Annotated in this window: 417 protein-coding genes, 5 tRNA genes, 1 other RNA gene and 10 pseudogenes (2 of these 433 running past the window's edge); 237 read left to right on the top strand and 196 right to left on the bottom strand. The window is 69.0% G+C overall.

Going from position 1 to position 445,704, the window contains the following annotated elements; translation table 11 throughout:
• From rlmN to AB8P05_RS08090, 7 genes are all read left to right on the top strand, one after another.
• Positions 1–244 carry the end of a dual-specificity RNA methyltransferase RlmN gene (gene rlmN, locus AB8P05_RS08120; protein ID WP_472757576.1) on the top strand. 926 nt of this gene lie to the left of the window's left edge, so 244 of the gene's 1,170 nt are visible here — the last part of the coding sequence; the start codon falls outside the window, past its left edge; it ends in the stop codon at positions 242–244.
• A gap of 76 nt (positions 245–320) precedes the next feature.
• Positions 321–1,187 carry a class I SAM-dependent methyltransferase gene (locus tag AB8P05_RS08115; RefSeq protein WP_472757575.1) on the top strand — a complete coding sequence of 289 codons (867 nt, stop codon included), beginning with the start codon at positions 321–323 and terminating at the stop codon, positions 1,185–1,187.
• Positions 1,188–1,303: 116 nt separating this feature from the next.
• The gene (locus AB8P05_RS08110) at positions 1,304–1,567 is read left to right on the top strand and encodes a hypothetical protein (protein ID WP_111067319.1); all 264 of its coding nucleotides are present in this window, start codon (positions 1,304–1,306) and stop codon (positions 1,565–1,567) included.
• A 276-nt stretch (positions 1,568–1,843) separates the two neighbouring features.
• A complete protein-coding gene (sdhC, locus tag AB8P05_RS08105) occupies positions 1,844–2,233 on the top strand; it encodes a succinate dehydrogenase, cytochrome b556 subunit (protein WP_455172739.1) in 390 nt (129 codons plus the stop codon).
• 11 nt (positions 2,234–2,244) lie between these two features.
• Positions 2,245–2,640 (top strand): succinate dehydrogenase, hydrophobic membrane anchor protein, encoded by a 396-nt coding sequence (gene sdhD, locus AB8P05_RS08100; protein WP_472757574.1) that lies wholly within the window; start codon positions 2,245–2,247, stop codon positions 2,638–2,640.
• A 5-nt stretch (positions 2,641–2,645) separates the two neighbouring features.
• Positions 2,646–4,430 carry a succinate dehydrogenase flavoprotein subunit gene (gene sdhA / locus AB8P05_RS08095; protein ID WP_455172737.1) on the top strand — a complete coding sequence of 595 codons (1,785 nt, stop codon included), beginning with the start codon at positions 2,646–2,648 and terminating at the stop codon, positions 4,428–4,430.
• Between the two features lie 26 nt (positions 4,431–4,456).
• The gene (locus AB8P05_RS08090; protein WP_109443469.1) at positions 4,457–5,233 is read left to right on the top strand and encodes a succinate dehydrogenase iron-sulfur subunit; all 777 of its coding nucleotides are present in this window, start codon (positions 4,457–4,459) and stop codon (positions 5,231–5,233) included.
• A gap of 62 nt (positions 5,234–5,295) precedes the next feature.
• On the opposite strand, the gene AB8P05_RS08085 is transcribed toward AB8P05_RS08090, so the two are convergent.
• Entirely contained in the window at positions 5,296–5,493 is a 198-nt protein-coding gene (locus AB8P05_RS08085; RefSeq protein WP_472757573.1) for a hypothetical protein, read from the bottom strand.
• A gap of 222 nt (positions 5,494–5,715) precedes the next feature.
• Here AB8P05_RS08085 and AB8P05_RS08080 point away from each other — a divergent pair, with 222 nt between their 5' ends.
• Entirely contained in the window at positions 5,716–6,564 is an 849-nt protein-coding gene (locus AB8P05_RS08080) for a branched-chain amino acid aminotransferase (RefSeq protein WP_455172735.1), read from the top strand.
• On the opposite strand, the gene AB8P05_RS08075 is transcribed toward AB8P05_RS08080, so the two are convergent.
• Together AB8P05_RS08075 and AB8P05_RS08070 are read right to left on the bottom strand one after the other, a co-directional pair.
• Entirely contained in the window at positions 6,540–6,845 is a 306-nt protein-coding gene (locus AB8P05_RS08075; protein ID WP_472757572.1) for a hypothetical protein, read from the bottom strand. The genes AB8P05_RS08080 and AB8P05_RS08075 overlap by 25 nt on opposite strands.
• Before the next feature lie 227 nt (positions 6,846–7,072).
• On the bottom strand, positions 7,073–7,705 hold the full coding sequence (locus tag AB8P05_RS08070) for a S24 family peptidase (RefSeq protein WP_455172733.1): 633 nt from the start codon (positions 7,703–7,705) through the stop codon (positions 7,073–7,075).
• 161 nt (positions 7,706–7,866) lie between these two features.
• Between AB8P05_RS08070 and AB8P05_RS08065 the strand changes: the two genes are divergently transcribed.
• The 6 genes and pseudogenes from AB8P05_RS08065 to AB8P05_RS08040 all read left to right on the top strand — a co-directional run bounded on the left by AB8P05_RS08065 (position 7,867) and on the right by AB8P05_RS08040 (position 14,008).
• The gene (locus tag AB8P05_RS08065) at positions 7,867–8,271 is read left to right on the top strand and encodes a hypothetical protein (RefSeq protein WP_472757571.1); all 405 of its coding nucleotides are present in this window, start codon (positions 7,867–7,869) and stop codon (positions 8,269–8,271) included.
• Entirely contained in the window at positions 8,268–8,660 is a 393-nt protein-coding gene (locus AB8P05_RS08060; protein ID WP_455172731.1) for a hypothetical protein, read from the top strand. The genes AB8P05_RS08065 and AB8P05_RS08060 overlap by 4 nt, the downstream gene beginning before the upstream one ends.
• A pseudogene (locus AB8P05_RS08055) lies at positions 8,639–10,212 on the top strand (portal protein). The gene AB8P05_RS08060 and the pseudogene AB8P05_RS08055 overlap by 22 nt, the downstream one beginning before the upstream one ends.
• Positions 10,205–10,486, top strand: coding sequence for a Bbp19 family protein (locus tag AB8P05_RS08050; RefSeq protein ID WP_472757570.1), 282 nt, complete (start codon positions 10,205–10,207; stop codon positions 10,484–10,486). The pseudogene AB8P05_RS08055 and the gene AB8P05_RS08050 overlap by 8 nt, the downstream one beginning before the upstream one ends.
• Before the next feature lie 47 nt (positions 10,487–10,533).
• Entirely contained in the window at positions 10,534–11,304 is a 771-nt protein-coding gene (locus AB8P05_RS08045; protein WP_472757569.1) for a capsid assembly protein, read from the top strand.
• Between the two features lie 310 nt (positions 11,305–11,614).
• The gene (locus tag AB8P05_RS08040) at positions 11,615–14,008 is read left to right on the top strand and encodes a putative bifunctional diguanylate cyclase/phosphodiesterase (protein ID WP_472757568.1); all 2,394 of its coding nucleotides are present in this window, start codon (positions 11,615–11,617) and stop codon (positions 14,006–14,008) included.
• Here the strand turns inward: AB8P05_RS08040 and AB8P05_RS08035 are convergent, their stop codons facing one another.
• Both AB8P05_RS08035 and AB8P05_RS08030 read right to left on the bottom strand, forming a co-directional pair.
• The gene (locus AB8P05_RS08035; protein WP_472757567.1) at positions 14,009–14,542 is read right to left on the bottom strand and encodes a metallophosphoesterase family protein; all 534 of its coding nucleotides are present in this window, start codon (positions 14,540–14,542) and stop codon (positions 14,009–14,011) included.
• Between the two features lie 76 nt (positions 14,543–14,618).
• The gene (locus AB8P05_RS08030) at positions 14,619–14,855 is read right to left on the bottom strand and encodes a DUF4170 domain-containing protein (RefSeq protein ID WP_014248961.1); all 237 of its coding nucleotides are present in this window, start codon (positions 14,853–14,855) and stop codon (positions 14,619–14,621) included.
• A gap of 196 nt (positions 14,856–15,051) precedes the next feature.
• Between AB8P05_RS08030 and AB8P05_RS08025 the strand changes: the two genes are divergently transcribed.
• Complete coding sequence (locus tag AB8P05_RS08025; RefSeq protein ID WP_472759321.1) at positions 15,052–15,795, top strand: cytochrome b/b6 domain-containing protein; 744 nt, start codon at positions 15,052–15,054, stop codon at positions 15,793–15,795.
• A 233-nt stretch (positions 15,796–16,028) separates the two neighbouring features.
• A complete protein-coding gene (locus AB8P05_RS08020; protein WP_472757566.1) occupies positions 16,029–17,132 on the top strand; it encodes a cytochrome-c peroxidase in 1,104 nt (367 codons plus the stop codon).
• Between the two features lie 79 nt (positions 17,133–17,211).
• On the opposite strand, the gene AB8P05_RS08015 is transcribed toward AB8P05_RS08020, so the two are convergent.
• Entirely contained in the window at positions 17,212–17,649 is a 438-nt protein-coding gene (locus AB8P05_RS08015; protein ID WP_472757565.1) for a c-type cytochrome, read from the bottom strand.
• A gap of 395 nt (positions 17,650–18,044) precedes the next feature.
• Here AB8P05_RS08015 and AB8P05_RS08010 point away from each other — a divergent pair, with 395 nt between their 5' ends.
• From AB8P05_RS08010 to AB8P05_RS08000, 3 genes and pseudogenes are all read left to right on the top strand, one after another.
• Complete coding sequence (locus tag AB8P05_RS08010; protein WP_455172723.1) at positions 18,045–19,250, top strand: aspartate transaminase; 1,206 nt, start codon at positions 18,045–18,047, stop codon at positions 19,248–19,250.
• Positions 19,251–19,416: 166 nt separating this feature from the next.
• Positions 19,417–19,536 (top strand): annotated as a pseudogene (locus tag AB8P05_RS08005) (zinc ribbon domain-containing protein); the annotation flags it as partial.
• 39 nt (positions 19,537–19,575) lie between these two features.
• Complete coding sequence (locus AB8P05_RS08000; protein WP_472759357.1) at positions 19,576–19,704, top strand: hypothetical protein; 129 nt, start codon at positions 19,576–19,578, stop codon at positions 19,702–19,704.
• A gap of 114 nt (positions 19,705–19,818) precedes the next feature.
• Here AB8P05_RS08000 and AB8P05_RS07995 read toward each other — a convergent pair whose 3' ends face one another.
• A complete protein-coding gene (locus AB8P05_RS07995) occupies positions 19,819–21,858 on the bottom strand; it encodes an elongation factor G (RefSeq protein WP_472757564.1) in 2,040 nt (679 codons plus the stop codon).
• Between the two features lie 765 nt (positions 21,859–22,623).
• On the opposite strand from AB8P05_RS07995, the gene AB8P05_RS07990 reads away from it, so the two are divergent.
• The 3 genes from AB8P05_RS07990 to AB8P05_RS07980 all read left to right on the top strand — a co-directional run bounded on the left by AB8P05_RS07990 (position 22,624) and on the right by AB8P05_RS07980 (position 25,523).
• Positions 22,624–23,106, top strand: a complete 483-nt coding sequence (locus tag AB8P05_RS07990; RefSeq protein WP_472757563.1) for a cache domain-containing protein — start codon at positions 22,624–22,626, stop codon at positions 23,104–23,106.
• Positions 23,107–23,159: 53 nt separating this feature from the next.
• Positions 23,160–24,872 carry a methyl-accepting chemotaxis protein gene (locus tag AB8P05_RS07985; RefSeq protein WP_472757562.1) on the top strand — a complete coding sequence of 571 codons (1,713 nt, stop codon included), beginning with the start codon at positions 23,160–23,162 and terminating at the stop codon, positions 24,870–24,872.
• Between the two features lie 183 nt (positions 24,873–25,055).
• A complete protein-coding gene (locus AB8P05_RS07980; RefSeq protein ID WP_045581209.1) occupies positions 25,056–25,523 on the top strand; it encodes a Dps family protein in 468 nt (155 codons plus the stop codon).
• A 100-nt stretch (positions 25,524–25,623) separates the two neighbouring features.
• On the opposite strand, the gene AB8P05_RS07975 is transcribed toward AB8P05_RS07980, so the two are convergent.
• The gene (locus AB8P05_RS07975) at positions 25,624–27,270 is read right to left on the bottom strand and encodes a sensor histidine kinase (protein ID WP_472757561.1); all 1,647 of its coding nucleotides are present in this window, start codon (positions 27,268–27,270) and stop codon (positions 25,624–25,626) included.
• Between the two features lie 172 nt (positions 27,271–27,442).
• On the opposite strand from AB8P05_RS07975, the gene mtnA reads away from it, so the two are divergent.
• Positions 27,443–28,534 (top strand): S-methyl-5-thioribose-1-phosphate isomerase, encoded by a 1,092-nt coding sequence (gene mtnA / locus AB8P05_RS07970; RefSeq protein ID WP_472757560.1) that lies wholly within the window; start codon positions 27,443–27,445, stop codon positions 28,532–28,534.
• Between the two features lie 12 nt (positions 28,535–28,546).
• On the opposite strand, the gene AB8P05_RS07965 is transcribed toward mtnA, so the two are convergent.
• Both AB8P05_RS07965 and AB8P05_RS07960 read right to left on the bottom strand, forming a co-directional pair.
• Complete coding sequence (locus AB8P05_RS07965) at positions 28,547–28,753, bottom strand: hypothetical protein (RefSeq protein ID WP_455172717.1); 207 nt, start codon at positions 28,751–28,753, stop codon at positions 28,547–28,549.
• 138 nt (positions 28,754–28,891) lie between these two features.
• A complete protein-coding gene (locus AB8P05_RS07960) occupies positions 28,892–29,062 on the bottom strand; it encodes a hypothetical protein (protein WP_472757559.1) in 171 nt (56 codons plus the stop codon).
• Positions 29,063–29,637: 575 nt separating this feature from the next.
• Between AB8P05_RS07960 and AB8P05_RS07955 the strand changes: the two genes are divergently transcribed.
• Positions 29,638–29,892 carry a hypothetical protein gene (locus tag AB8P05_RS07955; protein ID WP_472757558.1) on the top strand — a complete coding sequence of 85 codons (255 nt, stop codon included), beginning with the start codon at positions 29,638–29,640 and terminating at the stop codon, positions 29,890–29,892.
• Positions 29,893–29,931: 39 nt separating this feature from the next.
• On the opposite strand, the gene AB8P05_RS07950 is transcribed toward AB8P05_RS07955, so the two are convergent.
• Both AB8P05_RS07950 and AB8P05_RS07945 read right to left on the bottom strand, forming a co-directional pair.
• Positions 29,932–30,702 (bottom strand): hypothetical protein, encoded by a 771-nt coding sequence (locus tag AB8P05_RS07950; protein WP_472757557.1) that lies wholly within the window; start codon positions 30,700–30,702, stop codon positions 29,932–29,934.
• A gap of 59 nt (positions 30,703–30,761) precedes the next feature.
• Complete coding sequence (locus tag AB8P05_RS07945; RefSeq protein WP_472757556.1) at positions 30,762–31,904, bottom strand: Do family serine endopeptidase; 1,143 nt, start codon at positions 31,902–31,904, stop codon at positions 30,762–30,764.
• A gap of 272 nt (positions 31,905–32,176) precedes the next feature.
• On the opposite strand from AB8P05_RS07945, the gene AB8P05_RS07940 reads away from it, so the two are divergent.
• The 7 genes from AB8P05_RS07940 (at position 32,177) to AB8P05_RS07910 (ending at position 39,640) form a co-directional block, all read left to right on the top strand.
• Positions 32,177–33,142: a hypothetical protein gene (locus AB8P05_RS07940; protein ID WP_472757555.1), complete on the top strand. Its 966-nt coding sequence runs from the start codon at positions 32,177–32,179 to the stop codon at positions 33,140–33,142.
• A 6-nt stretch (positions 33,143–33,148) separates the two neighbouring features.
• On the top strand, positions 33,149–34,423 hold the full coding sequence (locus AB8P05_RS07935; RefSeq protein ID WP_472757554.1) for a pentapeptide repeat-containing protein: 1,275 nt from the start codon (positions 33,149–33,151) through the stop codon (positions 34,421–34,423).
• Between the two features lie 306 nt (positions 34,424–34,729).
• Positions 34,730–35,011 carry an integration host factor subunit beta gene (ihfB, locus tag AB8P05_RS07930; RefSeq protein ID WP_085090428.1) on the top strand — a complete coding sequence of 94 codons (282 nt, stop codon included), beginning with the start codon at positions 34,730–34,732 and terminating at the stop codon, positions 35,009–35,011.
• Positions 35,012–35,060: 49 nt separating this feature from the next.
• A complete protein-coding gene (locus tag AB8P05_RS07925) occupies positions 35,061–35,456 on the top strand; it encodes a lipopolysaccharide assembly protein LapA domain-containing protein (protein ID WP_455172710.1) in 396 nt (131 codons plus the stop codon).
• A gap of 100 nt (positions 35,457–35,556) precedes the next feature.
• Positions 35,557–36,516 carry a bifunctional Delta(1)-pyrroline-2-carboxylate/Delta(1)-piperideine-2-carboxylate reductase gene (lhpI, locus tag AB8P05_RS07920; RefSeq protein ID WP_472757553.1) on the top strand — a complete coding sequence of 320 codons (960 nt, stop codon included), beginning with the start codon at positions 35,557–35,559 and terminating at the stop codon, positions 36,514–36,516.
• Between the two features lie 147 nt (positions 36,517–36,663).
• Entirely contained in the window at positions 36,664–38,463 is a 1,800-nt protein-coding gene (locus AB8P05_RS07915) for a sensor histidine kinase (RefSeq protein WP_472757552.1), read from the top strand.
• Positions 38,464–38,683: 220 nt separating this feature from the next.
• Positions 38,684–39,640, top strand: a complete 957-nt coding sequence (locus tag AB8P05_RS07910; RefSeq protein WP_472757551.1) for a DMT family transporter — start codon at positions 38,684–38,686, stop codon at positions 39,638–39,640.
• A 98-nt stretch (positions 39,641–39,738) separates the two neighbouring features.
• Here AB8P05_RS07910 and AB8P05_RS07905 read toward each other — a convergent pair whose 3' ends face one another.
• Positions 39,739–40,149: a YkvA family protein gene (locus AB8P05_RS07905; RefSeq protein ID WP_472757550.1), complete on the bottom strand. Its 411-nt coding sequence runs from the start codon at positions 40,147–40,149 to the stop codon at positions 39,739–39,741.
• Between the two features lie 200 nt (positions 40,150–40,349).
• Here AB8P05_RS07905 and AB8P05_RS07900 point away from each other — a divergent pair, with 200 nt between their 5' ends.
• Positions 40,350–41,111, top strand: coding sequence for an SDR family NAD(P)-dependent oxidoreductase (locus tag AB8P05_RS07900; protein WP_149197763.1), 762 nt, complete (start codon positions 40,350–40,352; stop codon positions 41,109–41,111).
• A gap of 60 nt (positions 41,112–41,171) precedes the next feature.
• On the opposite strand, the gene AB8P05_RS07895 is transcribed toward AB8P05_RS07900, so the two are convergent.
• On the bottom strand, positions 41,172–41,369 hold the full coding sequence (locus AB8P05_RS07895; RefSeq protein ID WP_455172705.1) for a hypothetical protein: 198 nt from the start codon (positions 41,367–41,369) through the stop codon (positions 41,172–41,174).
• Positions 41,370–41,639: 270 nt separating this feature from the next.
• On the opposite strand from AB8P05_RS07895, the gene AB8P05_RS07890 reads away from it, so the two are divergent.
• Positions 41,640–42,194, top strand: coding sequence for an NADPH-dependent FMN reductase (locus tag AB8P05_RS07890; protein WP_472757549.1), 555 nt, complete (start codon positions 41,640–41,642; stop codon positions 42,192–42,194).
• A 66-nt stretch (positions 42,195–42,260) separates the two neighbouring features.
• Here AB8P05_RS07890 and AB8P05_RS07885 read toward each other — a convergent pair whose 3' ends face one another.
• The gene (locus AB8P05_RS07885) at positions 42,261–43,496 is read right to left on the bottom strand and encodes an argininosuccinate synthase (RefSeq protein ID WP_472757548.1); all 1,236 of its coding nucleotides are present in this window, start codon (positions 43,494–43,496) and stop codon (positions 42,261–42,263) included.
• A 108-nt stretch (positions 43,497–43,604) separates the two neighbouring features.
• Positions 43,605–44,156: an SH3 domain-containing protein gene (locus AB8P05_RS07880; protein ID WP_472757547.1), complete on the bottom strand. Its 552-nt coding sequence runs from the start codon at positions 44,154–44,156 to the stop codon at positions 43,605–43,607.
• 251 nt (positions 44,157–44,407) lie between these two features.
• Here AB8P05_RS07880 and AB8P05_RS07875 point away from each other — a divergent pair, with 251 nt between their 5' ends.
• Complete coding sequence (locus AB8P05_RS07875) at positions 44,408–45,397, top strand: 2-hydroxyacid dehydrogenase (protein WP_455172700.1); 990 nt, start codon at positions 44,408–44,410, stop codon at positions 45,395–45,397.
• 59 nt (positions 45,398–45,456) lie between these two features.
• Here the strand turns inward: AB8P05_RS07875 and AB8P05_RS07870 are convergent, their stop codons facing one another.
• From AB8P05_RS07870 to AB8P05_RS07855, 4 genes are all read right to left on the bottom strand, one after another.
• Positions 45,457–45,900 carry a MarR family transcriptional regulator gene (locus AB8P05_RS07870; protein ID WP_472757546.1) on the bottom strand — a complete coding sequence of 148 codons (444 nt, stop codon included), beginning with the start codon at positions 45,898–45,900 and terminating at the stop codon, positions 45,457–45,459.
• Positions 45,901–46,034: 134 nt separating this feature from the next.
• Positions 46,035–47,597 carry a lysozyme inhibitor LprI family protein gene (locus AB8P05_RS07865; protein ID WP_472757545.1) on the bottom strand — a complete coding sequence of 521 codons (1,563 nt, stop codon included), beginning with the start codon at positions 47,595–47,597 and terminating at the stop codon, positions 46,035–46,037.
• 73 nt (positions 47,598–47,670) lie between these two features.
• Entirely contained in the window at positions 47,671–48,318 is a 648-nt protein-coding gene (trhA, locus tag AB8P05_RS07860) for a PAQR family membrane homeostasis protein TrhA (protein WP_472757544.1), read from the bottom strand.
• Between the two features lie 177 nt (positions 48,319–48,495).
• On the bottom strand, positions 48,496–48,765 hold the full coding sequence (locus AB8P05_RS07855) for a ribbon-helix-helix domain-containing protein (RefSeq protein WP_455172696.1): 270 nt from the start codon (positions 48,763–48,765) through the stop codon (positions 48,496–48,498).
• Between the two features lie 163 nt (positions 48,766–48,928).
• Between AB8P05_RS07855 and AB8P05_RS07850 the strand changes: the two genes are divergently transcribed.
• Positions 48,929–49,117: a hypothetical protein gene (locus tag AB8P05_RS07850; protein WP_472757543.1), complete on the top strand. Its 189-nt coding sequence runs from the start codon at positions 48,929–48,931 to the stop codon at positions 49,115–49,117.
• Between the two features lie 334 nt (positions 49,118–49,451).
• Here the strand turns inward: AB8P05_RS07850 and AB8P05_RS07845 are convergent, their stop codons facing one another.
• The 3 genes from AB8P05_RS07845 to AB8P05_RS07835 all read right to left on the bottom strand — a co-directional run bounded on the left by AB8P05_RS07845 (position 49,452) and on the right by AB8P05_RS07835 (position 53,184).
• A complete protein-coding gene (locus AB8P05_RS07845; RefSeq protein ID WP_455173064.1) occupies positions 49,452–50,342 on the bottom strand; it encodes a LysR family transcriptional regulator in 891 nt (296 codons plus the stop codon).
• Between the two features lie 283 nt (positions 50,343–50,625).
• Complete coding sequence (locus AB8P05_RS07840; RefSeq protein WP_472757542.1) at positions 50,626–52,083, bottom strand: DHA2 family efflux MFS transporter permease subunit; 1,458 nt, start codon at positions 52,081–52,083, stop codon at positions 50,626–50,628.
• A gap of 309 nt (positions 52,084–52,392) precedes the next feature.
• A complete protein-coding gene (locus tag AB8P05_RS07835; RefSeq protein WP_472757541.1) occupies positions 52,393–53,184 on the bottom strand; it encodes an enoyl-CoA hydratase/isomerase family protein in 792 nt (263 codons plus the stop codon).
• A 188-nt stretch (positions 53,185–53,372) separates the two neighbouring features.
• Here AB8P05_RS07835 and AB8P05_RS07830 point away from each other — a divergent pair.
• The 4 genes from AB8P05_RS07830 (at position 53,373) to purH (ending at position 58,663) form a co-directional block, all read left to right on the top strand.
• Positions 53,373–53,447, top strand: a tRNA-Gly gene (locus tag AB8P05_RS07830).
• A 163-nt stretch (positions 53,448–53,610) separates the two neighbouring features.
• Positions 53,611–54,906, top strand: a complete 1,296-nt coding sequence (gene rsmB, locus AB8P05_RS07825; RefSeq protein ID WP_472757540.1) for a 16S rRNA (cytosine(967)-C(5))-methyltransferase RsmB — start codon at positions 53,611–53,613, stop codon at positions 54,904–54,906.
• 211 nt (positions 54,907–55,117) lie between these two features.
• Positions 55,118–56,785 (top strand): heparinase II/III family protein, encoded by a 1,668-nt coding sequence (locus AB8P05_RS07820; protein WP_472757539.1) that lies wholly within the window; start codon positions 55,118–55,120, stop codon positions 56,783–56,785.
• Positions 56,786–57,058: 273 nt separating this feature from the next.
• On the top strand, positions 57,059–58,663 hold the full coding sequence (purH, locus tag AB8P05_RS07815; RefSeq protein ID WP_472757538.1) for a bifunctional phosphoribosylaminoimidazolecarboxamide formyltransferase/IMP cyclohydrolase: 1,605 nt from the start codon (positions 57,059–57,061) through the stop codon (positions 58,661–58,663).
• Between the two features lie 146 nt (positions 58,664–58,809).
• Here purH and AB8P05_RS07810 read toward each other — a convergent pair whose 3' ends face one another.
• The 5 genes from AB8P05_RS07810 to AB8P05_RS07790 all read right to left on the bottom strand — a co-directional run bounded on the left by AB8P05_RS07810 (position 58,810) and on the right by AB8P05_RS07790 (position 63,426).
• Positions 58,810–59,706: an RNA polymerase factor sigma-32 gene (locus AB8P05_RS07810; protein ID WP_455172656.1), complete on the bottom strand. Its 897-nt coding sequence runs from the start codon at positions 59,704–59,706 to the stop codon at positions 58,810–58,812.
• Positions 59,707–59,989: 283 nt separating this feature from the next.
• Positions 59,990–60,928, bottom strand: a complete 939-nt coding sequence (locus AB8P05_RS07805) for a hypothetical protein (protein ID WP_472757537.1) — start codon at positions 60,926–60,928, stop codon at positions 59,990–59,992.
• Between the two features lie 222 nt (positions 60,929–61,150).
• Positions 61,151–61,651, bottom strand: coding sequence for a CarD family transcriptional regulator (locus AB8P05_RS07800; protein ID WP_014248912.1), 501 nt, complete (start codon positions 61,649–61,651; stop codon positions 61,151–61,153).
• Positions 61,652–62,026: 375 nt separating this feature from the next.
• Positions 62,027–62,356, bottom strand: coding sequence for a ferredoxin FdxA (fdxA, locus tag AB8P05_RS07795; protein ID WP_014248910.1), 330 nt, complete (start codon positions 62,354–62,356; stop codon positions 62,027–62,029).
• Positions 62,357–62,493: 137 nt separating this feature from the next.
• On the bottom strand, positions 62,494–63,426 hold the full coding sequence (locus tag AB8P05_RS07790; protein WP_472757536.1) for a LysR substrate-binding domain-containing protein: 933 nt from the start codon (positions 63,424–63,426) through the stop codon (positions 62,494–62,496).
• 180 nt (positions 63,427–63,606) lie between these two features.
• On the opposite strand from AB8P05_RS07790, the gene AB8P05_RS07785 reads away from it, so the two are divergent.
• On the top strand, positions 63,607–64,824 hold the full coding sequence (locus tag AB8P05_RS07785; protein ID WP_472757535.1) for a YbfB/YjiJ family MFS transporter: 1,218 nt from the start codon (positions 63,607–63,609) through the stop codon (positions 64,822–64,824).
• A 118-nt stretch (positions 64,825–64,942) separates the two neighbouring features.
• Positions 64,943–65,353 carry a CBS domain-containing protein gene (locus AB8P05_RS07780; RefSeq protein ID WP_472757534.1) on the top strand — a complete coding sequence of 137 codons (411 nt, stop codon included), beginning with the start codon at positions 64,943–64,945 and terminating at the stop codon, positions 65,351–65,353.
• A gap of 41 nt (positions 65,354–65,394) precedes the next feature.
• Here AB8P05_RS07780 and AB8P05_RS07775 read toward each other — a convergent pair whose 3' ends face one another.
• Together AB8P05_RS07775 and AB8P05_RS07770 are read right to left on the bottom strand one after the other, a co-directional pair.
• Entirely contained in the window at positions 65,395–66,114 is a 720-nt protein-coding gene (locus AB8P05_RS07775; RefSeq protein ID WP_455172651.1) for a TerC family protein, read from the bottom strand.
• Positions 66,115–66,284: 170 nt separating this feature from the next.
• The gene (locus AB8P05_RS07770) at positions 66,285–66,518 is read right to left on the bottom strand and encodes a hypothetical protein (protein ID WP_472757533.1); all 234 of its coding nucleotides are present in this window, start codon (positions 66,516–66,518) and stop codon (positions 66,285–66,287) included.
• A 777-nt stretch (positions 66,519–67,295) separates the two neighbouring features.
• Here AB8P05_RS07770 and AB8P05_RS07765 point away from each other — a divergent pair.
• The 4 genes from AB8P05_RS07765 to AB8P05_RS07750 all read left to right on the top strand — a co-directional run bounded on the left by AB8P05_RS07765 (position 67,296) and on the right by AB8P05_RS07750 (position 70,907).
• Positions 67,296–67,610 (top strand): DUF4112 domain-containing protein, encoded by a 315-nt coding sequence (locus AB8P05_RS07765; RefSeq protein ID WP_472757532.1) that lies wholly within the window; start codon positions 67,296–67,298, stop codon positions 67,608–67,610.
• 69 nt (positions 67,611–67,679) lie between these two features.
• Positions 67,680–69,095 carry an oxygen-independent coproporphyrinogen III oxidase gene (gene hemN / locus AB8P05_RS07760; protein ID WP_472757531.1) on the top strand — a complete coding sequence of 472 codons (1,416 nt, stop codon included), beginning with the start codon at positions 67,680–67,682 and terminating at the stop codon, positions 69,093–69,095.
• 360 nt (positions 69,096–69,455) lie between these two features.
• Positions 69,456–69,896, top strand: a complete 441-nt coding sequence (locus AB8P05_RS07755) for an SH3 domain-containing protein (RefSeq protein ID WP_472757530.1) — start codon at positions 69,456–69,458, stop codon at positions 69,894–69,896.
• Positions 69,897–70,007: 111 nt separating this feature from the next.
• A complete protein-coding gene (locus AB8P05_RS07750) occupies positions 70,008–70,907 on the top strand; it encodes an ImuA family protein (RefSeq protein ID WP_472757529.1) in 900 nt (299 codons plus the stop codon).
• 7 nt (positions 70,908–70,914) lie between these two features.
• Here AB8P05_RS07750 and AB8P05_RS07745 read toward each other — a convergent pair whose 3' ends face one another.
• The gene (locus AB8P05_RS07745) at positions 70,915–71,097 is read right to left on the bottom strand and encodes a hypothetical protein (protein ID WP_472757528.1); all 183 of its coding nucleotides are present in this window, start codon (positions 71,095–71,097) and stop codon (positions 70,915–70,917) included.
• 431 nt (positions 71,098–71,528) lie between these two features.
• Here AB8P05_RS07745 and AB8P05_RS07740 point away from each other — a divergent pair, with 431 nt between their 5' ends.
• Both AB8P05_RS07740 and AB8P05_RS07735 read left to right on the top strand, forming a co-directional pair.
• Positions 71,529–72,179 carry a DTW domain-containing protein gene (locus tag AB8P05_RS07740; RefSeq protein ID WP_472757527.1) on the top strand — a complete coding sequence of 217 codons (651 nt, stop codon included), beginning with the start codon at positions 71,529–71,531 and terminating at the stop codon, positions 72,177–72,179.
• Positions 72,180–72,515: 336 nt separating this feature from the next.
• The gene (locus AB8P05_RS07735) at positions 72,516–73,094 is read left to right on the top strand and encodes a tyrosine phosphatase family protein (protein WP_472757526.1); all 579 of its coding nucleotides are present in this window, start codon (positions 72,516–72,518) and stop codon (positions 73,092–73,094) included.
• A gap of 37 nt (positions 73,095–73,131) precedes the next feature.
• On the opposite strand, the gene AB8P05_RS07730 is transcribed toward AB8P05_RS07735, so the two are convergent.
• Both AB8P05_RS07730 and AB8P05_RS07725 read right to left on the bottom strand, forming a co-directional pair.
• The gene (locus AB8P05_RS07730; protein WP_472757525.1) at positions 73,132–73,323 is read right to left on the bottom strand and encodes a hypothetical protein; all 192 of its coding nucleotides are present in this window, start codon (positions 73,321–73,323) and stop codon (positions 73,132–73,134) included.
• 112 nt (positions 73,324–73,435) lie between these two features.
• Positions 73,436–75,940 carry a methyl-accepting chemotaxis protein gene (locus tag AB8P05_RS07725; RefSeq protein ID WP_472757524.1) on the bottom strand — a complete coding sequence of 835 codons (2,505 nt, stop codon included), beginning with the start codon at positions 75,938–75,940 and terminating at the stop codon, positions 73,436–73,438.
• A 275-nt stretch (positions 75,941–76,215) separates the two neighbouring features.
• Between AB8P05_RS07725 and AB8P05_RS07720 the strand changes: the two genes are divergently transcribed.
• The 6 genes from AB8P05_RS07720 to upp all read left to right on the top strand — a co-directional run bounded on the left by AB8P05_RS07720 (position 76,216) and on the right by upp (position 81,872).
• Positions 76,216–78,096: an ABCB family ABC transporter ATP-binding protein/permease gene (locus AB8P05_RS07720; protein ID WP_472757523.1), complete on the top strand. Its 1,881-nt coding sequence runs from the start codon at positions 76,216–76,218 to the stop codon at positions 78,094–78,096.
• Positions 78,097–78,117: 21 nt separating this feature from the next.
• Complete coding sequence (locus AB8P05_RS07715; protein ID WP_472757522.1) at positions 78,118–78,681, top strand: biliverdin-producing heme oxygenase; 564 nt, start codon at positions 78,118–78,120, stop codon at positions 78,679–78,681.
• A 73-nt stretch (positions 78,682–78,754) separates the two neighbouring features.
• On the top strand, positions 78,755–79,480 hold the full coding sequence (pyrF, locus tag AB8P05_RS07710) for an orotidine-5'-phosphate decarboxylase (protein WP_472757521.1): 726 nt from the start codon (positions 78,755–78,757) through the stop codon (positions 79,478–79,480).
• On the top strand, positions 79,477–80,121 hold the full coding sequence (locus AB8P05_RS07705) for a phosphoribosylanthranilate isomerase (RefSeq protein ID WP_455172635.1): 645 nt from the start codon (positions 79,477–79,479) through the stop codon (positions 80,119–80,121). The genes pyrF and AB8P05_RS07705 overlap by 4 nt, the downstream gene beginning before the upstream one ends.
• Positions 80,122–80,216: 95 nt before the next feature.
• On the top strand, positions 80,217–81,125 hold the full coding sequence (locus tag AB8P05_RS07700) for a diguanylate cyclase (protein WP_472757520.1): 909 nt from the start codon (positions 80,217–80,219) through the stop codon (positions 81,123–81,125).
• Positions 81,126–81,221: 96 nt separating this feature from the next.
• On the top strand, positions 81,222–81,872 hold the full coding sequence (upp, locus tag AB8P05_RS07695) for a uracil phosphoribosyltransferase (protein WP_455172633.1): 651 nt from the start codon (positions 81,222–81,224) through the stop codon (positions 81,870–81,872).
• 88 nt (positions 81,873–81,960) lie between these two features.
• Here the strand turns inward: upp and AB8P05_RS07690 are convergent, their stop codons facing one another.
• Entirely contained in the window at positions 81,961–83,007 is a 1,047-nt protein-coding gene (locus AB8P05_RS07690; RefSeq protein WP_472757519.1) for a phytanoyl-CoA dioxygenase family protein, read from the bottom strand.
• A gap of 472 nt (positions 83,008–83,479) precedes the next feature.
• On the opposite strand from AB8P05_RS07690, the gene hemA reads away from it, so the two are divergent.
• From hemA to AB8P05_RS07665, 5 genes are all read left to right on the top strand, one after another.
• Entirely contained in the window at positions 83,480–84,694 is a 1,215-nt protein-coding gene (hemA, locus tag AB8P05_RS07685; protein WP_455172631.1) for a 5-aminolevulinate synthase, read from the top strand.
• Positions 84,695–84,873: 179 nt separating this feature from the next.
• Positions 84,874–85,419, top strand: coding sequence for a hypothetical protein (locus AB8P05_RS07680; RefSeq protein WP_472757518.1), 546 nt, complete (start codon positions 84,874–84,876; stop codon positions 85,417–85,419).
• Positions 85,420–85,544: 125 nt separating this feature from the next.
• Complete coding sequence (locus AB8P05_RS07675) at positions 85,545–86,321, top strand: response regulator (RefSeq protein ID WP_455172629.1); 777 nt, start codon at positions 85,545–85,547, stop codon at positions 86,319–86,321.
• A gap of 118 nt (positions 86,322–86,439) precedes the next feature.
• Positions 86,440–87,324, top strand: a complete 885-nt coding sequence (locus AB8P05_RS07670; protein WP_455172628.1) for an ABC transporter permease — start codon at positions 86,440–86,442, stop codon at positions 87,322–87,324.
• A 25-nt stretch (positions 87,325–87,349) separates the two neighbouring features.
• Complete coding sequence (locus AB8P05_RS07665) at positions 87,350–88,165, top strand: ABC transporter permease (protein ID WP_472757517.1); 816 nt, start codon at positions 87,350–87,352, stop codon at positions 88,163–88,165.
• 3 nt (positions 88,166–88,168) lie between these two features.
• Here the strand turns inward: AB8P05_RS07665 and AB8P05_RS07660 are convergent, their stop codons facing one another.
• Complete coding sequence (locus AB8P05_RS07660; RefSeq protein WP_455172626.1) at positions 88,169–88,414, bottom strand: hypothetical protein; 246 nt, start codon at positions 88,412–88,414, stop codon at positions 88,169–88,171.
• A 178-nt stretch (positions 88,415–88,592) separates the two neighbouring features.
• On the opposite strand from AB8P05_RS07660, the gene AB8P05_RS07655 reads away from it, so the two are divergent.
• The gene (locus tag AB8P05_RS07655) at positions 88,593–89,015 is read left to right on the top strand and encodes an acyl-CoA thioesterase (RefSeq protein WP_455172625.1); all 423 of its coding nucleotides are present in this window, start codon (positions 88,593–88,595) and stop codon (positions 89,013–89,015) included.
• Between the two features lie 36 nt (positions 89,016–89,051).
• The gene (locus tag AB8P05_RS07650) at positions 89,052–90,383 is read left to right on the top strand and encodes a class I SAM-dependent RNA methyltransferase (RefSeq protein ID WP_472757516.1); all 1,332 of its coding nucleotides are present in this window, start codon (positions 89,052–89,054) and stop codon (positions 90,381–90,383) included.
• Positions 90,384–90,514: 131 nt separating this feature from the next.
• Here AB8P05_RS07650 and AB8P05_RS07645 read toward each other — a convergent pair whose 3' ends face one another.
• Together AB8P05_RS07645 and AB8P05_RS07640 are read right to left on the bottom strand one after the other, a co-directional pair.
• The gene (locus AB8P05_RS07645; RefSeq protein WP_472757515.1) at positions 90,515–91,726 is read right to left on the bottom strand and encodes a class I SAM-dependent rRNA methyltransferase; all 1,212 of its coding nucleotides are present in this window, start codon (positions 91,724–91,726) and stop codon (positions 90,515–90,517) included.
• Between the two features lie 67 nt (positions 91,727–91,793).
• Positions 91,794–92,345: a hypothetical protein gene (locus tag AB8P05_RS07640; RefSeq protein WP_472757514.1), complete on the bottom strand. Its 552-nt coding sequence runs from the start codon at positions 92,343–92,345 to the stop codon at positions 91,794–91,796.
• 246 nt (positions 92,346–92,591) lie between these two features.
• Between AB8P05_RS07640 and ccoN the strand changes: the two genes are divergently transcribed.
• From ccoN to AB8P05_RS07600, 8 genes are all read left to right on the top strand, one after another.
• Positions 92,592–94,088 carry a cytochrome-c oxidase, cbb3-type subunit I gene (ccoN, locus tag AB8P05_RS07635; RefSeq protein ID WP_455172621.1) on the top strand — a complete coding sequence of 499 codons (1,497 nt, stop codon included), beginning with the start codon at positions 92,592–92,594 and terminating at the stop codon, positions 94,086–94,088.
• A 21-nt stretch (positions 94,089–94,109) separates the two neighbouring features.
• The gene (gene ccoO, locus AB8P05_RS07630; protein ID WP_455172620.1) at positions 94,110–94,850 is read left to right on the top strand and encodes a cytochrome-c oxidase, cbb3-type subunit II; all 741 of its coding nucleotides are present in this window, start codon (positions 94,110–94,112) and stop codon (positions 94,848–94,850) included.
• A gap of 15 nt (positions 94,851–94,865) precedes the next feature.
• A complete protein-coding gene (locus tag AB8P05_RS07625; protein WP_012972963.1) occupies positions 94,866–95,027 on the top strand; it encodes a cbb3-type cytochrome c oxidase subunit 3 in 162 nt (53 codons plus the stop codon).
• Between the two features lie 3 nt (positions 95,028–95,030).
• A complete protein-coding gene (gene ccoP / locus AB8P05_RS07620; RefSeq protein ID WP_455172619.1) occupies positions 95,031–95,921 on the top strand; it encodes a cytochrome-c oxidase, cbb3-type subunit III in 891 nt (296 codons plus the stop codon).
• A gap of 231 nt (positions 95,922–96,152) precedes the next feature.
• Positions 96,153–96,683, top strand: coding sequence for a FixH family protein (locus tag AB8P05_RS07615; RefSeq protein ID WP_472757513.1), 531 nt, complete (start codon positions 96,153–96,155; stop codon positions 96,681–96,683).
• A gap of 56 nt (positions 96,684–96,739) precedes the next feature.
• Positions 96,740–99,286 carry a heavy metal translocating P-type ATPase gene (locus AB8P05_RS07610; protein WP_472757512.1) on the top strand — a complete coding sequence of 849 codons (2,547 nt, stop codon included), beginning with the start codon at positions 96,740–96,742 and terminating at the stop codon, positions 99,284–99,286.
• Positions 99,192–99,392 carry a cbb3-type cytochrome oxidase assembly protein CcoS gene (gene ccoS / locus AB8P05_RS07605; RefSeq protein ID WP_455172616.1) on the top strand — a complete coding sequence of 67 codons (201 nt, stop codon included), beginning with the start codon at positions 99,192–99,194 and terminating at the stop codon, positions 99,390–99,392. The genes AB8P05_RS07610 and ccoS overlap by 95 nt, the downstream gene beginning before the upstream one ends.
• A 158-nt stretch (positions 99,393–99,550) precedes the next feature.
• Positions 99,551–100,237: a Crp/Fnr family transcriptional regulator gene (locus tag AB8P05_RS07600; protein ID WP_149223987.1), complete on the top strand. Its 687-nt coding sequence runs from the start codon at positions 99,551–99,553 to the stop codon at positions 100,235–100,237.
• A 208-nt stretch (positions 100,238–100,445) separates the two neighbouring features.
• Here AB8P05_RS07600 and AB8P05_RS07595 read toward each other — a convergent pair whose 3' ends face one another.
• The 4 genes from AB8P05_RS07595 to AB8P05_RS07580 all read right to left on the bottom strand — a co-directional run bounded on the left by AB8P05_RS07595 (position 100,446) and on the right by AB8P05_RS07580 (position 102,898).
• The gene (locus AB8P05_RS07595; RefSeq protein WP_472757511.1) at positions 100,446–101,531 is read right to left on the bottom strand and encodes a COX15/CtaA family protein; all 1,086 of its coding nucleotides are present in this window, start codon (positions 101,529–101,531) and stop codon (positions 100,446–100,448) included.
• A gap of 101 nt (positions 101,532–101,632) precedes the next feature.
• Positions 101,633–102,127: a lysozyme gene (locus AB8P05_RS07590; RefSeq protein WP_472757510.1), complete on the bottom strand. Its 495-nt coding sequence runs from the start codon at positions 102,125–102,127 to the stop codon at positions 101,633–101,635.
• Positions 102,128–102,263: 136 nt separating this feature from the next.
• Positions 102,264–102,524, bottom strand: a complete 261-nt coding sequence (locus AB8P05_RS07585) for a hypothetical protein (protein ID WP_472757509.1) — start codon at positions 102,522–102,524, stop codon at positions 102,264–102,266.
• A gap of 110 nt (positions 102,525–102,634) precedes the next feature.
• The gene (locus AB8P05_RS07580) at positions 102,635–102,898 is read right to left on the bottom strand and encodes an usg protein (RefSeq protein ID WP_472757508.1); all 264 of its coding nucleotides are present in this window, start codon (positions 102,896–102,898) and stop codon (positions 102,635–102,637) included.
• Positions 102,899–103,256: 358 nt separating this feature from the next.
• Between AB8P05_RS07580 and groES the strand changes: the two genes are divergently transcribed.
• The 6 genes from groES to AB8P05_RS07550 all read left to right on the top strand — a co-directional run bounded on the left by groES (position 103,257) and on the right by AB8P05_RS07550 (position 109,211).
• Positions 103,257–103,547: a co-chaperone GroES gene (gene groES, locus AB8P05_RS07575; RefSeq protein ID WP_042702035.1), complete on the top strand. Its 291-nt coding sequence runs from the start codon at positions 103,257–103,259 to the stop codon at positions 103,545–103,547.
• A 48-nt stretch (positions 103,548–103,595) separates the two neighbouring features.
• Positions 103,596–105,239: a chaperonin GroEL gene (gene groL, locus AB8P05_RS07570; protein ID WP_472757507.1), complete on the top strand. Its 1,644-nt coding sequence runs from the start codon at positions 103,596–103,598 to the stop codon at positions 105,237–105,239.
• Positions 105,240–105,521: 282 nt separating this feature from the next.
• On the top strand, positions 105,522–105,872 hold the full coding sequence (locus tag AB8P05_RS07565; RefSeq protein ID WP_472757506.1) for a hypothetical protein: 351 nt from the start codon (positions 105,522–105,524) through the stop codon (positions 105,870–105,872).
• A gap of 15 nt (positions 105,873–105,887) precedes the next feature.
• Positions 105,888–106,805, top strand: a complete 918-nt coding sequence (locus tag AB8P05_RS07560; RefSeq protein ID WP_472757505.1) for a DMT family transporter — start codon at positions 105,888–105,890, stop codon at positions 106,803–106,805.
• 396 nt (positions 106,806–107,201) lie between these two features.
• Entirely contained in the window at positions 107,202–107,906 is a 705-nt protein-coding gene (locus tag AB8P05_RS07555; protein WP_455172608.1) for a response regulator transcription factor, read from the top strand.
• A gap of 156 nt (positions 107,907–108,062) precedes the next feature.
• The gene (locus tag AB8P05_RS07550) at positions 108,063–109,211 is read left to right on the top strand and encodes a hypothetical protein (RefSeq protein WP_472757504.1); all 1,149 of its coding nucleotides are present in this window, start codon (positions 108,063–108,065) and stop codon (positions 109,209–109,211) included.
• Between the two features lie 7 nt (positions 109,212–109,218).
• Here the strand turns inward: AB8P05_RS07550 and AB8P05_RS07545 are convergent, their stop codons facing one another.
• Complete coding sequence (locus AB8P05_RS07545; protein ID WP_472757503.1) at positions 109,219–109,602, bottom strand: hypothetical protein; 384 nt, start codon at positions 109,600–109,602, stop codon at positions 109,219–109,221.
• Positions 109,603–109,835: 233 nt separating this feature from the next.
• Here AB8P05_RS07545 and AB8P05_RS07540 point away from each other — a divergent pair, with 233 nt between their 5' ends.
• Entirely contained in the window at positions 109,836–110,846 is a 1,011-nt protein-coding gene (locus AB8P05_RS07540; RefSeq protein ID WP_472757502.1) for a zinc-binding alcohol dehydrogenase family protein, read from the top strand.
• A gap of 28 nt (positions 110,847–110,874) precedes the next feature.
• Here AB8P05_RS07540 and AB8P05_RS07535 read toward each other — a convergent pair whose 3' ends face one another.
• Positions 110,875–111,768, bottom strand: a complete 894-nt coding sequence (locus AB8P05_RS07535) for a LysR substrate-binding domain-containing protein (protein ID WP_455172605.1) — start codon at positions 111,766–111,768, stop codon at positions 110,875–110,877.
• Positions 111,769–111,925: 157 nt separating this feature from the next.
• Here AB8P05_RS07535 and AB8P05_RS07530 point away from each other — a divergent pair, with 157 nt between their 5' ends.
• Positions 111,926–112,468 (top strand): substrate-binding domain-containing protein, encoded by a 543-nt coding sequence (locus AB8P05_RS07530; protein WP_472757501.1) that lies wholly within the window; start codon positions 111,926–111,928, stop codon positions 112,466–112,468.
• A 21-nt stretch (positions 112,469–112,489) separates the two neighbouring features.
• Here AB8P05_RS07530 and AB8P05_RS07525 read toward each other — a convergent pair whose 3' ends face one another.
• Positions 112,490–114,064 (bottom strand): helicase HerA domain-containing protein, encoded by a 1,575-nt coding sequence (locus AB8P05_RS07525; protein WP_472757500.1) that lies wholly within the window; start codon positions 114,062–114,064, stop codon positions 112,490–112,492.
• A 610-nt stretch (positions 114,065–114,674) separates the two neighbouring features.
• Between AB8P05_RS07525 and AB8P05_RS07520 the strand changes: the two genes are divergently transcribed.
• Complete coding sequence (locus tag AB8P05_RS07520) at positions 114,675–116,531, top strand: EAL domain-containing protein (RefSeq protein ID WP_472757499.1); 1,857 nt, start codon at positions 114,675–114,677, stop codon at positions 116,529–116,531.
• A gap of 29 nt (positions 116,532–116,560) precedes the next feature.
• On the opposite strand, the gene AB8P05_RS07515 is transcribed toward AB8P05_RS07520, so the two are convergent.
• From AB8P05_RS07515 to AB8P05_RS07490, 6 genes are all read right to left on the bottom strand, one after another.
• On the bottom strand, positions 116,561–117,340 hold the full coding sequence (locus AB8P05_RS07515) for an ABC transporter ATP-binding protein (protein WP_472757498.1): 780 nt from the start codon (positions 117,338–117,340) through the stop codon (positions 116,561–116,563).
• Between the two features lie 2 nt (positions 117,341–117,342).
• Positions 117,343–118,227 carry an ABC transporter ATP-binding protein gene (locus AB8P05_RS07510; RefSeq protein WP_472757497.1) on the bottom strand — a complete coding sequence of 295 codons (885 nt, stop codon included), beginning with the start codon at positions 118,225–118,227 and terminating at the stop codon, positions 117,343–117,345.
• Between the two features lie 3 nt (positions 118,228–118,230).
• On the bottom strand, positions 118,231–119,151 hold the full coding sequence (gene nikC, locus AB8P05_RS07505; RefSeq protein WP_472757496.1) for a nickel transporter permease: 921 nt from the start codon (positions 119,149–119,151) through the stop codon (positions 118,231–118,233).
• Positions 119,148–120,158, bottom strand: coding sequence for an ABC transporter permease (locus tag AB8P05_RS07500; RefSeq protein WP_472757495.1), 1,011 nt, complete (start codon positions 120,156–120,158; stop codon positions 119,148–119,150). The genes nikC and AB8P05_RS07500 overlap by 4 nt, the downstream gene beginning before the upstream one ends.
• A gap of 258 nt (positions 120,159–120,416) precedes the next feature.
• On the bottom strand, positions 120,417–121,421 hold the full coding sequence (gene trxB, locus AB8P05_RS07495; protein ID WP_472757494.1) for a thioredoxin-disulfide reductase: 1,005 nt from the start codon (positions 121,419–121,421) through the stop codon (positions 120,417–120,419).
• Between the two features lie 50 nt (positions 121,422–121,471).
• Complete coding sequence (locus AB8P05_RS07490) at positions 121,472–123,400, bottom strand: hypothetical protein (RefSeq protein WP_472757493.1); 1,929 nt, start codon at positions 123,398–123,400, stop codon at positions 121,472–121,474.
• Between the two features lie 195 nt (positions 123,401–123,595).
• Here AB8P05_RS07490 and AB8P05_RS07485 point away from each other — a divergent pair, with 195 nt between their 5' ends.
• The 10 genes from AB8P05_RS07485 to sigJ all read left to right on the top strand — a co-directional run bounded on the left by AB8P05_RS07485 (position 123,596) and on the right by sigJ (position 130,406).
• Complete coding sequence (locus AB8P05_RS07485) at positions 123,596–124,210, top strand: PadR family transcriptional regulator (RefSeq protein ID WP_455172595.1); 615 nt, start codon at positions 123,596–123,598, stop codon at positions 124,208–124,210.
• A gap of 21 nt (positions 124,211–124,231) precedes the next feature.
• Entirely contained in the window at positions 124,232–124,525 is a 294-nt protein-coding gene (locus AB8P05_RS07480; RefSeq protein WP_472757492.1) for a DUF2218 domain-containing protein, read from the top strand.
• A gap of 259 nt (positions 124,526–124,784) precedes the next feature.
• Positions 124,785–125,240 (top strand): RrF2 family transcriptional regulator, encoded by a 456-nt coding sequence (locus tag AB8P05_RS07475; protein WP_111067213.1) that lies wholly within the window; start codon positions 124,785–124,787, stop codon positions 125,238–125,240.
• Positions 125,241–125,383: 143 nt separating this feature from the next.
• Positions 125,384–126,343: a cysteine synthase A gene (gene cysK, locus AB8P05_RS07470; RefSeq protein ID WP_455172593.1), complete on the top strand. Its 960-nt coding sequence runs from the start codon at positions 125,384–125,386 to the stop codon at positions 126,341–126,343.
• Between the two features lie 152 nt (positions 126,344–126,495).
• Positions 126,496–127,287 carry a hypothetical protein gene (locus tag AB8P05_RS07465; protein WP_472757491.1) on the top strand — a complete coding sequence of 264 codons (792 nt, stop codon included), beginning with the start codon at positions 126,496–126,498 and terminating at the stop codon, positions 127,285–127,287.
• 94 nt (positions 127,288–127,381) lie between these two features.
• Positions 127,382–128,170, top strand: a complete 789-nt coding sequence (locus tag AB8P05_RS07460; RefSeq protein WP_455172591.1) for a HesA/MoeB/ThiF family protein — start codon at positions 127,382–127,384, stop codon at positions 128,168–128,170.
• A gap of 34 nt (positions 128,171–128,204) precedes the next feature.
• Positions 128,205–128,666, top strand: a complete 462-nt coding sequence (locus AB8P05_RS07455) for a DsrE family protein (protein WP_472757490.1) — start codon at positions 128,205–128,207, stop codon at positions 128,664–128,666.
• A 28-nt stretch (positions 128,667–128,694) separates the two neighbouring features.
• Positions 128,695–128,952, top strand: coding sequence for a hypothetical protein (locus AB8P05_RS07450; protein ID WP_472757489.1), 258 nt, complete (start codon positions 128,695–128,697; stop codon positions 128,950–128,952).
• A gap of 105 nt (positions 128,953–129,057) precedes the next feature.
• Positions 129,058–129,510, top strand: coding sequence for a carboxymuconolactone decarboxylase family protein (locus tag AB8P05_RS07445; protein WP_472757488.1), 453 nt, complete (start codon positions 129,058–129,060; stop codon positions 129,508–129,510).
• On the top strand, positions 129,507–130,406 hold the full coding sequence (gene sigJ, locus AB8P05_RS07440) for an RNA polymerase sigma factor SigJ (protein WP_472757487.1): 900 nt from the start codon (positions 129,507–129,509) through the stop codon (positions 130,404–130,406). Before AB8P05_RS07445 ends, sigJ begins: the two co-directional genes overlap by 4 nt.
• Before the next feature lie 16 nt (positions 130,407–130,422).
• On the opposite strand, the gene AB8P05_RS07435 is transcribed toward sigJ, so the two are convergent.
• The 4 genes from AB8P05_RS07435 to AB8P05_RS07420 all read right to left on the bottom strand — a co-directional run bounded on the left by AB8P05_RS07435 (position 130,423) and on the right by AB8P05_RS07420 (position 132,724).
• Positions 130,423–130,797 carry a response regulator gene (locus AB8P05_RS07435; RefSeq protein WP_472757486.1) on the bottom strand — a complete coding sequence of 125 codons (375 nt, stop codon included), beginning with the start codon at positions 130,795–130,797 and terminating at the stop codon, positions 130,423–130,425.
• A gap of 77 nt (positions 130,798–130,874) precedes the next feature.
• The gene (locus AB8P05_RS07430; protein WP_472757485.1) at positions 130,875–131,435 is read right to left on the bottom strand and encodes an HAD family hydrolase; all 561 of its coding nucleotides are present in this window, start codon (positions 131,433–131,435) and stop codon (positions 130,875–130,877) included.
• Positions 131,436–131,712: 277 nt separating this feature from the next.
• Positions 131,713–132,096, bottom strand: coding sequence for a hypothetical protein (locus AB8P05_RS07425; protein ID WP_472757484.1), 384 nt, complete (start codon positions 132,094–132,096; stop codon positions 131,713–131,715).
• A gap of 196 nt (positions 132,097–132,292) precedes the next feature.
• Positions 132,293–132,724: a Fur family transcriptional regulator gene (locus AB8P05_RS07420; protein WP_044550826.1), complete on the bottom strand. Its 432-nt coding sequence runs from the start codon at positions 132,722–132,724 to the stop codon at positions 132,293–132,295.
• A gap of 434 nt (positions 132,725–133,158) precedes the next feature.
• Between AB8P05_RS07420 and AB8P05_RS07415 the strand changes: the two genes are divergently transcribed.
• Positions 133,159–134,343, top strand: a complete 1,185-nt coding sequence (locus tag AB8P05_RS07415; protein ID WP_472757483.1) for a sensor histidine kinase — start codon at positions 133,159–133,161, stop codon at positions 134,341–134,343.
• Between the two features lie 65 nt (positions 134,344–134,408).
• Here AB8P05_RS07415 and htpG read toward each other — a convergent pair whose 3' ends face one another.
• From htpG to AB8P05_RS07380, 7 genes are all read right to left on the bottom strand, one after another.
• On the bottom strand, positions 134,409–136,289 hold the full coding sequence (gene htpG, locus AB8P05_RS07410) for a molecular chaperone HtpG (protein WP_472757482.1): 1,881 nt from the start codon (positions 136,287–136,289) through the stop codon (positions 134,409–134,411).
• A gap of 262 nt (positions 136,290–136,551) precedes the next feature.
• On the bottom strand, positions 136,552–138,183 hold the full coding sequence (locus AB8P05_RS07405) for a hypothetical protein (RefSeq protein ID WP_472757481.1): 1,632 nt from the start codon (positions 138,181–138,183) through the stop codon (positions 136,552–136,554).
• A 95-nt stretch (positions 138,184–138,278) separates the two neighbouring features.
• Complete coding sequence (locus AB8P05_RS07400; RefSeq protein WP_472757480.1) at positions 138,279–138,947, bottom strand: glutathione S-transferase family protein; 669 nt, start codon at positions 138,945–138,947, stop codon at positions 138,279–138,281.
• 133 nt (positions 138,948–139,080) lie between these two features.
• Positions 139,081–139,542 (bottom strand): GNAT family N-acetyltransferase, encoded by a 462-nt coding sequence (locus tag AB8P05_RS07395; protein WP_472757479.1) that lies wholly within the window; start codon positions 139,540–139,542, stop codon positions 139,081–139,083.
• Positions 139,543–139,659: 117 nt separating this feature from the next.
• Positions 139,660–140,823, bottom strand: a complete 1,164-nt coding sequence (locus tag AB8P05_RS07390; protein WP_472757478.1) for a TAXI family TRAP transporter solute-binding subunit — start codon at positions 140,821–140,823, stop codon at positions 139,660–139,662.
• A gap of 190 nt (positions 140,824–141,013) precedes the next feature.
• Complete coding sequence (locus AB8P05_RS07385; protein WP_472757477.1) at positions 141,014–141,508, bottom strand: HupE/UreJ family protein; 495 nt, start codon at positions 141,506–141,508, stop codon at positions 141,014–141,016.
• A gap of 96 nt (positions 141,509–141,604) precedes the next feature.
• Positions 141,605–142,159: a hypothetical protein gene (locus AB8P05_RS07380; RefSeq protein ID WP_472757476.1), complete on the bottom strand. Its 555-nt coding sequence runs from the start codon at positions 142,157–142,159 to the stop codon at positions 141,605–141,607.
• Positions 142,160–142,497: 338 nt separating this feature from the next.
• Here AB8P05_RS07380 and AB8P05_RS07375 point away from each other — a divergent pair, with 338 nt between their 5' ends.
• Positions 142,498–143,943, top strand: a complete 1,446-nt coding sequence (locus AB8P05_RS07375; RefSeq protein ID WP_472757475.1) for a Y-family DNA polymerase — start codon at positions 142,498–142,500, stop codon at positions 143,941–143,943.
• A 133-nt stretch (positions 143,944–144,076) separates the two neighbouring features.
• On the opposite strand, the gene AB8P05_RS07370 is transcribed toward AB8P05_RS07375, so the two are convergent.
• Complete coding sequence (locus AB8P05_RS07370; RefSeq protein ID WP_472757474.1) at positions 144,077–145,033, bottom strand: acetyl-CoA carboxylase carboxyltransferase subunit alpha; 957 nt, start codon at positions 145,031–145,033, stop codon at positions 144,077–144,079.
• Between the two features lie 184 nt (positions 145,034–145,217).
• Here AB8P05_RS07370 and AB8P05_RS07365 point away from each other — a divergent pair, with 184 nt between their 5' ends.
• Positions 145,218–145,970 (top strand): class I SAM-dependent methyltransferase, encoded by a 753-nt coding sequence (locus AB8P05_RS07365; RefSeq protein WP_472757473.1) that lies wholly within the window; start codon positions 145,218–145,220, stop codon positions 145,968–145,970.
• 44 nt (positions 145,971–146,014) lie between these two features.
• Here the strand turns inward: AB8P05_RS07365 and AB8P05_RS07360 are convergent, their stop codons facing one another.
• The gene (locus tag AB8P05_RS07360) at positions 146,015–146,578 is read right to left on the bottom strand and encodes an HNH endonuclease (protein WP_044550074.1); all 564 of its coding nucleotides are present in this window, start codon (positions 146,576–146,578) and stop codon (positions 146,015–146,017) included.
• A gap of 418 nt (positions 146,579–146,996) precedes the next feature.
• Between AB8P05_RS07360 and AB8P05_RS07355 the strand changes: the two genes are divergently transcribed.
• Both AB8P05_RS07355 and gluQRS read left to right on the top strand, forming a co-directional pair.
• Positions 146,997–147,164 carry a hypothetical protein gene (locus tag AB8P05_RS07355; protein WP_014248815.1) on the top strand — a complete coding sequence of 56 codons (168 nt, stop codon included), beginning with the start codon at positions 146,997–146,999 and terminating at the stop codon, positions 147,162–147,164.
• A gap of 58 nt (positions 147,165–147,222) precedes the next feature.
• Entirely contained in the window at positions 147,223–148,083 is an 861-nt protein-coding gene (gene gluQRS / locus AB8P05_RS07350) for a tRNA glutamyl-Q(34) synthetase GluQRS (protein ID WP_472757472.1), read from the top strand.
• 3 nt (positions 148,084–148,086) lie between these two features.
• Here gluQRS and AB8P05_RS07345 read toward each other — a convergent pair whose 3' ends face one another.
• The 5 genes from AB8P05_RS07345 to ffs form a co-directional block, all read right to left on the bottom strand.
• Positions 148,087–150,252: a phytoene desaturase family protein gene (locus AB8P05_RS07345; protein WP_472757471.1), complete on the bottom strand. Its 2,166-nt coding sequence runs from the start codon at positions 150,250–150,252 to the stop codon at positions 148,087–148,089.
• A gap of 241 nt (positions 150,253–150,493) precedes the next feature.
• Positions 150,494–151,087: a recombination mediator RecR gene (recR, locus tag AB8P05_RS07340; RefSeq protein WP_063635356.1), complete on the bottom strand. Its 594-nt coding sequence runs from the start codon at positions 151,085–151,087 to the stop codon at positions 150,494–150,496.
• A gap of 182 nt (positions 151,088–151,269) precedes the next feature.
• Positions 151,270–151,593 (bottom strand): YbaB/EbfC family nucleoid-associated protein, encoded by a 324-nt coding sequence (locus AB8P05_RS07335; RefSeq protein ID WP_455172568.1) that lies wholly within the window; start codon positions 151,591–151,593, stop codon positions 151,270–151,272.
• Positions 151,594–151,596: 3 nt separating this feature from the next.
• Positions 151,597–153,492: a DNA polymerase III subunit gamma/tau gene (locus AB8P05_RS07330; protein WP_472757470.1), complete on the bottom strand. Its 1,896-nt coding sequence runs from the start codon at positions 153,490–153,492 to the stop codon at positions 151,597–151,599.
• Positions 153,493–153,595: 103 nt separating this feature from the next.
• Positions 153,596–153,693: signal recognition particle sRNA small type (ffs, locus tag AB8P05_RS07325), an RNA gene on the bottom strand.
• A gap of 150 nt (positions 153,694–153,843) precedes the next feature.
• Between ffs and AB8P05_RS07320 the strand changes: the two genes are divergently transcribed.
• On the top strand, positions 153,844–155,022 hold the full coding sequence (locus AB8P05_RS07320) for an AAA family ATPase (protein WP_455172566.1): 1,179 nt from the start codon (positions 153,844–153,846) through the stop codon (positions 155,020–155,022).
• A 62-nt stretch (positions 155,023–155,084) separates the two neighbouring features.
• Here AB8P05_RS07320 and AB8P05_RS07315 read toward each other — a convergent pair whose 3' ends face one another.
• Positions 155,085–156,278: a phosphoglycerate kinase gene (locus AB8P05_RS07315; protein WP_455172565.1), complete on the bottom strand. Its 1,194-nt coding sequence runs from the start codon at positions 156,276–156,278 to the stop codon at positions 155,085–155,087.
• A 293-nt stretch (positions 156,279–156,571) separates the two neighbouring features.
• On the opposite strand from AB8P05_RS07315, the gene AB8P05_RS07310 reads away from it, so the two are divergent.
• Entirely contained in the window at positions 156,572–158,176 is a 1,605-nt protein-coding gene (locus AB8P05_RS07310) for a CYTH and CHAD domain-containing protein (RefSeq protein ID WP_472757469.1), read from the top strand.
• Positions 158,177–158,188: 12 nt separating this feature from the next.
• Positions 158,189–158,812 (top strand): nucleotide-binding protein, encoded by a 624-nt coding sequence (locus AB8P05_RS07305; protein ID WP_472757468.1) that lies wholly within the window; start codon positions 158,189–158,191, stop codon positions 158,810–158,812.
• A 42-nt stretch (positions 158,813–158,854) separates the two neighbouring features.
• Here the strand turns inward: AB8P05_RS07305 and AB8P05_RS07300 are convergent, their stop codons facing one another.
• From AB8P05_RS07300 to AB8P05_RS07290, 3 genes are all read right to left on the bottom strand, one after another.
• Positions 158,855–159,637, bottom strand: coding sequence for a methyltransferase domain-containing protein (locus AB8P05_RS07300; protein WP_472757467.1), 783 nt, complete (start codon positions 159,635–159,637; stop codon positions 158,855–158,857).
• A gap of 92 nt (positions 159,638–159,729) precedes the next feature.
• Complete coding sequence (locus AB8P05_RS07295; protein ID WP_455172561.1) at positions 159,730–159,918, bottom strand: hypothetical protein; 189 nt, start codon at positions 159,916–159,918, stop codon at positions 159,730–159,732.
• A gap of 119 nt (positions 159,919–160,037) precedes the next feature.
• Positions 160,038–161,507: a sensor histidine kinase gene (locus AB8P05_RS07290; RefSeq protein WP_472757466.1), complete on the bottom strand. Its 1,470-nt coding sequence runs from the start codon at positions 161,505–161,507 to the stop codon at positions 160,038–160,040.
• 122 nt (positions 161,508–161,629) lie between these two features.
• Between AB8P05_RS07290 and rfaE1 the strand changes: the two genes are divergently transcribed.
• Entirely contained in the window at positions 161,630–163,075 is a 1,446-nt protein-coding gene (gene rfaE1, locus AB8P05_RS07285; protein ID WP_472757465.1) for a D-glycero-beta-D-manno-heptose-7-phosphate kinase, read from the top strand.
• Positions 163,076–163,125: 50 nt separating this feature from the next.
• Here the strand turns inward: rfaE1 and AB8P05_RS07280 are convergent, their stop codons facing one another.
• Positions 163,126–163,284, bottom strand: coding sequence for an entericidin A/B family lipoprotein (locus AB8P05_RS07280; protein WP_042443141.1), 159 nt, complete (start codon positions 163,282–163,284; stop codon positions 163,126–163,128).
• A gap of 264 nt (positions 163,285–163,548) precedes the next feature.
• Between AB8P05_RS07280 and lpdA the strand changes: the two genes are divergently transcribed.
• Complete coding sequence (gene lpdA / locus AB8P05_RS07275) at positions 163,549–164,946, top strand: dihydrolipoyl dehydrogenase (RefSeq protein ID WP_472757464.1); 1,398 nt, start codon at positions 163,549–163,551, stop codon at positions 164,944–164,946.
• An 82-nt stretch (positions 164,947–165,028) separates the two neighbouring features.
• Here lpdA and AB8P05_RS07270 read toward each other — a convergent pair whose 3' ends face one another.
• The 4 genes from AB8P05_RS07270 to fsa all read right to left on the bottom strand — a co-directional run bounded on the left by AB8P05_RS07270 (position 165,029) and on the right by fsa (position 169,878).
• Positions 165,029–167,176 (bottom strand): methyl-accepting chemotaxis protein, encoded by a 2,148-nt coding sequence (locus AB8P05_RS07270; protein WP_472757463.1) that lies wholly within the window; start codon positions 167,174–167,176, stop codon positions 165,029–165,031.
• A 343-nt stretch (positions 167,177–167,519) separates the two neighbouring features.
• Entirely contained in the window at positions 167,520–168,485 is a 966-nt protein-coding gene (locus AB8P05_RS07265) for a tyrosine recombinase XerC (protein WP_472757462.1), read from the bottom strand.
• On the bottom strand, positions 168,482–169,204 hold the full coding sequence (locus AB8P05_RS07260; RefSeq protein WP_472757461.1) for a DUF484 family protein: 723 nt from the start codon (positions 169,202–169,204) through the stop codon (positions 168,482–168,484). Before AB8P05_RS07260 ends, AB8P05_RS07265 begins: the two co-directional genes overlap by 4 nt.
• 17 nt (positions 169,205–169,221) lie before the next feature.
• Positions 169,222–169,878, bottom strand: coding sequence for a fructose-6-phosphate aldolase (gene fsa, locus AB8P05_RS07255; protein WP_063635338.1), 657 nt, complete (start codon positions 169,876–169,878; stop codon positions 169,222–169,224).
• 171 nt (positions 169,879–170,049) lie between these two features.
• Between fsa and AB8P05_RS07250 the strand changes: the two genes are divergently transcribed.
• Both AB8P05_RS07250 and AB8P05_RS07245 read left to right on the top strand, forming a co-directional pair.
• On the top strand, positions 170,050–172,290 hold the full coding sequence (locus AB8P05_RS07250) for a primosomal protein N' (RefSeq protein WP_472757460.1): 2,241 nt from the start codon (positions 170,050–170,052) through the stop codon (positions 172,288–172,290).
• Positions 172,291–172,477: 187 nt separating this feature from the next.
• Positions 172,478–172,993: a cache domain-containing protein gene (locus tag AB8P05_RS07245; protein WP_455172553.1), complete on the top strand. Its 516-nt coding sequence runs from the start codon at positions 172,478–172,480 to the stop codon at positions 172,991–172,993.
• A gap of 126 nt (positions 172,994–173,119) precedes the next feature.
• Here the strand turns inward: AB8P05_RS07245 and AB8P05_RS07240 are convergent, their stop codons facing one another.
• On the bottom strand, positions 173,120–173,515 hold the full coding sequence (locus tag AB8P05_RS07240) for a hypothetical protein (RefSeq protein ID WP_472757459.1): 396 nt from the start codon (positions 173,513–173,515) through the stop codon (positions 173,120–173,122).
• Positions 173,516–173,898: 383 nt separating this feature from the next.
• Between AB8P05_RS07240 and AB8P05_RS07235 the strand changes: the two genes are divergently transcribed.
• The 9 genes from AB8P05_RS07235 (at position 173,899) to gstA (ending at position 182,996) form a co-directional block, all read left to right on the top strand.
• Positions 173,899–174,468, top strand: a complete 570-nt coding sequence (locus tag AB8P05_RS07235) for a F0F1 ATP synthase subunit delta (protein WP_455172551.1) — start codon at positions 173,899–173,901, stop codon at positions 174,466–174,468.
• Positions 174,468–175,997 carry a F0F1 ATP synthase subunit alpha gene (gene atpA / locus AB8P05_RS07230; protein ID WP_014248784.1) on the top strand — a complete coding sequence of 510 codons (1,530 nt, stop codon included), beginning with the start codon at positions 174,468–174,470 and terminating at the stop codon, positions 175,995–175,997. Before AB8P05_RS07235 ends, atpA begins: the two co-directional genes overlap by 1 nt.
• A gap of 87 nt (positions 175,998–176,084) precedes the next feature.
• On the top strand, positions 176,085–176,972 hold the full coding sequence (locus tag AB8P05_RS07225) for a F0F1 ATP synthase subunit gamma (RefSeq protein WP_455172550.1): 888 nt from the start codon (positions 176,085–176,087) through the stop codon (positions 176,970–176,972).
• Positions 176,973–177,058: 86 nt separating this feature from the next.
• The gene (gene atpD / locus AB8P05_RS07220; RefSeq protein WP_324869421.1) at positions 177,059–178,480 is read left to right on the top strand and encodes a F0F1 ATP synthase subunit beta; all 1,422 of its coding nucleotides are present in this window, start codon (positions 177,059–177,061) and stop codon (positions 178,478–178,480) included.
• A gap of 132 nt (positions 178,481–178,612) precedes the next feature.
• Positions 178,613–179,029 carry a F0F1 ATP synthase subunit epsilon gene (locus AB8P05_RS07215; RefSeq protein WP_324869420.1) on the top strand — a complete coding sequence of 139 codons (417 nt, stop codon included), beginning with the start codon at positions 178,613–178,615 and terminating at the stop codon, positions 179,027–179,029.
• Positions 179,030–179,286: 257 nt separating this feature from the next.
• Positions 179,287–180,111 carry an acyl-ACP desaturase gene (locus tag AB8P05_RS07210; RefSeq protein ID WP_455172549.1) on the top strand — a complete coding sequence of 275 codons (825 nt, stop codon included), beginning with the start codon at positions 179,287–179,289 and terminating at the stop codon, positions 180,109–180,111.
• Between the two features lie 405 nt (positions 180,112–180,516).
• A complete protein-coding gene (locus AB8P05_RS07205) occupies positions 180,517–180,831 on the top strand; it encodes a hypothetical protein (protein ID WP_472757458.1) in 315 nt (104 codons plus the stop codon).
• A 14-nt stretch (positions 180,832–180,845) separates the two neighbouring features.
• The gene (locus AB8P05_RS07200; RefSeq protein WP_472757457.1) at positions 180,846–182,297 is read left to right on the top strand and encodes a methyl-accepting chemotaxis protein; all 1,452 of its coding nucleotides are present in this window, start codon (positions 180,846–180,848) and stop codon (positions 182,295–182,297) included.
• 84 nt (positions 182,298–182,381) lie between these two features.
• The gene (gene gstA, locus AB8P05_RS07195) at positions 182,382–182,996 is read left to right on the top strand and encodes a glutathione transferase GstA (RefSeq protein WP_472757456.1); all 615 of its coding nucleotides are present in this window, start codon (positions 182,382–182,384) and stop codon (positions 182,994–182,996) included.
• Positions 182,997–183,082: 86 nt separating this feature from the next.
• On the opposite strand, the gene AB8P05_RS07190 is transcribed toward gstA, so the two are convergent.
• Positions 183,083–184,582 (bottom strand): DEAD/DEAH box helicase, encoded by a 1,500-nt coding sequence (locus AB8P05_RS07190; RefSeq protein WP_472757455.1) that lies wholly within the window; start codon positions 184,580–184,582, stop codon positions 183,083–183,085.
• Between the two features lie 297 nt (positions 184,583–184,879).
• Positions 184,880–185,434, bottom strand: a complete 555-nt coding sequence (locus AB8P05_RS07185; RefSeq protein WP_472757454.1) for a superoxide dismutase family protein — start codon at positions 185,432–185,434, stop codon at positions 184,880–184,882.
• Between the two features lie 141 nt (positions 185,435–185,575).
• Here AB8P05_RS07185 and AB8P05_RS07180 point away from each other — a divergent pair, with 141 nt between their 5' ends.
• The 10 genes from AB8P05_RS07180 (at position 185,576) to AB8P05_RS07135 (ending at position 195,181) form a co-directional block, all read left to right on the top strand.
• Complete coding sequence (locus AB8P05_RS07180; protein ID WP_455172543.1) at positions 185,576–185,998, top strand: Fur family transcriptional regulator; 423 nt, start codon at positions 185,576–185,578, stop codon at positions 185,996–185,998.
• Complete coding sequence (locus AB8P05_RS07175; protein ID WP_149222390.1) at positions 185,995–186,219, top strand: hypothetical protein; 225 nt, start codon at positions 185,995–185,997, stop codon at positions 186,217–186,219. Before AB8P05_RS07180 ends, AB8P05_RS07175 begins: the two co-directional genes overlap by 4 nt.
• A gap of 498 nt (positions 186,220–186,717) precedes the next feature.
• Positions 186,718–187,536, top strand: a complete 819-nt coding sequence (locus AB8P05_RS07170) for a phage capsid protein (RefSeq protein ID WP_472757453.1) — start codon at positions 186,718–186,720, stop codon at positions 187,534–187,536.
• A gap of 72 nt (positions 187,537–187,608) precedes the next feature.
• Positions 187,609–187,881, top strand: coding sequence for a hypothetical protein (locus tag AB8P05_RS07165; RefSeq protein WP_472757452.1), 273 nt, complete (start codon positions 187,609–187,611; stop codon positions 187,879–187,881).
• Positions 187,882–187,946: 65 nt separating this feature from the next.
• The gene (locus tag AB8P05_RS07160) at positions 187,947–188,516 is read left to right on the top strand and encodes a phage connector family protein (protein ID WP_472757451.1); all 570 of its coding nucleotides are present in this window, start codon (positions 187,947–187,949) and stop codon (positions 188,514–188,516) included.
• A gap of 30 nt (positions 188,517–188,546) precedes the next feature.
• Positions 188,547–190,442 carry a phage tail protein gene (locus AB8P05_RS07155; RefSeq protein WP_472757450.1) on the top strand — a complete coding sequence of 632 codons (1,896 nt, stop codon included), beginning with the start codon at positions 188,547–188,549 and terminating at the stop codon, positions 190,440–190,442.
• A gap of 838 nt (positions 190,443–191,280) precedes the next feature.
• Positions 191,281–193,311, top strand: coding sequence for a glycosyl hydrolase family 28-related protein (locus AB8P05_RS07150; protein ID WP_472757449.1), 2,031 nt, complete (start codon positions 191,281–191,283; stop codon positions 193,309–193,311).
• A complete protein-coding gene (locus AB8P05_RS07145; RefSeq protein WP_472757448.1) occupies positions 193,308–193,760 on the top strand; it encodes a hypothetical protein in 453 nt (150 codons plus the stop codon). The genes AB8P05_RS07150 and AB8P05_RS07145 overlap by 4 nt, the downstream gene beginning before the upstream one ends.
• A complete protein-coding gene (gene terL / locus AB8P05_RS07140) occupies positions 193,673–194,827 on the top strand; it encodes a phage terminase large subunit (RefSeq protein WP_472757447.1) in 1,155 nt (384 codons plus the stop codon). Before AB8P05_RS07145 ends, terL begins: the two co-directional genes overlap by 88 nt.
• A gap of 33 nt (positions 194,828–194,860) precedes the next feature.
• Positions 194,861–195,181 carry a hypothetical protein gene (locus tag AB8P05_RS07135; RefSeq protein ID WP_455172535.1) on the top strand — a complete coding sequence of 107 codons (321 nt, stop codon included), beginning with the start codon at positions 194,861–194,863 and terminating at the stop codon, positions 195,179–195,181.
• A gap of 29 nt (positions 195,182–195,210) precedes the next feature.
• On the opposite strand, the gene AB8P05_RS07130 is transcribed toward AB8P05_RS07135, so the two are convergent.
• A complete protein-coding gene (locus AB8P05_RS07130; RefSeq protein WP_455172534.1) occupies positions 195,211–195,429 on the bottom strand; it encodes a hypothetical protein in 219 nt (72 codons plus the stop codon).
• A gap of 299 nt (positions 195,430–195,728) precedes the next feature.
• Here AB8P05_RS07130 and AB8P05_RS07125 point away from each other — a divergent pair, with 299 nt between their 5' ends.
• From AB8P05_RS07125 to infC, 5 genes are all read left to right on the top strand, one after another.
• Positions 195,729–196,103: a DUF952 domain-containing protein gene (locus AB8P05_RS07125; RefSeq protein WP_472757446.1), complete on the top strand. Its 375-nt coding sequence runs from the start codon at positions 195,729–195,731 to the stop codon at positions 196,101–196,103.
• Complete coding sequence (locus AB8P05_RS07120; RefSeq protein ID WP_472757445.1) at positions 196,100–197,173, top strand: quinone-dependent dihydroorotate dehydrogenase; 1,074 nt, start codon at positions 196,100–196,102, stop codon at positions 197,171–197,173. The genes AB8P05_RS07125 and AB8P05_RS07120 overlap by 4 nt, the downstream gene beginning before the upstream one ends.
• 118 nt (positions 197,174–197,291) lie before the next feature.
• Complete coding sequence (locus AB8P05_RS07115; RefSeq protein ID WP_472757444.1) at positions 197,292–198,542, top strand: EAL domain-containing protein; 1,251 nt, start codon at positions 197,292–197,294, stop codon at positions 198,540–198,542.
• Between the two features lie 241 nt (positions 198,543–198,783).
• Positions 198,784–200,748 (top strand): threonine--tRNA ligase, encoded by a 1,965-nt coding sequence (gene thrS, locus AB8P05_RS07110; protein WP_472757443.1) that lies wholly within the window; start codon positions 198,784–198,786, stop codon positions 200,746–200,748.
• A gap of 84 nt (positions 200,749–200,832) precedes the next feature.
• The gene (gene infC, locus AB8P05_RS07105; protein ID WP_455173062.1) at positions 200,833–201,360 is read left to right on the top strand and encodes a translation initiation factor IF-3; all 528 of its coding nucleotides are present in this window, start codon (positions 200,833–200,835) and stop codon (positions 201,358–201,360) included.
• Positions 201,361–201,512: 152 nt separating this feature from the next.
• On the opposite strand, the gene AB8P05_RS07100 is transcribed toward infC, so the two are convergent.
• The 3 genes from AB8P05_RS07100 to AB8P05_RS07090 form a co-directional block, all read right to left on the bottom strand.
• On the bottom strand, positions 201,513–202,889 hold the full coding sequence (locus tag AB8P05_RS07100) for a CocE/NonD family hydrolase (RefSeq protein WP_472757442.1): 1,377 nt from the start codon (positions 202,887–202,889) through the stop codon (positions 201,513–201,515).
• A 222-nt stretch (positions 202,890–203,111) separates the two neighbouring features.
• A complete protein-coding gene (locus AB8P05_RS07095) occupies positions 203,112–203,309 on the bottom strand; it encodes a DUF2783 domain-containing protein (RefSeq protein ID WP_014248756.1) in 198 nt (65 codons plus the stop codon).
• Positions 203,310–203,333: 24 nt separating this feature from the next.
• Positions 203,334–204,989 (bottom strand): FAD-dependent oxidoreductase, encoded by a 1,656-nt coding sequence (locus tag AB8P05_RS07090; protein ID WP_472757441.1) that lies wholly within the window; start codon positions 204,987–204,989, stop codon positions 203,334–203,336.
• Positions 204,990–205,229: 240 nt separating this feature from the next.
• On the opposite strand from AB8P05_RS07090, the pseudogene AB8P05_RS07085 reads away from it, so the two are divergent.
• Positions 205,230–205,619: pseudogene (locus tag AB8P05_RS07085) on the top strand (LbetaH domain-containing protein); the annotation flags it as partial.
• A gap of 256 nt (positions 205,620–205,875) precedes the next feature.
• Here AB8P05_RS07085 and AB8P05_RS07080 read toward each other — a convergent pair.
• Positions 205,876–206,421, bottom strand: a complete 546-nt coding sequence (locus AB8P05_RS07080) for a MarR family winged helix-turn-helix transcriptional regulator (RefSeq protein ID WP_472757440.1) — start codon at positions 206,419–206,421, stop codon at positions 205,876–205,878.
• Between the two features lie 158 nt (positions 206,422–206,579).
• Between AB8P05_RS07080 and AB8P05_RS07075 the strand changes: the two genes are divergently transcribed.
• The 3 genes from AB8P05_RS07075 to AB8P05_RS07065 all read left to right on the top strand — a co-directional run bounded on the left by AB8P05_RS07075 (position 206,580) and on the right by AB8P05_RS07065 (position 211,180).
• Positions 206,580–207,704, top strand: coding sequence for a homogentisate 1,2-dioxygenase (locus AB8P05_RS07075; protein ID WP_472757439.1), 1,125 nt, complete (start codon positions 206,580–206,582; stop codon positions 207,702–207,704).
• A 64-nt stretch (positions 207,705–207,768) separates the two neighbouring features.
• The gene (locus AB8P05_RS07070; RefSeq protein WP_472757438.1) at positions 207,769–208,785 is read left to right on the top strand and encodes a fumarylacetoacetate hydrolase family protein; all 1,017 of its coding nucleotides are present in this window, start codon (positions 207,769–207,771) and stop codon (positions 208,783–208,785) included.
• 310 nt (positions 208,786–209,095) lie between these two features.
• Positions 209,096–211,180: a methyl-accepting chemotaxis protein gene (locus tag AB8P05_RS07065; RefSeq protein WP_472757437.1), complete on the top strand. Its 2,085-nt coding sequence runs from the start codon at positions 209,096–209,098 to the stop codon at positions 211,178–211,180.
• Positions 211,181–211,196: 16 nt separating this feature from the next.
• Here AB8P05_RS07065 and AB8P05_RS07060 read toward each other — a convergent pair whose 3' ends face one another.
• The 4 genes from AB8P05_RS07060 to paaX all read right to left on the bottom strand — a co-directional run bounded on the left by AB8P05_RS07060 (position 211,197) and on the right by paaX (position 215,273).
• Entirely contained in the window at positions 211,197–212,249 is a 1,053-nt protein-coding gene (locus tag AB8P05_RS07060; RefSeq protein WP_472757436.1) for a 2Fe-2S iron-sulfur cluster-binding protein, read from the bottom strand.
• A 178-nt stretch (positions 212,250–212,427) separates the two neighbouring features.
• Positions 212,428–213,372, bottom strand: coding sequence for a hypothetical protein (locus AB8P05_RS07055; protein ID WP_472757435.1), 945 nt, complete (start codon positions 213,370–213,372; stop codon positions 212,428–212,430).
• 344 nt (positions 213,373–213,716) lie between these two features.
• Positions 213,717–214,202 carry a BLUF domain-containing protein gene (locus tag AB8P05_RS07050; RefSeq protein ID WP_455172519.1) on the bottom strand — a complete coding sequence of 162 codons (486 nt, stop codon included), beginning with the start codon at positions 214,200–214,202 and terminating at the stop codon, positions 213,717–213,719.
• Between the two features lie 126 nt (positions 214,203–214,328).
• Positions 214,329–215,273 carry a phenylacetic acid degradation operon negative regulatory protein PaaX gene (paaX, locus tag AB8P05_RS07045; RefSeq protein WP_455172518.1) on the bottom strand — a complete coding sequence of 315 codons (945 nt, stop codon included), beginning with the start codon at positions 215,271–215,273 and terminating at the stop codon, positions 214,329–214,331.
• Between the two features lie 459 nt (positions 215,274–215,732).
• Between paaX and AB8P05_RS07040 the strand changes: the two genes are divergently transcribed.
• The 7 genes from AB8P05_RS07040 (at position 215,733) to AB8P05_RS07010 (ending at position 224,030) form a co-directional block, all read left to right on the top strand.
• Positions 215,733–216,899, top strand: coding sequence for an ABC transporter substrate-binding protein (locus AB8P05_RS07040; protein WP_455172517.1), 1,167 nt, complete (start codon positions 215,733–215,735; stop codon positions 216,897–216,899).
• Between the two features lie 190 nt (positions 216,900–217,089).
• Positions 217,090–217,965, top strand: coding sequence for a branched-chain amino acid ABC transporter permease (locus AB8P05_RS07035; protein ID WP_455172516.1), 876 nt, complete (start codon positions 217,090–217,092; stop codon positions 217,963–217,965).
• Positions 217,966–217,979: 14 nt separating this feature from the next.
• Positions 217,980–218,927: a branched-chain amino acid ABC transporter permease gene (locus AB8P05_RS07030; protein ID WP_455172515.1), complete on the top strand. Its 948-nt coding sequence runs from the start codon at positions 217,980–217,982 to the stop codon at positions 218,925–218,927.
• Positions 218,924–219,748 carry an ABC transporter ATP-binding protein gene (locus AB8P05_RS07025; protein ID WP_472757434.1) on the top strand — a complete coding sequence of 275 codons (825 nt, stop codon included), beginning with the start codon at positions 218,924–218,926 and terminating at the stop codon, positions 219,746–219,748. Before AB8P05_RS07030 ends, AB8P05_RS07025 begins: the two co-directional genes overlap by 4 nt.
• Before the next feature lie 11 nt (positions 219,749–219,759).
• Positions 219,760–220,464: an ABC transporter ATP-binding protein gene (locus tag AB8P05_RS07020; protein WP_063635298.1), complete on the top strand. Its 705-nt coding sequence runs from the start codon at positions 219,760–219,762 to the stop codon at positions 220,462–220,464.
• A gap of 193 nt (positions 220,465–220,657) precedes the next feature.
• A complete protein-coding gene (maiA, locus tag AB8P05_RS07015; protein ID WP_472757433.1) occupies positions 220,658–221,308 on the top strand; it encodes a maleylacetoacetate isomerase in 651 nt (216 codons plus the stop codon).
• Positions 221,309–221,441: 133 nt separating this feature from the next.
• On the top strand, positions 221,442–224,030 hold the full coding sequence (locus tag AB8P05_RS07010; protein ID WP_472757432.1) for a hybrid sensor histidine kinase/response regulator: 2,589 nt from the start codon (positions 221,442–221,444) through the stop codon (positions 224,028–224,030).
• Between the two features lie 9 nt (positions 224,031–224,039).
• On the opposite strand, the gene AB8P05_RS07005 is transcribed toward AB8P05_RS07010, so the two are convergent.
• A complete protein-coding gene (locus AB8P05_RS07005; RefSeq protein ID WP_472757431.1) occupies positions 224,040–224,954 on the bottom strand; it encodes a solute carrier family 35 transporter in 915 nt (304 codons plus the stop codon).
• Positions 224,955–225,159: 205 nt separating this feature from the next.
• Between AB8P05_RS07005 and AB8P05_RS07000 the strand changes: the two genes are divergently transcribed.
• From AB8P05_RS07000 to AB8P05_RS06990, 3 genes are all read left to right on the top strand, one after another.
• Complete coding sequence (locus AB8P05_RS07000; RefSeq protein ID WP_472757430.1) at positions 225,160–225,765, top strand: hypothetical protein; 606 nt, start codon at positions 225,160–225,162, stop codon at positions 225,763–225,765.
• Positions 225,766–225,820: 55 nt separating this feature from the next.
• Positions 225,821–226,018 carry a hypothetical protein gene (locus AB8P05_RS06995; RefSeq protein ID WP_149222359.1) on the top strand — a complete coding sequence of 66 codons (198 nt, stop codon included), beginning with the start codon at positions 225,821–225,823 and terminating at the stop codon, positions 226,016–226,018.
• 158 nt (positions 226,019–226,176) lie between these two features.
• Positions 226,177–226,971 (top strand): cold-shock protein, encoded by a 795-nt coding sequence (locus AB8P05_RS06990; protein ID WP_472757429.1) that lies wholly within the window; start codon positions 226,177–226,179, stop codon positions 226,969–226,971.
• Positions 226,972–226,989: 18 nt separating this feature from the next.
• On the opposite strand, the gene AB8P05_RS06985 is transcribed toward AB8P05_RS06990, so the two are convergent.
• Both AB8P05_RS06985 and AB8P05_RS06980 read right to left on the bottom strand, forming a co-directional pair.
• The gene (locus tag AB8P05_RS06985) at positions 226,990–227,724 is read right to left on the bottom strand and encodes a CBS domain-containing protein (protein WP_472757428.1); all 735 of its coding nucleotides are present in this window, start codon (positions 227,722–227,724) and stop codon (positions 226,990–226,992) included.
• Positions 227,725–227,803: 79 nt separating this feature from the next.
• Entirely contained in the window at positions 227,804–228,475 is a 672-nt protein-coding gene (locus AB8P05_RS06980) for an NnrU family protein (protein ID WP_472757427.1), read from the bottom strand.
• 145 nt (positions 228,476–228,620) lie between these two features.
• On the opposite strand from AB8P05_RS06980, the gene AB8P05_RS06975 reads away from it, so the two are divergent.
• The 3 genes from AB8P05_RS06975 (at position 228,621) to AB8P05_RS06965 (ending at position 230,746) form a co-directional block, all read left to right on the top strand.
• Positions 228,621–229,259, top strand: a complete 639-nt coding sequence (locus AB8P05_RS06975) for a DedA family protein (RefSeq protein ID WP_472757426.1) — start codon at positions 228,621–228,623, stop codon at positions 229,257–229,259.
• A gap of 138 nt (positions 229,260–229,397) precedes the next feature.
• On the top strand, positions 229,398–229,979 hold the full coding sequence (locus tag AB8P05_RS06970; protein WP_472757425.1) for a DUF4398 domain-containing protein: 582 nt from the start codon (positions 229,398–229,400) through the stop codon (positions 229,977–229,979).
• The gene (locus tag AB8P05_RS06965; protein ID WP_472757424.1) at positions 229,976–230,746 is read left to right on the top strand and encodes an OmpA family protein; all 771 of its coding nucleotides are present in this window, start codon (positions 229,976–229,978) and stop codon (positions 230,744–230,746) included. Before AB8P05_RS06970 ends, AB8P05_RS06965 begins: the two co-directional genes overlap by 4 nt.
• A 98-nt stretch (positions 230,747–230,844) precedes the next feature.
• Here AB8P05_RS06965 and AB8P05_RS06960 read toward each other — a convergent pair whose 3' ends face one another.
• Positions 230,845–232,467 carry a phospholipase D-like domain-containing protein gene (locus AB8P05_RS06960; RefSeq protein WP_472757423.1) on the bottom strand — a complete coding sequence of 541 codons (1,623 nt, stop codon included), beginning with the start codon at positions 232,465–232,467 and terminating at the stop codon, positions 230,845–230,847.
• Between the two features lie 335 nt (positions 232,468–232,802).
• Here AB8P05_RS06960 and AB8P05_RS06955 point away from each other — a divergent pair, with 335 nt between their 5' ends.
• Positions 232,803–233,228, top strand: coding sequence for a hypothetical protein (locus AB8P05_RS06955; protein WP_455172502.1), 426 nt, complete (start codon positions 232,803–232,805; stop codon positions 233,226–233,228).
• 166 nt (positions 233,229–233,394) lie between these two features.
• Here AB8P05_RS06955 and AB8P05_RS06950 read toward each other — a convergent pair whose 3' ends face one another.
• Positions 233,395–234,171: a gamma-glutamyl-gamma-aminobutyrate hydrolase family protein gene (locus AB8P05_RS06950; RefSeq protein ID WP_472757422.1), complete on the bottom strand. Its 777-nt coding sequence runs from the start codon at positions 234,169–234,171 to the stop codon at positions 233,395–233,397.
• Between the two features lie 15 nt (positions 234,172–234,186).
• Positions 234,187–235,206, bottom strand: coding sequence for an amidoligase family protein (locus AB8P05_RS06945; protein WP_472757421.1), 1,020 nt, complete (start codon positions 235,204–235,206; stop codon positions 234,187–234,189).
• Positions 235,207–235,543: 337 nt separating this feature from the next.
• Here AB8P05_RS06945 and AB8P05_RS06940 point away from each other — a divergent pair, with 337 nt between their 5' ends.
• Positions 235,544–238,708, top strand: a complete 3,165-nt coding sequence (locus AB8P05_RS06940; RefSeq protein ID WP_472757420.1) for a PAS domain-containing protein — start codon at positions 235,544–235,546, stop codon at positions 238,706–238,708.
• 85 nt (positions 238,709–238,793) lie between these two features.
• On the opposite strand, the gene acnA is transcribed toward AB8P05_RS06940, so the two are convergent.
• Entirely contained in the window at positions 238,794–241,481 is a 2,688-nt protein-coding gene (gene acnA / locus AB8P05_RS06935) for an aconitate hydratase AcnA (RefSeq protein WP_472757419.1), read from the bottom strand.
• 358 nt (positions 241,482–241,839) lie between these two features.
• On the bottom strand, positions 241,840–242,913 hold the full coding sequence (locus AB8P05_RS06930; protein ID WP_472757418.1) for a class I SAM-dependent methyltransferase: 1,074 nt from the start codon (positions 242,911–242,913) through the stop codon (positions 241,840–241,842).
• Between the two features lie 259 nt (positions 242,914–243,172).
• Between AB8P05_RS06930 and AB8P05_RS06925 the strand changes: the two genes are divergently transcribed.
• The 4 genes from AB8P05_RS06925 (at position 243,173) to AB8P05_RS06910 (ending at position 245,223) form a co-directional block, all read left to right on the top strand.
• The gene (locus AB8P05_RS06925; RefSeq protein ID WP_455172496.1) at positions 243,173–243,775 is read left to right on the top strand and encodes an NUDIX domain-containing protein; all 603 of its coding nucleotides are present in this window, start codon (positions 243,173–243,175) and stop codon (positions 243,773–243,775) included.
• A gap of 22 nt (positions 243,776–243,797) precedes the next feature.
• A complete protein-coding gene (locus AB8P05_RS06920; RefSeq protein ID WP_455172495.1) occupies positions 243,798–244,427 on the top strand; it encodes a 3'-5' exonuclease in 630 nt (209 codons plus the stop codon).
• Positions 244,428–244,501: 74 nt separating this feature from the next.
• The gene (locus AB8P05_RS06915; RefSeq protein ID WP_455172494.1) at positions 244,502–244,786 is read left to right on the top strand and encodes a YciI family protein; all 285 of its coding nucleotides are present in this window, start codon (positions 244,502–244,504) and stop codon (positions 244,784–244,786) included.
• Between the two features lie 17 nt (positions 244,787–244,803).
• Positions 244,804–245,223 (top strand): EVE domain-containing protein, encoded by a 420-nt coding sequence (locus AB8P05_RS06910; RefSeq protein ID WP_472757417.1) that lies wholly within the window; start codon positions 244,804–244,806, stop codon positions 245,221–245,223.
• 89 nt (positions 245,224–245,312) lie between these two features.
• Here AB8P05_RS06910 and AB8P05_RS06905 read toward each other — a convergent pair whose 3' ends face one another.
• On the bottom strand, positions 245,313–245,537 hold the full coding sequence (locus AB8P05_RS06905; protein WP_472759297.1) for a hypothetical protein: 225 nt from the start codon (positions 245,535–245,537) through the stop codon (positions 245,313–245,315).
• 398 nt (positions 245,538–245,935) lie between these two features.
• Between AB8P05_RS06905 and acs the strand changes: the two genes are divergently transcribed.
• Positions 245,936–247,876 (top strand): acetate--CoA ligase, encoded by a 1,941-nt coding sequence (gene acs / locus AB8P05_RS06900; RefSeq protein ID WP_455172491.1) that lies wholly within the window; start codon positions 245,936–245,938, stop codon positions 247,874–247,876.
• Between the two features lie 143 nt (positions 247,877–248,019).
• Here the strand turns inward: acs and AB8P05_RS06895 are convergent, their stop codons facing one another.
• From AB8P05_RS06895 to AB8P05_RS06885, 3 genes are all read right to left on the bottom strand, one after another.
• Complete coding sequence (locus tag AB8P05_RS06895) at positions 248,020–248,514, bottom strand: hypothetical protein (RefSeq protein ID WP_472759296.1); 495 nt, start codon at positions 248,512–248,514, stop codon at positions 248,020–248,022.
• Positions 248,511–249,050 (bottom strand): hypothetical protein, encoded by a 540-nt coding sequence (locus AB8P05_RS06890; RefSeq protein WP_472759295.1) that lies wholly within the window; start codon positions 249,048–249,050, stop codon positions 248,511–248,513. The genes AB8P05_RS06895 and AB8P05_RS06890 overlap by 4 nt, the downstream gene beginning before the upstream one ends.
• Before the next feature lie 183 nt (positions 249,051–249,233).
• On the bottom strand, positions 249,234–250,271 hold the full coding sequence (locus AB8P05_RS06885) for a DctP family TRAP transporter solute-binding subunit (protein ID WP_472759294.1): 1,038 nt from the start codon (positions 250,269–250,271) through the stop codon (positions 249,234–249,236).
• 53 nt (positions 250,272–250,324) lie between these two features.
• Between AB8P05_RS06885 and AB8P05_RS06880 the strand changes: the two genes are divergently transcribed.
• The 7 genes from AB8P05_RS06880 (at position 250,325) to cowN (ending at position 254,919) form a co-directional block, all read left to right on the top strand.
• Positions 250,325–250,636: a hypothetical protein gene (locus AB8P05_RS06880; RefSeq protein WP_472759293.1), complete on the top strand. Its 312-nt coding sequence runs from the start codon at positions 250,325–250,327 to the stop codon at positions 250,634–250,636.
• Positions 250,633–251,016, top strand: a complete 384-nt coding sequence (locus AB8P05_RS06875; RefSeq protein ID WP_472759292.1) for an OmpA family protein — start codon at positions 250,633–250,635, stop codon at positions 251,014–251,016. Before AB8P05_RS06880 ends, AB8P05_RS06875 begins: the two co-directional genes overlap by 4 nt.
• 89 nt (positions 251,017–251,105) lie before the next feature.
• The gene (locus AB8P05_RS06870; protein WP_472759291.1) at positions 251,106–251,570 is read left to right on the top strand and encodes a cupin domain-containing protein; all 465 of its coding nucleotides are present in this window, start codon (positions 251,106–251,108) and stop codon (positions 251,568–251,570) included.
• A 90-nt stretch (positions 251,571–251,660) separates the two neighbouring features.
• Positions 251,661–252,806, top strand: coding sequence for a UDP-3-O-(3-hydroxymyristoyl)glucosamine N-acyltransferase (gene lpxD, locus AB8P05_RS06865; protein WP_455172485.1), 1,146 nt, complete (start codon positions 251,661–251,663; stop codon positions 252,804–252,806).
• A 144-nt stretch (positions 252,807–252,950) separates the two neighbouring features.
• Positions 252,951–253,733 (top strand): RNA methyltransferase, encoded by a 783-nt coding sequence (locus AB8P05_RS06860; RefSeq protein WP_472759290.1) that lies wholly within the window; start codon positions 252,951–252,953, stop codon positions 253,731–253,733.
• Positions 253,734–253,755: 22 nt separating this feature from the next.
• The gene (locus AB8P05_RS06855) at positions 253,756–254,478 is read left to right on the top strand and encodes a LytTR family DNA-binding domain-containing protein (RefSeq protein WP_472759289.1); all 723 of its coding nucleotides are present in this window, start codon (positions 253,756–253,758) and stop codon (positions 254,476–254,478) included.
• 144 nt (positions 254,479–254,622) lie between these two features.
• Complete coding sequence (cowN, locus tag AB8P05_RS06850; RefSeq protein WP_455172482.1) at positions 254,623–254,919, top strand: N(2)-fixation sustaining protein CowN; 297 nt, start codon at positions 254,623–254,625, stop codon at positions 254,917–254,919.
• A 16-nt stretch (positions 254,920–254,935) separates the two neighbouring features.
• Here cowN and AB8P05_RS06845 read toward each other — a convergent pair whose 3' ends face one another.
• Complete coding sequence (locus AB8P05_RS06845) at positions 254,936–256,294, bottom strand: PQQ-dependent sugar dehydrogenase (RefSeq protein ID WP_472759288.1); 1,359 nt, start codon at positions 256,292–256,294, stop codon at positions 254,936–254,938.
• 291 nt (positions 256,295–256,585) lie between these two features.
• Here AB8P05_RS06845 and AB8P05_RS06840 point away from each other — a divergent pair.
• The 8 genes and pseudogenes from AB8P05_RS06840 to AB8P05_RS06805 form a co-directional block, all read left to right on the top strand.
• Positions 256,586–259,093 (top strand): annotated as a pseudogene (locus AB8P05_RS06840) (ATP-binding protein); the annotation flags it as partial.
• Between the two features lie 146 nt (positions 259,094–259,239).
• A complete protein-coding gene (locus AB8P05_RS06835; RefSeq protein WP_472759320.1) occupies positions 259,240–260,460 on the top strand; it encodes a response regulator in 1,221 nt (406 codons plus the stop codon).
• 8 nt (positions 260,461–260,468) lie between these two features.
• Positions 260,469–261,386 (top strand): diguanylate cyclase domain-containing protein, encoded by a 918-nt coding sequence (locus AB8P05_RS06830; protein WP_472759287.1) that lies wholly within the window; start codon positions 260,469–260,471, stop codon positions 261,384–261,386.
• Entirely contained in the window at positions 261,383–262,555 is a 1,173-nt protein-coding gene (locus AB8P05_RS06825; protein ID WP_472759286.1) for a molybdopterin-binding protein, read from the top strand. Before AB8P05_RS06830 ends, AB8P05_RS06825 begins: the two co-directional genes overlap by 4 nt.
• A 142-nt stretch (positions 262,556–262,697) precedes the next feature.
• Positions 262,698–264,059, top strand: coding sequence for a molybdopterin biosynthesis protein (locus tag AB8P05_RS06820; protein WP_472759319.1), 1,362 nt, complete (start codon positions 262,698–262,700; stop codon positions 264,057–264,059).
• Positions 264,059–264,553, top strand: coding sequence for a substrate-binding domain-containing protein (locus AB8P05_RS06815; RefSeq protein WP_472759285.1), 495 nt, complete (start codon positions 264,059–264,061; stop codon positions 264,551–264,553). The genes AB8P05_RS06820 and AB8P05_RS06815 overlap by 1 nt, the downstream gene beginning before the upstream one ends.
• A gap of 238 nt (positions 264,554–264,791) precedes the next feature.
• Positions 264,792–265,367 carry a sigma-70 family RNA polymerase sigma factor gene (locus tag AB8P05_RS06810; protein ID WP_472759284.1) on the top strand — a complete coding sequence of 192 codons (576 nt, stop codon included), beginning with the start codon at positions 264,792–264,794 and terminating at the stop codon, positions 265,365–265,367.
• Positions 265,368–265,377: 10 nt separating this feature from the next.
• Entirely contained in the window at positions 265,378–266,064 is a 687-nt protein-coding gene (locus tag AB8P05_RS06805; protein WP_472759283.1) for a ChrR family anti-sigma-E factor, read from the top strand.
• A 21-nt stretch (positions 266,065–266,085) separates the two neighbouring features.
• Here the strand turns inward: AB8P05_RS06805 and mtgA are convergent, their stop codons facing one another.
• On the bottom strand, positions 266,086–266,760 hold the full coding sequence (gene mtgA / locus AB8P05_RS06800) for a monofunctional biosynthetic peptidoglycan transglycosylase (RefSeq protein WP_455172474.1): 675 nt from the start codon (positions 266,758–266,760) through the stop codon (positions 266,086–266,088).
• Between the two features lie 61 nt (positions 266,761–266,821).
• Complete coding sequence (locus tag AB8P05_RS06795; RefSeq protein WP_472759362.1) at positions 266,822–267,118, bottom strand: hypothetical protein; 297 nt, start codon at positions 267,116–267,118, stop codon at positions 266,822–266,824.
• Here AB8P05_RS06795 and AB8P05_RS06790 point away from each other — a divergent pair.
• Positions 267,011–269,637 (top strand): annotated as a pseudogene (locus AB8P05_RS06790) (ATP-dependent DNA helicase). The gene AB8P05_RS06795 and the pseudogene AB8P05_RS06790 sit on opposite strands and share 108 nt — an antisense overlap.
• A gap of 4 nt (positions 269,638–269,641) precedes the next feature.
• Here AB8P05_RS06790 and AB8P05_RS06785 read toward each other — a convergent pair.
• Both AB8P05_RS06785 and AB8P05_RS06780 read right to left on the bottom strand, forming a co-directional pair.
• Positions 269,642–271,840, bottom strand: a complete 2,199-nt coding sequence (locus AB8P05_RS06785) for a putative bifunctional diguanylate cyclase/phosphodiesterase (RefSeq protein WP_472759282.1) — start codon at positions 271,838–271,840, stop codon at positions 269,642–269,644.
• 392 nt (positions 271,841–272,232) lie between these two features.
• On the bottom strand, positions 272,233–273,210 hold the full coding sequence (locus tag AB8P05_RS06780; RefSeq protein ID WP_472759281.1) for an AEC family transporter: 978 nt from the start codon (positions 273,208–273,210) through the stop codon (positions 272,233–272,235).
• A 140-nt stretch (positions 273,211–273,350) separates the two neighbouring features.
• Between AB8P05_RS06780 and AB8P05_RS06775 the strand changes: the two genes are divergently transcribed.
• The 6 genes from AB8P05_RS06775 (at position 273,351) to AB8P05_RS06750 (ending at position 279,484) form a co-directional block, all read left to right on the top strand.
• Positions 273,351–273,776, top strand: coding sequence for a tellurite resistance TerB family protein (locus tag AB8P05_RS06775; RefSeq protein ID WP_455172470.1), 426 nt, complete (start codon positions 273,351–273,353; stop codon positions 273,774–273,776).
• Between the two features lie 48 nt (positions 273,777–273,824).
• Positions 273,825–274,712, top strand: a complete 888-nt coding sequence (locus AB8P05_RS06770) for an NAD(P)-dependent oxidoreductase (RefSeq protein ID WP_472759280.1) — start codon at positions 273,825–273,827, stop codon at positions 274,710–274,712.
• Positions 274,713–274,931: 219 nt separating this feature from the next.
• Entirely contained in the window at positions 274,932–276,536 is a 1,605-nt protein-coding gene (gene cimA / locus AB8P05_RS06765) for a citramalate synthase (RefSeq protein ID WP_472759279.1), read from the top strand.
• Between the two features lie 150 nt (positions 276,537–276,686).
• Positions 276,687–277,154 (top strand): preQ0 transporter, encoded by a 468-nt coding sequence (locus tag AB8P05_RS06760; RefSeq protein WP_472759278.1) that lies wholly within the window; start codon positions 276,687–276,689, stop codon positions 277,152–277,154.
• Positions 277,155–277,349: 195 nt separating this feature from the next.
• Complete coding sequence (locus tag AB8P05_RS06755) at positions 277,350–277,817, top strand: flagellar basal body-associated FliL family protein (RefSeq protein WP_472759277.1); 468 nt, start codon at positions 277,350–277,352, stop codon at positions 277,815–277,817.
• 293 nt (positions 277,818–278,110) lie between these two features.
• Positions 278,111–279,484, top strand: coding sequence for a DEAD/DEAH box helicase (locus tag AB8P05_RS06750; protein ID WP_455172465.1), 1,374 nt, complete (start codon positions 278,111–278,113; stop codon positions 279,482–279,484).
• 290 nt (positions 279,485–279,774) lie between these two features.
• Here the strand turns inward: AB8P05_RS06750 and AB8P05_RS06745 are convergent, their stop codons facing one another.
• The gene (locus AB8P05_RS06745; protein ID WP_472759276.1) at positions 279,775–279,930 is read right to left on the bottom strand and encodes a hypothetical protein; all 156 of its coding nucleotides are present in this window, start codon (positions 279,928–279,930) and stop codon (positions 279,775–279,777) included.
• On the opposite strand from AB8P05_RS06745, the pseudogene AB8P05_RS06740 reads away from it, so the two are divergent.
• Positions 279,893–280,798 (top strand): annotated as a pseudogene (locus AB8P05_RS06740) (branched-chain amino acid ABC transporter permease); the annotation flags it as partial. The gene AB8P05_RS06745 and the pseudogene AB8P05_RS06740 sit on opposite strands and share 38 nt — an antisense overlap.
• Positions 280,799–281,059: 261 nt before the next feature.
• On the opposite strand, the gene leuC reads toward AB8P05_RS06740, so the two are convergent.
• The 3 genes from leuC to AB8P05_RS06725 form a co-directional block, all read right to left on the bottom strand.
• On the bottom strand, positions 281,060–282,463 hold the full coding sequence (gene leuC, locus AB8P05_RS06735; RefSeq protein ID WP_085090145.1) for a 3-isopropylmalate dehydratase large subunit: 1,404 nt from the start codon (positions 282,461–282,463) through the stop codon (positions 281,060–281,062).
• Between the two features lie 141 nt (positions 282,464–282,604).
• The gene (locus tag AB8P05_RS06730; RefSeq protein WP_472759275.1) at positions 282,605–284,023 is read right to left on the bottom strand and encodes an FAD-binding oxidoreductase; all 1,419 of its coding nucleotides are present in this window, start codon (positions 284,021–284,023) and stop codon (positions 282,605–282,607) included.
• A 111-nt stretch (positions 284,024–284,134) separates the two neighbouring features.
• The gene (locus AB8P05_RS06725; RefSeq protein WP_472759274.1) at positions 284,135–285,130 is read right to left on the bottom strand and encodes an L-threonylcarbamoyladenylate synthase; all 996 of its coding nucleotides are present in this window, start codon (positions 285,128–285,130) and stop codon (positions 284,135–284,137) included.
• A gap of 114 nt (positions 285,131–285,244) precedes the next feature.
• Between AB8P05_RS06725 and parA the strand changes: the two genes are divergently transcribed.
• A complete protein-coding gene (gene parA, locus AB8P05_RS06720; protein ID WP_472759273.1) occupies positions 285,245–285,889 on the top strand; it encodes a ParA family partition ATPase in 645 nt (214 codons plus the stop codon).
• A 188-nt stretch (positions 285,890–286,077) separates the two neighbouring features.
• Here the strand turns inward: parA and bfr (AB8P05_RS06715) are convergent, their stop codons facing one another.
• Both bfr (AB8P05_RS06715) and bfr (AB8P05_RS06710) read right to left on the bottom strand, forming a co-directional pair.
• Positions 286,078–286,557, bottom strand: coding sequence for a bacterioferritin (gene bfr / locus AB8P05_RS06715; protein ID WP_472759272.1), 480 nt, complete (start codon positions 286,555–286,557; stop codon positions 286,078–286,080).
• Between the two features lie 14 nt (positions 286,558–286,571).
• Positions 286,572–287,054: a bacterioferritin gene (gene bfr, locus AB8P05_RS06710; protein ID WP_472759271.1), complete on the bottom strand. Its 483-nt coding sequence runs from the start codon at positions 287,052–287,054 to the stop codon at positions 286,572–286,574.
• A gap of 411 nt (positions 287,055–287,465) precedes the next feature.
• Here bfr (AB8P05_RS06710) and tyrS point away from each other — a divergent pair, with 411 nt between their 5' ends.
• A complete protein-coding gene (tyrS, locus tag AB8P05_RS06705; RefSeq protein WP_472759270.1) occupies positions 287,466–288,734 on the top strand; it encodes a tyrosine--tRNA ligase in 1,269 nt (422 codons plus the stop codon).
• Positions 288,735–288,889: 155 nt separating this feature from the next.
• Here tyrS and AB8P05_RS06700 read toward each other — a convergent pair whose 3' ends face one another.
• Positions 288,890–292,609 (bottom strand): YhdP family protein, encoded by a 3,720-nt coding sequence (locus AB8P05_RS06700; RefSeq protein WP_472759269.1) that lies wholly within the window; start codon positions 292,607–292,609, stop codon positions 288,890–288,892.
• Between the two features lie 104 nt (positions 292,610–292,713).
• On the opposite strand from AB8P05_RS06700, the gene AB8P05_RS06695 reads away from it, so the two are divergent.
• The 5 genes from AB8P05_RS06695 (at position 292,714) to AB8P05_RS06675 (ending at position 298,498) form a co-directional block, all read left to right on the top strand.
• Positions 292,714–295,734, top strand: a complete 3,021-nt coding sequence (locus tag AB8P05_RS06695; protein ID WP_472759268.1) for a bifunctional [glutamine synthetase] adenylyltransferase/[glutamine synthetase]-adenylyl-L-tyrosine phosphorylase — start codon at positions 292,714–292,716, stop codon at positions 295,732–295,734.
• Positions 295,735–295,778: 44 nt separating this feature from the next.
• Positions 295,779–296,243 carry a thioredoxin-dependent thiol peroxidase gene (gene bcp, locus AB8P05_RS06690; RefSeq protein ID WP_109150874.1) on the top strand — a complete coding sequence of 155 codons (465 nt, stop codon included), beginning with the start codon at positions 295,779–295,781 and terminating at the stop codon, positions 296,241–296,243.
• A 216-nt stretch (positions 296,244–296,459) separates the two neighbouring features.
• Positions 296,460–296,837 carry a hypothetical protein gene (locus tag AB8P05_RS06685; RefSeq protein ID WP_472759267.1) on the top strand — a complete coding sequence of 126 codons (378 nt, stop codon included), beginning with the start codon at positions 296,460–296,462 and terminating at the stop codon, positions 296,835–296,837.
• A complete protein-coding gene (locus AB8P05_RS06680) occupies positions 296,780–297,322 on the top strand; it encodes a phytanoyl-CoA dioxygenase family protein (protein WP_472759266.1) in 543 nt (180 codons plus the stop codon). The genes AB8P05_RS06685 and AB8P05_RS06680 overlap by 58 nt, the downstream gene beginning before the upstream one ends.
• A gap of 42 nt (positions 297,323–297,364) precedes the next feature.
• Complete coding sequence (locus AB8P05_RS06675; RefSeq protein WP_472759265.1) at positions 297,365–298,498, top strand: anhydro-N-acetylmuramic acid kinase; 1,134 nt, start codon at positions 297,365–297,367, stop codon at positions 298,496–298,498.
• Positions 298,499–298,596: 98 nt separating this feature from the next.
• Here the strand turns inward: AB8P05_RS06675 and aat are convergent, their stop codons facing one another.
• Positions 298,597–299,241, bottom strand: coding sequence for a leucyl/phenylalanyl-tRNA--protein transferase (gene aat / locus AB8P05_RS06670; protein WP_472759264.1), 645 nt, complete (start codon positions 299,239–299,241; stop codon positions 298,597–298,599).
• Positions 299,242–299,408: 167 nt separating this feature from the next.
• Here aat and AB8P05_RS06665 point away from each other — a divergent pair, with 167 nt between their 5' ends.
• A complete protein-coding gene (locus AB8P05_RS06665) occupies positions 299,409–300,143 on the top strand; it encodes a ribonuclease T2 family protein (RefSeq protein WP_472759263.1) in 735 nt (244 codons plus the stop codon).
• Between the two features lie 5 nt (positions 300,144–300,148).
• Here the strand turns inward: AB8P05_RS06665 and AB8P05_RS06660 are convergent, their stop codons facing one another.
• The 3 genes and pseudogenes from AB8P05_RS06660 to AB8P05_RS06650 form a co-directional block, all read right to left on the bottom strand.
• Positions 300,149–301,102, bottom strand: a complete 954-nt coding sequence (locus AB8P05_RS06660; RefSeq protein WP_472759262.1) for an NAD(P)H-hydrate dehydratase — start codon at positions 301,100–301,102, stop codon at positions 300,149–300,151.
• A gap of 5 nt (positions 301,103–301,107) precedes the next feature.
• Complete coding sequence (locus AB8P05_RS06655; protein WP_472759261.1) at positions 301,108–301,419, bottom strand: histidine phosphatase family protein; 312 nt, start codon at positions 301,417–301,419, stop codon at positions 301,108–301,110.
• A pseudogene (locus AB8P05_RS06650) lies at positions 301,416–301,870 on the bottom strand (histidine phosphatase family protein). Before AB8P05_RS06650 ends, AB8P05_RS06655 begins: the two are co-directional and overlap by 4 nt.
• Before the next feature lie 193 nt (positions 301,871–302,063).
• Here AB8P05_RS06650 and AB8P05_RS06645 point away from each other — a divergent pair.
• The 5 genes from AB8P05_RS06645 (at position 302,064) to AB8P05_RS06625 (ending at position 306,532) form a co-directional block, all read left to right on the top strand.
• Complete coding sequence (locus AB8P05_RS06645; protein ID WP_472759260.1) at positions 302,064–303,170, top strand: alkene reductase; 1,107 nt, start codon at positions 302,064–302,066, stop codon at positions 303,168–303,170.
• 255 nt (positions 303,171–303,425) lie between these two features.
• Entirely contained in the window at positions 303,426–303,983 is a 558-nt protein-coding gene (locus AB8P05_RS06640; RefSeq protein ID WP_455172446.1) for a cold-shock protein, read from the top strand.
• 385 nt (positions 303,984–304,368) lie between these two features.
• On the top strand, positions 304,369–305,043 hold the full coding sequence (locus tag AB8P05_RS06635; protein ID WP_472759259.1) for a YgjV family protein: 675 nt from the start codon (positions 304,369–304,371) through the stop codon (positions 305,041–305,043).
• Positions 305,040–305,747: a Crp/Fnr family transcriptional regulator gene (locus AB8P05_RS06630; protein ID WP_472759258.1), complete on the top strand. Its 708-nt coding sequence runs from the start codon at positions 305,040–305,042 to the stop codon at positions 305,745–305,747. Before AB8P05_RS06635 ends, AB8P05_RS06630 begins: the two co-directional genes overlap by 4 nt.
• Before the next feature lie 116 nt (positions 305,748–305,863).
• Entirely contained in the window at positions 305,864–306,532 is a 669-nt protein-coding gene (locus AB8P05_RS06625; RefSeq protein ID WP_455172443.1) for an MT-A70 family methyltransferase, read from the top strand.
• A gap of 155 nt (positions 306,533–306,687) precedes the next feature.
• Here the strand turns inward: AB8P05_RS06625 and AB8P05_RS06620 are convergent, their stop codons facing one another.
• From AB8P05_RS06620 to AB8P05_RS06605, 4 genes are all read right to left on the bottom strand, one after another.
• Entirely contained in the window at positions 306,688–307,317 is a 630-nt protein-coding gene (locus tag AB8P05_RS06620) for an HAD family hydrolase (protein WP_472759257.1), read from the bottom strand.
• Between the two features lie 13 nt (positions 307,318–307,330).
• Positions 307,331–308,098: a DsbA family protein gene (locus tag AB8P05_RS06615; RefSeq protein WP_455172441.1), complete on the bottom strand. Its 768-nt coding sequence runs from the start codon at positions 308,096–308,098 to the stop codon at positions 307,331–307,333.
• 124 nt (positions 308,099–308,222) lie between these two features.
• Entirely contained in the window at positions 308,223–309,641 is a 1,419-nt protein-coding gene (locus AB8P05_RS06610) for an esterase-like activity of phytase family protein (RefSeq protein WP_472759256.1), read from the bottom strand.
• A gap of 158 nt (positions 309,642–309,799) precedes the next feature.
• Positions 309,800–311,170 carry a M48 family metalloprotease gene (locus AB8P05_RS06605; RefSeq protein WP_472759255.1) on the bottom strand — a complete coding sequence of 457 codons (1,371 nt, stop codon included), beginning with the start codon at positions 311,168–311,170 and terminating at the stop codon, positions 309,800–309,802.
• A gap of 90 nt (positions 311,171–311,260) precedes the next feature.
• Between AB8P05_RS06605 and AB8P05_RS06600 the strand changes: the two genes are divergently transcribed.
• From AB8P05_RS06600 to AB8P05_RS06585, 4 genes are all read left to right on the top strand, one after another.
• Positions 311,261–312,562 (top strand): gamma-glutamyltransferase, encoded by a 1,302-nt coding sequence (locus tag AB8P05_RS06600; RefSeq protein ID WP_472759254.1) that lies wholly within the window; start codon positions 311,261–311,263, stop codon positions 312,560–312,562.
• 334 nt (positions 312,563–312,896) lie between these two features.
• The gene (locus tag AB8P05_RS06595; protein ID WP_472759253.1) at positions 312,897–314,390 is read left to right on the top strand and encodes an ATPase domain-containing protein; all 1,494 of its coding nucleotides are present in this window, start codon (positions 312,897–312,899) and stop codon (positions 314,388–314,390) included.
• Positions 314,391–314,399: 9 nt separating this feature from the next.
• Positions 314,400–316,028: an ATP-binding protein gene (locus AB8P05_RS06590; RefSeq protein ID WP_472759252.1), complete on the top strand. Its 1,629-nt coding sequence runs from the start codon at positions 314,400–314,402 to the stop codon at positions 316,026–316,028.
• 228 nt (positions 316,029–316,256) lie between these two features.
• Positions 316,257–317,366, top strand: coding sequence for a pyridoxal phosphate-dependent aminotransferase (locus tag AB8P05_RS06585; RefSeq protein WP_472759318.1), 1,110 nt, complete (start codon positions 316,257–316,259; stop codon positions 317,364–317,366).
• 173 nt (positions 317,367–317,539) lie between these two features.
• On the opposite strand, the gene AB8P05_RS06580 is transcribed toward AB8P05_RS06585, so the two are convergent.
• Entirely contained in the window at positions 317,540–318,277 is a 738-nt protein-coding gene (locus AB8P05_RS06580; RefSeq protein WP_472759317.1) for an SDR family NAD(P)-dependent oxidoreductase, read from the bottom strand.
• Between the two features lie 265 nt (positions 318,278–318,542).
• On the opposite strand from AB8P05_RS06580, the gene AB8P05_RS06575 reads away from it, so the two are divergent.
• Positions 318,543–319,736 (top strand): ChaN family lipoprotein, encoded by a 1,194-nt coding sequence (locus tag AB8P05_RS06575; RefSeq protein ID WP_472759251.1) that lies wholly within the window; start codon positions 318,543–318,545, stop codon positions 319,734–319,736.
• A gap of 9 nt (positions 319,737–319,745) precedes the next feature.
• On the opposite strand, the gene AB8P05_RS06570 is transcribed toward AB8P05_RS06575, so the two are convergent.
• On the bottom strand, positions 319,746–320,339 hold the full coding sequence (locus AB8P05_RS06570; protein ID WP_472759250.1) for an NUDIX hydrolase: 594 nt from the start codon (positions 320,337–320,339) through the stop codon (positions 319,746–319,748).
• Between the two features lie 159 nt (positions 320,340–320,498).
• Here AB8P05_RS06570 and AB8P05_RS06565 point away from each other — a divergent pair, with 159 nt between their 5' ends.
• The 4 genes from AB8P05_RS06565 (at position 320,499) to AB8P05_RS06550 (ending at position 324,825) form a co-directional block, all read left to right on the top strand.
• On the top strand, positions 320,499–321,965 hold the full coding sequence (locus AB8P05_RS06565) for a DNA recombination protein RmuC (protein WP_472759249.1): 1,467 nt from the start codon (positions 320,499–320,501) through the stop codon (positions 321,963–321,965).
• A 135-nt stretch (positions 321,966–322,100) separates the two neighbouring features.
• Positions 322,101–322,289, top strand: a complete 189-nt coding sequence (locus AB8P05_RS06560; protein WP_455172431.1) for a hypothetical protein — start codon at positions 322,101–322,103, stop codon at positions 322,287–322,289.
• A gap of 176 nt (positions 322,290–322,465) precedes the next feature.
• Positions 322,466–324,493 carry a methyl-accepting chemotaxis protein gene (locus AB8P05_RS06555; RefSeq protein ID WP_472759248.1) on the top strand — a complete coding sequence of 676 codons (2,028 nt, stop codon included), beginning with the start codon at positions 322,466–322,468 and terminating at the stop codon, positions 324,491–324,493.
• Between the two features lie 128 nt (positions 324,494–324,621).
• On the top strand, positions 324,622–324,825 hold the full coding sequence (locus AB8P05_RS06550; protein ID WP_455172429.1) for a hypothetical protein: 204 nt from the start codon (positions 324,622–324,624) through the stop codon (positions 324,823–324,825).
• 30 nt (positions 324,826–324,855) lie between these two features.
• Here the strand turns inward: AB8P05_RS06550 and AB8P05_RS06545 are convergent, their stop codons facing one another.
• The 4 genes from AB8P05_RS06545 to AB8P05_RS06530 form a co-directional block, all read right to left on the bottom strand.
• On the bottom strand, positions 324,856–325,932 hold the full coding sequence (locus AB8P05_RS06545) for a hypothetical protein (protein WP_455172428.1): 1,077 nt from the start codon (positions 325,930–325,932) through the stop codon (positions 324,856–324,858).
• A 142-nt stretch (positions 325,933–326,074) separates the two neighbouring features.
• Positions 326,075–326,302 (bottom strand): DUF1150 family protein, encoded by a 228-nt coding sequence (locus tag AB8P05_RS06540; RefSeq protein WP_472759247.1) that lies wholly within the window; start codon positions 326,300–326,302, stop codon positions 326,075–326,077.
• 87 nt (positions 326,303–326,389) lie between these two features.
• Positions 326,390–326,866, bottom strand: coding sequence for an Hsp20 family protein (locus AB8P05_RS06535; RefSeq protein WP_472759246.1), 477 nt, complete (start codon positions 326,864–326,866; stop codon positions 326,390–326,392).
• 143 nt (positions 326,867–327,009) lie between these two features.
• The gene (locus tag AB8P05_RS06530; protein ID WP_472759245.1) at positions 327,010–328,152 is read right to left on the bottom strand and encodes an NAD(P)/FAD-dependent oxidoreductase; all 1,143 of its coding nucleotides are present in this window, start codon (positions 328,150–328,152) and stop codon (positions 327,010–327,012) included.
• A 250-nt stretch (positions 328,153–328,402) separates the two neighbouring features.
• On the opposite strand from AB8P05_RS06530, the gene rpsD reads away from it, so the two are divergent.
• Positions 328,403–329,017 carry a 30S ribosomal protein S4 gene (rpsD, locus tag AB8P05_RS06525; protein ID WP_012974917.1) on the top strand — a complete coding sequence of 205 codons (615 nt, stop codon included), beginning with the start codon at positions 328,403–328,405 and terminating at the stop codon, positions 329,015–329,017.
• A 116-nt stretch (positions 329,018–329,133) separates the two neighbouring features.
• On the opposite strand, the gene AB8P05_RS06520 is transcribed toward rpsD, so the two are convergent.
• From AB8P05_RS06520 to AB8P05_RS06450, 15 genes and pseudogenes are all read right to left on the bottom strand, one after another.
• The gene (locus tag AB8P05_RS06520; protein WP_472759244.1) at positions 329,134–330,333 is read right to left on the bottom strand and encodes a PP2C family protein-serine/threonine phosphatase; all 1,200 of its coding nucleotides are present in this window, start codon (positions 330,331–330,333) and stop codon (positions 329,134–329,136) included.
• Positions 330,254–331,555 carry a response regulator gene (locus AB8P05_RS06515; protein ID WP_472759243.1) on the bottom strand — a complete coding sequence of 434 codons (1,302 nt, stop codon included), beginning with the start codon at positions 331,553–331,555 and terminating at the stop codon, positions 330,254–330,256. The genes AB8P05_RS06520 and AB8P05_RS06515 overlap by 80 nt, the downstream gene beginning before the upstream one ends.
• Positions 331,556–331,557: 2 nt before the next feature.
• Positions 331,558–332,424 carry an ATP-binding protein gene (locus tag AB8P05_RS06510; RefSeq protein WP_472759242.1) on the bottom strand — a complete coding sequence of 289 codons (867 nt, stop codon included), beginning with the start codon at positions 332,422–332,424 and terminating at the stop codon, positions 331,558–331,560.
• A gap of 5 nt (positions 332,425–332,429) precedes the next feature.
• Positions 332,430–332,735: an STAS domain-containing protein gene (locus AB8P05_RS06505; RefSeq protein ID WP_472759241.1), complete on the bottom strand. Its 306-nt coding sequence runs from the start codon at positions 332,733–332,735 to the stop codon at positions 332,430–332,432.
• Positions 332,736–332,788: 53 nt separating this feature from the next.
• Entirely contained in the window at positions 332,789–333,901 is a 1,113-nt protein-coding gene (locus tag AB8P05_RS06500; protein WP_472759240.1) for a methyl-accepting chemotaxis protein, read from the bottom strand.
• Between the two features lie 90 nt (positions 333,902–333,991).
• Complete coding sequence (locus AB8P05_RS06495; RefSeq protein ID WP_472759239.1) at positions 333,992–335,053, bottom strand: protein-glutamate methylesterase/protein-glutamine glutaminase; 1,062 nt, start codon at positions 335,051–335,053, stop codon at positions 333,992–333,994.
• Position 335,054: 1 nt separating this feature from the next.
• Positions 335,055–335,717, bottom strand: coding sequence for a chemotaxis protein (locus AB8P05_RS06490; RefSeq protein WP_472759238.1), 663 nt, complete (start codon positions 335,715–335,717; stop codon positions 335,055–335,057).
• Between the two features lie 3 nt (positions 335,718–335,720).
• A pseudogene (locus AB8P05_RS06485) lies at positions 335,721–336,630 on the bottom strand (CheR family methyltransferase).
• A gap of 19 nt (positions 336,631–336,649) precedes the next feature.
• Entirely contained in the window at positions 336,650–339,271 is a 2,622-nt protein-coding gene (locus AB8P05_RS06480; protein ID WP_472759237.1) for a methyl-accepting chemotaxis protein, read from the bottom strand.
• Positions 339,272–339,381: 110 nt separating this feature from the next.
• Positions 339,382–339,930 carry a chemotaxis protein CheW gene (locus AB8P05_RS06475; RefSeq protein ID WP_472759236.1) on the bottom strand — a complete coding sequence of 183 codons (549 nt, stop codon included), beginning with the start codon at positions 339,928–339,930 and terminating at the stop codon, positions 339,382–339,384.
• A gap of 9 nt (positions 339,931–339,939) precedes the next feature.
• Positions 339,940–342,255, bottom strand: a complete 2,316-nt coding sequence (locus AB8P05_RS06470) for a chemotaxis protein CheA (protein ID WP_472759235.1) — start codon at positions 342,253–342,255, stop codon at positions 339,940–339,942.
• A gap of 30 nt (positions 342,256–342,285) precedes the next feature.
• Positions 342,286–342,663: a response regulator gene (locus tag AB8P05_RS06465; RefSeq protein WP_324868449.1), complete on the bottom strand. Its 378-nt coding sequence runs from the start codon at positions 342,661–342,663 to the stop codon at positions 342,286–342,288.
• Positions 342,648–342,962 carry an STAS domain-containing protein gene (locus AB8P05_RS06460; RefSeq protein ID WP_472759234.1) on the bottom strand — a complete coding sequence of 105 codons (315 nt, stop codon included), beginning with the start codon at positions 342,960–342,962 and terminating at the stop codon, positions 342,648–342,650. Before AB8P05_RS06460 ends, AB8P05_RS06465 begins: the two co-directional genes overlap by 16 nt.
• A 184-nt stretch (positions 342,963–343,146) precedes the next feature.
• Entirely contained in the window at positions 343,147–343,638 is a 492-nt protein-coding gene (locus AB8P05_RS06455; protein ID WP_472759233.1) for an RNA pyrophosphohydrolase, read from the bottom strand.
• Positions 343,639–343,658: 20 nt separating this feature from the next.
• Positions 343,659–344,402 (bottom strand): sulfite exporter TauE/SafE family protein, encoded by a 744-nt coding sequence (locus AB8P05_RS06450; protein ID WP_472759232.1) that lies wholly within the window; start codon positions 344,400–344,402, stop codon positions 343,659–343,661.
• Between the two features lie 165 nt (positions 344,403–344,567).
• On the opposite strand from AB8P05_RS06450, the gene AB8P05_RS06445 reads away from it, so the two are divergent.
• From AB8P05_RS06445 to AB8P05_RS06410, 8 genes are all read left to right on the top strand, one after another.
• Positions 344,568–345,842, top strand: a complete 1,275-nt coding sequence (locus AB8P05_RS06445) for a glutamate-5-semialdehyde dehydrogenase (RefSeq protein WP_472759231.1) — start codon at positions 344,568–344,570, stop codon at positions 345,840–345,842.
• A gap of 169 nt (positions 345,843–346,011) precedes the next feature.
• Complete coding sequence (locus AB8P05_RS06440) at positions 346,012–346,629, top strand: nicotinate-nucleotide adenylyltransferase (RefSeq protein ID WP_472759316.1); 618 nt, start codon at positions 346,012–346,014, stop codon at positions 346,627–346,629.
• A complete protein-coding gene (rsfS, locus tag AB8P05_RS06435; RefSeq protein WP_455172408.1) occupies positions 346,626–347,072 on the top strand; it encodes a ribosome silencing factor in 447 nt (148 codons plus the stop codon). The genes AB8P05_RS06440 and rsfS overlap by 4 nt, the downstream gene beginning before the upstream one ends.
• A gap of 25 nt (positions 347,073–347,097) precedes the next feature.
• Positions 347,098–347,556 carry a 23S rRNA (pseudouridine(1915)-N(3))-methyltransferase RlmH gene (gene rlmH, locus AB8P05_RS06430; RefSeq protein WP_174470847.1) on the top strand — a complete coding sequence of 153 codons (459 nt, stop codon included), beginning with the start codon at positions 347,098–347,100 and terminating at the stop codon, positions 347,554–347,556.
• A gap of 90 nt (positions 347,557–347,646) precedes the next feature.
• The gene (gene gpmI, locus AB8P05_RS06425; RefSeq protein WP_472759230.1) at positions 347,647–349,209 is read left to right on the top strand and encodes a 2,3-bisphosphoglycerate-independent phosphoglycerate mutase; all 1,563 of its coding nucleotides are present in this window, start codon (positions 347,647–347,649) and stop codon (positions 349,207–349,209) included.
• A gap of 430 nt (positions 349,210–349,639) precedes the next feature.
• The gene (locus AB8P05_RS06420; RefSeq protein WP_472759229.1) at positions 349,640–350,785 is read left to right on the top strand and encodes a murein hydrolase activator EnvC family protein; all 1,146 of its coding nucleotides are present in this window, start codon (positions 349,640–349,642) and stop codon (positions 350,783–350,785) included.
• The gene (locus AB8P05_RS06415) at positions 350,786–352,216 is read left to right on the top strand and encodes a S41 family peptidase (RefSeq protein ID WP_472759228.1); all 1,431 of its coding nucleotides are present in this window, start codon (positions 350,786–350,788) and stop codon (positions 352,214–352,216) included. It begins immediately after the preceding gene.
• Between the two features lie 15 nt (positions 352,217–352,231).
• A complete protein-coding gene (locus AB8P05_RS06410; RefSeq protein WP_472759227.1) occupies positions 352,232–353,386 on the top strand; it encodes a divergent polysaccharide deacetylase family protein in 1,155 nt (384 codons plus the stop codon).
• 60 nt (positions 353,387–353,446) lie between these two features.
• Here AB8P05_RS06410 and AB8P05_RS06405 read toward each other — a convergent pair whose 3' ends face one another.
• The 5 genes from AB8P05_RS06405 to rplU form a co-directional block, all read right to left on the bottom strand.
• Positions 353,447–354,100: an HAD family hydrolase gene (locus AB8P05_RS06405; protein ID WP_472759226.1), complete on the bottom strand. Its 654-nt coding sequence runs from the start codon at positions 354,098–354,100 to the stop codon at positions 353,447–353,449.
• Entirely contained in the window at positions 354,097–355,236 is a 1,140-nt protein-coding gene (proB, locus tag AB8P05_RS06400; protein WP_472759225.1) for a glutamate 5-kinase, read from the bottom strand. The genes AB8P05_RS06405 and proB overlap by 4 nt, the downstream gene beginning before the upstream one ends.
• Positions 355,226–356,518, bottom strand: a complete 1,293-nt coding sequence (obgE, locus tag AB8P05_RS06395) for a GTPase ObgE (RefSeq protein WP_472759224.1) — start codon at positions 356,516–356,518, stop codon at positions 355,226–355,228. The genes proB and obgE overlap by 11 nt, the downstream gene beginning before the upstream one ends.
• Before the next feature lie 149 nt (positions 356,519–356,667).
• Complete coding sequence (gene rpmA, locus AB8P05_RS06390; RefSeq protein ID WP_111066985.1) at positions 356,668–356,952, bottom strand: 50S ribosomal protein L27; 285 nt, start codon at positions 356,950–356,952, stop codon at positions 356,668–356,670.
• Positions 356,953–357,007: 55 nt separating this feature from the next.
• On the bottom strand, positions 357,008–357,325 hold the full coding sequence (rplU, locus tag AB8P05_RS06385; protein WP_012974890.1) for a 50S ribosomal protein L21: 318 nt from the start codon (positions 357,323–357,325) through the stop codon (positions 357,008–357,010).
• Between the two features lie 208 nt (positions 357,326–357,533).
• On the opposite strand from rplU, the gene AB8P05_RS06380 reads away from it, so the two are divergent.
• Positions 357,534–357,623, top strand: a tRNA-Ser gene (locus tag AB8P05_RS06380).
• 178 nt (positions 357,624–357,801) lie between these two features.
• Positions 357,802–358,464: a hypothetical protein gene (locus AB8P05_RS06375; RefSeq protein ID WP_455172400.1), complete on the top strand. Its 663-nt coding sequence runs from the start codon at positions 357,802–357,804 to the stop codon at positions 358,462–358,464.
• A gap of 90 nt (positions 358,465–358,554) precedes the next feature.
• On the opposite strand, the gene AB8P05_RS06370 is transcribed toward AB8P05_RS06375, so the two are convergent.
• Positions 358,555–359,043, bottom strand: coding sequence for an Hsp20 family protein (locus AB8P05_RS06370; protein WP_472759223.1), 489 nt, complete (start codon positions 359,041–359,043; stop codon positions 358,555–358,557).
• Positions 359,044–359,308: 265 nt separating this feature from the next.
• Between AB8P05_RS06370 and AB8P05_RS06365 the strand changes: the two genes are divergently transcribed.
• Entirely contained in the window at positions 359,309–359,737 is a 429-nt protein-coding gene (locus AB8P05_RS06365) for a DUF1465 family protein (protein WP_455172398.1), read from the top strand.
• Positions 359,738–359,826: 89 nt separating this feature from the next.
• On the opposite strand, the gene rpmE is transcribed toward AB8P05_RS06365, so the two are convergent.
• Positions 359,827–360,051, bottom strand: coding sequence for a 50S ribosomal protein L31 (gene rpmE, locus AB8P05_RS06360; RefSeq protein WP_012974887.1), 225 nt, complete (start codon positions 360,049–360,051; stop codon positions 359,827–359,829).
• A gap of 232 nt (positions 360,052–360,283) precedes the next feature.
• Between rpmE and AB8P05_RS06355 the strand changes: the two genes are divergently transcribed.
• The 7 genes from AB8P05_RS06355 to AB8P05_RS06325 all read left to right on the top strand — a co-directional run bounded on the left by AB8P05_RS06355 (position 360,284) and on the right by AB8P05_RS06325 (position 366,830).
• A complete protein-coding gene (locus tag AB8P05_RS06355; RefSeq protein WP_472759315.1) occupies positions 360,284–362,077 on the top strand; it encodes an ABC transporter transmembrane domain-containing protein in 1,794 nt (597 codons plus the stop codon).
• A 174-nt stretch (positions 362,078–362,251) separates the two neighbouring features.
• Complete coding sequence (gene mepA, locus AB8P05_RS06350; RefSeq protein WP_472759222.1) at positions 362,252–363,220, top strand: penicillin-insensitive murein endopeptidase; 969 nt, start codon at positions 362,252–362,254, stop codon at positions 363,218–363,220.
• 129 nt (positions 363,221–363,349) lie between these two features.
• Positions 363,350–364,375 (top strand): methyltransferase domain-containing protein, encoded by a 1,026-nt coding sequence (locus tag AB8P05_RS06345; protein WP_472759221.1) that lies wholly within the window; start codon positions 363,350–363,352, stop codon positions 364,373–364,375.
• A gap of 135 nt (positions 364,376–364,510) precedes the next feature.
• Positions 364,511–364,597 (top strand) — tRNA-Leu (locus tag AB8P05_RS06340).
• A gap of 38 nt (positions 364,598–364,635) precedes the next feature.
• A tRNA-Ala gene (locus AB8P05_RS06335) sits at positions 364,636–364,711 on the top strand.
• 273 nt (positions 364,712–364,984) lie between these two features.
• Positions 364,985–365,293 (top strand): hypothetical protein, encoded by a 309-nt coding sequence (locus AB8P05_RS06330; RefSeq protein WP_472759220.1) that lies wholly within the window; start codon positions 364,985–364,987, stop codon positions 365,291–365,293.
• 346 nt (positions 365,294–365,639) lie between these two features.
• Entirely contained in the window at positions 365,640–366,830 is a 1,191-nt protein-coding gene (locus AB8P05_RS06325) for a glutathionylspermidine synthase family protein (protein ID WP_472759219.1), read from the top strand.
• Between the two features lie 20 nt (positions 366,831–366,850).
• Here AB8P05_RS06325 and AB8P05_RS06320 read toward each other — a convergent pair whose 3' ends face one another.
• Both AB8P05_RS06320 and phaR read right to left on the bottom strand, forming a co-directional pair.
• Positions 366,851–367,069, bottom strand: a complete 219-nt coding sequence (locus tag AB8P05_RS06320; protein WP_455172393.1) for a hypothetical protein — start codon at positions 367,067–367,069, stop codon at positions 366,851–366,853.
• A gap of 193 nt (positions 367,070–367,262) precedes the next feature.
• Entirely contained in the window at positions 367,263–367,907 is a 645-nt protein-coding gene (gene phaR, locus AB8P05_RS06315) for a polyhydroxyalkanoate synthesis repressor PhaR (RefSeq protein WP_472759218.1), read from the bottom strand.
• 636 nt (positions 367,908–368,543) lie between these two features.
• On the opposite strand from phaR, the gene AB8P05_RS06310 reads away from it, so the two are divergent.
• The 4 genes from AB8P05_RS06310 to AB8P05_RS06295 all read left to right on the top strand — a co-directional run bounded on the left by AB8P05_RS06310 (position 368,544) and on the right by AB8P05_RS06295 (position 373,640).
• Positions 368,544–369,770 carry an alpha/beta fold hydrolase gene (locus AB8P05_RS06310; protein WP_472759217.1) on the top strand — a complete coding sequence of 409 codons (1,227 nt, stop codon included), beginning with the start codon at positions 368,544–368,546 and terminating at the stop codon, positions 369,768–369,770.
• A gap of 113 nt (positions 369,771–369,883) precedes the next feature.
• Positions 369,884–371,059, top strand: a complete 1,176-nt coding sequence (locus tag AB8P05_RS06305) for an acetyl-CoA C-acetyltransferase (protein ID WP_455172390.1) — start codon at positions 369,884–369,886, stop codon at positions 371,057–371,059.
• A gap of 149 nt (positions 371,060–371,208) precedes the next feature.
• Positions 371,209–371,931, top strand: coding sequence for an acetoacetyl-CoA reductase (phbB, locus tag AB8P05_RS06300; protein ID WP_149222233.1), 723 nt, complete (start codon positions 371,209–371,211; stop codon positions 371,929–371,931).
• Positions 371,932–372,128: 197 nt separating this feature from the next.
• The gene (locus AB8P05_RS06295) at positions 372,129–373,640 is read left to right on the top strand and encodes a UbiD family decarboxylase (protein WP_472759216.1); all 1,512 of its coding nucleotides are present in this window, start codon (positions 372,129–372,131) and stop codon (positions 373,638–373,640) included.
• A 161-nt stretch (positions 373,641–373,801) separates the two neighbouring features.
• Here AB8P05_RS06295 and AB8P05_RS06290 read toward each other — a convergent pair whose 3' ends face one another.
• From AB8P05_RS06290 to AB8P05_RS06270, 5 genes are all read right to left on the bottom strand, one after another.
• Entirely contained in the window at positions 373,802–374,185 is a 384-nt protein-coding gene (locus AB8P05_RS06290) for a gamma-butyrobetaine hydroxylase family protein (RefSeq protein WP_455172388.1), read from the bottom strand.
• Positions 374,182–374,412 (bottom strand): Trm112 family protein, encoded by a 231-nt coding sequence (locus tag AB8P05_RS06285; protein WP_014248577.1) that lies wholly within the window; start codon positions 374,410–374,412, stop codon positions 374,182–374,184. Before AB8P05_RS06285 ends, AB8P05_RS06290 begins: the two co-directional genes overlap by 4 nt.
• Before the next feature lie 30 nt (positions 374,413–374,442).
• Positions 374,443–375,123, bottom strand: coding sequence for an LON peptidase substrate-binding domain-containing protein (locus AB8P05_RS06280; RefSeq protein WP_472759215.1), 681 nt, complete (start codon positions 375,121–375,123; stop codon positions 374,443–374,445).
• A gap of 57 nt (positions 375,124–375,180) precedes the next feature.
• Positions 375,181–376,134 carry a tetratricopeptide repeat protein gene (locus tag AB8P05_RS06275; protein ID WP_472759214.1) on the bottom strand — a complete coding sequence of 318 codons (954 nt, stop codon included), beginning with the start codon at positions 376,132–376,134 and terminating at the stop codon, positions 375,181–375,183.
• 166 nt (positions 376,135–376,300) lie between these two features.
• The gene (locus AB8P05_RS06270) at positions 376,301–376,846 is read right to left on the bottom strand and encodes a prolyl-tRNA synthetase associated domain-containing protein (protein ID WP_472759213.1); all 546 of its coding nucleotides are present in this window, start codon (positions 376,844–376,846) and stop codon (positions 376,301–376,303) included.
• A gap of 148 nt (positions 376,847–376,994) precedes the next feature.
• On the opposite strand from AB8P05_RS06270, the gene AB8P05_RS06265 reads away from it, so the two are divergent.
• The 4 genes from AB8P05_RS06265 to AB8P05_RS06250 all read left to right on the top strand — a co-directional run bounded on the left by AB8P05_RS06265 (position 376,995) and on the right by AB8P05_RS06250 (position 381,814).
• A tRNA-Gly gene (locus AB8P05_RS06265) sits at positions 376,995–377,069 on the top strand.
• Between the two features lie 703 nt (positions 377,070–377,772).
• Positions 377,773–378,441 carry an RraA family protein gene (locus AB8P05_RS06260; RefSeq protein WP_472759212.1) on the top strand — a complete coding sequence of 223 codons (669 nt, stop codon included), beginning with the start codon at positions 377,773–377,775 and terminating at the stop codon, positions 378,439–378,441.
• Between the two features lie 73 nt (positions 378,442–378,514).
• Entirely contained in the window at positions 378,515–379,459 is a 945-nt protein-coding gene (locus AB8P05_RS06255; RefSeq protein ID WP_472759211.1) for an AEC family transporter, read from the top strand.
• Between the two features lie 657 nt (positions 379,460–380,116).
• Positions 380,117–381,814, top strand: a complete 1,698-nt coding sequence (locus AB8P05_RS06250) for a methyl-accepting chemotaxis protein (protein WP_472759210.1) — start codon at positions 380,117–380,119, stop codon at positions 381,812–381,814.
• A 126-nt stretch (positions 381,815–381,940) separates the two neighbouring features.
• Here AB8P05_RS06250 and AB8P05_RS06245 read toward each other — a convergent pair whose 3' ends face one another.
• Positions 381,941–382,603: a hypothetical protein gene (locus AB8P05_RS06245; protein ID WP_472759209.1), complete on the bottom strand. Its 663-nt coding sequence runs from the start codon at positions 382,601–382,603 to the stop codon at positions 381,941–381,943.
• Positions 382,604–382,763: 160 nt separating this feature from the next.
• Positions 382,764–384,773, bottom strand: coding sequence for a methyl-accepting chemotaxis protein (locus tag AB8P05_RS06240; protein ID WP_472759208.1), 2,010 nt, complete (start codon positions 384,771–384,773; stop codon positions 382,764–382,766).
• Between the two features lie 409 nt (positions 384,774–385,182).
• Between AB8P05_RS06240 and AB8P05_RS06235 the strand changes: the two genes are divergently transcribed.
• From AB8P05_RS06235 to AB8P05_RS06225, 3 genes are all read left to right on the top strand, one after another.
• A complete protein-coding gene (locus AB8P05_RS06235) occupies positions 385,183–386,307 on the top strand; it encodes a glycosyltransferase family 2 protein (RefSeq protein WP_472759207.1) in 1,125 nt (374 codons plus the stop codon).
• Positions 386,304–388,049 carry a glycosyltransferase family 39 protein gene (locus tag AB8P05_RS06230; protein WP_472759206.1) on the top strand — a complete coding sequence of 582 codons (1,746 nt, stop codon included), beginning with the start codon at positions 386,304–386,306 and terminating at the stop codon, positions 388,047–388,049. Before AB8P05_RS06235 ends, AB8P05_RS06230 begins: the two co-directional genes overlap by 4 nt.
• Positions 388,050–388,233: 184 nt before the next feature.
• Complete coding sequence (locus AB8P05_RS06225; RefSeq protein WP_472759205.1) at positions 388,234–389,478, top strand: serine hydrolase domain-containing protein; 1,245 nt, start codon at positions 388,234–388,236, stop codon at positions 389,476–389,478.
• A 15-nt stretch (positions 389,479–389,493) separates the two neighbouring features.
• Here the strand turns inward: AB8P05_RS06225 and AB8P05_RS06220 are convergent, their stop codons facing one another.
• Positions 389,494–389,904, bottom strand: coding sequence for a nuclear transport factor 2 family protein (locus tag AB8P05_RS06220; RefSeq protein WP_472759204.1), 411 nt, complete (start codon positions 389,902–389,904; stop codon positions 389,494–389,496).
• A gap of 153 nt (positions 389,905–390,057) precedes the next feature.
• The gene (locus AB8P05_RS06215; RefSeq protein ID WP_472759203.1) at positions 390,058–390,996 is read right to left on the bottom strand and encodes a hypothetical protein; all 939 of its coding nucleotides are present in this window, start codon (positions 390,994–390,996) and stop codon (positions 390,058–390,060) included.
• A gap of 319 nt (positions 390,997–391,315) precedes the next feature.
• Here AB8P05_RS06215 and nadE point away from each other — a divergent pair, with 319 nt between their 5' ends.
• A complete protein-coding gene (nadE, locus tag AB8P05_RS06210; protein WP_472759202.1) occupies positions 391,316–392,971 on the top strand; it encodes an NAD(+) synthase in 1,656 nt (551 codons plus the stop codon).
• A gap of 62 nt (positions 392,972–393,033) precedes the next feature.
• Here nadE and AB8P05_RS06205 read toward each other — a convergent pair whose 3' ends face one another.
• The 3 genes from AB8P05_RS06205 to elbB form a co-directional block, all read right to left on the bottom strand.
• Entirely contained in the window at positions 393,034–393,258 is a 225-nt protein-coding gene (locus tag AB8P05_RS06205; protein WP_455172373.1) for a hypothetical protein, read from the bottom strand.
• A gap of 127 nt (positions 393,259–393,385) precedes the next feature.
• Positions 393,386–393,955: a hypothetical protein gene (locus tag AB8P05_RS06200; protein WP_455172372.1), complete on the bottom strand. Its 570-nt coding sequence runs from the start codon at positions 393,953–393,955 to the stop codon at positions 393,386–393,388.
• Positions 393,956–394,091: 136 nt separating this feature from the next.
• Positions 394,092–394,760: an isoprenoid biosynthesis glyoxalase ElbB gene (elbB, locus tag AB8P05_RS06195; RefSeq protein ID WP_455172371.1), complete on the bottom strand. Its 669-nt coding sequence runs from the start codon at positions 394,758–394,760 to the stop codon at positions 394,092–394,094.
• A 180-nt stretch (positions 394,761–394,940) separates the two neighbouring features.
• Between elbB and gltX the strand changes: the two genes are divergently transcribed.
• The 3 genes from gltX (at position 394,941) to AB8P05_RS06180 (ending at position 398,415) form a co-directional block, all read left to right on the top strand.
• Positions 394,941–396,284, top strand: coding sequence for a glutamate--tRNA ligase (gltX, locus tag AB8P05_RS06190; RefSeq protein ID WP_472759201.1), 1,344 nt, complete (start codon positions 394,941–394,943; stop codon positions 396,282–396,284).
• A gap of 46 nt (positions 396,285–396,330) precedes the next feature.
• Positions 396,331–397,707 carry a cysteine--tRNA ligase gene (gene cysS, locus AB8P05_RS06185; RefSeq protein WP_472759200.1) on the top strand — a complete coding sequence of 459 codons (1,377 nt, stop codon included), beginning with the start codon at positions 396,331–396,333 and terminating at the stop codon, positions 397,705–397,707.
• Positions 397,708–397,983: 276 nt separating this feature from the next.
• Entirely contained in the window at positions 397,984–398,415 is a 432-nt protein-coding gene (locus tag AB8P05_RS06180) for a DoxX family protein (RefSeq protein WP_455172368.1), read from the top strand.
• A 68-nt stretch (positions 398,416–398,483) separates the two neighbouring features.
• On the opposite strand, the gene AB8P05_RS06175 is transcribed toward AB8P05_RS06180, so the two are convergent.
• Together AB8P05_RS06175 and AB8P05_RS06170 are read right to left on the bottom strand one after the other, a co-directional pair.
• Positions 398,484–399,110: a chemotaxis protein gene (locus AB8P05_RS06175; RefSeq protein WP_472759199.1), complete on the bottom strand. Its 627-nt coding sequence runs from the start codon at positions 399,108–399,110 to the stop codon at positions 398,484–398,486.
• A 5-nt stretch (positions 399,111–399,115) separates the two neighbouring features.
• Positions 399,116–399,475, bottom strand: a complete 360-nt coding sequence (locus tag AB8P05_RS06170) for a response regulator (protein ID WP_310112366.1) — start codon at positions 399,473–399,475, stop codon at positions 399,116–399,118.
• Between the two features lie 129 nt (positions 399,476–399,604).
• On the opposite strand from AB8P05_RS06170, the gene AB8P05_RS06165 reads away from it, so the two are divergent.
• The 3 genes from AB8P05_RS06165 (at position 399,605) to AB8P05_RS06155 (ending at position 401,445) form a co-directional block, all read left to right on the top strand.
• Positions 399,605–400,084: a putative toxin-antitoxin system toxin component, PIN family gene (locus AB8P05_RS06165; RefSeq protein WP_472759198.1), complete on the top strand. Its 480-nt coding sequence runs from the start codon at positions 399,605–399,607 to the stop codon at positions 400,082–400,084.
• A 146-nt stretch (positions 400,085–400,230) separates the two neighbouring features.
• Entirely contained in the window at positions 400,231–400,680 is a 450-nt protein-coding gene (locus AB8P05_RS06160; protein ID WP_472759197.1) for a hypothetical protein, read from the top strand.
• A 177-nt stretch (positions 400,681–400,857) separates the two neighbouring features.
• On the top strand, positions 400,858–401,445 hold the full coding sequence (locus AB8P05_RS06155; RefSeq protein WP_472759196.1) for a DedA family protein: 588 nt from the start codon (positions 400,858–400,860) through the stop codon (positions 401,443–401,445).
• A 98-nt stretch (positions 401,446–401,543) separates the two neighbouring features.
• Here the strand turns inward: AB8P05_RS06155 and purL are convergent.
• From purL to AB8P05_RS06115, 8 genes and pseudogenes are all read right to left on the bottom strand, one after another.
• Positions 401,544–403,767, bottom strand: a pseudogene (purL, locus tag AB8P05_RS06150) (phosphoribosylformylglycinamidine synthase subunit PurL).
• Positions 403,764–404,453 carry a phosphoribosylformylglycinamidine synthase subunit PurQ gene (gene purQ / locus AB8P05_RS06145; RefSeq protein WP_014248546.1) on the bottom strand — a complete coding sequence of 230 codons (690 nt, stop codon included), beginning with the start codon at positions 404,451–404,453 and terminating at the stop codon, positions 403,764–403,766. Before purQ ends, purL begins: the two are co-directional and overlap by 4 nt.
• Before the next feature lie 112 nt (positions 404,454–404,565).
• Entirely contained in the window at positions 404,566–405,792 is a 1,227-nt protein-coding gene (locus AB8P05_RS06140; RefSeq protein WP_472759195.1) for an ammonium transporter, read from the bottom strand.
• 211 nt (positions 405,793–406,003) lie between these two features.
• On the bottom strand, positions 406,004–407,374 hold the full coding sequence (locus AB8P05_RS06135; RefSeq protein WP_472759194.1) for a TldD/PmbA family protein: 1,371 nt from the start codon (positions 407,372–407,374) through the stop codon (positions 406,004–406,006).
• Positions 407,375–407,533: 159 nt separating this feature from the next.
• Positions 407,534–409,621, bottom strand: coding sequence for a glycine--tRNA ligase subunit beta (gene glyS, locus AB8P05_RS06130; protein ID WP_472759193.1), 2,088 nt, complete (start codon positions 409,619–409,621; stop codon positions 407,534–407,536).
• Positions 409,622–409,625: 4 nt separating this feature from the next.
• A complete protein-coding gene (locus AB8P05_RS06125) occupies positions 409,626–410,522 on the bottom strand; it encodes a glycine--tRNA ligase subunit alpha (RefSeq protein ID WP_149222202.1) in 897 nt (298 codons plus the stop codon).
• Positions 410,523–410,652: 130 nt separating this feature from the next.
• Positions 410,653–410,931, bottom strand: a complete 279-nt coding sequence (locus tag AB8P05_RS06120) for a hypothetical protein (protein WP_472759314.1) — start codon at positions 410,929–410,931, stop codon at positions 410,653–410,655.
• 120 nt (positions 410,932–411,051) lie between these two features.
• On the bottom strand, positions 411,052–411,501 hold the full coding sequence (locus AB8P05_RS06115; RefSeq protein WP_472759192.1) for a hypothetical protein: 450 nt from the start codon (positions 411,499–411,501) through the stop codon (positions 411,052–411,054).
• A gap of 337 nt (positions 411,502–411,838) precedes the next feature.
• Here AB8P05_RS06115 and AB8P05_RS06110 point away from each other — a divergent pair, with 337 nt between their 5' ends.
• From AB8P05_RS06110 to moeB, 7 genes are all read left to right on the top strand, one after another.
• A complete protein-coding gene (locus tag AB8P05_RS06110; protein ID WP_472759191.1) occupies positions 411,839–412,423 on the top strand; it encodes a GNAT family N-acetyltransferase in 585 nt (194 codons plus the stop codon).
• Between the two features lie 128 nt (positions 412,424–412,551).
• Positions 412,552–413,616, top strand: coding sequence for a hypothetical protein (locus tag AB8P05_RS06105; protein WP_472759190.1), 1,065 nt, complete (start codon positions 412,552–412,554; stop codon positions 413,614–413,616).
• A 357-nt stretch (positions 413,617–413,973) separates the two neighbouring features.
• Positions 413,974–415,020 carry a hypothetical protein gene (locus tag AB8P05_RS06100; protein WP_472759189.1) on the top strand — a complete coding sequence of 349 codons (1,047 nt, stop codon included), beginning with the start codon at positions 413,974–413,976 and terminating at the stop codon, positions 415,018–415,020.
• Between the two features lie 215 nt (positions 415,021–415,235).
• Entirely contained in the window at positions 415,236–416,495 is a 1,260-nt protein-coding gene (locus tag AB8P05_RS06095) for a YcaO-like family protein (RefSeq protein WP_472759188.1), read from the top strand.
• A 29-nt stretch (positions 416,496–416,524) separates the two neighbouring features.
• On the top strand, positions 416,525–417,943 hold the full coding sequence (locus AB8P05_RS06090; RefSeq protein ID WP_472759187.1) for a TfuA-like protein: 1,419 nt from the start codon (positions 416,525–416,527) through the stop codon (positions 417,941–417,943).
• Complete coding sequence (locus AB8P05_RS06085) at positions 417,940–418,224, top strand: MoaD/ThiS family protein (protein WP_472759186.1); 285 nt, start codon at positions 417,940–417,942, stop codon at positions 418,222–418,224. Before AB8P05_RS06090 ends, AB8P05_RS06085 begins: the two co-directional genes overlap by 4 nt.
• Positions 418,225–418,237: 13 nt before the next feature.
• Positions 418,238–419,395, top strand: coding sequence for a molybdopterin-synthase adenylyltransferase MoeB (gene moeB, locus AB8P05_RS06080; protein ID WP_472759185.1), 1,158 nt, complete (start codon positions 418,238–418,240; stop codon positions 419,393–419,395).
• Positions 419,396–419,463: 68 nt separating this feature from the next.
• Here the strand turns inward: moeB and AB8P05_RS06075 are convergent, their stop codons facing one another.
• From AB8P05_RS06075 to AB8P05_RS05965, 23 genes and pseudogenes are all read right to left on the bottom strand, one after another.
• Positions 419,464–419,859 carry a response regulator gene (locus AB8P05_RS06075; RefSeq protein ID WP_455172351.1) on the bottom strand — a complete coding sequence of 132 codons (396 nt, stop codon included), beginning with the start codon at positions 419,857–419,859 and terminating at the stop codon, positions 419,464–419,466.
• Entirely contained in the window at positions 419,856–421,562 is a 1,707-nt protein-coding gene (locus tag AB8P05_RS06070) for a PAS-domain containing protein (protein WP_472759184.1), read from the bottom strand. The genes AB8P05_RS06075 and AB8P05_RS06070 overlap by 4 nt, the downstream gene beginning before the upstream one ends.
• 72 nt (positions 421,563–421,634) lie before the next feature.
• Positions 421,635–423,293, bottom strand: a complete 1,659-nt coding sequence (locus tag AB8P05_RS06065; protein ID WP_472759183.1) for a PAS domain-containing sensor histidine kinase — start codon at positions 423,291–423,293, stop codon at positions 421,635–421,637.
• A gap of 270 nt (positions 423,294–423,563) precedes the next feature.
• Positions 423,564–428,750 carry an exonuclease domain-containing protein gene (locus tag AB8P05_RS06060; RefSeq protein WP_472759182.1) on the bottom strand — a complete coding sequence of 1,729 codons (5,187 nt, stop codon included), beginning with the start codon at positions 428,748–428,750 and terminating at the stop codon, positions 423,564–423,566.
• Positions 428,747–429,145, bottom strand: a complete 399-nt coding sequence (locus tag AB8P05_RS06055) for a response regulator transcription factor (protein ID WP_455172345.1) — start codon at positions 429,143–429,145, stop codon at positions 428,747–428,749. Before AB8P05_RS06055 ends, AB8P05_RS06060 begins: the two co-directional genes overlap by 4 nt.
• Positions 429,146–429,411: 266 nt before the next feature.
• Positions 429,412–430,476 carry an SPOR domain-containing protein gene (locus AB8P05_RS06050; RefSeq protein WP_472759181.1) on the bottom strand — a complete coding sequence of 355 codons (1,065 nt, stop codon included), beginning with the start codon at positions 430,474–430,476 and terminating at the stop codon, positions 429,412–429,414.
• 311 nt (positions 430,477–430,787) lie between these two features.
• Positions 430,788–431,075 (bottom strand): annotated as a pseudogene (locus AB8P05_RS06045) (twin-arginine translocase TatA/TatE family subunit); the annotation flags it as partial.
• Between the two features lie 119 nt (positions 431,076–431,194).
• Complete coding sequence (locus tag AB8P05_RS06040) at positions 431,195–431,761, bottom strand: septation protein A (protein WP_472759180.1); 567 nt, start codon at positions 431,759–431,761, stop codon at positions 431,195–431,197.
• Between the two features lie 83 nt (positions 431,762–431,844).
• Complete coding sequence (locus tag AB8P05_RS06035; RefSeq protein WP_472759179.1) at positions 431,845–432,888, bottom strand: lipid A deacylase LpxR family protein; 1,044 nt, start codon at positions 432,886–432,888, stop codon at positions 431,845–431,847.
• A 305-nt stretch (positions 432,889–433,193) separates the two neighbouring features.
• Positions 433,194–434,081 (bottom strand): SIR2 family NAD-dependent protein deacylase, encoded by an 888-nt coding sequence (locus AB8P05_RS06030; protein ID WP_472759178.1) that lies wholly within the window; start codon positions 434,079–434,081, stop codon positions 433,194–433,196.
• 23 nt (positions 434,082–434,104) lie between these two features.
• A complete protein-coding gene (locus AB8P05_RS06025) occupies positions 434,105–435,316 on the bottom strand; it encodes a DegT/DnrJ/EryC1/StrS family aminotransferase (protein ID WP_472759177.1) in 1,212 nt (403 codons plus the stop codon).
• Positions 435,317–435,601 carry a hypothetical protein gene (locus AB8P05_RS06020; protein WP_472759176.1) on the bottom strand — a complete coding sequence of 95 codons (285 nt, stop codon included), beginning with the start codon at positions 435,599–435,601 and terminating at the stop codon, positions 435,317–435,319.
• Between the two features lie 5 nt (positions 435,602–435,606).
• The gene (gene nifT / locus AB8P05_RS06015) at positions 435,607–435,816 is read right to left on the bottom strand and encodes a putative nitrogen fixation protein NifT (protein WP_111066911.1); all 210 of its coding nucleotides are present in this window, start codon (positions 435,814–435,816) and stop codon (positions 435,607–435,609) included.
• A gap of 52 nt (positions 435,817–435,868) precedes the next feature.
• Positions 435,869–437,020, bottom strand: coding sequence for a cysteine desulfurase family protein (locus AB8P05_RS06010; RefSeq protein WP_472759175.1), 1,152 nt, complete (start codon positions 437,018–437,020; stop codon positions 435,869–435,871).
• A 12-nt stretch (positions 437,021–437,032) separates the two neighbouring features.
• Positions 437,033–437,338 carry a nitrogen fixation protein NifZ gene (locus AB8P05_RS06005; protein WP_014248516.1) on the bottom strand — a complete coding sequence of 102 codons (306 nt, stop codon included), beginning with the start codon at positions 437,336–437,338 and terminating at the stop codon, positions 437,033–437,035.
• A 32-nt stretch (positions 437,339–437,370) separates the two neighbouring features.
• Entirely contained in the window at positions 437,371–437,697 is a 327-nt protein-coding gene (locus AB8P05_RS06000) for a nitrogen fixation protein NifZ (RefSeq protein WP_455172335.1), read from the bottom strand.
• Between the two features lie 29 nt (positions 437,698–437,726).
• The gene (locus AB8P05_RS05995; protein WP_472759174.1) at positions 437,727–438,539 is read right to left on the bottom strand and encodes a 4Fe4S-binding leucine-rich repeat protein; all 813 of its coding nucleotides are present in this window, start codon (positions 438,537–438,539) and stop codon (positions 437,727–437,729) included.
• On the bottom strand, positions 438,536–439,063 hold the full coding sequence (locus AB8P05_RS05990) for a hypothetical protein (RefSeq protein WP_472759173.1): 528 nt from the start codon (positions 439,061–439,063) through the stop codon (positions 438,536–438,538). The genes AB8P05_RS05995 and AB8P05_RS05990 overlap by 4 nt, the downstream gene beginning before the upstream one ends.
• A gap of 53 nt (positions 439,064–439,116) precedes the next feature.
• Positions 439,117–439,308 (bottom strand): 4Fe-4S dicluster domain-containing protein, encoded by a 192-nt coding sequence (locus tag AB8P05_RS05985; protein ID WP_014248512.1) that lies wholly within the window; start codon positions 439,306–439,308, stop codon positions 439,117–439,119.
• Positions 439,309–439,362: 54 nt separating this feature from the next.
• Positions 439,363–440,928 (bottom strand): nitrogenase cofactor biosynthesis protein NifB, encoded by a 1,566-nt coding sequence (gene nifB, locus AB8P05_RS05980; RefSeq protein WP_472759172.1) that lies wholly within the window; start codon positions 440,926–440,928, stop codon positions 439,363–439,365.
• A gap of 184 nt (positions 440,929–441,112) precedes the next feature.
• Positions 441,113–441,979, bottom strand: coding sequence for an adenylate/guanylate cyclase domain-containing protein (locus AB8P05_RS05975; protein ID WP_472759171.1), 867 nt, complete (start codon positions 441,977–441,979; stop codon positions 441,113–441,115).
• Positions 441,980–442,330: 351 nt separating this feature from the next.
• Positions 442,331–444,211: a nif-specific transcriptional activator NifA gene (gene nifA, locus AB8P05_RS05970; RefSeq protein WP_472759170.1), complete on the bottom strand. Its 1,881-nt coding sequence runs from the start codon at positions 444,209–444,211 to the stop codon at positions 442,331–442,333.
• Between the two features lie 519 nt (positions 444,212–444,730).
• Positions 444,731–445,099 carry a hypothetical protein gene (locus tag AB8P05_RS05965; protein ID WP_472759169.1) on the bottom strand — a complete coding sequence of 123 codons (369 nt, stop codon included), beginning with the start codon at positions 445,097–445,099 and terminating at the stop codon, positions 444,731–444,733.
• A 426-nt stretch (positions 445,100–445,525) separates the two neighbouring features.
• Between AB8P05_RS05965 and AB8P05_RS05960 the strand changes: the two genes are divergently transcribed.
• Positions 445,526–445,704 carry the 5' portion of an SMc00767 family acetate metabolism repressor gene (locus AB8P05_RS05960; protein WP_455172327.1) on the top strand. Its footprint extends 46 nt past the window's final position, so only the first 179 of its 225 coding nucleotides appear in the window; its start codon is at positions 445,526–445,528; its stop codon lies beyond the right edge, outside the window.

The following is a 445,704-nucleotide window of genomic DNA, read 5'->3' as shown; positions in this document are numbered from 1 at the left end:
CAACCTGATCCCCTTCAACGAATGGCCGGGCGCTCCCTACGAGCGGTCGACTTCGCGGGCGATCCAGGTGTTCGGCGACATCGTCAACAATGCCGGCTATGCCAGCCCGGTCCGCACCCCGCGCGGCGAGGACATCATGGCCGCCTGCGGCCAGCTGAAGAGCGCCAGTCTGCGCATGACCGCCGCCGAGCGCGCCGCCATCGCCGCCGTCATCGCGGAGAAGGACGCGGCGCTGGCCTCCTAGGAAGCCGGGCGAACTACGGGGTGTCTTGCGGGGGTATCGCGCGGGGGCGCTGAACATGGTCGCGGAGGGCGGGTCAATGGGGATCGGGCAAGGCCTTCCGGCACCGGTGCCCTGCCGCCTGTGCGGCGCCGACAGCGTCCCCAGGTTCGAATTGCTGCTGATGGGGCGTCACCGGGCCGGGTTCTTCGAATGCACGGGCTGCGGATCGATGCAGACGGAAAAGCCGTACTGGCTGGCTGACGCCTATGCCGATCCCCGTCCTCTCACCGATGTCGGCATCGTCGCCCGCAGCTTCGATCTGTCGATGCGGGTGGACCTGATCCTGTCGATGCTCGGCGTCGGCGCGGACGCCGTCTGTCTCGACTGGGCCGGCGGCAACGGCCTGTTCGCAAGGATCATGCGGGACCGCGGCTGGAACGTCTTCCTGCACGAGCCCTACACGCCGAACTTCTATGTGCCCTTCCACTCCGCCGAACAGGCCGGGGTGGAGCGGGCGGACGTGGTCACCGCATTCGAGGTGCTGGAGCATCTGCCCGATCCAGCGCGCGACATCGAGGCGCTGTTCGGCTTCGATCCGGACATTCTGATCGTCACGACCGAGCTTTACGCCGGACAGGACCGCAGCTGGTACTATTTCGGCGAGAACAACGGTCAGCATGTCTTCTTCTACAGCCGCAAAGGGCTGGAGCTGATCGCTCGCCGGCATGGGCGCGGACTGATAACCGCCGGATCGATGCATTTCCTGCTGCGCCCCAAACCGCGGCGCTGCGCCTACGGGATGGCGGAAATCCAGGCGCTGGCCGCCCTGCTGGGGGATCCGGAACGACTGCATGCCAAGGCGATGGAGCGGATGTCGGACCATATGCGCTCGCCCTTCCGCCATGCCCTGCGCGACCACCAGGACATTCTCGCCCGGATGCAGGCGGGCGAGGTGCCCGCCTGATGCCGTGCCCGCCCGATCCGGGGACCGCCGGGGACGGTGCGACCGGATTGCGCCATCCCCGCCGTCTGTGACAGGGTGTCGGCACTTCCGCCAACAGCCCCGGCCCGCGCATCGGCATGCCCGCCCCCATCGAGGACATCATCGCCAAGGCGATCAAGGACGCCGACAAGTCCTTCTTCAACGAGGATTATGCCAAGCAGGCCCGCGCGGTGACCGCGGCGCTGAAGAAGGCGGGGTACGAGGTGGCGCCGGTGAAGCCGCCGCCGGGGCTGGTCGAATGGGCCAAGGACAACATTCCGTTCGGCCGTCTTCGTCCGGCGGAACTGATTACGCAGATGTACTCGATGATGGTCGAGAACGTGCGCCGCTTCGACAAGTAGCGGGGAGCCAAGCGCGACAGCCTCCGACTGGCTCCATTCGCTGGTATTACCACAGGACCGGAAGGCCGTTTCTTTTCAGCCACTTCCCGCGCTGCGCCAAAATCGTCACACCAGCACTTTCGGCCACCCCCCGCCGTTGACTCGGATGCTGCGTGAGCGTAATTCATTGCGCCAACCAATAGGACGGACAGCCGTCTTAATAAGGGCACGCACCACCAAGCCGCCGCGGCAATCGTCATGTTGCGCCGCGCCCGGCCGCGAACAGAGGACGACGCAATGGCAAACGGCAGCGGTCGGCCGCTCTCCCCGCACCTTCAAGTCTACAAACTCCCGTTGACCGCAGTCATGTCCATCACGCACCGCATCACGGGCGTCGGGCTGGCTGTGGGCACGCTTCTGCTGGTCTGGTGGCTGGTCGCCGCCGCCGCCGGTCCGGAGGCGTTCGCGCGCGCGCAGGGCTTCATCGGCTCCTTCTTCGGCCTGCTGCTGATGTTCGGCTGGACGGCGGCGCTGTACTACCACCTGTGCAACGGCATCCGCCATCTGGTCTGGGACGCCGGCAAGTCGTTCGAACTGACCGACGCCGACCGCAACAACAAGGTGGTCCTCGGCGCGACGGCGGTGCTGACCGTGCTGACCTGGATCGTCGGCCTGGCCGCGTGGTGAGGAGATAAGACATGGCGTCCAATAGCAAGACCCTCCGTTCGCCGCTGCAGATCGCGCGCGGTCTGGGTTCCGCCAAGCATGGCACCGAGCACTGGTGGTCGCAGCGCCTGACGGCGATCGCCCTGGTCCCGCTGACCGTGTGGTTCGTCTTCGGGGTCATCGGCCATCTGGGTGCCGACCATGCCGCGTTCATCGCGTGGATGAAGTCGCCCTTCTCGGCCGTCATGATGATCCTCACCGCCGTGGTCACCTTCCACCACGCCCAGTCCGGGCTGCAGGTGGTCATCGAGGACTACGTGCATGTCGAATGGCAGAAGATGGCGCTGATCATCGGCGTCAAGTTCCTGTCCTTCGCCCTGGCGGCCGCCTGCGTGCTGGCCGTCGTGAAGATCTTCATCGGAGCCTGACGACCATGGCGACCGCCTACAACATCATCGACCATACCTATGACGTCGTCGTCGTCGGCGCCGGCGGCGCCGGTCTGCGCGCCACCTTCGGCATGGCCGAAAAGGGCCTGAAGACCGCCTGCATCACCAAGGTGTTCCCGACCCGCAGCCACACCGTGGCGGCGCAGGGCGGCATCTCCGCCGCTCTCGGCAACATGGGCGAGGACGACTGGCGCTACCACATGTACGACACCGTGAAGGGGTCGGACTGGCTGGGTGACCAGGACGCCATCGAGTACATGTGCCGCGAGGCCATCCCGGCGATCATCGAGCTTGAGCATTACGGCGTGCCCTTCTCGCGCACGCCGGAAGGCAAGATCTACCAGCGCGCCTTCGGCGGCATGACCGCGCAGTACGGCAAGACCCAGGCCTACCGGACCTGCGCCGCCGCCGACCGCACCGGCCACGCCATCCTGCACACCCTCTACCAGCAGTCGCTGAAGCACGAGGCGGAGTTCTTCGTCGAATACTTCGCGCTCGACCTCATCATGGAGGACGGCGTCTGCAAGGGCGTGCTGGCCTGGAACCTGGACGACGGCACGCTGCACCGCTTCCGCGGCCAGCTGGTGGTGCTGGCGACCGGCGGCTACGGCCGCGCCTATTTCTCGGCGACTTCGGCCCACACCTGCACCGGCGACGGCGGCGGCATGATCCTGCGCGCCGGCCTGCCCCTGCAGGACATGGAGTTCGTGCAGTTCCACCCGACCGGCATCTACGGCTCCGGCTGCCTCATCACCGAGGGCGTGCGCGGCGAGGGCGGCTATCTGACCAACTCCAACGGCGAGCGCTTCATGGAGCGCTATGCCCCGTCGGCCAAGGATCTGGCGTCGCGCGACGTCGTGTCCCGCTCGATGACCATCGAGATCCGCGAAGGCCGCGGCGTGGGTGAGCACAAGGACCACATCCACCTGCACCTGGAGCACCTGCCGCCGGAGATCATCCACCAGCGCCTGCCCGGCATCGCCGAGACGGCCAAGATCTTCGCCGGCGTGGACGTGACCAAGGAGCCGATCCCGGTCCTGCCGACCGTCCACTACAACATGGGCGGCATCCCGACCAACGTTCACTGCGAGGTTCTGTCGCCCACGCCTGAGAACCCGGACCAGGTGGTCCCGGGCCTGATGGCGATCGGCGAGGCCGCCTGCGTGTCGGTGCACGGCGCCAACCGCCTGGGCTCCAACTCGCTGCTCGACCTCGTGGTGTTCGGCCGTGCCGCTGCCATCCGCGCCGCCGAGATCGTCAAGCCGGGCAAGGCTCCGTCGGTCAAGCCGGATGCTTGCGACAAGGCGCTGGAGCGGTTCGACCGCATCCGCAACGCCAAGGGCTCGATCAAGTCGGCCGACCTGCGGCTGGAGATGCAGCGGACGATGCAGAACAACTGCGCCGTCTTCCGCACCGGCGAGGTCCTGGACGAGGGCGTCAAGAAGATCGACGCGGTCTATGCCAAGAAGGGCGAGATCGCCATCTCCGACCGCTCGCTGGTCTGGAATTCCGATCTGGTCGAGGCGCTGGAGCTGGACAACCTGCTGGGCCAGGCGGTCGCCACCCTGCACTCCGCCCAGAACCGTCCGGAAAGCCGCGGCGCGCATGCCCGTGAAGACTACCCGAACCGCGACGACGAAGGCTGGATGAAGCACACCGTCATCTGGGTCGCGGACAATGGCGAGACGAAGATCGATTACCGCCCGGTCCACATGTACACCCTGACCGACGAGGTCGAGGTCTTCCCGCCCAAGGCCCGCGTGTACTAAGGCCCGCCGGATAAAGGAAATCAGCCATGGTTGAATTCAACCTGCCAGCCAACTCCAAGGTCGGTGTCGGCAAGACCGTCAACGTCGCGAACGGTGCCAAGCGGGCCAAGACCTTCAAGATCTACCGCTGGAACCCGGACGACGGCCAGAACCCGCGCGTCGACAGCTATGTTGTCGACCTCGACAAGTTCGGGCCGATGATCCTGGACGCGATCATCTACATCAAGAACCAGGTCGACAGCACGCTGACCTTCCGGCGCTCCTGCCGCGAGGGCATCTGCGGGTCGTGCGCGATGAACATCGACGGCACGAACACGCTGGCCTGCCTGAAGGCGATCGAGGACGTGCCGGGCGACGTCAAGATCTACCCGCTGCCGCACATGCCGGTGGTGAAGGATCTGGTCCCCGACCTGAAGCACATCTATGCCCAGCTCGCCTCGATCAAGCCGTGGCTGCAGTCGCAGTCCCCGGCCCCGAGCCGCGAGCGGCTGCAGTCGCCGGAGGATCGCGCCAAGCTGGACGGCCTCTACGAGTGCATCCTGTGCTTCTGCTGCTCGACCTCCTGCCCCAGCTACTGGTGGAACGGCGACCGCTATCTCGGCCCGTCGATCCTGCTCCAGGCCTATCGCTGGATCGCCGACAGCCGCGACGAGATGACGGGCGAGCGCCTCGACAACCTCGAGGATCCGTTCCGCCTCTATCGCTGCCACACCATCATGAACTGCACCAAGGCGTGCCCGAAGGGTCTGAACCCCGCAAAGGCCATCGCCGAGATCAAGAAGCTGATGGTCGCGCGCCGCTGACCAAAAGCGTTCACGACAAGGAAAAGGCGCCCCTCCGGGGGCGCCTTTTTCGTTTAGGGGCCTTAGACGAAGTCCGGGTCGGTCGGGCGCGACGGCGGCAGGTCGTTGCCCGGAACCGGGCTGTCGGTCGTGCCGGGGCCGCCGGGGTCGGGCAGGTCGGGGTTGTCGGTGCCCGGCAGGTCGACGACGGGCACATCCTCGTGCGGGCCGGGGAAGGGGTTCGGCGGAGCGGCGCTGAGGCCGGGATAGGTGATCGGCATTGGGTGACTCCCCTCTCTGTCGGTTGGCAGCTCTCCCCTATCAACGGCCGAACCCGCAATCCGCTCCCTCGCACGGGACGATTGCGTGCGGACCGGTTGACCGGCGGCGGCGAGGGGGTATGCTCTTCGGGAGATCACCAACGACGACCAACCACCAATGGACGGCGCGAACCGGCGCCGCCCAGCGGAAGAACACATTTCTATCCAAGGGAAGGACCAATCATGGGCGGCATGGCAGGCCAGGCGTGGAGCTGGATCCAGGGCGAATGGGTGGAGGGCAATCCTCCGATCGTCGGACCGCTGTCCCACACGCTGTGGCTCTCTTCGACGGTCTTCGACGGCGCGCGCGCCTTCCAGGGCGTGGCCCCCGACCTGGACCTGCATTGCGCCCGCGCCATCCGCTCGGCCCAAGTGCTGGGTCTGGAGCCGATGGTCACCGCCGGCGAGATCGAGGAGCTGTGCTGGGACGGCATCCGCCGCTTCCCCAAGGAGGCGGAGCTGTACATCCGCCCGATGTTCTACGCCGACGACGGCTTCGTCGCCCCGGCGCCGGAGAGCACGCGCTTCGTCCTGTCGATCTACGAGGACCCGCTGCCGCAGCCGACCGGCTTCGCCGCCTGCATCTCCACCCGCCGCCGCCCGATTCCGACCATGGCCCCGACCGAGGCCAAGGCCGCCTGCCTCTATCCCAACGCCGGGCTGGCGCTGACCGAGGCGCGCAAGCGCGGCTTCCAGAACGCCATCATGCTGGACGCCATCGGCAATGTGGCGGAGTTCGCCACCTCCAACATCTTCATCGCCAAGGACGGCGTGGTGCGCACGCCGGTGCCGAACGGCTGCTTCCTGAACGGCATCACCCGCCAGCGCATCATCGCCCTGCTGCGCAACGACGGCGTGACGGTGGAGGAATGCACGCTGACGCCTCGGGATGTGCTGGAGGCCGACGAGGTCTTCTCCACCGGCAACCACGCCAAGTGCGTGCCGGTCATCAAGGTGGAGGATCGCAGCCTTGCGGCGGGGCCAATCTTCCAGCGGGCGCGGGCGCTCTATTGGGAATACGCGTTCCGCTGATCGAGCAGGGCCACCGCCGCCCGGCGATGATGGGCCAGCGTGGCGGCCAGACGGGCCAGCCACGCGTCGGTCCGGCAGGCCGCGGCGGTCAGCGCGCTGCGGCGCCGGGCAGTGGCGAGGCGCGCCTCGGCCGCGAGGTCGCCGTGCAGGCGGAGCGTTGCGGCACGTTTGACGGCGTTGGCGCGGATATGGCCGCCGAGCAGGGCGGTGCGCAGCTCGGGCTTCGGCGGGCGGGCGTCATGGGTGCGGTGAAGGCTGTCCAGGCGGGCGGCGCGATCCATGGGATGGACGGTAGCGCCTGCGGGGGTGGACGGTAAAGGGAAATTTTCCTAGGAAGGGTTGGGCGTGCGCGAGGCATTTGCCCCCTCCCTAACCCTCCCCGCCCTCGGCCGGCCAAAGGCCGGTCCGATCGCGGGAGAGGGAACTCCGCCGACCGTCTACAAAGCTCCTGCCCCCTCTCCCTCGAAGAGGGGAGGGATGGGGAGGGGGCCCGACGCGAGACCTTACCTCACTGGCTCGCCCAGATGATCCGCGCCATCCAGGCGACGTCCGCCAGCGGGATGCTGCGGTCGGGGTGGGCGCGGTTGATCGACAGAAGTTCGATCTTGGTCGCCGTCTCGCGGATCAGTTGCTTGGCCATCACCTCGCCGCCCTTGGTGCGGACGACGACGCGGTCGTTGCGGCGGATTTGTGCCGCGGGCGACACGATGATGGTGTCGCCGTCGCGATAGACCGGCTCCATGCTGTCGCCGGAAATCTCAAGCGCATAGGCGTGCGGATCGCCCAGGCTGGGGAACAGAAGCTCGTCCCAGCCGCTGCCGGCGGGGAAGCCGGCGTCGTCGAAATAGCCGGCTGATCCGGCCTGGGCATAGCCGATCACCGGAACCCGCTGCAGCGGGGTGGTGCCGGCCCCGTCGCCGACCAGCGACACGAATTCCGACAGCGACGCGCCGGTGGCGTCCAGCACCTTGGAGATGCTTTCCGTCGACGGCCAGCGCAGCTTGCCGTCGCTGGTCGTGCGCTTGCTCTTGTTGAAGGTTGTCGGGTCCAGTCCGGCGCGCCGCGCCAGCCCGGAGGCGGAGAGCCCGTGCTGTGCCGCGAGGCGGTCGATGGCCCGCCAGATGTCCGTATGTTTCAGCATGGGACGATAATCTCATAAACCGGCGACAGCGTCCCTAGGAACTTTTTCATAAACATGTTGACCGCGCCTATCGGCCGGAACATAACGCAAACGGACGGCGCGGCCGCAACCCGGAACCGGCGCCTCCCTTTTCAAAAATCCGAAGCCGCAAGGAGACCAGCATGCTGAGTCCGGCCGCCCCCGCTTTGCCTGCCGCCCGCCTGTCCCGCGCCGTCCCACTGAGTGCGGAGCCTTACCGCGCCGATGGCGAGCCCTTCGCCGGGGCGGAGGAGGCGTGGTTCTGGGCGGTGCAGGCGCAGGACGCCAAGGCGGCCGGCGCGCGGGTCGTCGCCGGGCGCGGGCTGGTCGAGCGGCCCTGCGAGCCGCAGGACGTGCTGCGCGTGGTCGACCGGCTGTACCGGACCCGCAAGCTGCTGCGCGACCACCTGCATGTGCTGGTCCATTACGGTCGCCGCCAGAGCGCGCCGGAGCCCGACCGCTTCCGCGAACAGCGCGCCCATTCCCTGTGGCAGGAGGCCTTCGCCGTCATCGCCCCGGCCCTGCGCGAGAAGGGCATCGCGCGATGACGGCGGCCCCGACCGCCTGGGTGGTCTATCGCGGGGAGGCGCCGCTGTGGTGGCTGCGGCTGCTGAAGCCGGGATTCCGCCACTGCCTGGCCCTGCTGAACGACGGGCGGCGCTGGGTGGCGGTCGATCCGCTGGCCGGCTTCACCGACGTGGCGGTGCTGGACCTGCCGGCCGACTTCGACCTGCCGGGCTGGTACCGCGCCCAGGGGCTGACGGTGGACCCCGCCCCGCTGCGCCGTCCCGCCGGCCCCGCCCCCTGGGGACCCTTCACCTGCGTCGAGGCGGTCAAGCGCCTGATCGGCCTGCGCGCGCCGTGGGTGCTGACCCCCTGGCAACTGCACCGCCACCTGACCGGAGGAGACCGCGCATGCCCGCATCCGCAGCCGTGAAACCCGCCGCAGGCAGGACGGCAGGCAGGACGAAGGACCTGTCGGAGCCGGAAGCCCTGCTGGAGCGCTACCGCACCGCCCGCGAACGCCGGGCCGTGTGGGAAAGCCACTGGCAGGATTGCTACGACCATGCGCTGCCCAACGGCCGGCCCTTCCGCGGCGACGGCACGCCTGGCGAGCGCCGCGTCGACCGCCTGTTCGACGGCACCGCCCCCGATGCGGTGGAACAGTTGGCCGCCAGCCTGCTGTCGGAGCTGACGCCGCCCTGGTCGCGCTGGTTCGGCTTCCAGCCCGGTCCGGCGCTGACGGGGGCGGAGCGCGACCGCATCGCCCCGCTGCTCGACCGCGCCGCCGGGATCGTCCAGGCGCATTTCGACCGTTCCAACTTCGCGGTGGAGGTGCATCAGGCCTTCCTCGACCTCGTCACCGTCGGCACCGCCAGCCTCTTGATGGAGGAGGCGGCCCCCGGCGCCCCGTCCAGCCTGCGCTTCACTGCGGTGCCGCTGGCCGAAGCGGTGCTGGAGGAGGGGCCGGACGGCCGGCTGGACGCCACCTTCCGCCGCAGCGAGGCGACGCTGGCGCAGATCCTCCAGCGTTTTCCCGCTGCTGAGCTGCCCGAGGACCTGCGCCGCCGAGCGGCCGAGGAACCCGACAGCCGCTTCCCCCTGGTCGAGGCGGTGCTGCCCGACGGGGTCGCCTATCGCTGGGCGGTGGTGCTGGACAGCGGGCTGGCCGAGCCGTCCTGGCTGGCGCAGGGGCGCTTCGCCCAGTCTCCCTTCGTCAATTTCCGCTGGCTGAAGGCGCCGGGCGAGACCTATGGCCGGTCGCCGGTGATGAAGGCGCTGCCCGACATCAAGACCGCCAACAAGGTGGTGGAGCTGGTGCTGAAGAACGCCTCCATCGCCGTCACCGGCATCTGGCAGGCGGAGGATGACGGGGTGCTGAACCCCGCCACCATCCGGCTGGTGCCCGGCACCATCATCCCCAAGGCGGTGGGGTCGGCCGGGCTGACGCCGCTGGCCAATCCCGGCCGGTTCGACGTGTCGCAGCTGGTGCTGGACGATCTGCGCGGGCGCATCCGCCACGCATTGCTGGCCGACCGGCTGGGTCCGGTGGAGTCGGCGCGCATGACCGCCACCGAGGTGCTGGAACGCTCGGTCGAGATGGCGCGGCTGCTCGGCGCCACCTATGGCCGGCTGCAGGCGGAGCTGATGACCCGCTCCTGCTGCGGGCGGTGGCGATCCTGCGCCGGCGCGGCGAGATCCCCGACATCACCGTCGATGGCCGGCTGGTGGAGTTGCAGCACCGCTCCCCGCTGGCCCAGGCGCAGGCGCAGCGCGACGTCCAGGCGGCGCTGCGCTGGCTGGACAGCGTCAAGGCGCTGGGGCCGGAGGCGGAGGCCGCAGTGGACGCTGCGGCGACCGCCCGCTGGCTGGGCGAAGCCTTCGGCGTGCCGGCCAAGCTGATGCGGGCGGAGACCGGGCCTGCTCCCGATGCAACCCCCGCCCCCGTTCCCGCCTCCATCTCCGATGCTGGGGTGCCCAATGGCTGAGCGTCCGATGAAGGAACGGGCCGGCTGGGACTGGCTGGAGGCGCCGTCCCCCGCCGGTCCGGTCCCCGCCGCGGCCGAGACCGATCCGGCGCCCAGCTTCGCCCGCTGCTTCGCCGGGGGCGACGGCGCGCGGGTGCTGGCGGTGCTGCGGGCGATGACGCTCGACCGCGCGCTGGGGCCCGACGCGCCGGAGGCGGCGCTACGCCACCTCGAAGGACAGCGCCAGCTGGTCGCCACCATCCTCGCGCTGGTCGCGCGCGGGCGGGCGGGCTGACCGGCGGCCTGTCCGCTCCCTTTTCCCATTTCCTGCAGGAGTTGATGATGGCCGACACTCTGCTGACCGAGTCCGCCGCCCCCACCGCTGCGGTCCCGCCGCTGCCGATCCCCGAGAAGTTCAGGGATCCCAAGACCGGCGAGCTGCGCGTCGAGGCGCTGCTGAAATCCTACCTGGAGCTTGAGCGCCGCCTGTCCCAGCAGCCTCCGGCGCAGCCGGCCGAGGCGGCGGTACCTCCCGAGCCGGCTGCTTTCGACCCGGCCAGCCTCGACCCGGCGCAGATTCGCCGTCTGCTGGGCGCGCCCGAGTCGGCGGAGGGCTATTGCATCGCCTGCGACCATGGCCTGTTCCAGCCGGACCCGGAGATCAACGGCCGCCTGTTCGAGGCCGGCTACACCCCGGCGCAGGCACAGCTGCTGTATGATCTCGCCGCCGAGCGGATGGTCCCGCTGATCCAGAGCGTCGCCGCCGAATTCCAGGCCGAACGCGAGGTCGAACGGCTGGTCGCCCGCTTCGGCGGCGAGGAGCGCTGGCGCGAGGTGTCGCGGCAGCTGCTGGCCTGGGCCGGCAAGACCCTGCCGCCGGCCGCCGTCGAAGGGCTGGCGACCTCCTACGAAGGTGTCATGGCGCTCTATGCGATGATGACCGGCAGCGAGCCGTCCGCGCTGTCGATGGCGGGATCCCGCCCCGCCGGCGGCGACGGCGAGGCGGAACTGCGCACCCTGATGCGCGATCCCCGCTATTGGCGGGACCGCGATCCGGCGGTGATCGCCCGCGTCACCGAAGGCTTCCAGCGGCTCTATCCCAGCCAGGGGTGAGCCAAGGATCGGACGGCAAGGCTCTGACTGCCAATGTCGATCACCGTTGCCCGGCCGCCCTTGCCGTTTCGGCGGCCGGGCGCGGCCGGGTGCAACCGGGCGGATCCGCTTGAAACATCGCTGCCCGAATTCGGCAAGAATGCTGCCTGTGGGGCAAAGCGTCGCAGCGTGCAACCTTCGTATCGGTTGGACAGCCGTCTGTTGCGCATGCGAAGAAAAATTACATTGCACGATTGAAACGAAGCCGCCAATTTCCGCAAACGACCAACCGTCCGTCACCCCAACGGACAAGAGAGCGACGCCAGGCCCGATGACGCTGCGCCGCAAGATTCGCTGGCTGACCTGGATCGGCCTGATTGGCTGCCTGATGGCGGCGATCCCGGCGCTCTATCTGCTGCGCCAGGGCATGATCGCCGAACGGGGACAGGTCGCGGCCGCGCTGGTGGAATCGGCCGGCGGGCTTCTGCGCGACCTGGACCGGTCGGCGGCGGCGGGCGCCATCTCGGCCGAGGAGGCGCGCGACCGGGCGCGGACGGCCCTGCGGGCGCTGGCGGCCAAGCCTTTCCATCTCACGATCTTCACCGACGGCGTCGTCCCGTCCGGCTGGCCGCCGATGGACCGCTCGGTGACCGCCGAAGGCCGGTTCGAACCCTGGGGCTGGGCCATCGCCGCCGCCGGCGACGTCGGCGATCTCGACCGCGCCTTCCTGGTGGAGGCGTCGGGCTTCCTGCTGTTCCTGGCCGTGCTGCTGGTGCTGAGCTGGCCCGGATCGCTGTTCCTGTCGCAGCATGTCGTCGGCCCGCTGGAAATGCTGTCCGACCGCATGCGCCTGCTGACGGAGGGGCGGACCGACATCGACATTCCCGGCTGCGAGCGCCGCGACGAATTCGGCGCGATGGCCCGCGCCATGGAGTTCTTCCGCCGCGCCGCCATCGCCCTGATCGAACGGGACGAGCGGCTGGCCGGCATCATGAACAATGTCAGCGAGGCGATCCTGCTGGTCGATTCCCGCGGCCGGATCGAGGAGCACAACCCCGCCGCGGTCGCCCTGCTCGGCGTTCCCGCCGGGGAACTGCGCGGCCGTCCGCTGTCCAGCCTGTTCGCCGCCCCCGACCGTGCGCGGATCGAGTCGCTGCTGGCCGTCATGGCCGCCAAACCTATTGGCGACGCGGAGACGGCGGCGCCGATGCGGGAGCAGGCGCTGGGGATCGAGCATTCCGGAAGCGGCCGGCGCATCGACGCCTCGCTCAGCGTCTCGCCGCTGGTGGTGCGGGGGCGGCGCGGCTTCGTCTGCGCGCTGGCCGACGTGACCGACCGGCTGCGCCACGAACGCGAACTGATGCGGCTGGCCACCCGCGACCGGCTGACTGGCCTGCCCAACCGGGCGATGATCGAATCGCTGCTGGAAACGGCGGTGGAGCGCAGCCGAGGCGACCGCCGCCCCTTCGCCGTGCTGTGCCTGGACCTGTCGCGCTTCAAGCTCATCACCGACACGCTGGGCCATCAGGCCGGCGACGCCCTGCTGCAGGAGGTGGCGCGGCGGATCGCCGCCGCCGTCCGTCCGGGCGATCCGGTCGGCCGCATCGGCACCGACGACTTCGCCGTGATCCTGGAGGAGATCGGCGGGGCGGAGGAGGCGGCGGCCGTCGCCGGACGCATCCTCGATTCCTTCGACGCCCCGGTCACCCTGCCGGGCTGCGAGCATTATGTCCGCCCGGCGGTGGGCATCGCCGTCTACCCCGATGATCTGGCGGGGGTGGCGGGCTGGGACGCGGCCGGGGATGTAGTCGGGGACGTCATGGACCCGCAGGCGCTGCTGCGCGCCGCCGAGACGGCGCTCTATGCCGCCAAGCGGATGGGCGGGCGCCGCCATGCCTTCTTCCGTCCCGAGCTGGCCGAGCAGGCGCGGCGCCAGCTGGCGCTGGACGGCGACCTGCGCGCGGCGCTGGCGCTGAAGCAGTTCCGCCTGCATTACCAGCCCAAGGTGTCGCTGATCGACTTCTCCCTGGAAGGGTTCGAGGCGCTGCTGCGCTGGGAGAAGCCGGGGCAGGGGCAGGAGCCGGGGATGATGATCCCGCCCGGCGAGTTCATTCCCGTCGCGGAGGAGACCGGCTTCATCGTGCCGCTCGGCGACTGGGTGCTGGATGAGGCCTGCCGGCAGATGCGCGAATGGCTGGATCTGGGGATGGAGCCGGTGCCGGTCGCCGTCAACATCTCGCCCAAGCATCTGCGCAACCGCAGCGCCGAGGATTTCCGCCGCATCATCGACCGCCATCGCCTGCCCCCCGGCCTGATCGAACTGGAGATCACCGAGGGTGCGGTGATGCAGGATCTCGACCATGCGCTGGGCGTTCTGGCGGCGCTGAAGGCCATGGGCATCCGGGTGGCGGTGGACGATTTCGGCACCGGCCATTCCAGCTTGAGCTATCTGAAGCGGCTGCCGATCACCACGCTGAAGATCGACCGCTCCTTCATCAACGGCGTGCCGAACGAGCGCGAGGATGCCGGCATCGTGTCCACCATCATCGCCATGGCCGACATGTTGGGCCTGCATGTGGTCGCCGAAGGGGTGGAGAAGACCGAGCAGGCCAATTTCCTGCGCCACCACAACTGCACCCAGGTCCAGGGCTGGCTGACCGGCCGCCCGGTGCCGGCGGACGCCGCCTGCGGCCTGCTGACGGAGCGGCTGCGCCAGACCGCGTGATCAGAGCAGCGCTTCGCCTTCGGGCGCCTTCCTGCGCCGCTGGCGCGGGACGGTCAGTTCGGCCAGGGTGACGGGGCGGAAATTCCAGACATCGACGCCGACGTCGATCTGCCGGGGCTGCGGCTTCAGCTGGCCATGGCTGTGGCCGTGCAGGTTCAGCGCCTTGCGGTGCATGCCGTTCCAGGTGCGGAAGGCGTAATGGCACATCACCAGATCGACGCCGTCCAGCGTCAGCTCTGCATAATGCCGCACGCTGGCCCAGCCGGGCAGCGCCAGCGTGGCCGGGCCGTCATTGTTGCCGGCGATCAGATGCTTGGTGCCGTTCAGCCGGCCGAGCAGGTCCGCCATGGCGTCCGGCTTCATGTGCAGGGCGAAGTCGCCGAGGTGCCAGACCTCGTCGCCGGGGCCGACGGTGGCGTTCCAGTTCGCCTCCATCGCCGCGTCCATCTCGGCCGTGGAGTCGAAGGGACGGCGGAAGCGCCCGCGGGCGCCGCCATGGCCGAAATGGGTGTCGCTGGTGAAATAGACGGTCATCGACCGGTCAACGCCGCCGTGCGGCGGGCGGTTCCCCGAACCAGGGGCTCACCCGCCGCGCAGCGGTCCGAACGCCTCAGTGCTTGTGGTCGTCCGCCGCCGGATCGAGGAAGCGGTGCAGGTGGACGATGTAGTAGCGGGTGTGGGCGTCGTCGATGGTCTGGCCGGTGGCGCCGCGCCATGCCTTGTAGGCGTCCTCGTAGCTCGGGAAGATGCCGACGATGTGCAGCTTCGACGGATCGACGAACTGGTCCGAGTCCGGACGCACGAGTTCGCCGCCGAACACGAGGTGGAGGAGCTGTTTGTCGGGCATGGCCTTTGAGTCCTTGTAACCGGAAGTGAAGGGGAGTTACGGCTGTCTTTGCGCCGGCAGGCCGGCTGATGCGTCGCATTCTCATATCCGTCGGCCGGGCGGCGCTTCAAGCCTGTTGACAGCCCATCCGACCGATGCCACCACGGAACCGCGGCGTTTTCAGGATCAGGATAAAGAATCCGTCCCTTTGCCGCAGATGACGAGCGCCGGAAATACGGCCGAACACTGCGAGGATCGAGCGATGGCAAGTGGTCATACCGCGACTCGGGAGAAACATGGGCGCGAGGTTCGGGTCTGGGACCTGCCGACCCGGCTGTTTCATTGGGTGCTGGTCGCTGCGGTGGCTGTCGCGATTCTGTCGGCAGAGCTTGGTATGCTTTCCGTTCATATGTTGGCCGGGGAAACAGTCCTGATTCTCGTGCTGTTCCGGCTGGCCTGGGGCGTGGTGGGCAGCCAGACCGCGCGTTTCGCCCAATTCGTGAAGGGGCCGCGCGCCATCCTGGACTATCTGAAGCGGTCGCGGGCGGGCGGGGAAGCCGCCTTCACCCTGGGCCACAACCCGCTGGGCGCGCTGATGGTGGTGGCGCTGCTGCTGGTCCTGCTGGTCCAGGCGTCGAGCGGCCTGTTCACCAGCGACGACATCCTGGTCGACGGGCCGCTGGTATCGATGGCCTCCGGCGCCACGGTGGCGACGCTGAGTTCGGTGCACCGCCTGCTGGCCAATGGCATCTTCGTGCTGATCGGCCTGCATGTGGCGGCCGTGTTCTTCTATCTGCTGGTCAAGAAGGACAATCTGATCCGGCCGATGGTGACCGGCCGCAAGAGCCTGCCCGGCCGCGTCGCGACGGCGGAGCCGCGGCGGGCGCCTGCGGCGCTGGCGCTGGCGATCCTGGCCGCGTCGGCCGGGCTGGTCTTCCTGGTGCTGCGGGCCGCCGGCTGATTCCGCTTTCTCCCCCGGTGCGGACATATGCCATTGGTTGTGTGCGACAATGCGTCGTCTATGGCCGGTCCTCTGCTTGTCTAGAATGACTCCAGATTGATCCGAGCCAAGCCCAACCAAGCCAAACCTCAACGAACCAATGATGCCGGCCCGACTTCCGGGATCGATCGACCTTTGCCTGATTGAAGCCAGGGGTTGTGGAGGATGTCGGCCGTGCCGGGGGACAGCCAGCCATGCATGCACAATCCGGACATCGCCCGACCGCAGCGCTGAAGGGCCTGCTGATCGGTACCGCCGCCGCCCTGGGCATTCTTGCCGCGACCGCCGGCACGGCGCCCGCCGCCGATCCGCCCGCAGCGGGCGACGCCCTGATGGGCCGTGCGCGCGAACTGTTCAAGCCGCTGCCCGCCACCCTGCCGGCCATTCGCAACAACGCGGTCACGCGCGAGAAGATCGAACTGGGCAAGGCGCTGTTCTTCGATCCGCGCCTGTCGGCCAGCGGCATCTTCTCGTGCAACAGCTGCCACAATCTGGGCCTCGGCGGCGTCGACGGGCTTGAGACCTCGGTCGGCCATGGCTGGCAGAAGGGGCCGCGCAACGCCCCTACCGTGCTGAACGCCGTGCTGAACGTCGCCCAGTTCTGGGACGGCCGGGCGGAGGACCTGAAGGCCCAGGCGAAGGGGCCGATCCAGGCCGGCGTGGAGATGAACAGCACGCCCGACCGCGTGCTGGCCGTGCTGAACAGCATCCCCGCCTACAAGGCCAAGTTCGCCGACGCCTTCCCGAACGAGAAGGACCCGGTCACCTTCGACAATGTCGCCATGGCGATCGAGGCGTTCGAAGCGACGCTGACCACCCCCGCCGCCCCCTTCGACCAGTATCTGGAGGGCAAGGCCGACGCGCTGACCGACACGCAGAAGGCCGGGCTGGAGCTGTTCATCGACAAGGGCTGCGCCGGCTGCCACAACGGCGTCAATGTCGGCGGCCACGATTACTTCCCCTTCGGCGTCGTGACCAAGCCGGGGGCGGAGATCCTGCCGCCGGGCGACAAGGGCCGCTTCGCCGTCACCAAGACCGCCGACGACGAGTATGTGTTCCGCGCCCCCACCCTGCGCAACGTCACGCTGACCGCCCCTTATTTCCATTCCGGCAAGGTGTGGGACCTGCGCCAGGCGGTGGCGGTGATGGGGTCGAGCCAGCTCGGCGCCACCCTGTCGGATCAGGAGATCGACAAGATCACCGCCTTCCTGACGACGCTGACCGGCCAGCAGCCGCGCGTCGAATACCCGCTGCTGCCGGCCAGCACGCCGGCCACGCCGCAACCCGTGTTCAAGTAAGGATGCGTATGAGGTCCTGGTAAGAAAAAAGGCCCTTCCCCACGCCGGTGGGGAAGGGCCTTTTCTTCCGGTCCGCCGTTTATTCGGAGCGGTAGCGCTGGTGGCAGGCCTTGCAGCTGTCGGCCATGGCGCCGAACGCCTTGCCCGTGGCGGCCTTGTCGCCGGAGGCGGCGGCGACCTTCAGCGCCTTGGCGGAAGCCTGCAGGTCCTGCGCCTTGGCGGTGAAGTCCGGGAAGTTCGCCCAGATCACTTCCTTGGCCGCCGTCTTGCCCTTGTCGGAGCCGGGCGGGAACAGGCCAGGGATCTTGGCGGCGAAGGCGTCGACGCGGTCGGCCACCGGACCGACGGCGGCCAGATCGCCCTTGCCCACCGCGTCCTTGATCTCGCCCATCGCCTTCTTGTAGTCCTCGAACCCGGCCTTGCGGGTCTGGATCACGTCCTGAGCGAAGGCGGCGCCGCCGGTCAGCATCAGCGCGGCGGACGCCGCAAGCACGATACGGGAAAACACGATTCTCATCCCTTCCTTAGAATTAAGTCCCCCGGCCGAGACCTTACACACCGCAAATCCCAGGCTGTCAAGTGAAGCGGGCATGACGGATTTGCGCCGTCATGGCGTTCATTTGTGCTGTAAGAAATAATGCTGCGCCCGATGATCGCGGGATTTGGCGCTGCCGAGGCTTCCATCCAAAGGGCGCCGGGAATACCCGCGGACCGGCGCGCGGCCACCCGCCGGTACGGCGCGGCCACAGGGCGGAAAAACCTAGGAAGCGGGCGGTTCGCGCGGGCCGACCGGCCTTGCAACCGGGGTGGAGCGGAAGTAAGGTCCCGCCTCGCGCCTTCCACCCGGAGGGGCAGGCGTCTCAACGACGTCTCCGCCACACCGTCACCATAGCCCTGAGGGGGCCCGCCGCCATGTCGATTATCGCGTCCCGTCTCTCGCGCATCAAGCCGTCGCCGACCATCGCCGTGACCAACAAAGCCCGCGAGCTGAAAGCGGCCGGTCGCGACGTCATCGGCCTGGGCGCCGGCGAGCCGGACTTCGACACCCCCGACAACATCAAGGCCGCCGCCATCAAGGCGATCGAGTCCGGTGACACCAAATACACCGCGGTGGACGGCACGCCGGCCCTGAAGAAGGCGATCTGCGCCAAGTTCGAGCGCGAGAACGGCCTGAAATACACGCCGGAGCAGATCACGGTCGGCGTCGGCGGCAAGCAGGTGCTGTACAATGCCCTGATGGCGACGCTGAACCAGGGTGACGAGGTCATCATCCCGGCCCCCTACTGGGTCAGCTATCCCGACATGGTGGAGCTGGCGGAAGGCACGCCGGTCTTCGTTTCCTGCCCGGCCGAGCAGGGCTTCAAGCTGCAGCCCGCCGACCTGGAGAAGGCGATCACGCCGAAGACCAAGTGGCTGATCCTGAACTCGCCGTCGAACCCGTCGGGTGCGGCCTACACCCGCGCCGAGATGAAGGCGCTGACCGACGTGCTGGTCAAGCACCCGCATGTCTGGGTGATGACCGACGACATGTACGAACACCTGCTGTATGACGGCCTGGAGTTCGTCACCCCGGCCCAGGTCGAGCCGTCGCTGTACGACCGCACCCTGACCGTCAACGGCGTGTCGAAGTCCTACGCGATGACCGGCTGGCGCATCGGCTATGCCGGCGGCCCGAAGGACCTCATCAAGGCCATCGGCGTCATCCAGAGCCAGTCGACCTCCAACCCGACCTCCATCGCCCAGGCCGCCGCCGTCGAGGCGCTGAACGGCCCGCAGGACTTCATCAAGGAGCGCGGCGAGGTGTTCCGCGAGCGCCGTGACCTGGTGGTGTCGATGCTGAACCAGGCCACCGGCATCAGCTGCCCGAAGCCGGAAGGCGCCTTCTACGTCTATCCGTCCTGCGCCGGCACCATTGGCAAGAAGACCCCGGACGGCAAGGTGATCGAGACCGACGAGGATTTCGTCACCTACCTGCTGGAGTCGGAAGGCGTCGCCGTCGTCCAGGGGTCGGCCTTCGGCCTCGCCCCGCACTTCCGCATCTCCTACGCGACCTCGACGGAAGCGCTGGAAGAGGCGTGCAAGCGCATCCAGCGCGCCTGCGGCAACCTGCGCGACTGATATCGGCCGCAGCGTCGATCGAGCAAGGGAAGGGCCGGCGCCGCAAGGGTGCCGGCCCTTTTCGTTTTGGCGGGCGGAAACAGGGCCGCCTTCACCGTTATGCCGCCGGGTGCGGTTGCGGCGTCCTTAGCCTAAAGAGAAGCTGCAATGCTCCGTTCTTCGCTTTATGTGGGAAAGGGCAATCCTGCTGCGTCGAAGAATGGGAAGGAACGGAATGGCTCTGGTCCCCTGCGCTGCGTGCGGGCACAAGATTTCCGCGGAAGCGCCGACTTGCCCATCCTGCGGGCACCCCAGTGCAAATGCAGCTGGGCGTGGGCGTGACGGAATGGCGCGGATCGCCGGCACGGTGGCGGGCACCTACATCTCGGCGCAGATGCTCGCCAGCATCATCGTCGGTTCGGTCGCCATCCTCAGCTTTGCCGGCATCATGATCGCCTTGATCCTGAAGGGTTGAGGGTTCCGAAGGGCTGGGATCCGACCTTCCGGCGCACGGCGGTGTGGCCACCATCCGATGGGCGGTTCCGTCCCCGTCCCCGCGCGATGTTCCGGCGGTGACGGGGACGGCCTTTCACAGCGCCGCCAGCATGTCCTTGCGGATCTCCACCGCGCGGTCGGCGGCCTTGCCGACCACCTCCTGCAGCCGTTCGAACTCCGCGCTGTAGCTGCCGACGCCGAAGGTCAGCGACCGCAGCTCCACGATCAGGTCCTGCATGTCGGCCTGCGGCATGCACGCCTTGACCTCGTCCCAGCCGGGCCAGCCCGGCCGCGCGTCGAAGCCCAGCAGCTGGCCGCGCCGGCCGCTGACCAGACGCTGCACCTTCGGCGTGAAGGCGCTGGGCACCGCGATGGTGACGGTCAGGATCGGCTCCAGCAGCACCGGCTCGCAGGCCGGCAGGGCTTCGACCATCGCCTGTCGCGCCACCGTCTTGAAGGCCATGTCGGAACTGTCGACGGCATGGAACTGGCCGCCGGTCAGCCTCACCGCGAAATCCACCACCGGGAAGCCCAGCGGCCCGCGCACCGACGCCTCGCGCACGCCGGCCTCCACCGCCGGGATGTACTGGCGCGGCACAGCGCCGCCGACCACCGCATCCTCGAACTGGATGCCCGATCCGCGCGGCAGCGGCCGGATCTCCACATGGATGTCGGCGAACTGGCCGTGGCCGCCGGTCTGGCGCTTGAAGCGGGCGTGGTGGCTGGTGCTCTTGCGGATGGTCTCCTTGTAGGGAACCTGCGGCGGCTGGCCCTTCACCGCGACGTTGAAGCGGCTGCGCAGCCGGTCCATCGCCAGCTTCAGATGCACGTCGCCCTGGCCCCACAGAACCAGCTCCCCGGTTTCAGGCGACTGGTCGAGCGTCAGGGACGGGTCCTCCTCCCGCAGCTTCTGCAGGGCGGCGGACAGCTTGACCTCGTCGTTGCGGTTCTCGGCGCGCAACGCCAGCCCATGCACCGGCGGGGCGGCGGCCGGCCAGTCGGCGGGCGGGCCGAGGTTGGCCTTCTCGGTCAGCCGGTCGCCGGTCGCCGCCTTTTCCAGCCGGCCGAGCGCCACCAGGTCGCCCGCCACCGCCTGCGGCACCTTGGTCTGGTCGCGGCCGAACAGCTGGAAGATGCCGGACACCCGTTCGCCGCCCAGCGTCATGCCGTCGGTGACGGTGCCGCGCCAGATGCGGGCGAGGCTGAGCTTGCCGGCATGGGAGCCCACCATGGTCCGCACCACCTGGGCCGCCACCGCCGCGTCGGACGGGAGGTCGGTGCGGGCGGCGGCGACGCCGACCTCCGGCCCATCGTGGCGCAGGGCCTTCAACAGGCGGCGGATGCCGTTGTCGTTCTCCGCCGATCCGAAGAAGACCGGGACGATCAGGTCGTCCGCCAGCTCGTGCGCCAGCGTTTCGTACAGCTCCGCGCTGTCGGGAGCCATGTCCTCCAGCAGCTTTTCCAGCAGGGCGTCGTCGAAGTCGGCGGCCGATTCCAGCATCGCCTGCCGCGCCTCCGCCTCCCAATCGCGAACGCTGTCGGGCAAGGCCACCAGATCGGACGGCTTGTGCGGGTTGAAGCGCCAGGCGCGTTCGCTGACCAGATCGACCAGCCCGGTGATCTGGCCGTTCTCGCGCAGCGGCACCTCGCGCAGGACCAGCTTGCGGGCCGAGACCTCCTGATAGGCGGCGACGACGTCGCGCACCCGCAGGTCGCCCAGCGTGTCGATCTTGTTGATGAACAGCAGATGCGGGATGCGGTGGTCGTCCAGCACCTTGAACAGAGGGGCCAGCAGCACCGCCTTTTCCGGCGCCGCCTCCGCCACCACGACGGCGATGTCGGCGGCCATCAGCGCCGCCTGCGCCTCGCCCGCCAGCTCCACCGAGCCGGGGCAGTCCAGGACCGACCAGCGTTCGCCCAGATAATCGAAGGAGGCGACGTTCAGCTCGGTGCTCATCGACCGGGCCTTCGCCTCCGGCGAATTGTCGCCCACGGCGTTGCCGTCGCGCACGCTGCCCTTGCGGGTGACGGCCCCGGCGGCGAACAGCATGCTTTCCAGCAGCGTCGTCTTGCCGGCGAGATAGGGGCCGACCAGCGCCGCGCAGCGCGCCGTCCGGATTTGCGTATGCGGCATTCACACCTCCCGTGGAAGCTTCGGGCCATTCCGGCCGTTTTAGGAGGGGCCGGGCTGCCGGGCCGCGCCGGGGATGGGGCGCTGGTGCCGGCCGCCGTGGCGGCCCGTTCGCGTGTGGCTCTAAGCAGGTTTTGCCCAGATCGGGCCACAGATGGCCCGGCCTGGGCAAAACCTGCGGACTCTATGGTTTTGCAGGATTTCCGAGCCCGCCCATCTGTGGGCGGAGTTCGGAAATCCTGCTTAGACAGGCATGTCCGGGGCGGGCGACGGGCGGCGGCGGACGGGTGCGGCGATGGCGCATCGGGTCCGGGGCCGGCGGAGCGCCCGCATCGGACTTTCGATGCTCCACCCGAACGGCGCGGCTGTCGATGGAAAAAAGGGGCGGCAAACCGTCACGCGGGGCCGGTTGCCGGCGCCGATTCCGCGGAACGTGCGCTGCGGGGAGGAAACATCCAATGCGTCGATCGGCCGCATCGCCGCCCGGCGGCCGGGACGGCTTCGCGGGTGCCCGCCGGTCCGTTACGCTAAGGCGTTAAAATGAAACGATATACCTCCCATGGCTGCGTAATGGGACAGCTTCGGCGCGATATTGCTATGCTGCAATGCAATATGACCGTCGAGAAATAGGGCGGACAAATGCATGAAACCTTCTGTTAGTAGCTTGATCCGAAAAATGGCCGCACGCGGGAGCGGAGGCGGCCGGACAACAATCGACGGGCCTCCCGGCGTCCGCCGGCCGGCCCCCAGTCCTTGGGGAAGATGCATATGCGCCTGTGGTTTCGTTTGCTGGTGGCCGGCCTGATCGCCGCCGGGACCGCCGTTTCCGCCCCGCTGTCCACCCCCGCCGCCGCGCAGGCGGCCAAGCCTTCGCAGGAGGACGCGAAGTCCATCACCCTGAAGGCGGCCGACCTGATCGCCGCCCAGGGACTGGACGAAGCCGCGAAGGTCTTCAACGCCGACGGTCCGTTCAAATACGGCGAGATCTACGTCAACGTCATCGATTTCACCGGGGTGTGGAAGGTCTATCCGCCGCGTCCGGCCGGCGTCGGCCAGAGCGTCATCAACGTCAAGGACCCGGACGGCCGCTTCATCGTCCAGGACGTGCTGGCCGTCGCCAAGGAGAAGGGCGAGGGCTGGGTCGAGTACCGCTGGCTGAACCCCGCCAGCAACAGGATCGAGCCGAAGATCACCTACGTGAAGCGCGTGCCCGGCCAGGACCTGGTCGCCTATGTCGGCATCTACAAATGACGGCCGCCGCGTGACGCGGTGACCGTTCCGGCGACGCTGATGGGGGAGTGAGGATGAGCGGCGGTGTCTTTGCGCGTCTGTCGGGCCTGTCGGTGGCGGGCAGGGTGTTCGCGGCGCCCCTGATGGGGATCGTCCTGACTGTTGCGGCCCTGGTGCTGGCCGACCGCGAGTCGGAACAGGCGCTCGGCGCCGTGGACGGCATCCACAGCGAGGCGGCGGAACGGCTGGGCCGCATCGACCGGCTGGTCGCCATCGCCTACGTCATCCACAGCGACGTGTCGCGCCATCTGGCCCTGTCCGGGTCCGGCATCGAGGAGGCGAAGCTCCAGGCCATGCGCGACGCCATCGCCGCCAACCTGGGCAAGGCCCGCACCGCGATCGCCGAACTGCGCGCCCTGCCGCTGGCCGAGGCGGAGCGCGCGATGCTGGACGAGGTGTCGGCCCGGCTCGGCGCCTATGCCAAGGCGGTGGACGAGATGAACCAGATGGCGGCCATCGACCGCCTGATCGGCATCCCGATGATGGCCCACACCGACACCCAGTTCGCCGCCCTTACCGCCAAGGTGATGGAGACGCAGGCCGCCATCGGCCGCTCCACCGCCGCCGCCACCCAGGCCACCCGCGACGCCACCGCCGCGGCGCGGCGCCACTTCGCGCTGGTGATGGGCGGGCTGCTGCTGGCGATGATGGCGGCCGGGCTGCTGCTCGCCCGCTCCATCACCCGGCCGTTGCAGCAACTCTCGCGCACCACCACGGAACTCGCCGCCGGCCGGCTGGACGGCGTGGTCGAGGGCGGCTGGATGCGCAACGAGATCGGCGCCATGGCCCGCGCGCTGGAGGTGTTCCAGACCAATGCCCGCGAGGTGGAGCGGCTGACCGCCGACCAGCAGCGCCAGAAGGCGGAGGCGGAAGCCGAGAAGCACCGCGCCATCCGCGAACTGGCCGACCTGTTCGAGGCCCGCGTGGCCGAGGTGGTGCAGCAGGTGGGGGCCGGCGCCCATCAGGTGCGCAGCAACGCCGCCGGCATGCTGGAGCGCGCCGACAGCGCCACCCGGCAGGCCGCCACCGTCGCCGCCGCCAGCGCCCAGGCCGGCTCCAGCGTCCAGACCGCCGCCGCCGCGACGGAGGAGATGTCGGCCTCCATCGCCGAGATCGGCGCCCAGGTCCGCCGCTCCTTCGACATGGTGCGCGGTGCGGTGCGGGCGGTGGAGGAGACCAACGGCCATGTCGTCGGCCTGTCCGACGCCGCCCACCGCATCGGCGAGATCGTCGGCCTGATCAACTCCATCGCCGCGCAGACCAACCTGCTGGCGCTGAACGCGACCATCGAGGCGGCGCGGGCGGGGGAGGCCGGCAAGGGCTTCGCCGTGGTGGCCAGCGAGGTGAAGAACCTCGCCAACCAGACCGCCAAGGCCACCGAGGACATCGGCACCCAGATCGCCGCCATGCAGCAGGTGACCGGCGCCGCCGTAACCGCCATTCGGGGAGTGGGCGAGACGGTGGTCGGCATCGACGAGATCGTCGGCTCCATCGCCGGCGCCATGGAACAGCAGGCCGCCGCCACCGGGGAAATCACCCGCAACGTCCAGGAGGCGGCCGCCGGCACGTCCGAGGTGTCCCGCACCATCGCCACCGTCTCCGCCAGCGCCGGGGAGACCGGCACCGCCGCCGGCGAGGTCCTGCGCGCGGCGGAGCTGCTCGACGGGCAGGCGGTGACGCTGAGCCGGGAGGTGAAGCACTTCATCGGCCGGCTGCGGGCGGGGTGAGGCGCGCCGCGTCCGGCCGTTCCCCCTTCTGCCGGCAGCCCAGCCATCCGCGAAGTTTGGTCGCATCAGCCTTGAAACCATTCGCCCGCGCCCAAGCTGATGTCCCGGACGGCGGTTTGGGGGCCGGTGACGGCCGTGCCAATGCCGGGGTATGATGCAGGACCCAGCAAGAAGGATCGAAACATGAAGATCGACATCGGGATCTCGGACGCAGACCGCAAATCCATCGCCGAAGGGCTGAACAAGGTCCTGGCCGACACCTTCGCCCTCTACATCAAGACCCATTCGTTCCACTGGAACGTCACCGGGCCGATGTTCAACACGCTCCACACCATGTTCATGACCCAGTACACGGAGCTGTGGACCGCGCTGGACGAGATCGCGGAACGCATCCGCGCGCTGGGTTATCCGGCCCCGGGCAGCTTCTCGCAGTTCGCGGAACTGGCCTCGATCAAGGAAGAGGTCGGCGTTCCGAAGGCGAACGACATGATCCGCCAGCTGGTCGAAGGCCACGAGGCGGCCGCCCGCACCATCCGCAGCGTCTTCCCGCTGGCCGAGCAGGGTAGCGACGAGCCGACCGCCGACCTGCTGACCCAGCGCCTGCAGATCCACGACAAGACCGCCTGGATGCTGCGCAGCATGCTGGAATAGTCGCTGGAGCGGCTGTCCGACGCGTACTTGAACGGAAAGGGCCTCCCCGTTGATCGGACGGGGAGGCCCTTTCCGTTTGGGCGCCGTTGGTTTCCCGGCCTTAAGCCGCGTTCCTGGCCTGCTGGCGGACCGGCAGGTTGGGGATGGTCAGGGTGAAGATGGTGCCGGCGTCGCGCTCGATCTTCAGCGTGGCGCCGGCCTGATGCGACAGGGCCTGCACCAGGTTCAGGCCCAGCCCGCTGCTGGCGCCGCCCCGGCTGGGTCGCTTGTGCTGGCTGGGCATGCCGGCGGGCAGGCCGACGCCGTTGTCGCGCACGGTCAGCCGCATTCCGTTCTCTTCGCGCTCCAGCATCACGCGGACGGTGCCGGGATGGCCGTGCGGGAAGGCGTGCAGCAGGGCGTTGGAAACCAGTTCGCTGGTGGCGATGGCCAGCGGCGTGGCGCGGTCGGCGTCGACGATCCAGTCCTGCGCCTCCAGCTCCAGCCGGGCGGCGGTCGGGTTGTCGGACCGGACCAGCCCGTCGCACATCTGGCGCAGGGCGTCGGCGAAATTGATGTGGGCCGGCTCTTCGGAGCGGTGGAGCAGCTCGTGCAGCAGGCTCATGGTCTGGATGCGGCGCAGGCTCTCGTCGAAGCCGCGGCGGGCGTGCTCGTCGATGCGCGCCGCCTGCAGGCGCAGCAGGCTGCAGATGACCTGAAGGTTGTTCTTCACCCGGTGCTGGACCTCCTTCAGCAGCACCTCCTTGTCGGTCACCGCGGCTTCCAGCTGGGCGTTGGCGCGCTCAAGCTGGGCGGTGCGCTGGTGCACATGCTCCTCCAGCGTGTCGTAGGCGTGCTGCAGGGCGTCCTCCGCCTCGCGCTCACGCCGGGCGCGCTGGATGGCGAGCGCGCCGATCACCGCGACCGTAGCGCAGGCGGCCGCGGCGAAGGCGGCGTAGATCCACAGCCGCTCCGTCCAGCGTTGCAGGACGCTGCCGGTGGCGATGGTCACCACGGCCGACAGGCCGGTGTCGCCGATCGGGCGGGTCACGGTGATGTCGTCGGCATGGCCGGCCGTGTCGTCGTCGCCCCTGCGCCCGCCCATGGTGCCGCCGCCCTCCGGCTCGCGCAGAAGCGGCGTGCCGTCCGGCTTCAGGATGGAGATGCTGTGGCCATAGCCGACATCCAGCGAGCGGTAGACGTCGCGGAAGGCCCGTGCGTCCAGCCCGGCGACCGCCCAGCCGCGCGGCGCGGTGCCGGGAAGCGGCTGCGCCAGCGTGACCACCGCCCGGCCGCCCATCCGTCCGTCACCGATGGCCCGGCCGTCGGGCCGCAGCGCCGGCGGTTCGGCGGGAGGCGCGTCCGGCAGGCTCGACAGCCGCAGGGCACCGGTCGCGTCGCGGATCTCCAGTCCCACCATGTGGGGGGCGCTGGCCGCCAGCAGGGCCATGCGGTCGCGCGTCGCCTGATCGTCGGGCAGCGGGGTGCCGGCGGCCCCGGCCAGCGTCGCCGTCTGGGTCAGCAGCAGGTCGCCCGCCTCGATCAGCCGGGCGGCATGTTCCGCCGCCAGAAGCCCGATGTTGCCGGCGACGCCGGTCGCCTGCTGCACCGCCTCGTTGCGGTCGCGCCAGGCGAAGACGGCCGACAGCCCGACGGTCAGCAGGACGGCCGCCGTGCAGGCGATCAGGACCAGCGCCGAACCGGGCAGCCGGTAGAGCGGGGAGGATTGGGAACGCAGCGCGCGCAACGGCATCGTGTCGGAAACCATGTGGGGATGCGGCCATTCATGCTTAGCCGGAAACGGTAACACCGCCCGGCGGGTGACGGTTCCGCCGAACGCTACCCGTGTTGAAGCGAGGGCGGCCACCACCTATTGTGAGGTGCCGACAAAGGCATCCTGCTTTGTCGGGTGCAATGACGGCTATCCGGAGGATGGTTTTATGCGGATCGACGGGACGGCCTATCGCACCATCTGGCCGGAAGGCGAAGGAACCGTCGCCATCATCGACCAGACCCGGCTGCCGCACGACTTCGCGGTCGTCCGCCTGACCGGCCTGGAGGAGGCTGCCCACGCCATCCGCGCCATGCTGGTGCGCGGCGCCCCGCTGATCGGCGCCGCCGCCGCCTATGGCGTGGCGCTGGCCCTGCGCGGCGATGCGAGCGACCGAGGGCTGGAGCGTGCCTGCGCGACCCTGCTGGCGACCCGGCCGACGGCGGTCAACCTGCGCTGGGCGCTGGAGCGCATGCGCGGCCTGCTGGCTCCTCTTCCCGAGTCGCAGCGCGTCGAGGCGGCGGAAGCGGAAGCGGCGGCCATCGCCGACGAGGATGTGGAGATCAACCGCGCCATCGGCCTGCATGGCGCGGCATTGATCCGCGCCGCGGCGGAGCGCAAGCCGGCAGGCGAGCCGGTGAATGTGCTGACCCACTGCAACGCCGGCTGGCTCGCCACCGTCGATTGGGGCACGGCGCTGGCGCCGGTCTATGCTGCCTTCGAACAGGGCATCCCGCTGCATGTCTGGGTGGACGAGACTCGGCCGCGCAACCAGGGCGCCAGCCTGACCGCCTGGGAACTGAAGCACCACGGCGTTCCCCACACCGTCATCGCCGACAATGTCGGCGGCCATCTGATGCAGCACGGCAAGGTCGACCTGTGCATCGTCGGCACCGACCGCACCACGGCGACCGGCGACGTCTGCAACAAGATCGGCACCTACCTGAAGGCGCTGGCCGCCCACGACAACGGCGTGCCCTTCTATGTCGGGCTGCCCTCGCCGACCATCGACTGGACCATCGAGGACGGCGTGCGCGGGATCCCCATCGAGGAGCGTGACGGCCGCGAGGTGAGCGAGCTGACCGGCCGCACCGCCGACGGCCGGATCGAGACGGTGCGCGTCACCCCCGACGGCAGTCCGGTCGCCAATTACGCCTTCGACGTGACGCCGGCGCGGCTGGTGACCGGCCTCATCACCGAACGCGGCGTCTGCCCCGCCTCGCGCGACGGGCTGCGCGGGCTGTTTCCGGAACGGGCGTAGGACGGGAGAGCGTCAGCGGCGGCGGTCGGAGAGCAGCCGCCGCCACAGCGGCTGCACCATGTCTTCCGCATTCTTGGCATCGAGCCACTGGTCCGCCAACTCGCGGACCTGCCAGTCGCCGAGAAAACGCTCGCAGTCGATGGCTGTGTAAAGGCGCACGCGCTCTTTCCCCAGCCTTTCGAAGTAATCCAGCGTTCTTTGGCGGTCGATGTCTTCCATGGGCCCCAATGAAACGGAGATTGTGGACAGTCCATACCAGATGTTGGTCCGCACCCCGGATATTGGAAGAAGCCCCCTGCCTGTGCAACTGTCCCTTCGTCGCGGTTCCATCCCCCGGAAGGGGAGGCCGCCGTCCTCCTATCGGGAACCGACGGAAAGGCGTCCGGTATGGACCACGACGTCCGACAGCGGGATGCCGGCCTGGGCCGCAGCCCGTTCCAGCGACTGGCGGTCGGGCCAATAGAGCCGGCCGCCGACCTCCGCCAGCACACCCTGACGCTTGATGGTCCACAGACCGCTGAACGCCATCTCGATGATCCGGCCCATCGGCGGGGTGGAGGGCTGCCCCGATGGCACGGAGCGGGCGGGGGCCCGATTCAGATCCCGGTCCCGATCACGGTCGTGGGACGGGCCGTCGTCATACCGTCTTTCGCTGAACGTCATCTCTGCTCTTCCCGGTGCCGGCCTTTCTCCGCGAGGGTCCGATATGCCCGCGCAAGGAGCCGATCTCTATCTCCCCATGAGCAGGGTGCTTCACGGGCAAAGCAATGTCCTAACCAATTCACGGCAGGATTTCATTCGGAAAGTTGTAGTTGTTTGTTAACGACCGTACACAATTCAAATGGTCTTACCACACCATTTGGTAACCATATTTATAAAAGGGAAAATTGTCATGGCCGGCTTGGAGATGTCTTGTCGTCCGCTCACCATTGTCTTTGCAGCCATCATTGCGCGAAGGGGGTGGAGCCGTCCGAGCGGGTGATGTCGTTACCCCGAAATGGTCACAGCAGCGCACGCCGCGGCTCACCAAACATAAGCATGGCCGCAGCGGCAGCCCGAGAGAGGCGCCCGGCGGCCGTGCCTATGTTCGAAGGAAGAGAGCGATGAACACGACCATGCGGACACTGACCACCGGGGCCACTGCGTTGCTGATCGGCGCGACCCTGCTCGGCGGCTGTTCGAACCTGAACCACCGCGAGAACCGTGCGCTGACCGGCGGCGCGATCGGTGCAGCCGGCGGTGCGGCCATCGGTGCGGTCACCGGCGGCAGCGCCGTCTATGGTGGATTGCTGGGCGGTGCGGCCGGCGCCGCGGTCGGCGCCCTGACGGCGGACGAAGGCAAGAAGCACCGTCGCTGATGCAGCTGCGGTGAGCGGGCGAGGCTTTTCCTCGGCCGCTCACTCGTCCTCGTCGTCCTCGAACTGGTCGAGGCTCAGCGAGCGGACCTCGGTGCTGGGATTCGGGGCCGGAGGGGCGGCGGGCGGCATGCCGGCGGGCCGGGGCGCTGCCGGCCGGGCGACGCTGCGGCCGGGAGGCATATGGGCGTTGGGGCCCTTCAGCGGACTGTTCAGCGTGCCGCGCGGGCCGATGCTGGGCTCGTCGCCAAAGTCGGGCAGCGGCGGGATGCGGTCCATCACGCGGCGGATCAGGGCGGCGATCCGGTCGGTCTCGGCGCGCAGGGCCTGTCCGCGCTCCCCCTCATAGAGCGGGTCGTCCAGGAACTTGCGGATTTCCAGGACGCCGCGCAGTTCCACCCCGCACATCTCGTGGGTGCCGATGGGCAGGGCCTTCACCCGGGCGAAGCTGGAGAAGAAGGCGGCGCTGCCCTCCACGAACTGGACCACCATGCGGGCGTGCAGACGCTCCAGCGCGGTGGTCATGGGATCGATCAGATCCTCCATCTCCTCCGGCGCCGCGTCCAGCCGCTCCTGGGTCAGCGCCGCCAGCGCGAAGAAGTCGCGCACGCGCCGGCTGAAACGGCGGTAGCGGGCCAGCCCGCCGACCGACACCCGCTCGCGCGCCGTCTGGGCCAGCTCCGCCGACTGCTTCAGCATGGCGTCGAGCCGCATCAGCAGCGTCGCGATCTCGCGCTGGCGCTGGGCCGCGCTGCGGCCGGGCGAGGGGGCCGGCGGGGCGGCCGGACGGCGGGGTGGGTTGGAACGCATCATGCCGGTACGGGGTGGCTCCTCTGCTGTCCGCGACCCTGCACCGGGTCCTGGCAAGGACCTTAGCGCTGGGTGCGGACGGTCACCGACTTTTGCCCGCCGCCGCGCACCACCGTCAACTGCACCGGCGTGCCGACGCGCAGAAGACCAATGCGGTTGCGGAAATCGGTGGCGCTGCGGATGGGCCGGCCGTCCACCGCCACAACCACGTCGCCGCTGCGCAGACCGCCGCTGTCGGCGGGCGATCCGCGTTCGATCTTGGCGATCAGCGCGCCCTCGTCGCCCTTCAGGTTCAGGCTTTCCGCCAGATCGGGCGTCAGGTCCTGGATGGCGACCCCCAGCCGGCCGCGCCGCACCTCGCCATATTCGCGCAGCTGCTCCATCACCGAGCGGACGATGGTGACCGGAACGGCGAAGCCGATGCCGACCGACCCGCCGGCCGGGCCGATGATGGCGGTGTTGATGCCGATCAGCTCGCCCTGGAAATTGACCAGCGCGCCGCCGGAGTTGCCGGGGTTGATCGAGGCGTCGGTCTGGATGAAGTCCTCGTACCCCTCGATCTTCAGCCCGCTGCGGCCCAGCGCCGAGACGATGCCGGAGGTCACGGTCTGGCCCAGCCCGAAGGGATTGCCGATGGCGACGACGAAGTCGCCGACCTTGGCGCGGTCCGAGTCGCCGAGCGGCAGGGCGGTCAGGCTCTCCGCCTTGATCTGGAGAAGGGCGATGTCGGTGGCGGCGTCGCGGCCGATCAGCTTGGCGCGCAGGCGGCGGCGGTCCTTCAGGGTGACGGCGATCTCCTGCGCGTTCTCCACCACATGGCTGTTGGTGACGACATAGCCGTTGGCGGCGTCGACGATGACGCCGGACCCGGCGCTGACCTGCGGGCGGCCCTGCGGCATCTGGTCCGGCAGGTTGAAGAAGCGGCGGAAGAAGGGATCGCGCAGCAGCGGGTTCTCCGCCTGCGGCGCCTGGCTCAGCACCGAGATGTTCACCACCGCCGGGGTCACCTGCTCCAGCATCGGGGCGATGGTGCCGCCGCCGACGGCGCCCAGCGGCAGCGCCGCGGCGGCCGGCGATGCGCCCAGCCCGACCGCGGCCCCGGCCCGGCCCAGCGTCGAATCGGCCGGTGCGACCAGCGCGCCGCCGGCCAGCGCAGCCATCCCGACCGCAGCCGCAAACACCACCGGACGCACCACCGCTTTCATGGCTTCTTCCTTTCTTGGAGGGGAATTTCTTTCGGAGATCGGCTTCGACCGGGCTGATTTGGGACAAAATGAATCGGGGTTCAAGGCTGTCCGCCGCCTTGCGTTTTCCGCCTTGGTTTTCCGGTGTCCGGCGTCGCTGCCTTTCATCGGGAAGAATCATAGCGCGGCGGCGGCGGAAACTCCCGGTAAAGAAATTCGGTGGTATAGGATAAGGCTGGCGCATTCCCCGGCAAGGCGGGGAGGCGCGGTCGTTGGAAAACGGGTTGAGCGCGATGAGCGGCGGGTCACTGCTCGAACTGACCGAGCAAGAGTATCTGCAGATGGAGGAGGCCCTGTCGCAGACGGCGCGGGGCCGCGCCTTCCTGCGCATGCGCGACCGGCGCAGCCGCGTCGTCGCTTCCGACGAGTTCCACCGGCTGGTCGACAAGCTGGAAACCCAGGTGGACCGGCTGAGCGGCGCCTCTCCCAGCGCCTTCGCCGCCCTGGTGCCGGGCGAGGACCCGCGCATCCAGCAGGAGCTGACCGCCATCACCCAGGTGGTGCGCGAGGCACGCAGCGACATCGCCGCGCTGAAGGCCACCGACACCGGGTCCAACCGGATCGAGGCGGCGACCGGCGAGCTGGACGAGATCGTCGCCGCCACCGAACGCGCCACCACCGACATCCTGAACGCGACGGAGAAGATTCAGGAAATCACCATGTCGATGCCGCGCGACGACGAGGATCTGGCCGAGCGGATCGACGCGATCGAGGCGTGGTGCATCGAGATCATGACCGCCTGTTCCTTCCAGGACATCACCGGCCAGCGCACCACCAAGGTCGTCAACACCCTGCGCTACATCGAAGAGCGCGTGAACACGATGATCGAGATCTGGGGCGTGGAGCGGCTGGCGGTGGCCGAGCATCAGCTGGCCCCGGGCGAGGTCGCCTCCCACCGCAAGATGGGCGACACCCGTCCCGACGCGCATCTGCTGAACGGCCCGCAGCTGGGCGGGCCGGAGGTCAGCCAGGACGCCATCGACGCGCTGTTCGCCAGCGTGCCCGAGGTGGCGGAACGGGCGGAGCCGCTGCCGGCCGGCGTGGAGCCTTCTCCGCCGCCCCCTCCCCCGCCGCCTCCTCCACCCCCACCCCCTCCACCCGTCGCGAAGCCGGCCCCGCCGCCGCCCCCGCCGCCTGCCGATCCGGGTGGCGGAGGCGGTGGGATCTCCCAGGCCGACATCGACGCCCTGTTCGCGTGACCGGCCATGGCGCAAGACGGCAAATCCCGCATCCGCCTGACCCAGGACCAGCTCGACCGCGTGTGCGAGCGCCATGTCCGATTCGCCGAGGGGCGCCCGAACGGCGCCCGCGCCAACCTTCCCTTCTTCGACCTGTCGGGCCTGTCGCTGGCCGGCCGCAACCTGACCGGCGCCCATCTGGCCGGCGCCATCCTGCGCGACGCCGACCTGCGCGGCGCGGTGCTGGACCATGCCGACCTCTACGGCGCCGACCTGCGCGGGGCCGACCTGTCCGACGCGCGGCTGTTCCGCACCGACATGCGCGGCGCCAACGTGCGCGGCGCCCGGCTGGACGGCGCCACCATGGTCGAGGTCGACCTGCGCGACGGCAGCATGGTCAACCGCAACAGCGCCGGCGAGCTGAAGGTGGTGGGCTTCGATCCCGGCCCGGCCGACATGGCGTCCGCCCGGCTGACCAACGCCGACATGGCGCGGGCCAAGCTGTCGGGCAGCTTCGCGCGGGCGGCCGACTTCACCAACACCCGGCTGGCCGGCGCCCGGCTGGACCGCACCGACCTGCGCGACGCCAACTTCTCCGGCGCAGACCTGCGCGGGGCGGACCTCAACGGCTCCGACCTGCGCGGCGCGATCCTGGACGGGGCCAGCCTGGACGAAGCCGGGCTGGAACAGGCGATCCGCACCGACGAGCAGGCCAAGGCCGCCCGGCAGGTGCCGCCCCAGGCACCGGCGGCCGAACCGGAACCGGAGACCGCCACGGCCGCCGAACTCCCGGCCATGCCGGCCGAGCAGTTGGACGGCATGCTGCGCCAGCACATGATCTGGCTGGGGACCAGCGGCAAGCAGGGTTGCCAGCTCGACCTGACGGGGCTGAACCTGGAGGGGGCCGACCTGACGGGCAAGATCCTGACGCTGGCCAAGGGCACCGGCGCCCGGCTGCGCCATGCCCGTCTGAACGGCGCCCAGCTGCAGGCGGCCCAGTTCGACGGCGCCGACCTGCGCTCCGCCGACCTGCGCTCCGCCGACCTGCGCGGGGTGAAGCTGGACCGCGCCATCCTGATCGACAGCCGGCTGGACGGTGCCAACCTGGGCATGCTGCTGGTCAGCGCAGGCGCCAAGGTGATGCGGGCCTCGCTGGTGCGGGCGCGGCTGGCCGGTGCCTCGCTGGCCGAGACCAACCTGAAGGGAAGCGACCTGACGCTGGCCGACCTGACCGGCTGCGACCGCTCGTCGGCGGTGCTGGAGGGCGCCATCCTGGAGGGGACGCGGCTGGGCGGGGCCTGATCCCTTCGGCCAACCGTTCCAGCCGGCGGGATTTCTTTCGCGAAGCCGTTGATTGCTTTCAAATTTCCGTCACGATCCGTGCCGGAGATTGCCGCCGCCGCCGCGGACGGGACTGTCCGCAAGAGACGATTCCTGCCCTGCCCGGACAGGGGGAGACCTGAAAAAGGGTTGTGCCGTAACGGCTTAGCGCCACGGGTGGGGCTTGACGCCTCGGCGGGGCGGTGGCACGCTGATGCTCAAGCGCGGCGCACCGGAACAAGCACCGGAAACAAGGCGCCCGCACCGAATGGGGGAACGTCAACGGTCATGACCAAGTCGGAACTGATCCAACGGCTGGCGGAGCGCAATCCGCACCTGTACCAGCGCGACATCGAGAAGATCGTCGGCACCATCTTCGACGAGATCACCGAAGCGCTGGCGCGCGGCGACCGGGTGGAGCTGCGCGGCTTCGGCGCCTTCTCCATCAAGAAGCGGGACGCGCGCACGGGTCGCAACCCCCGGACCGGAGAATCGGTTGACGTCGGCGAGAAATGCATTCCTTTCTTCAAGACCGGCAAGCAGCTTCGGGAGCGCCTGAACACGGAGTGAGCGCCGGTCCGGCCATCTCTCCCCGCCGCATTTCTGAGGAACCTTCGCTTTGCGCCATATTTCCTGGATCGTCACCCTGCCGGTGGCCCTCGTCGCGATCCTGTTCGCGATCTCCAACCGCGGCATCGTGACCCTGTCGCTGTGGCCGCTGCCCTTCACGCTCGACACACCGGTGTATCTGGCCGCGCTGGTGGCGCTGCTGCTGGGCTTCCTGGCCGGCGGCTTCATCGTCTGGAACAGCCAGCGCCGCCACCGCCGCCGCGCCCGTCGCGAGGGCAACCGCGTGCTGTATCTGGAGCGCGAGCTGAAGGAGGCGCAGGCCCGCGCCGCCGCCGCCGAAAAGCGGCTGGCCGAGAGCACCCGCCCGGTCTCGGGCCCGCTGCCGGGCTCCAGCGGCGGGCTGCCGGTCCCGGCCGCCGAGAACACCGCGCCGACGGTGCATTGAGGCCGGCGTAGCCGGAGGTCGCTTTTCCCTCTCCCATTCCGCAGTTCCCCCAAAGCGGACCAGGAGCGCGAGAGGGTGCCGGTCGGCGGGAGGAGGTCCCATGCGTACGGTCAGCGCCGCCGAGCTTCGTTCCGTCCTGCACCACCGCATGCTGATCGAGCGGCTGCGGCAGAGCTTCCGCGCCGGGGTGGAGGCTCCGCCGGCCCATCGCCACCGGGTGGAGACCTACGGCGCCAGCGACGCCGCGCTGCTGCTGGCGCCGGCCTGGCAGGTGAACCAGTCGATCGGCTTGCGGATCGACACCGTCTTTCCCGACAATGCCGGCGGCGACCTGCCGCCGACCCAGGGCGTCTATCTGCTGGCCGACGGCAAGACCGGGGTGCCGCAGGCGCTGCTCGAGTCCTCCGCGGCGCTCGGCCGGCGCAGCGGTGCCGCGGCCGCGGCGCTGGCCGCCTCCTATCTGGCGCGGCCGGATGCGGAACGCCTGCTGGTGGTCGGCACCGGCCCATTGGCGCTGGAACTGGTGGAGGCCCACACTGCGGTGCGGACGATCCGCCATGTGCTGGTCTGGGGTCGCGACCTGCAGAAGGCCAAGCGCCTCGCCGCGCGTTTCCACCGGCCGAAATTCCGGATCGAGGCGACCGACGACCTGGAGGGCGCGGTGCGCGGCGCCGACATCATCGCCTGCGCCACCGCGGCGCACGACCCGCTGATCCATGGCGACTGGCTGCGGCCGGGCCAGCATCTGGAACTGCTGGGCGGGGTGACGCCGGAGATGCGCGAGGCCGACGATGGCTGCATCCGCCGCTCCCGCGTCTTCGTCGACGACCGCGACCGCACGCTGGCGGAGGCCGGCGACATCGCCCAGCCGGTGGCGGCCGGCCTGCTGAACCCGGACGACATCGCCGGCGACCTGTCCGACCTCGGCCGCGGCGAACGGGCGGGGCGCCGCTTCTACGACCAGATCACCCTGTTCAAGTCCGTGGGCACGGCGCTGGCCGATCTCTGCGCCGCCCAGATGGCGGTGGAAATGGTTCTGCACAACGATTCGATCCGCTAGCAGACCGCCTGCCCTGCGCCGGGGCAAGCGACCCCGAAAGACAGGGTTACCGGCGGGTCGTCCTGCGCTACTATTCCGCGACTCTCTCCGCTTGGGTGCGATCCGGCGCGGCCGGTACGCCGTTGCGGAAAAGGAACGGCCGCTTGCATGGTCCCGCCTGCCCTGTCACCTGACGAGCCCGCCGAAAGCCCGGCTCCGGCCGCGGACATCGTTCCCCCCTTCCGCAAGCCGCGGTTGGAGGCGGCCATCGGCTGGCTGGCGGCCTGCGGCTTCCTGTTCCTTGCGGTGGTCACCGCAGTGGTCGGGGTGCAGTCGCGCGAGCGGGCGCTGAACGGGGCGCAGGAGCGCGCCGAGGCCGGCGTCCGGGTGCTGGCGGAGCATGCGGCCCGCCTGTTCGACGCCGCCGACCTTCTGGTGGAGTATGCCGCCCAGGAGACGGCAGGGCGCCCATGGGACGAGATCGCCCGGTCGCGCGCCCTCTGGGACAAGCTGAACGGCCAGCGCGCCCGCCTGCCTTTCCTGGACGCCGTCTGGCTGAACGACGGGGCGGGGCTGCTGCGGCTGACGACGCTGGCCTTCCCGGCGCCCTTTTCCGACGCGTCGGACCGGGACGCCTTCCTGTTCCACCGCCGGCAGACCGGGGTGGGCGACGCGGTGGACCAGCCCCATATCGGTCCGCGCATCATCGGCCGGGTGACCAACAAGGCGACCTTCCTGCTCAGCCGCCGGCTGTCGGAGTCGGACGGCCGTTTCCGCGGCATGGCCTCGGTCACCATCGACCCGTCCTACCTGTCGGGCTTCTACAAGGAGCTGGACGTCCCCCATCAGCCGGTGACCATCCTGGTCCGGTCCGGCGAACTCGACGTCCTGGTGCGCGAGCCCGATCCCGCCCCCGCCCCGGCGCCGCTGCCGGACCTCGCCCGCCGTGCGATCCAGGCGCAGCCGGCGGGCGGGGCGGCGCGGGACGACGCGGTGATCGTCGCCCACCGCCGGGTCGACAGCTGGCCGGTGCATGTGGTGGTGCAGCTTGATCTGGCGCCGGTTCTGGCGTCGTGGCACCGGCTGATCGCCCCCTATGCCGGTCTGGGCGCGGCGGCGGCGCTGGCGCTGGCCGCCCTGTCGGTCTTCGGATTCCGTCAGGCCGGTGCCGCGCGGCAGGTGCAGCGCGAGCTGGAGCGCCGGGTGTTCGAGCGGACCGAGTCGCTCCAGCGGACGATCGGCGAGCGCGACGCGGCGCTGGCGCAGAAGGACCTGCTGATGCGCGAGGTCAACCACCGCATCAAGAACAGCCTGCAGGTGGTGTCCAGCCTGCTGGGCCTGCAGGGGCAGGCGGTGGGCGACCCGCGGCTGAGCGGCCATCTGCTGGAGGCGGGGCGGCGCGTCCAGGCCATCGCCGACATCCACCGGCTGCTCTACCGCGTCGACGACATCCATTTCATCCCCTTCCACGACTATCTGGCCGAACTGTGCCGGGAGCTGGAGCGTTCCGCCCGGTCCGAAGGCGGCGACTGGCGGCTGGACCTGGCGGTGGAACCGGTGGAGGTGCCGACCGACCAGGCCGTGCCGCTGGGACTGCTCGCCAACGAACTGGTGATGAACGCCATCAAGCATGCCTACCGGCCGCTCGCCGCCCCGGTTCCCGCATCGGCCGGGGCCGGGGCGGGGTCGGGGGCCGGCGTGCCGGACGGCAACGGCCGCGAGGGCGTCAACCTCATTTCGGTCGGCCTGCGGTCGGACGGCGATGCGCTGCGCCTGATCGTCGGCGACCGCGGCGTCGGCCTGCCGCCCGATTTCGACTGGCGCCGCAGCCGCAGCCTGGGCATGCGCCTGATCCATACCCTGTCCAAGCAGCTGGGCGCCACCCTGACGGTGGAGGATGCCGGCCCCGGCGCACGCTTCACCATCCGCCTGCCGCACCGGCCGGACCGGTCAGGCTCCACGGCGTGATGGGGGGCACACGCCATACGTGAGTATGATTATCAGAGTCGGTTGCATTTCGCTTGCGTCACCCCGGTTTTATCCGGAGGATCGTCGCCGCGGCGCCGGTGGTGGACGGGTGGTCTGAGCGGTTCGTGTTTGCGCTAACGCGACAGGCGGCGGATCTCTCCGGAACGTTCCGTCCCGAGGCCCGCCGAATGGCATTCCCGCTTTCCAGGGACGATTGACCGTGAGCGTCTCAGCCTCTTCCCCCATGGATGCGGGGCCCGGTCTGCGGGCACCGGCCAACCGGCTGTTGCTGGGCGCCGGCTTCATGCTGCTGTCGGCGCTGCTGTTCGGGATCGGCAATTCGGCCGTGCGCTGGGCCTCCACCGTCCTGGACCCGCTGGAGGTCGTGTTCTTCCGCAACCTGTTCAGCCTGCTGTGGATGCTGCCCTGGGCGCTGACGGCGGGGGCGCCGGCCTGCCGGTCGGTGCTGGTGGAACGGCGGCTGCGGCCCTATCTGACGCGGGCGGCGACCACCCTGACCGCGATGGTGGGCTGGTTCTATGCGCTTGCCCATATTCCGTTGCCGACCGCGACGGCGGTCAGCTTCGCCATTCCGCTGTTCGTCACGGCCGGCGCGGCGCTGGTCCTGGGCGAGCGGGTGCGGCTGCGGCGCTGGGCGGCGGTGTTCGCCGGTTTCGCCGGGGTCGTGATCGTCCTGCGGCCGGGCGCCACGCCGGTCGATCTGGCTTTCCTGGCGCTGTTCGTCCATTGCGTCGCCGCGGCGGCCGCCATTCTGCAGATGCGGGCGCTCAGCCGCAGGGACAGCGCGCCGGTCATCGTCACCTTCCTGGGCCTGCTGGTCACCCCGATGGCGTTGGTGCCGGCACTGTTCGTCTGGACCTGGCCGAGCTGGAGCGTGCTGGGCGCGCTGGCGATTCTGGGCGGGCTGCTGACCCTGGGCCAGCTGGCGATGACGAAGGCGCTGGCGCTGGCCGAATCCTCGGCGATGATGCCCTACGATTACGCCCGGCTGCCCTTCACCGCGCTGGTGGCATGGCTCGCCTTCGGCCAGACCATGGATCTGTGGGGCTGGGTCGGCGCGCTGGTGATCGCCGGCTCGGCGCTCTACACCATGCACCGCGACGCGGCGGACGGGCGCAAGGCCGCAGGCAAAGCCGCAAGAAAGCCGGCAGGTTAGAGTGCGATCGGTTCAGACGGAATCGTCTGAAGCGTGAATCGCACGGAAAATCAAAAGGCTAGAGTCTGTCAGATGCTTCAGTAAGCATCTGACAGACTCTAGCCGGACCGCCCGGCCTCTTCGGCCGTTTCGGCGCGCAGCGTCTCCTTCGCGCGGGTCCAGTGCGCCGGGGTCAGGTTGGCCCGCACCGTCTGGACGGCGGCGGCCAGGACCGCGGCGTCGTCGGTGAAGCCGGCGATCAGCAGCCAGTCGGGCAGGGCGTCGACCGGCAGGATGAAATAGGCCAGAGCCCCCAGCAGAATCGCCTTCGCCCGGTAGGGCGTGGCCGGATCGGTCGCGCAGAAATAGGCGGCCAGCAGCTCTTCCAGGAAGGGGACGCGGTGCAGGTTGGCGCGCAGCTTCTGCCAGAAGCGGCGGCGGACCAGCCGTTCGTCACGGTCTACCCGCTCGGGATCGGGGACCGTCAGGGCGGTGCCGGTGCCTGTTGCGGTGGGAAACGATGCTGTCATGGACGCTGGAACCCTCTGGATAAGGCGCCTGGGACCCGCGGCCGGCGGCGTGGCCGGCGCGGACCGTCACCCTGATGCGTCCCGACCATACGGTGTGGTATGGTGGGCCGGCCATCTGGTAAACAACAAGTGCGATCGCAGCCTGTTGGACACAAGGCCGGCGCCCCGTGCGGACCGGCCGCAATTAAGGAGGAGATGCCATGAACATCCAGGGTCTGTCCGCCATCGTCACCGGCGGCGCCTCGGGCATGGGGGCGGCGACGGCGCGTCATCTGGCCGGGCTCGGCGCCAAGGTGACCGTGCTGGACGTCAACGAGGACGCGGTGCTGAAGACCGCGCACGAGATCGGCGGGCTGGGCCTTGTCTGCGACGTGACCGACGGCGCGTCCGCCGAACGGGCGCTCGATCAGGCGCGCTCCGCCCATGGGCCGGCCCGCATCGCGGTGAACTGCGCCGGCATCGCCCCGGCCCAGCGCATCGTCGGCCGCGACGGCCCGATGCCGCTGGAGAACTTCCGCTCGGTGATCGAGGTGAACCTGATCGGCAGCTTCAACATCCTGCGGCTGGCCGCGGCCGACATGGCGAAGCTGGACCCGCTGGACAGCGGCGAGCGCGGGGTGATCGTCAACACCGCCTCGGTGGCCGCCTATGAGGGCCAGATCGGGCAGGCCGCCTATGCCGCGTCGAAGGGCGGCATCGTCGCCCTGACCATCTGTGCGGCGCGCGACCTCGCCCGCCACGGCATCCGCGTGATGACGGTCGCCCCCGGCCTGATCGGCACGCCGATGCTGCTGAACATGCCGCAGGAGGTGCAGGACAGCCTTGCCGCCACCGTCCCCTTCCCCAAGCGCTTCGGCAAGCCGGAGGAGTATGCCCGCCTCGTCCAGCACATCCTGGAGAACGAGATGCTGAACGGCGACGTCATCCGGCTGGACGGCGCCATCCGCATGGCGCCCCAGTAAGGATCGCGGGCACGGTCAGGGGGCGGTCCCGCAACGGGGCCGCTCCCGTTTTTGGGGGGCTCAGCTTTCGGCCGTGGCGGCTTCGTCCGCCCGTTCGGCCTCGCCCAGCAGGTCGATCAGCAGGGTCGTGCAATGCTGGAGCCGCTGGTCGGCGGTCGCGGTCGCCATGTCGCGGCCGGTCTGCTCCTGCCAATCCTGCAGCATCAGCGCCAGATGTTTCCGGACGTGGTCATCCCGATCCAGTCGCCGCGTCGCCATGTCGCCTCCCGTCTCCGCTCCGGTCGAACCTGCCGTAACTCCGTTCGGTGCCCGCCGGGCTCGGCGTGGCATCCTTTGTGTACCCTCAAATTAGGTAGCAGTCGCCTCAGTCAACAGTCAGAGCCCAAGATGGTCACAGGCGGGCGGCGCGGTCATGGGTGCCCTCTCGCCCGGCGATCACCGGGGCCATTGTCGTTGCCCGCAAACCGGTCCAGGTTGATGGCCGGCTGACGCCGCAACCCTGACCATAAGAGGAAAGGCAACCGCTTCATGACCGATGCAACGGTTCGTGCCAAACTGCTGGGCCTGCCCGGCAGCCTGCGCAGCAACTCCAATTCCCTGGCGGTCCTGCGCGGACTGCAGGACGCCCTGCCGGCCGGCGTCGGCATGGACATCCGCGACCTGCGCCTGCCGCTCTACGACCAGGACATCGACACCCCCGACGCCCCGGCGGAGGTCCATGCCTTCCGTCAGGCCATCGCCGAGGCCGACGGCGTGGTCATCGTCACGCCGGAATACAATTACGGCATGCCGGGCGTGCTGAAGAACGCGCTCGACTGGGCATCGCGGCCCTACGGCAAATCGGCGCTGATCGGCAAGCCGGTGCTGGTCATCAGCAATTCCCCCGCCTTCACCGGCGGCGTGCGCGCGCACCAGCAGGTGAACGACACGCTGCTGGCGCTTCCCGCCAAGCTGGTGGGCGGCGCCCAGGTGGTCATCGGCACCGTCGGCGAGAAGATCAAGGACGGCAAGCTGGCCGACGAGGCGGTGCTGAAGTTTGCGCTGGGCGCCATCGACAAGGTGATCGCGGCGGCCGGGAAGTGAAAAGAAAAGGGGCGCCACACTCGTGGCGCCCCTTCTCCATTGCTTCAGCCGCTTTGCGAAATGCGCTCAGCCGATCTTCTGCTTGGCCATCGAGCCCAGGCGCAGACGGAGCGCGTTCAGCTTGATGAAGCCTTCCGCGTCCTTCTGGTTGTAGACGCTGTCCTGCTCGAAGGTCACATAGTCCATGCGGTACAGCGAGTTCGGCGACTTGCGGCCGACGACCGTGACGTTGCCCTTGAACAGCTTCAGGCGGACGGTGCCGTTGACCAGCGACTGGGTCTGGTCGATCAGCGCCTGGATGGCCAGACGCTCCGGGCTCCACCAGTAGCCGCAATAGATCAGCTCGGCGTAGCGCGGCATCAGCTCGTCCTTCAGGTGCGCGGCACCGCGGTCGAGCGTGATGCTCTCCATCGCGCGGTGCGCCACCAGCAGGATGCTGCCGCCCGGGGTCTCGTAGACGCCGCGCGACTTCATGCCGACATAGCGGTTCTCGACCAGGTCGAGGCGGCCGATGCCGTTCTCGCCGCCGAGCCGGTTCAGCTCGGTCAGCAGGGCCGCCGGGGACAGCGCCTTGCCGTCGATGGCGACCGCGTCACCGTTCTTGAACTCGACCTCGATGTAGGTCGGGGTGTCCGGCGCCTTTTCCGGGGCGACGGAGCGGGTGTACATGTCCTCGTCCGGCTCGACCCACGGATCCTCCAGCGCCTTGCCCTCGTAGGAGATGTGCAGGAGGTTGGCGTCGGTGGAGTAGGGGGCCTCGCCGCGCTTGTCCTTCGCGATCGGAATCTGGTTCTTCTCGGCGTAGTCCAGCAGCGTGGTGCGGCTGTTCAGGTTCCACTCGCGCCACGGCGCGATCACCGTGATGTCGGGCTTCAGCGCGTAATAGCCCAGCTCGAAGCGGACCTGGTCGTTGCCCTTGCCGGTGGCGCCGTGGGCGACGGCGTCGGCGCCGACCATGTTGGCGATCTCGATCTGGCGCTTGGCGATCAGCGGCCGGGCGATCGAGGTGCCGAGCAGATAGGTGCCCTCATAGAGCGTGTTGGCGCGGAACATCGGGAAGACGAAATCCCGCACGAATTCCTCGCGCAGATCGTCGATGAAGATGTTTTCCGGCTTGATGCCCAGAAGCTCGGCCTTCTTGCGGGCGGGCTCCAGCTCCTCGCCCTGGCCGAGGTCGGCGGTGAAGGTCACCACCTCGCAGGAATAGGTTTCCTGCAGCCACTTCAGAATGACCGAGGTGTCGAGGCCGCCCGAATAGGCGAGCACCACTTTCTTGATCTGTTTGCCGGACGCGCCGCTCATGGGACTGCTCTTGCAGTAGAGAAAGGTAAGGCCGCGACCGTACGGCCTTTCCCGCCCGCCTTCAAGCCCCGCGGGCGCCGCTCGGGCGCCGACCTGTCTGGGGAAAGGCTACTCGATCTTCTCGCCGGGGTAGGTTCCCCAGAAATCGGCGCGCTTCATCCAGCCGCGATAGCCCTTCATGTCGACCTCGCACCAGTCGTCGCGGCATTTCTTCAGAGAACCGATCACGCCGGGCTCCGCGCGGGCCACCACGGCGCTGTCGCCGCGCGGCGCCTCGTGCATGTTGCGGGTCTGGCCGACGATCAGGATGCCGCGGCGGCCGGACAGCGCGCTCTGGTGCACCCAGCCTTCCGCCCCCTCCCAGTCACGGATGCGGCGCCAGGTGTCGAATTCCTGGATGATCTCCACCGGCATGTCCTTGCGGCGGAAGACCCATTCGATGGGATAGCTGCCGTTCGGGCCGGAGCGCAGGTTCACCTCGCCGACGCGCACGGTGACGAAGCGGGGAATCGGCAGGCCTGACGCCCGGGTGGGATCCTTGCGGTTCTCCGCGCCTTTCTCCGCCGCCTGGGCCGTGCCGCCTTGGGGCATGCTGCCGCAGGCCGCGCCCAGCCCCATCATCAGGGCCAGCATGGCGAGGACGGAGCGGCGGACGAGCATGGCGGCACCGGTGCTGACGGAAGGGAGCGGCGAAATCGGGCCGCACTATAGTGACCACCCGTTCGATAGGGCAAGCGCCACCACCCCCAATCGGAGGATGCGGCCCGACCGCCGGACCTCCTGTCGCAGGACGGGCATTCGCGACGGACTTCTGGACAGTCCAACGACCGCTTGGTATGGCAACCATGGACCGGAGCAGCCGCGCAGAACCTGGGATGCGGGCGTGCCGGGGCAAGGGAGGACCAGCACCGATGACCGACAAGAAGAAGCCGCTCGTTGTCGTCACCCGCAAGCTGCCGGACGTCATCGAGACGCGGATGATGGAGCTGTTCGACACCCGGCTCAATCCGGATGACGTTCCGCTGACCCCCGCCCAGATGCAGGAGGCGATGGCCGTCGCCGAGGTGCTGGTGCCCACCGTCACCGACCGCATCGACCGCGCCCTGATCGAATCCGCCGGCCCGCAGCTGCGGCTGATCGCCTCCTTCGGCACCGGCGTCGACCACATCGACCTGAAGGCGGCGCGCGAGCGCGGCATCATCGTCACCAACACCCCCGGCGTCCTGACCGAGGACACCGCCGACATGACCATGGCGCTGCTGCTGGCCACGGCGCGGCGCGTGGCGGAAGGCGAGCGGCTGGTCCGCTCCGGCCAGTGGACCGGCTGGGGCCCGACCACCATGCTGGGCCACCGCATCAGCGGCAAGCGGCTGGGCATCCTGGGCATGGGCCGCATCGGCTCGGCCCTGGCGCGCCGGGCGCGCGCCTTCGGTATGTCGATCCACTACCACAACCGCCGCCGCGTGCATCCGGAACTGGAGCAGGAGCTGGAGGCGACCTACTGGTCCAGCCTGGACCAGATGCTGGCGCGGATGGACGTGGTGTCGATCAACTGCCCGCACACGCCGGCCACCTACCATCTGCTGTCGGAACGCCGGCTGAAGCTGCTGCGGCCGCACTGCTACATCGTCAACACCTCGCGCGGCGAGGTGATCGACGAGGTGGCGCTGACCCGCATGCTGTCGAAGGGCGAAATCGCCGGCGCCGGGCTGGACGTGTTCGAGCATGAGCCGGCCGTCAACCCGAAGCTGCTGCGGCTGGACAATGTCGTCCTGCTGCCGCACATGGGCTCCGCCACCATCGAGGGCCGCATCGACATGGGCGAGAAGGTGGTGATCAACATCAAGACCTTCATCGACGGCCACACCCCGCCCGACCGCGTGCTGGAAGCGCTGCTGTAAAGGGGGGATGACGGTCTAGGCGCAGATGTGCGTGCCGCCGTCGGGTAGCCAAGGCTCCGTCAGGACGCGGAGGTCTCCAGCGCCGGCACGTCCTGCAGGGACGCCTCCAGCCTGGCCTTGGCGGCGGCGGCGAGTTCCTCGTCGGCCTGGATGCGGCTCATGTCCTCCGGGGTGACGGCGCCGGCGGCGATCACCAGCTCGGCGAAATCCGACAGATAGACGCTGCCCTTCACCGTGCGCTGGACCAGCACGTTGCGCTTGTCCTCCGCATCGCGCTTGCGCTTGACGAAGCCCAGCACCGACAGCCGGTCGAGCGCACGGGTCACCGCGGGCTTGGAGATGTTCAGCAGGGAGGCGAGGCCGCGCACGGTGTGCGGCGGGTCGGTCAGATAGACCTGCAGCAGGATCGCCAATTGGCGCGCCGACAGGTCAGGCCCATCCTGGCGGACGCTGGCGACCAGCGCGGTGCGCCACAACCCAAGCGCCTTCAGGTTCCGTGCCATGCCTCCCCGGAAAGCCGCGCCCGGCTCCGCAACCGGAGCACGCGCCGCGAAGTGTCGCCTACCCGAACGATGCAGGCAAGAGATTCGCGTTCACCGGGCAGGTGAAGCCGCGCGGCCGGCTGCCGGCAGCGCCTCTACTTCCCTTCGCGCTTCAACAGCAACGGCTTGGCCGTGCCGGTGACCAGCACGTTGCCGCCCGCCAGCGGGACCATGGTCAGGCTGAAGCCGGCCGACACGGGCGCGAGGCTGACCGCCTGCTTCGCCGCGTTGGCGGCGGCGGTCACACCGGCCGCCTTGACCTCCTTCGGGTCGAAGGGGGCGTCCTCGCCCTGGCCGGCGACGTCGTAGCCGCCGCACTCGCTGCCGATGCAGATGCCGGTGGCGTCGATGCGGGCCTTGCCGGTGGGGGTGTTGAAGGGCGTGTCTTCCGCAGCGCCGGTCCAGCTCCAGCTGCCGCGCAGCCAATCGGGGAGGCGGGTGTCCTTCTGGAGGTCCAGGTTATCGGCAATCAGCCCGATGGTGCCGCCCAAGCCCTGGGCGGCCACCGCCTCGGCGATGCGGCGGGCCTCGGCGCTGCCGATGGAATAGCGGCCGGCGATCTGCGGCGTCCAGGCAGTCACCGCCCCATCCACCGCGGCGCGGAGGCGGTCGCCCCAGCCCGGCGCGACCCAGCGCGGGTTGGTCCAGCCGGCGGCATCCTTGACCAGCGCCGCCAGTTCCGGCGCGTCGGCAAGGAACAGGCGCGGGTCGACCGCCGACTTGATGCGGTCGATGCCCATCTGGCGATAGGTGGCGAAGCGGATGGTGCCGGTGCGGTTGGACGCGGCCTCCAGCATCGGGGCGAGCAGGTCGTCCACCGCCTTCCAGGCGGGGGAGGCGAGCAGGGCGTTGTCGTCCGGGCAGGCGGGGTGGGCGCCGAAATTGTCGCGGTTGCTGCCGTAGAGCGGCTCCATCGCCTTCCAGGCCGCCGCCCCGCGCCGCTCCATCACCGAACAGGGCCACGCCATCTCGACATCGTCGCTGACCACGCGCAGGGCGGTCAGGAAACCGTCGTCGGTGGTGAGGTCGACGCCCGACGCGGTCTCGCGCGCATAGGGATCCTCGATGGCCTCGACGGCTTCGCGCAGCAGGGTCTCCGCCTTGGCGCGGTCGGGGGAGGGGCCGAAGCGCAGCAGATAGGCGGACCACCCCTTGCCCAGCCCGCCGCGGATCTCGGCCAGCCGCTTCGCGGCACCGGCCGGATCGGCGGCGATGCCGTCGACGATGGCGGACAGCGCGGCGACCGCCTTGGGCACCGACTCGGCCAACGCGCTACGCCGGGCGTCGAGGACCGGGCCCAGGCAGGCGGCGAGGCCGGAGCCTGCCGTGGCGCACTGGTTGCGCTGGGCCAGCCACGCCTTCTGCTCCGCCCGCAGCCGCTCGCGGTCGGCGGCGCCGGACAGGGACTGCAGGGTCTTGTAGGCGTCGGCGATCTCCTGGTCGGCATCGGCCAGCTTCGGATCGGCGCAGATCGCCTTTTCCACCGGCGTGGAGGCCGCCTTGCAGTCGAAGGACGGCTGTGCGTGGGCGGTTCCGCCCGCGACCATGCCCGTCGCGATCATGACCGAAAGGGCCAGCGCCGCACCGGCGAGCGCCATCCGTCCATGCGGCGGCGTCAGGCGGATCGACGGTCCCGTAAGGTCCAGCTGGCCCATCATGTCTCCCTGGGATTGTGGCCCGGGGAAGATACGGAATCCGCCGCGGTTTGTCCCGTCCCAGGGCAGGAAGATCTCAGGGCAGAAATGCGATGGAGACCGCGGCGAAATGGCAGCCGGCGGCGGCCAGCACCAGCACGTGCCAGACCGCGTTGTTGTAGGGCATCCGCTCCATCAGGTGGAAGACGACGCCGACGGTGTAGAGCAGCCCGCCGATCACCAGCAGCCACAGCGCCGGCGCCGACAGCACCGATCCCAGCGGCTCCAGTGCGGTGACGATGGCCCAGCCCAGCCCGAGATACAGCGCCAGCCCCAGCCGGTGGAACCGTCCGGGAAAGCGCAGCTTCAGCGCCGCCCCGAAGGCGGCCCCGCCCCAGACGGCGCCGCCCAGCACGACGCCCTGGCCCAGCCCCAGCGTGAAGGGGGTGTAGGTGCCGGCGATCATCACGAAGATCATGGCGTGGTCGACCCGCCGCAGCAGGGCCTTGCCGAAACCGGGCGGAGCGAGGTTGTAGGCGGCGGAGGCGGTGAGCATGCCGACCAGCCCCAGCCCGTAGATCGACAGGGCCAGAGCGGTCCGCAGCGGCAGGGTGCCGGAGAGGACGGCGGCATCCAGCAGCCAGACGAATCCGGCGATTCCCGCCGTGACGCCGACGGCATGAACGGCCGCATCCGCCCGCCGTTCGCCGACGCTGTAGATGGGAAACTGGTGGGCATCCGGCATCGGCACACCACCTCGATCGACGCGTGGAGGGAAGGCGGCGGCCGGGAAGGCGCCCTGCGTCGAAGATGGTGTGCCTGCCGCGTCCGCGCCACCGGCCCTGTCCGATTGTGGGATATGGCCGTGGGGCGGTTGAGCCAAACGCTTATGCGGGAAGAGGCGGCCGGCGCCCCGGTGCCGTTATTCGGCGGCGTAGGCGATGGTTTCCGGCGCGCGGTGGCGGGGCATCGGCTCCGACAGGCCGGCGGCCTTGCGGAAGTAGCAGAGCGCATAGACGCGGACGCAGCCGGTGAGGTTGTCGCAATCCTGGCGTTCGGCCTCGATCTTCGACACCAGCTCGCTCATCGTCATGTGCTCCCGGGCGCAGATTTCCTCCAGCGACTCCCACTCCACCGGCATCAGCTTCATGCTGGTCCGCTTGCCGTTCACCCTGATGTTGCGCATCTGCATGTGGGAGCCCTCCGTTGCTGGTGCATAAACAGGTATGCGAAACCGCTGCGACCTTGCTGTGAAGTTTTTCACAGGCGAGAAAATGATGGAGGGGTTGGACACGTTTTAGGAGCGGCGGCCGGCTGTACCGATCCCGGCTTGCTCCATCGGACCGGAGGTGGCGATGACCCGAAGCGATGCCTTGCGTTCCATCATCGAGGAAGCTGCCGCAGCGCGCTCGGCTCTGTGCGAGAACGAACTGGTCATCCGCCTGGACAACATCCTGTCCATCGCGCGGGCGGCCCTGGCGGAGGGAGAGAGGGACGAAATGCCGCAGCCTGCCAAGGAGGTCCGCGGGACACTCGGCCCATAAAAAAACCGCCGCTAACCCGATGGATTAGCGGCGAGTTGAACAGGGAGGCTTCACGTCTGGGAGACGCTGGGTCCGAGGACCCAACCCCGGAGGGGAGACCTCCGGGACGAAACATCGGGTGCTGCGTCGCAGCATCCAACGGTCAAAATTTGACCATTCCGCTGCCAACTTTCCAGGCACAAATGAATAAATCTACCATGCAAGCCACGCATGGCTAGAAAGGACCCTTAGAAGGCTAATAAAAATGCCGAAATCGACCGGACTGCCCCCAAAAGATGGTGCGGCGCGGTCGATTTCGGCAACTCTCTTGCAAACCGTCCGGAAAGGCCCAGGATCAGAACGGGGTTTCTGCCACTTTTTTAACCAGGAAGTCGCGGAAGACCGCGATGCGCTTGGAATGGCGCAATTCTTCGGCATAAACGAAGTAGGCGTCGACCTTCGGACCGTCGACGTCGGGCAGGACGCGGGTCACGTCCTTGGAGAAGCTGTCGACCAGGAAGTCGGGCAGCGCGCCGATGCCCAGCCCGCTCTCCACCGCGCGGTAGATGGCGTAGACGCTGTTGACCTGCAGGATCGGCTTCCGGCTGGGCGACGGGTCGCCCATCTCCATGATCCAGTTGACGTTGGGGATCGGCGCCCGCACGTCGGGCGGATAGGTGATCAGGTCGTGGCTGTCCAGCTCCGCCAGCGTCTTGGGCGCGCCCTTCTTCTTCAGGTAACTCTGGCTGGCATAGAGGTGGAAGCGGATCGACATCAGGTGCCGCTGGATCAGGTCCGGCTGGCGCGGCGTGTTCATGCGGATGGCGATGTCCGCCTCCCGCATCGCCAGGTCCAACTCGTCGTCGTCGATCAGCAGCGTCAGCTGGATGTCGGGGTAGATCGACATGAATTCGTTGATGCGCGGCGTCAGCCAAGTCGATCCGAAGGCGACCGTCGTCGTCACCCGCAGCGGACCCTTGGGATGCTCCCGGCTTTCGGTCAGCATCGCCTCGGTCATCGACAGCTTGGCGAAGACGTCGCGGGCGGTGCGGTGAAGCAGCTCGCCCTGTTCGGTCAGGATCAGCCCGCGGGCGTGGCGGTGAAACAGCGGAACGCCCAGGCTTTCCTCAAGCGCGCTGATCTGGCGGCTGACCGCCGACTGGCTGAGGTTCAACGTCTCGCCGGCATGCGTGAAGCTGCCGGCTTCGGCCACCGCGTGGAAAACCCGCAGCTTGTCCCAATCCATCATGCTGTCCCGCCCCGGTGCGCAGCCGCCCGGAGCCTCCCATTTATCTTGAGGACGGCGCATGGCCGCCATGCATGTTTATAGCGGGAACGCGCCCGGAACGCACGCGCTACCGAAAGCGACTCGCACGAAAATTAATCATGATCGCCGGAATTATTCTCATCCGAAGTCTCAGCGATCCGGGGATATCCGCAGAATGGATAGGGATGTTGCCGATGCTCGGAAACGGCCGGCCGGCGGTTCGGACCAGTTTTGCTAATCCGCCCCGCCCATCGGGGCGGCGTTAATCCGCCGCATCGGTCAGGGCGGCGGCCTTGACCGTCGCGCTGCGGGGGTCGCTTTCGGCCGCGGCGGTCTTGCGGCCGACGCTGATGTGCCCGCTGATCTCGTCGCCGGCATCGGCGGGCAGCCGCCAGAAGGGCAGGCTGGAGGCGCAGGACAGCAAGCCCACCGTCAGGAAGGCCGGAACGAAGGAGGCCGGGGTCAGGGCGCCGCCGCTCCACTGCACGGTCAGGTGCAGCGCCGTGGCGCCGACGGCGACGCCGAGGCTCAGCGACAGCTGCTGCATCACGCTGGCCAGCGTGTTGGCCCGGCTGGTCATCGCCTGCGGCACCTCGGCATAGCTCAGCGTGTTCATGCCGGTGAACTGCAGCGAGCGGAAGAAGCCGCCGAGCAGCAGGGCGCCCAGAATCAGCAGATGCGGCGTGTCGGGCCGGAAGGCGCCGTAGCCCATCAGGATTACGCCGCTGACGATGGAGTTCAGCCCCAGGACCAGACGGAAGCCGAAGCGGCGCAGGATGGGGCCGGCCAGCGCCTTCATGGTCAGCGCCCCCGCCGCCCCGGCGAAGGTCAGGGCACCCGACTCGAAGGCGGTCAGGCCGAAGCCGATCTGCAGCATCACCGGCATCAGGAAGGGCACCGCGCCGATGCCGATGCGGAACAGCGTGCCGCCCAAAACCGAGGCGCGGTAGGTCTGCAGCCGGAACAGCGACGGGTCCAGTACCGGCCGCGCCACCCGGCGGGCATGGCGCAGATAGGCCAGCGTCGCCAGCAGCGCCGCTCCCAGCAATCCCGCCACGGCATAGGCCGGCAGCAGGTCGCGCCCGACATTCTCGAAACCGAACATGAAGGCGGCCAGCGCGATGGAACTCCACAGGAAGCCGCGGGCGTCGAAGGGGTCGCGCTGCTCCTCCTTGAGGTTGGGGATCAGCGTCAGCACCAGGGCGATGCCGATCAGCCCGATCGGCACGTTGATGAAGAAGATCCAGCGCCAGGAGGCGTAGGTGGTGATGGCGCCGCCCACCAGCGGACCGAGCGCCGGACCGATCAGCGCCGGCAGGGTCATCCGCGCCATTGCCGTCACCAGCTGGTCCTTGGGCACGGTGCGCAGCAGGATCAGCCGGCCGACCGGCACCATCATCGCCCCGCCGATGCCCTGGACGATGCGGGCGGCGACCAGCTCGGCCAGACCGTTCGACAGTCCGCAGGCGACGGAGCCCAGCGTGAAGACGCCGATGGCGCTGGCGAAGACGGTGCGCGCGCCATACCGGTCCGCCGCCCAGCCGCTGACCGGCAGGAACACCGCCAGCGCCAGCATGTAGGAGGTCATCGCCAGACTGAGCCGCAGCGGATCCTCGCCCATCGACTGCGCGATCGACGGCAGGGCGGTGGCGATCACCGTCGCGTCGAGATTCTCCATGAACAGGGCGCAGGCGATGATAAGCGGGGTGACGCGCGACATGACGGACCGTCAGGCAGGAAGCGGAACCCTAGGAATGTGAGCCGTTCCGACGTCATGACCATCGCGCGTGCGAAAGCCCTGCCATGCGTAAGTGAGGTCGGGGGTGGGGCGTCGTTCGGGGAGTGCGGGATAGACGGGGCAGGATCGACACGGATTTCGCGGATTGGACTACGGATTTCACGGATGTGGCGCTGCCCGGGTCCTTGCCTGCCGGGAAGGGCCGGCGCGTCGCCACCTCCAAGAAAAATCCGTGTAATCCGTGAAATCCGTGTCGATCTCGTGAGCCGCGACCGCACTCTTCCCCCAGGATCAGCGCCCCGTGAACACCGGCTTGCGCTTCTCCAGGAAGGCGCGGTAGCCCTCTCGGAAGTCTTGCGTGCCGAAGCAGCGGTAGCATTCGGCGATCTCGGCCTCGGTCAGCGGCGCCGGGTCGGACAGGCGGCGGACATAGCGCTTGTGCAGGGTCGCGGCCAGCGGCGCGCCGGCGGCGATGCGCTGGACGGTGGCGGCGATCTCCGCCTCGAACCCTTCGTCGGTGACGACGCGGTGGACGAGGCTCTTGTCCTTGGCCTCGGCCGCGCCGAAGACGCGGCCCTCCAGCAGGATCTCCAGCGCCGCCGGGCCGCCGGCGACGTCTGCGACCAGCTTCAGCTCCGTCGGTCCCATGGAGATGCCGAGCCGGCTGACCGGCACGCCGAAGCGGCTGCTCTCCGAACAGACCCTGAGGTCGCAAGCCAGCGCCACCGCCAGCCCGATGCCGCAGCAGGGGCCGTCGATGGCGGCCAGCACCGGGTGGCGCAGGCGCTGCAGCCCCTCCAGCCCCTCGTCCATCAGGTCGCCGTAGCCGGCACCCTGCTCGGGGCTGTTGCGCTCGCTCTCGAACTCCGAGATGTCGGCGCCGGGGGAGAAGCTGCGGGACCCGTTGGAGCCGGGGCCGCCGCGCATCACCACGACGCGGGTTCCCTCGTCGGCCTCCAGGGTCGCCAGATGGCCGATCAGGGCGTGCCACATCGGCTTGTCGAAGGCGTTCAGCTTGTCCGGGTTGGACAGGGTCAGGGTCGCGACGACGCCATCGCGGGTCAGGGTGATGGTGCCGGCCATGCCGCAGTCTCCATCCGTTGCCGTATGGTGGCGTACCATAGCGCGCCGTTTCCCGGACGCAAGGCGCCCGGTGCCGCAGCGCAGCAGGGGCGGGCGAGGCGGTCGCGAAAAAAGTGAGGGGAGGGTGAATTTTCCTCTTGCGGCGGAGGCCGCGTTTCCGTAGAAAGCGGCTCCCGGACGACGGGAGCGCGGGCGTAGCTCAGGGGTAGAGCACAACCTTGCCAAGGTTGGGGTCGAGGGTTCGAATCCCTTCGCCCGCTCCAGTTCTCCGGTGGTAAAGCGAAGATCCAAGGGCCGGGCGGCGACGCACCGGCCCTTCGCTTTTTCCGGTCCGGCTTTTCCTTTCCTCAGCCCGGAAACGCGTTGTTTGGAAACACCGGGCATCCCGTATCGACAGTGGCCGTCCGGCGCGCTAGATCCTGATCCATGACCGACACTTCCCTCGCCGCCCGCGGCGTTGCGCTCGACCTGCTGCGCGACGTGCTGCGCAAGTCCGTTCCCTTCGACGATGCGTTCGATGCGCATCCCGAACTGGCGGCGCTGCAGCCGCGCGACCGCGGCTTCGTCCGCCTCCTGGTCGCCACCGTCCTGCGCCGCCTGGGCCAGATCGACGAGCTGATCCAGTCCAGCCTCGCCAAGCCGGGCCTGCCCAAGGCCGCCATCCACGACATGCTGCGGCTGGGCACGGCGCAGCTGGTGTTCCTGAACACCCCCGCCCATGCCGCGGTCGACACCGCGGTGGAGCTGGCCGCCGCCCGCAACGCGGCCCCCTACAAGGGGCTGATCAATGCCGTGCTGCGCCGCATCGGGCGCGAAGGGGCGGACATGGCGGCGCGGCAGGATGCCGGGCGGCTGAACACCCCGGACTGGTTGTGGCTGTCCTGGCGCTCCGCCTACGGCACCGCCCGCACCCGCGGCATCGTCGAGGCGCATCTGCACGAAGCACCCCTGGACATCACGGTGAAGTCCGACCCCGAGGGCTGGGCGGAGCGGCTGGGCGCCACCCTGCTGCCGACCGGGTCGCTGCGCCGCCCGACCGGCGGATCGGTGACCGAGCTTCCGGGCTTCGAGGAGGGGGAATGGTGGGTGCAGGACCTCGCCGCCTCGCTGCCGGCCAAGCTGTTCGGCGATCTGGCGGGTAAGCGCGTGTTCGACCTCTGCGCCGCCCCCGGCGGCAAGACCGCGCAGCTGGTGGTGCAGGGGGCGCAGGTCACCGCCATCGACCGCTCGGCCCGCCGGCTGGAGCGCGTCACCGAAAACCTGAAGCGCCTCAACCTGCAGGCCGAGGTGCTGGCCGCCGACGCCGCCACCTGGGAGCCGGAGGAGCCGGCCGACGCCGTGCTGCTCGACGCGCCCTGCTCGGCGACCGGGGCGATCCGGCGCCATCCCGACATCCTGCGGGTCAAGACGCCCGACGACATCGCCAAGCTGGCCCGCGCCCAGTCGCGGCTGCTCGCGCGTTCGGTCGAGCTGGTGAAGCCCGGCGGCACGCTGATCTACTGCACCTGCTCCATCCAGCCGGAGGAGGGGGAGGCGCAGGTCGCCCGTCTGCTGGAGCAGGACAGGCGGGTGGAGCGCTGGCCGGTCACCGCCGAGGAGCTGGGCGGCCTGTCGGAACCGATCAACGAGGCCGGCGAGGTCCGCAGCCTTCCGGGGATGCTGGCCGATCTCGGCGGGATCGACGGCTTCTTCGTCGCACGGCTGCGCCGCCGCCCGGAGTAACGGCACCCGGGCTGATGGCGCCCGGACCGACCGCGCTTCGGACCAAGGCGGTATCCGTTCCGTAGCGAGGGATAAATCCCAGGCCCGTCTTGCGATGCGGGCGGCGAATTGATACGACACGACCTATGCTTTCGTCCGTGTTCTCCCGCACCGCATCATCACCCTCCGCCGGCCGCCGACGCCGCTCGCGGTCCTGAAGGAGTCGGCGCTGATGGGCGACGGGAACGGACGGTTTCGCAGCGGCATGGCGCGCCTTGCCTATGGAAATCCCCTCTACGCCCTGATGCTGGGCGGCAAGGCGCCGGGGGCGCTGGCGGTGATCCCGCCCGATCCCTGGCCGGGCGACAGCGGCAACGGCAACGCCATGCTGGCCGGACGGATGGGATTCGCCGGGCAGGCGATCATGGTCGATCCCAACGGCGCCCCCAGCTGGCGGCCCCAGGGCGCCAGTCCGGGCTGGCTGCGCACTGCCCACGGCTTCGAATGGCTGCGCGACCTGCGTGCGGTCGGCGGCGACACGGCGCGGCGCCGGGCGCGGGTGCTGGTGTGGTCGTGGCTGGACCAGAATGGCGGCTGGCACGCGCAGAGCTGGGCGCCCGACGTGCTGGGCACGCGGCTGGCCAGCTGGATCGGCCTGCATGACTTCTACTGCGCCTCGGCCGACGACGAGTTCCGCGCCCGCGTGTTCGAGAGCATGGCCCGCCAGCTCCGCCACCTGCTGCGGGTGGCGCCGGCCCGGCTGGACGGCGAGCGGCTGATTGGTGCCATCAAGGGCCTGCTCTATGGCGGCTATTGCCTGCCCGACCAGGACAAGGCGGCGCGGGAGGCGCTGCGCCTGCTCGACAAGGAGCTGCCGCGCCAGATCCTGCCCGACGGCGGCCATGTGGAGCGCAACCCGTCGATCCAGATGCGGGTGCTGCGCGACCTGATCGACATGCGCGCCGTTCTGCGCGTCGCGAAGGAGGAGGTGCCGGAAAGCCTCCAGCATGCCATCGACCGGATGACGCCGGCCCTGCGCTTCTTCCGCCATGTCGACGGCGGGCTCGCCCTGTTCAACGGCGGGCGGGAGGAGGATCCGGCGCTGATCGACACGGTGCTGGCCCAGGCCGACGCGCGCGGCCGTCCGCTGAAGAGCGCACCGCACACCGGGTTCGAGCGGCTGCTGGCCGGGCGCACCCTGGTGCTGCTCGACACCGGCGCGCCGCCGCCGGCGGGGCTGGACCGCACCGCCCATGCCGGCACCCTGTCGATGGAGGTCTCCGTCAACAAGGAGCGGCTGATCGTCAATTGCGGCAGCCACCCGTGCCAGCGCGGCCCCTGGCGCGCGGCGCTGGCCGGGACATCCGCCCATTCGACCATGGTGGTCGCCGACACCAACTCCTCGGAAGTGCTGGAGAAGGGCGGGCTCGGCCGCCGGCCGACCAACGTCAATTGCGAGCGGCAGGAATCGGACGGCGCCATGCTGGTGGTCGCCAGCCACAACGGCTACAGCAAGGGCTTCGGCCTGCTGCACCGCCGCCGCGTCTATCTGGCCGACAATGGCGAGGATCTGCGCGGCGAGGACACACTGGAACCGGTGATCGGAGCCACGCCGCAGCCGCAGCCCTATACCATCCGCTTCCACCTGCACCCGAATGTCGAGGTGGTGCCGGTCCAGGCGCAGGGGAATGGAAGCAACGACCAGGTGCTGCTGCGCCTGCCCAGCGGCAATGCCTGGCGCATGCGGGTGACCGGCGCCGTGCTGGAGGTGGCGGAGAGCGTCTATCTCGGCAGCGGGGAGGAACCGCGCCGCACCCGGCAGATCATGATGCAGGGACAATGCGGCCCCGAGGGGCTGACGGTGAAATGGGCCTTGCGCCGCGAGCGCAAGGCGGCGTAAATCGCGCCCATCCGCGGTGGCCGGGCCTATTCCCTTCGGGAGAGGGCGTGGAAACACGGATGAACACGGGATTCGGGGCACGGACGACCACGGGACTCTTCACGCCGTGCTTATCCATGTCCGTCCGGGCCGGCATCGCCGGGGGCGGGCAGGGATAAGCATGGTTGAACGGCATTTCCGTGGCCGTCCGTGCTTTTCTTCTTCCGTGCTTGTCCGGGTCTCCCCGGTTGCCTGCGGCCTACACGCAACGCCCGCAGCGATCAGGATGACGCCATGAGCCCGCCCAAAGCCAACCACGCTCCCGCCCCCGACAAGGTCCGCATCACCCGCGCCCTGATTTCCGTGTCCGACAAGGCCGGTCTGGTGGAGCTGGGCAAGGCGCTCGCCGCCCGCGGCGTCGAGATCCTGTCGACCGGCGGTTCGGCCCAGCGTCTGGCCGAGGCCGGCGTGCCGGTGAAGGAGGTCTCCGACCACACCGGCTTCCCGGAGATCATGGACGGCCGCGTCAAGACGCTGCATCCGCGCGTCCATGGCGGCATCCTGGCCCGCCGCGACATCCATGCCGACGCGATGGCCCAGCACGACATCCCCGGCATCGATCTGGTGGTGGTCAACCTCTACCCGTTCGAGGCGACGGTCGCCAAGGGTGCGGCCTATGACGACTGCGTCGAGAACATCGACATCGGCGGGCCGGCGATGATCCGCGCCGCCGCCAAGAACCACGATTTCGTCGCCATCGTCACCGAGCCGTCCGACTACGAGGCGGTGATGGACGAGCTGGCGACCCATGACGGCTGCGTCACGCTGGCCCTGCGCCGCAAGCTGGCCCAGCGCGCCTATGCCCGCACCGCCGCCTACGACGCCGCCATCTCCACCTGGCTGGCCGGCCAGCTGGGTGAGACCTTCCCGCCGCGCACCACCCTGTCGGGCGCGCTGGCCCAGACCCTGCGCTATGGCGAGAACCCGCACCAGCAGGCGGCCTTCTACGTCACCGGCGAGAAGCGTCCGGGTGTCGCCACCGCCGTGCAGCTGCAGGGCAAGGAGCTGTCCTACAACAACCTGAACGACACCGACGCCGCTTTCGAGCTGGTGGCGGAGTTCGAGCAGCCGGCCGTCGCCATCATCAAGCACGCCAACCCCTGTGGCGTCGCCCAGGGTGCGAACCTGCTTGAGGCCTACAAGTCGGCCCTGCTGTGCGACCCGGTCAGCGCCTTCGGCGGCATCATCGCCGTCAACCGCAGCCTGGACGCCGAGACGGCCGAGGAGATCTCCAAGCTGTTCGCCGAGGTGGTGATCGCCCCGGACGCCGACGAGGCCGCCCGCGCGCTGCTGGCGACCAAGAAGAACCTGCGCGTGCTGCTGACCAAGGACGTGCCGAACCCGGCCGAACCCGGCATGATGATCAAGCATCTGTCCGGCGGCTTCCTGCTGCAGAACCGCGACAGCGGCCGCGTCAACCCGGCCGAGCTGAAGGTCGTGACCAGGCGCGCCCCGACCGAACAGGAGCTGGCCGATCTGCTGTTCGCCTTCCGCGTCGCCAAGCACGTCAAGTCGAACGCCATCGTCTATGCCAAGAACGGCGCCACGGTGGGCGTCGGCGCCGGCCAGATGAGCCGCGTTGACTCGGCCCGCATCGCCGCCATCAAGTCGGCCGAAGCCGCCAAGGCCGCCGGCCTGTCGGAGCCGCTGACCAAGGGTTCGGTGGTTGCGTCGGACGCCTTCTTCCCGTTCGCGGACGGCCTGCTGGCCGCGGCGGAAGCGGGTGTGACGGCGGTGATCCAGCCGGGCGGCTCGATCCGCGACGCCGACGTGATCGCCGCCGCGGACGAGAAGGGTCTGGCGATGGTGCTGACCGGAATGCGGCACTTCCGGCATTGAGGTGGTGGGGGAGGTTAGACCCCCACCCTAACCCTCCCCCGCTGGGCGGGGAGGGGACTGCCGCCGCTTTGCATTTTCGTTACGCTCACAAGCATCCTACCCCCTCTCCCGCGAAGCGGGGAGGGATGGGGAGGGGGCCGTAAGTTTCACGCCTCCGCCAGCAGGTCGTCGGAGTCCTCGACCCGCTTCAGCATCGACTGCCGCAGCTTCAGCAGCGCCCGGTGCTCCAGCTGGCGCACGCGCTCCTTGCTGACGCCCAGTTCGCGGCCCAACTCCTCCAGCGTGGCGCCTTCCTCGCGCAGGCGGCGTTCGCGGATGATGGTGCGTTCGCGCGGGCTCAGTTCGCCCAGCGCCTCCGCCAGCCATTGCGAGCGCGTGTTGGCGTCGCGCATGCCGATCACCACGTCCTCGGGCGAGGGGCGCTGGTCGGCCAGGAAATCCTGCCAGTCGTCGTCGGACCCGTCGGCCACCGGCGTGTTCAGCGACTGGTCGGAACCTGACAGCCGCATCTCCATCGCCTCGACCTCGGACACCTCGACCTGCAGTTCACCGGCGATCCACTCGCGGCCTTCCCTGGTCAGCGGCGCGCCGCTGCCGTTCTGGGTGGCGCTGTCGATCTTGGCGCGCAGGCGACGCAGGTTGAAGAACAGGGATTTCTGCGCGGCGGTGGTGCCGGTCCGCACGATCGACCAGTTGCGCAGGATGTAGTCCTGCATGGCCGAGCGGATCCACCAGGCGGCGTAGGTGGAGAAACGCACCTCGCGGTCGGGCTCGAAGCGGCTGGCCGCCTGCATCAGGCCGACATTGCCTTCCTGGACGAGATCGCCCATCGGCAGGCCGTAATTGCGGAAACGGGACGCGGTGGCCACCACCAGACGGGTATAAGCCCGGACCAGCTGATGCAGGGCGCGTTCGTCGTTGCCCTCGCGCCATTTTCGGGCGAGTTCGAATTCATGGTCGCGCGACAGCAACGGTTCGCGCATGGATGCCTTGATGAAGCTCAGATTAGCACGCTGAGTCTCCGGATCGTCGATGTATGCCATCCGTCCCTTCCTTCCCGTCTGGGCGGCATCGTGTTCCTTTGCATATCCCCGTACTTTCGGGTCTTCGCCGCTTTGCCGCCTGCCCCCGGTCGATGCCGTCGGGTTACACAACAAGCATGAGCGCGCCCTGTTGCGGAATCATACGCAGGTGTAGGGAGAGCGGATCACAAGGGATGGACGATTTTTACCGGCAGCCTATTCCATGGCATTCCGGAGGATGACGGGGGCGGTATGCGGGGACAGGGCGGACGGGCGGAAGGTGTGGGCTCGACCTAAGGATGGGTCACACCTGGAAAAGGTCCAGCATTTCGCCGAAAGAATCGAAGCAGGCGCAAACGAGGGTCCCGCCGCGGCCGCAGCCGCCGTCCAGCGTCACCGTCACCGGCCCGACATCCACGCTGGGCGATTCCGGCGACCAGAGGGGGTTGTGGCCGCGCACGAGGCGGCGGAACCCGCCATAGGGCTGGTCCAGCCGGGCGAAGGCGCCGCCGCCCCACCAGAAGGCGTCGCCCTGCCCGGTCAGCGGACGGCGCGGGTCGATGCCGGCGCTGACCAGAAGCAGGCTGCCGCCACCCCGGCTGCTGGCGCCGGGAGGGCCGTCATCCGGCCCGTCGCCGGTCGGCATTCCGACCGGGCCGCCGGTGTAGGCGGCGCGGCGCAGGGCGTTGAACAGTGCCTCGTGTCCAGGATGGGCGGCCATAGACTGGCGCAACTCGCGCGTCCAGCGGCCAAGCATCACGGCGCCGCCGCGCGCCGCCGCCATGCCCGCCTCCAGGTTGCCGCCATAGGCCGCCAGAGTCGGCGCCACGCCCTGGCGCAGCATCCAGTCCAGGACGGTGCGGGGATCGGGCGCGAAGTGGAGTTGCTGCAACTTCTGCCACATCTCCTCCTGCTGGCCGCGGAGGTAGACGATGTCCGAGGCGATCATGCCCGGCATCGCCAGCAGCCCGATGCGGAAGGCCAGCAGCCGGTCGATGGTCTCCACCACCCGGTCGCCGAAGCCGATCATGTTGCCGAGATAGACGAGCCGGTCGCCGGGGCGGAAGCGCTGGGCGATGGCATGGTGGATCACGTCCAGCCGGTCGGGCTGGGCATGGATGGCGCCGATGGCCCAGACGCGGCGCGGACGGCCGAGCGATGCGAAGCGGCTGTCGTCCTCGACGGCGGCGACGATGGTCCCGGCAAGGCGGGCAGGACGACCAAGGCGCGGCGGCAGACCCAAACTCGATCCCCTTCGACGTCGTTCGCTAAACCGGTGTCAAAGCCGGTGTCAGCGGCCCGTCCGGCGGTGCCGGCACATGCCGGGCCGGAAGGCGGCGGGGAGTTTAGGCGTGTCATGCCGCGGAAACAAAGGTGAAAAACGGTACGGGCGCGCGGCTTGACGTAGCAGCCGCGCGCCCGTTCGTGTCACGGATGGATTTTCGGGACGTATCCCGGTCCGGGGTTAGGCCGCCTTGGACAGCACCGACTCCAAACGCTCCGTCGCCTTGGTCTCGTCGATCTTCTCGACGGCGGCCAGCTCGCGGGCCAGACGCTCCAGGGCGGCCTGATAGATCTGGCGCTCGCTGTAGGACTGGTCGGACTGGTCGGCGCCGCGGTACAGGTCGCGCACCACCTCGGCGATGGACACCGGATCGCCGGAGTTGATCTTGGCCTCATACTCCTGGGCGCGGCGGCTCCACATGGTGCGGCGGACGCGCGAACGGCCCTGCAGCGTCTCCAGCGCGACCTTGATCCGGTCCTTGGAGGACAGGCGGCGCAGGCCGGCGTTGCGGGCCTTGGTGACCGGAACCTTGAGCGTCATGCGCTCTTTCTCGAACGTGATCGCGTAGAGTTGAACCTCGAGTCCGGCAATGCTGTGGGTCTCGATCCCTTCGACCCGACCGACGCCATGAGCCGGATAAACGACGAAGTCACCGGCTTCGAAGTCAAGCTTGTTCGACATGTGGATTGGCTCTCACTTCTCGCGATCACGCCATTTTGCCGCCCCGGTGGAAGGGACGAAAAAGGACCCCGGACAGTTATGGCGCCGTGGGGATGGGGCCCATCCACGACGATCACAAAAGCCACGAGTCCTTGAGCGAAGGGAAAACCGGCAATGGCGCGAAGGCCGGCTCCGGGCGCGCATTATAGCGATGTTACGCCCGAGTTACAAAGGGAACGCGCAACCAACCGGGCGGAAATCGTCATCGCCCGGCCATGGCCGACCCGTCGATTTTGCATGGCAACATCGGCGGGTGCAATCGGTTGATGCGGCCCGACTCGGAAGAGTCGCGGGCTTTCCCGCCCAGCGGGCCGGGCCGCATCCGCTGGTTCTGTCTCAGCCCGCCTTGGGGGAGAAGTACTTCTCGAACTTGCCGTCCACACCCTTGAACTCGTCGGCGTCGGCCGGCGCGTCCTTCTTGCGGGTGATGTTCGGCCACTGGCCGGAATAGTCGCGGTTCAGCTCCAGCCACTTGGTCGCCCGGTCGTCGGTGTCGGGGACGATCGCCTCGGCCGGGCATTCCGGCTCGCACACGCCGCAGTCGATGCACTCGTCGGGGTGGATGACCAGCATGTTCTCACCCTCGTAGAAGCAATCCACGGGGCAGACTTCGACGCAGTCGGTGTACTTGCACTTGATGCAGCCGTCGGTGACGACGTAGGGCATGATCTCTTCTCCGCTGTTCCGGCCTGCGGTGTCGGCCGCGCGTCGCTGTTCCGGTATCGCCCCGAAAGGAGCGGATCGAAGCCGTTTGCAAAAGGGCACGCGCGTGGCACCGGGCCGGATGGCCAACCCGCGCCTGCCTAGCACGCCGCCGACAAGCCGTTCAACCCTGCGCGTGATGTGGGCGACCCTGCCGCACCCCCGACGGCCCCGTTTGCGGGGGCGCCGTCCGACACCGCCGCCAGGAAGGCACGCAGGCTGCCCGTCTCAATGGCGTCGGCGCGGCGGACGAACCGGGTCGGCATGCGGGCCAGCGCGTCGGGCAGCAGCCGGGCCGCCAGCAGCTCGCGCCAGGGGTCGCGCTCCACCACCGACCGCGGCATCACCGTCACCCCCATGCCGGCGCCGACGCAGCCCAATATGGCGTCGAGCGCGCCGAACTCCATGACGCGGAAGGGCACGCGCCCGGCCTCGCGCATCGCCATTTCGGCCCGGCCGCGATAGGCGCAGGCGCGGCCGAAGACGATCAGGGTGCGCCGCGCGCTGTCGGTGGTCAGGCCGGCGGCGGGTTCGGCCAGCACCAGCTCCTCGTCGAAGATGCGCCGGGCGGTCAGGTCGGGATGCTCCACCTCGCCGCCGACGAAGGCGCCGTCCAGCCGTCCGGCCAGCACGTCGCCCAGCAGGGTCTCGGTCGGGCCGGGGACGATGGTCAGCTCCACGTCGGGATGGTCGCGGTGGAAGCGGGCCAGGATCGGCGGCAGCCGCACCGCGGCGGTCGATTCCATGCTGCCCACAGCCAGCCGTCCGCCGCGCCCGGCCGCCTCCGCCACCGCGTCGCGGGCCTGGGCGACCAGCCGCAGCACCCGGTCGGCATAGCCGGCCAGCACGCGCCCGGCCGGCGTCGGCTCCATCCCGCGGCTGAGGCGCAGGAACAGGTCGACGCCCAAATCCTCCTCCAGCCGCTTGATCCGTGCGGTGACGTTGGACTGCACGCAGTTCAGCGCCTCCGCCGCCCGGCTGACGCTGCCGGTATCGGCCACCGCCTTCACCACCCGCAAACCGGCGAGATCCATCGCGACGCCCTCCAGCCTTCCGCCAACGCATGGCACCCATCACTGGGAGTGGAGCTTACCATCGGAACAATTCATTGGAAATGAGGGTCGGGCCGCGGCCATGATGGACGATCAAATCAATCGGCCGGCCGAACAGTCCCTATTCAAACGAGCCTGCCGGAAGCCGAGGGGGCGTGGATCATGGTGCGGGTGCTGGTCGGCGGGCTGATCGGGCTTGCCATCGCGATGGGGGTCGCGCGCTTCGCCTTCACCCCGATCCTGCCGGCGATGCAGGACGCCACCGGGCTGAGGGCCGACGGGGCGGGGCTGCTCGCCTCGCTGAACTATCTCGGCTATTTCCTCGGCGCGCTGGGCGCCGGGCTGGTGCCGCACGGCGCGCCGCGCACCGCCGTGTTCCGCCTGTCGCTGCTGCTCAGCGTCGCCACCACCGCAGGCATGGGGCTCGACCTGGGCAACGCCGAACAGGCGATGCCGGTCTGGCTGGTCCTGCGCTTCCTGTCGGGGGTGTCGAGCGCCGGCATCTTCATCCTGGGCATCGCCATGGTGCTGGACACGCTGGCCCGCGGCGGCGGGGAGCGGCTGGCCGGCTGGCTCTACACCGGGATCGGGCTGGGCATCGCCTCGTCCGGACTGTTCGTCGCGCTGCTCGGCGGCCGGCTGGGCTGGGCCGGCGACTGGCTGGCGCTGGGGGCGATCTGCGCGGTGCTGGGGCTGCTGCCCGGCCTCTGGGTGCGGGATCCGGCGGCGCAGCCGCAAGCCGCCGCAGCCGGGACGGCGGGCACCGCCGCCGCGGCGCGGACCGGCTGGCTGTCGGCGCCGCTTCTGCTGCTGACGCTGGCCTATTTCCTGGAGGGCGGCGGCTACATCGTCTCGGCCACCTTCCTGGTGTCGATCCTGAAGACCGATCCCGGCACCGCCGCGGTGGGCGAGGCCGCCTGGATGGTGGTCGGGCTGGGGGCGGTCGGCGCGGGGGTGTTCTGGGCCGCGGTGGCCCGGCGGGCCGGCAGCTGGTGGGCGCTGATCCTGGCGCACCTGACGCAGGCGGTCGCCATCCTGCTGCCGATGACCGGTTCGCCGACGGTCGCCGTCATCTCCGCCCTGCTGTTCGGCGGCACCTTCGTCGGCATCGTGTCGCAGGCCTTCGCTTTGGGGCGGCAGCTGTCGGCCGGCGCCTCCGCCCGCGTGGTCGGGGCGCTGACCGCCGCCTATGGGCTGGGCCAGATCATCGGGCCGCTGCCGGCCGGGCTGGTGGTGACGCACACCGGCAGCTTCAACGCCGCGCTGCTGGGGGCCACCGCCGCGGTGCTGCTCGGCGCGCTGCTGCTGGCGTTCGGCATGGTGATCGCCGGCCGGCGGTCGGCGGGCGGGCCGGCGTTGGCGACGCCCAATGCTTCGTAAGTATTCGTAAGGTTTGCCTGCGACAATCGGCGCCGCACCCGCAGCAATGCCGTTGTTCTCCCGGATCGTCCGCTTTGACTACAGTCTGGTCCACAACAACCAGACCCCGGGGGAGTCGATGAAACGCAAGCTGGTTCCGGACGTCGTGAAGGCGCAGGAGCTGATCCTGGTGCCGGAGGATACCTCCGTCGCCACCGTGTCGAAGATGATGGCCGACAAGAACATCGGCGCGGTGCTGGTGGTGAACCACGGCGCGCTGATCGGCATCGTCACCGAGCGCGACCTGAACAACAAGGTGCTGTCGAAGGACCTCGACCCGTCGGCGGTGGAGGTGGGGGTGGTGATGACCCGCAACCCCGACAGCCTGCCGCCCGACGCCGACGCGGTCGATGCGCTGAAGCTGATGCACGACAAGCATTACCGCCACCTGCCCATCACCCAGGGCAAGCGCGCGGTCGGCATCGTGTCGATCCGCGACCTGTTCAAGGTCGCCTACGAGCACATGATGGCCGAACGCGCCGAGGCCTGACGGAGCAGGGAGGGGGCGCCGCGTCGGGCGCCCCCTCGCCCTCAATGCCCGGCCTTCGCCTTGCGCCGGGCCAGCAGGTTCAGCGCCTCCACCAGGGTGGAGAAGGCGATGGCGAAGTACAGGTAGCCCTTGGGGATGTGGAAGCCCAAGCCGTCCGCCACCAGCGCCACGCCGACCAGCAGCAGGAAGGACAGCGCCAGCATCTTCACCGTGACGTGACGGTTGACGAAGTCGCCGACCGGGCCGGAAGCGAACAGCATCACCGCCATGGCGATGACGACGGCGGCGACCATCACCGGCAGATGGTCGGACATGCCGACGGCGGTGATGACGCTGTCGAGCGAAAAGACGATGTCCAGGAACATGATCTGGATGACCACCGAGGTGAAGGTGGCATGCTTGACCGCCCCGCCCCCCTCCTCGTGGCCTTCGACGGTGTGGTGGATTTCCAGCGTGCCCTTGGCCAGCAGGAACAGGCCGCCCAGCACCAGGATCAGGTCGCGGCCCGACACCTCCCATCCGGCGACGGTGAACAGCGGCTGCGTCAGCTGCGCCACCCAGGCGATGGAGGCGAGCAGCGCCAGGCGCGACAGCAGCGCCAGCGCCAGACCGACGCGGCGGGCGGTGTGCTGCTGCTCGGGCGGCAGCTTCGACGCCATGATCGAGATGAAGATGATGTTGTCGATGCCCAGCACGATCTCCAACGCGGTCAACGTCAGAAGGCTGGCCCAGACATTCGGGTCTGCAAGCAGGTCGAGCATGAAGAAGCGGGGCTCCGGCGGTCGGTGGGCGCGGTCAGCGGATTATGCGCCGGCACCGGAAGGTGCAAGCGTGACCGCGCGCAGATGATGTCGCCCCGCGCCGGCTGCAAGAGGTGGAGCAGCAGATTTGCTGCAGGAATTCGGATGTAGCCGGTCCGGCGGAGGCCGGATCAGGAACCCAAGGCCCGATTCCTGCCGGCCGCCGCCTCCATCCGCCCAGTTTTCATCCGCCCAGCTTCCATCCGTCCGATTTCGGCCCTTCCGGCTTCCGTCCGGAGCGCCCAGGCGCGGCGGCGCACCGCCATCTGCAGGCGGCAGTCGTGCGAGCAATAGCGCGGCGCCGGGCCGCGCGCCGACGTGCGGACGAAGGGCCTGCCGCAGCAGGCGCAATAGAGGGTGGTCATGGTCGCTTCCTCCGAAACGGGCGGCCGTTTGCCGGCCTTGCCCCGCGCCGCGGGATTGGACCTTCCCGCGGCTTTGCCGATGCGTTGCCTGTATTGTGTTCGGAAGGTTGCAGGCGTCGCCACCGTTCAAAAGGCATAGGCAGTGGTGACCACAAGTATTCATGCCGAGAAACAGAAGCGGCTGCAGCAACTTAGTGGCCTTTGCGCGTCAATTCGCCGCGTGGCGTCTGTTGGCGGATGGGCTGGCATTTTTCTCTTGCCATGCCTTCCAGCGGAAGCCTGGCGGTCCTATCTGTTTCCATTCGACCAACAGCCCGGAAAGGGCGAGGCGCTATGATGCTGAGGCGCCTCGCCATTTTCCTGAAAACCGAAAGCGCCAGCGGCACCGCCCTGCGACACGATCCTGTGGATGACGGTGACGGCCGGCGGCGCCGGCATGGACAAGCCGGTGATCCTGTGGATCAACGACGGGCTGATGGCGATCTTCTTTCGGTCCATGCCGGTTGAGGATTGTCGGCAAGGATTTCCGGTCATGATATTTGTTGGGTGTGCGAACTTTGCGCGCCGGGGGCGGAACCCGCGGGGGAGGTGGCGGGTTCTTCCCTTGCGGGCATTCGCGCGTCAGACGCGTGACCGACAGATCGGGGGACTTGCGATGATCGACGCCATCCGCACACGCCGGCGCAACCTTGCCGAAGACCCCCGCCGGGCGGCTCCGGCAGCACGGTCCCCATCGATTTCCAGCGGCTGGAGCGGCTCCGCCGCCTGTCCCGGCTGATGGACACCCGCTGGCGCATTCCCTTCACCCGCATCCCCATCGGTCTGGACGGGATCGCCAGCATCGTGCCGGTGGCCGGCGATACGGCGACCGCGGTGGTTTCCGCCTACATCATCATGGAAGCGGCCCGTTTCGACCTGCCCAAGGCGCTGCTGGCCCGCATGGCCTTCAACGTCGCGCTGGACTGGGCGGCGGGGTCGATCCCGGTGGTGGGGACCGTGTTCGACATCGCCTTCAAGGCCAACCGGGCCAACCTGAACCTGCTGCACGAGCATCTGGAACAGCGCCTGGCCGCCGCCGCCGCGAAGCGCTGAAAAGGCCGGTTCCCGCGGTCTTGACGTGGATCAAGGCGGGGGTGGGGTGGCTGCGGCACTCTGTCGCTCATGAACGCCATCACCGCCCTGGCCGTGAAGCCGGCCCCCGCCAATCCGTCCCATTCCCATGGTGTAGATGCCGCGCTGCTCGCCAAGTATGACGGGCTGCGGGTGCCGCGCTACACCAGCTACCCGACCGCGCCGCACTTCACGCCCGAGGTGAACGGCGACGTATACGGTGGCTGGCTGGAGGCGATCGATCCCGCGCGCTCCGGATCGCTCTACCTGCATGTGCCCTTCTGCCAGAAGATGTGCTGGTACTGCGGCTGCCACACCAAGATCGTCGCGCGATATGAGCCGATCGCCGAGTATCTCGGCCATATGCGGCGCGAGATCGCCATGGTGGCCGACCGCATCCCCGGCCGGCTGGCGGTGCGCCACATCCATTTCGGCGGCGGCACCCCGACCATGATGGCGCCCGCCGATTTCGAGGCGATGATCGCGCTGCTGCGCACCCGCTTCGACATCGCCGCCGACGCCGAGCTGGCGGTGGAGATCGACCCCCGCACCCTGACGGCGGAGATGGCGGCGGCGCTGGGCCGTTCCGGCGTCAACCGCGCCTCGCTGGGCGTGCAGGATTTCGACGGGACGGTGCAGGAGGCGATCAACCGCGTCCAGCCGCGCGCCGTGACCGAGCAGGCGCTGGCCTGGCTGAAGCAGGCCGGCATCGCCAGCGTCAACCTCGACCTGATGTACGGCCTGCCGCACCAGTCGGTGGAGAGCGTCACCCGCTCCGCCCGGATCGCGCTGGAGATGGCGCCCGACCGGCTGTCGGTCTTCGGCTACGCCCATGTGCCGTGGATGAAGACCCACCAGAAGAAGATCGACGAATCGGTGCTGGCCGATTCGCTCGGCCGGTGGGAGCAGTTCGCCGCCATTGGCGACACGCTGGCCGCCGCCGGCTACAGCGCCATCGGTCTCGACCATTTCGCCCGCCCCGGCGACGAGCTGGCGGTGCAGCAGGAGGAGGGGCGGCTGGGCCGCAACTTCCAGGGCTACACCACCGACGACGCCGAGATTCTGCTGGGCTTCGGCTCCTCCTCCATCGGCGCGCTGCCGCAGGGTTATGTGCAGAACGCCGTGCCCTTCGACCATTACGCCACCGCCATCGAGGAAGGCCGCCTGCCCACCGGCAAGGGCATCGCGCTGACCACGGACGACAAGGTGCGGCGCGACCTGATCATGCGGCTGATGTGCGACCTGTCGGTCGACACCGCCGCCATCGCCCGTGCCCACGGGTTGGCCGAATCCGCCTTCGACGCCGAGCTGGAGGGCATGGCCGATCTGGTCGCCGACGGCGTCGCGGTGGTGGAGGGGCGTCGCGTCCATGTGCCGGAGAGCGCCCGTCCCCTGATGCGCATCGTCGCCGCCCGCTTCGACACCCACCTGTCCAAGGGGGCCGGGCGGCACAGCCGGGCGGTCTGACAAACGCGCTTCAGAAAGAAAAGGCGGCCGGCGCCACCCGCCGACCGCCTTTTCCCGTGCCGCGCATCCGAACCCACACGTCTACGCGGCAACCTCGTGGATGCCCTGTGTCCAAGTCCGCTCCACGACATGCCCGTCCGGCCGGTGTCGTTGCGGTGCCTGTTGTCGAGATACGTGGGCCGGGGGTGAACTCCTGCGCTCCGGCTACGGCTCCGTGTCCGGCCGCCCCAAAAAGCGCATAGCGTCCCCGGTTGCGCTGCGGTGGCGAAGGGGCCCCCGTCTCCTGTATGGTCGCGCCGAAGGCCGATTGCCTTCCTGCCTTCACTCTGCCCCCGTCCAAGGTGAGCGATGATCCGGCGCGTGCGTACCCTTCCGCTGATTGTGGCCCTGGTCACGCTGACGGTTCCCGGCTGCATGCCGTACCAGCGCATCCCCAACCCGCCGACCGTGCGCACCGCGCCCGACACCGGGGCCGGGCTGGAGCCGATGTATGGGGAGTGGCAGGTAGACAGATCGACCCCGGTCTATGCGCAGCCCGCCGCCGGGTCGGGCGTCGTCGCCACGCTGGGCGCCGGGCAGGCGGTCAGCACGCTGGGCCGGGTGCGCAACAGCGACTGGGTGGCGGTGAAGGCCGGCGGCTCCACCGCCTATGTCCGGCTGCACCTGCTGAGCCTGAAGGGCAACACCCCGCGCGGCAGCCGCGGCACCTCCACCACCCTGGAAAAGCCCGTCGACAATGCCGGCCCGACCATCAAGGCGGCACCGCGCGGCAAGATCGGCGCCACCCCCATCGCCAACTGACCCGTCCGGCACATCCGGTCACAGGACAAGACTGGAGTCGCAGACTCCCACTCGACAAGGCTCCGTGATAGAACATATCAGGAACATATGCCTGTCGAGCGGAGCCGAGTCATGTCCAGCCTGCCATCCCCTTCCATGCCCGCGGACCCTGCGCCGCGCGACCGTGCCGGCGTGCTGGCCGACCTGCGCGCGCGCATTCGGCGGATCGAAGGGGCGGGCGGGGAGGGAGGGCGGATGCTGCCCTTCGGGGTGGAGGCGATCGACGCGCATCTGCCCGACGGCGGCCTGCCGCTGGGCTGCCTGCATGCGGTGGCGGCGGAGGATCCGGGGGCGGGCACCGGCTTCGCCGCCACGCTGCTGGGCCGGCTGGCGACGCCGAAGGCGCCGGCATTGTGGATCCTGCGCGGGCGCGACCTCTATGCGCCGGGGCTGGCGGCCTATGGGCTGACGCCGGACCGGCTGGTGGCGGTGCGGGCGGTGCGGGCGGTCGATGCGCTGTGGGCGATGGAGGAGGCGCTGCGCTGCTCCGCCCTGTCGGCGGTGCTGGGGGAGCTGGAGGGGCTGGACCTCACCGCCAGCCGGCGGCTGCAGCTGGCCGCCGAATCGTCGGGGGTAACCGGCTTCCTGCTGGACCTGGGCGCAGGCGTGCCGGGCCGCAGGAATGCGCATCGGCCGGAGGGGCTCAGCGCCGCGGTGACCCGCTGGCGGCTGGATGCGGCACCCAGCCGGGATGAGGAGGAGGATGCGGCTCCACGCCCGGCCGGAGGGCTGCCGGGATTGGGGGCGCCGTGCTGGTCCGTCGCGCTGGAACGCTGCCGCGGCGGCCGTCCGGGCCGCTGGACCCTCGTCCGTGAGGAGGATGGCCTCCGCGAAGAGGAGGGTTGGCGCGCCGCTGGGAAACCCGACGCCGGAGATCTCAAGGCCGGCAGTCCGTGGCAGATGTCCGACACCCGACAGTCAGGCCGGGAAAGCCGCTTGTCGGATCACCGCCCGGCTGCGGCCGGCCGGTGAGTGCCGGTCAGTAGTTGGTCGCCCAGTCGGGTTCGCGGCGGGCGGCCTGCTCCGAGTCGTCCGGCTCGGTCATCCAGCGGGGATCGTCGGCGTCCAGCGGCGCGTAGAGCGGCAGCTGGCGGGCGAATTCCGCGCTGTCGGCATCGCGGCGCTGCTTCAGCAGGCGGTCGGCAAGGTGGGCGGGCAGCATGGCAGGTCTCCTTCTGAGCGCCGGATGGCACCGCGGATCAGCCTGACAAGGCCGGTCCTGGCCCACCCGTCGTCCTGTTTGCCTGGATGATAGCTACGCAAGTTCCAGGCCAGCTGTTAAGCGCGTCACACGAGTTCCATGACACACGACTAAGTCTCTACAAACGGTTTATACGAAGCCACTTTGAACCCACATGAACCGGTATGACACGGGATATGGTCGGGGGGATCTGTCGTACATGCCGTGGCGGCGCCCCCCGTTCGGCCGGCAGCCGCCGCTCAGCGAGTGAGATGTGTTCCCTTCCGCGCCGTTCCAACCCATATTCGCGGCCAATCCCCTTCAAGGAATGCGTACCTCCCATGCACAGCGCCCCCGCACCCGAGTCTTGCCCGACCTGCCTAAAACCTAATCACCTGTGCATTTGCGAGGCAGTGCAGCCGATCGACAACGGCGTGTTCCTGCTGATCCTGCAGCACCCGCAGGAGAAGCGGGAGAATCTCGGCACCGCCCAGATCGCCCATCTGCAGTTCGCCAATTCGATGGTGAAGGTCGGGCTGAGCTGGCCGGGGCTGAAGCGCATCCTGGGGCGGGAGGTCGATCCCAAGCGCTGGGGCGTCCTGTATCTCGGCCCGGTGAAGGAGGGCGGCGCCCCGCGGGCCGAGGTGGCGGTGGTCGACAAGAACGGCCAGCCGCTGCGCGACAGCGCCGAGATCCTGGAGGATCTGGAGGGCGTCATCGTCCTGGACGGCACCTGGAGCCAGGCCAAGACCCTGTGGTGGCGCAATGCCTGGCTGCTGAAATGCCGCCGCATCGTGCTGAACCCGCAGTTCCGCTCGCTCTATGGGCAGGCGCGCAAGGAGCCGCGGCGCGACAGCGTCTCCACCCTGGAGGCCGGCGCCTTCCTGCTGTCGCGGCTGGAGGGTGATCAGGCGATCCTGGACACCGCGCTGAAGCCCTTCTCGCTGCTGCTGAAGAAGCTGCGCCAGCCCCGCCCGCGCCCGGCGCAGCCCCCGCGCGACGATGCCGGCGGCACCGCGGATGGCGGCGAGGCGGATGGAAGCGACGGGGGCGGGGAGGGCTGATCTCCTTCGGCGCATCTCCTTCGATCGATTGCACCGGTGCAACGAACCGGCACCTGGGCTGTTGATGATGGATGAGAGGGCCGGGACCTGCCCGGCCGCGACATCCATCAGACCGAAGGAAGGAGACGCACCATGCGAGGCATCCTGCTGTGGCTGGTCGGCATTCCGATCCCGATCATCATCCTGCTGTACCTGTTCAACGTGCTCTGAGCGAAGCCGTCGGGGCCAAGGCCCGCATACGAACGGTTGCCGGGTTGACGGGGGCGCGGCGCGGGGTGCCAAATGCGGCCCCCGGCCCCGCGTTTCCCCCTTCATCCGCAATCGAACGAGAGAATGATGGCCAGCGATTTCGTTCCCTTCGGCCTGACCGTCTGCGGTCTCAGCGAGCTGTGCAATTTCGGCGGCGGCAAGGTCAGCCATGTGCTGTCCATCCTCGACCCCGAAATGACGGAGCCGAGCGACTTCGGCGATTACGGCGAGCATGAGCGGCTGGAGCTGCGCTTCCACGACATCATCGAGCCGACCCGCGGCCAGATCGCGCCCGAACGCTCCGACGTGGAGCGCATCCTGGCCTTCGGCCGCGACCTTCTGGCCGAACCGGTGGACTGCCGCCATCTGCTGGTCCACTGCCATGCCGGCGTGTCGCGTTCCACCGCCGCCCTGACCATGATCCTGGCCCAGGCCCAGCCCGACCGCCCGGCCGTCGATGCCGTCGCCGCCGTGGTCGCCATCCGCGCCCAGACCTGGCCCAACCTGCGCATGATCGAATTCGCCGACGACATCCTCGGCCGCCGGGGCGAACTGGTCGCCGCCGTCCGCCGGCGCCATTTCACACTGGGCAAGCAGCGCCCCGAACTGGTCCAGTTCATGATCGACAACGGCCGCATCCGCGAAGTCGAGGATTTGATCGACTGAGACGCGTAAGGCCGACCGCCTGCTACTCCACCTCCCCTCACCGCAACGGCGAGGTCACCACGTCCACCGAGGTTTCGGCCACCGTGCCGGCGATGTCCACGGCGGTGCCGGCGAGGCTCGCGGCACCGCTGGCCACGCCGGTGACGGCGCCGCAGCCGGCCAGCGGACCGCTGAGCAGCAACAGGGCGGCGAGGGGGAGAAGGCGGTGCCTGATGGGGCGGCGGGACATGGAGTCCTCCAGGGACGAGAGCGCAAAAGAAATCGGCGGGAATTGCAGCACGCAATTCCCACCGATTCGTTAATTCAGGCTTTTAGCGCAAAGGCCGGCGGACCCTCTCCGCTCAGAACTCCTTCCAGTCGTCGTCGTCGCTGACGCTGTGCTTCAGCACCGGGACCGCGGTCGCGGTGCCGCGCGCCGGGGCGTCGGTGCGGGCCGCTGGCCTGGATGCGGGCTGGCCGCCGCCGGTGCCGCGGGCGGCGGGCTTCGCCGCCGGCTTGGCGGCGCCCCGCGTCGGGGCCGGGGAGCGGCGGGTGGTCGTGGTGGCCGGGGCGGCGTAGGTGCCGGTCATGGCATGGGGGGCCACAGCATAGCCGGAACCGACGGCCTGATCGAACTTGAAGAAGCCGACCAGCGCCTTCAGGTCGCCGGCCTGACCGCTCATCGCCTGGGCGGCGGCGGTGGTCTCCTCCACCAGGGCGGCGTTCTTCTGGGTCATCTCGTCCATGTTGGCGACGGTCGAGTTGATCTCGTCCAGCGCCGTCGCCTGCTCGGCCGAGGCCGAGGCCATCTCGGCGATCAGGGTCGCCACCTGCTGCACGCCCGACACGATGCCCTGCAGCGCGTCGCCGGCCTTGCTGACCAGATCGACGCCGTCCTTCACCTGGGCATCGCTGTCCAGGATCAGGCCCTTGATCTCCTTCGACGCCTGGGCGGAACGCTGGGCCAGCTGCCGCACCTCCTGCGCCACCACGGCGAAGCCGCGGCCGGCGTCGCCGGCACGGGCCGCCTCCACCGCCGCGTTCAGCGCCAGCAGGTTGGTCTGGAAGGCGATCTCGTCGATCACGCCGATGATGTCGGTGATCTTGCGGCTGGATTCCTCGATCCGGCGCATCGCCTCGATGGCGGAGCCGGCGACGCCGCCGCCCGACTCGGCGGAGCTGCGGGCCTGGGTGGCCATCACGTTGGCGCGCTGGGCGTTGTCGGCGTTGGAGCGCACGGTCGCCCCCAGCTCCTCCATGCTGGCCGCGGTCTCCTCCAGCGAGGAGGCCTGCTGCTCGGTGCGGTCGGCGAGGTCGGAGGAGCCGAGCGACACCTCGGCGGCGGCGGCGGCGATGGTCTCGGCCGCCTGGGTGATCTGGCCGACGATCTCGGCAAGCCGGGTGGAGGTGGCGTTGACGTCGGTCTTCACCCGCTCGAAGGCACCCTGGTAGTCGCGGGTGACGCGGCGGTTCAGGTCGCCCTGGGCCAGCGCGCTCAGCACCTCGCCCAGGTCGGCGATGACCGCCTCCACCGTGTCGGTCAGGCGGTTGATGCCCTCCGACATGGTCTTGTAGAAGCCGTCCTTGCCGGCCAGATCGATGCGGCGTTCCAGGTCGCCCTTCGACACGGCGTCGATCAGGCCGGCGATCTCCTCGCCGATGGCCTGCTCGCGGGCGCGCTGGGCCTCGGCGGCGCGGCGCTCGGCCTCCAGCCGCTCGCGCTCGGCCTCGTCCATCCGCTTCTTCTCGACGGCGTTCTCCTTGAACACCAGGACCGCCTTGGCCATGCGGCCGATCTCGTCGCGGTTCTCCAGGGCAGGCACGTCGACGGCGAGGTTGCCGGCTGCCAGCTCGGTCATCGTGCCGGTCATCTGCACCACCGGGCGCACGATCGAGCGGGCGGTGACCAGGGCGATCAGGATGCCGAGGGCGAAGGCGCCCACCGCCATGCCGATCAGCAGGGTGGTGGTGCGCTCCATGTCGGTCTGCGCGCCGGTCAGCACCGCCTTGCGGGCGTCGGTCTGCGAGGCGATGGTCTTCTCCACCAGCTCGCCGAACTCATCCGCCTCCTTCACCATGGTGACGAAGGCCAGCGTCTGGGCGTCGCCGACGGCGGTGACGACGCGCTTGAAGCTGTCCAGATACCGGTTCGCGGTCTGCACCGCATCCTCCGCGGCGCGCTTTTGCGCCGGGTCGGTCAGGCGGGCGGCCAGAGCGGTGGCGGTCTTGATGAACACCTCCATGCGCGTGCGCACCTCCTCCTCGGCCTTCGCCGTCGGATCGGTCAGGAAGCGCTGGGCGCTGAGGCGGGCGAGGATCAGCGATTCCTGCGCCTGGCCGGCATAGGCGGACGACTCGAAGTCGCCGGAAGCGATTCCGGTGGCCATCACCTGGCTCAACCCCTCGCGCGCCTTGACGCCCAGCGGCACCAGCTCGTCCGACACCAGCCGGTCGCGCTGCTCGCGCAGCTTCACCAGCTGGGTGAAGTTGGCGCTGTAGCTGTCGACCTTCTGCGACATGCGGGCGATGAGGGCGCGGCGCCCCTCGTCCAGCGTGGCCTCGCGGGCGGTCCGCAGCATCTCCGACAGGGTCTTCTGCTGCGCCTGGATCGGCGCGACCAGGGCGTGGTTGCCGGAGAAGGAGTAGTTGACCGCGTTGCGTCGCATGTTCGCGACCAGGCTGTCGATGTCCGAAATCCTGATGGAGTTGTCGGAGATCGACGCATAGCGGGTGAAACCCTCCTCCACCGTCGACAGCGACCGGATGCCCAGTGCGGCCACCAGGGTGAGAAGGGCGAGAATCAGAAGGAAACCCACCTGGATGCGGGTTCCCACCTTGAATCGGCCGGCGAAGCTGGCGTTCTGCATGGTCAAATGCCTTGGTCTGCGGTGCGGATCGAACGCGATACGCCCGGCAGGGTAGTGGAAGATGGTTTCCAGTCCGTTGCCATGGCATCAGGAAATGCATCGAAAGCGCCCCAGGGCCGCGCCAAAAACGTGCCAAAGCGGTGACACGCCCCTTTGACGCCGCCGCCGGGATCCCTAGGTTAGGTCGCCTGACCCCAATCCTACGCGACGGCTCTTCGGAACGGCGCCATCTCCGGCACACTTTCCCGAACAGTCCCCGAGACCTGAACAGACCGATGCGCCGCAGCCTTCCGCCAAGCTCCCCGGCCGGTTCCGACACCGGCGCCTTCTCCCGTCCCTCCGGCGATCTGCGCGCGGCGATCCGTTCGCTGGCCCCCTATATCTGGCCGCGCGATTCCGTGGAAACCCGGGTGCGGGTGGTCTTGGCGATGCTCCTGCTGGTGGGGGCGAAGGTCGCCAACGTCTATGTGCCGATCTTCTACAAGCATGCGGTGGACGCGCTGACGCCGGCCGGAGGGGCGGCGCCGGGGGCGAATGCGATCGTCGCCATCCCCCTGGGACTGATCGTCGCATACGGTCTTGCCCGCGTGACCTCGCTGGTCTTCGCCGAGCTGCGCGACGCCGTTTTCGCCACGGTGGCGCAGCGCACCATCCGCAAGGTGGCGCTGTCGGTGTTCCGGCACCTGCACGCTCTGTCGCTGCGCTTCCACCTGGAACGCCAGACCGGCGGCCTGACCCGCTCGCTGGAGCGCGGCACCCGGGCCATCGAGTCGCTGCTGCGCTACACCCTGTTCTCCATCGTGCCGACGCTGGTGGAGATCGCCCTGGTCTGCGCCATCCTGTGGAAGCTGTTCAGCGTCTGGTTCGCGCTGGCCACCTTCGTCACGGTGATGGGCTACATCCTCTACACCTTCTTCGTGTCGGAATGGCGCATCAAGTTCCGCCGCCTGATGAACGACACCGACAGCAAGGCCAACACCAAGGCGATCGACAGCCTGCTGAACTACGAGACGGTCAAGTATTTCGGCAACGAGGAGCATGAGGCCCGCCGCTACGACGGCGCGCTGCAGAGCTACGAGAAGGCGGCGGTGCGCAGCCAGCAGAGCCTGTCGCTGCTGAATGTCGGCCAGTCGGCGATCATCTCGCTGGGGCTGGCGGTGGTGATGGGCATGGCCGCCAAGGGCATCGTCGACGGCAGCATGTCGCTGGGCGACTTCGTGCTGGTGAACACCTATCTGCTGCAGCTCTACCAGCCGCTGAACTTCTTCGGCGTCGTCTATCGCGAGATCAAGCAGTCGCTGATCGACATTGAATCGATGGTGACCCTGCTGGCGGTCGACCGCGAGGTGGCCGACGGGCCCCATGCCAAGCCGCTGGAGATCGGCGGGGCGGAGCTGCGCTTCGAGAATGTGGAGTTCGGATACGATCCGCGCCGGGCGATCCTGAAGGATGTCAGCTTCACCGTGCCGGCGGGCAAGACGGTCGCCATCGTCGGCCCGTCGGGGGCCGGCAAATCCACCATCAGCCGGCTGCTGTTCCGCTTCTACGATGTCAACGGCGGCCGGGTGATGATCGACGGGCAGGACCTCCGCGACGTCACCCAGGCATCGCTGCGGGCCTCCATCGGCATCGTCCCGCAGGACACCGTGCTCTTCAACGACACCGTCTTCTACAACATCGCCTATGGCCGTCCCGGCGCCAGCCCGGCGGAGGTGGAGCGGGCGGCCCGGCTGGCCCACATCCACGACTTCATCATGGCGCTGCCCGACGGCTACCAGACCACGGTGGGCGAACGCGGGCTGAAGCTGTCCGGCGGCGAGAAGCAGCGCGTCGCCATCGCCCGCACCATCCTGAAGGATCCGGCGATCCTGCTGTTCGACGAGGCGACCAGCGCGCTCGACACCCACACGGAACGGGAAATCCAGGCCAACCTGCGCGAGGTCAGCCGCGGCCGCACCACGCTGGTGATCGCCCACCGGCTGTCCACCGTCATCGACGCCGACGAGATCCTGGTGCTGGAGGCCGGCCGGGTGATCGAGCGCGGCCACCACACCGACCTGCTGGCTGCCCGCGGCGCCTATGCCGCCTTGTGGGCGCGGCAGCAGGAGGCCAGCCAGGGCCCGACGCCGCTGCCCGGCGTGCTGGCGCCGACCTGACCGGAACGGGGGACGATACCTATGGGACCGGCAAGGCAGGCGCTGCGCGCCGCGACGCGGGAAAGCCACGACCGGCTGGACAAGGCGGCGGTGCTGCAGCCTCTGGTCCGCCCGGACATCACGGCCGGCCAATATGCCCGCGCGCTGGCCGTGCTCTACGGCTTCAACGCGCCGGTGGAGCGGGCGCTGGGGGAGGACACGGCGCGGCTGGAGTTGCTGCGCGAGGACCTGCGGGTGCTCGGCGCCGATCCGGACGCGCTGCCGGAGATGATGGGGCTGCCGCCGCTGGACAGCGCACCGGCCCGGCTGGCGGCGCGCTACGTGCTGGACGGCTCCGCCCATGGCGGGCGGGCCATGCTGCCGGGAATCACCCGGGCGCTGGGGTATGACGCCCGGCGCGGTGCGCGCTTCCTGGCGTCGGACGGGCTGGACATGGCGGGGGCCTGGAAGGCTCTGATGCTGCGGCTGGAAGAGGAACTCGCCGATCCCGCGGCGCTGGCCGCCGCCTGCGACACCGCCGCCGGCCTGTTCGCGGCGCTGGAGCGGTGGACGGCGGAGCAGCGGATAGGGGAGCAGAGGGGTTGAAACTGGCGCGCTGCGGCATCCCTTGCTAGGGTGCCGGACCATTCGCATTCGGGTTTCTGGAGACCGCCTGCCCATGACCGCGCCAGCCTCGCGCATCTATTGCTCCGTCGACACCACCGAGATCGACGCCGCCCGCCGCATCGCCGGGCAGGTGGCCGGGGCCGTCGGCGGCATCAAGCTGGGGCTGGAGTTCTTCATCGCCCAGGGGCCGGCCGGCGTCCGTGCCGTGGTGGGAGAGGATGGCCCGCCCCTGTTCCTCGACCTGAAGCTGCACGACATCCCCAACACGGTGGCGGGCGGCGTGCGCGCGGCGCTGCCGCTGAAGCCGGCCTTCATGACCATCCACAGCTCCGGCGGGCTGGCGATGATGCGGGCGGCGGCGGAGACCGCGGCCAGCGCCGGGGCCGACCGGCCGAAGATCCTGGCCGTTACCGTGCTGACCAGCCTGGACGAGGGCGACCTCGGCGCCGTCGGGCAGTCGGTGCCGGTGGCGGAGCAGGTGGTGCGGCTGGCGAAGCTGGCCAAGGCGTCCGGGGTGGACGGCGTCGTCTGCTCCCCGGCCGAGGTGGCGCTGGTCCGCGCGGCCTGCGGACCCGACTTCATTCTGATGGTGCCCGGCATCCGCCCGGCCTGGGCCGCCACCAACGACCAGAAGCGCATCATGACCCCGGCGGAGGCGCTGGCCGCCGGCGCCGACCATCTGGTCATCGGCCGTCCGATCACCGCCGATCCCGACCCGGCCGCCGCCGCCCGCCGCATCGTGGCGGAGATCGAGGCCAACCCAGGAGGGGATGCATGACCGTCGCCGCCAAGATCTGTGGCCTGACCGAGCCCGAGAGCCTGCGCGCCGCCGTCGCCGGCGGGGCGCGCTATGTCGGCTTCGTCTTCTATCCGCGCAGCCCGCGCGCCATCGCCCCGCCGATGGCGGCGGAGCTGGCGCGGCTGCTGCCGACCGGGGTGCGCTCGGTCGGGCTGTTCGTCGATCCCGACGACGAGTTCCTGGAGCATGTGACTGGGCAGGTCCCGCTCGACCTGATCCAGCTGCACGGTTCCGAGACGCCGCGCCGCATCGCCGAGATCAAGGCCCGCTATGCCCTGCCGGTGATGAAGGCGATCAGGATCGGCGGGCCGGAAGATCTGGCCGCGGCGCTGGAGGCGGCGGAGGTGTCCGACCGGCTGCTGTTCGACGCCAAGCCGCCGGCCAAGGTGTCGGCGCTGCCCGGAGGCAACGGCATCGCCTTCGACTGGACCATCCTGGCCGGCCGCAGCTGGCCGCGCCCCTGGATGCTGTCGGGCGGCCTGACGGCGGAGAATGTGGCGGAGGCGGTGCGCGTCACCGGCGCCGCCGAGGTCGACGTGTCGTCGGGCGTGGAGGACCGCCCCGGCCACAAGGACCCGGCGCTGGTCCGCGCGTTCCTGTCGGCGGTCGCCGGGCTTTAGCGTCGATTTTGCCCGAAAGCGGCCTGTTTTAGACGAATGCTTCGGCTTATCTTGATCGCATGGCGGGACCCTGCGCCGTCGGGTAGGATGCGCCCATGAGCGATTCGACCACTCCGTCCACAACCGAGGCGCTCGGCGCCGTGCTCGACGAGCATCTGCGCTGGATCGGCCAGTGGCAGCGCGCCGTTTTCTACCGTGAGGGCCGTGGCGGGGAGCGGTCGTCGGCCCCGGCCTCCTTCCAGGCCTGGTGCCAGGCGGCGAGTCGCGACGACCTGCTGCAGCAGCCGGCGGTGCAGAAGCTGGCGAACCTGCACGAGCAGATGCACCGGCAGGCCCGGCTGATCCTGCTGAAGGCATCCGGCGGCGAGCTGCCGACCGAGGCCGAGTATGAAGGGGTGATCGGCCGCTTCGAGGAGTTCATGCTGCATCTGCGGCGGATGGAGCGCGCCTTCGCCGCCGCCGCCTCCGGCCTGGACCCGCTGACCGGCCTGCGCACACGCCGCGGCATGAGCGAGGCGCTGGAGCGCGAGCACAACCGCTACCGCCGCACCGGCCAGCCCTTCTGCGTCGCGCTGTGCGACATCGACAAGTTCAAGGGCATCAACGACAGCTATGGCCACGACATCGGCGACCGGGTGCTGGCCGCCACCGCCGCCGTCATCAGCCGCGGCGTCCGCAGCTTCGACGAGGCCTTCCGCATGGGCGGGGAGGAGTTCCTGGTCTGCCTGAAGGAAACCGGGCTGGACGAGGGCTATGCGGTGATCGAGCGGCTGCGCGTCGACCTGATGCGCTCGCCGGTCATGCTGCCCGACGGCCGGCTGATCCCCGTCACCGCGTCCTTCGGGCTGGTGGAGGCGGTGGCCGACCTGACCGTGGACGATCTGGTGGTCTGCGCCGACCGCGCGCTCTATCAGGCCAAGAATTCCGGCCGCAACCGGGTGATCCGCTACGGCATCGACCGGCCGGAGCAGAAGGCCGTTCCGGTGAAGGCCGGGCGGGGGTAGCTGGCCTGCGACACCTTGCCGGTCAGCCCCTTGGCCCCGGCACCCTTGGCGCGGTAGGATCAGGCCAACCTTATTGTCAGCCGCGATCCGGATTCCATGCGCACCCAGCCCGAATTTCCCAACCTGTTCGTTCTCGACCATCCGCTGATCCAGCACAAGCTGACCCATATGCGGAACAAGGAGCGGTCGACCGGCGGGTTCCGCACCCTGCTGCGCGAGATCTCGCTGCTGATGGGGTACGAACTGACGCGCGACATCCCGCTGACCACCGAGCGGATCGAGACGCCGCTGCAGCCGATGGACGCGCCGGTGATCCTGGGCAAGAAGCTGGCCGTGGTGCCGGTGCTGCGCGCCGGTCTCGGCATGTCGGCCGGCCTGCTGGAACTGGTGCCGTCGGCGCGCGAGGGGCATATCGGCCTCTACCGCGACCATGACACCAAGCAGCCGCACGAATATCTGGTGAAGCTGCCGCCGGCCGAAGGGCGGCTGTTCATTGTCGTCGATCCGATGCTGGCGACCGGCAACTCCGCCGCCCATGCCTGCGACGTGCTGAACCGCCACGGCGTGGACGACCACAACATCCGCTTCATGGCGCTGGTCGCCGCACCCGAAGGCGTGCGCCGCTTCCACCAGACGCACCCGGACGTGAAGGTCTTCACCGCCGCTCTCGACAGCCATCTGGACGAGAACGCCTACATCGTCCCCGGCCTGGGCGATGCCGGCGACCGCATGTTCGGCACCAAGTGACGCCGTAGAAAACTCGCGAACGCGGGGCCTGCGCCGGAAGGTCGTTGTACCCGGCCGGCGGCTCCGTCGATGCCGTTGCTAGCCCGTCCTACAGCCAAGCCGGCGTCCACGGGAAATCGGATGGGAACATCGTGAGGTAATGCACGAGCCGCGGCCGGTCGGCATGGTTCGGCGTCGGACCGTGCGCCAGGGCGTGGTGCCACAGGATGAGGTCGCCCGCCCGCCCGGGAATGGGCGTCAGCGTCAGGTGCCGTTCGGCATGCTTGCGCGGCGACGTGTCCGGCGGCAGCGAGTCCATCCAGGCGTCGAGCGTGCGGTGCATGCCCGGCACCACGCCGAACGCCCCCTGATCCGCGGCGGTGTCGGTCAGGTAGATCAGACCCTGGATGCCCAGCGGGATTGGGCGGACGAGGCTGACGTCCCAATGGATACCCGGGCCGGGAAAGCCGCAGCGGGGCGTGACCGGCGGGTTGAAGCCGACGCGGTCGGTGCTCACCCACAGGTCGGCACTTCCCCAGAGCTGGGCGAGCGCCTTGTGGATGCGCCGCGACCGCCGGTTGGCGTCGAGCGCCGGATGGCGGTACAATTGGATGAACACGCATTGCTGCAGGTCCGTCCACTCCTCCCACGAGGCGGGATCGTCCGGCGATTTGCCCAGTTCGTCCCAAACCGCCTGCGCGGTCGCCTGGCAGGCTTCCCGGCTGATCGAGTCGCGCAGGATGACCCAGCCGTGCTCCTCCCAATGGGCGAGGTCGTCGGCATCCAGGACCGGGGGCATGGCGTCGATTTCCTCGGTCAAGGCGCGTGCGCCGGCCGGAGGCGATTGACCGGTCAGCGCAGCGTTGATGCGTTCCACCACCGCGCGGTCGATGGACCCGCCGTTGCGTTGGAGGATCCAATCCTCGAAGGACGCGAAGCTGGGCCGGACGACGCCCAGATGGCGATACAACTCTTCCAGGCCGATCTGCAGGCCGCTGGTCAGCACATGGGTGGCCCGCCACTCGCGCGTCGCCTCGTCGCCGGTCGGCCTTGAGTCGTAGAACTGGCGCCACCAGATGCGCTTGAGGCCGACCACCCCGAGCGCCCCCACCTCGGTAAAGTCGGGGATGGTGGAGATGCTTTGAGTCTGCGCCATGTCCCAGGTCCCGTTGGGGGTGAGGTTTCGGATGGAAGCACCACCTTTTGCCGCAATGACACCATTTTCGCAACCTGGACATAAATCCGCGGGATGGTTTTCTCTTCGGGGGCGTGCCGCCATGCGCCCCGCCCGGCCCTGACCGGCGGGCGAAAGTGGACATCCGCACGTATTCCCGGAGGACATCCATGGTTATTCGGGAAGTCGAGCCGATATCTTCGCTGCGGAGTTCAAGTCGCGGCGGTCCGGATCGGCCGCCGACGGGAAGCCGACATGCGGCATCCGCAGGACATGGTAGCCCGCCACTTATGCGAAGGTCCCATGCGGTGGCGGCTTGATTTCGATCAATGCCGGGTGGAATGCCGGAAAGGATCATGCCATCCTCTTCGACGCGCCGGACGAATGGCTTAGCTCCTATGTCCAAGCCCGGTGCAGCCGATCCTTAGTGGATGAACGCGAACGGGAACGCGCGATGGATTACGAAACTTTCTTCCGCAACCAGATTGCGACGCTGAAGCAGGACGGCCGCTACCGCGTGTTCGCCAATCTGGAACGCCATGCGGGCAACTTCCCGACGGCCACCTTCCGCGATTCCAACGGGCGCGAGCGTCCGGTGACTGTCTGGTGCTCCAACGACTATCTCGGCATGGGCCAGCACCCCAGCGTGCTGAAGGCGATGCACGACGCGCTGGATCAGGTGGGCGCCGGCGCCGGCGGCACGCGCAACATCTCCGGCACCAACATCTACCATGTGCTGCTGGAGCGCGAACTGGCCGACCTGCACCACAAGGAAGCGGCGCTGCTCTTCACCTCTGGCTATGTGTCGAACGACGCGACGCTGACCACGCTGGGCAAGATCCTGCCCAACTGCGTGATCCTGTCGGACGCGCTGAACCACAACTCGATGATCACCGGCATCCGCAACTCGGGCGCCGAGAAGCACATCTTCCGCCACAACGACCCCAAGCACCTGGACGAGCTGCTGTCGGGCATCGCTCCCGGCCGGCCGAAGGTGGTGGCGTTCGAAAGCGTCTATTCGATGGACGGCGACATCGCCCCCATCCATGACCTGTGCGACGTGGCTGACAAGCACGGCGCCATGACCTACCTGGACGAGGTGCACGCCGTCGGCATGTACGGCGCCCGCGGCGCCGGCGTGGCCGAGCGCGACGGCGCCATGGACCGGCTGACGATCGTCGAGGGCACGCTGGGCAAGGCCTTCGGCGTGCAGGGCGGCTACATCACCGGCTCCAGCGCGCTGATCGACTGCATCCGCAGCTTCGCCGCCGGCTTCATCTTCTCCACCTCGCTGTCGCCGGTGCTGGCGGCGGGTGCGCTCGCCTCCATCCGCCACCTGAAGAACAGCGGGACTGAGCGGGCGAAGCACCAGGAACGCGCCGCCACCCTGAAGCGGATGTTCACCGATGCCGGCCTGCCGGTGATGCCGTCGGTCAGCCACATCGTTCCGCTGATGGTCGGCGACGCCCACCGCTGCAAGCGCGCCTCGGACGAGTTGCTTGAGCGGCACAACATCTACGTCCAGCCCATCAATTATCCGACCGTCCCGCGCGGGACGGAGCGGCTGCGCTTCACCCCGACCCCGCTGCACACCGACGCGCAGATGGGCATGCTGGTGGACGCGCTGCTGGACGTGTGGAGCCGGCTGGATCTGCGGCTCGCCGCCTGAGGCGAAGCCCTCCGGCAAAGACCCCTTTGGCGGTAAGGACGTTTTGTCCTCTGGACATATGGATCGGTCATCCCTAACTTGGGGATAGTGTTGCGACCGGTTCGCAGTTTCTTCGCTGCGGACCGGCTGCTGTCCTGTCGTCCATCCGTCTTTCCGGGGCATCGCCCAGGGGGTTCGCCATGTATCGTGACAACTCGCTGATGCCGAAGGAGGCCGTGCGCCTCGTCGTCCTGGGCACGCTGATCCAGGGCGGGCCGCTGCGCTATGCCGATCTGGCCGGCGCGGTTCGCCATTTCCTCGACCGCATCATGGGGCCGTCGCTGGACCTGATGGGCACCTCGCTGGAGATGCTGCGCTACGAGGGGCTGATCGAGGCGCTGGACGGCAGCGGCATGGAGGACAACGCCCTGCTGGGTCCGACCCCGGCCGGCCGGGCGGAGTTCGAGACGCTGATGCGCGCCAATGTCCGCGCGCCGTCGGCCGACGGGCTGAACAAGCTGGTCATCGCGCTGAAGCTGCGCTTCCTCCATCTGCTGGATGTCGAGTCGCAGCGCGACCAGATCGACAATCTCGTGGCGCTCTGCGAGACCGAACTGGCCCGGCTGGGCGACCTGAAGCGGGCGGATGTCGGCGGCGAGGGGCATTTCGCCTCCTGGCTGGACCTGGACATTGCCCAGGCCGAGGACCGGCTGGCCTGGTTCCAGGGGCTGCTGGCGCGGCTCTGAGCTTGCCATAGCAGAAATTCATTAATGGCGGCGCGCTCTTGGACATTGGGGCGCGCCGCGTCTGTTTCGGCGCGGGGATTTGGTGTACCTTCGGGTTACCCCTTTCTCCAGCTGGAAACCGCTCCATGGCCTCGTACCTGTCGACCGACGATCTCGAAGACCGCCTGCGCATGGAGTTCGTCGACGACGCGCGCGACCGTCTGGAGATGATGAACGCGACGCTGGCCGACCGTGTGAAGGGCCTGCGCACGGATGCCGAAACCATCGGCGTGCTGCGGCTGGCGGCCAACAATTTCCGGGGCATGGGCACCAGCTTCGGCTATCCCACCGTCAGCCTCGTCGCCCACCGTCTGGAGGATTACCTCAGCGGCCTGAAGCGGCTGGACGAGAAGCAGCTGGTCGACATCCAGATCTTCGTCGACCGCATCGCCGAACTGGTCGACCGCGCCGAGCAGCCGCTGCTGGCCGAGACCAACCAGATTATCCGCGCCCTGCCGGTGCGCTACGAGTTCCAGGTCACCGACGTCGAGGTCCGCAACGTCGAGATCATGCTGGTCACCCCGTCGAAGGTCGTCGCCAAGAAGCTGGGGTCTGAACTGGCGGCCTGCGGTTTCCGCACCATGACGGTGACCGACCCCATCGAGTCGATCAGCCTTGCCGTCCGCGTGCCCCCGGACATGGTCATCGCCTCGATGGTGATGGACGGGTTGTCCGGCCTCGACCTGATCCGCGGCCTGCGCGCCATGAGCGTGACCCACCATGTGCCGATGGCGCTGCTGACTTCGCTGAACCTCGACCACCCGTCGCTGAAGGAGATTCCGCACGGTGTCTCCGTCATCCGCGTCGGCGAGCATTTCGGCGACGACTTCGCCGCCGTGGTGGCCAAGCACAATCTCGGCTGAACGGACAACCGATCGGCCACCCCTCATCTGAACGTCATCGTCATATAGCCGCGCTTGCGCCGGCGGGAATCCCCATGATAGGCGTCGGACCGGTCCAACAGGCTGGAGCAGCGCCCGAATGACGGAGGTTCTTCGCCGGTACGGCCCGGTTCTGACCGGGGTGATCCTGCTGGCGGTGGCGCTGTGGCTGGCGCTGCTGGTGGTGTTGCCGCAGCTGATGATGATCGGCTTCTCCTTCCGGCCGTCGCTGCCCCCGTCCAAGCTCGGCGGGCCGGAGGACGTGTTCACGGTCAGGAACTACCTGACCCTGTGGACCAACCAGATCCATCTGGCGATCTTCCTGAAGACGATCTGGGCCAGCGCCCTGGTCACGCTGACCACGCTGGCCGTCTGCTATCCGGTCGCCTTTTATCTGGCGCAGGTGGCGCCGAAGCGGCGGCTGCCGCTGCTGATCCTGATGCTGGTCGTGCCCTTCTGGATCAACGAGCTGCTGCGCACCTTCTCCTGGTACATCATCCTGGCCTTCAACGGGCCGCTGAACGCGATCCTGCTGGGGCTCGGCATCATCGACGAGCCGCGGCGCTTCCTGGGCGGCGACGGCGGGGTGATCGTCGGCATGGTGTATGTCTACATCCTGTTCATGGTCTTCCCGCTCTACAACGCCATCGAATCTCTGGATCGCAACCAGATCGAGGCGGCGCGGGATTTGGGCGCCGGCTGGCTGCGCATCCACCGCCGCATCGTCCTGCCGCATGCCAAGCCGGGCATCGCCGTCGGCTGCATCATGACCTTCATGCTGGCGGCCGGCAGCTATGCCGTGCCGGCCCTGCTGGGCGGGCCGAACAGCCGCTGGTTCACCGAGATCATCTACAACTGGTTCTTCGAAGGCGGGAACTGGAACCAGGGGGCGGCCTATGCCTTCATCCTGCTGGTGCTGTGCATCGGCTTCATCCTCGGCGCGATGCGGCTGTTCCGCGTCGGGCTGGCCGATATAGCGAAGTGAGCCCGCAGCCCATGGGATCGCCGACATGACCGCCGCCCGCCTCCGCCGCCTGCTGACCGGCGCCTATCTGGTGCTGTTCTTCGCCTATCTGTTCCTGCCGCTGGGCATCATGGCGGCGGCGACCTTCAACAGCAGCCGCTTTCCCACCGTGACGCCCTGGATGGGCTTCACGCTGAACTGGTTCCAGGCGCTGTGGGACGACCAGCGCATGTGGGCGGCGCTGGGCACCAGCCTGATGGTGGGGGCGGGGGTGATCGCGCTGGCCATGCCGCTGGGACTGGCGGCGGCCTTGCTGCTCGACCGGCTGCACAGCCGGGCCAAGACCTTCCTCTACGCGCTGATGGTGTCGCCGCTGCTGACGCCGGGGGTGATCGTCGGCATCTCCACCCTGGTGTTCTGGCGGGAATGGTTCGGGGTCAGCGGCGGGCTGTTCCTGACCGTGGTGGCGCAATCCAGCTTCATCGCCGCCTATGCCATGCTGCTGTTCTCGGCAAGGCTGGAGCGGTTCGACCCGGCGCTGGAGGAGGCCGCACTCGACCTCGGCGCCACGCATGGGCAGGTGTTCCGGCGCATCACGCTGCCGTACCTGATGCCGGCGATCCTGTCGGCTTCCCTGCTGGCCTTCCTGCAGAGCTTCGAGAACTACAACACCACGCTGTTCGTGCGCGGGCTGGACACCACCCTGACCGTCTATATCGCGACCAAGGTGCGGACCGGCCTGACCCCGGCGGTCAACGCGCTGTCGCTGGTGCTGATCGCGCTGACCATCCTGGGGGCCGTCGTGTACGAGATCCTGCGCCGGCGCGAGGCGCGCCGGCAGGCAGGGTCCGTAACCGCCTGAGGCTCAGTCTTCGTCCGACTCGTCGGCGTCCGCCTCGATCTGGGCGGCGAGGTCGCGCAGCATGTCGATCACGTCTTCGTGGCTGGTCTCGTCCACGGCGGCGTTCACCGCGGCCTCGATCATGGCGACGGCGATGTAGGGGCCGAGCGGGCCACCTTCCTTGATCGCCTCATCCAGATGCTTTTCGGCGATCGACAGCGCCTTTTCGAACAGCGCCTCGGCCGTCTGGTTGGTGGTGTCCTTGCTCATCGTCCGGTCCGTTGCGGAGGGTTGGTCCGACTCCAATAACACGCCCAATCGGCGGTTGGCGCGGGAATTCGCGGGGTCCGCCGCAAATAGCGGCCGCAAACGGGCGGCCGGGCTTGCGCCACCCCCGACCATACGCCACAGTCCGGAAGCGGATTGACCTATACGGCAAGGGAACAGCATGACCGGCACGCCCGACCTGACCAGCCCCGACAGCTATCGCTTCTGGTGGGAGGAGCGCGTGCGCTTCAACGACCTGGACGCGCTGGGCCATGTCAACAACAACGCCATCGGCGTCTATTTCGAACAGGCGCGCATCGCCCTGCTGCACGGGGCCGGCGGCTTCCGCGAGGACGATCCCTGGACCGTCGTGCTGGCCCGCAGCCTGATCGAATACAAGGCGGAACTTCTGTATCCCAATACGGTGCGGATCGGCGCGCGGACCCTGCGGCTGGGCACCAGCTCCATCACGCTGGGCTGCGGCATCTTCCTGGGCGACCGCTGCATTGCGACTCAGGAGACGGTTGCGGTGATCGTCGACAAGGCGGCCCATCGCCCGACCCCCATTCCGGAACCGTTGCGCGCCAAGCTGCTGGAGGCGTAAAGGGGGCGCTGTAGCCCCGCAGCACCGGAACCCGACATGACGCGACCAGCCAAGCGCCCCTTCGCCAAGGGACGCCAGCCCGCCCGCCAGACCTTCCATGCTCCGGCCGAAACGCGGGAGCTGGAGGTGACCATCACCGATGTCGGCGCCCGCGGCGACGGGGTGGCCTTCGCCGACGGCTTGCGCCTGTTCGTACCCTACACGGTGGCCGGCGACCGTGCGCGCGTACGCATGGCCGACAGCGACGGCAAGGGGGAAGGCGTACGGGCGGAACTTCTTGAAGTCCTTGAAGCCGGCCCTGGTCGCCAGACGCCGCCCTGCCGCCATTTCGGCCGTTGCGGCGGCTGTACGCTTCAGCAGATGGACGATGCGACGTACGCCGCCTGGACCATCGGGATGGTGCGCGGGGCGCTGGAACGGGTCGGGTTGGGCGAGGTGCCGCTGGAGCCGTTGGCGCGTACGCCTGCTGGTGCCCGCCGCCGTGCCCGCTTCGCGGCGCTGAAGCGCGGCAAGCGCGTCTGGTTCGGCTTCAACGAGCGGCAGAGCCACCGGCTGGTCGATCTGGAGGAATGCCCGGTTCTGGCGCCCCGCCTGTTCGCCCTGGTGGAGCCCCTGCGCAGCCTGCTGGCGAATCTGCTGCCGGACGGCGGCGACGCCGACATGGTTCTGACCGATCTGGAGGGCGGGGCCGATCTGCTGCTGGTCGGGCCGCGCAGCCTCGACCGTGCCGCCCGTGAAGCCCTGGTCGCTTTCGAGCCGGAGCGCATCGCCCGCATCGCCTGGCAGCCCGCCGACCGCGCTGCCCCGGAGCCGGTGGCGAACCGCCGTCCGGCCTTCATTCGTTTCGCAGGCGTTCCGATCCAGCCGCCGCCCGGCGCCTTCCTGCAGGCCAGTGCCGAGGGCGAGGCCGCCCTGGTCGCGGCGGTGCGGGAGGGGGTGGGGCAGGCCGCCCGCATCGCCGACCTGTTCGCGGGCATCGGCACCTTTTCCATTCCGCTTGCGCAACAAGCCGCGGTTCATGCGGTGGAAGGCGACGAGCCGGCGGTGGCGGCGCTCGGCCGCTCGGTGCAGGGGCTGCGGCTGACGGTGGAGCGGCGCGACCTGTTCGAGAACCCGCTGAGCGCCAAGGAACTCAATCGTTACGATGCCGTGGTGTTCGACCCGCCGCGCGCCGGCGCCGCGGCCCAGGCGGCGGTGCTGGCGGGAAGCAAAGTTCCGCGGGTGGTGGGGGTATCCTGCAATCCGTCGAGCTTCGCCCGCGATGCGCGGCTGCTGGTGGATGGCGGCTATCGTCTGGTGAAGGTCTGGCCGGTCGACCAGTTCCTGTGGTCGGCGCATGTGGAGGTGGTGGGGGTGTTCGAGCGGTGAGGAAGTTGGACCCCCACCTATCCTCCCCGCTGGGCGGGGAGGGACTGCCGCCGCGCTCCCACCTAAGCACTTGTCCCCTCCCCGCCCAGCGGGGGAGGGTTAGGGTGGGGGCAATCGAAGCCTGAACGCTCTCAATCCAGCTGCAGCACGATGGCCTTGAGATAGGCCGACTCCGGCAGGTGCGGGTGGACCGGGTGGTCCGGACCGGCACCGGCGCTGCGCAGGATGCGGCCGGTGCGGCCGGCGTCGTGCAGGCCGCGGGCGACCTGCTCCGCGAAGGTCGGCGGGTCGACATTGTGGCTGCACGACCCGCAGAGCAGATAGCCGCCGGGCGCCGTGATCTTCGCGGCCAGACGCGCCATCTTGCGGTAGGCGCGGCAGCCGACCGCCAGATCCTTCTTCGACTTTACGAAGGCCGGCGGGTCCGCCACCACCACCTGGAAGGTCTCGCCGGCGGCGCTCAGCCGCTCCATCTCCTGGAAGGCGTCGGCCTTGCGCGCCTCGAACCGGTCGGCGACGCCGTTGGCCTCGGCGGCGCGGGTGGCGTTCTCCAGGGCCAGGGCGGAGCGGTCGACCGCGATGGCCTGGGTGGCGCCGGCCACCGCGCACTGGATGCCGAAGCCGCCATTGTAGCTGTAGAAGTCGATGGCGCGCCCGCCCTTGGCGAGCGAGGCGATGAAGGCGCGGTTGTCGCGCTGGTCGTAGAACCAGCCGGTCTTCTGGCCGTCCAGCGGATTGGCGAAGAAGGTGACGCCATTCTCCTCCAGCCGGATCGGGCCGTCGATCTCGCCCTTCGCCAGCCGGGTCTCCTCCACCAGACCTTCCAGCGCGCGCTGGCTGCCGTCGTTGCGCAGGATGACCGCGCGCGGCGCCATCACCTCGTCGATGGCCGCCAGGATCTCGTCGATCCGGCGGTCCATGAAGACGGAGTTGGCCTGGACCGTCACCACGTCGTCGAAACGGTCGACGATCAGGCCGGGCAGCCCGTCGGCCTCGGCATGGACCACGCGGTAGAAGGGGCGGGAGAACAGCCGGTCGCGCAGCTCGACCGCACGGCGCAGACGGCCGGCGATGAAGTCCTGGTCCACCACGGTCGCCGGATCGCTCGACAGCAGCCGCGCGGCGATCAGCGTGTGCGGATTGAAGGTGTAGATGCCCAGCGGCGTCCCGCCGGGGTCCAGAAGCCGCACCGGGCTGCCGGGCGGCACCGCCTTGGCGATGGTGTCCATCTGGACTTCGTTGGAATAGACCCAGGGATGCCCCTGCATGACGCGCCGCTGGCGGCCGGCCTGCAGATGGATCGGCGGGTACTTCTTGACGGGTTTGGTGCCGGTGTCGCTCATGGGGCCGCATCCTAACGGCAAATCGCCGCCGCGCAACGGATCCCTGGAGACGGACCCCTGAAGTCGCCTACTCCACCCCGCGCAGACCGTCCGCCATGGCGGGGGCGTTGTCGTTGACGACGGCCAGATCCTTGCAAAAGCGGATCGTCTCCTGCCGGTGGCCTTCGGTGCGGAAGCAGTCGGGGATCGGGCTGCGCCGGGAGTCCAGCGGGATGTAGCGGTCCGACAGGGTGGTGTGGATGGCGGCGCAGCCGAGCCGCCGGGCCAGCGCCTCCATCGCCCGCAGCAGGGTCTCGGCGATGCCGGCCACGTCGAACAGGTCCAGCACCACGAAGTTGTCGACGCTCAGCACCCGGCCATGGCGCAGATGCGGCTCCACCACGTAGGAAAACAGGCCGTGCATATAGCCCTGGGCGTTCTGCAGGGTGATGATGCCGGCCTCCGCGGGCAGGCCGGAGCCTCCCGCGCCACCACCACCCTTGGCTGCGCTTCCCAGCACCGCTGCGGCAAATGCGCGCCATTGATCGACCCCCAGACCCGGCGCGATTGCGCAGACCAGCGGGTAAGCCTGGTCGATCTGGCGCCGACCAAGGGGTTTTGCGATGAAACCTTCGTCCATTTCAGCCCGGCCGATTGCAAGGACACTGAACGATGGCAGGGCGGGGCCGCCAGGGTCGTTGACGTAGATCAATGTTGCTGAACCCCCCCATACACATAGTGGGGGCCATTGGAGACAGGCGCGCCCGGCGTCCCTCTTGGCATTCCCGAGTGCAACCTGTCCCGCTCCTTAACAGTACGTACCCAGTGGTGGTGCAACCCAGACGGCGCGGCCTCACGGCCGCCCGGGGCAAACGGGAGAGATTGTATGACATCAGCGACTCTGACTTCAGGGGCCACCCTGGGCAGCCAGCGGGTGTCGGAAGACGTGCGTTACCATGAGGACGCCATCCGACTCTTCGTGATCGCTGCAGTGTTCTGGGGCGTGGTCGGTTTCCTGGCCGGCACCTTCATCGCTCTGCAGCTGGCCTTCCCGGCGCTGAATCTCGGGTTGGAGTGGACGAGCTTCGGGCGCCTGCGCCCCGTCCACACCTCGGCCGTGATCTTCGCGTTCGGCGGCAATGTGCTGTTCGCCACCTCGCTTTATTCGGTTCAACGGACTTGCCGTCAGCATCTCTTCGGGGGCGAAGGGCTGGCGAAGTTCGTCTTCTGGAACTACAACGTCTTCATCGTGCTCGCGGCGCTGAGCTATGTCCTGGGCTACACCCAGGGCAAGGAATACGCCGAGCCCGAGTGGATCCTCGACCTGTACCTGACGGTCGTCTGGGTGCTCTATGCGGTCCAGTTCATCGGCACCGTGATGACGCGGCGCGAGTCGCACATCTATGTGGCGAACTGGTTCTTCATGGCGTTCATCCTGACCGTCGCCATCCTGCACATCGGCAACAACGTCAACATGCCGGTGTCGCTGTTCGGCATGAAGTCCTACAGCTTCGTGTCGGGCGTGCAGAGCGCGATGGTGCAGTGGTGGTACGGCCACAACGCGGTCGGCTTCTTCCTGACCGCCGGCTTCCTGGGCATCATGTATTACTTCGTGCCCAAGCGCGCCGAGCGGCCGGTCTATTCCTACCGCCTGTCGATCGTCCACTTCTGGACCCTGATCTTCCTCTACATCTGGGCCGGCCCGCACCACCTGCACTACACCTCCCTGCCGGACTGGGCGCAGACGCTGGGCATGACCTTCTCCGTCATGCTGTGGATGCCGTCCTGGGGCGGCATGATCAACGGCATCATGACCCTGTCGGGCGCCTGGGATAAGCTGCGCACCGACCCGGTCCTGCGCTTCCTGGTCACCTCGGTCGCCTTCTACGGCATGTCGACCTTCGAAGGCCCGCTGATGTCGGTGAAGCCGGTCAACGCCCTGTCGCACTACACCGACTGGACCGTCGGCCACGTGCACTCCGGCGCTCTCGGCTGGGTCGCCTTCATCTCCTTCGGCGCGATCTACTACCTGGTGCCGGTTCTGTGGAAGCGTTCGCAGCTCTACAGCCTGCGTCTGGTCAGCTACCACTTCTGGACCGCCACCATCGGCATCGTGCTCTACATCACCGCCATGTGGGTGTCGGGCATCATGCAGGGCCTGATGTGGCGCGCCTACGACAACCTGGGCTTCCTGCAGTACTCCTTCGTGGAGACCGTCGCGGCGATGCACCCGTTCTACGTGATCCGCGCGATGGGCGGCGTCCTGTTCGTCATCGGCGCTCTCATCATGGTCTACAACCTGTGGCGCACGGCGAAGGGCGATGTCCGCATCGAGAAGCCCTATGTCACCACCCCGCACAAGGCGGCGGTCGGCGCGGCCTGACGCTAGGGAAGGATGCGAGAAATGGCTCAGGAAAAAAAGGGCTTCAGCCACGACCTGATCGAGCGGAACACGCTTCTTCTGATCGTGCTCGTGCTGATCACCGTGTCGATCGGCGGTCTGGTCCAGATCGTCCCGCTCTTCACCATCGAATCGACCATCGAGAAGGTGGAGGGGGTCCGTCCCTACTCCCCGCTCGAACTGGCCGGGCAGAACATCTACTACCGTGAAGGCTGCTACAACTGCCACAGCCAGCAGATCCGTCCGTTCCGTGACGAGGTCGAGCGCTATGGCCACTACTCGCTGGCCGCGGAGTCGATGTACGACCATCCGTTCCAGTGGGGCTCCAAGCGTACGGGTCCGGACCTGGCCCGCGTCGGCGGCAAATACTCCAACGACTGGCAGGTCGCCCATCTGGTGAACCCGCGCGCGGTCGTGCCGGAGTCCATCATGCCGGGCTATGCCTGGATGAAGGACCGTCCGCTGAGCTACGGCGACATCGCCGATCATCTGAAGGCTCTGAGGGTCGTCGGCGTTCCCTACACCGACGAGCAGATCGCCAACGCCAAGGCCGACCTGGAAGCGCAGAAGAACCCGGACGGCGACACCGCCGGCCTGGCCAAGCGCTATCCGAAGGCCGTGGTCGCGAACTTCACCGGCAACAAGACCGTCACCGAAATGGACGCTCTCGTCGCCTACCTGCAGGTGCTGGGCACCATGGTGGACTTCACCAAGTACCAGTCGCCGAAGCAGCTGCAGCAGTAATCGGGGGAGGAATCCATGGACTTGGATTCGATCACGGTGATGCTTCGGTCCTTCTGGACGGTGTGGTTGATGCTGCTGCTGACGGGCATCCTGGTTTACGCCATGTGGCCCGGTAACCGCCGCACCTTCGACGACGCCGCCCAGATCCCGCTCAAGGATGATGGTCAGGAGCTTTAGACCATGGCACAGAATTACAAGGACGAGCTGTCCGGCGTCGAGACCACCGGCCACGAGTGGGATGGACTGCGCGAACTGAACAACCCGCTGCCCAAGTGGTGGCTGTACCTCTTCTACGTCTGCATCGCCTGGTCGCTGGTGTACTACGTGTTCTACCCGGCCTGGCCGCTGGGCAAGACCTACACGAAGGGCATCCTCGGCTATTCGCAGCGTGAGGAACTCGACACCAGGATGGCGGAGGCGAAGGCCGGCCAGGCCAAGTTCCTGACCGCCATCGCCGCCAAGTCGGTCGACGAAATCCAGAAGGACAAGGACCTGCTGGGCTTCGCCATGGCCGGCGGCCGTTCCTACTTCAACGAGAACTGCGCCGCCTGCCACGGCGCCGGCGGCCAGGGTGCCAAGGGCTTCCCGACGCTGGCCGACGACGTGTGGCTGTGGGGCGGCTCCTCGGCCGACATCTACAAGACCATCCAGCACGGCATCCGCTCGGATGACGGCGAAACCCGCGGCACGCCGGGCACCGGCATGACCGCCTTCGGCAAGGACGGCATCCTGAACCGCGACCAGATCGATCAGGTCACGGACTATGTGCTGTCGCTGAACGGCAAGCCTGCCGATGCGGGCAAGGTCGCCAAGGGCAAGACCGTCTATGACGAGAACTGCGCCGCCTGCCACGGCGACGCGGCCCAGGGTTCGGTCGCCGCCGGTCTCGACGGCGTCGGCGCTCCCCCGCTGAAGCAGGCCAACTGGCTGTATGGCGGCGACAAGGCCACGCTGATGGACACGGTGACCAACGGCCGCGCCGGCATGATGCCGGCCTGGTCCAAGCGCCTGGACGACGCGACGATCAAGTCGCTGGCGGTCTACGTCCACAACCTGGGCGGCGGCAAGTAAGCCGATCCCGACCCGGGGACAAGTTCGGAACCGGCCGGAAGGGCGTCGGGGAGTTCGCTCCCCGGCGCCCTTTTCCTATGGGAAACGGCTTGCCGGCTGGCGGTTCCGTGAACTTCCTGTCATTTGATCCAGCGCAATGTACCTGCGGCAATCGGTCGCCATAGTGCCCCGACCGGCCATTGGGATTTGCCGATCAGAAGCCGCCGACCAGTCGAAGGGCAGCCAGCGACCATGACCATCAGCACGACCACCGGAAACCGCCCCACCGCTCCGAAGCGTGTCAAGCAGCCGCGCCAGAAGGGATGGTACATCCCCTGGATTTTCGTCGGCCTCTTCATGATCGTCCTGTCGGTGAACGCGATCATGGTCCATTTCGCCGTGTCGAGCTGGACCGGGGTGCAGACCGAGAACCACTTCATCAAGGGCATCAGCTACAACAGGGATCTCGCCGGCGCCCGCGCCCAGGCCGAGCGCGGCTGGCAGGTGCAGGCGGAATTCACCAGCACCGAGCCGCGCAAGGCCGTGATCGCCATCACCGCCCGCGACAAGGAAGGCCGCATCCTGAAGGACGCCGAGGTCGCGGTGACGATGATTCGCCCGACCACCGTCGGCCACGACAAGTCGCTGACCCTGCCCTATCTGGGCGAGGGCCGTTATGGCGCCCCGGTGGAGCTGGACCTGGAAGGGCAGTGGGACATGCGCTTCGTCATCAACCACTCCACCGGCGACTATCAGGACCAGAAGCGCGTCTGGGTGCAGTGAGCTTTGAAAGGGCCCCGGCAGCGACTGCCGGGCCGGGATCATCGGGGTGATGTGAGATGAGCGTCTGCCTCCATTGCGGACAAGAGCTGGGCGAGAGCGCGCAAGCCGCCGCCATGGCAAACGCCAGCCCCAACTCCGCCACGACCGCCGCCGACGGGGCCGGCCCCTTCTGCTGCACCGGCTGCGCCGCCGCCTACGATCTCGTCCGCGGCTTGGGGCTGGAGCGCTATTACGAACGCCGCAGCGTCGATCCCACCGCGCGCCCGCTGCGTCCCGACGACGCCCCGGCGGTGGATTACGGACCGCATGCGCGCGAGGAGTCCGACGGCAGCCGCAGCCTGCACCTGATGGTCGACGGCATGCAGTGCGCAGCCTGCGTCTGGCTGATCGAATCGGCGCTCAGCCGCCAGCCGGGCGTCGGCCACGCCCGCATGAACATGACCACGCGCCGGCTGACGGTGCGCTGGGACCCCGGGGCCACCGACGCCAACACGGTGGTCGGCACCGTCGCGCAGCTGGGCTACCGCGCCGTGCCCTTCGATCCGGACCGGCTGGGCGGCGCCCAGGCCAGGAGCGAGAAGGAGCTTCTGCGCGCCATGGCCGTGGCCGGCTTCGCCATGGGCAACGTCATGCTGCTGTCGGTGTCGGTCTGGGCCGGCCACAGCCAGGGCATGGGCACCGCCACCCGCGACCTGATGCACTGGATCTCGGCGCTGATCTGCATGCCGGCCATCGCCTATGCGCTGCGTCCCTTCGCACGCTCGGCCCTGTCGGCGCTGCGCAACGGCCGCACCAACATGGACGTGCCGATCACCATCGGCGTCCTGCTCGCCACCGGCATGAGCCTGTTCGAGACGATCCACAGCGGCGACCACGCCTACTTCGACGGCGGCGTCATGCTGCTGTTCTTCCTGCTGGTCGGCCGCTATCTCGACCAGCGGGCGCGCGGCCGGGCGCGCTCGGCGGCGGAGCAGCTGCTGGGCCTGCGCGCCAACGCCGTCACCATCCTGCGCGAGGACGGCACCAGCGCCGTGGTTCCGCCGGAACAGGTCGCCCCCGGAACCACCATCCTGGTTGCCGCGGGTGAACGCATCCCGGTAGACGGCCGGGTGTCCGACGGCGTGTCCGACCTCGACACCGGCCTGATCACCGGCGAGACGGTGCCGGGCACCGCAAGGCCGGGCGACCAGGTCTTCGCCGGCACCTTGAACCTGACGGCCCCCCTGCGCCTGACCGTCACCGCGGTGGGGGAGGGCACGCTGCTGGCCGAGATCGTCCGGCTGATGGAGGTGGCGGAGCAGGGCCGCGCCAAATATGTCGCCATCGCCGACCGGGTGTCGCGCCATTACGCCCCCGTCGTGCATCTGGCCGCGTTGGGCACCTTCTCCGCCTGGATGCTGCTGGGCGGGGTGCTGTGGCAGGACGCGCTGATGAACGCCATCGCCGTGCTGATCATCACCTGCCCGTGCGCGCTGGCGCTGGCCGTGCCGGTGGTGCAGGTGATCGCCAGCGGCCGGCTGATGCGCCAGGGCACCCTGCTGAAGAGCCCGACCGCGCTGGAACGGCTGGCATGCATCGACACGGTGGTGTTCGACAAGACCGGAACGCTGACCGAAGGGCGCCCGGTGCCGCAGCTGGAGGGGCTGCCGGTGGAGGATCTGGCACTGGCGGCCTCGCTGGCCGCGGCCAGCCGCCATCCGCTTGCGCGTGCTCTGGCTGCGGCGGCGCCGCAGGTGCCGGTTGCCGCGGGCGTGCGCGAGATCGCCGGTGCCGGCCTGTCGCTGCAGACCCCGGACGGCGAGGTGCGGCTGGGCAGCCGCCGTTTCACCGGCGCACCGCTGGAGGCGGAGGATGCCGCCGGGCCGGAGCTGTGGCTGGCGCGTCCGGGCGAGGAGCCGCGGCGGATCGTCTTCCTCGACGCTCCCCGGCCGGATGCCGCCGCGGTGGTGGCGGCGCTGAAGGCCCGCGGGCTGGAGGTGCGGCTGCTGTCGGGCGACCGCCGCGGCGCCGTGGCCGCGGTGGCGGAGCGGCTGGGCATCGCCGACTGGCGGGCCGAGCAGACCCCCGCCGACAAGACCGCCGTGCTGGCCGAACTGGCCGCCCAGGGACGCACCGTGCTGATGGTGGGCGATGGGCTGAACGATGCCCCGGCGCTGGCGGCGGCGGCGGTGTCGATGTCGCCGTCCACCGCCGTGGATGTCAGCCAGACCGCGGCCGACGTGGTGTTCCAGGGCCGCCTGCTGCGTCCGATCGTCGAAACGGTGGAGGTCGCCCGCCGGTCCGGCCGCCTGGTGAAGCAGAATTTCGGCATCGCGCTGGTGTATAACCTCTGCGCGGTTCCGCTCGCGATGGCCGGGATGCTGACGCCCCTGCTGGCGGCGCTCGCCATGTCGTCGTCGTCGCTGATCGTCATTCTCAATGCGCTGCGGCTGGCCCGCGGCGCCATCGTCAAGGATGTCCCCGTCCAGGATATGGCCGGGCGGGACCTGTCGGGTAAGGATTCGGGTGATGGACGAGCTTCTCTATCTGATCGCGATCGCGCTGAGCCTGGGCGGCCTGGGTCTGGCGGCCTTTCTGTGGGCGCTGAAGTCCGGCCAGTTTGACGATCTCGACGGCGCGGCGCACCGTGTCCTGTTCGACGACGACCTGCCGGCGGCTCCCCGGACCGGGACCGAGCCGGCCGCCCCGGAGGCCGTGCGCAGGCAATAGTGCCAAAGCCCGTATGGGCAAAGAAAAGGTTGTATGCGTGCGAGGTTGCGATTCTCAGCGATTGCCACCAATATGAGCCCATGCGGAATGACAGGCTGGGTTCCTCCATGCCACCTTTTGATACGGTTCGCGCTCGGGAGAAGAGCGCTGCGACGGAAATGAATCCCTGCGGGGCCTGTCCCGTGCGCAGCCTGACGGTGTGCGCCGCGCTGGAACCGGAGGAACTGCGCCGTCTTGCCGACATTCTGCAGAATGTGCGCATCGATGCCGGCCACACCCTGTTCGCCGAAGGCGACGCGGCCGACGCGCTCTACAACGTCACGTCCGGCACGGTGAAGCTGTACAAGCTGCTGCCGGACGGGCGCCGCCAGATCACCGGCTTCCTGGTGACCGGCGATTTTCTGGGGCTGGCCGTCAACGACAGCTATGCCTACACCGCGGAGACCGTCACCAGCGCCTCGCTCTGCCGTTTCCCGCGCAAGAAGATCGACGCGCTGCTGGAGGAATTCCCCAAGATGCAGCGGCGCCTGTTCTCCATGGCGTCGAACGAGCTGGCCGCCGCGCAGGACCAGATGCTTCTGCTGGGCCGCAAGACCGCGAAGGAGAAGATCTGCTCCTTCCTGCTGATGCTGTCCCAGCGCGCCGCCCGCCGCGGCCACAAGGAAAACCCGGTCTTCGTGCCGATGAGCCGCGCCGACATCGCCGATTATCTGGGCCTGACCACCGAAACGGTCAGCCGCACCTTCACCCAGCTGAAGACCGCGGGCGTCATCTCGCTCCAGGAAGGCAACAAGGTCCTGATCGCGGACATCGACGCGATGTACGATCTGGCTGAAGGGGCGTGACCTTCGCGCTTTTGCCGGGTGCGGGCTTGCTCGGCAATTCTTCCACGGATTTCACGGATTAGGACACGGATTTCACGGATGTTCTTCCGGGAAGCCACGGCTGCCGGAGAACATCCGCTCCGGCAAGCCATAAAAAATCCGTGTAATCCGTGTCTGAATCCGTGAAATCCGTGTAAATCTTGCCGGACATACCCGCAGTCCGGCAAGACTACAGCGCGCGGTTATTCCCCCGCACCGGCCGCAGTTCGAACTGCAGCCACACCAGCATCGACACCACCAGGATTGCGCCCGCCTGATGGGTGGCGGCGACCGGGAGCCACACCACAGTCAGCAGCGTGACGATGCCCAGTGCGATCTGCAGCAGGATCATGGCGGCCGACGCCAATGCCGCGCGGCCGGCGCGGCCGGGCAGGCGGGCGCCCAGGACGCGGGCGGCCAGCACCAGCACCACAATCCCGGTCAGGATCGCCAGCGCGCGGTGGATGAGCTGGATCGCCGCGGTGTTCTCGAAGGGATTGAGCCACCAGGGGGTCAGCGTGTTCACCTCCGGCGGGATCCAGTGGCCGGCCATCAGCGGGAAGGTGTTGTAGGCGAGGCCGGCGTCCGAGCCGGCGACGAAGGCGCCCCAGACGATGGTGACGGCGACCAGCCCCAGCGCCCAGCCGGTATGGCGGCGCAGGCCGGCGGCTTCCGGACGCCATCCCGCCAGCGGCAGCGGGTCGAGCAGCCCCAGCGCGGTGCGCAGCAGCAGGGCATAGATCAGGATCGCGGTGCCGAGATGCAGGGCCAGCCGGTAATGACTGACGTTCGGCGAATCGACCAGACCGCTCTTGACCATGAACCAGCCGATGCCGCCCTGCAGCCCACCCAGCAGGAACAGGCCGGCCAGCTTCGGCCACAGCTCGGGCGAAATGCGGCCCTGCATCCAGAAGCGCAGGAAGGGGATCAGGAAGACGAAGCCGATCAGCTGGCCCCACAGCCGGTGGAACCATTCCCACCAGAAGATCGACTGGAAGCCCGCGAGATCCATGTGGTTGTTGTAGATGCGGAACTCGGGCGTCTGCTTGTAGAGGTCGAAGACCCGGTTCCACTCCGCTTCCGACAGGGGCGGCAGAATGCCGATCAGCGGTTTCCATTCCACCATCGACAGCCCGGATTCGGTCAGCCGGGTGATGGCGCCGATCACGGCCATGGCCAGCACCATGGCGGCACAGACCAGCAGCCAGATGGCAATCGGCCGATTCGGGTTGGGACGGGCGGAGGAGGCGAGGCTGTCGGAGGCAAAGGCGGTCACGGCGGTATTCCGGAGCACGGCGGTGGGATGTTCGCCAATGTGGTGCGAACATCCCGCTCCGTCAAACGCCTCATGCCCGGTTCGGGCCGGGCGCCGCCCGATCAGGCGGTGCCGTCGGCCGTGCCGATGCTGCCCTGGGCCTGGACGGTCTGGCCCTGGAACAGCGCCGCCTCCGCCGCACGGCGGGCGACGAGGCCCGGCAACTGGGTCGCCTTGCCATTCACCTTGGCATAGACCCAGCGACCGAACTGGGCGGCTGCCCCGTCATAGTTGCCGGCGTTCAGCAGTTTCAGCAAGGTCGAGTCTTGCAGGCTGCCGGCACCCAGGTTGAAGACGAAGGAGGACAGGGCGCCGCGCTGGTCGTCGTTGAGCGGCACCGTCACCAGCGCGTCGACGTGGCCGGCGGCCTCCGTCAGGTCGGAGGCAAGGAAGCTGTTGGCCTGATCGGCGGTGATGGTCTGGCCCATCGTCACCCCGGCCGTGTGGCCGTAGCCGATGGTGGGGACGCCCGCCGGGCAGAGATAGGCTTTGAGATACAGACCTTCGAAATGCTTCACGAGGTCGACCGCGGCTTGGCAGACCGGCTTGGTGGTCATGTCTGGAAACTCCCGCTTCGCGCGCCGGGCGGACGACATCCGCCCTCAACGGAGGCGATCCTAGGCGAGATACGCGCGATACGGGAAGAGCAGATTTGAAATTGTCGCAATCCGTTGCCGAGGTGGACCGCGTGGGTCAGGGCGCCAGGGTGTGCGCCGCGCCGATCAGCACGAACAGGGCGAACAGAAGCGCGAACAGTCCGGCGATGGTCGTGCATTCCAGCAGGGCCTCCACCAGCCTGCCCTCGCGATCCTGCCGGTTCGGCCGCCTGCATTCCGGCTGTCCGCCGGCGGGACGGGCGCCGGTGCGGTTCGTCCCGTCATCCGGTGCACCGCCGGGAGCGTCACGATCGCTCCAACCGTCGTTCCAGGATTCCGCCCTGCGCTTCGCCATCATCGCGCCCTCCGCATCTCCGCTGCCGGTATTCGCTAAAATTTTAGCGATCGGAGTAGCCGGGCGCTGTGATGGCAGTCACAGGGGCGCGGAGGGCGTGACGATGGCTGGCCTCAATGGATCAGGAAATCGGCGTTGGCGTGGCGCAGGTTGCCGGGCGTGATCAGGCTGTGGGTCGCCAGCCGGACCGAATGCAGCTTGCCGTCGAGGTTGCGCTGCCAGAAGTCGAGGAAGCGGCGCAGAACGGGATAATCGGGCGCCTGATCCAGATCCTGCCACAGATAGGACTGCAGCAGGCCGGGATGGTCCGGCATGTGGTAGAGGATCTCGGCGGTGGTCAGGCGGAAATCGCGGAGCTGGAGGACGAGATTGGCCATGCGCGGTCTCCCATGCGGTTGGCTGATCGGTCGGGAATGTGCGGTGTCCGGTTCCTCTCATGCGATCCCGGCGGCGGTGCGCCGGCGCCGGGAAGGGCGGGCCTTGTGTGACCCTTTCAAGAAATCTTGCCCGTCCGCCGGTTTCGCCGCAATACAGAAAATCGTTATTACTCAATATGTTAGCAGCATGTCCGGGTGAGTGCTGCCGGCATTTGCGGCAAATTCCGAAACGAGCCTCTTGAATCCCAAAACCGCTTCGATTAGCTGTCTGGCACTCGCCGGGAGGGAGTGCTAACAGCAGCCGGCCCGCGCCAATTCTCGTCAGTCAGAACCAAGCCTTGATCCAAGGAGGCATTCCATGAAGTTCCGCCCGCTGCACGACCGCGTCGTCGTCAAGCGTCTGGAGTCCGACACCAAGACCAAGGGTGGGATCATCATCCCCGACACGGCCAAGGAAAAGCCGCAGGAAGGCGAGATCATCGCCGTCGGCCCGGGCGCCCGTGACGAGTCGGGCAAGGTCGTGGCGCTGGACGTCAAGGCCGGCGACCGCATCCTGTTCGGCAAGTGGTCGGGCACGGAAGTGAAGATCGAAGGTGTCGATTACCTGATCATGAAGGAATCCGACATCATGGGCGTCATCGAGGCCTAAGTCCTCCGCCCGTATCCTTCGAAATTTACAAGTTAAAGGAATCGAGACATGGCTGCCAAAGACGTCAAGTTCGGCCCCACCGCGCGCGAAAAGCTGCTGCGTGGCGTTGACATCCTCGCCGACGCCGTGAAGGTCACGCTGGGCCCGAAGGGCCGCAACGTCGTGATCGAGAAGTCCTTCGGCGCTCCGCGCATCACCAAGGACGGCGTGTCGGTCGCCAAGGAAATCGAACTGTCGGACAAGTTCGAGAACATGGGCGCCCAGATGGTCCGCGAGGTTGCCTCGAAGACCAACGACCTGGCCGGTGACGGCACCACCACCGCCACGGTCCTGGCCCAGGCCATCGTCCGCGAAGGCGTGACCAAGGTCGCCGCCGGCCTGAACCCGATGGACCTGAAGCGCGGCATCGATCTGGCCGTCGCCACCGTCGTCGCCGACATCCAGGCCCGCGCCAAGAAGGTTACGACCAACGACGAGATCGCCCAGGTCGGCACCATCTCCGCCAACGGCGAAGCCGAGATCGGCAAGATGATCGCCCAGGCGATGGAGAAGGTCGGCAACGAGGGCGTCATCACGGTGGAAGAGGCCAAGAGCCTGGACACCGAGCTGGACGTCGTCGAGGGCATGCAGTTCGACCGCGGCTACCTGTCGCCGTACTTCGTGACCAACGCCGACAAGATGGTCGCGGACCTCGAGAACCCCTACATCCTGCTGCACGAGAAGAAGCTGTCGGGCCTGCAGCCGCTGCTGCCGGTTCTGGAAGCCGTCGTCCAGTCCTCGCGTCCGCTGCTGATCATCGCCGAGGACATCGAGGGCGAGGCGCTGGCCACCCTGGTGGTCAACAAGCTGCGCGGCGGCCTGAAGATCGCCGCCGTGAAGGCTCCGGGCTTCGGTGATCGCCGCAAGGCGATGCTGGAGGACATGGCCATCCTGACCGGCGGCCAGGTCATCTCCGAAGACCTCGGCATCAAGCTCGAGAACGTCACGCTCGACATGCTGGGCACCGCCAAGAAGGTCGTGATCTCCAAGGAGACCACCACCATCGTCGACGGCGCCGGCGACAAGGCCGACATCGAAGCCCGTTGCGGCCAGATCCGCGCCCAGGTCGAGGAGACCACCTCGGACTACGATCGCGAGAAGCTGCAGGAGCGTCTGGCGAAGCTGGCCGGCGGCGTCGCCGTCATCCGCGTCGGCGGTGCGACCGAGGTCGAGGTGAAGGAGCGCAAGGATCGCGTTGACGACGCGATGCACGCCACCCGCGCCGCGGTGGAAGAGGGTGTGGTCGCCGGCGGCGGCACCGCCCTGCTGTACGCCTCCAAGGCCCTGGACAAGCTGACCCCGGCCAACGACGAGCAGCGCGTCGGCATCGACATCATCCGCCGCGCCCTGCAGGCCCCGGTCCGTCAGATCGCCTACAACGCGGGCACCGACGGTTCGATCGTGGTCGGCAAGCTGCTCGACCAGGGCGACACCAACTTCGGCTACGACGCCCAGAAGGGTGAGTTCACCGATCTGGTCGCCGCCGGCATCATCGACCCGGTGAAGGTGGTCCGTACCGCCCTGCAGGACGCGGCCTCGATCGCCGGCCTGCTGATCACCACCGAGGCGATGATCGCCGAGAAGCCGGAGAAGAAGGCTGCTCCGGGCGGCATGCCGGGCGGCATGGGCGGCATGGACGACATGGGCTTCTGATAGCCCGCCGGCCCATAGCCATCTGCCGACCGTTCTTCGGTTCGGAAAGGGGCGCCCCCACATGGGGGCGTCCTTTTTCTTTTGGGGCCGGGAGATGTGCCGGGGGATGCGCCGGGGCATGCGTGGTCAGGTTGCAGCCACCCTCCGCCATCCTGAAATGTCAAGGCGAAGTCCGCCTTGCTTTGGCGCGGTCGCCTCCCAATAATCCGCCCCTCTTGCCGGGCGCCCCAGCACGGGGATGCCGGCCTCTGTCTTCCGTATTTTTAAACGAGGGCCTGTTCCATGCGCTCCTTCGAGGGCCAGCATTCCGACAACGTCGCCATCAAGCGCACCCGCGAGCAGAAGCAGCGCCAGCTGGTCCAGCTCAAGGAGCAGCTGGCGACGCTGAAAGCCCACGCGGCCCCCGCCATCCGTGAAGCGCTGGTCAAGCGCATCTCCGAACTCGACGCCGAACTGCGCCAGCCCGCCAAGCCGCCCCGCGAAGGCCGTGAGGGTCGCGAAGGCCGCGAGGACGCGCCGCGCCATCCCCGCCGCGAGTCCCGCCCCAGCGTCTTCCGCGCCGAGGACGGAGCCGACCGCGGCACCGCGGTGTCCGCGTCCAGTGTCTTCGCCTCGCCCCGCCGCCGCAGCTGAAGCACGGACAGCGCCATGCCCGCCGACCGCACCGCTCCTTCCATAGGATCCCGTCTCGCCGATCAGGCCTGGCTGCTGATGATGCTGCCGCCCCTGTTCTGGGCGGGCAACGCGGTCCTGGGGCGTGCGGTCGCCGGAGCCGTGCCGCCCATCGGGCTGGCCTTCTGGCGCTGGTGCCTGGGCATGCTGATCGTGCTGCCCTTCGCCTGGCCGCACCTGCGCCACGACATCACGCCGATCCTGGCGCGGTGGAAGAGCGTGCTGCTGCTGGGCACTCTGGGAATCGGCATCTACAACACCTTCCAATACATCGCGCTGAACACGACGACCGCGCTGAACTGCGTGATGCTGCAGTCGTCGATGCCCGTGATGATCGTCCTGATGAGCCTCGTCCTGTTCCGCGACCGGATCGGGGCAATGCAGGGGCTGGGCATCGTCGTCTCGCTGGCCGGCGCGATGACGCTGATCTCCCACGGCGACCCGGCGACGCTGCTGGGGCTGGAACTGAACGTCGGCGACGTCTGGATGCTGGCGGCGGTGGTGATCTACGCCGCCTACACCACGCTTCTGCGCCGCCGGCCGGCGATCCATGGCCTGAGCTTCGTCGTCGTCACCTTCGCCATCGGTGCGGTGGAACTGCTGCCCTTCTATATCTGGGAGAGCCTGAGCGGACATCCGGTGCAGGCGAGCGGCATCACCCTGCTGGCGGTCGGCTATACCGTGCTGTTCCCGTCCATCGCCGCCTATCTTTGCTTCAACCGGGCGGTGGAGCTTCTCGGCCCCAACACGGCCGGGCTCGCCATCCATCTGGTGCCCGTCTTCGGCAGCCTGCTGGCCATCCTGTTCCTGGGGGAGCAGCCGCATCTCTATCACGGCATCGGCATCGCCCTGATCGCAGCCGGCATCGTCCTGGCGACCCGCCGCCGCGCCTGACCCGTCGCCCGATCCTTATCCGCTGTAGGAAATTTTCTTCATTCTCTGCGGAAATGTTATTGTTTCAGAATGATTATCCCTTGCGAACAAGCGTGGGCTCGGCAGTATCCCAGGATCCATCTTCCGATAATCTTTGTTTTCGCGAGTTTTTTCTTGGGGCTCGCCATTTGGTTTTGAGTTGTACGGTGGGATAGCGCGCGGATTGGGTGCGGTGGCGGGATATTCGCGCGTATACTATCCCCGATATCCTTTTAGACACATCCGCTATCCCTCGCGCCAGCGGCGGTCAATAAGGGATGACCGCTAAAATGCGTGTCATGGCGGCGGTTCGCTGATCGATCGGTCGCCATGAGGAGCCGGCGCTGTTCGCCGGTCCGCTGTGGTGGAGGTCCCAAGATGCCCCTGCAAATGCCCGTGCCGGTTTCCGTGAATACCGCCTGCCTCGTCCACATCGTCGACGGCGACCTGCTGTCGCGCAGCACGCTCTCGCGGGCATTGGGCGCCGTCGGCATCGCCTGCCGCGTCCACAGCACCGGCGCCGACGCGCTGGCCGTGCTGGGCACCGCCTCCTCCTGCATCGTCGTGCGCAGCGACCTGCCGGACATGACCGCCATCGAATTCATGGCCGAGGCTTCGCTGCACGGCCATGACCTGCCGGTCCTGGTCGTCACCGAACAGGGCGACGTCGACGCCGCCGTGGCCGCGATGAAGGCCGGGGCGTCCGACTGCATCGCCCGTCCCTTCGCCGTCCCGGCCTTCCTGGACCGGCTGCGCGCCTGCCTGGCGTCCGGCAGCCCCCATGCCGAGCAGCGCGACCGCAGCCGCGACGCCGTCCGCCGGCTCGCCCTGCTGAGCCGCCGCGAGTCGGAGGTGCTGGAGCTGATCGTCGACGGCAAGCAGAGCAAGACCATCGCCTGGGAGCTGGGCATCAGCATCAAGACGGTGGAGGTCCACCGCGCCCGCATCATGGAGAAGACCGGCTGCCGGTCCATCGTCGGGCTGGGCCGCCTGTGGGAAGCGGCGGAGATGCTGCGCGGCCGCGACCTGCCGCGGGCGATGCCCATCCGCCAGCCGGCGATGATGGAAGCCATTGCGTCCTGACCTCCCGTCGGGACGCCGCCTTCCGCGGCAGGATGACGTCGTCGAAACCGAATCATGAAAATCGGTGCCGGCCGTTGTCCTTCTCGTTGGGTTCGGCGGGCAGAGGATTGTAAAGTTCTGGAGAAGAGCAACCAGAACGCCGACAGGAGCGGTCCGATGTTCCCCGACCATGGTCACCGTCGTATTTCCGTGGCGTCGCCCGACGATATAGCCACGGCGCGGCGGATCGCGGCGGAGCGGGCCGACGGCGTGCTGGCTGCCGAAGAGGCCGCCCGCTTCGACCGTCTGGTGGCGGCGCTGGGCGGATATGCGCTGGTCCGGCCCGACGGGACGCTGCTGATCGCCCGCCTGAGGTCCGGGGCCGGCGTCGAGTGTCTGGTCTACGACCGCGATCCGGCGACGGCCGAACTGCCGCCGGACCTCCTCCAGGGGCTTGGGCCCGATCTGCAGGCGGTGTCGCGGCTGGCCGACCGTTTCCACATCCATGCCACGCCGGGCATCGGGTCGGCGCTGCTGGTCCGCGTGCTGCGGCCCGGCGCCGACGATTCGCCGCCCGCCGACGCCATGGCGGAGACCGGTGCGGTGATGGTCGAGCGTCAGGGGGGCGAGGCGGCCCGGCGTGGACCCTTCATCGACCATTGGTTCGTCCGCTGCTCACGCGGTCGCGGCGAGGACGGTCCCTGCGGGATCGCGCTGATGATCGATGGCGAGAGCGCGCCGGATGAACCGGCGACCGGTCAGGGCGCCGCAGGCGGTGAGGAGGCGCCGCCCGGGCCGCTCACCAGGATGACGCCCGAGGTGATCGAGCAGGTCGAGACGGTGGTCGCCGCGACGGTGCCCGACCTGCCCGCTCCCGTGGTGGTCAACGCCATCCGGCGCGACCTGCGGGCACGGCCGGAGCTGGGGCTGTCGCACGATGCGGTCCTGAAGCAGATCGGCCGGTCCGCCCTGGCGATCCTGCGGTTCGACGGCAAGGCGGTCGATTACACCGCGCTCGGCACCCTGGCCGGCGCGGTGGTGCGTCCGGGGGAGATGCTGGCCCTCGGCGCGCGCTGGGCGATGGTTGGCTTCAATCCGCTGGCCCCGGCGTCGGTCCATCTGCTGTGGGGGCCGGGGGATCATGTGGTCCTCTACACCGGCGGATGCGCCCGGCTCCCCGCCCTGTTCATCCACCGCGACCTGCACAAGGTCGACCCCACCCTGGCGGCGCTGGTCCTGTTGCGCGACGGGGTGGTCCGCGACGACGACCACACCATCCTGGTCCTGCGGAACCGCGTCGACCGCGTTGCCGCGTCAGCCTGCTGAGTGACGGTCAGCGGCCCCAGCCATGCGGGCCGCCGGGGCGTTCCCATGCATGCGGGTCGCCGTTATGGTCCCCTCTGCTCCGGTTGCCCCAGTTTCCCCGGTTGCCCCAATCCCCTCGATTGCCCCGATCCCCGCGGTTTCCCCAGTCCCGGCGATCGTCCCACCCTCGCCGGTGCCAGCGGCGGTCGTCATCCCATGTGCGGTAGCGGTAGCCGGGCTGCACGACGACCGGCGGCGGAACCGCGTAGACCGCCGGGGGCGGCACCACCACGGTCTCGCCATAGGCGGGGTAATAGGGATCGTACCCACCGGTGGCGACGCAGCCCGACAGCGCGGCGGCGCCAGCGGCCAGAAGCAGGGCATTCAGGATCTTGGGGCGGACGATGCTCATGGCCTTGCTTTCCGTGGTGCGAAGACCGGATTCGGCGGCGAAAGCGGTCTTCGGTACAAACAGCCCAGCCCGCCCGGCTATTCCATACCCCTTCGGCGTCACTCCGTTCGCCCGACCATCCCGATCCATCGCGTATCGGGATGGATGGAACAAGAACTATGAATTTAACATATCCAGTGGACGCCGCCATCCTGCGCTTCGACTTCATCCCCATCCCTGAAGGCGAGGCCATTATGAAAGCCATCGGTTACCGCAAGAACCTGCCCGTCACCGACGCCGACGCGCTGATCGACGTCGCGATCGACCGCCCGACCCCCGCCGGCCGCGACCTGCTGGTCCGGGTCCAGGCGGTTTCCGTCAATCCGGTGGACACCAAGCTGCGCCGCAGCGCCGCTCCCGCCGACGGCGATCTGCGCATCCTGGGCTTCGACGCCGCCGGCGTGGTCGAGGCGGTCGGGCCGGATGTCACCCTGTTCCGTCCGGGCGACGCGGTGTTCTATGCCGGCGCCATCGACCGGCCCGGCACCAACGCGGAGTTCCATCTGGTCGACGAACGCATCGTCGGCGTCAAGCCGGCCAGCCTGAGCGTCGCCGAGGCCGCCGCCCTGCCGCTGACCGCCATCACCGCCTGGGAAATGCTGTTCGACCGTCTGGGCCTGCCGCGGGATGGGGGTGACGGGAAATCGCTGCTGATCGTCGGCGGGGCCGGCGGCGTCGGTTCCATCGCCATCCAGCTGGCCCGCCGCCTGACCAAGGTCCGGGTGCTGGCCACCGCCTCGCGTCCGGAGACGGCCGACTGGGTGCGGGAACTGGGCGCCCATGACGTGATCGACCACAGCCGGCCGATGGCGGAGCAGGTGAAGGCGCTGGGTCTGGCCGGCGTCGAGTATGTCTTCTCCACCACCGCCACCGACCGCCATTTCCAGGATCTGGTGGAGCTGGTGGCGCCGCAGGGCTGCATCGGCCTGATCGATGATCCCGAACCCATCGACGTCCGCCTGCTGAAGCGCAAGAGCGTCTCGCTGCATTGGGAGCTGATGTTCACCCGTTCGCTGTTCAAGACCGGCGACATGATCGCCCAGCATGAGCTGCTGAACGAGGTGTCGCGGCTGGTCGATGCCGGCACCCTGCGCACCACCTTGACGGAAACGCTGGGCCGCATCGACGCCGCGACCCTGCGCAAGGCCCATGCCCTGATCGAATCCGGCAAGGCCCGCGGCAAGCTGGTGCTGGAAGGCTTCTGATCGGTTCTGCCCCCGGCCCGACCGCCGCTTACCCCGCCAGGGCGAGCGGCGGACGGGCCGGGTACATGGCCGACAGGCTGTCCAGGATGAAGCCGACCAGCGGTTCGGCAAGGCGGCGGTTGCGCGCCGTCTCGCCGAAGATCGCCATTTCGACGTCGCCCAGCTCGGGCAGGCCGTCCTCCACCCCCAGCCGGCGAACGCCCTCCGGTATGGAGGATTCGCTCAGCACCGCCACGCCCAGCCCGGCGCGGACGGCTGCCTGAACCCCCATGACGCTGCCGCTGGTGTAGACCACCCGCCAGGGCCGTCCGGCCTCGCCCAGCGCCGCCAGCCCGCGGTTGCGGAAGACGCAGGGCGCCGGCAGGGCGCAGAAGGGCAGGGGCGCATCGGCCGGGATCTCCAGCCCGGGGGCCGCGACCCAGCGCATCGGCTCGGTCCAGATGCCGCGACCGCGGTTGTCGCCGACATCGCGGCGGGAAATCACGAGATCAAGCTCACCGGCATCCAGCGCGGTCACCAGCTCGCCGCACAGGCCCACCCGCACGTCGATGTGCAGGCGCGGGTGCAGCTTGGCGAAGCGGCGCAGGACATGGGGCAGATGGTCGGACAGGAAATACTCGGCCACGCCCAGGCGGAGTTCCCCCTCCGCCGCCGGTTCGGCGAAGCGGCGCACCGTCTCATCGTTCAGGTCCAGCAGGCGGCGGGCATAGCCCATCAGCAGTTCGCCGTCATGGGTCAGCGCCAGCGACCGGCTGGTGCGCTCGAACACCCGGCGGCCGAGCGTGTCCTCCAGCTTCTTGATCTTCACGCTGATCGCCGACTGGGTGCGGCCCAGCCGGTCCGCCGCCGCGGTGAAGCCGCCAGCCTCCGCCACGGTTACGAAGGCGCGCAGTGCGTCGATCTCCAGGTCTGGCAGGGACATGAGGAATGCATTCCGAACGTTGATCGTTGGCGCCCATCCTATCGGGATTGCTCATGGATGGCGAGCGGCGCATTGGGACAAGCGGCGGCCGGGCCGTTGAAGCGGGGCGTGGGCATTCTCATTGTCAGCCCTCCGGGCCTTGCCGCCCGGATGCCCGATGATCCCGAGGAGAGAGACGTCCGATGATCCGTTTTCCCGCGCCGGCCGGCAGCTTGGCCCTCGCATTCGCCGCCGCGGCCCTGCTCGCCGGCTGCCAGATGCCGGGCACCATGCCGCCGCAACAGACCGCCGCCCTTCCGCCGCCGGCAGCGCCAAGCCGCCGCCCGAGGCCCGCGGCATCTGGATTGTCGGCAGCCCGGTCCTGCGCGGCACCGTCGATCAGGCGGCGGCCAAGTATGACGGCGGCCCCGACACCAAGCCGCGCCTGGACGCCCGCGGCACCGCCGCCGGCTTCCGCGCCTTCTGCGGCGGGGTCGGTCTCGACCATCCCGACATGGTGGCTTCCGACCGTCCGATCAGCGCGGCCGAATACCAGCGCTGCCGCACCGCCGGCATCACGCTGACCGAGTATGGTTTCGGACCCAAGCGCTTCGTCTACGTCAAGGACTCGCACAGGATGGCGGTCCCCGGCGTGAACGACTTCGTTGCCAGCTGGGGCCAGAGCGGCAAGCCGGTGAGCGCGCCGACCGCGGGGAGCTGAGAGGCGGAAGTCGAGGAAGGATTACCCCGCCGCGAACAATCCGCCCCCATTGCTGGTGTCGGGGGCGTCGGCCGCATCGTCGGCATTGGGGTCGCCCAGCGCGGTTTCCCAGCCCAGCGCCGGCAGGGCGATGGCGCGGGTGTTGCCCAGGCCGCTGCGGCTGGTGATGAAGCCGCGCTGTTCCATGTAGGTCAGCAGGCGGCGGCCGCGTCCCTTGGACCGGCTGCCGCAGGCGCGCGCCACGTCGGCGTCCGACGGGCAGGGGGCGTGGTCGAGCGCCGCGCGGGCGAGCAGCAGGAAGACCGGCTGGATGTCCTCCGCCAGGGTGGCGGCGACCTCCGTCGCGCGTTGCCAGGCGGGATCGTCGCCGCTGCCGGCCCCGGCGCGGGCGGTCGCAAGACGGCGGCGGAAGGCGGGCAGGGCCAGCCGGTCGCCATCCACCCCGCGGCCCCGGCAACGCACCAGGAAATCCTGGTACAGCACGGCCAGCGAGCGGTAGGGCGCCTCCGGATCGGCCAGCACCTCGGCCAGCACCTCGTCGTACTGGGCTTCGCGCTCGGCGGCCTGTTCCGGGGTTTCCTCCGGCTCCAGGGGCAGCAGGGCCGGCTGCTCGGCGGCGCTGTCGTCGGCATTGTTGCCGGGGGACGGCGGCGGGACCGCAGGGCGGCCGCGCGCCAGCTGGGCCATCAGGTCGGCGCTGGCCGAGGTGGAGGGGCGGCGGACGTAGCGCGGCGGCTCCGGCTCGGTCGTGGTGAAGATCAGGTCGCGGGCGTCCTCCACCGGGGTGGTGGGCGGCGGCATCAGCTTCGGGCTGCCGGTGCGGCCCTGCGTCTCCACCGCGCCGATGCGCAGCGGCAGGGGCCGGCGCGACAGGGCGGGGCCGAGCGCGATGAAATGGCCGCGCTCCAGATCGCGGAACATCTCCGCCTGCCGGCGCTCCATGCCCAGCAGGTCGGCGGCGCGCGCCATGTCGATGTCGAGGAAGGTGCGGCCCATCAGGAAGTTCGATGCTTCGGCCGCGACGTTCTTCGCCAGCTTCGCCAGACGCTGGGTGGCGATCACTCCGGCCAGCCCGCGCTTGCGGCCACGGCACATCAGGTTGGTCATGGCGCCGAGCGAGACCTTGCGCGCCTCGTCCGACACCTCGCCGGCGGCGGATGGGGCGAACAGCTGCGCCTCGTCCACCACCACCAGCATCGGATACCAGAAATCGCGGTCGGCATCGAACAGCCCGCCCAGGAAGGCGGCGGCGTGGCGCATCTGCATTTCCGCGTCCAGCCCTTCCAGATTCAGGACGACGGAGACGCGGTGCTGGCGCACGCGGGCGGCGACCGATTGCAGCGCGGCCTCGCTGTGCTCGTCCGCCTCCACCACCACATGGCCGAAGCGTTCGGCCAGCGTGACGAAGTCGCCTTCCGGATCGATCACCGCCTGCTGCACCCATTGGGCGCTCTGTTCGATCAGCCGGCGCAGCAGGTGCGACTTGCCGGAGCCGGAATTGCCCTGGACCAGCAGACGGGTCGCCAGCAGCTCCTCCAGGTCGAGCGTCGCGGCGCTGCCCGCGTTCGTCGCCCCCATGTCGATGCCGACCTTCATCCCGCTCGCCTCCCGCTCACCCGAACCGCCTCCATGACTGGCGGGGCCCTCCTATAGCGCAGGCGGGCGCAGCGATACGAGGATTCGATTCGGGATGGCCGGCCTGCGGACGGGGAACCACTCTCCGGGCGATTGAGCGGCTATGGCGCGGATGAGCGCTCCGGTGGTGGGGTGGGTCTTGCGGCGGAGGGCGGTTTGACCATAGTCTGGCGAACAGGAGGGTGCGGCGCCAACCGCACCCCCGTCCGGTCCGGTTACTTCAGCAGGTCAAGGATCGCCTTGATCAACTGAAGCACCAGGACCAGGAGGACGAGTGCTTTTTCCACTCCGTGCTCCCAGGTAGGTGGGACGCGGGCGGTGGCCGTTCCGCCGCCCGGTTCCCACCACCGCATGCACAGCGGTGCGCGACGGGACGGACAACGCGCATTCCACCGCACCGTGTGCGTCGCATCTCCCGGTCAACTCATTCGCCAGGGCTTTCGAGCCATCCGCCTCCCCGGCGGGTGCCGGTGTTGTGCAACAACGCCGGGCTGTGGTCATGAAAACGCAAACAAGCTCTGTTACAAGCAGATGCCGCCCCACTGTGGGATCGGCGCTGGCGGACCGAGCGATGACTGTGCTGACCACGACTGAAGCGGGACGGATGGAAAGCGGCCGTGCCGAGTCCTACGGCGCGAGTTGGAACGCCGTCCGCTCCGGTCAGGACGGAAGCGTGGCGTTCGACTGGGCGTCGGCGGTCGGTGCCCTGCGCTATGCCTTCCAACCCATCGTCCAGCTGCGCTCCGGCCGCTGCCACGGCTATGAGGCGCTGCTGCGCGGGTTCGAGCGCACCGGCTTCGCCAATGCCGGCGAGTTGCTGGACGCCGCCGAGGCCGCCGGACTGCTGGCGACGGTGGAGACCGCGCTGCACGCCAAGGCGGTCGCCGCCTATCGCGCGCTGGCGGGTTGGAGCGAGGCGAAGCTGTTCCTGAACCTGGACGCCCGGCTGATCGGCCATCCGGACTCGCCCTGGCTGGCCCGCGACCCGGCGGCGTCGCGCAACAGCGGCATCGTGCTGGAGCTGTCGGAAAGCCGTCCCGTCGCCAGCGGCGTCGCGGTGGATGCGGCGGTGGACCGCTACCGCCATGGCGGGGCCGGGATCGCCATCGACGATTTCGGCGTCGGCCATTCCGGCCTGCGCACGCTGTACGAGGCGCGTCCGGACTATGTGAAGATCGACCGCTTCTTCATCGCCGGCATCGACACCGACTCGCGCAAGCGGGCGCTGGTGGCGGCGCTGGCCGGCCACGCCCATGCGCTGGGCATCCAGATCGTGGCGGAGGGGGTGGAGACCGTCACCGAGTTCTACACCTGCCGCGACCTCGGTTGCGATTTCGCCCAGGGCTTCCTGATCGCCCGGCCGCGGGTGGATTTGACCGGGCTGCCCAACCGCTATGCCATCGTCGAGGATCTCAACCGCCAGGACCGGCGCCAGCCCAGCGAATCGCACCGCCGCCTGTCGGAGGTGATTGAACGGCTGCCGCCGCTGCGGGTCGATTCGCGCAAGACCGAGCTTCTGGACTATTTCCGCCGCGACGGCAGCGCCTCCATCGCGCCGATCGTGGACGAACATGACCGGCCGCTGGGGCTGATCCGGGAACGCGACCTGAAGCGCTTCGTCTATTCGCGCTTCGGCGGAGAGCTGCTGCGCAACCGCGGGCTGGGCGACCGGCTGGACGATCTGGTCATCCGTTCGCCGGTCTGCGACATCTCCACCCCGCTGGACCGGGTGATCGAAGCCTTCTCCACCGAATCCGCCGCCGACGGCATCGTCATCGTGGAGGGCGGCGCCTATGCCGGGGTGCTGTCGGGTGGCGCACTGCTGCGGCTGGTGCATGAGCGCAATCTGGCGATGGCGACCGACCAGAACCCGCTGACCCGTCTGCCCGGCAATGCCGCCATCCTGCGCCACATCGAAGGGGCGTTGGCGGATGGTGCGCGCAGTCATGTGCTGGCCTATCTGGATTTTGACAACTTCAAACCCTTCAACGACAATTTCGGTTTCCGGCAGGGCGACCGCGCCATCCTGATGTTCAGCGAGCGGCTGAAGGCCTGGACCGGCAGCGCCGGGGCCTCCATCGACGCTGACGCCTTCGCCGGCCATATCGGCGGCGACGACTTCTTCCTGGGCGTCAGCGGTGGGGAGGAGGGCGAGGTGCTGGCCCGGCTGGCCGAACTGCTGGCCCTGTTCCGCTCCGACGCCGAAAGCCTGTACGACGCCGAAACGCGGGTCAGCGGCGGCTTCCTGGCGAAGGACCGCTATGGGGCGGTGCGGCGTTTTCCGCTGCTGGCGGCCAGCGGCGTCGCCGTGGTGATCCCGCCCGGCTGCCACGGGCTGACCCCGGACACCATCAACGCCGCCATCGCCGACCATAAGGCCGCGGCCAAGGGGGCGGAGGACAAGCTGTGCGTGGTGCGGCTGGCGTGAAGGGAGTTACGGCCCGGTTGCCCCCACCCTCACGCATAATCCCGGAACCCCTCCGCCGCCGCGCGATCGTAGCCCTGGCTGGCACGCAGGAGTTGCAGGGTGTAGGGCTCGCGCGCGGCACCGCGGCGCAACTCCTCCACGCTCATCTCCTCCACCAGACGGCCGCGGTTCATCACCGCCAAGCGGTCGCACAGGTTGGCGACGACGGCGAGGTTGTGGGTGACCAGCACCAGCGTCAGGCCATGCTCCGCCCGCAGCCGGCGCAGCAGGTTCAGGATCTCCGCCTGGACCGAGACGTCGAGGGCGGAGGTCGGCTCGTCCAGCAGCAGTACCCGCGGCTCCAGCACCAGGGCGCGGGCGATGGCGACGCGCTGGCGCTGGCCGCCTGAGAGCTGGTGCGGGTAGCGGAAGCGGAAGGCAGGGCCGAGCCCGACATCGCGCAGCACCCGGTCGATGCGGGCGTGGGCATCGCCCAGCCCATGGATGGCGATGGGCTCGGCCAGGATGCGGTCCACGGTGTGGCGCGGATGCAGGGAGCCGTAGGGGTCCTGGAACACCATCTGGCAGAGCTTGTAGAAGTCCTTCCGGCGTTTCGGCCCCTGCTCCGTACCGGCGACGGCGATGCGGCCGGTCCACTCGTCGTTCAGGCCGCTGACCGCGCGCAGGACGGTCGATTTGCCGGAGCCCGATTCGCCGACGAGCCCGAAGCTTTCGCCCTCCCGCACCGACAGGGTGACGCCGTCCACCGCCGTGACGGTATCGGCGCCCTGGCCGAAGCGGACCCGCAGATCCCGGATGTCGATCATCATCCTTACGCCTCCAGCCCATAGGCCAACCTATCGGCCAACCAGGCCGGGTCGCGGCTCAACACCGGCAGGTCGCCCGGCGGCTCGTCGATCCTGGGCAGGCTGGCCAGCAGGCCGCGGGTGTAGGGGTGCTGGGCGGCATGCAATTCCGACGCGCGGCAGCTCTCCACCACCCGGCCGGCATACATGATGAGGATACGGTCGCAGAAGGAGGCGACGAGGTTCAGGTCGTGGCTGACGAAGATCATGCCCATGCCGCGCTGGGAGCAGAGGTCGTCCAGGATCGCCAGCACCTGCATCTGCACGGTGACGTCGAGAGCGGAGGTCGGCTCGTCGGCGATCAGCAGGTCGGGGTCGGGGATCAGCATCATGGCGATCATGATGCGCTGGCCCATGCCGCCCGACACTTCGTGCGGGTAGCGGTCATAGACCCGCTCCGGATCGCGGATGCGCACGGCGGCCAGCATCTCCAGCGCCCGGCGCTTGGCCTCTGCCGCACTGGCCTTGCTGTGGACGCGGTAGGCCTCGGCGATCTGGCGGCCGACGGTCATCACCGGGTTGAGCGAGTATTTCGGGTCCTGCATCACCATGGCGATGCGCCGGCCGCGGATGTCGCGCATGCGCTTGGGCGACGCCGCCAGCAGATCCTCGCCGTTGAAGGCCAGCCGGTCGGCGGTTACCCGGCCCGGCGGCGGCACGAGGCGCAGGATGGAGCGGCCGGTCATCGACTTGCCGGAGCCCGACTCGCCGACGATGCCCAGCTTCTCCCGCCCCAGAGTGAAGGAGACGCCGCGCACCGCCTCGGCTACGCCGTTGCGGGTGGGGAAGGCGACGCGGAGGTTGGAGACTTCCAGCAGGGGGGTGTTGTCCGCCGTCATTTTATCGGCCATGGGTCAGTCCCCCTTCGGGTCCAGCACGTCGCGTAGCCCGTCGCCCAGCAGGTTGAAGCCCAGGCTGACGACGAAGATGGCGAGGCCCGGCATGGCGGCGACCCACCATTGCTCCAGCACATATTGCCGGCCGCTGGCGATCATCGCCCCCCATTCCGGCAGCGGCGGCTGGGCACCGAGGCCGAGGAAGCCCAATCCGGCGGCGGTCAGGATCACGCCGGCCATGTCCAGCGTCGTCCGCACGATCAGCGAGGCGATGCACAGCGGCATGATGTGGCCGAGGATGATGCGCAGGCTGGAGGCGCCCTGCAGACGGGCGGCGCTGATGAAGTCGGCGCGGCGGACGGTCAGTGTCTCCGCCCGCGCGATGCGAGCGTAAGGCGGCCAGGAGGTGATGGCGATGGCGATCACCGCATTCTCGATGCCGGGACCCAGAGCCGCGACGAATGCCAGCGCCAGGATCAGCTTGGGGAAGGCGAGTGCGATGTCGGTGATGCGCATCAGCACGGTGTCGATCCAGCCGCCGAAATAGCCGGCGACCGTGCCGATCACCAGCCCGGCCAGCGGGGCGGTCGCCGCCACCAGCGCCACGATCATCAAGGTCAGCCGCGCGCCATGGATCAGGCGGGACAGGATGTCGCGCCCGAAGGCGTCGGTGCCCAGCCAATGGGCCGCACTGGGCGGCATCAGCCGGTTGTTCAAATCCTGGGCATAGGGGTGGTAGGGCGCGAGCACAGGGGCCAATGCCGCGACGACCACCAGGGCCAGCACGATCAACAGCCCGGCGACGGCCAGCCGGTTGCGGCGGAAGGCGGTCCAGCCGGCCCAGGCGCGGCCCAGCCGGGCCTGCGCGCGGGAGTGCGGCGTGTCGGTGGTCAGCCAGTCCCGCCAGCCGGCGGATCGGGTTTCGGTGTGCACGGTCATCGGGCCCGGGGATCCAGAAGGCGGTAGAGCAGGTCGGACAGCAGGTTCAGCGCGATGAAGACCCCGCCGACCACCAGCGTCCCGCCCAGCACCGCGTTCATGTCGGCGCTGAGCAGCGAATTGGTGATGTAGAGCCCCAGGCCGGGCCAGGCGAACACCGTCTCTGTCAGGACCGAGCCCTCCAGCAGGCTGGCATAGGACAGCGCGATGACGGTGATCAGCGGCACCGTGATGTTGCGCAGCGCATGGCCCCAGACCACGCGGGTCTCCGACAGGCCCTTCACCCGGGCGGTGGTGATGTATTCCTGGCGCAGTTGGTCCAGCATGAAGCCGCGCGTCATACGCGCGATGTAGGCGACGCAATGGAGGCCTAGGATGGCCGACGGCAGAACCAGATGGCCCACCGCGTTCCAGAAGATGTCCGTTTCGCCGGCCAGAAGCGCGTCGACCGTGACGATGCCGGTCACCTGATCGACCATCCCCTCATGGAAGACGTCGACCCGGCCCGGCCCCGGCGCCCAGTCCAGCTTGGCGTAGAACAGCAGCAGCGCCATCAGTCCCAGCCAGAAGACCGGCACCGAATGGCCGAGCAGCCCGAGCAGGCGGATCGCATGGTCGGGCCAGCGCCCACGGTTGACGGCGGCGAACACCCCCGCGGGGATGCCCAGCAGCGCCCCGACGACGGCAGCGACGGTCGCCAGTTCCAGCGTCGCCGGGAAGACCCGCAGCACGTCCTCCAGCACCGGGCGGGAGGTCAGCACCGAGGTGCCGAGGTCGCCCTGCAGCACGTCGCCGACATAGCGGAGGAACTGCTGCCACAGCGGCAAGTCGAGACCAAGCTGCGTGCGCATCTGCGCATAGCTTTCGGCATTGGCCCGGTCGCCGAGCGCCGATAGCACCGGGTCGATCGGCACCACGCGGCCGATCAGGAAGGTGACCAGCAGCAGGCCCAGCAGGGTGACGGCCACCGTGACCAGCAGGGTCAGGCCGCGTTTCAGCGTAGGCAAGAGGACTCCCTCGCGGTTGGAGCGCCAAGGGAATCACAGTCGGGGCTTTGTGCAAAGCCCGTCAAGGGCATAGGGGATATGGGGAGGGGGTGCAGGTGCGGCGGGTGCCCCCTCCCTATCCCTCCCCGCGTTCCGCGGGAGAGGGGATTGGACGCTTGTCAGCGCAATGGTCTGCAAACAAGCGACGGAGTTCTCTCTCCCACCGAAGGTGGGGAGGGTTAGGGAGGGGGCACCCGCCGCTGGAACTCGACCCTCAGCTCACCAGGTCCCCGCCGGGCTGGGATCGCCATGGGCGCCGGCGGCCGGTTCGTGGTGGGCGAGCCAGCGTTCGGCCTCCAGCGCCGCCATGCAGCCCATGCCGGCGGCGGTGACCGCCTGACGGTAGATCTTGTCCTTCACGTCGCCGGCGGCGAAAACGCCGGCGATGTTGGTGGCGGTCGAATCGGGGGCGGTGATGATGTAGCCCGACTCGTCCATCTCCACCTTGCCCTGGAAGATGCCGGTCGCCGGCACATGGCCGATGGCGACGAAGACGCCGGCCACCGGGATCACGCGCTCCTCGCCCGACTTGACGTTCTTGATGCGCACGCCGGTGACGGCGCGCGGGTTGCCCATGGTGCCGTCGCCCTCGCCGACGATCTCCTCCACCGTGCTGTCCCACACAACCTCGATCTTCGGATGGCGGAACAGGCGGTCCTGCATGATGCGTTCGGCGCGGAAGCTGTCGCGGCGGTGGATGACCGTCACCTTGGTGGCGTGGTTGGTCAGGTACAGCGCCTCCTCGACGGCGGAGTTGCCGCCGCCGATCACCGCGACCTCCTTGCCGCGGAAGAAGAAGCCGTCGCAGGTGGCGCAGGCCGACACGCCGAAGCCGCGGTAGATCTCCTCGGTCGAGATGCCGAGCCAGCGCGCCTGGGCGCCGGTGGCGATGATGACGCTGTCGGCGGTGTAGGTGTCGCCGCTGTCGCCCTTGCAGACGAAGGGACGCTGCGTGAAGTCGACGTCGGTGATCAGGTCGAACACCATCTTCGTCCCGACATGCTCCGCCTGCTTCTGCATCTGCTCCATCAGCCAGGGGCCCTGGATCGGATCGGCGAAGCCGGGGAAATTCTCCACATCGGTGGTGATCATCAGCTGACCGCCCGGCTGCATGCCCTGGACCATCAGCGGTTCCAGGTTGGCGCGCGCAGCATAGATGGCGGCGGTGTAGCCGGCCGGGCCGGCGCCGATGATGAGGACCTTGGTGTGGTGCGTGGTAGCCATGGGTGTGATCCCGCAGTGTATCGGCAGAATGGAAGGCGATCGGAACGGTTCTAGAAACCGAACATATGGTCGAGGCTGAAGGCGCTTTCACCGGCAGCAAGGCAGCCATGGTAGCCGAACAGGCGGCAGGTGGTATCGCGGATCAGCACATAGGCGTGGTCGCCCGCGGCAATCCGTTCCGCTTCCGAAAACATCTCGTGATAGCGCCAGAAGCGTGAGCCGCCGCAGGGGATTTCCAACTGCTTCCGCGCCACCTCCACGCCGTCGCGCCGCCGCAGGATCAGCTTGGTGTCGGACGTGGCATGCCACCGGGTCGAGGCAGGGTAGACGAGGTGGCAGAGCGTATCCCACGGGTCGGTGCCCAGCCGCAGGAACAGGCGGGTCGACAGGCCGGGCGGGCGGCCATGGTAGCTCTGCGGTTCCTCGCGGTAGACCATCGCCATGTTGAACATGTGGCTGCCGAAGCTGGTTTCCGCCACATGGCCGGTCTTTACGTCTTCGTAACGGACCAGGGCGTGCAGCCAGCCGTCGGCAATCGTTCCGGCTTCGAAATCATAGACCAGCTCGACATGGCCCCAATTGTCGACGACCGTCCTGTCGGCGACCAGCCCCGTCACGTCCAGCGCCTTGCTGTCGGAGCGCTTGAGGTTGCCGAACCGATGCTCGGCGACGGCCTCACCGTTGCGGTCGTAGACGACGGCCTTCACCGGCAGTTCGGTCTGCGCCGTGCTCATCGGCGTCGGCAGCAGGGTGGTGCGCCAGCGGCCCATCGGCAGCAGCGGGGCCGGCAGGATGTGGCCCTTGCCGACCACGCCCTTGTCCACCGCGCCGCCGGTCAGCAGCGGCAGCTTGGGGTCCGGCTTCAGGTCGGTGCGCTCGACATTGGCGTGGGCCATGCGGCGGCGTCCGTCGGCGGCGACGATCTCGTAGCGCGGGCGGACGAAGTGCTTGCCGGCCTGCACCTCGAACTGCTGCGGCCAGCGGGCCTCGGGGAACAGGCTGGCGGTATCCAGTTCGACCGTGGCGAAGGCCGGGATCGTCCTGTCCAGCGTCCGGATTTCCGCCGAGCCCATCAGGTTCAGCCCGACGGCGCCGGCCGGGATCGGGGTGGGGTGGCTGTTCTGGATCCACAGGGACACCCGCTCGCCCTCGCGCGGGGCGGGGAGGCCGGCATAGAGGTCGGCCGGCCAGGCGTTGGCGTCGTGGGTGCAGGACAGAACGCCGTCGTCGTCGCCATAGGTGTCGAGCGCGTACTTCACCACGTCGTGGCCGGCGGCGCCGATGACGTGCAGGAACAGCGACCCGCAGAAGGGGGACAGGTTGAAGCGCTCCCGCACCTGCCGGCTGTCAATCACCACGGTGCCGTCGGACGGCGGCATCGGCTCCGTCCAGTCGGCGATGGGGCGGCCCTCGCCGTCGAACAGGCAGGCCCACAGCCGGGTGCCCTTGGCGCCGTAGCGCGGCCAGTAGTTGGCCGACACCACGCGGGTGTGATGGCCGTCGCCGTCGCGGAACCAGGCGAAGTTGGTCGCCCAGTTGAACTTCGACAGGTAATGGCCGGGGTCGTTCAGCATGTCCTCCGGCACGCGCATGGCGTCCAGCGAGACGACGCCGGCCTGCTTCGGAATCAGGTGGGCGATGTGGCCTTCCAAGCGCTGCGAATCGAAGGCGACGATGAAGACGGTGCGGGCGCCGCTGGACGGCAGGTCGGTCACCGGACGGGCGGCGTGGCCGAACACCTCCTTCCCCACCTGTTCCACGTCCTGGACATAGATGCCGCAGACCGGCACCGCCGACAGGTCGTAGAACTCGGCCAGACCGGACAGCAGGCCCAGCGGGTCATAGACGGCCACCGGGCCGTAGGAGGCCAGCCGCGCGATCAGGATCGCGGCCTTGGGCGCCGCCAGCGGATGGCCCACCGCCTTGAAGAAGCTGGAACCGCCGGTGACGTTGGAAAAGGTCTCGATCCGAAGGGACATCAGGGCACACACGCGCGAAAGCAAAGCCAGGGCGTCGGTTATAGCCCCTTCGGCTGGGTGGGCGACAGTGATTTGCGGTCGACGGCGCTTCGCAGGGGCGCGTGTGCGCTCATCCGAACGCACCCCCTTGTCGAAGAGCGTGTTTCGATATATCTAAGATTTCGTTATATCGAAACTGCATCAAGAGAGGGTTCCATGCTTCGGCATCTGTTTCATGGGCGCGGGCGCCGCTTCTCCCGTCCGGACTTCGACGATGAGGCGCCGGACGGGCGCGGCCGTCATGGGCATCGCGGCGGCTGGGAAGGTTTCGGGCGCGGGCGGGGCGGCGGCTTCGGTGGCGGCCGGGGAGAGCGGCGCGTCTTCGACCATGGCGACCTGCGCCTCGTCCTGCTGTGGCTGGTCGCGGAGAAGCCGCGCTCCGGCTACGACCTCATCAAGACCATCGAGGAGATGGTCGGCGGCGCCTATAGCCCCAGCCCGGGCGTCGTCTACCCGACGCTGACCCTGCTGGAGGAGCAGGGCCACATCCGCGTCGGTTCGACCGAAGGCAACAAGAAGCTGTACGAGATCACGCCCGAGGGGGCGGAGGCGCTGAAGGCGGCGGAGCCGGCGGTGGCCGCGGTGCGCGAACGGATCGCCCACGCGAAGGCCCGCCAGCAGCGCGAATCCTCGCCGCAGATCGTCCGCGCCGTCGAGAACTTCAAGTTGGCCCTGCGGCTGCGCCTGTCGCGCGGCGATCTGACGGCGGAGCAGACCCAGGCCATCGCCGACGCCATCGACGCCGCCGCCCGCGCGGTCGAACGGACCTGAACAAGGAAGGAGAGGAAGACCATGGCTGCATCGACCGCCCGCATCGCGACCGCCAACGGCCGCCGCTACATGACCCAGCTGTGCAAGCACTGGGCGCATAAGTTCGAGGTCGCCTATGACGAGGACACCGGGTTGGTGCCCTTCGCGCCCGACCGCCGCTGCCGGATGGCGGCGGACGCCGAAGGGCTGACCCTGACCGTCGAGGTGGAGGATGCCGGACAGATGGAGCGCATGCAGGGGGTGGTCGTCGACCATCTGAAGCGCTTCGCCTTCCGCGAGGATCTGGGGGAGGTGGCCTGGACCGCCGCGCCGTGACGACGGCCCTCCCGCGGATCCGCCCGAGGTGGCGCCCGAGGTGGCGTGTGGGCAGCGGAGCTTTTTCCCGAGTCTGTCTGCGACAAATCCTGTTGTGAATTCCCGCGCTGGAGGTGTAAAACGCCTCTTAACCAACAGGCGGAAATGGGGGAGATGACGGCGTTTCCACCTGCGCACCGGTGTGAGGCCGGCGTGCGCAGGATTTGCCGAACCCCCGCCACCGCGGCACGCACAGTCAGACCATCGGGAGTCGCTCGTGATGCTCCGCATCTCCAAGAAGCTGATGTTCGCCATCGAGGCGGTCCTCGACATCGCCTACAACGCGGGCACCGAGCCGGTGCAGTCCGGGGAGATCACCCGGCGCCAGGGCATTCCGAAGCGCTACCTGGAACAGGTGCTGCAGCAATTGGTGCGCGAAGGCGTGCTGGCCGGGGTGCGGGGGCCGCGCGGCGGCTACCGGTTGGCGCGTGAGCGGCGGCGGATCACGCTGGGCGAGATCGTGCGCGTCGTCCGTTCGATGGAGACCGCCACCGACCCGATCGAAGAGCCGGCGGGCTCCATCCTCGGCCATCAGGTCGTGCGTCCGCTGTGGGGCGAACTGCAGGAGGAATGCATGGCGAAGCTCGACACCATCACGGTCGAGGACCTGTGCATGCGCGCCCGCCGCGCCGGGGTGGAGAGCGAGACCGAGGATCGGATCGACTTCACCATCTGACGTTTCCGCCGCGGTGCCGCCGCCCGTCCGGTCGCACCGGCGGACCGGCATCCCCACTTCCCGTTTGACAGGCCTCCCGTGCTGGATAATGCTCTGCCCGGGGTGTTGAACTCAGTTATAACACAAATCTCAGAGGTGGAATCATGGCTGCACCCGAATTCCGTGGCAAGATCTATGACAGCATCCTCGACACGATCGGCGCCACGCCGCTGGTGCGGCTGAACCGCCTTGCCGACGATGCCGGGGTCAAGGCCCAGATCATCGGCAAGCTGGAGTTCTTCAATCCGCTGGCCAGCGTCAAGGACCGCATCGGCCGCGCCATGATCGACGCCGCGGAGGCCGCCGGCACCATCGCTCCCGGCCGCACGACCCTGGTCGAGCCCACCTCCGGCAACACCGGCATCGCGCTGGCCTTCGTTGCCGCCGCCAAGGGCTACAAGCTGATCCTGACCATGCCGGAAAGCATGTCGGTCGAACGGCGCAAGATGCTGAAGCTGCTGGGTGCCGAACTGGTGCTGACCCCGGCGGCGGAAGGCATGAAGGGTGCCATCCGCAAGGCGGAGGAGATCCTGGCCGCCGATCCGAACGCCTACCTGCTGCAGCAGTTCAAGAACACCGCCAACCCGGCCGTCCACCGCGCCACCACGGCGGAGGAGATCTGGAAGGACACCGACGGTCAGGTCGATTTCCTGATCTCCGGCGTCGGCACCGGCGGCACCCTGACCGGCACCGCCGAGGTCATCAAGGCGCGCAAGCCCTCCTTCAAGGCCGTGGCGGTGGAGCCGGAGGACAGCCCGGTCCTGTCCGGCGGCATGCCCGGCCCGCACAAGATCCAGGGCATCGGCGCCGGCTTCGTCCCCGACATCCTGAAGAAGGAGCTGATCGACGAGGTGGTGCGCATCTCCAACCAGCGCGCCTTCGAGACCGCCCGCAAGGTCGCCCGCCTGGAAGGCGTTCCGGTCGGCATCTCGTCGGGTGCCGCACTCGCCGCGGCGCTGGAGGTCGGCGCCCGTCCGGAGAATGAGGGCAAGCAGATCGTCGTGATCCTGCCGTCCTTCGCCGAGCGCTACCTGTCGACCGCCCTGTTCGAAGGGCTGGAGTAACCGGCTCTGCCGCGGAGCGGGGCGCCGGCCGTCCCCGCTCCGCAGCCTATCCGCGAAATTCCGGCCTGAAATTTGACGGAATTTGCGGTTTCGGCTATTGTTCCCGGCGACGCCAGAGCCTTTTCCGTCCGCACCGCCGGGGAGTGACCGTCATGTCGGATGTGACCGCCGCCACCTACGTCCCGAACCTGTCGAGCAGTTCCTTCTCGCAGCTCAAGGGGCAGACGACCAAGATCGGGTTCGACGGAGCCAACGCCGACACCCAGACCTTCACGGTCGACAAGGCCGGCGAGTTCAACTTCAAGATCAACGACACCTTCACCAACGTCGAGATCCGCAACGAGCGGGACGAGGTGGTGACGACCATCCGGTCGAAGGAATCGGCGTCGGACGTCACCGCGCGGCTGGGGCCCGGCACCTACACGGCGACCATTTCCCAGGCCAACCGGGCGGCGGGCGTGCGCGATTATTCGCTGGAGGTGACGGAGCGGCAGAACATCCTGGTGACCGGGGCCGGCGCGACGCTGAAGGGCACCGCACAGCCGCCGGGAAACGGCGATACCGGCGTGCAGAAGCACACCTTCAATGTTCTGCAGGGCGGCAACTTCACCGCCAACATATCGCTTCCCAATACGCGCTGGGCGTTGATGGACAAGGACGGCAAGGTCGTCGCCGCCAGCGACTCGGGCAAGCCCGATGCCCAGCAGACCTTCCTGCAGAAGCCGACCTACAAGCTGGAGCCCGGCCAATACACGATGGTGGTGGTCCCGCCGTCCGACCTGAAGTCGCCGTCCGATTTCATGCTGAACCTCGTGCCGCGCAACGCGGAGCTGTCCGAAACGGGCCTGAACCAGGAAAGCGCCATCGCCAAGACGCTGCGCGAACGGCAGACCCGGCTGCGCCAGTGGGCGTCGGAAGCGAAGACGACGTCGACCAAGGCCTGACGGGGCCAAGGGGGCGCCGGGCGGCGTCCGCGGGTCGGAAAATGCCGCATCGAATGTTGCCGCAACGGCGCATCCTTGCGCTATGCTGCGCGCCATGGACTTCACGGACACCCAGCTTCACCGCTATTCCCGCCATATCGTGCTGCCGGAAGTCGGCGGCATCGGGCAGGAGCGGCTTCTGCGATCCAAGGTGCTGGTCGTCGGCGCCGGCGGCCTTGGCGCGCCCCTTCTCCTCTATCTGGCGGCGGCCGGCGTCGGCACCATCGGCATCGTCGATGACGACACGGTCGACCTGTCGAACCTGCAGCGGCAGGTCATCCACGACGAATCGACGCTCGGCCTCCCGAAGGTGGAGAGTGCGGCCGCGCGCATCCGCGCGCTGAACCCCGATGTCCGGGTAGAGGTCCACCGGATGCGGCTGAACCGCGACAACGCGATGGACCTGATCGGCCGCTACGATCTGGTCGCCGACGGGTCGGACAATTTCGCCACGCGCTTCCTGCTGAACGACGCCTGCTTCCTGGCCGGCAAGACGCTGGTGTCGGCGGCGATCCTGCGCTTCGACGGGCAGCTGAGCACCTTCAAGGCCCATCTGGGCGCGCCGCACCCCTGCTATCGCTGCCTGTTCGCCGAACCGCCGCCGCGCGGCACCGTGCCGTCCTGCTCGGAAGGCGGGGTGCTGGGGGCGCTGGCCGGCTTCGTCGGCTCGCTGCAGGCGACGGAGGTGCTGAAGGAGCTGCTGGGGCTGGGCGAAAGCCTGTCGGGCAGCCTGCTGATGATGGACACGCTCTATGCGTCCTATCAGCGCATCGCCATCAGGCGGGATCCCGACTGCGCGCTTTGCGGCGATCATCCGACCATCCACGATCTCTCCGCCCACTGACGGGCGCCACGGGAAAGACGGGAGGCGGCCCATCATGTCCACCACCATGTCGCAGATTTCCGAGAGCACCTCGGCCCTGTCCATAGTGCTGTTCGCCGGCGGCTTCGACCGCGTCCATTACGCCCTGGTGATGGCCAGCGCGGCGGCGGCCACCAACCGCAAGGTCACGCTGTTCTTCACCGGTCGCGCGCTGCGCGCCCTGGTGCATGAGAGCGAGCCGGGGGTGATGGGCTGGCACGATCTGGACCCGGCCGACGACGGCAGCTCGCCGGTGGCGCGCGACCGCTATTTCGCCGCCCACGGCCTCGCCACCTTCGAGGAGCTGCTGGAGGCCTGCGTCGCCATGGGGGTGACGGTGATGGCCTGCGAGATGGGGCTGCGCGCCCTCGGCCTGCCGGCGGGCGTACAGCTGCGCGCCGACGTGCCGGTCGCCACTGGCGGCGTCGTCACCTTCCTGAACGACGCGCCGAAGGGCGGCGCCATGCTGTTCATCTGACACCATTCTCCGATCTGGCGGAAAAAGCATGAACGACAACCGCGAGATCCTCGACCTCGCCAACCGTTTCGAGTCGATCGCCACCGACGGGTTCGAAGGGCGTCCCTACCGGACGGCGCTGGCCGGCCTCGCCCGCCATGTGCGGGGTCATGCCGGGCTGGCACCGCAGGTCGCCCATGCCCTGGGCGTGATGATCCGGCTTATCGGCGAAAGCGATCCCGAGGGGCGCTTCGCCGCCAAGACCGCCATCCTGCAGGAAGCCGTGGAGCTGCTGACGGAGGGCTGAGGGGCGAGAGGACAGCCTTGACCGGGGCGCGGGGCTGCCATGCGTCACGCCGGAGCGGGTCGTCCCGTCATGGGGGCGATGACACTCCCAACGAGGATGCGAACCATGGCTTTCCGTTTCACCGTCGCCACCGACGCCCCGTCCCTGTTCGCCACGCTGTACGCCACCGCCAAGACCATCCGCGGCAGCGGCCTGCCGACCGGCCTGATCCATCTGATCGACCTGCGCGTGTCGCAGATCAACGGCTGCGCCTATTGCATCGACATGCACAGCAAGGAAGCCCGCCACGACGGCCAGTCGGAGGAGCGGATCGCCGCGCTGGCGGAGTGGGAGCGGTCGGATCTGTTCCTGCCCGACGAACGCGCCGCCTTCGCCTGGGCCGAGGCGCTGACCCGCACCCAGCATGACCGCATCGACGAGACCTATCGGGAACTGCAACGCCATTTCAATGCCGAGCAGATTGCTCAGCTGACGGTGACGGCGGCGCAGATCAACGCCTGGAACCGCATCGGCATAGCCCAGCATATCGAGGGCACCGCCGTTGGGATGGCGGCGTGACGGCGCTGGCCGATCCGGACACCGCGCTCGCCGCCTTCGCGGGCGAGCGGGCGCGGCTTCGCGCCCTGGCCTACCGGCTGCTCGGGTCGGTGGCGGAGGCGGAAGACACGCTGCAGGACGCCTGGCTGCGCTGGGCCGCGGTGGTGCCCGGCAGCGTCGGGTCGGCCCCCGCCTTCCTGACCACCCTGGTGACGCGGCTGGCGCTCGACCGGCTGCGCTCCGCCCGGGTGGCGCGGGAGCGCTATTACGGGCTGTGGCTGCCCGAGCCGGAGGTCGCCGGCTGGGCCGATGGGGCGGATGAGGCACCCGACGCCGAGTCGGTGCCGATCGCGATGCTCCTGCTGCTGGAAAGGCTGGCACCGGACCAGCGCGCGGTCTTCGTCCTGCGCGAGGCGATGGACCTCGATTATACCGAGATATCGGCGATCCTCGGCAAGTCGGCGGAGGCCTGCCGCCAGATCATGCGGCGTGCCCGCAACCGGCTGAACGAGCCCGCCGCCACGAGCGCCGATGCGGACGCCGGGCGGCGTCTGGCCGATGCCTTCGCCGAGGCCAGCGTCCGGCGCGATTATGCCGCCATCGTGGCCCTGCTGTCGGACGATGCCCAGTGGCTGAGCGACGGCGGCGGCATGGTGCGGACGGCGGTCAACCCGCTCTTCGGCGCCGACCGCATCGCCCGCTTCCTGGTGGGCGTCCAGCGCAAGCGGGGTATCGGGTTCGGCTTCGTGCCGGTGCGGGTGAATGGCGGACCGGGCCTGCTGGCCGACCTCGGCGGCTCCTTCCGCAGCGTGCTGGCCTTTGACATCGCGGATGGCCGCATCCGGCGGATCTACCAGATCGCCAACCCGCAAAAGCTGGAGCATGTGGCGGGCTTCGGAGACACCGGCGTCCAATAGGGAAAAGCAGCCGGGTCTATGCCGTCGCCTCGTCCAGCCAGCGGTCGAGTGCGGTCAGGTCGACGGGGCGGGGCAGGATGGGGAAGGGGGCGTTCTGCAGGCGGGGGCCCGTCATCAGGATGCGCGTCTGCGGATAGAGCATCGCCGCCAGCGCCGCGGCACGGTCGCCCTCGTCGCCTTCATGGTCCAGCGGCAGCAAGGCGACGACCGGCGCCTCCGCACCGATGATGGTCAGCGCCTCCAGCGCATCGTCGGTCTGTGAAACCTGGAAACCGCGGCCGGACAGATGGCCGGCCAGCGCCTCGCGCTGGATCCGGTCGGCATCGGCAATCACGGCCCGGCGCCCGCCATAGCCCGGCATCCGGATGTCGGCGTCGATGCTGAAGCTCACGTTTCCCCTCCGTCCATCATGTTTTTGTTATGGACGGGAGGGAGTATGCGGGGCGGCAGGCGGGTTGTAAACGCTTGCTACCTGCGGTTCGACCTTCGTCGAATACGGATCACTTCGCCCTTGTGCATCAGCGCCAGCATCGGCAGGTCGCTGGGGTGGTTGCCGTAGCCCCAGGTGGCGGCGACCGGACCGTTGCCGGCGATCCAGGCGGTCACCCGCTCCGCCTTGTCCAGCCGCACGCAGTTGGCGGTGCTGAGCCTGCCGGTCAGCTTGCCGTCGGCCACCTCCATTCCCGTGGCCAGCAGATCGTCCACCTCCAGCCCGCGCAGCAGGGCCGGCATGTAGAGGTCGAGCGCGCCGGTCGCCACCACCACCCGGCGTCCCTGGCGGCGATGCTCCTTCAGAACCTCCAGCATGGGCTGGTGCCAGCGGACGCGGGGCACCATCCGCTCCGCCGCGGCCAGCGCATCGGCCACCGGCAGGCCGCGCAGGGTGCGCTTCAGGTAGATGGCCTTCACCGATCCGGGAAAATCGCAGCCCGGTCCGCGGCCGCGCACATGGCGGTGCATCGCCGAGCGGATGGCGTCGGCCAGCGCCAGGGCTGCGCGGCGCCGGCCGATCACCTCGCCGACGAACATCGGCAGGCTGTCGCCGTGGATCAGCGTGCCGTCGAAGTCGAAGAAGGCGACGCCGGACGGACCGCAAACAGGCGTCAGAGGGGCCAGCGAATCGGAAGCCAGCGAATCGGAAGACTGCGTCGGCAGGAGTACCGGCGGCGTGAGGCCGATCGGGGGCGCGGATTCGGGAAGGGGGTGGTCTGCATGCGCCGTTTATCCGGCCGCCGCGGTCCGGCGGGCAAGGTCTTTTACGGCAACCCTGGGAACGCATCCCGGTCTGCCGCGAGCCGTAGGCCCCTCAATGCAGCATGGTCGGGCCGCAGGGCGCCTCGAACAGCGGACCGTCCTCCGTGCCTTCCTCGGACCCGTCTTCGACCGCCGCGGCATCCTCCCCGTCCTCCAGCTGCGCGATCAGGTCGCCCGAGGCTTCCTCCAGGCCGGCCTTGACGGCGATCAGCAGGTTGATGATCTCGCCATTGTCCTGCTCCAGGCTGCGGACCCGCTCCTCCAGCCGGTCGATGCGGCGCAGCAGCAGGTCAGACAGGCGGTCCAGCCGTTCGAGAACGGGGTCCGGGCCGCTGGGAGCCGGGCCGGTGCTTTGGGCTTTGATCGGTTGTGTCCCGGACGCGGCGGGCGGGCTTTCGGGCCGGGTGTCGGGGCGGTCGTCGTGGCGGTCATCCATGGTGCGGCCGGTTCCGGTCAGTGAGGTTTGCTCCTCGCCTAACCTTGGGCCGCCGGCCGGCAAGGTCCAGACCGGCACCCGATGCACCCCGCAAGCGATGACCGCCTGACCCGCCCGTTGCGCGTGTGGCGATTCCGGATGGGTCCGTACCCAGCCGCCACCTCTTGTGCGCAAACCCGCAAGGCCCGGTGTATAGTTAAGACTCAGATTTATCGGCACGCCGCTTGCGCGGGACGCCGTACAGTTCCAGCCGATGGCCGATCAGGTCATAGCCCAGTTCGCGGGCAATGCTTTCCTTCAGCCGTTCCATTTCATCATTGGTGAACTCGATGACTTCACCGGAATCGACATCGATCAGATGATGGTGGTGATCGGTTCTTGCTTCCTCGTAGCGGGCGCGGCCGTCGCCGAAATCGAGGCGGTCGATCACATGCGCTTCCTCGAACAGCCGCATCGTCCGGTAGACGGTGGCGATGGAAATGCGCGGGTCGATGGCGGATGCACGGCGGTGCACCTCCTCCACATCGGGATGGTCCGTCGCCTCCGACAGCACGCGCGAGATCACGCGGCGCTGGTCGGTCATCTTCAATCCCTTCTTCACGCACAATTCTTCGAGGCGCGAGGGCATGGACATCCCCTGTAATCCTGTTCTGTTCGACGGGCGGCGGATCGCCCTTCCGGGTCTCCCTGATGCCCGGGATGCCGACGGCGAACTCCAGCCGGACGGACAAGCCCGGCCGGCCGAACGCGGCACCCCGAATACCCGACCATCATACTGTGTTTCGGACCCTTTCTCAAATGCCCAGGTCACAGCCGGACGGCCGAACGTGCAAAAGCCTTTCCTTCCAAGGTAATAGAACTTTTGGACGTACTTGCTGGAGGTTCGATGATTGGGTCGGAAACCAATTGCTCATAATCCGCTGCTAGGTTTTCCCGATGGAGCGCCGCGCATCCCGCGACCGGCGCCGGCCGGACGTGATCGCGCCGATGGGGAGGGGGTGAGACGCCGTGACGCCATTCGATCCACCGCTTCCCGCTCCGCCTGCCGCGCCGGAGGCGCACATGGACGAACCCGCCTTCACCGCCGCCGGGCTGGCGGTTCCGGTGCCGCCGCTGGCGCCCGGACAGGCCTGTGCCGCCGCCGCCGCCCGCTTCGACCGGCAGCCGGACTTGCCCGCCCTGCCGGTGGTCGATGACGGGGGCCGCGTCGTCGGTCTGTTGGAACGCGGTCTGTTGGAACGCGGCCTGCCGGAGCGCGGCCGTCTGCTGCCGGGCGGCGGGACCGATGCCGCGGTCATTCCGGTATCGGCGCTGATGGACCCGCATCCGCTTCTGGTGGAGGGGACGACCCCGCTGGCGGAGATCGGGCGGCGGCTGGCCCGGCTGAAGCCGGCGGCGCTGGTGACCGGTTTCCTGGTGGTGGAGCAGGGCCGCTATCTGGGCGTCGGCACGGTGACCGGGCTGATGGCGCGCTCCGCCGAACAGACCGACCTGCGCGCCCGCCAGCTGGAGGAGGCGCGCCGGCAGGCCGAACGGGCGATCCGCGCCAAGACCGCCTTCCTCGCCAACATGAGCCACGAGATCCGCACGCCGCTGACCGCGATGATGGGATTCGCCGAGTTGCTGGAGCAGGAGGTGGCGGGGCCGCACGCCATCCCGCTTTATCGCGAGTATGCCCGCGACATCGCCGAGAGCGGCCGGCACCTGATGGAGCTGATCAACGACCTGCTCGACCTGTCCAAGGCCGAAGCCGACCGGCTGGAGCTGGTGGACGGGACGGTGGATGTGGTGCGGGTGGCGGTCGGCACCGCGCGGCTGCTCGCCGAACGGGCGGGGCGCCACGGCGTGCGCATCGTTACCGCCGTGCCCACCGACCTGCCGCCCTTGCGCGCCGACGAGCGCAAGCTGCGCCAGATGCTGCTGAACCTGCTGTCGAACGCGGTGAAGTTCACGCCGGCCGACGGGGTGGTGACGCTGGGCGCCCGCGTGGCGGCCGGCGGCGCGCTGTGGCTGTCGGTGCATGACACCGGCATCGGCATGACCGGGGAGGAGCTGGCGAAGGCGCTGGAGCCCTGGGGGCAGGTTGACAGCGCGCTGGCCCGCGCCCAGGTCGGCACCGGGCTGGGCCTGCCCCTGACCAAGCGCCTGATCGAGCTGCATGGCGGCCGCCTGGACGTCGTCAGCCGCCGCGACGAAGGCACCGTCATGTCGCTGGTCTTCCCGCCCGAGCGGGTGGGACGGAGGTAAGGAAAAGCCCCCTCCTCCGGGGAGGAGAGGGCTTTTCCGTCACATCTTCCTGCAGACCGCGATCCTTACGCCAGCCCCTTCTCCATCGCGCTCGCCAGGCGGCGGGCGAAGGCGGCGGGGTCGGGCAGGGGCTCGCCCTCGACGATGCGGGCCTGGTCCAGCAGGAGCCACGCCGCATCCTCCAGCGCGTCGGTGGCGCCGCTGCCCTTGGCCCGTTCGGCCAGCCGCTTGATCAGGGCATGGGACGGGTTGATCTCCAGGATACGCTTGCCGACCTCGCCGTTCAGCTGCTTGTGCTGCTTCAGCAGGCGCTCCAGATGCATGTCCATGTCGTTGTCGTCGGCGACCAGACAGACGGCGCTGTCGGTCAGGCGTTCGGACTTGCGGACGTCCTTCACCGCGTCGGACAGGGTCAGCTTCAGCAGGGCCAGCAGGTCGGTCAGCTCGCCTTCCGGCGCCTTCTCCTCCGGCTTCTCGGGCTCGGCGCCCTTGATCTTGCCGAGATCGGCGCCGCCGCGGGTAACCGACTTGAACGGCTTGCCGTCGTAGACGCCGACCGACGGCATCCAGAACTCATCCACCGGATCGGTCAGCAGCAGCACCTCCACGCCCTTGGCCTTGAAGCCTTCCAGCTGCGGGCTGCGCAGCAGGGTGTCGATGTCGTCGCCGCTGATGGTGTAGATGGCGTCCTGGCCTTCCTTCATCCGGCCGACATACTGCTCCAGCGAGACCAGTTCCTCGCCGGCGGTGGTGCGGAAGCGCAGCAGCTTCAGCAGCTCGTCCCGGTGCTCATAGTCCTCATAGAGGCCCTCCTTCAGCACCGCGCCGAAATTCTCCCAGAACTTGTCGTATTCGGCCGCGTTCTCGCTGTCCTTGGCCTTCTTCGACAGCTCCGACAGGACGCGCCGCGTGATGCCGGCCTTGATCTTGGCCAGCATCGGGTTGTGCTGCAGCATCTCGCGGCTGATGTTCAGCGGCAGATCCTCGCTGTCGACCACGCCGCGCAGGAAGCGCAGATAGGGCGGGATCAGCCCCTCCGCCGCGTCGGTGATGAAGACGCGCTTGACGTACAGCTTCACCCGGTGGGCGCGCTTGGGATCGAACAGGTCGAACGGCTTGGTCGAGGGGACGTAGAGCAGGTTGGTGTATTCCAGCGCCCCTTCCGCCCGCCAGTGCAGGGTCAGCCACGGATCGTCGAAGGCGTGGCCGACATGGTGGTAGAATTCCTTGTACTGCTCGGCGGTGATCTCCGACTTCGACCGGGTCCACAGGGCCGACGCACTGTTCAGCGCCTTGGCGTCCTCGCCCTCGCCGAACAGGATCGGGATGGCGATGTGGTCGGAGTATTTGCGGACGATGCCGCCGAGCCGGGCTTCGTCGAGATACTCGTCGTCGCCTTCGCGCAGGTGCAGGACGATCTGCGTGCCGCGCGGCAGGCCGTCGGTCTCGGCGATGGTGAACTCGCCCTTGCCGTCGGATTCCCAGCGCCAGCCCTGGGCCTCGCCGGCCTTGCGGGTCAGCACGGTGACCTTGTCGGCGGCCATGAAGGCTGAATAGAAGCCGACGCCGAACTGGCCGATCAGGTTGACGTCCTTCTTGCCGTCACCCTTCTCGGCCCCTTCCAGCGACTTCATGAAGGCGGCGGTGCCGGAGCGGGCGATGGTGCCGAGATTCTCGACCAGATCCTCGCGGTTCATGCCGATGCCGTTGTCGGCGACGGTCAGGGTCCGCGCGTCCTTGTCGACCAGCAGGCGGACCTTGAGGTTCGGATCGTCGGCCGAGAGTTCCGGCTGGGTCAGGGCCGCGTAGCGCAGGCGGTCGCAGGCATCCGACGCGTTGGAGACCAGTTCGCGCAGGAACACTTCCTTCTCGCTGTAGAGCGAGTGGGCGACGATGTCGAGCAGACGGCTGACCTCGGCTTGAAAACTGAGCCGTTCCTCGGTCATGGGGGCACCTTCGTTGGTTTTGCACGGGTGGTGGCGTCAAGACGGCGGAGATATGTGAAAGCGTCCCGGCCGTTCAAGAGGCTTGTGCCGTGCAACCGCGGGAGGTGTGCGGCGGGGTGTCGCGGTGGGGGAGGTTTCGGCTGACGATGCCCCCACCTTAATCCCCCCGCTGGGCGGGGAGGAGACTGGTGCTGATATGAATGGGCTGCGGCAGTCCCTCCCCCGCGAGAGCGGGGAGGTTAGGTGGGGGTCTAACTTCCCCTTACTTTTTCTTCGGTGCCGGAGCGGGAGCCGGCTCGGCGCCGCCGGCCAGCAACGGGGTCATGTCGGCGCCGTTCAGCAGGAGCTGGCCGGCCTCCGTCACGTCGATCTTGTAGGTGCGGATCTCGGCGCCGCTGTCGTCCTTGCCGGCCTGGCCCAGGGCCTGGATCATCGCCAGGCCGCCCAGCAGGTCCTGCGTCTCCTTGTCGGGCTTGGCGCCCGGAGCCGGCTGCATCGCCTTCACCGCGGCGTCGATGCCGCGCAGCAGGACCGTGGCGCCGCCGGTGACGCCGAAGGCGGCCGGGGTGGCGACCTTCAGGGCGCCGGTGGCGGTGCCGGCGGTGGCGGGGGTGTCGAGGTTCAGCGCGTCGATGCGCAGCTCGGTCCCGGCCTCGCCCATCGCGGCCATCGCCTGCTGCATGATGACCTCGGGCGAGGGCGGGGGCGGCGGGGCCTTGGCCGGCTTGGCGCCCTTCTTCGGCGGCGGGGCCTCCTCCGCCTCGGCGGTCTTGGCCAGTTCGGTGAAGGCCTTCCACAGGGCCGTGTTCGGCAGCTTGGCGACCGACAGCTTCATCTCGAAGGCGCGCGGGGTGAAGGCGGCGGGGGCCGGCGACGGCGTCATGACGAAGTCGCGGGCCTCGATGCCCATGCTGACGGTCGACTGCGCCTGGTCCAGGTCGGTCAGGCCGCTGCGGAAGGCGAGCTGGCCCAGCGTGATCGTCATCCCGTCCTCCGGATTGACGATCGAGAAGTTGGACATGCGCATCGCGCCGGTGATGCCGCCGAACATGCCCTGCATCTTCGGCAGCAGCTCCGAAGGCGTCGGCGGCACGCCGCGGGCGGCGGCCTGCTCCGACAGCTTCTGCAGCGCGCTGACCTTGGTCAGGTCGACGCGGCTGTAGGCGGCCTCGGCGGTGACGCCGCCGATCTTCATCAGCTCCTTGTTCTTCTCGTCCAGCACCGACAGGCCGCCGAAGGCGAAGGCGGCCGGGCCGCTCCACAGGGTGGCACCGCCGGCCCCGGCCTCGGGCTTCAGGTCCTGGACCATGGTCATGGAGGCGATGGAGATCTTGCCCTTGCCGTCGGCCGCCTTGACGGCGATGTCGCTGTAAGCGCCATCGACCGCCAGCAGGGTCTCCAGCGTGCCGGACCAGGTGCTGGTGAAGGACTGCTTGCCGATGGAGATGGTGGCCGCGTCGACATACTCGTCATTGTCGTCCAGGTTCTGCACCTTGATCGCGCTGGGCAGCGTGATCGAGACGCCGTACTGGCCGTCGTCCTTCGGCGTCACCGACAAGAGGACGGTGCCGATGTCGAACAGGGTGCCTTCGGCATCCTCGGCCGACAGGCGCGGCAGGGCGACGTCGTAATGGTCGCCGGCCGGCTTGACGGTCGGCTCGCCCTGCCATTCGAAGCCGATGCCGTCGCCGTCCTCGGTGGGTGGCGGGAACCAGCGGGGCAGGTCCTTCTTCAGCGACGCGGCGAGCGCCTTGGCGCCGGCCTCGTCGACCGCGGGGGCGGCGTGGACAGGCGACCAGCCGGCCACCAGTGCCAGCATGCCGCCGGCGATCAGGGCGGGCCTCAGGGAACGGACCGGCAGGGCCGGGACGGACGAAAGACGGCGCAGACGCATCGAGGAACCACTCCCAACTTACGATTTTGGGAGCACGTTAAGCCTGATACGCGAGGCCGGTCCATGCCTCTGATGCGTCAGTTCCTAAGATGGGGTTAAAAATCCAGATCGGAGTAGTGCCTAGGGGGTGGACAACCGGTGATGTTGTCGGCCAGCACGGCACGAAAGCTGGGGCGCGACTTGATGCGGGCATACCAGTCCTTGGTCTCCGGACTGCGGTCCCACGGCACGTTGTCGATATAGTCCAGGCAGGACAGCTGGGCCGCCGCGGCGATGTCGGCCAGCGTGAAGGTCGACCCCGCCAGCCATGGGCGGCGTTCCGACAGGAAGGCGATGTAGTCGAGGTGATAGGTGATGTTGGCCAGACCGGCGCGAATCGCCGGCGCGAAGGGATGGCCCTGGCCGGACAGCCGCTTGATCAGCTTCTCGCCCACCAGATTCTCGCCGACCTCGCGTTCGAACTTGTGCAGGAACCAGTCGGCGATCCGCCGCACCTCCGCCCGCGCCGCGACCTCCCGCGGCAGCAGGGGGGTGTCGGGATAGGCCTCCTCCAGATACTCGATCACGGCGAGGCCGCCGGCGACGACGGTCCCATCCTCCTCCACCAGCACCGGCACCTCGCCGGCGGGGTTCATCTTCAGGAAGTCGGTGCGCCTCTCCCAGGGTTTTTCGACCACGGGTTCGAAGGGAAGCCCCTTCTCGGCGAGCATCACGCGCGCGACGCGCGACAGCGGGTGGATCGGGTGGTGGTACAGGGTTCGCATGGCGGCGGGACTTTACCGCAACGCGGCACGCGAAAACAGCCCGCGCATCGACGCTTGCGCGTCTCGTTGGGGGAGGGTTGACAGGGATTTCGGCGGTCCCGGCGGCACGGGCCGGCAGGCGGGGAGAGGGGGCTCACCCCGCCCGCGACAGGCGGTAGAGCACCAGCGCGTCCCCGTCGTCGGACGGTGCCGTCACCGGCGTCCAGCCGTTGCGTTCGTAGAAGGCGCGGGCGGCGGCGTTGCGGGCGGCGCAGGCCAGTTCGGCCGGGCGCTGGCCGCCGCGCAGCAGGCCCAACGCCTCGCGCAGCAGGGCGGAGCCGATGCCGCGCTTGTGCCATCCGGGGTCGATGAACAGGTTGTGGATGATCCGGGCCTGCGGATCGAGGGAGACGAAGCCGACCACCGTCCCGTCCGTCTCGGCGACCAGCACCGCATCCTCGCGCACGCAGTCATAGTAGTCGTCCAGCCTGAAACGGTCGGCTGGCTGCCAGGAAAAGGCCTGAAGGCGACCGTGCAGGAAGATCTCGGCGCAGCGCGGCGCATCGGTGCTGCGGACGGAACGGATCGCGACGCCCCTTCCTTCGCCGGCCGGCATGCCTCCTCCCCTTGCCCGTTGCTGTCGATCGCCTGGATCAACCGGATGGGAAACAGAATATTCCTTCGGCGGGTCGTCCGGGAACGGTCCTTTCGTCTCGTCCGGAGAAGGGAGGCCTCAGCGTGCTACCTTTTCCCCCGTGGCCTGATCCTTCGCGGCCTTATCGCCCGCCGGCTTGTCGCCGGTGCTCGCTCCGTTCTGGGGCGTGGATGCCGGCGCGTGGTTCTCCTCGTTGGCGGCGTTGCCCAGCAGGCCGACCTCCCGGTAATAGCGCTCCGCACCCGGATGCAGGGGGACCGAGACGTTGGCGACCGCACGGGCGGGGTCGAAATTGCGGCCCTGCGGATGGCCGTCGGCCAGGATGCGGCGGGTGTTCTCGTGCCACAGCGCGCGGACGATGCCGTAGATCAGGTCCGGGTTGCGGTCGGCACGGGTCAGCAGCTCCGCCCCCAGGCTGAGCGTCGGGGTGGTGGCGCTGCCGGGATAGGCGTTGGCGGGGATCTCGTCCTCGATATAGAAGCGCTGGGTCCGCAGCAGCCGGTCGGCCGGTTCGCCGTCCAGCGGCACCAGCCGGATCGGCACGCGCGCCGCCACGTCGGCAACCGCCGACACCGGATAGCCGCCCACCATGAAGAAGCCGTCCAGCTCGCCCTTCGCCAGCCGGTCGGCCGCCATGCCGGGCTTGAGGTAGTAGGGCGTGATCGTCGTCTCCGACAGGCCGTAGGCGTCCAGGATCAGCCGCGCCTCCACCAGCGTGCCGGACCCTTCCTCGCCCAGCGAGATGCTGCGGCCCTTCAGGTCGGCCATGCGGTCGATGAAGCCGTCGGAGCGGACGACCACCTGGATCGCCTCCGCATAGAGCATGCCGAGCGAGCGCAGCTCTGCGAAGGGGCGCTTGCCGGTGAAGCTGCCGGTGCCGCTGTAGGCCCAGAAGGCGACGTCGGCCTGGGCGAATCCGGCCTCCACCGTGCCGGCGCGCAGCAGCTCGATGTTGTCGACGGAGCCGTTGCTGGCCTGCGCCACCACGATCAGGCCGGGAATGCCGCAGCTTCCGCCCTTGTCGCAGGGCCGGGACCCCGGCGGGTTGGAGATGGCGTTGGCGATCAGCCCGCCGATCGGGAAATAGGTGCCGGCGGTGGTGCCGGTGCCGATGCGGAAATAGCGCAGCTCCTGCGCTGCGGCCGGCTGTCCTCCCGCCAAGGCCAGAGTGCCGGCGGACGTCAGCAGCGTCGGCAGCGCCAGACCGCCCATCAGGCCGCCCAGCAGGTGCCGGCGGGTCATCCGGCATGTCGGGGGAACCGCGTCGGAGTGCGGCAGAAGCCCCTTCGAGGGGAGCCCCGGCGGGGGAGGCAGGCTTTGGCGGCTGCACGGGACACCGGGTCGTTCCGTTCGTCTGGCCCGGTCGATCGGGCTGGGAAGGGGGTGCCTTCAAAGATTCCCGCGCAACCCCCTCATTTCAAGGCGCAACCGGTCAAATCACGCCGACGAGGTCGAGAACGCCGGCAACCGCCACCGCGCCGCCACACACGCGGACCGCCCGGTCCGACTCGGCCTGCGTCACCGCGATCGACAGGCCGAGCCCGCCGCAGGCGACCAGCATCAGCCCGGCGGCGAAGCCCGCCCAATAGAGCGGCGGTCCCTGGTGGGCGTGGCCGTGGAACACCGCGGCCACCGCGGCGATCAGCACGGCCAACACGGCCGGCGCCCTCACCCCCAGCGCCACCAGCGATCCGATCACGATCAGCGACGCTGCCAGCCCCGGGCCGGCATAGGGCAGCCGCAGCCCCATCTGCGCCGCGAAGCCCGCCGCCAGCGCCGCGGTCACGGCGGCGGCCGGCACCTGCCAGACCGCGGTGCCGCCGGTCTGTCCCGCCCACATGCCGATGCCGAGGATGCCCAGCAGATGCTGCAGCACCCACACCGGCGTGGTCAGCCCGTTACCGAAGGCCCCCGTCACCGTCGTCATGCGCCCGCATCCTCCGTCCGTTCCGTGTCAGCGGCCGGTATGGCGGCAGAGCGGGTGCGGGGTCAAGCCGCCAAGGCGGAGCTTGCCGGTGGGATGCTAGCGCGCCAGCGGGTCGCCCCATTGGCGCAGGTCGTTCTCGCGCCGCATCAGGTCGCGCTGGCCCAGCGGGTCGAGCCGCCCCATGGCGTCGTCGGTGCGCATGCGGTCCACTTCCGGCCGGATCAGGTCGCGCTTGAAGGCATCGGTGGCGCTCTGCGAGGAGGGTGGGGGCGGCACCGGGATCGGGCGCGGCGGCTGCGGCAGGGCCGCCGGATCGGGCGGGGGCGACGAACTGCCGCGGGGACGTTTGGGCGGCGGCCGGTCGGTGTTTCCCGAGTCGGTGGCTCTGGAGTTGGCGCGGGGCTGCGGCTCTTCTGCCTGGCGCGGCCGGGCGGCGGGGCCTGAGCCGGTGCGCGACTGCTCCGCCTGGATCTGGCTCCAGGTCCGCCGCTCTCCGCCTCCCGGGACGAATGTCTGGTTGTAGACCGGCGGGAATGCCTGGGCGCGGCCGGGGCTGTCGTCGCGCAGTTCCGACGGCGCGCAGGCGCCCGCGGCCAGCAGGAAAACCAGCGGGGCCAGTCGGCGGGCGAGGGGCGGGAGATGAGGGCTCATGAACGGAATGTCGGCACTGCCGAACGTCTCGGCAAGATGACCCTAAAGGAGGGACTCCCTCCGCGGCTAAGCTGGCGCTAGAGTGTTCTTTCTTTGTTCCGATTGTTGGTTCCCGTATGACGCGCTTTCCTCACCCCCGGACCTATCCCCCTCTACCCCCGGGGAGAGGGTCGGGGTGAGGGGGAGCCGCTGCAGGATGCTGGCAAAGGTCCCGCAGCGCATCCCCCTCACCCTAGCCCTCTCCCCAGGGGGAGAGGGGATCGGGTCGTTGGGGAGGAAGGCGCCGCATCCTCGCCCTATGGCTCCCGCGGCTGCCGACCGACGCGCGGGAGCGGACCATGCCACCCGAATTGCGGGCGCGTCCCTTCGCCCTGCTGCGGACGGAGCGCCAGCGGCGCATGGTGGTCGCGGTCAACCGGGCGGCTGCGGCGGCCGGCATCTGCCCCGGCCATACCCTCGGCGACGCCCGCTCGCTGGAACCGGCGTTGGAGGTGGCGGAGGCGACACCGGAAGAGGATGCCGCCCTGCTCGGCCGCATCGCCGACTGGGCGCGGCGCTACAGCCCCTGGACCGCGGTGGACGAGCCGGACGGGGTGGTGATCGACATCACCGGCTGTGCCCACCTCTTTGGCGGCGAAGCGGCGCTGGCCGCCGACATGACCGGCCGGCTGCGCGCCGCCGGCTTCGCCGCCCGCGCCGCCATCGCCGACACCCCGGCCGCCGCCTGGGGGCTGGTGCGGTTCGGCAGTCTGGAGGATCGGCGGATGGAGCGGCTGGACGGGCTGCCGCTGGCCGCTCTGCGCCTGCCCATGGAGACGGTGGAGGGGCTGCATGCGCTGGGATTGCGCCGGATCGGCGACCTGCATGCCATGCCGCGGGCCGGATTGGCGGCGCGGTTCGGGGCCAGGTTGCTGCAACGCTACGATCAGGCATTCGGCCGGCTGGACGAGCCGATCTCCCCGCGCCGGCCGGTGCCTGAGCATCGCGAGCGCCTGACCTTCGCCGAACCAATCGCCACGCCCGAGTCGATCGCCGGGGCGCTCCGCCACCTGCTGGTCCGGCTGTGCAAGGGGCTGGAGGCGGCGGGGCAGGGGGTGCGCCGGCTGCGGCTGGACGCCCACCGCACCGACCAGCGGGTGGATGACGAACCGCAGAGCCTGACGCTCGGCACCAGCCGCCCGACCCGCGACCCGGCGGCGCTGGCCCGGCTGGCCGCCCCCCTGCTGGAGCGGATCGAACCCGGTCCGGGGCTGGAGACGCTGGTGCTGTCGGCGACGGAGACGGGGCCGCTCACCGCCATCCAGACCGGCATCGATGGCGAGGGGATTGACGGCGGATTGGCGGAGCTGGTCGACCGGCTGGCCCTGCGGCTGGGGGAACGGGCGGTGCTTCGGCTGGTGCCGCGGGAAAGCTGGCTGCCGGAGCGCTGCGTGGCGCCGCTGCCGCCGGTGGAAACCTTGCCGGTGCCGAAGCCCTGGCCGGCCGGCCGGCCGCGGCCCCTGCGACTGCTGACCCCGCCCGAACCGATCGAGGCCACCGCGCCGCTGCCCGACGACCCGCCGCTGCAGTTCGTCTGGCGCGGCCTGCGCCACCGCGTGAGCCGGGCCGAAGGGCCGGAGCGGATCGAGTGCGAATGGTGGCGTCCGGAGGGATCGCTGGGGCTGGCCGTGCGCGATTACTACCGCGTGGAGGATGGCGCCGGCCGCCGCTTCTGGCTGTTCCGCGCCGGACTGTACCGGCCGGGGGAATGGCCGCGCTGGTTCCTGCACGGGTTCTTGGGGTGAGGTGCTTTTGGGATGGAGGTGTTAGACCCCCACCTAACCTCCCCCGCTGGGCGGGGAGGGACTGCCGCCACTTGCCCGTATAAGCACTTACTCCCTTCCCCGCCCAGCGGGGGAGGGTTGGGGTGGGGGTAAATCACCCCAGCCCCTTCTGCCCCATCTCCAGGAACTTCTCGCGGCGCTTGGCGCGGAGCGTAACGCCGTCGAGGCCGTCCAGTTCGCCCAGCGACTCCTCGATGCAGTCGCCCAGCTTCTTGATGGTCTCGGCCGGGTCGCGGTGGGCGCCGCCGATGGGCTCGCTCACCACATGGTCGATGACGCCCAGCTCCTTCAGGTCCTGGCTGATCAGGCGCAGCGCGATGGCCGCCTCGCCCGCCATGTCGGAGCTGCGCCACAGGATCGACGCGCAGCCTTCCGGCGAGATCACGGAATAGATGGCGTGTTCCAGCATCAGCACGCGGTCGGCGGTGGCAATCGCGATGGCGCCGCCCGACCCGCCCTCGCCGATGACGGAGGCGACCATCGGCACGTTCAGCCGCAGGCAGCGCTCGATGCTCTTGGCGATGGCCTCGGCCTGGCCGCGCTCTTCCGCCTGGACGCCGGGGAAGGCGCCGGCGGTGTCGACCAGCGAGACGACCGGCAGCTTGAAGCGGTCGGCCAGATCCATCAGGCGCTGGGCCTTGCGGTAGCCTTCCGGCTTCGCCATGCCGAAATTGTGGCGGACGCGCGATTCGGTGTCGTTGCCCTTTTCCTGGCCGATCACCACCACCGAGCGGCCGCGGAAGCGACCCAGCCCGCCGATGACCGCGCGGTCCTCGGCGAAATGGCGGTCGCCGGCCAGCGGCGTGAAGTCCTCGATCAGGCCGCGCACATAGTCCAGGCAGTGCGGACGATTGGGGTGGCGGGCCACCTGAACCTTCTGCGCGGGCGTGAGCTTTGCGTAGGTCTGCCGCAGGAGCTTGTCGACCTTGGCCTGCAGCTTGGCGACCTCGTCGGCGATGTTGATGTCGCCGGCGTTGGTCAGGTGCCGCAACTCCTCGATCTTGCCTTCAAGCTCGGCGATCGGCTTTTCGAATTCCAGGAAGGTCTGCATGCCGGACACGGGTGGTTGGCGGGGCGCACGAAAAAGCGCGCGCTTGGTTAGCACGCCCGGCGCGCCTGCGCCACAGCGGAAAGATGCGGGACGGCCTGGGGAGGGTTCCGCGACGAACCCACAGGGTTTATCCTCATCCGCCGGCGAATTCCAACCCTAATCGTTGCGGGGTGGTTCCAGACCGATGACCTCCTTCAAGGACCATTTTTCCGGCCATGCCGGCGATTACCGCGCCTTCCGGCCGACATACCCCGATGGGCTGGCGGACGCGCTGGCCGACGCGGCGCCGGCCCGCGGGCTGGCCTGGGACGTCGGTTGCGGCAACGGGCAGGTCGCCGTCGCGCTGGCCGCCCGCTTCGGATCGGTCCATGCCAGCGACGCCAGCGCGGAGCAGATCGCGCAGGCCCAGGCGCATCCCAAAATCCGCTATGCCGTCGCCCCGGCGGAGGACAGCGGCCTGCCCGACGGCTGCTGCGACCTGATCGTCGCGGCGCAGGCGGCGCACTGGTTCGACCTCGACCGCTTCTATGCCGAGGTGCGGCGGGTGGCGAAGCCGGGGGCGGCGGTGGCGCTGGTCTGCTACGCCTTGCAGCGGCTGGACGATCCGGCGCTGGACGCGGCGGTGGAGCGTTTCCACAACGGCACGCTGGGGGCCTATTGGCCGGCCGACCGCTGGAAGGTGGTGAACGGCTACCGCGACCTGGAGTTTCCGTTTCCGCCGCTGCCGGCGCCGCCGCTGGCGATGGAGGCGCTGTGGTCGCTGCCCCGGCTGCTCGGCTATATGGACACCTGGTCGGGGGTGAAGGCGGCGAGCAAGGCGTTCGGCCGGAACCCGCTGGAAGACTTCGCGGGCGAGATCGCGCCGCTGTGGGGCGATCCGGAGCGGGAGCGGCGGATCCGCTGGCCGCTGACGGTCAGGCTGGGGCGGGTGGAGTAGAGTGGAGGCACGTCCCGGCCCCCACCCCCGCCCGTATCGCGGTCCTACATCGGGTCCAGTTCCGAGTCCCAATAAAGAAAATCCCGCCAACTCTCGTGAAGGAAGTTTGGCGGGAAGGCGCGTCCGTTCTCCTGCAGCTCGTAGGCGGTGGGCTGGAAGGGCGGACTGAGCGGGATCATGCCGCAGACGTGGGGAAGGCGGTCGCCCTTCGCCAGGTTGCAGGCGGAACAGGATGTGATGACGTTTTCCCACGTCGTCCGACCGCCGCGGGAGCGCGGGATCACATGGTCGAAGGTCAGGTCGTGGGTGGGGAAGGGGCGGCCGCAATACTGGCAGGTGAAGCGGTCGCGCAGGAAGACGTTGAAGCGGGTGAAGGCCGGGCGGCGCGTTGCCGGAATGAACTCTTTCAAGGAGATGACGCTGGGCAACCGGACTTCGAAACTTGGGGATCTGACGACCCGGTCATAGTGCGATACGATGTTGACCCGTTCCAGAAAGACCGCCTTGACCGCTTCCTGCCAGGACCATAGCGACAAGGGGAAGTAACTGAGCGGGCGGAAATCCGCGTTCAGCACCAGAGCCGGACAGTGATCGGGTGGTGGAGCCAATGGCCACTCCCTTGTCTGAAACCGTGTCTGGATCCCGGCACGCGTCACAGCTGCGGCTTCGTGCGCGGGGGCGTGTCTACTCCGCCCCGGGGGCCGGCCCAACTGCTGGATCGTCTTCCGGGACAACCAGATACATAGTGGATCGGCGGCCGAGACTCAACATCTTGACCCGGTGAGGCCGAATTTCTTCACCGTTGTGTAACCTTTTTCGCGCTGTGGCCATAGCCGGCGGGGTGGGGCGGGGTGGGAGGGCGGTCATCCGGCACCACGCGCGGCGGCTGTGACATCGGGAAAAAGACTCGCGCTTGCCTTGCACGCTTACCCCTCGTTAACCATGACGGCGCCATGGTGGACCTCGTTGAACCAAGCCGATCCCGCCGGCCGAGCCGGCCGGAAGCGACCCCGAGGAAAGTCCGCCATGACCGCCGTCATCATCGACCTCGCCCAGAAGCGCCGTGAACGCGAGGAGCGTGAGCGCCAGATCCGCATCGACGCCTTCGACCGCGAGCTGCGCCGCCGGCTGGCGCTGTATCTGGAGGGCGAGGAGATCCCGGTGGAGCCGATCCGCGACAATCCTTACATCTGAGCCTGATCGGAATCACATCCCGCGTCCTGTCCGGCGCGCGATCCGCTATAAAGCGGGAATGAGCGACCTCGTCACCCGCTTCGCCCCCAGCCCCACCGGGCACCTGCATCTGGGCCATGCCCATTCCGCGCTGTTCGGCTGGACCACCGCCCGCAGCGCCGCCGGCCGCTTCCTGTTGCGGATCGAGGACATCGATCCCAACCGCTGCCGCCCAGACTACGAGCGCGACCTGATCGAGGATCTGGCCTGGCTCGGCCTCGACTGGGACGGCCCGGTCCGGCGCCAGTCCGACCATTTCGACGATTTCCGCGCGGCACTGGCCCGGCTCGAGTCGCTGGGCGTGCTCTATCCCTGTTTCTGCACCCGCAAGGATATCGCCGCGGAGATCGCGCGGGCCGGTACCGCGCCGCACGGCCCTGACGGCCCCTTGTATCCCGGCACCTGCCGCCACCGTACGTCCGAGGAGCGGGCGGAGCGGATCGCCCGTGGCGACGCCTGGGCATTGCGGCTCGACGTGGCCGCCGCCCGCCGGCTGACCGGGCCGTTGCGCTGGCACGACCGGGCGCAGGGCTGGCAGGAGGCGACTCCGGAACTGCTGGGCGACGTGGTGCTGGCCCGCAAGGACACGCCGACCAGCTACCATCTCAGCGTCACCGTGGACGACCATCTGCAGGGCGTGACGCTGGTCACCCGCGGCGAGGATCTGTTCTTCGCCACCCACCTGCACCGGCTGCTGCAGGCCCTGCTGGGCTACGACCCTCCCGACTACCACCATCACGGCCTGCTGCGGAACGCGGCGGGCGAGCGGCTGGCCAAGCGCGACCGCGCCCAGTCCCTGCGCTCGCTCCGCGACGAAGGCCGCAGTCCGGCGGAAGTCCGGGCGCTGGCCGGGTTTGCCGGGGCCGGGTTCGCGGAATAGACTTCACCCCATCTGCGCCACCGGCAGGGCGGGACAACGGGCGGCGCGCCCGGCGGTGTTGCCCAGGGCATCCGGCGTCAGGCTCTCCTTGCCCAGCAGGGCTTCGGCGGCCAGCCGGCCGGAGATGACGCAGGCTTCCACTCCCGGCCCGGGGAAGACGCCGGCGCCGGTCAGGCACAGGCCGGGGATCGGGCTGCGGCGGGTCAGCCGATGCTGGTCGGGCGCGATGCCGTAGATGCTGCCGGCGCTGGTGTGGGCATAGCGGGCGAAGGTGGCGGCGCTGGCCTCCTGCCGGGTGGTGATGTGCCGGTCCAGGCCGGGGATCAGGCGGGAAGCGGCGGCGATCATCGCGTCGCCCTCCGCCCGCTTGCGCGCCTTGTAGGCCGGGTCGGCGCGGTTCCATCCGGCATCGGCCGGGGCCAGCCGCAGCAGCGCCACCGCGGCATGCCCTTCGGGTGCGAGGCTGCGGTCGTGGACCGAGGGGACGGCGATGGCCATGCCGAAGCCGGCCTCGTCCCGCGGCAGGAAGGTCATCGCCGGCAGGTCGGGGACGATGTCCAGCCCGAGCGTGACCATGAAGGCTGAGGTGGACGGACGCAGCGCCGCGCAGCGGGCGGCATAGGCGGCCGGCAGATGCTCCGCCCCCACCAGTTCCAGCATGGTCCGCCGGACGTCGGCGTTGGAGATCACGGCGGGTGCGCGGACGATGCGGCCATCCGCGGTTTCGACTCCAGCGGCGCGGCCGTCTTCGATCAGGATGCGCTTGGCGGCGCTGCGCAGCCGGACCTCCCCGCCGTCGGCGCGGATCGATTGTGCCAGCGCATCGGCCAGGGACTGCGACCCGCCGGCCGGATAGAAGCCGCCGGAGAACCAGTATCCGAAGATCGGCGCCATCTGGCCTACGGTCAGCAACTCCGCCCGGTCGCTGAGATAGCCGGTCAGCACGGTCAGCAGGCGCTGGCCGGCGCGGTTGGGGATGTAATGGTCCAGCATCTCCTGGAAGGGCCGGGCCATCCAGCGCAGGGCGTGCGGGCTCTCCGTCACATAGCGCCGCATCGCCGCCACCGATTGCGGGATGTTGGGCAGGCCGCTGTCGGCGCAGCCGCGATACATGTCGTCATAGACCGCCCGCATCTCCGCCAGGAAGGCGGCGGCCCCGGCGGCGCTGGGCGGGTGGTCGGCGGCGATCTGGGCTGCCAGCCCATCGGCATCGTCGGCCAGTAGACGCAACCGACCGTCGAGCGCCACGCCGCGGTTCACCGGCTGCCACTCCACCCGGTCCTCGACTCCCAGCGAGCGTAGCAGATGGTCGACCGGTCCGCCGGGATGGGCGCCGCTGATGTCGTGGACGCCGGCGTCGAAGACATAGCGGAAGGGCTCGGCCCCCGGTTCGCTGTGGTTGCGTGCCTTGACCGTCCAACTGGTGCAGAAGCCGCCGGGGCGGTCATGCGTCTCCAGCACCGTCACCCGCGCCCCAGCGCGCGCCAGCAGCGCCGCCGCCGTCAGCCCGCCGATGCCGGAACCGACCACCACCACGTCACGCTCGTTTGCGGCGGTGCGCGTCCGGTTCAGGATCGCGGGGGCCGGCCAGGAATGGGGATCGGTCTCCGCCAGCCGGCGGCGCATCGCCCGCCCGACGATCCAATTCGGCAGCAGCCGGTTGGCGAGTATGCCCAGCGCATTGGCGCCGATGGAAACCGGTGCTTCCCAACCGGGCAGGCCGGCGAAGCCGAGACCGCCAACCAGGAACAGCAGGCCCCAGACCGCGGTCATCAGCCGGTTGACGGCGACGAACTGCGGCAGGTGCCAATATTCGCGCGGCCAGTCGTCGCGCGCATATTGCAGGGTGAAGGGGCTGCTGGCGGCGATGCTGCCGAAGGCCATGGCCGACAGCGCCAGATGAATGGCGAGGCCGAGATTGTGGACCGGCCAGTCCCAGCCCAGCGGACCGCAGAGCGGCAGGGAGGCAAAGAAGGCGGCGGCGACCAGCTCCGGCGCCTTGAGGGAGCCGCGTAGCCTGTCGAGGACGCAGAGGGCGAGGCTGGCCGCCAGTGCCGCGAGGGAGGCCGGCAACAGTCCGGCAAGCGGCAAGGTGGCGCCGAACAGCAGCCATGGGGAGAAGCCCAGCAGGATACGGAACGCGATGGGGAGCTTGGCGGGCTTGCGCATCGGGATGGTGCCTTCGCGGGTGGTGGGTGTTGCGAAGGACCATTGTCGGCAGGCGGGTGTACGTGCCAGCGCGGGTACGCCGGGCGCAGGGTCGGCTTCGTGAACTGCGGCGTACGGCGGTTCGCGATGCGTGAAGTGCGGAGGTGTACGCTTTGGGGAGGGTGTACGTGTCTGGGGCGTTAGACCCCCACCTAGCCTCCCCGCTGGGCGGGGAGGCTAGGCGGGGGTATCGAAGCCAACGCTACAATGGCCGCCGTGCCTTCAGCGCGGCGGTGAGCGTGCCGTCGTCGAGATAGTCCAGCTCCCCACCGACCGGGACGCCGTGCGCCAGACGCGAGACCGACACGTCGGACTCGGTCAGGCGATCAGTCACGACATGAGCGGTGGTCTGACCGTCGACGGTGGCATTGAGCGCCAGAATGATTTCGCGCACCGCTGGGTCCTTGGCGCGTTCGGCGAGACCGGCGATGTTCAGGTCGTCCGGTCCGACACCCTGCAAGGCCGACAGCAACCCGCCCAAAACATGATAGGTGCCGCGGAAGGCGCGGGTGCGTTCCAGTGCCCACAGGTCGCCGGCATCCTCCACCACGCAGATGACCGACCGGTCACGGGTGGGGTCGGAGCAGACGGTGCAGGGATCGCGGCTGTCCAGGTTGCCGCAAACGGAGCAGGCGCGGATCGACTCGCCGGCCGCCGCCATCGCCTCCGACAATGGAACCAGCAGGCTGTCCCGCCGCTTCATCAGATGCAGCGCCGCCCGACGCGCCGACCGGGGACCGAGTCCCGGCAGCTTGGACAGCAACTGGATCAGGCGTTCGATTTCAGGTCCGATCATTCACTTGGCGGCCGACAGACGTTTCCCTCTCCCGCCCCGGGAGAGGGAAGGGGCCCATGGCGTCAGCCATGGGAAGGGTGAGGGGATGCAAGGATCAGGGGATCCATGTTCGGATCGCCCCTCACCCTCCCCGCCTTCGGCGGGGCCCCTCCCTCTCCCGGGGCGGGAGAGGGCAAGAAAGATCAGAACGGCAGCTTCATGCCCGGCGGCAGCTTCAGGCCGCCCATCAGCTTCGAGGTCTCCTCGGCGACATGCTGCTCGACCTTCTTCTTGGCGTCGTTGAAGGCGGCGACGATCAGGTCCTCCAGCACTTCGACGTCCTCGGGATCGACGACGGACTTGTCGAGCTTGACCTTCTTCATCTCGCTCTTGCCGTTGACGGTCACGATGACCATGCCGGCGGCGCTCTGGCCGGTCACTTCGACCTGCTCCAGGCTCGCCTGCATTTCCTGCATCTTGGCCTGCATCTGCTGGGCCTGCTTCATCATGTTGCCGATATTCTTCATCGGTCAGTACTCTCCTTCGTCGTCGAGGGGGTAATAGACCCCATCGTCCTGCTGCTGAACCATGAAATCGGGTGTCTCGCCGTCATCCGCAACCGCCGCACTCTCCGCCGCGGCAACTTCGGCGAGGTCGCGGATGTCGATGATCTTCGCGCCGCTGAAGGCGTCGAGCACGGCACGCACCACCGGGTTGGCCTCCGCCTCCGACAGGGCACGGCGCTTTTCGGCCTGATCCTGCTCGGCCAGCGTCGGCTGGGCCGGGCCGTCGGACAGTGCGACGATCCAGCGCTGGCCGGTCCATTCGGTCAAGAACTGCCCGACCTTGGCCGGCAGGGTCGGCGGGGCGGCGGGGCGGAGCTTCAGCTCCAGCCGGCCCGGCTCCATGCGGACCAGCTGCACCGTCTCCATCAGATAGCCGTAGAGCGCGCCCTCGCGCCGGTCGGAGAACAGCTGCACCAGCGCGCGGAAGTCCGGCGGCATCGGCGACAGCTCTTCGCCCGCCGGGACGGCGACGGGGGCAGGGGTGGCGGCGGGGGCCGCCTGTGCCACCGGCGCGCTCTGCGGCTGGGCGGAGCCCATGGAGCGGGCGACGGCGTGGGTCGCCATGGAGGGGGATTGGCTGGCGACGGCGACGGGACCGCCGCCACCGCCGGGGCCGCGGCCGCCGGGCGCACCCGCTCCGCCATTGGCCTGCTGGGCCTGGAACTGGCGGATCAGCTCGCCCGGCGTCGGCAGGTCGGCGGCGTAGGACAGGCGGACGATCACCATCTCCAGCGCCTGCTGCGGCACCGGGGCGGCCTGCACCTCGTTCAGCCCCTTCAGCAGAAGCTGCCAAGCACGGGTCAGCGCCGGCATGCCGAGCTTGGCCGACAGAGAGGCGCCGCGCGTGCGCTCGGCTTCCGGCAGGGAGGGGTCGTTGGCGCTGTCGGGCACCACCTTCAGGCGGGTCAGGTTGTGGACGAGGTCCAGCAGGTCCTGCAGGATCACCACCGGATCGGCGCCGACGCGGTGCAGGTCGGCCAGGATGTCCATCGCCTCGGCGGGCTTGGCGGAGACTGCGGCCTCGAACAGGTCGATGACGCGGGTGCGGTCGGCCAGACCCAGCATGTCGCGCACCTGCTGCGCCGTGACCGTGCCGGCGGCTAGCGCAATGGCCTGATCGAGCAGCGACAGCCCGTCGCGCACCGACCCGTCGGCGGCGCGCGCGATCAGGGCGGCGGCATCCCCCTCGATGTCGGCGCCCTCCAGGGCGGTGACGCGGGTGAAATGCTCCTTCAGCACCTGGGCGTCGACGCGGCGCAGGTCGAAGCGCTGGCAGCGCGACAGCACCGTGACCGGCACCTTGCGGATCTCGGTGGTGGCGAAGACGAACTTCACATGGCTCGGCGGTTCCTCAAGCGTCTTCAAGAGCGCGTTGAACGCGCTCTTCGACAGCATGTGGACCTCGTCGATGATGTAGAGCTTGTAGCGGGCCGACACCGGCGAGTAGCGCACGCCGTCGATGATCTCGCGGATGTCGTCGACGCCGGTGTGGCTGGCGGCGTCCATCTCCATCACGTCGACGTGGCGGTCCTCGGCGATGGCGCGGCAATTGTCGCAGACGCCGCAGGGGCTGACCGTCGGTCCGCCGGTGCCGTCCGGGCCGGTGCAGTTCAGCGCGCGGGCGATGATGCGGGCGGTGGTGGTCTTGCCGACGCCGCGCACGCCGGTCAGCATGAAGGCCTGGGCGATGCGGCCGGATTGGATGGCGTTGGTCAGGGTGCGGACCAGCGCGTCCTGCCCGATCAGCTCGTCGAAGGTCTTCGGCCGGTATTTGCGCGCCAGCACCCGGTAAGCCTGCCCGGTGGCGGGAGCCGCGGCGGGGGCGGGAACGGCGGTGATGTCGGCGGTGGTATCGGTCACGCGGCTGGCCTGTCGAAACGACGGGAGGGGATTTGCGGCCGCAGGATAGCGGCCCGGCGCCGCGCTGTCGCCGTCTGTTTCGTGCTGGCAATTTTCGAGAAGGGTGGGAGACTGGACGAACGACCCGAGCCGTAACTCGTTGCGGCTGCTTCCTTCCGGACCTGACCGGGTTGGCGAGGGACTCGTCCGACGCCAGCCTCCCGCCGCTGTTATGGACATTCGCTCAGGCGGATGCAAGGGGAAACGGTTGGTGTGCGGGGATCGTTGCGCAGTCCGCAGCGGACTATTGAAGATTATTTCCAGGACTATAAATTATGGTTCAATCCATAATTGGTCCTAAAGAGGCCGCCCGTGCCATCCCAACCCGCCTCCGCATCCGCGCAGAAGTTCCTGTTCCACCGGCCGAAGCTGGCGGCATCCCTGGCCGACATCGTGACGGGGGATGCTCCGATCGGTGCGGAGCCGACGCTGTGCCTGGCGGCGCCGCGGCGGACTGGCAAGAGCACTTTCCTGCGTCACGATCTGGGGCCGGAGTTGGAGAACCGCGGCATCCTGTCGGTCTATGTCGACCTGTGGGCGGACATGGCGGCCGATCCGGCCCATCTGATCGCCGAGGCGCTGAAGGCCGAGCTTCGCCGGGCCGACAGCTTGCCGGTGAAGGCGGCGCGGGCGGTCGGACTGGCCAAGCTGGGTGTCGGCGGCGTGTCGGTCGACATCGACCGGATCGGGCAGGCGCAGGGGACCACGCTGGCCGACGCGCTGGAGGCCCTGCTGGAGCGGACCCACAAGCGCATCGCCCTGCTGGTGGACGAAGCGCAGCACGCGCTGACGACCGAGGCCGGACTGAACGCCATGTTCGCGCTGAAGGCGGCGCGTGACCGGCTGAACACCAGGGACGATGCCCGCGACGGGCCGAACCTGATGATCGTGCTGACGGGCTCCCACCGTGACAAGCTGAGCCGACTGGTGCTGAACCGCGACCAGCCCTTCTTCGGGACCAGCGTGCGCAGCTTTCCGCTGCTGGATCGCGCCTATACCGATGCCTATACGGACTGGATCAACGCCCGGCTGGCCGAAGGCAACCGCTTCGATGCCGACGATGTCTTCGCGGCCTTCGACGCGGTCGGGCGGCAGCCGGAAACCCTGATGCGGATCCTGTCGGATGCGGCGTTGCTGGTCGGCGATGCCGGCGACCTGAAGCGGGCGCTGGCGGATGGCGCGACCGAACTGCGCCAGCGGGTGTGGGACGATTACGAGTCCGCATGGTCGGGGTTGACGCCGTTGCAGCAGGCGGTGGTCGAACGGCTGGCGGTGGAAGGGCCGCAATCCGCACCTTTCTCCGCCGCGGCTCTGCAAGCTTATGCCGACATGGTCGGGGAGGCGGTGGAGCCGCCGGCGGTCCAGGCTGCCATCGAGGCGTTGCGGCAGAGGAACATCCTGTGGCGGTCGGCACGCGGGCAGTATGCGCTCGACGATCAGGGAATGGCGGAGTGGCTGAAGGCCCGACCGGAGAAGGCTGGGCAGGGGTGAAAAACAAAAAGGCTCCGGACCGAAGCCCGGAGCCTTTCGCATTTGCGATCCCGTGGAACCGCTTACTTCTTCAGCGCCGCGACACCCGGCAGTTCCTTGCCTTCCAGCCACTCCAGGAAGGCGCCGCCGGCGGCCGAGACGTAGGTGAACTTCTCTTCCGCACCGGCATGGGCCAGCGCCGCGACGGTGTCGCCGCCGCCGGCGACCGACAGCAGGCCGCCCGATTCGGTGCGGGCGGCGACCAGACCGGCCACGGCGTTGGTGCCGGCGTCGAAGGGCTGGATTTCGAAGGCGCCGAGCGGGCCGTTCCAGACGATGGTCTTGGCGCCCTGCAGCTTCACGCCCAGGAACTCGACGGTGGCCGGGCCGATGTCGAGAGCCATTTCATCCGAGCCGATGGCGTCGAAGGCGACGACGCGGTTGGCCGCACCGGCCTTGAACTCCTTGGCGACGACGAAGTCCTTCGGCAGCAGGATCTCGCAGTTGGCTTCCTTGGCCGTCGCCATGATGGCGCGGGCCTGGTCGGCCATGTCCTTCTCGCACAGAGAGGCGCCGACGTCGGTGCCCTGGGCGAACAGGAAGGTGTTGGCCATGCCGCCGCCCAGCACCAGCAGGTCCACCTTGCGGACCATGTTGCCGAGCAGTTCCAGCTTGGTGGAGATCTTCGCACCGCCGACGACGGCGGCGACCGGGCGCTCCGGCTTCTCCAGCGCGAGCGTCAGGGCCTTCAGCTCGGCCTCCATCAGGCGGCCGGCGGCGTTCGGCAGCAGGCGGGCCACACCCTCGGTCGAGGCATGGGCGCGGTGGGCGGCGGAGAAGGCGTCGTTGACGTAGATGTCGCCCAGCTCGGCCATCTGCTTGGCGAAAGCCGGGTCGTTCTTTTCCTCTTCGGCGTGGAAGCGGGTGTTCTCCAGCAGCACGATGGCGCCGTCATGCACCTTGGCGATGGCCTCCTTGGCCTTGTCGCCGACGCAATCCTCGGCGAAGGCGACCTTCTGGCCGACGGCGGCGCTCAGCGCGTCCAGCACGTTGCGCAAGGAGTTCTTGGCGTCCGGGCCGTTCTTCGGGCGACCGAAATGCGACAGGACGACGACCTTGGCGCCCTTGGAGGACAGCTCCTTCAGGGTGGGGGCGAGGCGGTCGATGCGGGTGGTGTCGGACACCTTGCCGTCCTGCATCGGGACGTTCAGGTCGGCGCGCACCAGCACCGTCTTGCCGCTGACCTCGAGGTCGTCGATCGTGTTGAAATCGGTCATCTTCACACTTCCCCTAATAATGGCCGTTTCCCGTTGGGGATCGGCCCTGAGTGATTTGGCGGAACCCAATCACAGCGCCGACCGCATTGCAACGCCCCAAGGGTGGGGTGAAATGGGGCATATTGACCCTGCAACCCCTGTCAAAGCGCTGCGAACGAAAGGAAGACGCGGGGGCAAAGGCTACTGCAACCCCAGGCTTCTGCAACATTTCCGTAACTTGACCCTGTCCGTGGCCTGTGCAAACACCCAACTGTAGGCCATTGGGCCGCAAAACGGGGGTTGAAGCGCAGGCGATGGCTGAGGCGGACATCAACCGCGAGACGGAATTGAAGCTGGCGGCGAAGCCGGAAGACTTCGACACGCTGCGTGCCGCTTCCGCCATTGCGGACCGGACGAGCGGCCCGGCAACGACGAAGACCCTGGAAAGCACCTATTACGACACCGAAGACCGCCGGCTCGCCGCGCGCAAGGTGACGCTGCGGGTGCGCAAGACCGGCGACGGCTATGTCCAGACGGTCAAGTCCGCGCCGGACGAGGACGGGCTGGGCCGCGGGGAATGGGAATGCGCGGTGACCTCCGCCGCACCCGACCTGACGCTGATCACCGACGCCGCCGCCATCGAGCTGCTGGGAACGCTCAGCGAATCGGAACTGCAGCCTGTCTTCACCTCGGTCGTCGAGCGCACGATCCAGGACGTGACTCTGGGCGAGGGCGATGACGCCGCCTCCATCGAGGTCGCCTTCGACCGCGGCCGGCTGCTGCTGCCCGACGGCCGGTCCCGCGACCTGTGCGAGGTGGAGCTGGAGCTGAAGAGCGGTCCGCCCGCCGCACTCTACGATCTGGCGCAGGAACTGGCGAAGGCCGCGCCGCTGCGGCTGGAGATGCGCAGCAAGGCGGAACGCGGCCATGCCCTGGCCGATGGCGCCGCCGACAAGGCGCTGAAGGCGGAAAAGCTGCTGCTCGATCCGGAGACGACGGTGGAAGGCGCGGTGGCCCGCATCGTGCGCGCCTGCATCGCCCACATGGTCGCGAACGAGGCGGTGACGCTGGCCGGCGAGGATCCGGAGGGCGTGCACCAGATGCGCGTGGCGCTGCGCCGGCTCCGCTCGGCCATCGCGCTGTTCCGGCCCTTCATTCCGGCCATGCAGTATCTCTGGCTGGTCGGCGAGATCAAATGGCTGGCCGGCAGCCTGGGGCCGGCGCGCGACTGGGACGTGTTCGGCGAGGAACTGCTGGCCCCGGTGCGCGACGCCTTCCACAGGGCCGACGGGCATGGCCGCTCGGCAGTGGAGGATCTGGACACGCTGGCCGCCGCCGCCGAGGCGAAGCGGCTGCGCGCCTATGAGGGCGTGCGCGAGGCGATCCGGTCGGACCGCTACACCGCCTTCCTGCTGGGCGTCGGCAGCTGGGTGGAGAAGCGCGGCTGGCGCGACCAGCCGGTCAGCGAGGAGTCGGTGCGGCTGTTCCAGCCGGTGATCGGGCTGGCCGACCATCTGCTGAACAAGCGCCACAAGAAGGCCAAGCGGGCCGGCCACGGCTTCGCCCATCTGCCGGTGGCCCAGCGCCACCAGCTGCGCATCGCCCTGAAGAAGCTGCGCTATGCCGTGGAGTTCTTCCGCAGCCTGTACGACGACAAGCCGGTGCGCCGCTACATCCAGCAGCTTGCCGCCCTGCAGGACGCGCTGGGCCACCTGAACGATGTGGCGACGGCGACGCGGCTTCTGCATGAACTGCACGACGACGGCAGCCGGTCCGCCCCCGGCGAGCCGCGCGCCGCCGGCATCGTCATCGGCTGGCACGCCCGCGGGGTGGCCGACACCGAAGCGGCGCTGGTCGCCCTGTGGCATGATTTCACCGACACCAAGCATTTCTGGTCGAAGCCGGACCCTGCGGTGTAGAGTCCCAGGGACATGCTCACGATCCTCGTCGCCAACATCAAGGGCGGCTGCGGCAAGACGACCGTCGCCACCCATCTCGCCGCCGCGTCCGCCGCGGCGGGCCTGCCCACCGTGCTGGCCGACGTGGACCGTCAGCACTCCTCCCTCGGCTGGCTGGAGCGCCGGCCGGGACAGGCGCCGGCGCTGGTCGGACTCGACTGGGCCAAGGACTTCTCCGATGCGCCGCGCGGCACCAAGCGGCTGGTGATCGACGCGCCCGCCGCGCTGAAGACCAAGCAGATCGAGGATCTGGTGAAGATGGCCGACGTCGTCGTGCTGCCGGTGCTTCCCGGCGCCTTCGACGAGCAGGCGACCCAGCGCTTCCTCGGCAAGCTCGACGAGTTGAAGCGCATCGCCAAGAAGAAGACCACGGTGGCGGTGGTCGGCAACCGCATGCGCGCCCGCACCAAGGCGGCCGACCGGCTGGACCGCTTTCTCGGCGGCATCGGCCATCAGGTGGTGACCCGCCTGCGCGACAGCCAGATCTATGCCGACGCGGCCGAAAGCGGCCTCAGCCTGTTCGACATGCCGGGCAAGCGCGCCGCCGAGCATCGCGGCGACTGGCAGCCGCTGCTGAGCTACATCGACGGGGTTTGAAGGGGCGCGGGGCGCGGGGCGCGGTTGCCCCCTCCTTCTCCCCTACACCCGCACCACCATGAACAGCCATTTGGTCGGGATCAGCGTGTTGCCGCTGGAATGCTCCGGATAGGCCGTCTCCAGACGGCGGCGGTAGGCGGCGAGGAAGCGGTCCAACTCGGGGCCGGTCAGCCGGTCCATCACCGGGACCAGTGCCGCCTGATGCAGCCATTGCAGAAGCGGAACGTCGCCGTCGAGCGGATGGTAATACTCGGTCTCCCACAGCTCGATGGAGGCTGCCTGCGGGCCGAGCCAGTCATAGTAATCCTGGGCGCCCCAATTCCGGCCGTCGGTCAGCGGAGCCGCGGGCCATGCGCCGTGCAGCCGGTCAGCCCATGGACCGTCGGAGGCGGTCTCCAGAAGCAGGCGGTGGGCGGTCTGGTCCTGCGGACGGGGCAGGGCGACGGCCAGCACCCCGCCGGGGCCGAGCGATTGCAGCAGTTCGGGAAACAGCCGCTCATGGCCGGCCACATGCTGCAGCCCGCCGGCGGAGATGGCGAGATCCACCGGCCAATGCGGGCGCCAGACCGCCAGATCGGCGTGGAGATAGCGCACGGCGGACGGCGTGTCGGCGGCCCAGCGCAGCATCGCCCGGGAATGGTCGACCGCCAGCACCTCGGCCTGCGGCCAGCGCGCCGCCAGCAGCCGCGACAGCTGCCCGGAACCGCAGCCGAGATCGACGATTAAGCGTGGCGCGAGGGAGGAAGGGAGCGCCGCCGTCAGGTCGATGACGGGACGGCGGCGCAGGACATCGAGCGTCGCGAAGGCGTCAGGGTCCCATGCCATGCTGTGTGTCATGTGGCACCCGCTCTGTTGGGCTCGCGCCCTCCAGCCTTCGCGTCGACCGTCGGGGCTTCGCGGACGGAAGCCCCCTCAGGTCAGTGGGCGGAGCCCATGCGGTCGAAATAACGGCCGATCGACGCGAAGATGAAAAGCACGCAGCCGAGGAAGACGATCAGGCCACCGATGGCGAACGCATCGTCCGCCGCCCGCGAGGAGGCGAGCAGGCCGACGAAAGCCATGATGCCGGCGAGGATGGGATTGATCCAGTAAGAGAGAGCTTTCACGTCCCGAAGTCCTTTCAGAACAAGGCGTTGTCAGAGGGGAAGCGCCCGCCTCCCGCCCCGCCGGGCTTCCCGCGAACGCTTCGTCATTGAAGGGATTCTGCGGGACGGAACCCGCGGAATCAATGCGACACAAAAGTCTTGTGCCCTGCAACATCTACCGGATCGGTTTCCGTGTTGCTTTGCGGTATGTCAAGCGCGAAGACCGTTCCGGCGGCATCGCTGCGCACCAGCCGCAACTCCCCGCCATGCGCGCGCAGCACCTCCCGCGCGATGGCGAGGCCGAGCCCGACGCCGCCGGCCCGGGCGGAACCGGCGAAGGGCTGGAACAGGTTCTCCCGCGCCCGCGGCGCCAGTCCGGGGCCGTTGTCGGCGACCGTCAGGGTCAGCAGGCCGTCGGCTCCCGGCCGGACGGCGATCCGCACCTGGCTGGCGCCGGCCTGCACCGCGTTGCGGCCGAGATTGACCAGGGCGCGGCCGAACTGTGCCGCATCCACCGGCGCTGGCGTTCCGGCGGGGATGTCGTTGATCCACTCTGCCTCGACCCGGCCGCCGTCGGGATGAGGGGTGGCGAGCACCTCCGCGCCCGCCTCCTCCGCCAGCCGGTGCAGATCGACCGGCCGGGACGACAGGGGCCGGACGCCGTCGCGGGTGAAGGACAGCGTCTGGCCGCACAGCTCCACCGCCCGGTCCAGCGAGGCGACCAGCCGCGGCGTCACCCGCCGCACCTCCGGGTCGGCGCTCTCCGTCAGCCGTTCCGACAGGAGGGAGGCGGTCGAGAGGATGCCGCGCAGGTCGTGGTTGATCTTCGCCACCGCGGTGCCCAGCGTGGCCAGCCGTTCGCGCTGGCGCAGGGCCGCGCGCACCGTGTCCTGCATGGCGGCAAGCTCGCGCTCCGCCACCCCGATCTCGTCGCGGCGGCGGCCCGGCACCAGCGGCGGGGCGCCGTCGGGGTCGCGGCGGAAGGCGACGACCTCCGCCGTCAGGCGGCGCATCGGCCGCACCAGCAGCGCATGGAGCGTGAGATAGACCAGGATCGCCGCGATCAGCGAAATGGCGACCGACACCGCCAGGATGCGGCGGGAGAACTCCAGCATCGCGTCGATCAGCGGCCGTTCGTCCATCGTCACCTCGACGCGCTGGGCCGGGTCGTTGGGCGAGCGGTCGATGACCCGGATCACCCGGTTGCGCGGCGGTCCGAAGGCACCCTCCAGCGCCATCCACAGGGCGTGGCCGGCATCGACGAACTGCATGCCCATGCCGGTGCCGCGCAGGTCGTACACGGCATCGGCCGGGGGCGGCATCGGGCGCGACAGCATGTAGACCCGCGCGCCCGGCTGGATCAGGTCGATGACGTGGGTGCCGGTGTAGGCCAGCAGTTTCGCCTGCAGCTCCTTCGTCACCATCAGGTCGGGCGCGGCCTCCACCGACAATGCGGCGATGTGGGCGGCGGCCAGCCGTTCCTCCAGGTAGCTCATGCGGAAGCGCGCGATGGAGGGGGCGTAGATCAGCACCTCCGCCAGCAGCACGAACAGGATGGTCAGCACCAGCAGCTTGGCCGACAGGCTGGTCGCGACGGTGGGGCGGGGCATGGGCGGATGGAACGGAGCGTGTGTTGCAGGAACGCCATCCTACGACGGTGACAAACGAGCGTCACCCCCGCCGGGCCCCCGATCCGCTGGCGTTACCGCTTTGGCATTGGTAAGACAGCGCCATGAGCGACCTTGCCCGTCACATCGACTCCCTGTCGCGCGCCAACGTGCTGTGCCTTGGCGACGTGATGCTCGACCGTTTCGTCTATGGTTCGGTGGACCGGGTGTCGCCCGAGGCGCCGATCCCCGTACTGCGCGTGGAGCGCGAGGTGCCCAAGCTGGGCGGCGCCGGCAATGTGGCCGCCAACCTGGTGGCGCTGGAGGCGGCCTGCCGCTTCGTCTCGGTGGTGGGGCGCGACGGCATCGGCACCGACCTATTGGCCCTGCTGCGGCGCGAGGGCGTCAGCGACGGCGCCATCGTGGTGGAGGACGGGCGCCAGACCACCGTAAAGACCCGCTTCATCGCCGGCCAGCAGCAGCTTCTGCGCACCGACGTCGAGACGGTGGTGCCGATCACCGTCGCCGACCGCGTGCTGGAGCGGGTGCGCGAGCTTCTGCCCGACGTGGGCGGCGTCATCCTGTCCGACTACGGCAAGGGCGTGCTGACCGACGATCTGGTGATGGCGGTGATCGCCGCCGCAAGGCAGGCCGGGCGCACGGTGGTGGTCGATCCCAAGGGCCGCGACTATCGCCGCTATCGCGGCGCCGACATCGTGACGCCCAATCGCAAGGAACTGATGGAGGCCACCGGCCTGCCGGCGCGGACGGACGAGGAGGTGATCGCCGCCGCCCGCCACCTGATCGCCACCTGCGGCATCGGCGCCGTCGTCGCCACCCGCAGCGAGCAGGGGATGTCGGTGGTGACGGCCGCGGACGCCGTGCATCTGCCCGCCGAGGCGCGCGAGGTGTTCGACGTGTCGGGCGCCGGCGACACGGTGGTGGCGACGCTGACCGCCGCGCTGTCGGTGGGGATCGATCTGGTGGACTCGGCGCGGCTGGCCAATCTGGCGGCCGGCATTGTGGTGGGCAAGGTCGGCACCGCGGTCGTCCGCTCTGCCGAGCTGCTGGCCGGCCTGCACGAGCAGGAATGGCGCCAGGGCGAGGAGAAGGTGGCGACCCGCGACACCGCGGCGGAGCGGGCGGAGCGCTGGCGGCTGCGCGGCAAGCGCGTGGGCTTCACCAACGGCTGCTTCGACCTGCTGCACCCCGGCCATATCTCGCTGCTGAAGCAGGCGCGTGCGGCCTGCGACGTTCTGGTCGTCGGGCTGAACAGCGACGACTCGGTGAAGCGGCTGAAGGGCGAAAGCCGGCCGGTGCAGAACGAGACGGCGCGCGCCACGGTGCTGGCGTCGCTGGGCTGCGTCGATCTGGTGGTGATCTTCGGCGAGGACACGCCGGAAACGCTGATCCGCGCGCTACGCCCGGACGTGCTGGTCAAGGGCGCCGACTACACCATCGCGACGGTGGTGGGGGCGGATTTCGTGCAGAGCTATGGCGGAAAAGTGGTGCTGGCCGAGCTGGTCCAGGGCCAGAGCACGACCAACACCATCAAGCGCATGAAGGGCTGACGGGGGAGCCGCGGCTGGCGGACGCTCCCCCGGTCGGCACCTTGTCGGGCTTACATCTTCTTCTGGACGTTGTCGGCGCCACGCTCGATGGCGCGGCCGCCGGCCTGCACGTCCTGGCCCGCACCCTCGACGGTGTTGCAGGCGGCCAGCGTGGTGCCCAGCAGGGTGCCGAGGACGGCGAGCAGGGCGAACTTCTTGACGGTGGTCATGGTCTGTCTCCGTTGCGGTGGCGCTGTGATGCCGATGGGAACGCAAGCGGGGCCGTAAAGGTTTCCCGATCCGATGGGGGAGGGGGCCTGCTCAAAAGGGGTGCCCTTCGCTTCGGCTTCGTCCGAACCCGCAGAGACGAAGTGTCCCGTTGCCACGGGGCGTGAGCGCGGGCATAAATCGCCCCGCGGAAGATCCCGCGTGCCCTCCCCGCTGGATGGGACGGCTTTTGGCAACGAGCAAGAATGGCGAAAGGAAAGCCTCTCATGGCTGAAAGCACTTTTGACGTCGTTGTGATCGGCGGCGGTCCCGGCGGGTATGTCTGCGCGATCCGCGCGGCGCAGCTCGGCTTCAAGGTCGCCTGCGTGGAGAAGCGCGGGACCCTGGGCGGCACCTGCCTGAATGTGGGCTGCATCCCGTCCAAGGCTCTGCTGGCGGCGTCGGAGAAGTTCGAGGAAGCGGCCCACGGCCTCGCCAAGTTCGGCATCAAGGTCGGCGGCGTGGAACTGGACCTGCCGGGCATGCTGGCCCACAAGGACAAGGTCGTTAAGGACAACGTCGGCGGCATCGAGTTCCTGTTCAAGAAGAACAAGGTCACCTGGCTGAAGGGTGCCGGCAAGATCACCGCCCCGAACACCGTCGAGGTCGAGGGCGTCGGCACCGTCACCGCGTCGAAGGCGATCGTCATCGCCACCGGCTCGGACGTGACGCCGCTGCCGGGCATCGCCATCGACGAGAAGCGCGTGGTGTCCTCCACCGGCGCCCTGTCGCTGCCGGAAGTGCCGAAGCATCTGGTCGTCATCGGCGGCGGCGTGATCGGGCTGGAGCTGGGTTCCGTCTGGGGCCGGCTGGGCGCCAAGGTGACGGTGGTCGAGTATCTCGACCGAGTGCTGCCGACCATGGACAACGAGCTGTCGAAGCAGGCCCAGCGCATCTTCGCCAAGCAGGGCATGGACTTCAAGCTGAGCACCAAGGTGACCGGCGCATCGGTGACCGAGGCCGGCGTGTCCCTGACGGTCGAGCCCGCCGCCGGCGGCGAGGCGCAGACCATCGAGGCCGACACCGTCCTGGTCGCCATCGGCCGCCGTCCCTACACCGAGGGCCTGGGGCTCGAGGCGGTCGGCGTCGAGCTGGAGCGTGGCCGGGTCAAGATCGACCACCATTTCCAGACCAACGTGCCGGGCATCTACGCCATCGGCGACGTGGTGGAAGGCCCGATGCTGGCCCACAAGGCCGAGGAGGAGGGCGTCGCCCTCGCCGAGCAGCTGGCCGGCCAGAAGAGCCACGTCAACCACGACCTGGTTCCCGGCGTCGTCTACACCTGGCCGGAAGTCGCCGCCGTCGGCAAGACCGAGGAGCAGCTGAAGGCCGCGGGCATCGCCTACAAGGCCGGCAAGTTCCCGTTCACCGCCAACGGCCGCGCCCGTGCCGGCGGCAACACCGACGGCTTCGTGAAGATCCTGTCGGATGCCTCCACCGATCAGGTGCTGGGCGTCCACATGATCGGCCCGAACGTGTCGGAGATGATCGGCGAGCTGGTGCTGGCCATGGAGTTCAGCGCGTCGGCCGAAGACGTCGCCCGCACCTGCCACGCCCACCCGACCCTGTCGGAAGCGGTCAAGGAAGCGGCGCTGGCGGTGGACGGGCGTCCGCTGCACATCTGATCAGCGGACCGCAAGATCCGTAACGACGAAAGGCTCCCCGCCGTTGGCGGAGGAGCCTTTTTCGTTGTGGCCGCTCCGCCCGTCAGGCCGCGCGGATGGTCGACAGGAAGCCGTTCACCACGTTCCGCAACCGGCCGGCGTCACCGGCGAGCTGGCCGGAGACCGACAGGACGTTCTCGGCGGAATGGCCGGCTTCGACGGCGGCACTGCGGACGTCGGCGATGGTCTTCGTCACCTCCTGGGTGCCGCTGGCGGCCTGCTGGACGTTGCGGGCGATCTCGGCGGTGGCGGAGCCCTGTTCCTCCACCGCGGCGGCGATGGCGGTGGAGATCTCGTCGATCTGGGCGATGATGCCGCCGATGCCCTTGATCGCTCCGGCGGTCTCGTCGGTGACGCGCTGCATGCCGGTGACGTGGCCGGCGATCTCCTCCGTCGCGCGGGCGGTCTGGCTGGCGAGGCTCTTCACCTCCTGCGCCACCACGGCGAAGCCCTTGCCGGCCTCTCCGGCGCGGGCGGCCTCGATGGTCGCATTCAGCGCCAGCAGGTTGGTCTGGCTGGCGATGTCCTGGATCAGCTGCACCACCGTGCCGATCTTCTCCGCCGCCTCGGTCAGGCTCAACACCTGCCCGTTGGCCTGCTGGGCCGCCTCCACCGCCTCGCGGGCGATCTGGGCGGAGCGGTTGACGCGCTCGCCGATCTCCTGGATCGAGGAGGAGAGCTGTTCCGTGGCGCTGGCGACGGTCTGCACGTTGCTGCTGGCGTCCTGGGAGGCGCTGGCGACCACGCCGGCCTGCTGGCTGGTCTGGGTCGCGGTGGCGGTCATCGCCTGGGCGGTGCCGTTCATGGACTGGGCGGCGCGGTCGACGCCGTCCACCACATTCATCACCTGGGCCTCCAGGTCGTTGGCGAGCTGCAGCATGGCGGCGCGGCGTTCGGCGTCGGCCTTGGCCTGATCCTCCGCCCGCTGGTCGATCATCCGCTTCAGGTCGGCCAGCATCTTGCGCAGGGCGTCGGCGAGCGCGCCGACTTCGTCGGACTGGCGGATGTCGAGCGTCTGGTCGAAGCGGCCGGCGGCGATGCCTTCGGCGAAGGCGACGCTGGCGCGGATCGGCCGGGCGACGCCGCCGGCGACCACCCACATCACCGCGACGGCGCCGAGTGCCACCAGCGCGCCGACGGCGACCTGCCACAGGATGCTGGAGTTGGCACGCTCGCCGAGCGCGGAGGACAGCGCCATGCCGTCGGCCAGCACGATGTCCTTCGGCACCTGCACCAGCACCGCCCACGGCTTCTCGGTGTTGCCCATGGTGATGGGCGCGAAGCTGCGCAGCATGTTGGTGGAGGATTCGATGTCGACATGGGCCTTGCCGGCCTGGACATTCGCCAGATCGGCCTGCCAGGAGGTGTCGAAGGTGGAGATCGGCTGCCCGATCAGGTCGGGCCGGGCGCTGTGGGCGACGATCAGGCCCATGTTGCTGATGATGACGACTTGGCTGCGGCCGTTGAACACCGCGGCGCTGACCTTGGTCGACAGCTGCTGGACGAAATCGAGGTTGAAGTCGGCGCCGGCCACGCCACGGAACTTGCCGTTGATGACGATCGGCACCGACAGGGTCGCCAGGAAGACCTGCTTGCCCTGCACGATGTAGGGCAGGGGATCCAGGACGCTTTCGCGCCCATGCTCCTGCGGGCCGATGTACCAGCCGCCCTTCATGACGCCGTTGGGATGGCGCTCGCGGCTGTCATATTCGACCAGCGGCTGCATGGCGATGCGGCCGTTCTGGTCGCGGTTCCAATAGGGAAGGAAGCGGCCGGTGGCGTCGGTGCCGGTTTCGCGGCGGTTGCGGAACTCTTCGTCCCGGCCGTCGATCGCGTTGGGCTCCCAGGCCGAATAGGTGCCGTTGAACAGCGGGTTGCGCTTCAGGACCGACAGAAGAACGCCGTTGAAGGCGTCGCGTCGCCGCTCCGGCAGGACATGGCCGGGCGCCCCTTCGTCGGCAAGGCTGGCGAAGCTGGCCGCCATGGTGCGGGCGGCGTTCAGCGCGGTGTCGAACTCCGACCGCAGCAGGCCGGCTTGGGTGGCGGCGAGATTCTGCAGGGATTCCGTCGTCTTGCTTTCGAGAATCCGCTCGACATTGCCGGTTACGAACTCGTTGCTCGAGCGTGTCGACAGGATGCCGAAGCCGACGAGCACGGCGACGGTGCCCGCCAGACACATACCCGACAGCATGGCTATCTTCGTTTGGATAGACTTTGTTTGCATGACGATTTCCCCCGCATAAATCCTGCCTTGGGAAACTGTCGATTTTGTGGATTAACAGAATGTTAACGGCAAATAAGGGTTCGTCCCGTTACTTTGTACTAAAGTAGGATTGGGGCAAGGGTTCATTGCCGTGCTTGAAGTAGGCACACGAAATGTTCAGTGAGAGAGCGATCCCTGGTCTTCTGGTACTGTCATATGACCGTGTTGATGCGCGGCGCAGCCGAAGCCGCGAAGGACGTCCGGCCGCGACGCGCCGGAAGTCGGTGTGAATACAGGAATATGTGGAACCGGTTGCGGAGGGCGGTCCGGATCAGCCCTTGCGCGCCCGAGGATGGGCGTTGCGGTACACGTTCATCAGCTGCTCGTTCTCCACGTCCGTGTAACGCTGGGTTGTGGAGAGCGAGGCGTGGCCGAGCAGGTCCTGGATGGCGCGCAGGTCGCCGCCGTCCGCCAAAAGGTGGGTCGCGAAACTATGTCGCAGGGCGTGCGGGGTGGCGCTGTCCGGCATGCCCATCAGGGCGCGCAGCTTCTGCATCTGGTGCTGGGCCACGCTGGCGTTCAGCCGGCCGCCGCGGGTGCCGACGAACAGCGGGCCGTCGGGCGCCAGGGCGAAGGGGCAGGAGTCGATATAGGCTTGCACCGCCTCCGTCACCGCCGGCAGGACGGGGATCATGCGGTCCTTGCGGCCCTTTCCGGTGACGCGCAGCGTGTCGCCCAGCGGCGCGTCCTTGGCCGCCAGCCCCAGCGCCTCGGAAATGCGCAGGCCGCAGCCGTAGAGCAGGGTGAACAGGGCGCGGTCGCGCTTGCCGATCCAGGGTTCGTCGCGGTCGCGCTCGGCCTCCTCCAGCAGGCGGTCGGCGTCGATCTCCGTCAGCGGGCGGGGGGCGGGGCGCTTGACCTTGGGCGTGGCCAGCGTGGCGACGGCGGGGTTGTGCAGGCGGCCGCTGCGGTCCAGCCAGCGGAACAGGTTGCGCACCGCCGCCAGCTTGCGCGCCCGGCTGGCGCCGACCAGACCGTCCATCGCCAGCCTGGACATCCAGGCGCGGAAATCCGCCGCCTTCAGCTCGCCCAGGTCGTTCAGCGAGGGCGGGGTGCCGCCGCGGAATTCGGTGAGGAAGCGCAGGAACTCGCCAACATCGGCGGTATAGGCCGACAGGGTGTGGGGGGAGACCGCCTTCTCGCTCTCCATCCAGCGCCACCAGTGGGCCAGCACGTCCTGGACGTCCGGCTTGGCGGAAAACCCCAAACTTGGCGTACCGGGAACAGGTTCGGTCACGCCGGCAGCTCCAGCCAGCCGCGGATCACCCGCTCGATCACGCGGGCGAGGAAGCCCACCAGCTCGGTGCCCTGGCCGCTGTGGAAGGTGTCGGGCTCGCGGCTGCCGAAGGCGAGCAGGCCGTCGGGCGTCTCGCTGGAGACCTGGATGCGGATCAGCGCCTCCGACCGGACGAGGCCGGCGCCGGGGCCGTAGATCTCGGGGTCGCCCTGGATGTCGGTGTTCAGCACCACGTCGGCGCGGCCCAGCCGGTCGGCGATGGCGCCCGGCTCCACCACCCGCACGCCGGAGCGGTGGACGTGGGGGATGTCGGTGCCGTTGGATTCGATGACCAGACAGGCGACGTCGAGGTCGAGAAGGACCGCAAGGTCGGTGGTGATGGTCTGGATCAGCTGCTCGAAGCTCTGGGCGTCGAGCAGGAACAGCACCGCGGCATGGATGCGGTTCTGGCTGTTCAGGTTGGCCCGGCTGGTTCCGATCAGCTCGCGCTGCTGGTCCTTGAGAGTGCGGACCTCGGCGCGCAGCCGGTCGACCATGAAGGCCTGGAGGTCCACCACCCCACGCCCGCGGTCGACCGACGGCGGGGTCAGGTGGTGGACCAGATCGGCGTTCTGGGCCAGGAAGTCCGGGTGGCTCCGCAGGTAGGCGCGCACATCCTCCGAAGAGAGCGTCGACGTCCGGTGCGGGCTGTGGCCCGGTTCGCGGCCCCTGTCGGCCATGATCGCTCCGGCCCGCCTTACAGGATCGACTGGCCGGTCTTCTTCCAGTCCTCGACGAACTGGGAGAGACCCTTGTCGGTCAGCGGGTGGTTGAACAGCTGCTTCAGCACCGACGCCGGCGCGGTCACGACATGGGCGCCCAGGCGGGCGGCCTTGACGATGTGCATCGGGTTGCGGATCGAGGCGACCAGCACCTCGGTCTTGAAGGCGTCGTAATTGTTATAGATCTCGCAGATGTCCTTGATGATGCCCATGCCGTCCTGGCCGATGTCGTCCAGGCGGCCGACGAAGGGCGACACGAAGCTGGCGCCGGCCTTGGCCGCCAGGATCGCCTGGGCGGGGGAGAAGCACAGCGTGACGTTGACCATCGTCCCTTCGGACGAGATGATCTTGCAGACCTTCAGGCCGGCCGGGGTCAGCGGCACCTTCACCGCGACGCGGTGCGAGATCTTGGCGATCTTGTGGGCCTCGGCAAGCATGGTCTCGAAGTCGGTGGATGCCACCTCGGCGCTGACCGGACCGTTGACGACGTCGCAAATCTCGGCCACGAGGTCGAGGAATTGACGGCCGGACTTGGCGATCAGGGAGGGGTTGGTGGTAACACCGTCCAGCAGACCGGTATCGGCCAGATCGCGAATCTCGGCGATGTCGGCGGTGTCGACGAAGAACTTCATGACGAAGGGTCCATGCTTGCTGATGTTGACCGGAACCGGCCGCGCCGGAAAGCTGACCGACGCGCCGTCCCGCCCGGTGCCCGGGACATGAGGCCACTCTAGCCGATGCGTTCGACTTCCGCCAGTTCCGCCCCGGGCATCCAGGGGGATCTTCTTGGGGACGCGCCCGATATGGGGCAGCCCGAAGGCGATTCAGCGCCCGAATCCACCCGTCCCGCGACCGGACGGCAGCCCGGCGCACCGGATCGCCGCGTCGCCGTGCTGCTGCCCCTGCCTCTGCGCGAGGCCTACGATTACCGCGTGCCGGAAGGGATGGAGCTGGTTCCCGGCGATTACGTCGAGGTACCGCTGGGCCCGCGCCGGGTCATCGGCGTCGTCTGGGGGCCGGGCGCCGGGACCCTGGAGTCCGGCCGGCTGAAGCCGGTGGTGCGCCGGTTCGACGTGCCGCCGATGACCGAGGTCGGCCGCCGCTTCGTCGAATGGGTCGCCGCCTATACCATGACGCCGCCGGGCTTCGTCCTGCGCATGGCGGTCAGCGTGCCGGCGGCGCTGGAGCCGCCCAAACCGATGCTGGCCTATCTGCGCAAGCAAGGGGCCGAGCCGCCGCCCGGCTTCAAGATGACCGACCCGCGCAAGCGCATCCTGGCCTTGCTGGAGGATGGGCCGCCGCGCACCCCGGCGGAACTGGCCGACGAGGCCGGCTGCGGCGTGACGGTGGTGCGCGGGCTGGCGGAGGCCGGGCTGCTGGAGCCGGTGATGCTGGAGCCGACGCGGCTGGGCCGGCCGGACTGGCATCGGCCGGGCCCAACCCTCTCCGCCGACCAGCGGGCGGCGGCCGACGACCTGCGCGAGCGAGTGGCGTCGGGGCGCTACTCCACGGTGCTGCTCGACGGCGTCACCGGGTCGGGCAAGACGGAGGTCTATTACGAGGCGATCTCGGCAGCGCTGGAACAGGGCAAGCAGGCCCTGGTGCTGCTGCCGGAGATCGCGCTGTCGGCGCAGTGGCTCGACCGCTTCGCCCGGCGCTTCGGCGCGCCGCCGGCGGAATGGCATTCGGAACTGACCGGGGCGCAGCGCCGCGACACTTGGCGCGCGGTGTCGAAGGGCGAGGTGCCGGTGGTGGTCGGCGCGCGCTCGGCCCTGTTCCTGCCCTATCCCGACCTGGGCGTCATCATCGTCGATGAGGAGCACGACTCCGCCTACAAGCAGGAGGAGGGGGCGATCTACCATGCCCGCGACATGGCGGTGGCGCGGGCGCATCTGGGCGGACTGCCCATCGCGCTGGTCTCCGCCACGCCGTCGCTGGAGACCAAGGTCAACGCCGACAGCAACCGCTACGCCCGCATCGCCCTGCCGGCCCGCCATGGCGGCGCCGTGCTGCCGGATGTCGAGCTGGTCGACCTGCGGCGCGACCGTCCGCCTGCCCGGCACTGGCTGGCGCCCAGCCTGCGCAAGGCGCTGACCGACACGCTGGCGGGGGGCGAGCAGGCGATGCTGTTCCTGAACCGCCGCGGCTACGCCCCGCTGACCCTGTGCCGCGCCTGCGGCCACCGCATGCAATGCCCGAACTGCACGGCGTGGCTGGTGGAACACCGGCTCGCCCGCAAGCTGCAATGCCACCATTGCGGCCTGCAGCAGCCCTTGCCCCACGCCTGCCCGGAATGCGGCGAAGAGGGGACGATGGCGGCCTGCGGCCCCGGCGTGGAGCGCATCGCCGAGGAGGTGGCGGAGCTGTTCCCCGAGGCCCGCGCCGCCATCATGGCGTCGGATACCCTGCACGGCCCGCGCGCCATCCAGGAGATGGTGGAGAGCATCGGCCGGCACGAGCTCGACATCATCATCGGCACCCAGGTTATGGCGAAGGGCCACCACTTCCCGATGCTGACGCTGGTGGGGGTGGTCGATGCCGACCTGGGGCTGAACGGCGGCGACCTGCGGGCGGCGGAGCGCACCTACCAGCTGCTGCATCAGGTGGCGGGGCGCGCCGGGCGTGGCGAGCGGCCGGGGCGGGTGATGCTGCAGACCTTCATGCCCGAGCATCCGGTGATGCAGGCGCTGGCCGCCGGCGACCGCGACGGCTTCTACCAGCTGGAGGCGGAGATGCGGCTGGAGGCCGGCATGCCGCCTTTCGGCCGGCTGGCCGCGCTGATCGTGTCGGGAGAGGACCCGACGCTGGTGGAGCGGGTGGCGATGGCGCTGGGCCGCGCGGCGCCCCGCAGCGACGACGTCCATGTGCTGGGGCCCGCCCCGGCGCCGCTGGCCCTGCTGCGCGGACGGCACCGCCGCCGCCTGCTGCTGAAGGCGCCGCGCAGCACCCAGGTGCAGCCGCTGATCGCGGAGTGGCTGGACCGGGTGGAGATCCCGCCGGCCATCCGGGTGCAGATCGATGTCGACCCCTACAGCTTCCTTTAGGCGTCCTTAGTGCGGCCGGGCGAGACTGCGGCGAATTGACACGAATCGCTCGCCGCGACGGTCAGACATGGCACCTGTGACGTTTGGTCCATTGCGCAGCGGCGGTCATGGTATTACCACGGCCGGGATGGTTCGGAATCAATACATCCTTCCCGGGCCCAAACACTTCAGGCACAGGTTCAGGCTGATGGCCGGCATGATCTCCAAGCTTCGTCTGCGCGTACAGCGTCATACCCTGCTGACCGTGCTGCCGGTTCTGCTGCTGCTGGTGGTCATCGCTTTCGCCGCTGGGGCGCCGGCCAGCACCCGCGGCACCGACGCCGAGGCGCTGACCATGATCGACCGTGCCCAGCATCTGCTGGAGCGGATCGGTCCCGATGCCGCGGCCGAAGCCTTTGCCGGCCATGATAGCGCTTTCATCGACCGCGACCTCTACCCGATGCTGCTGGACGACAAGGGCGTGATGATCGCCCATGGCTGGACTGCGACGCTGAACGGGTCGAACCTGCAGGAGCTGCGCGACGTCGACGGCAAGCCCTTCATCCGCGAGGCGCTGGCCGGCGTTGCGCGCGACGGGCGCACCGACGTCACCTATCAATGGATCGATCCGCTGACCGGGCAGGTTGCGCGCAAGACGATGCATGCCCGCCGCCTGGTGCTGAACGGCAAGCCCTACATGCTGGCGGTCGGGGTCTATCGATAAACCGGAACGGATCGGACGGGACGTCCGGTTCGACAATGAAACCCGTGCGGCATCCCGCCGCACGTCACTTTTACATGGTGGAATTCGCAAGCCGGCCTTCGAGGGCGGCCTGAAGCCGCCCGGCGGTCAGGTCATCCGCGGGCGGCGCGGGCGCCAGATCGACAGGCATTCCGCGGCGCTGTCGCCGGCGCCGATGCCGTACCAGCCGGAGCGGTCGTGGAAGGACAGGCTGTAGCGGCCCTTGGCGTCGCGTTCAAAGCGGAAGACCGGGCGGTCGACCTCCGGCAGGAGCACCAGCAGGCGGTCATGGTCGCGGCCCGACTCGCGCAGCACGCCGGCCCAATGGCCGCGCTGAAGTTTCGCTTCGGCGACTGCGGAGAAGGCGTCCAGGTCCTCCGGGGTGAAGCGGGCGCGGCAGAACTGGATGACGTTCGACGGCCTGGATCCGGCGCCGGCATCGGCGATCGCAACGGTGTCGGCAACGGTATCGGCGCTGGGATCCGACGTCGGCAGGATGGTCATGGCGGAAGGCCCCTGGTCTCTCTGGACCGGCCTCGAGCGTGGCGAAACGACCGGAATCGGTGGCGGATCGGCCGGCTGGGCGGTTTCGGTCCGACCGTGGATCAGATTGGTTAACCTTGAATTAAGCCGAGATTGGGGCCACATCGAAGTCACAGCCGGTATGACCAGTCGAGGCCGACTCGAGTCATTGGCGAACGCAGTTGCGACCAATGATTCCGCAGTTGCTCAAAACGCCGCAGTCAAATTGTCCAGACCCCGTTGCGTAGGCGCGATTCCTGTGATATTGGACCGCTCGCTTTCGCGGCCGGGGTGTTTGTGCCTCGGGTTGACACCCTATAAGGCCGCCGAATTCACCGTCTACCGAACTCAATTCGAGGGATCAGGTGGCATCCGAAGGAACAGGCGTATCCGAACTCGCCGCGCGCTACTCCACCGCGCTGTTCGAGCTTGCGGACGAAAACCAGGCGTTGGACACGGTCGCGAGCGACCTGACCACGCTGAAGCAGATCCTGGCCGAGAGCGCTGACCTCCGTCGCCTCGTCCGCAGCCCCGTCATCAGCCGGGCCGATCAGGGCAGGGCCATGGCCGCCGTCATGGACGGCGCCGGCCTGTCGGACCTGACCAAGCGCTTCATCGGGCTGGTGGCGGCCAACCGCCGCCTGTTCGCGATCGACGGGATGATCGAAGGCTTCCTGGCCGAACTGGCCCGGCGCCGCGGCGAGGTCACGGCGCAGGTCACCTCGGCCCAGCCGCTGAGCGATGCCCAGCGCAACGCCGTCATCGACGCCCTGAAGGCGTCCATCGGTTCCAAGGTGTTGGTGAACACCTCCGTCGATCCGGAGCTGATCGGCGGCATGATCGTTAAGTTCGGCTCGCGCATGGTCGATACCTCGGTGCGAACGAAGCTGAACAAATTGCAACTCGCCATGAAGGCCTCAGGGGGATCAGTCTGATGGATATCCGCGCCGCAGAAATCTCTGCGATCCTCAAGCAGCAGATCGCGAATTTCGGGACCGAGGCGGATGTCGCCGAGGTTGGTCAGGTCCTGTCGGTGGGTGACGGCGTCGCCCGCGTGCACGGCCTGGACAACGTCCGCGCCGGCGAAATGGTCGAGTTCCCGGGTGGCCTGCAGGGCATGGCGCTGAACCTCGAGACCGACAACGTCGGTATCGTGATCTTCGGCGACGACCGCGGCATCAAGGAAGGCGACACCGTCAAGCGCACCGGCACCATCGTCGACGTTCCGGTCGGCCGCGGCCTGCTGGGCCGCGTCGTGGACGGCCTGGGCAACCCGATCGACGGCAAGGGTCCGCTGGTCAACGTCGAGCGCAAGCGCGTCGAGGTGAAGGCCCCCGGCATCATCCCGCGCAAGTCGGTGCACGAGCCGATGCAGACCGGCCTGAAGGCCGTCGACAGCCTGGTTCCGATCGGGCGCGGCCAGCGCGAGCTGATCATCGGTGACCGCCAGACCGGCAAGACCGCCGTCGTCATCGACACCTTCCTGAACCAGAAGCCGATCAACCAGGGCGACGACGAGAGCAAGAAGCTCTACTGCATCTACGTCGCCGTCGGCCAGAAGCGTTCGACCGTCGCCCAGATCGTCAAGACCCTGGAAGACGCCGGCGCCATGGAATACTCCATCGTCGTCGCCGCCACCGCGTCGGAGCCGGCTCCGCTGCAGTTCCTGGCGCCGTACACCGGCTGCACGATGGGCGAGTATTTCCGCGACAACGGCATGCACGCCCTGATCGTGTACGACGATCTGTCCAAGCAGGCCGTCGCCTACCGCCAGATGTCGCTGCTGCTCCGCCGTCCGCCGGGCCGCGAAGCCTATCCGGGCGACGTGTTCTACCTCCACAGCCGCCTGCTGGAGCGCGCCGCCAAGATGGGCGACGCCCACGGCAACGGCTCGCTGACCGCCCTGCCGGTCATCGAAACCCAGGCCGGCGACGTGTCCGCCTACATCCCGACCAACGTGATCTCGATCACCGACGGTCAGATCTTCCTGGAAACCGGCCTGTTCTATAAGGGCATCCGCCCCGCCATCAACGTCGGTCTGTCGGTGAGCCGCGTCGGCTCCGCCGCCCAGATCAAGGCGATGAAGCAGGTCGCCGGCACCATCAAGATGGAACTCGCGCAGTACCGCGAGATGGCCGCCTTCGCCCAGTTCGCCTCGGACCTCGACGCCTCGACCCAGCGCCTGCTGGCCCGCGGCGCCCGCCTGACCGAACTGCTGAAGCAGGGCCAGTTCCAGCCGCTGCCGGTGGAAGAGCAGGTCGTGTCGATCTTCGCCGGCGTGAAGGGCTACCTGGACGCCATCCGCGTCGAGGACGTGAACCGCTTCGAGGCCAAGTTCCTGTCGGAAATCCGCGCCAAGGGCGCCGATATCCTGGCGGCGATCCGCACCGACAAGCAGATCACCTCGGCGACCGAAGAGAAGCTGAAGGCGTTCCTCGACGGCTTCGCCAAGGTCTTCGCCTGACCGACCGCGCGCGGGGGCGGGAAACCGCCCCCCACCGTCTTGTAGAGACGGTCACGGAACGACCTCGAGCGGAATTGAAGGGCCGGCATGCCTAACCTCAAGGACCTAAAGAACCGGATCTCGAGCGTCCAGTCGACGCGCAAGATCACCTCGGCCATGAAGATGGTCGCGGCTTCCAAGCTGCGCCGCGCCCAGGAGCAGGCGGAAGCCAGCGGTCCCTACGCGGAGCGTATGGGCCGCATGCTGTCGTCGCTGGCCGCCAACGTGCAGGACAGCGGCAACGGCCCGAAGCTGATGACCGGGACGGGCGCCGACAAGGTGCATCTGCTGGTCGTCATCAGCTCCGACCGCGGTCTGTGCGGCGCCTTCAACGGCTCCATCGTCCGCGAGGCCAAGCGCCAGATCACGCGCCTGCAGGGCGAAGGCAAGACCGTCAAGCTGCTGACCGTCGGCCGCAAGGGCCGCGACCAGCTGCGCCGCGAGTTCGCCTCGCTGATCGTCGAGAGCTATGAAGATGTCGGCCGCCGCCGGCTCGGCTTCAGCGATGCCGACATGGTGGCGACGAAGGTGCTGGCGATGTTCGATGCCGGCGAGTTCGACGTCTGCTCGGTCATCTTCAACAAGTTCAAGTCGGCGATCTCCCAGATCGTCACGGTTCAGCAGCTCATCCCCTTCGCCGTCCCCGCCGAGGCCGCCGAGGCCGCCGGCTCGGAAGCCAAGGCGATGTACGAGTTCGAGCCGGACGAGGAGCAGATCCTCGCCGAACTGCTGCCGCGCAACCTGTCCATCCAGATCTACCGCGCCCTCCTGGAGAGCGCCGCGTCCGAGCAGGGCGCCCGGATGACCGCGATGGACAACGCGACGCGCAACGCCGGCGACATGATCAACAAGCTGACGATCACCTACAACCGGACGCGCCAGGCCTACATCACCAAGGAGCTGATCGAGATCATCTCCGGTGCCGAAGCCCTGTAACGGCAGCATCCGACACGTAGGGCCCAGCCCATTTGCGCCGGCGACGGCATACCGACACTTACCGAGTTCCTAGGGAGCTTTACTCCATGGCCACCACCAATTCTGTCGGCAAGATCACGCAGGTCACGGGCGCCGTCGTGGACGTGCAGTTCGACGGCGACCTGCCGGCGATCCTGAACGCGCTGCACACCCAGAACGACGGCAAGACCCTCGTTCTGGAAGTGGCGCAGCACCTGGGTGAGAGCACGGTCCGCACCATCGCCATGGACAGCACCGACGGTCTGGTGCGTGGCGCCGAGGTGACCGACACCGGCGCGCCGATCGCCGTGCCGGTCGGCCCGGAGACGCTCGGCCGCATCATCAACGTCATCGGCGAGCCGATCGACGAGCGCGGCGCGGTCAACGCCGCCCGCTCGCTGCCGATCCATCGTCAGGCCCCGGACTTCGTCGACCAGTCGACGGACGCCGAAGTGCTGATCACCGGCATCAAGGTCATCGACCTGCTGGCTCCCTACGCCAAGGGCGGCAAGATCGGCCTGTTCGGCGGCGCCGGCGTCGGCAAGACCGTGACGATCATGGAGCTGATCAACAACGTCGCCAAGGCGCACGGCGGCGTGTCGGTGTTCGCCGGCGTGGGTGAGCGTACCCGCGAGGGCAACGACCTCTACCACGAGATGATCGAGTCGGGCGTCATCAAGCTCGACGGCCCGGGTTCCAAGGTGGCCCTGGTGTACGGCCAGATGAACGAGCCGCCGGGCGCCCGCGCCCGCGTCGCGCTGAGCGGCCTGACGCTCGCGGAATACTTCCGCGACGAGGAAGGCCAGGACGTGCTGTTCTTCGTGGACAACATCTTCCGCTTCACCCAGGCCGGTTCGGAAGTGTCGGCTCTGCTGGGCCGCATCCCGTCGGCGGTGGGTTACCAGCCGACGCTGGGCACCGACATGGGCGCCCTGCAGGAGCGCATCACCTCGACCAAGAAGGGTTCGATCACCTCGGTGCAGGCCATTTACGTGCCCGCCGACGATCTGACCGACCCGGCTCCGGCCGCCTCCTTCGCCCACCTGGACGCCACCACGGTGCTGTCGCGCTCGATCGCCGAAATGGCCATCTTCCCGGCCGTGGACCCGCTCGACTCGACCAGCCGCATCCTCGACCCGCGCGTCGTCGGTGAGGAGCATTACTCGGTCGCCCGCTCGGTGCAGAAGGTTCTGCAGACCTACAAGTCGCTGCAGGACATCATCGCCATCCTGGGCATGGACGAGCTGTCGGAAGAGGACAAGCTGGTCGTGGCCCGCGCCCGCAAGATCCAGCGCTTCCTGTCGCAGCCGTTCCACGTCGCCGAGGTGTTCACCGGCACCCCGGGCGTGCTGGTCCCGCTCGAGGAGACCATCAAGGGCTTCAAGGGCATCGTGAACGGCGACTACGATCACCTGCCGGAGGCCGCCTTCTACATGGTCGGCACCATCGACGAGGCGATCGCCAAGGCCAAGAAGCTGGCCGCCGCCTGATCCCCACCAGGGATCGCGGCATTCCGGCCCGGCTCGATCATTCTTGAGGAAACCGGGCGGAAATCGACATCAGCACACCCCCTCCCCCGTCTGCGGGGGAGGGGGTTCCTATGAAGAGGCACCAGGAAACCCATGGCCGATAAAGTCGAATTCGAGCTGGTCTCGCCGGAAAAGCTGCTGAAGTCGCAGCCCGTGGACATGGTCGTGGTGCCGGGTTCGGAAGGCGATTTCGGCGTGCTCGCCGGCCATTCGCCGATGATCTCGACCGTGCGTCCGGGTGTCATCGACGTCTATGAGGGCGACCGCGTGGTCGACCGCGTCTTCGTCGCCGGCGGCTTCGCCGAGGTCACCGAGGCCCGCTGCACCGTGCTGGCCGAGGAAGCGGTGGCGCTGACCGACCTGGACCGCGCCGCGGTCGAGAAGCAGATCAAGGACCTGTCCGAGGATCTGGACGACAGCAAGTCGGACGCCGAGCGCGCAGCCGCCGAGTCCAAGCTGGCCGTCGCGCGCGCCAAGCTGGACGCGCTGAGCCAGTCCTCCGCTCACTGAGCGGAAAGGCCGCCGATCCCGGTTTCCCGGGGCCGATGGCATACATCTCTTCGGTCGAACGGGCGGCTTGGGCTTCCAGGCCGCCCGTTTCCGTTGCGACTTGGTTGCATCGCCGAAAAGACGACTTACATTCGAAGGCCTGAACCGCAAACCCCACCGCACCCCGACGGCATTGGTGGGGACACGGGACCAGACCTTACCCGATATTGGCCACGGCCGCCGGCAGGGCGGCCCAAGACGAGGCGGCAGAGCGGATCATGGCGCGTGCGCATTGGCGGATCGATGAGCTTCCCTGGGATCGTTTCGACGCCGGGCGGGTCGATCCCGACCTGGTCCCCCTGATCAAGGCCGCGGCTCTGGTCGAATTCAATGCCGACGACTACACGGCCTATTTGTGCAACGTCTTCAAGGACGATCCTGAGTTCCAGGAGGTCGCCCGCGGCTGGGCGGTCGAGGAGGTCCAGCATGGCGAGGCGCTGGGCCGCTGGGCCGAACTGGTCGACCCGACCTTCGATTTCCGCGCGGCGGTGGAGCGCTTCCGCGCCGGCTATCGCGTTCCGATCGACCTCGACGCCTCTGTCCGCGGGTCGCGCACCGGCGAGATGATCGCCCGCTGCATGGTGGAGACCGGCACCAGTTCCTACTATGCCGCCATCGGCGATTCCACCGACGAGCCGGTGCTGAAGGAGATTTGCCGCAACATCGCCGCGGACGAACTGCGCCACTACAAGATCTTCTACACCTACGCCAAGAAGTACCTGGACCGCGAAGGGCTGAACAAGGTCCAGCGCCTGAAGGTGGCGCTATCGCGCATCGGCGAGTCCGAGGACGACGAACTGGCCTATGCCTACTACGCCGCCAACGCCCCGGCCGACGCCGCGTACGAGCACAAGCTCTACAACGCCGCCTACAAGCGCCGGGCGTTCGGCCGGTATCGCCGCAAGCATGTCGACCGTGCCATCGCCATGGTGTTCAAGGCCTGCGGTCTGAAGCCGCACTCGCGGCTGTGCAGCGTGGCCTCGCGCGGCGCCTGGTGGTTTATCGATCGCCAAGCCCGGAAGCTGGCCGCACAGGCGGTCTGATCGCGTCCGAGCAGTCGGCCTCTCACGGTCGCCCCCGCGTGGCGACCGTGAGCGGCAGACTGACCGCGTTTGTTTTCTTTCAAGGAATTCCATCGGTTTTCTCACCTCTGCGGTAATGAGTGCGAGAGGTTCTCCGCCGCCATTCGGGGAAATACCAGAGGCGGCGTTGATGAAACAAAAAAACACCCAAGCTGTTTAGTGCGGCGCTCTGTTCGACGGTGAATCCGGAACCGCGGACCAACTGCGGTGAATGGCTTCGGATGCTGGCATAGGCGTCCTCCAAACGGAACATGCTGCCTTGTTGTGGATCGTGCTTTAGGCGGGGTCTGAGATCCAGGCTTTCAGCCGCTGCGTAACGGTTGCCGTGAGCATGTCCGTTCGTAAGCGCATGGGTGTCTGCCGCCGATGATCCATTCCTATGTTCCCGCCATTCTCCTGCTGCTGGCCGGTGCGGCCGCCCTGCCGGTAGCCGTTTCCAGCGCGGGCGAACCAACCGATACGGTCGCCGCGGTGTTCGCCCCCGGCACGACGCTGGCCGAGGCGATGGAGCGTGTGCTGGCGGCCGGCGGAACCCCGCTACGTGGCGGCCCCTTCACCAACATCGTCATCGCGAGGTCTGCGCACCCGGACTTCGCCGCTTCCCTCCATCAACATGGCGCTTGGCTGCTGCTGGATCCGCTTCTTGCCGGATGCGCGGACCTGCGCCGTCCGCAGTCATGACCCGGAGCATCCCCATGGACAATCTCGACCGCCTGCGTGCCGCCAGCGAGCGGGCGATTCTCGCCTATCTGTGGAGCTATGTGCCGATCCTGGCCCTGTTCTCCTGGACGATGGACCGGGGCTGGGTCATTCCGGCCCTGGCGCTGCTGGTCACAGCCGGGGCCACGCTGGGCCGGCTCTCAGGCAACGGGGCCACGCGGCGCAGCCTCTCGGCGGTGGCGCTGATGCTTCAGAGCGCCCTGGTTGTTGCAGTGGGGCAGGGGCAGCCATGGCAGGTCGACCTGCATTTCCTGTTCTTCGCCAATCTGGCGGCGCTGATCGCCTTCATCGACGTCGGCGCGCTGGTTATGGCAACGCTGGCTGTGGCCGGGCATCACCTGATCCTGAACTTCGCCCTGCCCTATGCCTTGTTGCCGGAAGGCGGGAACCTGGTGCGGGTGCTCTACCACGCAGTTGCGGTGTTGATCGAGGTGACGGTTTTGGTCGCGGTCGCCTGGAAGGGGCAGAGCCTGCTGAACAGCCTGGAGGCGACGCTGGGCACTGCCGAGCAAGCCCGGCGCCATGCCGAGCAACTCGCCGCCGAACAGCGCGCCCTGGAGGAACGGGCGGCCGAGGAGCGCCGGCGCACCCTGAGCGACGTGGCCGGCAGGCTGCAGGCGGTGATCGGCACCTCGGCCGACCAAATCCTGACGGCATCCGACGCGCTGAGCGGCGAATCCCGGGCGGTCGCCACGACCATCGGAAGCACGCGCGTGCAGTTGGGCGACGCCCTGCGCTCCATCGGCGGGGCGGCGGAACGGGTACAGGACATGACACTGGCGGCGGATCAGCTTGCCGGCTCGACCGGCGTCATCCGCGGGCAGCTCGACCGCGCCACCGGGATCGTTTCCACCGCCAGCCGGCAGGCGGCGGCGACGCGGGAGATCGTCGCGCTGCTGGAAAGCACCGCTGCCCAGGTGGAGGACATCACGCGGCTGATCGGCGACATCGCCAGCCAAACCAACCTGCTGGCGCTGAACGCCACAATCGAGGCGGCGCGGGCCGGGGAAGCCGGCAAGGGTTTCGCCGTCGTCGCCGGCGAGGTCAAGCAGCTGGCCAGCCAGACCGCAAGGGCGACCGACGACATCGCCCGGCAGGTGGCGGACATCCAGGCGTCGTCGCGGCGGACAGCGCAGGCGATCGGCGAGATCGTCGACACCATCGGCAGCATGAACGAGGTGACCCTCGGCATCGCCGGGGCGATCGAGCAGCAGGGCATCGCCGCCCAGTCGATCATCGGCCAGATCCAGACCACGGCGGAGGAAGCCCGCGATCTGGCGGCGACGGTGGAGGGGGTGCGTGCGGTCGCCGACGGCTCCGGCACCGCGGCGGAGGCGATGGAGCGGCGGCTGGACGTGGTGCGCCGGAGTGCCGCCCAACTGCAGAGCGAGGTGGCATCGCTCGCCACCTCGATCCGAGCGGCATGAAAGGGTCCGGAGGGGCTGGCGGCGGTCGGCGGACTGCGCTACCCCTTCTGGTCCAACCAACACCCAAAACGGGGTTCCGGAGACATGAAGCTCTATTACAAGCCGGGCGCCTGCTCGCTGTCGCCGCACATCGTCCTGCGCGAGGCCGGGCTGCCCTTCGAACTGGTGAAGGTCGATCTCGTCGCCAAGACCCTGCCCGACGGCAGCGATTTCCGCGCGGTGAGCCCGAAGGGACAGGTTCCGGCGCTGGCGCTGGACGAGGGCGGGGTCCTGACCGAAGGGGCGGCGATCGTCCAGTACATCGCCGACAAGGCGCCGGACAGCGGCCTGATCCCGCCGGCCGGCACGATGGAGCGCTACCGGGTCCTGGAACTGCTGAGCTTCATCGGGTCGGAACTGCACAAGGGCTTCGTCCCGCTGTTCCCGATGTTGAAGGACGTGGTGTCGGAGACCTACAAGGGCTTCGCCGCCAAGGTGCTGGGCGCGAAGCTGGCGCTGCTGAACCAGGAGCTGGAGGGCAAGGCCTATCTGACCGGCGACAGCTTCACCGTCGCCGACGCCTATGCCTATACGGTGCTGAGCTGGGCGCCGCGCATCGGCTTCGACCTGTCGCCCTGGCCCAACCTCGTGGCATTCGCCGAGCGGGTCGCCGCCCGTCCGGCGGTGCAGGCGGCGCTCGCGGCGGAAGCCCAGGGCTGACGGCAGCGCTACCGAACGGAAAAGGCCCCGTCTCCGGCGAGACGGGGCCTTTTCATTTGCGGGCCACGCGGTCAGATGGCGCGCGGTCAGGCGGCGCTGGGCTTGCGGCGCATCGGGGTGTTGCCGCCGGGGGTGCCGGCCGCGCGCGGAGCTTGCTTGCCGCCGCCATGGGCGTTGCCGTGCGACACGGCATGCGGGGCCGGACGGCGGTCATGCCGGTTCTGGTCGTTGCGGGCGGCATCCGGCCGCGGCGCGCCGGACTTCTGCGGGGCCTTGGCGGCCGCTGGCTTCGGCTGTGCCGCCTTGGGGGCCGCCTTGGGGACAGCCGCCTTCGGACCGGCGTTGGCAGGACGCGCCTGCTGCTGGTTGCGGTTGTTCTGGTTGCGGTTGCTGCCCGGCGCCTTGGGGCGGGGCGGCGGCTTGCTGGAGGCGTGGATCTGCGCCACCTCCGCCGCATGGTAGGGGTGGGTGGCGTCGGCCGGGATCGGCTGGCGGATGGTCTTCTCGATGTCCTTCAGGTAGCCGACCTCTTCATGGTCGCAGAAGGACACCGCACTGCCGTCGGTGCCGGCGCGGGCGGTGCGGCCGATGCGGTGGACGTAGCTTTCCGGCTCGTTCGGCAGGTCGAAGTTGATGACGTGGCTGATGCCGTCGATGTCGATGCCGCGGGCGGCGATGTCGGTCGCCACCAGCGCCCGCAGCTCGCCGTTGCGGAAGCTGTCGAGCGCGCGCACGCGGGCCGACTGCGACTTGTCGCCATGGATGGCGTCGGCGGCGATGCCGGCCTTCTTCAGGTGGTCGGCGATGCGGTCGGCACCGTGCTTGGTGCGGGCGAAGACGATGGTGCGGGCCATCGCGGAATCGGACAGCAGGTCGGCCAGCAGGCGACGCTTGTCGGCGCGCTCCACGAACAGGACGCGCTGGTTGATGCGCTCCACCGTGGTCGACTGCGGCGTCACCTCGATGCGCTCGGCGTCGGTCAGGATGCTGTTGGCCAGCTCGGCCACCGCGTCGGGCATGGTGGCGGAGAACAGCAGGGTCTGCCGTTCCTTCGGCAGCACCGCGACCACCTTCCGCACGTCGCGGATGAAGCCCATGTCGAGCATGCGGTCCGCCTCGTCCAGCACGAACAGCTCGATGCCGCCGAGGTTGACGTGGTTCTGCGCCATCAGGTCGAGCAGGCGGCCGGGGGTGGCGATCAGCACCTCCGTCCCGCGGGCGATGGCGGAGACCTGCGGGCTCTGGCCGACGCCGCCGTGGATGACGGTGCGGCGGATCGGCAGATGGCGGCCGTAGGTGGTGAAGCTGTCGCCGATCTGCAGCGCCAGCTCGCGCGTCGGGGTCAGGATCAGGGCGCGCGGCGACTTGGCGGCCACGCGCTTCTTGTTCTGGAACAGCCGCTGCAGGATCGGCAGCGTGAAGGCGGCGGTCTTGCCGGTGCCGGTCTGGGCGAGGCCCAGCACGTCGCGGCCGGCCAGCAGAAGCGGGATGGCGCCGGCCTGGATCGGCGTGGCCGTGGAGTATCCCTCCTCCGCGACGGCGCGCAGAAGAGGCTCGATCAGGCCGAGGCCGGAGAATTCGGTCATGGAAGCGATGGTCCTGGTCACCAGAATGGGGGCCGCGCCAGGAGGGAGCGGCCGGGCTTGCGCGCTCCGCGGCGGGTTGGCGCGGAGCCGTCGGGCGGCGGGCGATCAGGTGCCTGCGCATGCTTGCGCGGCGCCGGGCGCCGTCCGACCCCGGACAGATAGGGCCGGTGGCTTGATTTGGCAAGCAAACTCGGCGCGCGGCAGGGGTGCGCCGGCCGGTTTGCGGAAGGGAGGGGCGCGGACCGGCGCCGCGATGCCGCGGCAAATGGTCGCGCCCCGGAACAGTTCAGGAGGTGCTTACGGCTTCTTGATGACGCCGCAGGCGATGCGGTCGCCGGAGTTGCCGGCGGGCTGGCTGATGTAATCGTCGGGCTGGGCATGGACGACGATGGAGGTGCCGCCCTGCTTGAACAGGCCGTTCGGTTCGTCGGTCAGGGTGACCTGATGGGTGATCGCCTCGAAACCGGCCTTGCCCGCCTCGTTCGCCCAGATGTTGGGAAGTTCGCCGTAATGCATGTGCTGCGCCTCGAGCCCGTGCTTGGAGCCCTGGGCGCCGAAATGGCTGCCGGCCGCCTTGAAATCGGGAGTGCAGGCGCCGTTTTCGTGGATGTGGATGCCGTGCCAGCCCGGCGGCAGCCCTTCGAGCTGGCCGTGGACCAGAATGCCGTGCGGGAAGCGGGTGAAGGTGACGGTCCCCAGCGGCTTGCCCTGGGCATCGGCGATGGCGGCCTGGGCGGCGGGGGCGGGAGCCGGGGCCGACTGCTGGGCCAGGGCCGGGGCGGCCAACAGCGACAGGCCGGCGATCAGCAGGGCCTGCGTGGTCCCGATCCGGGGCGGGTGGGCACGGGTCATGCGGGTTGGTCCTCCATTCTGGCCGGGCCGTTGGTGGCGCCGGCGGGTTCAGCGACTTTCCGCCGCTGCGAAACCGCTCTGGGATTGCGAACGGTTTTCAGTATGATGGGGGTCTCGGGAAGCAAAGACCAGGGTTGGGTGATGACGTCGCGTCTGGAAGCGTTGTGTATGGAGAAGGGGCTGAAGATGACCGGGCAGCGCCGCGTCATCTCCCAGGTGTTGTCGGAGGCCGACGACCATCCCGATGTGGAGGAGGTGCACCGCCGGGCCGTGCAGATCGACCCGCGCATCTCCATCGCCACGGTGTACCGCACCATGCGGCTGCTGGAGGACGCGCAGGTAATCGAGCGCGTCGACCTGGGCGACGGCCGTGCACGGTACGAGGAGGCGACGGCCGACCACCATCACCACCTGATCGACACCCGCACCGGGCGGATCATCGAGTTCGCCAGCCCGGAGCTGGAGGCGCTGAAGGAGCGCATCGCCCACGAACTCGGCTACAAGATCGTCGGCCACCGGCTGGAAATCTACGGCGTGCCCCTGGATGAGGAGGAGCGTCCATGACCGATCCCCGTTTTTCCGAGGCGGAGCAGCCGATCGCCGACGCCATTGCCTGCCGCGACGCAGTGCAGCGCTGTTACTCCGGCCTGTGCCGCTGCGGCCAGCCGGAACGCTACGCGCTGGAGGCGGCGGTGACGGTCTACCGCTACCACCATCCGGAAATCCCGCCGGCTCAGGCGGAAACCATCGTCAGCCATTGGGTGGCGGGGCCGGTTCGGCATTGAGGGGGTGGTTTGGCGTCGGCTTCGAATGCCCCCACCTAACCTCCCCGCTCTCAGCGGACCTACGGTCCGCCTGCCGCGTCAGCACAAAGCATAGCTTTGTGCGAGAGCTGGGCGGGGGAGGGACTGCCGCCGCTTTCCCGCATCAGCGCTTGTCCCCTCCCCGCCCAGCGGGGGAGGGTTAGGGTGGGGGCATTCGAAGCCCGACGCCGATTATGAAAATAGTCCTTGACCGTCCCCGCATAAAATCCTAGAACCAGTCCTGTCAAGGCGACGGGTCCGCCCCCGGACCGCAGCGCCGGACAGTACCAAAGCTCCCCCTCGCTTCGGTCCGAAAAGGGCCGGCCGGACACTCGAACGTCCGGCCGGCCCTTTTCGTTTTCGCGTTTCGCCCGCGGCCGGCCCTGTGCCTTGCGCGCAGTCCCGACAACCGGGTGGCGGAACGATCCCTCCCGCCGCGCCGTCGCGGGAGCCGCAGGAACGCGAAAGGAAAACATACCCATGTCCACCACCATCGCCCAGGCGTTCGTCAAACAGTTCGAACGCGAGGTCCACGAGGCTTACCAGCGCATGGGCTCCAAGCTGCGCAACACGGTGCGCAGCAAGAACAACGTGCAGGGCGCCTCCACCGTCTTCCAGAAGGTCGGCAAGGGCGCCGCCTCCACCAAGTCGCGGCACGGCGCGGTTCCGGTGATGAACCTGGACCACACGCCGGTGGAATGCGCGCTGTACGATTTCTATGCCGGCGACTGGGTCGACCGGCTGGACGAGCTGAAGACCAACATCGACGAGCGCCAGATCATCGCCAATGCCGGCGCCTATGCGCTGGGCCGCAAGACCGACGAGCTGCTGATCGCCGAGCTGAACAAGTCGGTCAATTACGCCGGCAACGCCACCGACGGGCTGACCAAGGCCAAGATCCTGACCGCCTTCGAGATGATGGGTGCCGCCGACGTGCCGGACGACGGCCAGCGCTATGCCGTCGTTGGCTGGAAGCAGTGGAGCCAACTGCTGGGCATCGAGGAGTTCGCCAGTGCCGACTATGTCGGCTCCGACGAGCTGCCCTGGCGCGGCACCCAGGCCAAGCGCTGGCTCGGCACGCTGTGGCTGCCGCATTCCGGCCTGACGCTGAGCGGCAATGTCCGACTCTGCCACTGGTATCACAAGACGGCGGTCGGCCACGCGGCGGGCGCCGACGTGAAGACCGACATCACCTGGCACGGCGACCGGGCGGCGCATTTCGTCAACAACATGATGAGCCAGGGCGCCGCGCTGATCGACACCACGGGCGTCGTCACCCTGCGCTGCCTGGAGAGCTGAGCGGGTGTGAGTTTCCCTCTTCCGGGGCGGGAGAGGGCATTTTTCCCCCAGAAAATCCGGAGTCTTCGATCCATGGCCTATGCGTCCAAGGATTTGAGCGTGCTCGCCTATGCGAACGGCTTCACGCTCTGGCACTACACCACGCCCGATGCGGCGACCGACGTCGACACCGCCGGCTACTTCAACGGGGCGGCCGACTTGCTGCGGGTGGGCGACATGCTGCTGGCGAACTGCGCGGTCGGCAGCGCCACGCCGGCGACCGGAGTGCTGGTGGTGGCGGCCAGCGCCAACGGGGCGGTGGATGTCGCCAACCTGACGCCGTTCGGCACCGCCAACAGCGACTGATCCGCCGAGGGGAAGGTGTCGCGGTGCCGGCGCCTTCCCGAAATCCCGAAACCGGAGACCTGCATATGGCCCTGACCGCCATCGGCCTGTGCGGCCGTGCGCTGATCAAGCTCGGCGCCACCGCCATCGCCTCCTTCGAAGACGGATCCGCCGAGGCGGAGGTGGCCGCCGCCCTCTATGGCCCGACGCGCGACGCGCTGCTGTCGGCCAATGCCTGGAGCTTCGCCAGCAGGCAGGCGGCACTGCCGCGGCTGGCCGAGCCGCCGGTCGCCGATTACGCCAGCGCCTTCCAGCTGCCGGCCGATTTCCTGCGGGCGCTGGCGGCCGGCGGCGGCGGGCGGGGGCGCGGCCTGTCCTACCGCATCCATGGCCGCACCCTGCTGTGCGATGCCGGCGCCGTCACCCTGTCCTACATCGGGCGTCCGGCGGAGGAGGATTTCCCGGCCTTCTTCGACCAGGCGCTGATCGCCCGGCTGGCCGCCGAGTTCTGCCTGCCGCTGACCGAAAGCTCGACGCGGGCGGAGCTGCTGGCCCAGCTGGCCGAAAGCGAGTTCCGCCGCGCCCGCCAGATCGACGCCCAGCAGGACAGCCAGCCCGGCTTCGAGGACTTCACCCTGATCGATGCGCGGGCATGAGGGGGGCGAGAGCATGAAGGGGAGGGCGTGATGGGACGGCTGCATCAGGTCAAGACCAACTTCACCGCCGGCGAGGTGTCGCGCCGCCTGCTGGGGCGCGGCGACCTCAAGGCTTACGACAACGGCGCGCTGGCCCTACGCAACCTGTTCATCGACCCCACCGGCGGGGTGACGCGGCGGTCGGGCCTCGCATTCACCGCGCTGGCCCGCGGCGACGGGCGGCTGGTGGCCTTCGAGCGCAACGCCGAGCAGACCTATCTGCTGGTCTTCACCGACCGCTGGATCGACGTGTTTCAGGGCGGGGCGAGGCTGGCGTCGGTTGCCGCGCCCTGGACGTTGACGCAACTGGCGCAGATCACCTGGACGCAGAGCGCCGACACGCTGCTGGTCTGCCATCCCGACCTGCCGCCGCGCAAGCTGACGCGCGGCGACGACGGAACTTGGACCCTGGCCGAATGGGCCTTCGCGGTGGAAGGGGAACTGCTGCGCATACCCTTCCACCGCTTCGGCGACCCGGCGGCGACGCTGACGCCGTCCGGCACGAGCGGAGCGGTCAGCGTCACCGCGTCGGCTCCGGTGTTCGACCCGCGCCATGACGGCACCCGCATCCGCATCAAGGGCCGGCAGCTGCAGGTGACCGGCGTGGTGTCGGCCACCCAGGTCAACGCCACGGTGAAGGAAACGCTGGCCGATACCCAGCCGACGACGCAGTGGGAGGAGCAGGCCTTCTCTCCCTTGCGCGGCTGGCCGGTGTCGGCGGCCTTTCACCAGGACCGGCTGGTGATCGGCGGGTCGCGCGACCTGCCCAACCGGCTGTGGCTGTCGCGCTCCGCCCAGATCTGGAACTTCGACCTGGGCGAGGGGCTGGACGATCAGGCCATCGAGTTCGGCATCCTGTCCGATCAGGTGAACGCGGTGCGCGCCGTCTTCTCCGGCCGGCATCTGCAGGTCTTCACGTCGGGCGCCGAATATATGGTGACCGGCGACCCGCTGACCCCGCAGAGCATGCAGGTCAACCGGCAGACCCGCATCGGCTCGCCGATGGACCGTGCCATCCCGCCGCGCGACGTGGAGGGGGCGACGCTGTTCGTGCCGCGCAATCGGCGCGAAATCCGCGAGTTCCTCTACACCGACACCGAGGCTGCCTATCAGGCCAACGACCTCGCCCTGCTGGCCCGCCATCTGGTGTCCAGCCCGCGCGACCAGGATTACGACCAGAACCGCCGGCTGCTGTTCGTGGCGATGGAGGACGGCACTCTGGGGGCGCTCACCGCCTACCGGGCGGAGAATGTCACCGCCTGGACCCTGTTGGAGACCGCCGGGGCGGTGCGCTCCGTCGCCGCGGTGGGGGACGAGGTCTACACGCTGGTCGAGCGGCAGGGCGTGTGGACCGTGGAGCGGTTCGACGACGCGCTGAACCTCGACGCGGCGGTCACCGGCGAGCGGGTAGACGCAACGGCGGTGTGGGACGGGCTGGCGCATCTGGAAGGGCGGACGGTCGCCGTCGTCGCCGACGGGGTGGTGCGCAACCCGGCCACGGTCCAGGCCGGCAGCGTCACGCTCGACCCGCCGGCGCGCCGGGTGGAGATCGGGCTGCCCTATACCCACCGGATCGAGCCGCTGCCGCCCAACCTGCTGGGGCAGGCGACCGGGGCCGACATCGTCCGGCTGGTCGCCGTCACCTTCCGGCTGGAGGAGACGGCGGCGCTGCGCGTCGATCTGGGGCGCGGGTTGCAGGAACTTCCGCTTCACCGGCTGGGGCCGCAACCGGCCGGCGGAGTGCCGCCGCGGGTGTCCGGCGACCGCCGGCTGCGGGCGCTCGGTTGGCGCCACGACACCGACGTCCCTCTGTGGCGCATCGAACAGGATGCGCCGCTGCCTTTCACGCTGCTTTCCGTGACCATGGAATTGAAGGTGAACGACTGATGGGTGGAATCGCTCCCCTCGTGACCACGGCGTTGCCGCTGGCGAACTCGGTCATCGGCACCGTGCGCAGCGCCAATGCCGGCCAGTCCGGTGCCGCCGCACAGCAGGCCGCAGCCCAACAAGCCGCTGCCGAGCTTGAATACAAGCGCCAGCAGGATGCCGCGCAGGCCGCAGCGGCCCAGGCGGCGCTGGAGCAGAAGTACCGTGAGGAGGCGGCGGCGGCCGAACGCTCGGCCCAGGCCGCCGCCGCCGCCCGCCAGCATCAGGCCCAACTGCAGGCGGAGGCGCAGGCCCGTCAATGGGCGCATGACGCCGAGTTGCGTCAACAGGAGCAGGAGCTTCAGCGCCAGCGGGACGAGGCCGCCGCCGCTGCCGCCGCGGCGGCGCGGACCAAGGAAATGGACGATTTCCGCGCCTCCCAGGAACAGACCCTGGCGCAGCTGCGCGCCAGCCAGGAGCAGGCGGTCCGCACCAAGGAAAGCGACGCGCAGACCCAGCTGGCCCAGTTGACCGCCGCGGCGGATGCGGCCGAACAGCGGCGGCTGGCCGCCCTGCGTCAGGCGGTCAGCAAGACGCGCGCCGGGCTGGGCGCGCGCGGCGTCACCGCGCAGGATGGTTCGGGCGAGGCGATCCTGCTGGGGCTGACCAACTCCAGCGAGACCGAACGAAAGGACGCCCAGGCGACCGACCAGCTGAAGCGCGCCGCCATCCAGCAGAGCCTGGACGAGGCCAGACGCCGCAACCTGCTGGAGTTGTCGCAACTCGCCGACCGTCAGCGGCTGGAATACATGAGCAAGTTCTTTGAGCACGCCGTCTGCTGCTGTTCCGGAGACCCCCGATGTCCACGTCGCTTCTCATCCCGCGCGGAACCCCGCGCGTGCAGTATCTCGCCGACGGCATGCAGCGGGTCTTCACCTACCCGTTCCCGATCTTCGCCGACGAGGATCTGCAGGTCTTTCTGGGCGCCGCACTCCAGAGCACCGGGTTTGCGGTCAGCGGGGCCGGCGCCACTGCGGGCGGGACTGTGACTTTCGCCGCGGCGCCGGCGGAGGGCACCATGGTGCTGCTGCGCCGCCGCCTGCCCATCGAGCGGCGCAGCGATTTCGGCGAGAGCGGGCCGTTGCCGGCCGCCGCCCTCAACGGCGAACTGGACCGGCTGACCGCGGCGCTCCAGCAGGTGGCGGGCGACCAGGAACTGATGCTGCGCTATGCCGACAGCGACCTGCCGGCCTCTCCCCTGCTACCGGAGCGGGACTTGCGCCGGGGCAAGCTGCTGGCCTTCGACAGCGCCGGCAACCCCACGATCCGCCCACCGGTGGACGAGGAGGCGCTGGCGACCTATGTGCCGCCGGGCGCGGGGGCCACCGCCCGGCCGGTGCGCGACAAGCTGGCCGATCTCGTTTCCGTGAAGGATTTCGGCGCGGCCGGTGACGGGCTGATCGACGACACGCTGGCCCTGCAGGCGGCGCTGACCTCCGCCCGCGCGGTGTTCGTGCCGCCGGGGACCTACCGCATCGCCAACACGCTGACGCTCGGCCACGGGCAGACGCTGTACGGGGCGGGGCAGGCGTCGGTGATCCGTGGGGCGTCCAACGGCTTCGACCTGATCCATCTGCCGGACGGCTACGCCACCCTGTCGGGCCTGCGGCTGGAACAGGGGTGGGCGGGGGTGCGGCTGTTCGGGCGCGACGGCCCTTGCGTGCAGAACAGCCTGACCGACCTGACGCTGTGGGAGCCGGAGGTGGGGCTGCTTTTCGACGGCTACATCGACCCTGACCGGCCTTGCTATTGGAACAACATCGCCCGCGTGCTGGTGGCGCGGCCGTCGCGGCATGGGGTGTGGCTGACGCGGACGGGGGCGGGCGACACGCCGAACGCCAACCGCTTCCACGCCGTGCGGGTCTATTCGCTGTCGGCGCCGATGACCGGCTGCGGATTCTTCGTGGAGCAGGGGCGCTACAACAACGCCTTCTTCGACTGCGAGGCCAACCTGTGGCCGCAGGCGGAGGCCTGCTTCCGCGTCGGCGCCGTGACCGACAAGACGCTGATCGTCAATTTCTACGCCGAGTCGCTGGGCGCGCTGCCGAACCTGCAACTGGATGCCGGGTCGGTGGAGACGGCGGTCGTCAACCTGTTCTCCGCCGCCGCCGGGCCGGCGATCCTCGACCGGTCGGGCGGGCAGTACACGGCGGTCAATGCCGGCTATCCGGAGAAGAACCGGCTTCAGCGCAGCCGCATCACCGAACTGGTGGTGGAGGCCCTGCGCTACGACACCGACTATGTGGAGCCGGTCAATGGCGGGGTGGTGGCGCTCGACCTGACGAGTTCGGTCTATCTGGTCAGCGCCTATGGCGGGCCGGTGGAGTTGCGTCTACCCAAGGCCGAGGCCGCCAACGGCCATGCGCTGACGATCAAGCGCACCGATGCCTCGACCAACCGGCTGACGGTGACGGAGACCGGCGGGCCGGGGCCGGATGGGCGGGTGCTGTCGCTCGGCAACCGTTACGACTTCGCGACGCTGGTGTCGAACGGGGCCGGCTGGTGGATCGTCGCCGGCAACAGCCAGCCCGGCAACGCCCACTATCACGACACCCCCGGCCTGTTCGAGCCGGACCTGAACCAGCAGCTCTATCTGGTCAGCGCCTGGAACGGAGCGGTGGAGGTGCGGCTGCCGGCGCCGTCGGCCCCGCATGCGGTGGGACGGACTGTGACCATCAAGAAATCCGACACCGGCGGCAACCGCGTCACCGTCACCCAGGCCGGCGGCGGCGGGCCGGACAGCGAGGCCATCGCGCTGGCCGCGCAGGGCCATGCGGTGACGGTGATGTCCAACGGCGCCGGCTGGCACATCCTGGGGCGCAATCCATGACGGCGGCGAAGGACGACAGCTTTCGCGCCTTCGTTAAGGGCTGGAACGACATGGTGGAGCTGAAGACCCCCGCCCACCATGCGCGGATGGCGCGCTGGCTGGAGGACTGCATGGCCGGGCAGAACCGGCGCATGTTGCTGATGGCCTTCCGCGGGTCGGGCAAATCGACGCTGGTCGGGCTGTTCGCGGCCTGGCTTCTGCTGCGCGATCCCAACCGCCGGCTGCTGGTTCTGGCCGCCGACATGCGGCTGGCGATGAAGATGGTGCGCAACGTCAAGCGCATCCTGGAACGCCATCCCGGCTGCGCCCACCTGAAGCCGCCGGCCAGGAGCGCGACCAGTGGGCGGCCGACCAGTTCACGGTGGTGCGGCCGATGGAACTGCGCGACCCGTCGATGGCGGCGGCCGGCATCGGCGGCAACATCACCGGCAGCCGCGCCGACGTGGTGATCTGCGACGATGTGGAGGTGCCGCGCAACGCCGACACGGCGGTGAAGCGCGCGGCGCTGCGCGAGCGCCTGTCGGAACTGGAATATGTGCTGGTGCCGGGCGGGGCGCAGCTCTATGTCGGCACGCCGCATGCGCAGGACAGCCTCTATGCCGAGGAGACCGACGACGGCAGCCCGCCCTTCCTGGACGGGTTCGAGCGGCTGGTCCTGCCGGTCTATACCGAGGATGCCGACGGCCGCCGCAGCTACACCTGGAAGGAGCGCTTCGGCGAGGCGCATGTCGCCCGCATCCGCAAATCGACCGGCCCCAACAAGTTCACCAGCCAGATGCTGCTGCGCCCGGTCAGCGCCGCCGACGGTATGCTGGATGTCGAAAAGCTCGGCCGCTACGACGCGGAACTGGTGTACCGCGAGGCTTTGGGCCGCGCGGTGCTGACGCTGGACGGGGTGCGGATGGTCTCCGCCTCCTGCTGGTGGGATCCGGCCTTCGCCCGGCTGGCGGCGGACGGCAAGACCAAGGGGGGCGACGGCAGCGTCGTCGCCGTGGTCTTCGGCGGCGCCGACAACCGCTTCTACCTGCACCGGGTGCGGTATCTGGCGGTCGATCCCCGGTCGGAAGAGACGGAGGCCGACCAGCAATGCGGGCAGATCTCCCGCTTTCTCGCCGACAACCACCTGTCGTCGATCCACATCGAGATCAACGGCATCGGCCGCTTCCTGCCCGGCATCCTGCGCAAACGGCTGCGCCATGACCGGCTGGCCGTCGGCGTGGTCGAGCATACCAGCCGCAAGCCCAAGGCCGAGCGCATCATGGAGGCCTTCGACGCCCTGATGGCCGACCGCCGCCTGCTGGCTCACCGGTCGGTGTGGGAAACGCCGCTGATCCGGGAAATGCGCGACTGGCGCCCTGATGGCCGCTATCGCGGGCCTGACGACGGTCTGGACGCGGTGGCCGGCTGCCTCGGCGCCGAACCCTTCCGCTTCGAAGAGCCGGCGGCCCGCCCCGAACGCCGCCCCGACTGGCGGGGTACCGGCACGGTGGTGGCGCCGTCGGATTGGGAGCTTTGAGTCGTTTCACCAACCTGCGATAAGGAGACCCCGATGCACGATACCCTGACCACGGGCCTGGATCTCGCCTGGTGGATCACTGCGGTCGAACTGCCGGCGATGGGCGGGCTGTTCTGGCTGATCGCGCGGGTGCGCAAGGATGCCGACAGCGCGCTGGACGATCTGCGCGCCCGGGCGGAGGAGGCCCAGGCGCAGGTGCGCGAGAGCCTTGCCGCATACAAGCTGGAGGTCGCGAAGACCTATGTCTCCTTCGCGACCCTCAAGGACGTCGAGCAGCGCCTGACCGACCATCTGCTGCGGATCGAGACCAAGCTCGATTCGGGCTTCATGCCGTTCGAGGGCGGACGGCGCTGACCGCTGACGGCCGTGACGGGCGGGGCGGCTCAGTCGGCGTGGTGGATCATCGCCTGGTAGATCTTCCAGGCAACCTCGACCGACACGCCGCCGGCCCGCGCGCCGGCCGCCAGCATGGTGGCGCTCGGCTTCAGCGGGACCGCGGTCTGACCCGGCTCGCACAGCGCGCCCATGGCGGTGACCGAGGCGCCCAGGTCCGTGTCGCAGGAGTGGGTCTTCTTCATCAGGCTCATGGAAATCGCGTTCATGGCGGGTCCTCCGTTGGCTTGTTTCCGTCACAGCAAAAGCGGTGCCAACCCGTATAGGTGGCTCCGGAGCCTGGAATCGCAGGGGTTGCGCGGGACGGCCCGCCGTTTCGGCAGGAACGAAAGCCGTGGAAACTCAAAAATACCCGCAAAATGCCGAATAGTTTCGAGTGTGCTTTGCAAAATGCAACGCGCGACGCGTGCGGAATTGCATTCGGGAGTCGATCTTGCGTTGTGGCCAGGACCCTGCGGCTTTGATGTGTCTGGCCGGTAGCCGCGCCTTAGGATAGTGTCCGACCATCATGACCGACCGAATCATCCACCACATGTGCCGTGCGGACGAGTGGGACGCCGCCCGCCCGGCCGGCAGCTACCCGGGTTCGTCGCAGGATGTCCAGGACGGCTTCATCCATTTCTCCACCGCCGGTCAGGTGGTGGAGAGCGCCGCCAAGCACCGTGCCGGCCAGGACGGCCTGCTGCTGCTGACGGTGGATGCCGACCGGCTGGGCGCCGCCCTGCGCTGGGAGCCGTCGCGCGGCGGACAGCTGTTCCCCCACCTTTACGGACTGCTGCCGGTGGATGCCGTGCTGCGGGTCGACCCGCTGCCGCTGGGGCCGGACGGGCGCCACGTCTTCCCGGCCGGCTTTCCCTTCACCCTCCAGGACCTCGTTCCGTGATCGACCTCTATCCGCTTGCCGGGCCGCTGCTGTTCCGCTTCGACCCCGAGACCGCTCATGGCCTGACCATCAAGGCGCTGAAGACCGGGCTGGTCCCGCCGGCCCGTGGCAAGGACGAACCGGCGCTGCACACCCGCGTCTGGGGGCTGGACTTCGCCAACCCGGTCGGGCTGGCCGCCGGCTTCGACAAGAATGCCGAGGTGGTGGACGCCATGCTGAACCTCGGCTTCGGCTTCGTCGAGCCCGGCAGCGTCACCCCGCGCCCGCAGCCCGGCAATCCGCGCCCCCGCCTGTTCCGGCTGGTGGAGCAGCGGGCGGTCATCAACCGCATGGGCTTCAACAACGAGGGGCTGGAAGCCTTCGCCCAGCGGCTGGAGCGTCGCCGCGCGGCGTCCAGGCGTGCGCCCGGCATCGTCGGCGCCAACCTGGGCAAGAACAAGGACACAGCGGACGCCGCCGACGATTACGTGATCGGCGTGCGCCGGCTGGCGCCGCTGGCCGACTATCTGGTCGTCAACGTCTCCTCCCCCAACACGCCGGGCCTGCGCGCTCTGCAGGGCCGCGATCCGCTGCGCGCCCTGCTGGAACGGGTGCTGGAGGCGCGGGCGGCCTGCGGCCTGACCCGCAATCCGCCGCTGCTGCTGAAGATCGCGCCCGACCTGACGGTGGAGGACAAGAGCGACATCGCTGCGGTGGCGCTGGACTCCGGCATCGACGGGCTGATCGTCTCCAACACCACCATCGCCCGGCCCGACGGCATCCCGGCGGCGATGCGCAGCGAGGCCGGCGGCCTGTCCGGCGCCCCGCTGTTCGAACCGTCCACCTCCGTCCTGCGCGAGATCTATGCGCTGACCGGTGGCAAGCTGCCGATCGTCGGGGTGGGCGGCGTGGCGACGGGCGAGGACGCCTATGCCAAGATCCGGGCCGGCGCCTCGCTGGTTCAGCTCTATTCGGCGATGGTCTATGCCGGGCCGGCGGTGGTCCACCGCATCCGCCGCGAACTGGCGGAGCTGCTGCGCCGCGACGGCTTCCGGTCGGTCGCCGAGGCGGTGGGGGCGGACCACCGTTGATCCCGCGCAGGGCGGAACCGGCGGCGGCGTAGCATTAACGGATCGTCAAGCGGGTATCCCGACAGTGAGGATGCCTGTCCGGTCCGGAGACATGCCCGTGTCAAAGGTTCCGCATTCTGTGAAGGCTCTGACCGCCGATTTCCGACCCGGCACTGCCGTTTCCACCACCGTGGTTCCTGCGATGACCCTGCTGACGCACCTCGTCTATGCGCTGGCTTATCTGATCGCCGGGATTTCGGCCGGTGCCGCCCTGTGGGCGTTGCGGCCGGAGGCCGATCCGCTGGTGGCATGGATGGCCGGCGCGCTGGTGGTGCTGGCCGGGGCGCTGGTCCATGACGTGGTGACGCGGCTGGAGCGCGAGCGCAAGGCCGCCCGCCGCATCGCCCGCCTGAACGACCGGGTGGAGGAGCTGGCCCATCTGCTGGAGCAGCGCCTTGCATCGGATCATGGCGCCGCGCCGGAAAGCAGCGTGCGCTACGATGCGGTGATGCAGGAGGTGAAGCTCCTGCAGTCGCTGGTCGCCCGCCTGACCGAACGGCGCGCTCCCCGCCCGCCGGCACCCAGTGGTGACCGGCGTCCGGCCGCCGTGCCGTCGCCCGTCCCGCAGCCGGCCCCGCCCTCCGCCGCTCCGCTGGACGACGCCGCGGTGCTGGAGGCGGTGCGCGACGCGCTGAAAGCCGACCGCATCGACGTCTACCTGCAGCCGATCGTCAGCCTGCCCCAGCGCAAGCACCGCTTCTACGAAGTGTTCTCGCGCGTGCGGTCCGCCGACGGGCAGCAGATCATGCCCGACCGCTATCTCGACATCGCCGAGCGCGAGGGGCTGATCGCCACCATCGACAATCTCCAGCTGGTCCGCTGCGTCCAGCTGATCCGCGAGACGGAGCGGCGCCAGCACGCCATCGGCTTCTTCGCCAACATCTCCGCCGCGACGCTGGCCGACGCGGAATTCATGCGCCAGTTCCTGAACATGATGGCGCAAAACCATGCCCTGGTGCCGAAGCTGGTGTTCGAGTTGAGCCAGCATGCCCTGAATGCCGGCGGGGCGGTGACGATGGGCATCCTGTCGCAGCTGGCGCGGCTGGGCTTCCGCTTCTCCATGGATCAGGTGACGGACCTCGGCATCGACATCGACCGGCTGCTGCGCCACGAGTTCCGCTGCATCAAGCTGGACCGCGCGTTGGTGCTGGATCCCGCCAATGCCGAGCGGATCCGCGAGTTGCGCCGCCGCTGCGCCGCCGACGGCATCGACCTGATCGTCGAGAAGATCGAGACAGAGAACCAGCTGGTCGAGGTGCTCGACACCGGCTTCGACTTCGGTCAGGGCTACCTGTTCGGCGAACCGCGGCTGAGCCGGAAGCCGGAGTGAGAGGGCGTTAGACCCCCACCTATCCTCCCCCGCTGGGCGGGGAGGGACTGCCGCTGCCTTCCTGCATCAGCGCCAATTCCCTCCCCGCCCAGCGGGGGAGGGTTAGGGTGGGGGCAAGTGCTTGAGCCGCGCTCCCCTTGATTTCCGCCACCGCGCTTGACATTCCCCCACGCGGCGATGGAAATTTCGCGTTCCCGGCCAAGTCCGGGCACCCGATCCGGGTGAGACCAACACTAGTGAAATGGTGACTTCGGTGACGTCCAACATCGCCATCACGCTGCCCGACGGCAGCGTGCGGGAGTTCGACCGGCCGGTGACGGGGCTTGAGATTGCCCAGTCCATCGGCTCGCGCCTTGCCAAAGATGCGCTTGCCGTCAAGATCGACGGCACGGTGAAGGACCTCACCACCACCGTCACTACCAACGCCAAGATCGAGATCGTCACGCGCAACCACGCCGACGCCCTCGAGGTCATCCGCCACGACGCCGCCCATGTGCTGGCCGACGCGGTGCAGAAGCTGTATCCCGGCACGCAGGTCACGATCGGCCCGTCGATCGCCACCGGCTTCTACTATGACTTCGCGCGCGACGAGCCGTTCACGCCCGAGGATCTGGAGAAGATCGAGGCGAAGATGCGCGAGATCGTCGGGGCCGACATCCCGATCGTGCGCGAGGTCTGGGACCGCGACGAGGCGGTCGCCTACTTCAAGAAGCTCGGCGAGCATTACAAGGCCGAGCTGATCGAGGCGATCCCGCAGGGCGAGCCGGTGTCGATCTACCGCCAGGGCGACTGGCTGGATCTGTGCCGCGGGCCCCACGCCATGACCACCGGCAAGGTCGGGCAGGGCTTCAAGCTGATGAAGGTGGCCGGCGCCTATTGGCGCGGCGACAGCCGCAATCCCATGCTCCAGCGCATCTACGGCACCGCCTGGCGCGACGAGAAGGAGCTGAAGGCCTACCTGCACCAGATCGAGGAGGCGGAGAAGCGCGACCACCGCAAGCTGGGCAAGGAACTGGACCTGTTCCATGTGCAGGAAGAGGCGGTCGGCTCGGTCTTCTGGCATCCGAAGGGCTGGACGCTCTACCAGACGCTGGAAACCTACATCCGCACCAAGCTGAAGGGTGCCGGCTATGTCGAGGTCAAGACGCCGCAGCTGATCGACAGCTCGCTGTTCAAGGCGTCGGGCCACTGGGACATGTATGGCGACAACATGTTCAAGGTGGAGGCCGACGGCGGCGAGAAGCTGCTGGGCATCAAGCCGATGAACTGCCCCGGCCATGTCCAGATCTTCCGCCACGGCCTGCGCTCCTACCGCGACCTGCCGATCCGCATGGCGGAGTTCGGCGCCTGCCACCGCAACGAGCCGTCGGGCGCCTTGCACGGCATCATGCGCGTCCGTGCCTTCACCCAGGACGACGCCCACATCTTCTGCACCGAGGATCAGGTGCAGAGCGAGGCGGCCGAGTATTTCAAGCTGCAGCTCGGCGTCTACCGGGACCTGGGCTTCGACAAGATCTCGGTGAAGCTGGCCCTGCGTCCGGACGTCCGCACCGGCGCCGACGAGCTGTGGGACCGCGCGGAGGGTGCGCTGGCCCAGGCTCTGCGCGACGCCGGGCTGGAGTATGAGGAACTGCCGGGCGAGGGCGCCTTCTACGGCCCGAAGGTGGAGTTCCACCTGACCGATGCCATCGGCCGGACCTGGCAGTGCGGCACGCTGCAGTACGATCCCAACCTGCCGGAGCGACTCGATGCCAGCTATATCGGCGAGGATGGCGCGCGCCACCGGCCGATCATGCTGCACCGGGCGATCCTGGGGTCGATGGAGCGCTTCATCGGCATGCTGATCGAGCATTACGCCGGCAAGTTCCCGCTGTGGCTGGCCCCGGTCCAGGTGACCGTCGCCACCATCACCAGCGAGGCCGACGGTTATGCCGAGGAAGTGGCCAAGCTGTTGAAGCGCAAGGGGCTGCGCGTCGAACTCGACACCCGCAACGAGAAGATCAACCTGAAGGTCCGCGAGCACAGCCTGCAGAAGGTCCCCCTGATGCTGGTTGTCGGAAAGCGCGAGGCGGATGAGCGGACGGTCGCGCTCCGCGTGCTGGGCGGCAAGGATCAGGAAATTCTTGCCCTCGACGCGGCGGTGAATAAACTGGTTGAGGAAGCGAGATCGCCTGCAGGCGATGTCGTGACCGATTCGCCGTTTTAACCGACCGCGCGACGCCGCCGGCTGCTCCTCTGGACAGCCGGCTTCCGCGCGGTTTCAGACCATGGAGAAGCGTCCATAGCCAGGATCCCGTCCGAAGCCGCCCCGACCCGCGATGGACCGCGGGTTAACCGGGAGATTACGGCTCGTTCCGTTCGTCTCGTTGGCGCCGACGGCGAGATGATCGGCGTCGTTTCGTTGCGCGATGCTTTGCTGGCTGCCGAGGACGCCGGCCTCGATCTGGTCGAGGTCGCTCCTCAGGCGGAGCCGCCTGTCTGCAAGATCCTCGACTATGGCAAGTTCAAGTACGAGGCGCAGAAGAAGGCCAACGAAGCCCGCAAGAAGCAGAAGATCATCGAGGTCAAGGAGATCAAGCTCCGGCCGAACATCGATGACAACGATTACGACGTGAAGATGCGCTCGGCGCGCCGTTTCCTCGAGGAAGGCGACAAGGTCAAGGTGACCATGCGCTTCCGCGGCCGCGAAATGGCGCACCAGGATCTGGGTATGAACGTGCTGGTCCGCGTCCGCGACGAGCTGGACGAACTGGCGAAGGTCGAGCAGATGCCGAAGCTCGAAGGCCGCCAGATGGTCATGGTGCTGGCTCCGCGCTGACGCGGGGTGACCTTACGGAAAAGGCCCGTCCGGGATGCCGGACGGGCCTTTTTTCTTTGGGGGCGCGGGTGTCGCGCAGGTGTCGTGGTGCGATTGCCCCCTCCACCGCCAAAGGCGGGGGAGGGTTGGGGAGGGGCACAATCGCTCGAGCATTACCGCAGCGGCCGGTCGTCGACGATCACCACATAGCAGGTGTGGCGGGTGTATTTGGCGCAGTTGTCCAGGGCGCCGCGGCGGGCAGCGTCCTCGCTGGCCATGCCGGACTTCCAGCCGAAGGCGCCGTCCCGCGACACCGCGAAGGCCTTGCGGCCGGCGGCTTCGAGATAGGCGTTGAACTTCGGCCGGTTGGCGTCGGACAGTTCGGGCGGCGGCTCCAGCCTGACGGGGGTGCCGCGCGGCCCCTCCGGCGCCGCCGCGTCCATGTCGGCGCCGGCACCGGCCGGCCGGTCGTTCAGGTAGGCGATGCGGCAGCTTTGGCGGGTGTGCTTCGCGCAGGTCTCCAGCGCGCCCTCCTGTGCCGCCTCCAGGCTGCGCAGGCCGGATTTCCAGCCGAAGGCGCCGTCGGGCGACACGGCGAAGGCCTTGTTGCCGCCGGCCGCGACATAGGCGGGGAACTTGGCCCGGTTCGCGGCGGACAGTTCGGGCGGCGGCGGCAGAGCCGGCAGGGCCAGCGCGATCGGCGTCCGGCGCGGGACCAGCCCGTTCTGCGCCAGGAAGTCGTCGACCATCGGTGTCCATTCCGCAATCGCCGCGCTGAAGAAGGAATGCCCGTCCTTGCCGTGCGGCGGTGCGGCGACGAACTCGCCCCGGCCGCCCTCATGGGTGAAGGCCTCCCACAGGCGGCGGGCGAGGTCGGGGCCGAAGAACAGGTCGTTCTCCGCATAGATCCACAGGGTCGGCACGCGCGAACTGCGGCCCAGCGTGCCGAAGGCGGCGACCAGCCGCTCCTCCCGGCAGACCTCGTTGTCGGCGATGGAGCCGCGCCCACCGGCGAAGCTGATCGCCGCCTTAAGCCCCGGCGGCGGGTCGGCGCTGAGCGCGATGCTGGCAAGCCCGCCGGCGGACACGCCCACCGCGATGACGCGGCCGGGATCGGCATAGGGCTGGGCCGCCACATAGCGGACGGCCTGGCGCAGATCCTCGGCGCTCTGCCGGGCGGAATGCAGGTAGTCGGGGTTGTTGCAGGCGCCGGTCGATTCGCTGTAGGGGCCGTCCGACCCGCCATAGCCGCGCCGCATCACCGCCACCGTCGCCCAGCCGCGCCGGGCGAATTCGCGGGCTTCCGGCAGATAGCGCAACGGCGTCATCTGCGCCCGTTCCGCCGGGTCGCGCGGGGTGCCGTGGCTGATGATCGCGATGGGATAGGGACCGGGGCCGTCCGGCCGCAGCAGCATCGCCTCCAGCGTGGCGGAACTGCCGTCGGGGAAGCGCGCGGGGATCGACAGCGGCGTCTGCACCAGCCCTTCGGCAAGCGCCGGTCCGCACCACGACAGCATGAACAGCAGGGCGATCAGGCGGCGCAGGGTCATGGTGGGCGCAGTCTCCGCAAGAGGGGGCTTGCGCCTTTTGTACGCCATCTTGGGCTTGGCGTCAGTGGGGGAGGTGCCGGGGTGTCGGCTGACGATGCCCCCTCCCTAACCCTCCCACTCTTCGAGGGAGAGGGGACTGCCGCTGCGTCGCAAACTCCCCTCTCCTGCCCTCGGTCGGCCGAAGGCCGATCCGAAGCCGTGGGAGGGAGGGGGAACTCTATCCTACTCCACCCCCTGCCGCGCCACCCGCAACGCCTCGGCCAGAACCTCGGCGTCGCCGATGTGGTTGGCGAGCAGCAGGATCAGCTTGGCGTTCAGGCGGGTGCTCTGGTCGGGGGTCAGGTCGCGGTGGCTGTCGATCAGCAGCTGGTAGACGTCGTCCGGGCTGGCGAAGCGCTGCTCGGTCATCAGTTTGGCCATGGGTGGGCTCCACGAGTTCGTATGTCAGCGGCCGGTGGCGCGGGCCAGCGCGGCGGACAGGGCCGCGGCGTCGAAGCGGCGCCAGCGGGCGGCGATGTGCTGGTCGGGGCGGATCAGATAGACGCTGCCCGGCGTCAGGTCGTAGCGCTCGCGCAGGCGGCCGGCGCTGTCCACCAGTTCCCCGGCGATGCCGCGGCGGCGCTCGGTCACCGCATGCCAGGCGAGCGGCAGCGGCCCGGCGGCGAGACCGTCCAGCGCTTCCGCCACCTCGGCCGGGACCGGTCCGTCACCCGCGGCGTAGAGCACGGTGAAGCGGCCGTCCAGCGCCTCCATCAGCCAGCCGGGCTGGCCGTCGCGCTCCACCGGCGCATCGGTGGCCGGCGCCCCCGGCACCATCCGCCCGGCGAAGGCGTCGGTATCCGGCGTGTTCAGCGGACTGTCGCTGTAGGTGGTCGGGGTGGACAGACGGCCGGAATTGACCAGCGAGCGGGCGAAGGGCTGGTCGACCGCCAGTTCCAGCACGGCGTCGCGGAAGACGCGGCTCATCTCGCTCTTCGGCGTGATGAAGTCGGTGGAGCGGGTGGAGTTCAGGATATTCTCCTTCGCCGCCGCCACCCGTTCGTCGCTGTAGCTGTCCAGCAGCGACTCCGGTGCCTTGCCGTCCAGCACCAGCGCCAGCTTCCACACCAGATTGTCGGCGTCCGGCACGCCGCTGTTGGCGCCGCGCGCGCCGAAGGGCGAGACCTGATGGGCCGAATCGCCGGCGAACAGGATGCGGCCATGGCGGAACCGCTCCAGCCGGCGGCACTGGAAGGTGTAGACCGACACCCATTCCAGTTCGAACGGCGTGTCGGCGCCCAGCATCGCCTGGACGCGGGGGATGACGCGCTCCGGCTTCTTCTCCTCCTCCGGGTCGGCGTCCCAGCCCAGCTGGAAATCCAGGCGCCAGACATTGTCGGGCTGCATGTGCAGCAGCGCCGACTGCTTGCGGTGGAAGGGCGGGTCGAACCAGAACCAGCGTTCGGCCGGGAAATCCGCCTTCATCACCACGTCGGCGATCAGGAAGCGGTCCTTGAACACCTCTCCCTGGAACTCCAGCCCCAGCATCTTGCGCACCGACGACTTGGCGCCGTCGCAGGCGATGACCCAATCGGCCTCCACCGCATGGACGCCGTCGGGCGTTTCCACCTGCAGCACGACATGGTCGTCCTCCTGCTTGGCGGAGATGACGCGGGAGAGCCAGCGCAGGTCTATCAGGTCGCTCCTGCGGGCTTGCGTGACCAGGAAATCCTCCAGGTAATATTGCTGGAGGTTGATGAAGGCGGGGATCTTGTGGTCCGGCTCCGGCAGCAGGTCGAACTGGTAGACCATGCGGTCGCCGTTGAAGACCTTGCCGATCTTCCAGACGACACCCTTGTCGATCATGCGCTGGCCGACGCCCAGCCGGTCCCACACCTCCAGCGCCCGCTTGGCATAGCAGACGGCGCGGCTGCCGACGCTGACGGTATCCTCGGCGTCCAGCACCACCACCGGCACGCCTTTCAGCGCGAAGTCGAGTGCCGCGGTCAGCCCGACCGGGCCGGCGCCGATGACCACCACCGGATGACGCCGGACGGTGCCGGTGCGCTGTTCCTCCGATGGGATGAAGCTGTATTTCGGATAGCTGAAGGTCGCATGCATTGGGCGTTTCCTCCCCGGAAACAAAGATCGCCAGAACCATGGCCGGATGCGCCGGCTTGTGCCGAATCGTTATGGTTGCCAACGATACAGTTTCATTTGATACCAATCAAGCCTTCAGCGCGACCGATTTGGACGCGATACAGGGAAAGCTACTATGACGGAAAATCGGTATCGCGTACAGGGTGCGGCGGTGTAGCCTTGCGGCAAAAGACCGGATAGAGACACCGAGGAACGCCGACCATGACCGCTGCCACCATCACTCCCACCTTGCCGCGCCCGACCGTCTACGCCATCGACGGCGTGATCCCCGTCATCGACCCGACCGCCTTCGTCCATCCCTCCGCCGTGCTGATCGGCGACGTGGTGGTGGGGCCGAACTGCTATGTCGGCCCCTGCGCCAGCCTGCGCGGCGATTTCGGCAGGGTCCTGCTGCAGCGGGGCAGCAACGTGCAGGACAACTGCACCCTGCATGCCTTCCCCGGCCATGACGCCATCGTCGAGGAGGACGGGCATGTCGGCCATGGCGCGGTGCTGCACGGCTGCATCGTCCGCCGCAACGCGCTGGTCGGCATGAATGTGGTGGTGATGGACGGGGCGGAGATCGGCGAGGAATCCATCGTCGCCGCCATGGCCTTCGTCAAGGCGGGCTTCGTCGTGCCGCCGCGCACGCTGGCGGCCGGCCTGCCGGCCAAGGTGATGCGCGACCTGCGGCCCGACGAGATCGCCTGGAAGTCGGAGGGGACCGACGAGTATCAGCGCCTCGCCCGCCGCTCGCTCGCCACCATGGTCGCCTGTGCGCCGCTGGAGGCGGAGGAGCCCGGCCGCGGCCGCGTCGATGCCGGCACCAGCCAGCCGCTGCACAAGGTGAAGGGGGCTGAGCGGCTCCTTACTCCTCCACCGGCTCCGCCTGCGCCGCGACCGGCGCCGGGCGGGCGGCCAGTTGGTCGGCGCGGGCCTGCAGCTTGGACAACAGGGTGTCGAGCTGTGCCCGCTCGTCGATCGACAGGGCGTCGGTGACCTCCTCCTCATAGGTCAGGGCCATCGGCACGATCTCCGCATAGATCGCCAGCGCCTTCGGCGTCAGGGTCAGCAGGGCCTTGCGCCGGTCGGTGTCGCCCGATTCGCGCAGGATCAGCGCGGAGTCGAGCATGCGGCTGATGGCGCGGCTGACCTGCACCTTGTCCATTGCCGTGCGCTGCGCGATCTCCCCGGCGCTCATCGTCTCGCCGCCGCCCAGCACGGCGATGATCCGCCATTCCGGGATGGTGATGCCGAACCGCTTCTCGTACAGCTTGGCCAGCGTGTGGCTGACCGTGTTGGCCAGCACCGACAGCCGGTAGGGCAGGAAGCGCGTCAGGTGCAGCGCCGGCAGGTCCGCCGTGCCGGATGATGATGCGGGCGAGGAGGGGCGTGGGCGGCGGGCGGACGGCATGGGCGGGCATCGTCTGTAAGAAGAATCGCAGATACCCCCATCCTGCGCCGGAATTTGGCTCTTGCAACAGTTTCAAACGAAACTAAAATGGCGGCAACGGAACAAGCCTGCCGGCGTCCGATGCGGAAACGGCCGGCGGCACTATCGGGGGAAGCGCCATGAAGAACTGGATTTCGTTTCCGAAGGTCGAAGGCACCGCCTCGCGTCAGGCCCATGTGCGGCTTCCCGCCGGCACCTACGAGCGTGAAATGGGGCGCGAGGGCTTCTTCGGCCCGGCGACCCAGATGCACCATGCCCACCCGCCGACCGGCTGGACCAGCTTCGACGGGCCGCTGCGCCCGCGCGCCTTCGACCTGAACCATGTGGACCACATGCCGGGCTGCCCGCTGGAGGCGCCCGCCCTGATGGGCAACGGGGCGACCCAGGTGCGGCTGTGGCGCTTCAAGGGGAAGATGGACCATCTGGTCCGCAACGCCGACGGCGACGATTTGCTGTTCTTCCACCAGGGCGGTGGCCAGCTGTTCTGCGACTACGGCCATCTGGAGGTGCGCGAGGGCGACTATGTCGTGCTGCCGCGCAACACCTGCTGGCGGCTGGAGACGGACGAGGCGGTGATGGTGCTGATGGTGGAGGCCACCGGCGACGCCTACAAGCTGCCGCACAAGGGGCTGGTCGGCACCCACGCCATCTTCGACCCGGCGGTGCTGGACGTCCCGGCGCTGGACGACGCCTTCCAGGCGCAGAAGCATGAGCGCGAGACGCTCGTACGGGTGAAGAAGCGCGGGCAGCTCTGCGCCATGACCTATCCGTTCAACCCGCTGGATGCGGTGGGCTGGCACGGCGATCTGGCGCCGGTGCGGCTGAACTGGCGCGACATCCGGCCGCTGATGAGCCACCGCTACCACCTGCCGCCCTCGGCGCACAGCACCTGGATCGCGGGGCGCTTCATCATCTGCACCTTCGTGCCGCGGCCCATCGAATCGGACCCGGAGGCGCTGAAGCTGCCCTACTATCACTCGAACGAGGATTTCGACGAGGTGCTGTTCTATCACCGCGGCCAGTTCTTCTCGCGCGACAACATCCATCCCGGCATGGTCACCTATCACCCCTCGGGCTTCCCGCACGGGCCGCACCCGAAGGCCTACGAGGTGGCGCAGAAGTTCGAACGCAAGGAGACCGACGAGGTCGCCGTGATGATCGACACCCGCGACCCGCTGGATGTCTATCCGGCGATGGAAGGCGTCGAATGGGGCGGCTACGCCGACAGCTGGAAGGCGAAATGAGCGGCCACCCGAATACCGGGATCAAGGCCGCCGGACGCTGAATTCCAAGGAAGGGAAGAGACGAATGAAGCTGGCAAGTTTGAAGGCGGGCGGGCGCGACGGCACCCTGGTGGTGGTGTCGCGCGACCTGGCCCGCGCCACCCCGGTGCCGGAGATCTCCCGCACGCTGCAGGCGGCGCTGGACGACTGGACGGCGCTGGCGCCCAGGCTGGAAGAGGCCTATCGCGCGCTGAACGCCGATCCGGCATCGGGCCAGCCCTTCGACCCGGCCGAGGCGGCCTCGCCGCTGCCGCGCGCCTACCAGTGGGCGGACGGGTCGGCCTACGTCAACCATGTGGAGCTGGTCCGCAAGGCGCGCGGGGCGGAGATGCCGCCCAGCTTCTGGACCGACCCGCTGATGTATCAGGGCTGCTCCGACGGCTTCCTGGCGCCGACCGACCCGATCCCGGCGGCGACCGAGGCCTGGGGCGTCGATTTCGAGGCGGAGATCGCCGTCGTCACCGGCGACGTGCCGATGGGCGTCTCGGCCGAGGCGGCGCGCGGCCACATCCGGCTGCTGATGCTGGTCAACGACGTGAGCTTGCGCAACCTGATCCCGGCGGAACTGGGCAAGGGCTTCGGCTTCTTCCAGTCCAAGCCGGCCTCCAGCTTCTCCCCCGTCGCGGTGACGCCGGACGAACTGGGCGACGCCTGGGACGGCGGCAAGCTGCACCGCCCGCTGGTGACGACGCTGAACGGCGAGCCCTTCGGCCGCCCGGATGCCGGGGTGGACATGACCTTCGACTTCCCCACCCTGATCGCCCATGCCGCCAAGACCCGTCATCTGGCGGCCGGCAGCATCGTCGGGTCGGGCACCGTGTCGAACAAGCTGGACGGCGGCCCCGGCAAGCCGGTCGCGGCCGGCGGCGTCGGCTACTCCTGCCTTGCCGAGTTGCGGATGATCGAGACCATCGAGCACGGCGCACCGAAGACCCCCTTCATGCGCTTCGGCGACCGCGTGCGGATCGAGCTGTTCGACGCGGCCGGCTCCAGCGTGTTCGGCGCCATCGACCAGCAGCTGGTGCGGTACGACGGTCCGTGAATTGGAACCGGCAGAGGCGTGAAATCCGGCGCCCTGCCGAATTGAAGGGTGTGGAACGAGGTGCCGGTGGGGGTGGATTTGCCCTGCCGGCACCTTTTTCGCGATTGCAGCAAAATCAATCCGCCCGCCGTCGTGACATTGCCTGCCGGTCCGGAAGCGGTTCCGGGGTTGAACTGCCAACCCATAAGTCCCGAAAATTGATGTGCCATCCCATCGTTATCGATTATAAGGTGCCGCTCCTTACCCCCTACTTGGTGCCGCCTTACGGTTCAATCCCGAACATTTGGCGGGCCGGACGAAGGCGTGCGGCATGAAGGCTCGGTTCAGGACGAAGATCATCATCGGCGTGGCGGCGGTCTTGGCGGCGGGTGCCGCCGCGGTGACGGCGGTGTCGCTCACCCTGTCGCGCGACGCCGGGCACAAAGCCGCCCTGACCCTGGCTGCCGAGATGGCGGACCGCCATGGCGCGCGGGTTGCCGCCGATATCTCCGCCGCGCTTGACGCCGCCCGCGCCGCCGCGGCGCTGGTGGAGGTGGAACGGTCCACCGGGACCCCGCGGCGCGAAACGGTGAACCGCTATCTGCGCCGCGTCGCCGAAGCCAATCCGCTCTATGCCGGGGTGTGGGTGGACATGGCCGACGACGGGTTCGACGGCCGGGACGCGGCCTTCGCCGACCATGACCGCTCCGCCGAGATCCTCGGCCTGCCCAAGACCGGCCGGATGAGCCTGCTGTGGCTGCCGGGCGCGCAGGGCGTGCAGGCCGACGACAGCGAGGGCTATCCCTTCTCCGACGTGCAGGAGAAGGAATATTACAAGTCGGCCGCCGCGGCGCGGAAGCCGGTGCTGACCGAACCCTATCTCGACGACTTCACCAAGCGGCTGATGACCAGCGCCGCGGCGCCGGTGATGGATGGGATCGCCGGCGGGGGCCGCGTGATCGGCGTCACCGGGGTCGACATGGCGCTGACCGGCCTGACCGACGTGGTCCGTTCGGTGAAGCCCTATGGCGACGGCTTCGCCGCGGTGCTGACCGGTTCGGGCCTCTATGTCGCCCATCCCGACGACGGCAAGCTGTCGAAGGCCGCCGACGACCTGCCGGAGGCGGCCCGCCGCGCCGTCGCCGAGGGACGGGCGTTCGACGGCATCGTCACGCTGGCCGGCGCCCCCCATTACCTGCGGCTGGCGCCGGTTCGTTTCTCCGGCGCGGACGGCGCATGGTCCTTCATGGTGGCGGCGCCGCAATCCAGCGTGATGGCCGACGCCAACCGGCTGACCCTGCTGACCGTGCTGGTCAGCCTGGGCTGCGTCGCGCTGGGCTGTCTGGTGGCGTGGAAGGTCGGCGACGGCATCGCCCGGCCGGTCACCGCGGTCACCGCGGCCATGGACCGGCTGGCGGCCGGCGACCTGGAGGCGACGGTGCCGGGCGCCGACCGCGACGACGAAGCCGGCGGCATGGCCCGCGCTGTCGAGGTGTTCAAGGAGGGGCTAGTCCGGGCAAAGGAACTCGCCCGCCAGCAGCAGGCCGACTGGCAGGCCAAGGAGGCCCGCGCCGCTGCGCTGACCGATTTGCAGAAGGCGTTCGAAGCCCGCGTCGGCGGCCTGACCGGGGCGCTGGCCTCCTCCGCCCAGCAGCTCGAATCGACCGCCCGCGCCCTGACCGGCATCGCCGACCAGAGCCTTGGCCGGTCGGAGCAGGTGGCGGCTTCCGCCAGCGCCGCCGCCGACAATGTGCAGACCGCCGCCGCGGCGACGGAGGAGCTGTCCGCCTCGGTCCAGGATATCGGCAGGCAGGTGGCGGAGTCCGCCCGCATCGCCGATGCCGCGGTGTCCGACGTCAAGCGGGCCGACGAGGCGGTCGTCATCCTGGCGGACAGTGCGGAGCGGATCGGTGCGGTGGTGGAGCTCATCAACTCCATCGCCGGGCAGACCAACCTGCTGGCGCTGAACGCCACCATCGAGGCGGCGCGGGCTGGCGAGGCCGGAAAGGGCTTCGCCGTCGTCGCGTCGGAGGTGAAGAACCTGGCCAACCAGACCGCCAAGGCCACCGAGGACATCGTCGGCCAGATCAATGGCATCCGCGACGCGACGCATGAGGCGGTGACCGCCGTCCATGGCATCAGCGAGACCATCGCCCAGGTCAGCCGTATCGCGTCGGGCATCGCGGCGGCGGTGGATCAGCAGGCGGCGGCGACGCAGGAGATCGCCCGCAGCGTGATCCAGGCGGCCGACGGGGCGCAGGAGGTCAGCGGCGGCATGGGCAGCATCCGGGCGGGTGCCGGCGAGACCGGTGCGGCGGCCGACCAGCTGCTCGCCGCCGCCGCCGCGCTCGCCAGCCAGTCGAAGGACCTGACCCGCGAGATCGACGGCTTCATCGCCGGCGTCCACAGGGCTTGAGGGTCCGGCCTCCCGGTCACCCCACCGCCATCAGCCGGTCGGCCGGCAGCGTTTCCGGAATGTGCTGCGAGACGTAGCCTTCGCTGTGGATTTGGTCGTCCCTGGCGCCCAGCGCGCGGGCGGCGGCGACGCAGGCTTCGACGAAGGCGGGGCTGCCGGCGGTGAAGATGGCGTGGCCGGACAGGTCGGGGAACAGGCCGGGCAGGATGGCGGGGATGCGGCCCGTCAGGTGATCCGGGCTGGTTTCCCGCGTCAGCGTGACCTTGACCTTGAAGTTGCGGTATTTGGCCTGCCAGTAGCTGAGAAGCCCCAGCTCGTAGACATCGGCGCGGGTGCAGGCGGAGAACAGCAGCGTCACCGGCGGACGGTAGCCGCGGCGCAGCGCCGCGTCGGTCAGCGCCAGGATGGGCGCGAGGCCGGAGCCGGCGGCCATGCACAGCACCGGGCTGTCGACCGACGGGTCGCCGATGAAGGTGCCGTAGGGGCCGGACAGCTTCACCATGCTGCCGACGGTCAGCGTGTCGTGGATCCAGTTGCTGGTCGGGCCGCCGTCGACCCGCGTCACCTGCAGCACGATCTCGCCGTCCGGACGGGGGGCGTTGGCGATGGAGTAGCAGCGCGGCGGCGCGCCGGCCGAAGCGTCGCCCAGCATCACATACTGGCCCGGCCAGTAGCGCAGCGGCTGGCCCAGCGGGCGCAGGCGCAGCTCCACGATGCGCGGCGTGCGCGGGATGCGGTCGGTGACGATGAACAGCACGTTCTCGCGCGGCGGGAACAGCTTGGGCTGGGCGTCGGCGGTGCCGTATTCGATCACCAGCTCTTCGGAGATCGGCTTGGCCATGCACATCAGGCCGTAGCCGTCCTTCCGCTCGCCCTGGGACAGCGCCATGTCCAGCACCATGCCCTGGTCGAACTGGCCGCTCAGGACCTTGACCTTGCATTCGCCGCAGGCGCCGGCGCGGCAGTTGTTGGGCAGGGCGTAGCCGGCCTGTTCCAGCGCCGACAGGACGGTCTCGCCGTCACGGCACTCGACCGTGCGGCCGGAGGGGTGGAGGCGGATGCGGCTCACCGGGGGGATCCTTGGGGAGAGGTGGTTTTGCGGAGAGACTCTTGCCCCCACCCCGACCCTCCCCGCTGGGCGGGGGAGGGGGACAGGAGCTTTGTCGGCGTTCAGCAGCGGTCCCCTCCCCGCCCAGCGGGGGAGGGTTAGGGTGGGGGCAATCGGGCCGGCGCTCTGACGAAGCGCCTCAGAACACCGGAATGATCTCGTCCATATCGACGTCGCGCACTTCCTCGCCGGTGATGCCGACCTCGGGGATCGCCGGGAAGGGGATGTTGTAGCGGTCCAAGACGCCCTTCAGGTTCAGCATGGCGTTGCGCCAGTTCTCCTTCTTCGCCTCGTAGTCCGGGATGTGGAAGCCGGCGTTGCGGGCGATGGCCTCGGCCTCGCGCTGGGTGGCGATGAAGTCGTCGGGCAGGTCCCAGAACTGGGGCGGCGGCTCGAACAGGACGGCGGACAGGAACAGATAGCCGGCACGGATCTGCTTGGTGATGATCGACCGGTCCTCCACCGCCAGATGGGGATAGTCGCGCTCCATCACCGACATGCAGATCGCCATGTGGCGGCCCTCGTCGCGGCCGATGTTGCGGAAGGCCTCCTTGAACACCGGCTCGGTGCAGCCGGCCGCCATCTGGTGGAAGATGGTCGCCGCCGCGATCTCGCCCATCAGGAAGGAGCTGAACAGCACGGCCAGCGAGTATTTCGGAACCGCCTTCTTGTAGCCGTCCCAATAGCGCCCGCCATTGTAGTACAGCCAGTGGGCGTTCTTCTGCAGCCGGCGGCCGAGGTCGGTCTTCGGCTCGTAGGTCAGCGGGCTGGTGGCCTCCAGCAGCTTGGTGATGGCCAGCCCGCACATCTGCTCGTGGTTCTGCTCGTCGCGGGTAACGGAGAAGAAGCAGCGGCGGACGGGATCCTCCTCATGCACCTCGTAGGTCTTGATCAGGGCATGGGCGAAGACCGGCGGGGCCGACGCGTCGAACACCGACAGGATGGTCCACCAATAGGCGATGGCCTCCCGCTCCTCCCAGCTGTAGCGCGACACGTCGAAGCTGTCCCAGGGCAGCTTGGCCGGGTCCCAGTTCTCGCGCTGGGCCGCGGCATAGACCTCTTCCAGCTTCTTGGTCTGCGACACCCAGGACAGCGGATAGACGTTCGGCTGCGGCGTGGCGGGGGGAACTCCATCGTGTTGGCGATGGGGGTGTAGTCCTTGGACATGGGGGCGTTTCCTCCGGGACATTCGGCGGGCGCTCACTTTTCCATCGGCGCCCTGTGGTCTTTATATGACACGGAAAATCTCGCATCTCAACATTTTCTGTATCATGTCAATGAGTCGATGGGCTTGTTCAAGTCATTGATTTTGAAGAAAAGACATAGGGAAGCGCCGAATTGATCCAGATCAATTCGTTCGCAAAGCCGATTTTAGCCGATGAAACGGTATCGAAATTCCGCCGCTGCGGGACCTCGGCCGGCCCGTCTTCAGCCGGGCACGAGGCAGGGGATGTTGCCCTGCACCAGCTCGCGGGTGGCGGGATCGACATCGGCCAGGATGCAGGCGTGCATGTAGGCGCGGGCGAGGACGTCCAGCGCGAAGTCGGCATCGTGCGACCGGCGGCGGAACTCCTCGATGCGGACGGGGGAGCCGAACACCGCCTGCCAGAAGGTCGGGGTGTCGAGCGGGCCGAAATTCATCGCCCAGAAGCCGAAGTTGGGCTGCCCGGCGGAGTTTTCGCACAAGAGCAGTTCGACGTCGCGGTGGCGGGGGTCGGCGGCGATGCGGGCGTAAAGCCGCTGCACCACCTCCGCCTCGCCTTCCAGCACCTGCAGGAAGATGCCGTCGAACTCGACCAGGAAGCCGGTCACCCCCAATTCGTGGTTCTTGCGGGCGCTGAACAGGCAGATGTCGGCGAGCGCGCTGTAGGGCAGCCGGTCGATGGCCTCGCTGCGGTAGACGATGGTCAGCATGGGCGATATCCCGGAATGGACCGATCGAACGGCAACACCGGATCTTACCGCGCTTTTCGCATTAATTGTATGAAGTTCCCGGCTGTTCACCCATTGGTCCCAAGGCCCATTGTCGCAGGGCGGGCATCAGCCGGCGGCGACGCTCTCCAGCCCGCCGAAACGGCCGTGGAAGGCCGGCTGCGCATCGGGAAGCGGACCGTTGGCGGTGGTCGCCGCCTGCATCAGGAAGGCTTCCGACGGGCCGGCCAGCCGGCGGTAGAGGTTGCGGGTCAGCATCCGCGATTCCTGGCCCGGCCAGTCGGCCGGCAGCAGGTCGGGCGGCAGCATCGGGTCGCGCAGCAGGATGCGGCGGAAGTCGTGGATCATCAGCGTGCGCAGGACGAAGCAGGCTGCCGGGTCCGGCGCGTCGGCGGCATCGACCGCGGCCCAGACCGGACGGAAGTGATCCAGAAACGCCGTATAGTCGTGCTCCAGCTGATCGATATCCCAACAGCCGCGCACCAGATCGCGCAGAGCCCCGAACCCCTCCGCCCGGTCCAGGCTGGCCTTCATGTGGACGATCCTGTCGGCCACCCCCAGTTCCGCCAGCGACCGGTGCATCGCCGCCTCGTCGCAATTGGGGTGGGCGTAGACGGTGGCAGACGCGGCGCCGAAACCCTGCCAGGTCAGCTCCCGCCGCAGGGCGTCGCGCGTCTCGGCGTCCAGCGCATTGGGCGGCACCATCAGCAGGTCCCAGCCGCGGTCCCATTCGCGGGCCAGCGGCGCGTAGATCCGCCGTTCGGCCGCGGCGAAGCGCTCTTTCCCGCTGTCGGTGACGCGGTAGAAGCTGCGCCGGCCGATCTGCGTGTTGGTCAGCCAATCGTCCTTGCACAGCCGGAAGACGGAGGTCCGGATGATCCGCTCGCTCATCCCGAACAGGCCCATCAGGTCGATCAGGCTGCCCAGCCACAGCGATCCGCCATGCGGCAGCACCGCGTCGCCATAGACGGTGATGATCAGCGACTTCGCCCGCGGCGCGATCGTTTCGGTCAGCTGGGCGGCAAGGTCTTCGGGGCGGCGCGGGCGGGCCATGCGGTGGGGGCGTCCTTGTCGATACGGCTTGCGATGAGGGTGGCGAAGCGGGTGGAACGGAGTGAGGCGGCGCGACGGAGTTGTATACGAAACCCGGACCCGGTTCTGCCAGTGCCACGACAGCGCGGACGGCAGGAGCGGGAAGCGCGCCGGCCGTCGATAGGAGGCAATCCGGACTTTCCGTTTGACAATCATTAATGTGATACACTACGTTGGCGTCATAAAGTAAATTTGTGTCATAAAACGAAATGACGATTCCCGGCGCCCGGACCGGAGGGATCGCAAAGGGAAGGGGAGGCGGGCGGCAACATCCGTACTTCGATTGTGGTCGGGCCAGCCGAAATTTTTCTTCCGAAACGGTTTCGTTTGAAACATTATGTGATGCAAATCGTCCCGCCGCACCGGGACCGGGCCGCCGCCCGGACCGGTGGCAAGGCGGGCAGCACAAGGGAGGACATCATGCGCAAACGCCTGCTTGCCACCATCGCCTTCACCGCCATGACCGCCATGACGGCGGTGTCCGGCCTGCTGTCCGGCGCGGCGCAGGCCGCGGACCCGATCAAGGTCGGCGCCTTCGTCTCGGCCACCGGCCCGGCCTCCTTCCTCGGCGATCCGGAGAAGAAGGTGCTGGAGCTGTATGCCGACCGCATCAACAAGGCCGGCGGCATCGACGGCCGTCCCGTGAAGCTGACCGTCTATGACGACGGCGGCGCCGCCGACAAGGCCGCCTCCTTCACCAAGCGCCTGATCGAGAGCGACGGCGTCGATGTGATCGTCGGCGGCACCACGACCGCGGCCACCATGGCGGCGGTTCCGCTGGTGGAGCGTGCCGGCGTGCCCTTCATCTCGCTGGCCGGCGCGGTGGTGATCGTGGAGCCGGTGAAGAAGTGGGTGTTCAAGACCCCCCACACCGACCGCATGGCCGCGGAAAAGGTGATGGAGGACATGAAGAAGCGCGGCCTGACCAAGCTGGCGCTGCTGTCCGAGGATTCGGGCTTCGGCAAGTCGGGCCGCGAGCAGACGCTGGCCGTCGCCAAGGAGCGCGGGATCGAGCTGGTCGCCGACGAGACCTACGGCGCCAAGGACACCGACGTCACCGCCCAGCTGACCAAGATCAAGAACAACGCGGCGGCGCAGGCGGTGCTGGTGTTCGGGCTGGGCCAGGGGCCGGCGGTGGTGACCAAGAACTACCGCCAGCTCGGCATCTCGCTGCCGCTCTACCAGTCACACGGTGTCGCGTCGAAGGAGTTCATCCGGCTGGCCGGCGGTGCCGCCGAGGGTGTCCGCCTGCCGGCCGCCGGCCTGGTCGTCGCCGCCCAGCTGCCCGACAGCGATCCGCAGAAGAAGGTCGTGACCGAGTTCACCAAGGTCTACGAGGACAGCTTCAACACCGAGGTCTCGACCTTCGCCGGCCATGCCTATGACGGCCTGATGATCGCGCTGGACGCGGTGAAGCGCGCCGGCGGCACCGACAAGGCCAAGCTGCGCGACGCCATCGAGCAGACCAAGGGCTATGTCGGCACCGGCGGCACCGTGACCATGAGCCCGACCGACCACATGGGCCTGACGCTGGACGCCTTCCACATGGTGGAGGTGAAGCAGGGCGACTGGTCGCTGGTGAAGTAAACCGCCGATCCATATCCCCTCTCCCCCCGGGGAGAGGGTTAGGGTGAGGGGGATGCATTGCGTGGCCTCACAAGAATGTGATGCCGCGATCATTCCCGCCAATCCACCCCACGCGTCCCCCTCACCCCGACCCTCTCCCCGGGGGGAGAGGGGGAGATGTGCGCGGGAGAGGAACATCAGGAACCCAACGATGTTCGCGGAACTGCTGCAATACATGCTGTCGGGGCTGACCATCGGCGCGATCTATGCGCTGGCGGGGCTCGGCTTCTCGATCATCTACAACGCCAGCCATGTCATCAACTTCGCCCAGGGCGAGTTCATCATGGTCGGCGGCATGGCGTCGGCCACCCTGACCGCGTCGGGCGTGCCGCTGCCGCTGGCGATCCTGATCGGCTGCGGCGGCGCCATGCTGGTCGGCGTGCTGGTGGCGAAATTCGCGGTCGAACGCGCCCGCAACGCCTCCACCGTCACCCTCATCATCATCACCATCGGCGCGTCGATCTTCCTGCGCGGCATCGCCGAGCTGATCTGGGGCAAGGATTTCAAGCGGCTGGACGCCTTCTCGGGCGAAACGCCGATCCAGATCCTGGGTGCCTCGATGCAGCCGCAGTCGCTGTGGGTGGTGGGCACGGCCGGCGTGCTGATCGTCGCCATCGGCCTGTTCTTCAACAAGACGCTGACCGGCAAGGCGATCCTCGCCACCTCGCACAACCGGCTGGCCGCACAGTTGGTCGGCATCGACGTGAAGCGGGTGGTGCTCGCCTCCTTCGCGCTGTCGGCGGCGCTGGGCGCCATCGGCGGCGCGGTGGTCGCCCCCATCACCTTCTCCTACACCGAGATGGGCATCATGCTGGGGCTGAAGGGCTTCACCGCCGCGGTGCTGGGGGGCCTCGGCCACGGGCCGGGCGCGGTCGCCGGCGGGCTGATCGTCGGCGTCGCCGAATCGCTGGGCGCCGGCTACATCTCCTCGGCCTACAAGGATGCGGTGGCCTTCGTCATCATCCTGGCCGTCCTTCTCTTCATGCCGAACGGGCTGTTCGGCAAGCGCGGCACCGAACGGGTGTAAGGACCGGATAACCGATGAACGCACTCCTTCACGGGCGGCTGACCGGGCTTCTGGCACTGGGCGCGGTGATCGCGGTCCTGCCGGCCTTCCTGCCCAACAACTTCTATCTCGACATCGCCATCCTGGCCGGCTTCAACGCCGTGGTCTGCGTCGGGCTGAACCTGCTGATCGGCTATGCCGGGCAGATCAGCCTGGGCCATGCCGGCTTCTTCGGCATCGGCGCCTATGCGTCGGGCGTGCTGGTCGGCAGCTACGGCTGGCCGCCGGTCGCGGCGCTGCTGGCCGGGGCCGCCTTCGTCGGGCTGATGGCCTTCCTGGTCGCCAAGCCGATCCTGCGGCTGAAGGGCCACTATCTCGCGATGGCGACTCTCGGCATCGGCATCATCGTGTCGATCGTGCTGCGCACCGAAAGCGGACTGACCGGCGGTCCCGACGGCATGATGGTTGAGCCGTTCAAAATCTTCGGCGTCGAGCTGTATGGAGAGAAGGTCTGGTACTGGGTGGTCGGCGTGTTCCTGCTGGGCGTCGTCTGGCTGTCGCTGAACCTGATCGACAGCCCGATGGGCCGGGCGCTGCGCGCCGTCCATGGGTCGGAGGTGGCGGCCGAGGTGGTCGGCGTCGACACCGCCCGCTTCAAGGTGCTGGTCTTCGTGCTGTCGGCGGTGTTCGCCAGCGTGGCCGGCAGCCTGTTCGCCCACTACACCGGCCTGATCACCCCGGCCAAGGCCGACTTCTTCAAGTCGATCGAGCTGGTGACCATGGTGGTGTTCGGCGGCATGGCCTCGACCTTCGGCGCGGTCGTCGGCGCGGTGGTGCTGACCCTGCTGCCGCAGGCGCTGACCGTCTTCCAGGATTACCAACAGATCGTGCTGGGCGGCATCCTGATGGCGACGATGGTCTTCATGCCGAAGGGCCTTCTTCCCACCCTGGCGGCGCTGATCCCGGCGCGGAGGCGGGCATGAACATGCTGACCACGACCGACCTCGCCGCCGACACCACGGCCCAGGCCCGCCGCGTCGGCCCGCCGATCCTGAAGGTGGAGCATCTCAGCCGCGAGTTCGGCGGCGTGCTCGCCGTCGGCGACCTCAGCTTCACCATCGCGGCCGGCGACATCCATTCGATCATCGGGCCGAACGGGGCTGGCAAGACCACTTTGTTCAACCTGGTGACCGGCGTCTACAAGCCGTCGGGCGGCCGGGTGCTGTTCGACGGGGCCGACGTGTCGGGCATGGCGCCCTACAAGCTGGCGGCCCGCGGCATGTCGCGCACCTTCCAGAACCTGCAGATCTTCTTCAACATGACGGCGCTGGAGAACGTCATGGTGGGGCGGCACCTGCACCTGAACACCCGGCTTCTGCCGGCGCTGTTCCGCTTCCCCTCTCTGGTGCGCAAGGACCGCGAGGCGAAGGACCGCGCCGCCCAGCTGATGACCGAGGTCGGGCTGGAGAAATACATCGACGCCGACGCCGCCTCCATGCCCTACGGCGCGCTGAAGCGGCTGGAGATCGCCCGCGCGCTGGCGTCGGAGCCGAAGCTGCTTCTGCTGGACGAGCCGGCGGCCGGCCTGAACGCCACCGAAAGCCGCGAGATCGACGAGGTCATCAAGACCGTCGCGGCGACCGGCGTCACCATCATCCTGGTGGAACACGACATGAAGATGGTGATGGGCATCTCGCACCGGATCACCGCGCTGAACCAGGGCCGCATGCTGGCCGAGGGCACCCCGCAGGAAGTGGCGGCCAACCCCGACGTCATCGCCGCCTATCTCGGCGCAGCACCGTAAGGAGGGCCCGAATGCTTCTGGAGATCGAGGGCCTCAACAGCCATTACGGCCGCATCCATGCACTGAAATCGGCCAGCCTGTCCGTGCGGGAGGGCGAGCTGGTGGCGCTGGTCGGCGCCAACGGGGCCGGCAAAACGACGCTGCTGCGCACCCTGTCCGGCGTCCACCCCGCCAGCAGCGGGCGCATCACCTTCGACGGCTGCGATATCACCCGGATGAAGGCGTCGCGCCGGGTCGCCGAAGGGGTGGTGCAGGTGCCGGAGGGGCGGCAGCTGTTCGGCCCGCAGAGCGTGGAGGACAATCTCCGCCTCGGCGCCTTCCGCCGCGGCAGCGGCAAGCCCGACGACGACATCGAGCGGCTCTACGAGATGTTCCCGGTGCTGAAGGTCAAGCGCGACCAGCCCGCCGGCACCCTGTCGGGCGGCCAGCAGCAGATCGTGGCGCTGGCCCGCGCGCTGATGGCGAAACCGCGCCTGCTCCTGCTCGACGAACCCAGCATGGGGCTGGCGCCGCTGCTGGTGGCGGAGATCTTCGACGCCGTGCAGCGGCTAAAGCGCGAGGGCACGACGATCCTGCTGGTGGAGCAGAACGCCCACGCGGCTCTGGCCATCGCCGACCGCGGCTATGTGATCGAGACCGGCGAGATCGTGCTGAGCGACAGCGGTGCGGCGCTGTTGAGCAACGAGCGGGTGCGGCAGGCTTATCTGGGGCTGTGATGCTTTGATAGAGTGTCGGCTTCGGATGCCCCCTCCCTAACCCTCCCCCGCTTCGCGGGAGAGGGGACTGCCGCTGCACTCCCGCAAAGCTCCTACCCCCTCTCCCGCGATCGGACCGGCCTTCGGCCGGCCGAGGGCGGGGGAGGGATGGGGAGGGGGCACCCGCCGCGACACTTCACAGGACACACCCCCCGTGAAACTTCACACCTACTTCCGATCCTCCGCCGCCTACCGCGTGCGCATCGCCCTGAATCTGAAGGGGCTGGCGCCGGATCAGGCCTTCGTGCATCTGCGCCGGGGCGAGCAGTCCAAGCCGCCCTTCGCCGACCTGAACCCGGAGCATCTGGTGCCGGCGCTGGAGGTCGACGGGCCGGACGGGCACCATGTGCTGACCCAGTCGCTCGCCATCATCGAGTATCTGGACGAGACGCACCCCAATCCGCCGCTGCTGCCGGCCGATCCGCTGGGCCGGGCGCGGGTGCGGGCGCTGGCGCTGGCGGTGGCCTGCGACATCCATCCGCTGAACAATCTGCGGGTGCTGGGCCGGCTGAAGGCGATGGGCCACGGCCAGGAGGAGGTCGATGACTGGTACCGCCATTGGATCGCTGTCGGGCTGACCGCGCTGGAGGCACAGCTGGCCGGCGATCCACGCACCGGGCGCTTCTGCCATGGCGACGAACCCGGTCTGGCCGACATCCTGCTGGTGCCGCAGATGGCGAACGCCCGACGGCTGTCCTGCCCGCTGGACGGCTATCCGACCCTGCTGCGCATCGACGAGACCTGCCGCGCCCTGCCGGCCTTCGCCGCCGCGGCCCCCGACCGCCAGCCCGACGCAGAAGTATGAAGCGCCGCCGTCCGGCTTCCGCCCGGCATTTGTCCCGTTCAGGTCACATCCCACCCCTTTGGTGTTAGCGGTTTCGCGACATCCTTCCGTGGTATAGAGGTAATCGGGGTGATGTGGGGACGACGGCCGGGCGATGCTGGGCAACTTTACTTCGATGGCCTACGACCTTGCCGAGAACATCGCGGCAAGCGCCTTCGTCGTTCTCGCCTATACCTTCCTGATCCGGCGGTCCGGCGGCTGGAGCCGGATGACCCGGCAGGTGGTCTTCGGCGCGGTGATGGCGCTGACCGCCCTGTTCTCCATGGTCCACCCGATCCATATCGGGCCGGGCATCTTCATCGATGCGCGGGCGCCGCTGATCGGGCTGGCCGCCCTGTTCGGCGGGCCGGTCTCCGCGGCGATGGCGGCGGCGAGCGTCGCCGGCTACCGCTTCTCCCTGGGCGGCGCCGGGATGGAGGCGGGGATCGCCAATGCCGCGCTGTCCTTCCTGGTCGGCGTCGGCTTCTCCGCCTGGGTGGCGCGGCGCCGCGTCGTGCTGGGGGTGCTGCCGCTGCTGCTGTTCGGCCTGCTCCTGACGCTGGCGTCGCTGTCCACGCTGGCATTGCTTCCCACGCTGGAGCTGGCGTTGCAGGTGGCGGGGCGGACGGCGGCGCCCATGCTCGCCATCGTGCCGCTCGGCACCCTGTTCCTTGGCGGCCTGCTGCTGCGCGAGCAGCGCCATCACGGCGCCGAGCAGCGGCTGGGGGAGAGCGAGGCGCGCTACCGCCTGCTGGCCGACAACGCCACCGACATGATCCTGGAGATGCAGGCGGACGGGTCGGTGCGTTACCTGTCGCCCTCGGTGCGCGACATCCTGGGCCATGATCCGGCGGACCTCGTCGGACGCGCCCCCGCCAACCTGCTGCACCCCGACGACCTGGAGAGCGCCGCGATGGCCTTCGCCGGGATGCGGCCGGGATCGTCGCCCATCACCTTCACCCACCGGCTGCGCCACCGCGACGGCCATTACCTGTGGGTCGAATCCAGCATGCGCCCGACGGTTGGGGCCGACGGCACGTTCGTCGTGGTCGGCGTCGTCCGCGACGTGACCGAGCGCAAGCGCCAGGAGGAGGAGCTGTCCGCCGCCCGCGCGGAGGCCGAAGCGGCCAACCGCGTGAAGTCGGAGTTCCTGGCCTCGATGAGCCACGAGATCCGCACGCCGCTGAACGGCGTCATCGGCTTCGCCGACCTGCTGCTGGGCACCGACCTGACGCCGGAACAGCGCCAGTATGTCTCACTGCAGCGCGAGGCCGGGCGGGGGCTGCTGGCGATCATCGGCGACATCCTGGACTATTCGAAGATCGAGGCCGGCAAGCTGGAACTGGAGGAGCGCGCCTTCGACCTGCACCGGCTGCTGCGCGACTGCCGCGACCTGATGAGCAACGCCGCCTCGCAGAAGGGGCTGCTGCTGCAGCTGTCGCTGGGCGGATCGGTCCCGCGCTTCGTCCGCGGCGACGAGGCGCGCATCCGCCAGATCCTGCTGAACCTCGTCGGCAATGCCGTGAAGTTCACCGAACGCGGATCGGTGCTGGTCTCCGTCGGGCTGCTGTCGGGGGAGGCGGACGGGCATGGCGAAGGGGCGCCGGCCCTGATCCGCTTCTCCGTCAGCGACACCGGCCCCGGCATACCGGCGGCCGATCAGGCGCACCTGTTCCAGCGCTTCAGCCAGGGCGACCGCTCCACCACGCGGCGCTTCGGCGGCACCGGGCTCGGCCTCATCATCTCCAAGCAGCTGTCGGAACTGATGGGCGGGCGGATCGGCGTGCAGAGCAGCCCCGGCGTCGGCAGCACCTTCTGGTTCGAGCTGCCGCTGCCGGTGGCGGAGGCCCCCGGCCTCGCGGCGGAGCGGCGGGCGGAGGGAACCGCCTTGCGCAGCGCCCGCATCCTGCTGGCCGAAGACGTGCCGATGAACCAGATCGTCACCTCCTCCATCCTGTGCAAGGCCGGCCACACGGTCGAGGTGGCGGAGGACGGCCTGCTGGCGGTGGAGGCGGTGCGCGGCGGCGAGTTCGACCTCGTCCTGATGGACATGCAGATGCCCCGGATGGACGGGCTGCAGGCGACCGCGGCGATCCGTCAGCTTGGCGGACGGCGGGGTGCCGTGCCCATCATCGCGCTGACCGCCAACGCGCTGACCGATCAGCTGCAGCTCTGCCTGGATGTCGGCATGAACGACCATGTGACCAAACCGATCGAGCGCGACACCCTGCTGTCCGCGGTAGACCGCTGGCTGGCGGCCAAGGCCGACGCCGATGCCGACGCCGCCCTGTCCGGCGATGCGGAGGAGGCGGCCGTGCTGGCCGGGGTCGCCCCGGTGTCGGGCAGCGTGCCGGTGCTGAACCGCGCCACGCTGGACACGCTGGCCGACACGCTGGGGGGCGACGTGCTTCCCCGCTTCGTCGGCGGCACGCTGGCCGAGCTGGCCCTGCGCGTCGACCGCATCAGCGGGGCGGAGGCCATGAAGGACGCCGCCGCCGATGCCCATGCCATGGTGTCGCTGGCCGGCAATGTCGGCCTGCTGGAACTGTCGCGGCTGGCCCGCAACCTGCAGCATGCCTGCGAGCAGGAACGGCCGGACGTGCCGGCCCTGAAGGCGCAACTGCGCGAGGCCGCCGACCGCGCCGCCGCCACGCTCCAGGCGGCGCTGCCCACGCTGGGCGTCGCGGTGGAGCGGGCGCGCTGAGGCTTTCCCTTACCGGTTGACGATCAGGGCGACGCCGGCCACGGCGACCGCGGCGCCGGCCCAGGCGCCCAGCGACGGGCGCTGGCCGGTCATCAGCCACATCATCGGCAGGATCAGCACCGGGCTCAGGGCCGACAGGGTGGCGACCACGCCGGCATTGCCGTGGGCCAGACCGACCAGCAGCAGCGTCATCCCCAGCCCGACGCCCAGCAGCCCGTTGCCGGCGACCTGCAGGGCCAGCTTCGGCGTCAGGCCGCGCGGCAGGAACAGGCCGCCGCCGGCCGCCGCGGCATCGCCCCCGCGCAGCGCCGACATGGCGCCGATGGCGGTGAACATCAGCGCCGCCGTCGTCACCCGCACGGTGGCCGACGCGACCGGGTCGGCGCCGGCCGCCATCACCGGCTTGGCGATCACCGATCCCACCGCCTGCGCCACCGCCGCCACCAGGCAGACGCCGACGCCGGCCAGCAGGCTGCCCTGCACCGCCTCCCAATTGTGGGTGGAGCCGGACCGCAGGGCCACCGCCATCATCACACCCAGCGTCACCAGCACGATGCCCAGCGTCGTCCACGTTCCCAGCGCCTCGCCCAGCAGGGTGTAGCCGAGCAGGGCGGTCAGCGGCGCGTTGGCGGCGTAGATCACCACGTTGCGCCGCGGCCCCAGCCGGCTGAGCGACCAGAACAGCGCCATGTCGCCCATCACGATGCCGGCTGCCCCCGACAGGGCCAGGGTCAGGACGGCGCCGGTGTCCAGCGTCTCCCAGCCGCCCAGCAGCGTGGTGGCGACCAGCAGGACCGCCGCGACGATGGTCAGGCGCACGCGGTTGAACGCGATGGAGCCGAGCACCCGAACCGGCCCGATGGCGATCAGGCCGCCCGCGGCCCAGCACAGCGCCGCGCCGAGCGCAGCCATATTGGCGATCATGATGGAGTTGCGAACCGTTGGTTGAGGTCGGAGGCCGGCACTCTACAGCAGACGGCGACTGCCCGCGAAATGAGCAAGCTGCATGGCCGGGCCTATCTTCCGCCCGGCCATCGGAACCAGCCGCCGGAACCCGGCCCGGCCGGTCGCCGTTGAGTCGGTTGACATACGCCGTCCGTGGCACAGCCAACCGAGGAGGATGCGACCGATGCGGACAGATTTCACGAGGCTTGGCCCCGTCGCCCCCCTCGCGCTTGCGCTGGCGGCCGGGCTTCTGGCCGTCCAGCCGGCCAATGCCCAAACCTCAGGGGCCCAAACCTCCGGTGCCCAAACCGGATGCGCCGCGATGGTGGAGCAGTTCGCCGCCAACCGCGGCCTGTCGACCGAACCGCCGCCGGTCGCCGTTCCCGGCGGCTCGGCACCCGGCCTGTCCGGTTCGACCCCGCGGGACGAGCAGGGCTCCGGTTCCGGATCGGGCGCGGGCAGCGAGCGGCTGGCCCAGTCCGGCGGCATGGTGGCCCCGCCCGCCGTCGGCGACCGGTCGGTGATCGAACCGCCGGCGACCGGCAGCAACATGCCGACCGCCCCCTCCGTCGCTCCGCAGGCAGAGTCCCGCGCGACGCCGGACAGCGGGCCCGGCGGCTCCGGCGGGGCCAGCGGGATGATGGGGCAGGCGGCGCGGAACGCCCAGCTGGAAGCCCTGGTCACCGCGGCCCGCAGCGCCGCCCGCGACGGCGACGAGGCACGCTGCATGGAAAGCCTGAACGATGCCCGCCGCCTGTCGCAGACGGCTCCCGACGGCCGGGGCGGCTGATCCGCCGCGTCCCTGCCGACCACCGTTGCCCTTCCCCCGATGGAGGACACCGAGCATGAATTTCAGCCTTGGTCCTTTTCCGCCGTCCCCGCCGCGCGAGCCGTCCATTCCCCCGGTCGGCCCCGACGAGCCGTTGCCGGTGCCGGGCGATCCGTCCCGCCCGCCGCTGGGGGAGCCGCCGGCTCCGATTCCGGTTCCGCCGCGCGAACCGCCGCCGGTGCCCGACCGTTTGATGGACCGCCTGATGGGCTGACCGTCCGGGCGTGAGATTCCACAGCCCGTCCGGCGTATTCGGAGCGGTCCCGACTTGCCAAAGCCGCCGGGACGGGCGATGTGTCAGGGGTTGGCGTCCGCCGGTCCGTGTCAGGACCGGTGCGGCGCCGCTTCTGTTTGCCGGAGTTCGGGTTTCCCATGCACAATCAGCCGCCCCGCAGCCACGTCTATCGCCAGCCCAACGTCGTCGCCACCCAGGTGACGGCCACCGTGAAATGGTTCAACCCCGAACGCGGCTACGGCTTCGTCAAGGTCGGGGACAGCGGCAAGGACGCCCTTCTGCCGGCCTCGCTCGTCGTTCCCGCCGGCCACACCACCCTGCCGGACGGCGCCACCGTCGTCGTCGACATCGTGGAGGACCGCAAGGGCCAGCAGGTCAGCGTCCTGCATTCCGTCGACCTGTCCACCGCAGCCCCGTCGCGTCCGCAGGGCCGCGACCGTGGCTTCGGCGAGCGCAGCTTCGGGGATCGGGGCGGCGACCGTGGTTTCGGGGATCGGGGCTTCGGTGACCGGGGTGGGGATCGCGGGTTCGGCGCGCGCCGAGATGCCGGTGGTCCGCGGGACCGCAACTTCGGTGACCGCGGCGGCGACCGCGGGGGCTTCCAGGACCGTGGCCAGGGTCGCGGCTTCCAGGACCGGGGCCAGGACCGGGGTGGTTTCCAGGATCGCGGCCAAGGTCGCGGCTTCCAGGATCGCGGCCGGCCGCAGCAGGCCAGCGGCCCGACCAGCGAGATGGGCGCCACCGTGAAGTGGTTCAACGGCGGCAAGGGCTATGGCTTCGCGCAGCCGGACGGCGGCGGGCGCGACGTGTTCATCCCGGCCCGTGCGCTGGAAAGCGCCGGCCTGCGCGGCCTTGACGACGGCCAGCGCGTGCGCATGACCGTCCGCCAGACCGAAAAGGGCATGGAAGCGGTCAGCCTCAAAGTCGAGTGACCGCCTCCGCCGTCCCGCCTACCGGTCGGACGGCAGCGTGGACTGCCCCAGATGCTCCGCCGCTTCCCGCTGGTTGCGGGCGGCGGGGTCGTCGGGGACGGCAAGCCCGGCCTCCGGGCTGTTGACGCGGGGACCGCCCGAATTGCGGCGGTCCTCCTCCTCGATCTCGCGGGCGGCCTGCGCCCAGTGGTCGAGATGGCGGCGTTCGGGCCGCCCCTCCTCCTCCCAAAGCCGATAGGCGCGTTCGCGGACCCGCGGGTCGTCCGGACCCAGTGTGTGTTCCATGATGGTCGCTTCCACTTCGAAGGGTTGCGGGCCGGTCAGCTCCGGTCCGGCTGCGAGGGAGGAGATCCGCTCCAGCGCGCCCTGCACGGCGCGGTCGTTCTTGGCCTCCGTGGCAAGGTCGCCCAGCGAGACGATGCCCGTCAGCCGGTCGTTGCGGTCGACCACCGGCACCCGCCGGATCTGCTGGCCGGCCATCAGCTCGGTGACGCTGCCGACCGGGTCGTCCTCGTAGCAATAGCGGGGGTTGGCGGTCATCACCTCCGCCACCTTGCAGCGGTCGGGCTGCTTGCCGGCGGAGATGGCGCGGACGGTGATGTCGCGGTCGGTCACCACGCCGACCAGATCCCGCCCTTCGCAGACGGGCAGAATTCCGACGTTCAACTGGTCCATCAATTGCGCGGCCCGGCGGATGCTGTCGTCGGGCCGGACCGTCTGCACGTCGCGGGTCATGATCTCGCGGATTTTCATGCGGGGCTTCCTGGCACAGTGGCGGTGAGGCGCGGTACTCCAGTCCCGTCTCAACAGATGCGCCAGTCCACCGTCGCGCTCAACCTATCCAGTAGAGGGGATCCACCCCGAAGAGCCAGGGGTGCAGCAACAGCATGCCCCCATAAGCGGCCAGTCCTCCGGCCAGTCGCGCCGGCCCCATCTCCGCCAGTCCCGCCAGCGCGCCGCGTACCCCCTGGGGGCCGGCCAGCGGCAGCAGCGAGGTCTCCGCCCGGAAGGCGCGGCCTGCCGGACTGCGGGCGAGGACGATTTCGTTCTTCACCAGCGCGAACAGCGCGATGGCCGCCATGGTGGCGAACAGCAGCACGCGGCGCCCGTCGCCGGTGGCGTTCAGGTGCGCAAGCGCCCACAGCAGAAGCGCCAGACTGCCCGGCGCGCGGGTCAGGCGGTAGATGCCGCGGGGCGGGTTGGGCTCGCCCTGGCTGCCGAAGCGGGTGGTGACGCGGGCGACCAGCAATAGGAAAACCAGTGGCATCACCACCGCCACCAGCGGCGCCGCCCAGCTGAAGGGCGTGAACAGCACCTCCCCGCCGTCGGCCGCCCGGTAGGCCAGCACGAACAGGGTCAGCGTCAGCAGCGAGCCGACGGAATGGATCGTCACGAAGCCGCCGCGGCCGAGCCGGGCGATCAGGGCGGGCCGCACCCCCGGCCAGGACGGCAGGGCATGGCTGAGGAACAGCAGGGCGGCGGCGAGGGCGAGGGATGCGGTCATGATGGAGACACTGAACCGTAGACGAACGACCCGCGCCTTGACTCGGGTCAAGAGGAGCTTGGATGCGCAATCGGGGGAACGCCGGCCCCGGTCGCACGGTTCACAGTATCGAAGCCCCCGACCCACGGCCAACCCCGTCGAGCCAATGACCGAGTGGATCATCCAGATCGTGCAGCAGTTCGGCTATCTCGGCATCTTCCTGATGCTGATCCTGGCCCGCGCGCTGCCGCCGGTTCCGGCGGAAACGGTGATCCCGCTGGCCGGCATGGGCGCGGCGACGGGGGAGTTCAACCTGCTGCTGGTGGCGCTGGCCGCCGGGCTCGGCTCCGCGGTGGGGGAACTGGTCTGGTATGCGCCAGCCCACTGGATGGGGCGCGAGCGGTTCGAAGCCTTCCTCGGCCGCCACGGCCATTGGCTGACCGTGAAGCCGGAGCAGGTCCACCGCGCCACCGGATGGTTCGCCCGGCGCGGCGGCCTCGCCGTCCTGCTGTGCCAACCCTTGCCGGGCCTGCGCACTCTGATTTCCGTCCCCGCGGGGGCCTGCGGGCTGCCGATGGGGGTGTTCCTGCTCTATGCCGCGGCGGGGGCGACGCTGTGGTCGCTGGTTCTGGCCGCCACGGGCTATCTGGTGCGGGTGGGGTTCCCCTGGATCGCCGACCTGATGGTGCCGGCGACGCTGCTGCTGTTCGTCGCCCTGATCGCCGCCTATGTGCTGCGGCTGGTCCGCCACCGGCGCGACAGCCGCCGCGATGCCCGGGCCGGGATGCCGCGCGGTGGCGGCTGATGTGCCGTGGAACCGCTGTGGAACCTTCAGGCCGGCTTGCGCGTTTGAGGCACGAACCACCCGAACGGACATGGCCTTACGGCCAGGAGCTTCGGCCAGGATTTCCGGCGAGAGCCGTTTCCGAAAGGATCCAACGCGATGACCCGCAATCCCGCAACGACGAACCGGTGGCGTGCCGCCGCCGTCCTGTCGGCGGCGCTCGGCATGGCTGCCTGCGCCACCGACGTGCCGCCGCCCACCGCCCAGCTCGGCGCCGCTTCCCAGGCTGTGCAGGAGGCCGAGCGCGCCAACGCCCTGCAATATGCGCCGGTCGCCCTGCAGAGCGCCCGCGACAAGCTGGCCGCCGCCGACAAGGCGATGCGCGCCGACGAGCGCACCCGCGCCCGCCGTCTGGCCGAAGAGGCCCGTGTCGATGCCGAACTGGCGACGGTGACTTCGCAGCGCGCCGTGACCCAGCAGGCCGCCACCGCGGTCCGCCAGTCCGCCACCCCGACTACGCCGCAGTCGGCGATGGCGCCGAATGCCGCTCCGAACGGTGCTCCGGTCTATAGCGGGTCGTCGCTCGGCACGCTGCCCGCCACCGGTTCCGGCAGCAGCGGATCCAGCTACAGCGGCTCCAGCTACCCCGCGCCGTCCGCCGTCCCGCCGGCGCCGGCCGGGTCGCTCGGTACAAGCACCGGCAACAGCTGGGGCTACAGCTATCCGGAGGTGCGTCAATGAACGCGCTCGCTCCCCGCACCCTCCTGGTGCTGGCCGGCCTCGGGATCGGCCTTGCCGGCTGCGCCACCCAGCCGACCGACAGCGCCGCCCTGACCCAGGCGCGCCAGGACTACAGCCTCGCCGCCGCCAACCCGCAGGTCGCCGGCAACGCCCCGCTGCAGCTGCGCGACGCCGAACAGGCCCTGCGCCGGGCCGAGGCGCTGCGCGACCAGGGCGCCGATTCCGCCGAGGTCGATCACCAGGCCTACATCGTCAGCCGCCGCGTGCAGATCGCGCAGGAGACGGCCGGGGTTAAGGGCGCCCAGACGGTGGTCGCCAACGCCGACACCTACCGCCTGCAGGCCCGCAACACCGAGCTGGAGCAGCAGCTGCGCGATCTCCAGGCCCAGCGCACCGAGCGTGGCCTCGTGATGACGCTCGGCGACATCCTGTTCTCCACCGGCCGGGCCGAGCTGACCCCCGGCGCCTACGAGCGCATCGACCGGCTCGCCCAGTTCCTGCAGGCTCACCCAGCCCGCACCGTGCGGATCGAGGGCCATACCGACAACACCGGCAGCGACACCACCAACCTGCGCCTGTCGGAAGCCCGCGCCCAGGCCGTGCGCGACGCCCTGTCTGCCCGCGGCGTCCCGCCGTCGCGCATCGTCACCCAGGGCATGGGCGAGGCGCAGCCCGTGGCCTCCAACAGCAACGATGCCGGCCGCCAGCAGAACCGCCGTGTCGAGATCATCATCTCCGACGACGGGACGGTGGCGCAGTCACGCTGACGGGGGCTCGCGTCCCCTTTCAGCCGCCCAGCATGAGAAAACCCCCTGTCCCGCGCGAGCGGGGCAGGGGGTTTCGATTGTGGGGACGGAAGCGAACCCTACCGCTTGTGCTTATCCCCAAGTTCGCCGTTGCGCACCATCTGCACCACTCCCCAGGCGCCCGCCGCTAGCCCGACCGTCAGCAGTGCCGCGGCCGCCGCGCGCAGGGCGGAGCGCGGCGGCGAGGGCAGGCGCTTCCACGGGGCCCACGCCTCGTCCGGATCGTCGGGATCGGCGATGCGCAGGGCGGCGAAGGCCTGTTCGGTCAGGCTGGGATCGGCGGCGGGAAGGTCGATCAGACGGCGGCCGGACTGCCGGCACAGCCGGTCGATGGCGGCGACCAGGCTTCCCGTTTCCCGCAGCTCGGCCTCCAGCCGGTCCTGGCCGATGCCCATATGCTCGGCCAGCAGGCGGTTGCGCACGCCGGTGATGGCGTCCGCCGCCCGGTCCCGGTCCGGTCCGGCCTCCTCCGGCGCCTCGATGGTCAGGTCGCATTCGCTGTCGTAGCCCATCGAGCGGTTGTTCAAGTTGGAGGAGCCGATGCGCAGCAGCCGGCCGTCCACCGCCACCACCTTGGAATGGACGATCACCGGGGCGCCCTGGTCGGTCACCGGGGTCATGGCGCGCAGGCGGCCGAAGCGGTCGGCCTCGCGCAGGCAGCGCAGGGCGACCGACCGCGGCGTGTCCATCGCCATGCGGTCGAACCAGCTCGGGCTTTCCATCGACACCACGACAACCACCTCCGGCCCGTCGGGCTCCGCCAGCCGGCGGGCCAGCGCATCGGCGACGCGGGCTGAGGCGAAATACTGGTTCTCCAGATAGATGGTCCGCTCCGCCGCGGCGATGGCGGCGAAGGTCAGCGCCTCGCTTTCGCGGATCGCCGGGCTGTCGTCGGTCGCCGGCACCGTGCGCGACACGCCGATCCGCGCGTCGGTCAGCACCGGGTGGGAGCAGTCGCGCAGTGGGCAGTCGGGCCAGGGGTCGTGGGCCAAGGGAGCAGGACTTGGCGGGGGGCAGGGCTCCAGCGCCTCGCCGGTGGCGCAGCGCCAGCGCTCCCGCGCAAGTTCGGACAGCGCACGGGCGGCGTCGCCGTCGACCATCATCATCACGTCGTGGCGGGGACCGTAGGGCTCGCCGTCCGGGCAGAGGCGGCGCGGGTCGTCGTCGCGATGCTCCGACGTGTCCCAGCGGTCGAAGGAGAAGTCGATGCCGCCGCAAAAGGCCAGCGCGTCGTCGATCACCAGGATCTTCTGGTGCTGGGCGGCGCCGACCGGCAGCTCCCCGTCCAGCCGGGCGGTCAGCCGGCGGCCGGTGTTGCGGTCCCAGCGCTCCAGCGGTTCGTGCGGGTGGTCCAGCGCGATGGGGAAAGGCATGTCCCATTTAAGCGCCCGTACATGCAGGCCGGGGCGCGACCGCATCAGCCGGGCCAGGAAGCGGCCGAGCGTCTCCGGACTGTGGGGATCGAGCCGCATGCGCGGATCGACGTCCCAGCCGACCAGCAGGATCGAGTGCTGCGCCTTTTCCATCGCGGCGCGTGCGGCGACGAAATAGTCGGCACCGTCGACCAGCACCGCCACCCGTCCGGCCCGCTCCGTCCGCCAGCAGGTGACGCCGGGGCGCAGCACCGGCCCGGCCGCGGGTTGCGGGGAATGGATGGGCGGGGCGGAAGGATTGAGCTTCATCGGGGAAAATCGACTCCGGGCGCGGCGGAAGCGCTTGGAAACCGTCCGCCTCGCGGCTTGAACCCCGGTGCGGGCCGGATGTTCCCGCCGCAGCCCCGGTGCGTCGGGGTCACGCCGAAGGAGGCCCCCGCGCATGCGCTTTTGCCGCGGATTCCTGAAAAAAGCGCCTCCATCGACCGAAACCATGGCCGGACTGCCCTGTTGATCCCGGTGAAAGAGGCGATGGCCCGGCCGGCAGACGCGACGCCGACGCGGCACGCGATGCAGGTCCGCCATCAGCCCCGTTCCGAAAGACGCCCGAATGCGAGGCGTTGCCACCATGAAGGAGTTCGAGGATGCGTAACCTGATGATCGGCGCCGTTTCGGCGGTTCTCCTGATGGCCGGCCCGGCCATGGCCCAGACCGCTCAGCAAACCAGCCCCGGCGCCCTCAAGAGCACCGGCGCCTACGATACCGCCCCGAGCACCAGCAGCGGCTACACCGGTCCGGACGGCGTGGTCCGCACCGAACCGGGCGCCACCACCTCGCCGTCGGCCGGTGCGACGGGCAACGGCCCGCTCAATGCTCCGGGCACCTCGGGTTCGACCGGCACCACCAGCGACGGCATGTCCGGTTCGTCGGTGCCGGGTGTGACCACCGCCCCGTCGGGCATGGGCAACAACACCGGCAGCAACATCCCGCGCGACAACCAGACCGCGACGGGCACCCATTGCCCGCCGGGCACCCCGAACTGCGGCCCGGACCAGGGCGGCAGCCAGTAACGTCCGCTTCGCGGCCATGACAACCGCGGGCGTCGCCGGAGCCATCCCTCCGGCGGCGCCCTCGTTGTTTGGGAATGAAGCGTCTTCAACGGGATGGCGCGACAAGGCACGCCAGTGCCGAGCGAGGCAGGATACAGGCGCCGTTGGTGCTGCGATCCGGAGGGCCTCAGCCCTGCGCCCGCATCGACTGGCGGGCGGGTGAGGTCTCTGCCCGGTCAACATCGGCCTGGGAGCTTCCGGCGATCTCGTCCAGTGGGGCGGTGCCGATAGCGGTGGCGACCAGACGGCGGAACAGGCCCTGCTGGCGGCTGTCCGCCACCAGATATTCCGGGTGCCACTGCACGCCGATCAGGAAGGGCTCCTTCGGCGCCTCGATGCCCTGGACGATGCCGGCGCGCTCGCGGGCGACGACGCGCAGGCCGTCGCCGACGCGGTCCACCGACTGGTGGTGCAGGGCGTTCACCCGGCATTCGGCGATGCCGAGAATGCGGTAGAGCCGGCTGTCGGGTTCGATGCGGATGCGCTTGCGCGGCAGCACGGTGCGCATGTGCGGCGCTTCCTCGTACACCTCGTGGATGTCGATGTGCAGCGAGCCGCCGCGGTGGACGTTGATCATCTGCGATCCGCGGCAGATGCCCAGCACCGGCAGGCCGAGCTTGGCGGCACAATCCAGCGCGCGCATCTCCAGCCGGTCGCGGTCGGGATCGATGCGGATGTGCGGCCGGGCGGATTCGCCGTAGAGCGCGGCGTCAATGTCGTCGCCGCCGCCGACCACCAGCGCATCCAGCCGGTCGATGGGAAAGGGCGCCTCGGCCGTGATGCGGACCGATGCCGCGCCGGCCCGCCACAGGGCAAGGCGGTTGGCCATGGCGGCGATGCGGCTGCCATGGACGGAGGCAGTGATGCCGACCAGCGGCCGGGATCTTCCGATGACGGCAGCCATGGCACGCTCCCCTTTTCAGCCGGCCTGCCGCAGCGTGCCGTCCGCAGCGGCCTCGCCCGGATCGGAAGGGCCATGGATGGCGGGGTTCGCGGCGATGAAGCCGTCGATCCGCTCGGCCCAGCGCTCCGGCGCCTGCGTCTCGGCCACCTGCCGGTACTCGGCGCCCAGCCCGTCCAGCAGGGCGCGGTCGGCCGCCAGCCGCTCCACCGCCACCCAGCGGTTCCAGTCGGCGGCCAGCGACCAGTCCGGATCGCTCAGCCGCGCATTGGGCAGCCGGTAATGGAAGGTCGGGCGCGGGCGGATGTGGGGGTCCTCCATTGCCCGGGCCAGCCGGTCGCGGTCGAGATGGGCGAACAGCGGGAACAGGTCCAGCTCGCGGTTCCGGGTCGGGTTGTCGGCCAGATAATCGTCGATCAGGCCGCCCAGGTCGGGACGATAGGCCGGATCGGCGAGCTTGGCGGCATAGGCGGCGGGGAAGGCGGCGATGAAGCCGGACAGGCGGCGGGTCGGATCGACGCGGATCTCCCGCCGCAGCCAGGGCGCCAGGATCAGGAAGGCCTTCAGATGGTCCAGCACATAATCGCCGTCGGTCCGCGCCACCTCCGGATTGAAGTGCAGTCCGAAGGCGAAGAGGGGGCTCGCCTCCGTCCCGGCGGCGCCGCGGGCGCGCAGGCAGGCGACCAGCCTCTCCAGTTCCGGCATCTGCTCCACCGTCACCGGCGGGGCGGCGATCTCGAACGGCATTACCAGACTGCCGATGTTGCCCCAAATCGGGCGCAAGGGGTCCAGCACCTTGGCCCCTCCCTTGCCGGGATGGGCGGAGCGCATGTCCAGCTCCACCGTGAAATCGCCCAGGCTGGTGCCGGTCACCAGACATCGGTGCGGGTTTTCGACCGTGACTGTCCCCCCGAACAGTTCGCGCACGCAGGACGCGGCCGACGGCGCGTCCAGGTCGGCGAATTCGAGTTCCACCCCGACGCGGCGCGGCGTGCCCAGGGGGTGGTGCGGAGCGGGGGAGGAAAAGGGATGGGTCATTGCAAGCGATCAACACTCCATCTCCGCCGCTGTTCCCGCATCGCCGGTAATCGGAAGCCATGCCGGCGGAAGGTCAGGTCGCGGCAAAGGCATACCCCTTTTGGCGATAACCACTCCTTGGGGGTATGTTTTGAATTTTGATGCAAATGTGGATAATCGGCCGGCATTCTACGGGGGCGTTTCTTGGCCTCGACCGGATGCCAACTGCCTATTCTACCCAACTGTTACCTAAATTAACCGGCGCTTAACCATAAGTGCGTTAGCGATAGACCAGCGGCACGGTGGTGCATCTGGTGCGCCATCCGGTCGGCTTCGCGGTGGGAGCCTCGTCTACGCCATGACCCTTCTGGCACGCCTCTTCATCCTGGTCCTGCTCGCGGTGCTGCCGGCGATCGGCATCCAGATCTACAGCGTGCTCGAACAGCGGGCGGAACGCGAGGCGGAGGTCACCCTCCAGGCCGAACGGCTGCTGCGTCAGGTGGAGAGCGAGCATTTCCGCATCCTAGACAGCGCCCGCCTGATGGTCACCGCAGTGACGGAGGCGCAATTCCTTCGCCGGGGCGACATCGAAAACTGCCAGACCTTCCTGGAACGGCTGGCCAACCGTTCCGCCGACTACCGCAACCTGTCGATCACCAATGCCGAGGGGCGCATCCTGTGCAGCGCCGACCCGTCGCGCGTCGGTTCCTCGCTGAGCGCCCAGCCGCATTTCCGCCGGGCGATGGCGCAGGGGCGCTTCGCCGTCGGGGAATGGACGATCACCCATTCCGGCGCCGATGGCGGCGAACTGCCGGTCGCCACCCCCTACTCCGATGGTGACGGCCGGCGGGCCGGCGTGGTCGCCCTGTCCATCGACGTGCCGCGGCTGGCCTCCATCTTCGCCGCCCGTACGATGCCGGAAAACACGGCCCTGACCGTCACCGACCGGTCCGGCACCATCCTGGTGAAGCTGCCGGGCACCCAGGGCCGCCCCGGCGAACGGCTGCCGGACAGCTATCTGGGACTTCTGTCGGAGCGGGAAGCCGGCGTGACCATGCTGCCCGGTCTCGACGGCGTGTCGCGCATCCTGGCCTTCTCCCCGCCGTCCGCCGGCATCCGCGACCTGTTCATCAGCGTCGGTGTCGATCGCGGCGCCGCCATGGGTGCGGTGGACCGCGCGACACGCGACGGGCTGCTGATGACGCTGTCCGGTTTCCTGGTCGCCGCCGCCGCCGCCTGGATCGGCGGCACCCTGTTCATCCGCCGCCCGGTCGACGCGCTGGTCTCCGCCGCCCGCGACTGGAGCGAGGGCAAGACCGCCACCCGCGTCAAGCTGTCCGACCGCTCGTCGGAGATCGGCCAGCTCGGCCACGCCTTCGACATGATGGCCGACCGGCTGGAGGCGCGCGAAGCGGCGCTGCGCCACTCGGAAAGCCACATCCGCGCCGTTCTGGACGCGCTGCCGGCCTATGTCGGCGTGCTGACGCCGGACGGGGCGGTGGCCCAGGTCAATCGTGCCGCCGCCGATGCCGCCGGGCTGCCGGCCGCCCGCATCGTCGGCCGGCCTTTCGACGAGATCTGCTGGCTGTCCTTCGACGATGCCGGTCGCGAACGGCTTCGCCAGGCGCTGGCTCTGGGGGCGCACGGCCGCTCCTCCCGCTTCGATTCCGGGCTGCGGCTGGGCGACGGGCGCGAGATGACGGTGGACGTCAACCTGACCCCGATGGTCGATGCCGACGGCCATGTCACCCATCTGATCGCGTCGGGCATCGACATCACCGAACGCAAGCGCACCGAAGAGGCCCTGCGCGTCGCCGAGGAGCGCGTGCGTACCGGCCTGCGCAATTCCGGCGTGGTGGTGTTCAACCAGGACCGCGACCTGCGCTATACCTGGGCGCATTCGGAATGGCTGGGCTTTGCGCCCGACGCGCTGATCGGCCGCACGGACGCCGACCTGTGCAGCCAGCGCGAGGATGCCGACGGGGTGATGGCGTTGAAGCGCCGCGTGATGGAGAGCGGCGTCGGGGCGCGCGAAGAGGTGCGGATCCGCTGCAAGGACGAGGACCGCTTCTTCGACCTGACCGTCGATCCGCTGCGCGATCCCTCCGGCCGGGTGGAGGGCGTCACCTGTGCCGCCGTCGAGGTCACCGACCGCAAGAAAGCCGAGGCCGAGCTGCACCGCGCGCGGGAGGAGGCCGATCAGGCCAACGAAGGCAAATCCAAGTTCCTGGCTGCCGCCAGCCACGACCTGCGCCAGCCGGTCCAGTCGCTCTATCTCTTCACCGCGGCGCTGAGCGACCGGCTGCAGGGTCACTCCGCCCTGCCGATCCTGGACAACATCCGCCAGGGGCTGGACACGCTGAAGGGCCTGCTGGACGGGCTGCTCGACATGTCGCGGCTGGAGTCCGGCAAGATCGTCGCCGCTCCGGTCGAGGTGCGCCTGAACCAGCTGCTCGGCCGGCTGGTCGCCGAATATGGTCCGCGTGCAGCCCAGAAGGGGCTGGAACTGCGCGCCGTGCCGACCCGCGCCTGGGTGCGCACCGACCCCGCCCATCTGGAGCGCATCCTGCGCAATCTGGTGGAAAACGCCCTGCGCTACACCGCCAGCGGCAAGGTTCTGCTGGGCTGCCGCCGCACGCCGTCGGGCATGCGGGTGGAGGTGTGGGACACCGGCGCCGGCATCCCCGCCGACCGGCTGGAGGACATCTTCGAGGAGTTCACCCAGTTGGGCGAGCGCAGCGAGCGCGGCCTGGGGCTGGGGTTGGCCATCGTCAAGCGGCTGTCGCGCCTGCTTGGCCATCCGGTGACGGTGCGGTCGTGGGAGGGCAAGGGCTCGGTCTTCGCGGTGGAGCTGCCGAGGGTGATCCTGGGCGGCGCCCGTCCCGCCAGCGGCACCGCCGCCGCTGCGGCGACGCTGGCCCGCCGCTCCGCCAACGATGCGGCCAATGCCGCCGCCAACGACCGTGGGCAGGCGATCAGCGCCATCGCCAGCGCCTTCGGCGGCGGCAAGGGCAGGGGGACGGCGAGCGGTGGCGGCGTTGCGGTCAAGACGGCGGTCGCCGCGCCTGCCGCGGCTTCTCCGTCCGCCCAGCCGGCAGCCCTGCCGGCCACCCAGCGGACGCCGGCGGTTCCCTCCGCCCAGGATACGGACGCGAAGGGCATGGTGCTGGTGATCGACGACGAGGCGATCATCCTGCTCGGCCTGAAGGCGATCCTGGAGGGCTGGGGCTATGACGTGCTGACCGCCAAGTCCGGCGATCAGGCGCTGGAACGGCTGCGCGCCGATGGCCGCTGCCCGCAGATCGTTCTGGCCGACTACCAGCTCCAGCAGGGCCGCACCGGTCCGGAGGCGGTGGTCGCGGTCCAAAGCATGCTGGGCCGGACCGTTCCCGGCATCATCCTGACCGGCGACACCAGCACCGAACGCCAGGAGGAGGCCGAGCGCCGCGGCTTCCGCCTGCTGCACAAGCCGGTTTTCCCCAACGACCTCCGCCGCATGATGGCGAGCGCCGGGGCGGCGTGAGGGCCGGCCGCAACGACAGCTTCCCAAGCAAAAGGGCCGCTCCCCACCGGGAAGCGGCCCTTTCCTTACTCAGCCTTCGGCAGCCTTACTTCGCCAGATTCCGCAGCACGAAGTTCAGAACGCCGCCGTTCCTGTAATACTCCACCTCGTCCAGCGTATCGATGCGCAGCAGGAGCGTGTAGGTCTCGACCTTGCCGTCGGCGCGGGTCAGGGTCAGGGTCACGTCCTTGCGCGGGCGCAGATCCTGCTCGATGCCGGCGATGTCGAAGCTCTCCGACCCGTCCAGCTTCAGGTCGGCGCGGGTGAGGCCGTCCTTGAACTGCAGCGGCAGGATGCCCATCCCGACGAGGTTGGAGCGGTGGATGCGCTCGAAGCTCTCGGCGATCACCGCGCGGATGCCCAGCAGCCGGGTGCCCTTCGCCGCCCAGTCGCGGCTCGACCCCGTGCCGTATTCCTTGCCGGCGACCACCACCAGCGGCACGCCTTCGTCGGCGTAGCGCATGGCGGCGGTGTAGATCGGCAGCTGTTCGCCCGACGGGTAATGCTTGGTCTCGCCGCCCTCCACGCCGGGGATCAGCTCGTTGCGGATGCGGATGTTGGCGAAGGTGCCGCGCATCATGACTTCATGGTTGCCGCGGCGGGCGCCGTAGCTGTTGAAGTCCTGCGGACGGACCTGATAGCTCAGCAGATACTCGCCGGCCGGGCTGGTCCGCTTGATCGAGCCTGCGGGGGAGATGTGGTCGGTGGTGATGGAATCGCCCAGCACCGCCAGCGCCCGCGCGCCGCGCACGTCCGACACCGGGTCAGGCGTCTTGGTCAGGCCGCTGAAGAAGGGCGGCAGCTTCACATAGGTGGAGCCCTCCTGCCACTGGTAGGTCTGGCCTTCCGCCGTTGCGATGGCCTGCCATTGCTCCGGACCCTTGAACACGTCGGAATAGCGGCTGCGGAACATGTCGGCGGTCAGCGAGGCGTCGATGGCGTCCTGGACCTCGCGGTTGCTCGGCCAGACGTCCTTCAGATAGACCGGACCGTCGGTGCCCATGCCGATGGGCTGCTTGGTCAGGTCGATGTTCAGGTTGCCGGCCAGCGCATAGGCGACGCACAGCGGCGGCGAAGCCAGATAGTTGGCGCGGGTGTGCGGGTTGACGCGGCCCTCGAAGTTGCGGTTGCCCGACAGCACGGCGCCGACCACCAGATTGCCTTCCTCCACCGCCGCGGCGATGGCGTCCGGCAGCGGGCCGGAGTTGCCGATGCAGGTGGTGCAGCCATAGCCGACGATGTTGAAGCCGATGCGGTCCAGATAGGGCTGCAGCCCGGCCTTGGCGAGATAGTCGGTGACCACCTGCGATCCCGGCGCCAGCGAGGTCTTGACCCACGGCTTCTGCGTCAGACCCTTCTCCACCGCCTTCTTGGCGAGCAGGCCGGCGGCGACCAGCACCGCCGGGTTGGAGGTGTTGGTGCAGGAGGTGATTGCGGCGATGACGACGGCACCCTGCTCCAGGCTGTAGTCGGTGCCCTTCACCGGGACCGCCTTCTTCGGGTCGTCGGCCTTGTAGGCCTCCGTCATGTCCTTGGCGAAGCCCTGCGCCACCGCCGACAGCGCGACGCGGTCCTGCGGGCGCTTCGGCCCGGCCAGCGACGGCTCCACCGTGCCCATGTCCAACTCAAGCACGTCGGTGAAGACCGGGTCGGGGCTGTTCGGCTCGCGCCACATGCCCTGGGCCTTGGCATAGGCTTCCACCAGCGCCACGCGGTCAGGATCGCGGCCGGTGAAGGTCAGGTAGCGGATGGTCTCGGCGTCGATCGGGAAGATGCCGCAGGTGGCGCCGTATTCCGGCGCCATGTTGCCGATGGTGGCGCGGTCGGGCAGCGTCATGCTGTCCAGGCCCGGCCCGAAGAACTCCACGAATTTGCCGACCACGCCCTTCTTGCGCAGCATCTGGGTGACGGTCAGCACGAGGTCGGTGGCGGTGGTGCCTTCCTTCAGCCGGCCGGTCAGCTTGAAGCCGACGACCTCCGGGATCAGCATGGAGATCGGCTGGCCCAGCATCGCGGCCTCCGCCTCGATGCCGCCGACGCCCCATCCCAGGACGGACAGGCCATTGACCATGGTGGTGTGGCTGTCGGTGCCGACCAGCGTGTCGGGATAGGCCACCGGCTTGCCCGACGGGTCATTGTCGGTCCACACCACCTGCGACAGGTATTCGGTGTTCACCTGATGGCAGATGCCGGTGCCCGGCGGCACCACGCGGAAATTGTCGAAAGCCTTCTGGCCCCAGCGCAGGAAAGCGTAGCGCTCCAGATTGCGCTCGAACTCCAGTTCGACGTTCTTTTCGAAGGCGTCGGCGCCGCCGAAGTAATCGACCATCACTGAATGGTCGATGACGAGGTCGACCGGCACCAGCGGGTTGATCTTCGTCGGGTCGCCGCCCAGCGACGCCATCGCCTCGCGCATCGCCGCCAGATCGCAGACCGCCGGCACGCCGGTGAAGTCCTGCATCAGCACGCGCGCCGGGCGATAGGCGATTTCACGGTCGGACCGCTTGTCGACCAGCCATTGGGCCACCGCCTTCACGTCGTCGACGGAGACGGTGCGCCCGTCCTCGAAGCGCAGCAGGTTTTCCAGCAGCACCTTCATCGAGAACGGCAGCCGCGACAGATCGCCGAGGCCCGCCTGTTCGGCGGCCTTCAGGCTGAAATAGTCGTAGCTCTTGCCGCCCGCGCTGAGCGAGCGGCGGGTCTTGAGCGAGTCCTGACCGGTGAAGGTGGTCACGGGAAGCCTCCTTGGTTCTTGAATTGGGGCCTTTGGGTCGGGCATGCGCCTTAGCGGCGCTTGGGAGAGCGCTTCGGTTACGGTCCGGGTGATGACGGTCGAAAGGACGGTCGGGATCGTCCAAAAGACTGGGGCAGCCGCAACGGCGCCCGCGCGTCATGCAGGCAAGATGTAGGGCGCGGCCGGTACAGATCAAACGCATGGCTCGAAGAAAGCGCAAGCATGGGCATGGTCGTGAAGCATCGTCCGGAACCTATCCGTTGGGTGGAATCCGGACGAACTCCATCGATCATCCTATGCCTTGCCGGCGGATGCCTTCTTTACTCATATGAACATTAGGGAAGTCTGTTGCGCCGCCTTATGCCGGCTTCATCGCCACATAGCGGACGAAGCGCAACCCGTTGCCTAGAACCTTCAGCCGCGCCCACCACAGGGCAAGCTCGCGCTTCAGCGCCGCCAGCACCGGGGCGGGCGGAGCGGCGGCGGCCAGCGTGTCGGCCAGATTGCGCACACGGTCGATGATGTGCCGACGGTGCAGCCGGGTCAGATCCTCCGAGATGCGGAGGTCGAGGTTGCGCTGGGTCAGTTCGTCGGCCATGCGAGTGGCGGTCCAGGGATAGACCTCCATCGGCTCCTCCTCCCGCCACGCGTTCCAGGAATCCCAGGAACCGGGAGCGCCGTCGATCACGTAATCGAACAGGGCGACGCCGCCCTTGGGCTTCACGCATTCGCCGAGACGGTCCAGGAACAGTTCCTTGTCGCGCACCCGGTGGACGATGCGGTCGGCCATGACGAGGTCGAAGCTGCCGGCCTGGTTGAAATGCTCCGGGTCGTAATGGGCGATGGGCGCCTTCTTCGACAGCCCCAGCGCCTTCGACCGGTCCATCGCCAGCTTCGCCAGCAATGGCGACGGCTCCAGCCCGGTGACCCAGGTGTCGCAGCTTTCCACCAGCGCGCGGGCGGTGCCGCCCAGGCCGGCCGACAGGTCCAGCACGCTCTTGGCCGGGTTCAGCCCGAAGGATCGGACGGCGTCGACCATCCAGGCGGCCTCCTCCGGTCCGGTCATGTCCTGCCCCCACAGAAGCTGCGCCCCCTCGCTGCGGGCCGGCGACCAGACCGGTTCGCCGTGGCGGTCGAGTTGCATCAGCGCCAGCCGGTCCAGTTCAGGATTTCCGCCGGCTGCCGGACCGTTCGGGATCGGATCGGCCTGTGAAGCAAGGGAAGAGGCAGGAGGAGAGGTGGTGCCCGGCGCCGTGCCGACCGCATCCACCGGTCCGTGCCGCAAGTCGCTCCTCAAGTTACGCAGGTCAGACCGGTTCTGGACGCGGGGCAGGCGGGAGAGGTCATACCCTTCCCACCAAGCGGCCAAACGGATACGCCAGTCGGGGTTTCGCCACCGCTCCAAATCCTGTGGGCTGAACTGCGGAGCCACGTAGCTGCCCTTTCCAGGTCAATGGGCGGGCCGGAACCCTATACATTCGGAGTATGACCGCGACCTTTCCTGTCGCGATTTAGAAGTAAGCGCGGTCCATTTGTCTGTCAAGAAACCATTATTTAACGATTTGGACTTCGTTTGCGCCAATTGTTGGAAAATTTTACACATTTTTGTCTGTGACCTGCTGTGGTGCGGCCATTGCGACCGCGGAGCGGTCTCCCTATACTCCGGTCGCAACCGACGGAGGGGACCTCGCGTGCCGATCGAAACCGGTGATGCCAACGGCAATCCCTGGACCGTGCTGACCAGCACGACGAAGTATGAGAATGCCTGGATGGAGGTGGTCGAACACAAGGTTCTGACCCCGAAGGGCGCTCCCGGCATCTACGGCGTCGTCCATCCCCGCAGCCTCGCCACTGGCGTGGTGCCGGTCCATGACGACGGCACGGTGACCCTGGTCGGCCAGTACCGCTTCCCGCTGAAGCAGTACAGCTGGGAGATTCCGGAAGGCGGCGGGCGCAAGGGGGTGGAACCGCAGGAATCGGCGGCGCGTGAACTGCGCGAGGAGACCGGCCTGACGGCGCGGCGCTGGATGCCGTTGATGAAGCTGCACCTGTCCAACTGCATCACCGATGAGGTCGCCCACACCTTCGTCGCCTGGGACCTGGAGCAGGGCGAGTCGGCTCCCGACGAGACCGAGGTGCTGGCGGTTCGCCGCGTGCCCTTTGCCGAGGTCATCGACATGGTGCTGGCCGGCGCCATTACCGACGCCATGGCGGTCGCCAGCCTGCTGAAGCTGCGGGTGCTGGCGGCGGAAGAGGCGCTGCCGGAGGATCTCGCCCGCCTGCTCACGCTCTGACCTGCCTCCAGACCGGATTTTCATGACCGTCATCACCGGCCACGCCGTCGCCATCGATTTCGAGACCGCCAACGAGACCCGCACCAGCGCCTGCTCCATCGGCGTCGCCTGGATCGAGAACGGTCGCGTGACCGCGACGGAGGAACACCTGATCCGCCCGCGCGAGCTGCGCTTCAACTCCTTCAACAGCGCCATCCACGGCATCCGGGAAGAGGACGTCGTCGGCGCTCCCGAATTCCCGGAGGTATGGGCGGGACTGCGGGAGCGCGTGCAGGGCCGGCTGATCCTGGCGCACAACGCCGCCTTCGACCTCAGCGTGCTGCGCCACACCCTGAGCGATTACGGGCTGGACTGGCCCGCCTGCGACTATCTCTGCACCGTCGTGCTGGCGCGCCGGGCATGGCCCACGCTGACCGCGCACCGGCTGAACCATCTGGCCGATTTCCTGGGCATCACGCTGGACCATCACCGCGCCGGCAGCGACGCCGAAGCCTGCGGCCGCATCGCGCTGGCCGCGACGCTGGAGATGGGGCTGCGCGGTTTCGGCGAGATCGAGCGCACCGGCATCAGCCTGGGCCGCATCGCCCCCGGCGGCTACAGCCCCTGCAAGGGCGGCAAGGCGCCGCCGCGGCGTCCGCGCGTGGTGGCATGAGGCTGCAGCAGGCGCTTTCCCGCCGCCGTCCCCTGCGCTAGGCTCCCGCTCCACCGTATGGAGGAGGGGATCGCATGCTGTTCATGTTCCATTGCGTCGACAAGGCCGGTGCCGCCGACGTCCGCGCCGCCAACCGCGCCGACCATCTGGCCTATCTGGAAGCCAACGCCGACCGCATCTTCGCCGGCGGTCCGCTGCTGTCGGACGACCAGAGCGGCATGGTCGGCAGCCTGCTGATCGTCGATTGCGCCGATGCCGCCGCGGCGCAGGCGTTCGCCGCCGCCGACCCCTATGCCAAGGCCGGCCTGTTCGACAGCGTGACGATCCGGCCCTGGCGCCGCGTCTTCCCCAAGGCCTGAGCGGGAGAGCGCCGGCGATGGCCTACTGGCTGCTGAAGTCCGAGCCGTTCAAATATTCCTGGGACCGCATGGTCGCCGACGGCCGGACCCATTGGGACGGGGTGCGCAATTACCAGGCGTCCAACAATCTGAAGGCGATGGAGGTGGGCGACCGCGCCTTCTTCTATCATTCCAACGAAGGGCTGGAGATCGTCGGCATCGTCGAGATCGTCCGCACCTATTACCCGGACCCCAGCGACGAGTCCGGCCGTTTCGGCATGGTCGACGTCGCCCCGGTGATGCCGGTGAAGACGCCCGTCACGCTGAAGCAGATCAAGGCCGACCCGGTCCTGCAGTCGATGGCCCTGGTGCGCCAGTCGCGCCTGTCGGTCTGCCCGGTCAGCGAAGAGGAATGGGCGCGGGTTTGCGATCTGGCTGGGGTCGGCGTTCCGGCCTGAGGGGGCGTGAGGAACTGAGGTGACACTTGCCCCCTAACCCTCCCCGCTCTCAGCGGGGAAGGGTTAGGGGAGCTAACGTAACCGCAAGATCACTCCGCCGCTTCCCGCATCGCGGCGCGGAAGTCGTTGGTCGCCTGCTTCATGCGCCGGGCGATGTCGGCCACGCCGGCGGCGGTGTTCGCGTTGGGAGGGCTGGCGAGCGCGCGCAGGGTGGCGTCGATGGCCATCAGGCTGGTGCGGTCGGCCAGACCGGCGAGGCGGTCGCTGCGGTCGCCGGCTTCGGGAAGATCGTCCGCGTTCGTGGTGCTGGGCATTGCGATCCTTGCCGCCGATGATCGTTACCGTAATGCAGCAACTCTATACCGGCCACCCGGTTAAGGTCGGGTTAAGCAAGCGGGATTCCGTTACGGGACGGTCACGAGGCGTTTTGCGGTGCGGCGCGGCGGATGGTCGCGGCACTGTGCCGGCGGGCGTCGGCAGACATGCGGCGCCGGACAGCGCATTCCCTGAAATGCCCGGGTATGCTTGGGGAAGAAACAGTCTCGCGCCGCAAAATCAGCGACACAATCCTCCTTTGGTCGGGGGGCCTGCGGGGGCCGATTTGCTTGTTCGTCCCGCAACATGTGTGGATAATGCCGCTCAATTCCGGGCGGCGGCCCGCCGCCCTGCAACATCTTCCGGCCAATTCGGAAGCAACGGGGGAATCGCACTCATGACCGACAACAGCTTCTTTCCGGTGAAGCCCGAGATCGCGGCGACCGCCCACGTGAATGCGGAAGCCTATGCCCGCATGTACGAGCAGTCGGTCAAGGACCCCGAGGCGTTCTGGGGCGAGCAGGGCAAGCGGATCGATTGGATCAAGCCCTACAGCAAGGTGAAGGACGTCAATTACAACGACGACGTCCATATCCGCTGGTTCTACGACGGCACGCTGAACGTGTCGGCCAACTGCATCGACCGCCATCTGGCGACCCGCGGCGACCAGACCGCGATCCTGTTCGAAGGCGACGACCCCGGCGTTTCCAAGGCCATCACCTACAAGGAACTGCACGAGAAGGTCTGCCGTCTCGCCAACGTCCTGAAGAAGAACGGCGTCAAGAAGGGCGACCGCGTCACCATCTATCTGCCGATGATCCCGGAGGCCGCCTATGCGATGCTGGCCTGCACCCGCATCGGCGCAATCCATTCCATCGTCTTCGGCGGCTTCTCGCCCGACAGCCTGAAGGACCGCATCGTCGACTGCGACAGCCACTTCGTCATCACGTCGGATGAGGGCCTGCGCGGCGGCCGCAAGGTGCCGCTGAAGGCCAACGCCGACAAGGCGGTGGCCGGCGCGCCGATGGTCAAGCATGTGCTGGTGGTCAAGCACACCGGCGGCGACGTCGCCTGGACCGAAGGGCGCGACCTCTGGTACCACGAGGAGATCGAGAGCGTTTCCGCCGACTGCCCGCCGGAGGAGATGAACGCCGAGGATCCGCTGTTCATCCTCTACACCTCCGGCTCGACCGGCAAGCCGAAGGGCGTGCTGCACACCACCGGCGGCTATCTCGTCTATGCGTCGATGACCCACGAGTATGTCTTCGACTACAAGGACGGCGAGGTCTACTGGTGCACGGCCGACGTGGGCTGGGTCACCGGCCACAGCTACATCGTCTATGGCCCGCTCGCCAACGGCGCCACGACGCTGATGTTCGAAGGCATCCCGACTTATCCGGACGTCTCGCGCTTCTGGCAGGTCATCGACAAGCACAAGGTCAACATCTTCTACACCGCCCCGACCGCCATCCGCTCGCTGATGCGCGAGGGTGAGGGTCCGGTCAAGAAGACCTCGCGCGCCTCGCTCCGCGTGCTGGGTTCGGTCGGCGAGCCGATCAATCCGGAAGCGTGGCTGTGGTACTACAATGTGGTCGGCGATGCCCGCTGCCCGATCGTCGACACCTGGTGGCAGACGGAGACCGGCGGCATCCTGATCACCCCGCTGGTCGGCGCCATCGGCCAGAAGCCGGGTTCGGCGACCAAGCCCTTCTTCGGCGTCCAGCCGGTCGTCGTCGACAACGAAGGCCAGATCCTGGAAGGCGAGACCGAGGGCAACCTCTGCATCGCCGACAGCTGGCCGGGCCAGATGCGCACGGTGTTCGGCGACCACGAGCGCTTCGTCCAGACCTACTTCTCGACCTTCCCGGGCAAGTACTTCACCGGTGACGGCTGCCGCCGCGACGCCGACGGCTATTACTGGATCACCGGCCGCGTCGACGACGTCATCAACGTGTCCGGCCACCGCATGGGCACCGCCGAGGTCGAAAGCGCGCTGGTCGCCCACCCGAAGGTCGCCGAGGCCGCGGTCGTCGGCTATCCGCACGACCTGAAGGGCCAGGGCATCTACGCCTACGTCACGCTGAACGCCGGCGAGACCCCGACGGAAGAGCTGCGCAAGGAACTGGTCGCCTGGGTCCGCAAGGAGATCGGCCCGATCGCCTCGCCCGACCTGATCCAGTGGGCCCCCGGCCTGCCGAAGACCCGTTCGGGCAAGATCATGCGCCGCATTCTGCGCAAGATCGCCGCGAACGAGCACGACAGCCTGGGCGACACCTCGACGCTCGCCGATCCGGGCGTGGTGACCGACCTGATCGACAACCGCATGAACAACGCTTGATCTTGGGGTGATGGGGAAGGGGGCGCTCCGATTGGGGCGCCCCTTTTTCTTGCGGCGCTGGACCCCCACCCTAACCCTCCCCGCCCAGCGGGGGAGGTTAGGTGGGGGCAATCGAAGCCGATGCCTTCAGTGCGACGAAAGCCTCAACGCTCCGGCAGCACCAGCTGTGCGGCGGGGGAGATGGCGAAAGCGGTGGGCGAGGGATAGCGCTCGACGATCCGCTTGCGCGCATCCTCCGCGGTGTCGGCGGCGACGGCGTAATGGCGCACGCCCGACCAGGGGGTGGTGGCGTCCAGCGCCTCCACCGCGACATACCACAGCGGGCCGCCGGAACGGGCGACGCGCTCGACGCAATGGAACTCCATCGGCGCAAGCGCGGCCTCGTCGGTCACTGCCGATTGCAGGGACAGGATCTCGCCCTCCGCCTCCGCCACCTCGCGGCGCAGGCCGGCCAGCGTTTCCTCCGTCTCCGCCCGGCGGACGGCGGCGAGCTTGGCGTAGTTGGCGTAGACGTCCAGCCGCTCCTTCAGCGCGGCCAGCTTCTCCGACTGGCGGCGGGCGCGGATGCCGAGGATCCGTTCCCCCACCACGCCGGCGCCCAGGCTGGCGACCGCCCCCAGCACCCACAGGATGGTCATGGCGCCGCCGCTCCCGCAACGGCGTCTTCTGCGGCCGCCTCGCTGGATACCGTCACGCCGACGCCTTCATGGAAGATGCTGCGGGTCAGCATCTGGGCGGCGGCGAAATCGGCGGCCCACACCTGCGCCACATTCTCGAAACGCCAGATGGCGGGATGGACCACCGCCTTGGCATCGGGTTGGGCGACGAATCCCGGCACCATCGCCAGCCGGAAGACGAAGCACTTGCGTCCCGGCTCCGGCCGGCCGATCTCGTGGATGAAGCGGCGCGACGCCGCGGTGCGCTTGCCGCCGCGGCGGGTGAGGACCAGCCTGTCGGTCGACAACTCGGCCAGCTTGGCCTTCATCGCTCCGATGCCGGCCTGCATGGCTTCCAACTCGTTGGCCTGGCGCTCCAGCGCATCGCGCTCCGCCACCAGGGTCGCGCCGGCACGGCGGATTTCCCGGTCGGTGCGAAGGATCAGCCCGCGGCGGACCGCCAGGAACAGCAGGGTGGCGCCGATGCAGAACAGCGCCAGCAGCATTTCCGACGTCATACCCGGCCGCTCCGCAACCCGCTCTCAGCTCGCGCCATACCCCGATAGGCTGGCGCCGTCAGACACATGTACTCCATTCCGGTGGAGCGTGCATCACGCGCTCGCGCGGTCCGCGCATAAAAAAGCGGCGCCCTCGGTCGGGGGCGCCGCTCCGTCACGGGTTCCGCCGTACGGCGAAGGCCGTCACTTCCGCTCGGCGATGGCGGTCTGGGCCGCCTTCACCAGATCGGGGCCGATCTGCTTGGCCCACTTGTCGAAGACCGGCTGGGTGGCGGTCTGGAAGGCCTTCTGCTGCTCCGGCGTCAGGCGCACCACCTCCACGCCCTGGGCGGCGATGTCCTTCAGCAGGCTGTCGTCCTCGGCGGTGATGCCCTTGCGGGAGAGGGCGACCTCTTCGGCCGCGGCCTGGACGGCGGCGGCGCGCACGGCCTCCTGGTCCTCCTTCGACCAGCTGGCCCAGACCTCCTTGTTGACAACGAAGATCAGCGGATCGGCGACATAGCCCCACAGCGTCAGGTTTTTCTGGCCCAGCGTCGCCAGCTTGGCGGCGACGAAGATGGTCAGCGGGTTCTCCTGGCCGTCGACCGCGCCGGTGGACAGCGCCGGCTGCGCGTCGGCCCAGCTCATCTGCGTCGGGTTGGCGCCCAGCGCGGTGAAGGTGTCGAGGTAGAGCGGCGAGCCGACGACGCGGATCTTCAGACCCTTCAGGTCGGCCGGCGTGCGGATCGGGTGCTTGGAGTTGGAAATCTCGCGGAAGCCGTTCTCGCCCCAGGCCAGCGGCACCACGTCCTTGGTGGCGAGCAGGTCGAACAGCTTCTTGCCCACCTCGCCCTTGGTCAAGGCATCCAGCGCCTTGTGGTCGGGCATCAGGAAGGGCAGGGAGAACAGGTTCAGCTCCTTAACCTGCGGCGACCAGTTGATGGTGGAACCGACCGCCATGTCGATGGTGCCCTGGCGGAGTGCGGTGAACTCCTTGGTCTGGTCGCCGTTCACCAGCGAGCTGCCGGGGTACATCTTGATGTTGATGCGCCCGCCGGTCTTCTCCTTGACCAGTTCGGCCCAGCGGTCGCCGCCGATGCCCCAGGGGAAAGGCTTGCCCAGAACGGTGGAAAGCTTGTACTCCGCCTTGTAGTCGGCAGCGTTCGCAGCACCGGCCAGAACGGTGGGAACCGTCAGCGCGGCCAGCGCGATGCCGGCGAGCAGAGCCTTCAGCGATTTCATGCTTGTTTCCTCCCAAGCGCCCTACACGAAAGATACGGACCGGGATCGTACAGATGCACGCAGGACTGTTCCACGGGCAATGTGATACGACCGTCCGCGGTCCGAACAATGCCGCCATGCAGCAGAGCCGCGTTGCACCCATGCGGCTCGGCCTGATGCTCGGTGCTTGCGTCTGGCTGGTTCTGCCGGTCGCGGCCTTGGCTCAGGCACTGCCGAATCCGGCCATGCCGATGGGACCGAACCCCAGCGAATGCGAGATCCAGGCGGCGCTGCTCGGCACCACCGGTCCCAACTGCCCGCCGGTGGCGATGCAGCGCCCCGCGGCTCCGCCGCCAGCAAGCGCCGCCGCTCCCCCGGCCCGGTGACGCTGCCGCCGCTGCCCGGCCCGGCCGCCCTGCCGGCACCGGAACTGCGGGCCGCCTTCCGGGTGGAGTTCGACTTCAACTCCGCCCGCATCAAGCCGGAGTCGCAGGCGATCCTGGACAAGGTGGCGACGGTGATGGCGGCGGCGGGCAACACGCGCTTCCGCATCGTCGGACACACCGACGCCGTCGGCGGCGATGCGGCCAACCTCGCCCTGTCCAGGCGGCGGGCGGCGGCGGTGGTCGAATATCTGGCGACCCGCCATCACATCCGCCGCGACCGGCTCGAGGTGTCGGGCATGGGCGCGCGGGATCTGCTGCTGCCCGACGATCCGAAGGCGGCGGCCAACCGGCGGGTGGAGATCGTCAATCTGGGCGGCTGACTTTTTCGATCCCGCCGGGAACCTTCGGGGGCTCGCGGTGTTGCGCAGGGGCGCCGCCGACCCTTGACACCGTCCGACCGGGAGAGCCGATGCCCGATTTCACCCCCGTGCCCATCGAGAGCCGCCGCATCGCCGATGACGAAATCGGCAAGCCGGCGGTCTTCGGCGCCATCCTGTCCGGCCAGCCGCAGGAGATCCACCGCAACCTGTTCGACGGCGACTATGGCCGCTTCAAGTCGGGGGTGTGGCAGTGCACGCCGGGCATCGTGGCGATGAAGGACTGGCCGTACCATGAGTTCTGCGTCCTGCTGTCCGGCCGCGTCATCATCACGCCGGAGGGTGGAACGCCGCGGGAATACCGGGCCGGCGACGCGCTGGTCCTGCCGATGGGCTTCACCGGCACCTGGGAGATCCTGGAGACGGTGCGCAAATACTATGCGGTCCAGGCGCGCCAGCCGACGCTGCGGCGGGTGAAGGAGCGGGTGAAAGGCTGGCTGCGGCCGGGGGCCAAGGGCGGGCAGGCGGGGGATGCGCAGGCAGGGGCCGCGTTCTGACACCTCGCCATCGGCCGGATGCCCGTGTTAGGGTCCGCCGCGCCGTCCGGCAGGGCGGTTCGTGAAGATTCTGACACCGGTGCTCCCCCCATGACCCAGCCTGCCATGCCCCAGTCACCCCGTACTTTGGCCGAGATCGCCGAAGCGCTGGACGCCCGGATCGAGGGCGACGGCTCCATCCTGGTCCGCCGCGCCGTCCACCCGTCGGAGGCGGAGGGGCCGGAGGATCTGGCGCTCGCCATGGACAAGGACCTGCTGGCCCTGCTGCCCGGCAGCAAGGCGGTCGCCGCCGTGGTCGCGGAGGGGGTCGAGGTTCCCGCGGAGATCGAAAACCGCATCGTGGTGAAGCGTCCGCGCTATGCCATGGCCGGGATGCTGGACCTGTTCGAGAAGCCGGTCCATGCCGAGCCGGGGGTGTCGCCGCAGGCCTATGTGGCGCCCGACGCGGTGGTGGCGCCGGATGCCTCCATCGCGCCCTTCGCCTATATCGGTCCGCGCGCCCGCATCGGGTCCGGCGCCATCGTCCTGCCGCACGTCACCGTCGGCGCCGACGCGGTGATCGGCGACGGCTGCCTGCTGCATCCCGGCGCCCGCATCGGCGAGCGGGTGGAGATGGGCGCGCGCTGCATCGTCCATCCCAACGCCGCCATCGGCAACGACGGCTTCAGCTTCGTCACGCCGGAACCGGGCAGCGTCGAATCGGCCAAGTCCACCGGCCGCGTCGTCGGCACCAACGTGCTGATCCGCCGGGTGAACTCCATCGGCACGGTGATCCTGGGCGACGACGTCGAGGTCGGGGCCGGCGCCACCATCGACCGCGGCACGGTGACGGCCACCCGCATCGGCAGCGGCACCAAGATCGACAACCTCGTCCAGATCGGCCACAACGTCCAGGTCGGCACCAACTGCATGCTGTGCGGCCATGTCGGCATCGCCGGCAGCACGGTGATCGGCGACCGCGTGGTGCTGGCCGGCAAGGTCGGCGTCGCCGACCATGTGAAGATCGGCAGCGACGCGGTGGTGGCCGCCAATTCCGGCGTCGGCATGGACATCCCGCCGAAGTCGGTGTGGATGGGCTATCCCGCCGTGCCCCGCGCCCGCGCCTTCGAACAATACAAGGGCCTCGCCCGCCTGAAGCGCCTGTTCGCCGACGTCTCCGACCTGAAGAAGCGCCTGACCGCCATCGACGGCGGCCCGGTGAAGGTCGAGGCGGAGAAGGCGGAACAGCAGGAATAGGCGGCGTTAGACCCCCACCTAACCTCCCCCGCTGGGCGGGGAGGGACTGCCGCCACCCTCCCGAATAAGCACCTACCCCCTCCCCGCCCAGCGGGGAGGGTTGGGGTGGGGGCAAGTGTTTGCCACTCGAACCACTGTCGTCCCATGACCTCCGGCCAGAACCCCACGCGTGAGTCCATCCTCGGCGGCCCCGCCGTCATCCTGGTGCAGCCGCAGCTCGGCGAGAACATCGGCGCCTGCGCGCGCGCGATGCTGAATTGCGGGCTGACCGACCTGCGCCTCGTCAAGCCGCGCGACGGCTGGCCGAACCCGAAGGCGAGCGCCGCCGCATCGGGCGCCGACCTCGTCATCGACAACGCGAAGATCTTCGAGACGACGGCCGAGGCGGTCGCCGACCTGGAGGCGGTCTACGCCACCACCGTGCGCACCCGCGACATGATCCAGCGCTTCGTCACCCCGCGCGTCGCGGCGGGCGAGATGCGGGAGCGCTATGCCGCCGGGCAGAAGGTCGGCGTCATGTTCGGGCCGGAACGCACCGGGCTGGTCAACGACGACCTGACCTTCGCCCAGACGCTGGTGACGGTGCCGCTGAACCCGGCCTTCTCCTCGCTCAACCTGGCTCAGGCGGTGCTGCTGATCGGCTACGAATGGTTCCAGGCCGGCGACCGCACGCCCGACCGCTTCCTGCACACCGGCCAGACCCGTCCGGCGACGATGGCGGAGCGGGTGAACTTCTTCGAGCGGCTGGAGGCGGCGCTGGACCGCACCGGCTTCTTCACCAGCGAGGAGAAGCGCCCGTCGATGGTCCGCACCCTGCGCAACGCCTTCGAGCGGATGGAGATGACCGAGCAGGAGGTGCGCACCTTCCACGGCGTCGTCGCCGCCCTGGTGCAGGGCAGCCGTCGGAAAGGCGAGAGCCAGGACTGAATCATCGCTATAGTGGGCGTCCATGGACTACGCGCTGCAGAACATGGACGTCGGGCTGGTGCTGCTGGACAGCGCACGGTGCGTGCTGTCCCTCAACCCGGCGGCGGTGCGGCTGCTGGGGGACCGGGCGGCCGGACTGATCGGCGCCTATCTGCACGACCTGCATCCGCCCTCGCACCGGGCCAAGGTGGAACTGCTGCTGGCCGCGGCCGGCGATCCGGCCGCTCCGGCTTCGGCCTGTTCGATGATGGTGGCGCTGCCCGGCCGGGTGCTGGTGGTGAAGGCGACGGCGCTGGCGCCCGCCGCGACGGTGGCGGAGGGGAATGCCGTGACCGCTCTGATGCTGATGGAGACGGGACGGCCCGTCACGGCCGAAACGCAGGCACCACCGCCATCGGGACATGCCGTCGAACCGCTGGTCAAGCTGCCGGTTGAGAAGGGGCAGGGCATCGTCCTGCTCGACCCGGCGGATGCCGTCTATCTGCAGGCCGACGGCCATTACACCACCGTCCACACCGGCGACGGCGCCTTCTTCTGCGGCCTGCCCTTGTCGGAACTGGAATTGCGGCTCGACCCGCGCTCCTTCGTGCGCACCCATCGCGGCTACATCGTCAACCTGCGCCATGCCCGCGCGGTGGAACGGCAGGACGGCCGCGCCGCCTTCGTCATGGCCGCCCCCGGCGCGCCGCGCGTGCCGGTCAGCCGCAATCGGGCCGAGGCGCTGAAGAAGCGGCTGGCGCTGTAGCCGCCTCCATTCATGCAACCATCCCGCCGTTCGCGCAGGCCTGATGCGGCTGGTGCAGTGCCGCTTGCGGGCGGGGTCGCGGGCGGGGAAGCATCGGCGCCATGTTCCCCACCCCTGGCAACCGGCATGAGGAGGCCGCATCCCGTGGACAGCATCGACGCGCCCGACCGTTACGTCTCGTTCAAGGGGATCGACTGCGAGGGCAACAGCCGCCGCATCATCGAACGGCTGTACATGCACATCGACGACCCGGCCAAGACCAACGCCTTCTGGGAGCGGTTCCGCGCCAAGCTGGCGGTCGCCGAGGATCCGCTGAAGCGGCAGGCCGACGGCCTGTGCCTGCTCTGCTCCAACATCTATTACATCGCCGACCTGTTCGAGGAGCATGACGACGAGGACGGGCTGGCAATGCTGCGCCAGCTGGAGGACGAGTGCTGCTGAGCGCGGGTCGGCGCGGTCAGGGCCTGACGGCCGGTTCCGGCTCCCGGTCCGCCGCGGCATAGGCGACCCGCCAGACCGAACCGGAGGCGTCCTCGGCGATCAGCAGGGCGCCGTCGGCGGAGACCGCCAGCCCGCTCGGCCGGCCCCAGACCCTCGGGGTTTCGTCGCCGTCCGACCGGCTGTCGATGCGGAAGCCGGTGACGAAGGTCTCGTAGGTGCCGGTCGGGCGGCTCTTGTCGAAGGGGGCGGTGTCGAAGGGCACGAAGACGATGGCGTAGCCGGTGGGGCGGGACCGGTTCCACGACCCGCGCAGCGCCACGAAGGCGCCCATGCGGTAGCGCTCCGGGAAATGGGTGGCGTCGCCGAACACCAGCCCGATCGGCGCGGAATGGGCCTGGAACAACAGACCCGGCACCAGCGCCCCCCTGACCAGATCGGGCCGCCGCCCGGCGAGGTCCGGCTGCGGGTTGGCGCCGATGTAGGAATAGGGCCAGCCATAGAAGCCGCCCGGGGTCACCGCGGTCAGGAAATCCGGGACCAGCTGGTCGCCCAGCCCGTCACGCTCGTTGACGACGGTGTAGAGGTCCCCGGTTCCCGGCTTGAAGGCGAGGCCGACCGGGTTGCGCAGCCCGCCGGCGAACAGGCGCTGGCCGCTGCCGTCGATGCGGAATTCCTGGATGGTGGCGCGCGGCTCCGGCTCCACCCCGATGTTCCCCTCCGATCCGATGCCGACGTAGAAATGCCGTCCGTCCGGCGCCACCGCGACGGAGCGGGTGTTGTGCCCGCCGCGCTTTCCCAAGGCGCCCTCCGGGGTCAGCCGCCGCCGTTCCCCGGCCTGCGCGGTCCCGGCGGTCCAGGGCAGCCGCCAGACCCCGTTCAGGTCGCCGACCAGAACCGCCCCGTCATGGAAGGCGAGGCCGAAGGGATGGTCGAATCCCGCCGCCCACACCTGGGCCATTTCCGCATGGCCGTCGCCGTCGGCGTCGCGCAGCAGGGTCAGGGTGCCCGGCCGCTGCTGCGCCACCAGCACGTCGCCATTGGGCAGGACCAGCAGATTGCGCGCATTCTCCAGCCCGTCGCGGAACAGGGTGACGGTGAAGCCGCGCGGCGCCCGCAGCGGCTGGTCGGCGGGACGCGGCACCAGCACGGCCTCGTTGGCGACTGCGGGCGTGGCGTAGGGCTTGGGCAGCGTCTCCATCCGCACATGCACCTCGGCGCCGACCGTCTGCATCGGGTCGGCCCGCACCGGTCCCGTCATTGCCGACTGGGCCAGCGCCGCCGCAGCCGGGAAGGCGCCGACCGCCAGGGCAATCAGGCCGGCACCCAGGAGATTGGCCGGATGGAGCGTGACGGGGGCGGGGCGGCGGTCGGCCATCGGTCGGGCACTTTCGACGGGGCGGGGGCGGAAGGGGCGGCATGACAAATATGGGTCACGATGCCGCCGGCCGCGCCCGAAGGCAGGCGGTGCAAGGGGGCTGTACCGTAGGGGTCCCCCGCAAGCGCCGGATGTCCCCATCCTCACCGTTGCGCCCATGAAGTTGCTTGCCGTCGTAGAGCGCGCCGGACCATACTCCGACCGATGTAGGCTGAATGGCCGGCGGCGGGCGCCGGCCGGCGGCGGGGCACGGCGGGCGGGGCACGGCGGCGGCATGGCGGCGGTTCGGCAATGATGGACAGAAATGCGCTCGACGCTGCGGCACCCGCCCTGTCGCCCGCCCGAACCCGCCTGCTGCTGGCCGCCGCCTTCGCGCTGATCGCATTGCTGGGCATCGGCTTCTGGGGTTACGTGGTCTGGGCCGACCGGACGGAGACGCTGCGCCATGCGCAGGAGCAGGCGCAGGCGTCCGCGCGTCTGTTGCAGGAGCATGTGCGCCGGACGGTCGCGACCGCCGACCTCGCCATCCGCCGCAGCCAGGATCTGATAAGCCGCTACGGCATGCCCGGGCTGGACACCAATCGCGAGGCGTGGATCACCGTTCGCGACATGGTCGACGCCCTGCCGGAGATCGCGGCCCTTTGGATCCATGGCCCCACCGGCGACAATGTGCTGTCCAGCCGCCAGTTTCCGGTGCCGCACGGCAATGTCTCCGACCGCAGCTATTTCCAGGTTCATCGCGACGGCGCCGAGTTCCATGTCGGCGAGCGGATCACCGGCCGTCTGACCGGTTCCCAATCCTTCACGGTCAGCCGGCCGGTCCTGCAGGACGGCCATTTCCAGGGGGTCGTCCACGCCAACATCGACCTCGATTATTACCACCAGCTGTACGAAAGCCTGGACCTCGGCGCCGGCTCGGCGGTGGCAGTCTACCGCACCGACGGGGAGGCGGTGCTGCGCTTTCCGGAAAGCGAACCGCTGGACGCTCCGGACGGCAGGATCGTGCTGCGCCATGCCACGGACGCCTCCGTCGGGACCTTCGAGGTGGAGGGACCGATGCCGGGAAAACGGCGCATCCTGTCCTACCAGCGCGTGCCGACCCTGCCGCTGGTCGTCTTCGTCGCCCTGTCGGAACGGACGGAGCTGGCGGCATGGCGGGAACGGACGGTCCGCGGCAGCATCCTGGTCGGGCTGGCGGTTCTGGCCTGCGCCGGGCTGGCCTGTGCCGCCCTGCGCAGCCTGGAGCGCGAGGTGGCCGGCCGCCGCCGGCAGGCCAACACCAATGCCGAACTGGACGCCAAGAAGCGGGAACTGGAGATCGCCAACGAGGCGTTCGCCAGCGCCAACCGCCGGCTGAACCTGATCCTGCATTCCGCCTCCGACAGCATCTGCGGCGTCGACCGTCAGGGGCGGATCACCTTCGCCAACCCCGCCACCTCGGCACTGACCGGCTATGCCAACGAGGAGCTGCTGGGCGGCAACCTGCATGCGCTGATCCATTCGCGCCGCGCCGACGGTTCGCCCTTTCCGGCGCTGGAATGCCCAGTGACAGCGGTGCTGCTGAGTGGGGAGGGCCGGCGCGGGCTGGAGGACACCTATTGGACCAAGGCCGGGAAGCCCTTCCTGGTGGAATACACCGCCTCGCCCATGCTTGCCGACGGCAAGGTGGAGGGGGCGGTGGTGGTCTTCCACGAGATTGCCGAGCGCAAGCGGGCGGAGGCGGCGATGCAGCGCGCCCGGCTGGCGGCGGAGGCGGCGAGCCGCGCCAAGAGCGAATTCCTGGCCAACATGAGCCACGAGATCCGCACGCCGATGAACGCGATCCTCGGGCTGATCCACCTGCTTCAGCAGACGGAGTTGACCGACCGGCAGGCGGACTATGTGCACAAGGTGCGGGTGTCGGCCCAGTCGCTGCTGGGCATCCTGAACGACATCCTCGACTTCTCCAAGGTGGAGGCCGGCAAGCTGGATCTGGAGCGGGTCGATTACCGCCTGGACGACCTGCTGCAGACGCTGGCGGTGATCGTCGGGTCCGCCGCGCAGGAAAAGGACATCGACGTCCTGTTCTCGGTGGCGCCCGATGTGCCGCTGGACCTGATCGGCGATCCGCTGCGCCTGCAGCAGGTTCTCATCAACCTCGCCGGCAACGCCATCAAGTTCACCGAGACCGGCGAGGTGGTGGTGGCGGTCAGGGTCCGTTCGCTGTCCAACGACCGCGCCGTGCTGGACTTCGCCGTCCGCGACACCGGCATCGGCATCGCGCCGGAGCAGCGCGAACGGCTGTTCCATGCCTTCAGCCAGGGCGACAGCTCCACCACCCGGCGCTTCGGCGGCACCGGGCTGGGTCTGGCCATCTGCACGCGGCTGGTCAGGCTGATGAACGGCGCCATGGAGGTGGAGAGCGAGCCCGGCAAGGGCAGCACCTTCCGCTTCCATGCGGAGTTCGGGCTGCATGCCGGGGCCGGACAGGCCGGGCGGCTGCCGCGCCAGGTTCCGCGCGACCTGAAGGTCCTGGTGGTGGACGACAACGCCACCGCGCGCGAGGTGCTGGGTGAGATCGCCGCCGCCTTCGGCTGGGCGGTCACCGCCTGCGGCGACGGACAGGCCGCCATCGACGAGCTGGAGCGTGCCGCGGCGGACGGGCACCCGTACGACATCGTGCTGATGGACTGGAAGATGCCGGGGATGGACGGGATCGAGGCGGCGCGCCGCATCCGCGCCGACGCCCGCGCCGGCACCCCGATGATCATCGTCATCAGCGGCTATGGCCGCGACCGGCTGGGCGCCCGTTTCGAGGAGACCGGGGCCGCCGGGTTCCTGGTGAAGCCGGTCACCGCCTCCACCCTGCTCGACGCCGTCACCGTCGCCTATGCCCGGACGGCGCCGTCCGGCGAGGGCGTCCGCCTGCCCGCCGCCGTTCCGGCTCCAGCGTTTCCCACACTTCGATCCGAAGCGGAGAGCGGCGGCTTGCCGGACGGGGGCTTTCCGGGGCGGCCTGGGATGCCAGCCGGGCGCTGCATGGTCGCCGGCTGCTGCTGGCCGACGACAATGCCATCAGCCAGCAGGTCGCGCGCGAGATTCTGGAGCGTGCGGGTGCGGCGGTCACCGTGGCCGCCAACGGGCGGCAGGCGGTGGAGTGCGTGCGTGCGGCCGACCAGCCCTTCGACGCCGTGCTGCTCGACGTGCAGATGCCGGACATGGACGGATTCGCGGCGACTGCGGCGATCCGGGCGCTGCCCGGCGGCCGGAAGTTGCCGATCATCGCGATGACCGCCAGCGCCCTGCCGGCCGACCGGCAGCGCTGCCTGGACAACGGAATGGACGCCCATGTGCCGAAGCCGCTCGACCTGCCGCAGCTGTTCGCCACGCTGGCCCGCCTGATCGGGCCGCCGCTGGTCGCCATCCGGCCGTGCACGCCCTGCGCCGCCGGACCGATTCCGTCACGCGGCCAGACCATGCTGACCGTCGCGGCCGCTCCCGGCGCCAAGCCGGCCTACCGCACCGTCGCACCACCCGCACCGCCGTCCGGCCAGCTGCCCGGCGAACTTCCGGGGCTCGATCTGGCCGACGCGCTCAACCGGTTCGGCGGCGATTGCGGGCTGTTCCGCCGCTTCGTCGGCCAGTTCGCGTCGGGCTACGGCGATGTCGCCGGCCGGATCGCGGCGGCGCTGGCCTCCGGCGACCTGACCGCGGCGAAGGGCATCGCGCATGAACTGAAGAGCGTCGCCGGCAATGTCGGCGCCGTGCGCCTGTCCGCTGCCGCCGACGCGGTGCAGATCGCCGCACAGCGCGGGGACGCCGCCGCGGCCAAGGCGCAGCTGCCGGTGATGCATGCCGAACTGGCTCTGGTGCTGGAGAGTGCCGCCCTGCTGGCGGCGGAGGCGCCCCGGACCGGCACCGCGGAGGAGGGGAGCGATCCCGGCCGGTCGGCGGAGAGCCGCAAGGAGCTGGCGCGGCGTTTGCCTCAGTTCGCAATATTGTTACACGACAGCAACTTCGCAGCGGCGGAAGAGTTCGCTATGCTGGCACCGTTGCTGGCGGATTGGGTCGATCCTTCGACCATGAAGGGGCTCTCGTCGGCCATCGACGGTCTTGACTTCATCAAGGCGCTTGGGATCGTGCAGCGTATCGCGCGGGACCTCGGCCTTTCGTTACCGACGGTCTGAACGCGCCAATGGACGAACTCCGCCCGAAAATCCTGGTGGTGGACGATATCCCGTCCAACGTCCATGTGCTCAGCCGCATCCTGAAGGACGACTACGACATCTATTTCGCCACCGACGGCGAAAAGGCGCTGGACCTTGTCCAAGCGCGGATGCCCGACCTCGTTCTGCTGGACATCATGATGCCGGGGATGGACGGCTTCGAGGTGTGCCGCCGCATCAAGGCCGATCCCGCCACCCACGACATCCCCGTCATCTTCATCTCCGCCAAGAGCGAGGTGGAGGACGAGACACGCGGGCTGGAGGTCGGGGCCATCGACTTCATCACCAAGCCGATCAGCCCGCCCATCGTCCGGGCGCGGGTGCGCAACCACCTGCTGCTGAAGCGCCAGACCGACCTGCTGCGCAGCCTGTCCTTCCTGGACGGGCTGACCGGGATCGCCAACCGCCGCCGCTTCGACGATGCGATGACCCGCGAGTGGCGGCGCTGCGCCCGCTCGCACCTGCCGCTGTCGCTCATCATCCTCGATGTCGACCATTTCAAGGCCTACAACGACCATTACGGCCATCAGGCCGGCGACGAATGCCTGCGCATCATCGCCGAGGTGCTGGCGGAGCGGGCAAGGCGGCCGAGCGACCTCGTCGCCCGCTATGGCGGGGAGGAGTTCGTCTGCCTGCTGCCGGAGACCGACGGGCCCGGCGCCACCCGCGTTGCCGAAGGCTTCCGCGCCGGCGTCGCCGAACGGCGGGTCCCGCATGCCCAGTCGCCTGTCGCCCCCTACGTCACCATCAGCCTCGGCGTCGCCACCGTGATCCCGGCCGCCGACGACAGCCCGGAAGGGCTGGCGGAGATGGCCGACCAGCTGCTCTACCGGGCCAAGCGCGCCGGCCGCAACCGCGTGCAGGACGCCACGGTGCCGGCGCTGTGACCGCCCCGACCTCAGACCCTGCATTCCGCGACGTCCGCAGCCGCGGCTTCTCCCGCCGCTCGGCGCTGGCGGACGCCTGGGCGTGGATCGACGGCCGGACCGCACCGCCGCCCGCCCGTCCTCTGCCGCTGGCGGACTGCGCCGGTCTGGCGCTGGCGGAGGATGTTGCGGCGCTGGGCGACTGGCCGGCGGCGGACCGGGCGGCGGCCGACGGCTATGCCGTGGCGGCGGCCGACACGCTGGGCGCCGGCTCCTACAATCCGGTGCCGCTGGTGGGCGCGGTGGCGGTGGTGGCCGGCGATCCGCTGCCGCCGGGCTGCGACGCGGTGATCCCCTATGAGTCGGCGCAGGCCGCCGGCCCCTTCGTCGAGGCGGTGGACGCGGTGGCGCCCGGCAGCGGGGTGGAGCGCCGGGGCGCCTGGACGATGGCCGGAAGCCCGCTGCTGCCGGCCGGGCGGCGCCTGCGTCCCTCCGACCTCGGCCTGCTCGCCGCCGCCGGGTACAGCGTTCTGCCGGTTGTGCCGGCGCCGCGGGTGCGCATCCTGCTGGCCGGCGGTCCCAAGGCCGGCGCGGCGGAGCAGCTGGGGGACATGCTGGCAGCACTGGTCCGGCGCGACGGCGGCACCGTCGAGGCGGTCGTTCCGCTGCCCGCCGACATGGACGCGCTGGCCGACGCCTTCGCCCGGCACGGCGCCGACCTGATCCTGTCGGCCGGACGCACCGGCACCGGTCCGGACGATGCGTCACCGCCCGCCCTGGCGAAGGTCGGCAGCCTCGACCTTCACGGCATCGCCATACGGCCGGGCGGCAGCGCCGGGCTGGGCGCAGCGGGCGGCACCCCGGTCCTGCTGCTGCCGGGGGAGCCGATGGCGGTGCTGGCTGCCTACGAGCTGCTGGCCGGGCGCGCGGTGCGGCGTGCCGCCGGCTTGCCGGCCGGGCTGCCCCATGCCACGGTTCAGGCGGTGACCGCGCGCAAGCTGGTATCGGAGATCGGCTGTGTCGACCTGCACCGGGTGCGGCTGGACGGTGACGGCCGGGTGGAGCCGGTGGGCTCGCCCGGCTGGCCGGGACTGGCGGCGGCGGTGCGGGCCGACGGCTTCGTCCTGATCGGGGCGGAAAGCGAAGGCGTGCCGGACGGCGTTGCGGTTACCATGTATCGTTTCGCCTGATTCTTCTCTGCAAGGGTTTGCCGCGTGCACAGTTCCGACCGCAGCCGCGAGGACATCCGCCGTTTCGTCGCCCAGGCCGCCCGCCAGGACCAGTTCCTCGAGGTGGTGAGCGGGGAGGAGGCGCGCGCCCGTTTCCACCGCCATCTCGACCTCGCCCCGCGGGGAGGAGCGGGTACCGCTGGCGGCGTCCCTCGGCCGCGTGCTGTCCGCCGACGTGGTGGCGGAGGTGGACGTGCCCGGCTTCGACCGGTCCGTGGTGGACGGCTTCGCCGTGCGCGCCGCCGACACGGTGGGCGCTGCGGAGGACAACCCGGTCGCCCTGCGCCTGAACGACGAGGTGCTGGCCGCCGGCCACGCCCCCGAACTGACGGTGGAGCCCGGCACCGCCACGGTGATCGCCACCGGCGGCATGTTGCCCCGCGGCGCCGACGCCGTGGTGATGGTGGAGACGACGGAGGCGGTGGAGCGGCCGGACGGCCTGTTCGTCACGCTGACCCGGCCCGCCACCCCCGGCGCCTTCGTCGCCGCCGCCGGCTCCGACATCGGCCGGGGCGAGGTGGTGCTGCGCCGGGGGCAGTCGCTGACCTCGCGCGAGATCGGGGTGCTCGCCGCCATCGGGCTGGCCGAGGTCGCGGTGGTGCGCCGGCCGCGCATTGCCATCCTGTCCACCGGCGACGAGATCGTGGCGCCCGGCCAGCCAATCCGCACCGGGGCGGTCTATGACAGCAACGGCGCCATCCTGGCCGCCGCGGTGGCCGAACTGGGGGCGGAGCCGGTGCCGCTGGGCATCGCCCCGGACGAGGACGCGGCGCTGGAACGGCTGGTCGCGAAGGGGCTGGAGTGCGATGCGCTGCTGCTGTCGGGCGGCACCTCGAAGGGGGCGGGCGACCGGTCCCACCGCATCGTGGCGCAGCTGAAGGATCCCGGCATCGTCGCCCATGGCGTGGCGCTGAAACCCGGCAAGCCGCTGTGCCTTGCGGTGACCGGCGGCAAGCCGGTGGTGATCCTGCCGGGCTTCCCGACCTCCGCCATGTTCACCTTCCACAGCTTCGTCGCGCCGGTGATCCGCGCCATGGCCGGCCTGCCGCCCGCGACGGCGGAAGAGGTGCCGGCCACCCTGCCGGTGCGGCTGGGGTCGGAGCGCGGGCGCACCGAATATGTCATGGTCTCGTTGGTCCACGGCGCCGACGGAGACGCGCTGGCGGCCTATCCGCTGTCGAAGGGATCGGGTGCCGTCACCGCCTTCAGCCATGCCGACGGCTTCCTCGCCATCGACGCCCAGGCCGAGGCGGTGGAGGCCGGCACGCCGGTGTCGGTCCAGCTGCTCGGCCGGTCGGTGGCGCCGGCCGACCTGATCGTGGTGGGCAGCCAGTGCATCGGCCTCAACGCCGTGCTCGGCGGCCTGATCGGTGAAGGGATGACGGTGAAGGCGCTGAATGTCGGCTCGATGGGCGGGCTGGCGGCGGCGCGGCGGGGGAGTGCGACATCGCACCGGTCCATCTGATGGATCCCGCCACCGGCACCTACAACACGCCCTTCCTGGCGCCGGGGCTGGAGCTGGTCACCGGCTATCGCCGGATGCAGGGCATCGTTTTCCGCCGCGGCGATCCGCGATTCGAGGGCAAATCGGCGGCCGAGGCGGCGGCGGCCGTCGCCGGTCTGGCCGACTGCATCCTGATCAACCGCAATGCCGGCAGCGGCACCCGCATCCTGACCGACCGGCTGCTGGGGCCGGCGCGGCCGACCGGCTACTGGACGCAGGCCAAGTCGCACAACGCCGTCGCCGTCGCGGTGGCGCAGAACCGTGCCGACTGGGGTGTTGCCATCGAGACGGCGGCGAATATGTACGGGCTGGGCTTCCTGCCGCTGCAGGAGGAGCATTACGATTTCATCGTGCCAGCCGCCCGCCGGAATCGCCCCGCCGTCTGCCGCTTCGTCGAGGCGCTGGAGACGCCGGAGGTGGCGGAGGCCCTGCGCGCCATGGGGTTCATGCGATAGACTCCGATCAATTCTTGCGACGAATCCGAACAAAATGCCGCGGGCCTGGATTTTTCGTGATCCAACGGCCGGGCGGTTGCGTACCGACGGTCACGATGCGACATACAGCCCGGCGTGACGGCCAGGGGCGTGCGAGGTTGGTCCAAGCGGCCTGACGAGCGGGAGCGCTGCTGCGAAATCCGGGAATGGGTGCCATCCCCGGCTTGTGCGGCGGCCGATGTTCCCCTTGAATGGGACCATGCAGGACCAGCACACCCCCGCGGCCGACATGGCCCCCAGCCTGGAAGACCTGCTCGTCGCCGTCGGGCGCGAGCGGGACCGTCAGGCGTTCGGGGTCCTGTTCGGCCATTTCGCGCCAAGGCTGAAGACGTATCTGCGCCGGCTGGGATGCGATTCCGGCGCCGCGGAAGAGCTTGTTCAGGAGGTCATGCTGTTGGTCTGGCGTCGTGCCGAAACCTACGATCCGATCCACGCCTCGGCCGGTACCTGGGTGTTCACCATCGCGCGCAACAAGCAGATCGACGTGTTGCGCCGCGAACAGCGGCCGGAAATCGACCCCGACGACCCCGCGCTGGTCCCCGAACCCCAGGAGGCCGCCGACCGCCGGATCGAGGCGAAGGAAAGCAGCGGCCGGCTGCGCGCCGCGCTGAAGGACCTGCCGCCCGAACAGGCTGAACTGCTGCGCATGGCCTATTTCGAGGACAAGCCGCACAGCGTCATCTCCGCCGAGCACGGCATCCCGCTCGGCACCGTGAAATCGCGCCTGCGTCTGGCGATGGAACGCCTGCGCCGGTCGCTGAGGGATGTGGGATGAGGCATTTCCGATGATTCGGCCGAGCCACCATCCGGGCGACACCCTGCTGATCGACTATGCCGGCGGCGCCCTGTGCGAAGGCGCGTCGCTGGCCGTGGCGACTCATCTGGCCTTCTGCCCCGCCTGCCGCCACGAGGTGGCGGAGATGGAGGCGGTCGGCGGCGCCCTGCTCGACGAGCTGGAGCCGGAGCCGCTGTCCGACGGCTGCCTGGAGGCGCTGATGGCCCGCCTGGACCACGAGCGGCCGGCGCCCTGCCGTCCCGCACCGAAGCCGTCGCCCGGGCAGTCGCGCTATCCGGAGCCCCGCTATCCGGAGCCGCTGCGCAGCTATCTGCGCGGGCGGCTCGATGCGGACGGACGGATCGGGGAAGGCAACTGGCGCTTCATGCAGCCGGGCATGCGGTGCATGGACCTGCTGTCCGGGCCGAACGGGACCACCCGGCTGATCCGCATGAAGGGCGGCGTCGGCGTGCCCCGCCACACCCATGGCGGCATCGAGCTGACCGTGGTGCTGGAGGGCGGCTTCTCCGACGAGTTCGGTGCCTTCCTGCCCGGCGACCTCGCCATCGGCGACCCGTCTCTGGTCCACCGGCCGGTGTCCGACCCGGAAGGCTGCCTGTGCCTCGCCACCACCATCGGCGGGCTGAGGCTGACCGGACCGGTCGGGCGGCTGTTCAACCGCTTCATCAAGTTCTGAGGCGGGCCGGCCGGCGGGGCGTCACCGCGCGCAGTCGGCCAGCCCGTCCCGGCGCACCACCGCCATCCGCCGCTCGATCACCCCCGCCCGGCGGGCGACATAGGGGCCGGGGCGGGTGGGCGACCAGTTGCGCGGGCTGGGCAGCACCACGGCGAGCAGCGCCGCCTCGCGCCGGGTCAGCGCCGCGGCGGACTTGCCGAAATGATGCTGCGCCGCGGCTTCCGCACCATAGACGCCGTCGTCCCACTCCACGATGTTCAGATAGACCTCCAGGATGCGGCGCTTGGTCCACAGCCCTTCGATCAGCAGGGTGAACCAGGCCTCCGCCCCCTTGCGGGTCCAGCTGCGGTCGGGCCACAGGAACGCGTTCTTGGCGGTCTGCTGACTGATCGTGCTGCCGCCGCGCAGGCGCTTGCCCTCCTCGTTGTCCTCGAAGGCGCCCTCGATGGCGGCCCAGTCGAAGCCGCCATGACCGCAGAAATTGCTGTCCTCCGATGCGATCACCGCCTCCACCAGGGCCGGCGAGATGCGCTCCAGCGGTTCCCAGTCGCGCGCCATGCCGGAGCCGCCCAGTGCCCGGATCAGCATCAGCGGCGTGGCCGGCGGCGGCACCACCCGGTAGAGCGCTGCCCATAGGATGGTGAAGGCCACCAGCCCCGCCACCCCGATCAGCGCCCAGCGCAGCAGTCTCCGCATAAAGTCCCGTCCCCGCTCGGCCCTTCCGGACTTCCCTCAATGGGGGTGAAGCGGCGGTCCGTCAACATGCGGCGCTCGCTTTGGGGTGCGTCGCCGCCATATAGTGCCGCCGATGGACCTGACCGCCGACCCCACTCCGATCCACAGCCTTGACGACGCGCCCGCCATGGTGGCTGGCGCGCGCCGCGTCGTGTCGCTGACTCTCGACGGCGAGGTGGAGGAGCTGTCGCTGGCCGCCGCCGCCTCGAAGGTGCGCCGCCAGCCGCCGCTGGTCTGCCATGCCCGCGCCTTCGCCCGCCGGCTGGGGATCGACGGCTTCCCCGCCTTCGACGTGCTGGAGCTGTTCGCCTTTGTCCATCCCGCCCGCTTCTGCGTCCCCACCCCGCGCGGCATCGCCGAGGCGCTCGACCTCCCCACTCCCGACGGCCACGAGGCGGAGGCGCTGGCCCTGCAGCGCGCGGTGCGCCGCCTGCTGGGCGATCTGGGAGCCGCGGGGCGCGAGGAGTCGTCCGACCCTGTCGCCTTTGCCTGGGAGATGGGGCGCGCCGGCTGGCCCTGGGCGCCTGCGGTGCTGGCCGCACTCGGCAAGCCGGACGGGCCAGAGAAGGGGGCCGCCCGGTCGGGCCTGCGCGTCTGGACCCGCATCAAGGAGTGGGAGGAGGGGGCTCCCCGCCGCCGCCCGCCCAGAACCCGGTGGACCCGGAGGAGGCGCGCCGCCGCCTCGCCGCCATGCTGTCGGCCAACGTGCTGGGCAAGGTGGCGGAGCCGCGGCCGCAGCAGGCCGACTATTCCAGCGCGGTGTCCGCCGCCTTCGCGCCGCGCCAGCTGCCCGACACCCCGAACGTCGTGCTGGCGGAGGCCGGGACCGGCGTCGGCAAGACTCTCGGCTATCTGGCGCCGGCCACGGTGTGGGCGGAGAAGAATGGCGGGACGGTCTGGATTTCCACCTACACCCGCAACCTTCAGCACCAGATCGATGCGGAGCTGGACCGGCTCTATGCCGACCCGGCGACCAAGGCGCGCAAGGTGGTGCTGCGCAAGGGGCGCGAGAACTACCTGTGCCTGCTGAACCTGGAAGAGGCGGTGCGCGCCATGCCCTTCCAGCCGCACAACGCCATCGGCGTCGGGCTGATGGCGCGCTGGGCGGCGGCGACGCGCGACGGCGACATGACCGGCGGCGACTTCCCCGGCTGGCTGGTCGACATCGCCGGGCGCGGACCGACCATGGGGCTGGCCGACCGCCGCGGCGAGTGCATCTATTCCGCCTGCGACCATTACGCCCGCTGCTACGTCGAGAAGAGCATACGCCGCGCCCGCCGGGCCGACATCGTCATCGCCAACCACGCGCTGGTGATGGTGCAGGCGGCACTCGGCGGCGGAGAGGAGCCGACGCTGCCCAGCCGCTATGTCTTCGACGAGGGGCACCATGTCTTCGACGCCGCCGACAGCGCCTTCGCCGGCCACCTGACCGGACGGGAGACGCAGGAGCTGCGGCGCTGGCTGCTGGGCGCCGAGGAGACCGGGCGCAGCCGCGCCCGCGGCCTGAAGCGCCGGCTGGAGGACATCGTCGCCAATGACGAGGAGGCGCTGCGCCACCTCGACGACATCCTGATGGGCGCCCGCGTCCTGCCGGGCGACGGCTGGTCGGCGCGTCTGGCCGCCGACAACCCGCAGGGGCCTACCGAGCGCTTTCTGCTGCTGGCGCGCCAGCAGGTCTATGCCCGCACCGCCGGGCAGGGCGGTCCCTACAGCCTGGAGGCCGACAAGGCCTATCCGGTGGACGGGCTGCTGGAGGCGGCGGCGGAGCTGGAACAGGCGCTGGTCCGCCTGTCCGAACCGGTGGAGGCGCTGGCCCGCCGGCTGGCGCAACGGCTTGAGGACGAGAGCGCAGAACTGGATTCCGACCAGCGCCGCCGCATCGACGCGCTGTCGCGCAGCCTGCACCGCCGCGGCACCCTGACGGTGGAGGCGTGGCGCGCCATGCTGCGCACCCTGCCGACCGAAACGCCGTCGCACTTTGTCGACTGGTTCGCGGTGGAGCGGATCGACGGGCGCGACGTCGATGTCGGGCTGTACCGCCATTGGGTCGATCCGACCGTTCCCTTCGCCGAGGCGCTGGCCGGTCCCGCCCATGGGCTGGTGGTGACCTCCGCCACGCTGACCGACGGCACCGGCGATATCGGGCAGGACTGGCGCGCGGCGGAGGACCGTTGCGGCGCCACCCACTTGCCGGCCCCGGCGATCCGGGCGCAAGTCCCGTCGCCCTTCGACTATCCGAACCGCACCCGCGTCTTCGTGGTCAACGACGTGCGCAAGGACGATCTGGGACAGGTGTCGGCCGCCTACAAATCGCTGTTCCTGGCGGCGGGCGGGGGCGGGCTCGGCCTGTTCACCGCGATCAGCCGCCTGCGCGCCGTGCGCGACCGCATCGCTGAGCCGCTGGATCAGGTGGGCATCCCGCTCTATGCCCAGCATGTCGATCCGCTCGACGTGTCCACCCTGATCGACATCTTCCGCAACGAGGAGCATGCCTGCCTGCTGGGCACCGACGCGGTCCGCGACGGGGTGGACGTGCCGGGCCGCTCGCTGCGGCTCATCGTCTTCGACCGTGTGCCCTGGCCCCGTCCCGACATCCTGCACCGCGCGCGGCGCGACGCCTTCGGCCGCCGGCGCTACGAGGACATGATTACGCGACTTCGGTTGAAGCAGGCCTTCGGCCGTCTGGTCCGCCGCGCCGACGACACCGGCGTCTTCGTCCTGCTCGACCCGATGATGCCCAGTCGGCTGGCCGGCGCCTTCCCAGAGGGGGTGGAGATGCGCCGGGTTGGGCTGAAGCAGGCGGTGGAGGAGACGGCGGAGTTCCTGCGGGGCTGGTGAAGGGTCAGCCTGCCGAGGTATCCGGGCCGCCTCCGCCGACCGTCTCCAGCAGCTTCGGCGCCGGTGCGGCTTCGGCGGAAAAACGTGCCGCGATCTCGGCAAGCGGGGCCGGGCGGCCCAGCAGATAGCCCTGCATCTGGTCGCAGCCCTTCGCCTGCAGGAAGCGATACTGCTCCTCCGTCTCCACCCCCTCGGCGATGGTTTCCAGGCCGAGGCTATGAGCCATCATGATGATGGTCTCCACCAGCCGGGCCGCCGCCGCCCCGTCGGTGGCGTTGGAGACGAAGCAGCGATCGATCTTCAGCATGTCGAAGGGATAGCGCTGCAGATAGCTCAGGCTGGAATAGCCGGTGCCGAAATCGTCGATCGACAGGCGGACGCCATGGCCGCACAGCCGGTGCAGCGCGTCGGTCACCTCCGGCGCCTCGTCCATCAGGACGCCTTCGGTGATCTCCAGCTCCAGGCGGCCCGGCGGCAGGCCATGGGAGGCGAGCGCCTCCATCACGCGGAGGACGAAGGACGGGTCGCGCAGCTGCCGGGGCGAGACGTTGACGGCGACCCGCGGCGCCGACGCCTCCCTGCCGAACAGGCTCGCCGTCTCGCGGACCGCGGTCTCGATCACCCAGGCGCCGATCTCGCCGATCAGCCCGACCTCCTCCGCCACGCAGATGAAGTGCCCCGGCGCCTCCAGCGTGCCGTCCGGCTGGCGCCAGCGCAGGAGCGCCTCCAGGGCGACGGGCCGCCGGCCCTCCGCCTCGACGATCGGCTGGTAGTGGAGCACGAACTCCGACTGCAGGACGGCCAGCCGCAGGCGGCTTTCCAGCGTGATCCGCCGCTGGACCCGCTCGTTGATCTCGGCGGTGAAGAACTCGTAGCGGTTCCGCCCGCGCTCCTTCGCCCGGTAAAGGGCGAGGTCGGCGTTGCGCAGCAACTCCGGCGCGTCGGTGCCGTCCGACGGGTAGAGCGCGATGCCGATGCTGGCCGTCACAAAATGATCGTGGCCGCAGATCCGGAAGGGCGGGGCGAAGGCTTCCAGCACCCGTTCCGCCACGCCGCGTGCCGCGACGTTGCCGGAGATGCAGGGCAGCACGATCAGGAACTCGTCGCCGCCCATGCGGGCCAGCGTGTCGCCCTGCCGGATCGACGCGGACAGGCGGTTCGCCGCCTCCCGCAGCAGCGTGTCGCCCGCCTCGTGGCCCAGCGTGTCGTTGACGTTCTTGAAGTTGTCGAGGTCGATGAACAGAAGCGCCGACGGCAGCTGGTTGCGCCGGGAGTTCAGGATCGCCTGTTCCAGCCGGTCGCGGGTCAGCAGGCGGTTGGCCAGCCCGGTCAGCTCGTCGAAATGCGCCTGCCGGTACAGCTGCTCCTCATAGCTGCGGCGCAGGGCGATGTCGTTCTCCAGTGCGGCGTTCGCCCCGGCCAGCTCGCAGTTGGCGGCGTAGAGGTCGCCGGCCATATCGTTGAAAGACCGGATCAGCTGGTCCAACTCGTCGGGACGCTTCCGCTTCGGCCGGTCCAGGGTGAGGAGCGGCGGCGAGGACCGGCGGTCATGCCGGCGCAGGTTGGCCGCGATGGAGATCAGGTGGCGCGTCACCAGCCGGTGGCAGATGAACAGGATGAATCCGGACACCAGGAAGGTCTTGATGCCCTGGCTGACCAGGATCACCTCCGCCGTCGTCAGCAGCCGGTGATACACGTCGTCCAGCGTCGCTTCCACCCGCAGCGTCCCCAGCGTCAGGATCTTGCCCTCCGCCATACGGACCAGCGGTATTTCCGCATGGAGGCCGGGCCGTTTCTGCGGCGTGCCCGCCGTCAGCACCAGGGGGTTCTTCGCGATCGCGCTGTGCTCCCTCACCTCCGCCATCCGCATGTCCGGCAGGCGGACGATGCCGTTGAGCAGCAGGCGCAGCTGGTCGTGGTCGACCACCCACAGGCTGTTGCTCATGCTGGGAACGGTGCTGAGCCGTATCTCGTCGAACCGGTGCTCGATCCCGCGCACCTCCCGGCGGAAATCGAAATAGAGCTGGAGCGCGGTGGAGATCAGGGTGACGAGCGTGCTGAACAGCAGGATCCGCAGCAGAAGGCTTACGGCGATCCCGCCACGGCCCGCCCAAGGAATGGAAAGCTGCCGCCCGGACGGCGGGATTCCATCCTCGTCCGGGCGGAGCGTCACGGCCCGGTCCGTCGCGCCCCCGTCAGACATGCGCCGGCTCCATGCGGGTCGGGGGCGGCATGGCGGGTTGGCGGCCGCGGATCGTCGGCGGACCCGCGGCCGCTTCGGGGAATCGACGGTTGATGGCGTACCGCATCGCTTCCGCTCCATTCCATCCGGACTGACGCGCGGCTGCCGGCTCCGGCGCCTGCCTCAATTCCGCTCGTTGTTCTCCGTACGCGTGCCCTGCATTCTCCAATATGCATTCTCGCCATCGCCACGCGGCGGAGCAAGAGTTTCATGGAAACGTTACATTTCGCATTATTGGATGCGGTAAAGGCCGGCCGTGCCGGATTTTCGCGGCGACTGGTTCGGACGGGGGTACGAAGCGCATTCTTCAGAAAACGGCAGCGGAGATGTTGAGCGGCGTCTTCCTAATATCCTTATCCCCGCCGATCATTTCCTTGCGCCGCGTCATCCAGCGGGGCGTACACCGCCAGCAGGGCCGACAGCGTCACCACGCTGAGCACCGTGGAGACCAGGATGGCCGAGGATGTCCGCTCCACGTAGGTCTGGTACTGGGTCGCCACCACGAAGGTCAGGGCGCCGGTCGGCAATGCCGCCAGGATAACGGCGCTGCCGGTCCAGAACGGGTCCATCGGGAACAGCGTCTGCGTCAGCACCCAGGCCAGCGCCGGATGCACCAGCAGCTTCAGCGCGCTGATCCACCCGGCTTCCGCCAGCCCCGCGGTCAGCCGCTGGGACGCCAGGAACAGGCCGATGGCGAACAGGGCGCAGGGGCCGGCGGGAGCCCCCATCAGTTCGCAGAAGGTGGCGATCGGCTTCGGCACCGCCACACCGGGCAGCAGCGCCGACCAGGCGAGGCCGGCGGCAGTGGACAGGATCAGCGGGTTCTTCGCCAGTGCCCGCCCGACGTCGCGCAGCGCCTTGCCCACCCCGTTGCCGTGGCTGTTGGCGAACTCCATCCAGACCACGGCGATGCCGACCATGATGGCGCTCATGATGACGGTCGCCAGGATGGTGGGGGCCAGATGGTCCGGACCGAAGGCGGCCAGGAACAGCGGGATGCCCATGTAACCGGTGTTGGAGAAGGCGGCGTTCAGCCCCTGCATGCACTGGATCTGCGTGCGCTCCCGCCGCAGAAGCCGGCCGATGACCGCCCCCAGCGCATAGACCAGCAGCATCGATCCCAGGAAGGCGCCGATGAAGGGGCCGTTGAAGATCTCGGGGATCGACCGCCGCGCCGTGCCCAGGAACAGCACCGGCGGCAGCGCCATCCAATAGACGAACTTGTTGAGCGCCTCCGACGACGCCGCACCCAGCAGCTTCGACTTTCCGGACAGGAAGCCGGCCAGGATGATGGCGAATACGGGAAAAGCGACATTGAGGACGACGTTCATGGTGCGCGACAATAGGGGGAGCAAACCGTCGCGTCGAGCGACCGACCCCTCCGCCGCGAGCATGGCACCCTTGACGCCGCCGATGCGGCGTTCGAGATTGCCGCCCGTACACGCGATCGCTCCCCGAGGGAGACCGCCTCATGAGAAAGCCGACAGACGCCATGATCGACCACCACAGCGCCCTCATTTACGTCATGGTCCTGGTATCCGCCTGCGACGGCGACATGACCGACGCGGAACTGGAGGCCATCGGCGAGAACGTGCGCTACCTGCCGATCTTCAAGGATTTCAGCGGCGATCAGGTGATGGCCGCCACCCGCGAATGCACCGCCATGCTGGCCGACAATGACGGGCTGGACACGGTGCTGACCATCGTGGAGCAGGCGCTGCCCGCCAAGCTGCGCGAGACCGCCTATGCGGTCGCCTGCGACATTGCCGCCGCCGATCCCAAGGCCTCGCAGGAGGAACTGCGCATGCTGGAATTGATCCGCCACCGGCTGGGGGTGGACCGGCTGTGCGCCGCCGCCATCGAACGCGGCGCCCGCGCCCGCCATATGCGCCTGTGATTTCTCCGGCCGTTCTCTGAACGCCCGGACTCTACCGAAAGCCTGGACATGAGCGAAGAGACCACCCGCCCCGACCTTTCCGGCCAGCGCATCGGCTTCATCGGGCTCGGCCTGATGGGCAAGCCGATGGCCCGCGCCCTGGCCCGTGCCGGTGCGGAGCCGGTGGTGACCAGCCGCAGCCCCGGCCCGGTCGCCGAACTGGCGGCGGAGGGCATGATCGCCGCCACCGGACCCGCCGCAGTCGCCGGACAGGCCGGGACGATCATCCTGATGCTGACCGACACGGCGGCGGTGGAAACGGTGGCCGAGGCGCTGCTGCCGGTCCTGCGCCCCGGCCATCTGGTGATCGACATGGGCACCACCGCGGTCGCCGCCACCCGGGCGCTCGCCGAGCGGGCCGCCGCGGCCGGCGCCGACTGGCTCGACGCCCCGGTTTCCGGCGGAACGGTGGCGGCGGAGGCCGCGACCCTGACCATCATGGCCGGCGGTTCCGACGCCGCCTTTGCCCGCGCCCTGCCGGTGCTGCAGGCGATGGGCCGCCGCATCACCCATGTCGGGGCCAGCGGCGCCGGCCAGATCGCCAAGTCCGCCAACCAGGTCATCGTCGCGCTGACCATCGGCGCGGTGGCGGAGGCGCTGGCGCTGGCGCGCGCGGCCGGCGCCGATCCGGCGAAGGTGCGGGACGCCATCCGCGGCGGCTTCGCCGAATCCCGCATCCTCGACCTGCATGGCGGCCGCATGGTCAGCGGCGACTTCACGCCGGGCGGCCGCGTCACCACCCAGGTCAAGGACCTGCGCCAGGCGGAGGAGCTTGCCCAGCAATCCGGCATCGAGCTGCCGACGCTGGGCCTGTCGCTGGAACTGTTCGAACTGCTGGTCGAGCAGGGCGACGGCGCGCTGGACCACTCCGCGCTCTACCGTCTGTTCGCGCGCTGATCCGGTCGGGAGCGGGCGGGGCATCATCCCCGCTCGCCTCCCCCGTTCGTCCGCCTGTGCGCATCGTCGCGTATTCCCGTCCGTTGCGGCAAAGGCCTGCTTTCCGCAAGTTTCTTCTCAAAACGGTTGAGCGCGGGCGCCGCATCGTCCATTCTCCCGGCTTTCCACGGGGCGGCGGACCTTCCGCCGTTCCATCGGCTTAAGACGGGTCAGGCGGCGATGACGGGCGAACGCATCTATCTTTACGACACCACGCTGCGCGACGGGGCGCAGACCCAGGACGTGGATTTCTCGGTCGCCGACAAGATCGCCATCGCCAAGGACCTCGACCGGCTCGGCATCGACTATGTCGAGGGCGGCTGGCCAGGCGCCAACCCGACCGACGACCAGTTCTTCGCCGAGGCGCCGGAGCTGACCCGCGCCACCTTCACCGCTTTCGGCATGACCCGCCGCCCCGGCCGCAGCGCCGCCAACGATCCGCAGCTGACGGCGCTGGCGCAGTCGCGCGCCAAGGCGGTCTGCATGGTCGGCAAGACCTGGGACTTCCATGTCGACATCGCGCTGAACATCCCGCGCGAGGAGAACCTCGACCTGATCCGCGACAGCATCGCCGCGCTGCACGCCGCCAAGGGCGAGGCGCTGTTCGATGCAGAGCATTTCTTCGACGGCTACAAGCGCAACCCGGCCTATGCGATCTCCTGCATCAAGGCGGCGTACGAGGCCGGCGCGCGCTGGATCGTGCTGTGCGACACCAACGGCGGCACCCTGCCGCACGAGATCGACGCCATCGTGCGCGAGGTGGTGGAGACGCACGGCATCCCCGGCGACCGGCTGGGCATCCATTGCCACAACGACACCGAGAATGCCGTCGCCAACTCGCTGGCGGCGGTGCGGGCCGGCGCGCGCATGGTCCAGGGCACCATCAACGGGCTGGGCGAGCGCTGCGGCAACGCCAACCTCGTCTCGCTGATCCCGACGCTGATGCTGAAGCTGGGCTACGAGACCGGCATCCGGCGCGAGGATCTGCACCTCCTGACCCAGCTGAGCCGCGCCTTCGACGACCGTCTGAACCGCGCGCCCAACCGCCATGCGCCCTATGTCGGCGCCAGCGCCTTCGCCCATAAGGGCGGGCTGCATGTCTCGGCGGTGGAGAAGGACCCGTCCTCCTACGAGCATGTGGCGCCCGAGGCCATCGGCAACCGCCGCCAGATCGTGATGTCCGACCAGGCCGGCCGTTCCAACCTGATCGTGCGGCTACGCGACATCGGCATGGCGGTGGACGCGAAGGACGACCGGCTGGCCGGTCTGCTCGATCTGGTGAAGCAGCGCGACAGCGACGGCTACGCCTACGACACTGCGGAAGCCAGCTTCGAGCTGCTGGTCCGGCGCGAACTGGGCGAGGTGCCGCGCTTCTTCGAGCTTCTGCGCTTCCACGTCACCGACGAACGCCGCTACAACGCCGTCGGCAAGCTGGTGGTGGAATCGGAGGCGGTGGTGCGCGTGCGCGTCGGCGACGCCATCCGGCTGGAGGTGGCGGACGGCAACGGCCCGGTCCACGCGCTGGACGTCGCCATGCGCAAGGCGCTGGAGCCGGTCTATCCGGCGCTGGCCCAGGTCAGCCTGTCCGACTACCGCGTCCGCATCCTCGCCGCCAAGGACGGCACCGGCGCCATGCCCCGCGTGCTGATCCGTAGCGCGCGGACCGACGGCAGCGAATGGTCGACGCTGGGCGTCTCCACCAACATCATCGAAGCCTCGATGGAGGCGCTGGTGGACAGCTACACCTACGCCCTGCTGAAGAGCGAGGCGAAGCCGGTGGCATAAATGCCGGTGTGAGGGGTGCCACGCGGCACCTTCCCACCATGGCGATGTTCTGTTAGCTAACGCGGTTTCGGGGCGCTCGCATTCACGCGGGGACTGCTCCGGTCACCGGCGCCCGTATTGCCGCGGGTCCGCTCTCGGAGGATCATCGCCATGCTCTGGCTCGCCGCCTATATCGGCAGCATTCTTGCCATCAACTTCGCCTTCAGCCTGTTTCCGCACCTGGATCTGGTCTGGTCCTGCTGGGCCGGGCTGATCTTCATCCTGCGCGACATGGTTCAGGTGCGCTTCGGCCACTGGGCGCTCGCCGCCATGCTGGGCGGCACCGTGCTGTCCTATCTGCTGACCGATCCCTTTGTCGCCACCGCCAGCGTCGTCGCCTTCGCGGTGTCGGAGATGATCGACTGGGCGGTCTTCACCATCACCCGCCGCCCCTTGCGCGACCGTCTGTGGATCAGCGCCGCCCTGTCGGTGCCGGTCGACACCGCCATCTTCTTCGGCATGCTGGACATCTGGGACCCCGCCGTCTGGGCCGCCAGCCTCGCGTCGAAGCTGCTGGGCGTGTCCGCGGTCTGGCTGCTGATGCGCGCGCGGGAAGGCCGGGTGCCCGTCGCGGCCTGAGGCTTCCGGGGGGCGCCCGCCGCCATGGCGGCGCGCCCCCTCCACCGAATCTTAACCGCGGCGGCGTTACGCTTCTCCATGCCCCTGTCCGGCCCGGAGGAGGGCGATCATGGCCACGCACCGAACGCTGCACGGAACGCCGTACCCGACACCGCCCCCGATCCGCTGCGGCGGGATCCATGGGAACCGGGGGATTTGCGGGATGCGCTGGCGCCGCAGCATGCGCCGCCTTCCGAACCCGCGCATCCCACCCGTCTGCTGATCGTCGTCCTGATCGCGCTGCTGACCCTGGCGGGGCTGGCCTATGGCGGCGGCATCGCGGTGGATCGCATCCTGGAGCAGCGGCGGATCGAGGCCCGGATGGGGCCGAAGCCCGATCTCGCGCGGTTGCCGGCGATTGAGGTGCCGCTGGGCGGCCTGCGTGCCGTCGAGATGCAGGTGTCGCTGGTGCTGGCGCCGAAGGTGAAGGCCGACCGCATCCTGCGCTATCAGGACCGCATCGCCGACCGGCTGTTCCAGACCGTCAGCCAGGCGGGCACCGAGACCCTGACCGGCACCGGTTCCGCCGACTTCCTGAAGGCCCGCGTCAGGGACGCCGTCAACCGCGAGGCGGGAACCGGCCTGATCCGCGACATCTACATCGAACGCATGGTCGTCAAGTGACCCACGCGGGGCTCCTTCGGCGATGCCCCTTGTCTTGTGCGGCGCAATAGCCTATGTAGGGCGTCTTGATCGCTGGAGGCTCGCGCGTCTCTTGAGCGAGACGCGCTGTGATTGCGCAACGGCAGCCCCCTAGGGGGCAAACGTCCCGGTGTTCTGGGGACGCTCTGGCCGCTGCATCGGATAGACGCCTCTCCCTCTATCGACCTCCTCCCGGCGAGTCCGCCGGTATGTCCCACGCCCGCCATCGGGGCGCGCGGGGCCGTGCCGTGTTGCTTTGAGAAGGTTGTTACGACTTGACGTTTTCCGAACTCGGCCTGCACCCGCTCGTCCTGAAGGCCCTTGAGGCGTTCGAATACACCACCCCGACCCCGGTCCAGCTCGCCGCCATTCCGCCGGCGCTGCAGGGCCGCGACATCCTCGCCACCGCCGAGACCGGCACCGGCAAGACGGCCGCCTTCATGCTGCCGGCACTGACCCGCACCGCCGAGCTGCCGCTGAACGGCGCCGCCACCCCGCGCGTGCTGGTTCTGGCCCCGACCCGCGAGCTGGCCAAGCAGGTCACCGATGCCGCCCGCAAATACGCGAAGTTCATGAAGCTGAACATCGTGGACGTGGTCGGCGGCATGCCCTACCGCGAGCAGCTGCGCCTGCTGTCGCGTCCGGTCGACGTGCTCGTCTGCACCCCGGGCCGCCTGCTTGACCATGTCGCCCGCCGCCGCATCGCGCTGGACGAGGTCGAGGTGCTGATCCTCGACGAGGCCGACCGCATGCTGGACATGGGCTTCCTCGACGATGTCGAGACCATCGCCAAGTGCTGCCCGCCGACGCGCCAGACCATGCTGTTCACCGCCACGCTGGACCGCCGCATGGCGCAGCTGGCCGGCAACCTGCTGCGCAACCCGGAGCGCGTGGCCGTCGAGAGCCAGGCGACCTCGGTGAATGTCGAGCAGCGCCTGCACCACGCCGACGACCTCGACCACAAGCGTCGCCTGCTGCAGCATTTCGCTGCCCAGGAAGAGGTCGGCAAGGCGATCATCTTCGCCGCCACCAAGCGTGATGCCGACACGCTGGCCGAGGAGCTGAGCGCCGCCGGCCATGCCGCCGCCGCCCTGCACGGCGACATGGACCAGACCAAGCGCAACCGCACGCTCCAGCGCCTGCGCACCGGTCAGGTCCGCCTGCTGGTCGCCACCGACGTTGCGGCCCGCGGCATCGACGTGCGCGACATCACCCATGTCATCAACTTCGACCTGCCGCGCTCGGCGGAGGACTATGTCCACCGCATCGGCCGTACCGGCCGCGCCGGCGCCTCGGGCGTCGCGATCTCCTTCGCCGCCCGCGCCGACCGCGAGACGCTGGTCCGCATCGAGCGCTACACGAAGGCGACGCTCGAGGTGCATGTGGTGCCCGGCCTTGAGCCGACGCGCCCCTTCACCACCGGCGGTGCCGGCCGTCCGGCCGGCCGCAACGGCCGTCCGGGTGGCGGCGCCGGCAAGCCGTGGCACCGCAACGGCGAGTCCAAGGGCCCGCACGCCCCGCGCGGCCCGCGTCCGGACTATGCCCGCAACGACAACCACCGCGGCGATTCTCGTCCGGACCACGCCCATGCCCGCCGTGAAGCCCACGGCAACGGCAAGCCGGCGCATGCCCGTGCGAAGAGCTGGTAAGGGTTGGGTTTGAGGTAGGGGTATCAGGGAGAGGGGCACCCGCGCAGCCACTCTCCCACCTTCCCACCCTCCCAAATTGTCGGTAGGCTGAACCATCCCACCTGACCGGGCGGTTCCGTGCTTCGCATCCTGCCGCTGTTGTGCCTCGTCCTGCTGCTGCTGACCGGGTGCGGCATCGATGCCGACCAGGATATGCTGTGCCGGAAGCTGATCCCGGCCTTCGAACCCGGCTCCATCACCGACTTGTCCACCCGCACCTACGCCGAGGATCGGCGGGTGCTGCGCATCGACTACCGCAGCGGCGACCAGCGCCATTGGATCGCCTGCCGCTTCGCCGGCACGTCGATGGAAGAGGGGCGGCACACCCTGGTGTCGGTGGCGACCGACCGCACCGGCTGGCTGACCGACATGCGCTTCGCCATGCTGCAGCAATGGCTGCGCATCAAGCCGCCGCGCGATTCCCCCAGCGTTGCGATGAATACCCGGCGGGCGGAGCCGACGCGCTGGACGCCCCTCCTGTTCCTGGCTCAGCAGATCGTCAACGCCGCCACCGTCGCCTGTGTTTATGGGCTGCTGGCGCTCGGCTATACCCTGGTTTACGCCATCCTCGGCCAGATCAATCTGGCGATGGGGGAGCTGACGATGCTCGGCGCCATGCTGACGGCGATGGCGGCGGCCGGGCTTGGCATGGCCGGTTGGGCGACATGGCCACCGGCCCTGCTGGGCGTGCTGATGCTGGCGATTGGCTTCACCGCGGTGCAGGGCTGGACGATGGACCGGCTGGTTTTCCGCCGCCTGCGCGGGGTGCGCAGCCACACGCCGCTGATCGTCGCGGTGGGGCTATCCATCGCCTATCAGGAGGGGGTGCGGCTTCTGCACGGCGCCCGCGACTGGTGGCCGGCGCCGGTGCTGACCGGCCGTCACGACCTGCTGAGCGACGGCGCCTTCACCGTCACCGCGCTGACGGCGCAGCTGGCGATCCTGGCGTTGACCGGCGGGCTCTACGCCCTGTTGTGGGGGATCATGCAGCGCACCGCCTTCGGCCGGGCGCACCGGGCCTGCACCGACGACATCGCGGCTGCGGAACTGGTGGGGGTGGACGTCAACCGCACGGTGGCGGCGACCTTCGCCATCGGCGGCGGTCTGGCCGCGGCGGCGGGTGCGGTGATCGCGCTCTATTACGGCGGGGTGAACTTCTTCACCGGCTACCTGATCGGCTTCAAGGCGCTGGCCGCGGCGGTGGTCGGCGGCATCGGCTCGGTGCCGGGGGCGATGCTCGGCGGTGCCCTGCTGGGGCTGGTGGAGACCTTTTGGTCCGCGTACTTCGCCCTTGCCTACAAGGATATCGTGGCGTTCGGACTGCTGACGCTGTTCCTGATCTATCGGCCGCAGGGGCTGTTGGGGCAGGCGCGGGGGAGGGGGATTAGGGGGCGGTGTCGGCCGGCGATGCCCCCACCTAACCTCCCCGCTGGGCGGGGAGGGACTGCCGCCACTCTCCCGTTCAAGCACTTGTCTCCTCCCCCGCCCAGCGGGGGAGGATCAAGGTGGGGGTCCAACTTACGTGACTGCGTGACCTTACAGCGCCCGAACGTCCGCCAGATGCCCGGTCACCGCCGCCGCCACGGCCATCGCCGGGCTGACAAGGTGGGTGCGGCCGCCGCGGCCCTGACGGCCCTCGAAGTTGCGGTTCGAGGTCGACGCGCTACGCTCGCCCGGGGCCAGACGGTCGGCGTTCATCGCCAGGCACATGGAGCAGCCCGGCTCGCGCCACTCGAAGCCGGCTTCGGTGAAGATCTTGTCCAGACCTTCTTCCTCGGCCTGCTCCTTGACCAGACCCGAGCCGGGAACCACCAGGGCGCGCACGCCCTCGGCGACCTTGCGGCCCTTGGCGACCTCGGCGGCGGCGCGCAGGTCTTCGATGCGGCCGTTGGTGCAGGAGCCGATGAAGACGGTGTCCACCTTCACCTCGGTCAGCGGCTGGCCGGGGGTCAGGCCCATGTAGGCGAGCGAGCGCTCGACAGCGGCGCGCTTGCCGGCGTCGGCGATCTCGGCCGGGTTCGGCACGGTCGCGGTGATCGGCAGCACGTCTTCCGGGCTGGTGCCCCAGGTGACCTGCGGGACGATGTCGGCGGCGTTCAGCACGACGGTGGCGTCATAGACCGCACCCTCGTCCGACGGCAGCGTCTTCCAGTACTGGACGGCCTGTTCCCAGGCGCCGGCCTTGGGGGCCAGGGCGCGGCCCTTGACGTATTCGAAGGTCTTCTCGTCCGGGGCGATCAGGCCGGCGCGGGCGCCGCCTTCGATCGCCATGTTGCAGACGGTCATGCGGCCTTCCATCGACAGATCGCGGATGGCTTCGCCCGCGAATTCGATGACGTAGCCGGTGCCGCCGGCGGTGCCGATCTTGCCGATGATGGCCAGCACGATGTCCTTGGCGGTGACGCCCGGGTTCACCTTGCCGTCCACGCGGATCAGCATGTTCTTGGCCGGCTTCTGCAGCAGGGTCTGGGTGGCCAGCACATGCTCCACCTCCGACGTGCCGATGCCGAAGGCCAGCGCGCCGAAGGCGCCATGCGTGGCGGTGTGGCTGTCGCCGCAGACGATGGTGGCGCCGGGCAGGGTGAAGCCCTGTTCCGGACCGACGATGTGCACGATGCCCTGGCGGACGTCGTCCATCGGGAAATAGCGGACGCCGAAGTCGCGGGCGTTCTTGTCCAGCGTCTCCACCTGGATCCGGCTTTCCTCCTCGGTGATGCCCTTGGAGCGGTCGGTGGTGGGGACGTTGTGGTCGGGCACGGCGAGAGTGGCTTCCGGACGCCGCACCTTGCGGCCGGCGACGCGCAGTCCTTCGAACGCCTGCGGGCTGGTCACTTCATGGACCAGATGGCGGTCGATGTAGAGGATGCAGGTGCCGTCGTCCTGGCGATGCACGACGTGGCTGTCCCAAATCTTGTCGAACAGAGTGCGCGGCTTGGACATCGGAAAAACTCTCTCTCGCGGTACGACAGGCGCAGAACAATCGGAGGCCGCACCATAGCCTTGTGTCGCGCCGGGGACAAGCACGGCCATACGTCTTTCGCCGCAAGCCTGTCCCCCGCAACAATATATCGCGCTAAGCCCTTACGGCAGCATCTTGCCGGGGTTCAGCAGGCCGTTGGGATCGAGCGTCGCCTTGATGGCGCGCAACATGTCGAACTCCACCGGCCCCTTGATGACCGGCATCTCGTCCTTCTTGAAGCGGCCGACGCCATGCTCGGCGGAGATCGAGCCGTCGAGCTTGAAGATCACCTCGTTCACGACGTGGCAGATCTCGTCCCAGCGGTCGAGATAGGCCTTGGTGTCGGCGCCCTCGGGCTGGCTCAGGTTGAAGTGGATGTTGCCGTCGCCGACATGGCCGAAGGGGGTCGGACGGATGCCGGGGCAGGCCACGGCCACCGCCGCCTCGGCCAGCTCGATGAACTCGGCGACGCGGGAAACCGGGATCGACACGTCGTTCTTGATCGAGCCGCCCTCGAACTTCTGCGCCTCGACGATGGCTTCGCGGATGAACCACAGCTGCTTGGCCTGGGCGTCGGACTGGGCGAGCGTGGCGTCGGTCGCCAGTTCGGCCTCGAACGCCTCGCCCAGCGCGGTCTCCACCGTCTCCTGGAAGGCGTCGGACTTGGTGCCGGCGGTCAGCTCGGTCAGGACATACCAGGGCGACGGTTCCGACAGCGGGTCGATGGTGCCGGCGACATGCTTCAGGGCGAAGTCCAGGCAGCGGCGCGACATCAGCTCGAAGGCCGACACCGCGTCGCCGGAGGCGGCGCGCAGGCGGGCGAGCAGCTCGATGGCGGCGGCGGGGCTCGGCACGGCGACGAAGGCGGTGATCGACTGGCGCGGACGCGGGAACAGCTTCAGCACCGCGGCGGTGACGATGCCCAGCGTGCCCTCGGCACCGATGAACAGGTTCTTCAGGTCGTAGCCGGTGTTGTTCTTGCGCAGCCGGCGCATGCCGTCCCAGACGCGGCCGTCGGCCAGCACGACCTCGAGCCCGAGCACGAGGTCGCGGGTGTTGCCGTAGCGCAGGACGTTGATGCCGCCGGCATTGGTGGAGATCAGGCCGCCGATCTGCGCCGTGCCCTCCGCCCCCAGGCTGAGCGGGAACAGGCGGTCGGCATCGGCCGCGGCCTCCTGGATGCTGGTCAGCACCACGCCGGCCTCCACCGTCATGGTGTAGTTCAGCGTGTCGATGTCGCGGATGCGGTTCATGCGCGACAGGCTCAGCACGATCTCGCGCCCCTCCTCATAGGGGATCGAGCCGCCGACGAGGCTGGTGTTGCCGCCCTGGGGGACGATGGGAATGCCGGCGTCGGCGCAGATCTTCACGACCGCCGCCACTTCCTCGGTGCTGGCCGGGCGGACCACCGCCGGGCTGTTGCCCTTGAAGCGCCCGCGCCATTCCGACAGGTAGGGTGCCATGTCGGCGGCGTCGGTGAGGATGCCGGACGGGCCGACGATGGCGCGGATCTGGTCGAGAGCGGCGGCGATGTTGGTCATGGCGCGTGAGGTCCGGCAGATGGGGGTGTCGCAATGAAACGCGACACTTCTACAATCTAGCCGCCCCCATTTCCATGCAACTGTTGCGCAGACCTGCTGCAACGCAGCGGTTCAGCTCCGCGGAGCCGCCGCCCGGCGCAGGCGGTCGTTGATTGCCAGCCCCAACCCCACATCCGGGATCGGCATCACGGCGATGCGCTTGGCGCCGCTCTGGTCGAGGCTGCGCAGGTGGGAGAACAGGTTGGCCGCGGCCTCGTTCAGGTCGCCTTCCAGGCTCAGGTTCAGCCGCGTGGTGCCGCCGAAGACGAAGCGGTCGGGGCCGAAGGTCAGGAAGGCCTCGTCCTCTTCCGCCGAGGACGCGTTCAGGCGCACCCCGGCGTTGGGGGCGTAGTGGCTTTCCAGCTGGCCCGGCGATTTCGGCGCGGTCGGGTCGCCGGCCGACAGGCGGACCGGGCCGATCAGCTGTTCCATCTCGTCGGGCAGCACGGCGCCGGGGCGCAGCAGCACCGCATCATGACCGGTCAGGTCGATGACGGTGGACTCCAGCCCGACCATGCATTTGCCGCCGGTGACGATGGCGTCCACCCGGTCGCCCAGGCTTTCCAGCACATGGTGCGGCGTGGTCGGGCTGACGGCGCCGGAACGGTTGGCGCTGGGCGCTGCGATCGGCTTGCCGACGGCGCGCAGGATGGCCTGGGCCACCGGGTGGTTGGGCACGCGGATGGCGATGCTGTCCAGCCCGGCGCTGACCAGCAGCGACAGGGCGGAGTTGGCCGGGCGCGGCACGACCATGGTCAGCGGGCCGGGCCAGAACTGCGTCGCCAGATCGTGGGCGCGGTTGTCGAACAGGCCCCAGGAGTGGGCGGCGACCAGATCGGGGACATGGACGATCAGCGGGTTGAACTGCGGCCGGCCCTTGGCGGCGAAGATGGCGGCCACGGCGCGGTCATCGGTGGCGTCGGCGCCCAGCCCATAGACCGTCTCGGTCGGGAAGGCGACCAGACGGCCGGCGCGCAGCAGCTCGGCCGCGCGATTGAGGCCGGTGGGGGTGGCCGGGATCAGCGCCGGGCGCTTTTCACCGGTATCGGGTGCGGAATGGTCGGTCACGGCGTCTTTCTAGCCCGTGCAGCACCGGTGTCAATTCGCGCGGTTGCACCGGTGCCATGCCCAAGGTTATGAGGGGAGTGCGCAATCAACCAACACAACATGATGGGTGCGGGCATGACGGGCAAGGTCTTCACCGTGGCGCAGCAGAAAGGCGGCGCCGGCAAGACCACGCTGGCAGCCCATCTCGCCATCGCCTGGGCGCAGCTTGGCTACAGGGTCGCCACCGTCGACATCGACCCGCAGGGCAGCCTGACCCGCTGGCATGCCGTGCGGGCGGAGGCGACCGGTGGGCAGCCCGGCTTCACCCATGTGCAGATCACCGGCTGGCGCACCCAGGCGGAGGTGGAGAAGCTGGCGCGCGGCCACGACATCGTGGTGGTCGACAGCCCGCCCCATGCCCAGACGGAGGCGCGCATCGCCGTCCGCGCCGCCACGCTGGTGGTGGCGCCGGTGCAGCCGAGCCCGATGGATCTGTGGGCGGTCCACCCGACCATCGATCTGGCGGCGCAAGAGAAGCGCCGCCTGCTGCTGGTGCTGAACCGCGTGCCGCCGCGCGCCCGCATCGCCGACGAACTGATCGCCAAGGTGCATGAGCTGGTCGCCCCGCCCGCGGTCGAGCTGGCGACGGCGCAGGTCGGCAACCGCACCGCCTATGCCGGCACGCTGATGACCGGCCTGTCGGTGACGGAGGCCGCGCGCAAGACCCAGGCGGCGGCGGAGATGCAGGCGTTGGCGGAGGAGATTCTGGGGCGGGTTTGAGGGGGCTGTTGCAGTAATTGCCCCTCCCTAACCCTCCCCGCTAACGCGAGAGAGGGAACTCCGCCGCTTCGGCAGTTAAGTCACGCTGACAAGCGTCCTGCCCCCTCTCCCGCGATCGGACCGGCCTTCGGCCGGCCGAGGGCGGGGGAGGGATGGGGAGGGGGCATCCGGCGCGGACACCCCCAACCTCAGTCCTTGAACTCACCCATCGCCGACTGGATGTAGTTCGGCAGACCGATGTCGTCGATCAGGCTCAGCTGGGTTTCCAGATAGTCGATGCGCTCTTCCGACTCTTCCAGCAGTTCGGACAGTTCGTCGCGCGACACGTAATCGGCCTTCTCCTCGCACACGGCGATGGCGTGGGCGATGCGGTCGCGGGCCTCGCGCTCGGCGGCGAGGTCGCTGGAGAGGATCTCCGGCACATCCTCGCCGATGTGGAGCTTGCCGAGGTCCTGTAGGTTGGGGATCGCCTCGATGAACAGGATGCGTTCGATGATCTCGTCCGCGCTCTTCATCACCTCGATGGAGGCGTGATACTCCCACTTGCCCAGCGCCCGGACGCCCCAGTTCTTCAGCATGCGGGCGTGCAGGAAATACTGGTTGATCTGCGTCAGCTGGTCCTTCAGGACGATCTGCAGCTGGGCGATGACGTCGCTGTTGCCCTTCATGGTCCGTCCTCCGCTCAGCTCGGGAAACCGCCCATGGCCGACTGCAGATAGTTCTGCAGGCCGAGCATGTCGATCAGGCCAAGCTGCTGTTCCAGCCAGTGGGCGTGGTCTTCTTCCGTATCGACCAGCAGTTCCAGCAGGATGCGGCGGGTGTCGTAATCCTTCACCTGCTCGCAATAGGCGATGGCTTCCTTCAGGGCGGCCACCACCTCATACTCCAGGTTCAGGTCGTTCCGCATCATCTCCGGAACGGTCTTGCCGATGTGAATCGGGTCGCGGCTGGCGACGTCGGGCGTGCCTTCCAGGAACAGGATGCGGCGGATCAGCTTGTCGGCATGCTCCAGCTCCTCCATCCGCTCGTGCGAGATGCGTTCGCTCAGCGCCTTGAGGCCCATGTCCTCCATCGACCGCGCATGGGACAGATACTGGTCGGCCGCGCTCAACTCGCCGGTGAGCAGCTTGTTCAAACGGTCCAGGACCCCTTGATCGCCTTGCATGGCTGGTAACTCCGAAATAGACGATTTGTCGCACCTTGGCACAACCGAAGGACTCGCACAATAAAAAATTCCTTTCAGAACAGAGATGTAGTTGATAGTCACTATCAATTGGGCCTGATGACGGGTGCCCAAAATACAGTCAGGGCCGGTCCCCTGTTTTGCGAATCAATGTCAATTGCAATAGGATGGGATTTTTGCGAATTCCCCGGTTCGCAATACGGGTTTTGACTTGCGGCGGCGCAGCGATGCTTGAGCGGGAGAACGGGCCGGTCCGTCCGCCGGTTCCGCCTGTCGCGATCGGGCCGCCGCATTGAGGCAGGGGCCGTTCCGTGCTAACAGACCGCGGGATTTCTCCGCCCTCATCACCCGGCGGGCCTCGCCCTTCTTTCCAACGACAGCCGGATTGCGGCCATGACGACGACCACCCCCTCGGCTCCCTCCTCGGAGTTCCTGCGCACCCTTCAGGATCGCGGGTTCATCCACCAGTGCACCGACCTCGCCACGCTGGACGAGCGTGCGGCGAAGGGGCCGATCGTCGCCTATATCGGCTTCGACTGCACCGCCGACAGTCTGCATGTCGGCAGCCTGCTGCCGATCATGATGCTGCGCTGGCTGCAGAAGACCGGCCACAAGCCGATCGTCCTGATGGGCGGCGGCACCACCAAGATCGGCGACCCGTCGGGCAAGGACGAGGCGCGCCAGCTGCTGACCGACGAGGTCATCGCCAACAACATGGCGGGCATCAAGCGCATCTTCGGCCGCTACCTGACCTTCGGCGACGGGCCGACCGACGCGGTGATGGCGAACAACGCCGACTGGCTGGACGAGCTGAAATACATCCCGCTGCTGCGCGACATCGGCCGCCATTTCACCATCAACCGCATGATGACCTTCGAATCGGTCAAGCTGCGGCTGGAGCGCGAGCAGCCGCTGACCTTCCTGGAATTCAACTACATGATCCTCCAGGCCTACGACTTCGTGGAGCTGAAGCGGCGCTACGGCTGCACGCTGCAGATGGGCGGGTCGGACCAGTGGGGCAACATCGTCAACGGCGTCGAGCTCGGCCGCCGCACCGACGGGGCGGAGCTGTTCGGCCTGACCACGCCGCTGCTGTCCACCTCGTCGGGCGCCAAGATGGGCAAGACCGCCGCCGGCGCCGTGTGGCTGACCGCCGACAAGCTCAGCAGCTATGATTTCTGGCAGTACTGGCGCAACACCGAGGATGCCGACGTCGGCCGCTTCCTGCGCCTCTACACCGAACTGCCGCTGGACGAGGTCGCCCGGCTGGAAAACCTCCAGGGCGCCGAGATCAACGAGGCCAAAAAGATCCTCGCCAACGAGGTGACGAAGCTCGCCCATGGCGAGGAGGCCGCGCTCGAGGCCGCCGAGACCGCGCGGCGTGCCTTCGAGGAAGGGGCCGCGGCCGAGGGGCTGCCGAGCATCGAGGTCGCCCGCGCCGAGTTGGAGGCCGGCCTGCCGGTGGTGGACCTGCTGGTGTCGGCCGGGCTGGCCGCGTCGAAGGGCGAGGCGCGCCGGCTCATCAAGGGCGGCGGCGCCAAGCTGAACGACGGGCCGATCGCGGACGAGGCGGCGAAGGCGACGACGGCGGACCTGAATGCCGACGGCGTGGTGAAGCTCAGCGCCGGCAAGAAGCGGCATGCGTTGGTGAAGGTGGGGTGAGGAGCGTCGGCGGTTTGCCGCGTTAGACCCCCACCTATCCTCCCCCGCTGGGCGGGGAGGGACTGCCGCCACTCTTCCGCACAAGCACTTGTCCCCTCCCCGCCCAGCGGGGGAGGGTTAGGGTGGGGGTCTAACGCCACAACAGGGCCGACGCCTCACCGCGTATGCGCCTCCGGCGGCGGACGCGTGTCCGGCACCGGCGTGCCGTCGCCGCCCAGGAAGAACAGGTTGCGCAGGAAGCCGGGGGCCAGCACCGCCAGCGGGTTGACCGACACGTCGGGATCGGACAGCGGTCCCTGCACATGCCAGGTGGCGGAAAAGATGCCCTGACCCTCGCCGCCGCTCAGCACGTCGCCCAGCAGCGGGATCTGGCCGATCAGGCGGTTCAGGCCATAGACGGGAACGATGGTGCCGCGAAGGTTGGCGGTCTCCGTCTCCAGGTCGACCTGCCCCTCCAGCGTCAGGCCGAGCGCCGAGCCCGAGGTGCGCAGGTCCTTCAGGGTCAGCAGGCGGCCCTCCTTGCGGAACTCCGCCGACATGCGGCCGAAATTGACGCCCTTGCCGCCGCCCAGCAGTTCGGCGAAACCCGACGGCGAGATGGCGTTGAGAATGCGCGCCAGGGCCGGCACGTCGAGCAGGGTGTAATCGAGGATCTCCGCCTTGCCGACGATGGCGGCGTCGGCCCGCGGCTCCACCGATCGGCCGGTCAGCGACAGCCGGCCGCCGCGCATGCGGTCGTTCAGGTCCATCGCCTGCAGGGCGGAGCCCAGATCGTCGGCGGTGATGGCGAGGTCGTAGACGCCCTGCGCCCCCGGCCGCCATTTCATCGACACGCCCCCGCCCTCGCTGCGCCCGGTGAGGTCCAGCAGGGTCCAGGCGGCGGTGTCGCGCCGCATGGTTCCGGCGACCTGACGCAGCCGCCGCCCCTCGCCGAACACCACCGAATCGAACTTGATGGCGACGTCCAGCGGCGTCTTGCGGCCGTCGCCGGTCCGGGCCTTCTGCGGGTCGGGGGTGACGGCGCCCTCGCCGGACGGCGTCTTTCCCGTCAGGCCGCGGGCGTCCAGGCTGCTGCCGGTGATGGTGCCGGCATAGCCGCCGGCCGGGCCGCCGGGCTTCGCCGGGGGCAGCACGGTCAGATCGGCGCGCAGGTCGGTCTGGCCCAGCTTGAAGCTGGGGGTCTGGACCCGCGCCACCCGCTTGCCGCCGTCGGCCAGGTCCAGGTTGGTGACGGCCTTCAGCCCGCCGGCATCGACGGTCAGGTTGCTGATGCGGGTCGGGCGGTCCTTGTCGAACTCCAGCGTCAGCTTGCCGGTGCCGGGCTTGCCGGGCGGCTTGGCCCAGCCCAGCTCCTCGATGGACAGCCGGGTCTTCTCCAGGTTCAGGTTCGCCGTCAGCGCCAGCTTGTGGCGGCGGTCCACCGTGAACAGGACATCGGCGCCGAATGGACCCTGCACCCGGTCCTCGAGGTCGATGCCGTGGGCGCGCAGGTCGTCGGCGGTGGCGTCGCCCTTCACCGCGATGCGGGTGCGCGGACCCTTGGCCGTGCTGTCGAAGGATTCGTTCCAATCGACGCTGACGGGGATGCCGTCCAGCTTGGTGGTGCCCTTGATCTGCATGGCCTTGAGGTCGAGCGCCAGCGACAGCTCGCCGTCTGTGGCGTTCAGCCCGGCCGCCACCTTTTCCACCGCCACCTTGCGCAGCTTGCCGGCCACCTCCAGGTCCAGCTGCTCCACCTTCAGGTCGACCAGCAGCGGGAAGGCGAAGTGGAGCTGCGCTTCCGCCGTGCCCTGGGTGCGCTTCGGGTCCATCTCCAGCTTGGTCGGATAGCCCAGCGGTGGCATGTCGATCAGGGTCAGGATGGAGCGCACCGGTCCCTGGACGGGGATGCGGATGTCCATCGTCTCCTGGCCGGTGTCGAGTCCGCCGATCACCACCTTGCCGTCGCCGATCTCGATGTCGCCCGATCTCGGGTCGGCGATGCGTCCGCCCTTGGTCTGGATGGTGAAGGTCTTGCCGTCGGTGGTCGCCTCCACCCCGGCGCCGGTCACCGGCGTCAGGTCGTGGAAATAGCGGACGCTGATGTCCTCCCCGGCCATGGTGGCCAGGAAGTGCGTCATCTCCGGTTCAGCCGGGCGGTCGAGCGGCAGCGACAGCGCCACTTCGGCGCGCGCCTCCGTCACCGTGCCGCGCGACAGGTTCCTGGTCACCCATTCCCGCGCGTTGGGGCCGGCGACCTTCGGCCAGTAACGGCGCAGCTCGTCCAGCGCCATGCCGCGCGCGCTCGCCTGCGCCTCCACCGCCATGCGGTCGCCCTGGCGCTGCGCGGTGCCGCTGGCCTCAACCCGCGGCTGCGGCTTGCCGGTCTCGCCCAGCACCGCAGACAGGCCGTCCAGCTCGATGCGGTCGCGGTCACCATGCAGGCGCAGCTGGGCCGATTCGACGGGCACCGGCCCCTCGAACAGGTCGGGACGGTGCAGATGGCCGCGGCCGGCGGTGAGGTCGGCCTTGCCGGCGGTCGGCTGCAGGGTCGGGTCGAAGGCGATCTCCACCGTGCCCGACAGCGGCAGGGCGGCGGCCTTCAGCGGTTCCAGCATCGGGGCGATGCCGGCGAGGGCAGCGGGGGTGACGCCGGTCAGGCGCGCCGCTGCCCGTCCGTCCTTGCCGGGGCCCTGCTGCCCCGACAGCTCCAGCCCGGCGGTTTGGCCGCCGGAGGTCAGCGACAGCGACGCCTGGAGGTCGCGGCCCCGCCCGGTCTCCGTCAGCTCGCCCCGGCCGCTCAGCGCCAGCGGTTCGCCGCCGTCCGGAGCCGCCGCCTTCAGGGACAGATCCTCCACCCGCAGCCGCCGGCTCGACACGTCCAGGCTGCCGCGCAGGGCCACGCCCTGCACCGCCAGCGGCTCCGGACGCAAGGCGGGCAGGTCGACGGTTCCGGCACCGCCGCGCAGGTTCAGGTCGAGCGTCGACGGCTCGAACCGGGGGTCGAGCTTCCCCGTGACCGTGCCCGACAGCGGCAGCTTCACCGCGGCCAGCGGCGCCAGCGCCGGTCCGACCTCCGCCAGCGCCGCCGGCTCCAGCCCATCGACGGACAGGGTCAGGTCGGTGGTCGAATCGGCGATGTTGTAGTGGCCGGAGGCGGCGACGGTCACCGGACGCCGGTTCGCATCGCCCTGGGCCTGGGAGCCGAGATCGAGGGTCAGGCGGGCACGGCCCTGGGCGCCTTCGGCATCGCGGGTCAGGATCATGTCGGCGCGCGTGGCGTGCCAGGACAGATCCAGCATGCGATTCTCGATCCGCAGGTCGGCCCCCACCACCGACAGCCGGCGCAGCAACCCCAGCGGCCGGTCGATGTCCGGCGGCCGGCGCAGGCTGTCCAGCGCCTCGTCCAGCAGGTCGGGGCCGTCGCTTTCCCGCTTCTGCACCGAGTCCGTGTCCGACCGCACGTCGAAGGCGAGGCTGCCGTCCGCCCGCCGCAGCACGCTGAGGCGCGGCCGGACCAGATCGAGACGCGTCGGCGACAGCGTGCCGCGCAGCAGCGCCGCGACGGAGAAGCCGATGCCCATCTCCGGCACCGCGGCCAGCTCCGCCCCGTCGGCGTTCAGCGCCTGCACCCGCCGGGCGCGCAGGTCGAGCCGCCGCCCGCCCTCGCCGGTCTGGAGCGTGTCGTCATCCTCCAGCGACAGCACCAGCTCGCCCACATCGATGCGGAAGCGGCCGTCGCGGTCGCCCAGCGCCTCCTCGACATAGGGGATCAGCGGGTCGAGCGCGATCGGCCCCTGCGACAGCCGCCAAGCGAACAGCCCGCCCGCCGCCAGCGCCACGGCCCCGATCCCGGTCAGCGTCAGACCGAGTATCTTCGCGGTGCGCCGGATCATCGGGCACCATGACGGGAGAAGAGGGCGCGCGATCGGCCCGATTGACGTTCCCGTCCGAGGCGTGCAGCTTTCTGCACATGTTTTGAGCAGGAAAGACCGTCCCCATGCCCAACCCCGTTCCGTTCGCAGCCCCCTTGCCGAAGCCCTTCGACGCCGCGCAGGCGGCGTTGGGGATGGAGCGCTGGCGCCAGCAGGCCGCCGCGGCGGATCCGGAGACGCGGGCCTGGGCGGACGCCTTCGCCGATTCGGAATCCGGCCGCGCGCTGGTCGATGCGGTGTGCGGCAACAGCCCGTATCTGGGCCACATCCTGACGCGGGAACTGCCCTTCGTCCGGCGGGTGATGGAGGACGGCTTCGATGCCGGCTTCGCCGGGCTGATCGCCGCGCTCCATGCCGAGCATGACGGTGAGAAGTCGATGGACCGGCTGATGGCCGGGCTGCGGGTGGCGAAGCGGCGGGCGGCGCTGCTGATCGCGCTGGCCGACATCGCAGGGGCGTGGCCGCTGTTCCGCGTCACCGGCGCCCTGTCGGAGCTGGCGGAGACGGGGGTGCAGCTGGCCGCGAATTTCCTGCTGCGCCGTGCCGCGGAGGCGGGGACGCTGACGCTGCCGGATCCGCAGCGACCGTGGATCGGCTCAGGTCTGATCGTGTTGGGCATGGGCAAGCTTGGCGGGCGCGAACTCAACTATTCCAGCGACATCGACCTGATCGTCCTGTACGACGACGCTGTTGTGCAGACGCCCCAGCCGGACAACCTCGCGCGAACCTTCATCAGGCTCGCACGCGATCTTGTCCGCATTATGGATGAACGGACCAAGGACGGCTACGTCTTCCGAACCGACCTTCGGCTTAGGCCGGACCCCGGCGCCACGCCGCTGGCGGTTTCCGTTTCGGCAGCCGAAATTTATTACGGCAGCGTCGGCCAGAACTGGGAACGCGCGGCGATGATCAAGGCCCGCCCGATCGCCGGCGATCCGGAGGCCGGCGCCGCCTTCATCCGCTTTCTGGAGCCCTTCGTCTGGCGCCGCAACCTGGACTTCGCCGCCATCCAGGACATCCATTCGATCAAGCGCCAGATCAACGCCCACAAGGGCCATCGCGAGGTGACGGTCAACGGCCACGACATCAAGGTCGGCCGCGGCGGCATCCGCGAGATCGAGTTCTTCGCCCAGACCCAGCAGCTGATCTTCGGCGGCCGCGACCCGCGCGTGCGCATCGCACCGACGCTGATGGCGAACGAGGCGCTGCGCGACGTCGGGCGCGTGCCGCCCCAGACGGTGGAGGAGCTTGCGGGGGCCTATCATTTCCTGCGCCGTGTCGAACATCGCATCCAGATGATCGACGACCAGCAGACCCACCGTATTCCCGCCGACGATGCCGGCGTCGCGCATCTGGCCACATTCCTCGGCTATGACGATCCGGACGCCTTCAGGGCGGAGCTGCTGGCGACGCTGGGGCAGGTCGAGGACCGCTATGCCGAGCTGTTCGAGGAGGCGCCGTCGCTGTCGGGTCCCGGCAACCTCGTCTTCACCGGCACCGACCCCGATCCCGGCACGGTGGAGACGCTGAGCGGCATGGGCTTTGCCGACGCCGCTCGCGTCATCAGCGTGGTGTCGGCCTGGCACCGCGGCCGATACCGCGCCACCCGCTCCGGCCGCGCGCGGGAGCTGCTGACCGAGCTGACGCCGGCCCTGCTGAGTGCCCTTGCCAAGACGCCGGCCCCCGATGCGGCGCTGATGAACTTCGACGATTTCCTCGGCAAGCTGCCGGCCGGCGTCGGGCTGTTCTCGCTGTTCGTCGCCAATCCCTGGCTGCTGGAGCTGGTGGCGGAGATCATGGGCATCGCGCCGCAGATGGCGCAGACCCTGTCGCGCAACCCGTCGCTTCTGGACGCCGTGCTGTCGCCGGACTTCTTCGATGAGCTGCCGGGCAAGGAGGACGGGCTGGCCGACGACCATGCCCGCACCATGGCGGTGGCCCGCGATTTCGAGGATGCGCTGACCCTGTCGCGGCGCTGGACCAACGACCAGCGCTTCCGTGCCGGGGTCCATATCCTGCGTGGTATCACCGACGGCGACCGCTGCGGCGCCTTCCTGGCCGACCTTGCCGACCTCGTCGTCCCCGACCTCGCCCGCCGGGTGGAGGAGGAGTTCGCCCAGCGCCATGGCCGCATCCCCGGCGGCGCCTGGGTGGTGGTGGCGATGGGCAAGCTGGGCAGCCGGCAGCTGACCATCACGTCCGACATCGACCTGATCGTCATCTACGACGTGGCGCCCGGCCAAGGAGGCAGTGGGGGGCCGCGTCTCTCCGACGGCACAAAGCCGCTGTCGCCCAACGAGTATTACATCAAGCTGACCCAGCGCCTGACCAACGCCATCACCGCCCCGATGGGCGACGGCCGGCTCTATGAAGTGGACATGCGGCTGCGCCCGTCCGGCAATGCCGGGCCGCTCGCCACCTCGCTGGACGCCTTCCTGAAATACCAGACCACCGACGCCTGGACCTGGGAGCATATGGCCCTGACCCGCGCCCGGGTGATCGGTGGCGATCCCGACCTCGCCGAGCGGGTGTCGGCGGCGATCCGTTCGGTGCTGACGGCGCCGCGCGATGCCGACCGGCTGCTGTGGGACGTCGCCGACATGCGGCGGCGGATCGAAAAGGAGTTCGGGACGACCAATGTCTGGAACGTCAAATACGCCCGCGGCGGCCTGATCGACATCGAGTTCATCGCCCAGTACCTGCAGCTGCGCTTCGGCCATGAGCGGCCGGACATCCTGCACATCGGCACCGCCAAGGCGCTGCAATGCGCCGCCCGCACCGGGGCGTTGGCGCCCGACGTGGCCGAGGACCTGGAGGCGACGCTGCGGGTGTGGCGGCGGGTGCAGGGCTTCCTGCGGCTGACCACCGCCGGGGTGCTGGACCCCAATCAGGTGTCGCCAAGCCTGCTGGCCGGGCTGGTCCGCGCCGCCTTTCCGGACGAGCGTGAGCCTGGCGCTGTTGACTTCCCCGAACTGGACCACAGAATCCGTGCCGTCGCCGCCCGCGCCCACGGCCATTTCAAGGCCCTGGTCGAGGAGCCGGCGGGCCGTCTGGCCCCACCCAACACGACCACGCCCCCGGCCTGAGGGGTTCCCTCTCCGCCGGCAAGAAGAAGGACATTCGAGCAGCCATGACCGTAGACGTCGGATCGCCCGCCCCGGATTTCACCATGCCGACCGACGGCGGGGGCAGCGTCACGCTGTCGGCCCTGCGCGGCAAGCCGGTGGTGCTGTATTTCTACCCGAAGGACGACACGTCGGGCTGCACGTCGGAGGCCTGCGGCTTCCGCGACCAGCTGCCCGACTTCTCCGCGGTCGACGCGGTGGTGATCGGCGTGTCCAAGGACAGCGTGGCCAGCCACGACAAGTTCAAGGCCAAGCACGAGCTGACCTTCACCCTGGCGTCCGACACCGACGGCGCCGTCTGCGAGGCCTACGGCACCTGGGTCGAGAAGAGCATGTACGGGCGCAAGTACATGGGCATCGACCGCGCCACCTTCCTGATCGACAAGGACGGCGTGGTCCGCAACGTCTGGCGCAAGGTAAAGGTGACCGGCCATGTCGCGGCGGTGCTGAAGGCGGTTCAGGCGCTATAGCCCGTCGCGTGACGGCGGGGTTCCATTTTCTCCCGGCTTGAACCGTACGGGATGGACGCCCCGCCGCCCCGGTTATTCCTCCGGCGTGTGGGTTTACGCCACAAGGGTATTTTTAGAATCGCCCCAAAACTGCATACACTCCGTGCATTCCCGCACCAGTGGCCGCGCAACCCACCGCGGTTTTGGTCCTTCGGCTGCCCCAGGGATGCACCATCAATGAACGTTGCGAACATCGCCCGGCGCCTCGTCGCCGGAGAGCTTCATTACGCACTCGGCCGCTTCGAATCGGTCAGGCGCGGTTACAGCGCCCTGCGGCGCCTGTCCCCCCGGTCGCGGCAGCGTGCCCCGGCCGGGCCGCCCGTTGCCCTGCCCACCCTTCCGGTCAGCCTGTTCGCCGGCCAGACCGCCGAGCGTGCGCTGGCGGACCTGCGGCGCGACTCGATCGCCATGGGCTTCGACCTGCCCCAGGCGATGGTGGTGGAGATGGTGGAGTTCGCCACCCACTCCCCCTGCAGCGGCGGCTGCGCGACGAGCGGATGTTCTACCGCCACGACGTGCACAAGGGCCGGCTTGCCGACGGCTCGCCCGCGGTGATGGGCATCGTCCCCGATCCGCTGGACTGCCCTGCGGTGCGCCGGGTCTGCCGCGACCCGCTGCTGATGGAATGCGCCGGGGCCTTCCTGGGGTTCCGTGCCACCAAGATCATCCCGCGCCTGTTCTGGAGCTTCGTCACCGACGCCGGCGACGACGAGCGCCGGCAGCTGGGCCAGACCATCGACTGGCATTACGACGTCCACGACTTCCATTTCTGCTCGGCCCAGTTCTACCTGACCGACGTCAGCCCCGGCGCGGGCGAGCATGAGCTGGTCCGCGGCAGCCATCACGGCAAGTCGCTGCGCATGCTGCTGGGCTCCGCCAATGCCCGCGACGAGGAGCTGTTCTCCCGCTTCGCCCGCGACCGCATCCTGCTGGTGGAGGGGCCGGCCGGCACCGGCTTCCTGGAGGACACCTCCTGCTATCACCGGGCCGTGCCGCCGGCCAACCGCGACCGGCTGATGCTGCAGCTTTGGCTCAGCTAGTCTAGACTGCGCCCCGTCACCAGAGCGGGCGCGGAGCGGACGATGTCGAAGCGGGAGCGGATTGTCGGGGAGGGGCTGCGCACCGTCGTCGGCCTGATGAGCGGCACGTCGATGGACGGCATCGACGCCGCCCTGCTGCGCACCGACGGGCGCGGCAGGGTGGAGGCGCTCTCCTTCCTGACCATCCCCTATGACGACGGCTTCCGCGCCCGGCTGCGCGGCTGTCTCGGCAGGACCGACGGCGGAGAGCCGGTGGCGGCGGTGGAGCGCGAGCTGACCGACGCCCATGCCGATGCGGTGCGCCGCCTGCTCGAGCAGGCGGGCGTCGCGCCGGCCGAGGTCGAGCTGATCGGTTTCCACGGCCACACCATCCATCACGACCCGGACCGGCGGATCACCCGCCAGATCGGCGACGGCGCCCGGCTGGCCGCGGCGACCGGCATCGCCGTGGTCAACGACTTCCGCAGCGCCGACGTGGCCGCGGGCGGGCAGGGGGCGCCGCTGGTCCCGCTGTTCCACCGCGCGCTGGCGCATGGCTTGCCCCGTCCGCTCGCCGTCCTCAACATCGGCGGCGTCGCCAACGTCAGCTGGATCGGCCCCGAGACTTCGGGCGGGCCGGCGGACGGAGAGGCGGAGGTCGTGGCCTGCGACACCGGGCCGGGCAACGCGCTGATCGACGATTGGGTGCTGCGCCACGGCCTCGGCCGATTCGATGCCGGCGGGGCGCTGGCGGCGGCCGGGCATGTGGACGAGGCGGCGCTGGCCGCCCTGATGTGCCATCCCTGGTTCGACCGCCCGGCGCCTAAGTCGCTGGACCGCGACGCCTTCGATCCGGCGCCGGTGGCCGCCCTCTCCCCCGCCGACGGGGCCGCCACCCTGACCGCCTTCACCACCGAATCGGTCGTCCGCATCGTGGATCACCTGCCGGCCCCGCCGGTGCGCTGGCTGGTCTGCGGCGGCGGCCGCCACAATGCCACCCTGATGGCGATGCTGGCCGGCCGGCTGGGGGTGCCCGTCGAGTCGACCGATCTGGTCGGCTGGGACGGCGATGCGCTGGAGGCGCAGGCCTTCGGCTATCTCGCGGTGCGCAGCCGGCTCGGGCTGCCGCTCAGCCTGCCGGCGACCACCGGCGTGCCGGCCCCCCAATGCGGGGGCGTGTTCCACCCGGCCGGCTAGAGTCCGTCAGATGCTTACTGAAGCATCTGACGGACTCTAGCCTTTTGATTTTCCGTGCGATTCACGCTTCAGACGATTCCGTCTGAACCGATCGCACTCTAACCCGACGCCGACTCCAGCAAATCCGTCAATGCCGCCTGCTGGTCCACCGCGTGGAAGTCGGTCTTGCGCTCCATCGCGGCGGCGAGGCGGCGGCGGTATTCGGTGCGTGGGATCTCGACGGCCCCGAAGCGGCACAGATGATCGGTCACGAACTGGGTGTCGAGCAGGGCGAATCCAGCGGCGCGCAGGCGGGCGACCAGATGGACCAGCGCTACCTTGCTGGCCCCGGTCTCGCGGCTGAACATGCTTTCGCCGAAATAGGCGCCGCCGATCGACACCCCATAGAGCCCGCCGACCAGTCGGCCGTCGCGCCAGCATTCCACGCTGTGGGCGAATCCGGCGTCGAACAGTTCGCCGTAGAGCCGGACGATGTCGTCGTTGATCCAGGTCTTCGGCCGGTCCTCCGTCGATTCGGCGCAGCCCTCGATCACCGCGCGGAAGGCGCTGTCGAAGCGCAGTTCGAACGGCCCCCGGCGCAGGGTCTTGCGCAGGCTGCGCGGCACATGGAAGGCGTCCAGCGGCAGGATGCCGCGGCGTTCCGGGTCGAACCAGTGGAGTTCCCGCGACTCCGCGCTTTCCGCCATCGGGAAGATGCCGGCGGCATAGGCGCGCAGAAGCATCGGAGCGGACAGGGTGAACATGCCGACGACTATACCCGATCAGGAAAAGCAGGCGATGGTGGCGAAACACTGATGGCGATGGCAGGGGCCGGCCGTCCGCCCGAGTGATACTGGTGTCGAGACCCCGCGACAGCAACCTCCTTCCATGGTATGCAACGCTGGGAAGCACAGCCGTGGGAAGACTCGTCATGCGCAGCGCCGTTGCCGCCGCCCTGTCCGTAATGGTTGCCGGTCTGTTCGTCGCCAGCCCCTCCTGGGCGCAGAGGAAGGCGGAGCCGGGCAACTTCGATTACTATCTTCTGTCGCTGTCCTGGTCGCCGACCTACTGCGCCCGCGACAGGAACGGACCCGATCCCGACCAGTGCGGGGAGCGGAAATACGGCTTCGTCGTCCATGGCCTGTGGCCGCAGTACACCGACGGCAGCTATCCCGCAACCTGCACCCGCGACCGCAACGTGCCCAAGGCGGTGGTGGACCAGACCATGCCGGTGATGCCCAGCGTCGGGCTGATGATGCACCAGTGGCGCAAGCACGGGACCTGTTCCGGCCTGAACGCCACCGACTATTTCGCCAAACTGCGCGCCGCCGCCGCCAAGGTCGCGATTCCCGAGCCGTTGAGGACGCCCGGCCCGACCGTGCCGGCCGCCCAGGTGGAGCGCCTGTTCCTTGAGGCCAATCCCGGCCTGACGGCGGAGGGGGTGGCGGTCATCTGCTCCCGCCGCGACGTGTCGGAGGTCAGGGTCTGCCTGAACAAGGACCTTGGCTTCATGTCCTGCGGCCAGAAGGTGGTCGACCGTTGCCGCGACCGCGACGCCGCCCTGTCGGCGGAGGTGGCACCGGCCCAGCCGCGCACGCGCGACACCGCCCCGGCCAGCCCGGCCCTGCCGCCGGCACCGGCCGCGGCTCCGGCGCCGGCACGCTGAGGCGGTCAGGCGTTTTCCGCCCCCTCCGCCAGGGCGGCCATCGCCGGCGGGATCTCCGCCAGCAATTCTCGGGCGAGGAAGCCGAGCGGGCCGATCCGGCGGCTCAGGCGGTTGCCGGCCTCGCCATGCAGGTAGACGCCCCAGATGGCGGCCTGCTGCGGGCTGGCGCCGCGGGCCAGCAGGCCGGCGACGATCCCGGCCAGCGTGTCGCCGGACCCGGAGGTTGCGAGCCCCACCGTGCCGCCGCGATAGGCCCAGGCGCAGCCGTCCGGCGTGACGATGCGGGTGCAGCTTCCCTTCAAGGCCACCACCGCCTTCAGATGGGCCGCCACCTGCCGGGCGGCGGCGAGCGGGTCGGCCTCCACCTGCTCGCGGGAGCAGCCCAGCAGCCCGGCCATCTCGCCGGCATGGGGGGTGATGACCACATGCCCGGCATGCCGCTGCACCGGCCCGGGGTCGCGGCCCAGCCCGGCCAGCGCCCCCGCATCCAGTACGAAGCGCGGTCCGCCGCCGTCGGCCGAGTCCAGGGCCGGGTCGGCTGCCGCGTCCAGGCGGTTCAGAAGGCCGGCGGTCAGCGCCACCACCGCCGCCTCGTCCATCATGCCGGGACCGATCAGCACCGTGTCGCAGCGTGACGCCCGTTCGGCCAGCACCTTTGCCGAATCGGGAGCGATGCCGCCATCGGGCGTTTCCGGCAGGCCGGCGACGAGCGCCTCCGGCAGAGCGAGGCCCAGATGCGGGGCGATCCCGGCGGCGGTGGCGATCTGCAGCTTGCCGGCGCCGGCCCGCAAGGCGCCGATCCCAGCCAGCAGGGCGCCGCCCGGTACAGGCACGCTGCCGGCCACCACCAGCACCCGGCCGCGGGTTTCCTTGTCGCCGTCGCCGTCCGGCTGGGGCAGGGGCATGCCGCGCAGCAACTCCGCGGTGACGGGAATCTCCTCGACGGGGCTCACGGGCATGCTCCCTAACGGGCTGCGACGGCGGCGTCCGGCTCGGCGGTGACCGGGGCGCCGGCCTCCTCCAGCGGGGCGACGAAGTTGTATCGATGCAGGCACAGCCCGCCGCGCGGACCGGCCTTGGGGTCGAAGCGATATTCGGTGACCGAGCAGTTGGCGACGTCGCCGGCCCTGTCGATGGCCAGGATCTCGTCCTCCGTCAGATTTTCCAGCAGATAGCGCAGGCACAGCACCACCACCTGATGACCGACGATCAGCACCCGCCGGCCGCCGTGATGCAGGCTGACGGTGTCGAGCGCGCTGCGCAGCCGCAGGATCACGTCGCACCAGCTCTCTCCCCCCGGGGGCGGTGGTAGAACTTGCCCAGCAGGCGGCGGAACTCGGCCTGGTCCGGGAATTCCTGCCGGATGCCGGCGGTGGTCAGCCGGTCGAGAACGCCGAACTCCTTCTCGCGCAGCCGCTCGTCGATGACGAAGTCGGCCGGATCGACCGGCAGGCCGCCCGCCTGGTGCAGCCGTTCCGCCGTGCGCAGCGCCCGGCGGTAGGGGAAGTCAGCACCACGTCCGGCCGTTCCACCGCCGGCATGGCGGCGAACCAGCGGCCGAGCGCGTCGGACTGCCGCTCCCCCAGCGGGCTGAGCGGAACGTCGACGTCCCGTTCGGCGATGTCGATCCGGACGAGGCCGGCCGCGTGCGCCGCATCGCGGGCGACGTTCCCGGCGCTCTCGCCATGGCGGACGATCCAGAGTCGGTCGGGCCAGCGCTGCTGCATCGGCGATCCCGTTGGTTCATGGTCTAAGATGTCCGGAATAACCGCCGGGCGGGACGAAAGGTCCCACGGCGCGGTGGAGCGTGGTATGGCAGCCATGCTGTCCGGTCGTCCGCTGCGGCCGATCGGCACCTTGCCGGTTGCGGCGGCCGGGCCACACTCTTCTGTCCAGCTTAACCATCTGAATGGATCGGACATGACGGACAGCCAGGACGCGGCCCCCCTGTTCCAGCCGGTGACGATCGGGCGCTACAGCCTGCCCAACCGCATCGCCATGGCACCGCTGACCCGCAGCCGCACCGACAACGCCACCGGCGTGCCGACCGCGATGAACGCCGAGTATTACGCCCAGCGCGCCAGCGCCGGCCTGATCATCGCCGAGGCGACGCAGATCTCGCCGCAGGGCAAGGGCTATGCCTACACCCCCGGCATCCACAGCGCCGAACAGGTGGCGGGCTGGAAGCTGGTCACCGACGCCGTCCACGCCAAGGGCGGGCACATCTGCCTGCAGCTTTGGCATGTCGGGCGCATTTCCCACCCCGACCTGCAGCCGGGCGGCGCCCTGCCGGTGGCGCCCTCCGCCGTGAAGCCGGAGATGAAGGCCTTCACCGTCGACGGCTTCAAGGACATCCCCGCGCCGCGCGCGCTGGACATCTCCGAACTGCCGGGCATCGTCGAGGATTACCGCCGCGCCACCCGCAACGCGCTGGCCGCCGGATTCGACATGGTCGAGGTGCATGCCGCCAACGGCTACCTGATCGACCAGTTCCTGCGCGACGGCACCAACAAGCGCACCGACGCCTATGGCGGCTCCGTCGAGAACCGCGCCCGCTTCCTGTTCGAGGTGCTGGACGCCGTGGTGGCGGAGGCCGGGGCTGACCGCGTCGGCATCCGCCTGTCGCCGCTGAGCCCGGCCAACGACGCGCAGGAAAGCGACCCGGTCGGTACCTTCACCCCGGTGATCCGCCGGCTGAACGACTATGGTCTCGCCTATCTCCACATGATCGAAGGGGTGACGCGCGGACCGCATCCGGGGTTCGGCGGCGACCTCGCCGAGCTGCGCGGGCTCTACAAGGGCCGCTACATGGCCAACAACGTCTATGACCGCGCCATGGCGATCCAGGCGACCGCCGACGGCCATGCCGACATGATCGCCTTCGGCCGCCCCTTCATCGCCAATCCCGATCTGGTGGAGCGGCTGCGCATCGACGCTCCCCTGGCCGAACCGGACCAGAAGACCTTTTACGGCGGCGACCGCCACGGCTACACTGACTATCCCACGTTGAATCAGTCGGCAGCCTGACCGGCCCCTGCACGGACCGCGTGCATGTCGTGCCCGAGTCGCAGCCGGGGTGGCAGGGCGGGGGTGCCGGCGGGGCGAAAAGGAACGGCACTTCGGTGCCGTCCGCCCCGGTCCGGGGCGGGGGTTTGCCGGCAAGCGTGAGCCTGGGGTGGGGCATTTAGCGGCGATTCGGTCATCTTTCCTTTGGAAGGCTTGACCTGGGACCGGATCCCTGTGACAAAAGACATTCGGCACACTCTATGAGCTTGAAGACACATGTTCGACCGCCCGCCCCGCCAGGGCTTCCGCGCTCCCGAGATCACCAAGTCCAACGTCACCGCCACCGTGAAGTGGTTTAACCCCACCAAGGGGTTCGGCTTCGTGTCGCCTGAGGACGGTTCGCCCGACGCCTTCCTGCACGTCTCTGCGGTTCAGGCCGCCGGCTACGACGCGCTGGACGAAGGCACCACCATCACCTGCGACCTGGCCCGTGGGCCGAAGGGGCCGCAGGTGGCCTCCATCCACACGGTCGATACGTCGACCGCTCAGCGTTCGGCCCGTCCGCGGACCGGCGGCTTCGACCGTGGCGGCTATGACCGCGGCGGCTACGATGCCGGCGGCGGCGGTGAGGAAGTCGACGGCACCGTGAAGTGGTTCAATGCCGACAAGGGCTTTGGCTTCATCACGCCCAGCACCGGTGGCAAGGACGTCTTCGTCCACGTCAACGTGCTGCGCCGTTCGGGCATGCAGACCCTCCAGGAAGGCGATCAGGTGCGCGTCACCGTTCGTCAGGGCCAGAAGGGTCCGGAAGCGGGCAAGGTCGAGTACCTGTAAGGTTCGGGACATCCCGGGCCTCGGCCGGACGGCGTTCGCTCCCTCGGGACGGGCGCCGGTACGGCCGGCTCCGCTGATCTGATAAGCGTATCGAGGATCGGAACGATAGTCGTTCCGGTCTTCCCGGTGAAATTCCGGACCTTTATCGCACGGTGCCTCCCTTCGGGGGCGCGCCGTGCGTTCCTGTCTTTTTTGTCTCGGTTTTTTCTGCGGTCCTGGCTCGTGAGTGATCCGGCCGTGGCTTTGGTTCGGCCCGGTCGTGCGTTGCGTGTGTCTTCCGCTCTTTCCATTCGCTGCTCTGCCTTTTGCGCCGCCCTTCGGGGCGGCCGGCGCCGTCTCCCGCCGCCCTTTTCGTCGCCCTTTTCGTCGTTGGGGGCTTCCCGGCATGATCGAGATGCTGACCGACCGGCTCCCGGCGCTCTTCAGCGGGGGAGGGATGACGGACATCGGCTGGTCCGTCGCGCAGCTGGTCGGCTTGTGCGGCATGATCGGCGGCATGCTCTGGCCCTTTTTCCGCAGCCGGCGCGCCATGCTTCTGGTGCAGCTGGTGCCCTGCCTGGGCTTCGCCCTGCATTTCACCCTGGTGGGCGCCCCGACCGCGGCGGCGCTGAACGGGCTTGCGGCGCTGCAGGTGCTGGCTGCGCTGGCGCTCGGCACCTGGCCGGCATTCCGGATCGTCTATCTGCTGATCCTGCCGGTGATCGCCGCGGTGATGGCCGTGACCTGGACCGGCCTGCCGTCCGTCTTCGCGGCGGCCGGGATGGCGCTGATCAGCCTTGCCCGCTACCAGACCCGGGTTGCTGTGTTCCGCGGCACCATGCTGGTGGCATTGCCCTGTTGGTTCGTGCACAACTGTATGGTGGGGTCGATACCGGGAATGGTCTCCGACCTGACCGGGATTGCCGTGAACGCCTGGATGCTGCTGCGCGACCGCGACCGGACGGCACCGCCCCCACCAATTCCAACGGGGCCAATTCCAACGGGGCCAATTCCAACGGGGTCAACTCCAACGGGGCCAACACCAATGGCGCCAAAGGCCAGGGAGGCGAAGCTGTCATGACCACCCACCACAGCAACCTGTCGGCGGAAGACGCCGCGGCACTGCGGGGCATTCCGCTCTTCGCCAAGCTGACCGACCGTGCGGTGTCCCTGCTGGGCGGCGTCGCCATCGTGCGGCCGGTGTCGCGCGGCACCACCCTGTTCCTGCAGGACGAGCCCGCCGACCGCTTCTTCGTGCTGCTCGACGGCTGGGTGAAGCTGTACCGCCTGACCCGCGACGGGACGGAGGCGGTGGTCCATGTCATCGGCCCGGCCGAGAGCTTTGCCGAAGCCGCCATGTTCGCCGACGGCAAATTCCCGGTCTGTGCGGAGGCGGTGACCGACGCCCGCGTCATGACCCTGACCGCCGACGGATTCGCCCGCTGCCTGCGCGAGGACGACCGCATCGCCTTCGGCATGCTGGGGTCGCTGTCGGTGCGGCTGCGCCATCTGGTGACACAGATCGAGCAACTTCAGGTCCAGCCGGCGCCGCAGCGGGTCGCCGCCTTCCTGATGCGGGTCTGCCCGCCCGGCGACGGCCCGGCGCAGTTCCAGCTTCCCTTCGACAAGGCGCTGATCGCGCGGCGCCTGGGCATGCAGCCGGAAACCCTGTCGCGGGCGCTCGCCAAGCTGCGCGCTTCGGGCGTGGAAACCCAGGGGCTGACCGTCAGCGTGGCCGAGCGCGCCACCCTGCGTGCAGTCGCCGAGGCCGGCGAGGAGGAGTGACCGCCGCTGCTTGTGACAGCGTCGGCCGAGCGGCTAGACTGGATTGACGGCGGTTGCCGCCGCGTGCGAGTTTGCACCCTCCCAGTACCGGGTTTGTTCAGGATTTCGAGGCAGCGATGGGCGACAGCAACACGGTGGCGACGGCATCGGATCCGGCGCGGGATCTGGTGGCCTTCGCCGGTGACCGGCGCTTCGCCACCGTGATGGCGGACCCGCCCTGGCGCTTCGTCAACCGCACCGGCAAGATGGCGCCGGAACATCGCCGCCTGTCGCGCTACGGCACCATGACGGTGGAGGACATCTGTGCCCTGCCGGTCGCCGATATCGCCGCCCCCACCGCGCATCTCTATCTCTGGGTCCCCAACGCGCTGCTGCCGGAAGGGCTGCAGGTCATGCGCAGCTGGGGGTTCGAGTACAAGACCAACCTCGTCTGGCACAAGGTGCGCAAGGACGGCGGGTCGGACGGGCGCGGGGTGGGGTTCTATTTTCGCAACGTGACCGAACTGATCCTGTTCGGCGTCCGCGGCAAGAAGGCCCGCACGCTGCCCCCCGGCCGTACCCAGGTCAACCTGATCGAAAGCCGCAAGCGCGAGCACAGCCGCAAGCCCGATGAACAGTATGAACTGATCGAGGCCTGCAGCCCCGGCCCCTTCCTGGAAATGTTCGCCCGCGGTGCCCGGCCCAACTGGTCGGTCTGGGGCAACCAAGCCGACGACAGCTATGAGCCGACCTGGAAGACCTACGCTTTCAACTCCGCCACCGACCGCGAGGCGGCGGCGGAGTAGGGGAGTTCTATTGTCGCGGCCCCCTCCCCATCCCTCCCCGCTTCGCGGGAGAGGGGGTAGAACGCTTGTCGGCGTGAGTGATTCGCACAGCGGCGGCAGTCCCCTCTCCCGCGAAGCGGGGAGGGTTAGGGAGGGGGCCAAACACCCCACCTCACTCACAAAACCCCCAACGCCTCCAAATCCCGCCGCAGCGCCTCGGCGCCCAGGAACAGGTGCGCCGACATGCCCACCGACTTGGCGGCCTCGACATTGTCGGGGTTGTCGTCGATGAAATAGCAATGCTTCGGTTCGAGTCCGTAACGATCCATCAGTAGCCGATAGATCGCCGGATCCGGCTTCACCAGCCGTTCCTGACCCGAAACGATGATGCCGTCGAAGCCGTTCAGGAAGTCGAAGCGCTTGCGCGTCAGCTCGAACTTGTCGACCGAGAAGTTGGTGATGGCATAGACCGGGACGCCGCGGGCCTTCAGTTCGGCCAGGATCTCCGGCGTGCCGGGGATCGGGCCCGGCACCATGCGTTCCCACATGTCGTCATAGGCGCGGATCAACTCGGCGCAGTCCGGATGCTCCTCGGTCAGCTGGGCGACCGCCTCGTTCCAGGGGCGGCCGCGGTCCTGCTCCAGGTTCCAGGCGGGGGTGCAGACCCGGTCGAGGAAATCCTCCATCAGGTCTTCATAGCCGTCGAACAGCTCGCGGTAGAGGTGCCGCGGGTCCCATTCGATCAGCACCTGCCCGACGTCGAAGACGACGACGGTCGGCTTCAGCGGCTCAGTCGTTGCGATCATGGAACGGTCCGCCTCAGCCCTTGGCGCGGGCGGCGTCGGTCAGCCGCTTCATGTCGTCCAGCTTGATGGCGCCGGGCACCAGCTCGTCGCCGAAAACGAAGGCCGGGGTGCCGCGGATGTTCAGCTTCTCGGCCAGCGCCTGGTTGGCGGCGATCACCTTCAGCACGTCCGGCGATTCCATGTCCTTCTTCAGCCGGTCGGTGTCGAGCCCGACCGACTTGGCCAGCCGCATGATGACCGCCTCGTCCAGCTGGCCGCGATGGGCCATCAGGGCGTTGTGCAGCTCCATGTACTTGCCCTGGCCGCGGGCCGCGAGTGCCGCCTTGGAGGCGAGCAGCGACGCCGGCCCCAGGATCGGGAATTCCTTCAGGACGAAGCGCAGCTTGGGGTCGCCCTTGATCAGCGCCTGGGTGTCGGCCTGGACGGCCTTGCAGTAGCCGCACTGGTAGTCGAAGAACTCCACCACCGTCACGTCGCCCTGCGGGTTGCCGGCGACCGGATCGGCGGGGTTGCGGGTCAGCTCCTGCCGGTTCTCGACCAGGGCCTTGCGGGCCTGTTCGGCCTCCGCCGCCTTCTGGCGCTCCTGCATGGCGTCGACGGCCTGCAGAATGACCTCGGGATGCTCCATCAGATAGTCGCGGACGATCTTCTCGATGGCGGCCTTCTGGTTGCCGTCGAAGCTCGCCGACTGCGCTTGCGCCGGAGCGGAGGCGGACAGCGCCAGCGCCGCGACAGGCAGGGCCAAAAGGGCGGAACGCAGGTACGGCAGGACGGGGCGCATGGTGGGCGGTCTCCGAAACGCTGGGGACATTGGGCCGAAGGCCGCCCACACTGGACCGACAATCCGGTCCGGACAAGTGCAAAGCGCTCGTCCGGACCTCACTCCCGGTTTCACGTTTCCGCGATCAGCGGGCGCGCAGAAGCTCGCCCACCGACAGCAGCGCCATCTCGTCGCCGTCGGCCTTGCCGATGGTCCGGCCGGTGGAGTAGGGCAGATTGTTGTCGTTGACGACCACGATGTGGTCGGCATCGACGATGTTCACCCCCTCCGGCCCCAGATGGGGCATGACGAAACGGCCTTCCGGCGCCTGCCCGGCCCGGGCCTTGCGGTCGGGGTCGGCGATGTCGGTCAGGTCGATGTAACCGACCTTGCGCACGAAGCCCTCGGCGTCGGCCCCGGCGATGTCAATCTTGTAGACCCGCTTGAAGGCGGCCGGCGCGTTGAAGCAGTCGGGCTTGGCCTCGCCCTGGCAGGCCTGGGTCTTCGCACCCTCACTGCTGTCGTCGCGCTCGATCACCAGCGCGCTGCCGGCGTCGATCATCGCCAGATCGGCGACCACGTTGGCGTTGTCCTCCAGCTTGTACTTCCAGGACTTGCCGGTGTACGTGCGGCTGGCGACGTCGAACTCCAGGATGCGGGTGTACGCGCGGCCGTCCTTGTTCTCGAAGGCGTTGGCGGCGGCGTTCCACAGCGGGCCTTCCAGCGACGGGTACAGGGTCTTGCCGTCCGGCGACACGCCCATCGGCTCGAACCCGCGCGAGCGGCGGACCTCGAAGGCGACGGCGCCCGGAACCGGCGGCAGGATGCCGTTCCGGTAATGGTCGGGCGAGCGGGCCGGCTTGCCATCCACCATCGTCTCATGCACGGCGACGACCACGCCGTCGCGGGTCAGCTCCAGGATGTAAGGGCCGAACTCCTCGCCGATGAAGAGGCGGTCGGCCTGGACCACCAGCGATTCGGGATCGAAGTCGGCGCCGGTCAGGTAGCGCGCGGTGCTGTTCTCGTTGACGATGGCGAAGGGGACCTTGCGGTCGGGATCGCGCAGGAAAATGGTCTCCAGCCGCTGCAGGGCGCCGCTCTGCCAATCCGGCTTGACGCGATGGACCATCAGCAGCGCATCGACCGAGTTCACCTTGCTGCCGAAGCCGTTGTCGGTCAGCGCCATGAACTCGCCGTTGCCCTGCGGAACGATGGCGGAGAAGCCCTGCACCGCCTGACCGGCCACCGGCAGCATGATCTCCGTCTGGCGCGGGACCTTGGGGTCGGAGGCGAAGGAGGTGGCGCGGATGCTGCCCACCGTGTCCACCCGCTTGCGGTCGGCGTTGGTGAACTTGCCGGCGGTGGCGAACAGCGGCCCGGCATCGGCCGGCGCCTGCACCAGCGTGTCGGCGGGCAACAGGGCGTGGCCGGCCAGCGTGGCGGGATAGCGCTTGGCCTGCTGGTCCTGGGCCTGGGCAGCGGTGGTCAGGCCGGCGGACAGCAGGGCGGCGGTGGCGAACAGGGCGCCGCGCCAGGACGGCAGGCGGACGGACAGCATGGGCATGCACTCCTGTGGACGGAACCGCGCGTCGGGGCCAAGTGGCGGGGACGCGCTCGATGTCCGCGGAATAGCAAGCGGCGATGACGCGGCGGGGACGGTTCGATGACCGTTGCGTTACCGGAAGGATGCTTTCGTCATATGACCAGCCTGTGCCGGCGGGGTCAGCGCGGCCTGTCGCCGCCGGTCTGGCCGCGAATGTCCTGGGCGCGCAGCCAGCCCGGCGATCCGGCGGGCAGCAGCCTTTCCGCCCGTTCGGCCTGCGCCTTGGCCATCGGCAGGTCGCCTCTCGCCAGCGCCTCCTCGGCGGTGGCGTAGGCGACCATGCCGTCGTTCTTCTTCATGCTCCAGGCCTGGGCGGTCAGCCGCCACAGGAAGGCCGACTGCGCCTTGCCCTTGGCGGCGATCTGCAGGTTCTTCAGCGCCTCGTCGGCCAGACGGGGATCGCGCTGCTCCAGCAGGGCATGGGCGAGGGAGACGCGGATCGTTCCGGCTTCGGAACCGGCCAGCTCGATGGCCTTCCGGTACGGGGCCACCGCGTCCGCCGCGCGGCCGGTCTGCAGCATCAGGTCGCCCTTCATCTCATGCAGGAAGGGGTTCCGCGGCTCGTCGGCGATCAGGCCCTCGACCAGCGGGGTCGCCTGCCTGACGTCGCCCTGGCGGAAATAGGCATAGGCGCGGCCATAGCGGGCGGCCGGCGACGGATCGTTCGCCTTGTAGCGCTGGAGCGCGCCGCGCGGATCGAGATAGCCGTACAGCTTTGCCTGGACCCGCCGCAGGTCGGCCTCCGTCGCCGCCGGCAGACGGGCGTCGGCATAGCGGGACCGCGCGACGAAAGCCTTCACCGCCTCGATGCGCTCGCGCGTCAGCGGGTGGGTCAGGCGATAGCCGGCGTCGCGGTCGTTCATCAGCGGCTCGCCCACGCCCAGCTTTTCCAGGAAGGCCTCCATCCCCCTGGCGGAGATGCCCGACTGTTCCAGGAAGGACAGGCCGGCCTGATCGGCCGACGCCTCCTGCGTGCGGGAGAAGGACAGGAAGTTCCGTTCCGCCAGATGCTGGCCCAGCATGACGCCCGCCGCCCCCGCCCCGGCATTGCCCGAGGCGAGGCCGCCGATCACGCCCAGCCCCATGCCGAGCAGCGAGGACAGGAAGGCGTTGTCCATCGCCTCCGCCCCGCGCACCAGATGGCCGCCGGAGATGTGGCCGGTCTCGTGCGCGATAACGCCCAGCAACTGGTCGGCATCGTCGACGTTCAGCAGCAGCCCGGTGTGCAGGAAGATGTTCTGTCCGCCGGCGACGAAGGCGTTGATCGAGGGATCGTTGACCAGGAGGATCTGCACCGAGTCGGGGTCGATGCCCGCCGCCTGGAAGATTGGCCGGGCCATCTTGCGGATGATATGGTCCGTCTCGGCGTCGCCCAGGATCTGCATGTCCGAGCGGCGCTGCGCGCTCGCCGGTGGCGCTTCCCACACCAGCGACATCAGACACATGGACATGATGGCGACGACCGAAACCAGCCTGCTGGGCTTGCGCACCGTGACGACCTCCGGCTTTGAACAGCGGACCCCCGCGCGGAACCGGCGGAACTCCGGGCCGCGACACACTCGCTTGCGATCTGGCGACGGTTGGGCGCGGTTGCCATAGCTGCATCATTGCTGGCCGGCTGCGTCAACACGAAGTTCAAGACCGACGCGACGGTCCAGAGCTTCGTCGTCGCGGACGAACCCTATGCCGCCGGCGTGGGCCGCGACATCATCGCACAGGGCGGCAAGGCCGGCGACGCGGTGGCGGCGATGGCGCTGGCGATGACCGCCAGCCTGCCGTCGCGCGTCGGGCTGACCGGCGGCGGCGTCTGCGTCCTGTTCGACGCCGCTTCCAAGAAGGCGCGGACCATCGACTTCCTGCCGCGTCCCGCCGCTGCCGGCGGCGTCGGCATGCCGGCCATGGCCCGCGGCCTGTATGCGGTCCAGGCCTCCGCCGGGGTGATGCGGTGGGAGCAGGTGGTCGCTCCGGCGGAACAGCTGGCGCAATTCTCCCCCGGTATCAGCCGCGCGCTGGTGCAGGATCTCGATGCGTTCGGCGGGCGTCTGGCCGCCGATTCCGACGTGCGCCGCCGCCTGCTGGGCGCCGGCACGCCGGCGGTCGGCACGGTCGCCGGTCAGCCGGAACTGGCCGCGACGCTGTCGGTCCTGCGCCGCCAGGGCGTGGGCGCCTTCTATGCCGGGCCGCTCGCCGCGACGGTGGCCCAGGGCATGGGGCTGGACCCGGCGCAGCTGCGCGCCTACCAGCCGCGGGTCGGCGCCACGCTGACCGTGCCCTTCGACATCAGCGACCTGCATGTTCCCGACACGACCGAGCCGGAGTCGGGCGCCGCCTTGATCCAGGCCTGGAAGGCAGTGGCCGCCCTGCCGCCGGCCGAGCGGGCGACCCGCGCCGCCCAGCTGCTGGGTGCCACCGGTGCCGGCGCCACCGCGGCGGGCGCCGGGGTGATGGTGATCGATCCGGACGAGAATGGTGCCGCCTGCGCCTTCACCCAGGGCGCGCCCTTCGGCACCGGCCGCGGCATTCCCGGCACCGGCATGCTGGTGGCCCAGGGTGTGGAGCGCGGCGGCTTCGGCGCGCCGGCCCTGATCGCCAACTCCATCATCGGCCGCACCCTGTTCGCCGGCGTCGGCACAGCGGCGGGCAACGACGGTCCGGCCGCCGGTCCGGCCGCCCTGCTGTCGGTGGCCCTGCCGTCGGGTCTGGAAGACAAATCGACCGCGCCGCAGATCCAGGCCGCGCGGCCGCAATCGATCCCCGGGCGGGCCAGCTTCGTCGGCTGCCGGGTGTCGACGGAGGACGGCATCCGCTATTGCCAGACGGCGACCGACCCGCGTGCCGGCAGCCTGGCGCTGACGGTCGAAAGCGAACGCAAGCGGGACTGATCCCGCCCCCAGGCGGTCGGACCGTCCTGATCCAAACGGAAGCCAGCGCAGCCGGGAAGCGAAGATCCCTGACATGCGCTGGCTTCATTTCATTCGGACCTGTCGCTTCGGCTTTATCCGGCCCCGCATCCCGGCTTGCTTCCAAGCGCCCCGACAGTGAAACCGGGCGGTCCCGAAAGGGATCGGGCTTAAGCGGATTCGCCCTGAAAATCTTGCAGCAAAAATCTCGCGGCGAAAGTCTCGCGGCGAAAATCGCTCTGCACGGCGCCAACGCTGCCGGAACATTTTTCCCATGCCGTGTTTGTGAGAGTGCGATGAGAAAAAGGAGCCGCTGGTGCCTGCGCCGATACCAATGGAAAAGATTCTGACCGGAATTCCAGAGTTCGATTTGATTTTGCGGGGCGGACTGCCGCGTGGGCGTCTTCACCTGCTGGAGGGCGCGCCGGGAACCGGGAAGACGACCATTGCCTTGCAGTTCCTGCTCCAGGGCCGTGACGACGGCAAGAAGGGGCTCTACGTCACCCTGTCGGAAAGCGCGAAAGAACTGGCGGTGACCGCGGCCAGCCACGGATGGTCGCTGAACGGCATCGGCGTGTTCGATCTCATTCCGATCGAAGCCCGCCTGGACCGTCAGCAGAGCATTCTCTACCCGTCGGAGGTGGAGCTTGGCGAGACGGTGCGCCTTATCACCGACCGCATCGAGGCCGACGATCCGGAACTGCTGGTGATCGACACGGTGTCCGAGCTTCGGCTGCTTGCCCAGGACGAACTCAGCTATCGCCGGCAGGTGCTTGCCTTGAAGCAGTTCCTGCAGGGGCGCCGCTGCACCACCCTGATCCTCGACGACCTGACCCACGTGGACGGCACGACGGAGCTGCACAGCCTCATGCACAGCGTGATCGTGCTCGAGCAGATCGAACGGTCCTATGGCGCCGCGCGCCGCCGCCTGCGGATCGCCAAGATGCGGGGGGCCGACTATCAGAGCGGCTGGCATGACTTCGCCATCACCAGGAGGAACGTCCTGGTCTTTCCCAGCCTGATCGCCGAGGAGCATAGGGGCGAGTTCCAGCCGGACTCCATGGAAAGCGGCTTGCCGGCGCTGGACGAGCTGATGGGCGGTGGATTGACCCAGGGCACCACCACGATGCTTGTGGGCCCGTCGGGCGTCGGGAAATCGTCGATCGCCCTGCAATATGTGGCGAGTGCTGTGCGGCGCGGCGAACATGCCGCCTACTTCTCCTTCGACGAGACGTTCAAGACCCTGGAGCAGCGCAGCATCGCCCTGGGGATCGATATCGCGGACGCCGTGCGGCAGAACCACCTCGGGTGGAAACGGGCAAACCCATCCCGCCTGTCGCCTGGACAGTTCGTCTGGCAGGTGCGCCGGGAGGTCGAGGACCATGACGCGCGCATCGTGGTGATCGACAGCCTGAACTCCTACCTGAGCACCATGCCGGAGGAGCAGGCGCTTACCCTGCAGATGCACGAGCTGCTGACCTACCTGAACAACAAGGGCGTGGTGACGATCCTGATCCTGGCGCAGCAGGGGATCGTCGGGGAGGTGCAGAACCCCGTCGACCTTTCCTTCATGAGCGACACCGTGATTCTGCTGCGCTTCTTCGAAGCCGGGGGCGAGGTGCGCAAGGCGATCTCGGTGGTGAAGAAGCGCACCGGCGTTCACGAGCTGTCCATCCGCGAGTTCCGGCTTTTCCCCGACGGCATGCAGGTCGGCCCGAAGCTGATGGACTTCCACGGCGTCCTGACGGGTGTGCCGGAGTACAGGGGGTCCCAGGAGCCCCTGCTCCGCAGTTCCAGCGAGGCGGGCTGACCGACGCCGATGCGCACATCCATCCTTGTCCTGGCTCCCGACGGGCGGGATGCCGAGGTGATCGGCTCGGTGCTCGGCGAGGTCGGTCTGGCCACGCGGCCATACGCCGATCTGGCGTCCCTCTGCGACCGCCTCGACGATGCGGCCACCGCGCTGATCCTGTCCGAAGGGGCGCTGGCGATGGGGGTGGAGGCCCTGACCGCCTGGCTCGATGCCCAGCCCCCATGGTCCGACCTGCCCATCGTGGTGCTGACCGCCCGCCGCACCCGTCAAGCCGGGCAGGGGCGGCATGCCTTTTTCCAGGCGCTTGGGAACGTGACGCTCCTGGACCGTCCGCTGCACCGCGAGGCGCTGCAGAGCGCCGCCCGGGCGGCGGTGCGCAGCCGCGTGCGCCAATACCGGACCCGCTCCCACCTGGAGGAGATCACCAGGGCCACCGGCCGCCTGGAGGAGCGGGTTGCGGACAGAACGCGGGCGCTGCAGGCCGAAATGCAGGACCGCCGGCGGGCGGAGGCGGCTCTGCTTCAGGCGCAGAAGATGGAGGCGCTGGGACAGTTGACCGGCGGGGTGGCGCATGACTTCAACAATGTGCTCCAGGGGATCGTCAGCTGCCTTGCGGTCCTGGACCCCACCGTGCCCGACGGCACGCCGCGCCATCTCTTCGACGCGGCGAACCGCTCGATCGAACGGGGCGCGCGCCTGACGCAATCCCTGCTGTCCTTCGCCCGGCGCCAGACGCTGATGCCCGAGGCGACCGACCTGGGCGACCTGCTGAACGGCATGAGTTCCCTTCTGGAGCGTTCGCTGGGCGGCCTGATCGGCGTCACGATCGAGGTGCCGCCCGGTCTCCCCGCGGCGCTGATCGACCGCGCCCAGCTCGAATCCGCCATCCTGAATCTCGCGATCAACGCGCGCGATGCGATGCCGACGGGCGGGCGGCTCTCCCTGACGGCGTTCGTCGCGGCGGTCGACCGCAAGAGCGGGGCGGAGTGGCCGCCGGACCTCGCCGACGGGACCTATGTGGGCCTCAGGGTCAGGGATACCGGCACCGGGATCGATCCGTCGGTGCTGCCGCACGTCTTCGAGCCGTTCTTCACGACAAAGCCGCTCGACAAGGGATCCGGACTCGGGCTGTCGATGGTCCACGGCATGGCGACGCAGTCCGGCGGCGGCGTGCAGATCGACAGCACGGTCGGCAGCGGAACGACGATCACGCTTTACATGCCGAGCGTCCAGGCGAGTGCCGCGGTGCCTGCCGATACCGTCGGCGAAACCCGCCAGCCCGGCACCGGGCGCAGGATCCTGCTGGTGGAGGACGACGCCATCGTACGGTTGGGGACGGCGGCGCTGCTGGAGAGCCTCGGACATCAGGTCGTCGAGGCCAGCGGCGGCAACGAGGCTCTCGCGGCCCTTCGGGATGGGGTGGCCGTCGATGCCCTCGTCACCGACTTCGCCATGCCCGACATGAACGGCGCCGCCGTGGTGCGGGAGGTCCGGAAACTGCTTCCGGGCATTCCGGCGATGATCGTGACGGGCTATGCGGATACGCCCGAGTTCGACGAGCCCATACGTCTCCTGCGCAAACCCTTTACCCCCCATCAGATGGCGGCCTGCCTGTCGGCGATGCTGCCGGAGTGAGGGGCATTCCGGCTTTCGCCGCGGGATGTCCGCAGCCGCTCGGTGCGCCGCCGCCCGGCGGATACCGGATCGTGGGTTGCCGGCGGTGCAATGGCCTTGGACCGGCCTGCATGATAGGAAGGATGGCAACTGCCGCCCTTTTCATGCGTGGCGTGTTTCCCGGACGTGTAACGGAGACGCTAAGTGCTTGGTCCGTCTAAACGAGGTCAGATTCCGCCCTTCTTCGTGATGGAGGTGATGCGCGCCGCCGCGGAGCGTGAGGCCGCCGGTCTCGAAGTCCTGCATATGGAGGTGGGGCAGCCTTCCACCGGCGCGCCGAAGGGCGTGGTGCAGGCGGCGGCCACCGCCGTCGTGGGCAGCGACCCGCTGGGCTACACCGGGGCGCTCGGCATCCCGCCGCTGCGCGCGGCCATCGCCAAGTGGTACAAGGACCGGTACGGCGTCGACGTGCCGGAGCGGCGGGTGGTCGTCACCACCGGGTCGTCGGGCGCCTTCCAGCTGGGCTTCCTCGCCGCCTTCGATCCGGGCGACCGGGTGGCGATGGCCTCGCCCAGCTATCCGGCCTACCGCCACACCCTGACCGCCGCCGGCGTGGTTCCAGTGGAACTGCCGACCGGGCCGGAGCACCGCTTCCAGCCGACCGTCGAACTGCTGGAGGCGCTGGACGAGCCGGTGCAGGGACTGATCGTCGCCAGCCCGGCCAACCCGACCGGCACGATGCTGAGCCGGGAGGAGCTGACCGCGCTGTCCGACTGGTGCCGCGCCAACGGCGTGCGCATGGTGTCGGACGAGATCTACCACGGCCTGACCTATGGCACCGATGCGGTCACCGCGGCGGAGGTGAACGATCAGGCGCTGGTGGTCAACAGCTTCTCCAAGTATTTCTCGATGACCGGCTGGCGGCTGGGCTGGATGATCGTGCCGGACGATCTTGCGCGTTCGGTCGAATGTCTGGCGCAGAACCTGTTCATCTCCGCACCCACGCTGAGCCAGGTGTCGGCGGTCGCCGCCTTCGACTGCACGGAGGAGCTGGACGGCCACGTCGCCCGCTATGCCCGCAACCGCGCGCTTCTGCTGGAGGAGCTGCCGAAGGCCGGCTTTACCAAGATGGCCCCGGCGGACGGCGCCTTCTACATCTATGCCGACGTGTCCGACATGACCGACGACAGCGAGGCGCTGGCGAAGCAGATCCTGGAGGAGACGGGAATCGCCTGCACCCCCGGCATCGATTTCGACCCCGCCCGCGGCCGGCGCTTCCTGCGCTTCAGCTTTGCCGGGGCGGAGGAGACCATCGCCGAGGCGGCGCGGCGGCTGATCGCGTGGAGGGCGGGGACGTAGCGTTCGGTTGCGAGGGGGCGGCTGACGATGCCCCCTCCCTAACCCTCCCCCACCTTACGGTGGGAGAGGGGACTGCCGCAGCTGTGCGAATGACTCTCGCCGCCAAGCGTCCTGCCCCCTCTCCCTCGAAGAGGGGGAGGGATGGGGAGGGGGCACCCGCCTGAAGCACCCCCTCAGAACAGATGCTGCCCGCCGGTGATGAAGGTCTCCGTCCCCGTCACATAGGCCGAATCCGGGCCGCAGAGGTAGAAGATCACCGCGGCGACATCCTCCGGCGTGCCCATGCGCTTCAGCGGGATGCGCGGGATCAGCACGTCGTATTCCGGGCCGGTCATCGCCGTTTCGATCTCGCCGGGGGCGACGGCGTTGACGCGGACGCCGATCTCCGCGAACTCCACCGCCATCTCGCGGGTCAGGCCGGACAGCGCCGCCTTGGAGGTGGAATAGGCGGAGCCGGCGAAGGGATGCACCGAATGGCCGGCGATGGAAGTAACGTTGACGATCGCCCCCTTCCCCTTGGACAGCGGAGCGGCGAAGCCGCGCGCCAGTACCAGGGCGGCGAAGAAGTTCAGCTCGAACACCCGGTGCCAGCCTTCGATGGAGCCGTTCAGGCAGCCCAGCCGCTCCTTGATCGGGGTCTTGGGCGAGATGCCGGCGTTGTTGATCAGGCCATGCAGGGGGGCGCCGTCCAGCGCCCTGTTCGCCTCCTCCACGAAGGCGGCGCGGCTGGCGGGGTCGGACAGGTCGGCCGGGATGTGGTGGGTCCAGTTGGGATCGCGCCGGCAATGCTCCGGCACATCCTCCCGCGAGCAGGAGATCACGCGCCAGCCTTCATTGCTGAACCGGGTGACGGTGGCGTGTCCGATACCCCGGCTGGCGCCGGTGAGAATGACGGTCTTGCGGTGCGGCATGGCGGCGGTGCGCTTCACGAATGATTGCGGTCGGCGGTGAGGTCGGAGTCCCTGGGAGCGGCCTCGGGGGGTACGGATGCAGGCGCCGAGGGCCTTCATCCGCCGCATGTCCACCGCCGGCGCCGATCCTACCCGCCGGCGCCCCGCCTGTCATCCGCCGCGGATCTTCGGCGCGGCCGAACGACGCAATCGGCGGCCTTCTCCATTGACGTTGCCTCCGGAAGTTCCAACCTTGGCGCAATGCCTGCGCCGACGGAGTCCCCCCTTGCCGCGCCAGATCATCCGTAGCTTTCCCCGTCTCGCCCCGCTGGTCGTCGCGGCGCTGACCCTGGCCGCCGCACCGGACGCCCGGGCGGAGGATGCGGCGCGCACCGGCTGCGTTCCGCCGGGGGTGTGGGCCGACGGAACCGGGGCGGCGGTGGAACCGGTGCCGCTGCTGCGCCGGCTCTCCGACGCGCCGGTCGTCCTGCTGGGGGAACAGCATGACAAGGCCGACCATCACCGCTGGCAGCTCCACACGCTCGCCGGCCTGCATGCACTGAATCCCGATCTCGCCATCGGGATGGAGATGCTGCCCCGCCGGCTGCAGCCGGTGCTCGACCGCTGGGTGGCGGGGGAGTTGACGGAAAGCGAGTTCCTGAGGGAGACGGACTGGCGCACGGTCTGGGGCTTCGATCCGGGATTCTACCTGCCGATCCTGCAGTTCGCCCGCCTGCACCGTCTGCCGGTGGTGGCGCTGAACGTGGAGCGCTCGCTGATCAGCCGCACCGCCCGCAACGGCTGGGCCGCCATTCCGGAGGGGGAGCGCGAGGGCGTCGGCACCCCTGCCGCTCCGACGGAAGCCTACCGCAGCCGCCTGACCGAGACGCTGGCGGCGCATGACCGGTCGGAGTCGCAGGCCGCCGCCCCCACCGATGCGGCCAAGCGCTTCATCGAGGCGCAAAGCGTCTGGGACCGCGCGATGGCGGAGAAGATCGCCGAGACCCGCCGCACCACCGGCCGCGCCGTCGTCGGCATCCTGGGGCAGGGCCATACCCTCTACCGCGACGGTGTTCCCCATCAACTGGCGGACCTCGGGATTCCCGATTCCGCCGTGCTGCTGCCCTGGGATGCCGACCGCGACTGCGGCGAGCTGGACGGGCGCATCGCCGATGCGGTCTTCGGGCTGGGGCCGGCGCGCGAGGATGCCGAACCGCAGCGGCCGCGGCTGGGCGTGCAGCTCGACCCCGGTCCGGACGGCATCACCGTGGGGGCGGTCAGTGACGGCAGCGTCGCCGCCTTGGCCGGCCTGCGCAGCGGCGACCGCATCCTGAATGCCGCGGGAAGCCCGGTGCGGGCGCCGGCCGATCTGGTCGCCGTCATCCGCCGTCAAGCGCCCGGCACCTGGCTGCCGCTGACCATCCGGCGCGACGGCGCGGAACAGGAGCTGGTGGCGAAGTTCCCGGCGGAGCGGCGGTAGGGCCGGCCGCTACAGCATCCGTTCCCAGCGGGCAAGCGCGTCCGGGGTCGGGTTGACCGCGGGGGCGCAGTCGCTGCGGCCCAGCCGGTCGCGGTGTTCGCGCAGGGCCCAGACCACGGTGGGGAAGGCAAGCTCGCCCCACGGGATCTCGTCCCAGGCGAACAGCCCGACCTCCAGGCTTTCGGGGCCGGGCTCGACGTCCGGCGACAGCAGGCGGGCACGGAAGATCATCTGGACCTGACTGATGCGCGGGATGTCGTAGATCGCCAGCAGATGGTCGATGTCGATGCGGGCGCGCGCCTCCTCCCAGGCTTCGCGGGCGGCGCCCTCGCGGGTGCTCTCGCGCTCCTCCATGAAGCCGGCGGGCAGGGTCCAGAAGCCCTTGCGCGGTTCGATGGCGCGGCGGCACAGCAGGATGCGGCCGTCCTCCCAGGTCGCCACCGCCCCCACGACGATCAGCGGGTTCTGATAGGCGATGTAGCCGCAATCGGGGCACATCAGCCGTTCGCGGTCCTCGCCGGGCGGAATGGCGCGGACGCGGGGGCCGCCGCAGCCGGGGCCGCAATCGGGGGAAGTCGTGTCGGGAGTCTTGTCGTTCGGCATGGCTTCCGATATGGCGCCGCGGCCCTGGTTGGGCAAGCGGGGAAAGCGCGGGCTGGACGGTGCTGCGGCACCCCGTCCGTTCGCGCCCTGTTCCAATTCGCGTTTCGTTCCGATAGGCTGTGCCCGTTTCAGCCGTGGGGCAGGGGTGGGGGAGCAGGGGTGACGCAGTTCGTGGTGAACGGGATGGTCGTGGACGGCCTGTCGCTGGCCATCGGACTGGCAGCCGGCCTGCTGCTGGGCACGGCCATCGCCTGGGCGGTGCTGCGCGCCGCCGCCGGCCGGGCGGAGGCCGCTGCCGCCGCCCTGCATGCGGAGTTCGCCACCCGCCTCGACCTCGCCGAACGGACCGAGGACGACCTGCGCGAGGAGATCGAGGCGCGCGACCACCAGATCGCCCGCCTGCATGGCGAGGTCGCCGACGCCCGCGAACGCCATGCCCAGCTGTCCACCCGGCTGGAGGCCGAACGGACCGCGGCGGCGGAGAAGATGGCCCTGCTGGAGCGCGCCCAGGCGGCGCTGGCCGACAGCTTCAAGGCATTGTCGGCGGAGGCGCTGCACCAGAACAACCGCAGCTTCCTCGATCTGGCGCGGGAGACGCTGGCCGGCTTCCAGGAGCAGGCGAAGGGCGACCTGGACAAGCGCCAGACCGCCATCGCCGCCATCGTCGATCCGGTGCGCCAGTCGCTGGAGGCGATGGACCGCCAGATCCGCGAGCTGGAAAGCAGCCGGGCCGGCGCCTATGAGGGGCTGAAGCAGCAGGTGCTGTCGCTGGTGGAAAGCCAGAGCGCGCTGCGGACGGAGACCGGGAACCTCGTCCGGGCGCTGCGCACCCCGGCGGCGCGCGGGCGCTGGGGCGAAATCCAGCTGCGCCGGGTCTGCGAGATGGCGGGGATGCTCGACCATTGCGACTTCGTGGAGCAGGTGTCGGTCGACAGCGGCCGGCTGCGCCCCGACCTGATCGTCACGCTGCCCGGCGGCAAGACCATCGTGGTCGATGCCAAGACGCCGCTGGAAGGCTATCTCGACGGTGTCCAGGCGCTGGACGACGGCGCCCGGCGCGACGGCATGGCCCGCCACGCCCGCCATGTGCGCGAGCATATGAAACAGCTCGGCACCAAGGGCTATTGGGACCAGTTCGACGACAGTCCGGAATTCGTCGTGCTGTTCCTGCCCGGCGAGAACTTCTTCTCCGCGGCGCTGGAGCAGGACCCGGCGCTGATCGAGGCCGGCATCGACCACCGCGTCATCCTGGCCACCCCGACCACGCTGATCGCGCTGCTGCGCGCCGTCGCCTATGGCTGGCGGCAGGAGCGGCTGGCCGACAATGCCCGCGAGATCAGCGCGCTGGGGGCTGAGCTGTACAAGCGCCTGTCCGACCTGGGCGGCCATATGGAGAAGCTGGGCGGGCAGTTGGACAAGGCGGTCGGCTGCTACAACAGCGCGGTCGGCACGCTGGAATCGCGGGTGCTGGTCAGCGCCCGCCGCTTCCGCGACCTGCATGCCGCGCCGGAGGGATCGGAGATGCCGCTGCTGGAACCGCTGGACCACAGCCCGCGCCGCCTGCAGGCGACGGAACTGCGCGTGCCGCCTGCGGCGTCCTCTCCGGAGTCCTCTGCGGCGGACTGACGGCGGCCCGGCCGGCCGCTGCGACATTCCGTCCCGTCCGCGGCGGTGTCCGCCGGCCTCTCTTCACCGCTGCAGTGCAGGGACGGCCGTGCTATCCATGCGGCCTCACAGTTTTCGAGACCACGGAACCCGCCGATGACGGACCAGACCGGAACCGAGCAGACCGTCCGCTGCGACCGCTGCGCCCATCCCTATCCCGCCACGGAGGAGGGCTGCCCGCGCTGCCGCTCGATTCGGCGCAGCAACATGGTGATCGTGACCCTGCTGGTGATGCTGGTGATCCTCGCCCTGGTCGGCTGGATCGGCACTTTGGTTCTCACTTGAGCCCGTTGCCGGTACTTTGGTTGGGCTTTGCGCAGACACTGCACATTCCGCATGCAAAGCGCCCAATGAAACATCATTTCTTTTTGACCCGATAACCGAGCAAGTTTTTTGCTTGTCATAAATAGTTCAATCTGAGAAGCAACCCCTTGCCGTCGTCTTTGCGCAGGGGTCGCATCATGCTGAAGAACCTCAGGATCGCCGCACTCACCAACCTGTTCGGCGTGGTCGTCACGCTCGGTTTCCTTGCGGTGGTCCTGACAGGTGCGCTGGCGATCCGCGAGCTGAAGGTGGGCGGCCCGATCTACCAGCGCATCGTGCTGGGCAAGGACCTGATCGCCGATATCCTGCCGCCGCCCGAATATGTGATCGAGGCGTATCTGGAAACCACGCTGGCGATGAACGATCCGGCGTCGGTGGAGCAGCGGCGGGCGCGTCTGGCTCAGCTGCGCAAGGATTATGACGAGCGGCATGACTACTGGCTCAAGGAGCGCTTCGAACCGGCGCTGGTCGACCAGCTGACCGGAACGTCCCATGCGCCGGTGATGCGCTTCTGGACCGAGGTCGAAACAAGGTTCCTGCCGGCGCTCGCCCGCAAGGACGAGGCGGCGGCCCGCGCCTCCTACGCAGTGATCGCCGAAGCCTACGCGGCCCACCGTGCCGTCGTCGACCGGATCGTCGCGGACACCACCCGCTACAACAGCGAGACGGAAGTCTATGCCACCGGCCGCGAAAGCCTGTTCATGACCGCGGTCTGGGGTGTCTCGGCCCTGGTGCTGGCGGTGGTGGTGCTGGGCGTGCTGGGCATCCGGCGCCGGGTGGTGCGGCCGGTGGGCGAGCTGACCGCGGCCATGCGCAGCCTTGCCCAGGGCGACCTCGCCACGCCGATCCCCGGCGCCGACCGCGGCGACGAGATCGGCGCGATGGCCGCGGCCCTGCGCGTCTTCAAGGAGAATGCTGAGGAGGCCGAGCGGCTGCGCCGCGTGCGTGACGAGGAGCGCGAACGGTCCGAACGCGAGAAGCAGGCCGCCCTGCTGCGGATGGCCGAGACGGTGGAGACCGAGGCATCCAATGCCGTCGACGTGGTCGCCAGCCAGACCAGCCAGATGGCCGGCAACGCCACCCGCATGGCCGAATCGGCCCGCGCCGTCAGCGACAACAGCCAGAACGTCGCCGCCGCCGCGACCCAGGCGCTGTCGAACGCCCAGACCGTGGCGGCGGCGTCGGAGCAGCTCAGCGCCTCCATCCGCGAGATCGCGAGCCAGATCGGCACCGCCACCGCCATGACGGGCGAGGCGGTCGGCGCGTCGCTGCGGGCGGAGGAGACGATCCAGCGCCTTGCCGAGGCCGTGACCCGCATCGGCGAGGTGACCGACCTCATCAACGACGTCGCCGGCCAGACCAACCTGCTGGCGCTGAACGCCACCATCGAGGCGGCGCGGGCTGGGGAGGCCGGCAAGGGCTTCGCCGTGGTCGCCAGCGAGGTGAAGCAGCTGGCCGGCCAGACGGCGCGGGCGACGGACGAGATCGAAAGCCAGATCGCCGCCATCCAGGCCACCACCGCGGAGGCGGTCAGCGCCGTGCGCGCCATCGCCGACCGGGTGCGCGGGGTGGAGACGGTCTCGGCCACCGTCGCCGCCGCCATCGAGGAGCAGGAGGCGGCGACCGGCGAGATCGCCCGCAACGTCGTCCAGACCTCCAACGCGGCGCAGGAGGTAGCGACCCGCATCGCCGCCGTCTCGCAGGAGGCGACGGCCACCGGCGAACGCGCCAGCGAGGTCAACGCCCTGTCCACCCGCGTGGCCACCAGCATCGACCAGCTGCGCCGCGTCCTGATCGAGGCGATTCGCACCGCCACGCCGGAGGTGAACCGCCGCTCCGCTCCGCGCTATCCGCTGAACCGTCCGGGCCGGCTGATCATCGGCGGGCGCGAAATCCCGGTGACCATCGACAACGCTTCGGAAGGCGGCGCGCAGATCAGCGGCCTGCCGCAGCAGTCCTGGACCGGTCTGGCCGAGGGGGCGGCGCTAGGCGTGGCGCTGCCGGGGCTGGAGCCGGTGCCCGCCACGGTGCGCGCCATCGATGGCGGCGGTATCGGCGGCCGTCTGCATGTCACCTTCACCCTGGCCGCCGCCGAGCGCGAGCGCTTCGCCGGCCAGTTCCGCCGCATCGCCGCCGGGCTGGTGCCGATGGAGAGGGCGGCGTGAGCACCTCATCCGCCACAGGCGGGGCGAAGACAGGTAGATGACAGTGATTTCATGACGTTCGGGCGATGCGCCGGTCCAGAATGGGGACAGTCCCACGGCCGCCGGCCCATTCCGAAAGCCCGTTCGCCATGGTCGAAACAACCGCCTGTCCCTATTGCGGCTCCGATTACGGGCATGGTCCCGACGACTGCCCGCTCTGCCGCTCCGCCCGCCGCACCGATCTGGTCGTGCGCTGCGTCATCGGGCTGCTGTTCCTGACGCCAATCCTGGCCCTGGTCGTGACGGCCCTGCTGGACAACAACGCGCTGGCGACGATCCTGTCGATGGACTGACGGGGGCCGCGAAGGTCCGGATCCGGGCGGTTACAGATGCCCCGTCCGCGCCGACTGTTCCAGCGCCTTGATGTGGGAGAGGCCGGGCAAAATCTCCGACTTGACGAACTCCATGCGGCGGTTCGGGCCGCCGCCGCCGCGGGCGAAGCGGTGCTTCCACAGGGTCATCTTCACCGCCAGACCGCACAGCACCCCGCCGATGGTGACGTGGTGGGACGAGATCAGCTCGCGGATGGCGCGGAAGGTGTCGGCGTTGATGTCGCTCCAGAAATCCTTGGACCGGTTGTCGAAGCTTTCGAACCGGCCGGTGATGGAAGTGGAGATGTCGGTCAGGTCGCGGCCGATCTCGTCCAGCAGCCTGATCTGGCGCGGGTCGCGCTTCACCTCGGCGGAACTGCGGATCTCGCCCATCCAGGTGACGAAGCGCTGCACCTCCGGTACGATCTCGTCCAGGCATTTGCGGAAATAGGCCAGCGACAGGAAGATGTCGCCGTATTCCTCAAGGAACTGCGGGATCTCGTTCAGGCCGATGTCCAGCCGGTCGGCCATCATGCGCAGGTTGCGCAGCGCCTCCTCCCGGTTGGGATTGGCGAACAGCTGGATGATGTCGGTCACGTCGGCGACCTGAAGCTCCTCCGTGCCGTAGACATACTCCATCAGCGGCCGGGTGAAGACCCGCATGTAGCTGGTCAGTTCCGCCTTCTTGCGGTCGGACAGGGTCAGCGATTCGACGTTGTTGACGTCGATGTTCAGCCGCCGCAGCTCGATGCGCGAGGAGTAGACGTCGAAGCTGGAGGCGGCGCCGATCTTCTCCAGCTTCACCAGATCGCGTTCGATCTCGTCCTTGTAGGATTCGAAATAGGCGGGCAGATGGCGGGCGGTGACCTGTCCGCTTCCGGTCTGCGCGTCGCGGAACATCTCGACCACGGTCTGCAGCCGGACATTCTTGATGAGGCGCGCATGCTGCAGGCCGGGAGTTTCCAGCGGGATCGACGACAAGGGCAGGATGTGCAGGGAATCGCGGGCCTCGTCGTCCCACGCCTTCCGCTTTTCAGTCTCTTCCGCGGCCTTTGCGTCAACCGCCGTATCGCTTGCCCCGCCGTCCAACCGACCGTCCCCCGATGCCTTCTCGCGTCATGCGCCCATGATTATCGCAGAGCGCACATTACAACAGGAGTCAGGGCTGACAAGGATGGTGATGCCGTCCGCCGCGCGCCCGCCCTGTCTGCCGGCGCGCGGCGGCGGGCGGTCAGTGGACGCTGACCGGCTCCATGTCGTTCTGCACGATGGCGGCGAAGGCCAGCTCGCGGTCGGCGACGACGCTCAGCGGCGTGCCGTCGGCGGCGTGGATCGCGAAGGCGGCGGTGCCCTCCATCTCCACCGGGCGGACATAGGCGACGTCGCCAAGGCCGAAGCTGGCGAAATCCTGGGTCGACAGCTGGCGCAGCTGGCTGTGGGTATCGTTGATCATGGTCATGGTCTCCCGGCGGCTCCCCGTCATGGGCGGCCGCGCGTGCAGAGTGTCGGGAAGAGGCTGGTGGGTGGATGAAGGGAGGGGGCCGGGTCAGTCGTCCTTGCCGTCGGCGGACACGTCGATGGTGCGCGGCACGGCACCGCCGGCGGATTTCTTCGGCTGCTCGATCTTTATGGTGCGGACCTTCGGTTCCGGCATCGGGCGGGTCAGGTCGATGTTGAGCAGCCCGTTGTCGAGCGAGCAGCCCACCACCTCTATCCCCTCGGCCAGGACGAAGCTGCGCTGGAACTGCCGGGCGGCGATGCCGCGATGCAGGTAGACGCGCGACTTGTCGTCGGTCTGCCGGCCGCGGATGACCAGCTGGTTGTCCTCGATCTGGACCGACAGGTCTTCGGAGGTGAAGCCGGCCACGGCAAGCGTGATCCGCAGGCCGTCGTCGCCGATCTGCTCGATGTTGTAGGGGGGATAGCCCTCGGCCGAATTCTTGGCGATGCGGTCGAGCGTGCGCTCGAACTGGTCGAAGCCGAGAAGCAGCGGGCTGTTGAAGAGCGAAAGGCGAGTCGTCACGACGCATCCTCCTCACGACGGGAGCGAGTTGCGGAACATGGGCCCGTTTCCGGCGCCCGGCGGATCGGCGGCCCAGCATCCGCCGGCGCCGCCACGCCTATAGATTGGGAGAGCCGGGGTCGCGGTCAAGAACCCTGTGGGCCTCAAGCGCGGCCGATGATCTCGGGAGCCTCGCCAAGCTCCGCCGCCACCGCGTCGGCGATGGCCAGGCAGGAGGTCAGGCCCGGCGATTCGATGCCGAACAGGTTGACCAGCCCCTCCACCCCGTGGCTGCCCGGCCCCTGGATCAGGAAGTCGGCCTGCGGCTGCCCCGGTCCGCTCAGCTTGGGACGCACACCGGAATAGGCCGGCACCAGCGCATGGTCGGGCAGTCCCGGCCAATAGGCGCGCACCGCGCCATAGAAGGAGTCGGCCCGGGCCGGATCGACGGCATAGTCGATCGGATCGGCGACGTCGCCCAGCCATTCCACGTCCGGGCCGAAGCGGGCCTGCCCGGCGAGGTCCAGCGTCAGGTGGACGCCCAGCCCGCCTTCGACCGGCACCGGATAGACCAGCCGCGAGAAGGGGGAGCGGCCGGCGGCAAGCGCATAGTAGTTGCCCTTCGCCAGCACCCGCGGCGGCACATGGGCGGCCTCCAGCCCCTCCAGCCCGCGCGCGACCGCCCAGGCGCCCAGCCCGGCGGCATTGACCAGGGTGGAGCAGGCCAGCCGCATCGGCTCCGTCCCGCCGACCTCCAGCTCGAAACCGGCGGCGGTGCGGTGGGAGCGCAGCAGGGGGCTCAGCAGCGCCAGCATCGCGCCGGCCTCCTCGGCGTCGCCCAGCAGGGCCAGCATGAGCCCATGGCTGTCGATGATGCCGGTGGAAGGCGACAGCAGGGCGCCGACGGTGCGCAGGTTCGGTTCCCAGCGCATCGCGGTGGCGGCGTCGATTTCCGTCAGGTCGGCGACGCCGTTGGCGGCGGCCTGGGCGCGGATCGCGGCCAGCTTCGGCAGCTGGGCCTCCTCCGTCGCGACGATCAGCTTGCCGGTGCGGCGATGCTCCACGCCATGGGCGGCGCAGTAGTCATAGAGCGCGTCGCGGCCGGGCACGCACAGCCGGGCGCGCAGGCTGCCGGTGGGATAATAGATGCCGGCATGGATGACTTCGGAGTTGCGGGAGCTGGTGCCGGTGCCGATGGCGTCCGCCGCCTCCAGCACGATCACCTCGCGCCCAGTCCGCGCCAGCCGGCGCGCCACCGCCAGACCGACCACCCCCGCCCCGACGACCACGCACTCCACCCGTTCCATCGCCTTCGCCCTGGCTTGCCGCTGTGCCCGGAAGGGGAGCGCAAAGGACGGGGCATTGCAAGGAGAAGACGGTGGGCGCGGTCAGGCTTGAAGCGTCGAGCTTGACTCGGCCGCGCCAATGGGTATTGTGCGCGCCTTCACCTCCTGGGAAAGCGGGCGCGCGCAATCTTTGGCGCCCCGTCCGCCGCCTGAAAGGGCGGACGGAACTACCGGGACAACATCAACTCGTGTCCAACGAGGCGTGAGAGTCATGAGCAAGCGTCAAGAGTCCAAGTACAAGATCGACCGCCGCCTTGGCGTCAACCTGTGGGGCCGCGCCAAGAGCCCGCTGAACAAGCGCGAGTATGGCCCGGGCCAGCACGGCCAGCGCCGCAAGAAGCCGTCGGATTACGGCCTGCAGCTGATGGCCAAGCAGAAGCTGAAGGGCTACTACGGCAACATCGGCGAGAAGCAGTTCCGCCGCATTTATGCCGAGGCCGTCCGCCGCAAGGGCGACACCGGCGAGAACCTGATCGGTCTGCTGGAGCGCCGTCTGGACGCCGTGGTCTACCGCATGAAGTTCGCGCCGACCCCGTTCGCCGCGCGCCAGCTCATCAACCACGGCCACATCCTGGTCAACGGCCGCCGCCTGAACATCGCGTCGGCCCGCATCAAGGACAACGACACCGTCGAGGTGCGCGCCAAGTCCAAGCAGATGGCGCTGGTCCTGGAAGCCGCCGCTTCCGGCGAGCGTGACATCCCCGACTATCTGGAAGTCGACAGCAGCGCGCTGAAGGGCCGCTTCGTCCGCGCTCCCCTGCTGGCCGACGTCCCGTACCCGGTCCAGATGGAACCGAACCTGGTCATCGAGTTCTACTCGCGCTGATCGGTCGGCTCCCGCCGAACGCGAAAGGCCGCTCCCCGGGAGCGGCCTTTTTGCTTTTGGCGGATGCTTTTATCTACGATGCCGGACCTCCGCGCCCCACTCCCCGCTTCCTGAATTCACCCCTGCCGGGTCAGCAGCAGCGCCGTCAGATCGTCGTCGATGGGGCCCGTCGCATGGAGGTCGTCGAGCAGGCCGCCGAGCAGGCGGGCGCCGTCGGGCTCGTGGAGGCGGCGGGACAGCAGGGTGGCGAGGCCCCATTCGTCCAGCACCTCATGTCCGTCCCCGCCGAGCGGAATCTCGATCGCGGCGTCCGAGTAGAAGAACAGCCGGGCGCCGGGCGGCATCGGCAACTGCCGGCTGTCATAGGTGGCCGAAGACAGCAGGCCGAGCGGCAAGCCGCTGCCGTCGCCCAGCCGGGGTGCCTCGTCGCCGGGCAGCCACATCATCGGCGTCGTCGATCCGGCCGAGGCGTAGTGGAACACCCCCGCCACGGGGTCGATCAGCCCGGTCAGCATGGTGGCGAACTGGCCGGAGGGCAGCAGCCCGCACAGCCGGCGGTTCATCGCGGCCAGGAACTCCGCAGGGGTCAGCTCCGCGCTGCCGACCTGACGGCAGATGGCGTCCAGCCGGAAGGTGTTCAGCGCCGCCCCCACGCCATGGCCGGAGAAATCGACCATGTAGACGGCGACCCGGCCGCCCGGCAGCCGGTCGATCCCCCAGAAATCGCCGCCCAGCTCGGACGAGGGGGCGAAATGGGCGTCGATGGCGATGCCGGTCGCCGCCTCCAGCTCTGCCAGCCTCTCGGGGCCGGGCAGCAGCCGGCCCTGCATGGCGCGGGCGAGCGCCAGTTCGCTCTCCGTCCGGCTGTGATACTGTTCCAGGTCGCGTAGCATGGCGCGCTTGCGGAGCTGGATGCGCACGCGGGCCAGAAGCTCCACCGCGTTGATCGGCTTGGTGACGTAATCGGTCGCCCCGGCGAGGAAGGCGCGGGTGCGGTCCTCCACCCGGTTCAGGCTGGACTGCACCAGCACCGGCAGCGATTTCCAGCGCGGGTCGGCGCGCAGGATCCGGCACATCTCGAACCCGTCCATCTGCGGCATCATCAGGTCGAGCAGGACGAGGTCCGGATTGAAGCGCTCCATGCGGGCCAGCGCCTCCTGCCCGTCCTCGGCCTGTTCGACCAGGGTGATGCCGCCGCGTTCCAGCAGGGCCAGCAGCAGATGGCGGTTGATCCGGTTATCGTCGACGACCAGCACGCGGGCGCCGGCCAGCCCGTCCGCGCCGTCGCTTTCCCGGGCAGCCAGACCGGCGGTCATGCTCCGGCCCCCTCTCGATCCACAGCAGCGTGTGGTCGTCGCCGCTGACCTGTCCCAGAGCGAAGCCCAGCGAGCGCACGACGGCGTCGAAGCCGTCGCCTTCCGCCACCGCGCGGGCGATCATCCAGCCTAGCCCGATCCCGGTTCCTCCGGCATCCAGCGCCTCCAGCACTGCGACGGAGTAAAGCGCCAGCACGGCACCCGGCGGCAGCTCCATCACCTGGGCGCGATAGCGGGTGCCGGGGGCGATGCCGATGGCCAGACCGGTGGCGCTGCCGAAGTCCGATCCGCCATCGCCGCGCAGGATCATCGGCGGCGCCCCCTCGGCGGAGGCATGGGTGAAGCGTCCAAGCTCGCCGTCGACCACGCCGTAGGTCATGGTCGCGCTTTCCCCCGGCGCCAGCAAATCGGCGGCGCGGTCGTTCAGGGCGCTCAGCAGGCCGGCGGCGTCCTCGCCATGGACAGGGCCCAGTTCCTGCAGAAGGGTGTGCAGGCGGAAGGCGTTCAGCGCCGCCGACACGCCCTGGCCGGCGACGTTCAGCAGATAGACGCCGAAGCGCCGGCCCGGCAGCGGCAGAAGCCCCCAGAGATCGCCGCCGAGATGGGGCGAGATCACGCTGTGGGCGCGCAGCGTGCAGCCGGCCGCACCGGCGGCCGCGGCGCATTGCGCCGGCGTCGGCAGCAGATGCTCCTGCATCGAGCGGGCGATGGACAGCTCCGCCTCCACCCGCGCGCGGTAGCTCTGCAGCCGGCGGATCAGCACGCGGTCTTCCAGCTGGATGCGCACGCGGGCCAGCAGCTCCGTCCGCTCCAGCGGCTTCGCCACGAGGTCGGTGGTGCCGGCGGCGAAGGCCCTGTTCCGGTCCTCGCCCGACGACAGCGCGGTCTGCACCAGGATCGGCAGGTCCGCCGTCTCCGGCCTGGCGCGCAGACGACGGCAGACCTCGTAGCCGTCGATCCCCGGCATCATGATGTCCAGGATCAGCAGGTCGGGGACGCCTGCCTCGATCATCGCCAGCGCCTCCATCCCGTTGGTGGCGAAGGAGACGTTGCGGAACCCCGCCTCGGCCAGGAAGGTGCCGATCACGGTGCGGTTGAAGGCGGTGTCGTCGACCACCAGGATGGGACAATCCAAAATCTGGCAGTCGGGAATGCGCAACTCCGGAGCCCGGACATCGGGAGCCTGAGGCAGGCCGTGGCCGGAGATGTCCTGTTCCGCCATGGTCACAGCCGGAACCTCAGGCGGATGCGCCGGCCGCCCTCCTCGATCTCCAGCCCGTCGGCGATGGTGCCGATCAGGCCGAGCCCGCGGCCGGAGGCGCCGGCCGGCTCCGTCTGGCGTGGGACGAAGCCGGCACCCTGGTCGGTGATCTCCACCGTCGCCAGCGCCCGGCCGTCTTCCGGCGGGCTCTCGGCTTGGTTCGAACCGTCGGCCTCCGAAACGTCAGGGGCGGTTCGCGGCGGGTCGATCCGCACGGCGATGGCGATCCGGCGTGCGGCCAGCACCGGGTCGGCGAGCCGGTCGCCCAGATCGCGGGAGAAGCGCTCCAGCTCACGGGCGCTCAGCTCCTTCATGCCGGCGACGCCGAGATTGCCGTGCACCAGGGCATTGCTCACCGCCTCGTGCAGGGCCAGCTCGATGTCGTCGCGGCGGTGGCCGGAAAGCGGATGGCGGGCGCCGATGGCCGTCAGCAGGCGTCCGCCCAGCTGCAGGTCGTGCGCGGTGGCGGTGGTCAGGTTGACGTAGAGGTCGGCGCCGGACGCCTCGGCCAGCAGCGCGGCCAGCGCGCCGCCATCCCTGTCGCCATCCCTGTCGCCGGGCGGCGGCTCGATCCAGGCGGCGACCGGGGGCAGCCACAGCGGTTCCGCCTCCGCCGCGGACGCGTCCGTCATCAGCAGCGCCAGCGGTCCGGAGCCGGCCGGGACTCCATCGCCCGGATTGCCGGTCGCCGGCGCCTCCGCCCGACGGAGCCCCAGTCCCCGCGCCAGCCGGTCGGCCTGCTCGGGCGGCAGGCCCGGCGCCACGAACCCGGCAAGGCGCGTGCGCAGCCCGCAGGCGGCGCCGCTCGGAAGGGTGGTCCAGTCGGTCAAGCCGGTCAGTCCTCGATCGGGACGATCTTGGCGATCTGCGCCACGGTCAGCACCCGCTTCACCTGCCCGGCGGCGGCGCGCAGGACGAACTGCTTGTCGGCGCGCTCCATCTCCTCCCGCGCGATCAGCAGCATGCCGATGCCGGCGGAATCGACGAACTCCAGCGAGGACAGGTCGAGCACCTGGCGCCGGGCCTTGTTCTGCCCCATCTCGCCGATCAGGGTGCGCAACTTCGCGTGGTCGTTGAAGGTCAGGCGGCCGCGCAGACGGACCACCGCCTCCTGTTCGCGCACTTCGATGCCGTAGTCCATGGTGTCGTCTTTCAGGATATAGGGGTCAGTGTACAAGCGGCGGCTGTCGCGCGCTAGAAAAGTTCAATGTCGCCGCCGGAACTGTTGTCCCCTCCGACATCCAGGTCAAGCACGCCGTTCTCGTCCAGCGCGGTGCCCTCCAGCAGCAGTTTGCGCACGAAACGTTCGCGCATCTCGCTCAGCGTGAAGCGGCCCATCAGCTGGTTCAGCCATTCCTGCGGCTCCCGCGCGCCGATGCCGGGCGGCACCTGGGCGCGGATGCGGGTCTCCAGCTCGCCCAGCCCGGCGCTCATGATGGCGAGGCTGTCGTTGATCGCCTCGATCCGCTGCTTGGTCAGGTCCTGGAACTGCATGCCGGTGATGACGTGGGCGATGGTGGCCGACATGTCGGTGGACACGGAGGCCGCCGTCTCCAGCACCGCCTGGAAATGGGTGGTCTGCGCCACCAGGCTGTCCATGGTCTTGTCGACCCGTTCCTTCGCCAGCATCTGCGGCGACATGTCGGTGTTGGCGATCTGTCGCAGGATGTCGTGGCCGTTGCGCACGCCCTTGACCACGGCGCCGACCTTGCTGCGCATGCGGTCCGCCAGTTCGCCGGTGGTGCGGGAGAGGTGCCGCACCTCCTGCGCGACCACGGCGAAGGTGCGCCCGGCCTCGCCGGCGCGGCTGGCCTCGATGGTGGCGTTCAGCGCCAGGAAGTTGGTCTGGCGGTTGATGCCGTCGATGTCGCCGATCGACTTCTCCAACTCGGCCACGTCCTTCTGCACGTCGTCCAGCAGATAGACCATGCTCATGGCGTGGCGCGACAGGGTGACGATGTTGGTCACCATGTCGGTGATGACGTCCTGCATGCCGACCACCAGCGTGTCGAGCGGCACCCGTTCGCCGTCGATCTCGACCGATCCCGCCATGGCGACGATCTGCTCCACCCGCTCCGACTGTTCCAGCGCCTTCTGGGCCAGTTCGCGGAAGCGCTCCGACAGGTCGAGGGTGGAGGCCTCCACATGGTCCGACGTGCGCGCCAGCTCGCTCTGGACCACGTCCAGCGTGCGGCGCTGCACGTCGGCGAAACCGAGCCAGGTCGACAGAAGCTCTGCCGTGACCGAGACCTTGGCCTCGGCGTCCGCAGGGAGACGCCGGGCGGTCCGCCGGCGCCGGAGCGGCATCACGGGCGGCGAACTGGGCGGCGTCTCTGGCGGCGGCGGGGATAGACATACTGGTGCTCCTTGGGAACTCGGCCCTGATGTTCGCCCGGCTCAGCCGGTGCGGGGGCGCTCGCCGACAGCGTCGAAGGCGCGCAGCATTTCGGCGGGGATTTGGGAGAGCGGAAGTTCGACCGCGACCGCACCGGCCTCCCTGGCGGCGCGCGGCATTCCGTAGACGACGCAGCTCGATTCCTGTTCGCCGATGGTGAAGGCGCCGGCCTCATGCATGGCCTTCATGCCGATGGCGCCGTCGCGCCCCATGCCGGACAGGATGACGCCGACCGCCTTGGCGCCGGCCGCCTTGGCGACGGAGGCGAACAGCACGTCCACCGACGGACGGTGGCCGCTGACCGGCGGCGTGTCCTGGATGTGGCAGACGAAGCCGGCGGTGTCGCGGATGACGGCGAGATGACGGTCGCCGGGGGCGATCAGCACCAGCCCCTGCGCCGGCCGGTCGCCATGGACCGCCACCCGCACCGTGGGCGCCGACAGCCGGTCGAGCCGCGCGGCGAAGCTGGGCACATAGCTCGGCCCCATGTGCTGGGTGATGACGATGGGCGGGCAATCGGCCGGCATGGCGGCCAGCACGTCGCGGATGCGCTCCACCCCGCCGGTCGAGGCGCCGATGGCGATCAGCCGCTTGCCCGATCCGGCGCGGCGCGGCGTCGGCAGGACGCCATGGACGGCCGGCGGCCGGCGCATGGACAGCCGGGCGGTGGCGGCGATGCGGATCTTGGAGACCAGCTCCATCGCCGTCGCCTCGAACCCCTGGCCGTCGGAGCCGCCGGGCTTGGCGACGCAGTCGACCGCCCCCAACTCCAGCGCGCGGATGGCGGCGTCGGAGCCCTCGCGCGTGAGGGAGGAGACCATGATCACCGGCGTCGGCCGCAGCGTCATGATCTTCTCCAGGAAGGACAGGCCGTCCATCCTCGGCATCTCGACGTCCAGCGTGATGACGTCGGGGTTGGTGGCCTTGATGACGTCGCGGGCCTCGAAGGCGTCGCGGGCGACGCCGGCGACCTCCATTCCCTGCTCCCGGGTCAGGATGTCCTTCAGCATCTCGCGCATCAGGGCGCTGTCGTCGACGATGACGACGCGGATCGGCCTGGGCATGTCAGTTCCCTCCCGGATCGGCGGGGCCGAACAGCTCCACCTCGCCCTCCACCGGGGCCTGGGCGAGGTTCGTGATGAAGGACCGTTCGCGGGTGACGGTGTCGGCCGCCGCCTCCGGCCGCAGCAGGCGGCGCAGGGCGCGGCCGCTGTGCGGGAAATAATGCAGGCGCCGGGCGGAGCCGCCGCCCAGATCCTGCCCGGCCAGGGTCAGCCCCTCCGCCCGCACATAGTCCAGTGCGAAGCGGCTGTTCAGCCCGCCGATGTCGTAGCTCGACTCGATGACGCTGGCGCCGCCGAACAGCTTGACCTGCAGGCGCCGGCGGTCCGCCCCGGCGGCGAGCAGGGCGTTGATGAGCCGTTCCATCGCGACCGACCCGTAGCGGGCGGCGGCGCCGGCACCCTCCAGTTCGCTGGGCGGCAGGTCGGGCAGCATGAAATGGTTCATGCCGCCGATCCCTCGCACCGGATCGTGGATGCAGGCCGCCACGCAGGAGCCCAGCGTGGTCGCGATCATCAGGTCGCCCCGGTCGCTGACCGCCTGCTGACCCAGCGCGATCTTGACGGTATCGACCTTGAACTCCTGGTTGAAATAGCGCCCGCTTCCCAGCCGCCGCGCCGCTGGCGCCGGGCTGGCTGCCGTGTGGGAGAGGGTGGAGGCGGTCATGGCTCACTCCCTCCGGTAGATCGTTGGGCCGGCCTGTCGGAACAGGTTCGACACGCCATACAGGCTCTCCGAGTGGCCGAGGAACAGATACCCGCCGGGGCGGAGCATCCGGGCGAAGTTTTCTATCACCTGCGTGCGGCCGCGGCGGTCGAAATAGATCAGGACGTTGCGGCAAAAGATCGCGTCGAACGGGCCGGACATCGGCCAATGTTCCAGCAGGTTCAGGGGCTTGACGGTCACGAGACGCTTCAGCTCATCGCCCATCGCCACCGCCGGCTCGCCGTTCAGCCGGGTATCCTGGGTGAAGCGCTGGCGGATGGCGGGGGATGCCGGTGGCGCCCGACAGCGGATAGACGCCGCGCCTTGCCGTGTCGACCATGTGGGTGTCGATGTCGGTGGCGAGGATGCGGGCGTCCCAGCGGCGCAGGTCGGCACCCATGGTCGAGGCCACCACCATCGCCATCGTGTAGGGCTCCGGCCCCGACGAGCAGCCGGCCGACCACAGCCGCAGCCGCGGATGGGAGGCGCCGGCATTGCGCGCCCGCACTTCCGGCAGGACGGTGGAGGCGAGGAAGTCGAAATGGTGCGATTCGCGGTAGAAGCTGGTCAGGTTGGTGGTCAGCGCATTGACGAGGAAGCCGATTTCCTCCGCCCCGTCCTCACCCTGCAGCAGGGCGCAATAGGCGTCGAAATCGGGCAGCCGCAGTTCGCGCAGGCGGCGCGCCAGCCGGGCATAGACCATCTCCGCCTTGTGCGGCGCCAGCGCGATGCCGGCCAGCTGGTAAAGCAGGCCGGCGATCAGGTCGAAATGGTGCCGTTCGAAATGGAATTCGCGCGCGCCGCCGAACACCGCGGCCGGGACCCGGCGCGCCGCCGGGGCTTCGATCGACAGGGCGGAGGAACGGTCGGTCATCGCGGCACCGGCGGCATCGTCAGGCGGGAACCTGCTGCCGCCGGATCTCTCCGGTGGAAGCAGCGGCTGCGGAGGCGGAGTCGCGGGACCGGCGGTCCAGGGTGAAGAAAGTCATCTGCCGGCGCAGCTGGTCGGCCTGATCCTCCAGCGAGCGGGCGGCGGCGGTGCTTTCCTCCACCAGGGCGGCGTTCTTCTGGGTCATCTCGTCCATCTGGGCGATGGCGATGTTGACCTCGTCCAGGCCGGAGGCCTGCTCGGTGGTCGCCCGCGCGATCTCCGATACCAGATCGGCGACGCGGCCGATTCCGGACACGATCTCCGTCAGGGCGCCGCCGGCGGAGCGGACCAGCCCGACGCCATCGCGCACCTGCCCGCCGCTGTCGAGGATCAGCGACTTGATCTCCTTCGATGCCTGGGCGGAACGCTGGGCGAGCTGCCGCACCTCCTGCGCCACCACGGCGAAGCCGCGGCCGGCATCGCCGGCACGGGCCGCCTCCACCGCCGCGTTCAGCGCCAGCAGGTTGGTCTGGAAGGCGATCTCGTCGATCACTCCGATGATGTCGGCGATCTTCTGCGAAGACTGCTCGATCCGGCGCATCGCCTCCACCGCACTGGCCGCCACCTCGCCGCCGCGGGACGCGGCGGTGCGCGCCTCGGTGGCATAGCCGTTGACCTGCTGGGCGTTGTCGGCGTTGGAGCGCACGGTGGCGGCGAGCTGTTCCATGCTGGCCGCGGTCTCCTCCAGCGAGGAGGCCTGCTGCTCGGTCCGTTCCGACAGGTCCAGGCTGCCTTCCGCCACTTCGCGGCTGGCGACGGCGATGGAGCCGGCGGCATCGTCGATGCGCCGGACGATCTCCGACAGCTGGGCCACCGTGCCGTTGAAGTCGTCCTTCAGCCGCTGGAACACGCCCTCATACTGCTTGTCGATGCGGCGGGTGAGGTCGCCCTGCGACAGCGCCTCCAGCACCGACGCCAGCTCCTCCGTCACGGCGGCGACATTCTCCGACAGGCGGTTGATGCCTTCGCTGACCAGCCGGAAGAAGCCGGTCTTGCCGTCCAGCGCGATGCGGCGGCTGAAGTCGCCGCGCACGGCATTCTCCACCATGGCGCCGATCTCCGCCTCGATCGCCAGTTCCTCGGTCAGGTCGCGCCACTCGATGACGGTGCCCAGCTTCTCGCCCTGGCGGCTGACCACCGGGTTGGCGATGACCTGGAAGGTGCGGCCGCCGGTCCTGGCCCAGCCGCGGTGGGTCTGCTTCAGGTCGGCCAGCAGGCGGCGCTGGTGGCCGGGATCGCGGTGGAAGACGTCGAAGTTCTGGCCGACCAGCCTGTTCGCGTCGAAGCCCGGCAGCGAGCCGTGCAGGTCGGCCTCGGCATTGCGGAACATGGCCATGATGGAGTCGTTGGCGTAGAGGATGCGGCCGTCGGTGTCCGCCATCATGATGTTGGCCGACACCCGTTCCAGCGCGATGCGGGAGCGCAGGGCCTCCACCGCCTCGTCCTTGAAGGCGGCAACCGCGCGGGCCATGTCGCCCAGCTCGTCCTGCTGGCCGGTGTGGGGGACGGCGACCGACAGCTTGCCGTCGGTCAGCTCGGCCATCACCCGGCGGATGCCGGTGACCGGCGTGACGATGGAGGCGGCGATGCGGTTGGCGGCGACGACGCCGATCACCAGCGACAGCAGCCCCAGCCCCAGCGTCAGCCGGATGGTGAAGTCGGCCATCGTTCCGGCTTCCCGCTCCGTCGCCCCGGCCTCGGCGGCGATCTTGCCGACGATGCCGTCGATGGCGTCGTTCACCGCCGTGGCGGCGGCGGCGAGATGGTCGGCGCCACGCTTCGCCTCGTTGTTGGCGGCGATGACGTCGCGGAAGGCGGCGCGATAGTCGGCGGCGCGGGCATCGACCTCGCGCAGGGTCAGCGACAGGCCGCTGCCGTTGCGGCCCCCGGCACCGAGGATGGCGGAGAGCCGGGCGACGGCGTCGGCCATCGCCTTGCCCTCCGTCTCGACCTGCGCGACCGCGGCGGCGTCGCGCAATCCGATGGCGCGGTTGGCGCTGAAGCGGATCAGCAGCCAGCGCTTCTCCACCTCCTGCGCGGCGAAGGCGACGTCCCGGTCGCCGGAGGCATTGGCCGCCGTCACCGCTTCATCCAGACGCTTCGTCACCTGGGCGCCGAGTGGATCCATGCGTTCGCGCAGGCTGCGGTCGGCCTGTTCCCGCAGGGCGCGCACCGCTTCGAACCGCTCATGGTAGGCGGCGTGCAGGCTATTCAGCTGGGCGAAGGCGGCGGCCTGGGGCGAGGCCGCCAGCGTCGCCTGCCGCTGCACCATCGCCGAATCGAACTCCCCGCGCAGCACGCGCAGCCGGTCCAACGCCTCCGGCGTGCCCAGATTGATGTATTCGCGGGTCTGCAGCCGCTCCGCGGCCAGACGGCTCTCCAGATCCTTGGCGAAGACGGCGAGGTCGCCGGAGGCGATGACCCCGTCGATGCGGCGGTTCAGCCCGTCAAGGCCCAGGATGCCCACGCCCGATTGGGCGGCGATCAGCACCAGCAGCAGGCCGAAGACCAGCCACAGCCGCTTGGCGATGCGCATGTTGCTGAGGAAGCTGCCGGATTTGGCGGTCGTGCCGTCGGTGGCCATCGGTGACGTTCCCTCGCATTTTTATTGCTTCTTCATCGGGTCCGGATCCGGGTCCGGGTGCGGCGGGCGCCGAAGTCCGCCGCCGCTTTGCCCGGCCCGGTCATGTCGTGTCAGGTCGCTTCCAGTGCCGCGGCGCGCGGGGCGGCGTCCTGGTCGACATGTTCGCCGGCGAACAGCTTCTCGACGTTCAGCAGCGTCACCATGCGGTTGTCGGCGGTGTAGAGGCCGCTGAGATACTCGGCGTCGATCAGGCCGCTGTCGACGTCGGGCGGCGGCTTGATCGCGTCGTGGCCGATGGCCAGGATGTCGGAGATGGCGTCGACCAGGATGCCGCGCGTGCGCTCGCCCACCTGCATCACCACCACGACATGGCGCTTCGTCACCTGGGTCAGGCCGCCGCCGAAGCGGGCGCGCAGGTCGAAGATCGGGATGATGATGCCGCGCAGGTTGATGACGCCGCGGACATAGTCGGGCAGGTTCGGCAGGCGGCTTTCCGGCGTCCAGCCGCGGATCTCGCGCACGGCCAGGATATTGACGCCATACTCCTCGCTGCCCACCGTGAAGGTGACGTACTGCTCCTCCGTCCCGTTGGCGGCGGCGCCGGCGGGCTGGAGGTCGGTGCGGGAGTTGACGGGGGCGATTGCGGTGGAACTGCTCATCGCTGGGCCTCAAACCGTTTGGCGTTGACGCTGGTCGGACCTGTCCGCCGGGGCGGGCAGGGATGGGGAGGGCGGTGTGGCGCCGCCGGAACCGCTGCCGTTGCCGTTGCCGGCGCCGTGGCGGCTCATTTCGCGCAGGCCCGCGACGTCCAGGATCAGGGCGACCCGGCCGTCGCCCAGGATGGTCGCGGCGGCCACGCCGTCCAGCCGGCGGAAATTGGCCTCCAGGCTCTTGATGACGACCTGCTGCTGGCCCAGCACCTCGTCGACCACAAGGCCGAGGCGGGAGCCGTCCTCCGTCTCCACCAGCACGACCAGCCCCTGGGTGGCGTCGTCGATGGCCTTGGGGATGCCGAACAGCCGGTGCAGGTGGACGAGCCGCACATATTCGCCGCGCGCCATCATGACGTCGCACTTGTTGACCAGCCCATGCAGGTCGGCGGGCTTGGGCCGCAGGCTTTCCACGATGTTGGTCAGCGGCAGGACGAAGCGCTCGTCGCCCACCGAGATCACCATGCCGTCCAGCACCGCCAGCGTCAGCGGCAGCGACAGGACGAAGCGCGAGCCCTCGCCCGGCGTCGAATAGACGCCGATGCGTCCGCCCAGGCTGGAGATGTTCCGCCGCACCACGTCCATGCCGACGCCGCGGCCGGACAGGTTCGACACCTGATCGGCGGTGGAGAAGCCGGGCAGGAAGATCAGGTTGTCGATCTCCTCGTCCGACAGGGTGGATCCCGGCTGGACCAGCCCCTTCTCGATCGCCTTGGACAGCACCTTGGCACGGTTGATGCCGCGGCCGTCGTCGGTCACCTCGATGACGATGCGGCCGGACCGGTGGGCGGCCGACAGATGCACCGTGCCGGCGCGCGTCTTGCCGATGCGCTCCCGCTCCTCCGGGCTTTCCAGCCCATGGTCGATGGAGTTGCGGATCATGTGGGTCAGCGGATCGACGAGGTTTTCGACCACCGTCTTGTCGACCTCCGTCGTCTCGCCCGACGTGACCAGCATCACCTCTTTCCCGGTGGCGGCGGCGCATTCGCGCACCAGCCGCGGCATGCGCGAGAAGACGCTGGAGACCGGCTGGGCACGGATCGACATCACGCTTTCCCGCAGCTCGCGGGTGTGCTGGGCCAGCCCTTCCAGCCCTTCCAGCAGCTCCTGGAACTGACCGGGCGGCAGGTCGCGCAGATGCTCCGCGATCATCGCCTGGGTGATGACCATCTCGCCGACCATGTTCACCAGCCGGTCGATCTTGTCCAGGTCGACCCGGATGGTGTGGGTGGTCGGCCCCGAATGGTCGCCGCCCGTGCCGCCGTTGCCGCGCTTGGCGCCTTCGGCAGCCTTCGCGGCGCCGGGAGAGCCGGAGGTGGTGGCCGGGGCGGTTGCGGCCGGCGGGGGCGTGGATGCCGCCGGTTCCGGCAGGTTGGCGGACGGTGCGGCTGCGACAGGCAGAGGTTCGGCCGCCTGGATGATGGCGGGGGGCGGCGCCTCGGCGCTGATGCGGATGTCGCAGTCGTCGGCGACGAACTCGAACACATCGTCGATCTGGGCGCGGTCCACCTGCGGATCGGCCAGCAGCGTCACCGTCCAGGACAAATGCAGCAGTTCGGCGTCGAGGTCGCGCAGCGAGGGCAGCTTGTCCAGATGGCAGACCACCTCCGCATCGCCCAGCCGGCGCAGGGCGCGCAGCATGTAGGTCGGCTCGTTGCCGGACAGCAGCAGTTCGGCCTTCGGGCGGAAGACGATGGTCCAGCGCACCTTCCCCTCCGGCACCGGGCCTTCCGAGGCCGGGCCGGCGAAGGCAGGGTCGGGCCGGTCGTCGCGGGCGGCCTGGATGGCGGCCAGCGCGTCGCCGAAGATGCCGGCCTCGTCATCCTCGTCGTCGGGATAGAGGGTGGCGGCGGGTGCGGGGGCCGCAGGTGCCTCCGCCGGCTCTTCCGCCTTGCCCAGGAAGCGGCGCAGCGCCGCGACGGTGTCGTCGGTGGTGCCGGCCGGCGCGTCGGTCTCGTCGGCGGCATGGGCCAGCAGGCGGGCCAGCAGGTCGTTGGCGCGGATCAGCGTATCGACCAGTTCGGTGGTGACCGGGATCTCGGCGTTGCGCACGCCGTCCATCACCGTCTCGAACTCGTGCGCGAAGGCGACAAGGTCGTTGAAGCCGAAGGCGCCGCCGCCGCCCTTGATCGAGTGGACGGCGCGGAAGATCGCGTTCACCTCGTCCATGTCCACCTCGCCGGGGGCGAGGCGCAGCAGCCCGGCCTCGGCGACGGCCAGCAATTCGGCGCTTTCGTCGAAGTAGGTCTGCTTGAAGCGGCTGAGATCGTCCACGGCTCTACCCTCCTTACCGTCCGCTGCGGTTCAGCCGCAGACCTTCTGCACCACCGACACAAGCTTGTCGGGGTTGAAGGGCTTCACGATCCAGCCGGTGGCTCCGGCGGCCCGGCCCTCCGCCTTCTTGCTCTCGTCCGCTTCGGTGGTCAGCATCAGGATCGGCAGGGTGCGGTGGGCCGGGATGGCGCGCAGCTTGCGGATCAGGGTCAGCCCGTCCATCACCGGCATGTTCAGGTCGGTGATGACCAGATCCACCTTGGTGGTGGCGATGGCGCTCATCGCCTGCTGGCCGTCGGCGGCCTCCACCACGTCATAGCCGGCGCCGCGCAGGGTGAAGGACACCATGTCGCGCATGGTCCGCGAGTCATCCACCGTCATCACTTTCTTCTTCACGCTCGGCTCCATTGCTTCAGCCAGGCGGCGAGACCCAGATCCTCGCACGCTTCGGACAGGACCTCGGACGGGGCGGCGAGGACGAAGGCGGCCCCGCGGTCGGCCGCATCGCGGGCGGCGACGACCAGCGCCTGGATGCAGGCGGCGCTGATCCGCTCCACCGCATCCGCCTGGACGGCGACGTCAGCCGACGCCTTGAAGGCGGCGCGCAGGCTGTCGAGCAGAGGTTGCGCCATGGGCAAATCCAGGTCGCTGGGCAGGCCCAGGCGAATCCGCCCGCCATCCTCCTCCGTCCACTTGATCAGCGACACGCCACCCCTCCGTCCACAGCAGGCGCACTCTTGCGCATTGCGGTTGCAGCAGCGACGTTGCCAGAAGGCGTCTCAAGGATTCGTTAAGCGGAAGTGGTGGATGGACCGGGGATCGTTCAGAAGTTGGGGATAACCGCAGTCAAAATTGGGACATGCCGCCGGGATCGGTGCAGGGGTATGTGGGTCAGCCCTTGGCCTGTGCGATCAGCGGCCGGAATTCCTCCAGGACCGACTCGTAGACCGGCCGCTTGAATGCGACGATCAGGCCCGGCAGCTCTTCCGCGTCGATCCATTTCCAGGCATCGAATTCCGGATGGTCGGTGTCGAGCCGGATGTCGGCCTCGTCGCCGGTGAAGCGGGCCAGCATCCACATCTGCTCCTGCCCGCGCCAGCGCCCCTTCCACACCTTTCCCAGCAGATCGTCGGGCAGGTCGTAGCGGTGGGGGGCGGCGGTCATGGCGATGAACTCCGCCTTCGCCGTGCCGATCTCCTCCTCCAACTCGCGGAAGGCGGCGGTGCGGACATCCTCGCCCTCGTCGACGCCGCCCTGGGGCATCTGCCAGTCGGCCTCCGACCCGCAGCGCCTGGCGACGAACACCTCGCCGCGGCCGTTCAGCAGCATGATCCCGACGCAGGGACGGTAGGGCAGCGTGTTGCGGTCGATGGGGGCGCTCATGCCGGGGAACTCCGTTCGGATCAGGTTTTGGTGATGAAGAAATAGACGGTCATCGCCGCACCCACCAGGATCACGACCTTGCGCAGGACCGGCGGCGGGATGCGGCGGGCGACCGAGGCGCCGGCATAGCCGCCGGCCATGGCGGCGACCAGCATGATCAGTGCCTCCGTCCAATAGACCGCACCCCCGGCGACGAAGGCGGCCACGGCGACGGCGTTGAGGCAGCCGGACACCAGCGACTTCAGCCCGTTCATCGCATGCAGGTCGGTCAGGCCGAAGACGCCCAGCGTCGCCAGGATCAGGATGCCGATGCCGCCGCCGAAATAGCCGCCATAGACCGCGATCAGGAACTGCACGAACAGCACCGTGCCATGGCCGATGGTGCAGGTGCGGCGGATCCAGGCCGACGCCTTCGGCCCGACGGCGAACAGCAGCGTGGCGAACAGCAGAAGCCACGGGACGATGGCCTCGAATGTGCGCTGCGGCGTCCACAGCAGCAGCAGCGCGCCCAGCAGCCCGCCGACGAGGCTGATGCCGAGGAAGGAGGGCAGATGGATGTCGCGGATGCGTCCCAGCTCCCGCCGATAGCCGTAGGCGCTGGCCAGCGCGCCGGGCGACACCGCGACGGTGCTGGTGGCGTTGGCGTTCAGCGGCGGCACGCCGGCCAGGATCAGCGCCGGGAAGGTCAGGAAGCTGCCGCCCCCGGCCACGGCGTTCAGCACGCCGGCGAAGAAGGCGGAGACGATCAGCAGCAGCGTCAGCATGTCACCTTGCCCGAAAACCATGATCCGGCGGGACCGGCGCGTTGCGTTTTGCACACGCCCGCCCATACCGCAACGCCGAAGTCCCACAACCGCGCGGCTTTCGCAACCCCGAACAATTCGTTAAGGTCGTCGTCCCTTCAACGGATAGAGTGTCCGGAGACCTCCATGTCCGCCCTGCTCGATACCACCGACGCCCTGCACGACCAGATGCTGACCCTCGGCCGCGCTGCCCGCGCCGCCGCGGCCGCGCTGGCGACCGTGCCAGGACCGTCGAAGGACCGGGCGCTGAGGGCGGCGGCGGCGGCCATCCGCGCCCGCGCGTCCGAGATCAAGGCCGCGAATGCCGAGGACATGGCGAATGCCCGCGACCTGTCCGGCCCCATGCGCGAACGGCTGATGCTGGACGACAAGCGCATCGAGGCGATGGCCAAGGGGCTGGAGGACATCGCCGACTTCCCCGACCCCATCGGCGGCATTCTGGCGGAATGGACGCGGCCCAACGGCCTGCGCATCCAGCGCGTCCGCGTGCCGCTGGGCGTGGTCGGCATCATCTATGAAAGCCGGCCCAACGTGACGGCGGACGCCGGCGGCATCTGCCTGAAGTCGGGCAACGCCGCCATCCTGCGCGGCGGGTCGGAGAGCATCCGCTCGTCCCGCGCCATCGCCGACTGCCTGGTCCAGGGCCTGCGCGAGGCCGGGCTGCCGGAGGCGGCGATCCAGCTGGTCCCCACCACCGACCGCGCCGCCGTCGGCCATATGCTGACCATGCGAGACCACATCGACGTCATCATCCCGCGCGGCGGCAAGTCGCTGATCCAGCGCATCGCCGACGAAAGCCGGGTGCCGGTCATCAAGCATCTGGACGGCAACTGCCACGTCTATGTCGATGCCGGCGCCGACCTGGAGAAGGCGCGCAAGGTGGTGCTGAACGCCAAGATGCGCCGCACCTCCATCTGCGGCGCCGCCGAGACCCTGCTGGTCGACCGCGCCATCGCCGACACGGCGCTGCCGGTGCTGGTGAAGGACCTGCTGGACGCCGGCTGTGCCGTGCGCGGCGACGCGGCGGCCCAGGCCGTCGACCCGCGGGTGACGGCGGTGGCGCCGGAGGATTGGGACACCGAGTATCTCGACGCCATCATCGCCTGCGGCGTGGTGGACGGGGTGGATGCGGCCATCGACCACATCAACGCCCACAGCTCCCACCACACCGAATCGATCCTGACCGAGGATCCGGCGGCGGCGGAGCGCTTCCTGTCGCGGGTGGACAGCGGCATCGTGCTGTGGAACGCCTCCACCCAGTTCGCCGACGGCGGCGAGTTCGGCATGGGTGCCGAGATCGGCATCTCCACCGACAAGTTCCACGCCCGCGGCCCGGTGGGTGCGGAGCAGCTGACCAGCTACAAGTATGTCGTGCGCGGCGATGGCCAGACGCGGCCTTAAGGAAAACGCCCTCTCCCGCCCCGGGAGAGGGAGGGGACCCGCCGCAGGCGGGGAGGGTGAGGGGCGATCCGCACATGGATCCCCCAATCCTTGCATCACCCCTCACCCTTCCCATGCTGCGCATGGGCCCCTTCCCTCTCCCGGGGCGGGAGAGGGAGCCCGTTCGGGGCTGAAGGGCGCCCCCCACCTCTATTCCGGCCCGCTCTATGCCGGGCTCACCGTCGGCATTCTCGGCGGGTCGTTCAACCCGGCCCATGCCGGGCACCGGCACATCAGCCTGTTCGCGCTGAAGGCGCTCGGCCTCGACCGCGTCTGGTGGATGGTCAGCCCGCAGAACCCGCTGAAGTCGGCATCCGGCATGGCCTCCCTGGCCGAACGGCTGGCGGAGGCGCGTTTGGTCGCCGCCCATCCGCGGATCGAGGTGACGGCGATCGAGACGGCGCTCGGCACCCGCTTCACCGCCGATACGCTGGCCAAGCTTCAGCGCCGCTTCCCGAAAACGCGGTTCGTCTGGTTGATGGGGGCGGACAATCTGCGACAAATTCCGCGCTGGAAGCTTTGGACACGAATCTTCGACTCGGTGGCCGTTGCGGTTTTCGCCCGCCCCACCTATTCTCTTAGTGCGCTGAGCGGCAAGGCCGCCCATCGCTTCACCCGTCGACGGGTGTCCGTGTCGGGGGTAAAAGGGCTGGCGCGCCGCAGGCGGCCGGCCTGGGCGTTCTTACGCAACCCCCTGCATCCGGCCTCGGCGACGGCGATCCGGCAGGCACGGGCCGCCGGGTCGTGAAACCGTTGCAAGAGGTTGGAGCCATCACCACGCACACCGAAACGGCCGCGACCGCTCCGCGGCCAGCCGCCGTTCCCCAGATCCTGGAACCGCAGGACCTGAAGGCGCTCATTCAGGCGTCGCTGGACGCCGATCAGGCGGATGACGTCACCGTCATCGATCTCGCCGGGAAAACCACCTTCGCCGATTACATGATCGTGGCGTCGGGCCGCAACACGCGGCACATCGCCGCCATGGCGGTGAAGCTGGCCGACAAGCTGAAGCAGGCCGGCGTCCGCGGCGTCGAGATGGAAGGCCTGACCCAGTGCGACTGGGTGCTGGTCGATGCCGGCGACGTGATCGTCCACCTGTTCAAGCCGGAAGTCCGGACCTTCTACAACATCGAGAAGATGTGGGGCCTGGACCTGCCGACGCCGTCGGGCACGGCGCGGCTGAGCGCCTGACGGGCAGGAGGCGGAGGGCCGCATCATGCGTTTGTGGCTCGCCGCCGTCGGGCGGTCGCGGGGCGGACCGACCCGTGACCTGTTCGACGAGTATGTCGGCCGGCTCAGCTGGCCCTTTACCCTGAAGGAGGTCGAGGTGAAGAAACGCCTCTCCTCCGACGAACTCAAGCGGCAGGAGGCGGAGCTGCTGCTCGCCGCCGTGCCGGCCGGCGCCATAGTCGTGGCGCTGGACGAACGCGGCAAGGCGCTTCCCAGCGAGACCTTCGCCGCCAAGATCGGCGACTGGCGCGACCGTGGCGCCGGTGACCTCGCCTTCCTGATCGGCGGTGCCGACGGCCATGGCGACGCGGTGCGCGCGCGAGCCGATTTCCTGCTCGCCTTCGGGCCGATGACCTGGCCCCACATGCTGGTGCGCGGCATGCTTGCGGAGCAACTCTATCGCGCCCAACAAATTCTTGCCGGCCACCCCTATCACAGATCCTGATACCGAGCGTCGCATCCGGCGCGCGGAAAAGCGCCGGAGCGGAAGAACACGAAACTCCGAGACCACAACCTTTCGAGAAAGGTAAGCGCGATGACCGAGACCAACCGACCCCGCCCCGTCGTCCTGTGCATCCTGGACGGCTGGGGCTATCGCGAGGAGCGGTCCGACAACGCGATTGCGCTGGGCGAGACCCCGAACTGGGACCGCCTGTGGTCGGCCGAGCCGACGGCCTTCCTCGACGCCAGCGAGGAGGAGGTCGGCCTGCCGAAGGGGCAGATGGGCAACTCGGAGGTCGGTCACATGAATCTCGGCGCCGGCCGGGTCGTGATGCAGGACCTCGTCATGATCGACCATGCCATCGTCCAGGGCGATCTGGAGCGCAACCCGGCGCTGAACGATCTGGTCAAGGCGATGCACAAGACCGGCGGGCGCGTCCATCTGATGGGGCTGCTGTCGCCGGGCGGCGTCCATTCGCACCAGGATCACATCGCGGCCCTGGCCGGCGTGCTGTCGCGCGAGGGCGTGCCGGTGGCCGTCCACGCCTTCACCGACGGCCGAGACGTGCCGCCGCAGAGCGCCAAGGATCAGGTGGCCGAGTTCATGGCCGACGTCTTCGAGCTTCCGGGCGTCGAGGTCGCGACCGTCATTGGCCGCTATTACGCCATGGACCGCGACAAGCGCTGGGACCGCGTCGCCAAGGCCTATGCCGCGATGACCAAGGCGGAGGGCGAGCGCGCCGCCGACCCGATCCAGGCGATCGAGCAGAGCTATGCCGCCGACAAGCATGACGAGTTCATCCTGCCGACGGTGATCGGCGACTATGCCGGCATGAAGGACGGCGACGCCATCCTGATGGCGAATTTCCGCGCCGACCGCGCCCGCGAGATCCTGGCCGCCTATGTCGACAAGGATTTCGACGGTTTCCCGGTGGATGGCGCGCCGAAGCTGGCCGCCGCCGTCGGCATGGTCGAATACTCGTCGTCGCTGGCGAAGCTGATGACCACCATCTTTCCGCCGAAATCCCTGACCAAAGTGCTTGGCGAGGTGGTTTCCGAGGCCGGAATGAAGCAGCTGCGCATCGCCGAGACGGAGAAGTACCCCCACGTCACCTTCTTCTTCAACGGTGGCGAGGAGCGGGTGTATGAGGGCGAGGATCGCATCCTGGTGCCGTCGCCGAAGGTTGCCACCTATGACCTGCAGCCGGAGATGTCGGCTTCGGAAGTGACCGACAAGCTGGTCGGCGCCATCGATTCCGGCAAGTACGACCTGGTCGTCGTCAATTTCGCCAACCCCGACATGGTCGGCCACAGCGGCATGCTCGACGCCGCCATCAAGGCGGTCCAGGCGGTCGATGCCAGCCTGGGCCAGGTGGAGGCCGCGGTGCGCCGCGCCGGCGGCACCATGCTGGTCACCGCCGACCACGGCAACTGCGAGCTGATGAAGGACCCGGAGACCGGCGGTCCGCACACCGCCCACACGCTGGACAAGGTGCCGCTGGTCCTGGTCAACGGCCCGGCCGGTGCCCGCATCGAGAGCGGCCGTCTGGCCGACATCGCCCCGACGCTGCTCGACCTGCTGGGCCTGCCCAAGCCGGCCGAGATGACCGGCCGCAACCTGCTGGTCCGCAGCGCCGCCCGCGCGGCGGCGGAGTAACGGATGGCGCCCGTCCCCTTTGTCCTTGATGCCCCCTCTCCCCCCGGGGAGAGGGTCGGGGTGAGGGGGCGCGTGGCGCGGAGTTGCAAGAAGCGCGGCGCTTGGTCCTGAATCTCGATTCACATCCTGCGACGCATCCCCCTCACCCAGCCCTCTCCCCGGGGGGCAGAGGGTATCAGGAGCGGGAGAGGGTATCCTCGCCGGCTTCGTCGTCATCGCCGGGCTGATCCTCGCCCAGCCGGCCAACGCCCAAACCGAAGCGCCGAAGGACACGCTGAAGCGCGTCGAGCAGCAGCTTCAGACCGGCAAACAGCGCCAGCAGCAGCTGGAACGCCAGTCCCAGGCCCTGCAGTCCGAACTCGACGACCTGCGTGGCCGGCTGATCGCGCTGGCCGATCAGGCGCGCGGACAGGAACAGGCGCTCGACCAGTTGGAGGAGACGCTCACCGCACTGGAGGCGGAGGAGCGCGAGCGGTCCGCCGGGCTCGACAACGAACGTCAGCAGATCGCCACCCTGCTGGCCGCCCTGCAGCGGCTGGCCCGCATCCCGCCGGAAGCGGCACTGGCCCGGCCGGAAAGCCCGGTGGACACCCTGCGCTCCGCCCTGCTGCTGCGCGACGCGGTGCCGGCCCTGAAGGCGCGGGCCGATGCGCTGTCGCAGGCGCTGACCGCGCTGGCCGACACCCGCGGCAAGCTGGTGGACCAGCGCTCCAAGGCGCTGGCGGCGCGCGTGGCGCTGGCCGAGAAGCAGGGCGAGATGAACCGCCTGATCGCCCGGCGCGAGGAACTGTCGCGCCAGACCGAGGAGGAGCGCGTCCAGGTCGGCCAGCGCATGGCGGAGCTGTCGGGCCAAGCCACCGATCTGCGCCAGCTGATGGAGCAGATCGAGGCCGAACGCCGCGCCGCCATCGAGGCCGCCGCCCGCCGCGAGGCCGAACGGCGCGAGGCGGAGCGCCGGGAAGCGGCCAAGCGCGAAGCGGAAAAGCGCGAGGCCGAACGCCGTCTCGCCGCCCAGAAGGAAGCCGAGCGCAAGGAGGCCGAACGCAAGCTGGCCGAACTGCGCGCCGCTGAGCAGAAGATCGCCGAACAGAAGGCCGCCGAGGAAAAGCGCGCGAAGGACGAAGCCGCCAGGGAAGCGGCGCGCGAGCGCGAACTGGCCGCGAAGTCTCCGGATGGTCCGCCGGCGGTCGCCGGCATGGTGCTGCCCGCAGCCGGCAAGCTGACCACCCGCTTCGGCGAGGCCGACCGCTTTGGTGCCACCAGCCGCGGCGTGACGGTCCAGACCAGGGGCGGAGCCGCCGTGGTGGCGCCGCGCGGCGGCACGATCGTGTTCGCCGGGCCGTTCAAGGGCTATGGCCTCATCTTGATCGTGGAACACGGCAACGGATATCATAGTTTGATTGCGGGTTTGGGCCGGATCGACACGGCTGTCGGGCGTAAGGTGGCCGGCGGGGAACCGCTGGCGGTCATGCCGCCGGATGGCAATCCGGATCTCTATTTCGAGCTGCGACGAAACGGCCAGCCGATCAACCCGCAACGCGGGTTCGGCGCCCCGGAGGGGAAAGGACAAGGGTAGATGAGGATGATCAAGCGCGCCGCCACGGCGGCTGCTCTGGTGTTTCTGGGCGCCGGCGTCGCCACCGTCACCGCTCAGTCCAGCAATTCGTCGGACACCTACCGGCAGCTGAACCTGTTCGGCGACGTCTTCGAGCGCGTCCGCGCCGAATATGTCGAGCAGGTCACCGACGAACAGCTGATCGAATCGGCGATCAACGGGATGCTGACCTCGCTCGACCCGCATTCGAGCTATCTGAACAAGAAAAGCTTCCAGGACATGCAGGTCCAGACCCGCGGCGAGTTCGGCGGGCTGGGCATCGAGGTGACGATGGAGAACGGCCTGGTGAAGGTCGTGTCGCCCATCGACGACACCCCGGCCTTCCGCGCCGGCCTGCAGCCGGGCGACCTGATCGTCCAGCTGAACGGCGAGGCGGTGATGGGCCTCAGCCTGAACGAGGCGGTGGAGAAGATGCGCGGCCCCGTCGGCAGCGAGTTGAAGGTCACCGTCCGCCGCGGCGAGGCGGGAGAGCCCTTCACCGTGTCGCTGACCCGCGCCGTCATCAAGGTGCAGTCGGTCCGCTACCGCGCCGAAGGCGACATCGGATACATCCGCGTCACCAGCTTCAACGAGCAGACGCAGAGCGGGCTGGAGAAGGCGATCTCCTCGCTGCAGCAGCAGCTGGGCGACAAGCTGAAGGGCTTCGTGCTCGACCTGCGCAACAATCCGGGCGGCCTGCTCGACCAGGCGGTGTCGGTGTCCGATACCTTCCTGGACAAGGGCGAGATCGTGTCGACCCGCGGCCGCCGCGCCGAGGAGGGCACCCGCTTCAACGCCAAGCCGGGCGACCTGATCAAGAACCTGCCGATGGTGGTGCTGATCAACGGCGGCTCGGCCTCGGCCTCGGAAATCGTCGCCGGCGCGCTGCAGGACCACAAGCGCGCCATTGTAATGGGCACCCAGAGCTTCGGCAAGGGATCGGTCCAGACCATCATCCCGCTGCCCGGCCACGGCGCCATGCGGCTGACCACGGCGCGCTACTACACGCCGTCGGGCCGGTCGATCCAGCAGCTGGGCATCACCCCGGACATCGAGGTGCATGTCGCCAGGGTGGAGGATCTGGACAAGAACGTCGTCCGCCGCCGCGAATCCGACCTGAAGGGCGCGCTGGTCAACCCCGACGCCAACAAGGCGCCGCGTCCGGCCACCACCAACCCGGCCGCGCCGGGGACTCCGGCCGCTCCCAATCCGGGGGCTCCCGCACCGGGTCCGGGTGCCGGTACGCCTCCGGCCACTCCCGGTGCCGCGCCCGCCGCTCCCGCGCCGGGTGCCGCGCCGACCGACGGTGCCGCGGCGGAGGGGGCCGAGCCGCCCTTCGACTTCCAGCTCGCCCGCGCGCTGGATCTGCTGCGCGGCGTCGCCCTGTTCCAGCAGCGCGCCGCGGCGCGCTGACCGGAGCTGATAACGGTGAAGGCTCCCGCTCTGCTCGGTCGTCTGCGGTTCGATGTCCGGGGCCTGCGCCCCGGACTCGGCTGGCTGCACCGCCTCCGCGGCGGGGCGGGGTCCCGCAAGCCGCTGTCCAAGCCCCTGCTGGGTGCCGTCGCCCTGGTGGCGGTCGCCTGTGCCGGGCTGGGCGGCTGGCTGGCATTGAACGCCGACGCGACGCGGGAGGCTTGGCAGGCTTCCATACCCTCGGCCACGGTCGCGGTCGCCCCGCTGCCGCCGCCACCGAAGCCGGAGGCGAAGGCCACGGCAGCGGCGGCCCCGCTGCCGACCGATGCGGCTCCGTTGCCCCTGCCGGGCGTCCCGGCGGCGGCGGTGACGCTGGTCCCGGCGCCGGTGCCGGGACTGGTGGAGGACAGCCGCAGCGGCCCGCTGCCGCGCATCGCCCAGGACGGGCGCAAGCCCTGGCAGGTCTATGCCCGGCCCTTCCCGGCGACCGACAAGCGTCCGCGCGTCGCCATCGTCATGTCCGATCTCGGCCTCAGCGGCGTCACCACCGGCAATGCGCTGGCGAAGCTGCCGCCCGGCATCACGCTGGCCTTCCTGCCCTATGCCGAGCGGCTGGACGACTGGGTCGAGCGGGCGCGCACCAAGGGTCACGAGGTGATGCTGTCGGTGCCGATGGAGCCGCTGAACTACCCGCGCGACGATCCCGGCCCGAATGCGCTGCTGACCATGCTCGGCCCCGACCGCAATGTGGAGCGGCTGGAATGGTCGCTGGGCAAGGCGGTCGGCTATGTCGGCATAACCAGCACCAGCGGCAGCAAATTCACCGCGAATCCGGCGGCGATGCAGCCGGTTGTCGATGCGCTGAAGGCGCGCGGCCTGCTGCTGGTCGATGCCCGGGTCAATCCGAAGAGCGTCGCCGGTCCGCTCGCCACCCTGGCGGGCGTGCCGCGGGCGCTGGGCGACCGCATCATCGACCGCGACCTGTCGCGCGGCGCCATCGACGACCAGCTGCGTGAGTTGGAGGAGCTTGCCAGGACGAACGGTGCCGCCGTCGGCTTTGCCTCCCCCTATCCGACGACGATAGAGCGGCTGAACCTGTGGATGACCGCGCTGGCTGACCGCGGCATCGCGCTGGCCCCGGTATCGGCGGTGGTCAACATTCAGAAATAGCGATCAGGGGGAAGCGCCGTTCGCCGGCTTCCCCCTATCGTTCACCCACAAAGCGGTTATTCACCCGCAAAGCGCGTCCCAATCCAGCGCCGCCGGGTCCTCCACCAGATGGTCGACGGTGTCGAACACCACGGCGGGGTGCTGGGGCCAGGCGATGGTCAGCATGCCGGCGGCCTTGGCGCTGCGGGCGCCGGTGGGGCTGTCCTCGATCACCGCACAGGCTTCCGGCGGCAATCCCAGCATCTTCGCCGCGAGCAGATAGGGCTCCGGATGGGGCTTGCCGTTGGTGACGTCCTCGCGGGCGACGCTGAAGCGGAAATGCGGGATCGACATGGCGCGCATGTTGGCGTCGACGATCATCCGCCCGCCGTTCGACACGCAGGCCTGCGCCAGCCCGCGGGCGGCGAAGGCCTCCACCAGGGCGAAGGCGCCCTCGCGCGGGCGGACCCGATGGACGCTGGCGACATACTGCGCGTTGATCTCGTCGGCCCAGGCGTGCAGGTCGATGGGGAAGGGGCGGCGGGCGTGCAGGGCGGCGTAGATTTCGCGGAAGGACACGCCGAGCATGGCGTGGCATTCCTCGTCGCTCAGCTCATGGCCATAGCCGCGGCAGACATCGACGGTGATCTGCTGGTGCCAGGGCTCGCTGTCCATCAGCGTGCCGTCGATGTCCCACAGGACGGCCCGGATCGGGGTGCGGATCGGGCCGGTCATCGCACCACCAGATCGTCGCGGTGAATCATCTCGTCACGCCCCTGATAGCCCAGGATCTCCGGGATCTCGGTGCTCTTGTGGCGCAGGATCTTGCGGGCGTCGTCGGCGCTGTAGGCGACGAGGCCGCGGGCGACCTCGCGCCCCTCCTGCGTGCGGACGATCACCACGTCGCCGCGGTCGAAATCGCCCTGCACGGCGGTGACGCCGGCCGGCAGCAGGCTGGCGCCGTGGGACAGGGCGCGCAGGGCGCCGTCATCGACCACCAGCACGCCGGTGGCATTCACATGGCCGGCGATCCAGGCTTTGCGGGCGCTGGTCGGCTCGGCCGACGGCAGGAACCAGGTGCAGAGCGCGCCGCCATCCTCCGGCCGCCGTTCCAGCGCCGCCAGTGGGTTCATGCGCTTGCCCTTGGCGATGACCATGCGGCAGCCGGCCGACAGGGCAACGCGCGCGGCGGCGATCTTGGTCACCATGCCGCCGCTGCTGTAGCCGGGCGGCGGCTCGCCGGCCATGCCCTCGATCTCCGGCGTCAGTTCGCGCACGGTGGGGATGTGGCGGGCGTCCGGGTCCTTGCGCGGGTCGGCGGTGTAGAGGCCGTCGATGTCCGACAGCAGGACCAGCGTGTCGGCGCTGACCATCTGCGCCACGCGGGCGGCCAGCCGGTCGTTGTCGCCGAAACGGATTTCGGCGGTGGCGACCGTGTCGTTCTCGTTGATGACGGGAACGGCGCCCAGCTTCAGCAGCGTGTCGATGGTGTTGCGGGCGTTCAGGTGGCGCCGCCGCTCCTCCGTGTCCTCCAGCGTCACAAGGACCTGGGCGACGGTGACGTCGTGGCGGGCCAGCGTCTCCTGATAGGCGTGGGCGAGGCGGATCTGGCCGGTGGCGGCGGCGGCCTGCTTCTCCTCCAGCTTCAGCGCCCGGCCGACGAGGCCGAGATGCTCGCGTCCGCAGGCGACGGCGCCGGAGGTGACGATCACCACCTCCTGTCCCCGCCTGCGGCAGGCGGCGACGTCGTCGGCCAGCGCGTCGAGCCAGTCCCGGCGGATTTGCCGGGTTTCCCCATCGACCAGAAGGGCCGAGCCGATCTTCACGACCAGCCGGCGGGATTCGAGAAGGGTAGGGGCGTCAAGCGCCATGGCGGGAGGTTCCGTCCGTATCGTCGTCCGAGCCGTCCTCTTCGCCCTCCGGCTCCTCTCCGTCAAGGGCTTCGTCCGAGTCGCCGTCCAGCTCTTCGCCGTCTTCCAGGGCGCCTTCTTCGAGGTCGTCCTCCTCGAAGTCCTCGTCCTCAAGGGCGCCAACCTCGCCACCGACCCATTCGCCGGTCTCGTCGTCCCACTGCATTTCGCCGTCGTCGGGCAGTTTCTGACCGACCGGCGGGCGCGGGATGGAGCGAGTTGCGGGGGCGTTGATGACCTCGGGCTCTTCCGCCTTCGATTCCTTGATGACCGTCAGCAGCCGGTACAGAACCTGCTTCACGCCATCGCCGGTGACGCCGGACAGCACCATCACCTCGGCGCCCGAGGCTTCCTCCAGCGCCTTCTTCTTCTCCTCGATCTCTTCGTCCAGCAGGGCGTCGGACTTGTTCAGCCCGATGACCTCCGGCTTGTCGGCGAGGTTGCCGCCATAGGCCTGCAGCTCGTTCCGGATCGTGCGGTAGGAGGCGACGACGTCGTCGGCCGTGCCGTCGATCAGGTGCAGCAGGATGCGCGAGCGTTCGACATGGCCGAGGAAGCGGTCGCCCAGCCCATGGCCCTCGTGCGCGCCCTCGATCAGGCCGGGGATGTCGGCGATGACGAACTCCTCATCACCGGCGCGGACGACGCCCAGGTTGGGAGCCAGGGTGGTGAAGGGGTAATCGGCGATCTTCGGCTTGGCCGCGGTGGTCGCCGCCAGGAAGGTCGACTTTCCCGCATTGGGCAGTCCCAGCAACCCGGCATCGGCGATCAGCTTCAGCCGCAGCCACACCCACTGCTCCTGCCCCGGCCAGCCGGGATGGAACTTGCGCGGCGCCCGGTTGGTCGGCGTCTTGAAATGCGCGTTGCCATGCCCGCCGTCGCCGCCGCGCAGGAAGACGCGGCGCTGGCCGGCCTCGGTCAGGTCGCACAGAACCGTTTCCTGATTCTCGTCGAGGATCTGGGTTCCGACCGGCACGCGCAGGACGACATCCTCGCCGCGAGCGCCGTTGCGGTTGCTGCCCATGCCGTGATGGCCGCGCTGCGCCTTGAAGTGCTGCTTGTAGCGGTAGTCGATCAGCGTGTTCAGGCCGTCCGCCGCCTCGATGATCACGTCCCCGCCCCGGCCGCCGTCGCCGCCGTCCGGACCGCCGAACTCGATGAACTTCTCGCGCCGGAACGCCACGGCGCCGGGGCCGCCGTCACCGCTCTTCAAGAAGACCTTGGCTTGATCGAGAAACTTCATCGGAGGACCTTGCCCGTAAACGGAAGGGAAACCGGCAGCGGGACGGTACCGGACTCAAAACGAAAATCGGGGAGCCGGTCGCCCGGTCCCCCGATCTTATCCCACAAGCGTGCAGGCCTGCGACACAGGCCGCGCAACGACCTTAATGGTTACTCGGCAGCGACGGCCGGAACCTGATCGTTGGCCGGAACGACGTTCACGAAAGTGCGGCCGTTCGAGCTGTGCTTGAAGTAAACCTGGCCGTCGGCCATCGCGAACAGGGTGTGGTCGCGGCCGATGCCGACATTCTCGCCCGGGTGGAACTTCGTGCCACGCTGACGGACGATGATGTTGCCGGAGATGACGTTCTCGCCACCGAAACGCTTCACGCCGAGACGGCGGCCGGCGGAGTCACGGCCGTTGCGGGACGAGCCGCCTGCCTTTTTGTGTGCCATGGGGTGTTGCTCCTAAACTGAAGATGCGCCTGGAAGCCCGACCGGAGGACCCGGATCAGGCCGCGCCGTTGATGCCGGTGATGCGCAGGACGGTCAGGTCCTGGCGGTGGCCGTTCTTGCGGCGGTAGTTCTGGCGGCGCTTCTTCTTGAAGACGATGATCTTCGGGCCGCGATCCTGGGCGACGACCTCGGCGACGACCGAGGCGCCGGCCACGGTCGGGGTGCCGATGGTGGTGTTGCCTGCGTCGCCGACCATCAGCACGTCATCGAGCGTGATGGAGGCGCCAGCATCGGCCTCGAGCTTCTCAACACGGATCACGTCGCCATTGGCGACCTTGTACTGCTTGCCGCCGGTGCGGATCACTGCAAACATTGTCGTCACTGCCTATGTCAAAACAAACGGCGGGCTTCTCGCCCACCGTTCGATGCGCAAGCCCGTTCATGGGAGCGACGATCTATACTCAGGAGGGGCTGAGAGTCAACAGGGATGCGGCCCAACGCGCTCGCATTTTTCTGCAAAAAAGGCTTGCACGGCCGAAAGCGTTTATATAGGTTCCGCCCACCCCGCCAAACGGGGCAGCGGATGGGTGGCAGAGCGGTTGAATGCACCGCACTCGAAATGCGGCATACCCTCACGGGTATCGGGAGTTCGAATCTCCCCCCATCCGCCACTCTCTCTTCTGAGAGAGAAAATTGCGAAGCGCCAGCCGGACCGGCTAGGCGCTTTTTTCTTGTCCCGATGCCGCCTCGGCCGGACGAGCTTCCCCTTTTTCGCCGCGTGCCCACGCTGCCCGTTCCCCCCGCTGGTTTGTTGGTCATGTCATCGCCAGCGACCGCAGGGGTGCCGCCATGAACACGCTCAGCCGCCACGATGGATGCCTGCGCTTCTCCTATGTGGCCGAGGGCGGCTTGCGGGTGGAGGGCATCCACGACCCGGCGGAACAGGTGCTGATCCTGACGGTCAAGGCGCCGCAGGGGCGGGTGATTCATATGGATGCGATTCCCTGCGATGATCCCCGTGTCATCCTGGCGGCACTTCGCGAATGGGGCGAGCCGCCGGAGGAGGTGCGCGACGCGCTGCCGGCGCTGGGCGGGAACGCGATCCTGCTGGAGACGCGGATCGGCGATTCGGTGCGAGCCTCGGTCCGCCGCCACGGCATGAAGGTGGAGGTCGTCTTCATCGATGCCGACGGCCGGCGGGTGGCGGAACTGCGGGCCGGCAGTCTCGAAGCGCTGGACGCCAAGGCCGGCGGGTTGCTGCGCCTGTCGCAGCGCACGCGCGCGGTGCTCAGCGCCTGGCTGTCGGCCGAGCCGCTGTGGCTGGCGGCATTCCTGCTGGGCGGGCCGTTCCTGGGGGCTTTGCTGGTCGTCTTCGGGGCGCAGGTGCCGCCGGAAGAGGTGCTGGTCACCGCCTATGCCGGAGCGGCCGGGCTGGTCGCCGTCTATGAGCTGCTGCGCGCCGGCTATGCGGAGTGGGTGCTGGCGCCGCCGGACAGCTTTCCGCGCGCCTGATCGGTGGCGGCGGCAAGGAAACGGCGCCCCGGAGGATCCGGGGCGCCGTTCTCATGTCCGCGTCACGCGCGGACGGACCGTGTCGGAGCGTCAGGCCGCCTGCTGGGTCAGGGCGGGGGCCGGAGCGGGCGCCTCGACCTCCACCGTGCCGCTGCCGGCGGCGGTGACGATCGGAATGCTCCGCGGCTTCATCGCTTCGGGTACCTCGCGCGCCAGCTCGATGTGCAGAAGGCCATTCAGAAGAGACGCGCTGGTCACCTTGATGAAATCGGCCAACTGAAAGCGGCGCTCGAACGCGCGGCCGGCGATACCCCGGTAGAGGAATTGGCCGGTCGGCTCGTCCTTCTTAGCTTTACCCGTGACGGTCAACGAGTTCTGGTGAGCGACGATGTTGAGGTCATCGATACCGAAACCGGCGACTGCCATGGTGATCCGGTACGAATCCTCGCTCAGCTTTTCGATGTTGTAGGGCGGATAGGATGCCGCCTCGTCACCGGTGGTCGCGGTCTCCAGCAGACGCGACAGGCGGTCGAAACCGACGGTGGAACGGAACAGCGGCGAAAGGTCGTAGCTGCGCATGACATATCCTCCGAAAGAGCGATACGGCCGTCGAGGACCACGGCTTGGTCGGTCCTCTAACGGGTGGGTTGGCGGCGGACCCCTGATGGGCATCCGCCTGACGAGCGAGAGATAATCGACGCTTTTTCCTGTTCAAGAGGGCGGACCTACGAACTCCGGTCAAAACCCGCCTGGGGTTGCCGGTCACCGCCCGGTCACCAATTGTTAATCAGTTGCGGCAAGGCTCACGCTAGGGCCGTAAGTCCGCGGGAGGGGGCCGACGACCATGACTTCGCATACCTTCTTCTTCAACGGTCCCTACGACGAGACCATGGCCCTCTTGATCGAGGCGCGGAATTACATCGCCTATCATGACGCAGCCGAACACCGGAAGCTGCCGCCGCAGGTCCGTCTGCAGATTTCCTACGAGTCGATGCGCGTCACCAGCCGCCTGACCCAGGTTATGGCCTGGCTCCTGGCGCAGAAGGCCGTGCATGCCGGCGAGATGACGAAGGAACAGGCGGCGAGCGAGGATTTCGCGCTGTCCGGCGGCGAGATCTGCTCCGATCCCAGCGGTCCCGACAACGAGGAACTGCCGTCCGGCCTGCGCAGCCTGCTGGAGCGCAGCCACAGCCTTTATATGCGCGTCCACCGGCTCGACGCCATGGTTCGCGCCGATGTGGAGCGCGAGGCGGCTGCAGCGGCGGTGGGGTAAAGAGCCGCCACGACACGCACAAACGAAAAAGGCGTCCGAACGGGTCGGACGCCTTTTTCGCATCGGCAGGATGGAAGCGCGAGAACCGCTTACTTCTTGAGGCCGAAGTTCGCGAAGCGCTTGTTGAACTTGGCGATCTGCCCGCCGGTGTCCAGCAGCTTCTGCACGCCGGTCCAGGCCGGGTGCGACTTCGGGTCGATGTCGAGGCGCAGCGTGTCGCCCGGCTTGCCCATGGTGGAGCGGGTCGTGAACGAGCTGCCGTCGGTCATGACCACGGTGATCTCGTGATAATCGGGATGGATGTCAGTCTTCATGGCCGGGGTTCCTGCAAAGCGAGCGGCGTCTATACCAAAACACCTTCGCCGGCGCAACCCTGGAATCGCCCCTTCATCGCGGCATTCGGACCGGCTTCCACGGCCCATTCCCCGCCGTTTTGACCGTCCGTCTGCTTGTTGCCATCCGCGCACCGCGCTATATGGCAGCGATCCGCCGCAATACCCCCAACAGACAAGCGGGAACAGCGTGGCTCGCCAACCCTCCCCCGACATGATCGCCGCCTCCACCCGCGGCGAGGCGGATGCCCGCCGCCGCGACCTCGGGCCGCTGCGCCGGCTGGTGCCGTTCCTGCTTCCCTACAAATGGCGCATCCTGGGCGCGATGGTGGCGCTGACCGTCGCCGCCGGCACCGTGCTGGGGCTGGGGCAGGGGATGCGGGTGCTGATCGACCAGGGCTTCGCCGGCGGCGACACCTCGCTGCTCGACCGGGCGCTGCTGGTGCTGCTGGGGGTGATCGCGCTGATGGCGGCCTCCACCTATGGCCGCTTCTATCTGGTCAGCTGGATCGGCGAGCGGGTGGTCGCCGACATCCGGCGCGCCGTCTACGACCATGTGCTGACCCTGTCGCCGGGCTTCTTCGAGACGACCAAGACCGGCGAGATCCTGTCGCGCCTGACCACCGACACCACGCTTTTGCAGGTGGTGGTCGGATCGTCGGCCTCCATCGCGCTGCGCAACGCGCTGCTGTTCCTCGGCGGTACCGGCATGCTGCTGGTCACCTCGCCGAAGCTGACCGGGCTGGTGGCCCTGGTGGTTCCGCTGGTGGTGGCGCCCATCGTGTTCTTCGGCCGCCGGGTGCGCAAGCTGTCGCGCGACAGCCAGGACCGCATCGCCGACGTCGGCTCCTTCGTGGAGGAGACGCTGGCGGCGATCCGCACGGTCCAGGCCTACACCCACGAGGCCATCGACCGCGCCCTGTTCGGCAAGCGGGTGGAAGAGGCGTTCGACGTCGCCATCCGCCGCGTGCGAGTGCGGGCGCTGATGACGGTGATCGTCATCGTCCTGGTGTTCGGCGCCGTTGGCATCATCCTGTGGATCGGCGGCCATGACGTGGTGGCCGGCCGGCTGACGCCGGGCGAGCTGTCGGCCTTCGTCATCTACTCCGTGGTCGTCGCCGGATCGGTCGGCGCCATCAGCGAGGTGATCGGCGACCTGCAGCGCGCCGCCGGCGCCACCGAGCGGCTGTTCGGCCTGCTGGCCATCGAGTCGGAAATCCGCGCACCGGCCGCGCCCAAACCGCTGCCCAGCCCTGCCGCGGGGGCGCTGTCCTTCGACGCCGTCCGCTTCCACTACCCCTCACGCCCCGACTGGGCGGCATTGGAAGGCTTCTCGCTGGACGTGAAGCCGGGAGAGCGGGTGGCGCTGGTCGGCCCCTCGGGCGCCGGCAAGTCGACGGTGTTCCAGCTTCTGCTGCGCTATTACGACCCGCAGGCGGGATCGGTGCGGCTCGATGGCGTCGAATTGCGCGATGCCGACCCGGTGGCGGTGCGCCGCCGGCTGGGGCTCGTGGCGCAGGACCCGGTGGTCTTCTCCGCCAATGCTTGGGAGAACATCCGCTACGGCCGCCCCGACGCGTCGGATGCCGAGGTGCGCGCCGCCGCCGAGGCCGCCCATGCGCTGGACTTCCTCGATGCGCTGCCGGAGGGGTTCGGCACCTTCCTGGGCGAGAAGGGCGTTCGTCTGTCCGGCGGCCAGCGCCAGCGCCTTGCCATTGCCCGCGCCATCCTGCGCGATCCGCCGGTGCTGCTGCTGGACGAGGCGACCAGCGCGCTCGATGCCGAGAGCGAGCGCATGGTGCAGGATGCGCTCGACCGGCTGATGCACGGCCGCACCACGCTGATCGTCGCCCACCGGCTGGCGACCGTGCTGAACGCCGACCGCATCGTGGTGATGGACAAGGGCCGCGTGGTGGAGACCGGCACCCATGCCGAGCTGGTGGCGCAAGGCGGGCTCTATGCGAGGCTGGCGGCGCTGCAGTTCGACCGCGCGGATCTGGCGCTGTAGGAGGCGCGTGGGCCGGCACCGCCGCCATGGGGCGCACCACCGATGGGCACCGGCGGCGCCTGACCGTTCGGTTGTGCGGCCCGGATGCCTCCTCCATCATTCCTTAACCGCGACTCCGCTATAGCCGTAACGATGGCAGTGCTGGTGGTGCCGGCGGCGATGCGGGGGACGGAAATGGGTTTTCGCGATTTCGGCGGGCGTGCCTTCAATGTGGTCGCGTGCGTCGGGCTGGCCGTCGCCCTGCTGGCGGCGGGCGGGGCCGAGGCCAAGGAGCGGAAGAAAAAGCCGGCGCCGATCCCGGCCTATGCCACCAGCGTCGCCTGGGGCGCGGTGTCGGGTCCGTCGCTGGGGGCGCCGCAGGCCATCGGCGGCTATGCCGCCGGTTGCGTGGCTGGTGCCCGCGCCCTGCCGCCGGAAGGGGTCGGCTATCAGGTCATCCGCCTGTCGCGCCATCGCAATTACGGTCATCCGGTGCTGGTCGACATGCTCCGCGATTTCGGCCACAAGGTGGCGCTCGCCGGGCTCGGCACGGCACTGATCGGCGACATGGCGCAGCCGCGCGGCGGCCCGATGCCGTCGGGCCATGCCAGCCACCAGATCGGGCTGGACGCCGACATCTGGCTGCGGCTGGACCTGCCGCCGATGGGCCGCGCCGGGCGCGAGCGGCTGGAAGAGATCAAGTATGTCGATTACGACCGCATGCGCGTCACCGAGGACTGGTCCGACCGGCAGGCGAAGATGGTCCAGATTGCCGCCAGCGACGCGCGGGTTTCCCGCATCTTCGTCAGCCCCGCGATCAAGCTGGCGATGTGCCAGCGCAACTGGCCCGACCGCGGATTCCTGAACAAGCTTCGGCCCTGGCACGGCCATGACGGCCACATGCACATCCGCCTGAACTGCCCGGCCGGCAGCCCGCTTTGCGAGCAGCAGACGGCGCAGCCCGACGGCGACGGCTGCGACGACGAGCTGATGTCCTGGCTGACCAGCGCCTCCCCCGCGATCGAGCGGCCGCCGGGCTACAAGCCGGAACCGCGGGTGGTCCGCAAGATGCCCGCTGCCTGCGCCCCGGTGCTGAACGCGGCGGGAACGCGCATCGCCTCCCTGCCGGAATCGACCCCGGCGCCGGCCAAGGCGGCACGCTGACGCCACACCCGCCGGAAGGCGTTACAGCGGAGAAATTTTTCCACTTGCATGCAATTAGCGTCGGTCTAACCTGAGGCTGAATGGATTCTTGCGTGTGGTGTGTTTCAGCGATACGGAACAACCGTAAGGATGATGCGCCGCGCGGCGCCGGACGGGGATGCCGGCGCCGCCGGAGGCGTCGATCGGCCGATGGGGTGGACGACGGCGATGACGGACAAGGACGGATCGTCCGGGCACGGACCGAGCCTGAAGACGCGGCTCTACGCATGGTGGGAAGGCTATGACCTGTCCGGCCTGAAGACCAGGAAGGGCGACGAGCCGCAGCAGGCTTCGGCGGAGCCGCAGCCGTCGCATCCCGGCCCCGGCCCGGGCATGAACCGCTGGGGCAAGCCGCTATGGACCGCCACCCGCATCGAGGTGGCGGAGAAGATGTGGGGCGAGGGCTTCAACACGCCCGGCGGCGCCGATCACATCCCCTATCTGGTCAAGCCGCTGGGACTGAACCCGGCGATGAGCGTTCTCGACCTCGCCGCCGGGCTGGGCGGCACCAGCCGCACCATGGCCGGCAAATACGGCTGCTGGGTCACCGGGCTGGAGGCGTCGGAGTTGCTGGCGAAGGAGGGCATGGTCCGCTCCTTCAAGCTCGGCCTGGAGAAGAAGGCGCCGATCGAGACCTTCAACCCCGAGCATTTCGGCTATCCCAAGCGCGTCGATGCCATCGTCTACAAGGAAGGCCTGTTCTTCGTCCGCGACAAGGAACAGATGTTCGACGGGATGGAACTGGCGCTGAAGCCGCGCGGCCATCTGCTGATCACCGATTACATCGCCGAAGCGGATGTGATGGGCGCCAAGGCGGTGCAGACCTGGTGCGACAAGGAACCGCTGACGCCGAACCTGTGGCCCAAGGACCGCATGGCGAACGCCTTCGCCCAGCGCAACCTCGACCTCCGCATCGCCGAGGACATCACCGACACCCACCGCGGCCTGATCCTGACCGCCATCCAGGGGCTGGTCGACCATCTGGAGAAGTTCCAGCTCGACACCCCCACCAAGCTGGCGGTGATGGAGGAGGTCGAACTGTGGGCCCGCCGCGTCGCCGCGATCGAGGCCGGGGTGCGGGTTTACCGGTTCTACGCGATCAAGCCGGCGGAGTAGGGGCAGCGGAGTGTCGACTGACGACGCCCCCACCAAGCCCCCGAAAAAACTTTTGCGCGATTGCATTTTTCCTCTTGAGCGCGGCGGTCGGTCTGGGTACATAGAGCGCCCCGCGTGACCCCAAGAAACGCGGACGCGCTTGTGGCGGAACTGGTAGACGCGCTAGGTTCAGGTCCTAGTGGCTGAAAGGCCGTGGGGGTTCGACTCCCTCCAAGCGCACCAACACCCTAAGTGTTGGTCAAGTGCAAGAGAAGCATAGTGGGGCCATAGCTCAGCTGGGAGAGCGCTACAATGGCATTGTAGAGGTCAGGAGTTCGATCCTCCTTGGCTCCACCATCTCTTCCCGCCGGTCGGGGCGGACCTTTCCCGACATACCCCGTTATTTACCGCTACGCCGACTGTGGCTTTCCAGCATCACGGAGCCGCGGTCAGGGTGTTACCACCTTGGGGCGCATGGCCGAACGGGTGCCGCGCACGGATAATCTCGCCTGCCGATCCACCGGCATCCGATCCGCACGCCATTCCGATTTTTCCGGAGCGCCCGCCATGTCCACACGGATGGAACACGGGTTGAGGACGCTTGTCCTCGCCCTATACGATGAAGCTGCATTGACGGCGGCTGCCAAGGGCCTGACCGGGCTTTTGGCCGAACGGGCGGCCCTGTGCGAGGCGGCGAGCCTCGCCGCCGGCCCGGCCCGCCGTGCGGTGTCCGAAGAAGAGGTGCTGCGCATCGTTCTGGCCGCCCGCCGGATCAGGCGCCTCGGCAGCAGCGCGCAGGACGACCTGCCGGCCCTGGTGCCCGCGCTTGCGGCGGCGGCCCCGATCAGGCCGGCGGCGGTGATGAAGCCGCGGCGCGGCCGTCTGGCGCTGTGGGCGATGCGCTCGCTCGCCCACCGTCCCTCGGCGGGCCTGATCTGAGCACGCTTTTCCGGCCGACATCCTGACGAATACCGGAACGGACCGCTGCGGCCCCGCGTCGCGGCGGTCCGTTGCGTTTTCAGTCCACCGCGCGATTGGGGGACGCTGCCGCGGATGCGTGCTGGCGCGGCGCGGCGCGGCGGGTTACATACGCAAGGCCGTGTTTGCGCCGCAGCGATTGCGTCGCGAGCATCCGCGTCTTCCTCGGATTGGCCTCCCCGGAGTAGAGCGTTGCCCAGTGGACAGTTGACCAGCCCGCCGCCCGTCATCTCATCCATGCGCCGGTCCCTTGCCGCCGCGTGCCGCCCGGCCCCCCGGTTCTGATACGCAGCGGATCGGAACGGGCATGCGCAGGACGACGATGAAGCCGCGGGCCGACTGGCGCCCGGGTCTCCGCAAATATCCCTATGGTGTGCGCGCCATGTCGGCCGGGGCCGGCTGGCGGGAGGACACCGTCTATGAATTCACCGCCTCGCAGATCGACCTGATCGAGAGCGTGGCGGACGAACTGCACAGCATGATCGCCGTCGCCGTGCGCCATGTGGTGGAGCACAAGCTGTTCGCCGCCCTCGGCATCCGCGGCGATCTGGCGCGCATGCTGGAGGCGTCCTGGACCGATTACTGGGCCGGTGGGCGGCGCAACGAACGGGCCGGCGGGCTCGCCGGCCGGCTGACGCTGGCCTATGACGGGCGCGACAGCATCAAGCTGCTGGGCTGCAATTATGACACCGGCGAGGGGCTGTTCGCCGCCTCGATCATCCAGCGCAACTGGCGCGAGGCGATGGCCCCCGACGCCAACCAGTTCAACGGCCTGCACGAGGCGCTGGTGGAGCGGTGGGAGGAGATGGCGGTGGGCGTGCCCGGCCGCGGGCGCATGCATGCGACCTGCGCCACCCCCGACCCGGTGCGCGAGGGCGAACTGGTCTATCTGGCCGCCACCGCGGCTGAGGCCGGCATCGACACCCGGCTGCTGCCGTTGCATTCCATCGCCTGGGACGGCCGGCGCTTCCTCGACGACGAGGGGCAGGCGATCTCCTGGCTGGCGAAGCTCTATCCCTGGGACGGGCTGGCCGACGACGGGTTCCTGCAGCGGCTGCGCAGCAGCGGCATGAGCGTGCTGTCGCCGCTGTGGTGCTGGCTGTGGTCGAACCACGGCCTGCTGGCGGTGCTGTCGTCACTGTACCCGCGCCATCCCAACCTGTGCCGTGCGGCGCTGGACCCCAGCGGCCTTCCCGGGGCGGACAAGGTGACGGTGCGGGCCTTCCACGGGCTGGACGGCGCGCCGACCCGCGTCGTGGAGCACGGCACGGTGGTGGCGGACGACGGGCCGGAGATCGGCGCGGACGTCGCCGCCCATGGGGCGGTGTGGCTGGAAACCCCGTCCTGCTTCCGCGAGGAGGATACCCGCGCCGTCCTGCATGCCTGGATCGTCGGCGACAAGTGCCTGGGCATGGGGGTGCGGGAATCGGCCGATCCGCGGCTTGGCCTGGGCGGCGGCCCGGATTGGGCGATGGTCCCGCACCTGTTCAGGGGCTGATCGCTGCTGAAATCGGCCCGTCAGGGCGCGAAGGGGTTCTTCAACGCCGGGCCGAAGGTGGCCTTGCGGGCGGCGCGCCAGATGTTCTCGGTCGCCAGATCGTTGCCGCGGTCGGCGATGGCGATCCCGGCGACGCCCGGCTGATGGTCGAGCCAGTCGCGCAGCATGTCCTCGAACCGGGAAACCTCCCGCGGATCGTCGCTGGCCAGGGTGATTGAAACGGTCAGTTCGGTGGTCATGGTCGGTTCCCTCCTGACGGTTGGACGGAGCGCCCCAAGCGGCAGAGCCGCTGGACCGGCACCGTGGACGAGAAGGTGCCCTCTCTATGCACGCCTCCAAGCCTGCGCGCCCCGTCCGGCTGGCGCAATGAAAAAGGCGGGGTATGACCCCGCCTTCCGTGCCGCCGGTCCGCTGGAACCTTATGCCGACCGCTTACTTCGCGTCCGTCTTTCCGGCCGGCTTGGCGATGCTGGCGATCTGCTTCTGCAGTTCGTCGATCTGCTTCTGCAACTCGTCGAAGGTGGCGCCGGCCGCAGCCGGAGCGTGGGGCGTGGTGGCACCCGGCTGGCCGGCCGGGCGCTGCTGGCCGGCCGCATCGTCCGGAGCACCGGCGACGCCGAAGGGCGTGAACATGCGCATGGCGCGTTCGAACATCGCCATGTTCTGCTTGCTGACCTCGTCCAGCCGGCCGAACGGGAACATGCCGCCCAGCGTGTTCTGGAAATAGTCGCGCATCTGCTCCTGATTGCGGGAGAAGGCCTGCATCGAATATTCCAGATAGCGCGGCACGACCGACTGCATGTTGTCGCCGTAGAAGCCGATCAGCTGGCGCAGGAAGCTGATGGGCAGCAGGTTCTGGCCCTTGCTCTCCTCTTCCACGATGATCTGGGTCAGGACGGAGCGGGTGATGTCCTCGCCCGTCTTGGCGTCATAGACCACGAAGTCCAGCCCGTCCTTCACCATCTGGCAGAGATGGTCCAGCGTGACGTAGCTGCTGGTGGCGGTATTGTAGAGCCGCCGGTTGGCGTACTTCTTGATCGTGATCGGAGCGGACTTCTGGTCTTCCTTGTCGGCCATCGCGGACTCTTTCAAGAAGGGACGTGTTCCAGAACCATCATGTTCCAGAATATGGGGACAGGCGGCGGAAATTGTTCCGTCCTTAGGACTACTCGAAGGGATAGCAATTTGTCCAGCGTTGCGCCGCGGCATAGCGCCGCGGTTGCGGTGTGACGCGCTGCACGGACGGCGAGGCGGGGCGCGCCCGGACAGCCTCCGACGATACCCGAAAGGTCAGGTGGGGAGCCATGCCGCGCTGGTCAATCCGGCCCCGCCGCCCTTATAATCCGCCCATGGCCGACCCGTCGCAACCAGATCCCCCATCCGATCCGCCTTCCTACGAATCGCTGGCGCGCCGCTACCTGGACCTGTGGCAGGACCAGTGGACGGCGAGCGCCGCCGACCCCGAGACGGCGGACATGATGGCCCGGATGTTCCAGATGATGGGGCAGGGGATGGCGGCCGTGGCTCCCTTCGCCTTCGGACCGGCCGGGTTCGGATTTGGCGGCGCCGGGATGCCCGGCAGCGGCTGGGATCCCCGTCCGGCCCCCTTCTTCCACAACGCCTCTCCCCAGAACGGACGGCCTTCCGATGAGCGAGCGCCCACAGGACAGGACGGGGAAAACGGGCAGGCGGGCGGACGGGACGCCCCTTCGCATGGGGCCGCGGCCGCTGGGGCTGCATCTGACGGCGGCGCTCGGCAGCTTGCTCAGCTCCTCGGCCGCATTGCCGTTCTTGAGGAACGGCTCGCTGCCCTGGAATCCGGCGCTGAGGGCGCGGGCGGCGGCGCTGAGGGACGAAATGTCGCAGGCCGACCGGCTGCAGGGCGCCGTGGGACCCGGCGGCGACGACCGGCTGAGCCGGGAGGTTGACCGCGAGATCCGCCGCCGCATCGACGCGGTCCTGACCGGGATCGAGCGCTACCGCCGGCACCCCTATGTCCGCGACCTGCCCGACCCGCCGGTGGTCTGGACCGAGGGCGGATCGCGCCTGCTGGATTACGGGGATGAACCCGGCGGGCGTCCGGTTCTGTTCGTGCCGTCGCTGGTCAACCGCGCCTATATCCTCGACCTGTCGCGGGACAAGAGCCTGATGCGCTGGCTGGCGGCACGCGGCTTCCGGCCGCTTCTGCTGGACTGGGGCAGGCCGGGGCCGCTGGAGCGCCGCTTCACCCTGACCGACTACATCGCCGGCCGGCTGGAACGCGCGCTGGACACGGTGGTGGAGGCTGTGGGGCGGCCGGTTCCGGTGGTGGGATACTGCATGGGCGGGCTGCTGGCCGCGGCGCTGGCGCAGCGCCGGCCGCGCTCGCTCGCCGGGCTGGGGCTGATGGCAACGCCCTGGGATTTCCATGCGGAGGACGCGGCCACGGCGCGCCGGGTGGCGGCCTTCATCCAGCCCTGGGGACCGGCGCTGGAGCGTTGGGGCGAGTTGCCGACCGACGCGCTGCAGGCGCTGTTCGCCCAGCTCGACCCGCTGCTGGCCCTGAAGAAGTTCGGCAGTTTCGCCCGCATGGCGCCGGAGTCCCGCGCCGCCGCGGCCTTCGTTGCGCTGGAGGACTGGCTGAACGACGGGGTGCCCCTGGTCGCCGGGGTGGCGCGCGATGCGCTGGCCGGCTGGTACGGGCGCAACGACACGATGGCCGGCGCCTGGATGGTCGCGGGCCTGCCGGTCGATCCGGCCTCCATCCGCGTGCCGACCCTGGCCCTGATCCCGGAGCGCGACCGCATCGTCCCGCCAGCCTCGGCCCTGGCGCTGTCCGCCGCGATTCCCGCCGCCCGGATTCTGCGCCCGCCGCTGGGACATATCGGAATGGTGGTGAGCGCCGGCGCCGAGACCGGAGTGTGGAATCCGCTGGCCGAATGGCTTGCTGCGACAGGTTAGCGCCGCGACCTTCGGCCAGCTTGCACCCGTCACATTGCCCGACTTAAGGTAACAATCACTCCGAGCGTCCCACCAGCGCTATAATAAAACTGTCCTATTTCGAGGAGCGTTCAATGACCGAAGTCGTCATCGCCGGTGCCGCCCGTACGCCCATCGGCAGCTTCAACGGTGCCCTCAGCACCGTTCCCGCCCACGTCCTGGGCGAGGTCGCGATCCGCGAAGCGCTGGCCCGCGCCAAGACCGACGCGGCGGAAGTGGACGAAGTCATCCTGGGCCAGATCCTGACCGCCGGTCAGGGCCAGAACCCGGCCCGCCAGGCCGCCGTCAACGCCGGCATCCCGGTGGAGGCGACCGCCATCGGCATCAACCAGCTCTGCGGTTCCGGCCTGCGTTCCGTCGCGCTCGGCTATCAGGCGATCAAGAACGGCGACGCCGACATCATGGTCGTCGGCGGCCAGGAGAGCATGAGCCTCGCGCCGCACGTCATGCACCTGCGCAACGGCACCAAGATGGGCTCCGCCGAGCTGCTCGACACCATGCTGCGCGACGGCCTGACCGACGCCTTCCATGGCTACCACATGGGCAACACGGCCGAGAACATCGCCCAGAAGTGGCAGCTGACCCGCGAGGAGCAGGACGCCTTCGCCGCCGCCAGCCAGCAGAAGGCCGAGGCCGCCCAGAAGGCCGGCCGCTTCAAGGACGAGATCGTCCCGGTCACCATCAAGGGCCGCAAGGGCGATGTCGTCGTGTCGGACGATGAGTATCCCAAGCACGGCACCACGGCGGAGTCGCTGGCCAAGCTGCGCCCGGCCTTCTCGAAGGACGGCACGGTGACCGCCGGCAACGCCTCGGGCATCAACGACGGCGCCGCCGCCCTGGTTCTGATGTCGGCGGAGAATGCGGCCAAGCGCGGCGTCACCCCGCTGGCCCGCATCGTCTCCTGGGCGACCGCCGGCGTCGATCCGGCCATCATGGGCACCGGTCCGATCCCGGCCTCTCGCAAGGCTCTGGAGAAGGCCGGCTGGACCGTCGACGACCTCGACCTGATCGAGGCGAACGAGGCCTTCGCCGCCCAGGCGCTGTCGGTCAACAAGGATCTCGGCTGGGACACCGGCAAGGTCAACGTCAACGGCGGCGCCATCGCGCTCGGCCACCCGGTCGGCGCCTCGGGCGCGCGCGTGCTGACCACGCTGCTGTATGAAATGCAGAAGCGCGACGCCAAGAAGGGCCTCGCCACCCTGTGCATCGGCGGCGGCATGGGCATCGCCCTCTGCGTCCAGCGCGACTGAGATACCGAACGGGCCGCTTTCCAGAATGGAAGCGGCCCGCTTCGCCTGAAGGCCTGGGACATCCGCCGGACCTGCGGAGGGAGTCCCGTGCCCAACAATAAAAAGTCAAAGAAACCAACCAACCATCACTAAATCTGGGGAGAAAAACTATGGCTCGTGTTGCAGTCGTCACTGGTGGCACCCGCGGCATCGGCGAGGCGGTTGCCGTCGCCCTGAAGAATGCCGGTTACAAGGTCGCCGCCAACTATGCCGGCAACGATCAGGCGGCCGAGGAGTTCACCGCCCGCACCGGTATCCCGACTTACAAGTTCGACGTCGCGGATTTCGACGCCTGCAAGAAGGGTATCGCCGCGATCGAGTCCGACCTGGGCCCGGTCGATGTTCTCATCAACAATGCCGGCATCACCCGTGACGGCGTGATGCACCGCATGACCTACGAGCAGTGGGAGAAGGTGATCCACACCAACCTGTCCTCCTGCTTCAACATGTGCCGCAATGTCATCGACGGCATGCGCGAGCGCGGTTTCGGCCGCATCGTCAACATCGGCTCGGTCAACGGCCAGGCCGGCCAGTACGGTCAGGTCAACTACGCCGCGGCGAAGTCCGGCATCCACGGCTTCACCAAGGCGCTGGCGCAGGAGAGTGCCGCCAAGGGCATCACCGTCAACGCCATCGCCCCCGGCTACATCGACACCGACATGGTGCGCGCGGTGCCGCCGAACGTGCTGGAGAAGATCGTCGCCCGCATCCCGGTCGGCCGCCTTGGCCGCGCCTCGGAGATCGCCAAGGCGGTGCTGTACCTCGTCGACGACGACAACGGCTTCATGACCGGCTCGACCCTGTCGGTCAACGGCGGCCAGCACATGTACTGATCCCGGGCCGGGTCTCGCACCCCGGTTCATGAACTGTGACGAAGCCCCTTTCCCGCTTCCGGCCGGACCCTTGGTCCGCCGGGGGTGGGGAGGGGTTTTGTTTTTGAATCGGCCTCCGCCGCACTTGACGGACCGGCCGCCGAGTTGAAGGTTATCGTCCGTTTCGGACGCACCACCCACACACTGGACCCCCTGCGATGCCCTACACCTCGTTGCGTGACTTCATCGACCGGCTGGAGAAGGCGGGGCGGCTGGTGGTGGTGAAGGAACCGGTGTCCACCGTGCTGGAGATGACCGAGATCCAGACCCGCCTGCTGGCCGAGAACGGCCCGGCGGTGCTGTTCGAGAATGTCATCAAGGCCGACGGCACGCGCTCGGAGATGCCGGTGCTGGTCAACCTGTTCGGCACGGTGGAGCGGGTCGCCTGGGGCATGGACCGCGAGCCGCACCAGCTGCGCGCCGTCGGCGAGACGCTGGCCTTCCTGAAGCAGCCGGAGCCGCCGGGTGGCTTTCGCGAGGCGCTGGAGCTGATTCCGCTCGCCAAGACCGTGCTGTCGATGAAGCCGAAGACCGTCGGCTCGGCACCCTGCCAGGAGGTGGTGCTGACCGGCGACGACATCGACCTCGGCCGCCTGCCGGTGCAGGGCTGCTGGCCGGGCGAGCCGGCGCCGCTGATCACTTGGCCGCTTGTGGTCACCAAGGGGCCCACGGGCAAGCGCGAGGACGACTTCAACCTCGGCATCTACCGCATGCAGGTGCTGGGGAAGAACAAGACCATCATGCGCTGGCTGAAGCACCGCGGCGGTGCCCAGCACCATCACCGCTGGGCCGCCAGTGGGAAACGCGAGCCGCTGCCCTGCGCCGTCGTGCTGGGGGCGGACCCCGGCACCATCCTGGCCGCGGTGACGCCGGTGCCCGACACCCTGTCGGAATACCAGTTCGCCGGCCTGCTGCGCGGCAAGAAGGTGGAGCTGGTGGAGTGCAAGACGGTGCCGCTGAAGGTGCCGGCCCAGGCCGAAATCGTCCTGGAAGGCCATGTCAGCCTGGACGAGTATGCCGACGAGGGACCCTACGGCGACCACACCGGCTATTACAACTCGGTCGAGCCCTTCCCGGTCTTTACCGTCACCGCGATGACGATGCGGCGCAAGCCGATTTATCTGTCCACCTTCACCGGCCGCCCGCCCGACGAGCCGTCGGTGCTGGGCGAGGCGCTGAACGAGGTGTTCATCCCGCTGCTGATCCAGCAGTTTCCGGAGATCGTCGATTTCTGGCTGCCGCCGGAAGGCTGCTCCTACCGCATCGCGGTGGTCAGCATGAAGAAGGCGTATCCGGGCCACGCCAAGCGCGTGATGATGGGCGTCTGGTCCTTCCTGCGCCAGTTCATGTACACGAAGTGGGTGATCGTCGTGGACGACGACATCGACGCGCGGAACTGGAAGGACGTGATGTGGGCGATCTCCACCCGCATGGACCCTGCGCGCGACATCACGGTGATCGAAGGCACGCCGATCGACTATCTCGACTTCGCCAGCCCGGAATCCGGCCTGGGCGGCAAGGTCGGCCTGGACGCCACCAACAAGTGGCCGCCGGAGACCAAGCGCGAATGGGGTGAGAAGCTGCACATGACCGAGGAGGTCGTGGAGAAGGTCAGCCGGAAATGGGACCTCTACGGCCTGCCGGGCAGCGGGAAACCGATCTGGAAGTGAGGTGATGTCCCTCTCCCGCCCCGGGAGAGGGAAGGGGCCCAAGCGAAGCTTGGGAAGGGTGAGGGTGATCCAAGGAACCATGCGGTTCAGGACTCTTGGATCACCCCTCACCCGGCCGCTTCGCGGCCACCCTCTCCCGGGGCGGGAGAGGGACCTGTACCCTACCGCCGCGGGTCGCGGCTCAGGCCCTTGGCTTGCAACTCCTCTAGATACTCGGCCCACAGAGTCTCCTGTTCGGTGCCGATTTCGTAGAGGTATTTCCAGGTGTAGATGCCGCTGTCGTGCAGATCGTCGAAGACGATGCGGACGGCGTAGTTGCCGACCGGCTCGACCCGCATGATGCCGACATGGCGGCGGCCGGCGACGGTCTGCTTCTGGCTGGGATTGTGGCCCTGCACCTCGGCCGAGGGGCTGACGACGCGCAGGAACTCCGCCGGGTAGGAGAAGGTCCGGCCGTCGTCGAAATCGACCTCCAGCCGCTTCTCCTCCTTCTTCAGGCGGATCTCGGTCGGCCAGTGGACCGTGCCGAACCCTTCCTCACTCATCGCGACGCCCCCGCCTTGTCCAGGCTGCGGGCCTCGTCGATCAGCATGATCGGGATGCCGTCACGGATCGGATAGGCCAGCCCGGCGCGCTCGCTGACCAGCTCGCCGCGTTCGGCGTCGTAGCGCAGCGGACCCTTGGTCAGCGGACAGACCAGGATTTCCAGCAGCTTCGGGTCGACCCGGGCGCTGGTTTTCGATTCGCTGCTCTTGTCCTCGGGCGTCGCCATGTCGTGTCTCGCAATCGTCTAAGGTAAGGATCAATGCTTGGGCGGCGGACCGTCCCCGTCATGGCTGTCGAGAATGGCCATCTCGACCAGCCCGATCAAGAGCTTCCCGCGTTCCGCCAGGGTCGGGGCCTCCAGCAGCGCCTGTTTCTCGCCGGGCGTGAAGGGGCAGATCATGGCGAGCGAGTTGACCAGCCGCTCGTCCAGCGTCGATTCGATGGACTTCCAATCGACCGAAAGGCCCTGGACGCGGAAATAGCTCTTCAGCGCGCCGAGCAGACGGCTGCGGTCGATGTCGCCGCAGGCTTCATGCTCCAGGTCGGCGCGGAAGGGGCGCCAGTCGGGAACCACCCGCCGGTAGCCGCGCGCGCCCTCCACCTCCCGCCCGATCTCGAAGCGGGCGACGCCGGTCAGGGTGATGAGAAAACGGCCGTCGTCGGTCTCGGCGAAGCTGGTGATACGGCCGGCACAGCCGCAGTCATAGACGGCCGGCTCCCGCTCCCGCCCGGCGGGGTCGAGCGGCTGGACCATGCCGATCATGCGGCCGCTGCCCAGCGCGTCCTCGACCATCGCGAGGTAGCGCGGCTCGAAGATGTTCAGCGGCAACCTTGCCCGCGGCAGCAGCAGGACGCCGGCCAGGGGAAAGATCGGCAGCATCCCCGGAAGCTGGGCGAAATCCGGGTCGAAGGGGTTTCTGGTTGGGTTCCTGGTCATGCCAATCAGATAGAACCCCTTCGCCGGTGGAACAGCCGTCCCGTGTCCGTAAAAGCGTCAGCTGAACATCATGGTCGACAGCCGGCGGCGGGTCTTCACCGTCAGCGGGTCGGTCTGGCCGAACGCCTCGAAGAACTTCACCAGCTGCTTGCGGGCGCCGTCCTCGTTCCAGGTCCGGTCGCGCTTGAAGATCTCCAGCAGCTCGTCCACCGCCGCTTCCCGCTTGCCGGCGGCGAACAGGGCCATGGCGAGGTCGAAGCGCGAGGCATGGTCGTTCGGGTCGTGGGCGACCTTCTCCATCAGCTCCGGGATCGGGCCGGCGTTGGACGCCTGCTCCGCCACGTCGAGCGCGGCGCGGACGTTGGCTAGCTCCTTGTCCTTGGCGATGGATTCGGGGGCCTGGGCCAGCATCTGCTTGGCGTTCTCCAGGTCGCCGGCGGCGATCAGGCAGCGGATGATCCCGGCATAGGCCTGGGCGTTCTCCGGCTCCGCCTGCATGATCTGGCTGTAGAGGTCGAGCGCGCCCTGCAGGTCGCCCCCCTCCATCAGCTCCTTCGCCTGGGCGAAGGCCTCCTCCAGCAGGTCACCGGCCCCGCCGCCGACGCCGGCCTGCTTGGCCAGCGCCAGCAGCTTGTCGACGAAGGCCTTCACCTGCGATTCGGGCAGGGCGCCCATGAAGCCGTCGACCGGGCGGCCCTGGAAGAAGGCGTAGACCGCGGGGATCGACTGCACGCGCAGCTGCGAGGCGATCATCGGGTTGGCGTCGGTGTCGATCTTCACCAGGCGCACTGCGCCCTTGGCGGCGCGCACCACCTTCTCGATGATCGGGCCCAGCTGCTTGCAGGGGCCGCACCAGGGCGCCCAGAAATCGACGATCACCGGAACGTCGCGCGAGGCCTCGATCACGTCGGCCATGAAGGCGCGGTCGCTGCTGTCCTTGACGACGTCAGCGGCACCGGAGGCTGCGGGAGCGGCGGGCTTGGACCCGTTGGCGGGGGGCATGGAGAACATGGCGTGTTTCGGTCCCGTTGGTGATGCCTGGCCCATTAGGACATCCCGGTGGGCCATGGAGTTGCCGATCCGGCCGTAGCGGTCCCCGGATCCTCGTCGTTGCCGACATATGTGAGCGCGCAAGGCGGCTCAAGCAAGCATTGCGTGGAAACCGCCGCTCGGCCGGTCACTCTTCCGCGCGGCCGAACTCGACGATCGCCGGCTCGTGCCCGCAGGCGCGGATGAAGCGCAGCAGGTCGTCGCGCCGTATTGCCGTGGTGCGGTCGTTCAACAGCGGATGGTAGTTCAGCAGGTCATGCTCCATCATCGCCTTCTGCAGGACGACGCGCACCTTGTGGTCGGTGTCGTTGACCAGGGCGAATGGCGTGACCGATCCCGGCCGGATCCCTAGGATGCGCCACAGCCGGTCGGCCGAGGCGAAGGACAGCCGCGCCGACCCGATCGCCTTGTCCAGCCGGTTCAGGTCGACCCTGGCGTCCTCCAGCGCCACCACCAGCCAATGCTGGTCCTTCTTGTCCTTCAGGAACAGGTTCTTGCAATGGCCGCCGGGCAGGGCGCCGCGCAGGGCCTTGCTCTCCTCCACCGTGTGCAGCGGCGGGTGGCTGTGCGTGGTTGCCTGGATGCCCAGCGCGTCGAGCCGCGCCAGCAACTGGTCCGGCGAGGTCGGCAGCGGCGCCGCCTGATCCGGAAGGGAGGTCGATGCGGTGTCCATGACAGCCCTTGTACCGGGCGTGCGGAAAATCGTCCAGCCGGTGAAAAAACTGAAACAAGGCGCTTGCATTGCGTCGGCCGATGAGTATAGTCCGCCGCACACCGCCGGACGGCAGACACGCTGCTGATGCTGAACGACGGTACGGAGCGCGGGCGTAGCTCAGGGGTAGAGCACAACCTTGCCAAGGTTGGGGTCGAGGGTTCGAATCCCTTCGCCCGCTCCAGTTTCCTCCAGCCTTTGCGCTGGAGCATGCGATTTCAAAAGGCCGGACCTTCGGGTGCCGGCCTTTCGCATTTCCGGCGCCTGCCGATTTCCGCCCGCCATCGTCGCCCATCCGCCCCGCCGCCGTTGCCGGGCCATGGCCGTGATGGCCTATCCGTAGATTGCGCCAAGTCGAACCTCCATCATCATACAATTGTAGGCGTCGGTGCCGGCTTACACATCGGCGCGCTTCGCCGACTCCATCCAGTCACCCCGGGCTGCCGCGTCAGTTGTGAAGTGGCGGAGCCTTCGTGGCGACTGCCTTATAATTTCACGTCTCGGGCGCGGTCCAAGTTGAGATATCCCGCAAAGCGGGACGAAATTTCCTATGACGTATTTACAGATTGTCAACCTCCTTGCGTATGACCGCTTATGCGGGTACACTTCAAAATCTAAATAAATGGCGTCTAAAGCGCCGGGGGTTGTGCCGATCGCCGATGATCCGCGGAAAAGCGCGTTGAAGTCCTGAAACCTTCCCGCATAACGACATTCCGGTCGCCTGGCCGGAGCGCCGGCCCCGCCCGCCCGGACGCAAGGCGGGCGGGGCCACCTTGTCGGGGGCGGCCGGTTCCGGGACCGACCGACGCGGGAACCGCCGCCGCCCTCCACGCCTCCTCCGACCCCGATCCAGACACGAAGACCAGACCGAAGAAAGGACCCCCGCCATGGCCATGCAACGCTATCTCGTCGAGTATCGCCGGCTGTCGACCGACGCTCTCGCCAAATGGTCGTCGGTGCCCAGCAGCGTCGCCTCCGACGCGCTGAACCGCTGCCAGAGCATGGATTCGCGGATCAAGCCGATGGTGCCGGGCATGCGCATCTGCGGTCAGGCCCGCACCGTCGTCACCATGCCGGGCGACAACAGCATGGTTCACCATGCCGTCAGCCTCGCCGATCCGGGCGACGTGGTCGTGGTGGCCGGCGGCGGCCTGGACGACGTGGCGCTGGCCGGCGAATGGGTGGTCCGCTGCTGCAAGCGCCGGGCGCTGGGCGGGCTGGTGGTCGACGGCTCCGTCCGCGACCTGCACGAGATCCGCGGGCTCGGCCTGCCGGTCTTTGCCAAGGGGGCCGTCGCCCGTGGCCCGCACAAGAATTTCGGCGGCAAGATGGACGTCACCGCGGCCATCGGCGGCGTGCCGGTCAACCCCGGCGACCTGATCCTGGGCGACGAGGATGGGGTGGTGGTCGTGCCGCTGACCTTCGCCGACGCCGCCCTGACCCAGAGCCTCGCCCTGCTGGAGCGCGAGCGCCAGTGGACCGAGCAGATCGAGGCCGGCGCCACCCTGGTGGATGTGCTGGGCGTTCCGCCGCTGGAGATCGTTCCCGCCGAATGAGCGGGCCGGTGTAAAGGAAAGCCCCCGCATCGCCGGTCCGCCCGGCCGATCCCGCCCACACGGTGCCGCGTCCATGTCGCTGATTTTCCAGATCGTCCTGCCGATGTTCGGCCTGATCGCCCTTGGCTTCTGGGCGGCACGCTACCGCGGCTTCAGCAATGCGATGGTCCAGGGGCTTTCCCGTTTCCTCGGCATCTATGCGCTGCCGGCGCTGCTGTTCTCCAACATGGCGCGGGCGGACATCCCCGATCCGCTGGAATGGGCGGTTCTGGGGTCCTTCTACATCGCGGCGGTGGCGGTTTTCCTGGTGGGCGGGCTGTGGATGCGGATGGCGGGCCGGCGGGAGCAGATCGCGCCCATCGGCCTCGCCAGTTCCTTTTCGAACATCGCGCTTCTCGGCTCGCCCATCATCATGGAGGCCTATGGACCGACGGTGGCGGTGCCGGTGATGCTGCTGATCGTCTTCCAGTCGCCGCTGCTGTTCACCTCCGCCACCATGCTGGCGGAAACCCAGCGGTCGGTGCGCGGCGGCCGGTCCGGGCGTCCGGTGCAGGCGACGCTGGGGGCGGCCAAGGCGACGCTGGCCAGCCCGCTGGTGGTGTCGGTCATCCTCGGTCTGGCGGCCAACCTGATCCATCTGCCGATCCCGCCCATGGTGATGAAGAGCTTCACCATGCTGGCGCAGACGGTGCTTCCCTGCGCCTGCTTCACGCTGGGCGCGTCGCTGGCGCTCAGCCCGGCTTCCGGCGCGGTGCTTCCGGCGACGGTCGTGGCCCTGCTGAAGACGGGGCTGCACCCGCTGCTGACCTGGCTGTTGGCCACCCATGTCTTCGACCTGCCTCCGGTGTGGGTCGCCCCCGCCGTGACCGCCGCGGCCCTGCCCATCGGCATCAACGCCTATGTCTTCGCCGAGCGCTACAATGCCGGGCGGGACGTGGTGTCGATGTCGCTGCTGATCTCCACCCTGCTGTCGCCGGTGTCGATCTCCGTCGCCTTCATGGTGTCGGCCGCGGGCTGAGCCGGCCCGCGCCGCCGGTGCGGCTATTTGACATATCCTTGAAAATACTCGAAGACGACTTTCTGGTCACCGTCAGGCATGTGACGGGAGGTGGCGGCGATCCATGCGCCGCATGCGGCGGTATGCCCGGAATGCGCGCCATTGAAGCGACAGGAAAATCCTGTTAGCCTCTAATTGTATGATTTCCGAAGCATTGATGCTGCTCTGAGGCTTTCTCTTGTTCATGAAAAACACGGAAAAGGAGAGTCCATCGCGGGCGTGGCGGCATTCCACCGGGCCTGCTCCGGACAATAGAAAAGCGGCCTGTTCTGGCGCATATGATAGTATGTCAGAGACAAGCATCCGGGAATATGCCGGAAAAATGGCGGACGATTGTGACAGATCAAAGATCCTGTCAAAAGAAGCGCCGTTAATCATTGCAAAAGATTTTCGGGATGAGATGTCGCGGTGGCGGTCGTGCCGGCGGGCGGGCCGTCCCGGATCAGGACCCGGACAGGAAGTTCGTTCCAACCACGTATCGCAGAGCGGTGCGGCGATGGCGGAGCGCAGGGCGGTGCCGATGGTGCCGCCGGCGTCGCGCGGCCGCCCTCCGCTCCTTCGCCTCAATGCCATGCCCGATGGTTCGCGCCACGGACCGGCGGCCGACGCAGGTGCCCCATGACCCTCCTCAACAACTTCCACATCCCCGTCAAGATGGCCATCCCGGCGACGACCGCGATCATCGGCATGCTGGTGATCGCGGTGCTCGGCTGGTCGGCGATTACCCAGCAGTCGACCCTGCTCGATGCCCTGTTCAACCGCTCCTTCACGCGGGAGGCGGAGATCCAGGGAATGACCGACACCTTGACGGTGGCCCACGCCGGCATGTACCGGACCGTGATCCTCAGCAGCGCGAACGCCTCGCCCAAGGCGGTGGATGAGGAGATGAAGGCCCTCAACGGGCAGCTCGACAAGCTGAAGGGGCAGGCGGAGTTGCTGAAGGGCGCCACCGCCGAAACCGACGAGGAGGCGAAGTATTTCGAGCGGTTCGGCAGCGACGCCGCCACTTATCTGGCGAAGGTGGGAAGTTTCCTCGACCTGCTGAAGATGGGCGTCGATCCGCTGGATTTCCTGCAGGAAGTGCAGTCGGCCTACACCCGCCTGCAGACGACCAGCCGGGACTATCTGAACTACAAGCGGAAGGTCTCCACCGACGCGTATGCGCAGGTCAATGCATCGGTCGACAACACGACCCAGGCCTTCATGCTGGTGGCCGGTGGCGCGCTGCTGGTGACGGTGGGTGTGGCGCTGTTCATCGGCATGAACATCGCCCGTCCCATCGTGCGCCTGACCGACGTGATGGAACGGCTTGCCCGCGGCAACCTGGAGGCCGACATTCCCGCCGCGGAGCGCGGTGACGAGATCGGCCAGATGGCCCGCACCGTCCAGGTGTTCAAGGAGAACGCCATCCGGGTGCAGGAGCTGTCCCGCGAGCAGGAGGCGATGCGCATCCGCAACGACCAGGAACGGCGTCAGGCGATGTCGGCGCTCGCCAACGACTTGGAGGCGTCAGTCAAGGCGATGATGGGCGAAGTGGTGCGGTCCGCCACGTCGATGCGCAACGAAGCCAACTCGATGCTCGACAACGCCAAGCAGACCAGCCACCACAGCGACAGCGTCGCCCACTCGGTGCAGGAGGCGACCAGCGAGGTCGAGAGCGTGGCCGCCGGGGCCGAGCAGCTGCGCGCCTCCATCGACGAGATCACCCGCTCCATCAGCCAGTCGGCGCAGCTCGCCCGTGGTGCCGTGGAGGAGGCCGGCCGCACCGACAGCATCGTCCAGGGCCTGAGCGAGGCCAGCCGCAAGATCGAGGAGGTCGTCGGCCTCATCCAGTCGATCGCCGGCCAGACCAACCTGCTGGCCCTGAACGCCACCATCGAGGCGGCACGGGCGGGCGAGGCCGGCAAGGGCTTCGCCGTCGTGGCGCAGGAGGTGAAGAGCCTCGCCAACCAGACCGCCAAGGCGACGGAAGAGATCGGCGCGGAAATCGCCGCCGTGCAGGCTGCGACACATGCCGCGGTCGGCGCCATCCGCGCCATCGTCGGCACCATCCGTCAGGTCGACGAATCGCTCGGCACCGTCGCCGCCGCGGTCGAGGAGCAGGATGCCGCCACCCGCGACATCAGCGCCCGGTCCCAGCGCGCCGCCGTCGACACCATGGCGGTGATGCAGGAGATGCGTCTGGTCCAGCAGGCCGCCGAGACCACCGGCCATTCCGCCGGATCGGTGCAGAACACCACGGAAGAGCTGTCGCGCAGCTTCAACCGCCTTGACCACGAGATCGAAGCCTTCATCGCCCGCATCACCGCGGCGTGATGGTGGGGTGACAAGGGTGGTGGGGTTCTTGCGGAGTTAGACCCCCACCTATCCTCCCCCGCCATCGGACCGACCTTTGGTCGGCCGAGAGCGGGAGGATAGGTGGGGGCAATGGTAAGTCTGCGCTTACCCCACCAGCACGCCCTTGCGCGCATCCGCCCACTGCCGCGCGGTCGTCGGGCGGCCGTCGGCATCGATCAGGCCGCGGGTGAACAGTTCCTCGGCATGGCGGATGAAGAAGGCGGCGGTGCTCGGCCGCTCCCAATGCTCCATCCAGTTCTGCTCCAGGAAGGCCAGGATCCCCGGCTGGCCCAACTCCACCTCCCACAGCACGCCGAGCAGCGAGGTCTGCTGCTCCTCATGCATGCAGTCCTCGAAGCACAGGCGCTTGTCGGCGCGCGCCTCCTTGCGGGCGGTGGTCTCCGGGCCGGGGCCCAGGCCGTAATCGATCAAGGTGCGCCGCTCCGGCGCCGCGCACAGCCAGTGCGCCACCTCATGCACGATCACCGTCGCCTCGACATCGGTGCGGATCACCTTGCCGTCCCACATGAAGGAACGGCTGGGAGGCTCGTCCAGCGTGTCGATGCCATGGGCATGGGCCAGCCGGACCGCGTCGGCCCGGTGGGCCGGCGTATCGACGCCACCGCCGGGCTCCTCCTCCGGCCGAACCGGCCAGGTGGCGGCGATCCGGCGGAAGGCGGCGCGCGCTTGGGCATGGCCGTCCAGATGGGCGTCGAAGGCCGCGATGGCCTTCGGCATGTCGTCGATGGCGATGGGGGTCAGGATCATGGCGCCTATGTGCCCAAGGGGGCGTCCCGGCGCAAGGGGAATGTATCCCGGCAAATGAGCAGGGCTGCCCGGCAATAGAACGGCGCCGGCAAGACCCGGTCTTTTCGGGTCCCGCCGGCGCCACAACTGTCACGGCCGTGCTGAAGTTCGGTGCCGTTTCTTACGCCGCCCGCATGTCTGACAGGAAGCGCGACACGAAGCCGCGCAGGTCGGTCGCCTCATGGTTCAGCCCGTCGGCGGCGGTCAGCACCTCGCGGGAGGCGTCGCCGGTGGAGGCCGCGGCCTCCGACACGCCGGCGATATTGCCGGACACCTGCTGGGTGCCGCGCGCCGCCTGCTGGACGTTGCGGCTGATCTCCTTGGTGGCGGCGCCCTGCTCCTCCACCGCGGCGGCGATGGTGGTGGAGATGTGGTTGATCTCGGCGATCACCCGGCCGATCTCGGCGATGGCACCGGCGGCCTGCCGGCTGATCTCCTGGATACCGGCGATCTGGCTGCCGATCTCCTCGGTCGCCTTGGCGGTCTGGCTGGCGAGGTTCTTGACCTCCGACGCCACGACGGCGAAGCCTTTGCCGGCTTCGCCCGCCCGCGCCGCCTCGATGGTGGCGTTCAGCGCCAGCAGGTTGGTCTGGCTGGCGATGTCGGTGATGAGCTGCACCACCTCGCCGATGCGCTGGGCGGCATCGACCAGCCCGCGGACGGTGCCGTCCGTCTTCTCGGCGGTGGCGACCGCCTGTCCGGCGATGCGGGTGCTCTCGGCCACCTGCCGGCCGATCTCGGCGATGGAGGCGGTCAGCTCCTCGGTCGCGGCGGCCACCGTCTCCACATTGCCGGTCGCGTCAAGGGAGGCGCTGGCGACCGCATCGGCCTGCCGGGTGGTCTGCTCGGCGGTGGCGGACATGGTCTGGGCGGTCGCCTGCAGCTGCGTCGCCGCCGCCGACACCCGGCCCAGCGCCGCCAGGACCAGCCGGTCGAACTCCTGGGTCAGCCGGTCGATCCGCTCGCCGCGGCTGCGCTGCGCCTCATGATCGGCACGCTGGGAAGCGGCCAGCCGGTCGCTCTCGATCAGGCTCTCCTTGAAGACCTGCAGGGCCTTGGCCATGCCGCCGATCTCGTCGGCGCGGTCCAGGCCGGGGATGTCGACGCTGCGGTCGCCGCCGGCCAGCCGGGTCATCCGGTCGGTGATCGCCACCACCGGGCGCGACACCCCGCGGCCAATCAGCAACGCGGTCGCCAGCCCCAGCACCACCGCCACCAGCGAGGCGGCGATCATCACGGAAAGCGCCTTGGTGATGAAGGCGCCGGTCTCCTCGCCCAGCCTCTTCTGATGCTCGACACTGGCGACGGTCAGCTGTTCCGCCTCGGCGGCGATGGAATCGCCGACGGGGATCAGCACCTCGGTCACCAGCCGGTCGCGTTCGGTCGTCGCCTTGACCACGGCGTTGAAGCCGGTGGTGTAGACGCGCAGCATCGCGGTGTAGGACATCGCCATCTTGCGGCGGTCGAGGTCGGTCAGCTTCGCCATCATCGCCCCGCCGCGGCTGGCGGCGTCGGTGAACTGCGAACGGGTCTGGCTCGCCAGCGCCGGGGAGCCGTCGATGCTGTAGCGCGTGGCCGAGATGCGGGCCGACAGCATATGGCGCAGCGCCATGCCCGCCAGATAGGCGGCGTCGGTGTCGCCGGCGGTACTGGCACTGTCCATGATGTTGTCCAGGGCACCCTCCAGCCTGGGACCGATCTCGTCCAGCTCGGCGATGGTCTTGCTGCGCTGGGCCTGCAGATCCATCGTCGCGGCGAAGGCCTCCTGATATCGGACGATCTCCTGCGCCATCTGGTCGACGGTCTGCCGCAGGGCCGGGTCGGCGAACAGGCCGCGGGCCTTGTCGATGGTCTGAGCCGCATCGCCGGCAAGGCGGCGGACGGTCGCGCCGACCTCCGGATCGCCGGTCAGCAGGAAGCGGGTGGTTTGCTGGCGCATCTCCAGCATCAGGGCCTGGATGCGCCCGGCCTCGTTGGTCTGCTGGCCGAGCCGCCGGTAGGTCTCCACCGCGCCGCCGGCATCGGACAGGGCCACCACGCCGATACCGCCGATCAGCACCAGGAACACCAGAATGCCGGCGCTGGCCGCCGTGATCTTGGAACCCACGGAAAAGCGATTGAAAAGGCTCATGGTCGGGACCTCCGTCGGCACAGGGTCGCTGCTCAGCGCGTGATCGGGGCGACCGGGGAAAGGTCAGCCCCTGCGACCTGTTTCAGGAAGCGTGCCACATGCCCAGGTATGGCCGGCCGAGGGGACCGGCAGCGGGAAAGCCCCCGGGTGACGCAGGGGAGACAATGGGCGGCGGGCGTGGAATAAACGGACGCCCTTCATGTTTGCCCGTTGCGTGGGGCCGCTGGCCGCCGTCCCGTGGGCGCTTTCACGGGCGGAACGGCCATTTTTTGTGCCGCGGCGGTCACAGGAGAGGCATTTTGAACATCCCCTGCTATCGTGGTATATGCCGAAGGGCGCAGCGGCCGTCCGGGGTCGTCGCCGATCCCTCATCCTCCCGGTCTATGACGCTTTGACCCGACGGCTGGCCATGTCCATTCCCGACGCGCCCATTTCCGCGGCCTCTTCGGATGCCCGCACCACGTCCGCACGCCGGCTCGGCACCGATCGGCCCGGCACCGATCGTTTAGGCCGCCCGCGGCGCGGACGCCTTTCGGTCGTCATCCCCTTCTACAACGAGGGTCCCAACATCGACGCGCTGTTCGCCCGGCTGACCCCGGTGCTGGACGGGCTGGACATGGAGTGGGAGGTGGTCTGCGTCAACGACGGCAGCCGCGACGACACCGTCGACCGGCTGCTGGACGTCCATGACCGCGACCCGCGGGTGAAGGTGGTCGACCTGTCGCGCAACTTCGGCAAGGAGCTGGCGCTGTCCGCCGGGCTCAGCCACACCACCGGCGACGCGGTGGTGCCGATGGATGCCGACCTGCAGCATCCGCCGGAACTGCTGCCGGCCTTCATCGCCAAATGGCGCGAGGGCTTCGACGTGGTCGTCGCCGTGCGGCATGCCCGCGTCGGCCAGAGCCTGAAGCACCGGCTGTTCGCCCGGCTGTTCTACTGGGTCTTCGACCATCTGTCGGAGATCAAGCTTCCGCGCGAGGTCGGCGATTTCCGCCTGATGGACCGCCGCGTGGTCGAGGTCATCAACCGGATGCCGGAGCGCACGCGCTTCATGAAGGGCATCTTCGCCTGGGTCGGCTTCCGTCAGGCCGCCATCCCCTATGAGCAGGGGGAGCGCGCCGGCGGCGACACCAAATGGGGCTTCGTCAAGCTTCTGCGCCTGTCCTTCGACGGTCTGACCGCCTTCTCCACCTTCCCCCTGCGGGTGTGGAGCCTGGTCGGCATGGCCGTATCGGGCGTTGCCTTCGTCTATATCCTGATCCGGCTGGTCCGCACGCTTTTCCACGGCATCGACGTGCCCGGTTACGAATCGCTGCTGGTCGCGGTGCTGTTCCTGGGCGGCATCCAGCTGATCACGCTGGGCATCATCGGCGACTATCTGGGCCGCGTCTTCGCCGAGGTGAAGGGCAGGCCGCTGTTCATCGTGCGCTCCGCCCACGGCTTCGGCACGGCGGACGATCCGCATGGGGCGGAACTCGATCCGCTCGGCGAGCCTGTGGGGCAGGAGCGGGCGGGTCAGGAGCGGCAGCGATGAGCATCGAGACCCGCCGGCTGACCGGCGGCGAGGGCGCCGTCGGCGGATCGCCCGCCGCCCGCCGCCCGGCCGCAGCCGCCGCACCATCCTCCATCACCGTCGGCAGCCTCGTACAGCCGCACGGCGACGCCGCGCTGTGGGACGGGCTGTCGCGCGCGCTGCTGCTGGGGCTGCTGATCCTGGCTGCCCTGACCTTTCTCAGCTACGGCATCAGCACGGACGAGGAGGTTCAGCACATCTACGGCAAGAAGCTGCTGTCCTACTACACCAGCTTCTTCCAGGACCGGTCTGCCTTCCATTTCAAGGATCTGGCCTATTACGGCGGCCTGTTCGACCTCGTCACCGCCGTCATCGTGCCCTTCTCCCCTTTCGAGGAGTATGAGACGCGGCACCTGCTCTGCGCCCTGGTCGGGGTGCTGGGCATTGCCGGGACATGGCGCTACACCCGGCTTCTCGCCGGCCCGCGTGCCGGATTCATCGCCGCAGTGCTGCTGTCGCTGAGCGGCGTCTATTACGGCGCCATGTTCAACAACACCAAGGACGTGCCGTTCGCGGCCGGCATGGTGTGGACGCTCTATTTCGCCACCCGAATCCTGAAACAGCTGCCGCGGCCCAGCCGCAGCGCGGTGCTGAAGTTCGGTCTGGTTCTGGGCCTGACGCTGGCGATCCGTGTCGGCGGGGTGCTGGCCGGCTTCTATCTGGCCGTCGCCATGGCGCTGCATTTCGCGCTGGTGACGCGGCAGGAGGGGCATCGCTGGGCTCTCACCGACGCGCGGCGCGCCTTCCTGTCCCTGTGGCCGGCGATCCCCGTCGCCTATGCGATCATGGCCGTCTTCTGGCCCTGGGTGGTGCAGAGGCCGCTGCGCAACCCGCTGGAGGCGCTGCGCGTCGTCTCCCACTTCCCCATCGACATCCAGACCCTGTTCATGGGCGAGCTGGTCCATTCCAACGATCCGCCCGCCCTGTACCTGCCGGTCTATCTGGCGGTGAAGCTGCCGGAAGCGGTGGTGATCGGCGTCGCCGCGGCGGTGGTGCTGGCGGGGATCTGGCTGGCCCGCGGCGGCTGGCGGCGGACCGGCGCCTTCACGCTGGTGCGCTACACCCCGCTGGCGCTGGCGGGGTTCCTGCCGATCCTGCTGTTCATCCTGATGCGGCCGTCGGTCTACAACGGCATCCGCCATTTCCTGTTCCTGGTGCCGCCCTTCGTGGTGATGGCGGCCATCGCCGCCGACCGGCTGTGGACGCTGTGCCAGCGCGGCGGCCGGGCGCTGGGGCAGGGCTTCGCCGCCGCGATGACCGTGGTCGCGGTGGTGTACGCGTGGCAGCTGGGCGCCATGCACCCGAACCAGTACGTGTACTACAACCAGTTCGTCGGAGGCGTACGGGGCGCCGACGGCAAGTTCGAGCTGGATTACTGGGGCAATTCCCTGCACGAGGCGCTGCAGGAGCTGATCGAATATGTCGAGCGCGAGAATGACGGGCGCGCGCCGCCGCGGCAGTACACCCTGACCGTCTGCGGCAACACGCTGGCGGTCCGGTTCGAACTGCCGCCCTGGCTGCGTCTGGTCAACGGCATCGAACCGGATTGGCGCCGGGCTGACTTCTTCCTCGCCTTTACCCAGGTCAAGCGCTGCCCGTCGCTGCTGGACGGCCATCCGATCCTGGAGATCGCGGCCGACGACGTGCCGCTGTCCATTGTCAAGGACCGCCGCCCGCCCAAGTCCGACGTTCCGACGGAATGACCGTCCCACGGCGTAAACGCCAGACCGAATAGGAGCCTGACCGGTCGGGGAGGGGGAGCGGCCGGGGAGTACCCCTGACCGCTCCGCCGCCGTCTTTCGCCGGATCGCCCTTCGCGGCCCTGTCCGCCCCCGGACCTCCCCCACTCTCCGGACCCTGATGTTTCAGGGCCGGGCGGAGGCGGGTATGCGGCGCAGGCTGCTCTTGGGCGTTTTATGTCTGCTGCTGTCGAGCGTTTCCTTCGGTCAGACCGGGGCCATCGGTCTCGACCGTTCCGGCGAGGGCTCAGGTAGCCCGTCCGGCGATGCACTGACCGATCTGGTGACCCGCGCCGTGGAGGAGCACCGGCCGCCGGCCGAAGCGGGCAGTCTGGTCGTCGGCGTGATCCGCGACGGCCGGACGCTGGTGGTCGGGCGCGGCGACGCCGGGCGCCCGGATGGCGGCCCGCCGGACGGGCGCACGCTGTTCCAGATCGCCTCCCTCACCAAGCCCTTCACCGGCACCATCATGGCGGAACTGGTGCGGGAGGGCCGCCTGTCGCCCGACGATCCGCTGGAGCGGCACCTGCGGCGCCTCGGGCCGGTGCAGGTTGCCCATCTGCCGGACTATGACGGCTTGCGCATCCGTCTGCGCGACCTCGCCACCCACACCGCCGGCCTGCCCAGCGTGCCCGAGACGCCGCGCTTTTCCTGGAGCCGGCTGGAGGACCCGCGCAACCCCTACAAGCCGCTGTCGCGCGCCGAGCTTGGGCTGTGGCTGTCCGGCTACCATCTGCCGGTGCCGCCGGGCGTGCGCTTCAGCTATTCCAACGCCGGGATGGCGGTGCTGGGGGAGGCACTGTCCGCCGCGGCCGGCCAGTCCTACGAGGCCCTGTTGAGGCGGGTGGTGACCGACCGCTTCGGCCTGCGCGACACCACCCTGCAGCCGACGGCGGAGCAGCGGGCGCGCAAGGCGGCGGGCCATGCCCGCGGCCGGACCGTGCCGGATTGGGAGGCGCCGGCGATGCTGCCCGCCTTCGGCCTCTATTCCTCCGCCGACGACATGCTGCGCTGGCTGTCCGCCAATCTGGGCGATTGTCCCGGCCGGGCGGCCGGGCCGGGCGGACAGGGCTGTGCCCCCGGCGCATCGGCGACCCTGGCGCTGGCGCAGACGGTGCAGGTCGATGGCCGGACGCTGGCCGATCCGGGCAGCCTGGGGGCGGGGGCGATGGCGCTCGGCTGGTTCGTCGCCTGGGCGGGAGATGGAACGCCGATCCATTGGCATTCCGGCTCCACCGGCGGTTTCAACGCCTACATCGCCTTTTCGAAGGCGCATCGCTGGGGCGTGGTGGCCTTGACCAACAGCGATCCCGATCAGGTCACCGCCGACCGTGTGGTGATCGATCTCGTCCGCCGCCTGGAAGCGCGGCCGGAGGTGGCAAGCCTGCCGTGAGCGGTACTGCCGCCGTCAATGCAGGCGGCGCGGCGCCTTGGCGGGAATTTCCACATCGGCGCGGGCCTGGGCGATGGGGCCGGCCTGATGGTGGGCAAGGCGCCAGCTGCCGTTTTCCCGTGCGAACAGGTTGGTGGCGGCCAGGACGGCGCCCCCCAGCATCTCCTCGCAGACCACCAGGGCGGTGTCACCATGCAGGGTGACCCGCTCGTTCCGGGCCTCGACGGAGACGCCGTTGGGAGCCCGCAGAACGTCGCGCCAGCTGGTCAGCACGGCATCGCGCCCGAACAGGGCGGTCCAGCCGGGATGGATGCAGGACACGGGCAGCGTCTCCGCCCACAGCGCTTCCATCGCGGCGGCGTCGCGGTTGGTGAAGGCGCGGTAGAAGGCCTGGTTCAGGGCCAGCAGAGTGTCGCGGTCGGTCATGGCTTCTGTCCGGGCGATGGTTCCGGGAACGGGCGAGGCACGGCCGTCCGGCCGGCATCAGTCCGCTTGTAATGAAGCCATCCGGCATGGGCAAGCGCCGGTCCGGGCGGTTCCGGGCCGGCGCTGTGACAAGTTGGCTGCCGAAAAGGCGGCTCAGGCCTTGAGGTCGACGCTGTTCGGCTTGGTGGCTGTGGCGGATGCCGCCTCCTTCACCGCCGCACCGTCCTTGCCGGCTGACAGCCCGTCCACCGGGGCTGACAGGTCGAGCGTCAGGTGGGTGACGCCGTTCTTGGAGGTGGTCGGCTTCAGCACCGCCAGCCCCTTCATCCCGTCGCCGCCGGCCTTGGAGGCCATGTCGTTCAGCTTGCCGAGGATGTCCTTGATCTCGTCGTCGCTGAAGCCTTCGGAGCGGACGATCATGCCGGTGGACTTGCCGGTGGCCGTGGTGGTGATGCCGGTGGCGCTCAGCGCCATGTCGCCGCCCTTGCCCAGCGAGGCCTGGAGCCGCTGGTCGTCGCGGCGGAAGTCCAGGGTCGATTTGGCGAAGGAGATGCGGACGCTGCGGTCGCCGTCCTGGATCTCCAGCTCGATCCCGTGGGATTCGATCGACCATTGCGACTGGGTGGCCTGCATGTCCACCGACAGCTGGCTGAGGTCCATGCCGTCCAGCTTGGATTTCAGCTTGTCGCCGAAGCCGCTGACCGCGTCGTCGATGCGGTTCTTCGGAACGCCCAGCATGCTCAGCGCGTCGCCCAGCCCCTGCTTCAGCGCATCGACGCCCTTGCCGAACATGCCGGCCAGATCGTTGCCGTGGTCCAGCGCCGACTGCATCAGCGATTGCGCTTGGCGGGCGCGGTCGACGCCGCTGTTGCCGGCCGCCAGGGCGCCACCGCCGCCCGCGGCCTGGGCGCCGCCCTTGCCGGTCAGACTGTCCAGCAGCGATTCCATCGACTGGCTGATGGTGTAGGCCGGCGACTGGCTCTTCTTCTCCGCCTTGTCGCCATCGACCGACTTCGCGTCCGATTTGGCCAGCGCGTCCTTCGCCGTGCCGGCCGTCTTTGACGAACCGTTCTGCACAGCCGTGGACAGCACCGAAGGTTTGCCGTTCGGGCCGCTGAGCTCCGCGTAATACATGGATGCCCCCGCATCGCGTTGTTTGTGCGCAAGCCGAAGCATGACCCCGACAACCTTTACCAGATGTTAATTTTGGATATTTCTTTGAATGATTGAGATAACTTCGTTACCTTACTAATCGTCGAAGTCTTCGGAACTTCCTTTCCTAAGCTTTCCTCCATTTGTACCGCCACTTGTTTCGGCTGCGTGATGACATGCGGCGAGCGGCCGCTTTCACCCGGCCGGGGCCGCTGTTACCCTGATGGCAAAAGGACCCGCAAGAAGGGAACCCGCCATCATGACCGACCGACTTTCCATCGCGCTCGTCCAGGACGATCCGGCCGCCGGCAGTCTGGCCGCCAACGCCGACCGCATCCGCGCCGCCCGGGCGGAGGCCGCAGCCCGCGGCGCCGACCTTGTCGTCTGCCCGGCCGGCGCGCTGTCCGGCGTCCCTCTGCTGGATCTGGCCGCTCAGCCCGCCTTCCTCGACGCCGTGGAGGCGGCGGCCCGGGGGCTGGCTGAGGATACCGCCGATGGGGGGCCGGCCTTGCTGGTCGGCGCCCCCTGGCGTGACGGCGCCAAGCGGCACAATGCCGCGCTGCTGCTGGACGCGGGCAGGATCGCGGCGATCCGTTTCCAGGCCGAAATGGGTGGTGGCGAGATCGGCGCGCCTGAGGATGATCGTTTCGATGCCGGTCCGATGCCGGGACCGGTGAATGTCCGCGGTGTGCGCGTCGGCCTGCTGGTGGGCGGCGATCTGGCAAGCGCCGACGTGGCGGAAACGCTAGCCGAAAGCGGGGCCGAGCTTCTGGTCGCGCTGCTCGCCAGCCCCTTCGCCCCCGGCCGTGCCGACGAGCGGCTGCAGGCCGCTGTCGCGCGGGTGGTGGAGTGTGGCCTGCCTCTGGTCGCGGTGAACGCGGTCGGCGGCGAGGACGAGCTGGTGTTCGACGGCGGCAGCTTCGCGCTGGCGTCTGGCGGCCGGCTGGTCGCGCAGGCGCCGCTGTTCGCCGAGCATCTGCTGCTGTCCCGCTGGGAGCGTGGCGACGACGATTCCTGGGACAGTTCCGAAGCCGAAACGATTGCGCCGGTCGAGGGGACGGAGGCGCTCTATGGCGCGCTGGTCCTGGGCCTGCGCGACGCGGTGGCGAAAGGCGGCGCGCCGGGCGTGGTGGTCGGCCTGACCGGCGGGCTGGACTCGGCGCTGACCGCCGCCATCGCCGCCGACGCGCTGGGGCCGGAGCGGGTGCTGGCGGTCCGCGCCCCGCTGCCGGGCAGCGGTGTCGATGCGCTGGCGGACAGCCTGGACGATGCGGCCGAGATCGTCGAACTGCTGGGTTGCCGCCTGGACAATGTCGCGCTGGCGCCGGTGCTGAAGGCTGCCGACTCGCTGCTGGCGCCGGTCTTCGCCGGGCGCGACTCGGCCGGGGCGGCGGACCGGCTGCATGCCCGCCTGCGCGCCGCGACCCTGGCGGCACTGGCGGAGCGGATGGGTGCGCTGCTTCTGTCCACCGCCGACCGCACCGACCGGCTGCTCGGCCTCGTGCCCGAGGAGTCGGGTTGCGGCTATGCCGTGCTGGCCGACGTGCCGAAGGCGCAGGTGCTGGAACTGGCGCGCTGGCGCAACGCCAACCAGCCGGCGGGATCGCGCGGGCCGGCCGGGCGGGTGGTCCCGGAACGGGTGCTGGCGCGCCGGCTGAAGGCCGCGACGCCGGCCGGACTGCCGCCGGTGGAGGCGCTGGACGATCTGCTGGCGGGCCTGCTCGACGGCGGGTTTTCGCCCGCCGATCTCGCCGGGCGCGGGCATGCGGCCGAAACGGTGGAGTCGGTGTGGCGGATGGTGGTTCGGGCGGAAGCGGACCGCCGCCGGGCGCCGCCGGGGCCGCGCGTCTCGCGCCGCACCGTCGCGCGGCTGCGGCGCTTTCCGGTCGGCTGCGGCGCCATCGATCTGTCTTGAGCGGGGAGTGAAGGGGGAGCGGACCGTCCCCCTTCACTCTCCATCTTCTGCCGGACCGGAGGTCAGCCGCGGGTCAGCTTGATGATCGTGGCGAGCATGCCGAAGCTCCACAGCACGGCCGGCAGCACGATCCAGGTCGGATGGAAGATGATCGCCAGCGGCATGATGAAAATCAGCAGCATGGCGGGGAAGACGAGATAGGGGGAGTTGCCCCAGTTGGTCAGCAACCCGGCCGGGTTCTCGTCTTCACCGAAATAAGCATCGGCGGTAACCGCTTGGTCCGTCATCTCTATCACCCAAAGTTTTTGTGGTTATTCCCTGTCCCGCATTGCAGCAGGACATCGGTTCATACGCCACGATGCTTTGGATGGCCAGAGCGCAGTCTTGGCCTTTGCTTTCGACTTTGGTCGAAGGCTATGCGGCTTCGGTGAGGGCCAGTTGCGGACGGCGCAGGCTGGACTGGATGGTGAAGGGCGCACGGACGCCGCCGTTGAACAGCTCGGCGCATTCCAGGGCCTTCAGCACACGCTCCTCCGGAGGCTGGCCGGCGGTGGAGGCGAGCGAACCCAGCGCATAGTCGGAGCCGCAGCCGATGGCGTGATAGCCGCGCACCGCCTCGCCGACCTGATAGTCGGACTGCACGGTGAACAGCCGGCCTTCCAGCCCGACCATGAAGGTGCCGCCGGTCTCGACATCGTTGGAGCGGTGGGCGTAGCCGCCGTCCTTCAGGCAGTTGCGGACGGCATCGACGAAGTCCACCACCATGTAGCGGAACAGGTCGGTGTCGCCGTCACGCTGCGGAACCTCCAGCCGGTAATGCAGCAGCTGGCCCATGCGGAAGGAACTGGTGAAGCCGATCAGGCAGTCGCCGTTGCGGAACACCTTGGTGTCGGCGCGCACCGTGATGTCCAGGCCGTTCACCCCGGCGCTGTCGCCGCCCATCCATACCCGGTCGCCGTCCACCAATCCCACAATGCAGGTCATCGCCAGCCCTCGCCCGATGAAAAAAGAAACCGAGGCAAAGGGTGTGGGAAGGCGGTTAATGAATTATTGCCCAGCTTTGTGACATTGCCCGTGACAAAGGAGGTATCGCTACCCCCTTCGTCATGACTTTCTCTGGTCACTTCACCAAATCGACCAGAGCCTTGACAGTATTCTCCGCCCCTTCGGCGATCTGGACCAGGTTGGCGTCCAGCATGTAGCAGGGCGAGGTGACGATCTTCAGCCCGGGATCGACCACAATCTCGCCATGGCCGGTGTTGCGGTGGACGGCACCCATCGACTCCAGCGCGGCGGCGGTGCCGGGGTCGTTGCCGATGGTCAGCTCCACCCCCTGCTGGCCCAGGATCTTGGCGAGGATGGCCGGGGCGATGCACAGCGCGCCGATCGGCTTGCCGGCGGCACGCATAGCAGCGACGGCGGCCACCACCTGCGGGTTGACCGAGCAGTCGGCGCCCTTGAAGGCGAAATCGCTGAGGTTCTTGGCGGCGCCGAAACCACCGGGGAAGATCAGCGCATCGACGTCGCCGGCCGAGAACTCGCTGAGCGGGGTGATCTTGCCGCGGGCGATGCGGGCCGATTCGACCAGCACGTTGCGGCTCTCGCCGGTCTCCTGGCCGGTCAGGTGGTTGACGACATGGGCCTGCGGGATGTCGGGGGCATAGCACACCGCAACCGCGCCGGCCCTGGCGATGGCCAGCAGCGTGCAGACCGCCTCGTGGATTTCCGCACCGTCATACACGCCGCAACCCGACAGCACGACGCCGATGCGCAAGCTCTTGTCCGCCATAGGAAGTCTCCGAGGTTGGATTTGCCGCCAAGCTAACGCAGGCGGACGGCCGCGCCTACCGTGCCAACGGACGCAGGGACCCATCTGTTGCGCGGATGCATCGGTTGCGGACCGCTTTCGGAAGGCGCGCCGGCCGTGCTAGGACTGCCCGCCTGTCCCGTCCGCAACCCGAGTCCTGCCATGTCCACCGCCGTCCGTTTCGCCCCCAGCCCGACCGGCCGCATCCATGTCGGCAATGTGCGCCTCGCGCTCGTCAACTGGCTGTTCGCGCGCAAGACCGGCGGCAGCTTCATGTTCCGGCTGGACGACACCGACGAGGAACGGTCGACCCAGGAGTTCGCCGACGGCATCGCCGCCGACCTGACCTGGCTCGGCCTCACCTGGGATCGTTTCGCCCGCGAAAGCGACCGCTATCCGCGCTATGACGAGGCGGCTGCCGCGCTGAAGGCGGCCGGCCGGCTCTATGCCTGCTACGAGACGCCGGAGGAGCTGAACCTCAAGCGCGCCAGTCTGGTGTCGCAGGGCCGCCCGCCGATCTACGACCGCGCAGCACTCCGCCTGACCGACGGGGACCGCGCCCGGCTGGAAGGGGAGGGGCGCAAGCCCCACTGGCGTTTCAAGCTGAACCCGACTCCGGTGGAATGGACCGACCTCGTCCGCGGGCCGGTGCGGTTCGAGGGCACGGCGCTGAGCGACCCGGTGCTGATCCGCGAGGATGGCCGGCCGCTCTACACTCTGACCAGCGTGGTTGACGACGCCGATTTCGCCATCACCCACATCATCCGCGGCGAGGACCATGTCGCCAACACCGCGGTCCAGATCCAAATCTTCGAAGCGCTTGGCGCTGCGGTGCCGACCTTCGCTCATCTGCCGCTGCTGACCGATGCCGGCGGGCAGGGGCTGTCGAAGCGGCTGGGCAGCCTGTCGGTCGGCAGCCTGCGCGACGAGGACGGCATCGAGCCGATGGCGGTCAACAGCCTGCTGGCCAAGCTCGGCACCTCCGATCCCATCGAGGCGCGGCTGACGCTTGACGAGCTGGTGGCGGAGTTCGACCTGTCGAAGATCGCCCGCGGCACGCCGAAGTTCGATCCCGACGAGCTGGGCCGGCTGAACGCCCGCATCCTGCACCTGACGCCCTTCGACGCGGTGGCCGCCCGGCTGGAGGATCTCGGCCTGACCGGCGCCGATGCCGCCTTCTGGGAGGCGGTGCGGCCCAATCTGGCGCGGCTGAACGACGCGCGCGACTGGTGGGCGGTGACCCATGCGCCGGTGTCGCCGCTGGTGGAGGATGCCGCTTTCCTGGCCCAGGCGGCAGCACTGCTGCCCGACGAGCCGTGGGACCTCGGCACCTGGGGCGCCTGGACCAATGCGGTGAAGGGGGCGACGGGGCGCAAGGGCAAGGATCTGTTCCTTCCTCTGCGCCGGGCGCTGACCGGGCGCGACCATGGACCGGAATTGAAGAACCTGCTACCCCTGATCGGACGGGCGCGCAGCCTCCGGCGACTGGCCGGCGAAACCGCCTGAAACCTCTCTTCATCCTAATATCTCTCTATTCTTGGGAGTTCGGACCGTGCCGTTGGACCTCTACAACACGCTGACCCGCCGTAAGGAGCGCTTCGAGCCGCTTCGCCCGGACCATGTCGGCATGTATGTCTGTGGTCCGACGGTCTACGACACCGCCCATATCGGCAATGCCCGGCCGGTGGTGGTGTTCGACCTGCTGTTCCGGCTGCTGTCGCGGCTCTATCCGGCGGTGACCTATGTCCGCAACATCACGGACGTGGACGACAAGATCATCGACCGCGCGCGCGATAGCGGCGAGCCCATCGACGCGCTGACCGCGCGCACCACCGACCTGTTCCATGCCGACATGGACGCGCTGAACGCCCTGCGTCCGACCATCGAGCCGCGGGCGACCCAGCATATCGGCCAGATGATCGCGCTGATCGCCACGCTGATCGAACGCGGCAACGCCTATGCGGCGGAAGGGCATGTGCTGTTCTCCGTCCCGTCGATGCCCAGCTACGGCCAGCTGTCGCGGCGTTCGCTGGAGGACATGATCGCCGGCGCGCGGGTGGAGGTGGCGCCATACAAACGCGATGCTTCCGACTTCGTGCTGTGGAAGCCCAGCACGCCGGACCAGCCCGGCTGGGACAGCCCCTGGGGCCGCGGCCGTCCGGGCTGGCACATCGAATGCTCCGCCATGGCGAAGGAGCATCTGGGCGCCACCTTCGACATCCATGGCGGCGGTCTGGACCTGATCTTCCCGCACCATGAGAACGAGATCGCGCAGAGTTGCTGCGCCAACGGCACCGACCGGCTGGCCCGCACCTGGGTCCACAACGGCTTCGTGACGGTCGAAGGCGAGAAGATGTCGAAGTCGCTCGGCAACTTCTTCACCGTCCACGACCTGCTCGACGAGTTCCCCGGCGAGGCGATCCGCCTGACCCTGCTGAGCGCGCACTATCGCCAGCCGCTGGACTTCACCCGCGAGGGAATCCGGCAGGCCAAGGGCACGCTCGACCGCTGGTATCAGGCCCTGCGCGGCGAACCGGTGCCGACGGCGGCGGAAGTGCCCTTCGACGTGCTGGCGGCGCTGGAGGACGACCTGAACAGCCCGCTCGCCATCGCGCATCTGCACGAGTTGGCGACCGCGGTGAACAAGGCGAAGAGCGACGCCGAGAAGGCCGCCGCCAAGGGCGCGCTGCTGGCAGCCGGCCAGCAACTCGGCCTGCTGCAGCAGGACCCGGAGGCGTGGTTCCGCTGGGCGCCGACCGGCGGGGCCGAGGGGCTGAGCGACTCCGATGTCGAGCAGCTGATCGCCGACCGTAAGGCCGCCCGCGCCGCGAAGAACTTCGCCGAGGCCGACCGCATCCGCAAGGAGCTGGCCGACAAGGGCATCGTTCTGGAAGACGGCCCGCAGGGCACGACCTGGAAGCGGGGGTGAGATGGGAGGATTCCCTCTCCCCTCGGGGAGAGGGTTAGGGTGAGGGGGAAGCGTGGCGAGGATTCTTGGGAAGGCAGGCGGTGTCTCCCCTCACCCAGCCCTCTCCACGGGGGGAGAGGGTTACAAAGCCGGGAAAGTGTCCTTCCGCCCCATTGTCGCTACACCAACAACAAACCTTCACAAACTCCGCGGATTATCACGCCCCGCGATCCGGCTAATCTCCTCTTCAGACGAAACGCGGTCCAGACCGACCGCCTGACAGAGGAGACCCTGACCATGATCGACAATCGCACCGCCCCCTACGCCGCCTTCCTGCTGCGCGTCGGCCTCGGCCTGCTGTTTCTGGCCCACGGTCTTGTGCTGAAGGTGATGACCTTCACCATTCCCGGCACCGTCGGCTATTTCGAGAGCATCGGATATCCCGGCGTCTTCGCCTATCTCGTGATCCTGGGCGAGATCGGCGGCGGGCTTCTGCTGATCGCCGGTGTCTACACCCGCTGGATCGCGCTGGCCCTGCTGCCGATCATGATCGGCGCCACGCTGCAGCATGTCGGCAATGGCTGGGTGTTCAGCGCGCAGGGCGGCGGCTGGGAGTTCCCGGCCTTCTGGACGGTCCTGCTGGTCGTGCAGTCGCTTCTGGGTGACGGCGCCTTCGCGGTGAAGGTTCCGGCGCTGGGCGCTCCCGCCGGCCGGCGCGAGCTGGCCTGATCCGCGGCGCAAGCGCTGCCGGTCGATGCCGGGGGAGGGGGCGGGAACGCCCGCCTCCCCTTTCTTCGTCAGAGCCCCGCCAATGCCCGCCGGATCGCTTCGCGGAAGGCGTCCAGCGACGCGATGTCCAGCAGGAACAGCGCATGCCCGCGCGCGTCGCCCGCGGCCAGCGCCATGTCGATGCGCACGAACAGCACGGGATCGGTGGCGGAGCCGATGACCGCTGCGGGAGCGCCGGCGCCATAGCCCGGGACCGCCCCCGACAATTCGCCGCCGATCAGGTTGGACAGGCTGGCGAGGCAGCCGTTCAGAATGATGTTGCCGATCTCGGTCAGCGCGTCCTGCTCCATCTCGCCCGGCGCCTCAGCGGCGGGATCGACGGGGATCAGCCGGCCGACCAGGGCCAGCGTGCCGCGTTCGGGGAAGATCAGCATCGCCTCCCCGGTGAAGGGGCCGGTGAAGGCGCCGCGGACGGCGCAGACCGGCTGGTCGCCCGCCAGATCGCCGCCGACCTCCTGGGTGATGCGGGAGCGGGTCGACACCGCGAAGGACGGCACCGACAGATGCACCTCCTCCCCCAGCATGGAACTGAGGGCGGCGGCCGGCTCGCCCATGCCGATGTTGAACAGCTCGGCGATGGCGTCGGCCTCGTCGGCGTCGAGGCGAAGGGGATCTCCGGATGCGGGCTCTGCCATCGGCGTCACTGCCCGGCCGCGGCGAGGAAGTCGCGGATCTTGTCCGAGGTGATCGGCTTGGCGATGAAACGGACGCCCAGCGCTTCCGCCTTGCGCCGCAGCGCGTCCTGGACGTTGGCGGTCAGCAGGCCGATGGTAAGGCCGTCGAACCGCTCCTTCAGCCGCTCGGCGAGCGCCAGCCCGTCCATGCCCGGCATGTTGTAGTCGACGATGGCGGCGGCCGGCGGCACCTCCCCGACGATCTCCAGGGCCTCCTCGCCGCTCGCCGCCGTGACGATGGTCCAGTCGGGCCGCAGCGAAGCGATGACGCTGGAAACCATGTTGCGCGCCAGTCGGCTGTCGTCGACGACGAGGATGCTGGTCATGCCGATGATTCCGTCCTAAAGATTCCGTTCAGACCTCGCGGGCTTCTTACCGCAAACCGGTGCGTCCCACAACACGGGCCCTCGCAGGACGGCCGAGTTCTTCAACCTTTACAGCCTTCCGATATATCAATGTTCATCCAGAACAGCAGCGCCCCCGCGCCGACCAGCCCGCAGGTCCGCACCCCGGTCCGTGCCGTGCTCGACACCAACATCCTGGTGGCCTATGCGCTGCTGGGCGACGCCGCCATCCGGCGTCAGGACGCCATCCGCCGCTGCGTGGAGCGGGTGAGGGAGGATGGGGGCTTGACCGGCAGCAGCGAAACCCTGGCGGAGTTGGAGGAGGTGCTGATGCGCCCGACCTTCGACCGTTACGTCTCCGCGGCGGATCGCCGCGGCTTCCTCGACCGGATCAGGGCGGAGACCGTTCTGGTGGAGCCGGCGGCGGTCGGGCGCCTGTGCCGCGATCCGGAAGACGACATGTTCCTGGCCGCCGCCGTCGGCGGGGCGGTGCCCTGGCTGGTGACCGTCGACCGCCAACTCCTGTCGGTGCGCCGGGCCGGGGAGACGAGGGTGCTGCGGCCGGAACGCTTCCTCGACGCGCTGTGCTGATCGGGCAACCCCGCAGAATCCGCTCGACAAACCGGGCGCTCTTCCTAGAATGAAAAGAGAACACATCGCAAACCGCGAGTGAACGGGAACGGCCGTGGCGATCGGTGAGCCATGGCCTTGGTGGAGTGCAGGGGGCATCTGCAGCGATGAGCGTCCAACGGCTTCTGTTCGACGACCTGCCGGAGACGGAACCGGCGCGCAAGCCGCGCCGGCAGCGGGCGGCGGGTGCCGCGGCGACGATGGCCGCCCAGGTGGCCGTCGACATGGTGCGGGAGGCGGTTCCCCTGCCCAGGGCCGCGGCCCCGGCGTCCGGCATCGCAACCCTGCCGCTTGCCCCGCCCGCGCCTCCTCCTCCTCCCCCGGCGTTCGACCCGGCTGCGCTGTCCAACCCGGAACTGCGGGCGCTGGTGCAGGCGCTGCCCGACCAGCGGCTGGCCCATCTGCTGATCGAGGCGGCGCGGGAGTTGAAGCGCCGTGCCGCGCCGGACGGCGACGATGTGGACGGCGACGACGGCGACATCCCGCGGGAGCCGAACCCAGCCCTGTTGCGCGCCGCCAGGCAGGCGGTCGGGGAACTGTCGGGTGAGGATTTCTGATCCGTCGGGCCACCGTCGGGGTCACTCCTTAGTCAAGAAAGTTTCCGAGACAAACGGCGCGTCTTTATGTCATGATCGTCCCCAGCCCGCGTTTTATCTGCCGCATCGCACAATAAAGCGGCCGTCAGACGCCATCGGGCTCGCCGAACCTACAAGCGACGTCTCCCGGAGGGGGCTTTGGACTGGATCACTTGGTTGCAGGAATGGGGGAACGCCTTTTACCCGCTGGCCTTTGTCTGGGCCTTTTTTGAAGGTGAAACTTTTGTAATCTTCGGCGGGATGGGTGCAAAGCTCGGGATCATCAATCTATATTGGTTGGTTGGAACCGTCTGGATCGGCAGCTTCCTGGGCGATCAGCTCTGGTTCTGGCTCGGCCGCCGCTGGGGTAACAAGGCGCTCGCGCGCTTTCCATCGGCCGAGGTGCATGCCGGCCGGGTGCTGCGCTGGCTTGAGAAATACGGCGTCGCCTTCATCCTGGTCTTCCGCTTCCTCTACGGCGTGCGGAACATCGCGTCGGTCGCCATCGGCACCTCGCGGATGCCGTGGTCGCGCTTCCTGGTCTGGAACTTCATCGCCGCCGGCATCTGGGCCTGGAGCTTTGCCGGTGCCGGTTACCTGTTCGGTGAAGCCGCCGCCGCCATCGGCGAAGACGGTCCGAAGATCCTGGTGCTGTCCGCTCTGGCCATCGGCGCGCTGTGGCTGACCATCAAGAGCATCCTGTGGGTCCGCCGCCGGGCGCTGGCCGCGACCAATCCCGCGGAGTGAGGCGCCTGACCTGAGAAGGTTGGGAGGCGTCCACCAGTCCTAAAAAGTCACACGAATCGAAAGGGGCTGCTTCTTGCGAAGCAGCCCCTTTTCCGTTCTTACAGCTCGGCCGCCATATAGGTCGGCAGCCAGTTCTCGTTGGCGTCGCGCAGGCGCTTCAGCGACACGATGTCGCCGCCGCGGCCCGAAAGCGCCGTGCCGCGGGTCTCGCCCAGCACGGTGAGCGGAACGCCGGCCGCCTTGGCCTTCTCCTGCACCGCCGCGGCGACGTCCGGACGGACAGCCAGGACGTAGCGGCCCTGGTCCTCGCCGAACAGCACGCGCGGGCTGGCACCGTCGAAGGCGGTCAGGTAGGCACCGACGCCGCCGGCCAGCGCCATCTCGGCGATGGTGACGATCAGGCCGCCGTCGGCCACGTCGTGGCTCGACACCACCAGACCCTCGCGGATCAGGCCGCGGACGAAGTCGCCGTTGCGGCGTTCCACCGCCAGATCGACCGGCGGGGAGCCCCTCCTCGCGGCCGAGGATCTCGCGCAGGAAGATCGACTGGCCGAGATGGCCTTTCGTCTCGCCCACCGCGAGGATGACGTCGCCCTCGCCCCGGAAGGCGATGCCAACCGCGATCATCGCGTCCGGCATGATGCCGACGCCGCCGATGGCCGGGGTCGGCAGGATGGCCTCGCCATTGGTCTCGTTGTAGAGCGAGACGTTGCCCGACACGACCGGGAAGTCCAGCGCCTTGCAGGCCTCGCCGATGCCCTGAACGGCGCCGACGAACTGGCCCATGATCCGCGGCTTCTCGGGGTTGCCGAAGTTCATGTTGTCGGTAATGGCGAGCGGCAGGGCGCCCACCGCCGACAGGTTGCGCCACGCCTCGGCCACAGCCTGCTTGCCGCCCTCGACCGGGTCGGCCAGGCAGTAGCGCGGGGTGCAGTCGGTGGTGATGGCGACCGCCTTGGTCTGGCCCGGCACGCGGACGACCGCGGCGTCGGCCTGACCCGACATGAAGCGGGTGTCGCCGCCGACGAGGCTGTCATACTGCTCCCAGATCCAGCGCTTGGAGGCGAGGTCGGGGCAGCCGAACAGCTTGGTCAGGGTGTCGCCCAGATCGGCGGAATAGCCGGCCAGCACGCCGTCGTCGACGTCCGACGCCTTCGGCGTCGGCTCCCACGGGCGGTTGTACTCGGGTGCGGCGTTCGACACCGGGGCGATCGGCATGTCGCACCAGGTCTCGCCATACATCTTGATGACGAGGTTGCCGGTGTCGGTCAGGTGGCCGATGACGGCGAAGTCCAGTTCCCACTTGTCGAAGATGGCCTTCGCCACCTCCTCGCGGCCCGGCTTCAGGATGATCAGCATGCGCTCCTGGCTTTCGGAGAGCATGATCTCATAGGGCGTCATCGCCTCTTCGCGCATCGGCAGGGTGTCGAGCGTCAGCTCGATGCCGAGCCCACCCTTGCCGGCCATCTCGACCGAGGAGGAGGTCAGGCCGGCTGCACCCATGTCCTGGATGGCGACGATGGCGTCCGTCTCCATCAGCTCCAGGCAGGCTTCGATCAGCAGCTTTTCGGTGAAGGGATCGCCGACCTGCACGGTCGGGCGCTTCTCCTCCGAATCCTCGGTGAACTCGGCCGACGCCATGGTGGCGCCGTGGATGCCGTCGCGGCCGGTCTTGGACCCGACATAGACGACCGGGTTGCCGATGCCGGCGGCGGCCGAATAGAAGATCTTGTCGGTCTTGGCGACACCCACGGTCATCGCGTTGACCAGGATGTTGCCGTTGAAGGCCGGGTGGAAGTTGGTCTCGCCGCCCACGGTCGGCACGCCGACGCAGTTGCCGTAATGGGCGATGCCGGCGACCACGCCCGACACCAGATGGCGGGTCTTGGAATGGTCGGGCGAGCCGAAGCGCAGGGCGTTCATGTTGGCGATGGGCCGCGCGCCCATGGTGAACACGTCGCGCAGGATGCCGCCGACGCCCGTCGCAGCACCCTGGAAGGGCTCGATGTAGGACGGGTGGTTGTGGCTTTCCATCTTGAAGATGACGGCGTCGCCGTCGCCGATGTCGACCACGCCGGCATTCTCGCCGGGGCCGCAGATCACCTGCGGGCCGGTGGTCGGCAGCGTCTTCAGCCACACCTTGGACGACTTGTAGGAGCAGTGCTCCGACCACATGACCGAGATGATGCCCAGCTCGGTGAAGGTCGGGGTGCGGCCCAGGATGTCCAGGGCGTTCCGGTATTCCTCGGCGGACAGGCCGAACTCCTTGGCGAGCTCGACGGTGACCGGACGCTCCTGCGCCTTGGTAGCTTCAGCGCTCACGACAGGGCCTCCACCAGACCTTCGAACATGGGCTTGCCGTCGGTGTTGCCGTGCAGGGCCTCCACCGCGTCCTCGGGGTGCGGCATCAGGCCCAGCACGGTGCGCTTGGCGTTGAAGATGCCGGCGATGTCCGTGACCGAACCGTTGGGATTGCCGCGCGGATCGGCGCGGGTCTCGTCGGCGATGTAGCGGAAGGCCACCTGGCCCTCGCCGTCCAGACGCTTCACCGTTTCGGCGTCGGTCCAATAGTTGCCGTCGCCATGGGCGATCGGGTAACGGACGACCTGACCCTTGGCGTATTTCGCCGTGAAGGGGCTGTCGGTGTTCTCCACCCGCAGATGCTGGACGCGGCAAATGAACTTCAGTCCGCCGTTGCGCATCAGCGCGCCGGGCAGCAGACCGGCCTCGGTGATGATCTGAAAGCCGTTGCAGATGCCGAGCACCCGCACGCCCTGATCGGCCCGCGCCTTCACCTCGCGCATGATCGGCGAATGCGCCGCCATGGCGCCGGAGCGCAGGTAATCGCCATAGGAGAAGCCGCCGGGCACGACGATCAGGTCGACCTTGGGCAGTTCGGTGTCGCGGTGCCAGACCAGATGCGGCTTGGTCCCGCTGACGGCCTCCAGCGCGGCGACGGCGTCGCGTTCGCGGTTGGAGCCGGGGAAAACGACGATGGCGGCCTTCATGGGGCGGTCAAAATCCGGCGTCGTGAGGGGGAGGAGTTCGCGCCGGACACTAAAGCCGCCGCCCCGGCAAAGCAAGAGTCGGCCAAGGGGCGGCGGAGTTGTGTGCGGCGCATTACATGCCCGGCGCATCCTCTTCCGGGTACGCGGTGATGTGGTGCAACGACAGGTCGGCGCCTTTGTACTCCTGTTCGGGGTCGAGGCGAATGCCGACGGTGACGCGCAGCAGGCCGTAGACCGCCAGCCCGGCGGCGAATCCGAAGCCGGCGCCGCCCAGCGTCCCGACGATCTGGCTGAGGATCGACACCCCGCCCAGACCGCCCAGCGCCTCCTGCCCGAAGACACCGGCCAACAGGCCGCCAGTCAGGCCGCACAGCCCGTGCAGCGGCCACACACCCAGGACGTCGTCGATCTTCCAGTCGATCTGGCACTTGTTGAAGGCCCAGACGAACAGCAGCCCGGCGACGCCGCCGGTGATCAGCGCGCCCAGCGGGTGCATCACGTCGGAGCCGGCGCAGACCGCAACCAGACCGGCCAGCGCGCCGTTGTGGACGAAGCCGGGGTCGGTGCGGCTGATGACCAGCGAGGTGACGATGCCGCCGACCATCGCCATCAGCGAGTTCAGCGCGACCAGACCGGTCACGCCGTCCAGCACCTGCGCGCTCATCACGTTGAAGCCGAACCAGCCCACGCACAGAACCCAGGCGCCCAGCGCCAGGAACGGGATGTTCGACGGCGGGATGGCGACCAGCGAGCCGTTGGCGCGATAACGGCCGCGGCGGTTGCCGAGATTCAGCACCGCACCCAGCGCCACCCATCCGCCGAAGGCATGCACCACCACCGATCCGGCGAAGTCGTGGAAGGGCTGGCCGAAGGTGGCGGCCATCCAGCTCTGCAGTCCGAGGCGGGTGCCCCACACCGTGCCTTCCATCAGCGGATAGAACAGCGCGATCAGCGCCAGGGTGGCGCCTGCCTGCGGCCAGAAGCGGGCGCGCTCGGCGATACCGCCCGACACGATGGCCGGCACCGCGGCGGCGAAGGTCGCCAGGAAGAAGAACTTCACCAGATCATAGCCATAGGCCGCGAAGCCGCCGCTTCCCTTGCCGACCAGCGTCTGGGCGTCGCTGAAGAAGTCGATGCCGTAGGCGACGGTGTAGCCGATGAAGAAATAGGCGATGGTCGACATGGCGAAATCCGACAGGATCTTCACCAGCGCGTTCACCTGATTCTTGCGCCGGACCGTCCCGACCTCAAGCAGGGCGAAGCCGCAGTGCATTGCCAGCACCATCACCGCGCCCATCAGCACGAAAAGGACGTCGCCACCCGTCTTTGCCGCATCCATTTGCACAAACCTTCAGCAATCCGCCCAAAAAAGCGGCAAATTGCTATCAGATCGTGCAGGTATGCGCAAGGGCGTAGCTGACGTTTGGATAGGCGGAGTGGCGGAAATGCAGCACAAAAAGCGGGCGAACCCGTTTTGGGTTGCCCGCTGTCCGCGCAAGAACGATGCCAAGTGATGAAGAAGCGGGCGGAGATACCCTCCGCCCGGCCGATCACATGCCGGCGATGGTCATGCCGTCGATGCGCACGGTCGGCGCATCCATGCCGAAGCGCAGTTCCAGATCGTCGGCGGCTTCCATGTTCAGGAACATGTCCTTGAGGTTGCCGGCGATGGTGATCTCGTTGACGGGATAGGCGAGCTGGCCGTTCTCGATCCAGAAGCCGCCGGCGCCGCGGCTGTAGTCGCCGGTGACGCCGTTGACGCCCATGCCCATCAGGTCGGTGACGTAGAAGCCGTCCTTGATCTCCGCCAGGATATCGGCGCGGCTGCGCTTGCCGGCCGCCATATAGACGTTGGCCGGGGCCGGGCCGGGCGGGCCGGAGGTGCCGCGGGCGGCGTGGCCGGTGGTCTGCAGGCCGAGCTGCCGGGCCGACCGCAAATCGAGCAGCCAGGTGGTCAGCACGCCGTCCTCGATCAGCGTGCGGCGCTTCACCTCGACGCCCTCGGCATCGAAGGGGCGGGAGCGCAGGCCGCGCTTCACATGCGGATCGTCGACGATGGTGATGGAGGGCGCGAAGATCCGCTGCCCCATCTTGTCCTTCAGGAAGCTGGTGCCCCGCGCGATGCTGGGACCGCTGATGGCGCCGGTCAGGTGGCCGAGCAGGCCGCGCGACACCCGCGGGTCGAACACCACCGGCACCTTGCAGCTCTTGACCCGGCGGGGGTTCAGGCGGCGGACGGCGCGCTCGCCGGCCTCGCGGCCGATCTCGGCGGCATCGCGCAGGTCGGCGCCATAGACCTTGCTGTCATAGTCGTAGTCGCGCTCCATCCCCGTCCCGGTGCCGACGATGACGGAGGCCGACAGCGACTGGCGCGACACGCCGTAGGTTCCGGCGAATCCGTTGGACGCGGCGATGGCGATGGTCGAGCGGCTCCAGCCGGCGTCGGCGCCTTCGGAGTTGGTGACGCCCTGAACCGCCATCGCGGCCTCTTCGGCGATGCGGGCGCGTTCGATCAGCGTTTCCGACGACGGTTCGTCATTGTCGCAGATGTCGAGGTCGGGCCAGCTGCGGGCCAACTGGTCGGGATCGGCGATGCCGGCGAATCCGTCCTCCGGCACCACGCGGGCCATGGCGATGGCGCGCTCGACCAGTTCGCCCAGCGCCTTGGCGCTGCGGTCGGTGGAAGAGACGATGGCCTGCCGCTTGCCGACGAACACCCGAAGGCCGAGGTCACCGGATTCGGATCGCTCCAGCTTTTCGGTCTTGCCCAGCCGCTGGGCGAGGGACACGGACGCGCTGTCGAACAGCACGGCGTCGGCGGCATCCGCCCCGGCGGCGCGCGCCTTGGCGATCAGGTCGTCCAGCAGGTTCAGGACCCCGGACGGATCCGTCCGGTGCTGGTCGTTCGGCGAAACGGTCATCAGGCTCTCCGGTTGGTCTCCTGTCTGTCTAGCAAATGGGAGGGCAACGCGGAACGGGGAAGAGGTTAAATGGCCGCCCGCCTGTATCGGCGGCCATGCGACGGGTGCGTTTGGTGGAATGGGGAAGCGGGGGAGGGGGCGCGAACGCCCCCTCCGCACTCAGCCCTCGATCTTCGAGAAGTCGGCGACCGCGTTCAGGGTCGTGCGGATCTGCGTCAGCAGGCGCAGGCGGTTGGCGCGCAGGTCCTTGTCCTCCGCATTCACCGTGACCTTGTCGAAGAAGGCGTCGACTGGCCAACGTAGCGTTGCTAGTGCTGCCATGGCGCCGGTGAAGTCTTCCGCAGCCAATCGGGGGGCAGCATCGGTCAATGCACCTTTAAGGGCTACGTATAGTGCCTTTTCCTCTACCTGAACCAATCCAGTTTCGTTGACTGCCTGATCAAAGGCCGCGCTTTCCTTCTTCTCCTCAATGCGGACGATGTTGGAGGCGCGCTTGTAGGCTGCCAGCAGGTTAGTGCCCTCAATCGAACCGACGAACGCCTGCAGAGCCTTCACGCGGGCAAGCAGCCGCACCAGATCGTCCTCGCCGCCCAGCGCGAACACGGCATCGACCAGATCGTGACGGACGCCCTGCTCGCGCAGCACCACCTTCAGGCGGTCGGCGAAGAAGGACATCAGGTCGCCGCCGACGCTGCCGGCCGGGGCGAAGCCGCTGACCTTGTAGGCGCCATGGGCAGCCGCAAAGACCTCCGACAGCTTCACCCGTAGTCCGTTCTCCAGCACCAGCCGGATCACGCCCAGCGCGGCGCGGCGAAGCGCATACGGGTCCTTCGAGCCCGTCGGCTTCTCGTCGATGGCGAAGAAGCCGACCAGCGTGTCGATCTTGTCGGCCAGCGCCACCGCGACCGAAACCGGCGCGGTCGGGCAGCTGTCCGACGGACCCAGCGGCTTGTAATGGTCGGCGATGGCGTTGGCGACGTCGGCGCTCTCGCCCTGGCCCAGGGCATAGTAGCGGCCCATGATCCCCTGAACCTCGGGGAACTCGCCGACCACCTCGGTCACCAGATCGGCCTTGCACAGCAGGGCGGCGCGGCTGGCGGCGTCGCTGTCGGCACCGATCGCGCGGGCGATCTCGGCGGCCAGCAGCTGAACGCGGGTGACCTTCTCGGCCACCGTGCCCAGCTTGGCGTGGAAGGTGATCTTCTCCAGCGCCGGGACGCGGGCTTCCAGCTTGGTCTTGCGGTCCTGGTCCCAGAAGAACTTGGCGTCGGACAGGCGGGCGCGCAGCACGCGCTCGTTGCCGGCCACCACGGCCTTGCCGCTGTCCAGCGTCTCGGTGTTCGCCACGACGATGAAGCGCGGGGCCATCTTGCCGTTGGCGTCCAGCACGGCGAAATACTTCTGGTGGGTGCGCATGGAGGTGATGAGGACCTCCGACGGCACGTCCATGAAGCTCTCGTCGATGCCGCCCATCAGCACGACCGGCCATTCGACGAGGCCGGCGACCTCCTCCAGCAGCGCGTCGTCGGGCGACAGGGTCAGGCCCTGCGCGGCGGCCAGCGCTTCGGCATCGGCCTTGATCTTGGCCTTGCGCTCCTCGCGGTCCAGCACGACCTTGGCGGCGCACAACTTCTCCTTGTAGTCGGCGAAGCTTTCCACCGTGAAGGCGTCGGGCGCCAGGAAGCGGTGGCCGCGGGTGACGTTGCCGAAGGCGACGCGGCCCTGGGTGCCGCCGATGTCATAGCCGCCGTCTAGCACGCGCCCGCCGAACAGGGCGATGATCGAGTGCAGCGGACGGACCCAGCGCACGGTGCCGGTGCCCCAGCGCATAGACTTCGGCCAGGGCAGTTCGGCCATGGCGGCGGGGATGATCTCCGCCAGCACCTCGGCGGTCTCGCGGCCCTTCTTCTCGGTCACCGCGAAATAGAACACGCCCTTTCCGGTGTCGCGCTGCTCGCACTGGTCGAGGCTGTCGAGGCCGGCCGACTTCAGGAAGCCGGCGACCGCCTGCTCCGGCGAGCCGACGCGCGGACCCTTCTTTTCCTCGCGCACGTCGGCGGTGCGCTCCGGCAGGCCAGCCACTACCAATGCCAGACGGCGCGGTGTCGAATGGGCGATAGCGCGGGCGAAGGTCAGGCCGTTCGCCGCCAGCTTGTCGGTGACGAGACGCTTCAGGTCGTCGGCGGCCCGCGCCTGCATGCGGGCGGGGATTTCTTCGGAGAAGAATTCGATCAGGAGTTCGGTCATGGGATTACTTCGCCCCCGTCCAGGCTTCGCAGCAGGCCTTGGCCAGCGCGCGCACGCGGCCGATATAGGCGGCGCGCTCGACAACGCTGATCACGCCGCGGGCGTCCAGCAGGTTGAACAGATGCGACGCCTTGATGCACTGGTCATAGGCGGGCAGCGCAAGGTTCTGCGCGACCAGCGCCTGGCACTCGGCCTCGGCGTCCTTGAAATGCTGGAGCAGCATGTCGGTGTTGGCGAACTCGAAATTGTGCTTCGAGTATTCGACCTCGGCGCGCTTGAACACGTCGCCGTACTTCACGCCCTGGCCGTTGAAGTCCAGGTCATAGACATTCTCCACGCCCTGCACATACATGGCGAGGCGCTCCAGGCCATAGGTCAGCTCGACCGCGACCGGGTCGCATTCGATGCCGCCGACCTGCTGGAAATAGGTGTACTGCGTCACTTCCATGCCGTCGCACCACACTTCCCAGCCCAGGCCCCAGGCGCCCAGGGTCGGGCTTTCCCAGTCGTCCTCGACGAAGCGGATGTCGTGCAGCGCCGGGTCGATGCCGATGGCGCGCAGGCTGTCCAGGTAAAGCTCCTGCGCGTTGGCCGGCGAGGGCTTCATGATGACCTGGTACTGGTAATAGTGCTGCAGGCGGTTCGGGTTCTCGCCATAGCGGCCGTCCTTGGGCCGGCGCGACGGCTGGACATAGGCCGCCTTCCAGGGATCGGGACCCAGCGCGCGCAGCGTGGTCGCGGGGTGGAAGGTGCCGGCGCCGACCTCCATGTCGTAGGGCTGCAGGATCACGCAACCCTGCTCCGACCAGAACTGGTGGAGCTTGAGGATCAGGGCCTGGAACGACAGGCCGCGGCGGTCGGCGGAATTCCCGCCGTCGGAAGTCCCGATCTGGGAGGCCATGGACGGTCCACAATAGAAATGTTGAAAACGCGGCGCACGATAGGCGGGCGCCACCGTCAAATCAAGCCGCAGCGCGGCAAATCGCGCCGCCGCGGCGTCCTGTCGGGACAGGGTGGGGCGCTTCGCGCCGTCAGCGGCCGTAGGGGCAGGCCGGGCGGCCGCAGGACACGGCGGAACGCGGGGCGACATAGGCGCCGCATTCCGGGCATTTCTCCATGTCCTCCGCCTCCGCGGCGGCGGACGTCCTGGTTTCGCGCGGCGACGGGTCGGCGGCGGCGTCGCGGCGGCCGTCCGCCCGGCGGGGGGCGGTGCGGGCGCGGCCGATCGCCTGGACGCGGTTGATCCAGCGCCAGCCGAACCACACGACGCCGATCACCAGCGCAAGGAGGAGAATCTTGGACAAGGACATCATCGCCGGCTACCCGTCTGCTCTCGCGCGCATTCAGCCCGCGGGCGACGGGAAGTCAAGGGAATAGGGAAGGGGAGGGCCGCCGTCCCCGACGGGGCGACGGCCCATTGGACCCGCCGCTTACTTGGAGGCGACGGCCGGGCGCCAGCTGTAGACCGGGGTGACGCCGTAGGTGCGGGTCATGTCGGCCTGACGCAGGCTGCGCACCAGAACCTCCGCTCCGCTGGCGACGCGCACGTCGGTGCCCAACAGGCCGCAATCCTCCGGCGCGATGTTGACGCACTGGGTGGCGTCGACGCGGGTCAGCACGATGTCGAAGGGCAGGCCGTTGCGGGCATAGACGCCGAGCAGGCCGGGGGCGGAGGTCGCCGTGCGCAGGGTGACGACGCCGGCCGGCAACGCGCGGTCGCTGGCCGCGGTCGGTCGCTGGTTGTGGCTTTCGTCCCACACGGGCTGGCCCGAGGAGTCCAGCTTGGACTGGGCCGCGGCACCGCCGCTGAAGCCGCTAACGGCCAGGGTCGCGCCGCTCACCGCCGCCAGGGCCAGGATGGCCATCCGAAACCGCAACATCGTTGTGCTCCGTACTTGTCTCTGTTCTTTTTGTCCGCCCGGGCGCATGGGGCGTCCGGGCATCGCATCATCATATGGGATCCGAGGCGCGTCGTCGCCTTAGCCCAGAAAGCCTAGGGTGTTCGGTCAAGGTCCCGCTGCGCAACGGTGGTGCCGACAGTTCGCTCTGGACGCAGGTTTGATGCTTGTGAATGATATTTCTTGCGCCCGTTGCCGAATCGGTCGCGCGGTATTCGCAAGGGTTGTTTATTTTCCGCCTCGATCTTCTCGGCGGGCGGTATTTTGGGGAAGGTGTTCGCGGTATGGCTGCGCTTTTGCTGACGGTAGAGGCGGCGCGATGACGGATTCCAAGGCTGAACCGATGCTGGAAACCGCTCGTCTGATCCTGCGCCCGACGCGGGCTGAGGATTTCGACGGCTGGGCGGCGATGATGACCGATCCGGAGACGACCGAGTTCATCGGCGGCGTGCAATCCCGCCCGATCGCGTGGCGCGGGTTCCTCGCCATGGCCGGGGCCTGGTCGATCCAGGGCTTCGGCATGTTTTCGGTCATCGAGAAGGAGACCGGCCGCTGGGTCGGTCGCGTCGGTCCATGGGTGCCGGATGGCTGGCCCGGGCCCGAACTCGGCTGGGCGATCATCCACGACCGATGGGGTTGCGGCTATGCGGTGGAGGGTGCCGTCGCGGCCATCGACTGGGTGTTCGACCATCTCGGCTGGACGGAGGTCATTCACTCGATCCATCCACGGAATGTGGCGTCACAGGCAGTGGCACGCCGGCTTGGCGCGCGTATCAGAGGGTCCGGTATCCTGCCCGAGCCGGTGAGCCCGGCCGAAGCCGATTTCTGGCACCACAGCCGCGAGGAGTGGCTTTCCGGCGGGCGGGAGCAGGCGATGCGGTCGGTACGGGCGTCCGCGACTTAGTGTATTGCGTGCAACAGGTAATGACGGTCTCTCATTAGGCAATTAGAATTCTTGCGTCGATACAAATAGTTTCGTTATCGTCCACTTGTTCGCCGGACTGGCCGGCGTGGACAATGGGGGCGATCAGGATGGCTGGATCGACAGCTCTCGATCTCTTGAAGGCGCTGGCTACCGACAACAGCTTTCGCAATCAGTTGAACAACTCTGGCATGCAGGAGAAGCGGGATCTCCTGCAGCGTTACGGCTTCGCTGGGATCACTGCTTCCGATCTGCGGACGGCGACCTCCGCCCTTTCGAATGGGCAGGGCAACACTGCTCAATCCAGCACGCGGGAGACCGTGGACGGCCGCGCGATTGCCGCGGTTCAGGTCGCGGGCAGCGCCTCCGCCATCGAGACCGTTGACGGCCGCATGATTGCCGCAGTTCAGGTCGCGGGCAGCACGTCCGCCATTGAGACCGTTGACGGCCGTGCGATTGCGTCGGTTCAGGTCGCGGGCAGCACCTCTGCCATCGAGACCGTTGACGGCCGCGCGATTGCCGCAGTTCAGGTCGCGGGCAGCACGTCCGCCATCGAGACCGTTGACGGCCGTGCGATTGCGTCGGTTCAGGTCGCGGGCAGCACGTCCGCCATTGAGACCGTGGACGGCCGTGCGATCGCCGCGGTTCAGGTCGCGGGCAGCACCTCCGCCATCGAGACCGTTGACGGCCGCGCGATTGCCGCGGTTCAGGTCGCGGGCAGCACCTCTGCCATCGAGACCGTGGACGGCCGTGCGATTGCATCGGTTCAGGTCGCGGGCAGCACCTCTGCCATCGAGACCGTGGACGGCCGTGCGATTGCGTCGGTTCAGGTCGCGGGCAGCACCTCTGCCATCGAGACCGTTGACGGCCGTGTGATCGCCGCGGTTCAGGTCGCGGGCAGCACGTCCGCCATCGAGACCGTTGACGGCCGTGCGATTGCGTCGGTTCAGGTTGCGGGCAGCACCTCTGCCATCGAGACCGTGGACGGCCGTGCGATTGCAGCGGTTCAGGTCGCGGGCAGCACGTCCGCCATCGAGACGGTGGACGGCCGTGCGATTGCAGCGGTTCAGATCGCGGGCAACGCGGCAATGATCGAAACCCTCAGTGGACGGGTGCTGATGCCGGTCACCGCCAATGTCGAAAGCTGCAGAATAGGCGGCGCGAAGGCGGCGTAACCTGCTGAACAATGCGTGAAGCGACCTTCGGAGGGGTGAGTCTGAACCGCCGTAATCTCGGACCGGTTTGGCCAAGTTTCAGGCTTCGTCCATTGCCTCAATGATTGGTTGTTTCAGGCAAGGCTAATGCGTCAGTGTCGCTGTCGACTTGTCATGAGCGGCGGCGCTGGCGCATTGCATTCGATACCATCGTGTGCGGATTGGCTCTTGCGCCGCCTCGGTTGCCGGAAACCGCCTGTAATCTGTTGAGAGGTACAATATTTCCGTGGCAATTTTCTCGATTGCCTATGCTAACAGTATGACCATTGCTTCCCATTAGTAGCAATCAAATTGGCAGACCGGTTGCAGGAGGGCCCTATGGCCAGCGAACAGGCAATTGACCTTATTAAGCGTCTCGCGACGGATGGCGGTTTTCGGGATCAACTGAATGCGTCGGATGCTGCCGGTAAACAGGCGCTACTGGCGCAGAACGGCTTTGCCGGCATAACGGCGGACGATGTCCGCGGCGCTGCAGCCGAAGCGTTCGGCAGCCTGTCCGGCAAGGGCGGGGTCGATGTCGGCAATGCGGTCGAATCGATCGCGACCGCCGCCTCCGCTGCCGCCGCCACGGCTGCAGCGGCCACTGCCGCCACCGCTGCCACCGCTCAGGCCGCCGCTGCGACGCCCGCTCCGTCCTTTGCCGCTGCCGCCACCGCTGCGCATGCTGCCGCCGCGACTCCGGCGCCGGCCGCTCACGCCGCTGCTGCAACTCCGGCTCCGTCCTTCGCTGCCGCCGCCACCGCTGCGCACGCTGCCGCCGCGACTCCGGCGCCGACCGCTCACGCCGCTGCCGCGACGCCCGCCCCGTCCTTCGCTGCTGCTGCCACGGCTGCGCACGCTGCCGCCGCGACTCCGGCGCCGGCCGCTCACGCCGCTGCTGCAACTCCGGCTCCGTCCTTCGCTGCCGCCGCCACCGCTGCGCACGCTGCCGCCGCGACTCCGGCGCCGGCTGCCCACGCCGCTGCCGCGACGCCCGCTCCGTCCTTCGCCGCTGCCGCCACCGCTGCTCACGCTGCCGCTGCGACTCCGGCGCCGGCTGCCCACGCCGCTGCCGCGACGCCCGCTCCGTCCTTCGCTGCCGCCGCCACGGCTGCGCACGCTGCCGCCGCGACTCCGGCGCCGACGGCCGCTGCTGCCGCGACGCCCGCTCCGTCCTTCGCGGCCGCTGCCACCGCTGCGCACGCTGCTGCTGCGACCCCGGCTCCGTCCTTCGCCGCCGCTGCCACCGCCGCTCATGCGGCTGCCGCGGCTCCGGCCCAGTCCTTCGCTGCGGCGGCCACCGCCGCCACGGCGCAGGCGGCGGCTGCCAGCCCGGTCCCGTCGTCCGCTCCCGCCAAGGACAGCGACGGTTCGGCCGAGGCGTGATGTCGACGCGCGGCGGCGAGAGCGTTCCGCCGCCGCATCGATCCGTTCCCCGGCATCGTCCGGCCCCACCTGCCCGTGGGACCGGACGATGCCGGGGGTTGACCGTTTGAGCCGGAGCTGAGAGCCTGATCGAGCCCATGCCCAACAGCGCGATTCCCGCACAAGCCCCGTCCTTCGCGACGGCCGTCCCGCCCTCCGGCCCGGATGGAATCCGGTTGGGCGACACCGTTCACCGGGCGGCCAAGCGCTTCTTCCTGGGAACCCACCGCACGGCGACGCCCGAGGAGACGCTGGCGAGGATCTCACCGCACTTCGCGCGTTGCGGCATCACGCGCCTTGCCGACGTGACCGGCCTCGACCGGTTGGGCATCCACACCGTTCTGGGGCATCGGCCGAACAGCCCGACCCTGTCCGGCAGCGCCGGCAAGGGCTTCAGCCTTGCCGCCGCCACCGTGTCCGCGGCGATGGAGGCCATCGAGTTCCATCATGCCGAGACGATGAAGCTTCCCTATGTGGAGGCCAGCTGGAACGACCTTCCGGCGGATGCGCGGATTCCCGTGGACCGGCTGCCCGGCACCAAGAACGGCGCCTTCCGTCCCGACCGTCCGGAATTCTGGACCTGGGGTTGGGACCTGATGTCAGGCCGGACGATCGCGGCGCCCTGGACGGCGGTGGGGCTCTACAGCAATCCGGTCGCCCGGCCGGGGCTGCGCAGCTTCTACGCCATGGGCACCAACGGGCTTGCCAGCGGCAACCACATCCTGGAGGCGGTCGCCGCCGGTCTGTACGAGGTGATCGAGCGCGACTCGGTCGCCTGCTGGCGCTATGTCGGCGAAGCGCTGCGCTGGGCCACGCCGCGGGTCGATCTCTCGACCATCGATGCGCCGTCGGTGCGCGACCTGCTGGAGCGTTTCGACAAGGCCGGCATCGTGCCGCTGCTGTTCGACGTCACCACCGACATGGGGGTGCCGACCTACATGGCGATGGTCTATGACCGCGACGCCCGCAAGACCGGCATCCACCGCGGCTACGGCAGCCACCTGGAGCCGGCGGTCGCCATGTGCCGCGCCCTGACCGAGGCGGTACAGTCGCGGTTGGTGCTGATTGCCGGGTCGCGCGACGACTTCTTCCGCCGCGACCTGATCCGCAACCAGAACGCCGACGGCACGGCGGAGATCGCCGCTCTGGAAAGCACCCCGGCGCTTGTCGACGGCCGCCGCCACGCCAACCTGTCCACCCCCACCTTCGAGGGCGATATCGCCCTGCTGCTGGACGTCCTGCGCCGCTCGGGCATCGGGCAGGCTCTGGTCTTCGACCTGACCCAGCCGGAGATGGGGATCCCTGTGGTGCGGGTGGTGGTGCCGGGCCTGGAAGGCTACCAGTTCGACTTCTACACCCCAGGCGCCCGCCCGCTCGCCTTCGCGGAGGCGCTGAAGGCCCATGCTCCCAGGCCGGTGGCCGGGGCAATGGCATGAGTGGTGGCGGCATGAGTGGCGGATCCCGCATGAAAATCTGTGTCTTCCTCGGCCCGACGATGCCGCTGGCCGATGCCAGGGCGCTGCTGCCCGGCGCGGTCTATCTGCCGCCGGCCGCCCAGGCCGACATCCTCAGCGCCATGACCATCCACCGGCCGGACGCCATCGCGCTGATCGACGGCGTCTTCGGCCAGTCGCTGTCGGTCTGGCACAAGGAGATCCTCTATGCGCTGCATAAGGGGATCGCGGTCTATGGGGCTTCCAGCATGGGGGCTCTGCGGGCGGCGGAATGCCATCCCTTCGGCATGGTGCCGGTCGGCGAGGTGGCGCGGCAGTACATCGACGGCCGGCTGACCGGCGACGACGAGGTGGCGCTGGCCCATGCCGGTCCCGACGACGGCTATTTCCCGCTGTCCGAACCGCTGGTCAATCTGCGGGCCAGCATGGCCGCCGCGCTCGCGGCCGGGGTGGTCGACGCCGCGCTGCACGACCGGGTGATCGCGGCGGCCAAGGGCCTGTACTTCACCGAGCGCACCCGCGACCGGGTGTGGAGCGAGGCGGAGCTGACCGCCGCGGAGGTGGAGCGGCTGGAGCGCTTCCTGGAAAGCGGGGCGGTCGACCAGAAGCGCCGCGATGCCGAAGCGCTGCTGATCCATCTCGCCAGCCTGGTCACGCCGCCGCGCCCGGCCCCCTTCACCTTCAACGCGTCCCATTATTTCGATGTCCTGTACGAGCGCGACCGCCGCGTGTCGCACGGCGGGCACGCCGTTCCCCTGTCGGAGATCGCCAGCCACGCGGCGCTGCACCGGCCGGATTTCGAGCAGATCAACAAGGCGGCCCTCGGCCGGCTGCTCGCCATCCAACTGGCGGAGGTCGTCGGCGTCACGGTGGACCAGGCGGATATCGCGACCGAGACGCGGCGTTTCTGCACCGCGCGCCGCCTCTCCGGGCCGGAGGCGCTGGCCGACTGGTGCCGCCGCAACGACCTGACCGATGCCGAGTTCAACGAACTGATGGCGGAACTGGCGGTCGAGCGGGCGATGCTCCGCTGGATGATCCCGCGGCGCTTCCTGGCCCGCACGACCAAGCCGGTGCTCAACGAGTTGCGGTTGCGCGGCCTGTATGAGGCGACCGCCGAGGAAGCCGCGCTTGCGGAGCGCATCATGGAGCTGCATTTCGGCGATGCCAGCCGCCAGCCGACCGAGTCGGTGGAGGAGCTTGTCGCCGAGCATCTCGCCAACACGGCCTGCGGCATGGATGCGCCGGCCGATGTCTGGGCTTTTGAATGCGGCTTCAAGGACCTGCATGACCTGCGCATCGACCTGATGCGGGCCAAGCAGGTGCGCGACCTGTTCCGCCAGCTGGCGGCGGAGGCGGAAGCGGCCCTGGCGACGTCCGGGCCGGCCGGTCCGGATGCTTCCGTGACGGAGAAGGAGATGCAGGCATGACCGATGCCGTGGTGACCATCCGCGTGCCGACCCCGTTGCGCGGCTTCGTCGGCGGGCGCGATCAGGTGACGGTGCCCGGCGCCACCGTGCGCGAGGCGCTGGCGGCCCTGACCGCCGGTCAGGACGCCTTCCGTGACCGGCTGTTCACCGCTGAGGGCGAACTGCGCCGTTTCGTGAACGTCTATCTCGGCCGCGACGACGTGCGGCGGCTGGGCGGGCTGGAAGCGGCCTTGCCGGCCGGCGCCACCCTGACCCTGATGGTCGCCCTGGCCGGCGGTTGAGGAGCCTCGCGTCATGAGCATGAAGGACCGGCGCCTTGCCGACCTGCGCGCCCGCATCGTCGAAGTCACCGCTGCCGACGCGCTCGCCCTGCAGCGGGACGGTGCCCTGCTGGTCGATGTCCGCGAGGATGAGGAGACGGCGACCGGCAGCCCGGCCGGGGCGCTGCGCCTGCCGCGCGGCTTCCTGGAACTGCGGATCGAGGAGAAGGCGCCGGACCCGGCGCGTCCCCTGCTGCTGATGTGCGCGGGCGGCACCCGGTCGCTGTTCGCGGCGGAGGATCTGCTGCGGCTCGGCTATGCGGATGTGCGGTCGGTCGCCGGTGGTTTTTCCGGCTGGAAGGCTGCCGGCCTGCCGGTGGAGGTGCCGCCGCAGCTCGACGCCGCCCAGCGCGAGCGCTACCGCCGCCACCTGACCATGCCGGAGGTGGGCGAGGCCGGGCAGCACAAGCTGCTGCGCAGCCGCGTCGCCCTGATCGGTGCCGGCGGGCTGGGCTCGCCCATCGCGCTCTATCTCGCCGCCGCCGGGGTCGGGCGCCTGACCCTGATCGACGACGACCGGGTGGAGCGCAGCAACCTGCAGCGCCAGATCCTGCATGCCGAAAGCCGGCTTGGCCAGCGCAAGGTGGAAAGCGGCCGCGCCGCCCTGCTGGACCTCAACCCGACCATCGAGGTGGTGTCGCACGACACGAGGCTGGAGGCCGCCAATGTGCTGGACCTGCTGGCCGGACACGATGTGGTGGTCGACGGGTCGGACAATCTGCCGACGCGCTATCTGGTGAACGACGCCTGCCTGCGGCTGGGCGTGCCGAACGTCTACGGCGCCATCTTCCGCTTCGAGGGTCAGGTGTCGGTGTTCGGCGGTGCGGCACCGGGGGTGCGGCCCTGCTATCGCTGCCTGTTCCCGGAACCGCCGCCGGCCGAATACGCCCCGTCCTGCGCCGAGGCCGGCGTGCTGGGCGTGTTGCCCGGCGTGATCGGCACCATCATGGCGGCGGAGACGATCAAGCTGCTGCTCGGCCTCGGCGAACCGCTGGCCGGCCGTCTGCTGCTGTATGATGGACTGCGCGGCGAGTTCAACGAGATCGCGGTTCCGGTCGATCCCGACTGCCCGTCCTGTTCGGCCGGTGCGCGGCCGGACCTGAGCGACATCGCGGCGGTGTGCGCGGGGTGACGGAGTCCGGCCGCCGGTTCCCTTTTTCCGCCATCGGCCACCAGATGGCAGATGGCCGGAAAAGGGCGTCAGGCGGCCGTCTTCTGGACGATGACGTTCTGGACCAGCTTCTTCAGGGCGACGAAGTCGACGGGCTTGGTCACCAGTTCGATCGCGCCGATGTCCAGGGCGCGGCGGCGGTTTTCGGTGTCGCTATAGGCGGTGACCATGATGACCGGCACATGCGGGGCTTCCGCGCGAAGGCGCTGCAGGAAGTCGAGACCGCTCATTCCCGGCATATTGATATCGCTGAGGACAAGAACAGCTTCCGGTTGCAGGCCCGTCCCCAGACTTTCAAGCGCCTCTTCTCCAGAAGACGCGAAGTGAAGCGCCAGTTCGCCACGGCGCAGTTCTGCGCGAAAGCGCTGGCGGAACAGATCCTCGATATCCGGTTCGTCATCGACGACGAGGATTCCCAGGGTCATGTCTTTCGGCGCTCCCCTAGCGACATGGCCGTCACAGTCCGTGGCAGCGTGATCGTAAACTCGGCGTGCTCGTTTTCGATGCTGGATACGTCGAAACGGCCCCTGTGTTGATGTACCACGATGTCGTAGCTGAGTGAAAGACCTAACCCGGTTCCTTCCCCGGTAGGCTTCGTGGTGAAGAATGGCGTGAAAAGCTTTTCGATCACTGCGGGAGACATGCCGACGCCATTGTCCCGTATTCTTATGGAGACGTCCGCTCCTCTCGTCTCGGTTGTGACCGTCAGCGTCGGCTCGTAGGCGGGATCGTTGCAGGTCAGTTGCCGTTTGCGGATGGCGTAGAAGCTGTTCGTGAACAGATTGACCAGCACGCGCGAGATGTCCTGCGGCACCAGCTTCACCTCGCCCACCGCCGCATCCCATCGGCGCTCCAGGGTCGCGTTGAAGCTGCGGTCCTGGGCGCGCACCGCATGGTAGGACAGGGCCAGTGCCTCCTCCACCAGGGCATTCAGGTCGGTGGTCTGCCATTCGCCGCCGCCGCCGCGCGAATGGGCGAGCATGCTCTTGACGATGTTGTCGGCCCGGCGGCCGTGGTCGGCGATCTTGCGCAGGTTGCTCTGCAGGCTGTCGACCAGCTCGTCCACATCGGTGCGGGTCGCGCCGTCCAGATGGTCGTTCAGCGGCCCCAGCAGTTCCAGCAGCTCGTCCAGCAGTTCGCTCGACAGTTCGGCGAAGTTGTTGACGAAGTTCAGCGGGTTCTTCAGCTCGTGGGCGATGCCGGCGGTCAGCTGGCCGAGCGAGGCCATCTTCTCCTGGATGATCAGCTGCTGCTGGGTCTCGCGCAGCTCCTTCAGGATGGCCTCGGCCCGCTCCTTGGCCAGGCGAAGCTCGTCCTCGATGCGCTTGCGGTCGGTGATGTCGTGGTGGGTGATGACATAGCCGCCGTCCGCCCGCGGCGCCGTGCGGATGTCCAGCGTGCGGCCGTGGGGGACCCGGCGTTCCGAATTGATGACCCCCTTGACCAGGAAGCGGGTGCACAGCTCCGCCACTGTCGGCTCGCGGGGCACGTCGCCATAGTCGCCGCGGCTGTGGTTGTAGTTCAGCACCACCGAGACCGGCGTGCCGGGCGGAAACATGCCGGGTGGATAGTCCCACAGACGGTAGAATTCGCTGTTGGCCCCCTGCAGCCGCAGATCGCAGTCCAGCATCAGCACGCCGTTCGGCATGGCGTCGATGGCCGTCTGCAGCAGCCGTTCCTGCTGCGGCAGGTCGGCGTTGGCGGCCTGCGGACGCATCTGCGTCAGGGTTTCCATGATCGCGGGCATGCCGCCCCAGTCGACCGGCTCCAGCAGCTGGTCGAACCACTGAGTGCTGGTGTCGGCGCGGTAGCGGTTGATCCGCCGCGCCAGCGACCCGCTTCGCCCGTCGAGGCAGCGGACGTAGGCGTCGCGCTCGGCCTCGTGCGCATCCTCCGGAACCAGCGACAGGGGGCCGGGCAGGGCCAGCACCTGACCCACCGATTCATAGCCCAGCAGGCGGGCGAGCGAGGTGCTGCAATGCAGGATCCGGTCGCCGGTGTGGACGATCTGGCCGGGCATCGCCGCGACCAGCTGGTCGTGGTAGATGCGCCCCCGCTCCATCGATTCCTCGAGCGGCTCGAAGGGCGGGCGGACCGAGGCCGGCAGCTGTTTCAGGATATCGTCCATGGCGATGGCCCCGTTGGCGTCACTGCGTTTGGTGGGCTGCGCGGTTCCGGCGATGGCGCAGGGCTTCGCCGGTCAGGGGGCGTCCAGCGGCAGCCGCAGCACCACGCAGGTTCCGCGGCCGGGTTGGCTGTCGATGTCGATCTCGCCGCCCAGCTTGCCGGTGACCAGATTGAAGACGGCATAGAGCCCCAGCCCCATGCTGCCGGCGCCGCGGCGGGTGGTGGTGAAGGGCTGGAACAGCCGCGGCTGGATGTCGGGAGGGATGCCGCAGCCGTCGTCGGACACGCGCAGCTCCACCCGCTCCTCGTCCAGCATCCGCACTGAAACGGTGACCTTGCCGGGGCGGCGAAGCGTGTCGTCCCGCTGCCCGCCATCGTCGGCACCGGCCGCGACGGCAACCGGCTCCGCTTCGAAAGCGTGGGCGAAGGCGTTGGTGAGCAGGGCCAGCAGCACCTCGGTCAGTGCGCCGGGGTAGGTGTCGAGCGCCAGCCCGTCCGGGCATTCCAGGGTCAGCTGGTGCCCGGCGGCGGCCGGCTGAACCTGCACCGCCAGCACGATGTCGGACAGGTAGTCGCGCAGGCCGACGCGGCTGCGCGGCGAACTGGCCTTGCCCTCCGTCACCAGCTTCAGGCTCTGGATCAGCGCGGCGGCGCGTTCGATGTTGGCGACCAGAAGTGTGGAGACCTCGCTGGCGGTGCCGACATAGTCCTGGAAGTCGCTCTTGCGCAGCTGGCCGCCCTTGAAGGTCATGATGATCGCTTCCGACGCCGTCTGCAGGTGGGTGGCGGCGGTCAGCGCGATGCCGACGGGGGTGTTGATCTCGTGCGCGACCGCGGCGATCAGCTGGGCGATCACCGCCATCTTCTCCGCCCGGATCAGGTGGGACTGCATGCGCTCCAGGTCGGCCAGCGCCTGTTCGGCCGAATCCTTGGCGCTGCGCAGCGCCTCCGCCTGCACCTTGCGCTCGGTGATGTCGTAGAGCCAGACGATGAAGACCGGCTGGTTTTCGTAATTGGTGCGGTCGACGGACATCGCCATCCACACTGTCCGCCCGTCCTCGCGCAGGTAATGGATCTCGTCGGAGGGAGGCACGGCGCCGGGTGCCCGGTCCGGCAGCCGTTCCCGCACATGGCGGAACAGGGTGGGGGAGCAGCGCTGCTGCATTGTCTCTGCCGGCACGCCGAACAGGTCGGTGCAGCGCTGGTTGCAGTAGAGCAGCTCGCCGGTCTCGGTGATGATCGACACGCCGATGGGGCTGCCGTCCAGCACCCGGCGCAGGCGGGCGGCCTGGGCGCGCGACGCAGCCTCCGCCGTCCGCGTCTCCTGCAGCGCGTCGCGCAGCCGCCGCACGGCGCGGCAGGCCTCCAGCGTCTTGTGGATGGTGGCTTCCAGGTCGCTGAAATCGATGGGCTTGATGATGAAGTCGAAGGCGCCGCGGTTCATCGCCGCCCGCACGTTGCCCAGGTCGCCATAGGCCGAGACCATCACCGCGCGGATGTCGGCGTTCACCTGCGGCAGATGGTCGAGCAGGGTCAGCCCGTCCATCCCCGGCATGTTGATGTCGCTCAGCACCATGTCGATGTCGGGCCGGGCGCGCAGGGTCGCCAGCGCCTCCTGTCCGTCATGGGCGAACAGGAACTCCAGTTCACCGGCGCGGACGGCGCGACGGAAACGCTGCATGATCAGCGTCTCGACGTCCCTCTCGTCGTCGACAACCAGAATTTTTCCCATTCCGCCTTCCTACCGCCAACCCGTCCGACCGGCGGACCGTCCCACCGGACCCGTGCCGCAACCGGATCCGGGCGCTCCACCATAAGCGCGGATCGTTCGAACGGGAAGCACCGTGGCGTACGGTGCCCCATCGGTTGTATGGCACTGTTGCCGCAAATCCGGATCGGGCCGCAAGACGGAAATCCCCCACTCGATTATCGCACGCGGTCGGCGGGCAGGATAACACGGGATTGCAATGCGGCGAGACGGTTGTGAATGGGCTGTCGCAGATCAGCCGGCGGCCTCCCGCGGTAGCGGTGCAAGCGGTAGGGTGAACCAGAAGGCGGCACCCTTGCCCGAATCGGCGTCCAGCCCGGCGGGGGCATCCTCTACCCCGATCCGGCCGCCCAGATGCTCGACGATGCGCTTGGCGATGGCGAGCCCCAGGCCGGTGCCGGCCGGCTTGCCGGTCAGCGTGTCGCCGGCCTGACGGAAGCGCTCGAACACCAGCTTGCGGTCCTTCGGCGCCACGCCCGGGCCGCTGTCGGTCACCGTGACGCGCAGCATTCCCCCGTCCGGCCGGGCCTCCAGCCGGGTCCGGCCGCCGGAGGGCGTGAACTTCGCGGCGTTGGACAGCAGGTTCACCACCACCTGGATCACCCGGTCCTCGTCGCCGCGCACCGGCGGCAGGTCGCCGGGAATGTCCACCGACAGGGCGATGCCGCGCTCCAGGAACAGCGCCTCCGTCGCCGCGACGGCCTGGCCCAGCAGGGCCGACGGGGCGATCGCCTCGATCCGCCAGTCCAGCGCCCCGGCCTCGATCTTCGCCATGTCAAGCACCTGGTTGATCAGGCGGGTCAGCCGCTCGCTCTCCTTGATGATGATGGCCAGGAATTCCTGCCGCTGCTCCGCCTCCAGGTCGGGATCGTCGTGCAGGATCTCGCTGAAGGCGCGAATCGAGGTCAGCGGCGTGCGCAGTTCGTGCGTCACGGTGGACAGGAAGTCGTCCTTCAGCCGGTCCAGCTCGGTCAGCCGTTCGTTGGCGGCGCGCAGCGCGTCGGTGGCGCGTTCCAGCTCCGCCGTCTTCAGCTCCAGCTGGCGGCTGTGGGCGATGACGTCGCTGGTCTCGTCCAGCATGCGCAGAAGCTCCGCCGCCTCCACCCCGCCCGCCGAGACCGAGGAGGCGAGCGCCACCCGCGCCGACGCCCCGCCGATGGCGCCGGCCAGCAGCCGTTCGGCCAGCCGCAGCCGCTCCGGCCCCGCCGGCTCGTCCGGGTCGGCACCGGCGAAGGCCTGTTCGGCGCGTTGCGGGCCGAGGAAGCGGGCCACCACCCGGGCGAGATCGCCGACGCTGGCAGCACTGCGCCAGTCCGCCGCCGAGGTCGGCGGCAGGGCGGCGGACGCCGGCTCGAACACATCCACGAAGGCGGCGGCCTGTGCCCGCTCCGCCGCGTCCGGCCGGTCGAACAGCGACAGCCCGACATAGGCGCCGATGTTGGCAAGGGCGCTCCAGAACAGGGCATGGGCCAGCGGGTCCCAGCCCTCCAGCCCGAACAGCGCGTAGGGGCGCAGCGCCGCGATGCCCCACGGCCCGTCGGCGATGAAGCTGCCCGGCAGCCAGCCCGACCGCGCGAAGCTGGGCAGCAGCAGCGTGTAGGCCCAGACCAGCGTGCCGGCCGTAACCCCGGCGATGGCGCCGCGCCGGGTCGCCCCGCGCCAATAGAGCCCGCCGATCAGGGCCGGGGCGAACTGCGCCACCGCCGCGAAGGAGATCAGCCCGATCGACACCAGCGCATAGGCCGATCCCGCCAGCCGGTAATAGCCGTAGCCGAACAGCAGGATCGCGACGATGGCCACCCGCCGGACCATCAGCAGAAGCGGCGCCGGATCGGCCGAACGCGCCAGCGCCGCCGGCCGGAAACGCAGCAGCACCGGCACCACAAGGTCGTTGCACAGCATGGTGGACAGCGCCACCGTCTCGACCACGATCATGCCGGCCGCCGCCGACAGTCCGCCGAGGAAGGCCAGCAGGGCCAGCCATTCCGCCCCGCCATGCAGGGGCAGGGCGACCACGAACAGATCGGGGTCCACCCGCCCGCCGAAGGTCAGCAACCCCGACAGCGCCACCGGCAGGACGAACAGGTTGATGAGCAGGAGATAGAGCGGGAACAGCCAGACGGCGCGGTCCAGCTGGCGCTCGTCCACCGATTCGATGACCATCACCTGGAACTGGCGCGGCAGGCACAGCATCGCCGCCGCCGACAGGATGGTGGTCGTCACCCAGACCCCGGACGCCGCCCCTTCCAGCGCGATGTCGCCGTCGAACAGCCGGGCGAGGTCGGGGACGGCGCCGGCGGCGGCGAACAGCTTGTCCAGCCCGCCGTGCAGGCCCCAGACCACGAAGATCCCCACCGCCAGGAAGGCGACCAGCTTCACCAGCGATTCTAGCGCGATGGCTGCCACCATGCCGGGGTGATGCTCCGCCGCGTCGATCTGGCGGGCGCCGAAGACGATGGCGAACAGCGCCATCACCGCGGCGATCAGGAACCCCTGGTCGAGCACGGGCGCCGGTGACGCCTCCAGCCCGCCGCCGGTCAGCGCGTCGAAGCTGACGGCGACCGCCTTCAACTGCAGGGCGATGTAGGGAGTAACGCCGACGGTGGCGGTCAGCGCCACCAGCCCGCCCAGCAGGGGGCTGTGGCCATAGCGGCTCGCCAGAAAATCGGCGATGGAGGTGATGCGCTGCGCCTTGGCGATGCGCAGGATCTTGCGCAGGACCAGCGGGGCCAGCAGCATCAGCAGGGTGGGGCCGAGATAGACCGGGAGGAAGCCGATCCCCATTGTCGCCGCCCGCCCGACTGAGCCGTAGAAGGTCCAGGTCGTGCAGTAGACCGCCAGCGACAGGGCGAAGATGGTGGGCGAGGCGATGACGCCGCGACCCGCCGCCTCCCGCCGGTCGGCCCAATGGGCGATGGCGAACAGGGCGCACAGATAAGCCAGCGCCGCGACCAGGACCGTGCCCCAATCGAGCCCGACGTCCATGCCGCCCCCTCTCCCTACCGGGTCCGGCCGGCGAGCGCCGCCAGCAGGATCACCGCCGCCCAGATGCCGAAGACCCCGGCATAGAGGGCCGGCACCCCAAGGATCGTGCCCTCCACCCCGAACAGGCCGAGCAGCGGCGGGCTGAACAGCACGGCGGCCAGCAGGAACAGCCCGGCCATACGCTCGCCGCGGCGGGGGGCTGGCGGGTCCTCGCGGGCCGGCGCGCTCAAAGGCGCGTTCCCGGGCGGCGAGTTCGACCAGGATGTTGGCGCCGCGGATGGCGTCGTCCAGCGTCCGCACGTCGCGCTCGCGCAGCATCTCGATCATCCGCAGGAAGACCGCGGCGGTGACCAGACTGTCGCCCAGCGCGGTGTGGCGGTCGACCACCTCGATGCCCAGCCGCTCGGCGATGCCGTCCAGCGTGTGGTCGCCGTCGTTGCCCAGCAGCATCCGCGACAGCAGCATGGTGTCCAGCACCGGGCAGTCGAAGGCCACCCCCGCCGCCCGTTCCTTCATCTTCAGGAACTTCAGGTCGAAGGCGGCGTTGTGGGCCACCATGACGGCGCCGGAGACGAAGCTGCGGAACTGCGGCAGCACGGCGTCGATGGTCGGCTTGCCGGCCACCATGCCGTCGGTGATGCCGTGGAAGGGAACCGATTCCGGCGGGATCGGCCGCTTGGGGTCGACCAGCGTGTTGAAGGTCTCCCCCGTCAGGATGCGCCCGCCGACGACGCGGACCGCGGCGATCTGGATGATCTCGTCGCCGGTGCTGGGCGACAGGCCGGTGGTCTCGGTGTCGAACACCACGTAATGCAGCCGGTCGAGCGGCGTGCGGCCAAGCTCGCTGGTCGCCAGTGGCTGGTGCAGCAGTCCGAAGTCGAAGAATTCCGGCCGGGCGCCGGCCCGCGGCCGCGGCTGGGCGGAGCGCGGCGACTGCGCCGGCGGCAGCGGCACGCGCAGCCGAGCCCGGCCGGCCGTCCCGTCGGGACCCGGCAGCGGCTCGCTCCAGGCGGTGCTGCGATGGTGCTGCAGCACGTCGCCGGCGCTGAGTCCCCCCAGCCCGCCCGGCAGCGTCTGGTCCAGCCAGCCATCCAGCGTGGCGCTGGGCACCGCCACCCCCTCCCACACCAGATCCAGGTAGACCCAGCGGTCGCCGTCCTGCGGCCCGGCGGCCTCCAGGTCGAAGGCGGTGGCGCCGGTCAGGCCGTGCACCTTCTCGATCAGATAGGCGAACAGCAGGACCAGCCCGTGGCTGTCGCCATGCACCCATTGCGGCAGGCCTGTCAGCGTGACGGTGGCGGTGGACGCGGTTCCCACCCGGTGGGCCACGAGGCCGATCAGGTTGTTGGAGTGGATGTCGCTCATCGGCCAGCTGCCGGTGACGACGCTGCGGTAGGCGGCGCTCACCTGCTCCAGCCGCCGGGACAGGCTGTCGCAGGATTCCAGCATCGCGCTTTCGAAGGCGGCGCGGTCGCCGGGGCCGAGGTCCGGCGCGTCGTACAGGGTCTCCACCGCGGCGCGCAGGTTGGCGATCGGGGCACGGAACCCCTCCGTCGCCTCGCGCAGCAGGGCGTCGCGCTGGCCCAGCGCCGCCAGTTCGCTGGTGGCGTCGGACAGGGTCAGCACATAGCCGGTGATGATCGGGCCGGTGATGACCGGCGGCTCCTCCGATCCCGGTTCCGGGTCCTGCAGGATGGCGCTCATCCGGCCTTCCAGCAGGATGCGGCCGTCGGTGGTGGCGCCGACGAACTGGGCGGTGGTGCCGTGCTCGTGGTTGACGTGCCGCCCTTCGCGCACGCGCAGGGAAAGCCGTTCCAGCGTGTGGGTCAGCGGCTCCGCCACCACGAAATGCAGCAGCGAGCGGCCAAGCCCCAGCTCCCCCGTCAGGTGCAGGATGTCGAGGGCGGTCTGGTTGTAGAGCAGGATCTGGTGCCGCGTGTTGCAGACCAGGACGCCTTCATGCAGGTCGCGCAGCACGGCGGCGAGCTGGGTCTTCTGCTCCTCCGCCTTGGCGGTCGAGTCCGCGACGGTGCGGGCGATGTCGCGGCGGACCTGCGCCAGCTTGTCCGACAGGTCGTTGACCGCGCGGGCGATGGGCTGCAGGTCGCCGTAGCGCGCCAGCGGCACCCGGCCGCCGACCGTGCCCTCCGCGTTGCCGTGGGCGATCAGCCCGGCTTCCCGGCTCAGCGTTTCGGCGGCGCGCAGCAGATAGCGGTCGACCGCCAGCCACAGCCCCCACACCGCCGCGGCGCAGGCCGCCGTCATCACCACGGCATAGGTCAGCAGCGGATCCGCCGCGTCGGACCCGCGCACCGCCATCGCCAGCCCGACCGACAGCGCCACCAGACCCAGCCCGGCGGCACGGAAGGCCAGCGGCACCATGCGGCGGGGCTGGGGAGCGGCGCCGGTCATGGGTGCGGCCTTGATGCCCGTCACGGCGCCGGCTCCACGCTGCCGGCCGCAGGCAGGCCCAGATGGCGGCGGACGGTGGTCAGCAGGTCGCGGGTGGAGAAGGGCTTGGTGATGTAGTCGGTGGCGCCCAGCGCCAGCCCCTTCTGCCGTTCGACGTCGCGGCTGCGCGCCGTCAGCATGATGATCGGCAGGGATTTCCAGGCCGGATTGGTCCGCAGCGTCTGGCAGACGTCGAAGCCGTCGCGCTTCGGCATCATGGCGTCGAGCAGGATCAGGTCGGGGGTGAAGCTCTCCACCGAGCGGAGCGCCTCGTCCCCGTCGCGGGCGATGCGCACGTCGAACCCGGCGCGCTGCATGAGAACCTGGAGCGACAGGACGATGCTGGGTTCGTCGTCGACGACCAGGATGGTCGGCTTCATGGCGGGCGTCCTCCGGTACGCCGGTCTGCTGCCGGCTTCCCAAATTTGTGGCCGGGGCAATGCATTCGTGCCCTGGAATGTCCATGGTACGAGCAAAGAGAAGCGGGGATCAAGCGGCACCCCCGGCTCCCCCGACCAAAGAACGGGGGGATCGGCCCAAGAAAAAGCCCGGCCGCGACCAAATGTCGCCGCCGGGCTGCCGCTTGCATGACAGGTTGTCGCAGGGATGAGGACCGGTGCCGTGACGCCGCCGGTCCGCCGGGGGGTCAGCGGGCGGTTATGACGACCGGGTTGAGCCCCATCTTCGATTTCAACTGCTCAGCCTCGCGCCTTGCTGCGGCCTGATCGGCGAATCCGCCGACGCGCACCGCCCGCCAGGAGCGGTTGGAACTGTCGGTCCAGTCCACCGTATAGGCCTGGAAGCCGCCGCCCTGCAGCCGCTGCGCCAGCGAATCGGCATTCGCCGTCACCGAGAAGGTGCCGACCTGTACGGTGTAGCGCCCGGCCGGTGCCGAAGCCGGCGGGGTGGCGGCCTTGGCCGGGGGCCTCGCTTCGCCGTTTGCGGACGGGGGCGCCGATGCCGCCGCCGGGGGAGCCGGCGGGGCGGCCGGGGTCGCGGCGGGGGAGGCTGCGGCGGGCGGGCGCTTTGCGGCCTCCTTCGGCGGTGCCAGCATCGCCTGGAGGGAACCGGTGTCGGCGGGCTCGCCGGCTGCCGGCTGTTCCGGCTTCTGGGCGGCCGGCGGCGGAGCGCTGTCGGCCGGCGCCGCGACGCGCGGTTTCGGCGCGGTGGCGGGGGCGGTGGCCGGAACGGGCGGCGGTTCCGGCACCTTCAGCACCGGCGGCGGGCTGGCGGGCAGGGCGGCGACCGGCGGCGGCGGCGCGGAGGACGCGGCCAGCGGAGCGGCCGGCGTTGCCGGAGCCGCCTGGGTGGGCGAGGTCTGGGTGGGAGGCGTCTGTGCGGCCGGCGCGCCGTTGGTCGCGGCGCCGGGCGCTGCCGGATTGGCCGGCCCCGTGCTTTGCGGCGTCGCGTTTTGCGGTGCGCGGGTGATGGCGGGAGCCGGCACCATCGGCGCCGAACCGTTGGATGCGGTCGTCACCGGCTCCGGGTCGCCCGATCCGAAATAGACGACGCCGACGGCGATGCCGCCCGCGGCCAGCAGGGCCAGCGCGATCTTGCCGAGCGGCAGGCCGCGGCTTGCCGGCTCCTCGTCGTCGTCGTCGACCTCGTCCTGCTGATCGGCGTGCAGATCCTCGTTCAAGGCACGAAGCAGCTTGGCGATGTCCTCGTTCTCCGGCGGCGGAGTCTCGGATGGTTTGCCGTTTGCTTTCATCTCGTCCTTGAACGTCGGTGTCGTCAGGGTGGGAGCCTGCCGGGGCGGTGGCTTGAGCGTCACGGTCGACCTGCGCTTGCCCGTCATGGCGGGCCGGCTGGAAACAAGAAGGGGCCTTCCGGCGGCGGTTCCGCGGAACACGGACCGGCTGCGGAAAGCCCCTTCTCTTTATCGTATTTTCCCGCCTCATCAAACCGCCAAGCGGTCGCGCCCGGCGGACGGGCGATGCAAAAGAAGGGACTGCCGTCCTTCAGGCGCCGGTCAGCCCTGATGCGGCTTGGCCGGGTCCACCGGCTGCGGCTGGGTGGCCGCCGGGGGGCGGTCGTGGCGGCCGCCGGGGGCACCGGGGCCGGCGTGACGGGCTGGGCGGCGGCCGGCTGGGCGGGTGCCGGGTTGATCGCGGCGGGCGGCGTCTGGGCGGTGGTCTGGGAAGCGGTCTGGGCCGCCTGCGTCTCCTCCTCCTCGTCCTTCAGGCCGGACTTGAAGGCCTTCACGCCCTTGGCGATGTCGCCCATCACGCTGGGCAGCTTGCCGGCGCCGAACAGGAGAAGCACGATGATCAGAACGATCAACCAGTGCCAGATGCTGAAACTGCCCATCGATCAATACCTCTGCAAATCGGTCGGAACGCACGACGTCGCGGTCGCCACCAATGTGAGTGCCCCTTCCGCGCCGCACAAGAGGCGTGCGCCGAAGGAAGCCGATTATCGCGGCGCCGTCAGGCGGCCGGCCCGCTTTCCGCCGGCTCCTCCGGCAGCTGGTGGCGCATGATCAGCGGCGCCTGGAAGGCGCTGAAGACCAGGGTCAGCGGCATGATGCCGAACACCTTGAAGTTCACCCACATGTCGGTGGAGAAGTTCCGCCACACGATCTCGTTCAGCACCGCCAGGACCAGGAAGAACCAGGCCCAGCGGATGCCCAGCATGCGCCAGCCCTCGTCCGACAGGCTCAGCACGGTGCCCAGCAGCCGCTTCATCACGTTGCGGCGCATCGCATGTGCGACGAACAGCACCGAGGCGAACAGCAGGTTGACCAGGGTCGGCTTGATCTTGATGAACAGGTCGTCCTGCAGCCACAGGGTCAGGCCGCCGAACAGCAGCACGAAGCCTGCGCCGACCACCGGCATGATCGGGATGCGGCGTTCCAGCCGCCAGGACACCGCGACCGCGATGGTGATGGCGACCATGAAGACCGCGGTGCCGGTCATGATGCCGGCCTGGGAATTGGCGACGAAGAAGGCGGCCAGCGGACCGGCCTCGATCGCCAGGCGTGCGAACTGGTTCATTCCCCTGACATAGCCCGAACCGGCCGCCCGTGAAAGGGGCGAATGGTGGCGGGCAGGGCATTCGGACGGATGATGCCGGCCGCTCAGAACTGCGCCGACAGCCGGAGCGAGCCGTAATTGGTCAGCGACTTCTGCCCACGGAACTCCGGCGTCTGCAGGGTTTGGGCATAGGTCAGGCCATAGCGGCCGTAGCGCAGGGTCAGTCCGGCCTGCACGCTGCCGACGAAGGGATGCTTGTCGACCGACCGGCTTTCCCGGAAGCTGTTGCCGTCCAGGAAGATGTTGCGCGCCACCGCCCGCCCTTCGGCGCTGGCGTAGACATACCAGGAAAAGCGCCCCGGCCGCTCCGAATAGGGGGTGTCCTGGTAGGGGATGCTGGAAGTGGGGCGGGTCACCAGGGCGCCGACAGGCGGCGGCATGTTGCCGCCCAGCCGGACCGTGCTCCCCACCGCGGCGAAGGTCAGCACGTTGCCCAGGCTGCCGGCGACATGGGGGCTGAAGTCCCACTCCAGCGGCCCCAGCGTGTTCGGCCTCTCGCCGCGCCAGACATGCTCGTAGCTCAGCACCACGCCCGGCTCGTCGCGCAGCTGGTAGTTCCAGCCCTCCGGGTAGGTGGCGCCGCCGACGATCTTGTGGACGGTCTTCTGCGTCTGCTCCGCCAGCGAGGACGGCCCGACCATGCCGAGGTCGAGGTCGATGCGGTCCACCGCCGTCGGCGCCTCGTTCAGCACCGAAAAACGGCCATAGAGCCAGCCGGCATAGGGCCGGTCGGTGGGGTCCGGATTGCGGGCCTTGAGGTTGCTGGGCGTGTAGATGTTCTGGCCGAAGGCGAAACCGTAGCGCCGCACCCCGCCGGGCTCGATCCAGGGCACGAGGTTGGCCAGCCAGTCGATGTTGCCGTAGGTTGGCCGCGCACCGGAGAAGTAATAGAACTGGAAGCCGTTCGAGTAGTAGCGGTCGGTCCCGCCGCCGAACAGGTCGTTGTCGATCCAGAAGCCGATGGCGGGACCGGACGTTGCCGGAGCGTCGGCGGGGGAAGGGGCGGTCTCCTGAGCCGTCGCCGCCGATGCGGTCAGCAGCAGGGTTGCGAGTGCTACGGCCAATGCAGGGCCGCTGTTCGTCACCATTCCGGCACGCTCCATCCGTTTCGCAGGGTAACGGATGGAGAGGGAGGGTGTTGCGCTGCGGTGCGGCTTCTTTGGGGGTAGGGGTGGGGAGGTGTCGGCTGGCGAATGCCCCCACCTATCCTCCCCCGCTCTCAGCGGACCTACGGTCCGCCTGCCGCGTCAGCACAAAGCATAGCTTTGTGCGAGAGCTGGGCGGGGGAGGGACTGCCGCCGCTCTCCCGAACAAGCACTTAATCCCCTCTCCCGCCTTGGCGGGGAGGGTTAGGGAGGGGGCATCGCCAGCCGACACCTCTTCAGCAATGCCCTTACACTCCCGCCCGCAACGCCTCCACCGCCTCCTCCAGCGTCATGTCGATCCGCTTGATCCCATGCAGCGCCAGGAAGCGGGCCTCGTTCTTCGACAGCTCGCCGGGGATCACCGCCCAGTGGCTGTCCGAAGAACGCTTGGCGATCTGCCGGGCGAAGGTGCGCTGGATTTCGTGGTCGAAGCGGCAGCCCAGGAACAGGAAATGGCGGCCGGCGCGGCGGTCCTGGACGATGGCGGGGATCGGGGTCTGGATGTCGATCTCCGTGAGGATCTCGACATAGTCGCTGTCGGAGATCAGGTAGTTGCCGGCCGGCGTCACCGCCCCCGACGGCTTGTACAGCACGGTGTCCCAACCGGCCGCCGCATCGGCCGTCGTCTCCGCGCCGTCGGGGGCGTAGTAGCGCACCCATTCGCCGGTCGATTGCGGGTGCGACACCCCTTGGATCTGGCCCCAGGTCCGGTCGGCCGCCGCACTCAGCAAACTGTCGAGCACATTGTCGTACCAGACGTCGACCAGCAGCGGCGGCGCGGGGATCGCCGCCAGCAGGGCATGGACCGGGGTCGCCGGCACGGTCTGGCGGAAGATCTCGTTGAGGATGGTCTCCAGCGTCTTGCGGTGCTTGCGCGTCTCGATGAACTGGGCGACGGCGGTCAGGTTGGAGCGGATGCGGCCGGGAGCGGCGACCTTAGCGTTCAGGCGCTGCACCAGCTCCGCCGAGTTGCGCGGGATCGGGCACTGGTCGGGCGGCAGCAGGGCGAAGGCGCCGGGACCGAGATAGGGCACCACCTGCCGCGCCGCCAGCGCCGCGGCGATGTCGGCCAGCGCCGCCGCGGCGTCCGGAACCGTGACGGAGTCGGAATCGGGTGCAAGCGTGGTGACGGTCATGGATGCCTCTTCCCTTCGGGTCTTCACAGATAGATCGCGGCGCCGGCGCCGGTGTTGACGCTGGCGTCCTTCAGCGTTTCCACGATGAAGGCGACCTGATCCCGGGTGATCTTGCGATGCAGCGGCAGGGCCAGAACGCGGTCGGCCGTCTTGGTGCAGACCGGGCAGGCGCCGCGGCCGGCGCGCTCGTCGCCCAGCGCTTCGATGTAATATTGCTGGGTGTGCAGCGGCTGGCCGTAGTCGCTGGCGTCGATGTCGTGGGTGTCCAGATCCTCGATGATCGACCGTCGCCCGGACGCGGTGAAGCGGGTGCCGAGATGGACGCAATAGACCATCGGGTTGACCACCTCCGCCCCCGGCCCGCGATAGGGCGGCTTGATCCCCTCGAAGCTCGCCATCGCCGCGTCGTAATAGGCGATGACCAGATTGCGGCGGGTCAGGATCTCCGGCAGGCGCTTCAACTGCACCAGGGCCAGCGCGGCGTTCAGGTCGCTCATCCCCGCCTGCCAGGGCAGGGTGCGGGTGATGACCACCGTGTTGCGGTGTTCCGTCTCGCGCCGGCGCATGTAGCGCAGCCGGTGGGCGAGGTCGCGGTCGTCGGTGACGATCATGCCGCCCTGCCCGGCCAGCAGGATGCCGGGTTCGGAAAAGTCGAAGACCGCCGCGTCGCCGAAGGTGCCGACCATCTGCCCCTTGTAGGTGGAGCCGATGGCCTCGCTCGAATCCTCCAGCAGCAGCAGGCCCTTGGCATCGGCCAGCGCGCGCAGCTCGTCCCAATGGGCGGGGTGGCCGTTGACGTTGGCGGCCAGGATCGCCCTGGTCTTCGGCGTGATAAGCGCCGCCGCCTTCTCCGGGTTGATGGTGTGCTGCCAATAGTCGATGTCGACCAGCACCGGTGTGGCGCCGGACAGCGCCACCGCATGCTGGACCTGGTGCCAGCCGAAGGGGCTGCACAGCACCTCGTCGCCCTCGCCGATACCGTAGCCCTTCAACATCAGCAGCGTCGCCATGGTGCCGCTGGACAGCGCCACCGCATGGTCGCGGCCGACATAGGCGGCGAAGGCGTCCTCGAACGCCCGCACCATCCGCCCATCGCTCAAGGCCCCGGAGGACAGCAGGCGGCCGAGCATCTCGACCTCCGCGCCCGAAATGTCGGGGTCGGTCAGCGGGATGTAGTCGTCGGCGTCCTCATCATCCGGGGCTGCGGGGTCCCATGCTGCGGCGGCATCGCTCATTCACTCGTCCTCGTCCCGTTGGGCGATCACGACGCCGGTGGCAAGCTCCGGCTTGTCGGTGATGAGCCAGCAGTGGTTGTTGCCGTCCACCAGATGCAGGTCGAAGCCCGCCTCCTCCCGGAAGGGATCCTCCGCCATCACCGCGGCCATGGCGCCGGTGACGGTCTTCAGGTCCGGGTTTGCCTCGCGCACGCCGCGGACCACGGCGTCGAGATTGCCGCCCCCGGCGAACAGCCGGCCGGCCAGCGTGGCGATGCTGTCGATGCGCTCGGGCGACAGGGCCATGGGCGTCACTCCGTTCCGCGTTTCTTGGCTTCGACGGTGATCGGCAGGCGGGTGTCCGCCGGCATCTCCGGCAGGTCGAGCGTCCAGCCGTTGGCGACCTTGATCCAGCCGCCCCACAGGCCCGGCTTCTCCATCTCGACGATGGGTTCCTCCAGGTCCTTCTTGGCGACGTAGATCGTGTATTGCTCGGACGCCTTGCGGATCATCACCTTCATTGCGGACACTCCATCCTTTTGTTCTGGCCTGTTGTTCTGATTGTCTTTTGCGTCAAGCGGCGACCAGCCGGGCATGCAGCGCCGGCAGTTCCGACAGGACGGCGTCCACCTCCGCCGCGGTGGTGTAGCGGCTCAGCGAGAAGCGCAGGCTGGCGGCGGCCTGGGCGCCGCTCAGCCCCATGGCGGTCAGCACATGGCTCGGCTCGTTGCCGCCGGAGGAGCAGGCCGCCCCCATCGACACGGCGATGCCGGCGCGGTCCAGCCGCATCAGCAATTCCTCCGCCTCCACGGGATGGCCGCGGCCGTCGGCGAAGCGGATGTTGCTGGTGTTGGGCAGCCGGGCGGCACCGGCGCCGTTCACCACCGCACCGGGCCAGCGGGCGAGAATGCCCTGTTCCAGCCGGTCGCGCAGGAAGGCGATCAGGTCCGCCTCGTCGAGCCACAGCGACGCCAGCGAGGCGGCGGCGCCGAAGCCGACGATGCCCGGCACATTCTCCGTCCCGCCGCGGCGGCGGCGTTCCTGATGGCCGTGGATCAGCGCATGGAAGGGCGCGCCCTTGCGGACATAGAGCGCGCCGACGCCCTTCGGCCCGTGCATCTTGTGGGCGGACAGCGTCAGGTAATCGGCGATGCCGCAATCGACCGGCACCCGGCCCGCCGCCTGCACCGCGTCGCTGTGGAACAGCGCGCCATGGGCGTGGGCGATGGCCGAGGCACCCTCCACCGGCATCAGCACGCCGGTCTCGTTGTTCGCCCACATCATGGAGACCAGCGCCGTCGCCTCCGTCACCGCGGCGGCGAGATCGACCAGCGAGGGCAGGCCGTCGCGGTTTACCGGCAGGATGGTGACGCGCCAGCCGCGTTGGCGCAGGTCGTCGAACAGGGCCAGCGTCGCCGGATGCTCCACCGCCGTGGTGACGATGTGGTCGCGGCGGTGGTCGGTCTCCTCGATGACGCGCAAGGCACCCAGGATGGCGGCGTGCGTCGCCTCGGTGGCGCTGCCGGTCATCACGAGGTCGGCCGGCTTGGCGCCGATCAGCTCGGCGATCTGCGCCTTGGCCTCGCTCACCGCGCGGCGGGCGGCCATGCCGGCGGAATGGGGGCTGGACGGGTTGGCGAACTCGCCGAACAAGTGCGGCATCATGGAGTCGCGCACTTCCGCAGCCAGGGCGGTGGTGGCGTTGTTGTCGAGGTAGATGGTCATCGAATCACCCCCTCACATCACGCCGGGAACGCCGCGCCGCGACCCGTCGGCCGGGGCGATCTCCTCCTCCAGGCAACCGACGACGGTGCCGCCGGGGAACTCCACCAGATAGACCGGCAGGCTGCCCTCCTCGGTGCGGCCGACACGGACGATCACGCCCGGCGTGCCCTTCGGCGCCAGCAGCGCGCCGTCCGGCACCTGCGGATGGCTGCCGTCGTTGAACAGGTCCTCCTGCACCGTGACCCGCAGGCCCCAGTCGTACAGCGGTTCGCGTGGCGGGATGAAACCGGGCTTGGCGGCGGCTTCGACGTCGGACATCGCGAGGCTCCTTATCGGTGGGGACCAGCTGGTTATTGGGGGTCGTTGCAATGGGCGTCGATCACCTCCAGCTCGCGCGCGCGCATGCCGACGACGACCCGTTTCTCATAAAAATCAACGGCATAGATGTAGTACATCTGCAGATAGGTCCCGATGGAGATGACGTAGCCGACATCGCCCTCGCGGATCAGGAAGTCGCCGACCGGCCGGCCGGGATAGGTCCCGTCGTTGCGCACGTCGCGCAGGGCCTTGACCTTGAAGCCCTGTTCCAGCACCGGCGGGCCGACCAGCTCGTTGGCGTCGTCGGCATTGCGGGCGCGTTCGCGGCGGTATGGGGCGGCGGCTTCTATGTCGGTCATGGCGCTGGCGCTCCGTCCGTTGATGGCTGCTAGAGGGGCGGGAGATCGTTGGCGATGGCGAGGCCGGCGGCGCGCTGGCGGGCGATGGCGCGCACCTCCTCCTCCGGGTCGTCCAGCAGGGGGCCGAGCTGTCCCGCGTCGATGCGACCGGCGACCGCGAGGCGGACCATCCAGTCGGCATCCGGCAGCAGGACGTGCAGCTTCGAGGTCGGCAGCCGTTGCGCCACCACCAGCCGCACCCGCGGGCTGTCGTCCCAGGCGAGGCTGGGCAGCCAGTCCATGGAAAGTCGGCGTGCAACCTCCACCCGCACCTCTGCGTCCTCGTCATGCATCATCGCCGGCAGCATGCCGTCGGGGATCCGGCGCACCACGCGCAGCCGCACCGAACAGTCGGGATCGCGCATCAGCGGGGCGAGGTCGGCATCCTCCAGCCGGGTGGCGACGGCGATCCGAACCTCGCGGTCCGGGTCGTCGCGCAGCTTCAGCAGCAGCCGGCGCGGCAGCCGGCGGGCCAGGACGGAGCGGACCGTCTCGTCCGGGTCGCCCATCAGCCGGGGAAGCTGGAAGATCGGGGCGAAGCGCGCGGCGTTCGCCCGAACCTCGAAATAGGGGTGGTCGAGATGGCCGGCCGACAGGTCCGGGTTCCATTCGAAGAAGCGCTGGATGCGCTTGGCGTAACGGTCCTGCACGCAGGCCTTCAGCGGCAGGCAATGGCCGGGCAGCTTGCCGCCGGCAGCCAGGGTGGTGGTCTCCGGGGAGAGCTGGCGGGCGTGGTGGTCGCAGGCGGCGCAGTCCACCGGTTCGCCGCGCCAGTCCAGGGATTCGAGGATGTCGTCGCTCATGCGCCGGCCTCCTCGAGTTCGTCCTCACGCTCATGCCGGTCGGCGACGGCGATCAGGCGGGCGGCGCCGAAACGGTCGTCGGGGTCGAGGTCGCGGACCTTGCCCAACGCCTCCCGCCCGGCGTCGAGACGGCCGGTGCGCAGCAGCAGGTAGCCGATTGCGACCAGGGCGAACAGGAACAGGCGGGGCGCCGGCTCCAGCCCGCGGAAATCGGCGGTGGCCGGGGTGACGCTGCGCCAGTCCGTATGGTTGACGCCGAGCGCGGCCATGGCGTGGCCGATCATGCGCTCGCCATAGACCAGCGCATGGTCGAGATTGGCCTTGTAGAAGTGGAACTTGTAATGGCCGAGATCGACGAGGCGATGGCCGGGGGCGACCTCCGCCGCGCGGGCGAGATGGGCGAGCACCGCTTCGCCGTCGGCATAGCTGGCGGCGGCCAGATGCAGGCAGCGTTCCGCCTCGGGCGGAAGATCCCCGCCGTAATAGCGGCGGGCGAGCCAGTCCTCATCCACCTCGTCCAGCATGGCGCGGTGCTCCTGGTTTTCCCCTCTCCCCTGGAGGAGAGGGGATCAGATCATCACGCCGGGACGCAGCAGTCGGCCGGGCAGACGGCGGCGCATTGCGGGCTGTCGAACTGGCCCTGGCATTCGGTGCATTTGGCCGGGTCGATGACGTAGGTGCCCTTCTTCAGGCTGATGGCGATGTTCGGGCACTCGGCCTCGCAGGCGCCGCAGACGGTGCATTCGGCGGACTTGATCTTGTAGGCCATGGCTCTCTCCTTCGATGATGGGATGGCTGTGGAAGGGGGAAGGGGAACGGGAGGTCAGGCGCGGCGCGCGGTCAGCGCCCCGGTGCGGATCACCGCATCCTGGCCGGCGCGGGACTGGACGGCGCCCTGGCCGAGCCGCTCCGCATAGTCCTTGAAGTAGGCCAGCGCCGATTCCTCGATGTAATCGAAGGCGAAACGGTCGACCGGCTCGATGCCGGCGTCGGCCAGCGACTTGGACGGGCAGCCGCCGATCTTGGCGACGAACACCGCGGTGCAGTCGTTGATGGCCGCCAGCACGCCGTCCAGCGTGTCGACGTCGCCCGAACCGCCCTCGCAATACTGGTCGACGCGGCGGTGGCCGACGAACTTGGCGCCGCCGGGGCCGACCTCGTAGATCTGGAATTCCTTGGCGTGGCCGAAATGCTCGTTGATGCGCTCGCCGCCCTTGGTGGCGACGGCGATCAGGATCGGATCGACCGCGGTGCCGACGCTGTCCCGCACATCGGCCTGGGCCGCGGCCTTGGAGGCGTGGCGGCCGGCGCGTTCGGCCTCGACATGCTCGCGGTAGCTGCGGCGCGCCTCGTCGTCATAGTCGATGGCGCCCATCGCCTCGATCTTCTCGGCGGTGAACTCCTCGCCGCGGTCCTCGCCCAGCAGGCCAACGGCATCGGCGCGGCACTGGCGGCAGTGGCGCATCAGCTTGGCGCCGCCTTCGCAGGCGTCCTGCACCACCTTCAACTCCTGCGCGGTGGGGCCGCGCTGGCCGTTCAGGCCGAAATACGTGCCGTGCGCCGGGTCGGAGATCAGCGGCATGATGTTGTGCAGGAAGGCGCCGCGGCTCTTCACCGCCTTGTTCACCTCCAGCAGATGCTCGTCGTTGATCCCCGGGATCATGACGGAGTTCACCTTCACCAGGATGCCGCGCGAGGTCAGCATCTCCAGCCCCAGCATCTGCTGCTCGTGCAGGATCTTGGCGGCGTCCAGCCCGGTCCAGCGCTTGTGCTTGTGGAAGATCCATGGGTAGATCTGCGCGCCGACCTCGGGATCGACCATGTTGATGGTGATGGTGACGTGGTCGATGTTGTATTGCGCGATGGTGTCCACATGGTCGGGCAGGGCCAGGCCGTTGGTGGACAGGCACAGCTTCAGGTCCGGCGCCTTCTTCTGCAGCATCTCGAAGGTGGCGAAGGTGTTCTTGCCGTTCGCCGCCAGACTGTCGCCGGGGCCGGCGATGCCGATCACCGACAGCTGCGGGATTTCCTGGGCGACGGCGAGGATCTTCTTGATCGCCTGATCGGGGGTCAGCTTTTCGGAGACCACGCCCGGCCGGCTCTCGTTCGAACAATCGTATTTGCGGTTGCAGTAGTTGCACTGGATGTTGCAGGCCGGAGCGACCGCGACATGCATGCGGGCGAAATAGTGATGCGCCTCTTCCGAATAGCAGGGGTGGTTCTTCACCTTCTCCCACACTGCCGGGTCCATGTCGGCCGGACCGTCCGACGATCCGCAGGACGACGACGAACAGCCGGACGCCGCCTCGGGCGCTGCCGGCATCGTCGCGGGCGGGGCCAGTTCCCCCAGCCCGAAGATGCTGTCGAGCGAAACCACGTTGCCCATCATCCACTCCTTCCCTGCCGTGCCGGACGACACCGTTGGACGAAGTGGAGAAAAGCAAGTTCGGGGCCAGAAGCGGAAAGCCTGACGTTACAAAGGCTTGGCAGGAATTGTCGGGATGTCGGACGCTGTCGTCATTGCGACAATGGCGGGTCCGGCGGGGGGCATTGTCGGGGTGCCGACAAAGCGGTCAGGCCAGTTCGCCGCGGAAGGCGACGACATGGTCCTGGCTCTCGTCCAGCGCCTCCGCCCCGAAGCCGATCAGGCCGCTGCCGACCAGCTTGGTCGAATCGCGGCGCAGCACCAGCGGCGGCGACCCGCCGCTGCGGATGAAGGTGCCGTTGGTGGAATGGTCGGTCAGCAGGAAGCTCTCGCGGGTGAAGTCGATCACCGCATGCTGGCGCGAGGTCTGGCGCGAGGCGATGCGCAGGCCGCTGCTGTCCTCCCGCCCGATGGTGACGCGGGGCAGGGCGCGGCTCATGGCGATCTCCTGCCCGCGGTAGGACAGGTGCAGCGTCACCATGGCGGCACCGGCCTCCGTCACCATGGAGAAGCCGAGCGTGGTGCTTTCGATGGCATCGTCGGCATCGTCGGCGCCGCGGACCCGGTGGACGCGGATCGGTGCCGTCTTCCCCTTCATGGCGACGTTGTTCAGCGGCTTGGTCCGGTCGCGCAAGCCGGGGGACAGGCCGTCCACCAGCGCCTGGGTCACCAGGATTTCGCCCTGCCGCGCGATCTGCTGCACCCGCGCGGCGACGTTGCAGGCGTCGCCGTACAGGTCGCCCACCCCTTCGATCACCGCGCCGTGATGGATGCCGACGCGCAGCCGCAGGCCGTGCCGGTCCTGGCTGTCGATCATCGCGCAGGCGGCGCGGACGCTGTCGTCGCAGGCCGGGAAGGCGGCCAGCAGCCCGTCGCCCAGGCTTTTGATCACGCCGCCGTGATGCTCCTCCACCAGAGCGCGCAGATGCGACAGCACCTGCTGCGTCAGCGCCGCGGCGGTGGCGTTGCCGATGCGCTCGTACAGCATCGTGCTGTCCGCGATGTCGACGAACATCAGGGCGAGGGGTTTCTCAAGCGAGGGCAAGACGGAAATCCGTTCGATCGGAAAGATGCCATCGAACCGAAGGCGCGGCAGGGTAGCACGAAACCGCGGCGAAGCGCGACCGGGCTTGGGCTTTCGGAGTGTCGAACGTCAGGACGGTGCAGCTTTGCCGGCAAGACCGACACGGGTTTCACGGATCAAAACACGGATTTCACGGATGTGGCGTTACCTCGGTTCTTATCATTCCGGGGTCGCCGGATAATGGTAAGATCAATGGAAAATCCGTTCAATCCGTATTCCAATCCGTGAAATCCGTGTTGAAATTGTTCGCATGGCAAAAGGCCGGTCATCAACCGGCCGCCCTTAGAACCTCTTGATCTCGATGTTGTACTTGCGGAGCGCGTAGCTCACCTGCCGCGTCGTCATGCCCAGCAGGCGGGCGGCCTTGGCCTGGACCCAGCCGGTGCGCTCCATCGCCCAGACCAGACGGTCGCGCAGGGGGCCCGATTCCGGTTCGTCCAGCGGCAGGTCGGGAGCGTCGGCGTGCTGCGGTGCCGGGGCGGAAGGAATCGCAGCGGCGGCGGCCGCCGGCTGGGGCGTGGGCAGGGGAGCGATGGCGGTCGGCGGCAGCGGTTTCGACGCGCCGCAGACCGGCGCCGGACCGGCGGAACAGCCCGACGCGCAGGCCGGCCATTGTGCCCCGTTCGCCGCCCCGTTCATCGGTGCCGGAACCGCAGGCGGCATGCCGGCATTGGTTGCCGGCTGCGGGCGTCCCAGGGCCGGGTTGGCGCCGGATGGGTTGGTCGGGGTGCCGCTCATCGACGGCGCCAGCCCGCCGACCGCCGCCCCCATGGTGCGATACTGGAACAGCACCGAGGAGTTGCAGAGATTCATGCTGCAGGAGAGGTCGGGCACGCGGATGGTGCCGTTGCGGCATTGGGTCGCCGCGCGCTCGATGCAGTTTTCCAGCTCGCGCACGTTGCCGGGCCAGGTGCAGCGGTTCAGCACCTCCAGCGCGTCATGGTCGATGTCCAGGGCGAGGCCGTTGTCGCGACCGAACTTGGCGACGAAATGCTTGGCCAGCATGGCGATGTCGCCGCGCCGTTCGCGCAGCGGCGGCAGGTGGATCGTCACCACGTTGATGCGGAAATACAGGTCGGCGCGGAACTTGCCGTGGCCGACCGCCTCCTCCAGGTTCAGGTTGGTGGCGCAGATCAGGCGGACGTCGGTCTTGATCGTCTTCGATCCGCCGACCCGCTCGAACTCCTGTTCCTGCAGCACGCGAAGCAGCTTGGCCTGGAAGTTGGAGGAGATGTCGCCGATCTCGTCCAGGAACAGCGTGCCGCCCGACGCCAGCTCGAACCGGCCCTTATGGTCCTTCTGGGCGCCGGTGAATGACCCTTTCTCGTGGCCGAACAGCTCCGATTCCAGCAGCGATTCGGGCAGGGCGGCGCAGTTGACGCGGATGAAGGGGGCGTCCTTGCGCGGCGACAGGTTGTGGATGGCCCGCGCGATCAGTTCCTTGCCGGTGCCGCTCTCGCCGCGGATCAGCACGGTGGACTTGAAGGGCGCCACCCGGTGCACCTGGGCCAACACGTCGACCATGTTGGGGCTGGTGCAGACCACGTCGTTGACCGGCGCCACCACCGGGCGCAGTTCCTTCTGGACGCGGAAAGTCTCGCGCATCATGAAGCGCCGCTCCTCCGCCACCGTCCGGTGCAGGCGCACGGTCTGGCCGATCAGGTTGGCGACCATGGTCAGGAAGCGGACGTCGGAGCCGAAATTGCCCTTCGGTCCGTCGTCGGAGATGCGGTCGATGGTCAGCACGCCGACGACGGTGCCGGCCGCCTTGATCGGAACCCCGACCAGCGACGCCACCTGTTCGTCCAGGTCGTCGCGCCCGCCGGATCGGTTGTTGAACAGCGGCTCCTCGGCCAGATTGGGGACGACGGCCGGCATGCCGGTCTTCAGGATGCGGCCGCTGATGCCCTCGCCCTGGCTGTAGTCGATCTCCTGCGCGGTGGAATCCTTGGGCAGTCCCAGCGCCGCGACCAGACGCAGCGCATTGTCCTCTCCCTGGAGGTAGACCCGGCCGCGGTGCATCTGCAGCTGATAGGACAGGGCGCGCAGTACCTCGCGCAGGGTCTGTTCCAGATCCAGCGACGACCCGAGGATCTTGCTGACCTCGTAGATCGTCAGCAGCTCGAGACTGGAAGATGACGCGGACTGGGCAGCACTCGGCATGATCGATCCCCTCGCTCGGCTTGGGACCGGCCCACGCGCCGGACTGAGCGGTCCAGGCGTCGCAATGCATCGGGTCCCGGCGTCAGCGCCTTGATCCGTCCCTCCCGAAACCCGCGGCGACCGTTGGTCCGGCCACGCCGTTCATGTCCTGCTTTATTGATGCCCGTCTTCCGGGCCAGGGCCGGCTGCCACCCGTTCGTACGCTGCCGGCCGGTGGAAAGTGTCTGTGACTACTCGCCGAAAGGCAAGACTTTTTGCATAGATTCTGTTGCGCCGCACAATGGGCTTGGCGACTTGACTTGACTTGGAGGCCGGCGGCCGGCGGCAGGAGCGGCGCGCACGGGTATCGGCAAGGGCATCGCGGCAAGGGCATTGTGCCGCCGGACCGAGGGGGGATCTGCCAAGGGGCGGTCCGTCAGACGGTGCAACCGCTTCCGCGGATCACCGTGACGGTTCAGACGCCGATGCGTGTCCTGAACCCTCCGGTGAACCGCGGAAGCACAACCTTCGCGACGTGCGTTACTCGGTCTGGGCCGAGGTGACGCCGGTGTTCTTGTTCCACTTCAGCGTCAGCTTGGAGATCTGGCACAGGTTCAGCCCGTCCCACACCGCCGACTCGCCGTCGTCATAGACGACCTTCATGTCCCACTTGCAGGTCTTCTCAGCCTTGGCGAAGGCGACTTCGAAGTATTCGCCGTCGTTCAGGACGTCACGGCCGAGGATGTCTTCGTCCCAGCTGTTGTTGTTCGTCTCCGACACGTAGATGTGCTTCAGCGGATAGCCGGTCTTGTTGACGATCGTGAAGTCCTGCTGGCCAGCGAGCGCCGCGCCGTGCATCAGGAACAGGGAGGACGCAACAAGCAGGGCCTTGGCGGCGACGTTCTTCAAGATGATCTCCGTTGGGGAAAAAAGGTTTGTGTCGAATGTTGGGCATTGCAATCGAGAGGCGTCAACAGGCGAGTTAATCCAAAAGTTAAGTACGACCCTAAACGATCTTTTCTTTTTGCGGCCGGAAACAAAAATGCGGCCGGTCTTCGGTTACATGCCGGCAACGATGACCGGCAACCATTCATTGCTTGTGATGTGGATCTCGGCACGCAATCCGAATAGCCGGGCGGCAGCCGCCGCTGCGCCGTTTGCAGGTTGCAAGAGGCCAATGGTCGCAAGCGTTTGGCGCGTTGGGAACTTTGTCGCGGCGCACACGATATGGTACATGATGAAAACCGGCATCGGACGCCGGGCAAGATCATGACCAAGTTCTGGACCGCAGCCGGTCCCGCCGGGGCGGTCCCAATCCAGGGGAAGGAACAACGCATGTCGGGATTCAAGGACGCGCCGCCGGATGACCGGTCGGAGATGACTCCGGAGCAGGAAAGCGCCATCCGCATCGTCGCCAACAACCTGCACCGCCTGAACGACGCCGTCGTCAAGGCGGTCGAGGCCGGCGTGACGGTGGAGTTGATGCGCACCGCCCGTTACCACAACGAAACCGG

Source organism: Azospirillum sp. VT-I1, assembly GCF_055698305.1.
The sequence above is the reverse complement of the archived record's forward strand: the minus strand, read 5'-3'. Positions and strand labels throughout refer to the sequence as shown.

What these genes read in the sequence shown, in the direction of transcription:
- AB8P05_RS06785 (WP_472759282.1), bottom strand. Translation starts at nt 271,840, where the DNA reads ATGTCTGACGGGGGCGCGACGGACCGGGCCGTGACGCTCCGCCCGGAC.
- AB8P05_RS07065 (WP_472757437.1), top strand. Translation starts at nt 209,096, where the DNA reads ATGAAGGCTCGGTTCAGGACGAAGATCATCATCGGCGTGGCGGCGGTC.
- parA (WP_472759273.1), top strand. Translation starts at nt 285,245, where the DNA reads ATGACGGGCAAGGTCTTCACCGTGGCGCAGCAGAAAGGCGGCGCCGGC.
- AB8P05_RS07900 (WP_149197763.1), top strand. Translation starts at nt 40,350, where the DNA reads ATGAACATCCAGGGTCTGTCCGCCATCGTCACCGGCGGCGCCTCGGGC.
- AB8P05_RS07135 (WP_455172535.1), top strand. Translation starts at nt 194,861, where the DNA reads ATGCACGATACCCTGACCACGGGCCTGGATCTCGCCTGGTGGATCACT.
- AB8P05_RS06615 (WP_455172441.1), bottom strand. Translation starts at nt 308,098, where the DNA reads ATGCGCCCCGTCCTGCCGTACCTGCGTTCCGCCCTTTTGGCCCTGCCT.
- AB8P05_RS06760 (WP_472759278.1), top strand. Translation starts at nt 276,687, where the DNA reads ATGCTCTGGCTCGCCGCCTATATCGGCAGCATTCTTGCCATCAACTTC.
- mtnA (WP_472757560.1), top strand. Translation starts at nt 27,443, where the DNA reads ATGCGGATCGACGGGACGGCCTATCGCACCATCTGGCCGGAAGGCGAA.
- AB8P05_RS07240 (WP_472757459.1), bottom strand. Translation starts at nt 173,515, where the DNA reads ATGACCATCCTGCCGACGTCGGATCCCAGCGCCGATACCGTTGCCGAC.
- AB8P05_RS07225 (WP_455172550.1), top strand. Translation starts at nt 176,085, where the DNA reads ATGCCTAACCTCAAGGACCTAAAGAACCGGATCTCGAGCGTCCAGTCG.
- AB8P05_RS07820 (WP_472757539.1), top strand. Translation starts at nt 55,118, where the DNA reads ATGGGCGACGGGAACGGACGGTTTCGCAGCGGCATGGCGCGCCTTGCC.
- AB8P05_RS06305 (WP_455172390.1), top strand. Translation starts at nt 369,884, where the DNA reads ATGACCGAAGTCGTCATCGCCGGTGCCGCCCGTACGCCCATCGGCAGC.
- AB8P05_RS07145 (WP_472757448.1), top strand. Translation starts at nt 193,308, where the DNA reads ATGACGGCGGCGAAGGACGACAGCTTTCGCGCCTTCGTTAAGGGCTGG.
- AB8P05_RS07680 (WP_472757518.1), top strand. Translation starts at nt 84,874, where the DNA reads ATGTATCGTGACAACTCGCTGATGCCGAAGGAGGCCGTGCGCCTCGTC.
- purQ (WP_014248546.1), bottom strand. Translation starts at nt 404,453, where the DNA reads ATGAAGGCCGCCATCGTCGTTTTCCCCGGCTCCAACCGCGAACGCGAC.
- AB8P05_RS06805 (WP_472759283.1), top strand. Translation starts at nt 265,378, where the DNA reads ATGATTCGGCCGAGCCACCATCCGGGCGACACCCTGCTGATCGACTAT.
- AB8P05_RS06960 (WP_472757423.1), bottom strand. Translation starts at nt 232,467, where the DNA reads ATGAAGCTCAATCCTTCCGCCCCGCCCATCCATTCCCCGCAACCCGCG.
- AB8P05_RS07375 (WP_472757475.1), top strand. Translation starts at nt 142,498, where the DNA reads ATGCCACCCGAATTGCGGGCGCGTCCCTTCGCCCTGCTGCGGACGGAG.
- AB8P05_RS07655 (WP_455172625.1), top strand. Translation starts at nt 88,593, where the DNA reads ATGACCGGCACGCCCGACCTGACCAGCCCCGACAGCTATCGCTTCTGG.
- AB8P05_RS06490 (WP_472759238.1), bottom strand. Translation starts at nt 335,717, where the DNA reads ATGACCGCCTCCACCCTCTCCCACACGGCAGCCAGCCCGGCGCCAGCG.
- AB8P05_RS08060 (WP_455172731.1), top strand. Translation starts at nt 8,268, where the DNA reads ATGACGGCGGCCCCGACCGCCTGGGTGGTCTATCGCGGGGAGGCGCCG.
- trhA (WP_472757544.1), bottom strand. Translation starts at nt 48,318, where the DNA reads ATGCCGGATGCCCACCAGTTTCCCATCTACAGCGTCGGCGAACGGCGG.
- AB8P05_RS07160 (WP_472757451.1), top strand. Translation starts at nt 187,947, where the DNA reads ATGGCCCTGACCGCCATCGGCCTGTGCGGCCGTGCGCTGATCAAGCTC.
- AB8P05_RS06235 (WP_472759207.1), top strand. Translation starts at nt 385,183, where the DNA reads ATGTCCATTCCCGACGCGCCCATTTCCGCGGCCTCTTCGGATGCCCGC.
- AB8P05_RS07210 (WP_455172549.1), top strand. Translation starts at nt 179,287, where the DNA reads ATGGCGCGTGCGCATTGGCGGATCGATGAGCTTCCCTGGGATCGTTTC.
- AB8P05_RS08070 (WP_455172733.1), bottom strand. Translation starts at nt 7,705, where the DNA reads ATGCTGAAACATACGGACATCTGGCGGGCCATCGACCGCCTCGCGGCA.
- AB8P05_RS06855 (WP_472759289.1), top strand. Translation starts at nt 253,756, where the DNA reads ATGGACTACGCGCTGCAGAACATGGACGTCGGGCTGGTGCTGCTGGAC.
- AB8P05_RS06700 (WP_472759269.1), bottom strand. Translation starts at nt 292,609, where the DNA reads ATGATCCGGCGCACCGCGAAGATACTCGGTCTGACGCTGACCGGGATC.
- AB8P05_RS05985 (WP_014248512.1), bottom strand. Translation starts at nt 439,308, where the DNA reads ATGGCCTACAAGATCAAGTCCGCCGAATGCACCGTCTGCGGCGCCTGC.
- elbB (WP_455172371.1), bottom strand. Translation starts at nt 394,760, where the DNA reads ATGGCGGACAAGAGCTTGCGCATCGGCGTCGTGCTGTCGGGTTGCGGC.
- AB8P05_RS07270 (WP_472757463.1), bottom strand. Translation starts at nt 167,176, where the DNA reads ATGCTGTCGGGTATGTGTCTGGCGGGCACCGTCGCCGTGCTCGTCGGC.
- sdhA (WP_455172737.1), top strand. Translation starts at nt 2,646, where the DNA reads ATGGCGACCGCCTACAACATCATCGACCATACCTATGACGTCGTCGTC.
- AB8P05_RS07565 (WP_472757506.1), top strand. Translation starts at nt 105,522, where the DNA reads ATGCGCTCCTTCGAGGGCCAGCATTCCGACAACGTCGCCATCAAGCGC.
- AB8P05_RS07520 (WP_472757499.1), top strand. Translation starts at nt 114,675, where the DNA reads ATGACTGTGCTGACCACGACTGAAGCGGGACGGATGGAAAGCGGCCGT.
- AB8P05_RS06110 (WP_472759191.1), top strand. Translation starts at nt 411,839, where the DNA reads ATGACGGATTCCAAGGCTGAACCGATGCTGGAAACCGCTCGTCTGATC.
- AB8P05_RS07355 (WP_014248815.1), top strand. Translation starts at nt 146,997, where the DNA reads ATGACCGCCGTCATCATCGACCTCGCCCAGAAGCGCCGTGAACGCGAG.
- rpsD (WP_012974917.1), top strand. Translation starts at nt 328,403, where the DNA reads ATGAGCAAGCGTCAAGAGTCCAAGTACAAGATCGACCGCCGCCTTGGC.
- AB8P05_RS07370 (WP_472757474.1), bottom strand. Translation starts at nt 145,033, where the DNA reads ATGCAGACCTTCCTGGAATTCGAAAAGCCGATCGCCGAGCTTGAAGGC.
- AB8P05_RS07790 (WP_472757536.1), bottom strand. Translation starts at nt 63,426, where the DNA reads ATGGATCTCGCCGGTTTGCGGGTGGTGAAGGCGGTGGCCGATACCGGC.
- AB8P05_RS07995 (WP_472757564.1), bottom strand. Translation starts at nt 21,858, where the DNA reads ATGCCGCATACGCAAATCCGGACGGCGCGCTGCGCGGCGCTGGTCGGC.
- nifB (WP_472759172.1), bottom strand. Translation starts at nt 440,928, where the DNA reads ATGATGGGCAACGTGGTTTCGCTCGACAGCATCTTCGGGCTGGGGGAA.
- AB8P05_RS07305 (WP_472757468.1), top strand. Translation starts at nt 158,189, where the DNA reads ATGCTCACGATCCTCGTCGCCAACATCAAGGGCGGCTGCGGCAAGACG.
- upp (WP_455172633.1), top strand. Translation starts at nt 81,222, where the DNA reads ATGCGCACCCAGCCCGAATTTCCCAACCTGTTCGTTCTCGACCATCCG.
- AB8P05_RS07950 (WP_472757557.1), bottom strand. Translation starts at nt 30,702, where the DNA reads ATGATGCGTTCCAACCCACCCCGCCGTCCGGCCGCCCCGCCGGCCCCC.
- AB8P05_RS07425 (WP_472757484.1), bottom strand. Translation starts at nt 132,096, where the DNA reads ATGGATGACCGCCACGACGACCGCCCCGACACCCGGCCCGAAAGCCCG.
- AB8P05_RS07460 (WP_455172591.1), top strand. Translation starts at nt 127,382, where the DNA reads ATGGACTTCACGGACACCCAGCTTCACCGCTATTCCCGCCATATCGTG.
- AB8P05_RS06580 (WP_472759317.1), bottom strand. Translation starts at nt 318,277, where the DNA reads ATGCCGCACCGCAAGACCGTCATTCTCACCGGCGCCAGCCGGGGTATC.
- AB8P05_RS07125 (WP_472757446.1), top strand. Translation starts at nt 195,729, where the DNA reads ATGACCGACCGAATCATCCACCACATGTGCCGTGCGGACGAGTGGGAC.
- AB8P05_RS06100 (WP_472759189.1), top strand. Translation starts at nt 413,974, where the DNA reads ATGGCCAGCGAACAGGCAATTGACCTTATTAAGCGTCTCGCGACGGAT.
- AB8P05_RS08115 (WP_472757575.1), top strand. Translation starts at nt 321, where the DNA reads ATGGGGATCGGGCAAGGCCTTCCGGCACCGGTGCCCTGCCGCCTGTGC.
- AB8P05_RS07785 (WP_472757535.1), top strand. Translation starts at nt 63,607, where the DNA reads ATGGTGCGGGTGCTGGTCGGCGGGCTGATCGGGCTTGCCATCGCGATG.
- AB8P05_RS08050 (WP_472757570.1), top strand. Translation starts at nt 10,205, where the DNA reads ATGGCTGAGCGTCCGATGAAGGAACGGGCCGGCTGGGACTGGCTGGAG.
- AB8P05_RS08075 (WP_472757572.1), bottom strand. Translation starts at nt 6,845, where the DNA reads ATGGATCGCGCCGCCCGCCTGGACAGCCTTCACCGCACCCATGACGCC.
- AB8P05_RS06890 (WP_472759295.1), bottom strand. Translation starts at nt 249,050, where the DNA reads ATGACGTCGGAAATGCTGCTGGCGCTGTTCTGCATCGGCGCCACCCTG.
- AB8P05_RS06780 (WP_472759281.1), bottom strand. Translation starts at nt 273,210, where the DNA reads ATGAACGTCGTCCTCAATGTCGCTTTTCCCGTATTCGCCATCATCCTG.
- tyrS (WP_472759270.1), top strand. Translation starts at nt 287,466, where the DNA reads ATGACGACGACCACCCCCTCGGCTCCCTCCTCGGAGTTCCTGCGCACC.
- atpA (WP_014248784.1), top strand. Translation starts at nt 174,468, where the DNA reads ATGGATATCCGCGCCGCAGAAATCTCTGCGATCCTCAAGCAGCAGATC.
- AB8P05_RS07690 (WP_472757519.1), bottom strand. Translation starts at nt 83,007, where the DNA reads ATGGCGCAGACTCAAAGCATCTCCACCATCCCCGACTTTACCGAGGTG.
- AB8P05_RS08080 (WP_455172735.1), top strand. Translation starts at nt 5,716, where the DNA reads ATGGGCGGCATGGCAGGCCAGGCGTGGAGCTGGATCCAGGGCGAATGG.
- AB8P05_RS07650 (WP_472757516.1), top strand. Translation starts at nt 89,052, where the DNA reads ATGACGCGACCAGCCAAGCGCCCCTTCGCCAAGGGACGCCAGCCCGCC.
- AB8P05_RS06625 (WP_455172443.1), top strand. Translation starts at nt 305,864, where the DNA reads ATGGGCGACAGCAACACGGTGGCGACGGCATCGGATCCGGCGCGGGAT.
- AB8P05_RS05990 (WP_472759173.1), bottom strand. Translation starts at nt 439,063, where the DNA reads ATGCTGGACGAGGTGGATGAGGACTGGCTCGCCCGCCGCTATTACGGC.
- AB8P05_RS06555 (WP_472759248.1), top strand. Translation starts at nt 322,466, where the DNA reads ATGCTGAAGAACCTCAGGATCGCCGCACTCACCAACCTGTTCGGCGTG.
- AB8P05_RS06365 (WP_455172398.1), top strand. Translation starts at nt 359,309, where the DNA reads ATGACTTCGCATACCTTCTTCTTCAACGGTCCCTACGACGAGACCATG.
- AB8P05_RS06450 (WP_472759232.1), bottom strand. Translation starts at nt 344,402, where the DNA reads ATGCTGACGCTGCTGCTGATCGTCTCCGCCTTCTTCGCCGGCGTGCTG.
- AB8P05_RS06255 (WP_472759211.1), top strand. Translation starts at nt 378,515, where the DNA reads ATGTCGCTGATTTTCCAGATCGTCCTGCCGATGTTCGGCCTGATCGCC.
- AB8P05_RS06025 (WP_472759177.1), bottom strand. Translation starts at nt 435,316, where the DNA reads ATGAGCGATGCCGCCGCAGCATGGGACCCCGCAGCCCCGGATGATGAG.
- AB8P05_RS06375 (WP_455172400.1), top strand. Translation starts at nt 357,802, where the DNA reads ATGAACACGCTCAGCCGCCACGATGGATGCCTGCGCTTCTCCTATGTG.
- AB8P05_RS07810 (WP_455172656.1), bottom strand. Translation starts at nt 59,706, where the DNA reads ATGGCATACATCGACGATCCGGAGACTCAGCGTGCTAATCTGAGCTTC.
- aat (WP_472759264.1), bottom strand. Translation starts at nt 299,241, where the DNA reads ATGTTCACCCTGTCCGCTCCGATGCTTCTGCGCGCCTATGCCGCCGGC.
- AB8P05_RS07215 (WP_324869420.1), top strand. Translation starts at nt 178,613, where the DNA reads ATGGCCGATAAAGTCGAATTCGAGCTGGTCTCGCCGGAAAAGCTGCTG.
- rpmE (WP_012974887.1), bottom strand. Translation starts at nt 360,051, where the DNA reads ATGAAGACTGACATCCATCCCGATTATCACGAGATCACCGTGGTCATG.
- AB8P05_RS06325 (WP_472759219.1), top strand. Translation starts at nt 365,640, where the DNA reads ATGCGCAGGACGACGATGAAGCCGCGGGCCGACTGGCGCCCGGGTCTC.
- AB8P05_RS07665 (WP_472757517.1), top strand. Translation starts at nt 87,350, where the DNA reads ATGACCGCCGCCCGCCTCCGCCGCCTGCTGACCGGCGCCTATCTGGTG.
- AB8P05_RS06630 (WP_472759258.1), top strand. Translation starts at nt 305,040, where the DNA reads ATGACCACCCACCACAGCAACCTGTCGGCGGAAGACGCCGCGGCACTG.
- AB8P05_RS06945 (WP_472757421.1), bottom strand. Translation starts at nt 235,206, where the DNA reads ATGACCCATCCCTTTTCCTCCCCCGCTCCGCACCACCCCCTGGGCACG.
- AB8P05_RS07165 (WP_472757452.1), top strand. Translation starts at nt 187,609, where the DNA reads ATGGCCTATGCGTCCAAGGATTTGAGCGTGCTCGCCTATGCGAACGGC.
- AB8P05_RS07175 (WP_149222390.1), top strand. Translation starts at nt 185,995, where the DNA reads ATGACCGATCCCCGTTTTTCCGAGGCGGAGCAGCCGATCGCCGACGCC.
- AB8P05_RS07885 (WP_472757548.1), bottom strand. Translation starts at nt 43,496, where the DNA reads ATGAGCGGCGCGTCCGGCAAACAGATCAAGAAAGTGGTGCTCGCCTAT.
- AB8P05_RS06910 (WP_472757417.1), top strand. Translation starts at nt 244,804, where the DNA reads ATGGCCTACTGGCTGCTGAAGTCCGAGCCGTTCAAATATTCCTGGGAC.
- phbB (WP_149222233.1), top strand. Translation starts at nt 371,209, where the DNA reads ATGGCTCGTGTTGCAGTCGTCACTGGTGGCACCCGCGGCATCGGCGAG.
- AB8P05_RS06000 (WP_455172335.1), bottom strand. Translation starts at nt 437,697, where the DNA reads ATGACCGACATAGAAGCCGCCGCCCCATACCGCCGCGAACGCGCCCGC.
- cysK (WP_455172593.1), top strand. Translation starts at nt 125,384, where the DNA reads ATGGCTGCACCCGAATTCCGTGGCAAGATCTATGACAGCATCCTCGAC.
- hemN (WP_472757531.1), top strand. Translation starts at nt 67,680, where the DNA reads ATGAACGCCATCACCGCCCTGGCCGTGAAGCCGGCCCCCGCCAATCCG.
- AB8P05_RS05975 (WP_472759171.1), bottom strand. Translation starts at nt 441,979, where the DNA reads ATGTTCGTCGACATCGCGGACAGCACGATGCTGTACGAGCGCATCGGC.
- nadE (WP_472759202.1), top strand. Translation starts at nt 391,316, where the DNA reads ATGACCGACCGACTTTCCATCGCGCTCGTCCAGGACGATCCGGCCGCC.
- AB8P05_RS08045 (WP_472757569.1), top strand. Translation starts at nt 10,534, where the DNA reads ATGGCCGACACTCTGCTGACCGAGTCCGCCGCCCCCACCGCTGCGGTC.
- bcp (WP_109150874.1), top strand. Translation starts at nt 295,779, where the DNA reads ATGACCGTAGACGTCGGATCGCCCGCCCCGGATTTCACCATGCCGACC.
- AB8P05_RS07385 (WP_472757477.1), bottom strand. Translation starts at nt 141,508, where the DNA reads ATGACGACGGTGACGGGGGCCTTCGGTAACGGGCTGACCACGCCGGTG.
- AB8P05_RS07715 (WP_472757522.1), top strand. Translation starts at nt 78,118, where the DNA reads ATGGGACCGGCAAGGCAGGCGCTGCGCGCCGCGACGCGGGAAAGCCAC.
- AB8P05_RS07415 (WP_472757483.1), top strand. Translation starts at nt 133,159, where the DNA reads ATGGACGAACCCGCCTTCACCGCCGCCGGGCTGGCGGTTCCGGTGCCG.
- AB8P05_RS06125 (WP_149222202.1), bottom strand. Translation starts at nt 410,522, where the DNA reads ATGGCCTCCCAGATCGGGACTTCCGACGGCGGGAATTCCGCCGACCGC.
- acs (WP_455172491.1), top strand. Translation starts at nt 245,936, where the DNA reads ATGACCGACAACAGCTTCTTTCCGGTGAAGCCCGAGATCGCGGCGACC.
- AB8P05_RS06695 (WP_472759268.1), top strand. Translation starts at nt 292,714, where the DNA reads ATGCCCAACCCCGTTCCGTTCGCAGCCCCCTTGCCGAAGCCCTTCGAC.
- AB8P05_RS07800 (WP_014248912.1), bottom strand. Translation starts at nt 61,651, where the DNA reads ATGTCGAACAAGCTTGACTTCGAAGCCGGTGACTTCGTCGTTTATCCG.
- AB8P05_RS07180 (WP_455172543.1), top strand. Translation starts at nt 185,576, where the DNA reads ATGACGTCGCGTCTGGAAGCGTTGTGTATGGAGAAGGGGCTGAAGATG.
- AB8P05_RS06635 (WP_472759259.1), top strand. Translation starts at nt 304,369, where the DNA reads ATGATCGAGATGCTGACCGACCGGCTCCCGGCGCTCTTCAGCGGGGGA.
- AB8P05_RS08000 (WP_472759357.1), top strand. Translation starts at nt 19,576, where the DNA reads ATGGCGCGGATCGCCGGCACGGTGGCGGGCACCTACATCTCGGCGCAG.
- AB8P05_RS06250 (WP_472759210.1), top strand. Translation starts at nt 380,117, where the DNA reads ATGACCCTCCTCAACAACTTCCACATCCCCGTCAAGATGGCCATCCCG.
- AB8P05_RS07745 (WP_472757528.1), bottom strand. Translation starts at nt 71,097, where the DNA reads ATGCTGCCCGCCCACCTTGCCGACCGCCTGCTGAAGCAGCGCCGCGAT.
- sdhD (WP_472757574.1), top strand. Translation starts at nt 2,245, where the DNA reads ATGGCGTCCAATAGCAAGACCCTCCGTTCGCCGCTGCAGATCGCGCGC.
- AB8P05_RS07835 (WP_472757541.1), bottom strand. Translation starts at nt 53,184, where the DNA reads ATGGCCGGCACCATCACCCTGACCCGCGATGGCGTCGTCGCGACCCTG.
- AB8P05_RS06280 (WP_472759215.1), bottom strand. Translation starts at nt 375,123, where the DNA reads ATGACCAGGAACCCAACCAGAAACCCCTTCGACCCGGATTTCGCCCAG.
- AB8P05_RS06995 (WP_149222359.1), top strand. Translation starts at nt 225,821, where the DNA reads ATGAATTTCAGCCTTGGTCCTTTTCCGCCGTCCCCGCCGCGCGAGCCG.
- bfr (WP_472759271.1), bottom strand. Translation starts at nt 287,054, where the DNA reads ATGCAAGGCGATCAAGGGGTCCTGGACCGTTTGAACAAGCTGCTCACC.
- AB8P05_RS06515 (WP_472759243.1), bottom strand. Translation starts at nt 331,555, where the DNA reads ATGGCGGAACAGGACATCTCCGGCCACGGCCTGCCTCAGGCTCCCGAT.
- AB8P05_RS07130 (WP_455172534.1), bottom strand. Translation starts at nt 195,429, where the DNA reads ATGAACGCGATTTCCATGAGCCTGATGAAGAAGACCCACTCCTGCGAC.
- AB8P05_RS07535 (WP_455172605.1), bottom strand. Translation starts at nt 111,768, where the DNA reads ATGTCCCTGCCAGACCTGGAGATCGACGCACTGCGCGCCTTCGTAACC.
- AB8P05_RS07070 (WP_472757438.1), top strand. Translation starts at nt 207,769, where the DNA reads ATGAAGCTGGCAAGTTTGAAGGCGGGCGGGCGCGACGGCACCCTGGTG.
- lpxD (WP_455172485.1), top strand. Translation starts at nt 251,661, where the DNA reads ATGACCCAGCCTGCCATGCCCCAGTCACCCCGTACTTTGGCCGAGATC.
- AB8P05_RS06815 (WP_472759285.1), top strand. Translation starts at nt 264,059, where the DNA reads ATGGATCCCGCCACCGGCACCTACAACACGCCCTTCCTGGCGCCGGGG.
- fsa (WP_063635338.1), bottom strand. Translation starts at nt 169,878, where the DNA reads ATGAAGTTCTTCGTCGACACCGCCGACATCGCCGAGATTCGCGATCTG.
- AB8P05_RS06530 (WP_472759245.1), bottom strand. Translation starts at nt 328,152, where the DNA reads ATGGAACGGGTGGAGTGCGTGGTCGTCGGGGCGGGGGTGGTCGGTCTG.
- gluQRS (WP_472757472.1), top strand. Translation starts at nt 147,223, where the DNA reads ATGAGCGACCTCGTCACCCGCTTCGCCCCCAGCCCCACCGGGCACCTG.
- AB8P05_RS06180 (WP_455172368.1), top strand. Translation starts at nt 397,984, where the DNA reads ATGATCGACAATCGCACCGCCCCCTACGCCGCCTTCCTGCTGCGCGTC.
- AB8P05_RS06170 (WP_310112366.1), bottom strand. Translation starts at nt 399,475, where the DNA reads ATGACCAGCATCCTCGTCGTCGACGACAGCCGACTGGCGCGCAACATG.
- AB8P05_RS07050 (WP_455172519.1), bottom strand. Translation starts at nt 214,202, where the DNA reads ATGCTGACCATCGTCTACCGCAGCGAGGCCATCGACCGGCTGCCCTAC.
- AB8P05_RS07625 (WP_012972963.1), top strand. Translation starts at nt 94,866, where the DNA reads ATGGACTTGGATTCGATCACGGTGATGCTTCGGTCCTTCTGGACGGTG.
- AB8P05_RS07515 (WP_472757498.1), bottom strand. Translation starts at nt 117,340, where the DNA reads ATGATGATCGACATCCGGGATCTGCGGGTCCGCTTCGGCCAGGGCGCC.
- AB8P05_RS06810 (WP_472759284.1), top strand. Translation starts at nt 264,792, where the DNA reads ATGCAGGACCAGCACACCCCCGCGGCCGACATGGCCCCCAGCCTGGAA.
- AB8P05_RS07315 (WP_455172565.1), bottom strand. Translation starts at nt 156,278, where the DNA reads ATGACCGATTTCAACACGATCGACGACCTCGAGGTCAGCGGCAAGACG.
- AB8P05_RS07485 (WP_455172595.1), top strand. Translation starts at nt 123,596, where the DNA reads ATGCTTCGGCATCTGTTTCATGGGCGCGGGCGCCGCTTCTCCCGTCCG.
- AB8P05_RS06500 (WP_472759240.1), bottom strand. Translation starts at nt 333,901, where the DNA reads ATGCCGCTCCGGCGCCGGCGGACCGCCCGGCGTCTCCCTGCGGACGCC.
- ccoN (WP_455172621.1), top strand. Translation starts at nt 92,592, where the DNA reads ATGACATCAGCGACTCTGACTTCAGGGGCCACCCTGGGCAGCCAGCGG.
- AB8P05_RS06200 (WP_455172372.1), bottom strand. Translation starts at nt 393,955, where the DNA reads ATGACCTGCATTGTGGGATTGGTGGACGGCGACCGGGTATGGATGGGC.
- AB8P05_RS06405 (WP_472759226.1), bottom strand. Translation starts at nt 354,100, where the DNA reads ATGACCGGCCCGATCCGCACCCCGATCCGGGCCGTCCTGTGGGACATC.
- AB8P05_RS06010 (WP_472759175.1), bottom strand. Translation starts at nt 437,020, where the DNA reads ATGACCATCTACCTCGACAACAACGCCACCACCGCCCTGGCTGCGGAA.
- AB8P05_RS07420 (WP_044550826.1), bottom strand. Translation starts at nt 132,724, where the DNA reads ATGCCCTCGCGCCTCGAAGAATTGTGCGTGAAGAAGGGATTGAAGATG.
- AB8P05_RS06120 (WP_472759314.1), bottom strand. Translation starts at nt 410,931, where the DNA reads ATGTCCTTGTCCAAGATTCTCCTCCTTGCGCTGGTGATCGGCGTCGTG.
- nikC (WP_472757496.1), bottom strand. Translation starts at nt 119,151, where the DNA reads ATGACCGTGCACACCGAAACCCGATCCGCCGGCTGGCGGGACTGGCTG.
- paaX (WP_455172518.1), bottom strand. Translation starts at nt 215,273, where the DNA reads ATGGCCCGCCCGCGCCGCCCCGAAGACCTTGCCGCCCAGCTGACCGAA.
- AB8P05_RS07700 (WP_472757520.1), top strand. Translation starts at nt 80,217, where the DNA reads ATGAGCGATTCGACCACTCCGTCCACAACCGAGGCGCTCGGCGCCGTG.
- AB8P05_RS07990 (WP_472757563.1), top strand. Translation starts at nt 22,624, where the DNA reads ATGCGCCTGTGGTTTCGTTTGCTGGTGGCCGGCCTGATCGCCGCCGGG.
- AB8P05_RS07985 (WP_472757562.1), top strand. Translation starts at nt 23,160, where the DNA reads ATGAGCGGCGGTGTCTTTGCGCGTCTGTCGGGCCTGTCGGTGGCGGGC.
- AB8P05_RS06640 (WP_455172446.1), top strand. Translation starts at nt 303,426, where the DNA reads ATGTTCGACCGCCCGCCCCGCCAGGGCTTCCGCGCTCCCGAGATCACC.
- AB8P05_RS06220 (WP_472759204.1), bottom strand. Translation starts at nt 389,904, where the DNA reads ATGACCGACCGCGACACTCTGCTGGCCCTGAACCAGGCCTTCTACCGC.
- AB8P05_RS06685 (WP_472759267.1), top strand. Translation starts at nt 296,460, where the DNA reads ATGAACGTTGCGAACATCGCCCGGCGCCTCGTCGCCGGAGAGCTTCAT.
- AB8P05_RS06660 (WP_472759262.1), bottom strand. Translation starts at nt 301,102, where the DNA reads ATGCCCGTGAGCCCCGTCGAGGAGATTCCCGTCACCGCGGAGTTGCTG.
- AB8P05_RS07260 (WP_472757461.1), bottom strand. Translation starts at nt 169,204, where the DNA reads ATGGCCGACAGGGGCCGCGAACCGGGCCACAGCCCGCACCGGACGTCG.
- AB8P05_RS07890 (WP_472757549.1), top strand. Translation starts at nt 41,640, where the DNA reads ATGACCGATGCAACGGTTCGTGCCAAACTGCTGGGCCTGCCCGGCAGC.
- AB8P05_RS06610 (WP_472759256.1), bottom strand. Translation starts at nt 309,641, where the DNA reads ATGCCCATGCTGTCCGTCCGCCTGCCGTCCTGGCGCGGCGCCCTGTTC.
- AB8P05_RS06225 (WP_472759205.1), top strand. Translation starts at nt 388,234, where the DNA reads ATGCGGCGCAGGCTGCTCTTGGGCGTTTTATGTCTGCTGCTGTCGAGC.
- AB8P05_RS06620 (WP_472759257.1), bottom strand. Translation starts at nt 307,317, where the DNA reads ATGATCGCAACGACTGAGCCGCTGAAGCCGACCGTCGTCGTCTTCGAC.
- AB8P05_RS06070 (WP_472759184.1), bottom strand. Translation starts at nt 421,562, where the DNA reads ATGGACGATATCCTGAAACAGCTGCCGGCCTCGGTCCGCCCGCCCTTC.
- AB8P05_RS07965 (WP_455172717.1), bottom strand. Translation starts at nt 28,753, where the DNA reads ATGGAAGACATCGACCGCCAAAGAACGCTGGATTACTTCGAAAGGCTG.
- ccoP (WP_455172619.1), top strand. Translation starts at nt 95,031, where the DNA reads ATGGCACAGAATTACAAGGACGAGCTGTCCGGCGTCGAGACCACCGGC.
- AB8P05_RS07675 (WP_455172629.1), top strand. Translation starts at nt 85,545, where the DNA reads ATGGCCTCGTACCTGTCGACCGACGATCTCGAAGACCGCCTGCGCATG.
- AB8P05_RS06990 (WP_472757429.1), top strand. Translation starts at nt 226,177, where the DNA reads ATGCACAATCAGCCGCCCCGCAGCCACGTCTATCGCCAGCCCAACGTC.
- AB8P05_RS08040 (WP_472757568.1), top strand. Translation starts at nt 11,615, where the DNA reads ATGACGCTGCGCCGCAAGATTCGCTGGCTGACCTGGATCGGCCTGATT.
- AB8P05_RS08035 (WP_472757567.1), bottom strand. Translation starts at nt 14,542, where the DNA reads ATGACCGTCTATTTCACCAGCGACACCCATTTCGGCCATGGCGGCGCC.
- AB8P05_RS07935 (WP_472757554.1), top strand. Translation starts at nt 33,149, where the DNA reads ATGGCGCAAGACGGCAAATCCCGCATCCGCCTGACCCAGGACCAGCTC.
- AB8P05_RS06275 (WP_472759214.1), bottom strand. Translation starts at nt 376,134, where the DNA reads ATGTTCTCCATGCCCCCCGCCAACGGGTCCAAGCCCGCCGCTCCCGCA.
- AB8P05_RS07150 (WP_472757449.1), top strand. Translation starts at nt 191,281, where the DNA reads ATGTCCACGTCGCTTCTCATCCCGCGCGGAACCCCGCGCGTGCAGTAT.
- AB8P05_RS06585 (WP_472759318.1), top strand. Translation starts at nt 316,257, where the DNA reads ATGGAGGTGATGCGCGCCGCCGCGGAGCGTGAGGCCGCCGGTCTCGAA.
- AB8P05_RS07750 (WP_472757529.1), top strand. Translation starts at nt 70,008, where the DNA reads ATGTCCAGCCTGCCATCCCCTTCCATGCCCGCGGACCCTGCGCCGCGC.
- AB8P05_RS07940 (WP_472757555.1), top strand. Translation starts at nt 32,177, where the DNA reads ATGAGCGGCGGGTCACTGCTCGAACTGACCGAGCAAGAGTATCTGCAG.
- AB8P05_RS07875 (WP_455172700.1), top strand. Translation starts at nt 44,408, where the DNA reads ATGACCGACAAGAAGAAGCCGCTCGTTGTCGTCACCCGCAAGCTGCCG.
- AB8P05_RS06950 (WP_472757422.1), bottom strand. Translation starts at nt 234,171, where the DNA reads ATGGCTGCCGTCATCGGAAGATCCCGGCCGCTGGTCGGCATCACTGCC.
- AB8P05_RS07400 (WP_472757480.1), bottom strand. Translation starts at nt 138,947, where the DNA reads ATGCGAACCCTGTACCACCACCCGATCCACCCGCTGTCGCGCGTCGCG.
- AB8P05_RS07705 (WP_455172635.1), top strand. Translation starts at nt 79,477, where the DNA reads ATGACCGTCGCCGCCAAGATCTGTGGCCTGACCGAGCCCGAGAGCCTG.
- AB8P05_RS07245 (WP_455172553.1), top strand. Translation starts at nt 172,478, where the DNA reads ATGGCCGGCATGATCTCCAAGCTTCGTCTGCGCGTACAGCGTCATACC.
- mepA (WP_472759222.1), top strand. Translation starts at nt 362,252, where the DNA reads ATGGGTTTTCGCGATTTCGGCGGGCGTGCCTTCAATGTGGTCGCGTGC.
- AB8P05_RS07170 (WP_472757453.1), top strand. Translation starts at nt 186,718, where the DNA reads ATGTCCACCACCATCGCCCAGGCGTTCGTCAAACAGTTCGAACGCGAG.
- AB8P05_RS07250 (WP_472757460.1), top strand. Translation starts at nt 170,050, where the DNA reads ATGGGGCAGCCCGAAGGCGATTCAGCGCCCGAATCCACCCGTCCCGCG.
- AB8P05_RS07855 (WP_455172696.1), bottom strand. Translation starts at nt 48,765, where the DNA reads ATGCAGATGCGCAACATCAGGGTGAACGGCAAGCGGACCAGCATGAAG.
- groES (WP_042702035.1), top strand. Translation starts at nt 103,257, where the DNA reads ATGAAGTTCCGCCCGCTGCACGACCGCGTCGTCGTCAAGCGTCTGGAG.
- AB8P05_RS07455 (WP_472757490.1), top strand. Translation starts at nt 128,205, where the DNA reads ATGTCCACCACCATGTCGCAGATTTCCGAGAGCACCTCGGCCCTGTCC.
- AB8P05_RS07390 (WP_472757478.1), bottom strand. Translation starts at nt 140,823, where the DNA reads ATGACCCGCCGGCACCTGCTGGGCGGCCTGATGGGCGGTCTGGCGCTG.
- rlmH (WP_174470847.1), top strand. Translation starts at nt 347,098, where the DNA reads ATGCGTTTGTGGCTCGCCGCCGTCGGGCGGTCGCGGGGCGGACCGACC.
- AB8P05_RS06970 (WP_472757425.1), top strand. Translation starts at nt 229,398, where the DNA reads ATGACCCGCAATCCCGCAACGACGAACCGGTGGCGTGCCGCCGCCGTC.
- AB8P05_RS07290 (WP_472757466.1), bottom strand. Translation starts at nt 161,507, where the DNA reads ATGCCCCGCCCCACCGTCGCGACCAGCCTGTCGGCCAAGCTGCTGGTG.
- AB8P05_RS07880 (WP_472757547.1), bottom strand. Translation starts at nt 44,156, where the DNA reads ATGCTCGTCCGCCGCTCCGTCCTCGCCATGCTGGCCCTGATGATGGGG.
- AB8P05_RS07730 (WP_472757525.1), bottom strand. Translation starts at nt 73,323, where the DNA reads ATGTCCCGCCGCCCCATCAGGCACCGCCTTCTCCCCCTCGCCGCCCTG.
- htpG (WP_472757482.1), bottom strand. Translation starts at nt 136,289, where the DNA reads ATGACCGAGGAACGGCTCAGTTTTCAAGCCGAGGTCAGCCGTCTGCTC.
- AB8P05_RS07670 (WP_455172628.1), top strand. Translation starts at nt 86,440, where the DNA reads ATGACGGAGGTTCTTCGCCGGTACGGCCCGGTTCTGACCGGGGTGATC.
- AB8P05_RS07405 (WP_472757481.1), bottom strand. Translation starts at nt 138,183, where the DNA reads ATGCGTCTGCGCCGTCTTTCGTCCGTCCCGGCCCTGCCGGTCCGTTCC.
- rpmA (WP_111066985.1), bottom strand. Translation starts at nt 356,952, where the DNA reads ATGGCACACAAAAAGGCAGGCGGCTCGTCCCGCAACGGCCGTGACTCC.
- AB8P05_RS06845 (WP_472759288.1), bottom strand. Translation starts at nt 256,294, where the DNA reads ATGGCCGACCGCCGCCCCGCCCCCGTCACGCTCCATCCGGCCAATCTC.
- gltX (WP_472759201.1), top strand. Translation starts at nt 394,941, where the DNA reads ATGTCCACCGCCGTCCGTTTCGCCCCCAGCCCGACCGGCCGCATCCAT.
- AB8P05_RS06975 (WP_472757426.1), top strand. Translation starts at nt 228,621, where the DNA reads ATGACCGAGTGGATCATCCAGATCGTGCAGCAGTTCGGCTATCTCGGC.
- AB8P05_RS07025 (WP_472757434.1), top strand. Translation starts at nt 218,924, where the DNA reads ATGAACATGCTGACCACGACCGACCTCGCCGCCGACACCACGGCCCAG.
- AB8P05_RS08110 (WP_111067319.1), top strand. Translation starts at nt 1,304, where the DNA reads ATGCCCGCCCCCATCGAGGACATCATCGCCAAGGCGATCAAGGACGCC.
- AB8P05_RS06940 (WP_472757420.1), top strand. Translation starts at nt 235,544, where the DNA reads ATGACCCTTCTGGCACGCCTCTTCATCCTGGTCCTGCTCGCGGTGCTG.
- hemA (WP_455172631.1), top strand. Translation starts at nt 83,480, where the DNA reads ATGGATTACGAAACTTTCTTCCGCAACCAGATTGCGACGCTGAAGCAG.
- AB8P05_RS06550 (WP_455172429.1), top strand. Translation starts at nt 324,622, where the DNA reads ATGGTCGAAACAACCGCCTGTCCCTATTGCGGCTCCGATTACGGGCAT.
- AB8P05_RS06455 (WP_472759233.1), bottom strand. Translation starts at nt 343,638, where the DNA reads ATGAGCGCCCCCATCGACCGCAACACGCTGCCCTACCGTCCCTGCGTC.
- fdxA (WP_014248910.1), bottom strand. Translation starts at nt 62,356, where the DNA reads ATGCCCTACGTCGTCACCGACGGCTGCATCAAGTGCAAGTACACCGAC.
- AB8P05_RS07530 (WP_472757501.1), top strand. Translation starts at nt 111,926, where the DNA reads ATGATCCCGAGGAGAGAGACGTCCGATGATCCGTTTTCCCGCGCCGGC.
- AB8P05_RS06295 (WP_472759216.1), top strand. Translation starts at nt 372,129, where the DNA reads ATGCCCTACACCTCGTTGCGTGACTTCATCGACCGGCTGGAGAAGGCG.
- AB8P05_RS06795 (WP_472759362.1), bottom strand. Translation starts at nt 267,118, where the DNA reads ATGGACAAAGGCGAACAGCTCCAGCACGTCGAAGGCGGGGAAGCCGTC.
- AB8P05_RS06920 (WP_455172495.1), top strand. Translation starts at nt 243,798, where the DNA reads ATGACCGTCATCACCGGCCACGCCGTCGCCATCGATTTCGAGACCGCC.
- AB8P05_RS07735 (WP_472757526.1), top strand. Translation starts at nt 72,516, where the DNA reads ATGGCCAGCGATTTCGTTCCCTTCGGCCTGACCGTCTGCGGTCTCAGC.
- AB8P05_RS06775 (WP_455172470.1), top strand. Translation starts at nt 273,351, where the DNA reads ATGAGAAAGCCGACAGACGCCATGATCGACCACCACAGCGCCCTCATT.
- AB8P05_RS06065 (WP_472759183.1), bottom strand. Translation starts at nt 423,293, where the DNA reads ATGGGAAAAATTCTGGTTGTCGACGACGAGAGGGACGTCGAGACGCTG.
- sdhC (WP_455172739.1), top strand. Translation starts at nt 1,844, where the DNA reads ATGGCAAACGGCAGCGGTCGGCCGCTCTCCCCGCACCTTCAAGTCTAC.
- AB8P05_RS07030 (WP_455172515.1), top strand. Translation starts at nt 217,980, where the DNA reads ATGAACGCACTCCTTCACGGGCGGCTGACCGGGCTTCTGGCACTGGGC.
- AB8P05_RS06245 (WP_472759209.1), bottom strand. Translation starts at nt 382,603, where the DNA reads ATGATCCTGACCCCCATCGCCATCGACGACATGCCGAAGGCCATCGCG.
- AB8P05_RS07840 (WP_472757542.1), bottom strand. Translation starts at nt 52,083, where the DNA reads ATGTCGCGCGTCACCCCGCTTATCATCGCCTGCGCCCTGTTCATGGAG.
- AB8P05_RS07465 (WP_472757491.1), top strand. Translation starts at nt 126,496, where the DNA reads ATGTCGGATGTGACCGCCGCCACCTACGTCCCGAACCTGTCGAGCAGT.
- AB8P05_RS07345 (WP_472757471.1), bottom strand. Translation starts at nt 150,252, where the DNA reads ATGCGCAAGCCCGCCAAGCTCCCCATCGCGTTCCGTATCCTGCTGGGC.
- mtgA (WP_455172474.1), bottom strand. Translation starts at nt 266,760, where the DNA reads ATGCGGAGACTGCTGCGCTGGGCGCTGATCGGGGTGGCGGGGCTGGTG.
- AB8P05_RS06955 (WP_455172502.1), top strand. Translation starts at nt 232,803, where the DNA reads ATGCGTAACCTGATGATCGGCGCCGTTTCGGCGGTTCTCCTGATGGCC.
- lhpI (WP_472757553.1), top strand. Translation starts at nt 35,557, where the DNA reads ATGCGTACGGTCAGCGCCGCCGAGCTTCGTTCCGTCCTGCACCACCGC.
- AB8P05_RS06495 (WP_472759239.1), bottom strand. Translation starts at nt 335,053, where the DNA reads ATGCCCAGGCCGATCCGCGTCGTCATCGTCGACGACAGCGCCCTGATG.
- AB8P05_RS06675 (WP_472759265.1), top strand. Translation starts at nt 297,365, where the DNA reads ATGTCGAAGCGGGAGCGGATTGTCGGGGAGGGGCTGCGCACCGTCGTC.
- AB8P05_RS06030 (WP_472759178.1), bottom strand. Translation starts at nt 434,081, where the DNA reads ATGACCGTCACCACGCTTGCACCCGATTCCGACTCCGTCACGGTTCCG.
- AB8P05_RS07960 (WP_472757559.1), bottom strand. Translation starts at nt 29,062, where the DNA reads ATGGCGTTCAGCGGTCTGTGGACCATCAAGCGTCAGGGTGTGCTGGCG.
- AB8P05_RS07300 (WP_472757467.1), bottom strand. Translation starts at nt 159,637, where the DNA reads ATGGCATGGGACCCTGACGCCTTCGCGACGCTCGATGTCCTGCGCCGC.
- AB8P05_RS06230 (WP_472759206.1), top strand. Translation starts at nt 386,304, where the DNA reads ATGAGCATCGAGACCCGCCGGCTGACCGGCGGCGAGGGCGCCGTCGGC.
- AB8P05_RS06355 (WP_472759315.1), top strand. Translation starts at nt 360,284, where the DNA reads ATGATCGCCGCCTCCACCCGCGGCGAGGCGGATGCCCGCCGCCGCGAC.
- AB8P05_RS07865 (WP_472757545.1), bottom strand. Translation starts at nt 47,597, where the DNA reads ATGATGGGCCAGCTGGACCTTACGGGACCGTCGATCCGCCTGACGCCG.
- leuC (WP_085090145.1), bottom strand. Translation starts at nt 282,463, where the DNA reads ATGTCCAAGCCGCGCACTCTGTTCGACAAGATTTGGGACAGCCACGTC.
- AB8P05_RS06540 (WP_472759247.1), bottom strand. Translation starts at nt 326,302, where the DNA reads ATGACCATGATCAACGATACCCACAGCCAGCTGCGCCAGCTGTCGACC.
- AB8P05_RS07510 (WP_472757497.1), bottom strand. Translation starts at nt 118,227, where the DNA reads ATGGCCGATAAAATGACGGCGGACAACACCCCCCTGCTGGAAGTCTCC.
- AB8P05_RS06050 (WP_472759181.1), bottom strand. Translation starts at nt 430,476, where the DNA reads ATGAAAGCAAACGGCAAACCATCCGAGACTCCGCCGCCGGAGAACGAG.
- AB8P05_RS06165 (WP_472759198.1), top strand. Translation starts at nt 399,605, where the DNA reads ATGTTCATCCAGAACAGCAGCGCCCCCGCGCCGACCAGCCCGCAGGTC.
- AB8P05_RS07895 (WP_455172705.1), bottom strand. Translation starts at nt 41,369, where the DNA reads ATGGCGACGCGGCGACTGGATCGGGATGACCACGTCCGGAAACATCTG.
- nifT (WP_111066911.1), bottom strand. Translation starts at nt 435,816, where the DNA reads ATGAAGGTGATGATCCGCAAGGCGTCCGAGCAATACACGATCTACGTC.
- AB8P05_RS07845 (WP_455173064.1), bottom strand. Translation starts at nt 50,342, where the DNA reads ATGGATTGGGACAAGCTGCGGGTTTTCCACGCGGTGGCCGAAGCCGGC.
- AB8P05_RS07905 (WP_472757550.1), bottom strand. Translation starts at nt 40,149, where the DNA reads ATGACAGCATCGTTTCCCACCGCAACAGGCACCGGCACCGCCCTGACG.
- AB8P05_RS06830 (WP_472759287.1), top strand. Translation starts at nt 260,469, where the DNA reads ATGGACGAACTCCGCCCGAAAATCCTGGTGGTGGACGATATCCCGTCC.
- rfaE1 (WP_472757465.1), top strand. Translation starts at nt 161,630, where the DNA reads ATGAGCGACCTTGCCCGTCACATCGACTCCCTGTCGCGCGCCAACGTG.
- AB8P05_RS06320 (WP_455172393.1), bottom strand. Translation starts at nt 367,069, where the DNA reads ATGACCACCGAACTGACCGTTTCAATCACCCTGGCCAGCGACGATCCG.
- AB8P05_RS08085 (WP_472757573.1), bottom strand. Translation starts at nt 5,493, where the DNA reads ATGCCGATCACCTATCCCGGCCTCAGCGCCGCTCCGCCGAACCCCTTC.
- AB8P05_RS07075 (WP_472757439.1), top strand. Translation starts at nt 206,580, where the DNA reads ATGAAGAACTGGATTTCGTTTCCGAAGGTCGAAGGCACCGCCTCGCGT.
- AB8P05_RS07090 (WP_472757441.1), bottom strand. Translation starts at nt 204,989, where the DNA reads ATGCATGCGACCTTCAGCTATCCGAAATACAGCTTCATCCCATCGGAG.
- AB8P05_RS07550 (WP_472757504.1), top strand. Translation starts at nt 108,063, where the DNA reads ATGTTCCCCGACCATGGTCACCGTCGTATTTCCGTGGCGTCGCCCGAC.
- AB8P05_RS06445 (WP_472759231.1), top strand. Translation starts at nt 344,568, where the DNA reads ATGTCCGCCCTGCTCGATACCACCGACGCCCTGCACGACCAGATGCTG.
- nifA (WP_472759170.1), bottom strand. Translation starts at nt 444,211, where the DNA reads ATGCCGAGTGCTGCCCAGTCCGCGTCATCTTCCAGTCTCGAGCTGCTG.
- AB8P05_RS07095 (WP_014248756.1), bottom strand. Translation starts at nt 203,309, where the DNA reads ATGGCCAAACTGATGACCGAGCAGCGCTTCGCCAGCCCGGACGACGTC.
- AB8P05_RS06870 (WP_472759291.1), top strand. Translation starts at nt 251,106, where the DNA reads ATGCCCGATTTCACCCCCGTGCCCATCGAGAGCCGCCGCATCGCCGAT.
- AB8P05_RS07945 (WP_472757556.1), bottom strand. Translation starts at nt 31,904, where the DNA reads ATGAAAGCGGTGGTGCGTCCGGTGGTGTTTGCGGCTGCGGTCGGGATG.
- AB8P05_RS07200 (WP_472757457.1), top strand. Translation starts at nt 180,846, where the DNA reads ATGGACAATCTCGACCGCCTGCGTGCCGCCAGCGAGCGGGCGATTCTC.
- ccoS (WP_455172616.1), top strand. Translation starts at nt 99,192, where the DNA reads ATGGACGAGCTTCTCTATCTGATCGCGATCGCGCTGAGCCTGGGCGGC.
- AB8P05_RS06505 (WP_472759241.1), bottom strand. Translation starts at nt 332,735, where the DNA reads ATGGACTACGGCATCGAAGTGCGCGAACAGGAGGCGGTGGTCCGTCTG.
- gstA (WP_472757456.1), top strand. Translation starts at nt 182,382, where the DNA reads ATGAAGCTCTATTACAAGCCGGGCGCCTGCTCGCTGTCGCCGCACATC.
- AB8P05_RS07040 (WP_455172517.1), top strand. Translation starts at nt 215,733, where the DNA reads ATGCGCAAACGCCTGCTTGCCACCATCGCCTTCACCGCCATGACCGCC.
- AB8P05_RS07280 (WP_042443141.1), bottom strand. Translation starts at nt 163,284, where the DNA reads ATGACCACCGTCAAGAAGTTCGCCCTGCTCGCCGTCCTCGGCACCCTG.
- AB8P05_RS06140 (WP_472759195.1), bottom strand. Translation starts at nt 405,792, where the DNA reads ATGGATGCGGCAAAGACGGGTGGCGACGTCCTTTTCGTGCTGATGGGC.
- AB8P05_RS06090 (WP_472759187.1), top strand. Translation starts at nt 416,525, where the DNA reads ATGAAAATCTGTGTCTTCCTCGGCCCGACGATGCCGCTGGCCGATGCC.
- AB8P05_RS06055 (WP_455172345.1), bottom strand. Translation starts at nt 429,145, where the DNA reads ATGAAGCCGACCATCCTGGTCGTCGACGACGAACCCAGCATCGTCCTG.
- AB8P05_RS07615 (WP_472757513.1), top strand. Translation starts at nt 96,153, where the DNA reads ATGACCATCAGCACGACCACCGGAAACCGCCCCACCGCTCCGAAGCGT.
- recR (WP_063635356.1), bottom strand. Translation starts at nt 151,087, where the DNA reads ATGATCGGACCTGAAATCGAACGCCTGATCCAGTTGCTGTCCAAGCTG.
- AB8P05_RS06290 (WP_455172388.1), bottom strand. Translation starts at nt 374,185, where the DNA reads ATGAGTGAGGAAGGGTTCGGCACGGTCCACTGGCCGACCGAGATCCGC.
- AB8P05_RS06860 (WP_472759290.1), top strand. Translation starts at nt 252,951, where the DNA reads ATGACCTCCGGCCAGAACCCCACGCGTGAGTCCATCCTCGGCGGCCCC.
- AB8P05_RS06040 (WP_472759180.1), bottom strand. Translation starts at nt 431,761, where the DNA reads ATGAACCAGTTCGCACGCCTGGCGATCGAGGCCGGTCCGCTGGCCGCC.
- AB8P05_RS07540 (WP_472757502.1), top strand. Translation starts at nt 109,836, where the DNA reads ATGAAAGCCATCGGTTACCGCAAGAACCTGCCCGTCACCGACGCCGAC.
- AB8P05_RS06035 (WP_472759179.1), bottom strand. Translation starts at nt 432,888, where the DNA reads ATGGTGACGAACAGCGGCCCTGCATTGGCCGTAGCACTCGCAACCCTG.
- pyrF (WP_472757521.1), top strand. Translation starts at nt 78,755, where the DNA reads ATGACCGCGCCAGCCTCGCGCATCTATTGCTCCGTCGACACCACCGAG.
- AB8P05_RS07585 (WP_472757509.1), bottom strand. Translation starts at nt 102,524, where the DNA reads ATGATGGCGAAGCGCAGGGCGGAATCCTGGAACGACGGTTGGAGCGAT.
- AB8P05_RS07310 (WP_472757469.1), top strand. Translation starts at nt 156,572, where the DNA reads ATGGCTGAGGCGGACATCAACCGCGAGACGGAATTGAAGCTGGCGGCG.
- AB8P05_RS07020 (WP_063635298.1), top strand. Translation starts at nt 219,760, where the DNA reads ATGCTTCTGGAGATCGAGGGCCTCAACAGCCATTACGGCCGCATCCAT.
- groL (WP_472757507.1), top strand. Translation starts at nt 103,596, where the DNA reads ATGGCTGCCAAAGACGTCAAGTTCGGCCCCACCGCGCGCGAAAAGCTG.
- AB8P05_RS06770 (WP_472759280.1), top strand. Translation starts at nt 273,825, where the DNA reads ATGAGCGAAGAGACCACCCGCCCCGACCTTTCCGGCCAGCGCATCGGC.
- AB8P05_RS07560 (WP_472757505.1), top strand. Translation starts at nt 105,888, where the DNA reads ATGCCCGCCGACCGCACCGCTCCTTCCATAGGATCCCGTCTCGCCGAT.
- AB8P05_RS06285 (WP_014248577.1), bottom strand. Translation starts at nt 374,412, where the DNA reads ATGGCGACGCCCGAGGACAAGAGCAGCGAATCGAAAACCAGCGCCCGG.
- AB8P05_RS07490 (WP_472757493.1), bottom strand. Translation starts at nt 123,400, where the DNA reads ATGTCCCTTCGGATCGAGACCTTTTCCAACGTCACCGGCGGTTCCAGC.
- AB8P05_RS07430 (WP_472757485.1), bottom strand. Translation starts at nt 131,435, where the DNA reads ATGTTCGTCGGCGAGGTGATCGGCCGGCGCCGCGCAGCCCTGGCGCTG.
- AB8P05_RS06175 (WP_472759199.1), bottom strand. Translation starts at nt 399,110, where the DNA reads ATGGCAGAGCCCGCATCCGGAGATCCCCTTCGCCTCGACGCCGACGAG.
- AB8P05_RS07380 (WP_472757476.1), bottom strand. Translation starts at nt 142,159, where the DNA reads ATGAGCCCTCATCTCCCGCCCCTCGCCCGCCGACTGGCCCCGCTGGTT.
- phaR (WP_472759218.1), bottom strand. Translation starts at nt 367,907, where the DNA reads ATGGCCGACAAGGAAGACCAGAAGTCCGCTCCGATCACGATCAAGAAG.
- rplU (WP_012974890.1), bottom strand. Translation starts at nt 357,325, where the DNA reads ATGTTTGCAGTGATCCGCACCGGCGGCAAGCAGTACAAGGTCGCCAAT.
- moeB (WP_472759185.1), top strand. Translation starts at nt 418,238, where the DNA reads ATGAGCATGAAGGACCGGCGCCTTGCCGACCTGCGCGCCCGCATCGTC.
- AB8P05_RS07010 (WP_472757432.1), top strand. Translation starts at nt 221,442, where the DNA reads ATGCTGGGCAACTTTACTTCGATGGCCTACGACCTTGCCGAGAACATC.
- AB8P05_RS06980 (WP_472757427.1), bottom strand. Translation starts at nt 228,475, where the DNA reads ATGACCGCATCCCTCGCCCTCGCCGCCGCCCTGCTGTTCCTCAGCCAT.
- AB8P05_RS06085 (WP_472759186.1), top strand. Translation starts at nt 417,940, where the DNA reads ATGACCGATGCCGTGGTGACCATCCGCGTGCCGACCCCGTTGCGCGGC.
- ihfB (WP_085090428.1), top strand. Translation starts at nt 34,730, where the DNA reads ATGACCAAGTCGGAACTGATCCAACGGCTGGCGGAGCGCAATCCGCAC.
- AB8P05_RS07545 (WP_472757503.1), bottom strand. Translation starts at nt 109,602, where the DNA reads ATGAGCATCGTCCGCCCCAAGATCCTGAATGCCCTGCTTCTGGCCGCT.
- AB8P05_RS07475 (WP_111067213.1), top strand. Translation starts at nt 124,785, where the DNA reads ATGCTCCGCATCTCCAAGAAGCTGATGTTCGCCATCGAGGCGGTCCTC.
- AB8P05_RS07610 (WP_472757512.1), top strand. Translation starts at nt 96,740, where the DNA reads ATGAGCGTCTGCCTCCATTGCGGACAAGAGCTGGGCGAGAGCGCGCAA.
- AB8P05_RS07035 (WP_455172516.1), top strand. Translation starts at nt 217,090, where the DNA reads ATGTTCGCGGAACTGCTGCAATACATGCTGTCGGGGCTGACCATCGGC.
- cimA (WP_472759279.1), top strand. Translation starts at nt 274,932, where the DNA reads ATGACGGGCGAACGCATCTATCTTTACGACACCACGCTGCGCGACGGG.
- AB8P05_RS06520 (WP_472759244.1), bottom strand. Translation starts at nt 330,333, where the DNA reads ATGACCGCCGGTCTGGCTGCCCGGGAAAGCGACGGCGCGGACGGGCTG.
- AB8P05_RS06345 (WP_472759221.1), top strand. Translation starts at nt 363,350, where the DNA reads ATGATGCGCCGCGCGGCGCCGGACGGGGATGCCGGCGCCGCCGGAGGC.
- AB8P05_RS07780 (WP_472757534.1), top strand. Translation starts at nt 64,943, where the DNA reads ATGAAACGCAAGCTGGTTCCGGACGTCGTGAAGGCGCAGGAGCTGATC.
- AB8P05_RS06105 (WP_472759190.1), top strand. Translation starts at nt 412,552, where the DNA reads ATGGCTGGATCGACAGCTCTCGATCTCTTGAAGGCGCTGGCTACCGAC.
- AB8P05_RS07590 (WP_472757510.1), bottom strand. Translation starts at nt 102,127, where the DNA reads ATGACCACCAAGCCGGTCTGCCAAGCCGCGGTCGACCTCGTGAAGCAT.
- AB8P05_RS06590 (WP_472759252.1), top strand. Translation starts at nt 314,400, where the DNA reads ATGCGCACATCCATCCTTGTCCTGGCTCCCGACGGGCGGGATGCCGAG.
- AB8P05_RS08025 (WP_472759321.1), top strand. Translation starts at nt 15,052, where the DNA reads ATGACGAGCGCCGGAAATACGGCCGAACACTGCGAGGATCGAGCGATG.
- AB8P05_RS07720 (WP_472757523.1), top strand. Translation starts at nt 76,216, where the DNA reads ATGCGCCGCAGCCTTCCGCCAAGCTCCCCGGCCGGTTCCGACACCGGC.
- AB8P05_RS06415 (WP_472759228.1), top strand. Translation starts at nt 350,786, where the DNA reads ATGAGGATGATCAAGCGCGCCGCCACGGCGGCTGCTCTGGTGTTTCTG.
- AB8P05_RS06370 (WP_472759223.1), bottom strand. Translation starts at nt 359,043, where the DNA reads ATGCGCAGCTACGACCTTTCGCCGCTGTTCCGTTCCACCGTCGGTTTC.
- AB8P05_RS07915 (WP_472757552.1), top strand. Translation starts at nt 36,664, where the DNA reads ATGGTCCCGCCTGCCCTGTCACCTGACGAGCCCGCCGAAAGCCCGGCT.
- AB8P05_RS07725 (WP_472757524.1), bottom strand. Translation starts at nt 75,940, where the DNA reads ATGCAGAACGCCAGCTTCGCCGGCCGATTCAAGGTGGGAACCCGCATC.
- obgE (WP_472759224.1), bottom strand. Translation starts at nt 356,518, where the DNA reads ATGAAGTTTCTCGATCAAGCCAAGGTCTTCTTGAAGAGCGGTGACGGC.
- AB8P05_RS07365 (WP_472757473.1), top strand. Translation starts at nt 145,218, where the DNA reads ATGACCTCCTTCAAGGACCATTTTTCCGGCCATGCCGGCGATTACCGC.
- AB8P05_RS06730 (WP_472759275.1), bottom strand. Translation starts at nt 284,023, where the DNA reads ATGACCAACATCGCCGCCGCTCTCGACCAGATCCGCGCCATCGTCGGC.
- AB8P05_RS08020 (WP_472757566.1), top strand. Translation starts at nt 16,029, where the DNA reads ATGCATGCACAATCCGGACATCGCCCGACCGCAGCGCTGAAGGGCCTG.
- AB8P05_RS06645 (WP_472759260.1), top strand. Translation starts at nt 302,064, where the DNA reads ATGACGGACAGCCAGGACGCGGCCCCCCTGTTCCAGCCGGTGACGATC.
- AB8P05_RS06665 (WP_472759263.1), top strand. Translation starts at nt 299,409, where the DNA reads ATGCGCAGCGCCGTTGCCGCCGCCCTGTCCGTAATGGTTGCCGGTCTG.
- AB8P05_RS07335 (WP_455172568.1), bottom strand. Translation starts at nt 151,593, where the DNA reads ATGAAGAATATCGGCAACATGATGAAGCAGGCCCAGCAGATGCAGGCC.
- AB8P05_RS06205 (WP_455172373.1), bottom strand. Translation starts at nt 393,258, where the DNA reads ATGACGGACCAAGCGGTTACCGCCGATGCTTATTTCGGTGAAGACGAG.
- AB8P05_RS06480 (WP_472759237.1), bottom strand. Translation starts at nt 339,271, where the DNA reads ATGGCCACCGACGGCACGACCGCCAAATCCGGCAGCTTCCTCAGCAAC.
- AB8P05_RS07765 (WP_472757532.1), top strand. Translation starts at nt 67,296, where the DNA reads ATGGACACCCGCTGGCGCATTCCCTTCACCCGCATCCCCATCGGTCTG.
- AB8P05_RS07080 (WP_472757440.1), bottom strand. Translation starts at nt 206,421, where the DNA reads ATGCCGTCCGCCCGCCGCCCACGCCCCTCCTCGCCCGCATCATCATCC.
- AB8P05_RS07600 (WP_149223987.1), top strand. Translation starts at nt 99,551, where the DNA reads ATGAATCCCTGCGGGGCCTGTCCCGTGCGCAGCCTGACGGTGTGCGCC.
- AB8P05_RS07870 (WP_472757546.1), bottom strand. Translation starts at nt 45,900, where the DNA reads ATGGCACGGAACCTGAAGGCGCTTGGGTTGTGGCGCACCGCGCTGGTC.
- AB8P05_RS07975 (WP_472757561.1), bottom strand. Translation starts at nt 27,270, where the DNA reads ATGGTTTCCGACACGATGCCGTTGCGCGCGCTGCGTTCCCAATCCTCC.
- AB8P05_RS06270 (WP_472759213.1), bottom strand. Translation starts at nt 376,846, where the DNA reads ATGGACACCGCATCGACCTCCCTTCCGGATCAGGCGGCGCCGCTGCCG.
- AB8P05_RS07445 (WP_472757488.1), top strand. Translation starts at nt 129,058, where the DNA reads ATGGCTTTCCGTTTCACCGTCGCCACCGACGCCCCGTCCCTGTTCGCC.
- AB8P05_RS06680 (WP_472759266.1), top strand. Translation starts at nt 296,780, where the DNA reads ATGTTCTACCGCCACGACGTGCACAAGGGCCGGCTTGCCGACGGCTCG.
- AB8P05_RS06240 (WP_472759208.1), bottom strand. Translation starts at nt 384,773, where the DNA reads ATGAGCCTTTTCAATCGCTTTTCCGTGGGTTCCAAGATCACGGCGGCC.
- AB8P05_RS07480 (WP_472757492.1), top strand. Translation starts at nt 124,232, where the DNA reads ATGGCTGCATCGACCGCCCGCATCGCGACCGCCAACGGCCGCCGCTAC.
- AB8P05_RS08065 (WP_472757571.1), top strand. Translation starts at nt 7,867, where the DNA reads ATGCTGAGTCCGGCCGCCCCCGCTTTGCCTGCCGCCCGCCTGTCCCGC.
- AB8P05_RS07770 (WP_472757533.1), bottom strand. Translation starts at nt 66,518, where the DNA reads ATGACCACCCTCTATTGCGCCTGCTGCGGCAGGCCCTTCGTCCGCACG.
- AB8P05_RS08015 (WP_472757565.1), bottom strand. Translation starts at nt 17,649, where the DNA reads ATGAGAATCGTGTTTTCCCGTATCGTGCTTGCGGCGTCCGCCGCGCTG.
- AB8P05_RS07450 (WP_472757489.1), top strand. Translation starts at nt 128,695, where the DNA reads ATGAACGACAACCGCGAGATCCTCGACCTCGCCAACCGTTTCGAGTCG.
- AB8P05_RS06905 (WP_472759297.1), bottom strand. Translation starts at nt 245,537, where the DNA reads ATGCCCAGCACCACGAACGCGGACGATCTTCCCGAAGCCGGCGACCGC.
- AB8P05_RS06965 (WP_472757424.1), top strand. Translation starts at nt 229,976, where the DNA reads ATGAACGCGCTCGCTCCCCGCACCCTCCTGGTGCTGGCCGGCCTCGGG.
- AB8P05_RS07525 (WP_472757500.1), bottom strand. Translation starts at nt 114,064, where the DNA reads ATGAAGGTCGGCATCGACATGGGGGCGACGAACGCGGGCAGCGCCGCG.
- AB8P05_RS08010 (WP_455172723.1), top strand. Translation starts at nt 18,045, where the DNA reads ATGTCGATTATCGCGTCCCGTCTCTCGCGCATCAAGCCGTCGCCGACC.
- AB8P05_RS08090 (WP_109443469.1), top strand. Translation starts at nt 4,457, where the DNA reads ATGGTTGAATTCAACCTGCCAGCCAACTCCAAGGTCGGTGTCGGCAAG.
- purH (WP_472757538.1), top strand. Translation starts at nt 57,059, where the DNA reads ATGAGCCCGCCCAAAGCCAACCACGCTCCCGCCCCCGACAAGGTCCGC.
- AB8P05_RS07395 (WP_472757479.1), bottom strand. Translation starts at nt 139,542, where the DNA reads ATGCCGGCCGGCGAAGGAAGGGGCGTCGCGATCCGTTCCGTCCGCAGC.
- AB8P05_RS06310 (WP_472759217.1), top strand. Translation starts at nt 368,544, where the DNA reads ATGGGGCCGCGGCCGCTGGGGCTGCATCTGACGGCGGCGCTCGGCAGC.
- AB8P05_RS07980 (WP_045581209.1), top strand. Translation starts at nt 25,056, where the DNA reads ATGAAGATCGACATCGGGATCTCGGACGCAGACCGCAAATCCATCGCC.
- AB8P05_RS07580 (WP_472757508.1), bottom strand. Translation starts at nt 102,898, where the DNA reads ATGGCCAATCTCGTCCTCCAGCTCCGCGATTTCCGCCTGACCACCGCC.
- AB8P05_RS06465 (WP_324868449.1), bottom strand. Translation starts at nt 342,663, where the DNA reads ATGGAGCCGAGCGTGAAGAAGAAAGTGATGACGGTGGATGACTCGCGG.
- AB8P05_RS08030 (WP_014248961.1), bottom strand. Translation starts at nt 14,855, where the DNA reads ATGCCCGACAAACAGCTCCTCCACCTCGTGTTCGGCGGCGAACTCGTG.
- AB8P05_RS06020 (WP_472759176.1), bottom strand. Translation starts at nt 435,601, where the DNA reads ATGGCCCTGTCGCCCGAGCGCATCGACAGCATCGCCACGCTGGCCGGC.
- proB (WP_472759225.1), bottom strand. Translation starts at nt 355,236, where the DNA reads ATGGCGCTTGACGCCCCTACCCTTCTCGAATCCCGCCGGCTGGTCGTG.
- AB8P05_RS06135 (WP_472759194.1), bottom strand. Translation starts at nt 407,374, where the DNA reads ATGACCGTTTCGCCGAACGACCAGCACCGGACGGATCCGTCCGGGGTC.
- AB8P05_RS07555 (WP_455172608.1), top strand. Translation starts at nt 107,202, where the DNA reads ATGCCCCTGCAAATGCCCGTGCCGGTTTCCGTGAATACCGCCTGCCTC.
- AB8P05_RS07640 (WP_472757514.1), bottom strand. Translation starts at nt 92,345, where the DNA reads ATGGACGAAGGTTTCATCGCAAAACCCCTTGGTCGGCGCCAGATCGAC.
- AB8P05_RS06570 (WP_472759250.1), bottom strand. Translation starts at nt 320,339, where the DNA reads ATGCCGAACGACAAGACTCCCGACACGACTTCCCCCGATTGCGGCCCC.
- AB8P05_RS07775 (WP_455172651.1), bottom strand. Translation starts at nt 66,114, where the DNA reads ATGCTCGACCTGCTTGCAGACCCGAATGTCTGGGCCAGCCTTCTGACG.
- AB8P05_RS07850 (WP_472757543.1), top strand. Translation starts at nt 48,929, where the DNA reads ATGACCCGAAGCGATGCCTTGCGTTCCATCATCGAGGAAGCTGCCGCA.
- AB8P05_RS07205 (WP_472757458.1), top strand. Translation starts at nt 180,517, where the DNA reads ATGATCCATTCCTATGTTCCCGCCATTCTCCTGCTGCTGGCCGGTGCG.
- AB8P05_RS07955 (WP_472757558.1), top strand. Translation starts at nt 29,638, where the DNA reads ATGAACACGACCATGCGGACACTGACCACCGGGGCCACTGCGTTGCTG.
- AB8P05_RS06880 (WP_472759293.1), top strand. Translation starts at nt 250,325, where the DNA reads ATGCACGCAGGACTGTTCCACGGGCAATGTGATACGACCGTCCGCGGT.
- AB8P05_RS06475 (WP_472759236.1), bottom strand. Translation starts at nt 339,930, where the DNA reads ATGAGCAGTTCCACCGCAATCGCCCCCGTCAACTCCCGCACCGACCTC.
- AB8P05_RS06915 (WP_455172494.1), top strand. Translation starts at nt 244,502, where the DNA reads ATGCTGTTCATGTTCCATTGCGTCGACAAGGCCGGTGCCGCCGACGTC.
- rsmB (WP_472757540.1), top strand. Translation starts at nt 53,611, where the DNA reads ATGACCGACACTTCCCTCGCCGCCCGCGGCGTTGCGCTCGACCTGCTG.
- bfr (WP_472759272.1), bottom strand. Translation starts at nt 286,557, where the DNA reads ATGAAGGGCAACAGCGACGTCATCGCCCAGCTGCAGATCGTCCTGAAG.
- gpmI (WP_472759230.1), top strand. Translation starts at nt 347,647, where the DNA reads ATGACCGAGACCAACCGACCCCGCCCCGTCGTCCTGTGCATCCTGGAC.
- AB8P05_RS06260 (WP_472759212.1), top strand. Translation starts at nt 377,773, where the DNA reads ATGGCCATGCAACGCTATCTCGTCGAGTATCGCCGGCTGTCGACCGAC.
- AB8P05_RS07000 (WP_472757430.1), top strand. Translation starts at nt 225,160, where the DNA reads ATGCGGACAGATTTCACGAGGCTTGGCCCCGTCGCCCCCCTCGCGCTT.
- AB8P05_RS06560 (WP_455172431.1), top strand. Translation starts at nt 322,101, where the DNA reads ATGACGGACCAGACCGGAACCGAGCAGACCGTCCGCTGCGACCGCTGC.
- lpdA (WP_472757464.1), top strand. Translation starts at nt 163,549, where the DNA reads ATGGCTGAAAGCACTTTTGACGTCGTTGTGATCGGCGGCGGTCCCGGC.
- AB8P05_RS06985 (WP_472757428.1), bottom strand. Translation starts at nt 227,724, where the DNA reads ATGAAAATCCGCGAGATCATGACCCGCGACGTGCAGACGGTCCGGCCC.
- trxB (WP_472757494.1), bottom strand. Translation starts at nt 121,421, where the DNA reads ATGGCTACCACGCACCACACCAAGGTCCTCATCATCGGCGCCGGCCCG.
- AB8P05_RS07155 (WP_472757450.1), top strand. Translation starts at nt 188,547, where the DNA reads ATGGGACGGCTGCATCAGGTCAAGACCAACTTCACCGCCGGCGAGGTG.
- glyS (WP_472759193.1), bottom strand. Translation starts at nt 409,621, where the DNA reads ATGACCGAACTCCTGATCGAATTCTTCTCCGAAGAAATCCCCGCCCGC.
- AB8P05_RS06075 (WP_455172351.1), bottom strand. Translation starts at nt 419,859, where the DNA reads ATGACCCTGGGAATCCTCGTCGTCGATGACGAACCGGATATCGAGGAT.
- AB8P05_RS07645 (WP_472757515.1), bottom strand. Translation starts at nt 91,726, where the DNA reads ATGAGCGACACCGGCACCAAACCCGTCAAGAAGTACCCGCCGATCCAT.
- ccoO (WP_455172620.1), top strand. Translation starts at nt 94,110, where the DNA reads ATGGCTCAGGAAAAAAAGGGCTTCAGCCACGACCTGATCGAGCGGAAC.
- AB8P05_RS07190 (WP_472757455.1), bottom strand. Translation starts at nt 184,582, where the DNA reads ATGACCGAATTCTCCGGCCTCGGCCTGATCGAGCCTCTTCTGCGCGCC.
- AB8P05_RS06005 (WP_014248516.1), bottom strand. Translation starts at nt 437,338, where the DNA reads ATGTCCGACGTCGAAGCCGCCGCCAAGCCCGGTTTCATCCCGCCACGC.
- AB8P05_RS05995 (WP_472759174.1), bottom strand. Translation starts at nt 438,539, where the DNA reads ATGAGCGACGACATCCTCGAATCCCTGGACTGGCGCGGCGAACCGGTG.
- AB8P05_RS06885 (WP_472759294.1), bottom strand. Translation starts at nt 250,271, where the DNA reads ATGAAATCGCTGAAGGCTCTGCTCGCCGGCATCGCGCTGGCCGCGCTG.
- AB8P05_RS07660 (WP_455172626.1), bottom strand. Translation starts at nt 88,414, where the DNA reads ATGAGCAAGGACACCACCAACCAGACGGCCGAGGCGCTGTTCGAAAAG.
- atpD (WP_324869421.1), top strand. Translation starts at nt 177,059, where the DNA reads ATGGCCACCACCAATTCTGTCGGCAAGATCACGCAGGTCACGGGCGCC.
- thrS (WP_472757443.1), top strand. Translation starts at nt 198,784, where the DNA reads ATGGTGACTTCGGTGACGTCCAACATCGCCATCACGCTGCCCGACGGC.
- AB8P05_RS06895 (WP_472759296.1), bottom strand. Translation starts at nt 248,514, where the DNA reads ATGACCATCCTGTGGGTGCTGGGGGCGGTCGCCAGCCTGGGCGCCGGC.
- AB8P05_RS06160 (WP_472759197.1), top strand. Translation starts at nt 400,231, where the DNA reads ATGAGCGTCCAACGGCTTCTGTTCGACGACCTGCCGGAGACGGAACCG.
- AB8P05_RS06115 (WP_472759192.1), bottom strand. Translation starts at nt 411,501, where the DNA reads ATGTTGCGGTTTCGGATGGCCATCCTGGCCCTGGCGGCGGTGAGCGGC.
- AB8P05_RS07100 (WP_472757442.1), bottom strand. Translation starts at nt 202,889, where the DNA reads ATGACCCTGCGCCGCCTGATCGCCCTGCTGTTCATGCTGTCGTGGTGC.
- AB8P05_RS07185 (WP_472757454.1), bottom strand. Translation starts at nt 185,434, where the DNA reads ATGACCCGTGCCCACCCGCCCCGGATCGGGACCACGCAGGCCCTGCTG.
- AB8P05_RS07005 (WP_472757431.1), bottom strand. Translation starts at nt 224,954, where the DNA reads ATGATCGCCAATATGGCTGCGCTCGGCGCGGCGCTGTGCTGGGCCGCG.